Annotated in this window: 430 protein-coding genes, 3 tRNA genes, 7 pseudogenes and 1 riboswitch (2 of these 441 running past the window's edge); of the genes and pseudogenes, 249 read left to right on the top strand and 191 right to left on the bottom strand. The window is 71.6% G+C overall.

Annotated elements, in window-relative coordinates; genetic code table 11:
* Together KM842_RS10810 and KM842_RS10805 are read right to left on the bottom strand one after the other, a co-directional pair.
* Positions 1–747 carry the 5' portion of a hypothetical protein gene (locus tag KM842_RS10810; RefSeq protein ID WP_216258286.1) on the bottom strand. The gene continues 84 nt to the left of window position 1, outside the view, so 747 of the gene's 831 nt are visible here — the first part of the coding sequence; it begins with the start codon at positions 745–747; its stop codon lies beyond the left edge, outside the window.
* Positions 744–1,397: a TetR/AcrR family transcriptional regulator gene (locus KM842_RS10805; protein WP_216258285.1), complete on the bottom strand. Its 654-nt coding sequence runs from the start codon at positions 1,395–1,397 to the stop codon at positions 744–746. Before KM842_RS10805 ends, KM842_RS10810 begins: the two co-directional genes overlap by 4 nt.
* A gap of 148 nt (positions 1,398–1,545) precedes the next feature.
* Here KM842_RS10805 and KM842_RS10800 point away from each other — a divergent pair, with 148 nt between their 5' ends.
* Complete coding sequence (locus KM842_RS10800) at positions 1,546–5,223, top strand: S8 family peptidase (RefSeq protein WP_216258283.1); 3,678 nt, start codon at positions 1,546–1,548, stop codon at positions 5,221–5,223.
* Positions 5,224–5,376: 153 nt separating this feature from the next.
* A complete protein-coding gene (locus tag KM842_RS10795) occupies positions 5,377–5,544 on the top strand; it encodes a hypothetical protein (protein ID WP_181419427.1) in 168 nt (55 codons plus the stop codon).
* Between the two features lie 78 nt (positions 5,545–5,622).
* Here KM842_RS10795 and KM842_RS10790 read toward each other — a convergent pair whose 3' ends face one another.
* Both KM842_RS10790 and KM842_RS10785 read right to left on the bottom strand, forming a co-directional pair.
* Entirely contained in the window at positions 5,623–5,796 is a 174-nt protein-coding gene (locus tag KM842_RS10790) for an Rv0909 family putative TA system antitoxin (RefSeq protein WP_216258281.1), read from the bottom strand.
* Between the two features lie 65 nt (positions 5,797–5,861).
* The gene (locus tag KM842_RS10785; protein ID WP_216258279.1) at positions 5,862–6,020 is read right to left on the bottom strand and encodes a hypothetical protein; all 159 of its coding nucleotides are present in this window, start codon (positions 6,018–6,020) and stop codon (positions 5,862–5,864) included.
* A gap of 184 nt (positions 6,021–6,204) precedes the next feature.
* Here KM842_RS10785 and KM842_RS10780 point away from each other — a divergent pair, with 184 nt between their 5' ends.
* From KM842_RS10780 to KM842_RS10770, 3 genes are all read left to right on the top strand, one after another.
* Complete coding sequence (locus KM842_RS10780; protein WP_216258277.1) at positions 6,205–7,497, top strand: adenylosuccinate synthase; 1,293 nt, start codon at positions 6,205–6,207, stop codon at positions 7,495–7,497.
* A 2-nt stretch (positions 7,498–7,499) separates the two neighbouring features.
* Positions 7,500–8,057 (top strand): arsenate reductase/protein-tyrosine-phosphatase family protein, encoded by a 558-nt coding sequence (locus KM842_RS10775; RefSeq protein WP_216258274.1) that lies wholly within the window; start codon positions 7,500–7,502, stop codon positions 8,055–8,057.
* 228 nt (positions 8,058–8,285) lie between these two features.
* The gene (locus KM842_RS10770) at positions 8,286–8,618 is read left to right on the top strand and encodes a hypothetical protein (protein WP_216258272.1); all 333 of its coding nucleotides are present in this window, start codon (positions 8,286–8,288) and stop codon (positions 8,616–8,618) included.
* Between the two features lie 73 nt (positions 8,619–8,691).
* Here the strand turns inward: KM842_RS10770 and KM842_RS10765 are convergent, their stop codons facing one another.
* Complete coding sequence (locus KM842_RS10765) at positions 8,692–9,669, bottom strand: nuclease-related domain-containing protein (RefSeq protein WP_216258270.1); 978 nt, start codon at positions 9,667–9,669, stop codon at positions 8,692–8,694.
* Positions 9,670–9,817: 148 nt separating this feature from the next.
* Here KM842_RS10765 and KM842_RS10760 point away from each other — a divergent pair, with 148 nt between their 5' ends.
* From KM842_RS10760 to KM842_RS10750, 3 genes are read left to right on the top strand one after another with little or no spacing between them, the layout of a single operon-like run.
* Complete coding sequence (locus KM842_RS10760) at positions 9,818–10,426, top strand: TetR/AcrR family transcriptional regulator (RefSeq protein ID WP_216258268.1); 609 nt, start codon at positions 9,818–9,820, stop codon at positions 10,424–10,426.
* Positions 10,427–10,469: 43 nt separating this feature from the next.
* Complete coding sequence (locus KM842_RS10755; RefSeq protein WP_216258266.1) at positions 10,470–12,041, top strand: FAD-dependent monooxygenase; 1,572 nt, start codon at positions 10,470–10,472, stop codon at positions 12,039–12,041.
* A 3-nt stretch (positions 12,042–12,044) separates the two neighbouring features.
* The gene (locus tag KM842_RS10750) at positions 12,045–12,401 is read left to right on the top strand and encodes a hypothetical protein (protein WP_216258263.1); all 357 of its coding nucleotides are present in this window, start codon (positions 12,045–12,047) and stop codon (positions 12,399–12,401) included.
* A gap of 17 nt (positions 12,402–12,418) precedes the next feature.
* Here KM842_RS10750 and pip read toward each other — a convergent pair whose 3' ends face one another.
* Entirely contained in the window at positions 12,419–13,390 is a 972-nt protein-coding gene (pip, locus tag KM842_RS10745) for a prolyl aminopeptidase (protein WP_216258261.1), read from the bottom strand.
* Between the two features lie 147 nt (positions 13,391–13,537).
* Positions 13,538–16,186 carry a metallophosphoesterase gene (locus KM842_RS10740; RefSeq protein ID WP_216258259.1) on the bottom strand — a complete coding sequence of 883 codons (2,649 nt, stop codon included), beginning with the start codon at positions 16,184–16,186 and terminating at the stop codon, positions 13,538–13,540.
* Between the two features lie 377 nt (positions 16,187–16,563).
* Here KM842_RS10740 and KM842_RS10735 point away from each other — a divergent pair, with 377 nt between their 5' ends.
* From KM842_RS10735 to KM842_RS10725, 3 genes are all read left to right on the top strand, one after another.
* The gene (locus KM842_RS10735; protein WP_216258258.1) at positions 16,564–16,899 is read left to right on the top strand and encodes a hypothetical protein; all 336 of its coding nucleotides are present in this window, start codon (positions 16,564–16,566) and stop codon (positions 16,897–16,899) included.
* On the top strand, positions 16,896–17,477 hold the full coding sequence (locus tag KM842_RS10730) for a hypothetical protein (RefSeq protein ID WP_216258256.1): 582 nt from the start codon (positions 16,896–16,898) through the stop codon (positions 17,475–17,477). The genes KM842_RS10735 and KM842_RS10730 overlap by 4 nt, the downstream gene beginning before the upstream one ends.
* Positions 17,478–17,971: 494 nt before the next feature.
* Complete coding sequence (locus KM842_RS10725; RefSeq protein WP_216258253.1) at positions 17,972–18,460, top strand: SRPBCC family protein; 489 nt, start codon at positions 17,972–17,974, stop codon at positions 18,458–18,460.
* Positions 18,461–18,512: 52 nt separating this feature from the next.
* On the opposite strand, the gene KM842_RS10720 is transcribed toward KM842_RS10725, so the two are convergent.
* Positions 18,513–18,983, bottom strand: a complete 471-nt coding sequence (locus tag KM842_RS10720; protein ID WP_216258251.1) for a MarR family winged helix-turn-helix transcriptional regulator — start codon at positions 18,981–18,983, stop codon at positions 18,513–18,515.
* Between the two features lie 69 nt (positions 18,984–19,052).
* On the opposite strand from KM842_RS10720, the gene KM842_RS10715 reads away from it, so the two are divergent.
* From KM842_RS10715 to KM842_RS10695, 5 genes are all read left to right on the top strand, one after another.
* Positions 19,053–19,997: an NAD-dependent epimerase/dehydratase family protein gene (locus KM842_RS10715; RefSeq protein WP_216258249.1), complete on the top strand. Its 945-nt coding sequence runs from the start codon at positions 19,053–19,055 to the stop codon at positions 19,995–19,997.
* Between the two features lie 184 nt (positions 19,998–20,181).
* Positions 20,182–21,156, top strand: coding sequence for a CPBP family intramembrane glutamic endopeptidase (locus KM842_RS10710; protein ID WP_216258247.1), 975 nt, complete (start codon positions 20,182–20,184; stop codon positions 21,154–21,156).
* Complete coding sequence (locus KM842_RS10705) at positions 21,143–22,528, top strand: sensor histidine kinase (protein ID WP_216258245.1); 1,386 nt, start codon at positions 21,143–21,145, stop codon at positions 22,526–22,528. Before KM842_RS10710 ends, KM842_RS10705 begins: the two co-directional genes overlap by 14 nt.
* 98 nt (positions 22,529–22,626) lie before the next feature.
* Positions 22,627–23,298, top strand: coding sequence for a response regulator (locus KM842_RS10700; protein ID WP_216262338.1), 672 nt, complete (start codon positions 22,627–22,629; stop codon positions 23,296–23,298).
* 106 nt (positions 23,299–23,404) lie between these two features.
* Positions 23,405–25,510: a potassium transporter Kup gene (locus KM842_RS10695; protein WP_253206100.1), complete on the top strand. Its 2,106-nt coding sequence runs from the start codon at positions 23,405–23,407 to the stop codon at positions 25,508–25,510.
* A 106-nt stretch (positions 25,511–25,616) separates the two neighbouring features.
* On the opposite strand, the gene KM842_RS10690 is transcribed toward KM842_RS10695, so the two are convergent.
* On the bottom strand, positions 25,617–26,048 hold the full coding sequence (locus tag KM842_RS10690; protein WP_216258243.1) for a hypothetical protein: 432 nt from the start codon (positions 26,046–26,048) through the stop codon (positions 25,617–25,619).
* Positions 26,049–26,239: 191 nt separating this feature from the next.
* On the opposite strand from KM842_RS10690, the gene KM842_RS10685 reads away from it, so the two are divergent.
* Positions 26,240–29,974 (top strand): SdrD B-like domain-containing protein, encoded by a 3,735-nt coding sequence (locus KM842_RS10685; RefSeq protein WP_216258242.1) that lies wholly within the window; start codon positions 26,240–26,242, stop codon positions 29,972–29,974.
* A 136-nt stretch (positions 29,975–30,110) separates the two neighbouring features.
* Here the strand turns inward: KM842_RS10685 and KM842_RS10680 are convergent, their stop codons facing one another.
* A complete protein-coding gene (locus KM842_RS10680; RefSeq protein WP_216258239.1) occupies positions 30,111–30,467 on the bottom strand; it encodes a hypothetical protein in 357 nt (118 codons plus the stop codon).
* Between the two features lie 217 nt (positions 30,468–30,684).
* Between KM842_RS10680 and KM842_RS10675 the strand changes: the two genes are divergently transcribed.
* Entirely contained in the window at positions 30,685–32,025 is a 1,341-nt protein-coding gene (locus KM842_RS10675) for a sensor histidine kinase (protein WP_216258237.1), read from the top strand.
* A 5-nt stretch (positions 32,026–32,030) separates the two neighbouring features.
* Positions 32,031–32,711, top strand: coding sequence for a response regulator (locus tag KM842_RS10670; RefSeq protein WP_253206099.1), 681 nt, complete (start codon positions 32,031–32,033; stop codon positions 32,709–32,711).
* 401 nt (positions 32,712–33,112) lie between these two features.
* On the opposite strand, the gene KM842_RS10665 is transcribed toward KM842_RS10670, so the two are convergent.
* Complete coding sequence (locus KM842_RS10665; RefSeq protein ID WP_253206098.1) at positions 33,113–33,526, bottom strand: winged helix-turn-helix transcriptional regulator; 414 nt, start codon at positions 33,524–33,526, stop codon at positions 33,113–33,115.
* A 70-nt stretch (positions 33,527–33,596) separates the two neighbouring features.
* Between KM842_RS10665 and KM842_RS10660 the strand changes: the two genes are divergently transcribed.
* The gene (locus tag KM842_RS10660) at positions 33,597–34,007 is read left to right on the top strand and encodes a RidA family protein (protein WP_216258233.1); all 411 of its coding nucleotides are present in this window, start codon (positions 33,597–33,599) and stop codon (positions 34,005–34,007) included.
* A gap of 311 nt (positions 34,008–34,318) precedes the next feature.
* On the opposite strand, the gene KM842_RS10655 is transcribed toward KM842_RS10660, so the two are convergent.
* The 4 genes from KM842_RS10655 to KM842_RS10640 all read right to left on the bottom strand — a co-directional run bounded on the left by KM842_RS10655 (position 34,319) and on the right by KM842_RS10640 (position 41,889).
* A complete protein-coding gene (locus KM842_RS10655) occupies positions 34,319–35,278 on the bottom strand; it encodes a DUF4190 domain-containing protein (protein WP_216258232.1) in 960 nt (319 codons plus the stop codon).
* 134 nt (positions 35,279–35,412) lie between these two features.
* On the bottom strand, positions 35,413–36,705 hold the full coding sequence (locus KM842_RS10650) for a PP2C family protein-serine/threonine phosphatase (RefSeq protein WP_216258229.1): 1,293 nt from the start codon (positions 36,703–36,705) through the stop codon (positions 35,413–35,415).
* A gap of 191 nt (positions 36,706–36,896) precedes the next feature.
* A complete protein-coding gene (locus tag KM842_RS10645; protein ID WP_216258227.1) occupies positions 36,897–40,778 on the bottom strand; it encodes a TIM-barrel domain-containing protein in 3,882 nt (1,293 codons plus the stop codon).
* Between the two features lie 388 nt (positions 40,779–41,166).
* A complete protein-coding gene (locus KM842_RS10640) occupies positions 41,167–41,889 on the bottom strand; it encodes a CPBP family intramembrane glutamic endopeptidase (protein ID WP_216258225.1) in 723 nt (240 codons plus the stop codon).
* Between the two features lie 157 nt (positions 41,890–42,046).
* Here KM842_RS10640 and KM842_RS10635 point away from each other — a divergent pair, with 157 nt between their 5' ends.
* From KM842_RS10635 to KM842_RS10615, 5 genes are all read left to right on the top strand, one after another.
* On the top strand, positions 42,047–43,492 hold the full coding sequence (locus tag KM842_RS10635) for a tyrosine-protein kinase domain-containing protein (protein ID WP_216258224.1): 1,446 nt from the start codon (positions 42,047–42,049) through the stop codon (positions 43,490–43,492).
* Positions 43,493–43,508: 16 nt separating this feature from the next.
* Complete coding sequence (locus tag KM842_RS10630) at positions 43,509–44,438, top strand: beta propeller repeat protein (protein WP_216258222.1); 930 nt, start codon at positions 43,509–43,511, stop codon at positions 44,436–44,438.
* 13 nt (positions 44,439–44,451) lie between these two features.
* On the top strand, positions 44,452–45,918 hold the full coding sequence (locus tag KM842_RS10625; RefSeq protein ID WP_216258221.1) for a sugar transferase: 1,467 nt from the start codon (positions 44,452–44,454) through the stop codon (positions 45,916–45,918).
* 18 nt (positions 45,919–45,936) lie between these two features.
* Positions 45,937–46,749: a WecB/TagA/CpsF family glycosyltransferase gene (locus KM842_RS10620; RefSeq protein ID WP_496196123.1), complete on the top strand. Its 813-nt coding sequence runs from the start codon at positions 45,937–45,939 to the stop codon at positions 46,747–46,749.
* Positions 46,750–46,868: 119 nt separating this feature from the next.
* Positions 46,869–47,858, top strand: coding sequence for a glycosyltransferase family protein (locus tag KM842_RS10615; RefSeq protein ID WP_216258216.1), 990 nt, complete (start codon positions 46,869–46,871; stop codon positions 47,856–47,858).
* 68 nt (positions 47,859–47,926) lie between these two features.
* Here KM842_RS10615 and KM842_RS10610 read toward each other — a convergent pair whose 3' ends face one another.
* Complete coding sequence (locus tag KM842_RS10610) at positions 47,927–49,150, bottom strand: hypothetical protein (protein ID WP_216258214.1); 1,224 nt, start codon at positions 49,148–49,150, stop codon at positions 47,927–47,929.
* 485 nt (positions 49,151–49,635) lie between these two features.
* Here KM842_RS10610 and KM842_RS15970 point away from each other — a divergent pair, with 485 nt between their 5' ends.
* Both KM842_RS15970 and KM842_RS16055 read left to right on the top strand, forming a co-directional pair.
* Positions 49,636–50,691, top strand: a complete 1,056-nt coding sequence (locus tag KM842_RS15970) for a glycosyltransferase (protein WP_367397721.1) — start codon at positions 49,636–49,638, stop codon at positions 50,689–50,691.
* Positions 50,688–51,572, top strand: a complete 885-nt coding sequence (locus tag KM842_RS16055) for a glycosyltransferase family A protein (RefSeq protein ID WP_216258211.1) — start codon at positions 50,688–50,690, stop codon at positions 51,570–51,572. The genes KM842_RS15970 and KM842_RS16055 overlap by 4 nt, the downstream gene beginning before the upstream one ends.
* Here KM842_RS16055 and KM842_RS10595 read toward each other — a convergent pair.
* Positions 51,476–51,841 carry a hypothetical protein gene (locus KM842_RS10595; protein ID WP_216262495.1) on the bottom strand — a complete coding sequence of 122 codons (366 nt, stop codon included), beginning with the start codon at positions 51,839–51,841 and terminating at the stop codon, positions 51,476–51,478. The two genes, KM842_RS16055 and KM842_RS10595, sit on opposite strands and share 97 nt — an antisense overlap.
* 3 nt (positions 51,842–51,844) lie before the next feature.
* On the opposite strand from KM842_RS10595, the gene KM842_RS10590 reads away from it, so the two are divergent.
* The 3 genes from KM842_RS10590 (at position 51,845) to KM842_RS10580 (ending at position 55,788) form a co-directional block, all read left to right on the top strand.
* Positions 51,845–52,870, top strand: coding sequence for a lipopolysaccharide biosynthesis protein (locus KM842_RS10590; RefSeq protein ID WP_216262493.1), 1,026 nt, complete (start codon positions 51,845–51,847; stop codon positions 52,868–52,870).
* Between the two features lie 71 nt (positions 52,871–52,941).
* Positions 52,942–54,762: a DUF4012 domain-containing protein gene (locus tag KM842_RS10585; protein ID WP_216258208.1), complete on the top strand. Its 1,821-nt coding sequence runs from the start codon at positions 52,942–52,944 to the stop codon at positions 54,760–54,762.
* Between the two features lie 459 nt (positions 54,763–55,221).
* Positions 55,222–55,788: a hypothetical protein gene (locus tag KM842_RS10580; RefSeq protein WP_216258206.1), complete on the top strand. Its 567-nt coding sequence runs from the start codon at positions 55,222–55,224 to the stop codon at positions 55,786–55,788.
* 345 nt (positions 55,789–56,133) lie between these two features.
* Here the strand turns inward: KM842_RS10580 and KM842_RS10575 are convergent, their stop codons facing one another.
* From KM842_RS10575 to KM842_RS10565, 3 genes are read right to left on the bottom strand one after another with little or no spacing between them, the layout of a single operon-like run.
* Positions 56,134–56,469 (bottom strand): hypothetical protein, encoded by a 336-nt coding sequence (locus KM842_RS10575; RefSeq protein WP_216258204.1) that lies wholly within the window; start codon positions 56,467–56,469, stop codon positions 56,134–56,136.
* Positions 56,466–57,629, bottom strand: a complete 1,164-nt coding sequence (locus KM842_RS10570; RefSeq protein ID WP_253206097.1) for an ATP/GTP-binding protein — start codon at positions 57,627–57,629, stop codon at positions 56,466–56,468. The genes KM842_RS10575 and KM842_RS10570 overlap by 4 nt, the downstream gene beginning before the upstream one ends.
* A 49-nt stretch (positions 57,630–57,678) precedes the next feature.
* Positions 57,679–58,221 (bottom strand): VanZ family protein, encoded by a 543-nt coding sequence (locus KM842_RS10565; protein ID WP_216258202.1) that lies wholly within the window; start codon positions 58,219–58,221, stop codon positions 57,679–57,681.
* A gap of 284 nt (positions 58,222–58,505) precedes the next feature.
* On the opposite strand from KM842_RS10565, the gene KM842_RS10560 reads away from it, so the two are divergent.
* The 4 genes from KM842_RS10560 (at position 58,506) to KM842_RS10545 (ending at position 67,339) form a co-directional block, all read left to right on the top strand.
* Complete coding sequence (locus KM842_RS10560; RefSeq protein ID WP_216258200.1) at positions 58,506–58,829, top strand: hypothetical protein; 324 nt, start codon at positions 58,506–58,508, stop codon at positions 58,827–58,829.
* Positions 58,830–59,144: 315 nt separating this feature from the next.
* Complete coding sequence (locus KM842_RS10555) at positions 59,145–65,963, top strand: Ig-like domain-containing protein (RefSeq protein WP_216258198.1); 6,819 nt, start codon at positions 59,145–59,147, stop codon at positions 65,961–65,963.
* A gap of 232 nt (positions 65,964–66,195) precedes the next feature.
* Entirely contained in the window at positions 66,196–66,780 is a 585-nt protein-coding gene (locus KM842_RS10550; RefSeq protein WP_216258196.1) for a hypothetical protein, read from the top strand.
* Between the two features lie 40 nt (positions 66,781–66,820).
* Positions 66,821–67,339 carry a GNAT family N-acetyltransferase gene (locus KM842_RS10545; RefSeq protein ID WP_216258194.1) on the top strand — a complete coding sequence of 173 codons (519 nt, stop codon included), beginning with the start codon at positions 66,821–66,823 and terminating at the stop codon, positions 67,337–67,339.
* Between the two features lie 51 nt (positions 67,340–67,390).
* On the opposite strand, the gene KM842_RS10540 is transcribed toward KM842_RS10545, so the two are convergent.
* The gene (locus tag KM842_RS10540; protein WP_216258192.1) at positions 67,391–68,122 is read right to left on the bottom strand and encodes an SOS response-associated peptidase; all 732 of its coding nucleotides are present in this window, start codon (positions 68,120–68,122) and stop codon (positions 67,391–67,393) included.
* Positions 68,123–68,189: 67 nt separating this feature from the next.
* Here KM842_RS10540 and KM842_RS10535 point away from each other — a divergent pair, with 67 nt between their 5' ends.
* Entirely contained in the window at positions 68,190–68,783 is a 594-nt protein-coding gene (locus tag KM842_RS10535; RefSeq protein ID WP_216258190.1) for an NAD(P)H-dependent oxidoreductase, read from the top strand.
* A gap of 37 nt (positions 68,784–68,820) precedes the next feature.
* Here KM842_RS10535 and KM842_RS10530 read toward each other — a convergent pair whose 3' ends face one another.
* The 3 genes from KM842_RS10530 to KM842_RS10520 form a co-directional block, all read right to left on the bottom strand.
* On the bottom strand, positions 68,821–69,282 hold the full coding sequence (locus KM842_RS10530; RefSeq protein ID WP_253206096.1) for a GNAT family N-acetyltransferase: 462 nt from the start codon (positions 69,280–69,282) through the stop codon (positions 68,821–68,823).
* Between the two features lie 157 nt (positions 69,283–69,439).
* On the bottom strand, positions 69,440–70,069 hold the full coding sequence (locus KM842_RS10525; protein WP_216258188.1) for a DUF1345 domain-containing protein: 630 nt from the start codon (positions 70,067–70,069) through the stop codon (positions 69,440–69,442).
* A gap of 77 nt (positions 70,070–70,146) precedes the next feature.
* Positions 70,147–71,148 (bottom strand): helix-turn-helix transcriptional regulator, encoded by a 1,002-nt coding sequence (locus KM842_RS10520; protein ID WP_216258186.1) that lies wholly within the window; start codon positions 71,146–71,148, stop codon positions 70,147–70,149.
* Between the two features lie 231 nt (positions 71,149–71,379).
* On the opposite strand from KM842_RS10520, the gene KM842_RS10515 reads away from it, so the two are divergent.
* Genes KM842_RS10515 through KM842_RS10505 form a run of 3 tightly spaced genes read left to right on the top strand, consistent with a single transcriptional unit; the run spans position 71,380 to position 74,167 of the window.
* On the top strand, positions 71,380–72,531 hold the full coding sequence (locus KM842_RS10515; protein WP_216258184.1) for a glutathione-independent formaldehyde dehydrogenase: 1,152 nt from the start codon (positions 71,380–71,382) through the stop codon (positions 72,529–72,531).
* A gap of 2 nt (positions 72,532–72,533) precedes the next feature.
* The gene (locus KM842_RS10510) at positions 72,534–73,001 is read left to right on the top strand and encodes a hypothetical protein (RefSeq protein WP_216258181.1); all 468 of its coding nucleotides are present in this window, start codon (positions 72,534–72,536) and stop codon (positions 72,999–73,001) included.
* Positions 73,002–73,021: 20 nt separating this feature from the next.
* A complete protein-coding gene (locus KM842_RS10505; protein WP_253206095.1) occupies positions 73,022–74,167 on the top strand; it encodes a zinc-dependent alcohol dehydrogenase in 1,146 nt (381 codons plus the stop codon).
* A 54-nt stretch (positions 74,168–74,221) separates the two neighbouring features.
* Here the strand turns inward: KM842_RS10505 and KM842_RS10500 are convergent, their stop codons facing one another.
* On the bottom strand, positions 74,222–74,683 hold the full coding sequence (locus tag KM842_RS10500) for a hypothetical protein (protein ID WP_216258176.1): 462 nt from the start codon (positions 74,681–74,683) through the stop codon (positions 74,222–74,224).
* 168 nt (positions 74,684–74,851) lie between these two features.
* Here KM842_RS10500 and KM842_RS10495 point away from each other — a divergent pair, with 168 nt between their 5' ends.
* Entirely contained in the window at positions 74,852–75,277 is a 426-nt protein-coding gene (locus KM842_RS10495) for an organic hydroperoxide resistance protein (protein WP_216258174.1), read from the top strand.
* A 23-nt stretch (positions 75,278–75,300) separates the two neighbouring features.
* Positions 75,301–75,681: a YchJ family protein gene (locus tag KM842_RS10490; protein WP_216258172.1), complete on the top strand. Its 381-nt coding sequence runs from the start codon at positions 75,301–75,303 to the stop codon at positions 75,679–75,681.
* Between the two features lie 7 nt (positions 75,682–75,688).
* Here the strand turns inward: KM842_RS10490 and KM842_RS10485 are convergent, their stop codons facing one another.
* Entirely contained in the window at positions 75,689–76,561 is an 873-nt protein-coding gene (locus KM842_RS10485; RefSeq protein WP_216258169.1) for a shikimate dehydrogenase family protein, read from the bottom strand.
* 67 nt (positions 76,562–76,628) lie between these two features.
* Here KM842_RS10485 and KM842_RS10480 point away from each other — a divergent pair, with 67 nt between their 5' ends.
* Positions 76,629–77,648, top strand: a complete 1,020-nt coding sequence (locus KM842_RS10480) for an iron-siderophore ABC transporter substrate-binding protein (protein WP_253206094.1) — start codon at positions 76,629–76,631, stop codon at positions 77,646–77,648.
* 299 nt (positions 77,649–77,947) lie between these two features.
* On the opposite strand, the gene KM842_RS10475 is transcribed toward KM842_RS10480, so the two are convergent.
* A complete protein-coding gene (locus tag KM842_RS10475) occupies positions 77,948–78,352 on the bottom strand; it encodes a DUF1304 domain-containing protein (protein WP_216258167.1) in 405 nt (134 codons plus the stop codon).
* Positions 78,353–78,430: 78 nt separating this feature from the next.
* Between KM842_RS10475 and KM842_RS10470 the strand changes: the two genes are divergently transcribed.
* Both KM842_RS10470 and KM842_RS10465 read left to right on the top strand, forming a co-directional pair.
* Complete coding sequence (locus KM842_RS10470) at positions 78,431–78,748, top strand: chorismate mutase (protein ID WP_216258163.1); 318 nt, start codon at positions 78,431–78,433, stop codon at positions 78,746–78,748.
* Entirely contained in the window at positions 78,745–79,917 is a 1,173-nt protein-coding gene (locus tag KM842_RS10465) for a lactonase family protein (RefSeq protein WP_216258162.1), read from the top strand. The genes KM842_RS10470 and KM842_RS10465 overlap by 4 nt, the downstream gene beginning before the upstream one ends.
* A 66-nt stretch (positions 79,918–79,983) precedes the next feature.
* On the opposite strand, the gene KM842_RS10460 is transcribed toward KM842_RS10465, so the two are convergent.
* Genes KM842_RS10460 through purS form a run of 4 tightly spaced genes read right to left on the bottom strand, consistent with a single transcriptional unit; the run spans position 79,984 to position 84,311 of the window.
* Positions 79,984–80,919 (bottom strand): 2-hydroxyacid dehydrogenase, encoded by a 936-nt coding sequence (locus KM842_RS10460; RefSeq protein ID WP_216258159.1) that lies wholly within the window; start codon positions 80,917–80,919, stop codon positions 79,984–79,986.
* A gap of 4 nt (positions 80,920–80,923) precedes the next feature.
* Positions 80,924–83,305, bottom strand: a complete 2,382-nt coding sequence (gene purL, locus KM842_RS10455) for a phosphoribosylformylglycinamidine synthase subunit PurL (RefSeq protein ID WP_253206093.1) — start codon at positions 83,303–83,305, stop codon at positions 80,924–80,926.
* 32 nt (positions 83,306–83,337) lie between these two features.
* Positions 83,338–84,033, bottom strand: a complete 696-nt coding sequence (gene purQ / locus KM842_RS10450; RefSeq protein WP_111074887.1) for a phosphoribosylformylglycinamidine synthase subunit PurQ — start codon at positions 84,031–84,033, stop codon at positions 83,338–83,340.
* 2 nt (positions 84,034–84,035) lie between these two features.
* Positions 84,036–84,311 (bottom strand): phosphoribosylformylglycinamidine synthase subunit PurS, encoded by a 276-nt coding sequence (gene purS / locus KM842_RS10445; RefSeq protein ID WP_216258156.1) that lies wholly within the window; start codon positions 84,309–84,311, stop codon positions 84,036–84,038.
* Between the two features lie 139 nt (positions 84,312–84,450).
* On the opposite strand from purS, the gene KM842_RS10440 reads away from it, so the two are divergent.
* Both KM842_RS10440 and KM842_RS10435 read left to right on the top strand, forming a co-directional pair.
* Positions 84,451–85,059, top strand: a complete 609-nt coding sequence (locus tag KM842_RS10440; RefSeq protein WP_253206092.1) for a PadR family transcriptional regulator — start codon at positions 84,451–84,453, stop codon at positions 85,057–85,059.
* Positions 85,056–86,750: a DHA2 family efflux MFS transporter permease subunit gene (locus tag KM842_RS10435; RefSeq protein WP_216258154.1), complete on the top strand. Its 1,695-nt coding sequence runs from the start codon at positions 85,056–85,058 to the stop codon at positions 86,748–86,750. Before KM842_RS10440 ends, KM842_RS10435 begins: the two co-directional genes overlap by 4 nt.
* Positions 86,751–86,816: 66 nt before the next feature.
* Here KM842_RS10435 and KM842_RS10430 read toward each other — a convergent pair whose 3' ends face one another.
* A complete protein-coding gene (locus KM842_RS10430) occupies positions 86,817–87,647 on the bottom strand; it encodes a cytochrome c oxidase assembly protein (protein ID WP_253206091.1) in 831 nt (276 codons plus the stop codon).
* 126 nt (positions 87,648–87,773) lie between these two features.
* A complete protein-coding gene (locus KM842_RS10425; RefSeq protein WP_216258152.1) occupies positions 87,774–89,093 on the bottom strand; it encodes an acyltransferase family protein in 1,320 nt (439 codons plus the stop codon).
* A gap of 161 nt (positions 89,094–89,254) precedes the next feature.
* Here KM842_RS10425 and KM842_RS10420 point away from each other — a divergent pair, with 161 nt between their 5' ends.
* Both KM842_RS10420 and KM842_RS10415 read left to right on the top strand, forming a co-directional pair.
* Entirely contained in the window at positions 89,255–89,722 is a 468-nt protein-coding gene (locus KM842_RS10420) for a Fur family transcriptional regulator (RefSeq protein ID WP_216258151.1), read from the top strand.
* 124 nt (positions 89,723–89,846) lie between these two features.
* Positions 89,847–91,352, top strand: coding sequence for a catalase (locus KM842_RS10415; protein ID WP_216258149.1), 1,506 nt, complete (start codon positions 89,847–89,849; stop codon positions 91,350–91,352).
* A gap of 169 nt (positions 91,353–91,521) precedes the next feature.
* Here KM842_RS10415 and KM842_RS10410 read toward each other — a convergent pair whose 3' ends face one another.
* Positions 91,522–92,088 (bottom strand): GNAT family N-acetyltransferase, encoded by a 567-nt coding sequence (locus KM842_RS10410; protein WP_216258146.1) that lies wholly within the window; start codon positions 92,086–92,088, stop codon positions 91,522–91,524.
* A gap of 109 nt (positions 92,089–92,197) precedes the next feature.
* Here KM842_RS10410 and KM842_RS10405 point away from each other — a divergent pair, with 109 nt between their 5' ends.
* From KM842_RS10405 to KM842_RS10370, 8 genes are all read left to right on the top strand, one after another.
* Positions 92,198–92,476 carry a hypothetical protein gene (locus KM842_RS10405; RefSeq protein WP_216258144.1) on the top strand — a complete coding sequence of 93 codons (279 nt, stop codon included), beginning with the start codon at positions 92,198–92,200 and terminating at the stop codon, positions 92,474–92,476.
* Positions 92,477–92,479: 3 nt separating this feature from the next.
* Positions 92,480–93,103 (top strand): hypothetical protein, encoded by a 624-nt coding sequence (locus tag KM842_RS10400; RefSeq protein ID WP_216258142.1) that lies wholly within the window; start codon positions 92,480–92,482, stop codon positions 93,101–93,103.
* 155 nt (positions 93,104–93,258) lie between these two features.
* Positions 93,259–93,699 (top strand): hypothetical protein, encoded by a 441-nt coding sequence (locus tag KM842_RS10395; protein ID WP_216258139.1) that lies wholly within the window; start codon positions 93,259–93,261, stop codon positions 93,697–93,699.
* A 115-nt stretch (positions 93,700–93,814) separates the two neighbouring features.
* Positions 93,815–94,093: a hypothetical protein gene (locus tag KM842_RS10390; RefSeq protein ID WP_216258138.1), complete on the top strand. Its 279-nt coding sequence runs from the start codon at positions 93,815–93,817 to the stop codon at positions 94,091–94,093.
* Positions 94,094–94,216: 123 nt separating this feature from the next.
* Positions 94,217–94,714, top strand: coding sequence for a hypothetical protein (locus KM842_RS10385; protein WP_216258136.1), 498 nt, complete (start codon positions 94,217–94,219; stop codon positions 94,712–94,714).
* Complete coding sequence (locus KM842_RS10380; RefSeq protein ID WP_216258135.1) at positions 94,711–95,769, top strand: peptidoglycan-binding domain-containing protein; 1,059 nt, start codon at positions 94,711–94,713, stop codon at positions 95,767–95,769. Before KM842_RS10385 ends, KM842_RS10380 begins: the two co-directional genes overlap by 4 nt.
* Entirely contained in the window at positions 95,760–96,362 is a 603-nt protein-coding gene (locus KM842_RS10375) for an ABC transporter ATP-binding protein (RefSeq protein WP_216258133.1), read from the top strand. The genes KM842_RS10380 and KM842_RS10375 overlap by 10 nt, the downstream gene beginning before the upstream one ends.
* 11 nt (positions 96,363–96,373) lie before the next feature.
* Entirely contained in the window at positions 96,374–97,447 is a 1,074-nt protein-coding gene (locus KM842_RS10370; protein WP_216258131.1) for a hypothetical protein, read from the top strand.
* Between the two features lie 136 nt (positions 97,448–97,583).
* On the opposite strand, the gene KM842_RS10365 is transcribed toward KM842_RS10370, so the two are convergent.
* Together KM842_RS10365 and KM842_RS10360 are read right to left on the bottom strand one after the other, a co-directional pair.
* On the bottom strand, positions 97,584–98,606 hold the full coding sequence (locus KM842_RS10365; protein ID WP_253206090.1) for a VOC family protein: 1,023 nt from the start codon (positions 98,604–98,606) through the stop codon (positions 97,584–97,586).
* 64 nt (positions 98,607–98,670) lie between these two features.
* Complete coding sequence (locus KM842_RS10360; RefSeq protein WP_216258130.1) at positions 98,671–99,450, bottom strand: SDR family oxidoreductase; 780 nt, start codon at positions 99,448–99,450, stop codon at positions 98,671–98,673.
* A gap of 106 nt (positions 99,451–99,556) precedes the next feature.
* Between KM842_RS10360 and KM842_RS15880 the strand changes: the two genes are divergently transcribed.
* Together KM842_RS15880 and lepB (KM842_RS10355) are read left to right on the top strand one after the other, a co-directional pair.
* On the top strand, positions 99,557–100,090 hold the full coding sequence (locus KM842_RS15880; protein ID WP_253206088.1) for a hypothetical protein: 534 nt from the start codon (positions 99,557–99,559) through the stop codon (positions 100,088–100,090).
* Positions 100,087–100,701 carry a signal peptidase I gene (lepB, locus tag KM842_RS10355; RefSeq protein WP_253206087.1) on the top strand — a complete coding sequence of 205 codons (615 nt, stop codon included), beginning with the start codon at positions 100,087–100,089 and terminating at the stop codon, positions 100,699–100,701. Before KM842_RS15880 ends, lepB (KM842_RS10355) begins: the two co-directional genes overlap by 4 nt.
* A gap of 23 nt (positions 100,702–100,724) precedes the next feature.
* Here the strand turns inward: lepB (KM842_RS10355) and KM842_RS10350 are convergent, their stop codons facing one another.
* The gene (locus tag KM842_RS10350) at positions 100,725–101,045 is read right to left on the bottom strand and encodes a hypothetical protein (RefSeq protein WP_216258125.1); all 321 of its coding nucleotides are present in this window, start codon (positions 101,043–101,045) and stop codon (positions 100,725–100,727) included.
* Between the two features lie 104 nt (positions 101,046–101,149).
* Between KM842_RS10350 and KM842_RS10345 the strand changes: the two genes are divergently transcribed.
* Positions 101,150–102,352 (top strand): PP2C family protein-serine/threonine phosphatase, encoded by a 1,203-nt coding sequence (locus KM842_RS10345; RefSeq protein WP_216258122.1) that lies wholly within the window; start codon positions 101,150–101,152, stop codon positions 102,350–102,352.
* Between the two features lie 40 nt (positions 102,353–102,392).
* Here KM842_RS10345 and KM842_RS10340 read toward each other — a convergent pair whose 3' ends face one another.
* Both KM842_RS10340 and purD read right to left on the bottom strand, forming a co-directional pair.
* Positions 102,393–103,271, bottom strand: a complete 879-nt coding sequence (locus KM842_RS10340; protein WP_216258121.1) for a phosphoribosylaminoimidazolesuccinocarboxamide synthase — start codon at positions 103,269–103,271, stop codon at positions 102,393–102,395.
* Positions 103,268–104,536, bottom strand: coding sequence for a phosphoribosylamine--glycine ligase (gene purD, locus KM842_RS10335; RefSeq protein ID WP_216258119.1), 1,269 nt, complete (start codon positions 104,534–104,536; stop codon positions 103,268–103,270). The genes KM842_RS10340 and purD overlap by 4 nt, the downstream gene beginning before the upstream one ends.
* Before the next feature lie 57 nt (positions 104,537–104,593).
* Here purD and KM842_RS10330 point away from each other — a divergent pair, with 57 nt between their 5' ends.
* Entirely contained in the window at positions 104,594–104,953 is a 360-nt protein-coding gene (locus KM842_RS10330; RefSeq protein ID WP_216258118.1) for a sterol carrier family protein, read from the top strand.
* 573 nt (positions 104,954–105,526) lie between these two features.
* Here KM842_RS10330 and KM842_RS10325 read toward each other — a convergent pair.
* The gene (locus tag KM842_RS10325; protein ID WP_216258116.1) at positions 105,527–108,106 is read right to left on the bottom strand and encodes a LuxR C-terminal-related transcriptional regulator; all 2,580 of its coding nucleotides are present in this window, start codon (positions 108,104–108,106) and stop codon (positions 105,527–105,529) included.
* Positions 108,107–108,209: 103 nt separating this feature from the next.
* Between KM842_RS10325 and KM842_RS10320 the strand changes: the two genes are divergently transcribed.
* Positions 108,210–108,677: a hypothetical protein gene (locus tag KM842_RS10320; protein WP_216258114.1), complete on the top strand. Its 468-nt coding sequence runs from the start codon at positions 108,210–108,212 to the stop codon at positions 108,675–108,677.
* Between the two features lie 94 nt (positions 108,678–108,771).
* Here KM842_RS10320 and purF read toward each other — a convergent pair whose 3' ends face one another.
* Positions 108,772–110,229 carry an amidophosphoribosyltransferase gene (purF, locus tag KM842_RS10315; RefSeq protein WP_216258112.1) on the bottom strand — a complete coding sequence of 486 codons (1,458 nt, stop codon included), beginning with the start codon at positions 110,227–110,229 and terminating at the stop codon, positions 108,772–108,774.
* A gap of 71 nt (positions 110,230–110,300) precedes the next feature.
* On the opposite strand from purF, the gene purM reads away from it, so the two are divergent.
* The gene (gene purM, locus KM842_RS10310; RefSeq protein WP_216258110.1) at positions 110,301–111,395 is read left to right on the top strand and encodes a phosphoribosylformylglycinamidine cyclo-ligase; all 1,095 of its coding nucleotides are present in this window, start codon (positions 110,301–110,303) and stop codon (positions 111,393–111,395) included.
* A 423-nt stretch (positions 111,396–111,818) separates the two neighbouring features.
* Here the strand turns inward: purM and KM842_RS10305 are convergent, their stop codons facing one another.
* On the bottom strand, positions 111,819–112,025 hold the full coding sequence (locus KM842_RS10305) for a DUF3073 domain-containing protein (protein WP_216258109.1): 207 nt from the start codon (positions 112,023–112,025) through the stop codon (positions 111,819–111,821).
* A gap of 162 nt (positions 112,026–112,187) precedes the next feature.
* Here KM842_RS10305 and KM842_RS10300 point away from each other — a divergent pair, with 162 nt between their 5' ends.
* Entirely contained in the window at positions 112,188–113,345 is a 1,158-nt protein-coding gene (locus tag KM842_RS10300; RefSeq protein WP_216258107.1) for an FAD-dependent oxidoreductase, read from the top strand.
* Between the two features lie 79 nt (positions 113,346–113,424).
* On the opposite strand, the gene KM842_RS10295 is transcribed toward KM842_RS10300, so the two are convergent.
* The 7 genes from KM842_RS10295 to yczE all read right to left on the bottom strand — a co-directional run bounded on the left by KM842_RS10295 (position 113,425) and on the right by yczE (position 120,014).
* Entirely contained in the window at positions 113,425–113,865 is a 441-nt protein-coding gene (locus KM842_RS10295; protein WP_216258106.1) for a DoxX family protein, read from the bottom strand.
* 126 nt (positions 113,866–113,991) lie between these two features.
* A complete protein-coding gene (locus KM842_RS10290; RefSeq protein ID WP_216258103.1) occupies positions 113,992–114,240 on the bottom strand; it encodes a DUF3072 domain-containing protein in 249 nt (82 codons plus the stop codon).
* 87 nt (positions 114,241–114,327) lie between these two features.
* Entirely contained in the window at positions 114,328–115,251 is a 924-nt protein-coding gene (locus tag KM842_RS10285) for a hypothetical protein (protein ID WP_216258101.1), read from the bottom strand.
* Positions 115,252–115,278: 27 nt separating this feature from the next.
* Positions 115,279–117,522, bottom strand: a complete 2,244-nt coding sequence (locus KM842_RS10280) for an APC family permease (protein ID WP_253206085.1) — start codon at positions 117,520–117,522, stop codon at positions 115,279–115,281.
* A 216-nt stretch (positions 117,523–117,738) separates the two neighbouring features.
* A complete protein-coding gene (locus KM842_RS10275; protein WP_216258099.1) occupies positions 117,739–118,323 on the bottom strand; it encodes a PadR family transcriptional regulator in 585 nt (194 codons plus the stop codon).
* Positions 118,320–119,228: a DUF4097 family beta strand repeat-containing protein gene (locus KM842_RS10270; RefSeq protein WP_216258097.1), complete on the bottom strand. Its 909-nt coding sequence runs from the start codon at positions 119,226–119,228 to the stop codon at positions 118,320–118,322. The genes KM842_RS10275 and KM842_RS10270 overlap by 4 nt, the downstream gene beginning before the upstream one ends.
* A gap of 84 nt (positions 119,229–119,312) precedes the next feature.
* Entirely contained in the window at positions 119,313–120,014 is a 702-nt protein-coding gene (gene yczE / locus KM842_RS10265; RefSeq protein WP_216258096.1) for a membrane protein YczE, read from the bottom strand.
* A gap of 61 nt (positions 120,015–120,075) precedes the next feature.
* Between yczE and yczR the strand changes: the two genes are divergently transcribed.
* From yczR to KM842_RS10250, 3 genes are all read left to right on the top strand, one after another.
* Positions 120,076–121,515 (top strand): MocR-like transcription factor YczR, encoded by a 1,440-nt coding sequence (gene yczR / locus KM842_RS10260; protein WP_216258094.1) that lies wholly within the window; start codon positions 120,076–120,078, stop codon positions 121,513–121,515.
* 86 nt (positions 121,516–121,601) lie between these two features.
* Positions 121,602–122,357 (top strand): DUF6518 family protein, encoded by a 756-nt coding sequence (locus KM842_RS10255; protein ID WP_216258093.1) that lies wholly within the window; start codon positions 121,602–121,604, stop codon positions 122,355–122,357.
* A 144-nt stretch (positions 122,358–122,501) separates the two neighbouring features.
* Positions 122,502–125,879, top strand: a complete 3,378-nt coding sequence (locus KM842_RS10250; RefSeq protein WP_253206084.1) for an efflux RND transporter permease subunit — start codon at positions 122,502–122,504, stop codon at positions 125,877–125,879.
* Positions 125,880–126,020: 141 nt separating this feature from the next.
* On the opposite strand, the gene KM842_RS10245 is transcribed toward KM842_RS10250, so the two are convergent.
* On the bottom strand, positions 126,021–126,269 hold the full coding sequence (locus KM842_RS10245) for a hypothetical protein (RefSeq protein ID WP_216258091.1): 249 nt from the start codon (positions 126,267–126,269) through the stop codon (positions 126,021–126,023).
* Positions 126,270–126,373: 104 nt separating this feature from the next.
* Entirely contained in the window at positions 126,374–127,477 is a 1,104-nt protein-coding gene (locus KM842_RS10240; protein ID WP_216258089.1) for an alpha/beta hydrolase fold domain-containing protein, read from the bottom strand.
* Positions 127,478–127,515: 38 nt separating this feature from the next.
* On the opposite strand from KM842_RS10240, the gene KM842_RS10235 reads away from it, so the two are divergent.
* Positions 127,516–128,397, top strand: a complete 882-nt coding sequence (locus KM842_RS10235) for a PPK2 family polyphosphate kinase (RefSeq protein ID WP_216258087.1) — start codon at positions 127,516–127,518, stop codon at positions 128,395–128,397.
* A 259-nt stretch (positions 128,398–128,656) separates the two neighbouring features.
* Positions 128,657–130,831, top strand: a complete 2,175-nt coding sequence (locus KM842_RS10230; protein ID WP_216258085.1) for a DEAD/DEAH box helicase — start codon at positions 128,657–128,659, stop codon at positions 130,829–130,831.
* Positions 130,832–130,997: 166 nt separating this feature from the next.
* On the opposite strand, the gene KM842_RS10225 is transcribed toward KM842_RS10230, so the two are convergent.
* Both KM842_RS10225 and KM842_RS10220 read right to left on the bottom strand, forming a co-directional pair.
* Entirely contained in the window at positions 130,998–131,507 is a 510-nt protein-coding gene (locus KM842_RS10225; protein WP_216258083.1) for a mycothiol transferase, read from the bottom strand.
* Positions 131,504–132,016, bottom strand: coding sequence for a MarR family winged helix-turn-helix transcriptional regulator (locus KM842_RS10220; protein WP_216258081.1), 513 nt, complete (start codon positions 132,014–132,016; stop codon positions 131,504–131,506). The genes KM842_RS10225 and KM842_RS10220 overlap by 4 nt, the downstream gene beginning before the upstream one ends.
* A 383-nt stretch (positions 132,017–132,399) precedes the next feature.
* On the opposite strand from KM842_RS10220, the gene KM842_RS10215 reads away from it, so the two are divergent.
* The 4 genes from KM842_RS10215 (at position 132,400) to KM842_RS10200 (ending at position 138,723) form a co-directional block, all read left to right on the top strand.
* Complete coding sequence (locus tag KM842_RS10215; protein WP_216258079.1) at positions 132,400–132,996, top strand: M73 family metallopeptidase; 597 nt, start codon at positions 132,400–132,402, stop codon at positions 132,994–132,996.
* Between the two features lie 62 nt (positions 132,997–133,058).
* Positions 133,059–134,222, top strand: a complete 1,164-nt coding sequence (locus KM842_RS10210; RefSeq protein ID WP_216258077.1) for a S24/S26 family peptidase — start codon at positions 133,059–133,061, stop codon at positions 134,220–134,222.
* A 98-nt stretch (positions 134,223–134,320) separates the two neighbouring features.
* Positions 134,321–135,511 (top strand): exonuclease SbcCD subunit D, encoded by a 1,191-nt coding sequence (locus KM842_RS10205; protein WP_216258075.1) that lies wholly within the window; start codon positions 134,321–134,323, stop codon positions 135,509–135,511.
* Entirely contained in the window at positions 135,511–138,723 is a 3,213-nt protein-coding gene (locus KM842_RS10200; RefSeq protein WP_216258073.1) for an AAA family ATPase, read from the top strand. The genes KM842_RS10205 and KM842_RS10200 overlap by 1 nt, the downstream gene beginning before the upstream one ends.
* Before the next feature lie 51 nt (positions 138,724–138,774).
* Here the strand turns inward: KM842_RS10200 and KM842_RS10195 are convergent, their stop codons facing one another.
* The gene (locus KM842_RS10195; protein WP_216262490.1) at positions 138,775–138,951 is read right to left on the bottom strand and encodes a hypothetical protein; all 177 of its coding nucleotides are present in this window, start codon (positions 138,949–138,951) and stop codon (positions 138,775–138,777) included.
* Positions 138,948–139,754, bottom strand: coding sequence for a class E sortase (locus KM842_RS10190; RefSeq protein WP_253206081.1), 807 nt, complete (start codon positions 139,752–139,754; stop codon positions 138,948–138,950). Before KM842_RS10190 ends, KM842_RS10195 begins: the two co-directional genes overlap by 4 nt.
* Before the next feature lie 129 nt (positions 139,755–139,883).
* Between KM842_RS10190 and KM842_RS15875 the strand changes: the two genes are divergently transcribed.
* Positions 139,884–140,162, top strand: coding sequence for a GNAT family N-acetyltransferase (locus KM842_RS15875; RefSeq protein ID WP_253206080.1), 279 nt, complete (start codon positions 139,884–139,886; stop codon positions 140,160–140,162).
* The gene (locus KM842_RS15870) at positions 140,117–140,329 is read left to right on the top strand and encodes a GNAT family N-acetyltransferase (protein WP_367397720.1); all 213 of its coding nucleotides are present in this window, start codon (positions 140,117–140,119) and stop codon (positions 140,327–140,329) included. Before KM842_RS15875 ends, KM842_RS15870 begins: the two co-directional genes overlap by 46 nt.
* 36 nt (positions 140,330–140,365) lie before the next feature.
* On the opposite strand, the gene KM842_RS10180 is transcribed toward KM842_RS15870, so the two are convergent.
* A complete protein-coding gene (locus KM842_RS10180) occupies positions 140,366–141,298 on the bottom strand; it encodes an EamA/RhaT family transporter (RefSeq protein WP_216258072.1) in 933 nt (310 codons plus the stop codon).
* Between the two features lie 36 nt (positions 141,299–141,334).
* On the opposite strand from KM842_RS10180, the gene KM842_RS10175 reads away from it, so the two are divergent.
* From KM842_RS10175 to KM842_RS10150, 6 genes are all read left to right on the top strand, one after another.
* Positions 141,335–142,474 (top strand): CPBP family intramembrane glutamic endopeptidase, encoded by a 1,140-nt coding sequence (locus KM842_RS10175; protein WP_216258071.1) that lies wholly within the window; start codon positions 141,335–141,337, stop codon positions 142,472–142,474.
* 9 nt (positions 142,475–142,483) lie between these two features.
* A complete protein-coding gene (recQ, locus tag KM842_RS10170) occupies positions 142,484–144,331 on the top strand; it encodes a DNA helicase RecQ (RefSeq protein WP_216258070.1) in 1,848 nt (615 codons plus the stop codon).
* 130 nt (positions 144,332–144,461) lie between these two features.
* A complete protein-coding gene (locus KM842_RS10165; protein ID WP_253206079.1) occupies positions 144,462–145,202 on the top strand; it encodes a lysophospholipid acyltransferase family protein in 741 nt (246 codons plus the stop codon).
* Positions 145,203–145,307: 105 nt separating this feature from the next.
* Positions 145,308–145,715 carry a hypothetical protein gene (locus tag KM842_RS10160; protein WP_216258068.1) on the top strand — a complete coding sequence of 136 codons (408 nt, stop codon included), beginning with the start codon at positions 145,308–145,310 and terminating at the stop codon, positions 145,713–145,715.
* 286 nt (positions 145,716–146,001) lie between these two features.
* Entirely contained in the window at positions 146,002–146,874 is an 873-nt protein-coding gene (locus KM842_RS10155) for a M23 family metallopeptidase (protein ID WP_216258067.1), read from the top strand.
* A gap of 67 nt (positions 146,875–146,941) precedes the next feature.
* Positions 146,942–147,814, top strand: coding sequence for an NAD(P)-dependent oxidoreductase (locus tag KM842_RS10150; RefSeq protein ID WP_367397692.1), 873 nt, complete (start codon positions 146,942–146,944; stop codon positions 147,812–147,814).
* Between the two features lie 11 nt (positions 147,815–147,825).
* On the opposite strand, the gene KM842_RS10145 is transcribed toward KM842_RS10150, so the two are convergent.
* The gene (locus tag KM842_RS10145) at positions 147,826–148,014 is read right to left on the bottom strand and encodes a hypothetical protein (RefSeq protein ID WP_216258066.1); all 189 of its coding nucleotides are present in this window, start codon (positions 148,012–148,014) and stop codon (positions 147,826–147,828) included.
* Positions 148,015–148,046: 32 nt separating this feature from the next.
* Positions 148,047–148,553, bottom strand: a complete 507-nt coding sequence (locus KM842_RS10140; protein WP_216258064.1) for a MarR family winged helix-turn-helix transcriptional regulator — start codon at positions 148,551–148,553, stop codon at positions 148,047–148,049.
* Between the two features lie 196 nt (positions 148,554–148,749).
* On the opposite strand from KM842_RS10140, the gene KM842_RS10135 reads away from it, so the two are divergent.
* Complete coding sequence (locus tag KM842_RS10135; RefSeq protein ID WP_216258062.1) at positions 148,750–149,640, top strand: alpha-E domain-containing protein; 891 nt, start codon at positions 148,750–148,752, stop codon at positions 149,638–149,640.
* Positions 149,641–149,659: 19 nt separating this feature from the next.
* On the opposite strand, the gene KM842_RS10130 is transcribed toward KM842_RS10135, so the two are convergent.
* Positions 149,660–151,006 (bottom strand): MFS transporter, encoded by a 1,347-nt coding sequence (locus KM842_RS10130; RefSeq protein WP_216258060.1) that lies wholly within the window; start codon positions 151,004–151,006, stop codon positions 149,660–149,662.
* Positions 151,003–151,458 carry a MarR family winged helix-turn-helix transcriptional regulator gene (locus tag KM842_RS10125; RefSeq protein ID WP_216258058.1) on the bottom strand — a complete coding sequence of 152 codons (456 nt, stop codon included), beginning with the start codon at positions 151,456–151,458 and terminating at the stop codon, positions 151,003–151,005. Before KM842_RS10125 ends, KM842_RS10130 begins: the two co-directional genes overlap by 4 nt.
* A gap of 148 nt (positions 151,459–151,606) precedes the next feature.
* On the opposite strand from KM842_RS10125, the gene KM842_RS10120 reads away from it, so the two are divergent.
* The gene (locus KM842_RS10120; RefSeq protein WP_216258056.1) at positions 151,607–152,359 is read left to right on the top strand and encodes an SDR family NAD(P)-dependent oxidoreductase; all 753 of its coding nucleotides are present in this window, start codon (positions 151,607–151,609) and stop codon (positions 152,357–152,359) included.
* 92 nt (positions 152,360–152,451) lie between these two features.
* Here KM842_RS10120 and KM842_RS10115 read toward each other — a convergent pair whose 3' ends face one another.
* The 3 genes from KM842_RS10115 to KM842_RS10105 form a co-directional block, all read right to left on the bottom strand.
* Positions 152,452–153,390: an acetamidase/formamidase family protein gene (locus KM842_RS10115; protein ID WP_216258053.1), complete on the bottom strand. Its 939-nt coding sequence runs from the start codon at positions 153,388–153,390 to the stop codon at positions 152,452–152,454.
* A 282-nt stretch (positions 153,391–153,672) separates the two neighbouring features.
* Positions 153,673–153,942, bottom strand: coding sequence for a hypothetical protein (locus KM842_RS10110; RefSeq protein WP_216258052.1), 270 nt, complete (start codon positions 153,940–153,942; stop codon positions 153,673–153,675).
* Positions 153,943–153,953: 11 nt separating this feature from the next.
* A complete protein-coding gene (locus tag KM842_RS10105; protein ID WP_216258050.1) occupies positions 153,954–155,096 on the bottom strand; it encodes an inorganic phosphate transporter in 1,143 nt (380 codons plus the stop codon).
* 78 nt (positions 155,097–155,174) lie between these two features.
* Between KM842_RS10105 and KM842_RS10100 the strand changes: the two genes are divergently transcribed.
* Positions 155,175–156,047, top strand: coding sequence for an alpha/beta hydrolase (locus KM842_RS10100; protein WP_216258048.1), 873 nt, complete (start codon positions 155,175–155,177; stop codon positions 156,045–156,047).
* Positions 156,048–156,109: 62 nt separating this feature from the next.
* On the opposite strand, the gene KM842_RS10095 is transcribed toward KM842_RS10100, so the two are convergent.
* From KM842_RS10095 to lepB (KM842_RS10075), 5 genes are all read right to left on the bottom strand, one after another.
* On the bottom strand, positions 156,110–157,249 hold the full coding sequence (locus tag KM842_RS10095; RefSeq protein WP_216258046.1) for an alpha/beta hydrolase: 1,140 nt from the start codon (positions 157,247–157,249) through the stop codon (positions 156,110–156,112).
* On the bottom strand, positions 157,240–158,148 hold the full coding sequence (locus tag KM842_RS10090; protein WP_216258043.1) for a hypothetical protein: 909 nt from the start codon (positions 158,146–158,148) through the stop codon (positions 157,240–157,242). Before KM842_RS10090 ends, KM842_RS10095 begins: the two co-directional genes overlap by 10 nt.
* Entirely contained in the window at positions 158,145–158,639 is a 495-nt protein-coding gene (locus tag KM842_RS10085; RefSeq protein WP_216258041.1) for a hypothetical protein, read from the bottom strand. Before KM842_RS10085 ends, KM842_RS10090 begins: the two co-directional genes overlap by 4 nt.
* 20 nt (positions 158,640–158,659) lie before the next feature.
* Positions 158,660–159,346, bottom strand: coding sequence for a helix-turn-helix domain-containing protein (locus KM842_RS10080; protein ID WP_216258039.1), 687 nt, complete (start codon positions 159,344–159,346; stop codon positions 158,660–158,662).
* 213 nt (positions 159,347–159,559) lie between these two features.
* Positions 159,560–160,294, bottom strand: coding sequence for a signal peptidase I (gene lepB, locus KM842_RS10075; RefSeq protein ID WP_216258037.1), 735 nt, complete (start codon positions 160,292–160,294; stop codon positions 159,560–159,562).
* Positions 160,295–160,508: 214 nt separating this feature from the next.
* Between lepB (KM842_RS10075) and KM842_RS10070 the strand changes: the two genes are divergently transcribed.
* On the top strand, positions 160,509–160,724 hold the full coding sequence (locus KM842_RS10070; protein WP_216258035.1) for a hypothetical protein: 216 nt from the start codon (positions 160,509–160,511) through the stop codon (positions 160,722–160,724).
* Positions 160,725–160,814: 90 nt separating this feature from the next.
* Here KM842_RS10070 and KM842_RS10065 read toward each other — a convergent pair whose 3' ends face one another.
* Entirely contained in the window at positions 160,815–161,678 is an 864-nt protein-coding gene (locus KM842_RS10065) for an SMP-30/gluconolactonase/LRE family protein (protein WP_216258034.1), read from the bottom strand.
* 82 nt (positions 161,679–161,760) lie between these two features.
* Here KM842_RS10065 and lplAB point away from each other — a divergent pair, with 82 nt between their 5' ends.
* Positions 161,761–162,810 carry a lipoate-protein ligase LplAB gene (lplAB, locus tag KM842_RS10060; RefSeq protein ID WP_216258032.1) on the top strand — a complete coding sequence of 350 codons (1,050 nt, stop codon included), beginning with the start codon at positions 161,761–161,763 and terminating at the stop codon, positions 162,808–162,810.
* Positions 162,811–162,912: 102 nt separating this feature from the next.
* On the top strand, positions 162,913–163,245 hold the full coding sequence (locus KM842_RS10055; protein WP_216258030.1) for a hypothetical protein: 333 nt from the start codon (positions 162,913–162,915) through the stop codon (positions 163,243–163,245).
* Between the two features lie 62 nt (positions 163,246–163,307).
* On the opposite strand, the gene KM842_RS10050 is transcribed toward KM842_RS10055, so the two are convergent.
* From KM842_RS10050 to KM842_RS10005, 10 genes are all read right to left on the bottom strand, one after another.
* Positions 163,308–163,592, bottom strand: a complete 285-nt coding sequence (locus KM842_RS10050) for a GNAT family N-acetyltransferase (protein ID WP_216258028.1) — start codon at positions 163,590–163,592, stop codon at positions 163,308–163,310.
* A gap of 178 nt (positions 163,593–163,770) precedes the next feature.
* On the bottom strand, positions 163,771–166,215 hold the full coding sequence (locus KM842_RS10045) for an MDR family MFS transporter (RefSeq protein WP_216258026.1): 2,445 nt from the start codon (positions 166,213–166,215) through the stop codon (positions 163,771–163,773).
* 237 nt (positions 166,216–166,452) lie between these two features.
* Positions 166,453–167,346, bottom strand: a complete 894-nt coding sequence (locus KM842_RS10040) for a hypothetical protein (RefSeq protein ID WP_216258024.1) — start codon at positions 167,344–167,346, stop codon at positions 166,453–166,455.
* A gap of 32 nt (positions 167,347–167,378) precedes the next feature.
* Positions 167,379–168,998, bottom strand: a complete 1,620-nt coding sequence (gene pgm / locus KM842_RS10035) for a phosphoglucomutase (alpha-D-glucose-1,6-bisphosphate-dependent) (RefSeq protein ID WP_216258023.1) — start codon at positions 168,996–168,998, stop codon at positions 167,379–167,381.
* 389 nt (positions 168,999–169,387) lie between these two features.
* Positions 169,388–169,630 (bottom strand): hypothetical protein, encoded by a 243-nt coding sequence (locus tag KM842_RS10030; RefSeq protein WP_216258020.1) that lies wholly within the window; start codon positions 169,628–169,630, stop codon positions 169,388–169,390.
* A gap of 120 nt (positions 169,631–169,750) precedes the next feature.
* Positions 169,751–170,419, bottom strand: coding sequence for a class I SAM-dependent methyltransferase (locus tag KM842_RS10025; protein ID WP_216258018.1), 669 nt, complete (start codon positions 170,417–170,419; stop codon positions 169,751–169,753).
* Positions 170,416–171,069, bottom strand: a complete 654-nt coding sequence (locus tag KM842_RS10020) for a TIGR04282 family arsenosugar biosynthesis glycosyltransferase (RefSeq protein WP_216258016.1) — start codon at positions 171,067–171,069, stop codon at positions 170,416–170,418. The genes KM842_RS10025 and KM842_RS10020 overlap by 4 nt, the downstream gene beginning before the upstream one ends.
* Positions 171,066–171,821, bottom strand: coding sequence for a glycosyltransferase family 2 protein (locus KM842_RS10015; protein ID WP_367397691.1), 756 nt, complete (start codon positions 171,819–171,821; stop codon positions 171,066–171,068). The genes KM842_RS10020 and KM842_RS10015 overlap by 4 nt, the downstream gene beginning before the upstream one ends.
* 283 nt (positions 171,822–172,104) lie before the next feature.
* Complete coding sequence (locus KM842_RS10010) at positions 172,105–173,175, bottom strand: NAD-dependent epimerase/dehydratase family protein (protein WP_216258014.1); 1,071 nt, start codon at positions 173,173–173,175, stop codon at positions 172,105–172,107.
* Complete coding sequence (locus tag KM842_RS10005; protein WP_216258012.1) at positions 173,172–174,023, bottom strand: MTAP family purine nucleoside phosphorylase; 852 nt, start codon at positions 174,021–174,023, stop codon at positions 173,172–173,174. The genes KM842_RS10010 and KM842_RS10005 overlap by 4 nt, the downstream gene beginning before the upstream one ends.
* A 121-nt stretch (positions 174,024–174,144) precedes the next feature.
* Here KM842_RS10005 and KM842_RS10000 point away from each other — a divergent pair, with 121 nt between their 5' ends.
* The 8 genes from KM842_RS10000 to KM842_RS09965 all read left to right on the top strand — a co-directional run bounded on the left by KM842_RS10000 (position 174,145) and on the right by KM842_RS09965 (position 181,401).
* On the top strand, positions 174,145–175,407 hold the full coding sequence (locus tag KM842_RS10000) for a molybdopterin molybdotransferase MoeA (protein WP_216258011.1): 1,263 nt from the start codon (positions 174,145–174,147) through the stop codon (positions 175,405–175,407).
* On the top strand, positions 175,404–175,874 hold the full coding sequence (moaC, locus tag KM842_RS09995; RefSeq protein ID WP_216258009.1) for a cyclic pyranopterin monophosphate synthase MoaC: 471 nt from the start codon (positions 175,404–175,406) through the stop codon (positions 175,872–175,874). Before KM842_RS10000 ends, moaC begins: the two co-directional genes overlap by 4 nt.
* Complete coding sequence (locus tag KM842_RS09990) at positions 175,871–176,395, top strand: molybdopterin-binding protein (RefSeq protein ID WP_216258008.1); 525 nt, start codon at positions 175,871–175,873, stop codon at positions 176,393–176,395. Before moaC ends, KM842_RS09990 begins: the two co-directional genes overlap by 4 nt.
* Complete coding sequence (locus KM842_RS09985; protein ID WP_253206076.1) at positions 176,392–176,829, top strand: molybdenum cofactor biosynthesis protein MoaE; 438 nt, start codon at positions 176,392–176,394, stop codon at positions 176,827–176,829. Before KM842_RS09990 ends, KM842_RS09985 begins: the two co-directional genes overlap by 4 nt.
* A 37-nt stretch (positions 176,830–176,866) precedes the next feature.
* Positions 176,867–177,493, top strand: a complete 627-nt coding sequence (locus KM842_RS09980; RefSeq protein WP_216258006.1) for a hypothetical protein — start codon at positions 176,867–176,869, stop codon at positions 177,491–177,493.
* Between the two features lie 266 nt (positions 177,494–177,759).
* Positions 177,760–178,869: a type I restriction endonuclease gene (locus KM842_RS09975; protein WP_216258004.1), complete on the top strand. Its 1,110-nt coding sequence runs from the start codon at positions 177,760–177,762 to the stop codon at positions 178,867–178,869.
* A 137-nt stretch (positions 178,870–179,006) separates the two neighbouring features.
* Positions 179,007–179,405, top strand: a complete 399-nt coding sequence (locus tag KM842_RS09970; RefSeq protein ID WP_216258002.1) for a PLD nuclease N-terminal domain-containing protein — start codon at positions 179,007–179,009, stop codon at positions 179,403–179,405.
* Between the two features lie 139 nt (positions 179,406–179,544).
* Entirely contained in the window at positions 179,545–181,401 is a 1,857-nt protein-coding gene (locus KM842_RS09965; RefSeq protein ID WP_216258000.1) for an ABC-F family ATP-binding cassette domain-containing protein, read from the top strand.
* A gap of 202 nt (positions 181,402–181,603) precedes the next feature.
* On the opposite strand, the gene KM842_RS09960 is transcribed toward KM842_RS09965, so the two are convergent.
* Positions 181,604–182,098, bottom strand: a complete 495-nt coding sequence (locus tag KM842_RS09960) for a MarR family winged helix-turn-helix transcriptional regulator (RefSeq protein WP_216257997.1) — start codon at positions 182,096–182,098, stop codon at positions 181,604–181,606.
* Positions 182,099–182,177: 79 nt separating this feature from the next.
* On the opposite strand from KM842_RS09960, the gene KM842_RS09955 reads away from it, so the two are divergent.
* Positions 182,178–182,249, top strand: a tRNA-Gln gene (locus tag KM842_RS09955).
* Positions 182,250–182,494: 245 nt separating this feature from the next.
* Here KM842_RS09955 and KM842_RS09950 read toward each other — a convergent pair.
* Together KM842_RS09950 and KM842_RS09945 are read right to left on the bottom strand one after the other, a co-directional pair.
* Positions 182,495–184,339 (bottom strand): hypothetical protein, encoded by a 1,845-nt coding sequence (locus KM842_RS09950; protein WP_216257995.1) that lies wholly within the window; start codon positions 184,337–184,339, stop codon positions 182,495–182,497.
* Positions 184,336–185,592 (bottom strand): hypothetical protein, encoded by a 1,257-nt coding sequence (locus tag KM842_RS09945; RefSeq protein ID WP_216257993.1) that lies wholly within the window; start codon positions 185,590–185,592, stop codon positions 184,336–184,338. Before KM842_RS09945 ends, KM842_RS09950 begins: the two co-directional genes overlap by 4 nt.
* A gap of 78 nt (positions 185,593–185,670) precedes the next feature.
* On the opposite strand from KM842_RS09945, the gene KM842_RS09940 reads away from it, so the two are divergent.
* Positions 185,671–186,240 (top strand): Helicase associated domain protein, encoded by a 570-nt coding sequence (locus KM842_RS09940; RefSeq protein WP_216257991.1) that lies wholly within the window; start codon positions 185,671–185,673, stop codon positions 186,238–186,240.
* Here KM842_RS09940 and KM842_RS09935 read toward each other — a convergent pair.
* Positions 186,225–187,211, bottom strand: a complete 987-nt coding sequence (locus KM842_RS09935) for a hypothetical protein (protein ID WP_216257989.1) — start codon at positions 187,209–187,211, stop codon at positions 186,225–186,227. The genes KM842_RS09940 and KM842_RS09935 overlap by 16 nt on opposite strands.
* A 790-nt stretch (positions 187,212–188,001) precedes the next feature.
* Here KM842_RS09935 and KM842_RS09930 point away from each other — a divergent pair.
* The 4 genes from KM842_RS09930 to KM842_RS09915 all read left to right on the top strand — a co-directional run bounded on the left by KM842_RS09930 (position 188,002) and on the right by KM842_RS09915 (position 191,889).
* Positions 188,002–188,571 carry a DUF723 domain-containing protein gene (locus KM842_RS09930; protein ID WP_216257987.1) on the top strand — a complete coding sequence of 190 codons (570 nt, stop codon included), beginning with the start codon at positions 188,002–188,004 and terminating at the stop codon, positions 188,569–188,571.
* A gap of 778 nt (positions 188,572–189,349) precedes the next feature.
* On the top strand, positions 189,350–189,706 hold the full coding sequence (locus KM842_RS09925) for a hypothetical protein (protein ID WP_216257985.1): 357 nt from the start codon (positions 189,350–189,352) through the stop codon (positions 189,704–189,706).
* Positions 189,707–190,384: 678 nt separating this feature from the next.
* Positions 190,385–190,864 (top strand): GNAT family N-acetyltransferase, encoded by a 480-nt coding sequence (locus KM842_RS09920; protein WP_216257983.1) that lies wholly within the window; start codon positions 190,385–190,387, stop codon positions 190,862–190,864.
* A 104-nt stretch (positions 190,865–190,968) separates the two neighbouring features.
* Positions 190,969–191,889: a hypothetical protein gene (locus KM842_RS09915; RefSeq protein ID WP_216257981.1), complete on the top strand. Its 921-nt coding sequence runs from the start codon at positions 190,969–190,971 to the stop codon at positions 191,887–191,889.
* Between the two features lie 285 nt (positions 191,890–192,174).
* Here KM842_RS09915 and KM842_RS09910 read toward each other — a convergent pair whose 3' ends face one another.
* The 3 genes from KM842_RS09910 to KM842_RS09900 form a co-directional block, all read right to left on the bottom strand.
* Positions 192,175–192,999: a hypothetical protein gene (locus KM842_RS09910; protein WP_216257979.1), complete on the bottom strand. Its 825-nt coding sequence runs from the start codon at positions 192,997–192,999 to the stop codon at positions 192,175–192,177.
* A 266-nt stretch (positions 193,000–193,265) separates the two neighbouring features.
* On the bottom strand, positions 193,266–194,501 hold the full coding sequence (locus tag KM842_RS09905; protein ID WP_216257976.1) for a hypothetical protein: 1,236 nt from the start codon (positions 194,499–194,501) through the stop codon (positions 193,266–193,268).
* Positions 194,502–194,671: 170 nt separating this feature from the next.
* Entirely contained in the window at positions 194,672–194,848 is a 177-nt protein-coding gene (locus tag KM842_RS09900; RefSeq protein ID WP_216257975.1) for a hypothetical protein, read from the bottom strand.
* Between the two features lie 68 nt (positions 194,849–194,916).
* On the opposite strand from KM842_RS09900, the gene KM842_RS16050 reads away from it, so the two are divergent.
* Entirely contained in the window at positions 194,917–195,132 is a 216-nt protein-coding gene (locus KM842_RS16050) for an SbtR family transcriptional regulator (protein WP_367397719.1), read from the top strand.
* Positions 195,133–195,445: 313 nt separating this feature from the next.
* Here the strand turns inward: KM842_RS16050 and KM842_RS09895 are convergent, their stop codons facing one another.
* From KM842_RS09895 to KM842_RS09880, 4 genes are all read right to left on the bottom strand, one after another.
* Positions 195,446–195,952 carry a hypothetical protein gene (locus KM842_RS09895; protein ID WP_216257973.1) on the bottom strand — a complete coding sequence of 169 codons (507 nt, stop codon included), beginning with the start codon at positions 195,950–195,952 and terminating at the stop codon, positions 195,446–195,448.
* Between the two features lie 2 nt (positions 195,953–195,954).
* Positions 195,955–196,182, bottom strand: coding sequence for a hypothetical protein (locus KM842_RS09890; protein WP_216257971.1), 228 nt, complete (start codon positions 196,180–196,182; stop codon positions 195,955–195,957).
* Positions 196,183–196,348: 166 nt separating this feature from the next.
* Positions 196,349–196,915 carry a hypothetical protein gene (locus KM842_RS09885; protein ID WP_216257969.1) on the bottom strand — a complete coding sequence of 189 codons (567 nt, stop codon included), beginning with the start codon at positions 196,913–196,915 and terminating at the stop codon, positions 196,349–196,351.
* Positions 196,912–197,409 (bottom strand): ImmA/IrrE family metallo-endopeptidase, encoded by a 498-nt coding sequence (locus KM842_RS09880; RefSeq protein WP_216257966.1) that lies wholly within the window; start codon positions 197,407–197,409, stop codon positions 196,912–196,914. Before KM842_RS09880 ends, KM842_RS09885 begins: the two co-directional genes overlap by 4 nt.
* Positions 197,410–197,572: 163 nt before the next feature.
* Here KM842_RS09880 and KM842_RS09875 point away from each other — a divergent pair, with 163 nt between their 5' ends.
* Entirely contained in the window at positions 197,573–197,863 is a 291-nt protein-coding gene (locus KM842_RS09875) for a hypothetical protein (protein WP_216257964.1), read from the top strand.
* Complete coding sequence (locus tag KM842_RS09870) at positions 197,863–198,147, top strand: hypothetical protein (RefSeq protein ID WP_216257962.1); 285 nt, start codon at positions 197,863–197,865, stop codon at positions 198,145–198,147. Before KM842_RS09875 ends, KM842_RS09870 begins: the two co-directional genes overlap by 1 nt.
* 414 nt (positions 198,148–198,561) lie before the next feature.
* Here the strand turns inward: KM842_RS09870 and KM842_RS09865 are convergent, their stop codons facing one another.
* Together KM842_RS09865 and KM842_RS09860 are read right to left on the bottom strand one after the other, a co-directional pair.
* Positions 198,562–199,059 (bottom strand): hypothetical protein, encoded by a 498-nt coding sequence (locus KM842_RS09865; protein WP_216257960.1) that lies wholly within the window; start codon positions 199,057–199,059, stop codon positions 198,562–198,564.
* Positions 199,060–199,079: 20 nt separating this feature from the next.
* Positions 199,080–199,361, bottom strand: a complete 282-nt coding sequence (locus KM842_RS09860; protein ID WP_216257957.1) for a hypothetical protein — start codon at positions 199,359–199,361, stop codon at positions 199,080–199,082.
* Between the two features lie 81 nt (positions 199,362–199,442).
* Between KM842_RS09860 and KM842_RS09855 the strand changes: the two genes are divergently transcribed.
* The 3 genes from KM842_RS09855 to KM842_RS09845 all read left to right on the top strand — a co-directional run bounded on the left by KM842_RS09855 (position 199,443) and on the right by KM842_RS09845 (position 200,779).
* Positions 199,443–199,982, top strand: a complete 540-nt coding sequence (locus KM842_RS09855) for a hypothetical protein (RefSeq protein WP_216257954.1) — start codon at positions 199,443–199,445, stop codon at positions 199,980–199,982.
* Between the two features lie 57 nt (positions 199,983–200,039).
* Positions 200,040–200,441 (top strand): hypothetical protein, encoded by a 402-nt coding sequence (locus tag KM842_RS09850; RefSeq protein WP_216257952.1) that lies wholly within the window; start codon positions 200,040–200,042, stop codon positions 200,439–200,441.
* A 128-nt stretch (positions 200,442–200,569) separates the two neighbouring features.
* Complete coding sequence (locus tag KM842_RS09845; RefSeq protein ID WP_216257950.1) at positions 200,570–200,779, top strand: hypothetical protein; 210 nt, start codon at positions 200,570–200,572, stop codon at positions 200,777–200,779.
* Positions 200,780–200,793: 14 nt separating this feature from the next.
* On the opposite strand, the gene KM842_RS09840 is transcribed toward KM842_RS09845, so the two are convergent.
* The 6 genes from KM842_RS09840 to KM842_RS09815 are packed head-to-tail and all read right to left on the bottom strand — an operon-like array spanning position 200,794 to position 204,913.
* Positions 200,794–201,801, bottom strand: a complete 1,008-nt coding sequence (locus KM842_RS09840) for a hypothetical protein (RefSeq protein ID WP_216257948.1) — start codon at positions 201,799–201,801, stop codon at positions 200,794–200,796.
* Between the two features lie 20 nt (positions 201,802–201,821).
* Positions 201,822–202,079 (bottom strand): hypothetical protein, encoded by a 258-nt coding sequence (locus tag KM842_RS09835; RefSeq protein WP_216257945.1) that lies wholly within the window; start codon positions 202,077–202,079, stop codon positions 201,822–201,824.
* On the bottom strand, positions 202,076–202,939 hold the full coding sequence (locus KM842_RS09830) for an antitoxin VbhA family protein (RefSeq protein ID WP_216257943.1): 864 nt from the start codon (positions 202,937–202,939) through the stop codon (positions 202,076–202,078). The genes KM842_RS09835 and KM842_RS09830 overlap by 4 nt, the downstream gene beginning before the upstream one ends.
* 39 nt (positions 202,940–202,978) lie before the next feature.
* Positions 202,979–203,257: a hypothetical protein gene (locus tag KM842_RS09825; RefSeq protein WP_216257941.1), complete on the bottom strand. Its 279-nt coding sequence runs from the start codon at positions 203,255–203,257 to the stop codon at positions 202,979–202,981.
* A 13-nt stretch (positions 203,258–203,270) separates the two neighbouring features.
* A complete protein-coding gene (locus KM842_RS09820) occupies positions 203,271–204,284 on the bottom strand; it encodes a hypothetical protein (protein ID WP_216257939.1) in 1,014 nt (337 codons plus the stop codon).
* Positions 204,284–204,913: a hypothetical protein gene (locus KM842_RS09815; protein ID WP_216257937.1), complete on the bottom strand. Its 630-nt coding sequence runs from the start codon at positions 204,911–204,913 to the stop codon at positions 204,284–204,286. The genes KM842_RS09820 and KM842_RS09815 overlap by 1 nt, the downstream gene beginning before the upstream one ends.
* A gap of 377 nt (positions 204,914–205,290) precedes the next feature.
* Between KM842_RS09815 and KM842_RS09810 the strand changes: the two genes are divergently transcribed.
* The gene (locus KM842_RS09810) at positions 205,291–206,256 is read left to right on the top strand and encodes a helicase associated domain-containing protein (RefSeq protein WP_216257935.1); all 966 of its coding nucleotides are present in this window, start codon (positions 205,291–205,293) and stop codon (positions 206,254–206,256) included.
* 289 nt (positions 206,257–206,545) lie between these two features.
* Positions 206,546–206,869, top strand: a complete 324-nt coding sequence (locus KM842_RS09805; protein WP_216257933.1) for a hypothetical protein — start codon at positions 206,546–206,548, stop codon at positions 206,867–206,869.
* A 212-nt stretch (positions 206,870–207,081) separates the two neighbouring features.
* Here the strand turns inward: KM842_RS09805 and KM842_RS09800 are convergent, their stop codons facing one another.
* The 5 genes and pseudogenes from KM842_RS09800 to KM842_RS09790 all read right to left on the bottom strand — a co-directional run bounded on the left by KM842_RS09800 (position 207,082) and on the right by KM842_RS09790 (position 209,534).
* Positions 207,082–207,453, bottom strand: coding sequence for a hypothetical protein (locus KM842_RS09800; RefSeq protein ID WP_253206074.1), 372 nt, complete (start codon positions 207,451–207,453; stop codon positions 207,082–207,084).
* 9 nt (positions 207,454–207,462) lie between these two features.
* Positions 207,463–207,642: pseudogene (locus tag KM842_RS16045) on the bottom strand (TetR/AcrR family transcriptional regulator); the annotation flags it as partial.
* Complete coding sequence (locus KM842_RS15965; RefSeq protein WP_301183786.1) at positions 207,639–207,761, bottom strand: hypothetical protein; 123 nt, start codon at positions 207,759–207,761, stop codon at positions 207,639–207,641. The pseudogene KM842_RS16045 and the gene KM842_RS15965, both read right to left, overlap by 4 nt.
* Before the next feature lie 163 nt (positions 207,762–207,924).
* Positions 207,925–208,692, bottom strand: coding sequence for an SDR family NAD(P)-dependent oxidoreductase (locus KM842_RS09795; protein WP_253206363.1), 768 nt, complete (start codon positions 208,690–208,692; stop codon positions 207,925–207,927).
* Between the two features lie 2 nt (positions 208,693–208,694).
* Positions 208,695–209,534 carry an SDR family oxidoreductase gene (locus tag KM842_RS09790; RefSeq protein WP_216257926.1) on the bottom strand — a complete coding sequence of 280 codons (840 nt, stop codon included), beginning with the start codon at positions 209,532–209,534 and terminating at the stop codon, positions 208,695–208,697.
* Positions 209,535–209,692: 158 nt separating this feature from the next.
* Between KM842_RS09790 and KM842_RS09785 the strand changes: the two genes are divergently transcribed.
* Positions 209,693–210,508 (top strand): helix-turn-helix transcriptional regulator, encoded by an 816-nt coding sequence (locus KM842_RS09785; protein WP_253206073.1) that lies wholly within the window; start codon positions 209,693–209,695, stop codon positions 210,506–210,508.
* Here KM842_RS09785 and KM842_RS09780 read toward each other — a convergent pair.
* Both KM842_RS09780 and KM842_RS09775 read right to left on the bottom strand, forming a co-directional pair.
* Positions 210,501–211,838: a hypothetical protein gene (locus KM842_RS09780; RefSeq protein ID WP_216257925.1), complete on the bottom strand. Its 1,338-nt coding sequence runs from the start codon at positions 211,836–211,838 to the stop codon at positions 210,501–210,503. The genes KM842_RS09785 and KM842_RS09780 overlap by 8 nt on opposite strands.
* A 149-nt stretch (positions 211,839–211,987) precedes the next feature.
* Positions 211,988–212,689: a TetR/AcrR family transcriptional regulator gene (locus KM842_RS09775; RefSeq protein ID WP_216257924.1), complete on the bottom strand. Its 702-nt coding sequence runs from the start codon at positions 212,687–212,689 to the stop codon at positions 211,988–211,990.
* Between KM842_RS09775 and KM842_RS09770 the strand changes: the two genes are divergently transcribed.
* Complete coding sequence (locus KM842_RS09770) at positions 212,673–213,524, top strand: MBL fold metallo-hydrolase (RefSeq protein ID WP_216257923.1); 852 nt, start codon at positions 212,673–212,675, stop codon at positions 213,522–213,524. The genes KM842_RS09775 and KM842_RS09770 overlap by 17 nt on opposite strands.
* Positions 213,525–213,701: 177 nt before the next feature.
* On the opposite strand, the gene KM842_RS09765 is transcribed toward KM842_RS09770, so the two are convergent.
* Positions 213,702–214,532, bottom strand: coding sequence for a helix-turn-helix domain-containing protein (locus KM842_RS09765; RefSeq protein WP_216257922.1), 831 nt, complete (start codon positions 214,530–214,532; stop codon positions 213,702–213,704).
* Between the two features lie 149 nt (positions 214,533–214,681).
* On the opposite strand from KM842_RS09765, the gene KM842_RS09760 reads away from it, so the two are divergent.
* On the top strand, positions 214,682–216,025 hold the full coding sequence (locus KM842_RS09760; protein WP_216257921.1) for an MBL fold metallo-hydrolase: 1,344 nt from the start codon (positions 214,682–214,684) through the stop codon (positions 216,023–216,025).
* A 42-nt stretch (positions 216,026–216,067) separates the two neighbouring features.
* Positions 216,068–218,290, top strand: a complete 2,223-nt coding sequence (locus tag KM842_RS09755) for a helix-turn-helix domain-containing protein (RefSeq protein WP_216257920.1) — start codon at positions 216,068–216,070, stop codon at positions 218,288–218,290.
* 40 nt (positions 218,291–218,330) lie between these two features.
* On the opposite strand, the gene KM842_RS09750 is transcribed toward KM842_RS09755, so the two are convergent.
* Positions 218,331–219,173, bottom strand: a complete 843-nt coding sequence (locus KM842_RS09750; RefSeq protein ID WP_216257918.1) for a helix-turn-helix domain-containing protein — start codon at positions 219,171–219,173, stop codon at positions 218,331–218,333.
* A 122-nt stretch (positions 219,174–219,295) separates the two neighbouring features.
* Between KM842_RS09750 and KM842_RS09745 the strand changes: the two genes are divergently transcribed.
* The 4 genes from KM842_RS09745 (at position 219,296) to KM842_RS09730 (ending at position 226,434) form a co-directional block, all read left to right on the top strand.
* Complete coding sequence (locus KM842_RS09745; protein WP_216257915.1) at positions 219,296–221,578, top strand: helix-turn-helix domain-containing protein; 2,283 nt, start codon at positions 219,296–219,298, stop codon at positions 221,576–221,578.
* Positions 221,579–221,587: 9 nt separating this feature from the next.
* Positions 221,588–222,337, top strand: a complete 750-nt coding sequence (locus KM842_RS09740; RefSeq protein WP_216257913.1) for an ABC transporter ATP-binding protein — start codon at positions 221,588–221,590, stop codon at positions 222,335–222,337.
* An 83-nt stretch (positions 222,338–222,420) separates the two neighbouring features.
* Complete coding sequence (locus tag KM842_RS09735; protein WP_216257911.1) at positions 222,421–223,659, top strand: FtsX-like permease family protein; 1,239 nt, start codon at positions 222,421–222,423, stop codon at positions 223,657–223,659.
* Between the two features lie 42 nt (positions 223,660–223,701).
* Positions 223,702–226,434 carry an ATP-binding protein gene (locus KM842_RS09730; protein ID WP_216257909.1) on the top strand — a complete coding sequence of 911 codons (2,733 nt, stop codon included), beginning with the start codon at positions 223,702–223,704 and terminating at the stop codon, positions 226,432–226,434.
* A 24-nt stretch (positions 226,435–226,458) separates the two neighbouring features.
* Here KM842_RS09730 and KM842_RS09725 read toward each other — a convergent pair whose 3' ends face one another.
* Positions 226,459–227,304 carry a helix-turn-helix domain-containing protein gene (locus tag KM842_RS09725; RefSeq protein ID WP_253206072.1) on the bottom strand — a complete coding sequence of 282 codons (846 nt, stop codon included), beginning with the start codon at positions 227,302–227,304 and terminating at the stop codon, positions 226,459–226,461.
* Between the two features lie 172 nt (positions 227,305–227,476).
* Here KM842_RS09725 and KM842_RS09720 point away from each other — a divergent pair, with 172 nt between their 5' ends.
* Positions 227,477–228,025: an MmyB family transcriptional regulator gene (locus tag KM842_RS09720; protein ID WP_216257905.1), complete on the top strand. Its 549-nt coding sequence runs from the start codon at positions 227,477–227,479 to the stop codon at positions 228,023–228,025.
* 11 nt (positions 228,026–228,036) lie between these two features.
* Here the strand turns inward: KM842_RS09720 and KM842_RS09715 are convergent, their stop codons facing one another.
* Positions 228,037–229,074: a zinc-binding alcohol dehydrogenase family protein gene (locus KM842_RS09715; protein WP_216257904.1), complete on the bottom strand. Its 1,038-nt coding sequence runs from the start codon at positions 229,072–229,074 to the stop codon at positions 228,037–228,039.
* Positions 229,075–229,302: 228 nt separating this feature from the next.
* On the opposite strand from KM842_RS09715, the gene KM842_RS15960 reads away from it, so the two are divergent.
* Complete coding sequence (locus KM842_RS15960; protein ID WP_258367405.1) at positions 229,303–229,431, top strand: hypothetical protein; 129 nt, start codon at positions 229,303–229,305, stop codon at positions 229,429–229,431.
* A 218-nt stretch (positions 229,432–229,649) separates the two neighbouring features.
* On the opposite strand, the gene KM842_RS09710 is transcribed toward KM842_RS15960, so the two are convergent.
* From KM842_RS09710 to KM842_RS09700, 3 genes are all read right to left on the bottom strand, one after another.
* The gene (locus KM842_RS09710; protein WP_216257902.1) at positions 229,650–230,525 is read right to left on the bottom strand and encodes an aldo/keto reductase; all 876 of its coding nucleotides are present in this window, start codon (positions 230,523–230,525) and stop codon (positions 229,650–229,652) included.
* A 56-nt stretch (positions 230,526–230,581) separates the two neighbouring features.
* Positions 230,582–232,750, bottom strand: coding sequence for an MFS transporter (locus KM842_RS09705; protein ID WP_216257900.1), 2,169 nt, complete (start codon positions 232,748–232,750; stop codon positions 230,582–230,584).
* 121 nt (positions 232,751–232,871) lie between these two features.
* Positions 232,872–233,690, bottom strand: a complete 819-nt coding sequence (locus tag KM842_RS09700) for an alpha/beta fold hydrolase (protein ID WP_216257898.1) — start codon at positions 233,688–233,690, stop codon at positions 232,872–232,874.
* A 206-nt stretch (positions 233,691–233,896) separates the two neighbouring features.
* Here KM842_RS09700 and KM842_RS09695 point away from each other — a divergent pair, with 206 nt between their 5' ends.
* Entirely contained in the window at positions 233,897–234,301 is a 405-nt protein-coding gene (locus KM842_RS09695; RefSeq protein ID WP_216257897.1) for a GlcG/HbpS family heme-binding protein, read from the top strand.
* Positions 234,302–234,448: 147 nt separating this feature from the next.
* Here the strand turns inward: KM842_RS09695 and KM842_RS09690 are convergent, their stop codons facing one another.
* Positions 234,449–234,607: a hypothetical protein gene (locus tag KM842_RS09690; protein ID WP_216257896.1), complete on the bottom strand. Its 159-nt coding sequence runs from the start codon at positions 234,605–234,607 to the stop codon at positions 234,449–234,451.
* A 68-nt stretch (positions 234,608–234,675) separates the two neighbouring features.
* Between KM842_RS09690 and KM842_RS09685 the strand changes: the two genes are divergently transcribed.
* The 4 genes from KM842_RS09685 to KM842_RS09670 all read left to right on the top strand — a co-directional run bounded on the left by KM842_RS09685 (position 234,676) and on the right by KM842_RS09670 (position 238,767).
* Positions 234,676–236,250 carry a cation:proton antiporter gene (locus tag KM842_RS09685; RefSeq protein ID WP_216257895.1) on the top strand — a complete coding sequence of 525 codons (1,575 nt, stop codon included), beginning with the start codon at positions 234,676–234,678 and terminating at the stop codon, positions 236,248–236,250.
* Positions 236,251–236,376: 126 nt separating this feature from the next.
* Entirely contained in the window at positions 236,377–237,258 is an 882-nt protein-coding gene (locus KM842_RS09680) for an alpha/beta fold hydrolase (RefSeq protein ID WP_216257894.1), read from the top strand.
* A gap of 14 nt (positions 237,259–237,272) precedes the next feature.
* Positions 237,273–238,010, top strand: coding sequence for a hypothetical protein (locus tag KM842_RS09675; protein WP_216257893.1), 738 nt, complete (start codon positions 237,273–237,275; stop codon positions 238,008–238,010).
* Positions 238,011–238,059: 49 nt separating this feature from the next.
* Positions 238,060–238,767: an SDR family oxidoreductase gene (locus KM842_RS09670; RefSeq protein WP_216257892.1), complete on the top strand. Its 708-nt coding sequence runs from the start codon at positions 238,060–238,062 to the stop codon at positions 238,765–238,767.
* Between the two features lie 66 nt (positions 238,768–238,833).
* Here KM842_RS09670 and KM842_RS09665 read toward each other — a convergent pair whose 3' ends face one another.
* The 4 genes from KM842_RS09665 to KM842_RS09650 are packed head-to-tail and all read right to left on the bottom strand — an operon-like array spanning position 238,834 to position 241,335.
* Positions 238,834–239,127: a putative quinol monooxygenase gene (locus KM842_RS09665; protein ID WP_216257891.1), complete on the bottom strand. Its 294-nt coding sequence runs from the start codon at positions 239,125–239,127 to the stop codon at positions 238,834–238,836.
* A gap of 13 nt (positions 239,128–239,140) precedes the next feature.
* Positions 239,141–239,857: an SDR family oxidoreductase gene (locus KM842_RS09660; protein WP_110904255.1), complete on the bottom strand. Its 717-nt coding sequence runs from the start codon at positions 239,855–239,857 to the stop codon at positions 239,141–239,143.
* Complete coding sequence (locus KM842_RS09655) at positions 239,857–240,264, bottom strand: GlcG/HbpS family heme-binding protein (RefSeq protein WP_216257889.1); 408 nt, start codon at positions 240,262–240,264, stop codon at positions 239,857–239,859. Before KM842_RS09655 ends, KM842_RS09660 begins: the two co-directional genes overlap by 1 nt.
* A 42-nt stretch (positions 240,265–240,306) precedes the next feature.
* Positions 240,307–241,335 carry a zinc-binding alcohol dehydrogenase family protein gene (locus KM842_RS09650; RefSeq protein WP_216257887.1) on the bottom strand — a complete coding sequence of 343 codons (1,029 nt, stop codon included), beginning with the start codon at positions 241,333–241,335 and terminating at the stop codon, positions 240,307–240,309.
* A 142-nt stretch (positions 241,336–241,477) separates the two neighbouring features.
* On the opposite strand from KM842_RS09650, the gene KM842_RS09645 reads away from it, so the two are divergent.
* From KM842_RS09645 to KM842_RS09615, 7 genes are all read left to right on the top strand, one after another.
* Entirely contained in the window at positions 241,478–241,855 is a 378-nt protein-coding gene (locus tag KM842_RS09645; protein WP_253206071.1) for a winged helix-turn-helix transcriptional regulator, read from the top strand.
* A 137-nt stretch (positions 241,856–241,992) separates the two neighbouring features.
* The gene (locus tag KM842_RS09640; RefSeq protein WP_216257886.1) at positions 241,993–242,859 is read left to right on the top strand and encodes an SDR family NAD(P)-dependent oxidoreductase; all 867 of its coding nucleotides are present in this window, start codon (positions 241,993–241,995) and stop codon (positions 242,857–242,859) included.
* 554 nt (positions 242,860–243,413) lie between these two features.
* Positions 243,414–243,971, top strand: a complete 558-nt coding sequence (locus tag KM842_RS09635; RefSeq protein WP_216257884.1) for a hypothetical protein — start codon at positions 243,414–243,416, stop codon at positions 243,969–243,971.
* A 140-nt stretch (positions 243,972–244,111) separates the two neighbouring features.
* Complete coding sequence (locus KM842_RS09630; RefSeq protein ID WP_253206070.1) at positions 244,112–244,444, top strand: hypothetical protein; 333 nt, start codon at positions 244,112–244,114, stop codon at positions 244,442–244,444.
* Positions 244,445–244,824: 380 nt separating this feature from the next.
* Positions 244,825–246,327 (top strand): AAA family ATPase, encoded by a 1,503-nt coding sequence (locus KM842_RS09625; protein ID WP_216257880.1) that lies wholly within the window; start codon positions 244,825–244,827, stop codon positions 246,325–246,327.
* Between the two features lie 2 nt (positions 246,328–246,329).
* Positions 246,330–247,196, top strand: coding sequence for an HNH endonuclease (locus KM842_RS09620; protein WP_216257877.1), 867 nt, complete (start codon positions 246,330–246,332; stop codon positions 247,194–247,196).
* A 401-nt stretch (positions 247,197–247,597) separates the two neighbouring features.
* A complete protein-coding gene (locus KM842_RS09615) occupies positions 247,598–249,904 on the top strand; it encodes a hypothetical protein (protein ID WP_216257876.1) in 2,307 nt (768 codons plus the stop codon).
* 431 nt (positions 249,905–250,335) lie between these two features.
* On the opposite strand, the gene KM842_RS15955 is transcribed toward KM842_RS09615, so the two are convergent.
* Both KM842_RS15955 and KM842_RS09610 read right to left on the bottom strand, forming a co-directional pair.
* Positions 250,336–250,458, bottom strand: a complete 123-nt coding sequence (locus KM842_RS15955) for a hypothetical protein (RefSeq protein ID WP_301183785.1) — start codon at positions 250,456–250,458, stop codon at positions 250,336–250,338.
* Between the two features lie 254 nt (positions 250,459–250,712).
* Positions 250,713–252,404: a discoidin domain-containing protein gene (locus KM842_RS09610; RefSeq protein ID WP_216257874.1), complete on the bottom strand. Its 1,692-nt coding sequence runs from the start codon at positions 252,402–252,404 to the stop codon at positions 250,713–250,715.
* A 271-nt stretch (positions 252,405–252,675) separates the two neighbouring features.
* Between KM842_RS09610 and KM842_RS09605 the strand changes: the two genes are divergently transcribed.
* Positions 252,676–253,680, top strand: coding sequence for a helix-turn-helix transcriptional regulator (locus KM842_RS09605; protein ID WP_216257872.1), 1,005 nt, complete (start codon positions 252,676–252,678; stop codon positions 253,678–253,680).
* 77 nt (positions 253,681–253,757) lie between these two features.
* Here the strand turns inward: KM842_RS09605 and KM842_RS09600 are convergent, their stop codons facing one another.
* From KM842_RS09600 to KM842_RS09590, 3 genes are read right to left on the bottom strand one after another with little or no spacing between them, the layout of a single operon-like run.
* Positions 253,758–254,858, bottom strand: a complete 1,101-nt coding sequence (locus KM842_RS09600; protein WP_216257870.1) for a helix-turn-helix transcriptional regulator — start codon at positions 254,856–254,858, stop codon at positions 253,758–253,760.
* A complete protein-coding gene (locus KM842_RS09595) occupies positions 254,855–255,625 on the bottom strand; it encodes a GAF and ANTAR domain-containing protein (RefSeq protein ID WP_216257868.1) in 771 nt (256 codons plus the stop codon). The genes KM842_RS09600 and KM842_RS09595 overlap by 4 nt, the downstream gene beginning before the upstream one ends.
* A 14-nt stretch (positions 255,626–255,639) precedes the next feature.
* Complete coding sequence (locus tag KM842_RS09590) at positions 255,640–256,347, bottom strand: GAF and ANTAR domain-containing protein (RefSeq protein ID WP_216257866.1); 708 nt, start codon at positions 256,345–256,347, stop codon at positions 255,640–255,642.
* A 337-nt stretch (positions 256,348–256,684) separates the two neighbouring features.
* Between KM842_RS09590 and KM842_RS09585 the strand changes: the two genes are divergently transcribed.
* Positions 256,685–256,978 (top strand): hypothetical protein, encoded by a 294-nt coding sequence (locus KM842_RS09585; RefSeq protein WP_216257865.1) that lies wholly within the window; start codon positions 256,685–256,687, stop codon positions 256,976–256,978.
* An 81-nt stretch (positions 256,979–257,059) separates the two neighbouring features.
* Here KM842_RS09585 and KM842_RS09580 read toward each other — a convergent pair whose 3' ends face one another.
* Both KM842_RS09580 and KM842_RS09575 read right to left on the bottom strand, forming a co-directional pair.
* Positions 257,060–257,377, bottom strand: a complete 318-nt coding sequence (locus KM842_RS09580) for a hypothetical protein (protein WP_216257863.1) — start codon at positions 257,375–257,377, stop codon at positions 257,060–257,062.
* Positions 257,374–257,886 carry a DUF427 domain-containing protein gene (locus tag KM842_RS09575; protein WP_216257861.1) on the bottom strand — a complete coding sequence of 171 codons (513 nt, stop codon included), beginning with the start codon at positions 257,884–257,886 and terminating at the stop codon, positions 257,374–257,376. Before KM842_RS09575 ends, KM842_RS09580 begins: the two co-directional genes overlap by 4 nt.
* Positions 257,887–258,116: 230 nt before the next feature.
* On the opposite strand from KM842_RS09575, the gene KM842_RS09570 reads away from it, so the two are divergent.
* Complete coding sequence (locus KM842_RS09570) at positions 258,117–258,833, top strand: TerD family protein (RefSeq protein WP_216257859.1); 717 nt, start codon at positions 258,117–258,119, stop codon at positions 258,831–258,833.
* An 84-nt stretch (positions 258,834–258,917) separates the two neighbouring features.
* Positions 258,918–260,894 (top strand): family 43 glycosylhydrolase, encoded by a 1,977-nt coding sequence (locus KM842_RS09565; RefSeq protein WP_216257857.1) that lies wholly within the window; start codon positions 258,918–258,920, stop codon positions 260,892–260,894.
* 137 nt (positions 260,895–261,031) lie between these two features.
* Here the strand turns inward: KM842_RS09565 and KM842_RS09560 are convergent, their stop codons facing one another.
* The 3 genes from KM842_RS09560 to KM842_RS09550 form a co-directional block, all read right to left on the bottom strand.
* Positions 261,032–261,829, bottom strand: a complete 798-nt coding sequence (locus tag KM842_RS09560; RefSeq protein ID WP_216257855.1) for a DNA-formamidopyrimidine glycosylase family protein — start codon at positions 261,827–261,829, stop codon at positions 261,032–261,034.
* 211 nt (positions 261,830–262,040) lie between these two features.
* The gene (locus KM842_RS09555; RefSeq protein ID WP_216257853.1) at positions 262,041–263,630 is read right to left on the bottom strand and encodes a GMC family oxidoreductase; all 1,590 of its coding nucleotides are present in this window, start codon (positions 263,628–263,630) and stop codon (positions 262,041–262,043) included.
* Positions 263,627–264,973, bottom strand: coding sequence for an alpha/beta fold hydrolase (locus KM842_RS09550; protein ID WP_216257851.1), 1,347 nt, complete (start codon positions 264,971–264,973; stop codon positions 263,627–263,629). Before KM842_RS09550 ends, KM842_RS09555 begins: the two co-directional genes overlap by 4 nt.
* A 345-nt stretch (positions 264,974–265,318) precedes the next feature.
* Between KM842_RS09550 and KM842_RS09545 the strand changes: the two genes are divergently transcribed.
* The 9 genes from KM842_RS09545 to KM842_RS09505 all read left to right on the top strand — a co-directional run bounded on the left by KM842_RS09545 (position 265,319) and on the right by KM842_RS09505 (position 269,935).
* The gene (locus KM842_RS09545; RefSeq protein ID WP_216257849.1) at positions 265,319–265,780 is read left to right on the top strand and encodes an Asp23/Gls24 family envelope stress response protein; all 462 of its coding nucleotides are present in this window, start codon (positions 265,319–265,321) and stop codon (positions 265,778–265,780) included.
* On the top strand, positions 265,777–265,968 hold the full coding sequence (locus KM842_RS09540; RefSeq protein ID WP_216257847.1) for a DUF2273 domain-containing protein: 192 nt from the start codon (positions 265,777–265,779) through the stop codon (positions 265,966–265,968). The genes KM842_RS09545 and KM842_RS09540 overlap by 4 nt, the downstream gene beginning before the upstream one ends.
* A complete protein-coding gene (locus tag KM842_RS09535; RefSeq protein WP_216257845.1) occupies positions 265,965–266,282 on the top strand; it encodes a hypothetical protein in 318 nt (105 codons plus the stop codon). Before KM842_RS09540 ends, KM842_RS09535 begins: the two co-directional genes overlap by 4 nt.
* 11 nt (positions 266,283–266,293) lie before the next feature.
* Positions 266,294–266,869 (top strand): Asp23/Gls24 family envelope stress response protein, encoded by a 576-nt coding sequence (locus KM842_RS09530; RefSeq protein WP_216257843.1) that lies wholly within the window; start codon positions 266,294–266,296, stop codon positions 266,867–266,869.
* Positions 266,866–267,429: a hypothetical protein gene (locus tag KM842_RS09525; RefSeq protein WP_216257842.1), complete on the top strand. Its 564-nt coding sequence runs from the start codon at positions 266,866–266,868 to the stop codon at positions 267,427–267,429. Before KM842_RS09530 ends, KM842_RS09525 begins: the two co-directional genes overlap by 4 nt.
* Positions 267,430–267,553: 124 nt before the next feature.
* Positions 267,554–267,727: a CsbD family protein gene (locus tag KM842_RS09520; RefSeq protein ID WP_216257840.1), complete on the top strand. Its 174-nt coding sequence runs from the start codon at positions 267,554–267,556 to the stop codon at positions 267,725–267,727.
* An 84-nt stretch (positions 267,728–267,811) separates the two neighbouring features.
* Positions 267,812–268,909 carry an Asp23/Gls24 family envelope stress response protein gene (locus KM842_RS09515; protein ID WP_216257839.1) on the top strand — a complete coding sequence of 366 codons (1,098 nt, stop codon included), beginning with the start codon at positions 267,812–267,814 and terminating at the stop codon, positions 268,907–268,909.
* Positions 268,906–269,331 carry an MFS transporter permease gene (locus tag KM842_RS09510; protein WP_253206069.1) on the top strand — a complete coding sequence of 142 codons (426 nt, stop codon included), beginning with the start codon at positions 268,906–268,908 and terminating at the stop codon, positions 269,329–269,331. Before KM842_RS09515 ends, KM842_RS09510 begins: the two co-directional genes overlap by 4 nt.
* Positions 269,332–269,665: 334 nt before the next feature.
* Positions 269,666–269,935, top strand: coding sequence for a GlsB/YeaQ/YmgE family stress response membrane protein (locus tag KM842_RS09505; RefSeq protein ID WP_216257837.1), 270 nt, complete (start codon positions 269,666–269,668; stop codon positions 269,933–269,935).
* A gap of 114 nt (positions 269,936–270,049) precedes the next feature.
* Here the strand turns inward: KM842_RS09505 and KM842_RS09500 are convergent, their stop codons facing one another.
* Complete coding sequence (locus KM842_RS09500) at positions 270,050–270,430, bottom strand: hypothetical protein (RefSeq protein WP_216257835.1); 381 nt, start codon at positions 270,428–270,430, stop codon at positions 270,050–270,052.
* A 109-nt stretch (positions 270,431–270,539) separates the two neighbouring features.
* Between KM842_RS09500 and KM842_RS09495 the strand changes: the two genes are divergently transcribed.
* From KM842_RS09495 to KM842_RS09480, 4 genes are all read left to right on the top strand, one after another.
* A complete protein-coding gene (locus KM842_RS09495) occupies positions 270,540–271,505 on the top strand; it encodes a helix-turn-helix transcriptional regulator (RefSeq protein WP_216257833.1) in 966 nt (321 codons plus the stop codon).
* Positions 271,506–271,673: 168 nt separating this feature from the next.
* Complete coding sequence (locus KM842_RS09490; RefSeq protein WP_216257831.1) at positions 271,674–271,841, top strand: hypothetical protein; 168 nt, start codon at positions 271,674–271,676, stop codon at positions 271,839–271,841.
* Between the two features lie 57 nt (positions 271,842–271,898).
* Entirely contained in the window at positions 271,899–272,159 is a 261-nt protein-coding gene (locus tag KM842_RS09485; RefSeq protein ID WP_216257829.1) for a hypothetical protein, read from the top strand.
* 134 nt (positions 272,160–272,293) lie between these two features.
* Entirely contained in the window at positions 272,294–273,487 is a 1,194-nt protein-coding gene (locus KM842_RS09480) for a helix-turn-helix domain-containing protein (protein WP_216257826.1), read from the top strand.
* A 119-nt stretch (positions 273,488–273,606) separates the two neighbouring features.
* Here the strand turns inward: KM842_RS09480 and KM842_RS09475 are convergent, their stop codons facing one another.
* Complete coding sequence (locus KM842_RS09475; RefSeq protein ID WP_216257825.1) at positions 273,607–274,245, bottom strand: TetR/AcrR family transcriptional regulator; 639 nt, start codon at positions 274,243–274,245, stop codon at positions 273,607–273,609.
* Positions 274,246–274,327: 82 nt separating this feature from the next.
* A complete protein-coding gene (locus KM842_RS09470; RefSeq protein WP_216257823.1) occupies positions 274,328–276,394 on the bottom strand; it encodes an MDR family MFS transporter in 2,067 nt (688 codons plus the stop codon).
* A gap of 223 nt (positions 276,395–276,617) precedes the next feature.
* On the opposite strand from KM842_RS09470, the gene KM842_RS09465 reads away from it, so the two are divergent.
* The 3 genes from KM842_RS09465 (at position 276,618) to KM842_RS09455 (ending at position 279,506) form a co-directional block, all read left to right on the top strand.
* A complete protein-coding gene (locus tag KM842_RS09465; RefSeq protein WP_216257821.1) occupies positions 276,618–277,097 on the top strand; it encodes a MarR family winged helix-turn-helix transcriptional regulator in 480 nt (159 codons plus the stop codon).
* 133 nt (positions 277,098–277,230) lie between these two features.
* Entirely contained in the window at positions 277,231–279,054 is a 1,824-nt protein-coding gene (locus KM842_RS09460; protein WP_216257819.1) for a DEAD/DEAH box helicase, read from the top strand.
* Positions 279,055–279,224: 170 nt separating this feature from the next.
* Positions 279,225–279,506, top strand: a complete 282-nt coding sequence (locus KM842_RS09455) for a pyrophosphorylase (protein ID WP_110824133.1) — start codon at positions 279,225–279,227, stop codon at positions 279,504–279,506.
* Between the two features lie 204 nt (positions 279,507–279,710).
* On the opposite strand, the gene KM842_RS09450 is transcribed toward KM842_RS09455, so the two are convergent.
* Positions 279,711–280,130 carry a hypothetical protein gene (locus KM842_RS09450; RefSeq protein ID WP_216257817.1) on the bottom strand — a complete coding sequence of 140 codons (420 nt, stop codon included), beginning with the start codon at positions 280,128–280,130 and terminating at the stop codon, positions 279,711–279,713.
* 277 nt (positions 280,131–280,407) lie between these two features.
* Between KM842_RS09450 and KM842_RS09445 the strand changes: the two genes are divergently transcribed.
* The 3 genes from KM842_RS09445 to opgC are packed head-to-tail and all read left to right on the top strand — an operon-like array spanning position 280,408 to position 285,337.
* On the top strand, positions 280,408–282,432 hold the full coding sequence (locus tag KM842_RS09445) for a glycosyltransferase (RefSeq protein WP_216257815.1): 2,025 nt from the start codon (positions 280,408–280,410) through the stop codon (positions 282,430–282,432).
* Positions 282,429–282,839, top strand: a complete 411-nt coding sequence (locus KM842_RS09440) for an ATP-binding protein (protein WP_216257814.1) — start codon at positions 282,429–282,431, stop codon at positions 282,837–282,839. Before KM842_RS09445 ends, KM842_RS09440 begins: the two co-directional genes overlap by 4 nt.
* Entirely contained in the window at positions 282,827–285,337 is a 2,511-nt protein-coding gene (gene opgC, locus KM842_RS09435; protein WP_253206068.1) for an OpgC domain-containing protein, read from the top strand. The genes KM842_RS09440 and opgC overlap by 13 nt, the downstream gene beginning before the upstream one ends.
* A gap of 94 nt (positions 285,338–285,431) precedes the next feature.
* Here the strand turns inward: opgC and KM842_RS09430 are convergent, their stop codons facing one another.
* The 3 genes from KM842_RS09430 to KM842_RS09420 form a co-directional block, all read right to left on the bottom strand.
* Positions 285,432–286,316, bottom strand: a complete 885-nt coding sequence (locus tag KM842_RS09430; RefSeq protein ID WP_216257812.1) for a hypothetical protein — start codon at positions 286,314–286,316, stop codon at positions 285,432–285,434.
* Between the two features lie 85 nt (positions 286,317–286,401).
* Entirely contained in the window at positions 286,402–287,031 is a 630-nt protein-coding gene (locus KM842_RS09425) for a response regulator (RefSeq protein WP_216257810.1), read from the bottom strand.
* Positions 287,025–288,431 carry a sensor histidine kinase gene (locus tag KM842_RS09420; RefSeq protein ID WP_216257808.1) on the bottom strand — a complete coding sequence of 469 codons (1,407 nt, stop codon included), beginning with the start codon at positions 288,429–288,431 and terminating at the stop codon, positions 287,025–287,027. The genes KM842_RS09425 and KM842_RS09420 overlap by 7 nt, the downstream gene beginning before the upstream one ends.
* A gap of 165 nt (positions 288,432–288,596) precedes the next feature.
* Between KM842_RS09420 and KM842_RS09415 the strand changes: the two genes are divergently transcribed.
* From KM842_RS09415 to KM842_RS09405, 3 genes are read left to right on the top strand one after another with little or no spacing between them, the layout of a single operon-like run.
* On the top strand, positions 288,597–289,916 hold the full coding sequence (locus KM842_RS09415; protein WP_216257807.1) for an ABC transporter substrate-binding protein: 1,320 nt from the start codon (positions 288,597–288,599) through the stop codon (positions 289,914–289,916).
* Positions 289,913–290,884, top strand: coding sequence for a carbohydrate ABC transporter permease (locus tag KM842_RS09410; protein WP_216257805.1), 972 nt, complete (start codon positions 289,913–289,915; stop codon positions 290,882–290,884). Before KM842_RS09415 ends, KM842_RS09410 begins: the two co-directional genes overlap by 4 nt.
* On the top strand, positions 290,884–291,732 hold the full coding sequence (locus tag KM842_RS09405) for a carbohydrate ABC transporter permease (RefSeq protein ID WP_253206067.1): 849 nt from the start codon (positions 290,884–290,886) through the stop codon (positions 291,730–291,732). The genes KM842_RS09410 and KM842_RS09405 overlap by 1 nt, the downstream gene beginning before the upstream one ends.
* A gap of 65 nt (positions 291,733–291,797) precedes the next feature.
* On the opposite strand, the gene KM842_RS09400 is transcribed toward KM842_RS09405, so the two are convergent.
* Positions 291,798–291,947: a hypothetical protein gene (locus KM842_RS09400; protein WP_216257803.1), complete on the bottom strand. Its 150-nt coding sequence runs from the start codon at positions 291,945–291,947 to the stop codon at positions 291,798–291,800.
* Positions 291,948–292,113: 166 nt separating this feature from the next.
* On the bottom strand, positions 292,114–292,563 hold the full coding sequence (locus KM842_RS09395; RefSeq protein ID WP_216257801.1) for a MarR family winged helix-turn-helix transcriptional regulator: 450 nt from the start codon (positions 292,561–292,563) through the stop codon (positions 292,114–292,116).
* Between the two features lie 104 nt (positions 292,564–292,667).
* On the opposite strand from KM842_RS09395, the gene KM842_RS09390 reads away from it, so the two are divergent.
* The 6 genes from KM842_RS09390 to KM842_RS09365 all read left to right on the top strand — a co-directional run bounded on the left by KM842_RS09390 (position 292,668) and on the right by KM842_RS09365 (position 300,911).
* Positions 292,668–293,648: an AraC family transcriptional regulator gene (locus KM842_RS09390; RefSeq protein WP_216257799.1), complete on the top strand. Its 981-nt coding sequence runs from the start codon at positions 292,668–292,670 to the stop codon at positions 293,646–293,648.
* Between the two features lie 61 nt (positions 293,649–293,709).
* On the top strand, positions 293,710–295,098 hold the full coding sequence (locus tag KM842_RS09385) for an MFS transporter (RefSeq protein WP_216257796.1): 1,389 nt from the start codon (positions 293,710–293,712) through the stop codon (positions 295,096–295,098).
* Positions 295,099–296,197: 1,099 nt separating this feature from the next.
* Entirely contained in the window at positions 296,198–297,424 is a 1,227-nt protein-coding gene (locus tag KM842_RS09380; protein WP_216257794.1) for an alcohol dehydrogenase catalytic domain-containing protein, read from the top strand.
* A gap of 172 nt (positions 297,425–297,596) precedes the next feature.
* On the top strand, positions 297,597–299,024 hold the full coding sequence (gene glmU, locus KM842_RS09375) for a bifunctional UDP-N-acetylglucosamine diphosphorylase/glucosamine-1-phosphate N-acetyltransferase GlmU (protein WP_216257792.1): 1,428 nt from the start codon (positions 297,597–297,599) through the stop codon (positions 299,022–299,024).
* Positions 299,025–299,137: 113 nt separating this feature from the next.
* Positions 299,138–300,115 carry a ribose-phosphate diphosphokinase gene (locus KM842_RS09370; protein WP_216257790.1) on the top strand — a complete coding sequence of 326 codons (978 nt, stop codon included), beginning with the start codon at positions 299,138–299,140 and terminating at the stop codon, positions 300,113–300,115.
* Positions 300,116–300,137: 22 nt separating this feature from the next.
* Entirely contained in the window at positions 300,138–300,911 is a 774-nt protein-coding gene (locus KM842_RS09365; RefSeq protein ID WP_216262296.1) for a putative protein N(5)-glutamine methyltransferase, read from the top strand.
* Between the two features lie 112 nt (positions 300,912–301,023).
* On the opposite strand, the gene KM842_RS09360 is transcribed toward KM842_RS09365, so the two are convergent.
* Positions 301,024–302,532, bottom strand: a complete 1,509-nt coding sequence (locus KM842_RS09360; RefSeq protein WP_216262294.1) for a molybdopterin-dependent oxidoreductase — start codon at positions 302,530–302,532, stop codon at positions 301,024–301,026.
* 353 nt (positions 302,533–302,885) lie between these two features.
* Between KM842_RS09360 and KM842_RS09355 the strand changes: the two genes are divergently transcribed.
* A complete protein-coding gene (locus tag KM842_RS09355) occupies positions 302,886–303,725 on the top strand; it encodes a hypothetical protein (protein ID WP_216257788.1) in 840 nt (279 codons plus the stop codon).
* 102 nt (positions 303,726–303,827) lie between these two features.
* On the opposite strand, the pseudogene gnd reads toward KM842_RS09355, so the two are convergent.
* Positions 303,828–305,233 (bottom strand): annotated as a pseudogene (gene gnd, locus KM842_RS09350) (NADP-dependent phosphogluconate dehydrogenase).
* 164 nt (positions 305,234–305,397) lie between these two features.
* Between gnd and KM842_RS09345 the strand changes: the two are divergent.
* The 10 genes from KM842_RS09345 to mfd all read left to right on the top strand — a co-directional run bounded on the left by KM842_RS09345 (position 305,398) and on the right by mfd (position 317,041).
* Positions 305,398–305,925 carry a gluconokinase gene (locus KM842_RS09345; protein ID WP_216257785.1) on the top strand — a complete coding sequence of 176 codons (528 nt, stop codon included), beginning with the start codon at positions 305,398–305,400 and terminating at the stop codon, positions 305,923–305,925.
* 73 nt (positions 305,926–305,998) lie between these two features.
* Complete coding sequence (gene manD / locus KM842_RS09340) at positions 305,999–307,351, top strand: D-mannonate dehydratase ManD (protein ID WP_216257783.1); 1,353 nt, start codon at positions 305,999–306,001, stop codon at positions 307,349–307,351.
* A 45-nt stretch (positions 307,352–307,396) separates the two neighbouring features.
* The gene (locus KM842_RS09335; RefSeq protein WP_216257781.1) at positions 307,397–308,422 is read left to right on the top strand and encodes a hypothetical protein; all 1,026 of its coding nucleotides are present in this window, start codon (positions 307,397–307,399) and stop codon (positions 308,420–308,422) included.
* A 135-nt stretch (positions 308,423–308,557) separates the two neighbouring features.
* Positions 308,558–309,868, top strand: a complete 1,311-nt coding sequence (locus KM842_RS09330) for a sensor histidine kinase (protein WP_216257779.1) — start codon at positions 308,558–308,560, stop codon at positions 309,866–309,868.
* Positions 309,865–310,521, top strand: coding sequence for a response regulator transcription factor (locus tag KM842_RS09325; protein WP_216257778.1), 657 nt, complete (start codon positions 309,865–309,867; stop codon positions 310,519–310,521). The genes KM842_RS09330 and KM842_RS09325 overlap by 4 nt, the downstream gene beginning before the upstream one ends.
* Positions 310,522–310,529: 8 nt before the next feature.
* Entirely contained in the window at positions 310,530–311,504 is a 975-nt protein-coding gene (locus KM842_RS09320) for a hypothetical protein (protein ID WP_216257776.1), read from the top strand.
* A 411-nt stretch (positions 311,505–311,915) separates the two neighbouring features.
* On the top strand, positions 311,916–312,545 hold the full coding sequence (locus KM842_RS09315) for a 50S ribosomal protein L25/general stress protein Ctc (RefSeq protein ID WP_216257774.1): 630 nt from the start codon (positions 311,916–311,918) through the stop codon (positions 312,543–312,545).
* A gap of 29 nt (positions 312,546–312,574) precedes the next feature.
* On the top strand, positions 312,575–313,159 hold the full coding sequence (pth, locus tag KM842_RS09310) for an aminoacyl-tRNA hydrolase (protein WP_216257773.1): 585 nt from the start codon (positions 312,575–312,577) through the stop codon (positions 313,157–313,159).
* Entirely contained in the window at positions 313,159–313,344 is a 186-nt protein-coding gene (locus tag KM842_RS09305) for a hypothetical protein (RefSeq protein ID WP_216257771.1), read from the top strand. Before pth ends, KM842_RS09305 begins: the two co-directional genes overlap by 1 nt.
* A 103-nt stretch (positions 313,345–313,447) precedes the next feature.
* The gene (gene mfd, locus KM842_RS09300) at positions 313,448–317,041 is read left to right on the top strand and encodes a transcription-repair coupling factor (protein WP_216257769.1); all 3,594 of its coding nucleotides are present in this window, start codon (positions 313,448–313,450) and stop codon (positions 317,039–317,041) included.
* Positions 317,042–317,154: 113 nt separating this feature from the next.
* Here mfd and nhaA read toward each other — a convergent pair whose 3' ends face one another.
* A complete protein-coding gene (gene nhaA, locus KM842_RS09295; protein ID WP_216257766.1) occupies positions 317,155–318,333 on the bottom strand; it encodes a Na+/H+ antiporter NhaA in 1,179 nt (392 codons plus the stop codon).
* Between the two features lie 143 nt (positions 318,334–318,476).
* Between nhaA and KM842_RS15865 the strand changes: the two genes are divergently transcribed.
* The 8 genes from KM842_RS15865 to KM842_RS09255 all read left to right on the top strand — a co-directional run bounded on the left by KM842_RS15865 (position 318,477) and on the right by KM842_RS09255 (position 326,734).
* Entirely contained in the window at positions 318,477–319,385 is a 909-nt protein-coding gene (locus tag KM842_RS15865; protein ID WP_253206065.1) for a MazG family protein, read from the top strand.
* A gap of 217 nt (positions 319,386–319,602) precedes the next feature.
* Positions 319,603–320,847 (top strand): histidine--tRNA ligase, encoded by a 1,245-nt coding sequence (hisS, locus tag KM842_RS09285; RefSeq protein WP_216257764.1) that lies wholly within the window; start codon positions 319,603–319,605, stop codon positions 320,845–320,847.
* Positions 320,848–320,943: 96 nt separating this feature from the next.
* Positions 320,944–322,227 (top strand): phosphopyruvate hydratase, encoded by a 1,284-nt coding sequence (gene eno / locus KM842_RS09280; protein ID WP_216257762.1) that lies wholly within the window; start codon positions 320,944–320,946, stop codon positions 322,225–322,227.
* Positions 322,228–322,485: 258 nt separating this feature from the next.
* Positions 322,486–323,061, top strand: coding sequence for an FtsB family cell division protein (locus tag KM842_RS09275; RefSeq protein ID WP_216257760.1), 576 nt, complete (start codon positions 322,486–322,488; stop codon positions 323,059–323,061).
* Between the two features lie 35 nt (positions 323,062–323,096).
* Positions 323,097–323,645: a DUF501 domain-containing protein gene (locus KM842_RS09270; protein WP_216257757.1), complete on the top strand. Its 549-nt coding sequence runs from the start codon at positions 323,097–323,099 to the stop codon at positions 323,643–323,645.
* Between the two features lie 46 nt (positions 323,646–323,691).
* Positions 323,692–325,164, top strand: a complete 1,473-nt coding sequence (locus KM842_RS09265) for an NAD(P)/FAD-dependent oxidoreductase (RefSeq protein WP_216257756.1) — start codon at positions 323,692–323,694, stop codon at positions 325,162–325,164.
* A 93-nt stretch (positions 325,165–325,257) separates the two neighbouring features.
* Positions 325,258–325,331: transfer RNA gene (locus tag KM842_RS09260), tRNA-Leu, on the top strand.
* 80 nt (positions 325,332–325,411) lie between these two features.
* On the top strand, positions 325,412–326,734 hold the full coding sequence (locus KM842_RS09255) for a threonine/serine exporter family protein (RefSeq protein ID WP_216257754.1): 1,323 nt from the start codon (positions 325,412–325,414) through the stop codon (positions 326,732–326,734).
* Between the two features lie 224 nt (positions 326,735–326,958).
* Here KM842_RS09255 and KM842_RS09250 read toward each other — a convergent pair whose 3' ends face one another.
* A complete protein-coding gene (locus KM842_RS09250; protein WP_216257753.1) occupies positions 326,959–329,391 on the bottom strand; it encodes an Ig-like domain-containing protein in 2,433 nt (810 codons plus the stop codon).
* A 261-nt stretch (positions 329,392–329,652) separates the two neighbouring features.
* Between KM842_RS09250 and KM842_RS09245 the strand changes: the two genes are divergently transcribed.
* On the top strand, positions 329,653–330,234 hold the full coding sequence (locus KM842_RS09245) for a LemA family protein (RefSeq protein WP_216257751.1): 582 nt from the start codon (positions 329,653–329,655) through the stop codon (positions 330,232–330,234).
* Here KM842_RS09245 and KM842_RS09240 read toward each other — a convergent pair.
* A complete protein-coding gene (locus KM842_RS09240; RefSeq protein ID WP_216257749.1) occupies positions 330,231–331,463 on the bottom strand; it encodes a winged helix-turn-helix domain-containing protein in 1,233 nt (410 codons plus the stop codon). The two genes, KM842_RS09245 and KM842_RS09240, sit on opposite strands and share 4 nt — an antisense overlap.
* 93 nt (positions 331,464–331,556) lie before the next feature.
* On the opposite strand from KM842_RS09240, the gene KM842_RS09235 reads away from it, so the two are divergent.
* From KM842_RS09235 to KM842_RS09220, 4 genes are all read left to right on the top strand, one after another.
* Complete coding sequence (locus tag KM842_RS09235; RefSeq protein ID WP_253206064.1) at positions 331,557–332,810, top strand: AI-2E family transporter; 1,254 nt, start codon at positions 331,557–331,559, stop codon at positions 332,808–332,810.
* Positions 332,811–332,856: 46 nt separating this feature from the next.
* Entirely contained in the window at positions 332,857–334,101 is a 1,245-nt protein-coding gene (gene ilvA, locus KM842_RS09230) for a threonine ammonia-lyase (RefSeq protein ID WP_216257747.1), read from the top strand.
* Positions 334,102–334,339: 238 nt separating this feature from the next.
* Positions 334,340–334,834, top strand: coding sequence for a hypothetical protein (locus KM842_RS09225; protein WP_216257745.1), 495 nt, complete (start codon positions 334,340–334,342; stop codon positions 334,832–334,834).
* A complete protein-coding gene (locus tag KM842_RS09220; RefSeq protein ID WP_216257743.1) occupies positions 334,831–335,331 on the top strand; it encodes a DUF6611 family protein in 501 nt (166 codons plus the stop codon). The genes KM842_RS09225 and KM842_RS09220 overlap by 4 nt, the downstream gene beginning before the upstream one ends.
* Before the next feature lie 94 nt (positions 335,332–335,425).
* On the opposite strand, the gene greA is transcribed toward KM842_RS09220, so the two are convergent.
* On the bottom strand, positions 335,426–335,914 hold the full coding sequence (gene greA / locus KM842_RS09215) for a transcription elongation factor GreA (RefSeq protein WP_216257741.1): 489 nt from the start codon (positions 335,912–335,914) through the stop codon (positions 335,426–335,428).
* 102 nt (positions 335,915–336,016) lie between these two features.
* The gene (locus tag KM842_RS09210) at positions 336,017–336,577 is read right to left on the bottom strand and encodes a DUF4307 domain-containing protein (protein WP_216257739.1); all 561 of its coding nucleotides are present in this window, start codon (positions 336,575–336,577) and stop codon (positions 336,017–336,019) included.
* A gap of 103 nt (positions 336,578–336,680) precedes the next feature.
* On the opposite strand from KM842_RS09210, the gene mca reads away from it, so the two are divergent.
* Positions 336,681–337,571, top strand: coding sequence for a mycothiol conjugate amidase Mca (gene mca, locus KM842_RS09205; protein WP_216257737.1), 891 nt, complete (start codon positions 336,681–336,683; stop codon positions 337,569–337,571).
* Positions 337,568–337,918: a hypothetical protein gene (locus KM842_RS09200; protein ID WP_216257735.1), complete on the top strand. Its 351-nt coding sequence runs from the start codon at positions 337,568–337,570 to the stop codon at positions 337,916–337,918. Before mca ends, KM842_RS09200 begins: the two co-directional genes overlap by 4 nt.
* Before the next feature lie 123 nt (positions 337,919–338,041).
* Here the strand turns inward: KM842_RS09200 and trhA are convergent, their stop codons facing one another.
* Positions 338,042–338,749 carry a PAQR family membrane homeostasis protein TrhA gene (gene trhA / locus KM842_RS09195; protein WP_216257733.1) on the bottom strand — a complete coding sequence of 236 codons (708 nt, stop codon included), beginning with the start codon at positions 338,747–338,749 and terminating at the stop codon, positions 338,042–338,044.
* A 75-nt stretch (positions 338,750–338,824) separates the two neighbouring features.
* Between trhA and KM842_RS09190 the strand changes: the two genes are divergently transcribed.
* The 3 genes from KM842_RS09190 to phoH2 all read left to right on the top strand — a co-directional run bounded on the left by KM842_RS09190 (position 338,825) and on the right by phoH2 (position 342,772).
* Positions 338,825–339,610, top strand: a complete 786-nt coding sequence (locus tag KM842_RS09190) for an isoprenyl transferase (RefSeq protein WP_216257731.1) — start codon at positions 338,825–338,827, stop codon at positions 339,608–339,610.
* Positions 339,611–339,738: 128 nt separating this feature from the next.
* On the top strand, positions 339,739–340,851 hold the full coding sequence (locus tag KM842_RS09185) for an aminotransferase class V-fold PLP-dependent enzyme (protein ID WP_216257729.1): 1,113 nt from the start codon (positions 339,739–339,741) through the stop codon (positions 340,849–340,851).
* 646 nt (positions 340,852–341,497) lie between these two features.
* Positions 341,498–342,772 (top strand): RNA 5'-3' helicase PhoH2, encoded by a 1,275-nt coding sequence (gene phoH2, locus KM842_RS09180; RefSeq protein WP_216262290.1) that lies wholly within the window; start codon positions 341,498–341,500, stop codon positions 342,770–342,772.
* Between the two features lie 131 nt (positions 342,773–342,903).
* Here phoH2 and KM842_RS09175 read toward each other — a convergent pair whose 3' ends face one another.
* The 5 genes from KM842_RS09175 to xseA all read right to left on the bottom strand — a co-directional run bounded on the left by KM842_RS09175 (position 342,904) and on the right by xseA (position 347,525).
* A complete protein-coding gene (locus KM842_RS09175) occupies positions 342,904–344,316 on the bottom strand; it encodes a class II fumarate hydratase (protein WP_216257727.1) in 1,413 nt (470 codons plus the stop codon).
* Positions 344,317–344,477: 161 nt separating this feature from the next.
* Positions 344,478–345,092 (bottom strand): carbonic anhydrase, encoded by a 615-nt coding sequence (locus KM842_RS09170; RefSeq protein WP_216257725.1) that lies wholly within the window; start codon positions 345,090–345,092, stop codon positions 344,478–344,480.
* A gap of 115 nt (positions 345,093–345,207) precedes the next feature.
* The gene (locus KM842_RS09165; protein WP_216257723.1) at positions 345,208–345,846 is read right to left on the bottom strand and encodes a DUF4245 domain-containing protein; all 639 of its coding nucleotides are present in this window, start codon (positions 345,844–345,846) and stop codon (positions 345,208–345,210) included.
* A complete protein-coding gene (locus tag KM842_RS09160; RefSeq protein WP_216257721.1) occupies positions 345,843–346,106 on the bottom strand; it encodes an exodeoxyribonuclease VII small subunit in 264 nt (87 codons plus the stop codon). Before KM842_RS09160 ends, KM842_RS09165 begins: the two co-directional genes overlap by 4 nt.
* A gap of 99 nt (positions 346,107–346,205) precedes the next feature.
* On the bottom strand, positions 346,206–347,525 hold the full coding sequence (gene xseA, locus KM842_RS09155; RefSeq protein ID WP_301183784.1) for an exodeoxyribonuclease VII large subunit: 1,320 nt from the start codon (positions 347,523–347,525) through the stop codon (positions 346,206–346,208).
* A gap of 123 nt (positions 347,526–347,648) precedes the next feature.
* On the opposite strand from xseA, the gene KM842_RS09150 reads away from it, so the two are divergent.
* Positions 347,649–348,713, top strand: coding sequence for a 4-hydroxy-3-methylbut-2-enyl diphosphate reductase (locus KM842_RS09150; protein ID WP_216257719.1), 1,065 nt, complete (start codon positions 347,649–347,651; stop codon positions 348,711–348,713).
* Positions 348,710–349,543: a DUF6264 family protein gene (locus tag KM842_RS09145; RefSeq protein ID WP_216257717.1), complete on the top strand. Its 834-nt coding sequence runs from the start codon at positions 348,710–348,712 to the stop codon at positions 349,541–349,543. Before KM842_RS09150 ends, KM842_RS09145 begins: the two co-directional genes overlap by 4 nt.
* A 216-nt stretch (positions 349,544–349,759) precedes the next feature.
* Here the strand turns inward: KM842_RS09145 and KM842_RS09140 are convergent, their stop codons facing one another.
* Both KM842_RS09140 and fbaA read right to left on the bottom strand, forming a co-directional pair.
* Positions 349,760–351,019 (bottom strand): M18 family aminopeptidase, encoded by a 1,260-nt coding sequence (locus KM842_RS09140; protein WP_216257715.1) that lies wholly within the window; start codon positions 351,017–351,019, stop codon positions 349,760–349,762.
* 126 nt (positions 351,020–351,145) lie between these two features.
* The gene (fbaA, locus tag KM842_RS09135) at positions 351,146–352,174 is read right to left on the bottom strand and encodes a class II fructose-bisphosphate aldolase (protein ID WP_216257713.1); all 1,029 of its coding nucleotides are present in this window, start codon (positions 352,172–352,174) and stop codon (positions 351,146–351,148) included.
* Positions 352,175–352,328: 154 nt separating this feature from the next.
* Between fbaA and glpX the strand changes: the two genes are divergently transcribed.
* On the top strand, positions 352,329–353,318 hold the full coding sequence (gene glpX / locus KM842_RS09130; protein ID WP_111051233.1) for a class II fructose-bisphosphatase: 990 nt from the start codon (positions 352,329–352,331) through the stop codon (positions 353,316–353,318).
* 158 nt (positions 353,319–353,476) lie between these two features.
* On the opposite strand, the gene KM842_RS09125 is transcribed toward glpX, so the two are convergent.
* Positions 353,477–354,736 (bottom strand): DNA recombination protein RmuC, encoded by a 1,260-nt coding sequence (locus KM842_RS09125; protein ID WP_216257711.1) that lies wholly within the window; start codon positions 354,734–354,736, stop codon positions 353,477–353,479.
* Positions 354,737–354,832: 96 nt separating this feature from the next.
* Positions 354,833–355,498, bottom strand: a complete 666-nt coding sequence (locus KM842_RS09120; RefSeq protein ID WP_216257709.1) for an exonuclease domain-containing protein — start codon at positions 355,496–355,498, stop codon at positions 354,833–354,835.
* 57 nt (positions 355,499–355,555) lie between these two features.
* On the opposite strand from KM842_RS09120, the gene KM842_RS09115 reads away from it, so the two are divergent.
* The 4 genes from KM842_RS09115 to KM842_RS09100 all read left to right on the top strand — a co-directional run bounded on the left by KM842_RS09115 (position 355,556) and on the right by KM842_RS09100 (position 358,620).
* A complete protein-coding gene (locus tag KM842_RS09115; protein ID WP_216257707.1) occupies positions 355,556–356,113 on the top strand; it encodes a hypothetical protein in 558 nt (185 codons plus the stop codon).
* Between the two features lie 154 nt (positions 356,114–356,267).
* A complete protein-coding gene (gene ychF, locus KM842_RS09110; RefSeq protein WP_216257705.1) occupies positions 356,268–357,341 on the top strand; it encodes a redox-regulated ATPase YchF in 1,074 nt (357 codons plus the stop codon).
* Positions 357,342–357,540: 199 nt separating this feature from the next.
* A complete protein-coding gene (locus KM842_RS09105) occupies positions 357,541–357,915 on the top strand; it encodes a hypothetical protein (RefSeq protein ID WP_216257703.1) in 375 nt (124 codons plus the stop codon).
* Positions 357,916–358,287: 372 nt separating this feature from the next.
* A complete protein-coding gene (locus tag KM842_RS09100; RefSeq protein ID WP_216257701.1) occupies positions 358,288–358,620 on the top strand; it encodes a hypothetical protein in 333 nt (110 codons plus the stop codon).
* 161 nt (positions 358,621–358,781) lie between these two features.
* On the opposite strand, the gene KM842_RS09095 is transcribed toward KM842_RS09100, so the two are convergent.
* Together KM842_RS09095 and KM842_RS09090 are read right to left on the bottom strand one after the other, a co-directional pair.
* A complete protein-coding gene (locus tag KM842_RS09095; protein WP_110912028.1) occupies positions 358,782–359,069 on the bottom strand; it encodes a hypothetical protein in 288 nt (95 codons plus the stop codon).
* A 253-nt stretch (positions 359,070–359,322) separates the two neighbouring features.
* Positions 359,323–359,946 carry an HD domain-containing protein gene (locus KM842_RS09090; protein WP_216257700.1) on the bottom strand — a complete coding sequence of 208 codons (624 nt, stop codon included), beginning with the start codon at positions 359,944–359,946 and terminating at the stop codon, positions 359,323–359,325.
* 144 nt (positions 359,947–360,090) lie between these two features.
* Here KM842_RS09090 and KM842_RS09085 point away from each other — a divergent pair, with 144 nt between their 5' ends.
* Positions 360,091–360,918 carry a cohesin domain-containing protein gene (locus KM842_RS09085; RefSeq protein ID WP_216257698.1) on the top strand — a complete coding sequence of 276 codons (828 nt, stop codon included), beginning with the start codon at positions 360,091–360,093 and terminating at the stop codon, positions 360,916–360,918.
* Between the two features lie 62 nt (positions 360,919–360,980).
* Positions 360,981–362,819 (top strand): amidase family protein, encoded by a 1,839-nt coding sequence (locus KM842_RS09080; protein ID WP_253206063.1) that lies wholly within the window; start codon positions 360,981–360,983, stop codon positions 362,817–362,819.
* 163 nt (positions 362,820–362,982) lie between these two features.
* Here the strand turns inward: KM842_RS09080 and KM842_RS09075 are convergent, their stop codons facing one another.
* The gene (locus KM842_RS09075) at positions 362,983–363,759 is read right to left on the bottom strand and encodes an isocitrate lyase/PEP mutase family protein (protein ID WP_216257694.1); all 777 of its coding nucleotides are present in this window, start codon (positions 363,757–363,759) and stop codon (positions 362,983–362,985) included.
* 260 nt (positions 363,760–364,019) lie between these two features.
* Between KM842_RS09075 and KM842_RS09070 the strand changes: the two genes are divergently transcribed.
* Entirely contained in the window at positions 364,020–365,207 is a 1,188-nt protein-coding gene (locus KM842_RS09070) for a MalY/PatB family protein (protein ID WP_253206062.1), read from the top strand.
* Between the two features lie 55 nt (positions 365,208–365,262).
* On the opposite strand, the gene KM842_RS09065 is transcribed toward KM842_RS09070, so the two are convergent.
* The 3 genes from KM842_RS09065 to KM842_RS09055 form a co-directional block, all read right to left on the bottom strand.
* Complete coding sequence (locus KM842_RS09065) at positions 365,263–365,469, bottom strand: hypothetical protein (RefSeq protein ID WP_110823655.1); 207 nt, start codon at positions 365,467–365,469, stop codon at positions 365,263–365,265.
* 39 nt (positions 365,470–365,508) lie between these two features.
* Positions 365,509–366,408 (bottom strand): SDR family oxidoreductase, encoded by a 900-nt coding sequence (locus tag KM842_RS09060; protein WP_216257689.1) that lies wholly within the window; start codon positions 366,406–366,408, stop codon positions 365,509–365,511.
* A 71-nt stretch (positions 366,409–366,479) separates the two neighbouring features.
* On the bottom strand, positions 366,480–366,968 hold the full coding sequence (locus tag KM842_RS09055; RefSeq protein ID WP_216257687.1) for a GNAT family N-acetyltransferase: 489 nt from the start codon (positions 366,966–366,968) through the stop codon (positions 366,480–366,482).
* Positions 366,969–367,037: 69 nt separating this feature from the next.
* On the opposite strand from KM842_RS09055, the gene KM842_RS09050 reads away from it, so the two are divergent.
* Positions 367,038–367,925 carry a LysR substrate-binding domain-containing protein gene (locus KM842_RS09050; protein WP_216257686.1) on the top strand — a complete coding sequence of 296 codons (888 nt, stop codon included), beginning with the start codon at positions 367,038–367,040 and terminating at the stop codon, positions 367,923–367,925.
* A gap of 84 nt (positions 367,926–368,009) precedes the next feature.
* Here the strand turns inward: KM842_RS09050 and KM842_RS09045 are convergent, their stop codons facing one another.
* The 4 genes from KM842_RS09045 to KM842_RS09030 form a co-directional block, all read right to left on the bottom strand.
* Entirely contained in the window at positions 368,010–368,270 is a 261-nt protein-coding gene (locus KM842_RS09045) for a hypothetical protein (protein ID WP_216257684.1), read from the bottom strand.
* The gene (locus KM842_RS09040; RefSeq protein ID WP_253206361.1) at positions 368,267–368,665 is read right to left on the bottom strand and encodes an FBP domain-containing protein; all 399 of its coding nucleotides are present in this window, start codon (positions 368,663–368,665) and stop codon (positions 368,267–368,269) included. The genes KM842_RS09045 and KM842_RS09040 overlap by 4 nt, the downstream gene beginning before the upstream one ends.
* A gap of 164 nt (positions 368,666–368,829) precedes the next feature.
* Positions 368,830–369,567, bottom strand: a complete 738-nt coding sequence (locus KM842_RS09035; protein ID WP_216257682.1) for a M56 family metallopeptidase — start codon at positions 369,565–369,567, stop codon at positions 368,830–368,832.
* Between the two features lie 13 nt (positions 369,568–369,580).
* A complete protein-coding gene (locus KM842_RS09030; RefSeq protein ID WP_216257680.1) occupies positions 369,581–369,955 on the bottom strand; it encodes a BlaI/MecI/CopY family transcriptional regulator in 375 nt (124 codons plus the stop codon).
* 126 nt (positions 369,956–370,081) lie between these two features.
* A riboswitch (glycine riboswitch) is annotated at positions 370,082–370,187 on the top strand.
* A 178-nt stretch (positions 370,188–370,365) separates the two neighbouring features.
* Between KM842_RS09030 and gcvT the strand changes: the two genes are divergently transcribed.
* The 7 genes from gcvT to KM842_RS08995 all read left to right on the top strand — a co-directional run bounded on the left by gcvT (position 370,366) and on the right by KM842_RS08995 (position 380,731).
* A complete protein-coding gene (gene gcvT / locus KM842_RS09025) occupies positions 370,366–371,568 on the top strand; it encodes a glycine cleavage system aminomethyltransferase GcvT (RefSeq protein ID WP_216257678.1) in 1,203 nt (400 codons plus the stop codon).
* 4 nt (positions 371,569–371,572) lie between these two features.
* Entirely contained in the window at positions 371,573–371,950 is a 378-nt protein-coding gene (gcvH, locus tag KM842_RS09020; RefSeq protein WP_110903296.1) for a glycine cleavage system protein GcvH, read from the top strand.
* A complete protein-coding gene (gcvP, locus tag KM842_RS09015) occupies positions 371,947–374,886 on the top strand; it encodes an aminomethyl-transferring glycine dehydrogenase (protein WP_216257675.1) in 2,940 nt (979 codons plus the stop codon). The genes gcvH and gcvP overlap by 4 nt, the downstream gene beginning before the upstream one ends.
* 367 nt (positions 374,887–375,253) lie before the next feature.
* Positions 375,254–376,888 (top strand): peptide ABC transporter substrate-binding protein, encoded by a 1,635-nt coding sequence (locus tag KM842_RS09010; protein WP_216257674.1) that lies wholly within the window; start codon positions 375,254–375,256, stop codon positions 376,886–376,888.
* A 231-nt stretch (positions 376,889–377,119) separates the two neighbouring features.
* Positions 377,120–378,049, top strand: a complete 930-nt coding sequence (locus KM842_RS09005; protein ID WP_216257671.1) for an ABC transporter permease — start codon at positions 377,120–377,122, stop codon at positions 378,047–378,049.
* A complete protein-coding gene (locus KM842_RS09000) occupies positions 378,039–378,989 on the top strand; it encodes an ABC transporter permease (RefSeq protein WP_216257669.1) in 951 nt (316 codons plus the stop codon). Before KM842_RS09005 ends, KM842_RS09000 begins: the two co-directional genes overlap by 11 nt.
* The gene (locus KM842_RS08995) at positions 378,986–380,731 is read left to right on the top strand and encodes a dipeptide ABC transporter ATP-binding protein (RefSeq protein ID WP_216257666.1); all 1,746 of its coding nucleotides are present in this window, start codon (positions 378,986–378,988) and stop codon (positions 380,729–380,731) included. Before KM842_RS09000 ends, KM842_RS08995 begins: the two co-directional genes overlap by 4 nt.
* Before the next feature lie 226 nt (positions 380,732–380,957).
* Here KM842_RS08995 and KM842_RS08990 read toward each other — a convergent pair whose 3' ends face one another.
* The 3 genes from KM842_RS08990 to KM842_RS08980 form a co-directional block, all read right to left on the bottom strand.
* Complete coding sequence (locus tag KM842_RS08990) at positions 380,958–381,506, bottom strand: PH domain-containing protein (protein ID WP_216257665.1); 549 nt, start codon at positions 381,504–381,506, stop codon at positions 380,958–380,960.
* 178 nt (positions 381,507–381,684) lie between these two features.
* Positions 381,685–382,164, bottom strand: coding sequence for a peroxiredoxin (locus KM842_RS08985; RefSeq protein ID WP_216257664.1), 480 nt, complete (start codon positions 382,162–382,164; stop codon positions 381,685–381,687).
* A gap of 75 nt (positions 382,165–382,239) precedes the next feature.
* Positions 382,240–383,922 carry an ABC transporter family substrate-binding protein gene (locus KM842_RS08980; RefSeq protein WP_216257663.1) on the bottom strand — a complete coding sequence of 561 codons (1,683 nt, stop codon included), beginning with the start codon at positions 383,920–383,922 and terminating at the stop codon, positions 382,240–382,242.
* 143 nt (positions 383,923–384,065) lie between these two features.
* Here KM842_RS08980 and KM842_RS08975 point away from each other — a divergent pair, with 143 nt between their 5' ends.
* Genes KM842_RS08975 through KM842_RS08965 form a run of 3 tightly spaced genes read left to right on the top strand, consistent with a single transcriptional unit; the run spans position 384,066 to position 388,292 of the window.
* Entirely contained in the window at positions 384,066–385,049 is a 984-nt protein-coding gene (locus tag KM842_RS08975; RefSeq protein WP_216257662.1) for an ABC transporter permease, read from the top strand.
* Between the two features lies 1 nt (position 385,050).
* Entirely contained in the window at positions 385,051–386,061 is a 1,011-nt protein-coding gene (locus tag KM842_RS08970; RefSeq protein WP_216257661.1) for an ABC transporter permease, read from the top strand.
* Between the two features lie 26 nt (positions 386,062–386,087).
* Positions 386,088–388,292: an ABC transporter ATP-binding protein gene (locus tag KM842_RS08965; RefSeq protein ID WP_216257660.1), complete on the top strand. Its 2,205-nt coding sequence runs from the start codon at positions 386,088–386,090 to the stop codon at positions 388,290–388,292.
* Between the two features lie 75 nt (positions 388,293–388,367).
* Here the strand turns inward: KM842_RS08965 and KM842_RS15860 are convergent, their stop codons facing one another.
* Entirely contained in the window at positions 388,368–389,036 is a 669-nt protein-coding gene (locus tag KM842_RS15860) for a hypothetical protein (protein WP_253206061.1), read from the bottom strand.
* 205 nt (positions 389,037–389,241) lie between these two features.
* Positions 389,242–389,883, bottom strand: a pseudogene (locus tag KM842_RS16040) (alpha/beta fold hydrolase); the annotation flags it as partial.
* Positions 389,884–390,576: 693 nt separating this feature from the next.
* Between KM842_RS16040 and KM842_RS08950 the strand changes: the two are divergent.
* The gene (locus KM842_RS08950) at positions 390,577–390,798 is read left to right on the top strand and encodes a hypothetical protein (RefSeq protein WP_216257656.1); all 222 of its coding nucleotides are present in this window, start codon (positions 390,577–390,579) and stop codon (positions 390,796–390,798) included.
* A 176-nt stretch (positions 390,799–390,974) separates the two neighbouring features.
* Here the strand turns inward: KM842_RS08950 and KM842_RS16035 are convergent, their stop codons facing one another.
* Both KM842_RS16035 and KM842_RS08945 read right to left on the bottom strand, forming a co-directional pair.
* Positions 390,975–391,247 (bottom strand): CPBP family intramembrane glutamic endopeptidase, encoded by a 273-nt coding sequence (locus tag KM842_RS16035; protein ID WP_367397718.1) that lies wholly within the window; start codon positions 391,245–391,247, stop codon positions 390,975–390,977.
* Positions 391,187–391,723 carry a hypothetical protein gene (locus KM842_RS08945; RefSeq protein ID WP_367397724.1) on the bottom strand — a complete coding sequence of 179 codons (537 nt, stop codon included), beginning with the start codon at positions 391,721–391,723 and terminating at the stop codon, positions 391,187–391,189. The genes KM842_RS16035 and KM842_RS08945 overlap by 61 nt, the downstream gene beginning before the upstream one ends.
* Positions 391,724–391,894: 171 nt before the next feature.
* On the opposite strand from KM842_RS08945, the pseudogene typA reads away from it, so the two are divergent.
* The 7 genes and pseudogenes from typA to KM842_RS08910 all read left to right on the top strand — a co-directional run bounded on the left by typA (position 391,895) and on the right by KM842_RS08910 (position 400,048).
* A pseudogene (gene typA / locus KM842_RS08940) lies at positions 391,895–393,816 on the top strand (translational GTPase TypA).
* Positions 393,817–393,931: 115 nt separating this feature from the next.
* Positions 393,932–395,125, top strand: a complete 1,194-nt coding sequence (locus KM842_RS08935; RefSeq protein ID WP_216257654.1) for an amidohydrolase — start codon at positions 393,932–393,934, stop codon at positions 395,123–395,125.
* Positions 395,126–395,192: 67 nt separating this feature from the next.
* Positions 395,193–395,738, top strand: a complete 546-nt coding sequence (locus tag KM842_RS08930; protein ID WP_216257652.1) for a hypothetical protein — start codon at positions 395,193–395,195, stop codon at positions 395,736–395,738.
* Between the two features lie 132 nt (positions 395,739–395,870).
* Positions 395,871–397,139 carry a PIG-L family deacetylase gene (locus KM842_RS08925; protein ID WP_216257649.1) on the top strand — a complete coding sequence of 423 codons (1,269 nt, stop codon included), beginning with the start codon at positions 395,871–395,873 and terminating at the stop codon, positions 397,137–397,139.
* A pseudogene (gene fdxA / locus KM842_RS08920) lies at positions 397,136–397,449 on the top strand (ferredoxin). Before KM842_RS08925 ends, fdxA begins: the two are co-directional and overlap by 4 nt.
* A gap of 5 nt (positions 397,450–397,454) precedes the next feature.
* Positions 397,455–398,573, top strand: a complete 1,119-nt coding sequence (gene dapC, locus KM842_RS08915) for a succinyldiaminopimelate transaminase (RefSeq protein ID WP_301183782.1) — start codon at positions 397,455–397,457, stop codon at positions 398,571–398,573.
* Between the two features lie 176 nt (positions 398,574–398,749).
* Positions 398,750–400,048 (top strand): citrate synthase, encoded by a 1,299-nt coding sequence (locus KM842_RS08910; protein ID WP_216262278.1) that lies wholly within the window; start codon positions 398,750–398,752, stop codon positions 400,046–400,048.
* Positions 400,049–400,155: 107 nt separating this feature from the next.
* Here KM842_RS08910 and dapD read toward each other — a convergent pair whose 3' ends face one another.
* Complete coding sequence (dapD, locus tag KM842_RS08905) at positions 400,156–401,127, bottom strand: 2,3,4,5-tetrahydropyridine-2,6-dicarboxylate N-succinyltransferase (RefSeq protein WP_253206060.1); 972 nt, start codon at positions 401,125–401,127, stop codon at positions 400,156–400,158.
* A 133-nt stretch (positions 401,128–401,260) separates the two neighbouring features.
* Here dapD and dapE point away from each other — a divergent pair, with 133 nt between their 5' ends.
* The 4 genes from dapE (at position 401,261) to KM842_RS08885 (ending at position 404,713) form a co-directional block, all read left to right on the top strand.
* Entirely contained in the window at positions 401,261–402,343 is a 1,083-nt protein-coding gene (dapE, locus tag KM842_RS08900; protein WP_216257644.1) for a succinyl-diaminopimelate desuccinylase, read from the top strand.
* Positions 402,340–403,587, top strand: coding sequence for a hypothetical protein (locus KM842_RS08895; protein WP_253206059.1), 1,248 nt, complete (start codon positions 402,340–402,342; stop codon positions 403,585–403,587). Before dapE ends, KM842_RS08895 begins: the two co-directional genes overlap by 4 nt.
* A 118-nt stretch (positions 403,588–403,705) precedes the next feature.
* Complete coding sequence (locus KM842_RS08890) at positions 403,706–403,876, top strand: DUF3117 domain-containing protein (RefSeq protein ID WP_017887054.1); 171 nt, start codon at positions 403,706–403,708, stop codon at positions 403,874–403,876.
* A gap of 165 nt (positions 403,877–404,041) precedes the next feature.
* Complete coding sequence (locus KM842_RS08885) at positions 404,042–404,713, top strand: AAA family ATPase (RefSeq protein ID WP_216262270.1); 672 nt, start codon at positions 404,042–404,044, stop codon at positions 404,711–404,713.
* Positions 404,714–404,734: 21 nt separating this feature from the next.
* Here KM842_RS08885 and KM842_RS08880 read toward each other — a convergent pair whose 3' ends face one another.
* Positions 404,735–405,367, bottom strand: coding sequence for an O-methyltransferase (locus KM842_RS08880; RefSeq protein ID WP_216257639.1), 633 nt, complete (start codon positions 405,365–405,367; stop codon positions 404,735–404,737).
* A gap of 63 nt (positions 405,368–405,430) precedes the next feature.
* On the opposite strand from KM842_RS08880, the gene KM842_RS08875 reads away from it, so the two are divergent.
* Positions 405,431–405,802 (top strand): twin-arginine translocase TatA/TatE family subunit, encoded by a 372-nt coding sequence (locus tag KM842_RS08875; RefSeq protein ID WP_216257637.1) that lies wholly within the window; start codon positions 405,431–405,433, stop codon positions 405,800–405,802.
* Positions 405,803–405,898: 96 nt separating this feature from the next.
* Here the strand turns inward: KM842_RS08875 and KM842_RS08870 are convergent, their stop codons facing one another.
* From KM842_RS08870 to KM842_RS08860, 3 genes are read right to left on the bottom strand one after another with little or no spacing between them, the layout of a single operon-like run.
* Positions 405,899–407,059 carry an Mrp/NBP35 family ATP-binding protein gene (locus tag KM842_RS08870; protein WP_216257635.1) on the bottom strand — a complete coding sequence of 387 codons (1,161 nt, stop codon included), beginning with the start codon at positions 407,057–407,059 and terminating at the stop codon, positions 405,899–405,901.
* Complete coding sequence (locus KM842_RS08865) at positions 407,052–407,570, bottom strand: DUF1003 domain-containing protein (protein WP_216262268.1); 519 nt, start codon at positions 407,568–407,570, stop codon at positions 407,052–407,054. The genes KM842_RS08870 and KM842_RS08865 overlap by 8 nt, the downstream gene beginning before the upstream one ends.
* A 46-nt stretch (positions 407,571–407,616) precedes the next feature.
* Positions 407,617–408,948: a magnesium transporter MgtE N-terminal domain-containing protein gene (locus KM842_RS08860; RefSeq protein ID WP_216257633.1), complete on the bottom strand. Its 1,332-nt coding sequence runs from the start codon at positions 408,946–408,948 to the stop codon at positions 407,617–407,619.
* 92 nt (positions 408,949–409,040) lie between these two features.
* Here KM842_RS08860 and KM842_RS08855 point away from each other — a divergent pair, with 92 nt between their 5' ends.
* On the top strand, positions 409,041–410,441 hold the full coding sequence (locus KM842_RS08855; protein WP_216257631.1) for a general stress protein: 1,401 nt from the start codon (positions 409,041–409,043) through the stop codon (positions 410,439–410,441).
* Positions 410,442–410,571: 130 nt separating this feature from the next.
* Here the strand turns inward: KM842_RS08855 and KM842_RS08850 are convergent, their stop codons facing one another.
* Both KM842_RS08850 and KM842_RS08845 read right to left on the bottom strand, forming a co-directional pair.
* Positions 410,572–411,045 (bottom strand): GNAT family N-acetyltransferase, encoded by a 474-nt coding sequence (locus KM842_RS08850; RefSeq protein WP_216257628.1) that lies wholly within the window; start codon positions 411,043–411,045, stop codon positions 410,572–410,574.
* Positions 411,046–411,055: 10 nt separating this feature from the next.
* Entirely contained in the window at positions 411,056–412,540 is a 1,485-nt protein-coding gene (locus KM842_RS08845; RefSeq protein WP_216257627.1) for an aminopeptidase P family protein, read from the bottom strand.
* 99 nt (positions 412,541–412,639) lie between these two features.
* On the opposite strand from KM842_RS08845, the gene KM842_RS08840 reads away from it, so the two are divergent.
* Positions 412,640–413,512 (top strand): PHP domain-containing protein, encoded by an 873-nt coding sequence (locus tag KM842_RS08840; protein ID WP_216257624.1) that lies wholly within the window; start codon positions 412,640–412,642, stop codon positions 413,510–413,512.
* 201 nt (positions 413,513–413,713) lie between these two features.
* On the opposite strand, the gene KM842_RS08835 is transcribed toward KM842_RS08840, so the two are convergent.
* Entirely contained in the window at positions 413,714–415,225 is a 1,512-nt protein-coding gene (locus tag KM842_RS08835) for a DEAD/DEAH box helicase (RefSeq protein WP_216257622.1), read from the bottom strand.
* Between the two features lie 87 nt (positions 415,226–415,312).
* Here KM842_RS08835 and KM842_RS08830 point away from each other — a divergent pair, with 87 nt between their 5' ends.
* Positions 415,313–416,023 carry a ferritin-like fold-containing protein gene (locus KM842_RS08830; protein WP_253206058.1) on the top strand — a complete coding sequence of 237 codons (711 nt, stop codon included), beginning with the start codon at positions 415,313–415,315 and terminating at the stop codon, positions 416,021–416,023.
* Positions 416,024–416,111: 88 nt separating this feature from the next.
* Here the strand turns inward: KM842_RS08830 and KM842_RS08825 are convergent, their stop codons facing one another.
* Together KM842_RS08825 and KM842_RS08820 are read right to left on the bottom strand one after the other, a co-directional pair.
* Positions 416,112–416,408, bottom strand: coding sequence for a hypothetical protein (locus KM842_RS08825; RefSeq protein WP_216257620.1), 297 nt, complete (start codon positions 416,406–416,408; stop codon positions 416,112–416,114).
* Positions 416,409–416,418: 10 nt separating this feature from the next.
* On the bottom strand, positions 416,419–416,643 hold the full coding sequence (locus tag KM842_RS08820; protein WP_110823695.1) for a DUF3107 domain-containing protein: 225 nt from the start codon (positions 416,641–416,643) through the stop codon (positions 416,419–416,421).
* A 120-nt stretch (positions 416,644–416,763) separates the two neighbouring features.
* Here KM842_RS08820 and KM842_RS08815 point away from each other — a divergent pair, with 120 nt between their 5' ends.
* Both KM842_RS08815 and KM842_RS08810 read left to right on the top strand, forming a co-directional pair.
* Positions 416,764–420,000 (top strand): UrvD/REP family ATP-dependent DNA helicase, encoded by a 3,237-nt coding sequence (locus KM842_RS08815; RefSeq protein WP_216257618.1) that lies wholly within the window; start codon positions 416,764–416,766, stop codon positions 419,998–420,000.
* A gap of 125 nt (positions 420,001–420,125) precedes the next feature.
* Positions 420,126–423,341 (top strand): ATP-dependent DNA helicase, encoded by a 3,216-nt coding sequence (locus tag KM842_RS08810; RefSeq protein ID WP_216262265.1) that lies wholly within the window; start codon positions 420,126–420,128, stop codon positions 423,339–423,341.
* A 24-nt stretch (positions 423,342–423,365) separates the two neighbouring features.
* Here the strand turns inward: KM842_RS08810 and KM842_RS08805 are convergent, their stop codons facing one another.
* A complete protein-coding gene (locus tag KM842_RS08805; RefSeq protein ID WP_216257616.1) occupies positions 423,366–424,364 on the bottom strand; it encodes a phosphotransferase in 999 nt (332 codons plus the stop codon).
* A gap of 80 nt (positions 424,365–424,444) precedes the next feature.
* Here KM842_RS08805 and nudC point away from each other — a divergent pair, with 80 nt between their 5' ends.
* Positions 424,445–425,380 carry an NAD(+) diphosphatase gene (gene nudC / locus KM842_RS08800; RefSeq protein WP_216257615.1) on the top strand — a complete coding sequence of 312 codons (936 nt, stop codon included), beginning with the start codon at positions 424,445–424,447 and terminating at the stop codon, positions 425,378–425,380.
* The gene (locus KM842_RS08795; protein ID WP_216257614.1) at positions 425,377–427,122 is read left to right on the top strand and encodes an ATP-dependent helicase; all 1,746 of its coding nucleotides are present in this window, start codon (positions 425,377–425,379) and stop codon (positions 427,120–427,122) included. The genes nudC and KM842_RS08795 overlap by 4 nt, the downstream gene beginning before the upstream one ends.
* Here KM842_RS08795 and KM842_RS15855 read toward each other — a convergent pair.
* A pseudogene (locus KM842_RS15855) lies at positions 427,106–427,561 on the bottom strand (hypothetical protein); the annotation flags it as partial. The gene KM842_RS08795 and the pseudogene KM842_RS15855 overlap by 17 nt on opposite strands.
* A gap of 425 nt (positions 427,562–427,986) precedes the next feature.
* Positions 427,987–429,441, bottom strand: a complete 1,455-nt coding sequence (locus tag KM842_RS08790) for a zinc-dependent metalloprotease (RefSeq protein ID WP_216257613.1) — start codon at positions 429,439–429,441, stop codon at positions 427,987–427,989.
* Positions 429,442–429,542: 101 nt separating this feature from the next.
* On the opposite strand from KM842_RS08790, the gene KM842_RS08785 reads away from it, so the two are divergent.
* From KM842_RS08785 to KM842_RS08770, 4 genes are all read left to right on the top strand, one after another.
* Entirely contained in the window at positions 429,543–430,652 is a 1,110-nt protein-coding gene (locus KM842_RS08785) for a YlbL family protein (RefSeq protein WP_216257611.1), read from the top strand.
* A gap of 206 nt (positions 430,653–430,858) precedes the next feature.
* Positions 430,859–433,909, top strand: a complete 3,051-nt coding sequence (locus tag KM842_RS08780; RefSeq protein ID WP_216257608.1) for a UPF0182 family membrane protein — start codon at positions 430,859–430,861, stop codon at positions 433,907–433,909.
* Between the two features lie 63 nt (positions 433,910–433,972).
* A tRNA-Met gene (locus KM842_RS08775) sits at positions 433,973–434,049 on the top strand.
* Between the two features lie 186 nt (positions 434,050–434,235).
* Positions 434,236–435,051, top strand: a complete 816-nt coding sequence (locus tag KM842_RS08770; RefSeq protein WP_216257606.1) for a carbon-nitrogen hydrolase family protein — start codon at positions 434,236–434,238, stop codon at positions 435,049–435,051.
* Positions 435,052–435,255: 204 nt separating this feature from the next.
* Here the strand turns inward: KM842_RS08770 and KM842_RS08765 are convergent, their stop codons facing one another.
* Positions 435,256–436,455 carry an aminotransferase class I/II-fold pyridoxal phosphate-dependent enzyme gene (locus KM842_RS08765; RefSeq protein ID WP_216257604.1) on the bottom strand — a complete coding sequence of 400 codons (1,200 nt, stop codon included), beginning with the start codon at positions 436,453–436,455 and terminating at the stop codon, positions 435,256–435,258.
* A gap of 235 nt (positions 436,456–436,690) precedes the next feature.
* Between KM842_RS08765 and KM842_RS08760 the strand changes: the two genes are divergently transcribed.
* The 5 genes from KM842_RS08760 (at position 436,691) to KM842_RS08740 (ending at position 443,120) form a co-directional block, all read left to right on the top strand.
* On the top strand, positions 436,691–438,685 hold the full coding sequence (locus tag KM842_RS08760; RefSeq protein WP_216257602.1) for a S1C family serine protease: 1,995 nt from the start codon (positions 436,691–436,693) through the stop codon (positions 438,683–438,685).
* Between the two features lie 220 nt (positions 438,686–438,905).
* Positions 438,906–439,949, top strand: a complete 1,044-nt coding sequence (locus KM842_RS08755) for a glycosyltransferase family 2 protein (RefSeq protein WP_216257600.1) — start codon at positions 438,906–438,908, stop codon at positions 439,947–439,949.
* Between the two features lie 5 nt (positions 439,950–439,954).
* A complete protein-coding gene (locus KM842_RS08750) occupies positions 439,955–440,803 on the top strand; it encodes a CDP-alcohol phosphatidyltransferase family protein (protein ID WP_216257598.1) in 849 nt (282 codons plus the stop codon).
* Positions 440,800–441,708, top strand: a complete 909-nt coding sequence (locus KM842_RS08745) for a glycosyltransferase family 2 protein (protein ID WP_216257596.1) — start codon at positions 440,800–440,802, stop codon at positions 441,706–441,708. Before KM842_RS08750 ends, KM842_RS08745 begins: the two co-directional genes overlap by 4 nt.
* Positions 441,709–441,887: 179 nt before the next feature.
* Complete coding sequence (locus KM842_RS08740) at positions 441,888–443,120, top strand: CDP-glycerol glycerophosphotransferase family protein (RefSeq protein WP_216257594.1); 1,233 nt, start codon at positions 441,888–441,890, stop codon at positions 443,118–443,120.
* Positions 443,121–443,159: 39 nt separating this feature from the next.
* Here KM842_RS08740 and KM842_RS08735 read toward each other — a convergent pair whose 3' ends face one another.
* The 4 genes and pseudogenes from KM842_RS08735 to KM842_RS08720 form a co-directional block, all read right to left on the bottom strand.
* Positions 443,160–443,462 carry a hypothetical protein gene (locus KM842_RS08735; protein WP_216257592.1) on the bottom strand — a complete coding sequence of 101 codons (303 nt, stop codon included), beginning with the start codon at positions 443,460–443,462 and terminating at the stop codon, positions 443,160–443,162.
* 220 nt (positions 443,463–443,682) lie between these two features.
* Entirely contained in the window at positions 443,683–444,453 is a 771-nt protein-coding gene (locus KM842_RS08730; protein ID WP_216257590.1) for an ABC transporter ATP-binding protein, read from the bottom strand.
* Positions 444,453–445,276, bottom strand: a pseudogene (locus KM842_RS08725) (ABC transporter permease). The gene KM842_RS08730 and the pseudogene KM842_RS08725 overlap by 1 nt, the downstream one beginning before the upstream one ends.
* A gap of 58 nt (positions 445,277–445,334) precedes the next feature.
* The gene (locus KM842_RS08720; protein WP_110823712.1) at positions 445,335–446,030 is read right to left on the bottom strand and encodes a phosphocholine cytidylyltransferase family protein; all 696 of its coding nucleotides are present in this window, start codon (positions 446,028–446,030) and stop codon (positions 445,335–445,337) included.
* A gap of 325 nt (positions 446,031–446,355) precedes the next feature.
* Between KM842_RS08720 and KM842_RS16030 the strand changes: the two genes are divergently transcribed.
* The 3 genes from KM842_RS16030 (at position 446,356) to KM842_RS08705 (ending at position 449,487) form a co-directional block, all read left to right on the top strand.
* Positions 446,356–447,555, top strand: coding sequence for an ABC transporter ATP-binding protein (locus tag KM842_RS16030; RefSeq protein ID WP_367397683.1), 1,200 nt, complete (start codon positions 446,356–446,358; stop codon positions 447,553–447,555).
* On the top strand, positions 447,531–449,096 hold the full coding sequence (locus KM842_RS08710; RefSeq protein WP_216257587.1) for an ABC transporter permease: 1,566 nt from the start codon (positions 447,531–447,533) through the stop codon (positions 449,094–449,096). The genes KM842_RS16030 and KM842_RS08710 overlap by 25 nt, the downstream gene beginning before the upstream one ends.
* A gap of 127 nt (positions 449,097–449,223) precedes the next feature.
* Positions 449,224–449,487, top strand: a complete 264-nt coding sequence (locus KM842_RS08705; RefSeq protein WP_216257586.1) for a DUF3039 domain-containing protein — start codon at positions 449,224–449,226, stop codon at positions 449,485–449,487.
* Positions 449,488–449,547: 60 nt separating this feature from the next.
* Here the strand turns inward: KM842_RS08705 and KM842_RS08700 are convergent, their stop codons facing one another.
* Positions 449,548–450,834, bottom strand: a complete 1,287-nt coding sequence (locus KM842_RS08700) for a nicotinate phosphoribosyltransferase (RefSeq protein ID WP_216257584.1) — start codon at positions 450,832–450,834, stop codon at positions 449,548–449,550.
* 117 nt (positions 450,835–450,951) lie between these two features.
* On the opposite strand from KM842_RS08700, the gene murI reads away from it, so the two are divergent.
* The 3 genes from murI to rdgB all read left to right on the top strand — a co-directional run bounded on the left by murI (position 450,952) and on the right by rdgB (position 453,215).
* Positions 450,952–451,791 (top strand): glutamate racemase, encoded by an 840-nt coding sequence (gene murI / locus KM842_RS08695; RefSeq protein WP_216257581.1) that lies wholly within the window; start codon positions 450,952–450,954, stop codon positions 451,789–451,791.
* Positions 451,792–451,872: 81 nt separating this feature from the next.
* A complete protein-coding gene (gene rph / locus KM842_RS08690; RefSeq protein WP_216257579.1) occupies positions 451,873–452,622 on the top strand; it encodes a ribonuclease PH in 750 nt (249 codons plus the stop codon).
* On the top strand, positions 452,619–453,215 hold the full coding sequence (rdgB, locus tag KM842_RS08685) for an RdgB/HAM1 family non-canonical purine NTP pyrophosphatase (RefSeq protein ID WP_216257577.1): 597 nt from the start codon (positions 452,619–452,621) through the stop codon (positions 453,213–453,215). The genes rph and rdgB overlap by 4 nt, the downstream gene beginning before the upstream one ends.
* Positions 453,216–453,315: 100 nt before the next feature.
* Here rdgB and KM842_RS08680 read toward each other — a convergent pair whose 3' ends face one another.
* The gene (locus KM842_RS08680) at positions 453,316–453,996 is read right to left on the bottom strand and encodes a DedA family protein (protein WP_437124527.1); all 681 of its coding nucleotides are present in this window, start codon (positions 453,994–453,996) and stop codon (positions 453,316–453,318) included.
* Between the two features lie 517 nt (positions 453,997–454,513).
* Complete coding sequence (locus tag KM842_RS08675; RefSeq protein ID WP_253206056.1) at positions 454,514–455,569, bottom strand: MFS transporter; 1,056 nt, start codon at positions 455,567–455,569, stop codon at positions 454,514–454,516.
* Between the two features lie 59 nt (positions 455,570–455,628).
* Between KM842_RS08675 and mnmA the strand changes: the two genes are divergently transcribed.
* From mnmA to KM842_RS08660, 3 genes are all read left to right on the top strand, one after another.
* Complete coding sequence (gene mnmA / locus KM842_RS08670) at positions 455,629–456,735, top strand: tRNA 2-thiouridine(34) synthase MnmA (protein ID WP_216257573.1); 1,107 nt, start codon at positions 455,629–455,631, stop codon at positions 456,733–456,735.
* Positions 456,736–456,798: 63 nt separating this feature from the next.
* Entirely contained in the window at positions 456,799–459,159 is a 2,361-nt protein-coding gene (ligA, locus tag KM842_RS08665; protein ID WP_216257571.1) for an NAD-dependent DNA ligase LigA, read from the top strand.
* Positions 459,160–459,334: 175 nt separating this feature from the next.
* Positions 459,335–459,779 carry the 5' portion of an alpha/beta hydrolase gene (locus KM842_RS08660; protein ID WP_216257569.1) on the top strand. It continues 926 nt past the right edge of the window, so the window shows 445 of its 1,371 coding nt (coding positions 1–445); it begins with the start codon at positions 459,335–459,337; its stop codon lies off the right edge, out of view.

Raw genomic sequence — 459,779 nt, 5'->3', positions numbered from 1 at the left:
CTCGGGACCCTCGGTGGTGGTGTCGGCAGTGCCGCCGACGGTGGCGTCGGCGTCCGCGTCGGCGTCGGCGGCGGTGGGGCCGCCGGTGGCGGTGTCGGCTGCGGCGCTGTCGGCGGCGGCGGTCCGGTCCGCCTCGGTGTCCGTCACGGTGTCGAGCAGGGCGCTCGCCGTCTCGGCCGCGGCCTTGGAGGTGACGAGCACGACGGTGACCCCGCGGCGGGCGATGTCCCGGACGACGGCGAACCAGTCCGCGACCACGCCGCCGTGCCGCTCGGGCGAGGTCACCACGAGTCCGGTGACGTCGGGCCGCAGGAGCGCGAGTTCGGCGAGCAGCCGCACCCGGGCGTCGGTCGGCACCCGCTGCACGGCGGTGTCGCTCCACCGGGTCATGCCGAGTTCGTCGAGCACGGTGGCGACGTCCGCCCGCGAGGGACGGCGTCCGGCGAACGCGAGCTCCTCGTGCACGATCTGCTTGAGGGTCAGCACGGGGAAGGGTTCGGCGACGCCCGGGGTGTCCACGAGGGCGAACGCGCGACGGACGGCCGTGGGGTCGTCGTGCCCGTCGAGCAGGACCTGCCCGGTGTCGGGCTTCATGCGGCCACCGGCGACGAGGGACGCGAGCACCGGTGCCTGCTCGGTCTCGACGGCGACGACGCCGGGGTGCCCCGGGCCCGCGACGGCGCTGACGACCGGGAGGGCCGCTCCGGGTTCGGTGCCGATGCCGACGGCGGCGAGTTCGAGCGTCATGCGTGGTCCTCCGGTACGGGGGTGGAGCTGGTGGTGGGGAGGGCGAGGCGCGCGGTGCGCCAGTCGACCCCGGCGATCCCGAGCGCGGAGAGCACGACCATGCGGCGTCCGGCGTCGTCGGGGGTGGCGGAGCGCGTGGCCTCGTCGAGGACGGCCAGGCACGCACCCTCGACCAGGCGGCCGAGGGTCGCGGCGTCGACGTCGTCACGGAGCGTGCCGTCCGCGATGCCGCGGGCGCAGGCGTCGCGCACCTGCTCGCGCAGCGGGGCGAACACGGTGGCGACCGTCTCGACGAGGGGGCCGCGGACGGCGATGACCGCCATCGAGCGGACGTGCGAGACCTCGGTCCAGAGGGTCACCGCGATCGCGGCCAGCCGGGAGGCCGGGGGCAGGTCGGCGAGTTCGGCCCGGCTGGGCATGGCGGCCAGGATCCGCTCGGCGCCACCCGTGACGACCTCGCGCACGAGGTCGTCACGGGAGGGGAAGTGTCCGTAGACCGCACGCCGTGACAGTCCGGCGGCGCGGGCGACCGTCTCGATGGAGGCGTCGGGATCGGCCTGCAGCACCGCCCGCGCGGCCTGCACGAGGGCGGCCCGGTTCTCGGTGGCGTCCCGTCGCGGCGCGCGTGCAGAGCGTTCGGCGGTGGTCATGACCCCAGCGTAATAACGTGCACACCGCTGTGCAACTTCATAGGACGACGGGTTCTGTCCCCTGAACTGCCGACTCCCTGTCCTGAGAAGGACCACATAGCTTCATCAGAACTTCACCCGAACGTCGGACCCCACAGGAGTGTGCTGCGTGCCCCGAGCGACACCGCCCAACAACCCGTCCCGTCGGTACCGCGCCCCGCGGCTGCTGACCTCGATCGTCGCGGTGGCGGCCCTGGCCTGCGGCGGACTCGCCGTGGGCGGTGCGGCCTCCGCGGCTCCGGCCGGCGTCCCCGCCGCAGCCGACCTCAAGCTCGCCGCTCCGCTGCGGGACGCCAAGCCCTCGAAGACGGTCAGCGCCTTCATCCGCACGACGGGCGCCGGTGCCCTCGAGGTCGACGCGGCAGCGAAGGGCGGCGACCTCACCCGGTCGAAGCGCCCCTCGTCCGCCGCGCAGAGCCGCGTACAGACGATCCAGTCGACCGTCGCGAAGGTCCGCTCGGCCGTCCGCGCCGCCGACCCCGACGCCGCCGAGCTCTACTCGACCGAGTACACGGTCCCGGGCGTCGCCGTCGTCGCGGACGTCTCGGCGCTCGCCGAGATCGCGAAGCGCTCGGACGTCGAGAGCATCGTCGCGCTCGTCCCGAAGAAGATCGTGCAGCCCACGGTCAACGCCGACGCGGGTGCCGCACCCTCGGGCGTCGACCCCGACTCCGTCCGTCCGGGTGCCGAAGGTGTCAGCCCGAAGAACGCCGCGAGCGACCTCTACACGCGTGCGTACGACGCCTGGACCGCCACTGGCCACACCGGCGAGGGCGTCAACATCGCCGTGCTCGACACCGGCCTGGACTACACGCAGGCGGACTTCGGCGGTCCCGGCACCACGGCCGCGTACCAGGACGCCCTGGCGAGCACGAGTGCACCTGCCGCCAGCTGGTACGACCCGTCGAAGTACCTCGGCGGGCACGACTTCGCCGGCCCCACGTACAACGCGGACTCCAGCGACGACGAGGGCTACCAGCCGCTGCCGCAGCCGGACGACAACCCGATCGACGGCGCGGGCGGCGACCACGGCACGCACGTGGCCGGGACCGCGGCGGGCTACGGCCTGAACGCCGACAAGACCACGTTCCGCGGCGACTACGACTCGCTCACCCGCGAGCAGGTCCAGGACATGTGGGTGGGCCCGGGCAGCGCACCCAAGGCGGGGCTCTACGCGCTCAAGGTCTTCGGCGACGGCGGCGGGTCCACCGACCTGACCGGTGCCGCGCTCGACTGGGTGGGCCAGGCGCTCACCGAGGGCAAGGACATCAACGTCATCAACCTGTCGCTCGGTTCCGACTACGGCGCGACCGACGACCCGGACAACGCGAAGATCGACGCCCTGACCGACCGCGGCGTCCTGCCCGTGATCGCCTCGGGCAACGCCGACGACTTCACCGACATCGGTGGCGCGCCGGGGACCGCGGAGGGCGCCCTCACCGTCGCCGCGGCCGCAGCCGGCCAGAGCCTGTACGACGGCGTGCAGGTCACCGCGCCGGCCGGCGTCGCGGGGACGTACCGCTCGCAGTACTCCGGTGACTACAAGGGCACCCTCCCGGTCGAGGGCGACGTGTTCGTCCCGACGGTGGACGTCGACGGCTGCAAGCCCTTCACCGGGGCCGAGGCCGCGGCGCTCAAGGGCAAGGTGGCCTGGCTGAAGTGGACCGACGGCGCACTCGAGTGCGGCTCCAAGGCCCGGTTCGACAACGTCCAGGCCGCCGGTGGTGTCGGTGTGCTCCTCGCGGGCACGATCGACATCTTCGACTCGGGCATCGCGGGCAACGCGACCATCCCGGGTGCCGAGCTGACGAAGCAGAGCGCTGCGAGCCTCCGGGCCGCCGCGACGGCGGGGACCCTGCACGTGCGCTTCGCGCAGGAGCTCAAGGGCTACGACATCGCCCGCGGGCAGGAGACCACGAACACCCTCGCCCCGTTCACCAGCCGCGGTGTGCACGGTTCGGTCGACGACGTCGTCAAGCCGGACATCGCCGGCCCGGGCGTCAACGTCATCTCCGCTGCCAACGGCACCGGTGACGGCCGCATGTCGATGAGCGGGACCTCGATGGCCACGCCGCACGTCTCCGGCGTCGCCGCCCTCGCGTTCGAGGCCCACCCGGGCTGGAGCGCGCCGGAGGTCAAGGCGGCACTGATGAACACGGCCACCTCGGACGTCCAGCAGAGCGCGACGGACACGCAGAAGGCGAACCTGCTCCGCCAGGGCACCGGCCGCGTCGACGCGCTGCAGGCCGTGCAGGACACCACCACGGTCCGCAGCCAGGAGAACGACGACCTGGTCACGGCGTCGTTCGGGGTCGTCGAGGTCAGCGGTGCCACGACCGAGAAGCGCACGCTCCTCGTCCGCAACACGGCCGACGTCGCCCACACCTACGCGGTGGCCTACGAGTCCCGCACCGCCAAGACGGGCGTCGCCTTCTCGCTCAGCGCGAAGACGGTCACCGTCCCGGCGAACGGCACCGCCACGGTCACCCTGACCATGACGGTCTCCGACCCGACCCTGCTCCGGAAGTCGATCGACCCGACGCAGGCGAAGCTGCAGAGCGGGTACCCGCGCGAGTTCGTCTCGGCGGCCACCGGCCTGGTCACCTTCACGCCGGCCGCGGACGACGTGACGCCGCTCCGCCTCGGCGTCTACGCCGCGCCGAAGCCGGTCAGCGCGCTGCACGGTTCGACGGTCACCTTCGCCGGGCCGACCACGAAGGCGACCCTCCCGGTCACCGGTCGTGGCGTCGCGCAGGGCTCGGGGACGGACGCCTACCGGGCGCTCGCGGCTCCGTTCGTCCTCGGCGGCACCGACCCGAAGGAGTCCTTCGCCGACGGGTCGGCGCAGCACTCCCTCCGCGCAGCCGACATCCGGGCGTTCGGCGTCAGCTCGACGGCGGTCGGTCTCAGCGACCGGTCGCAGGGCGTCGTCTCGTTCGGTGTCCAGACCGACGGTCCGGACGCGAACCCGGGCGCGGTCACGAACGTCGAGGTCCTCATCGACACGAACCGTGACGGCAAGCCGGACTTCCTGACCTACGACACGAAGTCCGCTGCCGTCGACGCGACGTGGGTCACCACGGTCGACCTCAACGACCCGAAGCAGAAGACGGTCGACGCCTGGCCGCTCAACGCCGACGAGACGCGGGACACCAACACCTTCGACTCGACGGTCAAGGTCCTGCCGGTGTCGCTCTCGGCGCTCGGCTACACCAAGGCGTCGAAGAGCGCGGCGTTCGACTACACGGTGCTGACGGAGTCCGCGTACGCGCCGTCGATCGCCACGTCGGGTTCCTCGGTCGTCGACGAGGTCGGCACGGCCTCGTTCAACGCGTTCGCCCCGGCGTACACGTTCAGCGTCGGCGGCGTCTCGTCGCCGGTGCTGCCGGACGGCACGCTCGACGTCACCCGCCGCAACACCGCGACGGACGCGAAGATCCTGCTCCTCCACCTGCACAACGCGGTGGGCGACCAGGCCGAGGTGCTCACGTCGAAGACCACCACCCCGAAGCTCGCCCTCGCGACGGGCAGCAAGGCGACGGTCACCGGGTCCTGGAAGGTGGGCTCGACGCTCACCGCCAAGCCGGGCACCTGGAACGTGAGCGGTGTGACGTTCAGCTACCAGTGGCTGCGTGACGGCAAGAAGATCAGCGGCGCCACGAAGTCGACCCACAAGACGACCTCGGCCGACGTCGGCCACCGGCTCTCCGCGGTCGTGACCGCGAAGAAGACCGGGTACGCGACGGGCAGCACCACGTCGACCCTCTCGGGGCGCATCTACAAGTGAGGAACGAGCACGGAGCGGAGCGGGTGGCCCTCGGGCTGCCCGCTCCGTCGTGTGTCCGGGGACCGTGGGGTCGCGTCCCCTGTTCGAGGGCGGACAGTGCGCCTACAGGACACGTAGTTAGACGAACTAGGTACTTCGTGACAGTGTTCATGCATGCGAACGAACACCCTGGTGCAGCTCCGGCAGAACCCGATGGAGTGGCGTCGACGCGGACTCACCCCGCCGGACGTCATCCGGGCGATGGTGGAGGAGCGGCTGGCCGAGCCGGGGCACACCCAGCCGATCGGGGACCCCTCGTACGCAGACTTCTTCCGCGGCTGACGCCGCGCGACCGAGCGCACGACGGGAGGCCCGGTACCAGCTGGTACCGGGCCTCCCGTCGTGTGCGCTGACCGGTGGTCAGTTGCCGATCTTGCCGTCGGCGGCGTGCTCCGCCTTGTCGATCTGGTCGCCGTGGCCACCGCCGGTCGCCTTGTCGGCCGCGCCGGCTGCCTTGTCGAGACCGGCGTCGGTCGCCTTCTCGCCCTTGTCGCTGCTCGCGAAGTCCTTGGCCTTGTCGCTGAGGTCGCTCATGGTGTTCCTTCCGTTCGTCGGATCACTGACCGGTCCACCGTGCTCCGGGGACCATCCGTCCACGCTCAGGCGTCGGGACGCTCCTCCGCCGCCTCGCGGCCACGGTCGGTCTCGGGCATGACGTCCTGCGGGGCGCCCTCGACGGAACCGATGCCGCCGTCGGTGAGTTCCTCGGCCTGCTGGACGTCCTGCAGGTTGCGCGGGTCGTCGATGGGGTCGCTCATGGTGGTTCCTCTCGTCGGTACGGATCCTGCGTCGGATCGGGTGCGTCCCAGCGTGCTCCGTGCCGGGGTCGTCCTCCACAGGGACCGTCCGGCCGGTGACGCGGAGGTGACCAGCCGATAGACTCGGGTGGACCACCGGCCCGGACGGCCGTGTGCGGTCCTCCGCCAACGTGAGGAGAACCAGATGCCCGCAGCAGTCATCATCGGCGCCCAGTGGGGCGACGAGGGCAAGGGGAAGGCCACCGACCTCCTCGGTTCCCGCATCGACTACGTCGTGAAGTTCAACGGCGGCAACAACGCCGGGCACACGGTCGTCGTCGGCGGCGAGAAGTACGCGCTGCACCTGCTGCCGTCGGGCATCCTGACGCCGGGTGTCACCCCGGTCATCGGCAACGGCGTGGTCGTCGACATCGAGGTCCTGTTCCAGGAGCTCGACGCGCTCAAGGCCCGCGGCGTCGACGTGTCAAAGCTCCGCGTCTCCGCGAACGCCCACGTCATCACGCACTACCACCGCACCATCGACAAGGTGACGGAGCGCTTCCTCGGCAAGCGTCAGATCGGCACCACCGGCCGCGGCATCGGCCCGACCTACGCCGACAAGATCAACCGCGTCGGCATCCGCATCCAGGACATCTTCGACGAGAACATCCTGCGTCAGAAGGTCGAGGCGGCCCTCGACCAGAAGAACCACCTGCTCGTCAAGGTCTTCAACCGTCGCGCGATCGACGCCGAGGAGATCGTCGAGTCGCTGCTGTCCTTCGCCGACCGCCTGCGCCCGATGGTCGCCGACACCGCGCTCGAGATCCACCGCGCGCTCGAGCGCGGCGAGACCGTGCTGTTCGAGGCCGGCCAGGCCACCATGCTCGACGTCGATCACGGCACCTACCCGTTCGTCACGTCCTCGTCCGCGACGGCCGGTGGCGCCGCGACCGGTTCGGGCATCGGCCCGGGCAAGCTCGAGCGCATCATCGGCATCGTCAAGGCGTACACGACCCGGGTCGGTGCCGGTCCGTTCCCGACCGAGCTGTTCGACGAGTCGGGGGAGTTCCTCCGTGCCAACGGATTCGAGTTCGGCACGACGACCGGTCGCCCGCGTCGCTGCGGCTGGTACGACGCCCCGATCGCCCGCTACACGGCGCGCATCAACGGCGTCACGGACTTCGTGCTCACCAAGCTCGACGTCCTGACCGGGCTCGAGACCATCCCGGTCTGCGTCGCCTACGAGGTCGACGGGCAGCGCGTGGACGAGGTCCCCGTGTCGCAGTCCGACTTCCACCACGCGACGCCGATCTACGAGGAGTTCCCCGGCTGGACCGAGGACATCACCGGCGCCCGCTCGTTCGAGGACCTGCCGAAGAACGCGCAGGACTACGTCCTCGCGGTCGAGGCGATGTCCGGTGCCCGGATCTCGGCGATCGGTGTCGGCCCCGGCCGCGACGCGATCGTCGTCCGCCACGACCTGCTCGGCCAGGGCTGAACGTGCGGATCCTCTTCGTCTGCAGCGGCAACATCTGCCGCTCACCGCTCGGGGCGCAGGTCCTGGAGGCCCGGCTCGGCCCCGCAGCGTCAGCCCACGTCATCGAGTCGGCCGGCACCATCGCCGACGACGGCGCCGTGATGGACGGTGCGGCGGCGGCGCAGTCGGCGCGCCTCGGCGGGTCGCCCGACGCGCACCGGTCGCGGTACCTGACCGAGCAGATCGCCGCCTCGGCCGACCTCGTGCTGACGGCCGAGCGGTCGCACCGGGCCGCGACCGTGCAGCTGGCGCCACGTGCGTCGAAGCGGGCGTTCACGATCAAGCAGTTCGCGCGGGTGCTCGACGGGCTCGAGCCGGGTGACCTGGCGGACGTGCACACGCCGGAGGCCCTGGTCGAGCGGGTCGCACGGCTGCGGGGCACCGTCCCGCCGCCCGTCGACCCGGCGGCCGACGACGTGGACGACCCCTACCGGCGGTCGGAGTCCACGCACGTGCGGGTGGCCGACGAGATCGACGCGGCGCTCACGACGATCGCCGACGCGCTCCGCGCCGTCTCCTGACGGCGGGCCGCGGGGCCGGCGGGCCGTGTCCGACGTCCGGAACGCGAGTACCCCGATCCGTCCCCCTGTACCCCGATCGGTGACGGGAGAAGCCCGTCGTTCCGGGCTTCGCGGATGAACATCCGGGGCTCAAGCCGTGAATCGACGGGCTCCGCTGTCGATCAGCGCGATCGGTGTCGTAGCGTTCAGGTACCGCAGCACGTACCCCGAACACGACAGGAGAGCGCGATGAGCACGACCATCAACCGGACCGCCACCGGGACCGACGTCACCCTCGACACCGACACCGTCGACATCGTCGCCGTCCTCGAGGCCGAGGCAGCCACCAGCGCCCGCGCCGCTCGGGCGAAGCTCACCTGGACGCTCGAGGGTGACGACGAGTGGATCGCCAACTACGGCGGCTACTTCGGCGGCTCCGTCGACAAGCGCGACGGCCGCTACGTCGCCTCGGACACGTTCGGCCTGGTCGTCGGCGACTTCGCCTCGCTCGAGGAGGCCCAGACCGGCCTGGCCGGTCACCTGCACGTCATGCTCCCGTCGGTCATCCGGCCGGTCGCGTAGCAGCCTCCTTCCGGACGACGACGCCCCGCTGGCAGAGACCAGCGGGGCGTCGTCGCGTCCGGGAGGGGCGGGATCACTCGGGCAGGCGGTAGTTCCCGACCGTGATCGCGTGTGCGCCCTGCCCGGCGAGGACCCGCACCACCGCATCGGCACGGGTGCGGTTCGGCACCGAGTCCTTCGCGGCCCAGGCCGCGAGCGCGGACTGCAGTTCGTGGTCGTTCGTCACGATGCTCGTCGTCACGGTGCCGCTGCGGTCCTCCGCCTGCACGAAGGCCGTGGCCGCCGGCGACGAGTAGAACACGCACGTGTCGAACCAGGTGCGAGAGACGCCGGTCTGCTCGTCGACGAAGCGGGCGAGGCGACGGGCCTGCTGTCGGACCTGCTGCGCGGGGGAGGCGCCCTTGGCCTGCACCCGGACGCGCCACCAGTTCTCTGCCTCCTCCTCGGCGTTGAGCACCTTCCGGCTCTGCACCTGGACGGCGAACGGCGGGACGAGGGACGACTCGTCGACCAGGTTCCGGAACGCCGGGTGCACCTCGCTCGGCCGCCGCCCGTCGAACACGATGCCACTCCAGCGCTTGCTCTCGATCACCAGTCCGCGCCCGGAGTCGGACACCAGCACGTGGTCGACCTGCGCCACGAACTTCCGCCACGACCCCTGCTCGGTCTCGCCGACGGGCACGAACACGACGTTCGTCATGAGCACGCCGTTGACGCCCGCGGCTCGACAGGCGCGGAGGATCGCCTGTTCCGACGCCTCCTCCCACTTCATGCCGCGGCGCAGGAGCGCGCGGCTCTCCTCGGCCTCCGACGCAGCGTCCCGCCGGCGAGCTTCTGCGGCCTCCACCTGTGCGGTGCGGTCCGCCTCGAGGCGCGCGGTCGCGTCGCGGTGCTCCGCCTCGCGCTGCGCGAGCTCGTCCCGGCGGGCCCGGTCCGCGGCGTCGAGCTCGGAGCGGGAGGAGGTCTGGTGTCGCCGCAGGAGGATCACCAGGACGACCACCACGACGGCGAGCCCCCCGGCGACCAACCACGGCACGAGGTCGCTGGTCATGGACCAACCACACCACGGCTCCGGGCCGGGCGGCGCATCCTGCGTCGGCGCGTCCGCCTCCCTTCGCCGTCCGTACCGGACCTGGTGCCCTCTTCATTGCCTGATGGGCAAAGTTGCCCATTGGGCAAGTTCGCGGTAGGGTCGGCACATGGAAGGCACCCGTTCGCTCCGCGACGAGAAGAAGGCGGCGCTCCGCGACGAGCTGAGTGTGACGACCGTGCTGCTGGCGCGCGAGCGCGGCCTCGACAACGTCCGCGTCGAGGACATCGTTCGCGAGGTCGGCGTGTCGCGGCGGACGTTCGGCAACTACTTCTCCAGCAAGGAGGACGCGATCGCCGACCGCCACGTGCAACGTGTCCGGACGGCCGCGGCCGACCTCGCACAGCGCCCGGACGGCGAACCGCTCTGGTCAGCGGTCACCGCGGCACTGCTGGCCCCGTACCGGGCGCACGGAGCGACCGGGTCCTCCGCGGGGGACCAGAGCGGCCTCATGGCCGTGCTCGCGACACCCGGCATGCAGTCCGCGGTCGATCGCGGCGCCCGGACCGCGAACACCGTCCTCGCGCACGCGATCGCCGCACGGCTGGGCGTCGACCGCGACGATCCGCTGCCGGGCGCGGTCGCGGCGGCAGCGCTCTCGACCCTGCTCTCCACCCTGGAGTCCTGGGCGGCGAGCAGCCAGGCGGGCCCGCTCGAGTCGATGCTCGTCGCCGCCTTCCAACGGCTCGGCGGCGGCTTCGACCGCCTGCACGCGTGACCCCTCACCCACTCATCCGACTCATCCGGAAAGGCTCCTCTCCATGTTCGACGCCCTCATCGTCGGTGGCGGCCCCGTGGGGGTCTTCGTCGCCTGCGAGCTGAAGCTCGCCGGCGCGAACCCGCTGGTCCTCGAACGGCTCCCCGGGATCAGCCAGTGGGACAAGGCGCACGGCCTCACGGGCCAGGTCGTCCGTCTGCTGGACCAGCGCGGCCTCTTCGAACGTTGCGCGCGGGTGGCTGAGCCGTCTCCGGCTCCCGCGTTCTTCTTCGGCGCGCTCCCCCTCCCGCTGCACGTGCTCGGTGAGCGCAACCCGATGTACTTGCTGCACATCAACCAGCGCGACCTGGAGCGCGTCCTGAACGACCGCGCCGCCGAGCTGGGCGTCGAGATCCGCCGTGGCGTCGAGCTGCGGTCCTTCCAGCAGGACGACGACCACGTCGACATCACGGTCGTCGACACGACGACCGAGGTCGAGACCACGCTGTCGGGTCGCTACCTCATCGGCAGCGACGGCGCGCGGAGCACGGTGCGAAAGCAGTCCGGCATCGGCTTCCCGGGGAACACCGACCACCACGTCGTGGACCGTACGGTGCTGATCGCCCCGACCGACGACCTGGTCGCAGCCGGCCCGGGGAGGGTGCGGGTCGCCGGGATCGGCGAGATCGCGGCAGCGTTCCACCGGACCGAGACGGGAGTCGCCACGATCGCGCTCCACGACCCCGAGCACCCGCTGGTGTACACCGCGGAGTGGGAGGACGCGCCCGAGCAGAGCTCCCCTGGTGACGGGGCGGCGATGACCCTGGCCGAGATGGAGGACAGCCTGGAACGCGTCCTCGGTGTCCGCATCGCCCTCGCACCGCCCGCCGCGGGGGAACCCACGCTGCTCCGTCGTCTCTCGGGCAGGAACACCCGCGTCGCCGACCGCTACCGGGACCGACGGGTGTTCCTGCTCGGTGACGCTGCCCACGTCCACTCCGCCGCGGGTGGCCCCGGCCTGAACCTCGCGCTGCAGGACGCCGCGAACCTCGCGTGGAAACTCGCCGCCGAGCTCGCCGGCACGGCTCCGGCAGGGTTGCTCGACACCTACGAGGCAGAACGCCGACCGCTCGGGCAACGGGTCTTCATGCAGACGCAGGCGCAGACGGCGCTCATGGCCCCCGGGTCGGACGTCACCGCACTCCGCGATCTCTTCGCTGAACTGCTCACCGACACGGGCACGGTGCAGCGCATCGCCGACCTGCTCGCCGGCGCCGACGTCCGATACGAGATGGGTGCCACCGATCCCGATGGTCCCACCGGCTGGTTCGCCCCGTCCGCGCAGCTCACCCTCGCCGACGGCACCCGTCGCCGCCTCCCCGCGCTCCTCCACGCCGCACGCCCTGTCCTGATCGACGACGACGGCAGCCTGCGCGACGCTGCTGCGCCGTGGACGGACCGTGTCGAGCACGTCGAACTGGCCGCCGGCGGTGGGCTGCCGTCGATGCTGGTCCGACCCGACGGGTTCGTCGCGTGGTCGCGGACCGACCCGACCGACGTCAGGACGGCACTCCGGGCGTGGTTCGGGGAGCCGCGACCCGCTGCGGTGCGCACTGCCGCGACGAGCGAGGCCTAGGACGTGGACGCCACCGTGATCGGCGCCGCGACCGTCTCGATCAGCGGCGCGATCCTCTCGACGGCCTCGGTCTGGGGCCTCGTCGCCGCGCTGACGGACCTCCGCGGAGGCACATCCGGAGCCGCTGCCGCACGGGTGCACGCCCTGACGGGGTCCGTCATCGTGATCGCCGGCCTCGTGACGCACGTGCTGGGCTACTTCCCGGAGGCGTTCGTCCTGATCTACGCCGGAGGTGCGTCCTCACTCGTCGCCGCAGCATCGGCAGCACGGTCCGGTGCACGTCGCCGCGTCCGCAGCACGGTGCCCACCGTGCTCACGATCGTCGGCCTCGTCGTCCTCACGGTCGGACTCCTCGTCTGACGGACCGCGTGCCCGCGTCAGCGCACGTCGCCCGCGAACCGGTCGGTGGTCTCGATCAACGCGTCGAGGATCCCGGGTTCGTCGAACGCGTGCCCGGCGTCGTCGATCATCCGGAACTCGGCGGACGGCAGGGCGCGGTGCAGGTCCCAGGCGGTGACGGCCGGCGTGCACAGGTCGTACCGCCCCTGCACGATGACGGTCGGGATGCCGGCCAGGCGTCCGGCGTCGCGGATGAGCTGGTCCGGGGTGAACCACCCGTCGTGCGTGAAGTAGTGGTTCTCGATGCGGGCGAACGCCAGCGCGTAGGTCGGGTCGGCGTACCGGGCGACGAGGTCCGGGCGGGGCAGGAGCGTGATCGAGGCCGCCTCCCAGCTCGCCCACGCGACGGCCGCCGGACCGTGCACGGCGGGGTCCGGGTCGGCCAGCAGGCGCTCGAACGCCCGGACGAGCCGGCCGCGCTGCCGCTCCTCGACCGGGACGGGGGCGAGGTAGCGCTCCCACAGGTCCGGCAGGACGTTCGCGGCGCCGCCCTCGTAGAACCAGTCGATCTCGCTCAGGCGCAGCGTGAAGATGCCGCGCAGGACGAGCTCGGTGACCCGGTCCGGGTGCGTCTCGGCGTAGGCGAGTGCGAGTGCCGACCCCCACGAGCCGCCGAACACCTGCCACGCGTCGATCGCCAGGTGCTCGCGGAGCCGCTCGACGTCGTCGACGAGGGCCCACGTCGTGTTCGCCGACAGGTCCGTCGCCGGATCGCCCGCGTGCGGCAGGCTCCGGCCGCAGTTCCGCTGGTCGAACAGCACGATCCGGTACCGCTCCGGGTCGAAGAGCCGACGGTGGTCGGGTGAGCAGCCGGCACCGGGCCCACCGTGCAGGAACACGACCGGCTTGCCGTCGGGCGCCCCGCACTCCTCCCAGTACACCTGCTGGCCGTCGCCGACGTCGAGCATGCCGGAGCGGTTCGGTCCGAGCGGCGGGTAGAGGTGGCGCATGGGTGTCCTTCCGGGAGGCGGGCGACGGAGCAGCCGGCGGCGACGCGGGGTGGCCGACGCTGCCACGGTACCGCCGCGCGCAGCGCGACCCGACGACGGACGGGAGGCGCGGTGCCGGCTGCACCGCGCCTCCCGTCCGTCAGGGGGTCACCGGTCGGTGCGCGGGATGCGCGGCAGGGCGACGAGTCGGCGGCGGACGAGGACGGCGGTGCCGGCTGCGAGCAGCAGGAGTGCCGTCACGCCGAGGACGCCGAGGCCGTGCGCGCCCGTGAAGGCGAGCTCGCCGCCCTGGCCGGGTCCGCTGTCGGCACCCGGACCGTCGGCACCCGGCAGGACCGCACCCGGGGTGGGGGCACCCGCGCCCGGCTGCGGCACGACGGCACCGTCGTCACCCGGCGCGGGGGACTCCGGGTCGGACGGTTCGGTCGGCTCCGGGTCGGTCGGCTCGGGGTCGGCCGGCTCGGTCGGCGCCGGGGTCGGCGCGTCGGGCACGGCGACGGCGAACGCGACCGCTGCCCCGCTGCGGGTCCCGATCGACTGGACGGCCTCGGCCGGAGCGGTCGCCGTGGCACGGACGGCCGTCGACGCGACAGCGTCGCGGTCGGACGCGTCCGCGGGGACGACCGCGACGGACCAGGTGCCGTCCTCGGCGACCTCGGTGCTGCCGGTGACCGCGCCGGACAGCGTGACGGTGGCACCGGCGACACCCGTGCCGGTGACGACCGTCGGGGCGACCTCGGCGCCCGGCTCGTCGACGGTCAGCGCGTCGAGGTCGGCGCGGGCGGTCAGCCACGACTCGGTACCGATCGGGTGGTCGACCACGCGGGTCTCGCCGATGCAGCCGTTCCAGCCGTTCGTCGCGGCGTCGTCGACCCAGTCGCTGCCGAACAGCCACGGCATGCCGTCCTGCACGGTATGGCCGCCGGTGTCGGTCGCGTTGCGCAGGACCGGGGCGCCGTCGACGTACATCGTGGTCGTGCGGGCGTCGACGTCGTTGACGAGCGCGACGTGCAGCCAGCGACCGGGGATGATCTCGCCCGACCAGGCCGTGCGGTCACCCTTCGACGGGTCCGCGGTGACCTCGGTCCACTGGAACTCCTTGAGGTTCGAGATGCCCAGCGCCGCGGGCGACGCCGTCCAGTCCCACCGGGTCTGCGGGACGCCGATCTGCGAGCGGTTGCCGCTGCGGACGATCGCCTTCGACCAGGAGTTCGCGCCGTCGGTCCAGGACGGGTCGACCTCGAGGAAGGTCTCGATCGTGTACCCGTGGGGGAAGGTCGCACGGTCGACGGCCGTGTCACCGGGGGAGGTGAGCGCGCTGAAGCGCTTCGCGGCCTTGTCGGCGTTCGCGAAGCAGAGACCGGCGCCGTCCGAGGACAGCGGGTGGGCGTCGTCGACGACGGTGACGTCGCCGTCCTGCGCCGTGGGGGACCCGGACTCGGCGTGCGTCATGCGGGTGAGGTCGGCGTCACCGACCACGTCGGCGACGGTCGCACCGGGCGCGAGGGTGCCGGGCTCCTGCTCACCGGGGCGCCACCACGCCAGGGTGCCGTCGACGTCGGTGTGGTCGGCACGGCCGCCGGGCAGCTCGGTGCTGACCGGAGGCGCGCCCGTGAAGCCGTCGAGCAGCATCTGCCGGGCGCGCTCGATGAGCGGCGGCTCGTCCGCGGTGCCGGCGCGGAAGTCCGGGGCGAAGCCGGCGAACCGGGTGCGGAAGTCGACCGGCACGCTGTACCGCTGGTTCGCACCGTCGAGGAGCGGCTGGTCGTACGAGGTCAGCGTCTCGGTCGGCTTCCACGTCACCCACGGCGAGGCGGTCTGCATCGCGAGGGTGCCGTTCGTCAGGTCGAACTCCATCAGCCCGAGGTAGCCGTCGCCACCCTCGTAGTCCATCTGGTGGTCGATGAGCACCTGGGTGACGGCGTGCCCGGCGTCGTTCGTCCGCTCCTTCCAGGTGGAGCCGTGGAAGTGCCCGTTCAGCGTCAGGAAGACCTGGTCGTTCGGCGCGATGAGCTGCTTCCACAGGCGCTCGCCGTAGGCCGTGTCGACCGCGGTGAGCCCGTCGGTGGCGATGTTGATGACCTCGTGCGAGGTGAGGATCGTCGGCAGCGTCGGGTGGGCGGCGATCACCTGGTCCGCCCACGCGAGTGTCTCGTCGGAGGCCCGCCACGGCAGCGCGAGGGAGAGGAAGCGCTGCCCCTCGGCCTCGAAGACGTGGAACTGGCTCAGGCCGGTGCGGTCGGTGCCCGACTCGACGGTCGGCTGCCCGGCCGCGCGGGAGGCCGGGAAGGTCTGCAGGTACGGCTCGGCGGCGAGGTCGTACGAGGTGTCGAAGACCGTGTCGGCGGAGTTCCGCACGTCGTGGTTGCCGGTCGTCACGCTGTACGGCAGGCCGGCGTCGTCGAGCACGGACATCGCGCGGTCGGCGGCCTGCCACTCACCGGCCTGCCCGACCTGGTCGACGACGTCGCCGACGTGGGTGACGAACGGGACGTGCAGGTCGTCGGCGTGCTCCGCGAGCCACTGCGTCTGCACGTGGAACGGGTCGTCGCCGTACCGGGGGAGGAACTGCGACGCCGAGTAGCGGGAGTAGAACTGCGTGTCCGGCAGCACCGCGAGCGTGAAGCGGGACGCCAGGTCGGTGGGGGCGGCAGCGGGCGCGGCAGCCGCGGTGGCCGGGTCGGGGGAGGCGGTCAGGGCGGGGACGCCGACGGCGGCAGCCACGGCGAGGGCGGTGGCGCCCAGGGCGGTGGTCCTCCGTCGGGAGGCTCGGGGGAGTGGTCGGTGTGCGGTCACGCGACGATGCTGGTGGCGTCGTCTGTCGCGCTGGTTTCCTGAGTGTGACCACAGCGTGAGCGGGAGGCGACGCGGGGTGCTGCCGCCGCGCGGACAACTCGTCTTCTCCGCACACGACTCGTCGCCGGAGTGCGTTGCTCGGTGCTGCCTCGGTCAGCGAACGTCTTCTGGCGGGTGTGCGCCAGAGCCAGCGCGCCCGTCAGCCGATCGTCGACTGGGATTGCTTCGCGCGGATGACGGCGTCTGCCGTGCCAGGCTGGCCGGATGATCCTGCTGACTGAAGCCGCGCGCGGTGCGTGGCTCGACGTGCGCGCTGTCCTTCCCGTCGGCGACTAGTCTGCCCGCTCTGCATTGCAGTCGGCGGTCATCGCCGACGGATGCCCCATCCAGTACAACACCGTCGACTTTTCGCCGCCGGAACCGCTGAGCGTGGATGTGCCCAGAGCACCGCGGTAGAACTGTCGAAGTACCGGGCCATCGACAACCCGACCGCGTTCATGAAGGGGCAGCGGTTGCAGATGCTGGTCGCCCCACCCATCACCGACGAGCACGACGTCGCCATCGAGGACGAAGCAGCCCGGCATCGGTTCGAAGCCGCTGTCCGGCACGACGTCATCCTCGCCGCGACCGGTGGACCGGCGTTCGGTGGAGGCGGCACGCTGTTCGCCATGCAACTCATCACCTCCAAGCGGAAGAAGACCAAACGCGCATGACTGAGCCGACTGCAGCGACGAAGCCGTGGTTCCGAGACAGGTACACCTGGAAGTTCCTCGGCGGCGCAGCACTGTTCCTCGCCGGGTTTGTGATCGCTCCGATCCTCGGAGTCGTGTCCATCTTCGGCTGCGTGTTCGGTCTCGTCGCGGACAACTACGACATGCACGCTGACTCGCACCTGCGCAGCATCAGTGAGGTCACCACGGGGACCGTCATCGACATCGACGTCCGGCACTACTCCGGCGCAGGCAAGACAGGCGGCCACACCGAATGCATCCCCATCGTGAAGGGTGAGGCCAACGGTTCACCCCACACGTGGGAGCTGACGAAGTACCCGGCGTGCAACGACTACTACACGGTCGGTGAACGGCTGCAGGTGATGTACGACCCGACTGACGTCGACCACGCTGGCGTCCGCTCCGACAAGATCCTCGCCACCTACCGGCACAACCTCGGCGTCGACGTGCAGATCGGACTCATTGGCCTCGGGATGAGCGCTGTTGGCGCTACCTGCTGGACATGGCTCCTCCGCCGAGAGAAGCGGAAGAAGAGAGGCGCCCAGCTCCGGCACAGCTGACGAGGTGGAGACCGCCGATGCGAGTAGAAGCTCTTGGCCCGGTCGTTCCCGTCCCGCACCTCAAGCTCGGCGGTGCCCGAGCGGCGACGAAACCGGTCAGGTGCCCGTCCTGCACGGCGACGAGACACCAGGTGTCGGTCCGGGTCAACATGTCGGCCCACGTCGGGAAGCGATCGTGAGCTGCGTCGAGCGGATCGAGAGCATCTGTGTAGTAGGCCTCCCGCAGTCGTCTGTGCACCCGGGTCACCTGCAGGGCGTCGCCAGGCGTCGCGTCGCGGAAGTCAAGTGTCATCGCGCCATTCGATCAAGCGCCGCCGTCCGGTCGTGAGTCGGCCATCGGTCGGTCCGAGTGGCACGCGAGCGGCGGCAGGGGCTCGTGAGCGGCGACGAGTAGCGAGTCCGTCGACAGTCGTGTCCCTGCCGGACGGGAGGCGCGGTGCGGGCCCGCCCCGGGCCTCCCGTCCCGCGGCCCCGCCGCGTGCCAGCATGGGCGCATGCCCGTCGTCGAGTCCCGCTGTGTCGTCCCCGTCGACGTGGACGTCGCCTTCGCCGTCTCGCAGACGCAGGGCGAGGTCCGGAAGCGGTGGGACCCGTTCATCCGGCGGCAGCACCTCATCGGTGCGACCGTGCCCGGCAAGGGCGTGCGGACGTACACGGTGCAGCGGTTCGGCCTGGCGATGGAGAGCGAGTACGTCTCGTACAACCCGCCCTCGAACGTCGGGATGAAGATGACGAAGGGCTCGTGGTTCTTCGAGCGCATGGGCGGCGGCTGGCGCTTCAGTGCGGCGGAGGGGCAGCCGGGGCACGCCCTGGCGGTCTGGCGCTACAACTTCACGTGCCGACCGCAGTGGCTCGCGCCGATCGCCGAACGGATCGGCGTGCTCGTGCTCCAGCGGGACATCGACCGGCGGATCGCGGGGTTCGCGCGCGGCTGCGAGGACCCGGTGGTGCTGGCTGCCGTGGCGGCGGACCGCGGGTACTGACGGACGTCCGCCCAACGCTGCTGATCGGTGATCGATCAGCGCCGGTGATCGCTCAGCGCCGCTGATCAGCGGCCGTCGACTGCTGGCGGTTGGGCGACCCCTCCTCGAGCAGCGCCCGGAGCGTCCGTCGCAGACGCTCGCCGTCGGCCGCGCTGACGGGTGCGAGGAACTCCTCCTCGACCTGGCGACGGAGCGTCTCGGCCGCGTCGACCACCCGTTCCCCCTGCTCCGTGAGCTCGACGACGTTGCGGCGGCGGTCGGCCGGGTCGGGGTGTCGCGCCACGATGCCCTTCCGCTCGAGGGTGTCGAGGAGCGCGACCATCGTCGTCCGGTCGATCCCGAGGGTCTGTGCCACCTGGAGCTGGGACATCGGCTCGCGCCGGGCGAGGACCCGCAGTGCGCCGAACTCCTTGCCGTCGATCGACAGCGGGGCGAGCGCGGTGTCCGTCCGCTCCGCGAGGGTCATCGTCGCGTGCTTGAGGAGGTACCCGAGGACGTCGGACGGTCGGGCTTCGCTGGACATGGTCCGATCCTAGCCCTAGGCTGATCGTCAGTACCGCTGACGATCAGTGGTCTGAACGAAAGGCTCGTCATGATCCTCGTCACCGGAGGCGCCGGCTTCATCGGCTCCCACACCGTCCGGTCCCTCGTCGAGGCCGGGGAGGAGTGCGTCCTGCTCCAGCGTCGGACGCCGGAGGTCCCGCCGCAGCTCGCCGACCTCCCCGTGCACGTCGTCCAGGCGGACGTCGGCGACCTCGAGGCCGTCCTCGCCGTCGGCCGCCGCTTCCCGATCACCGGCATCGTGCACCTCGCGGTGGCACTGCCCTGGGCGACCGACGGCGGCGACCCCGTGGACGCCACGAGCACCGCCATCGAGGCCTTCCTCACCATCGTGCGTGCTGCCGAGGCGTGGAAGGTCCCGCGCGTGGTCACCGCGAGCACGATCGGCGTCTACGGGTTCGGTGGCGCCGGGCCGCTCTCCGAGGACGACCCGATCTCGTTCCGCCACGTGCACGCCATCCCGACGTTCAAGAAGATCGCCGAACTGCTCGCCCTGCACCTGTCGGACCAGACGGACGTGCAGATCGTCTCGGCGCGGATCTCCGGCACGTGGGGCCCCGGCGGACACCAGCCCGACCCGTTCTTCGCCGCTCCGTCCCTCGCCCTCGGGGCCGCGCGCGGCACGACGCCGGACGTCTCCGGGCTCGCGGCTCCTCCGCACCGAAACGACGCGCTCGACCTCCTGTACGTCAAGGACACCGGACGTGCCCTCGCCCTCCTGATGCGGACCCCTGAGCTGCGACACCCGACCTACAACGTCGCGTCGGGGCGGGCCACGAGCAACGCCGACGTCGTCGAGGCGATCCGGACCGTCGTGCCCGACTTCGCGGTCGACCTGCCCGTCGGACCGGACCAGCCGCAGCAGTGGCTCGACACCACCCGGCTCCGGGAGGACACCGGGTTCACCCCGGAGTACGACACGGCGGCGGCCGCAGCGGACTACATCGCCTGGCTCCGCGCTGGCAACGAGCGGTAGTCGTCGCACCAGGAGCCGGACGGGAGGCGCGGTGCGGGCTGGCCCCGCGCCTCCCGTCCGCACCGGCCGCGGCGGGGGAGCCGCCGGTGGCGGCGCCGGACGGCCTGCATCCTTCGATGCAAGTCCGGCAGGTGCCTCCCTCCGCCGGTCGTCGCAGCGCGGCACGCTTCGTAGCGTCGACGTCATGACGAACACCATCGAAGCCCGGTCGCAGGCCGGCACCGCACCGCAGGACCGGCACGGGATCCGCGGTGTCGTCGCGCGGCACCCGCTCGGGTCGTTCTTCACCCTCGCGCTCGGGCTGAGCTGGCTCGCGTGGGTCCCGTACATCCTGTCGCCGCACGGCATGGGCGTGTGGGACATCCACTTCGCCGAGGTCCTCGGCAGCGCGCAGTTCACCGGGGTGCTGCCCGGCGCGCTGCTCGGCCCGCTCGGCGGCGCGTTCATCGTTACGGCCGTGGCGGACGGGCGCCCGGGCCTCCGCCGCTGGGTCGGACGCCTGTTCCGCTGGCGGGTCGCCTGGTACTGGTACGCCCTCGCGCTCGTCGTCGTGCCGGCCCTGATCATCGTGTCCGCGCTGCCGTTCGCCGGCGGGGACGTGCACGCGCCGACCGCCCTCGTGTTCGCGGCCGTCGTGCCGGGCCTGGTCATCCAGCTGTTCTCGACCGGCCTGAGCGAGGAGCCGGGCTGGCGCGACTTCGCCCTGCCCCGCCTGCAGCACCGCTTCGGTGGGCTCGGCGCTGCCGCGATCCTCGGCCCGGTGTGGGCGCTGTGGCACATGCCGCTGTACCTCAGCGACTGGGGCGGGTGGCCGAACGCGCACTGGAGCGAGCCCGTCGTGTTCGCCCTGTTCACGATCACCTTCAACGTCCTGATGGTCCAGGTGTTCAACAAGACCGGCGAGAGCCTGCCGCTGGCCCTGCTCCTGCACGTCGGCGTGAACAACACCATCTCGACGTTCTTCCCGACGATGTACCCGAGCATGACCGCCGGCACGCTGATGATCGGCCTGACGATCATGTCGACGATCACCGCCGTGGTGCTGCTCGTCGTCACCCGCGGACGTCTCGGGTACGACCCGGCCCGTCGGGCGCTGCCCATCGACGCCCCGATCCCGTCGGCGAAGCCCCTCGTAGGATCGCAGCATGGCACCCGCTGAGCCGCTCGCGCAGCGCCCCCAGGCCGAGGCCGGGGGCGCTGCACCCGCCCGGCGTACCGCCACCACCCGCGAGCGCCGCACCGACGTCCTCGTCGCCCTCGGCACCGCCGTGGTCGCCCTCGGGCTCGTGCTCGGCCTGCCGCCGCTCGACGCTGCCGACACGGACCACATCGGCCCCGCCTCCCACTACCCGGCCGTCGCGAGCACCGCGTGGACGATCCTGTCCCTCGGCCTGCTCGCCCAGTCCGCCGCGCTCCTCGCCGCCCGTCGAGCGCCCCGTACCGTGCTCGTGGTGGTCGCGGCGCTGCCGGTGCTCGTCGCCGTCATCGCGTCGCGGTCGGCCGACCTGTTCGGGATCACGGTCCTGCCGGTGGTCGTCGCCGTCGTCCTCGCCGCGCTGCGTGAGCCGCTCGCCCGCCTGTGGCTGGCGCTCGCCGCGGCGTCCGTCCTGGTCGTCGCCGGCGGCGCCGCCTTGTTCGGCACCCTGTACGGGCCGTTCCGCTCCGACTTCGCATTCGGACTCACCAACTCGGTCGGCCAGGGCGTCCTGCAGGCCGTCGGTGCCGTCGGCCTGCCGCTGCTCGTCACCCTGGTGGTGCTGTCCCGCCGTGAGGTCCGTGTCGCCCGCACCGCCGAGGCCACTGCGGTCGACCGGGAGCAGGACGCCCTGATCGACGCCGCCGTCTCCCGCGAACGCGCCGCCATGGCCCGGGAGCTCCACGACATCGCCGCCCACCACCTCTCCGGGATCGCACTCATGTCCGCCGTCATCGACCGCCAGATCGACACCGACCCCGAGCGCGCGCACGAGGGTGTCCGCCAGGTCCGGGAGCAGAGCACCGCCGTCCTCGAGGACCTCCGCCGCCTGGTCGGCCTGCTCCGCGACGACAGCCCCGCCGAACGCGCGGTCGAGACCGTCGCCGGGATCGTCGACCTGGTCGAGCGCGCGCGGTTCCGCAGCGACGTCCGGCTCGAGGTCCTGCCCGGCGCCCGAGCGGACGCCGGTGACCGGCCGCTCGGCGAGGGCGTCGGCCCGCTCGCGCAACTTGCCGCGTACCGCACCGTCCAGGAGGCCCTGGCCAACGCCGCCCTGCACGCCCCGGGGGCGCCGTGCTCCGTCACGATCGACGACCGCGCCGACGACCACCTCGCGGTGCGCGTCGCCAACGGTCCGGCCTCCGTCCCGTCGGTGGGCAGCACGCCCGCCGGTGGCAACGGGATCCGTGGCATGCGTGAGCGGGCCGAACTGGTGGGGGCGAGCCTCCAGGTCGGTCCGACGGACGGCGGCGGCTGGCTGGTCGCGCTGACGCTCGGCCGGGAGGCCCAGCCCACGTCCGCGACGTCGGCCACCGACCCGGAGGTGGCTCGGTGAGCACCGGAGGTGGCCAGGGCGATGCGTCCGCCGGGGGCAGCGTGTCGGCCGGGGGTGGCGTGTCGGCCGGGGACGGCGCGACCGCTGAGGGCGCCGCGATCCGCGTGCTCGTCGCCGACGACCAACCGCTCGTCCGGGCCGGCGTCTCCGCGCTGCTCGACGCGGAACCGGACATCACCGTCGTCGCGGTGGCCGCGGACGGTGGCGAGGCGCTCGCCCTCGCCCGCAGCACGCGACCGGACGTCGCCGTGCTCGACATCCGGATGCCGGTGCGGAACGGCATCGAGGTCGCGCGGGAACTCTGCCGACCCGACGCCGATCCCGCCGTGCCGGTGCTGATGCTGACCACGTTCGACATGGACGACCTGGTGTTCGGTGCGCTCGAGGCCGGGGCGTCCGGGTTCCTGCTCAAGGACGCCGAGCCGGACGCCATCATCGGCGCCGTCCGGCAGGTGGCCGCGGGCAACGGGACGCTCGACCAGGCGCTGACGCGGCGGGTGCTGCGCGAGTTCGCCTCGCGTCGGAGCCTGCAGCCGGTGACGGGGGACCGCGCCGACGGGGTGCTGACCGCCCGGGAACGCGACGTGCTGCTCCTGCTCGCGCAGGGCATGTCGAACGAGGAGATCGCCGCCGAACTCGTCGTCGAGGTCTCCACGGTGAAGTCCCACCTGGCGCGGATGCTGCCGAAGCTCGGGGTCCGGTCGCGCCTGCAGGCCGTGGTCTGGGCGTACCAGAACCGCATCGTGACGGTGCCGGAGCGCGACGCGTAGAGGCCGTTCGACGCAGGCACGAGGGGCGTCGGTGCTCCGTTGTCACCGAACGGGTGCATGATGAGCGGCGGCCGTCGCCCGTACGGCCCGAACTGGAGTGCTTGCCGTGACCGAGACCCGCGCGTCGTCGCAGCCGTCCGACCACCCGTCGGACGGAGCCGGAGCGCGCGCTGCGGGCGGACCTGCCGCCTCGGACGCCGCTGCCCCCGCCGCCGGACCGGTCGACGCCCGGCCCGGAGATGCCCAGCCCGGTGACGCCGGGCCCGGCGACGACGCTGCGCACCCCGCGAAGGCCGCACCGCACGGATCCGCCGGCAGCACGCTCCGCAAGGGCGGAGCCGGACTGGCGCTCGCCGCACTCGGCGTCGTCTTCGGCGACATCGGCACGAGTGTCCTGTACTCGATGCGGACCGTGTTCTCGGTCGACGGCGGCATCGTCCGCCCGATCCCCGAGGACGTGTACGGCGTCATCTCGCTGCTCTTCTGGTCGATCACCATCGTCGTGTCGATCAAGTACGTGCTCGTGCTCATGCGCGTCGACAACCACGGCGAGGGCGGCGTCATGGCGCTCGCCGCACTCGCACGACGGCTCTACGCCAACCGTCCCGGCGGGACGACCGTGTTCCTGGTCATCGGGATCGTCGGGGTCGCCCTGTTCTACGGCGACTCCGTGATCACCCCGGCCGTCTCGGTGCTCTCCGCCGTCGAGGGCCTGGGGACCGCGGCGCCCTCGGTCGAGCACCTCGTCGTGCCGATCGCGGCCGTCATCCTCGTGATGCTGTTCGTCGTCCAGCGGTTCGGCACCGCGAAGGTCGGCGCCTCGTTCGGCCCGGTCATGCTGCTCTGGTTCGTCGTCATCGCGGCGGCCGGCATCCCGCACATCGTCGAGCACCCCGGCGTGCTGCAGGGCCTGTCGCCGACCTGGGCGATCATGTTCCTGGTCGCGCACCCGTTCATCACGTTCATCGCCATGGGCGCCGTCGTCCTCGCGATCACCGGAGCCGAGGCGCTCTACGCCGACATGGGCCACTTCGGGCGCATGCCGATCCTCCGGGCCTGGTTCTTCGTGGTGTTCCCCGCCCTCGTCTGCAACTACCTCGGCCAGGCGGCCCTGGTGCTCGAGGACCCCACGTCCACGAAGGACCCCTTCTTCCTGCTGTTCCCGAGCTGGGCGCAGATCCCGGTCGTCATCCTCGCCACCGCCGCGACGGTCATCGCGAGCCAGGCCGTCATCTCCGGCGCCTTCTCGCTGACCCGCCAGGCCGTGCAGCTCGGGCTGCTGCCGCCGCTCACCATCCGCCAGACCTCGAAGCAGGAGGGCGGGCAGGTCTACCTGCCGGCCGTGAACCTGCTCCTGTTCATCGGCGTGATGGCGATCATGCTGGCGTTCCGTTCCTCGGCCGCGCTCGCCACCGCGTACGGCGTCTCCGTGACCGGCGCGCTCGTCGTGGACACGCTGCTGCTCCTGGTCGTCGTCAAGCCGCTCTGGCGCTGGGCGACGTGGAAGCTCGTCACCGTCGCCGTGGTGTTCGGCGGGCTCGAGCTGACCTTCCTGGCGGGCAACCTGTCGAAGGTCCTGCACGGCGGATGGGTGCCGCTGCTCATCGCCCTCGCCGTCATCACCCTCATGACCACGTGGCACCGCGGCCGCCAGCTCGTGCAGCTCGAGCGCCGGAAGCGCGAGGGTTCACTGGCCGACTTCATCGAGACGGTGAACGCCGACCACATCCCTCGGGTCCCGGGCATCGCGGTGTTCCCGCACCCGAACAAGGAGACGACGCCGCTCGCCCTCCGCGCGAACGTCGAGCACAACGGGGTCGTGCACCAGCGGGTCATCATCGTGTCCGTCCTGACCGCGAACGTGCCGCACGTCGCACTGCACGAGGCGTTCACCCGCGACGAGCTCGGCTACGCGGACGACGGCATCGACCACATCACCATCACGTTCGGGTTCTCGGACGACCAGGACCTGCCCGCGGCGATGCGTGCCGCGTGTGCCGGGGGCGTGCTCGACCTGGCGCAGGAGGACATGTCCACGGCGTCGTACTTCATCTCTCGCGGAGCACTGCGGACCGGCGCGGGCAAGGGTGGCATGGTGTCCTGGCGGCGGAAGCTGTTCGTCGCGATGGCCCACAACGCTGCCGACCCGGCTGCGCGCTTCGGGTTGCCGCTCCGCCGAACGGTGACGATGGGCAGCGACGTCGAGGTCTGACCCTGCGGGGGTGCGCGCGATCGCTGCGCTCGAGCGCCGGACGGGGCCCGTGCCGCCGCCGTGTGCCGGGCGGCTGCGCCCGGTCAGCGGCGGCGGCCGTCGCGCATCAGCGGTCCAGGCGCTCGGCGGCACCGGGCACGACGAGGCGCCACGCGCCTCCCGCCTGCTCCTTCGTCAGGTACAGCCGGTAGGTCCCGGGCTCGGTGAGCGGATCGCCGTCGACGTACTCGACCGGCTGCCAGTTGGTCGTGCACTGGTCCGAAGTCGCGATGACGTCGATCCGGTCGGCGGGCGCGTGCCCCTTGCGGACGTCGGTGATGCGCGCCTCGTGCACGCGGTAGCGCCCGAGCGCCTCGACGGTGCGGTCGGTCGATCGGAGCTCGGCATCGACGACGAGGCTCGCGGTCCGCTCCTGCTCCGCTGGCGAGAGCGTCACCCAGTCGACGCACTGCCCCGACGCGATCGTCGTGCACCCGGCGATCCCGCTCCCGATGGCGAGCACGAGCCCGGTCACCAGCGCTGTCTTCCCCCACGGCATGCCGCCAGTGTGGGCCGCGCTGCGCCGACCCGTGCGCGGTCCGGGCGATCGTGACGTGATCGTGTCCGCGGGATCCAGTCCGCATACGGAATGTCGGGAAGGAGGCGTCTGCGAGGGACTGGTGTTTGATGTGTGACGTACGGAAGACCGTTCCAGGTGCCTCCGGGCGCCCGTCCTGAACTGGAGTCCCCTTGCGATCTCGCATCCCCTCCCGCCTCCTGGTGACGGCGGTGACCGCCACGAGCCTCGTCCTCGCCGCGGCGACCCCGACCTGGGCAGGCACGACGCGACCGGCGACCGTCGACGCCATTCACGGGCCCGCCGCGTCGAGCGCTGCCGGGCGTCCGGTGGCGTCGACGGGCCCTGCCTCGCCGACGCCGTCCGCGACGTCGTCTGCGCCTGATTCCGCGCCTCCGGCATCGCCGGCATCGCCGGCCGCGCTGGCCACGCCGGCCTCCGCTGCGCCGCGCCCGGACGAGGACCCAGACCGGGAGGCGCGGCTGACGTCCGACCCGGAGCCGGCGGACCGGCCCGGAGGTTCGACGCACGCCGCGACCGACGCCGAGGTCGGACTCGCGGTCGAGGTCGCGAAGGACGGCACGGGTCCGTTCACGCCGCAGGACGGCCCGGGCGCGGATGCGGACGCCGAGAACGGGATCGTCCGCACCCTCGACGCGATCACGTACCGCGTCACCATGAACTCGACCGGGGGATCGAGCGAGCACGAACGCTTCACGCTCACCGCTCCCACCGGCACCAGTTGGGCAGCCGTGCCCGGCCGGTGCGACGGAGCGGGCTCGCGCATCAGCGGCCAGGACCTGGTGTGCGACCTCGGCACCGTCGCGGAGGGACACGCGATCGCCGTCCCGGCAGTCCTCGACGTCTCCGGGGACCTGCGCAACGGCGACGAGCTGCGGGTCACGGGTGTCGGGACCGCCGACGGCGCCGACGCTCCCGTCTCGGCCACCTCGCCCCGCACCACGGTCTCGGCGGCGGCGCGGTACAACCTGTCGAAGAACGTGCTGGCCTCGACCATGCGGACCGATGTCCGCGGACCAGGTGGGGCGAAGGGGATCCAGCTCGTCTACCCCCTCGCCGTCGACTGGCAGCCGATCGTCCCGGGGCAGGGCCTGCTCGGCTTCGAGAAGGCGCACGGACCGATGACCTTCACCGACGACGTCTCACAGCTGCTCGGCGACCTGCCGTCCGGCGCCCGGCTGTGGAACGGCGACCGTCCGGCGTGCGGCCCGAACACCGCGGAGGTCCCCGGCTTCGGCGGGCTCCCGGCAGGGACGGGCGGCGGTGACCGTGGGGTCGCCGACTCCGGGACGATCCGCTGCGAACAGGACGCGCCGGGTCAGGACGTCGACGTGACGATCACGGGCACGGTGACCGACGCCACGAAGATGCCGACCGAGAACAAGTACGGCGGTCCGATCGCCGGCGGCCGGGTGGGCTACGTCGTCACCGGTTACATCAGCTTCTGGATGCCGACCCCGCCGGCCGGGACGAACGTCCGGTCCGTCAACCGGTGCACCCCGTTGCAGGTGTCCTCGACCATCGGTGCCCCCAACTTCCCGGGCGGCACGGAGCCGACCGTGGACAACGTCTCCGAGCGCTCGATCGTCGAGTTCGCTCCGGGGAGCGGCGGGAAGCGTCTGTACCGGGTGGTCGGGGACGGGACCGCGGTCCGGCCCGGTTCCGCTCGCCTCGGGGACCCGTGGACGACCCCTGGTGCTGCGCTCCGGAGCGAGGTCTCGATGCACAACCCTGGATTGTCCCGGTACCAGGACGCCGTGCTCTGCGACACCTTCGACCGAGCGACGCAGCGGTTGACCGAGGGGATCGGCGCGTCCGCGGCTGCGCGGGTCACCGGCCTGAGCGGTGCGCGTGTCGAGTACGCCGCCTACGAGATGACCTCGCCGTCGGACGGGCAGCAGCGCTCCTGCGACGACTCGGACGGCCCCTGGTACGACGCACCCGACGCCGTCCCCGGTGGGATCGGTGCCGTCGGAGCGGTCCGTGCCGTCGGCGACCTCACCGGTGGTGGGGACGCGGTCCTGCACGCCTGGGTGACGGTCGCGGACGCACCGGACGGCACCCGTGCCCTCGACTTCGGACACCTCTCGTTCGGCGTCGGTCACCCCGGCTGGGTGCACGACCCCGCCGACCCCGCCCTCGGCGTCGGTGTCCTGACGGACAGCGTCGTGATCACCGAGGACCTCGCGCGGGTCGCGAAGAAGATCGTCGACCGGGGCCACGACGCCCAGGACACCCCGGACCGGACCAGTTCGGTCGTGCCGGGTGAGAGCCTCGAGTACGCCCTGTACCCGACGCTGACCAACGGGAACACGAAGGGCCGCCCGACCACGCTCACGGTCCGCGACACCCTGCCGCTCCACACCACCTACGTCCTGGACAGCGCCTCGCAGACGCCCGTGATCGACAGCGTCGAGGACCCCGACGGCGGACACCACCAGCAGCTGCGGTGGACGTTCCACGACGTGCAGCCGAACGCCGACGTGGCGCCCATCACCTACCGGCTGCGTGTGTCGTCGGCGGCGCCCGCGGGGCCCATCGAGAACGCCGTCGAGGTCGCATCGCCGGCAGACCGGTCCGACACGCAGTACCGGCGGGCGGAGCGGGCCGTGCAGGTCATCGCCGGCGGCGGGGTCGGCGTGCAGGAGTCCGCCGTGGACCCGGTCGTCGTCGCGGGGGACCGGCTCGCGTGGCGACTCGACTACACGAACACGTCCTCCGAACCGGTCCACGGCGTCGACCTCATCGACGTCCTGCCGGACCGGACGGATCCGGACGACGGCTCGTTCCACGGCCGCACCACGCTCGCCGGACCGGTCGCGGTCGACCCCGCTGCGGGGGAGTCGGTGACGTACACCGCTGCCGTGCCCGATGCCGTCTCGCTCGACGGGCAGGACGCTTCGAACCAGCCGGGCGGGGCGACCACCTGGTGTCCGGAGTCCGCGTTCGGGTCGCCCGGGTGCCCGTCCTCCCTCGGTGACGTCACGGCCTCCCGGATCACGCGCACCGCGGCCGTGGGCGTCGGGGACACGGTCACGCACGAGCTGGCCCTCGCAACCGAGGGGGAACGTGACGGCGACGAGTACGCGAACCGGTTCGGACTCCGTGTCGCCGACCTCGCCCTGCCCGTGCGGTCGAACCGTGCGTCGATCCGCGTGGTCGCCGGTGCGATCGGCGACCGGGTCTGGACGGACGAGGACGGCGACGGTCTGCAGGAGTCCGGCGAGCCCGGCCTCGGCGACGTCGCGGTCCGGCTCACCGGGACGGACGACGAGGGGACAGCCGTCGACCGGACCACGACGAGCGATCCCGACGGCACGTACCGGTTCGACACCCTCCGACCCGGCGAGTACGTGACGACCTTCACCGCACCGGACGGACGCGCGTTCACCCGGGCGCTCGTCGGGGACGACCGTGCGGTCGACTCGGACGCGTCCGAGGACGGTACCAGCGGGACGGTCACACTCGGTCGGGAGACCACCGCCGAGGGTGTCCTGGACCACGTCGACCGCACGAGCACCGTCGACGCCGGGGTGCTGCCGGGCGATGACACGACCGACCCCGGCGACGGAGGACCGGACGGCCCGGGCGACGGTGGCCCGGACGGCCCCGGTGAACCGGGTGCCTCCGGCGGGTCGGGCACGCCCGGCGGATCCACCGGCACCGGTGGTCCGGGCGTGGACCGACCGGGGGAGCGCCCGTCCGGCTCGTCCGCGCACGGGTCTCACGGCAGCACCTGGAGCGGGACGGTCGGTGCGCCGGCCCGGCGGGGTGACCTCGCCTTCACCGGTGCCGAGGGGCTCTCGGCGCTGCTCGGCGGAGCGTTGCTGCTGCTGGGACTGGGTGTGGCCGTGATCGTGGTGCGGAGGAGGCGGGTCCGCCGCTGACGGTCCCGCCGACGCCGGGGCGCGACCGACCGGGCGCGACCGACGGTGCGCGACCGACGGGGCACGACCGACCGGACGTGGCGGGAGGAGCGGGCGGACTGCCCCGTGCCTCCCGCCGCCCCGGTCCCCGCGCCGCTCAGCGCAGCAGCTGCTCGATCTCGCCGCGGTACCCGGTCAGCTGCGCGACCAGTCCAGCACTGCTCCCGGAACCGCGGAGGTCCCCGATGAGCCGGTCCACCCGGGTGACGACCGCCTGCTGGTCCTCGCGCGAGAGGTCGTGGAACCGGTTGGCATCCGGCAGCTGCCCCTGCCACCCGACGTCGCCCGTCGCGGCGGTGGTCTGCACCACGGTGGAGGTCGTCCCCGACCGGACAGGAGCGCTCCCGGTCCCGCCACCGTCCGGCGTGGCGATGGTCGCGGCGGCGACACCCGTGACGGCGATGGCCACGACGAGTGCGAGCGTGGCCACGGTGGCGGCGGTCTTCTTCTGCATCACGAGCTCCCGGTCGGTGTGCCGCGGGGTGCGGCAGGTGTGCCGCGGGGTGCGGCAGGGGTGCCGCGGGGTGCGGCACGACCAGCCTGGGCGAGGCGGACGCAGGCGGCATCGGCGGTCGGGATGGGCCTCCTGGCCGTTCGGCTGATCGTCGACCGTCGCGGAGTCCGACGTTCGGAGGAGGCGCGGACCACCCTGGGGCGGTTAGCCTCACGCCATGCGTCCTCTGCCGATCCCGCCGTGGGTGCGCGCTGCCCTCGCGGGGCTGGCGTTCCTCGGCCTCGCCCTGCTGACGATGGAGGGGCTGCACCGCGCCGGCTGGTACCCGACGCGGCTCGCCGACTACCGGGTGACCGCAGCCCTCGTCGCGCTGTGCATCGTCGTCGGACAGCGGCTGCCGTACCCGCTGCTCGTGGTGGTCGGTGTCGCCGTGGGGTGGCCGACGTGGATGTTCGACGTCCTCCAGGTGCGGCTCATCCCGCTCGTCATCGCGGTGTACCTGGCCTGCGCGGCCGGGCGGCACCTGCTCGCGGTACTGGCCGTCGCGGCGCTGCCGACGGTGTCCGCGATGTTCCTGCCGTTGGCGGGGCTGTCGCCGCGGTACTGGTCCGTCGTCCTCCCCGACTGGCGGTCCTGGACGCAGAACGCCGACTGGTCGACCGTGGTCCTCATGGGGATCCTGCTCGTGGCGTGCGCGTTCCTCGGCCGTGCCACCGCGCGGCGCCGTCGTTCCGAGCTCGTGTTGCAGCGGCGCAACGAGGAACTCGTCCGCCTGCGGGAGTCCGACCAGGCCCGCATCGCCTCGGAGGAGCGGACCGCCGTCGCCCGCGAGGTCCACGACGTCGTCGCCCACCACATGGCCGCGATCGTCGTGCGGTCGCAGGCCCTCGTGCGCGTCGGGGTCGCCGATCAGCAGGAGTTCGCGGAGTACGCCTCGTGGGTCGCGGGCACCGGGCAGCAGGCGTTGTCCGAGATGCGGAAGGTCGTCCGGGTCCTCCGCGCGGGCGGGGACGGCGGCACGACGGACGCCCCGGTCTCGCTGCGGGGCGCGATCGAGGACGCCGTCGAGCGCGTCCGCGCCACCGGTGTCCGGGTCGACGCCGACCTCCGCGTGCCGGCGACGCTCGGCGTCATGCAGGACTTCGCCGTCCTCCGCGTCTGCCAGGAGGCGCTCACCAACACCCTCGTGCACTCCGACGGCTCCGCGGTGCGGATCACCCTCGCCGCGTCGGAAGACAGCATCCGCCTCGAGGTCCTCGACGACGGCGGCAGCGGCGCCAGCCCCCGCGTGCCCGCGCTCGCGGCCGGTGGCGCCGGGATCCGCGGGATGCGGGAACGTGCAGCGTCGATCGGCGGCGTGCTCGACGCTGGACCGGCCGAGGGCGGCGGGTGGCGCGTGATCCTCGAAGCTCCGCGCGACGCCGCCGCTCGAGACGACCCGCAGCGCCGGGACGGCCAGCCGCGCCGAGACGGACAGGAGGCGCGCCAGCAGACCGCGGGCAGCCTCCGACCCGTGGACCGCCCGGCCGGCCCGCAGCACCCGGTGGTGGCCTCGTGATCCGCGTGGTGATCGTCGACGACCAGGCCGTCGTCCGCACGGGGCTCGGCATGATGGTCGACGCCGAACCGGACCTGACCGTCGTCGGCCAGGCGCCGAACGGTGCCGAGGCTATCGCGGTCTGCGCCGACCTCCGCCCCGACGTCGTGCTGATGGACGTCCGGATGCCGGTGCTCGACGGCATCGCGGCCACCCGCTCGATCGTCTCCGCTGGCACCGCGGGCGCGGTCGTCATCCTCACGACCTTCGACGACGAGGAGTACCTGCTCGACGCCGTCCGTGCCGGCGCCCTCGGGTTCCTGCTCAAGGACGCGGGGCCGGACCTCATCGCGGCCGGCGTCCGGGCAGCGCACACCGGCGACACCCTGATCGCCCCGTCGATGACCCGCGCCCTGCTCGAGAACCGCCTGCTCACGGCGCCGTCGTCGGCCGGTCCGGCAGCTCCGACGCCGCCCGCGGCGCACGCACCGGTCCTCGCCACGTTGAGCGCCCGCGAACGGGAGGTCCTCACCGCCCTCGTCCGCGGCGCCAGCAACGCGCAGATCGCGAAGGACCTCTGGATCAGCGAGGCCACCGTGAAGACCCACATCAGCAGCGTCCTCGGCAAGGTCGGCGCGACGAGCCGCGTGCAGGCCGTCGTGTTCGCCTACGAGAGCGGCTTCGTCCGGCCCGACTGGTCCGCGTAGCGGGCAGGCCCGGGCGCGGGCGCCCGGCTCCATTCGCGCTGAGCGACACTGTTCGGGCCGGCCGCCGCGAATGGTGTCGCTGAGTGCGAATCCGTGCGCCGCGCGTGCCCGCGGCCGGGAGGCGCGTAGCGGTCCCGTCCCGTGCCTCCCGTCCGCGCATGCGCTGGTCCGGCTGGCCCGGCGGCCCGGATGCATTCCCGCTGGGCGACAGCGCTCGCGTGCACGCCCGCGAACGGTGTCGCTGAGCGCGAGCGGTCGGTCCCGTGGCGGGCCGGGCGGGAGGTGCGACAGATGCTTCGAGGTCCAACGCCTTCGCATGCGGCCCGGCAGCGGTCCGTCGCTCAGTCGTGGTCAACCCTGCGCGCTCGTACGTTCGTCCTGCTGGGCGATCGGGTGATCGCCTACCGAGACGCTGTCATCGGATGGTGCGGAACTGCCTCTCCCAGATCGCTGTCGTACCGGTCGCGGGCTTCCTCGATGGCAGGCATGTACTCGGTCGCCCACGCCAGGATCGCTTCCACCGGTGGACGGATCGTCTTCCCGAGCGGCGTGATGCGGTACTCGACAGCGACGGGGCGGGTACTGAGCAGGACACGCTCGACGACGCCGTTGCGCTCGAGACGGCGCAGGGTGGCCGTGAGCGACTTCTGCGTCACAGCGGGGATGCTCCTGCGCAGCACACTGAACCGGGCTGGTCGCTCACACAGTTCATCGAGGACCTGGAGCGACCAACGGTCGAGCACCTGATCGAGCAATTCGCGGTGCGGAGCGGTGATCTCGAAGCGACCTGTGGGGGTGGGGGCGGTATCCGACACGACACCCAGTCTCGTTGCAGTGGCCGCCGAACACCAGGTATCCCTGAGGTACCACGACGAAGGAGCACGTATGCCCGTCCACCGGTTCTCCCCCGACAGCCTCATGCAGCCGGTCCCCTACCACCACGTCGCCGTCGCGACGGGCTCGCGTCAGGTCCACGTCTCAGGGCAGATCGCTCGCACCGCGGACGGTGCTCCGGTCGCGCCGGACGACCTGGCCGGGCAGGTCGCGCAAGCGCTGCGGAACACCCACACCGGGCTCGAGAGCGCGGGGGCCGGCTTCGGCGATGTCGTCCGGCTGACGTTCTACGTCACACGATGGAGCCCGGACAAGATCGAGGCGTTCATGGCCGGCGTTCACGACGTCGCCGACGAACTCGGTCTCCCCACGCCGCTGCCGCCGGCCTCCCTGATCGGGGTCGACCACCTCTTCGAGCCCGACGTGCTCGTCGAGGTCGAGGCCACCGCCGTGCTCGACTGACGCTGCGGCGAGGACCTCGAACAGGTCGCTCAACAACTCAACGGCCGACCGCGCAAGACGCTCGGCTGGAGAATTCCAGCCGAGCGTCTAGGTGATCTTCTAACCACGAACTGAACCATCAGGTGTTGCGACGACCACGAGAAACCGCCGTGCCCCGCCGGGCCTCCCGTCCGGGATGGTTCGCGCTGGGCGACAGCGCTCGCGCACACGACCGCGAACGTTGTCGCTGAGCGCAAGCGACCGACGGCCGTGGTCGGCCGCTTGCCGGCCAGGATGCACATGGCGGGACCGCGCCGATTACGCGAACGGAATCAAGCGGCTTGAACGTTCGTGAAATGAGCGATGAACTCGGGCGTGAGTCCGTAGAACGTCTCGGTCAGGTTCCCCTTGCTCAGGCAGCTTCCCTCGTCGGCAACCATCTGTACCGAGAACTTCACCATCTGGCCTTCCTTCATCGCGACGAGGTTGCTGAAGAAGGGTGAAGACGGATCGATCAGGGTTCCGTCAACGACGTCAGAGAACGCGTTGTTCCAGGTCTTGATGGTGACGCCCGACGCGATCTCGACCTCGACATAGGCCTTGCCTTCGCCGTTCGCGCCGATGTCCTTGACCTTGCCGGTCCAGTCTGTCGCAGCACCGTCGCCCAGAACGGAGCACAAGGAGGCGTCGCGGGTACGAAGAGCTTCGGAACGCTGCAGGTCGGTGAGGTCTCCGCTGAGTTCGTTCTTCGTCGTCGCGATGGCGGTGACGAAGGCAACCTCGTCCGCGGGCTGCGACCCGAATTCGGGGGCCGGAGCGGGAGCGGGCGCTGGCGCCTTGGTCTCAGCCGGCGCTGCTTTCGGAGTCTCCTTCGCGGTCACGGCATCAGGTGAAGCCTTCGCTGCCGGCGTCTCGGTCGGCTGGGCAGCTGACTCGGCCCTCGTCTCCTCGTAGCCCTTCTTGAAGCCGTCCGATACCGAACCCGCAGCGGCGGCGCTCACCGCGATGGCAACGACAAGTGCTGCGCCACCTTCGATGAGTCCTGCGAGTGCACGTCCACGTGGAGCACCGGCTTTCCTCATTCCGATGATTCCGAGGATGATCGCCGGAACCGCGAAGAGCCAGGCTCCGAAGGAGACGCCGGGGAGCACTGCCATGACCGCTGCAATGATGCCCAGGACCATTGCTGCTGTTCCCGCCCCGTTCTTGGCGGACTGCGGAGGCACCGGGCCGGGCCATTGAGGTCCCTGCGGCGATTGCGCGTTCGGGATTGTCGGTGGGTTGTAACTCATAGTGACACGTTCTCAACCTGACAGACTGCCCTGAAGCCCCAATGAGGGGTACGTCCCGTCGTCGAAAAGTGGGACACAGCCCGAATGAGAGCGAGCGACTGTCGAGCGGCGGCCCGCGCTCAGGCGGCCCGTACTCAGGCCGAGCGCGTCAGCGGCGCCGCCGCCACCTCGGTCGGCGAGGACACCACGGCCTCGCGGCGGATCGCGATCACCGTCACGTCGTCGTCGTGCGGCACCTCCGCCGCGCGTTCCGCCAGCGCCGCGACGATCGCCGCGGGCGTCCGGTCGAGGCGGGCGAGCTCGGCGACCGAGTCGACGGCGTCGTCCCGCCCGCCGAACAGGTCGAGGACACCGTCGCTGAACGAGATGAGCAGGTCGCCCGGCTCGAGGACGCCGGTCGTGGTCGCCCACTCGTCGCGGAGGCCCATCCCCAGCGGCAGGTCGACGGAACGCAGGCGGTCCACGCCTCCGGCAGCACGCAGCACGAAGCTCAGTCCGTGCCCGGCGTCAGCCCACTGCAGCGTGCCGTCGTCGTCGATGCGGGCGTGGAACAGCGTGGTGAAGGTGACGTCGGTGCCGGCACCCTCGGCAGCGAGGCCGTCCGACGCTCGGCGCAGTGCCTCCGAGGCGTCGCCGACGGTGCGGGCGCTCCGGATCGTGGCGCGGACGGCGGCGGCGATGAGGCCCGCGCCGACGCCCTTGCCCATGACGTCGCCCAGGCTCACGGCGATGCCCGTGCGTGTGCGGTACCAGTCGAAGAAGTCGCCGCCGACGCTCTTGGCGGGCAGACACGCCCCCGCGACGGTGACGGCACTGCCGATGTCGTCGGTCGAGGTGGGCAGCAGGGAGCGCTGGACAGCGGCGGCGCGGCTGATCTCGGCGCGGACGGTGTCCTCGCGGGCCTGGGCCGACAGCACCGAGCGTCTGGCCCGTCGGGAGAGCTCGTGGACGATGACGGCGACGGTGCCGAACACCACGACGGTGACGCCGAGGCGGACGAGTTCGCTGGCGCCCACGGGCGTGCCGGGGGCGAGGGCGTAGGGGGCGAGGATGACCAGCGTCACGCCGAGGACCGAGTAGACGATCGTGCGTCGGCCCTCGAGGGAGGCCCACCACACCACGGGCAGCACCACGAGCGACGTGAACACCGAGGCTCCGGCGCCGGTCCCGGTGCGGAACAGCGCGAGGGACACGAAGTCGACCGCCAGCAGGATCGGCACGAGCGGCAGCGCCCGGGGGAAGCGCAGGGCGAACGCGGCGAGCAGGGTCGCAGCGGCGGTGGCGACCAGGCTGGCGAGGAACAGCTCGACGTGCGAGATCTCGAGGGTCGGCAACGCCAGTGTGAACAACGCGCCGAGGGCCAGCAGGCCGCTGATCGGAGCCTGCCGGACGAGGGGGTTGTCGATGACGCTGGTTGGGCGAGACATGCTCAGGGCAGGCTACCGGCTCCGGCCGCGGCACGCCGGGGCACTGACCCGAAGAGGGGCCGTGGCGCGCCGAGGCCCGGAACGTGAGCGGCGGGGCCCAGCCGGGACGACGACGGCCGGGTGCCCCGCGTCGCCGGCACGACGACGGCGGGGCACCCTCCCGGACACCCCGCCGCCGCAGTCACACCGCGCTACTGCACGCGCCGCCGCTTCCGCTGCACGAGGAGCACACCACCCGCGCTGAGGAGCACCACGGCCAGGATCCCGATCGGCACGACGTTCGCACCCGTCCAGGCGAGCGCGCCGCCGCGGTCCGGACCCGAGCCTCCCGGCCGGTCACCGACGGGCTGCGTCCCCGTGCCGTTGCCGTTCCCGGCACCGTTCCCGGCCCCCGGCGCAGCGCCGTTCCCCGGACCGGCACCCGGGCCAGCGCCCGGTCCGCCCGTCCCCGGACCCGACCCGTCACCCGGAGCGGGCGACGGCGAGGCAGTCGGCGGAGCCGCCGCCGCGGTCACACTGAACGCGACCCGGGCGAGCGCCACCCCGTCCACCGAGGCGGTCACGGTGACCCGCCCGGAGGCCGTGGCCGGCACCGGCAGGTCGGCGCGGAAGGCGCCGTCCGCGTCGGCCTGCACGGTGACGTCGTCACCCATGTCCGGCGTGGTCGCGAGCGTGACCGTCGCGTTCGCCGGGAACCCGGCACCGGTCACGACCTGCGTGGCACCGGCGTCGATGCGCCGGTCCTCGACCTGGAGGCTCGGCACCGCAGCAGCGGCCGCCGAGTACCGCACGACGGTCCGGTCCGCGACCGAGCGCTCGGCGACCGGCACCGTGAGGGTGCGGCTGTCGGCGTCGTACGTCCACTCGGACGCGGCGACGGGGGCTCCGTCGATCGTGACCGTCCGCGGGCGGTCAGCGTTCGTGAACGTCGCCGTCCAGGAGCGCTCGCGCACCTGGCCGTCGAACGAGCCGTCGGCGGGGGCGATGTCGAGCGTCCCGCCGTCCGCCTGCTGGGTGAACCGCATCGCGGTCGAGGCGGCGTTCGCTGCCGCACGGGCGGACGACCCCGCTGCCGTCGGCTGGCCCTCGCCCGAGTCCTCGTGCATCGCGAAGGTGCCGTCCGCACCGGTCGCGACCGTCACCGTGACCGCGTCGAGCGGTGCGGCGTCGTTCGCGACGTGGTGCGAGCGGGTCGGGACGATGCCGCCGCTGCGGACGAACACCGGCATCGCGGTGAGGTCGGTCGTGACGTCGGCGGTGGTGCCGCCCTGGTACGTCTTCCCGGTGAACCAGTCGGTCCAGGTGTCGCCGGCCGGGAACCACACCGAGGTGGTCGCCGTGCCGTCGTCGCCGTTCCCGCCGGTGACGGGTGCGACGAGGACGTCCTTGCCGTACAGGTACTCCTTGCCGGCCTGCGCGTAGGACTCCTGCGCCTCGGGGTACTGCAGGTAGAGCGGCTGCAGCATCGGGGTGCCGGTGCGCGAGGCGTCGGCGGCGAGCGTGTAGGTCAGGGGGAGCAGGGCCTCGCGGAGGTTGAGGAACTGCTTCGCCGACGCGTTCGCCTCGGCCGGGTACTGCCAGGGCAGCCGGTCGCTGTGGTTGCTGTGCAGGCGGTCGATCGGCTGGAAGGCACCGAACTGCACCCAACGGGCGTAGAGGTCCGGCGGCAGCTGGGTGGTGCCGGGCTCGGCGCCCTCGATGCCGTACTGGCCGCCGTTGTGGCCGCCGATGTCGTGGCTGATCGCCGACAGGCCGGTCGCTGCCGACTCACCCGGCGTGTAGCCGACCTGCGCTGCGAGCTCCTGCCACGTCGACGTGGTGTCGCCGGTGAAGTGCAGCGTCGTGCGCTTGTCGGCCCAGGGCCCGGTCGGCACGGCCTGCGGGTTGCCGTAGCCGCCCGCGGTCAGCGAACCGTACGCCCGCGAGAACGCCAGACCGCGGCCCTTGAGCTGCTCGTCCGTGTACTTCGCGTACTGCTGGTTGATGAACGCGTCGGGGGTGACGCCGTTCGCGGAGTACTTCGAGTTCTCGCTGCAGCACCAGTCGAGCCACCACATGTCGACGCCCTCGGGCTGCAGGGAGCCGTGGAGCTCGAAGTACGCCCTGCGCTGGTCGGGGTCGGACCAGTCGAACAGGTACCGGTCGCCGTCGCCCTTGGTGAGCTTGCCCTTCGCGGTGGCCTGCGCCTGCGCGAACTTCGGGTCGCTGCCGGAGATCGACGGGTGGATGTTGAGCGTGTTGTGGATGCCCTGCTCGTGCCAGTCGGCGAGCAGCGAGGTCATGTCCGGGATGCGGTCCGGGTCGACCGACCAGCCGTTCCACTTGCTGTCGCCCTGGTTCGTCGTGCTGCCGAGCTTGTAGTCCGTGTCGATCGCCATGACGTCGACGGGGACCTTCTCGTCCCGGAACTTCTTCGCGATCGCCAGGTAGTCGGCCTGCGAGCGGTCGTAGTACTCGGAGTACCAGACGCCGTACGCCCAGCGGGGCAGGAGCTTCGACGGCCCGGTCAGGGTCGCGAGGTCCTTCAGCGCGGTCGTGTACTCGGTGCCGTACCCGAAGACGTAGCCGTCCTGGTAGCCCTTGCCACCGTGGTCACCGCGGGGCGTGGTCTGCTCGGTCGCCGGGTCGTACAGTGCCGAGGCGGTGTCGTCGATGAGCGACCAGCCGTCCTGGTAGAGCAGGCCGGCGTTCGTCTTCACGGAGCCGTTGGCGGTGTCGAGGTCACGACGGTAGCCGCCGAGCGGCGCGTGTGCGGCGAGGACGGGGGAGCCCTGGTCGACGACCGCGATCGTGTCGATGTTCACGTTGCAGTTGTTCTCGACGGTGGGGCAGCTGAGCGTGACGTCGTTCGCCCCGGCGGCGAGGTGCACCGGGATCGTCGCCGTGTTCCAGTAGTCCCAGCCGCTGGTCGGTGCGAGGGTGCCGGTGGTGGCCTCCTGTCCCGCCGGTGCGACCGTGAGCTCCGGGGAGTTCGCCGTGCCGTTCGCGTACCGGACTTGCAGCGCGTAGTCGCCCGCGGCCGGCACGTCGGTGAGGTGGGTGGTGATGGCGGAGTCGGCGCCGCCCCACAGCCCGGAGGCGAAGCCGTCGCCCGCGTAGCCGTTGTGGTCGGAGGCGACCTGCGCGTTGCCCGCGCGTCCGGCCTCCTCGGCGTCGCAGACCGCGCCGAAGGCGCAGTCCTGACCGGCGGTCGCAGCGGTGGGTGCGGGGTAGGCCGCACCCGGGCGCACGATCGCCAGGCTGTCGATGTTGACGCGGCCCGAGTCGGTGGCGGAGCGCTCGATCCGGACGGTGTGCGTGCCGGCGGTCAGGTCGAGGGCGGCTGTGGTCTGCTTCCACTCGTCCCAGTTCGCGCCGGCCGGCAGGCGCAGCGTGACCGGTGCCCGGTCGTCGACGACGATGCTCAGGGTGCGGGTCTCGACCTTGCCGTCGCCGCCCTGGTTGTTGGCGTAGCGCATCGCGAGGTCGTACGCGCCGGCCTGCTGCACGGTCGTGCGGAAGGTCATGGTGTTGCCGACGGACTCGAACCCGGCCGCGAAGCCGCTGCCGGTGTACCCGGCGTGGTCCTTCGCGGGCGCGACGCCCCGGAGCGCGAGCGTCTCGGCCTCGCAGAGCGCGCCGACGGTGCACGCGGGCGTCTCGGCGGTCACCCACGGCGTCCCGCTGACGGCCTGCCCGGTGGACGAGGTGAGCTGCACGCGGAGGTTGTCCTGGCTGAAGTCGCCCGACCCCTCCTTGTAGCGGACCGTCATCGACCCGGTGTCGAGCGTCAGCCAGCCGTCCTGGACCGTGCGCGTGAACGGCGTCGCGGCGAAGTCGTCCCGCCCGACCACGTTGAACGTGCCCTGGTCGGTGAACTGGCCGTCGCCGGCGTACTCGGTGCGGATCAGGGTGGGGGAGAGCACCTGGAAGCGGGCGTCCCCGGACACCACGGTCCGGGTGTCGGGTGCTGCCGAGGCGGGCAGGACGGAGATGCCGAGCCCGCCGAGCGCGAGCGCTCCGACCACGGCTGCGGCGAGGGACGACCCGAGGACGCGTCGGCGCCTCCGGTTCGAGAGGGAAGTGGGACGCAAGTGTGAGCTCCTCGTGGACGTCGTCGTCCGGTCGTTCGTCGGCCGGTGGCCGACAGTCGACCGGTCGGCGGCTGCGTCGCCGTCGGCCGGTCGGCCGTGTGATCTGCATGGTCGTCGTCGCGCGGGAGCCCCCTGGTCTCCAGCGTTACAACGTGGGAAAGAGTAGGGCGGACAGCCCCGGCAGGGAAGACCGCACGGAGAACCGGGGGTGCGCTGTCGCGCTCAGCGGACCAGCCGGGAGGCGCGGATCGCTGCCTTGAGATCGGTGCGGCCCGGCCCGCCCGAGCACGAGGACGGGCCGCCGGGCGTGACGATCGTCACGCCCGGCGGCCCGTCAGGTGGTCATCGCCGACGAGTGCGCCTCACCGTCCGGGAGGCGCGGGTCGGGTCAGCGCGGCCAGGTCGCGACGACCGCGACGGCGTTGAACAGAACGTGCGCCATGATCGCGCCGCCGAGACGGTTCGTCATCGCGACGAGCGTGCCGGTGAGGGACCCGAGCGCGAAGGTCGTCAGGAACACCCGGAAGCCGTCGAGCTGCGTCGTCCCGGCGCCGAGCAGCACGTGCAGCACCGCGAACAGGAACGCGGTCAGCAGCACGGCCATGAAGCGCGTGCGGGGGGTGAGCTCCTCGGCCATCCGCCGCTGGAACAGCCCGCGGAAGAAGACCTCTTCGAGGAACGGGCTGACCAGCACGATGCCGATCGCCGACACGACGAGCAGCGTGATGTCCGGCGTCCCGAGCGTGGGGACGGGTTCCAGACCGGTGCGGCCACTGAACGCGATCCCGAGGAACGCGTCGAACACCCGGACCAGGATGACGATGCCGATCGCGAAGATCGCGTCCCCGATCTCGAGCCGCAGGACCCGACCACGGCCCGGGTTCGGCGACCGCCGCAGCACCCAGACGATGCCCGCCACCAGGGGCAGCCACACGGCGACGTCGGCAGCAAGCACCTGCAGGACCGGGGAGGGGATGCTCCCGCCGCGGTTCAGCCCGCCGACGACGCGGGCCAGGATGACCGCCACCCCGAGGGCGACCAGCAGGATGACCAGGTCGCGCTGACGGCTGGTGTCGGGCTCGGCGTGCGCCACGTCGGACTCGGTGCTCATGGGGTCACCGTAGAGGACGCGGAGCACGGATCGGGCGATACAGCCGAGCGTTGCTCGATCATGTGGCACTATTTGAATGCCGTCTGCCGGGACATCCCTGGCGTACCTGTGTTGGGACCACGGGAGTTCGGCAGAAACGTCGGGGAAGGCGGGCCGCGTGGAACTACGCGACTACATCACGGTGCTGCGCAAGGGATGGGTCCTCATCGTTGTCTTGGCACTCGTCGGAGTGGCCGCGGCTGCGGGCTTCTCACTGCTGAAGAAGCCGGTGTACTCCACCTCGGCGCAGGTGTTCGTGTCGACGGAGACGTCGGGCAGCGCGAGTGACCTGGCGCAGGGCAACACGTTCACGCAGCAGCGCGTCCTGACGTACTCGAACCTGGTCTCGACTCCGATCGTGCTCCTGCCGGTCATCTCGAAGCTCCAGCTCGACATGAACGCCGAGCAGCTCGCGACGATGGTGTCCGCGACCGCGCCGACGAGCACGACGCTCATCTCGATCACCGTGGACGACACGAACCCGGTCCGAGCGGCGGACATCGCCAACGCGACGTCGCAGAGCCTGACCGCCGTCGTCGAGGACATCGAAGCCACCGACGCCGAGGGCACGAGCAGCGTCAAGCTCACCCGCGTGAAGCAGGCGGACGTGCCGAGCGTCCCGGTCAGCCCGAACGTTCCCGTCAACGTGGCGCTGGGGCTGCTCGTCGGACTCGCGATCGGCATCGGCATCGCGGTGCTCCGCGAGACGCTCGACAACCGTGTCCGCACCGAGCAGGACGTCGAGAAGATCAGCGACAAGCCCGTCGTCGGGGGTATCGCCTTCGACAGCAAGGCGTCGGAGCGTCCGCTCATCGTGCAGGTCGACCCGCGCAGCCCGCGTGCCGAGTCGTTCCGCACCCTCCGCACCAACCTGCAGTTCCTCGACCTGGGCACGGGCTCGCGCACGTTCGTGATGACGTCGTCCGTCCAGTCCGAGGGCAAGAGCACCACGGTCGCGAACCTGGCGATCGCGCTCGACAGCGCCGGCTTCCGGGTCATCCTGATCGACGCCGACCTGCGCCGTCCGCGCGTCGCCGAGTACATGGACGTCGACACGAACGCCGGCCTGACCGACGTGCTCATCGGTCGCGCCGAGCTCGAGGACGTCGCGCAGCCCTGGGGCCGTGGCAACCTCGTGGTCCTGCCGGCCGGACAGATCCCGCCGAACCCCTCCGAGCTGCTCGGGTCGCGGGCGATGCAGGAACTCATCGAACGCCTGGAGAAGGAGTTCGACTACGTCCTGTTCGACGCGCCGCCGCTGCTGCCCGTCACGGACGCCGCGATCCTGTCGAAGAAGGCCTCGGGCGCGATCGTCGCCGTGGCCTCTGGCAAGACGCACAAGGGCCAGTTCGCCGCCGCCGTCTCGGCACTCGAGAACGTCGGTGCCCCGATCGCCGGGTACGTCATCACGATGATGCCGGTGCGCGGGCCGGGTGCGTACGGCTACGGCCGGTACGGGTACGGGTACGGCTACGGCCTGGAGGCGGACGAGGACACACCGAAGGTCAAGCCGCCCAAGCGCGGCGGGAAGAAGCTGGGCGCGCTGAGCCGCGCCGAGCGCTGAGACGAGGTCGGGGGACATGGACACTCGCCGGGGGACCCGAAACCTCGGTTCGACCTTCACACGAACGACCCTGATCTGGGTCGCCGTCGTGGTCGTCGTGCTGGTCGTCATCGACATCGCACTCGTCACACTCGCCCTCGGCCGGACCGCGCCCAACGCGCGGGACCCGGCCGGCCCCATCCCGACCTTCTCCAGCTCGCCCCGTCCGAGCACCAGCCCGACGCCGTCGGCCTCCGCCGAGGCCGCCGGCACGCGCCGGTTCCTGTCCGCTCTGGACGACAAGGAGGCGTGGCGCGCCACCGGCGAGACGTGCGGCGGTGCCGCACCCACCCTGGAACACACCGTCGATGCCGGCGCCACCTGGGTGCCGGTCGCCCTGGGACCGGACGTGTCCTCGCTCATGGCGATCCGCGCCTCCGCCACGGACCTGACGATCCTGGCCGGGATCGGCGCAGACTGCACCACCACCGTCCGGACCAGCGCGGACGACGGTGTGACGTGGACCGCCGGCAGCCCGGGCGGTGCCGGGGCCGGCGTCTCCACCGCTGGCGTCGTCCTGGCGGACGGCGTCGTCGAGGCCCCGTGCAGCGGTCCGATCGAGGCGTACCAGGGGAAGTCGACCTCGGTCGTGATCTGCGACGGGCAGCTCGAATGGCGTGCCGGCACGGGCGAGTGGGTCGACGTGCCGCTCAGCGGCGTCCGGTCGATGGCCGACGCGGGCATGTCCTACACGCTCGCGCGGATCAACACCGAGACGTGCAACGGCGTGCAGCTCGAGTCGATGCCGGCCGTGAACGTCACTCCGACGACCTCCACGACCCCGATCGGGTGCGACGTGGACGCGGCGACATCGGGGCCGATGAGCCTGGACCGCGTCGACGACGCCCTGTGGCTGTGGGCCGGCGACCGTGTCGCGGTGTCGACGGACGGCGGTGCCACGTGGTGAGCCGGTGGTGGTCATGACGGCGGGCGCCGTGCGGGTGTCCCCGTCGACGGGCTCCACCGAGGAGTGGAGCCGGTCGTACTCGCGCCGCGTTCTGCTGACCGACTTCCTTGCGTTGTTCTGGGTCGTCTTCGGCGTGCAGATCGCCTGGCTCGGACTCGACTCGAACCTGGCGACGAACACCGCCGACCTGCGGCTCAGTTACACCGGCATCTCGATCGTCGTGATCGCCGTTTGGATGTCAGCGCTCGCGCTGTACGACACCCGTGGCCACCGCGTGATCGGCGTCGGCAGCACGGAGTACCGCCTGGTCGCCGACGCGAGCGTCCGGGTGTTCGGCTTCCTGGCGATCGTCGCGTTCCTGCTCCACGTCGACCTGGCCCGCGGGTACATCCTCATCGCGTTCCCGGTCGGGATCCTCGTGCTCCTGCTCTCGCGGTGGATGTGGCGGCAGTGGCTCGTGGCGGAGCGCAAACGGGGGAACTACTCGGCGAAGGTGCTGCTCGTCGGCTCGACGGGCAGCGTGCTGCATCTCGCTCGTGAACTCGGACGCACGCCCGAGGCCGGCTACCGCGTCGTCGGCGCTGCCGTCTCAGCAGGCACCCGGGGCGTCCTGCCGAACTCCGCCGTCGAGAGCTTCGGTGGCTTCGACGACCTGGCCGACGCCCTTGCCACGACGGGTGCCGACACCGTCGTCATCACGAGTTCTGACGACCTGCCGCCCGAGCGCGTTCGCCAGCTCAGCTGGTCCCTCGAGCCCGGCCGGCAGCACCTGGTCGTCGCCCCGAGCCTGACCGACATCGGTGGCCCGCGCATCCACACCCGCCCCGTCCAGGGCCTACCCCTCATCCATGTCGAGACGCCTACCTACTCGGGCCGGAAGCTCTACACGAAGCGGGCCTTCGACCTGGTCGGCTCCGCCGTGCTGATCATCGTGCTGTCGCCGGTCCTGCTGGTCCTCGCACTGCTCGTGAAGACCACATCGCCCGGCCCGGTCTTCTTCCGCCAGGAGCGCGTCGGCCTGAACGGCAGCACCTTTCGCATGATCAAGTTCCGATCGATGGTGGTCGACGCCGAGGCCCGCCTCCAAGAACTCAGCCAGCTGGACCGCGCGGAGGGCAATGACGTCCTCTTCAAGATGCGCAACGATCCGCGAGTGACACGTATCGGCCGGCTCATGCGGCGATACAGCCTGGACGAGGTGCCGCAACTGTTCAACGTCTTGCTGGGCGACATGTCCCTGGTCGGCCCTCGCCCTCCGCTAGCGAAGGAAGTCGAGTTGTACGACACCCACGTGCACCGACGATTCCTGGTCAAGCCGGGAATGACGGGGTTATGGCAGGTTAGCGGTCGTTCCGATCTGTCCTGGGAGGACTCCGTTCGTTTGGACTTGTTCTACGTGGAGAATTGGTCCCTGATCGGTGACTTAGTGATCCTATGGCGCACAGCCCGAGCGGTCGTCGGGTCCGACGGAGCTTACTAATGTCGGAAGGAACGCGTTATGAATGACAGTCAGAGAGCGTCGTCAGAGACGGCACAGGTGCCTTACAGGCATGTCCACGGGCTCGGCGTCGAGGTGACGCCAATGAGCGCGAAGGATGTCGTCGAACTTCTGAACGTTCCAGCGCGTAGTGCGTTGCTCATCCTCAACCACAATCTTCATAGCGTCTTTTTATTTCATAAATACGAGTGGTTCCGAGCGTTCTACTCGCGAGCTCGCGTTGTGTTGATCGACGGCTGGCCCGTATTGCGCTTGACCTCGGGCCGACCTTCAGCCGAAGTGCGCATCGGATCTACAGATTGGCTGGCGGCTCTTCAGCAGGAGTGGCGCCGCAGTGAGGGTAGCCAAGTTCGGAGGGTATTCCTCCTGGGTGGAGACCAGCAGTCGAATGCTGCTGCCCGACGGCGCCTTGCTGACGGGGCCCCGGATATTGTCGTTCACGGTGGTCACGGCTTCTTTGACCTTGATCTTGACTCCGCGCAGGTAGTCGCAGAGCTAACAGGGTTCCGGCCAGACCTAGTGCTTGTAGGAATGGGAATGCCCCGTCAGGAAGAATTCCTCGAGCGTAACCTTGCGCAGTTGCCCCCGGCCTACTACGCCACCGTCGGAGGAGCCATCGATTATCTAGCGGAGAAATCCCCGCTCGCGCCGCGCGCGTTCGGTCGTCTAGGCATTGAGTGGCTATGGCGCTTCTTGCATGCTCCCAGCCGACTCTTCGCGAGATACTTCATCGAGCCATTTCACCTTCTGGGCTTGCTCATAGCCTCGCGAAGGCGTGTAGCCGCAGAGAAGCTCCGCAAGCAGAACAAGTGATGGCGTTCGCTCAGAACGCCTGATCCCGCTCAACTGGAAAAGACAAACGGGAGCGCGCTCTCTTCCGACCGAGATCACTCAAGGCGAAATTCCGCTCAATCGCCGAGTATGATGCGAGCATGCGCGTCCTCCTCGACACTCGCCAAAAGCACTTCGGGCAAAACTCCTACATAGCCGACCTTGTTGCGTTGTCGTCGGATGTGCAGATACAGGGGTTTACTTGGACTCGCCTGCTGTTCGGGCGATACGACGTCTTTCACGTGCATTGGCCGGAGTGGCTGGTGAAACATGGGCGGCGCACGTTTGAGTTGCCTATGAAGATCCTGTTGACACTTGCGCTAGTCAGAATCCGGATGACCGGAACGCCCGTCTTGCGGACAGTACACAACGTCAATCCCCACGGCTCCCTGAGCCCATGGGGAAAAGTTCTCGTCGCGCGACTTGAGGCACTAACAACGAGTCGGATATGGCTTAGTGATGCGGGCCAGAGCATGCAACCGGACGACGTTGTGGTGCCTCACCCTGATTACGAACCTTGGGCGACTCGACTGAATCTTGACTCGTTGAGGTCGCCCGGTAACAAGCGAGGACTATGCTTCGGGTCTCTCGTCAGGTACAGATGTTTCGAAAGCGTCGCCAGACCGGCCGCGGAACTGGAAGGCGGACAACTGACCATTGCCGGCGCGGCGACGGATCGAGAGTATACAGAGCTTCTCGAGGGCATCGCGAACAGCAGTCAGGGGCGAGTGGTCATAAGGAAGGGAAGGCTAGATGATGTTGATTTGGCGAAAGCCATCCAGGCGAGCGACGTAGTGTTCGTCCCTTATGCCGACCTTTATAACTCCGGAATCATTTTTCTGGCGCTAACTATGCAGCGTCCCGTGGCGCTTCCAGCTAGCCCAGCGGCACAAGCACTCGCCCTCGAGTACGGCAGTGAATGGATCCGTCAATGGGAAGGCGATCTGGACGCCACAGGTCTGTCTACTATCTACGATGAGCCGCGTCCTCTGAAGAAGGCATACTCCGCTCGTCGAAGCTGGCCAATGATTGTGGAACAGCACCGAGTTGTCTATCGGAGATTAGTTGCGCGACACGATGTTCACGACTAGCCATGCTTGCGTCCCCTCTCCGGTTAGGGAATGTCGAGCGAAGCAATACGCGACAAAAGCTCAGCTGGTCAACGGATGCTGCCGTCTCGGCCGCGGATCGAGTGGGGCAGGCCAATTTGGTCTGGAGTCTCTCCCTCGCGGCCTTCCCTGCGGCTCAGAGTGATGGCGAGGATGATTGGCAAGGCGACGTACGGACTGTTTAGGCCGCTTACCGACAAACCGTTCGTCAAGGCAATTGCGCTGAGCGCCAGAGCAGTGCTGGTTGCCGTTCCGGACTTCCTCATCGCAATCCAGGTGACGATGACGGCTAGGGCGAGCCCAACCAATCCGGCGTCGTAGACAACGCGCAGATTGAAGGCATGCAGGATTACCGAGTAACAGGTCCCATCCCCGCGCGACGAAAAGAGGGATTCGTAATACGAGAGCTGCAAACAGGAAGCCGGATCCAACGGAGTGATCGGAGTAGTGCCGAATAACCACTGAATCACGGACCAGTCAGAAGTGTTCTCCAGAAAAACACGCAAGAAGTTGAGGCGATCAATCCCGGAGGATGATCGCGCACGCGCCTCGAAGATCAGTATGGCAACGAAGGCAAATGCCGGAAGCGCCAGTGCAAGTAAGTATCGTAGAAATAGGTTGGCTGCTTTGGCTTGGCCTACTGCGTAGACCGCGACGATAACAAACGCTACTGAACCGCTCCTAGATTCGTCCATGACGGTGAGAGCGCCGAGCGCGACCACCGAGAGCCAGCGGGCTCTGCCCAGATGTGGATAGCAAACAATGATCAAACCCGCGAAGAGGGCCAATTCAAAGTTATTTTCGAGTAGGAGCCCTGGTCGCTGGCCCCTGCCGAGCAGAATCAGGGTAGCGGCAGATTTGACAATCGCCATGATGAGCAGCGAGAGCGTGACTCGCCAGAGTGTCCGAGTAGATCCCCATGTTCGCCCCATCGCTGTGGCAAAGATGATGAGGTACAAAAGCCATCGGTAGGCTTGAAGAAAATCATCGACAGGGGCGTTGAAGAGAATTGCCGGAATCACCCGGCTGAGCAGATAGAGCGAGAGTGCTGCGATTAGGCCGATTGAACGCGTCCGACCTGCGAGCAGCATCCAAGTGAGAAAGAACACCAGCCAGACATCAAGGAGCACCGTGACAGGCAGGGGGCTGAAACGCCCTAGTAGCGGCAAGCTGGACGCGCCGGAAACGAGGAGCAGGGCGTACAGCGAGTTCTCGAGAACCGCGGGAAGTTCCTTGTTGCGCGCTGGACTAGTCTGGCGGCCGATTGAACTCATGCTCCAAACCTACCCGACGGGGGGGCAAATCTCAGCGACCTGAAGCTGGAGAGATAACGACTAGTCGCGCCTGTTCGCCGCCAGTAGCCGTTTGTTCCTGCCGGTCGGGCCTTCGACGGCCAAGGGCACTGTGCGGGTGCATCCGCTATGAGCGGTCTCGCGGAGACGGTAGGACCAGAGTCGCCGCGTGCAGCACTGCGTTACCTTGGTGAGGGCGGGATTGGATCCGGGCGCGAGGTCGTACGGTGTGCTTGAGTCCTCGGCACGCCGCTAGCGCCGCTTCAGCAACACGGTTCGCATCCCGAGCGGAAGCCATCGGGCGGCTCTGGGCGTGTAGATTGGACTGGCGGTGATCGATGATGGTCAAGTGACGGTGCAGCATTGGGCGTCGCGACAAATAATTGGGGAAGAAAGTGCGACTTGCGCTAGACAGCTTCGGCAAGCGACCCAACTACCATCTTTCGCATAATGTCGGCCTGCCAGGGATGGAATTCGTACGACGTCCGGGGTTACCCCTACAACGGGTACCGCATTCGTTATTCGGAGATGGAGCAGCTGTCTACGCGCCGATGATTCCGCAAGGTCGCACTGTGTTGCACCTTTGGAACAAGATGAAGGTAGGTGGAGCGGGGCCCTGGGGCGTGAGCTTTGAGAGTCGCCTCCCTCGGGTGGCCGACGGAGCTTCTTCTGCGCGGAAACTACGTCTGAGGCTCGCCACCGACGAGTCCTGTGTCTTCATCAATGCGGTCTCCGAGTATGCTCGAGATCGTTTCACGCGGGAACTCGAAGGACCAATTAGGGCGATACTGGAGAGTAGAACCAGAGTCGTTTACCCGGCCGTACGGGCCACAGGCCAGGAGTGCCCAAAACCGTTGACAGGTGCGGGCTCCTTGAATCTAATATTTGTCGGAAACGCTTTCTTTCGCAAGGGGGGCGAAGCCTTATTGCAACTGATGGAGCAATTAGGCGACGAGTTGGATCTGCGGCTAACGGTGGTTTCGACCCTAACTTATCCTGACTACGCGACGCCTTGGGTCGAGAAAGATTACCGCGACGACGTTGCTTCTCGTTTGAGCGGACATCCGAGAATTGAGTGGATCGCGGGCACGTCGCATAGTTCTGTCATGCGCAAGATGCGGACGTCGCACATGACTGTTTTGCCGTCACTTGCGGACACTTTCGGCTATTCACTGGCCGAAGGGGCCGTCTCCGGTGCAATGGTCGTGGGGTCGAACGTCCAGGCCTTGCCGGAGATCATCGGCGCCCGGGGGAGGACAATCGACATTCCGCTAAACGCGATGAAGGAGTGGGTAGGAGTTCGAGGCCAGGCGCGGTCTTACAGAGAAGTGGTCGCTCAACTCGCCGAAGGGCTTGGGCGCGTAGCACTCGAAGCACGCGAAGACCCAGTGCTCTTCAATGCCGACCGGAAAAGGATAAGCGAGAGGTCTCGGAGAATGTTCTCTGAAGACCGGGATGCTGTATTACGAGATATCTATCGCGGCGCTGGGATTATGGTTCCCGCGGGCGTGGTTGAGGCATGACCACCCGAAGGGACGCGGCGGCCTCTGTTACGGCTGTCATTCCTACGACTGGCAGGTCCGAGTTGCGCCGAGCGGTCGAGTCGGTGGTTCTGCAGACAATTCCTGTGACGCCCCTGGTTATTCTCGACGTCCCTTCGGCTCGTGCGGATGTTGAACGACTATTGTCAGGGCTGACGTACGATCTTGTCACAACGTCAGGCGCAATCGGCGGCGGGGCGGCACGCAATGTTGGCGTCTTGGCCTCGAGGACAAGGTTCGTCGCCTTCCTCGACGACGATGACGAGTGGTTGTCCAATAAAATTGAGCTTCAGCTTGCAGCCATGTTGCCTCCGGGTCGCATGATCGTCGCCTCGCGAAGCTGGCTCGTAGGGCGCAAGCGTCGACTCGTTCCTGAACGGTTGTACGATGGCTCGACTGCAATATCGTCGTACCTGCTGGACCGGTCTAGCTTGCGTCTCCGCAAGAACTTCATGCAGTCGTCGTCACTACTCCTTACGAAAGACCTGGCCGAGGAAATCGGCTGGGAAGTCGGGCTGAAACGGCATCAAGACTGGGACTTCCTTATTCGTGCTCAAGCCGCGGGAGTCAATATAGTTATGCTCGGTACTCCATTGGTGCTTGTTCATCAGTCCTCGGAAGGCTCTATATCTCGGTCGACGGACTGGCAGTCGAGCGAGTCTTGGCTCAGTTCAATAGATGCTGGGAGCGCGCCATCACGCCGTTCTCGGGCAGATTTTGTAGCATCGGTAATCCTGCGTGGAGCGGTCAGTAACCGCGAGTGGCATCAAGCGCTACGGCTCACCGGCGAGGCGTTGCGCGGTCCCTGCCACATTGCGGCAATCGCGCCCGCTATCGCCGCGGTCAGAGGTGCCTGGCGGTGACTGAGAATAGCTGGATCAAGGCTCTTGTTAGAACCGCGGGCTTGCGACTTCTCACCCTTCCAGTCACGGCGGGCATTGCGGTCCTCACCGCGTCTGTAGCGGTCAGGTTCGTCGGCTCCGGCGCCTACGGATACGTGAGTCTGATAGCGCAGATAACGCTCCTGCTTCCTTTCGCAGATCTTGGCCTTGGTGCCGCCGTAACAAGGCGAGTCGCCCAGAGTCGTGCAAACTTGGTGGATGCCAATGAGGCTATTGGTCTCGTGCGTCACTCAATGTTCATTCTGTTGTGTATTGGTGTTGCAGGAGCGATCGTCTCGTCACTGCTCGGTCTGAGCGGCGTGTGGTCGCATGTGTTAAATGCGCCCGAAAAGTGGGCGTTCGGAGTGAATTTCTCGACCAGCATCACTCTGGCTGTCTTTTTTCTGCTGCTGCCACTGGCTGTCGGGCAGCGCGTCCTAGTTGGGCTCGATCGATCTGGGCTTCTTGTCCTTCTGGGGCTTGTGCCGCCGATCTGCAACTTGGTTTTCGTTGTTGTAGCTGGGTCCGTCGGGGCGTCGCCGATGCTTCTTGCGCTCGGGACGAGTGTAGGGTCGGTGGTTACAGTCGTGTTATTCGCGACTTTCGCCTTCGCGAAAAGTCTCGGTGGACTGGGCTCGCCACTATCGGCCAATTCAAAAAGGCGGGGATACACGGGTCAGATACTCCATGCGGCGGTGCCGATGTTGCTTGTTTCGTTAGGTACGGCGGCAGCTATCCAGTCGGGTCGAGTTGTGCTCGCGGGCCACGCGTCCGTGCGTGACCTATCCGAATATGCGCTTGCCTTTCAGCTCTATCTTCCCCTCTACTCGGTCATATACATGGCTTCGACTGTCCTTTGGCCGCGCTTTGCGGTGTCGCTCAACAGGCGTCTGTGGATTCTCGCTAACGCGGCTCTCGCTGGACTGGGCCTGTGTGCGGGCATCGGTTATGTGGTCTTTGGACCTGCGTTGGTCTCGCTGATGAGCGACCAGGAAGTGTCGTTGTCGCCCGGCCTCAGTGTGGGGTTCGCCCTCTTGATCACCGTGCAGGGGCTACACGCTACTCAAGCAATGCTGTTGACCTCAGTTCGGGGATTTTGGGTTCAAGCGGGCGGCGCAGTCGGTGCAGGCGTCTTGACTCTGATGCTCTCGGTACTTTTGTCCTCGCGCTACGGGGTCGTTGGGCCAGCATTCGCTGCTTCCATCGGGCTAATGGTTGCCCTTGTGTTGCCTTGCTTGGCGATTGCCTTCAATCTGACTCGCGCTCGCCCTAGTTTCTGACGCAGCAGATGTACTCCATTGCGAGATCGAAGGCTGGCGCAACCCGCAGCGTGCCCACCTAGAATGGCTACATGTCCGACCTGCCCGAGTCGCGACGTACTGCTGCACGCCGGGGGTCCAGGGCCCGGGTCGTGCTGTGGATCGTCCTCGCTCTCGTCCTGCTGTTGATCTTCGCCGTCGCTTGGGTGGGGGTGCGGGGTTTCCTCGCGAAGCGCCACCTCGAGCAGTCCGTCTCCCTCGTGAGCACGTTGCGCACGCAGATCGCAGACGCGGACACCGCGGCGGCGCAGAAGACTGCCGAGCAGTTGGAAGACCACGCCTCGTCAGCCCGGAGCTTGACCGGCGATCCGATCTGGGGTGCGGCGCAGTACACGCCCTTCTTCGGCACCAACCTCCGTGCTGTCCGCGACGTTGCAGTCGTCGTCGATGACGTAGCCACGGGCGCTGTGCGACCGGTTGCTGGTGTCGTTGGTGATCTCAACCAGGACGCCTTCACGCCGAAGGACGGACGGATCGACCTGCAGCCGCTTGTCGATGCCCAGCCCGCGGTCGCACGTGCGACGAGGACCCTGTCGAAGGCAACCGGCGCTGCCGACGCCATCGACACGACGGCGACGCTTTCGCCGGTGACGACGGCGGTCAACCAGCTCCGGAACGCACTGGGGACGGTGTCGCGGCAGGCAAGCACCGCCAACAAGGTCGTGCAACTCGCCCCTGCGATGCTCGGGCACGACGGCGACCGTAGCTACGTGCTGCTGTTCCAGAACAACGCCGAGCTGCGTGCCGGCGGTGGGATCCCGGGCGCCGTCGCGCTCCTGCAGGTGAAGGACGGGGCGATCAGCCTCGGGAACCAGGCGGCGGGTTCGTCGTTCGGCCCGTACGAGAAGCCGGTACTGCCGTTGTCCCCGGACACGGAAGGCCTGTACGGCGACATCACCGGTCGGTACATGCAGGACGTCAACCTCACGCCCCGCTTCGACGTGTCGGGAGCGCTCGCTCGCGAGATGTGGAAGCAGAAGTTCGGACAGCAGGTCGACGGCGTCCTGGCCATCGACCCGGTGACGCTCGGGTACATCCTGAGGGCAACCGGGCCGGTGCAGCTGCCGACCGGAGACACGCTGACGTCCGACAACGCGGCGAAGCTCCTGCTCAGTGACGTCTACGCGAAGTACCCGGACCCGGCCGTGCAGGACGTGTTCTTCGCGTCGGCGGCGAGTGCGGTCTTCGAGAAGGTGTCGAGCGGCGGATTCGACACGAAGAAGTTCATCACGGCCCTCACCGACGGGACGAAGGACAACCGCTTGCGGCTGTGGAGTGCGGACAAGGCGGAGCAGAAGGAGATCAGCGGAACCGCGGTCGCTGGCGATCTTCCGACAGCGTCCGCTCAGACGCGGGAGTTCGGCGTTTACCTGAACGACGGGACGGCCGCGAAGATGGACTACTACCTGGACAAGAAGGTCGCGGTAGGCAGCTCGGTCTGTCGGAAGGACGGGCGGCCGACTTCGGTCGTCGAGGTGACGCTCAAGAACACCGCCCCCGCCGACGCAGCGACGAGCCTCCCCAGTTACGTGACCGGTGGGGGCCAGTTCGGCACGGAGCCCGGTAAGATCAAGACGCTCGTCGCGGTCTATGCCCCGGCGAATGCTATCTACCTCGGCGCGTCACAGGACGGCAAGGGAGCGGCGCTGCAGACGGCCGTCGACGGGGAGCACCCTGTTGCACAGCTGCGCACCCTGCTCGCGCCGGGCGAGAGCACGACCTTCCGGGTCGCTTTCCTGGGCGAGGCAAAGTTCGCGAGGGCGGGCGTGCAGGCCGAGTCCACGCCGGGCGTCCGGCAGTCGAAGACCGCGCCGTTGCGGTTCGACTGCGGCGAGCCGGTGCCCGTTGGCTGATCCAGACTCCTGCGGCCGGGCGAACGGTAGGGCATACCAGGACCCGTTTTCGGGCAGCCCGTGACGGCGATTCGTCCCTCCCCGCACGCCTCCGGCGTCCCCAGTCCGGGGGGTCTCGGCAAATCTGAGCGGGCTCGCAACGTGCGGTCGCGAGCGGGTCCGGTCGAGGTAGTCATCCATTGGCCGACAAGGACGGGCCACTGACCGGGGGTTTCCCTCTCCGTGCGCGGGTGGAGAAGTCGGCGGCCCGCTACGGAGTGGCGGAAGCTGGGAGCGGATCCAGCGGCTGTTCACGAATTCGTTGCACAAGAGGTGGCAAGGAACTGTGAACCTCGGCTAGATTGAGGGAACTTCGCCAATCGCACCAGCCATGTCTGTGGTCACGGGGGGATTGACATCTGCGGAGGCAGGGCTCTGGTATCAGGGTCTGTCGGATCAGATCACTAGGGGAACCACTTCATGAAGAAGATCATCGCCGCGGTCGTGCTGGCTGGCGCCGCACTGCTCGCAACCCCGGCCGCCGCCAACGCCGCCGGTTACGCACCCGACTCCGACGTCAGCGTCTCCGGCAGCTACACCGCCGGTGGCACCGCTTTCGTCAGCTTCACCGACGGCGCGTTCCAGAACAACGAGGACGTCAACGTGCAGGTGACCGGCGCCGGCGCCGTGACCCTCGGTGCGCTGCCGACCACGACCGTCTCGAAGACCTACACGGCTTCCCCGACCGGCGCGCTCGTCGTCAAGGTCACCTTCCCGCAGGGCGGCTCGGGCACCTACAGCCTCACCGCCACGGGTGACACCTCCCGCGTCGTCGGCCGCGCCGTCTTCACCATCGCCCCGACCGACGCTGCCGGCGTCGTCGCCGGCAACGGTGCGAACGGTGCCAACGGCACCAACGGTTCGCTCGCCTTCACCGGTTCGACCGTCTCCACCCTGGCCCTCTGGGTCGCCGGTGGCGCCGTCGTCCTCGGTGGCGGCCTGCTCGTGGTGCGCGGCTCGGTCCGTCGCCAGCGCGAGACCGTCTGAGCTTCCGCTCGCTGAACGGAACGAAACCCCCGGAGCCGAGAGGCTCCGGGGGTTTCGTCGTGTTCAGGGGCGGATGGTGGTCACGTGACGACGAGGAGGACGCCGACGACGCCGATGACGGCGAGCGGTGCGACCACCCACAGCCACCACGGGAAGGCGGAGGGTCGACGGAACTGCTGTTGCTTGCGATTCGGGTTCACGTGCTGACCGTAGAGCCGCGAGGTGTCCTGCAGGCGGTTGCTGCGCCTCCCGGCAGCCGAACGCGGTGAATTCTCGGCTTCTCGTAACACACCTGTTCGGCGGCGTCCCCTGTCTGTCCGCAGCAGTGCGGACAAACGACCCGTGTCAGGGCGCCTTCGGCGCCTCCCACACCTCGGCGTACCGCTCCCGCACCAGCGGCCACACCTGCGCCACCGCGTCGTCGACGGTCCGCACCGAGTCGCTCAGCGGGGGAGTGAGCACGAACTCGTGGGGGATCGGCCGGCCGGCACGGTCACGGCGGCCCTCCGGGTCCGGGAAGCGGACCGCGAGCATGCCCGAGCGACGGCGGACGACGGCCGGGACGTCACGGACACCGGCGAACGCCTGCTCGTACCGCGCGAGGGGGTCCTGACCTGGCTGCTCGGTCGCCAGGAAGCGGAAGCCCCACGTGCGACCGCGGGTGGCCCAGATGAAGCTCATGCGTCGTCACTGCGGCGCAGGACGCGCTCCTCGACCCCGCGGTCCAGGTCCTCGGCGAAGCGGGCGAGCACCCGGGTGGTGAACTCGCGCTCGGCTGCCGCCTCGTCCTTGACCTTCGCGACCTTCTTGCTCGCGAAGCTGATCGCCTTGGCGCCGAGGCCGCCGCCGATCATGCTGACCGCGGCGCCGACCAGGTTCGACTTCACGAGCTTCGACGTGCCGAGGAACCCGACGATCGGCCCGACCGCCTTGAGCAGCTGCTCGGCCACCTGGGCACCGCGCTGGCGGGTGTTGGCCCACTTCGCGAAGCGCTCGAACGGCAGCATCGCGGTGATCGGCAGGAGCAGGTCGACACCGGTGCGGCGGGTGACGTCGATCGAGTCCGGTTCGAACGCCGCAGACGACAGCAGCAGGAAGTCCTCACCGACGTCGAGCGCGTCCGGGTCCTGCACGAAGCTCTGCAGCACGGTGCGGAGCTCGTCGAGCTCGCCGCCGGCCTTGCCGATGACGATCTCGCGGAAGGCGTCGACGTCGACGTCGGGCAGTAGGTCGGCCTTCGACAGCGCGAGCGTCCAGATGCGCGGGAACCGGGTCAGGCGCTTGCCGTCCTCGAGCACGTCGTCACGCAGCGCGTACAGGCCGGTGTGGAAGTCGGTGAGCAGTGCTTTCAGGTAGCGGTCCTCCTCGCCGGCGTGCTCGGCGAGGAGCTGCCCGTCGACGAGCAGCACGGCGACGTCGGCGCTGAGGAGCGCTCGGAAGGTCTCGACGCGGCGGGTGGCCTCGTCGGCGGAGCTCGGGTCCTCCTCGAACCACTCGCCCGGGTAGTCGTGCCAGATGATCCGCAGCGGCTTCGACGCCTTCTGCTTCGAGCGGCCCTTGGGCACGGCGTCAGCGGACGGCTCGATGACGAAGCGGTACGAGGTGGCCGCGAACCGGGTCGAGCTCGGCACGGTGTCACCGTCGCGCATGCCCAGGTAGTTGCGGTGCAGGGTGCGGCCCTGCGCGCGGTCCTCGGCGGTCACGGCGTACCGGTTCGCCCGCCGGACGGTCGGCTCCTGCGCCGCCCCGTAGAAGGACGACAGGAGCACGGTCTTGCCGCTCCCGCTGCCACCGAAGACGGCGATCTGCTGTTCCACCATCGGGGTGCTGTTCGAGGCCATGCCCCCGAACGTAGGCGGGGGAGGGTCCGGATCACCTGAGGTGCGGGCGTCAGGTCCGTCGGCGCCGCGCCGCCGCAGTGAGCACGGCCACCCCGAGCAGGCTGCCGACGACCGCACCCATCGTGTTCGCCACCACGTCGTCGATCGTCGCGAAGCGTGCCGGCAGGAACAACGCCTGCCCGGTCTCGATCGCCGCACTGACGAGCAGCCCCGCCCCGGCGCCGGCCCACCACCACCGCGCCCCGGCCAGCAGCACCACGAGCAACCCCAGCGGCACGAAGAACGCCACGTTCGCCAGGGACTCCACCATCTCGTAGCCGAACCAGCTCGGCGCGCCACGGCGCTGGGCGGCCGCGATGACCCTGGCCAGCAGCGGCTGCACGCGGGCGTCGACAGGTGTGCCCCAGAACCCGATCAGGACGACGGCCAGCCCGTAGGCGACGGCGAGCACGAGGGCGACCCGACGGCTGCGGCCGGTCGCGTGCGCACTCGTCCCACCTCGGCGGCGGAGGGCGCGTCCCGACGCGACCACGCGCCGGACGGTGGCGGACCGCCCGTCGTGCGCGCTGGGCTCCGGGTCGTCAGGGGTCACGGGAGCGACGCTACCGGGGCGGGCCTCCCGTGCGGATCCGCCGTCCGGCGAACCGTCGGCCTGGAGGCGCGACCCACCTTCCTGGATTCCGTCCACTTCGCGAGTACCCCGCCGGGTCGCCTGTACCCCGGAAACGTGACGTGCTGTCCCGGTTTTCCGGGGATCGATACCCGCGAGGATCAGGGGAACCCGTGAATCGACGGGGCTGGCTGGTGCCCGCCGGGTGTGCCCCGTAGCGTTGTCCCCGCAAGCAGATGTACCCCAGAACGTGAAGGAGCAGGGCCATGACGATCATCAGCCACGACGTGCACCAGGTCGAGGTGACCCTCGACACGGACACCGTCGACACGATCGCCGTGCTCGAGGCCCAGGTGGCCCACACGCCCTCGCGCGCATCCATCACGTGGACCGAGGTCGAGACCGGCCTCTGGTCCGCGAACTACGGCGGCTACTTCGGTGGCACGGTCGACAAGCGCGACGGGCACTACTTCGTGTCCGACACGTTCGGCCAGTACGTCGGGGACTTCCGCTCGCTGGAGGACGCACAGTCGCGTCTCGCCGAGCGCCTGCACATCGTGCTCCCGCCCGTGATCCGCCCGGTCGACTGACCGGACCCGCACGAACGGAGCGCACCGCAGCTCAGCACCACCCGGAGGCACCGCCACCGGACAGCACGACCGAGGCCCCGCCGGAACACCGGCGGGGCTTTGACGTTCCCGGAGCGGAAAGCGGCTGGTGACGTGTCCCCAGTCCGGGGGGATGTACCCCGAGTTCTCGGGAGTGGTCCCCCCTACTGGGGACTCTTGCTGTCCCCGACCGGTACCAGGTCACTGCCAGGATCAGCAGCGGCGCGAACGACCGTTCTCCCCTCGGCGGGAGCGGTCGACCGCGTCTGGCTCGCTGTCTCGACCCGAAAGTGACTCATGCTGCCTGCTCCCCAGGGCACCGCTGTGCCCCGCCGCGCGTTCGGCCTCCGTCCCCTCGCCATGCTCGGTGCTGCGCTGCTCGTCGGCGCCGGGCTGAGCACCGCAGCGACCGTCGTCACCGCCGCCCCGGCCTCCGCCGCGGTGCAGGCCACGCAGGACGGGCACTTCGTCTGCGACCAGAACACGCTGTACGCGTCGAACAGCGCCGGCAAGGTCGTCGCCATCGACATCACGCAGGGCACGAGCAAGGGGGCGACCGTCGACGTCGCCGACCTGGGCACCGGCGCGAACAACGGTCTGGGCATCTCCCGCGAGGGCGGGAAGCTCTACGCGGCAGGCAACAACACCACCGCGACGCTGCGGTCGTTCGACCCGAAGAGCAACACCGCTTCGGCCGCGGTCACGACCGACAAGGTGCGGCCGGTCATCCGCGGTGCCGTCAACCCCGTCACCGGGTACTACTACTACGGCGACACCACCGGGGCGCTCATGGCGTACGACCCGGCGGCCGACGGCGGCAAGGGCAAGGCGCTCGGCCAGGTCGGCCAGATCAACGGGCTGAAGAACGGCAACGGCGACTTCGCGTTCAGCTCCCGCGGCCTGTTCTTCGTCGTCGCGGCCGACAAGGTCTACCGCGTCGACGCCGAGACCGTCCCCACCGAGGCCGGCACCACGCCGCTCAGCACCACCGAGATCGCGACCCTGCCCGCCGGCACGAACAGCCCCGGCATCGCGTTCTCGTCCGACGGCTACCTGTACGTGTCGAACACGAGCACGAGCACCGCGGGCGGCACCACCACCTCGACGACGACGATCTACCAGCTCGATCCCACCTCGGGCGCGCAGGTCCGGAGCTTCCCGGTCGTCGGCAACTTCAGCGCGAGCGACCTCGCCACCTGCAACTACGCCGACACCGTCACCGGCCGCGCGAGCGTCGACCAGCGTTGGAACAGCGGCGACCAGTTCGGCCTGGCGATCACCGGCGACGGCATCACCGCGACGAGCAAGGGCACCACGGCCACCACCTCGGGCGGCGCCACCGGCCTGCAGGACCAGAAGGCCGGCGCGATCCTCACCACGCCGGGCAAGAAGTACTCCGTCACGCAGACGGCAGCGGGCACCACCGACCTGGCGAACTACCGCACCACGTGGCAGGCCGTCGACGTCAACAGCTCGACCACGGTCGCGACCGGCACCGGCGCGACCGCTGCCTTCACCTTCCCGCAGGCCGTGGGCACCGACGGCACCGACGTCGTCGTGACCTTCACGAACACGCTCGCGCTCGTCCGTGCCGCCACCGCGGCGGACACCTGGTCGACCCCCGTCGGCACCACGCTCGACGTCCCGGCCGCCGGCGTGCTCGCCAACGACGCGGGCACCGGGCTCACCGTCACGAACCACACCGCGCCCGCGCACGGCACGCTGACGATGACCGGGAAGGACGGCGCCTTCTCGTACGTGCCGGACGCCGGCTTCTCGGGCACCGACCAGTTCGACTACACCGCGACGGACGGCGGCGGTCGGACCTCGACGAGCACCGTGACGATCACCGTCACGCCCGCCGCCACCGACGACGCCTTCAGCGTGCACGCCGGCTCGACCGCCACCGCGACCGCTGCGGACGGGGTGCTCGCGAACGACCGCGGCTCCGACCTGACCGTCACCGGCAACAGCGCGCCCGCGCACGGCTCGCTCACCCTGGCCGCCGACGGCTCGTACACCTACACGCCGACCGGTCGCTACTCGGGCCCCGACTCCTTCACCTACACGGCACAGGACGGCGCCGGCCGCACGATCATCGGCACCGTGACCGTCACCGTGCTGCCGACCGCGAAGGCCGACACCGTCGCCGCGACCGCCGGCGAGACGACCACCGTCGTCGCCCCCGGCCTGCTCGGCAACGACCTCGGCTCGGACCTCTTCGTCTCGGGCAACACGACGCCCGCGCACGGCACCGTCACCGTCGACCGCGACGGCACCACCACGTACACGCCCGCGCCGGGCTGGTCCGGGCCGGACAGCTTCGACGTGACGATCACCGACGGCAACGGCAAGAGCGACACCGTCACCGTGACCGTCCGCGTCGCCCCGAAGGCCGTCGACGACACCGCCACGGTGGACGCCGGCAGCACCGTCAGCACCACCACCCGCGCGACCGGCATCCTGGGCAACGACTCCGGGCAGGGCCTGCACGTCACCGCCGCGACCGACCCGACGCACGGCTCGCTGGTGCTCGACACCGCGACCGGCACGTACGGCTACACCCCGGCCGACGGGTTCTCCGGCACGGACGCGTTCGAGTACACCGTGAGCGACGCCGACGGTGCGACGAGCTCCGCGACGGTGACCATCACCGTGCGGCCCGCCGCCACCGCCGACGCCGCGACCACGCCCGCGGACCAGCCCGTGACGATCGACGTCCAGGCGAACGACCACGGCCGCGGCCTCACCACCACGGTCGTCGGGCAGCCGGCGCACGGCACGGTCGCGGTCGGCTCCGACGGCACCGTGCAGTACTCGCCCGCAGCCGGCACCTCCGGCACGGACTCCTTCACCTACACGGTGACCGACGCCGCCGGGAAGACCACCGACCCGGTGACCGTCACCGTCACGGTCACCCCGGTCGCGGTGCGTGACGAGGCCGCCGCGAAGGCGGGCCAGGCCCTGACCATCCCGGCGTCGACGCTGCTCGGCAACGACTCCGGCACCGGCCTCACCGTCACCAAGGTCAGCGGCGCCGCGCACGGCACCGCCACCCTCGGCACCGACGGCTCCGTCGTCTACACGTCCGACCGTGGCTTCTCGGGGACCGAGACCCTCACGTACACGGTGACCGACGCCTCCCGGCAGACCACCACCGCGACGATCACCGTCGTCGTCGGCCCGATGGCGATGCGCGACAGCGCGACCGCCACCGCCGGCTCGACGCTCACCGTCCCGAAGGCCGACGGGGTGCTCGCGAACGACCGCGGCTCCGACCTCACCGCGAAGGTCGACCAGCAGCCGGCGCACGGCGACCTGGTGCTCCGCGGCGACGGCTCGTACACGTACACGCCGGCCCCCGGCTTCTCGGGCAAGGACACCTTCACCTACACGGTCACCGACGGCTCCGGCTCCACCGCGACCGGCCTGGTCACCGTCACCGTCCGGCCGAGCACCGGCGCCGACACCCTGACCACCACGGCGGGCACGCCGCTCGTCGTGACCTCGGGCGCCCTGACCGGCAACGACTCCGGCGTCGGCCTCACCGTCACCGGCGTCACCGGCGGCACCCACGTCACCGTCACGCTCGGGAAGGACGGCGCGGTCACCGTCACGCCGGCCGACGGGTTCTCCGGCACGGACACCGCCACCTACACCGTGACCGACGCGAACGGCTCGACGAGCACCGGCACCGTGACCGTCCAGGTCGCACCGGTCGCCCGTGACGACTCCGGCACCGTCCGCGCGGGGGAGACCCTCGCCCGCACGAGCCGCACCGACGGCGTGCTCGGCAACGACTCGGGCACCGACCTGACCGTCACGCAGCACACCGAGCCGACGCACGGCGTCCTCGTGCTCGACCAGGCGACCGGGGCGGTCAAGTACACGCCGGTCGACGGGTACTCGGGCGACGACTCGTTCACCTACACCGCCACCGACGCGGCCGGCACGCCCGCGACCGCCACCGTGCGGATCGTCGTGACCCCGGCGGCGCAGGACGACACCGCGACCACGTCGGCGAACTGGCCCGTCACGATCGACGTCCAGCGCAACGACGCCGGCACGGAGCTCCGCACCACCGTCGTCACGGCGCCGACGAACGGCACCGCCGTCGTCGAGCGCTCCGGCGCGGTGACCTACACGCCCGCCGCCGGGACCTCCGGCACCGACACCGTCACCTACACGGTGACCGACGCCGCCGGCCGGACCACCGACCCGGTGACCATCACCGTCACCGTGCGGCCCGTCGCCATGACGGACACCGTCGCCACCGACTCGGGGCGTCCGCTGACCATCGCGGCGTCGACGCTGCTCGGCAACGACTCCGGCACCGGCCTCACCGTCACCAAGGTCAGCGGCGCCGCGCACGGCACCGCCACCCTCGGCACCGACGGCTCCGTCGTCTACACGTCCGACCGTGGGTTCTCGGGGACCGAGACCCTCACGTACACGGTGACCGACGCCTCCGGGCAGACCGCCACCGCGACCGTGATCGTCGTCGTCGGCCCGACGGCGATGCGCGACAGCGCGACCGCCACCGCCGGCTCGACGCTCACCGTGTCGGAGGCCGACGGGGTGCTCGCGAACGACCGCGGCTCCGACCTCACCGCGAAGGTCGACCAGCAGCCGGCGCACGGCGACCTGGTGCTCCGCGCTGACGGCTCGTACACGTACACACCGGCCCCCGGCTTCTCGGGCAAGGACACCGCCACGTACACGGCCACCGACGGATCCGGCGAGCAGTCGACCGGCGTCCTGACGATCACGGTCCGCCCGGCAGCCGGTGACGACCGCCGCACCACCCCGGCCGGCACCCCCGTCACCGTCACCTCGGCCGCGCTCACCGCGAACGACACCGGCGTCGGCGTGCTCGTCACCGGCGTCACGGACGGCGCCCACGGCACCGCGACGCTCGACGCCGACCGCTCCGTCACCTACGTGCCGGCGAGCGGCTGGTCCGGCACCGACACCGTCACCGTCACCGTGACCGACGCCATCGGCAGCACCGCGACCAGCACGCTGACGATCACCGTCACCCCGGTCGTCGCCGCCCCCGCCACCAGCGCCACCGCCGACGGGACGCTCGTCGTCCCCGCCGGCCAGGGCGTGCTCGAGGGCGCGACCGGCACCGACCTCGAGGTCACCGACCACACGAAGCCGGCGCACGGCGACGTGGAGGTGGCCCCCGACGGCTCGTACACGTACACCCCGAAGCCGGGCTACTCCGGCCCGGACGGGTTCGACGTGACGGTCACCGACGGCTCCGGCACGCCGACGACCGGCACCGTGACGATCACCGTCACGCCCAAGGCCGTCGACGACACCGCCACCACGACCGCCGGAACCCCCGTCGCCGTCCCGGTCACCGCCAACGACTCCGGCACCGCCCTGCGGGTCAGCGGCGTCGGCACCCCGGCGCACGGCACCGCGACGCGCACCGGCGACGGCACCGTCACCTACGTGCCCGCCGCCGGGTTCTCCGGCACGGACACCTTCCGGTACACCGTCGTCGGCCCCACCGGCGGCACCGCCACCGCGACCGTCACCGTGACCGTGACCCCGACGGCCGTCGACGACGTCGTGAAGACACCCGCCGGCACCCCCGTCGCCGTCCCGGCCGCCACCCTGACCGGGAACGACTCCGGCTCCGCGCTGACGGTCACCGGGCACGGCGACGCCCGCCACGGCACCGTCACCGCCGGGAAGGACGGCGGCCTGGTCTACACGCCGGCCGCCGGGTTCTCCGGCACCGACCGGTTCACCTACCAGGTGACCGACGCCTCCGGACAGACGACGACGGCCACCGTCACCGTCCTGGTCGGCGCCGTCGCGGTCGACGACTGGAGCACCACGCGCACCAACGGCGTCGTGGTGATGCCGGCCGCGAAGGGCGTGCTGTCCGACGACGACGGCACCGGGCTCTGGGCCTCCCTCGACCAGGAGCCGCAGCACGGCACCGTCCGACTCGCGAAGAGCGGCGCCTACCGGTACGTCCCGCCGGCGAACTGGTCCGGCCGCGACTGGTTCACCTACGCCGCGCACGACAGCGAGGGCAACACCGCCTTCGCCCTCGTCGCCATCGACGTCACCCCGACCGCGACCGACGACCGGACCCGTACCGCCGCAGGCAAGACCGTCACGGTGCGCGGACCCGGCGGCCCCGGTGGGCTCGGCGTGCTCGGCAACGACTCCGGCACCGACCTGCGCGTCGTCGACTTCGGCTCCGCGGCGCACGGCACGGCCACGATCGCCGCGGACGGCACGTTCGTCTACACACCGGCGGACGGCTTCTCCGGCGTCGACACCGTGACCTACACGGCGCAGGACGCCTCCGGGCAGCGCACCGACGCCACCGTCACCGTGACGGTCGGCATCACCGCGGTGGACGACGCCGGCAGCACCGTCGCCGGCACCCCGCTCGCGGTCGACGCCCGCCACGGCCTGCTCCGCAACGACCACGGCTCCGCGCTCACCACGACGCTGCACCGGAAGCCCGCACACGGCACCGTCCGCGTGCACGCCGACGGGTCGTACGTCTACACGCCGGCCGCCGGGTTCACCGGACGCGACGACTTCGTGTACGAGGTGACCGACGCCTCCGGGCAGACCACCACCGCCACCGCGACCATCACGGTCGTCGCGGCAGCCGTCGCCACCGACGACCGGGCCACCGGCCGCGCGGGCGAGACCATCCGCGTCGAGCCGCTCGACAACGACTCCGCCACCGGCGGCGCCACGTTCGAGACCGGCACGCTGCACCTGGTCGACCCCGCCACCGGGCACATGACCGACCGCTTCACCGCGGGCCGGTCGGGCACCTGGAGCGTCGCCGACGGGGTCGTCACGTTCACCCCGACGCGCGGCTTCACGGGCACCGTCACGACGGACTACACCGTCCGTGACAGCGCCGGGCAGGTCGTCTCGGCGACGATCACCGTCCGGTACCCCACCGGCATCGCGGCGGTCGCGCACGTGGCCGTGCTCGCCTTCACGGGCAGCACCGGACTGCTCGGCCTGGGGCTCGGTGCGTTCGCACTGCTCCTGGCCGGGGCGGCCCTGCTGCTCCGCCGTCGGGTGGTCGTGCCGGTGGTCGGGCCGCGGCGGCGCCGGTAGGCGGTCCGCGCGGAGCGCCGCGCCGGTCGGGAGGCCCGGACCACGTCAGCTGATCGGCTGACGGGGTCCGGGCCTCCGGCCGTCCGGTGGCCAGGCGCGGGGTGCGTCCGCCGGCGCGGCCGACGTGGCCGACGGTGCGTGGGGCGAAGGCCAGCCCGCTCTCGTGCTGCGGGCCTCCCGTGTGCCAGGATCACGCCGAGGCCGTTCGTCGCGGCCGGGGACGGGGGACGCGATGACGAACAGCGGGACGCAGCGGACGCACGGCAGGACTGCCGCGGCGTCCGGGTGGTGGAACGGCGCACGCGGCGCACTCGTCGCGGCCGTCGTGGTCGCACTCGTGCTGCTGGCGGGCCTCGTCGTCGTGCTGCGGCCCGGCAGCCCCCAGCTGCAGCCGGTCGCCGCGGAGGGTGGCTGCGGCGGGTGGATCGAGGACCTGCCCGGTTGGGACGAGTCGCAGATGACCGTGGGCTTCGGCCTGCGCAACCCGTCGGACCGCCCCGTCGCGGTCCGGGGCGCCAGGGCGACGACCGATCGCGGGCTGCGGTCGGTGGAGTTGTCCCTCCGTCCGATGCCGTCCGGCGGAGAGGAAGCGGCCTTCGGGTGGTCCGGTACCCCGGTGGGCGACGTTGACACCGCTGTGGTCGTCCCCGCGCACGGTGAGGTGTGGGCGGCGGCGGAGATGCACATGCGCCCCGGCGCTCGAGCGGGGCACCTCACCTCGGTGCGTGCCGTGACGGACGGGCCCCTCGGGACCCTCGGGACGCAGGTGCTGCCGGTCGGTGTGGGGATGTCGGGCGTCGGCGAGGAGACGTGCTGACCCGGGTACGCGTTGATAGCGGTTCCGAGGGATCGGCGGCGTGGTGATCCGCGGGGACCTGACGGCACTCGAGGTGATCACGCCGGAGCTCGCGCGGCGGATCGTCCGCCGGGACGAGCGCCCGGGAGACGACTGGCACGCCGAGTACCCCTTCGTGGACGAACTCGTGCCGCTGCGGTCCCTCGCGGCCGCGACGAGCACCGACCCCGTCTTCACCATGTACCTGGTGCGGCGGACGTCGGACGGCGCGGCGGTCGGCGGGATCGGGTTCTCCGGCCCGCCGGACGGCTCTGGGGTCGTGGAGTTCGGGTACGGGTTCGTGCCGTCGGCCAGGGGCGCGGGGCTCGCGACCGAGGCCGTGGCCCTCGCGCTCCGACTCGCGGCGGACGGCGGCGCCGAGACCGCCGTCGCGGACACCGACGCCGTGAACGTCGCGTCCCAGCGGGTCCTCGAGAAGAACGGGTTCGTCGAGGTCGAGCGCAGTGCGACGCTCGTGACCTACCGGAGGAGCCTGGCGCGGCGGGACGCCCTGCGTCCGGGCGAGGACGGAGCGCGCTGAGCGTTGGGCGCCGCTCCGACTGCGATCGCCGAGGGCGCCCCGGTCACGCCCTCAGGACAGCGGCTCGATGAGGTGCGGGCCGTCGTTGCGCACGCTGTTCACCGTCCGGGCGACCTCGTACTGCTCGAGGCCCGCGGCGACCGCGAGCGACTCCCGGTCGAGCAGGGCGAGCAGGTCGTCCGTCCCGGCACCCTCGCCGAGCCAGGCGTCGTAGCCGTCGGGCGTCAGGAACGCCGGCATCCGGTCGTGCACCTCGCCCGGGGCCACGTGGGCGTCGCGGGTGATGATCGCGAGCGACAGCCGCCACTTGTCCGGGTCGTCCTCGGGTTTGGTCGGGTCCGGCCAGGCGCTCACCACGCCCGCCATCGCCAGCGCGCCGCCGGGCTCGTGCACGAAGTGGGGTTCCTTGCCGTCCTCGCGCACGACCCACTCGTAGTAGCCCTGCGCCGGGACGATGCACCGGTTCGTGGCGAAGGCGCGCTTGAACATGCCGCTCGTCGCGACCGTCTCGATGCGGGCGTTGATCGGCTTCGGGCGCTGCTTCGCGAAGTCCTTCGCCCAGCTCGGCACGAAGCCCCAGCTGATCTGCGGGAGCTCACGCTGGCCGTGGCGCTGCCGCACCGCGTACACGGGGTCGGTCGGTGCGACGTTCCAGCTCGGGGCGAGGCCGGCGTGCACCTCGCCCGTGTCCTGGTCGACGTGCTCGGTGCGCGCGGCGAGCTCCCCGACGAGCTCGGGCAGCAGGTCAGCGGTGGTGTCGGAGACGACGAAGCGGCCACACATGGGACCAGTGTGCACGGAGCCGCCGACGTGTGCGCCGCGGTCCAGTCGGCTCGGTCAGACTGGCGGGGTGCAGACCCTCATCGTCACCGCTCACCCCGACCAGGACTCGCTCACGATCGGCATCGCCCGCCAGCTCCGACGGGCCGTGCGGACCGGCGGCGTCGCCCTCGTCGACCTGGTCGCGGAGGGGTTCGACCCGCGCTTCGGCGCTGCGGACCGTGACGCCTACCGCGGGGCGGCGGACGCGCCGGACGACGTCCTCCGCGAGCAGCGTCGGCTCGACGACGTCGACCACCTGGTCCTGGTCTTCCCCGTCTACTGGTGGTCGATGCCGGCGCTCCTGAAGGGCTGGATCGACCGGGTGTTCATCAACGGGTGGGCGTTCGACATCGACCCCGCCGGCGGCACCCGGCGCAACCTCGGCTCGCTCACGGTGCACCTGCTCCCGGTCGCCGGGGACGCCGCCGGGACCTACGACCGGCACGGCTACGAGCAGGCGCTGCGGACGCAGATCGAGCACGGCATCGTCGACTACTGCGGGGCGCAGCGGGGCGCGACGGCGTTCGTGTACGAGTCCGAGCGGGACGACGCGGAGGCCCGGGGCGCGGCCGTCGACGACGCGGTCGCGCGGATCGTGGGGGCGATCGACGGGGCCGACTGACGTCCGCCCGCCGGGCGTCCCGACAGCCGGTCGCCCGTCACGACAGGTCGGTCAAGGAGCGCGACCAAGCGACTTCCGTGCCGAGCCGGCCGGTCCCGACGAACAGGCGCACCTGATGGGCCTCGGCGAGCACGGCCGCCAGGTCGTCCCGGTCGGCGCCGGTGAAGCCGAGTCGCTGCCAGAAGGGCCCCGACCGTCGTGAGAACAGCCACGCTCGCGAGGCCCCCGCCTGCGCCGCTCGTTCCAGTGCGAACACGGCCAGACGCGAGCCGGCACCCGCTGCGCGACGGTTCGGTGCGACGGCCACGCTCCGGATGAGTGCGTGGGCGCCGTCCCGGCTCAACTCGAAGCCGGTGCTGCCGACGATCGTCCCGGCTTCGTCCTGCTCCATCCAGAGATGGACGTCGGGCTCGTCGAGACCGGCGAGGGTGAGGTCAGCGTCGCGCAGGAACGTCCGAAGGCGGTCGGCGTCGTGCCCGGTCACGGTGTGGAACCTCACGCGCTCATCGTCCCAGCGGCCAGCGGCTGCTGTCCGACCGACGAGCCACGAGGCGGACGCGTTCGTGGACACGGTGAAGGACGACCACGAGAACGGCGTCATCTGCTCGAGCTTCCCGAGCGGCTGTCCCCGGAGCACGACGGAGTGACCGCCCCGGTCACCCGCCCTGCGTGAGACCGGTGATGAGGTTGATGGCCACGGCGACCACGAAGGTCCCGAAGAAGTAGGACAGCAGCGCGTGACCCATCGCGACACGGCGGGAGGGGGTCGACGACTGCGTGATGCTGCTCGCGCTGTAGGCCATCCCGATCGAGAACGCCGTGAACGCGAAGTCACTGTACGACGGCTCCTCGTCCTGGTCGAAGTCGAACCGATGGTGGTCGTCGAGGTAGTACATCCGCGCGTACTTGAAGGCGTAGACGGTGTTGATGAGCGCCCAGGCTGCGACGACACCCACGACCGCGAGGATCGCGGACGCGGATCCGATCGCGTCCTTCTCCTGACTGCGGACGAGCGCGAGGACGACCAGCACGAGGCTGAGGAACGTCGCGACGATGATGAGCGAGTCGACCAGCTTCCGCGACCGGTCCTCGTGCCGAGCGAGGGCCTGCGTCCGTGCGGGATCGGCGGGCCACGCTCGGGACCACGCCCAGGTGAGGAACACGGCGGCAGCGATCGCCCAACCGAGGAGTGGCGAGAGCTCGGGGACGCCGAGGACCGCTGCGATCACGGCCACCACCGACCCGACGACGGCGGCGACGACGGCCTGTCCTGACAGGTGGGACATGGGGTTGCCTTCCTGGTCGACCGGTCTTCGTCCGGCGGGTGGGGGGGTTCGGACTCACTGTGTGCGGCATGCGCGGATCACGTCCGGGCGAGCGGGAGGTAGAGGCCGGCACGTTCGGCGCGCACCGCGGCCAGCGTGCGTGACGTCGCGTCCAACTTGACGAGGATGTGCTCGACGTGGGCAGCCACGGTGCGGGGAGCCACCGCCAGCGCACGAGCGATCTCGAGGTTGGAGCAGCCCTCCACCAGGTGGCCCAGTACCTCGAGCTCCCGCGGGGTCAATCCGCGGAGGTGCGTGGCCGGCGAGAGCACGAGGACCCCACAGGCCACCGCGCGGAGCTCTCGTCCGCAGGCCAGCACCGTCACCCGGACGAAGCCGTCGGGCGACCGACGGCTGCCGCGCGGCCACAGGAACGAGACGTGGTTCGCCCCGTCACCGATGGCGTCCCGCGCCGCGGCGACCAGTGCCGATCCTGCTCCGAGGAGCTCGTCGTCGGACAAGCCCGGAAGACCGACGACGCCGTGTCCGGGGAGCAGGACCACGCCTGCTCCGGCTCCGCCGACCAACGCCGCCACGGCTCCGAGATCGCGGACGGGGTCGATCCCGTACGCGAGCTCCGGGAGCACCCGGGCGAACTGCTGGCGAACGGACCGCGAGGGCGGCTCAGCGCTCTGGAACAGCAGGGTGACGAAGCCCACGTGCCGCCCTCCGTCCTCGAACAGAGCGGCGGAGAGCATCTCCTGGAACCCGGCAGGGAGCAGGCACTCCGCCCAGGTCTGCAGGTCTGCCGAGGAGTACTGCAGGTCCGAGAGGCTGATGGCGGGACGTTCGTGATCGGCGCCGGTCGTCTCGATGTCCCGGGCCATCTGGGGGCCGCTCAGGTAGCGGACGCTCGACGCTTCGAGGTCGGTGCTCGCGAGCGAGGTGTAGCCCGGACCGCCCGGTTCGGCCAGCGCCATCCATCCGCCGTCGAACGGGATGTGGTCGTGGAGTTCCTCGAGCATCGCCTGCGCCCGATCGTGGACCGGACCCGGGCGCGCGGCGATCTCGACGAGCTGGTGTGGGCCGGTGCGTTTCACGAGAGTCGACCACCTTCGGGGGATCGGGAGCGGGCAGGGGTCTGAGCTGTCCGAGATCCGTTGCCTGAGGCTTACCACCGGGTCGCTGTCCGCCGCGGCAGATCGCGGCGCATCCGCGTGGGCATGTCTGCCGATGGTGCCTGTCCACCGAGGGGCGTGACATGGAGGTGTCGCGAGGTCGACCGGCCCGCGCACCGTTCGAAGTCCGGTCACTGACGGAGGGAAAGCACCATGAGAGCAGTCGTGTACGAGGGCCCGCACCGGGTCACGGTCAAGGACGTCCCGGATGCGCGGATCGAGCGCGCCACCGACGTGCTGGTGCGCGTCACGACGACGAACATCTGCGGTTCCGACCTCCACATGTACGAGGGGCGCACCAGTTTCGAGACCGGGCGGTGGTTCGGTCACGAGAACATGGGCGAGGTGGTCGAGGTCGGCAGCGGCGTCGACAAGATCGCGGTCGGCGACCACGTCGTCCTGCCCTTCAACGTGGCGTGTGGGCACTGCAAGAACTGCGAACGGGGGTTGACCAACTACTGCCTCACCGCGCAGCCGGTCCCGGAGTGGGCCGGTGCGGCCTACGGGTTCGCGGACATGGGCCCGTGGGCGGGCGGCCAGGCCGAGCTGCTGCGTGTGCCCTGGGGGGACTTCAACTGTCTCCGCCTCGGCGAGGACGCGGAGGAGAAGTCCGCGGACTACGTGATGCTGGCCGACATCTTCCCGACCGGCTACCACGCGACGGAGATGGCGGGCGTGGGTCCGGGCGACCAGACCGTCGTCTACGGCGCCGGGCCGGTCGGCCTGATGGCTGCGCTCTCCGCCACCATCAAGGGCGCGAGCAAGGTCATGGTCGTCGATCGGCACCCGGATCGTCTCCGCTTGGCCGAGTCGATCGGTGCGATCGCGATCGACGACTCGAAGGTCGACCCGGTGGAGGCCGTGCTCGAGCACACGATGGGACTCGGCGCGGACAACGGCTGCGAGTGCGTCGGCTACCAGGCCCACGAACCCAGTGGGGAGGAGCAGCCGAACCTCACGCTCAACCGTCTGGTCCAGTCGGTGCGGTTCACCGGGAGGATCGGCACGGTCGGCGTGTTCGTGCCCCAGGACCCCGGCGGCGCCGACGAACTGGCGAAGCAGGGGCAGGTCGCCTTCGACATGGGGCTGCACTGGTTCAAGGGCCAGACGATGGGCACGGGACAAGCGCCCGTGAAGAAGTACAACCGCCGACTCCGCGACCTGATCGCCGCAGGCAAGGTGACGCCGTCCTTCATCGTCAGCCACGAGCTGTCACTCGACGAGGCGCCCGACGCCTACGAGCACTTCGACAACCGCGACGACGGATGGACCAAGGTCGTCCTCAAGCCCGGGAAGGGGGCCTGACCATGACGGACAAGGCGGCGGTCGCAGTCGGGATCGGGGTGGCCGGGGTCGCAGCGGGACTCGTCGCACGGAGCCTGGTGAAGAAGGAGCGCCAGTCGGACGGCGAGGGAGCGCACCCGGAGGGGTGGAAGGCCGTCACCGTCCTCGGCGAGGCGGACGAGTTCCACAGCGGCGGCGGGTACCCCGAGCCGCTGCAGCACCTCGCGGGATCACTCGAGATCCGGGTCGACCCGGCCCCAGGGGACGAGGGCTTCGAGGTCCACGCCCGGATCCGCGAAGGGGCCGACGTCGACGTCGACGGCGACCCGGACGCGGCGTTGCGGACAGCGCTCCGGGACGCGAAACAGCTCTTCGAGACCGGCGAGGTCCTGCGGGCGACACCGAGACCCCACGGCGACCGGCCGCACACCCTCCTGGGCAGCGCGGTCGACGCGGCAGAAGACGATGCGAAGGGCGAGGGTGTGCTGTGAAGGCGCTGTGCTGGACCGGAGTGGACAAGCTCACGGTCGAGAAGGTCGACGACCCAGAGATCCTCAACACCCAGGACATCATCGTCAAGGTGACGTTGAGCACGACCTGCGGGTCCGACCTCCACCTCCTCGGCGGGTACGTCCCGACGATGCGTGCGGGCGACGTGCTCGGCCACGAGTTCATCGGCGAGGTCGTCGAGGTCGGGTCGGCCGTCACCAAGCACAAGGTCGGTGACCGGGTGGTGGTCTGCTCGTTCATCGCGTGCGGGAAGTGCTGGTACTGCAAGAACGAGCTGTACTCGCTCTGCGACAACGGCAACCCGAACGCCGGCATCCCGGAAGCGCTCTGGGGTCAGGCTCCGGGCGGCTGCTTCGGCTACTCGCACGCGCTGGGCGGCTGGGCCGGGAGTCACGCGGAGTACATCCGGGTGCCCTACGCCGACCAGGGCGCCTTCCCCGTCCCCGACGGGGTCAGCGACGAGCGGGCCCTGTTCGCCTCCGACGCCGCCCCGACGGGGTGGATGGGAGCGGACCTCGGCGGCGTCGGCCCCGGTGACGTCGTCGCCGTCTGGGGCGCCGGCGGCGTCGGGCAGATGGCGGCACGCGCTTCGCTGCTGCTGGGTGCTGAGCGCGTCATCGTGATCGATCGCTTCCAGGAGCGACTGACGCAGGTCGAGCAGGTCATCGGCGCGGAGACCATGAACTACGAGACCAGCGAGGTCACCGCGGAGCTCCGCGAACTGACGGGCGGCCGCGGCCCCGACGTGTGCATCGAGGCGGTCGGGATGGAGGCGCACCGTGACGGCCCCGACTTCGCCTACGACCAGCTGAAGCAGCAGCTGCGCCTGCAGACCGACAGGCCCACGGCCGTTCGAGAGGCCGTGTTCGCGGCGCGGAAGGGTGGCAGCCTCTTCGTGCTGGGTGTCTTCGGGGGCTACGTCGACAAGTTCCCCCTGGGGGCGATCATGAACAAGGGCCTCACACTCCGGTCCGCGCAGCAGCACGGGCACCGGTACATCCCGATGCTCCTGGAACGGATGGCGCGCGACGAGATCGTCACCGAACACCTCGCGACGCACGTGATGCCCCTCGACGACGCCCCGGATGGGTACGCCATGTTCAAGGACAAGACCGACGGATGCGTCCGGGCGGTCTTCCGTCCCTGACCGGCTGCGGAGCCCCCTCCCCACGCGTGTCGCGGGGAGGGGGCTTCACCGCCGTCAGTCGCCGGGGAGGCGGAGCTTCGAGCCCGACGGGAAGCGGTTGCGCGCCGATCCGGCAGTCGGGGCGTCCGTCGCCGTCGGCGGGAGGGCCGCAGCCGCTCGGTGCGCACGCTCGGCGCGACCGAGCCGGAGGACGCGGTCCGGGAGGAGGTCGAGGTAGCCGATCGCGACGATGAACCCGAGGCCGTGGCGGCCGCCGAGCAGGAGCACGGCGACGCCGAGGAACGCGAGCCCCACGAGCCCGGGCGCGGCACGCACGACGTCGACGACGAGCGTCCGGCGCACGAGGGCCGTGTCGTCGAGGACGACGTCACGGTCCTCCGGCCGGACCTCGGGCATCCGTCGGCCGAGGTACCGCTGCACCGAGTCGCGGGCGATGTGCATCGTGTCCGGCCGCACCTGGTACCCGTTGATCGTCGCCGGTGGTTCGTCCCGGCGGCGCACCGGGAAGCACGACACGACGACGAGGCCGGAACACCTGCCACCCCAGTCGGTACACGCGGCCTGTCTACCACCAGCCCTCCGGACCGGCGGACACGCCCGGCCGTGCTGCCCCCGGACCGACCCCGTCCGCGCACCCCCGGGCCTCCACAGCGATCATCCAGCGTCGGTCGCTCACCTGGCGCCATGAGTCTCGACATCGTCTACACCGCCGCCGCCCACGCCACCGGAGGCGGCCGTGACGGACACGTCCGCAGCGAGGACGACCGCATCGACCTCGACACCCGCCCGCCGAAGGAGATGGGCGGCAGCGGCGAGGGCACCAACCCGGAGCAGCTGTTCGCCGCCGGGTACGCCGCCTGCTTCCTCGGCGCCCTGCACGTCGCCGGCAAGCAGCTCGAGCTCGACACCACCGGCGCCGAGGTCTCCGCCGAGGTGAGCATCGGCGGCAAGGGTGCGGGTGGCTTCGGCCTGGCCGTCGAGCTCGACGTCTACGCGCCGAACGTAGCCGGTCCGGAACGCCAGCGTCTCGCCGAGACCGCCCACACCATCTGCCCGTACTCGAACGCCACGCGCGGCAACATCACGGTCACCCTCTCGCTCGTCGACTGACCGCCGCTGCCTAGGCTGGGGCGGTGAGCACCGAGCGCTGCCCCTGCCTGAGCGGCAACCCCTACGACGAGTGCTGCGGGCCCCTGCACGAGGGCGCGCCCGCGCCGACGGCCGAACGGCTCATGCGGTCGCGGTTCTCCGCGTTCGCGCTCGGGCTGCCCGCCTACCTGCTCGACAGCTGGCACCCGAGCACGCGTCCCGCGTCGCTCGAGCTCGACCCGGAACAGCGCTGGACGCGCCTCGACATCATGGACACCCGGTCGGGAGGCCCGTTCGACTCCGCCGGTTCCGTCACCTTCCGCGCGTGGTGGCGCTCCGGCTCCGCGCGGGGGACGCTGGAGGAGGCGAGTTCGTTCGTCCGCGAGGGCGGACGTTGGTACTACGTCGACGGCGTCGTGGCCTGACCCGGCGTCAGCCGATCGTCTCCGGCAGGCCCACGGCGGCGCGCATCGCCCGGCGGACCGCTGCCTCGTCGGGCAGCAGCTCGTCCTCGTCGCCGTGCAGGAAGAACCGGATCTGCCCGATCGCCTGCTCGCTGAGCATGTCGAGCCCGTTGAGCACGCGACCCCCGGCAGCCGCCCACGCCGTGGAGGCCCGGGTCGGCCACGGCTCGTACGCCACGTCGAACAACACCGCATCGGGACCGGACGGCACGAGGGGCAGGTCGTCCGCGGCGCCGCCCGGCAGGGTCGAGACCACGAAGCCCATCGGGTCCGCCGAGCCGAGGTCGTCGAGCGGGTGCACCTCGAGCGTCACCCCGAGCCGGGCGGCGAGCAGGACGAGGTCGCCCGCCTTGCCGGTGTCGCGCAGGAACACCCGGACGAGCCGCGCACCGAGTCGCTGGGCGGCCGCGAGGGCGCTCGCCGCAGTGGCCCCGCCGCCGAGGACCGTCGCCTCGCCGGGGACGTGCCCGAGTGCGGCGACCGGGCGGACGAGCCCGGCGACGTCGGTGTTCGCGCCGGCCAGGACGACCGACGGTCCCTCCTGCCGCACGGCCACGGTGTTCGCCACCCCGAGCTCGTCGACGAGCGGGGTCGTGCGGTCGAGCAAGGGCAGCACCTCGCGCTTCAACGGCATCGTCAGGCTGAGGCCGCGCCACTCCGGACCCAGCCCCGCGACGAACGCGCCCAGTCCGCCGGACGCGACCTCGTGCCTCCCGTACGTGAAGGGGAGGCCGAGCACGTCGTAGGCCGCAGCGTGCAGCGCGGGGGAGAGCGAGTGCGCGATCGGGGAGCCGAGCACCGCGAGGTGCGTGCGGTCGGGGTCGGGGAAGGTCGGTGTCACGCGCCGGAGCCTATCCGCGGGACGGCCGAACGGGTGCGGAGCGGACCGTTAGGTTAGGCTACCCTTCGTGATCCGTACCTCCCTCCCCAAGCGCCGCCGCCTCGGGCGCGTGCTCGCAGCGGCCGGTGCCGTCGTCGCCGCCTCCCTCGTCCTGGCGGGCTGCTCCTCCTCGACCCCGTCCTCGTCCAGTTCGGCCGGCGGCGGGTCGTCCGACGGGGCCTTCCCCGTGTCCATCTCGACCGGGCTCGGCACCACGACCATCGACTCCGCACCGAAGCGCGTCGTCGCCCTCGGCTGGGGAGACGCGGAGACGGCGCTCGAGCTCGGCGTGCAGCCCGTCGGGGCCAGCGACTGGCTCGCGTTCGGCGGCGACGGCGTCGGTCCGTGGCTGCAGGGCGCGTACGACGAGAAGCCGACGATCATCAACACGCTCGAGCCCAGCTACGAGGAGATCCTCAAGCTCAAGCCGGACGTGATCCTCGACGTGAAGAGCTCGGGCGACAAGGACCGCTACGACAAGCTCTCCGCCATCGCCCCGACCGTCGCGATCCCGAAGGGCGGCGAGAACTACCTGACCTCCACGGAGGAGCAGGTCGACATGATCGCGAAGGCGCTCGGCAAGGAGAGCGAGGGCAAGAAGCTCCTCAGCGACCTCGACGACTCCTACGCCGCCGCTCGCAAGGCGCACCCGGAGTTCGAGGGCAAGACCGCGGCGATCGGCGCGTACACGTCCGAGGGCTTCGGCGTCTACGCCTCCCGGGACAGCCGCGCGACGTTCATGCAGAACCTCGGGTTCACCACCCCGAAGGCGATCGACCAGGCTGCCGGCAAGGAGTTCTCGGTGTCGCTGTCGAACGAGAACCTCGACCTGCTCAACGCCGACCTGACCGTCGTGCTGCCGATCTACGTCGAGGCGTCGAAGGCCTCGTCCGACCCGCTGTTCAAGAAGGTGCCGTCGGTCGAGGCCGGGCACTCGATCGTCATCGACGACGCGGACGTCTCCTCGGCGTTCTCGCTCGGGACGACCGCTGCCATCGAGTGGGCGCTCGAGCGGCTGCCGGACGAGTTCGCGGCGAAGCTCGGCTGAGGCCGCGGGGGCGCGGCCGCTCGCGCCGCACGGCCCTGCACGACAGGAACCGGCTCGCGCCACGGGATCCCGTGGCGCGAGCCGGTTCCTGTCGTAAGGCGGCCGGTGGTCGCTCCGCTCGGAGGCGGTGGCCGCTCCGCTCGGAGGCGGTGGCCGCTCCGCTCGGAGGCGCTGGCCGCTCCGCTCGGAGGCGCTGGCCGCTCTGCTCGGATGCGGTGGCCGGCCAGGCTGCCCGGCCCGGCCACGAGGCGGACCGAGGGCGGCGGGGCGGAGGAGGCCGGGCCTCCAGGCCGGGCGGGTCAGTGACCGAACGTTGAACCGAGGAACGCGAAGACCAGCGCGAGGAGCGGGAACGCGCCCTGCATCGACGCCGAGCGCAGGTACTTCGCGCCGGTGCCGGCCAGGACGACGGCCGCACCGAGCATGCTCGCGCAGGAGAACACGACGAGGGTCCAGCCCGTGGCACCGTTGCCGGCGAGCACGAGCACGACACCGAGGATCGCGCCGATCGCGAGGAACAGGTTGTAGAAGCCCTGGTTGAAGGCGAGGGAACGGGTGGCCTGCGCCTCGGCCTCCGAGGCGATCCCGAAGACCTGGCGGACGCGGGGGCTGGTCCACGCCACGGACTCGAGGAAGAAGATGTACACGTGCACGAGGCCCGCGAGGACAGCGAACACACCGGAGATCGCGAGCAGAACGGTCATGGTGCCATCCTCTCAGGACCGGGCGGGTGCGCGCGTCCGCCTCTCGTCGCGCGTGCGCTCGATCAGTAGGCTCGTGGCATGAACGAGGCCCGGACCACGAACGACGAGGACGCCGTCGCCGAACTGCAGAGCATCCGGCAGAGCATCGACAACATCGACGCCGCCGTGATCCACATGCTCGCCGAACGGTTCAAGTACACGCAGCGGGTGGGGTACCTCAAGGCCGCTGCCGGCATGCCCGCGGCCGACCCGTCCCGCGAGCAGATCCAGGTCGCGCGGCTGCGGTCCCTGGCGGCCGAGTCCCACCTCGACCCCGCCTTCGCCGAGAAGTTCCTCAACTTCATCGTCGCCGAGGTCATCCACCACCACGAGCGCATCGCGGTGGGCGAGCTGTGACCCTGCCGGACCTGCACCTGCTCGTCGGGTCGTACACGGCCACCGGCGGCGGGAACGCCACCGGGATCTCCGTGGTCACGAGCGGAGGCGCCGCTCCCGTCGCGTCGACCGTGGCCGTCCTCGACGACCCCTCGTTCCTCGCCGTGTCCGGCGACCGCGTCTACGCCGTCTCCGAGACCTCCGACGGCGGCGTCCACGCGTTCCGCATGTCGGGGTCGTCCCTCGAGCACCTGTGGGACGCCCCCGCCGGTGGCGATGCGCCCTGCCACATCCGGGTCGACCCGTCCGGCGCCCTCGTCGTCACGAACTACGTCTCCGGCACCGTCACCGCGGTCTCGCTGGAGGCGGCCGAGTCGTACGCGTCCTCGGTCGCGGCCAGCGACGGGATCGCAGCGGACACGGGTACCGGCGCGGGCGGTCCTGGTGCCGGTCCTGCTGCCGGGGCGGACGGCGGCGCGGCCGGACATGGGGTCGCCGGTCGTGGCGCCGGGGTCTCCGCCGTGCTGCCCGACGCCGCGGTCGCCACCGAGCTGCTGCCCGACGCCACCGGCCCGGACGAGGACCGCCAGGAGGGCCCGCACGCCCACCAGTCCGTCGCGACGCCGGACGGCACCGTGCTGGTCGCCGACCTCGGGGGCGACGCCCTGCACGAGTTCCGGGTCGAGGCCGACGCCGTCTCGGTGTCGATCGAGCCGGTCCGCGTCCACCACGTCGCACCCGGTGCCGGGCCGCGGCACATGGCCTGGTACGAGGGCGACCTCGTCGTCACCGGTGAACTCGACGGTCGCGTGCACCGGCTCCATCGCGACGAGTCCGGCTCGTTCCGGACGATCGCCGACACGGCGGTCTTCGACGGACCGGTCGGCACCTCGTTGCTGAGCCACATCGAGGTCGACGAGCGCGGCCTCGTCACCGTCGCCGTGCGCGGGCGGGACCAGATCGTGGTGCTCGACGCTGCGGACGGCGGACTCCGCGTGGTCGGGAGCGCCTCGTGCGGGGGTGTGTGGCCGCGGCACTTCGCACGTGTGCCCGGGTACCTGCTCGTCGCGAACCAGATGTCCGACGCGATCGCGGTCCTGCCGGTCGGGGACGACGGGGTACCGGGGGAGGCCGTCGGGCAGATCGCCGTCGGCAGCCCGGCCTGCATCGTGCCGCTCGAGCAGCACTAGCGATACGAGCAGCACGAGGGCACGAGCGGCACTGGCGGCCCTGTGGCTCGGGCTGCTCCGACGCGGTCAGGCCTGGGGAACCGGGACCTCGATCAGGTTCTCGAACGGCCGCCCCTCGGCGAACGCCGCCACCTGTCGGCGTACCAGGTCGAGCGACCGCGGCACGCTGAGGTCCGTGTTGCCGCCGACGTGCGGCGTGAGAACCGTGTTCGGCGTCGTCCAGAGCGGGTGTCCGGCGGGGAGCGGCTCGGGGTCGGTGACGTCGAGCGCCGCCGAGAGTCGACCGGACCGCAGCTCCGCCACCAGGGCGTCGGTGTCGATGACCTTGCCGCGCGCCACGTTCACCACGAGGGCCCCGTCGGGCAGCGCCGCGAGGAGGTCCGCGTCCACCAGCCCCTCGGTCTCGTCGGTGAGCGGTGCGATGAGCACGAGGACGTCGGTGGCGCGCGCGAGGTCCGGCAGTTCACCGAACGCGTGCACCTGCCGGCCGTCCTGCTCGCGAGCGGTCCGGGCCAAGACGGTCACCTCGGTGCGGAACGCCTCGAAGCGGGTCGCGATGGCGGAGCCGATCGCGCCGTAGCCGACGACGGTCACCCGACGGTCGGCCAGGGATCGGGTCTCGCGCGAGTCCCACCGCTGGTCGACGCGGTCGAACTGGAACGCCGAGATCTCGCGCAGGGACGTCAGCGCCAGGCCGACCGCCAGCTCCGCGGTTTCGTCGTCGTGGATGCCGCGGCCGTTGGCCAGGTGTGCGTGGCCGGGGACGTGCGGGACCGCCCACTCGTACCCGGCGCTCGGCAGCTGCAGCAGCTCGAGGTTCGGCAGGTCGTGCACGTACTGCCAGCGGTGCCGCCCCGCGAAGTAGAACGGCAGGAACGCGATGGCGACCTCGTCGGCCCGGGCGTGCGGCGCCTCGACGTCCCAGACGTCGAGTTCGACGCCGTCCGGCACCGGACCGAACCGGTCGACCAGCTCCTGGAGGGGCAGCGTGACGATCGGCACCGGGTCAGGCGTCCGTACGGGGCGAGAACGCTCCGTGCGACTCGAGCGGCCCGCGGCCGACGTAGCCCTCGGTGACGTTCTCCTGGATGACGTCGCCGAAGTGCGACGGCAGTGTGGCGCCGTGGGCACCGCGGAGCTCGTCGATCGTCGCCTCGAACGCACCCTGGACCTCGAGCGAGCCCGAGGCCGCGTCGGTCACGCCGATGCGCAGGACCGGGTAGCCCCGGCCGGCGCAGAGGCCCTGGAAGCGGACGTCGTCCTCGCGGCGCACGGTGACGATGACGCGACCGGTCGACTCCGAGAACAGCGCGGTCGCGGTGTCGACGCCGTCGCGCGACTCGAGCTCGTCGAGCACGACCCGGGCGCCGAGCCCGAAGCGCAGCACCGACTCGGCGAGCGTCTGGCCGAGGCCGCCGTCCGCCAGGTCGTGGGCGCTCGTGAGCAGCTGCTCGTCGGCCGCCGCGGCGATGAGGTCCGCCAGGGCCTTCTCGCGCTGCAGGTCGACCGCCGGCGGGCGACCGCCGAGGTGCCCGTGCACGGTGCCGGCCCATGCCGAGCCGTCGAGCTCGAGGGAGGTCGTGCCGAGCAGGTAGATGTTGTGGCCGTCGTCCTGCCAGCCGGAGGGGATCCGCTTGGCGACGTCGTCGATCACGCCGAGCACACCGACGACGGGCGTCGGGTGGATCGGGGTGTCGCCGGTCTGGTTGTAGAACGACACGTTGCCGCCGGTGACCGGGATGCCCAGCTCCATGCAGCCGTCCGCCAGGCCCTCGACGGCCTCGGAGAACTGCCACATGACCTCGGGGTTCTCGGGAGAGCCGAAGTTCAGGCAGTCGGTGACCGCCGCGGGGACCGCGCCGGTGACGGCGACGTTGCGGTAGGCCTCGGCGAGGGCCAGACGAGCGCCCTGCTTCGGGTCGAGCTGGCAGTAGCGGCCGTTCGCGTCGGTGGCGATGGCGACACCGAGCCCGGTCTCCTCGTCGACGCGGATCATGCCGCCGTCGTCGGGGAAGGACAGCGCGGTGTTGCCGAGCACGTAGGTGTCGTACTGGTTCGTGACCCAGCGCTTGTCTGACAGGTTCGGCGAGCCGAGCAGCTGCAGGAACTGCGCCTTGAGCGCCGGACCGGTCTCGGGGCGGTCGAGCGACTCGGCGCCGTCGGCCTGGAGCGCGTCGATCCAGGTCGGGTAGGCGACCGGGCGGTCGTACACGGGGCCGTCGACGGCGACCGTGCGCGGGTCGACGTTGACGATCTCCTGGCCCTGCCAGTCGATGACGAGGCGGCCCGTACCGGTGACCTCGCCGAGCACGCTGGTCTCGACCTCCCACTTGCCGACGACCGCGAGGAACGCGTCGAGCTTCTCGGGGCGGACGACCGCCATCATGCGCTCCTGGCTCTCCGACATGAGGATCTCCTCTGCCGTGAGCGAGGGGTCGCGGAGCAGGACGTCGTCGAGCGAGATGTGCATCCCGCCGTCGCCGTTGCTCGCGAGCTCCGAGGTCGCGCAGGAGATGCCCGCGGCACCGAGGTCCTGGATGCCCTCGACGAGTTCCTTCTGGAAGAGCTCGAGGCAGCACTCGATGAGCACCTTCTCGGCGAACGGGTCGCCCACCTGCACGGCCGGACGCTTGGTCGGGCCGCCCTCGGTGAAGGTGTCCGAGGCGAGGATCGACGCCCCGCCGATGCCGTCGCCACCGGTCCGCGCGCCGAAGAGCACGACCTTGTTGCCGGCACCCGACGCGTTCGCCAGGTGCAGGTCCTCGTGACGGAGGACGCCGACCGCGAGTGCGTTCACCAGCGGGTTGCCCTGGTACACCGGGTCGAAGTAGGTCTCGCCGCCGATGTTCGGCAGGCCGAGGCAGTTGCCGTAGAACGAGATGCCGCCGACGACACCGTGCACGACGCGGGCGGTGTCCTCGTGGTCGATCGCGCCGAAGCGGAGCTGGTCCATGACGGCGACCGGACGCGCGCCCATCGAGATGATGTCGCGGACGATGCCGCCGACGCCCGTGGCAGCGCCCTGGTACGGCTCGACGTAGGACGGGTGGTTGTGCGACTCCACCTTGAAGGTGACCGCCCAGCCGTCGCCGACGTCGACGACACCGGCGTTCTCGCCCATGCCGACCATCAGGTTCTGCTTCATCTCCGGCGTGACCTTCTGGCCGAACTGTCGGAGGTAGTTCTTGCTCGACTTGTACGAGCAGTGCTCGGACCACATGACCGAGTACATGGCGAGCTCGCCCGACGTGGGGCGGCGGCCGAGGATCTCGCGGATCTTCGCGTACTCGTCCGCCTTGAGCCCGAGTGCCGCGTACGGCTGCTCCTTGTCGGGCGTCGCGGCGGCGTCCTGGACGGTGTCGGGCTTCGGGCGAACGGGGGTCGTCACGGTGTTGTCGTTCCCTGTCACTTGAGTCGCGGTCACTTGACGAGCGCGCGCTCGATCACGGAGGTGAAGAAGGTGAGGCCGTCCGTGCCGGAGGCCATGGCAGCGCGGGTGTCCGGACCGAAGCCGGGCTCCGTCGCGTGCTCGGGGTGCGGCATGAGCCCGACGACGTTGCCGCGCTCGTTCGAGACGCCGGCGATGTCGTCGATCGACCCGTTCGGGTTCACGCCGACGTAGCGGAACACGACCTGGCCGTTGTCCTCGATGCGCTTGATCTCGTCGGCGTCGGCGACGAACCGGCCGTCGGCGTTCTTCAGCGGGATGGTGATCTCCTGCTGCGCGTCGAAGCCCGAGGTCCAGGCGGTGTCGGCGTTCTCGACGCGGAGGACCTGGTCGCGGCGGATGAACTGCTGGTGCGCGTTGCGGGTGTGCGCGCCGGGGACCAGGCGGGCCTCGGCCAGCATCTGGAAGCCGTTGCAGATGCCGAGCACCGGCATGCCCTTGCCCGCGACGTCTATGACCTCGGCCATGATCGGGGCCTTGGCGGCGATGGCTCCGGCGCGCAGGTAGTCGCCGTACGAGAACCCGCCGGGAAGCACGATCGCGTCGACGCCCTGCAGGTCGTGGTCGCCGTGCCACAGCGCGACGGGTTCGGCGCCGGCGAGGCGGACGGCCCGCTGGGCGTCCCGGTCGTCGAGCGAACCGGGGAACGTGATGACGCCGATGCGCATCGTCACGCGGCGGAGCCGGTCTCGGTGTCGTCGTCGACGACGGTCACGGAGACGACGTCCTCGATGACTGCGTTCGAGAAGACGTCGACCGCGATCTCGCGGACCTCGGCGAGCTTCGCGTCGTCGACGGGGCCGTCGACTGACACCTCGAATCGCTTGCCGATGCGGACGTTGGTCAGGTCGTTCTTGCCGAGGCGGGCGAGGGCGTTGCCCACCGCCTTGCCCTGGGGGTCGAGGATCTCGGCCTTCGGCATGACCTCGACGACGATCGTTGGCACGTGTTCACTCCAGCACAGGGGTCGGGTGGGGACGAGAACAGTCTAGGTGCCGCCCACGACCCGCCGGAGCAGTTGTGGATGGTTGTTCGAAGGCGTATGTTCCACTTCGAACAATCGGCATCGAACACCCGGAGGACCCGTGCCCGACCTGACGCCCCTGGCGTTCGCGGCACTCGGCCTGCTGGCCGAGGCGCCGATGCACCCTTACGAGATGTTCCAGACGATGCTGCAGCGTCGTGAGGACCGGAACGTCAAGGTCCGACCGGGCACGCTCTACCACCAGGTCGGCCGCCTGGCGGACCTCGGGTACGCCGAGGCCGTCGGCACCGACCGCGCGGGCAACCGGCCCGAGCGGACCACCTACGCGATCACGGACGCCGGACGCACGGCGCTCGAGGCGGGCCTCCGCCGCATGGTCGCCGAGCCGGCCGACGAGTACCCGCAGTTCGGGCTCGCCGTGTCCCACGTCGACAACCTCCCCGTCGAGGACGTGGCCGCCGCGCTCCGGGCGCGCATCTCCGCACTGCGTACCCAGCGCGACGGGTACGACGACGCCGCCACGGGCCTCCAGGCCAAGGGCCTCGCCGAGCGCTACTGGCTCGACGTGTCGTACGCACGCGCCATGCTCACCGCGCAGCTCGAGTGGCTCAGCGCCATCGCCGACCGCCTCGACAGCGGTCAGATCCCCTGGGAGGGCCCGGCCCTCCCCGACGAACACCTCCAGAACAGCAAGGACACCACTCGATGACATCCGCCTCCACCGCCGCCGACCTGGAACACGGCAAGAAGCCGTGGCCAGCGCTCTGGGCGCTCGTCGTCGGCTTCTTCATGATCCTCGTCGACTCGACGATCGTCTCGGTCGCGACGCCGACCATCGCCCGGGCCCTCGACGCCGACATCAACGCCGTGATCTGGGTCACGAGCGCCTACCTCCTCGCGTACGCCGTGCCGCTGCTCATCACGGGCCGCCTCGGTGACCGCTTCGGCCCGAAGGTCCTGTACCAGGTCGGCCTCGTCGTCTTCACCCTCGCCAGCCTCTGGTGCGGCCTCGCCGGCTCGATCGAGGTGCTCATCCTCGCCCGCGTCGTACAGGGCCTCGGCGCCGCGATGATGACCCCGCAGACGATGGCGGTCATCACGCGCATCTTCCCGCCGCAGAACCGTGGCGCCGCCATGGGTCTCTGGGGTGCGGTCGCCGGTGTCGCCTCACTCGTCGGCCCGATCCTCGGCGGCCTGCTCGTCGACGGCTTCGGCTGGGAGTGGATCTTCTTCGTGAACATCCCCGTCGGCATCGTCGCCTTCGTGCTCGCGCAGCGGTTCGTCCCGCGGTTCGCGACGAACCGGCACCGCTTCGACGCCCTCGGCATCGTCCTGTCCGCCGTGGGCCTGTTCCTGCTCGTCTTCGGCATCCAGGAGGGCGAGACCTACGACTGGGGCACCATCACCGGTCCGATCTCCGTCTGGTCGCTCATCATCGCCGGCATCGTCGTGCTCGCCGCGTTCGTCGTCTGGCAGGGCGTGCAGAAGGGCGAGCCGCTCCTGCCGCTCGGCCTGTTCAAGGACCGCAACTTCACGCTCGCGAACATCGCCATCACGGCGGTCGGCGTCGCGATCGCGTCCTTCGCGCTCCCGATCATGCTGTGGGCCCAGGACGTCCTGCGCTTCTCACCGACCCAGGCCGCGCTGCTCCTCGTCCCGCAGGCGGTCATCTCGGCAGGCCTCGCGCCGTTCGTCGGCAAGAAGCTCACCGTGTGGAACCCGCGCTGGGTCGCCTCCTTCGGTCTCGCCTGCTTCTCGGGTGGCCTGTTCTGGTTCGGCGGGCTGATCGCCGCGAACGCCGACTGGGGATGGGTGCTCCTGCCGAGCGCGCTGCTCGGGCTCGCCAACGCCTGCATGTGGGGTCCGCTGTCCGTGTCCGCCACCCGCAACCTGCCGCCGCGCCTGGCCGGCGCCGGCTCCGGCGTCTACAACACCACCCGGCAGATCGGTGCGGTGCTCGGCTCCGCCGGCATCGCCGCCCTCATGGAGGCCCGGATCACCGCCGAGTTCCCGCAGCAGTCCGGCGGTTCCGCCGCTGGTGTCGGGCAGACCGGCTCGCTCCCGGGCTTCCTGCTCGAGCCGTTCTCGCGGGCAATGGGCCAGTCGCTCGTGCTGCCGGCCGTCGTCCTCATCGCGGCGATCGTCGCCGCGCTGTTCCTCGCGAAGCCCAAGCAGACGGTCGCGTGGCAGCAGACCGGCTCGGGCGCGACCCAGCCGGACGCCGCGGCCCGAGCGGGGCACGCCGACGCCGGGCAGCCGGACGCCCGGCTGGTCGACGCCGAGCAGGTTGACGCCGGGGAGCGCCAGCACGTCGGTGCCCACGCCGCCGCACCGGCACCGGTCAGCGCGGAGGCGGAGGCCACCGCGCCCGACCACCACGGCAAGCACGCCGGCGCGTAGCCCGCATCCGCACCACCCGCACCGGAGCCCCGGTCCCTCGACGTGAGGGGCCGGGGCTCCGGTCGTTCAGGACCGGCGCTGCAGGTGCTCGCGGGTCAGCGCCGCCACCTGCTCGTCCGTCAGGTCGTCGAGCGCGCGGGCCTCGCGACGGTCGGAACGCTGCCACCGCACGAACAGGGCGATGAGCACGGGGACGTCCGCCACCTCGGCGATGAACCAGAGCAGGTCGCCCGCCAGGTGCTGGTCGCGGAGGGGCGACGGCGCCCACGGCACGTGCAGGGCGACCCGGCCGGCACCGTCGAGCACGTGGTCGGTGACCCGCAGCACCACCGCGGGCACGGCGTCGAGCACGAGCTCCACGAACGCCAGCAGGAACTCCGCGGTGGCGAACGCCGAGGAGTGCAGCACGCCGACCTCGGACAACGGTGCCAGCAGCGCGAAGCCGAGCACCGGCACGACGACGGTGACCGCCTCGGTGCCGAGCAGGGACTGCCGGAGCACCGCCGCGACGGGGGTCAGGAGCACCCCGAACACCACGAGGGCGACCAGCGGTGCGACGATCGCGTTGCCGAGCACCCGTGCCGGACGCGACCGCAGGACGGCGTCGGCGGTCCCGGCCAGGCGGGTCGGGCCTCCCGTCCGGAGCAGCGCGAGCGGTCCGGCCGCGGCCGCGAACGCGGGGACGGCGAAGAACAGCACCGCCAGCCGCAGCACGAACGCCCACCGGAGCACCCGGTCGTCCTGCCCGACGATGCCGAACTGCAGGACGGCGAACAGGGCGAGCGCGGCCACGAAGGCGGTCGTGCGCCACCACGGCCAGGACGCACCACGGCGGCGGGCGACCACGAGCCACCGGCCGTATGCGACGGCCGCGACGGCGAGCAGGACCGCGGCCACCGGGTCGAGGTGCCAGGTGCTCCAGAACTCGGAGGGTGACGGCGTGGGTGCCTCCCGGGGGTCGCGCTGCGGGAGTCATCATCCTCCCGACGGGCGGTCCTGACGGTCCCCGGCGGATGAGGATCCCTACATGGTGCGGACGCCGACGGCCGGGACCGTGCGGGTGAGCAGCCACGTGCCGACCGGGATCGCGACCGCGCCGACGAGCGCGAGCGGGAACGACAGGTGGAGCTGCATCACCGCGAACGCCGGACCGATCGTGCACACCGCGCCGACGGCCAGGACCACCCACGACGGCCGGTCCGACCCGGGCACCAGGCGGGGGAGCGGCCGGTCGGCGCGGCGGACGAGTCGGGCCACGCCGAGGGCCGCGGCGAGGAGCACCACCACCGCCAGTGCGCGGGTCGCCCACCACGTGCCGGAACCCGGCTCCGGGAACGGCAGGCCGACGAGCAACCCGACGCCGTTGAGCAGGATGAAGAGCGGCAGGTGCCAGAGGTAGATCGTCATGCCGTCCCGGCCGAGCAGGAACACGACGGCCTGTGCCGGACGCGTCGCCATCAGCCGGGTCAGCGGTGCGTGCACGACCTGCACGAGACACGCCTGCCCGACCGCGAGGAACGCCAGCGGGAGCATCGGCGGGTTCAGGTCCTGCAGCATGTCCGGCGCCCAGAGCCCCACCGAGGTCAGCGGGACGAGCGCCGCGTAGGCCACCGCGGCGGTGCCGAGCAGCAGCAGACGCGAGCGGCGGGCGAACCACCCGTCCGCCCACAGGAACCCGAGCTGCTGCGCGAACAGCCAGACCGGCCCGAGGTTGAGCAGACCGACCTCGGCGACACCCGTCCCCAGACGGACGGCGTCGACCGCCGCCGCGAGCAGGAGCAGCACGAGCAGGGTCCGCCACGGTGCCCGGGCGTGCAGCCGCGCCATGAACGGGACGCAGCACTGCGTGATGCCGTAGGCGGCCAGGAACCAGAGCGGGGACCCGATGCCGAACGCCAGCTCGTCGAGGAGGTCCGCCGGGGTCCCGAGGGCCGTGGCGAGGCCGAGTCCGACCGCGAGCACCACGAACAGCGGGACCGCGGGGCGGAACAGTCGCACCAGCCGGGTCGCGACGTAGTCCCGCGCCGGGTCGCCGGTCGAGCCCGCGCGTGCGACGGTGCTGCGCCACCCCACGGCGCTCGCGAAGCCGCCCACCACGAAGAACAGCGGCATCACCTGCCCGACCCACGTCGCGGCCACGTACCAGGGCAGTTCCTGGAGGGGGCTCGTCACGCGGATGCCGGACGCGTCCGACGCGACACCGACCATCGTGACGTGCACGACGACGACGAGGACGACGCACGCCGTCCGGATGAGGTCGACGACCAGGTCCCGCTGCGCGATGGTCCCCCGGGCGTCCTGAGCGGAGTGCGACGACGGTGCGCCGGCCTGCTTCGTGGACATGGCTGGACGCTACCGGCAGGGTCGACGGCGCAGGAGTACTGGGACGGATCGCGACCGGATCGTGACACACCGTATTCCGGGAGGCGCACGTGTCCTCCGCGGGATCGCCCCGGCCGTGTACAGTGGGCATTGTCTTGAACGCTGCAAGAGAAGGGCTCCACATGGTCGACGACACCGAACTCCTCCGTGGCGCCGGACTCCGCGTCACGGCACCGCGGCTCGCCGCCCTCCGCGCGATCGGGGCCAGCCCGCACGCGACCGCCGACAGTCTCGTCTCCGCGCTCGCCGCCGAGCTCCCGACCACCAGCCACCAGGCGGTCTACGGCGTCCTCGCGGCACTCACGGGTGCCGGACTCGTCCGCCGCATCGAGCCGGCGGGTAGCCCCGCGCGGTACGAGCGCCGGACCGGGGACAACCACCACCACATCGTGTGCACCATGTGCGGCGCGATCGGCGACGTCGACTGCGCCGTCGGACACGCCCCCTGCCTGACCCCGTCCGAGACCCACGGCTTCGCGGTCACCACCGCCGAGGTCACCTACTGGGGGATCTGCGAGCAGTGCGCAGCAGCCGAGCGGGACGAAACGGCGGACGCCGTCGTGCCGGCGGGTGCGCCCAGCGCGAGCTGAGCGCCCGCGCAGGACGAGCCTCCCGGCCGGCCCGCCACGCTCGATCCGCGTCTGGCTGACGCGGTACCCAGAGACCAACCCGAGCCACCCTGACCGAACCAACCGTTCCACCTGAGGAGGAACCGTGTCCGACCAGAACACGCCCACCACGACGACCAACAGCGGGGCTCCGGTCTCCAGTGACCAGCACTCCATGGGAGTCGGGGCCGACGGCCCCCTCGCCCTCCATGACCACTACCTGGTCGAGAAGCTCGCCCAGTTCAACCGCGAGCGCGTCCCGGAGCGCGTCGTCCACGCGAAGGGCGGCGGTGCGTTCGGTACCTTCACCGTCACGCACGACGTGTCGCAGTACACCCGCGCCGCGTTCCTGCAGCCGGGCAAGCAGACCGAGATGCTCGCCCGTTTCTCGAGCGTCGCCGGCGAGCAGGGCTCCCCGGACACCTGGCGCGACCCCCGCGGCTTCGCGCTGAAGTTCTACACCGAAGAGGGCAACTACGACCTCGTCGGCAACAACACCCCGGTGTTCTTCATCCGCGACGGCATCAAGTTCCCCGACTTCATCCGCTCGCAGAAGCGCCTGCCGGGCAGCCACCTCCGGAACCACGACATGCAGTGGGACTTCTGGACCCTCTCCCCGGAGTCGGCGCACCAGGTGACGTGGCTCATGGGCGACCGCGGCCTCCCGTCGAGCTGGCGCCACATGGACGGCTTCAGCTCGCACACCTACCAGTGGATCAACGCCTCGGGCGAGCGCTTCTGGGTGAAGTACCACTTCGAGACGCAGCAGGGCCACAAGACCCTGACGCAGGAGGACGCCGACCGCATCGCCGGTGAGGACGCCGACTTCCACATCCGCGACCTCTACGAGGCCATCGAGCGCCGTGACTTCCCGAAGTGGGTCCTCAAGGTGCAGGTCATGCCGTACGCGGAGGCCGAGAGCTACCGCTTCAACCCGTTCGACCTCACGAAGGTGTGGCCGCACGCCGACTACCCGCTCATCGAGGTCGGCACGATGGAGCTCAACCGCAACCCGGAGAACTACTTCGCGCAGATCGAGCAGGCCGCGTTCGCGCCGTCGAACTTCGTGCCCGGCATCGCGACGAGCCCCGACAAGATGCTCCTCGCGCGCATCTTCAGCTACGCGGACGCCCAGCGCTACCGCGTCGGTACGAACCACGCACAGCTGCCGGTGAACGCCCCGAAGAACGAGGTCCACTCGTACTCGAAGGACGGCGCCATGCGCTTCGACTTCCAGAAGGCGGAGGTGCCGGTGTACGCGCCGAACACCCAGGGCGGCGCGCACGCCGACCCGAACGCCACGGACGACGTCCCGGGCTGGGAGTCCGACGGCGCGCTGCAGCGCTCCGCTGCGACGCTGCACCCCGAGGACGACGACTTCGGCCAGGCCGGCACGCTCTACCGCGAGGTCCTCGACGACGCCGCCCGCGAGCGCCTGGTCGGCAACATCGCCGGACACGTCTCCAAGGTGACGCGCGACGACCTGCGTGAGCGCGTCTTCGCCTACTGGACCAACGTCGACGCCGACCTGGGTGCGCGTGTGCGCGCCGCGGTCGCGCCGAGCGCGCCGGGCTCGAACGAGGACCCGGAGAAGGTCGCGGTCGAGGCGTAACCGCCGGACACGGACGGGAGGCGCGGTGCGAGTCGGACTCGCACCGCGCCTCCCGTTCGTCGTCGCCCTGGTGGCGGTGTCAGACCTGCTGGTCGGGTCGGGCCTGCTGGCCGGGTCGGGCCTGCTGGTCGGGTCGGACCTGCTGGCCGGGTCAGACCTGCTGGCCGGTTCAGACCTGCTGGCCGTTGAGGAGGACCGGACCCTCCGGCCAGTCCTCGAGCCGGGCGGTCACCGGACGGACCATCCACCCGCCCTGTTCGGTCTCGACGATGCCCGCGCCGTCCGCGGTGAACGCGCTGAACGTGCCGATCGCCTCCGGGAACTCGTGCCAGCCCATGTGTGCGTAGAAGGGGATGCGGTCCTCGCCGGCGCCGAGGAAGCCGTACGGCACGCGGAGGCCGTCGAGCACGTCGTGCACGTGGTCCATCAACTCGCGGCCGACCCCGGTGCCCTGCAGGCGTGGTGACACACCGACCAGTCCCGTGTCACCGACCAGGACGTCCTCACCGCCGACCGTGACGAACATCCGGCGGATGCCGACGTGGGCCAGGACGACGCCGTCCCCGCTCCGACCGAGCACCCGTCGTTCGGGCTGCATGCCCGCCCAGCTCCGACCGCCGACGTACCAGTGCGACCAGCTCGGGAACGCCTGCGCCAGCATCGCCGCGATCGCTTCGTGGTCGGCGAGCGTCAGCGCGCTCTCCTCGACCACCTCCCACCGGATGTCTTCGCTCATGAGCCCATCTTGGGCCATTCGAGATGCGACATGAACTGTTGCGATCGCCGGCAGACGGTAATACGTTGCACATCAACGCGAGGGGCTCGCGGGGGTGGAGGGAACGGACATGATCGCGAAGGTGATCCTCGGCGCAGCCGTCGTGGGCACGATCGTCAGCGGCGCCCTGGCGCTCGACGTGGCGTCGGCGCCTCGGGCAGAGGCGGCGGCGTGCTACGGCTCGGTCAGCCTGCTGAAGGGGAAGAACAACACCTGCTCGAGTGCGCGGCACTGGAACGCCATCCGGGGCTCGTCGTCGAAGTACGGAGCCTGGGTCGGTCGAGGGGGGTGGTCGCACCAGCGCCTCTGCTGGGCGAACGTCGTCTCGTACGGGATGACCGCGAGGTAGCCGGTGCGCCAGGAGCGTGGCTGCGCCGGCGTGGCGATCGTGATGGCGGCGGTCGTCACACTCCTCGCGTCCGGGTGCGCACGAGCCACGGGACCCCAGCTGACGGGCGCCGCCTCCGACCCGGCACTCGCTCATGCTGGGCCGTGGGCCGATGAGTTCCGCGAAGCGCTCGGGGCGGGCATCTCCTCGTACGAGGAGAAGATCCTCGCCGACGGGCAGATCACCACCGCCGAGGTCGAGGACGTGCACGGTCGGGTGCGTGCATGCCTCGCCGACTCGGGGCTCGGGATCGAGTACGACCCGGACGGGGGCTTCGACGTGCTCTCGCTCGACGGGAAGTACCCCGACGACTTCTTCGACCGGTCCGATCCGGTCCTGCGCGCGTGCGAGAAGCAGTACGACGAGTACGTGACCATGCTCTTCGAGGAGTCCCGACGCAATCCGGAGAAGCAGGACGAAGCGACGATCACCGTTGCGTGTCTCCGGAGGGCCGGTGTGGTCGGGAAGGACTACACCGAGCGGAAGTGGCGGGCCGAGTCCGACTCCGGCCTCGTCTCGTTCGACGAGTACGACGAGCGTGCACAGCAGTGTCGGCTCGATCCACTCGGGTTGTGGCGGGAACCATGACGCTGCGATCGTGCGCGCTGACGGCGCTGCTGTCCTTGCTCCTGAGTGGCTGCGCCCAGGCCCACCCGGACCGGAGCGGATCGACTTCCGATCGGGCCGACCCCGCGGTCTTCGCGGCCGCCGGCCCCTGAGCGGCGGAGTTCGCGGAAGCAGCGGTGGCTCAGAACCAGGTGAGGATCCTCGCGGACGGTGTGATCACCGCCGACGAACGCGCTGATGCCAGAGCGCGAACGAGCACGTGCATGCGGGGCCACGGGTACCGGTACGAGGAGCACCGTGACGGCGCTGCCGCCATCGACCCGTTGCGCCGTCAGAGCGAGAGCATCGATCAGGTGATGGCGTACGTGGCGGACTGCTCGCGGCGGTTCGACCACCGCATCTCGGAGTTGTTCGACGCAGTGAGACGGAACCCGGAGCACCGGGACGAGGCCGTGATCCAGGCGGACTGCCTCCGGCGCTCGGGCGTCGTCGGCGCGGACTACACCCCACGGCGGTGGCGGAGCGAACGGGCGGGAGACCACTTCTCCTTCGAGGAGTGGTCTCCGGAAGCGACCCGGTGCCGGCTGGACCCTCTCGGCCTCGGGCGACAGGGATGAGCGCGCGGGCGGAGGGGCGGAGGGGGCCGCCGAGGAGCCGATCTGCCTCCTGCCTCCGGAATTGCATGGATGTTCGTTGCCACGAGGTCCGTGGCGAACAGAGAGGAAGACCATCATGAAGAAGTTGCTCGTCAGTACCGCGCTCGTCGGCATCGTCGTCAGCGGAGGCATCGCCCTCGATGCAGCGTCCGCGACCGAGGCGACGGCCTCGGCGTGCTGGGGACAGATCACCCAGACGAAGGGCAAGAACTACACGGGCTGCGGCAGGGCGGTCCACTTCAACATCATCAGGAACAGCACGAAGAAGTTCGGCAACACCGTCGGTGCCGACGCTTGGTCGTTCGAACGGCTCTGCTACGCCGACGTGACGCAGTACGGGATGGTCCGAGCCTGATCGGCCCACGAGTTGCTCTCGCTACCGATGGCGGTCCGTGTCCTCGGCGTCATCCTCGCAACTGGTCTCCTCGCTGGCTGCGCTCCAGGTCGAACAGATGCTCGTCGCGACGCTCACTCGGCGATGGCGGATGGTCCGTGGAGTGCGGAGTTCGCGCAGGCTCGAGGCGAAGCCTCTCCCTACGAGCGGAAGGTGCTCACGGATGGTGTGGTGACGGCCGCTGAACTCAGTGACTCGCATCGCCGGGTGCAGAGCTGCATGCACGACGGCGGATTCGACCTCGAGTGGTCGGAAGAGAACACGTACGAGGTGACCCCCTCGGATGGCAGTGCGCTCACCGAGGGCGTGGATGCCGCGCTCGAGAAGACGCGGCTCGCGTGCCTGGACAGGTGGGACCACAGCATCACGTACCTCTTCACCGAGACTCGTCGCAATCCGGAGAAGCAGGACGACGCGAAGATCACCGCCGCATGTCTGCGGACGTCGGGCCTCGTCGGCCCGGACTACACCGAACGCCGATGGCGGTCCGAGCACGACACCGGCACGTTCTCGTTCGACGAGTACGACCCTGCTGCTGTCCAGTGCCGGCTGGACCCACTCGGCCTCTGGCGGCAGGGATGAGCGGGCGTCGCACCGCCGCGCTGTCGGGCTCGCTCCTCGGTCTCGGCAGCCTGCTCCTCGCTGCGGCCGCAGCCGTCGGTGCGGTCGTGGCGCTCCCGGCCGATCCTCCAGCGGCCCTGCGGACGGCAAGGCCGGTCGGCACGGTGGCGGTCACCGAGCGGACGGACGCCGATGAACACCAGGTGCAGCTCGCGCTCGACACCGGAGCACCCCGAGCCGTGGTCACGAGCCGCACCGGCATCGTCACGTCCTCGTCGTGCTCGACCGGCGGAGTCATCCGGAGCGGCACGGAGATCGCCCGCGTCGACGACCTGCCGGTGATCGCGTTCGCCAGCGCGACGCCGCTGTTCCGGGACCTCCACGTCGACGACCGGGGTGCGGACGTCCGCGGGCTCCAGCAGGAACTCGCCCGACTGGGGTCGACCATCGCGGTCGACGGGATCGTCGGACCGGGAACGCTCCGGGCGGCGCGTTGGTTCCTCCTGGCCCACGACGTTCCCCGTTCGGCGGTGTCGGACGACTCGATCGAGCGCTCGGCCTTCGCGTGGATCCCCGCGGCGGAGGCGACGGTCCGGACGTGCACGGCGGTGGTCGGAGCGCCGGTGGACGCCGACGGCACGCTCGTCGAACTGCCAGCGGAACTCCGCGGAGCACGGATCGAGCAGCTCCCCGCCGACGTCGTGGCCGGCGCGCGGGTGGTCGCCGTCGGGCAGTTCCACAGCGCCGTCGACGACCACGGGGTGGTGACGGACCCGGCAGCACTCGCGCAGATCGGCGCGCTGCCGGAGTACGCCGCCACGGTGGCGTCCGCCGACGGCGTCCCGACGCTCCCGGCCACGTGGGCGCTCGCCGAGCCCCTCACGGTCCAGGTCGTGCCGCCGACCGCGCTCTGGGACCTCCGCGACGACCACGCGTGCGTACAGCCGGTGACGGGGGACCCGGTCCGGGTGGAGGTCGTCGGTTCCGAGCTCGGGCAGTCCTTCGTCCGAGTCGGCCCAGGAGCGACACTCGACCGCGTCCGCGCAGCGCCCGACAGCGGTCGGCCGTGCCGGTGAGTCTCCGTGGTGTCGGGCACCGCTGGCCGAACGGCACCGAACTGTTCCGCGACGTCGACCGGACCTTCGACGAGGGCACCGTGACGGCGTTGGTCGGCCCGAGCGGGTCCGGGAAGTCGACGCTGCTCGCGATCCTCGCCCGGATGACCACCCCGACGGCCGGACGGGTGGAACTGCCCGACGACGCCGCCGTGCTGTGGGTGTTCCAGAACCCGCACGGGGTGGCGCGTCGAACCGCGCTCGACCACGTGACCCTGCCGTTGCTCGCCCGCGGGATGCGTCGACGTGCGGCCGAGCACCGGGCGATGGTCGTCCTCGAGCGCTTCGGTCTGGCGGCGCGGGCCACTGCGCGGTTCCGCGAGCTCTCGGGCGGCGAGGCGCAGCGGCTGATGCTCGCACGGGGTGTCGCCACGGACCCGACCCTGATGCTCGTCGACGAACCCACCGCGCAACTCGACCGGACGACCGCGGCCGAGGTGAACGACGTGATCGCCGAGCTCACAGCGGCCGGCACCACCGTCGTCGTCGCGACGCACGACGACGCCACACGGGCTGCGTGTGGAGCAGTCCTCGACCTCGGGGCCTTCCGGTGAGACGGCCCGGCATGCGGACGACGGAGGTCCTCCGTGAGGCCTGGCGGGACATCGCCTCGGGCGCGGGTGCGGCGGTCGTCTGCGCCGGGGTCCTGGCGGTGCTGGTCGCGGGGGTCGTCGGCGTCCGGACCGTCGCCGTGGCGGATGACGTCCGCGCCGCAGCGCGATGGGTGGCGTCCGGTGCCGCCACGCAGGTGTTCACCGCGGCCGGACGGATCGACGGGCGGGCGTGCGCGGCGCTGGCCGACGAGCCGGACGTCCTGGCAGCCGGCGCCTTCCGGAAGACCGAGGACGGCATGGTCGTCGCGGCGCTCCCGGGGACGTCGATCCCGACGTACGAGGTGACCGGTGGAGCGACCGCGCTGTTCGGCGTCGCGGGGACCACCGGTGCCACGGGTGTCCTCGTCGCCCCCGAGGTGGCCGAGGTCCTCGGCGTCGGTCCGGGGCAGCAGATCGCGACACCGGACGGTCCGGTGCCGGTCGCGGGGGTCTACGCCTACCCGGACGACGGCCGCGACCCCGAGCTGTCGTACGCGGTCCTGGCTCCGACCGTCGACGACGGTGCGCCCTTCGACGCGTGCTGGGCGACCGTCTGGCCCCAGGACGAGACCGCCGTCAGCGCGCTCCGGCGGACACTGCTCACAGCGACCGGGTCAGAGGACGGCGAGCGGTCGACGCTCGGCCAGCTGAACCCCCGCTCCGGGACCGCGTTCCTCCCGAGTGACCCGCCGGCCCCCGGCCTGCTCGAGTCGGTGGCGCTCGCCCTCGGTCTCGTCGTCGGGTGCGCTGCGGTCCTGCGTCGACGGCTGTCGATCGCCTCGGACCGTCACGTCGGGGTCCGTGTGGCGGCGCAGGCACTCGGCATCGCCGTCCAGCACCTCGCGTGGGGTGCGGTCGCCGCGGCCCTGGCGCTCGCCGTGTCCGTCGTGCTCGTCCGTGGTCTCCCGCCCGGGGACGGGCTGCCGATCGTCGCGGACGGCACGGTCCTCTGCGTGCTCGGACTCGTCGGCGCGGTCACGGGAGGTGCAGCCGCGGTGCCGCTCGTCCGGGAGCGTGCATTGCACCGCTACTTCCGCACCCGGTGACCGGGCGGATGACGGACGACCCCGCACTGCTGTCGCTCCGGCGACCGTCTCCGAGCTCACGACCGCGCGCCCGGCCGGGAGGCGCGGCGAGCGCCCGACACGTCACCCGCGACCGGCGGTCGTCACTTCCGACACGTCACCCGCGACCGGCGGTCGTCACCTCGATGCGGTTGGCCCACGGGTCCTCGAACGCGACCGTGCGACCGTCGTCAGTGGTCTGCACGCCCGCATCGCGCATCCGGGCGGTCAGGGCGCCGAGGTCGTCGGCGGCCGGGACCTCGATCCGGACCAGCCCGAGTCCGAGCGCCTGCTGCCGTCGCCCCGCTCCGCGGGAGTTCCACGTGTTCATCGCCATGTGGTGGTGGTACCCGCCGGCGCTGACGAACAGTGCCTGGCCGCCCATCGCCGCGGTGGTCGCGAAGCCGAGCGTGTCGACGTAGAACGCCTTCGCCGAGGCCACGTCGCCGACCGACAGGTGGACGTGGCCGACGCGGCCGGGCCGGGTGTCGGCGCGCTCGACGGCCTCCGCGGTGAGGTGCTCCTGCAGGAACGCGTTCGGGTCGATGTACACGGTGTCCATGTCGATCGACCCGTGCGTCCACGACCACTCGGTGCGGTCGCGGTCCCAGTACAGCTCGACGCCGTTGCCCTCCGGGTCCGTGAAGTAGAACGCGTTGCTGACCAGGTGGTCGGCGCTGCCGGTGAACGACCGCGGGTAGCGCGTGGCGACGGAGTACAGGGCGGCGGCCAGGTCGGAACGGTCGTCGAACAGGATCGCGGTGTGGAACAGACCTGCCTGCCCCGGTCCGGCGTTCCGGAGGGCCGGCTCGTGCTCGAGGACCAGGATCGGCACGGTGAGCCCCGTGGCCGCCCGGGCGTCGGCGACGGGAGCGCCGGCGACGGGGGAGTCGGCGACGCGAGCACCGGGGAGAGGAGCGCCGGCGACGGTGGCACCGGCACCGGCACCGGCACCGGCACCGGCACCAGCGACCGCAGCTCCTGCGGACGGCCGACCGAGGACCACCCGGCCACCCTCCTGCGCCAGGACCGTCAGCCGGACGCCGTCCCGGTAGAACGCGGTGACGGCGTCGAGGTCGGCGACCCGGAGCGTCACGGCGCCCATCCCGGTGTCCGCGGCGAGGAGGTCCTGCGAGTTCATCCCCTCAGTGTGCGCCCACTTTGTTGACGCGTCAACCAAACATGGTCATGGGCCAGACCGGCCGTCACTTCGCGCTGAAGCCGCCGTCGGTCTTGAGCAGTTGCCCGTTCACCCACCCGCCGTCCGGCCCGCACAGGAACCCCACGAGCGCGGCCGTGTCCCGGGGCGTCGACACCCGCCCGAGCGGCGTCTGCTCGACCAGGGCCTGCCGGAGGTCGTCGGTGATCCACCCGGTGTCGTTCGGCCCGGGGTTGATCGCGTTCGCACTGACCTGCACGTCACCGAGCTCGATCGCCGCGCCGACGATCAACCGGTCCAGGGCGCCCTTGCTCGTCCCGTACGGCAGGTTGTACCCGACGTGGTCGCTCGTGAGCGCGACGATCCGCCGACGGTCGAGCGGTGCGTCCGCCCCGTCCCGGAGTCGCCGGGCGTACGCCTGCACGATGAGGAACGGCGCCCGCACGTTCACGGCCAGGTGCTGGTCGAACGACTCGACGGTGGTCGACGCGAAGTCCGAGTCCACCGACTCGCAGTGCGAGAACACGACCGCGGCCACCGCGGTACCCGCCTCCGCCTCGGCGCGCTCGACGAGCGCGGCCGCCTGCGTCGCGTCGGCCAGGTCGACCGGGAGGCGCGTCACGGCAGCACCCGCCGCCCGGCACTCCACCACGACCGCGTCCACCCCCTCCGGATCGGCGGCGCCGTACACCCGCTCGTCGTACGGCCCCCACCAGCTCAGGGCCAGGTCCCACCCGTCCGACGCGAGTCGCGTCGCGATGGCCGCGCCGATGCCGGCGCGGCGGCCGACCCCGGTCACCAGGGCGAGCGGTCTGTGGGTCGTCATCCGGGCCTCCGTCCCGACCGCGCTGCGGTGCGCGGTCCTGTCCACCTTGGCATCACACCCGGTGGCCGGTCAGCCCGGCGGCCCGCGGACGGGCCAAGATGGACCGATGCCCCCTGAACGCCGCGGTCGCCGTCCCCGACCCCAGGACCTGCCGGTCGAGCACGTCCGCGACCGGATGTCGTCGTACATCTACGGCAACATCACCGTGCTCGCGGTCGCGATCGCGGTCTCGCCCGACCAGATCCACCACGGAGCGGCGGTGCTGACGGTGCTCGCGACGGCGGTGCTCACCTACCTGGCGCACGTGCTGTCGCACCTCGTCGCGCACGCGATCGGCGACACCGGCGACGACGCTGCGCGCCGGGAGTCGGTCGCGGTCATCACCCGGAACGCGAACCCCATCGCGACGTCGGGGCTCATCCCGGCGGTGCTCTACGCCGCAGCCTGGGCCGGATGGCTGCCGGCCGAGTGGGCGCAGATCGCCGCAGTGGCCATCCTCGTCGTGCGCATCGGCCTGGTGGGCGTCTTCCTCCAGCGGTTCCGCGGCAAGCAGCCGTCGTTCCTCGGGCTGTGGGGTGGCGTCGTCCTCGCCGCCGTCGCGCTCGCCATCTCCGTCGTGAAGGTCGTGGCCACCCATTGAGTGAGACAGAGCAGACCCGCGGGGGGTCGACCCGACGGTTCCTGCGCGACCTCGTCGTCATCGTCGTGGCGGCGCTCATCGCGTCGTTCCTGGTGAAGGCGTTCCTGGTGCGCTCGTTCTACATCCCGTCCGAGTCGATGGAGGACACGCTGCTCGTCGGGGACCGGGTCCTGGTGAACGAGCTCGTCCCGAAGGTCATGTCGCTCGAGCGCGGGGACGTCGTCGTCTTCCGCGACCCGAACGCCTGGCTCGGTCCGGGGCAGGGCGACGACCTCATCAAGCGGGTGATCGGGCTGCCCGGCGACCACGTCGAGTGCTGCGACGCGCAGGGCCGGCTGTCTGTCAACGGGCACGCGGTCGACGAGCCCTACGTGCGGCTGCCCGCCGACGTGAAGCGGGTCTCGGGCGAGGACTTCTCGATCACGGTGCCGGCAGGACGGGTGTGGGTGATGGGTGACAACCGCTACAACTCGGCGGACTCGCGCATCCACGGCAACGTCCCGGTGGACGACGTCGTCGGGCGGGCCTTCGTGATCACCTGGCCGGTCGACCGGTGGTCGGTGCTGTCCCGCTACGGCGAGGAGTGGGACGCGGTGCCCGACCCGCGCTGACGGCCCTGGTCGGCCTCCGGGCGTCAGCAACCGACCGTGGTGAGCGTCACCCGTGCGACGCGGTCCGCCTCGACCGTCGCGCGTTCGGCGCACAGGTCACCGGCGCGCACCGTGACCTTCCCGAGCGGGACGCCCGCGAAGTCCGCCGTGTCGCCGGGGTAGACCTGCTGCCGGGCCGACGGCTCGCCGTTCGGCAGGTAGACCTTGACCTGGTAGGCGTGGTCGGCAGCGTTCGGCGACACCGTGACGGACACCTGGCCGGTCGGGTTCTGGGCGCCGCACCCCGTCAGGACGACGGCCGCGGCACCGGCGAGGGCGAGGGCGAGGAGGACGCGGTGGAGCACCTCGCCAGGGTACGCGGCGGTGTCCGACGATGACCCGCCCACTGGGGGCATGCGTTCTCGGAACACCGCGGGGGCGTGTCCGGTATCCGCGTTAGCGTGGAGGCATGAGCATCGAGCACGTCGAGCAGACGGTCCCCGCTTCCGCTCCCGACGCTGCCCGGCGTGCCGCACTCCTCGCCGCCCTCGACGTCGTCCAGGGCGGACCCGAGGAGCGGTTCGAACGCATCACCCGCATCGCCCGCGAGGCCTTCGGCGTGGCCGGGTCGTTCCTCAACCTCGCCGGTGACGACCAGCTCTTCCACAAGTCCCAGCAGTCGGACGCCGTGTTCCCCGGCACGACGCCGCTCAAGGACACGTTCTGCGGCCGGACGCTCGACCAGGACGGGCCGGTCGTGGTGCCGGACGCCCGCGACGACCGACGCTTCTCCGACCTGCCGATGGTCAACCAGGACCCGAACGTGCGGTTCTACGCCGGCGTCCCGCTGCGCGTCGGGGCGGACGCGACGAAGGTCGGCACGCTGTGCCTGATCGACCCGAGCCCCCGTGCCCTCGATGCCGAGGACGTCGCCCTGCTCCAGGAACTCGGCGTCTGGGCCGAACGCGAGCTCGCGACCGGCCTCGACGACGACCGGCTGCGGGTCGTGCTCTCCGGGCTGCAGCCGCGCACGGTCGACCTCCCCGGGTGGACGATCGGTGGGACGTCGATCCCGCACGGCATCGTCTCGGGTGACTTCCACGACTGGCGCGTGGCGGACGGCACCGTCGACCTCACCGTCGCCGACGTGATGGGGAAGGGGATGGCGGCCGGACTCCTCGCCGCCGGCATGCGCGGAGCCCTGCTCGCCCGGTGCCACCAGGACCCGTCGACCGCCATCGCCGCGCTCGAGGAGCAGGTCGCCCCGGACCTGAGCGCCGCCGAGGCGTTCGCCACCCTGTTCCACGGCCGGCTCGACACGACGACCGGACGGTTGTCCTTCGTCGACGCCGGACACGGGCTCGTGCTGCACCTGCACGCCGACGGGACCGAGTCGGTGCTGCGCTCGGTGGACCTGCCGATCGGCCTGCACCCCGTCGGCATGGAGCGCGCCTCCGGGGAGCTCGTGATCGAGCCCGGCGACTCGCTCGTCCTCGTCAGCGACGGTGCGCTCGAGCTGTGGGACTCGACCCTCGCGTCGCTCTCCCGTCTCGGGGCGCTCTACCGGAAGGCGACGGACCTGCCGTCGTTCCTGGCGGGGGTGCGCGGTCGGGCGATCGAGCACGACCCGGGCGACGACCTGACGGTCGTCGTGGTCTCCCGCGACGCCTGACGACGCCGCGGCCGCGCGCCGCCGCGCGCCGCCCGACGACTCAGGCGCCGAGGCGCTCGATCAGCTCCCGGTACCGCGCCGCCGTCCGCTCGACGACCTCGTCCGGCAGCACCGGCGGCGTCCCCGTGCGGTCCCAGTGCGCGCTGAGCCAGTCGCGCACGATCTGCTTGTCGAACGAGTCCGTGCGGTTCCCCGACTCGTACGCGACGGCGTCCCAGTAGCGGCTCGAGTCGCTGGTCAGCACCTCGTCCGCGATCCGGATGAGACCGTCGGCGTCGCGACCGAACTCGAACTTCGTGTCGGCGATCACGACGCCCCGCTGCAGGGCGATCGCCGCCGCCTCGGAGTACACGGCGAGCGAGAGGTCACGGAGTGAGGCCGCATCGGCTGCCCCGACGAGTTCCTCGGTGCGTTCGAACGAGATGTTCTCGTCGTGCTCGCCCTGCGGCGCCTTGTACGCAGGCGTGTAGATCGGCTCGGGCAGGCGGTCGCCGTCGGACAGGCCGGCGGGCAGCTCGACACCGCAGACACTGCCGGTCTCCTGGTACTCGGCCCACCCGCTGCCGACCAGGTAGCCCCGGACGACGCACTCGACGGGGAACATCCGCAGCGGCATGACGTGCATCGAGCGGGCTGCGACGGCGTCCGGCACCGGGGTCGTCGTGCCGCTCGGCGTGAGCAGGTGGTTCGGGACGTCCCCGAGCTGCTCGAACCAGAAGCGTGACAGGCGGGTGAGCAGCTCACCCTTGCCCGGGATCGGCGGCTCGAGTGCGAAGTCGTACGCGCTGACCCGGTCGGAGGCGACGAGCAGCAGTTCGGTGGCCCCGGCGACGTCCGCCGTGGACGCCGGCACGTAGAGCTCGCGGACCTTGCCGGAGGAGACGTGTCGCCAGCCCTCGACGACCGGTGCGCCGCTCATCGGGCGACCTTCGCGGCGATGTCGGTGCGGAACTGGCCGCCGGGCAAGTCGATGTCGTGCAGCCCGGCGTACGCCCGGTCACGCGCCTGGGTGAAGTCCGTCCCGGTCGCGACGACGCTGAGCACCCGTCCGCCGGTCGCGACGAGGTCCCCGTCGAGGACGCCGGTGGCGGCGTGCAGCACGGCCACGCCGTCGCGGGCGTTCGCGGCGTCGACCCCCGTGATGGTGCGGCCGGTCACCGGGTTCTCCGGGTAGCCCTCGCTGGCCAGGACGACCGTGACGGCAGCCTGGTCGCGGAACTCCGGTCGGGGCACGGCGCCGAGCTGGCCGGTGGAGGCCGCGAGCAGGAGGCTGCTCAGCGGCGTCGCGAGGCGGGGGAGGACCACCTGCGTCTCGGGGTCGCCGAAGCGAGCGTTGAACTCGATGACCCGCACGCCCTGCTCGGTGACGATCAGGCCGCAGTAGAGCAGCCCGATGAACGGCGTGCCCTCGTGCTCGAGGCGACGGACGGTGGGGAGCGCGACCAGGTCGGTGACCTCGTCGACGAACGCCTGCTCGGAGCCCCAGCGCTCGTCGAGCCACGGCAGCGGCGAGTACGCACCCATCCCGCCGGTGTTCGGACCGAGGTCGCCGTCGGACAGGCGCTTGTAGTCCTGCGCGGGCGAGAGCGGACGGACGTCGTGCCCGTCGCTGAGGAAGAACAACGAGACCTCTTCGCCGTCGAGGAACTCCTCGACCACGACGGGTCCGTGCTGCAGCCAGTACGAGGCGTGGTCGACGGCTGCCTGGCGGTCCTCGGTGACCAGGACGCCCTTGCCCGCGGCGAGCCCGTCGGCCTTGACCACGTACGGGGCGCCGAGGTCGTCGAGCGCTGCGACTGCTTCGTCCACCGTGCCGGCGTACACCGGGCGGCCGGTCGGCACCCCGGCCTCTGCCATGATCCGCTTCGCGAAGGCCTTCGAGCCCTCGAGCTGTGCGGCCGCCTTGCCCGGGCCGAACACCGGGATGCCGCGGGTGCGGAGCGGGTCGGCCACGCCGGCGATGAGCGGCGCTTCCGGGCCCACGACGACGAGCTCGACGTCGTTCTCGAGCGCGTACTCGGCGACGAGGGCGCCGTTGGTCGGGTCGAGCGACACCGTCTCGACGTCGGCGGCGATGCCGGCGTTCCCGGGAGCCGCCGTGATGACGTGCCCGGCCTGTTCTGCCAGGAGGGCCGTGATGATCGCGTGCTCGCGGGCACCGGAACCGAGGACGAGGATTCGCACCCGATCACCCTACCGAGCCCGACTCGCCGCCCGCAGTGCACCGGCTAGCCTGTGGAGATGCCGCCGAAGACCATCGAGGACGCCGTCGGACGGGCCGCACTCGACGCGGTGACCGCCGGCGCGACGGACCGGCCCTCGCTCGCGACCGCCGTCCGGTGGACGCTGCAGCGCCTGGCCGAGGACGTACCGGGCAACAGCGTCGAGGTCCGGGTCCCGCCGTTCGCTGCCGTGCAGGCCGTGCCCGGACCGCGCCACACCCGCGGGACGCCGCCGAACGTCGTCGAGACCGACGCGACGACGTGGCTCGCACTGGCGACGGGGCAGCTGCGCTGGGACGACCCCGAGACGGCCAAGCGAGTCAGCGCCTCCGGTTCGCGCGCCGACCTCGCCGCCTTCCTGCCGGTCCGCCTGCCCTGACGGTCGACCAGCGCAGACGGTCGGCCTGCCCTGATGGTCCGCCTGCGCAGACGAGCCGCCTGGTCCTGACGGACCGCTCGTCCTGACGGACCGCTCGTCCTGGCGGTCTGTCGCGCCGTCCGCGTCCGCGACCGGACGGGAGGCCCGTCCCGCGACCGCCCGTCGGCTCACCTCGACGAGGTGGTCGGCGCCGCCGGACTCGATACCGGCGGGAATTAGGTAGTGGCTACCGATGTGCTCGGTGTGCCCGCTTGCCTACGCTGGTGAAGTCGCCGGGATTCGGACCCGACCCGAACGGGTCCGAACCCGGCGACGGATGCAACGCTACGCGAAACCCGCCGACCTGTGTCAACAGGTGCGGCGAGTCGTGCTGCATCCCGCAACTTCTCTTGCGGTCTGGCCCGACCGTTCTGTGTCGCTCGGCCGGATCAGGGCCGGTCGCCCGGACGCACGTCGGCCTCCCGTCGTGGGGCCCACGGAGCCGTCAGCGCGCGCTGCCCGCTGCGGCAGCACGGGGCCGTCCGTCGCGGCAGTACCCCGTTTCCGTACCGGGAGCGCATGCCGTCCGCCGCGTCAGAGCAGCTCGGCGAGCTCCGACCGGGCGTGCAGGTCCCACTTCGAGAAGACCCGCGACATGTGGGCGTCCACGGTCCGCACCGACAGCCCGAGCTGGTCGGCGATCCGGCGGTTCGAGAAACCCTGCGCGGCGTACTCCGCGACCTCGTACTCCCGCTTCGTCAGCGGCTGCTTCGTCCGCCCGGCGGTCACGGCCATGCCGCACGCCGCCAGTGCCGACTGCGCGCTCGCGATCCAGCCGCGGTCCCCGGAGCGCAGGGCCTCCGCGTACCCGGTGATCGCGGCGGCGAGCGGACCGTCCACGCGGGTCGCGGCCTCCTGCATGCGGGCGAGCGAGGCGGTGGTGTCCCGGCCGCTCATCGCGTCCATCGCGTAGTGCAGCGTCTGCGCGTAGAGCACGTGCGTCCAGGCGCCCGTCGCCGTCCCGCGCGCGATGAGCTCGTCGGCGCGACGGAGTCCGGCGGGGTTGCCGAGCAGCGCCTCGGTCCACGAGATGGTCGTCTCGATCTGGTCGCCGAGGATCCGCATCGCCCGGAGCGGTGTCGTGCGGGCGCGCTCGACGGACTCCGCGGCGGCGTCGGTCATGCCCGCGTACGCCTGCGCCATCGCCAGACGCGACCAGGCGTAGGCGGCGAAACCACCCGGGTCGGTGAGCTCGTACCGTTCGCAGGCGGCGGTGAACGCGGTCACGGCGTCCGTCCACCGTCGCTGGCCGAGCGCCCGGTTGCCGATGCCGAACAGCTCGAGCGTGAAGTCGTACTTCAGGAACGGGTCCGCCCGGCTCACCGGCACCTGGGTCAGCATGTCCGCGATGTCCCCGCGCCAGACCTGCACCTGGTGCAGGACGGACACGACCTCGCCGACGCTCCAGGGGGAGTCCTCGAGGTGCACGGCCGCGGTCGCCAGGCAGGCGTGCGCCAGGCGCTGGGCGTCGTCGAGCCGGCCGCCGGTCCCCAGCGCAGCGATGGCACACGGAGCGATCGGCAGGAAGGACCGCGGGATCGTCGGGGAACGCAGCACGCCGGTGCGCTCGATCTCCTCCCGGACCTCGGCGAAGTCCCCGCCCCACCCGAGGTGCGACAACCGCAGGACGCGCAACTGCTCGACGGTCTCCGGGGCGCGGACGTACTGCGTCGCGACCTCCGCGAGGGCCACGGCCGCAGCCGGGTCGTCGTCGTGGAACTGCCGCAGGTTCGCGAGGGTCTCGCACGCCTCGACCACGGCGACGTCGTCCACGTCCGCACCCGAGGTCGCGAGGCCCCACGCCGCCTCGGCGTCGAGGCGTCCGGCTTCCCGACCGCTGCTGTAGCCGTGGGCGAGCGACCGCAGACAGTGGGTCCGGACCCGCTCGGTGGCGGTCAGCCCGGAGCCGAGCGCGGCCGTCGTCAGGGCGATGGCGCTCTCGTGCTCCTGCAGGCCACCGGCCACCCGGGCGGCGTCGAGCAGCTGGTCGACCGGGGGCACGACACCGCACTCGAGCGCCCAGAGCGTCGCCCGGAGCCGCGCGGCGGGCGGAGCGCCCTCGGGCCGGTCGGTGCGGAAGGCGTTGGCGCGGGCGAACAGCGCCGTCCGGCGGGCGACCGGCACCAGGGCGCGCACGACCTCGCCGACCAGGGGATGCGACGACCGTGCGACCGGGCTGCCGGCGTCGGTCGAGTCGATGCGGACGAACCCGAGCCCGACGGCGCGGTCGAGGTCGGCACCGTCCACCAGTGCGAGCAGCCGGGAGAGCGGGATCGGGTCGGCGAGGGCGACGATCTCCACGACGTCGCGCAGGTCGCCGGGCAGCCCCGCGAGCTCGGTCCGGTACATGTCGGCGAGGCTGTGCGACGCCGTCACCCGACCGCGCCAGTACCAGCTCAGCGCGGTGTGCTCGAGGGCTCCCGAGGCGAGGCCGGCGCGCACGACCTCCCGCAGGTACAGCGGGTTGCCCTCGGTGGCCCGGTGCACCCGTTCCACCGACGCCGGCTCGAGGGGCGCGCCGAGTGCCCGTTCGACCAGGCTCGCGGCCTCGTCGACGTCGAGCGGTTCGAGGTCGATGCGTTCGAGCAGGTCGTCCTGCCACAGCGCCCGCAGCGGGTCGGCGAGGGCGGTGAAGTCGCGGCAGGTCAGCACCAGCCGGGCGTCCTGGTCGCGCACGAGCCACGCCACGTACCGGGCGGAGAGGGTGTCGAGCAGGTCGGCGTCGTCTACCCGGAGCACCAGGTCGCCGCGACCGGCCTCGGCCGCGTGCCGGAGGCGTTCCTCGGCGGACACCGGCTCCGTCAGGTCGTCGCCGAGGACGTCGCCGAAGCGGTCGGACACCGCGCCGAACGGCATCGACGAGCTCGCGGCGACGGCGGTGATCGGGACAACGAGCGGCGGGTCACCGGGCGACAGCGCGACGACCCGGTCGGTCACCCGCGCGGCGACGGTGGTCTTGCCGAGCCCGGCGGCACCGACGAGGGCCACGCTCCACCGGTGCTCCGCGACGACGGCGACGGCGCGGTCCTCCTCGCGTCGCGTCAGGACGGGCCAGGACAGCCGGGCCGGTGGGGAGGTCGGACGGCGGTCACCAGCGGGGGTCGAATCGACCATCGCGCGCCTCCGTCCCTCGTGTCCATCGGTGATTGACCATCATCTCGCGTTCCGGTGGCGCACTGCGGGCGTGCTCCCTCCCAAGGTGGGGGACAATGGGTCGGTGAGCAGCCCCGATCGACCCGAGCGCCCCGTCCCGGCGCCGAACGCGGTCACGTCCCCGGACCAGGTGACCATCCGCCGCGCCCCGCGGTTCAGCGTCTTCATCCTCGGCGGTGCGGTCCTCGGGTTCCTCGTCACCGTCCTCGTCGTCCTGCTGACCATGGGCATCGACCGCGGCGACCAGCAGGAGACCACGGGCTTCGCCGGACTCGTCGGCTACTTCAGCCTGTACGGCGTCTCGATCGGGATGCTCATCGGCGCGGTCGCCGCCGTCGTGCTCGACCAGGTCTCCTCGCGCCGGGCAGCCCGCCTGACGGCCGAGCGCGTCGCGGTCGACCCGGCCCCCGAGACGGTGGACGGCGAGCTCGAGGGCGACGGCCAGTCCGCTGCACCCGCGCCCACGGCCGACCCGATGGTCACGGACCCGGCGGTCACGGACCCGGTCCGCGACGACCAGCCCGAGCGCTGACGTCGCGGTCGCGACGCGACCACACGACGGACGGGAGGCTCCCCACCATCTGGTGGGGAGCCTCCCGTCCGTTCCGTGCCGGTGACGCGAGGCGTCAGCTGAGCTGGTTCGCCTCGACCCAGGCGAGGTACTCCGGCGACACGGTGCCGGTGACGTACTCGCCGGTGAAGCAGCTCATCTCGAGGTCGGTGACGTCGGACCCCTCGATGATCGCGTCGCGCATGTCGCCGATCTCCTGGTAGATCAGGTGGTCGCTGCCGAGGACCCGGTTGATCTCCGGGATCTTCCGGTCGTGCGCGATGAGCTCGGCGCGCGTCGGCATGTTGATGCCGTACACGTGCGGGAAGCGGACCGGCGGCGCGGCGCTCGTGAAGGTGACCTCGTTCGCCCCGGCGGCGCGGGCCATCTCGACGATCTCCTTGCTCGTCGTGCCGCGCACGATCGAGTCGTCGACGATCAGGATGTTCTTGCCCTTGAACTCGGAAGACATCGCGTTGAGCTTCTGCCGGACCGACCGCTTGCGCTCCGCCTGGCCGGGCATGATGAACGTGCGGCCGACGTAGCGGTTCTTGTAGAAGCCCTCGCGGTACTCGATGCCGAGCTTCTGCGCGACCTGCATGGCCGCGGGACGGCTCGAGTCCGGGATCGGCATGACCACGTCGATGTCGCCGGTCGGGGCGTACTGCTCGATCGTGTCGGCTAGGCGGTTGCCGAGGCGCAGCCGGGCGTCGTACACCGAGATGCCGTTCATCACCGAGTCCGGGCGGGCCAGGTACACGTACTCGAAGGCGCACGGCACGAGGCGCGGGTCCTTCGCGCACTGCCGGGCGTGCATCGTGCCGTCCATCTCGATGAACACGGCCTCGCCCGGGGCGACGTCGCGGACGATGTCGTAGCCGCCGGACTCGAGCACGAGGGACTCGCTCGCGACGACCCACTCGCTCTTGCCGGCGTCGTCGAACTTGTGCCCGAGGATGAGCGGCCGGATGCCGTACGGGTCACGGAAGGCCAGCAGACCGTGCCCCGCGATGGTCGCGATCGTGGCGTAGGAGCCCTCGACGCGCTCGTGCACACGCTCGACCGCGTCGAACACCTGCCCGGGGTCGAGGTGCGAGCCGCGGACCTGGCCCTGCAGCTCGTGCGCCAGGACGTTCACGAGCAGCTCGGTGTCCGAGGTCGTGTTGAGGTGCCGGCGGTCGATGTCGAACAACTCGCGGGTGAGCTCCCGCGTGTTCGTGAGGTTGCCGTTGTGCACGAGGACGATGCCGTACGGCGCGTTCACGTAGAACGGCTGGGCTTCCTCTTCGTTCGTGGCGGCACCACGGGTCGCGTACCGGACGTGGCCGAGGCCCATCGTCCCGAGCAGCGCTCGCATGTCACGGGTGCGGAAGGCCTCCCGCACGTGGCCGCGGGTCTTGTGCATGTGGTGCACGTGCCCGTCGACCGTGGCGATGCCCGTGGAGTCCTGTCCCCGGTGTTGCAGGAGGAGCAGGGCGTCGTAGATGGATTGGTTTGCAGGCCCCTGCGCAACGAGGCCGACGATGCCGCACATTCGCGGGGTGCTCCAGACCGTAGGATCGGGTGGTACCGAACAAGTCTGCCATGCTCCGCGGAGGACCACGCATGCCGAACCCGTACGCAGAAGCCGGCGTCGACACCGCCGCCGGTGACCTGGCCGTCGAGCTCATGAAGTCCGCCGTGTCGGCGACGCACAACTCGTCCGTCCTGGGCGGGGTCGGCGGCTTCGCCGGGCTGTACGACGTCTCGTTCCTCAAGGACTTCGAGCGCCCGCTGCTCGCCACCTCGACCGACGGCGTCGGCACGAAGGTCGCCATCGCGCAGGCCATCGACAAGCACGACACGATCGGGCAGGACCTCGTCGGCATGGTCGTCGACGACATCGTCGTGGTCGGCGCGAAGCCGATGTTCATGACCGACTACATCGCCTGCGGACGCGTCGTGCCGAACCGGATCGCCGACATCGTCGCCGGCATCGCCAAGGGCTGCGCCGCGACCGGCACCGCGCTCGTCGGCGGCGAGACCGCGGAGCACCCGGGGCTGCTCGGGCCGGACGACTACGACGTGGCCGGTGCCGCCGTCGGCGCGGTCGAGGCCGGATCGCAACTCGGCGCCCACCTCGTGCAGGACGGCGACGCGGTCATCGCGATCGAGTCCTCGGGGCTGCACTCGAACGGCTACTCCCTCGTGCGGCACATCCTGGGCCAGCGCGGCATCGGGTACACGGACACGCTGCCGGAGCTCGGCGGCCTGGTGGGGGAGGCCCTGCTCGAGCCGACCCGGCTGTACACGTCCCCGCTGCTCGACCTGATCGACGCGCACCCGGGCGCCGTGCACTCCCTGTCGCACGTCACGGGCGGCGGCATCGCGGCGAACCTGGCGCGCGTGCTGCCCGTCGGCTCGTGGGTCGAGGTCGAGCGCTCCACCTGGCAGCCGCTCCCGGTGTTCCGCGTGCTCGCCGAGCTGGCCGGGACCCCGATCGAGGACACCGAGGGCACCTGGAACCTCGGCATCGGCATGTTCGCCGTCGTGGCCGGTGCCGCGGCCGAGCAGGTCATCGCGAGCCTCGGCGCCGCGGGACTGCCGGCGTGGACGGTCGGCTCGGTGTCGACGAGTGCTCGGGACCTGGACGGGTTCGAGCAGGGCGCGAAGGGCGTCGACGGCGGCGCGGTCCGTCTCGTGGGGGCGTACCGGGGCTGACGCGCTCGGTGCCTGGTGCGGCCGCTGGCGCAGGGCGTCGGCGCTGCCGTCTGCGTCGGCGCGAGGTCGTACGACACGCCGCCGGCCCGTCGCCGAGGTCGCGTGATCTGCCGCCTGGAGGTGCGGGAAGCGGCCCGTCGTGCGACCTCGGCGTACCGGTCACGGCACGTCGTGCGACCTGGGCCGCTGGCGTGGCTGGTGGGTGGCCCGGCGTCGAGGTCGCGTGACCTGCCGCGGGGCCGTCGTCGAGGTCGCGTGATCTGCCGTCTGGAGGTGCGGGAAGCGGCCCGTCGTGCGACTTCGGCTGCGGCACAATCCCTGCGTCGAGCGACGGACGTGTGCGCCTGCGCCTGCGCCTGCACCGTCCGGGCGCGCCGAGACGCCGCGCTACCCGGAGGCGCGCGGCGTCATGGAACCAGGAGGTCAGGCGGACTTGTTGGTGTCCGGTTGGTTCTCCAGGTCGCCCTCGTCACCGACGTCGTCGGCCCAGCGGTCGACGTAGTCGGGCTCGTCCGACTGCTGTGCGACGGAGAGTTCGCGTTCGAGAGCACCGTAGTTGGTGTCCGGGCTGAAGTACTTCAGCTCCCGGGCGACCTTGGTGTGCTTCGCCTTCTGACGGCCGCGCCCCATGCGTGACCCCCTCTTGTGTCGGCTCGTGTCCGTCTCGGCGGGCGTCGAGTGAACACCCGGGAAGTACAGACGATTCGTGGTGAGAAATCCGTCGGCCACTTTACCATGTACCCCGTTGCCGACTTCGCCCGGCGCGTCCCGAACACAGCAGAATCGAGGGTGATGCGCACCGCCGCACAACAGGCCCGTGTCGTCGTCATCGGAGCGGGGCAGGCAGGGCTCTCCGTCGCGTGGCATCTCCAGCGCGCCGGCCTCGTCGCCGGGGACGACGTCGTCGTCCTCGACCGTGCCCCGGGGACGGGAGGCGCGTGGCAGTTCCGGTGGGACGCCCTCCGTCTCGGCCTGGCGCACCGCGTGCACGACCTGCCGGGGATGCACGAGATGGGCCTGCGCTTCGACGATGCCGACCGCTCCCGCCCGGCGCGCGACGTCGTGGCCGAGTACTACCGCCGGTTCGAGGAGCACCACGACCTCCGCGTCCGTCGACCGGTCGCGGTGACGAGCGTGCGACGTGTCAGCGCAGCCGCGGACACAGACGCAGGCGCAGCCGCAGCCACAACAAGCCGCCTCGTGGTGGAGACCCGCGCCGAGGACGGCACCGTCGGCACCATCGTCGCCGAGGTCGTGGTGAACGCCTCCGGCACCTGGGGCACGCCGTTCGTGCCGTGGGTCCCCGGGCGGGACGTCTTCCGTGGCCGGCAGCTCGACACGACCGGCTACCGGGACGCCGCGGACTTCGCCGGGCAGGACGTGGTGGTGGTCGGCGGGGGCACGAGCGGCATCGGGTTCCTGCTCGAGCTCGACGGCGTCGCCCGGTCGACGCGCTGGTTCACGAGGCGTCCGGTCGTCTGGTCAGAGGACCGCGCACTGGCCCTCGGCGCGGCGGTCGCGGCAGTGGAGGACCAGGACCGCGCGGCGCGAGCGGGCCGGGTGCTGCCGAGCATCGTCAGCGGGACCGGACTGCCGGTGTCGCGCAGGATCCGGGCGGGACTGGACCGCGGACTCCTGCGCGCCGAACCGATGTTCACCCGCTTGGACGAGGACGGCGTCGTCACCGCGGACGGCGAGCACGTCCACGCCGACGCGGTGCTGTGGGCGACGGGGTTCCGCGCCGACCTGCGACACCTGGCGCCGTTGCAGCTGCGGACCGAGGACGGTGGCGTGGTCGTCGAGGACGGACGCTCCACCGCGGAGCCCCGCCTCTTCCTGGCCGGGTACGGCCCGCAGGCGTCGACGATCGGCGCGAACCGGGCTGGCCGCCGGACGGCTCGCCAGGTCCTCACGGTCCTCGCCGAGGACGCCGCGGTCGCGTCCAGCTGACCAGGACGGGAGGCCCGCCCCGGCTCGGGCACGCGGCTCACCGCGACCCCGCCGCCCCGCCGCCGTGCGGGTACCGACCTCAGGCCGCCACAGGCTCCTGCCCACCCCGACGCTCCCGGGCCCGTCGCGCCACGAGGGCGTCGACCGAGTACCGCCCCGCCCCGGTCAACGCGACGGCGATCGACCCGGCCGCCAGGACGAGCACGTACTCGAAGCCGCCGTCCTGCGAGAAGAACCCGTTCGCCAGGTGCGCCAGGAACCCGGCCACGACCATGTCGACGGCGAGCAACACGGCCACCACGCGGCTCGCGACGCCGAGCACGAGCAGCACCCCGCCGACGAGTTCGAGTCCGGCGACGACGGGTGCGGCGACCTCGGCGAGCGGGACGCCCATGCCCGCGAAGCCCCGGGTCACGCCGGGGAGGCCCTGCGCGAACTTCTGCGCGCCGTGGGCGATGAAGACCACGCCGAGGACGACGCGGAGCACGGTGAGGCCGAGTGAGGTCGATGTGGTTCGCATGCCCACGACGCTAGACGGTGACGCGTCACCGACCGACGGCACCCGGGCGACTCCCGGACCTCCACCAGGGGAATGCCAGACGGCGGTCCGCAGAACTGCGGACCGCCGTACAGCAACGACTGTTGCTCAGGAAGAAGCGCCGCGTCCGGTCTTCTCCTGCAGGCGCTCGATGTGCTCCGACGCCTCCGCCTTGGTGAGGTCGGCCGAGAGCTCCTCGCCGGCCTCACGCGCGAGGGTGTCGAGGTAGCTGCGCTGCGGGCCGGTCATCGGCTCGTCGCCGGTGACCCACTGCTCGGGGTCCTTGCTCGCGGTGGTCGACGGGTCCGGGCGTTCGCCGCCGAGGGTGTCCGGCTGGTTCTGGTCTGCATCACTCATGAGCGTGACCGTACGCCGCACCGCCGACGGCCAGCGCAGCAGCACGTCCCCCGACGCCGTGCGTGGACAACCGGTGCGCGGAGGGGCTCAGACCGGGGTCGCCGTGTACCGGACCAGGTCGCTGCCGACGTCGCTCGCCGCGACGGGGACGACCCGGCCACCGCGCTCGATCCAGAGCGTGTTCGCGGGGCCGTCGAGTCGGTCGACCCGGTGCATCGAGCCGTCGAGCAGCACGGACGCCGTGACGCGCACGCGCCCGGACGCCGGTCGCGGCGGGAGGCCGGGGACGTCGTCGGCGTAGGTCGGGTACTCGCCGGGGGTCAACACGGGCGCCACGGGCGTGGTGACGACCTCGACACCGAGGGCTCCCGACTCCGTCCGCACCGGCCGCCCGACCGTCCCGTCGGCAGGAGCGTCCCCCGAGCGATCGGCAGGAGCGGCCCCCGAGCGATCGGCAGGAGCGTCCCCGGAACCGTCGGCAGGAGCGGCCCCGGAACCGTCGGCAGGAGCGTCCCCGGTGCCGGCGGCCGACACCACCACGAGCCGCACCGCCTGGTCCATCGGCAGCGGCACGTCCACCTTCGGGGCGTCGACGGAGCCGGCCAGCGCGCGGAACGCGGGCCGACCGTCGGCGGCGAGGTGCGCCTCCTGGCCGTCGATGCGGACGCGACCGCGGCCACGGGAATCGGCGTAGACGCCGGGCTCGAGCCCGGAACGGCGGGCGTCCAGGAGGCTCACCACCACCCGGTCGGGTCGGTACCAGTCACGGAGCGTGGCCGGGTCCACCCAGCCGATGCTCGCGACGCCGCGCGCCAGCTCCGCGGAGTCGTCGGCGGCGCGCTCGTCGAGGGCGCCGAGCGGGTGCTCGCCACGGACCGCGACGAGCCCGTCGTAGCGGCCGTCCGGGGAGGCGGGCGGCCGGTGGTCGAGCACCTCGACGCGCTTCGAGACCTTGCCGCCGTGTCCGTCGAAGGTCGCGAAGGTGCGGAGGTCCTCGGGAGCGGTCGTCATGGGGTCACATCGTACGTGCCGACACCGTCACGGGCGGTCCTGGTGCGTCGGCGGGACCGGCGGCGCGGTGGGCACGAGGGACCGGATCTCCCCGGTGCAGAGCGCGGGGTCGACGCCGTCGGCGGGGCCGGCGGGACGGGTGGCGCGGCGGGACGTCGCCCCGTGGTGCGCGAGCTTCTGCGGCTCCAGGCTGTTGCGCTGGGCCGACCGGATGAGGCGGTCCTCCTCGGCCTCCGAGCGGAAGACGCCGTGCGGCGAGCGACGGAGGGCGGGGCGGACGGGCTCGCCGCGGCGGTCCTGCCCGGGGAAGGGGCGGGACCGGCGGCCGTAGAGCAGCTCGGACGAGTCGAGGAGCCACGGCACGAGGGCGACCGTGACGCCGTGCGTGAGCAGCAGCTTCTTCCGGATGCGGCGGCCGCGGTGGTTGTGGAGCAGGCCCTCCCACCAGTGTCCGACGATGAAGACCGGGGTGTAGACGGTGACGACCTCGGAGCCGTGCTCGAGCCGGTGCGCCTTGATGTACTTGATGAGCGGCATCGAGATGTCGCGGTACGGGCTCGGCACCATGGTGAGCGGGACCTCGATGCCGTGCTCGGCCCACTGCTCGCGGAGTCGGGCGGCGTCGGCGTCGTCGATCGCCACGTGCACGGCCTCGAGCCCGGCGTGCTCGGCCGCGATGGCGTAGTCGAGCGCCTTGAGGACGGGCTTCTGCAGCTTGTTCACGAGGACGATCGCGTGGTCGCCGGTCGCGCCGAACTCGGTCTCGGCGTCGACCTCGATCTCGTGCGAGACGTCGCGGTAGTAGCGGTTCACGCCGAGCATGAGGACGAACAGCACGGGCATGATCACGAAGACGAGCCAGGCGCCGTGCGTGAACTTCGTGATCGTGACGATGACCAGGACCACGAACGTGAAGGTCGCCCCGATCGAGTTGATCGTCAGGCTCCGGAGCACCTGCCCGCGGTTCACGGGCTCGCCGGCGGTCCCGGCACGGTCGGCGCGCAGCAGCGTGACCCAGTGCTTCACCATGCCGCTCTGCCCGAGGGTGAACGACACGAACACCCCGATGATGTAGAGCTGGATGAGGCTCGTGACGTTGGCCCGGTAGACGATGAGCAGCGCTGCCGCGACGAGTGCCAGGACGATGACGCCGTTCGAGTAGATCAGGCGGTCGCCGCGGGTGGACAGGGCCTTCGGCGCGTACGAGTCACGGGCCAGGATCGAGCCGAGCAGCGGGAACCCGTTGAAGGCCGTGTTCGCCGCCAGGAGCAGCACCGCCGCCGTGGTCGCCTGGATGACGAAGAACAGCACCGAGTTGTCGCCGAACGTCGCCGCCGCGATCTGGGCGATGAGGGAGCGCTGCGGGGTGGTCGCGCAGTCCGCGAAGCCCTGCAGGTCGCACGCGTTCTCGGCGTAGTGCACGCGCGAGACGAGGGCGAGCGTGATGAGCCCGATGAACAGGACGATCGCGATGCCGCCCATGAGCACGAGGGTCTGCTGCGCGTTCTTGATCTTCGGACGGCGGAAGGCCTGCACGCCGTTCGCGATCGCCTCGACACCGGTCAGCGCCGAGCAGCCCGAGGCGAAGGCGCGGAGGAGCAGCAGGATGAACGCGGCCTGCGTGGTGTGCTCGACGTTCTCGACCGTGTACGCGGCGGACTCGGCGACGGGCGCGTCACCGGCGGCGACGCGGACGAGCCCGGTGACGACCATGAGGAAGACGCTCGCGACGAACAGGTAGGTCGGGACCGCGAACGCCTTGCTCGACTCCCGCACCCCGCGGAGGTTCGCGGCGGCGAGCAGGACGACGAAGAGCAGGGCGAGCTCGACCCGGAAGGGGTTGAGCGCCGGCAGGGCCGAGATGATGTTGTCGACGCCCGAGGCGACGGACACGGCGACGGTCATGACGTAGTCGACGAGCAGGGCGCTCGCGACGACGAGGCCGGCCTTCTCGCCGAGGTTCCGGTGCGCTACCTCGTAGTCGCCGCCGCCGGACGGGTACGCCTTGATGAGCTGTCGGTAGGACGCGACGACCACGACGAGCAGCAGCACCACGAGCGCGGCGACCCACGGTGCGAACGTCAGGAACGCCATCCCGCCGAGCAGCAGGATCATCAGCAGCTCCTGCGGCGCGTACGCCACGGAGGAGAGGGGGTCGCTCGCGAAGATGGGCAGCGCCAGGTGCTTCGGCAGGAGCTGCCCCTCGAGTTTCTCGGAGGGGAGCGGGTCGCCGATCAGTCGCGCTTTCAACGACCGGATCTCGTTGGTCACGAGCGACGAACTTACTCATCCCGGGGGCGAACGCAACACCGGAGGGCGGAACGGTATTCCGCCGTGACCGAACCGGACGTGGCGAGCCCCTCCGATCCGCGCACACGCGCGGATCGGAGGGGCTGGTGTCCGGTTTCCTGAGGGAAGGGACAGGATGTGGCGTGACCCGCCGTCCGGCCGGGAGGCCCGGATCGCGCCCGCCTCGTCCCGCACCGCTCAGAAGGACTTGCGCAGGGCCTCCAGGCCGTCACGGAGGCGCTGCACCGCCGCGTCGTCGAGCGTGCCGCGTGCCGCGCGCCGACGCAGGTCGGCGCGGAGCTGCTGGCGGAACACCGCCACCGCCATCTCGGCGTCGCGGAGGGACCGCACGCCCGTGCCGGGGACCGCGGTCGGTTCGCCGGCCGTGTCCTTCGTGGGGGCGCCGTGCTGCGCGGCGGCGAGGTCGGCACGGAGCGACTGCATCGCGGCACCGACCGAGGCGCGGACGCCGTCGGCCAGGGACTTCACGCTGTCCGCGACGCCGTGCTCGAGCTGGGCGACCTCGTCCGCGCGGGCGTCGAGTTCCGCGCGCCCGGCGTCGGTGATCGCGTAGACCGTCTTGCGGCCGTCCGAGGTCTTCGTGACCAGGCCGTCCTCCTCGAGCTTGGACAGCCGGGGGTAGACGGTGCCGGCGCTCGGAACGTAGGTACCGCCGAAGCGGTCGCCGAGGGCGGTGATGACCTCGTACCCGTGCATCGGGTGGTCGGCGAGCAGGACGAGCAGGTAGAGGCGCAGGTGACCGTGCGCGAAGACGGGGCTCATGCGACGCCGCCCTGCTCGTCGAAGCTCGGCGCGGTGCTGCCCGTGCCGCCGGCGCCGCCGTCGGGTGCGGTGCCCGGGGTGCCGGTCGCCTCGGCCGTCGGGACCGGAGCCGGGCCGTGCACGATCGCGACGTCGCCGGAGACCGTGTTGACGCGGATGTCGACGTACGAGCCGGACAGCTCGCCGTCGGTGCGGGTGTACGACCCGCGGGTGCCGCGGATCTCGGCGTCGTCGAACTGCAGGCGACCGGTGGCGGTGGCGACGGTGCTCGAGTAGGCGGTGCCGTGCTCGAGGCGGACGTCGACGGAACCGGAGACGGTGTTGACCTTCACCTGGTCGGGGGAGCCGTGCAGGTCGAGCACCACGGCGGAGGAGACGGCGTCGGCCGTGAAGCGGCGGATCTCGCCCGTGGCGACGACGTCACCCGAGACCGTGCGGAGCGCGACGGCACCGACCTGGTCGCGGATGGTGGTCGTGCCCGACACGGCGTTGACGGTGACGTCGCCGATGACCCCGTCGACGACGACGTCGCCGGAGACGCTGTTGAGCATCGCCCCGCGCTCGGTGCCGGAGAGCAGGACGCCGGCGGACACGGCACCGAGGTTCACGGTGACGTCGCGCGGCACCAGGATGCTGACGTCCGCGCGGGCGCCACCGCCCCGGAAGGACTTGAGGAAGCCGAGCGGGTCGTCCCACCGCATCTGGGGGTGGTCGACCGTGAGGGTGTCGCCCTCGATCTCGACCTTGATCGGCTTGCCGGACACCTGGTGGATCTCCACGCGGGCGGTCGGCTCGTCGTGCGTGACGACGTCCACCTGCCCGCCGACCAGGCCGACGCGCAGTGCCCGGACGATGCCGGTGTCGATGACCTTCGGCTCGTCGACGAGCCACTTCTCCTGTGCCATGACGTCTCCTCGTTGCTGCTGGGTGGACGCGATACATCGCGTCCTCGAGTCACGCTACATCGCGTCCGTCGTCGAGGGACAGGGTCAGCGGGAGACGTCCGGCGCACTCTCGGCCGGCAGGGGGCCCGCGACCAGGGTGTCCGGGGCGGTGGGGAGCGTCGCGGGCGCGGGGCGGGCCTCCAGGACGGGGCTCCACGGGAACCGGCGGAAGACCGGCATGAGCGGTTGGACCATCGGTCCGATCGCGAACGCGGCGACCACGGTGCCGATCCCGACGTCGCCGCCGAGCAGCCAACCGCCGACGACGACCGTGACCTCGACCACGGTGCGCGCCGCCCAGACCGGCCACCCGAAGCGCTCGTGCAGCCCCACCATCAGCCCGTCCCGGGCGCCCGTGCCGAACCCGGCGCCGATGTAGCAGGCGGTCGCCACGGCGAGCAGGGCGAGGCTCGCCGCCAGCAGCAGGACGCGTCCGACCAGCGTCCCCGGCGTCGGCACGAGCCAGAGCACGAGGTCGGCGGCCGGGCCGATCGCCAGCGCGTTGAGGAGGGTCCCGATGCCGGGTCGCTGCCGGAGCGGGATCCAGAGCAGCAGGATCACCAGGCTCGACACCACGGTGATGACCCCGAACGACCATGGCACGACGTGCTCGAGCCCCTGCGTCAGGACCGTCCACGAGGAGACGCCGAGCACCGCGCGGACCTGCAGTGCCACGGAGGCGCCGTAGAGGAAGAGGCCGACCAAGAGCTGCACGGACCGCAGGGACAGGGCGAGGGAGCGGGGCATGCAGACGATCGTGGCCGGGATTGGCCTGCTGGTCGAGAGCCAATCCGGGTACCGTGGACCCATGACGCCCGTCCTGGTCAGCGCCCGCTCCGCCGCACTGCTGCTCACACACTGGCGAGCCGGCTCCGACGCCCCGGCCTACGAGGCGCTCGCCGACGCCGTCCGGGTCCTCGTCATCGACGGCCGCGTCCCGCACGGCGCCCGCTTGCCGGCCGAACGCGGACTGGCCGGCGCACTCGGCGTCTCGCGCACGACCGTCGCCAACGCCTACGCACGCCTGCGCGAGGACGGGTACCTGACCTCACTGCGCGGGTCCGGCAGTGTCGTCCGCCTCCCGCTCGACGGCCGACCGGACCCCGAGCAGTTCGACGGCGTCGTGCCCGAGGACGTGCTCGACCTGCGGAAGGCGGCGCTCCGCAGCGCCCCCGTCGTCGCCGAGGCCGTCGAGCGTGCGATGCGGCACCTGCCCGCGGCACTCGCCGGGATCGGGTTCGACACCGTCGGCGACCCGGGCCTGCGCGCCGCGATCGCCGACCGGTACACCGAGCGCGGCCTGCCGACCACCCCGGCCGAGGTCGTCGTCACGGTCGGCGCGCAGCACGCCATCGCACTGCTCGCCCGGGTGCTCGTCGGTCGCGGCGACCCTGTGCTCCTCGAGTCGCCGACCTACCCGCACGCCCACGAGGCCCTGCGTGCCGCCGGTGGTCGCCCCGTGACGGTCCCCGTGGACCCACGGGGCGGCTGGGACGAGGGCGTGCTCGACGCGACCGTCCGCCGCTCGGCCCCGACGCTCGCGTACGTCATGCCCGACCTGCACAACCCCACGGGCGCGACGATGCCGGCCTCGACCCGGCGGGTGCTGCTCGAGGCTGCCGCGGCCGTCGGCATGGTCGTCGTCGCCGACGAGACGATGGGCGAGCTCCGCATCGACGGCCCGCCGTCGCCGCCGCTCGCGGTGGACGCGCCGGGCGAGGTCGTCATGGTCGGCTCGGCGGACAAGGTGTTCTGGGGCGGGCTGCGGATCGGGTGGATCCGCGCCACACCGGAGCTGCTGCAGCGGCTGCTCCTCGCGCGGCCGACCGGGGACCTCGGCACCCCGACGCTCGACCAGCTCGTCGCGCGGGAGCTCGTCCCGCAGACCGCGGCCGTCCTGGAGGCGCGCCGTCCGGCCCTGCGCGAGGGTCGCGACGGTCTCGTGTCCGCGCTCCGCGCGCGACTGCCCGAGTGGGACGTGCCGTCACCGGCGGGCGGGCTGACGACGTGGGTCGGGCTCGGGCGGCCGGTGTCGAGCGCACTGGTGCTCGCCGCGCGGGCGGAGGGCGTCGTGCTGGCCTCCGGAGGCGTGTTCGGACCCGACGGCGGGTTCGAGCGGTCCTTGCGCGTGCCGTTCACCGTGACGGGGGCGGACCGGGAGCGGCTGGTGGACGTGCTCGGGCGGGCGTGGGAGCGGGTCGGCGGGGCGTCCTCGGGAGCGCGGGGGTCGCTGGCCGCGGTGGTCTGAACGCCGGGCTGCGTCATCCTCGAGGGGGAGGGCGGTGGGCCCGCCGGGGGATGCGCGGGCCGCGCACCGGACGGCACCATCGGAGCATGCACAGCACTCCGCCCTCCACCGTGTCCCGCGCCGCGTCGCCCGTCGACCCGGCTCGCTCGACCGGCCGGAGCCACCCGGCCGGTCCGGTCCGACCGACGACCGCGATGCCGCCGCTGGTGCGCATCACGACGGCGCTCACCGGCGCGGTCCTGGTCGGCGTCGCGACGAGCTTCGGGCAGGCGGTGCCCGCCATCGCGTCGCTGTCGAACGCTGCCGGGCCGTGGTTCGTCGTCGCCGTGCCGCTCGTGCTCGCCGCCGGGGTCGGACGCCTCCGGGTCGGTGGGACCCGTCCGGGGCGCCCCCGCCTGCGGACCGCGGCCGCGATGGTGCTCGGCGTCGTCCTGCTCGAGCTCATGCACATCGGCTACTGGGCGGCCACGAACCTGCGCGGCTACGTCGACAGCCTGTCGTGGACGAACTTCTGGGTCGTGATGGCCCTGCCCGCCGGGCTCCTGGCGGGTGCCGTGGCGGTCGCCGTCCGGTCCGTCGACGGACGCTGGCGGGGTGCGGCGGCCGGGGTGACCGCGGCGGTCCTCGTCGGCGAGGGCGTGCGCGCGCTGCTGCAGGTCGCCGACACCACGGGGACGGTGCCCTGGGTCGTCGAGATCGTGGTGGGGATCGCCGTCCTGGTCGCCGGGGTCGTCGTCGCCCGGACGCCGGTCGGGCGGGTGCTCGCCCTCGGCACGGGGGTCGTCGGGACGGCGGGCGTGCTGGCCGTGTACCTCGCGTTCGGGGCGATCGGCGCCTCCTGACCCCGGCGGCGGACACGGCCGCCGTGTCCCCCGGGGGGAGCGCCGTCGGGGGAACCGTCCTCCACAGGGGGTCGAAACTGCACGTCCGCCCACAGGGTGCAATCCCGGTACTCGTCGGCACCCGCTGACTGCGAGGATCGAGCCGTGCACTTCCTCTCCGTCTTCAGTCTCCGGAACCGCGCCCTCATCGCGCTCGTGACGATCGTGGTGGCCGTCTTCGGTGGTGTCGCCCTGTCGAGCCTGAAGCAGGAACTCATCCCGAGCGTCGAGTTCCCCCAGGTCGCCATCGTCAGCGCCTACCCCGGAGCCACGCCGGAGGTCGTGTCCAACGACGTCTCGACGAAGATCGAGCAGGCGATCCAGGTCGTCCCCGACCTCGAGTCGACCAGTGCGACGTCGTCGACCGGGCAGAGCGTCGTCTCCGCCTCGTTCCAGTACGGCTCGAACCTCGCCAGCGCCGAGGACAAGATCCAGACGGCCGTGAACGCCCTCTCGCTGCCGGACTCGGTCCAGACGCAGATCGTCACCGGGTCCTTCGACGACCTGCCCGTGCTGCAGGTCGCGGTCGCGGCGTCCGGCAACCAGGAAGAACTCGTCGACCGGCTCCAGGCCACGGCGATCCCCGACATCGAGAAGCTCGACGGTGTCCGCCAGGCCGACGTCTTCGGCAACCCGGGCCGCCGCGTCGTCATCACGCCCGACCAGGACGAGCTCGCGGCGCGCGGGCTCAGCCAGACGGCCATCTCGGACGCCCTCGACGACAACGGCACGCTCATCCCCGGCGGCACGATCACGCAGGACGGTTCCACGCTCTCCGTGCAGACCGGTGAGCGGATCTCCTCGCTGAAGGACATCCGCGCACTGCCCCTCACCAACTCGTCGTCGGGCTCGTCCGGCGGATCGGGTTCGTCCGGCGGATCGGGCTCCGACGGGGCCGCGGCCGGCGGCGGCTCCACGGGCGGTCAGACGGGTGGCGCTCCCGGAGCGGCCGCCGGCGCCGCGACCGGCCAGACGACCGGTGCCACCACGGGGGACGCGACCGGTGCAGCCCCGGCCGACGGCACCGCGGCGACGACCACCGCCACCCCGACCGACACCACGCTCGGCGACGTCGCGAAGGTCGCGATCGAGCAGTCCCCGCGCACCTCGATCAGCCGCGTCGACGGCGAGCAGGCCCTGACGATCTCGATCACGAAGACGCAGGAGGCCAACACCGTCGACGTCTCCGAGACGGTCCGCGACGCCCTGCCCGACATCGAGAAGAAGATCGCGGGCGACCCCCGCTTCACGATCGTGTTCGACCAGGCGCCCTACATCCAGCAGTCCATCGACTCGCTGGCCGAGGAGGGCCTGCTCGGCCTGGCGTTCGCCGTCGTCGTGATCCTGGTCTTCCTGCTGTCCGTGCGCTCCACCCTGGTGACGGCGGTGTCGATCCCCACCTCGGTGCTGCTCGCCGCGATCGGCATGCAGGCCGCTGGGTACACCCTCAACATCATCACGCTGGCCGCCCTGACCATCGCCATCGGCCGCGTGGTCGACGACTCGATCGTCGTCATCGAGAACATCAAGCGGCACATGGTCCCCGGTGTCGACCGCGGCCGGGCGGTGCTCGACGCCGTGCGCGAGGTCGCCGGGGCCGTCACCGCGTCGACGCTCACGACGGTGGCCGTGTTCCTGCCGGTTGCCTTCGTGGCCGAGCTCGTCGGGGAGCTCTTCCGTCCGTTCGCCGTCACCGTCACCCTGGCGCTCGTCGCCTCGCTGCTCGTGTCGCTCACGATCGTCCCGGTGCTCGCCTACTGGTGGCTCCGGCCCGCGAAGGCGAAGAAGGGTACGACGCCCGCCGAGGACCCGTCCGACGCCGTCGTGCCCGCCACCGGGGACCTCGACACCATCCGTCCCGGGTCCGAGGGCGCCCTCGGCTCGGCGGACGACCTGCACGACGCCGGCAGCTCCGACCGTCTGCGCCGCGTGTACCTGCCGGTGCTCCGATGGGCTGTCCGCAAGCCCGTCGTCGTCGTGCTCCTGGCCCTCGTCGTCCTCGGTGGGACAGCCGCATCGGTGCCGTTCGTCACGACGAACTACCTCGGCGACTCCGGGCAGAACACGTTCACCGTCACGCAGGACCTGAAGGCCGGGTCGAGCCTGGCCGTCCAGTCCGAGTCCGCCCGCGAGGTCGAGCGGGAGCTGCAGGACATCACGGGGGTCGAGACCGTCCAGACCACCATCGGCACGAGTGGCCAGTCCATCCAGGCGGCCTTCGGCGGCGGCGGGACCGCGTCCGTGCAGTACGCCGTCACGACCGATGCCGAGCAGGACCAGACGACGATCCAGTCCGACGCCCGGAAGCGCCTGAACGCCATCGACGGGGTCGGCGAGGTCACCATCGCGTCCTCCGGCGGAGGCTTCGGCGGCAGCAGTGACATCGAGGTCGACGTGACCGCGCCGACCCAGTCGCAGCTCGAGGCGGCCTCGCGCAAGGTCCTGAAGACGATGCAGTCCGTCGAGAACACGACGGGTGCGACGAGCAACCTGTCGGCGGCGGAGCCGTTCCTGGCCGTCCGCGTCGACCGGGCGAAGGCCGCGTCCCTCGGGCTCACCGAGACCCAGGTCGGCGGCCTCGTCGCCGCGGCCGTCTCCCCGCGGGACACCGGCAGCATCGAGATCGACGACGCGACGCTCGACGTCTACATCGCCGACCCGGAGCCGCCGACCACCGTCACGGCACTCCGCGACCTCGAGGTCCCGACGAGCACCGGCACCGTCCCGCTGCGCGACGTCGCCACGGTCGAGCGGTCGGAGGGCCCGACCACGGTCACCACGACGAACGCCGCGCGCACCGCGACGATCACCGTGACGCCCGACGCCACCAACCTCGGCGCGGCCGTGCAGTCCGTCACCGCGGCGGTCGACCAGCTCGACCTGCCGCGCGGCGCGAGTGCGTCCATCGGTGGTGTCGCCGCGAGCCAGTCGTCCGCGTTCTCGCAGCTCGGTCTCGCGCTCGTCGTGGCCGTCCTGATCGTCTACGTGATCATGGTCGCGACGTTCCGGAGCCTGCTCCAGCCGCTGATGCTCCTGGTGTCGGTGCCGTTCGCCTTCACGGGTGCACTGCTGCTGCAGATCATCTCCGGTGTGCCGCTCGGCGTCGCGTCCCTGATCGGTCTGCTCATGCTCGTCGGCATCGTCGTGACGAACGCCATCGTGCTCATCGACCTCGTCAACCAGTACCGCCGGCGAGGGCTCCGGGTGCGGGACGCCCTGCTCGAGGGAGCGACCCGTCGTCTCCGGCCCATCCTCATGACGGCGACCGCGACGATCTTCGCGCTGCTGCCGATGGCGATCGGGCTGACGGGCAAGTCGGGCTTCATCTCGCAGCCGCTCGCCCTCGTCGTGATCGGCGGTCTGGTGTCGTCCACGCTGCTGACGCTGATCGTCCTGCCGGCGCTGTACGCCCTCGTCGAGGGTGCGCGCGAGCGTCGGGCCGAGCGGAAGGCCGCGAAGCGGGCCGCACGAGCCGAGGCCTGACCGGCGGGCCGACGGCCGGCGACCAGCTGGTCGTCGGCGACCGGCGACAAGCGGGTCGTCGGCGGCCCTGCGACCAGTGGGCCGTCGGCGACCCGGCGGCCCGGCGAGTGCCGTCGGCCGTCGGTCGCCTTTCGTCGGCCGTCAGCCGTCAGCGCGGCCGGTCTCCACGGGGCGGAACCACGACACCAGCGCGGACGTGGCCGTCACCAGGAACACGATGGCTGCGACCTGCGCCACGACCGACCCGTGACCGGCGGCAGCGCCGTACCCGGCCGCGGACACCGTCACCAGGAACGACAGCCCGAGCAGAAGCTCGACGGCGGTCCGGACCGGGGTGGACGGACGGTCGGGACCTGCCGGAGCAGCGGCTGGGCTGAGGGGGAGAGGCACCCCGGAAGTCTGGCGAGCGCCGCGGGCTGACGGCAGCCCCGCTTGGGGTGCCACCCACCCGGGGCACGGCACCGCCGCGGGCCGCGGAGGCCGCGGTCCGGCCGTCAGCGCAGCCCGGCCCGGAGGAACGTCGTCACCCGTCGGCTCATGGCCTCGTCGAGTTGGGCGATCGAGTGCGCCGATCCCTGGACCGCGACGAACGTCACCGGAACACCGTGGGACCGCAAGGTCGAGGCGAACCGCTGGGACTCCCACAGCGGGATGAACTCGTCGGACGAGTGCCCGATGAAGAACGGCGCCGTCGCCTTCGTGACCTGGTACTCCGGCGATGCGCGCTCGGCCGCGGGGCAGGACGCGTACGACGAGCACCCGAGGTACAGCAACTGCTTGCGCTGGAACGACGCCGACACCCCGTCCGCCCGGGTCGACCGTGCCGTCAGGTCGGTCGGGCCGCTCAGGTCGACGACCGCTCGGATGCGGTGGCCGGCGGCGTAGGCGGCGGACTCGTGGTCCTCGACCGCGAGCAGCGCCGCCAGGTTGCCGCCCGCGCTGCCGCCGAAGACCCCGATGCGCCCCGGGTCGACGTCGTAGGTCTGCAGGGTCGTCGGCCGGTACACGAAGTCGAGGGCGCGACGGACGTCGTCGTAGCCGGCGGGGAACGGGTCCGTCGGGGCGAGGCGGTAGTCGACGTTGAACGTCACGAAGCCCTCGGAGGCGAGGTACTGGCACACGGATCGGTACGCGGCCGTGGCCTTGTCGCCGTGTGACCAGCTGCCGCCGTGGATCATGAGCACCGCCGGCCGGGTGCCGACGTCGACGCGGTCCGACCCGCCGTCCGCGCCCGCGTCGCCGGGGGAACCGCCCGCCGCGTCGTCCGAGCCGCCGTCCTGCGAGTCGCCGCTGCCGGAGCCGGTCGCCCCTCCGTCGTCCGTGCCGGCGGCGGGCGGCGTCACGGTCGGCGTGGCGGTGCTCTCCGGCGGGCTGTCCGCGGGCAGGCACACGTCGAGCTGCTGCAGGGGGTCCTGCCCGTACGGCACGTCGGGCACCACGTCGATGCCGTGGTACTCCAGCGAGAGCGGGTAGATGACGGGGCCGGCGGTGACCGTGGTGTTCCGGTCGCCCGTCGCGTCGAGACTGCACGACGCCGCTGCCCCGGCGACCGCGACCGCGGCGACGAGCGCGAGCAGGGTACGGCGGCCGGACTTCATCGCCAGCCACGGTACATGGGCCCGGCGGAGGTGCCAGGATGGGCCCCGACCCCGCAGGAGGACCCGTGAGCCGTCAGAAGTCCTGGAACGCCGATCCCGAACCGCTCCTCCGCGTCGGTCCCGGCTTCCGCCTCGACACCGTGGACCCCGACGGGACGCCCGGGTTCGCCGGCCGCAAGATCGACGGACTCGAGGCACTGGCCTCCGGGGCGTCACGACTCGCTGCCCTGCAGGAGCGCCTCTGGGCGGCCGCGACGGCGGGTGACCAGCGCCGGGTGCTCCTCGTCCTGCAGGCGATGGACACCGCGGGCAAGGGCGGCATCGTCTCGCACGTCGTCGGCGCGGTCGACCCGAACGGCGTGCACTACGCGGGCTTCACGGCACCCACCGCCGAGGAACGCGAGCACGACTTCCTCTGGCGCGTCGAGCGGCAGCTGCCGGACGCCGGCCAGCTCGGCGTGTTCGACCGGTCCCACTACGAGGACGTCCTCATCCAGCGGGTCCGCGGCCTCGCGGAACCCACCGAGATCGAGCGTCGCTACGGAGCCATCGTCGACTTCGAGGACCGGCTCGTGGAGCAGGGCACCACGGTCGTCAAGGTGATGCTGCACATCTCGAAGGACGAGCAGCGCGAACGCCTCGGCGACCGACTCGACCGCCCGGACAAGCACTGGAAGTTCAACCCCGCGGACATCGACGAGCGCCTGCGCTGGGACGAGTACCAGGAGGCGTACCAGGTGGCGTTCGACCGGACGTCGACCGAGCAGGCGCCCTGGTACGTCGTGCCGGCGAACCGCAAGTGGTACGCCCGGCTCGCCGTCCAGCAGCTGCTGCTCCGCGCCCTCGAGGACATGCACCTGTCGTGGCCGGCGGCGGACTTCGACGTCGCCGAGCAGCGCCAGCGGCTCGCCGCGTCCTGACCGGCCGGCCGGGAGGCCCGCCCCACCCCCGTCACGCCGCCTCCGGCCCGACCGGGGTGGCCTCATCGCGCCCGGTCGCGTAGACTCGTTCGGTCGGCCTTCGACACCGCGGCCGCGAGCCGCGGACGTGTTTGGGTGTTGTGTAGTTCGAGGGCTGGAGTCGCGTCGATCGACGTCGCGATGAACCCCCTCTCCACGAGCCGCCCCCGCCGATGTCGCTGCCGGGCTGCGTGGTACGTCTGCACCCCGGAAAGCACTCATGGCCCCGTACGACAAGGGCGCGAACTCCCGCGCCGACCGTTCCGACCGCACGCGCCACCCGAACGGCACCCCTGCCGCTCGCAGCGCCAAGCACCGCGGCTTCCGTGCCGCCGACCCGACCGCTCCCCGCCAGAAGCAGCGCTGGGACGCCGACGAGCGTCGCTCGCGCCCGTCCTCGGGCGAGCGCCCGAACTGGGAGCCGCGCGACAGCCGCGGCAGCCGTCCGGCATGGGAGCCCCGCGGTGCGGGCCGTCCCGCACGCGGTGACGACCGCGCCCCGCGCAGCTTCGACCGGAACGACCGTGCCCCCCGTCGTGACAACGACGACCGCCCGCTTCGCTTCGACCGTGACGACCGCGCTCCCCGCAGCTTCGACCGCACCGACCGCGCGCCCCGTCGTGACAACGACGACCGCCCGCGTCGCTTCGACCGTGACGACCGCGCTCCCCGCAGCTTCGACCGCACCGACCGCGCGCCCCGTCGTGACAACGACGACCGCCCGCGTCGCTTCGACCGTGACGACCGCGCTCCCCGCAGCTTCGACCGCAACGACCGTGCGCCCCGTCGTGACAACGACGACCGCCCGCGTCGCTTCGACCGTGACGACCGCGCTCCCCGCAGCTTCGACCGCAACGACCGTGCCCCGCGTCGTGACAACGACGCCCCGCGCTCGTTCAACCGTGACGACCGTGCGCCGCGTTCGTTCGACCGCACCGACCGCGCCCCGCGTCGGGACAACGACGACCGTCCGCGTCGCTTCGACCGCGACGAGCGCGCACCGCGCTCGTTCGACCGCACCGACCGCGCCCCGCGTCGGGACAACGACGACCGCCCGCGTCGTTTCGACCGCGAGGACCGCGCCCCGCGCTCGTTCGACCGCACCGACCGCGCCCCGCGTCGCGACGACGCCCCGCGCGGGCACTTCGTCCCCGCCGACGACGTCAAGCTCGACAAGCTCCAGGCCGAGTCCATCGTCGCCGCGGACGTCGAGGGCGTGACCTTCGGCGACCTCGGCATCGGCGGCAACATCTCGCGCGCCCTGGCCGAGCTCGGCGCCAGCAGCCCGTTCCCGATCCAGGCGGCGACGATCCCCGACGTCATCGCCGGCAAGGACGTCCTGGGCCGCGGTCGGACCGGATCCGGCAAGACCATCGCGTTCGGTGCGCCCCTCGTCGAGAAGCTCATGGAGCACGGCGGCGGCACGAAGCGGAAGATGGGCCGCGCCCCGCGTGCGCTCATCCTCGCGCCGACGCGTGAGCTCGCCCTGCAGATCGACCGCACGGTGCAGCCGATCGCCCGTTCGGTGGGGCTCTTCACCACGCAGATCTACGGCGGTGTCCCGTACGGCCGTCAGGAGGGTGCCCTCCAGCGCGGGGTCGACATCATCGTCGGGACCCCGGGCCGCGTGCAGGACCTCATGAAGAAGGGGACGCTCGACCTCAGCGAGGTCGTCATCTCCGTGCTCGACGAGGCCGACCACATGTGCGACCTCGGCTTCCTCGAGCCGGTGCAGGAGATCCTCTCCGCCACGGCCGAGGTGACCCCGCAGGGCAACCGCGCCCAGAAGCTCCTGTTCAGCGCGACGCTCGACACCCAGGTGGCGGCCCTCGTCGAGGAGTTCCTGCACGAGCCGAGCGTGCACGAGGTGGCGGGTGAGGACCAGTCCTCCTCGACCATCGACCACCGTGTGCTCGTGGTCGAGCAGCGCGACAAGGACCGGGTCCTCGAGGAGCTCGTCGCCGGTGAGGGCAAGACGATCGTCTTCGCCCGCACCCGTGCCTACGCCGAGCGCCTGGCCGACCAGTTCGAGGACGCCGGCATCCGCGCGACTTCGCTGCACGGCGACCTCAACCAGTCGCGGCGCACGCGCAACCTGCAGCTGCTCACCAGCGGCCGGGTGAACGTGCTCGTCGCCACCGACGTCGCCGCCCGCGGCATCCACGTCGACGACGTCTCGCTCGTCGTACAGGCGGACGCGCCGGACGACTACAAGGCGTACATGCACCGCTCCGGCCGGACGGGTCGTGCAGGCAAGGAGGGCACGGTCGTCACGATCGTCCCGCGCAGCCGTCGTCGCAAGATCGAGGGCATCCTCGAGCACGCCGAGATCGAGGCGGACCTCGTCGAGAGCGGTCCCGGCGACCGCATCCTCGCGGAACTCGCCGCGCGCTGACCGCGCGACACGACGGCGTCTGTCCGAGACGCCGTCGAAGCGCCGAGACGCCGCCGGATCCGGCGGCGTCTCGGCGTTGACGCGGCGTTCCGACGCCGCGCACGCGCCACGTGACGGACGGGAGGCCCGGTACCAGCTGGTACCGGGCCTCCCGTCCGTCAGGGTGTTAGCGGTTGAAGAACAGGACGCCGCGCGCGTAGCCGGCCTGTCCGGCGTGCTGCACGCAGTCGTCGAGGATGCTGACCAGGCGGACGCCGACCGTCACGGGCGGGTCGTAGTCGGCGTCGACGACGACGTCCAGGTCCTCCGGCCCGAGCGTGCGCAGGTAGGCGACCGTCCGCTCGTGCACGGCCCGCAGGTACCCCGTCAGCAGGTCCGCGGAGGCGCGGACACGACCGACGTCGTCGCGGGACATGCCGTAGCCGAGCGCCTCGGCCGGGAACGGCAGGCCGAAGCGGTCGACCCACCCGTCGGCGGTCCAGACCTGCTCGCTGCCGGCCAGGGCCGCGACCTGGGTGTCCTGGCCCCGGGCGATGTGCCAGGCGAGCCAGGCGAGCGTGTTCGCGCCGGCGGCCGGGCGGGAGGCCAACTGGTCCTCCGACAGGCCACCGACGGCACGCTCGACCGTCTCGGGCACGCGGGAGAACGCTTCGACGAGGAGTTCGGCGGGAGTCATGCGCCCGACGCTACGCCCGGACGGGTCCGGACGCTGGCGGCGCGGGAGTGCCGTTCGAGGGCCTCGCCCAAGGCGGTGAACTGCTCCGTCAGCAGCGCCCGGTCAGCGGGGGCGACGACCTCGCGGACGGCGGCGGACCAGACGGCCCGGATCTGCTGTGCGACGGCCGCTCCGGACGGGGTGAGGTGCAGGAGGACGCTGCGCCGGTCGGCGGGGTTCGGACCGCGTTCGATGTGGCCGTGCCGCTCGAGCCGGTCGATGAGCGAGGTCGTCGCACCCGTCGAGAGCGCGAGGTACTCGCCCGCCTGCTTCGGCGTGGCGCCACCGACGGCAGCCTCGAGGAAGAAGACGAGCCGGGTGTCGGTACCGTTCAGGCCGCGGGCGGCGCTCTCGCGAGCGAGCGTCCGGGCGTGGTGCGTCTGGAACAGGCGGAACGCGGCCATCAGCGCGGTGAGGTCCTCCTCGTCCCCGGCCGGCTCGGACAGGTCGAGCACGGGTGAGGTGAGCACGGGTGAGGTGGGTACGGGCGAGGTGGACACGGGCGACGCGGGCACGGCCGAAGCGGGCACGGCGGCCGACGTCGGAGCGGCGAGGAGGTCGACCGCGGTCGCCGGGTCACGGGGTGCTGCGGGGGAGTCCGACATGTGGGGGAGGCGCTCTTCTCGGACGGGTGCTTCGCGGAGGACGGGACCGTCGGGCGGCGGCCGTCGTGCTCGTCATCATGCGCGCTCGGGGGGCCGGCGGCCACCCCCAGGAGAGGGGGTTTTCCTTCACTTGTGACCAGTACGACTGGCAAGTAACTTGATGGCCGTACCACCTCGGACGTAGCGCGACCAACCACCGCGGGCCCGGCCGAACACCGATCAGACCACTTCTCCTCAGGAGCTCCGCCATGTCCCGTGTCACGCCTCGTGCTGCCCGTCTCACCGCCTGGATCGCCATCCCGGTCGCGCTCGTCGCTTCCGGCGTCGTCGTCTCGACGGCCTCGTACTCCGCCTTCTCCGCCGAGACGGTGAACCCGTCGAGCAACTGGTCCGCCGGGACCGTGTCGCTCAGCGACGACGACAACAACACCGCCCTGTTCTCCGCGACCAACCTCAAGCCGGGCATGAGCGGCTCGAAGTGCATCGCGGTCACGTCCGACGGCTCGCTCGCCTCGTCCGTGAAGCTGTACGCCACCTCGCCCGCCACCACGAAGGACCTCGCGTCCAACGTCACCCTCACCATCGAGCAGGGCACCGGCGGCGGCTTCGGGACCTGTGCTGGCTTCACCGCGGCCCCCGCCACGCCCGCGTACTCCGGTACCGTCGCCGGCTTCGGGAGCAGCGCGACGAACTACAGCACCGGCGTGGGTGCCTGGACCCCGACCGGCACCGCCGCCGAGACCCGCGTCTACAAGGTGAGCTACGCCGTCCCGAGCACGGCGCCGAGCTCGGTGATGGGTGGCACGGCGTCGCTCGGCCTCACCTGGGAGGTCCAGAACTCCTGAGTGGTCCGGCGCCTCGGCGCTGGCCGCACACGACGACGCACAGGCCCCGGTCGGAGACAGTCATGGTGAGCATCGCAGGCAGCGGCGGACACGCCCCGCACGCCGCGCTCCGTGATGTCGTCGACTGGGGCCGCGTCGTCGTCGGGACCCTCGCGCGCGCGGTCGTCGTGGTCCTGCTCGGCCTCGCACTGTGGTCGGCTGCACCGGCGGCGATCGGCTGGCAGCCGACCACCGTCATGAGCGGCTCGATGGAGCCGCGCCTGCACCCCGGTGACGTCGTCGTCTCCCGACCGGTCGCTGCCGCGCAGATCCGCGAGGGCCGCGTGCTCCTCGCCGACGACCCGGACCAGCACGGCCACCTCCGCATGCACCGGTACGTGGACGAGGGGCCGGCACGGACGATCATCACGAAGGGCGACGCGAACCCGCAGGCCGACTCGACGCCGCTCCACCGGTCCGCGGTACACGGCGTCGGCTACCTGCGCATCCCGTACGTCGCCTCCCCGGTGCTCTGGCTGCGGACCGGCGAGTGGCCGCTGCTCGCCGTGGCCGCCCTCGGGTTCGTCGGCCTGCTCGCCCTCTGCGCCGTGGACGGGCCGCTCCGGCGGATCCCGGCCTGCGCCTCCTCCCCTGACGGTGACGGTGACGACGACCGGTCCGGATCCGACGGTGGGCGGGGCGGACGGGAGGCCCGGCACCGGGCCGTCACGCGCCTCCCGTCCGACGGTCGTCACCACGGCAGCCGGTCGACGCGGCGGGCCCTGGGCCGAGCGCGGCGGCGGGCGCGCCGCCTGCACCGGTCCGGCACCGGTGTCGTGCTGGTCGGCGTCGTCGCGGCCGGCCTCGCCGTGCCGACGCCGGCGGTCGCCGCCGCGTGGTCGACGTCCACCGTGACCCCGCGGCCGCAGTTCACCGCGGTGGCGGGGACCGCGATCACCGGCCTCACCTGCAGTGCGGCGAGCGGCTCCGCGCAGCTGACCTGGACCTTCCCGACGGACGCGACGGAACCGACGCGCTTCGAGGTCGTCGCGAACGGGACCACCGTGGTGCGTCAGGTCGCGGGGACCGTCCGGACGGCCCCCGCATCGGGCGCGTTGCTGAGCATCGGGAAGTCGACCGTGACCATCCGGGCGGTCTACGCCGAGCAGGCCGGGTGGTCCGCGACGGGGGCGTCGAGCGTGACGGTGAACGCCGTCACGTCCCTGCTGACGAACTGCGGGCCCTGACGCTCCGGACCCGTCCCCTCCTGCGGCCCGGGGCGGGTCGTCCACAGGCGCGGCACGGGTGCGCAGCGATGTCCCCGGCGGCCGTTACCGTGGCTCGCATGCGGATCCTGCACACCGGCGACTGGCACCTCGGCCGCACCCTGCTCGGCGCGGACCTGCTCGGTCACCAGGCGGTGTTCCTCGACCACCTCGTGCAGGTCGTCCGCGACCGTGCGGTGGACCTCGTGGTGGTCGCCGGCGACGTGTACGACCGGGCGATCCCCCCGGTCGAGGCCGTCCGGATGCTCTCGGACGTGCTCGTCCGGCTGGCCGGGACGGCGACCGTCGTCGTGACGCCCGGCAACCACGACTCCGCCGTGCGGCTGGGCTTCGGCGCGGGCGTGATGAACGACCGCGTCCGGATCCTCGCCGAGCCGGGGCGTCTCGCCGAGCCGGTCCTCGTCGACCCCGGCTCCGTCGACGCGGGTCGTGCGGACGGCGGCGGGCCGGTCGCGGTCTACGGGCTGCCCTACCTGCAGCCCGACATGGTCCGGTACGCCCTCGCCCCCGTGCCCGACGAGCCCCTCGCCCGGTCGCACCAGGCCGTCGTGGGCGCCGCGATGGACCGGGTCCGCAGCGACCTCGCGACCCGGCCCGGCACCCGGTCGGTCGTCGTCGCACACGCCTTCGTCGGCGGGGCGCTGCCGAGCGACAGCGAGCAGGACATCCGGGTCGGCGGGGTCGACCGGGTGGCCGAGTCGACCTTCGACGGGATCGACTACGTCGCGCTCGGTCACCTGCACGGACCGCAGCGCGTCGGCGCGGGGGACCGCATCCGCTACGCCGGGTCGCCGCTCGCGTTCTCGTTCGGGGAGCGCAACCACACGAAGTCGGTGACCCTCGTCGACCTCGCGGCGGACGGGTCGGTGACGGTCGAGCTGCTGCCGACACCCGTTCCCCGGCGGCTCGTCGACGTCCGCGGCAGCATCGAGCAGATCGAGTCCGGAGCGTTCGCGGAGCACGCCGACGCCTGGGTCCGGGTCGCCGTGACGGACACCGTGCACCCCGAACGCCTGTACGCCCGGGTGAAGGACCGCTTCCCGCACGCGCTCGCGATCACCCACGAGCCGACGGATGCGCCGGACCGGTCACCGGCCCGCGCGGTCAGTGCCACGTCCGACCCGGTCGAGGTCGCGGCGGACTTCGTCACCTACGCCACCGGTGGTGCCCCGGACGACCTCGAGCGCGGGATCCTGCGCGACGCGTACGAGTCCGCAGCCGCGACCCTCGCCGAGCAGGGGGCGCGCTGATGTACCTGCACCGCCTGGAACTCCGTGCCGTCGGCCCGTACCCGGACCTCGTGTCGATCGACTTCGCGTCGCTCGCGGCGTCCGGGGTGTTCCTGCTCGAGGGGCCCACCGGCTCGGGCAAGTCCACGATCATCGACGCCGTCGTCTACGCGCTGTACGGCGGCCTCGCGGGCAGCGACGCCAGCACGGACCGGCTGCACAGCCAGCACGCCGACCCCGCGGTCGAACCCTTCGTCGACCTCGTGTTCGAGACGAGCGCCGGCGTGTACCGCGTTCGCCGCACCCCGCCCTACGACCGCCCGAAGCAGCGCGGCACCGGTACGGTCCGCCAGCAGTCCTCGGCGCAGCTGCTCCGCCTCGCCGACCCGACCGACCTGGTCGGCGAGCCGATGTCGCACCGGGCGCCGGAGATCGGCGCCGAGGTCGCGCGCATCGTCGGCCTGAACCGCGACCAGTTCCTGCAGACGGTCGTCCTGCCCCAGGGCGAGTTCGCCCGGTTCCTCCGTGCCCCGGGCGAGGACCGGCGGAAGCTCCTGCAGTCGCTGTTCGGCACCGCGATCTACGACCGGACCGCCGACGAACTCGCGGCTCGACGCCGCGCGGCCGTGGCCGAGGTCGACGCAGCCGACGCCCGGGTGCGCGACGCCCTCGGGCGGTTCCGCCAGGCCTCGGGCGACGACGACGCCGACGAGACCTCCGCCGCCGAGGTCGTCGCGGGCCTCGGCCGGACGGCAGCGCACCACGAGGGCCTCCGCGCCCGTGCCGTCACCGCTGCCGAGCACGCCCTCGCCCACCTGCAGGACGTCACCGCGCGGCTCGCGGCCGTCGACCGTCGACGCGGGTTCCTCGCGCGCCGGACGACGCTCGAGGCGGGAGCCTCGACGGTCGAGGAACACCGCGCTGCCCTCGCCCGTGCCGACCGTGCCGCCGTCGTGGTCGCCGTGGCCGACGGTGCCGCCGCCGCCGAGGACCGGCACACCGCGGCCGTGGCCGACCGGTCGACGCTCCGCGACCACCACCGCGTCACCGACCCCGCGCCCCGTGCCGTCCACGAGCGACTGGCCAGCGCGGTGGCCGGGGTCCGGCACCTGGTCGACGTCGAACGCGCGGTCGACGCCCGCGAGCGGGACCTGCTCACCGCGGCCGCCGCGCTCGAGCGCGACCAGCAGGACCTCGCCGACACCGCCACGGCACTCGCCGCGCGGCCGGCCGACCGTACGACGATCGCGGATGCCCTCCGCCACGACACCGACCTGGCCGCCGACGTCCGGCCCGCCGAGCATGCCGTCGAGTCCGCGCGGGAACGCCGCCGCGCCGTGTCCGCCCTGACCGCCGCGACCGACCGCGAGCAGTCGTGCGGAGCCGCGGTCTCCCGGGCGGCCACCGCGGCCGCCGCGGCACTCGCGGTCGAGACGGACCTCCGCACCCGCCGCATCGCCGGACTCGCCGGGGAGCTGGGCACGGCCCTGCACCCGGGAGACCCGTGCCCGGTCTGCGGTGCGGTCGAGCACCCGGACGTCGCCCGGCCACAGGACGACCACCCGTCGACCGAGCAGATCGACGCCGCCGGCGACGAACGGGCCGCCGCCGAGCGGGTGCTGTCCGGTGCGTCCGCCGAACTCGCCGTCGCGCAGGCCGAGCGGACGCGTCTCACCGAGGCCGTCGGCAGCGACGACGCGACGAGCGCTGATCGTCGGATCACCGATGCCGAGGCGCGCCTCGCCGCCGCACGGACCGCCGCGACGTCGGTCGTCGAGCACGAGCGTCGGCTGGCGGACCACGACGAGCAGACGCGGGCGCTGGAGGGTGTGCGGCACGACCTCGACGCCCGCTGCCGCGTGCTGACCGACCGGCTGGCGGGCGACCGCGCCCGGATCGCCGACGACGGCGCGCGCGTGGCGGACGCCCGACGGGCACTGCGCACCGCCCTGGCCGCCGCCGCTCCGGACGCCGCCGCCGCTCCGGACGCCGCGGCCGCTCCGGACGCCGCGGCCGCTCCGGACGCCGCCGCCGACCTCGACACGGACCGGGACGAGGACGGGCGCGAGACCCTGGCCGACGTGGTGTCCGCCGCCGAACGACGAGCCGCAGCCCTGCGTGCCGTGGCCGACGCGGACGACCGGGTCGCCACCTCGGAGCGCGAGCTCACCGACCGCAAGAACGAGGTGGATGCAGCGCTGCAGGCCCAGGGCTTCCCGGACGTCACCGCGGCCCGTGCCGCGGCGCTCGGCAGGGACGCGGCCGAGCGTCTCCGGGCCGTCGTCGTGGCGGCCGACCGGGAGCGCGCCGTCGTCGAGGCCGGGCTCGCCGAACCCGCCGTCGTCGCCGCGGCGACCGACCTGGCGGCGCTCGACGCGGCAGGCGCCGACGGATCGGCCGACCCCGAATCCGCCGACGACGACGGATCCGCAGGTCCCGTCGGATCCGCCGACTGCCACGGATCCGCCCGTCCCGACGCCACGGGGGAGCGGGCCGCCTCGGCCCCCGCGCCGCTCGACCAGGACGCCGCCCGGGCAGCACGCGACCGCGCCGCCGCCGACCTCGACGAAGCCACACGCGCAGCAGCGGCCGCCGCCGCCCGGCTGGCCGCATCGGAGCAGTGCGCCGCCGACCTCGCCCGGGCGGTCCGCGCCCGCGAGTCCACGAGCGCCGAGAGCCGGGCGGTGGTCCGCCTCGCCGACATCGCCGCCGCGGCACCCGACGTCAACCCGACGGGCATCACCCTGGGCACCTACGTCCTCATGCGCCGCTTCGAGGACGTCGTCGCCGCGGCCAACGACCGGCTACGCGCGATGCTCGCGGGACGCTTCACCCTCGAGACCTCCGACGAGCGGGAGACCGGCACCCGTACACGTCGGACGGGTCTGGCGCTGGCGGTCCGCGACCACCTCACCGACAGTCGACGTGACCCGCGGAGCCTGTCCGGCGGTGAGACGTTCACGTTCTCGCTCTGCCTGGCGCTCGGGCTCGCCGACGTCGTGCAGGCCGAGGCCGGCGGGGTCTCGCTCGGCACGCTCTTCGTGGACGAGGGGTTCGGCACGCTCGACCCGGAGACGCTCGACGACGTCATCGGGCAGCTGTCACGCCTGACGGCCGGTGGACGGCAGGTCGGCATCGTCAGCCACGTCGAGGAGCTGAAGCAGCGCATCCCGGAACGGATCGCGGTGCGCCGGACCCCGGAGGGCGGATCCCGCGTGACGACCACCGTCTGAGCCCACCGTCACACGGCACGGCACGGCACGCGCCACGGCTGGACGCGGCGGTCAGGGTGACGCGGGGGCGTCCACCGTGCCGTCGGGCGGCGGGAGGATGTCCGCCGCGATCCACGGGAACACCCACGTGAACAGCACGAACACGATGGCGACCAGGAGCACGAGCAACTCGAGCACCTTGAGCACGGTGGGTCCGGGCAGGATGCGCCAGACGAGGGGGAAGATCACTTGGGCGTCTCCGTGAGTTCCTTCGGCGTCCCGTCCGACGCCTGCATCCAGTAGTCCATCTTCGCGTGCACGATGTACCGCTCGGCAGCGGACCACATCGGGTGGCAGGCGGTCAGCGTCAGCCACCGGTCGTCGGCGGTCGGCTCGACGCCGGGCTTGTTCGGCACCGGCGCGATCGTCTCGATGTGCTCGGGCGTCACGATCTGGCTGTCCGTGACCTTGTAGACGTACCAGACGTCGAACTTCGTCTTCGCGTCGGTGACCCGGACGACGATCGAGTCGCCGTCCTTCATCTCGGCGATCTGGTTGAGCGGCTTGCCGTAGGTGACGCGGTGGCCGGCGACGGCGAAGTTGCCCTCGGCCCCGGGCATCGCGGTGTCCTGGTAGTGGCCGAGCCCGATCGTGTTGAGCACCTGCTCGCGGTCGGTGCCCTCGCCGATCGGCCGCGTGTAGTCCTTGCCGAAGCGCGGGATCTGCATCGTGCCGAACACCGTGGACAGCCCCGGCGGCTCGGCGAGCACCGGAGCGGCGTCGCGGTGCTCGGTGCCGGTGACCTTCTTCGGCTCCGGCTGCTCGAGCGTCTGCACGAGCTTGGTCTGCTCGTTCACCGCGACCACGTCGGTCCACCACGCGGTCCACACCACGTACAGGCCCGTCCCCGCACCCGCGATGATGAGGAGTTCCGCCAGCAGCGCGACCAGGGCACCGCCGACGGTCTGGCGGGGACGCCGGCGTCGGGGCCGTTCGCCCTCGTTCTCGTCGCGGGCGTCGCGTCGCGACGGCAGCGTGTCGTGAGAGGTCACAGGGGCTCCGGTTCGGTGAGGTCGGCGCAGTAGGTCTATCAGACCACGGCGACGCCCCGCTGCGGGGATCTCCACAGGGTGCGCTCCCGGGTGCTCCGACAAGGTGGGCATCCTCGCTACCGTGGTCTGGTGGAACCCCTGATCCGTCCGTTCCGTCCGGCCGACACCGAGGCGGTCGTCGCCCTGTGGGAGGCCTGCGGTCTCGTCCGCCCGTGGAACGACCCCCGCCGCGACATCGCGCGGAAGGCGACCGTGCAGCCGGAGCTGTTCCTGGTCGCGACGACCCCGGCGGCGGCCGACACGGAGACCCTGGTCGCGGCCGGCATGGCCGGTTTCGACGGGCACCGTGGTGGGTCAACTACCTGGCGGTACGACCGGACCTGCAGGGCGGCGGCCTCGGTCGGATGATGATGGCCGAGTTCGAGCGCCTCCTCGGGGCGATGGGGTGTCCGAAGGTCAACCTGCAGGTGCGGGCGGGCAACGAGCAGGTCATCGCGTTCTACGAGTCGCTCGGGTACGCGCCGGACCACGCCGTGTCGCTCGGCAAGCGCCTCATCGCCGACGACGAAGCCTGACGATCCCTCGGGAAGTCTCAGGCTCGGCGTGTCCCGCTAGGACAGCGCGAGGCCGATCGAGGCCGCGAACGCCAGCGCGATGCCGGTCGTCTGCAGGGCCGTGAGCCGCTCGCGCAGCACGAGGCCAGCGAGCACCACCGTGCCGATCGGGTACAGCGCGTTGAGCACGCTCATCACCGGCAGCGTGGTCGGGTCGTCGCTCGAGTGCAGACCCGCCTGGATGAACACGTTCGCCAGGGCGTCGAGCACGCCGCAGCCGAGGACCACGAGCAGGAGCGTCCGCGGCAGCCCGCGCAGCACGGTGCCGCGCGCGACCGCGACGGCCGGCCGGTCCTGGTGGGCCGACGTCGTGACGGCGGGTGGGCCTCCCGGCCGGGGGCGCCGAGCGGTCACCAACGCCGCCGCACCGAGCAGCACCGCCTGCACGACCCGTGCGACCACGAGCGTCGCGATCCCGGAGTCCGGCGGCGACGCGTCGTACGCGAGCACGATGCCGCCCAGCCCGCAGCCGGCCGCGGCCGCCGCGACGACCCCGCGGACGGTCAGCCGTGCCCCGCCGCGGTCCGGCACCGAGGCCACGAGCAGGACGGCGACGACCGCCACGACGAGCGCGACGACCCCGAGCGGCGACAGCACAGTGCCACGGAGCAGCGCGACCACGACCGGGACCACCGCGGTGAACACCGCCGTGAGGGGCGAGAGCACGCTCATCGGTCCCGTGGCGAGCGCCGCGTAGAGGAGGAGCACGCCCACACCGCCGGACACCCCGGCGGCCACGCCCCACAGCACCGCCCCGGCGCTGAACCGGCCACCGAGCAGCGCGAGTCCCACCAGCAGGGGGAAGAGGCCGACGGCGGCGGCGACCGCGGTGACCGTCACCGCGCGGGCCCGCCGCGCGGCCAGGCCGCCCAGGAAGTCGGCGGCGCCGTAGACGACGGCGCCGGCGAGGCCGAGCAGCACGGTGATCACGGGGTCCATCCTGCCCGGACCGGTAGCCTGCACCGCGTGAGCGTTCCCTACCACCGGTTGCCCCGGGTCGATGCGGACTGGCGGTGGTGGCGTCCGCTCGTGGCCGTCGCGGTGTTCCTCGGCTTCTACGTCGCGTCGCAGATCCTCCTGGCCGTCGCGTACTTCGTGCCGATCGGCCTCCAGCGTGGTCCCGAGGGGATCGTCGACCTGTCGGCGAAGATCGCGGAGGGCGCGCTCGACCCGACCGACCCCCTCGTCCTGTCCCTCTCGCTGGTGTCCCTCGTGGTCCTCCTGCCCGCGATCATGCTGGCGGTGCGGATCGCGCGCCTCGGGCCGTACGGACTGCTGTCGTCGGTCCGGACGCGGGTGCGCTGGGGATGGCTCGCGTGGTGCCTGCTGCCCTTGACCGTGCTCGCGATCGGCATGTTCCTGCTGCAGTCGTGGGGCATGTTCGCGTTCGACGGCGGCCTGCACTGGAACACCGCCGCGCTCGGCCAGTCGACGGTGTCGCTGCAGACCCTGACGGTGACGATCCTGCTGGTGGTCCTGCTCGTGCCGTTCCAGGCCGCGGCCGAGGAGTACGTCTTCCGCGGGTTCCTCATGCAGACCATCGGGTCGTGGATCCCGGTCCGTGCCCTGGGTGCCGTCGTGGCCGTCGTCGTCTCGACGGTCCTGTTCGCCGTGCTCCACCTGCCGAACGGCTACAACGTGTGGGGCATCCTCGACGTTGGGTCGTTCGGCCTCGTCGCGGCGGTGATCGTGCTCCGGACCGGCGGTCTCGAGGCGACCGTCCTCCAGCACGCGCTCAACAACGTGATGATCTTCGTCCTGCAGGCCCCGGGCTGGTCGAAGGTCGACCTCACCGGCGAGGGCGCACAGGGGTCGGCCGGTGGCTTCGTCGTCACCCTCGCCAGCTCGCTCGCCTACTGGGGTCTCGTCGAACTCGTCGCGCACTGGCGGAAGCTGGACCGGCGCTTCGCCGGGGACGAGGCGCCGCGGTTCCGCGGACCGGCGCCGCTGTGGGCGGGTGGCCGGCAGTGGCTCCGGCCGGGAGGCGCGGGCTGGGTCACCGCTCCGGCGCGCGACGAGCGGGTGGTCGCGTCCGGCGATCCGGTCCTCGTCGGTGCGGAGCGGGAGGCTGTGGAGGAGTCGGAGGGTGTCGGGCGTCGGCCCTAGGCTCGTCGCATGAGTTCCACCGTGCACGCGCCCGAGTCGGCGGGCACCCGCTCTGCCGCCCTCGACGTGCTGCACCGCGTGTGGGGGTACGACGCCTTCCGCGGTGAACAGGCCGCGATCATCGAGCGGGTCGTCGCCGGCGGGGACGCCCTCGTCCTCATGCCGACCGGTGGCGGCAAGTCCCTCTGCTACCAGGTGCCCTCGCTCGTCCGCGACGGCGTCGGGGTGGTGGTGTCGCCGCTCATCGCACTCATGCAGGACCAGGTCGACGCCCTGGCGGCGAACGGTGTCCGGGCGGCGTTCCTCAACTCGACGCAGGGGCCGGACGAGCGCGCACGGGTGGAGCGGGCGATCGTCACCGGGCAGGTCGACATGCTCTACCTGGCACCCGAACGGCTGAAGATCGAGTCGACGCGGGCACTGCTCGACCGGGCCCGCATCGCCCTGTTCGCGATCGACGAAGCCCACTGTGTGGCGCAGTGGGGGCATGACTTCCGCCCGGACTACCTCGAGCTCAGCGTGCTGCACGAGCGCTGGCCGACGGTACCGCGGATCGCACTGACCGCCACTGCCACTCCGCAGACCCACCGCGAGATCTCGGCACGCCTCGGGCTCGACGACGCCGCGCACTTCGTCGCCGACTTCGACCGGCCGAACATCCAGTACCGCATCGAGCCGAAGACCGGGGCACTCCAGCAGCTCCTGACCTTCATCCGGACCGAGCACAGCGGCGACGCCGGCATCGTCTACTGCCTGTCGCGCAACTCGGTCGAACGGACGGCCGCCGCCCTCGTCGCGCAGGGCATCGCCGCGCTGCCGTACCACGCGGGGCTCGACGCCCGGGTGCGGGAGCGGAACCAGGCGCAGTTCCTCCGCGAGGACGGCATCGTCATGGTGGCGACGATCGCGTTCGGCATGGGGATCGACAAGCCCGACGTCCGGTTCGTCGCCCACCTCGACCTGCCGAAGTCGGTCGAGGGCTACTACCAGGAGACGGGTCGTGCCGGGCGCGACGGTCTGCCCTCGACCGCGTGGCTCGCCTACGGGCTGAACGACGTCGTGCAGCAGCGCCGGATGATCGACCAGTCCGAGGGCGACGCGGCACACCGACGGCAGCTGAGCGCCCACCTCGACGCCATGCTCGCGCTCTGCGAGACGATCGAGTGCCGGCGCGTGCGCCTGCTTGCCTACTTCGGGCAGGAGTCGACCGCGTGCGGCAACTGCGACACCTGTCTCGCGCCGCCGGAGTCGTGGGACGGCACGGTCCCCGCGCAGAAGCTCCTGTCGACGATCGTGCGGCTGGACCGCGAGCGCGGCCAGCGGTACGGCGTGGCACACCTCGTCGACATCCTCACCGGCAAGCAGTCGCCGCGCGTGCAGGAGCTCCAGCACGACTCGCTCGCGACGTTCGGCATCGGGCAGGACCTGTCCGACGCCGACTGGCGTGCCGTGGCCCGGCAGCTGCTGGCGCAGGGCTACGTCGCGGTGTCCGGCGACGGGTACGGCACCCTCGTGCTGAGCCCGACCAGCGCGGACGTGCTCGCCGGTCGGGTCGTCGTCCGGATGCGTCGCGACCCGGTCAAGGCCCCGCGCGCCGGCCGGTCCCGCCGGGCCGTCGTGTCGGACATGCCGCAGGAGTCGATGCCGCTGTTCAAGGCGTTGCGGCAGTGGCGTGCCGGCCAGGCGCGCGAGCAGGGCGTCCCGGCGTACGTGGTCTTCAACGACGCGACGCTGCGCGGGATCGCCGCGGTCCGGCCGTCCGACGTCGACGAACTGTCGGAGATCTCGGGTGTCGGCGCGGCCAAGCTCGAGTCCTACGGGCGCGCGGTCCTCGACGTGGTGGCCGCCGCCGACTGACGCGCCGACCGGGTCGTCGCCGCTCCTGCGACGCACGCCCCGGAGCGCGGCGGGGAAGCATGCCGGACCCGGCATGTCGCCGTCGTGGCGCTCAGTACACTCGGGAACTCCCGTCCGACAGGAGGCCCGAGTGACCGGTTCGACCAGGTCCGCGACCGTGCTCAGCCGAGCCGTCGTGGCGCCCCTCGCCCGACTCCTGTGGCGGCCGCGGGTGGTCGGTCGGGCGAACGTGCCGAAGCGCGGCGCCGTGATCCTGGCGAGCAACCACCGCTCGTTCATCGACTCGCCCGCCATCACGCTGCTCGCGCCCCGGAAGGTGTCGTTCCTGGCGAAGCAGGAGTACTTCACCGGGACGGGGCTGCGCGGGGCACTCTCGCGGACGTTCTTCTCGGGCATCGGCGCGATCGGCGTCGAGCGGGGTGCCGGGGCCGCCGCCCAGCAGGCCCTCGACCTCGGGCTCGCGCGGCTCGACGCCGGGGAGGCGTTCGCCATCTACCCCGAGGGCACGCGGTCGCTCGACGGACGCCTGTACAAGGGGCGGACCGGGGTCGCCTGGCTCGCGCTGACGAGCGGCGCACCGGTCGTGCCCGTCGCGTTGACCGGCACCGAGGACGTGCAGCCCGTGGGCTCGCGGCTGCCCCGGCTCGCGAAGGTCCGTGTCGAGTTCGGCGAGCCGCTCGACCTGTCCGGGTTCGGCCCCGCGAGCTCGGGGCGGGCGCGGCGCCAGGCGACCGACGCGGTGACGGCCGCGATCCAGGCGCTGAGCGGTCAGGAGCTCGCGGGCACCTACAACGAGCCGCCCCGGACCATCGTCGAGCGGGTGAAGCAGATGCTGCACCACGACGACCGCGGCGAGCCCGACCCGGACTGACCGGAAGTATTGCAGATGTGAAATACACGGGCTATGCTCGATCCAGCTCGCCGGGATCAGCATCGGCGGGACATCCGAACTCCTCCCCAGGGAAAGGTCACCGCCATGTCCTCCACGCCCGTCTTCGACGCCGTCGCCCGACGCCGCGACAGCACCACCCGACAGGGCGCTGCCACCGCTGTCGCCGCCGGGCCCGCGGCGTCCTCGACCGCGTCGGTCCGCAGCGCCGACGCCGCCGTTCGTCCGGTGGTGCTGGGTGCACCCGCCGGTCTCGTCGTCCAGCCGTCGGGTTCCTCGTCGGTGCCGACCTCCCCGAACGTCCCCGCCGACCTGGTAGAGGTGATCGACGGGATCCCTGCGAGCCTCCGCGCCTCCCTCGCGCGTGAGCACGTGGTCCGCAGTGAGCAGTTGCCCCTCGTCGAGGCGGTCGTCGACGCCGTGACCCGCGCGGTCGTCGACGCCGTGGCCAGCGAGGTCGACCGGATCGTCACCAGCGGCGTCGTCCGCGGCTGACCGGCCTCAGACGACCGTGACGACGACCACCCCGCGCGGGCGCGGTCCTCGCGCCGACGCCCCGCACCTGCCGTCCCGCCGCGAGGTCCACCGGCGACCAGCGGGGGTGCCGGATGCGGGGGAGCGGCGGGGCCGTGCACCGCGGCGGACCGCCGTGCACGGTCGGGCCGTCCTGGCCGGCGTGGACGTCCCCGGCCCCGGCCAGCCCACGCGGCGGGGTCGGCGTGCCGCCGTGCCCGTGTCGGGCTGCGCGCACCACCGCGTCCGGGCACCCGCGTCCTTGTCCGTGCCCGTGCCCGTCCCGCTGCCCGCGGACCCGTCCTCCCGCTCCAGCGCCCGCGCCGGCACGCGTCCCCGTGTGCGGGACGGTCGCGGTCGCCGTCACCGGGCCACGCGCCTCCGAACCGCGCGCCTCCGGACCGGGTGGTCCTCGGCACGCACCACGACCGCCGTCGGTGGCGCGCTCCTCGCGGCGTCGCTCGCGTCCACCGCCCGGGAGGTGCGCGACCACTGCTGGGACCGCCGCGGCCTCGCGGTCACCGCGGTCGCGGTCGCCGCGTGCCTGGTGGTGACCGACGCCGCTCCCCGTGCGGCGGTCGCAGCACCGACGGTCGTCGTCGCGCCCGGGCCGGTCCTGCAGGACTACCGCGCTCCCGGCGCGCTGCCCGAGGCCGCGGTCCGGGCCGGGTACACGGTCGACCGTCGGGCGGCGACGGGCGTCCACGTCACGCGGATCCCGGGTGCTGCCGAGGCGGTCGCCCGTCCGGTCGCCGGCACGATCCCGTCGGCAGGCAACTTCGGCGGGCGCACCGTCACCGGCTGCGCTGCGTGCTCGACCAGTCACCAGGGCACGGACTTCGCCGCGGCGAGCGGGACGCCCGTCTTCGCCGTGATGTCCGGCACCGTCGAGTCGGCCGGTGTGCTCGGCGGCTACGGCAACCAGGTGCTGCTGCGGCACGCCGACGGGACCGAGACGCGCTACGGCCACTTGTCGGTCGTCGGGGTCCGCGCGGGGCAGGTCGTGACGGTCGGGCAGCAGATCGGCGCCGTCGGCAGCACGGGCGTCTCCACCGGACCGCACCTGCACTTCGAGGTCATCACCGGTGGCCGTGCGGTCGACCCCGAGCCGTGGCTCACGGCACGGGGCGTGCTCGACTGACCCGGTCGTCCCGCCCGCTCGTCCGACGTCGGGGCGATCCGCGTACGGTCGGACCGGTCGCGGCATCGTGTCGCGCGGTGAGGAGACCACGGTGCGCGTGTCGGTGTTGGGAACAGGGGCCATGGGTGCCGGCGTTGCGCAGTCGTTGCTCCGCGGCGGGCACGAGGTCACGGTCTGGAACCGCAGTGCCGAGCGTGCGCGGCCGCTCGCCGACGCCGGCGCCACGGTCGCGACCGACGCTGCCGAGGCCGTCGCCCAGGCGCAGGTCGTCGTGCTGACGGTGTTCGACACGGACGCGGTGGTGGACGTCCTCGAGCAGGCCGCGGGTGACGCACCCGAGTCGGCCGTGTGGGTGCAGGCGTCGACCATCGGTGTCGCCGGCACCGAGACCGTCGTGCAGCTCGCCGAGAAGTACGGCATCACCCTGGTCGAGGCGATGATGCTCGGCACGAAGACCCCCGCCGAGCAGGGCACGCTGACCATGCTCGTCGCCGGCCCGGACGAGCCGGTCGCGGTCGTCGCACCGGTCCTCGACGCCGTCAGCGCCAAGGTCGTCCGCGCAGGTGACCGCGTCGGGCAGGGGACCGCGCTCAAGCTCGCCGCCAACGCCTGGATCGCCTCGATCACCGCGGCCACCGGGCAGTCCCTGGCCATCGCCGCGGCGCTCGGGCTCGACCCGCAGCTGTTCCTGCAGGCGATCGAGGGCTCGGCGAGCGACTCCGCCTACGCGCACACGAAGGGTGCCGCGATGATCGCCGGGGAGTTCCCGGCGCAGTTCGCGCTGGACGGCCTGCGGAAGGACATCGGTCTCATCACCGAGGCTGCACGGGCTGCCGACGTCGACACGACCCTGCTCGAGGTGCTGGGGCGGGTCTACGCCGACGCCAGTGCCGCGGGACACGGGGCCGACGACATCGCGGCAGTCGGCACCGCCTTCTGAGCCCCGGCGGGTCAGCGCCGGCGGAAGAGGTCGCGCACCCGCCGGGACAACCGTCCGACCGACTCGTCGTTCAGCGTGTTCGCGAGGTCGAAGGCCTCCCGCGTGGGGTCGGCGCCGGCGCGGATCCGCCGGAGTGCCGCGTCGGCGCGGGCTCGGGCGTCCAGCTCGGCCGCGGGCATGTCGTCCTCCGGCTCGCGCATCGTGTCAGCGTACGCCGAGGACGCGGCGGGACTCAGGACTCGTCGTCGGAGTCGTCGTCGACGGCGCCGGCCATCTCGCGGAGGAACGCCACGACGACCGCCATGTCCTCGGGCGGCAGGTGCTGCGCGACCTCGACGACGCGGGAGTCCAGGTCGCCGATGACCGCGAGTGCACGGCGCATCGACCGACCGGTGGCCGTGAGGATGACACCGCGACGGTCAGCGGGGTCGGCGTGGCGCTCGACGTGCCCGGACCGCACGAGCCGGTCGACGAGGGCGGAGGTCGACGCGGCGGTGATGCCCAGCCGTTCGGCGAGCTCCTTCGAGTTCACGGTGCGGCCGGAGGTCTCGGCGTCGACGAGCACCCGCAGGGCCATCAACGCGTTCTCTCCGATCCCGAGTTCCTCGCGCACGCGGCGCTGGGCGGAACTCTCGGCAGTGCGGTAGCGACGCAGTGCGTTCAGGACGTCCACCGCGTCGACCCTGGAGTCCTCGCCGTACCAGAACCCCGGGGCTGTCGTCGTCACCTCGGAAGTCATGGTCCCAATGCTAGACGGTCTAGTTAGATTGTCTAGCGACCGTGACGACACGCACGCTCAGCGTCCAGGGAGTGCACAGACCGGCTGACCCCCGGGTGCCGCGGCCGCACGGTGCCTGCCCCGCAACACCGGTGACGCGGTCCCGAAACACCCCGGCAACGCGTGGTCAGTAGGTTCGCGGCATGCAGGAGTCGCCGTGCTGAACCGACTCGCCCGCAGCGTCCACAGTGTCGGGGGCGCGGTGGAGCGGACCGACGTCGTCGCGCGCCTGCTCGACGTCCACCTCGCCCGGCGCGACCCCGCGACGGACGACCCGGCCCTCGGGGCCGACCTGCGACGGGTGGTCGGCGCCACCGCACCGGAGGGGACGGACCTCAGTCCCGGCGCGACCCTCGACGCGCTCGCGCTCGACCGCCACGAACCCGCCTCGATCGCCGCCGCGGTCGCTGTCGCGCGGGACGACGCCCGCCGGGCGCGGGACGTCGTGTCCACCGAGCTGTGGGACTGCCTGAACACGACGCGCTCGCGGCTGCCGCGGAAGATCGTGGTGGACCGGGCGCACGAGTTCCTCGGCTGGGTGCGGGAGCGGAGCGCGCTGGCCGTGGGTGTGGTGGACGGGGACGCGAGCCGCGACGAGGTCTGGGAGTTCTTCACACTGGGTCGGTCGCTCACACGCCTGACCGTGACCGCCCGGATGCTCGCCTCCGACCTGCTCGACCCCGCGTCCGCGACGTCCTGGTCCACGGCGCTCCGGGCGTGCGGCGCGGGCGAGGCCTTCCACCGCGAACACCGACACGGCACGAGCTCGGCCGAGGCCGCCGCGTTCCTGCTGCTGGACGAGCACAGTCCCCGGTCGCTGCTGTTCCTCGCCCGCCGCAGCGAGGAGTGCCTCGGTGACCTGGTCGGCGTCCACCTGGCGGCCGAGGTCCGGGCGTTCGGGGCCGCGCGTGCGGAACTCGAGACGGTGACCCCGGAGACGGCCGTCGACGCAGCGCGGTCCGCGGGGGAGCGGCTGGCCCGCGCGGCGGAGACGATCACGGCGGCACTCGACGCGCGGGTCTTCGCCGCGCCCGAGCCCGCACGCTGACCCGACCCCGACCGCCCGGTCAGACCGCGCTGGACCGGTCCGCCACCACCTCGTCGTGCTCGAGCTCCCGACGGACGGCGGCCCGCGCCGCCCGGGTGCCGACGACGGGTACCGACCGCGTGACGGCCAGGTGCAGCGGGGTGTCCGCGTCGTACCGCAGCCGCACGTGCTGGAACCGGACGAGCCAGACGAGGGCGATCGCGAGTGCGACGAAACCCGACAGCGCGCCGACACCGATCGCCCAGCGGGGTCCCCAGGCGTCCGCGATGCCGCCGACGACCGGGGCACCGATCGGGGTGCCCCCGGCGAAGATCGCCATGTACAGCGCCATCACGCGGCCGCGCATCGCCGGTGCCGTGGTGGTCTGCACGAGGGCGTTCGCGGTGGTCATGAACGTCAGGGCCGCGAGCCCGACGAAGGCGAGCAGGACCGCGAACGTCCAGTACGTGGGGGCGAAGGCGGCGGCGGTGCAGGCGAGGCCGAACCCGCCGGCGGCCAGGGTGAGCGTGCGCATCCGCGGGGCGTCACGCCGGGCGGAGAGCAGGGCGCCGAGCACGGAGCCGACCGCCATCACGGAGTTGAGCAGACCGAACTCGCCGGCGCCCCGGTGGAACTCGACCCGCGCCATCGTCGAGGTGAAGATCGGGAAGTTCACGCCGAAGGTGCCGACGACGAAGATCATCGCGAGCACGACCACGATGTCCGGCCGTGTCCGCACGTACCGGAAGCCGGCGACCAGTTGCCCGCGTCCCCGGGCGGCCCGTGGTCGGTCCGCGAGCTGTCGGGGATCGACGAAGTGCAGCGCCACGAGGACGGCCAGGAACGAGGCCGCGTTGATGACGAACACCCAGCCGGAGCCGATCGCGGCGATGAGCACGCCCGCGACCGCGGGGCCGATGAGCCGGGCGGCGTTGAAGGAAGCGGAGTTGAGGGCGACGGCGTTCGACACGTCCTCGCCCGTGACCACGTCGGACACGAACGCCTGGCGGACCGGGGTGTCGAAGGCAGCCACGACCCCGAGGGCGAGCGCGAAGCCGTAGAGCGACCAGAGCGTGGCGGTGTCGGTGAGCACCATGACGGCGAGCCCGAGGCCGAGCAGGCCCATGAGCCCCTGCGTGAGCATGAGCATGCGGCGCCGGTCGAAGCGGTCGGCGACCAGGCCGGTCCACGGCAGCAGGAGGAGCTGCGGGCCGAACTGCAGCGCCATCGTCACGCCCACCGCGACCGCGTCGTCGTCGGTGAGCTGGGTGAGGACGATCCAGTCCTGGGCGGTGCGCTGCATCCACGTGCCGATGTTCGACACGAGGGCACCGGCGAACCAGATGCGGTAGTTGCGTCCCGAGAGGGACCGGAACATGGCACTCACTGGGCGGCGAGCCTCCGCATGATGTCGGTGGCGGCGGCGAGGGTCTTCCGCTCACCGGGGGTGAGGTCGGCCAGGCGCGGGGTGAGCCAGCCGTCCCGCCGCTGCCGGGTCTGGACGACGAGGTCGCGGCCGGCGGGGGTGGGGTCGAGCAGGACCTTGCGGCGGTCGTCGCCGTGGTCGTCCTTCGTGAGCAGCCCGCGGTCGATCAGGACGGTGACGGTCTTCGTCATCGACGGCGGCGTCACGCCCTCGTGCCGGCTGAGGTCGGCGAGCGACATCGGGCCCTCGCGGTGCAGCAGGGCGAGGGCGGAGAACTGGGCGTCGCTGACGGTGGTGTCGGCCTTCTGCGCGCGGAGGGTGCGGGACAGCCGGTTGACCGCGATGCGGACGTCGGTCGCGAGCGGCGCTCCCGGATCGGCCCGCGGCGGCACGGGTGCGGGGGGTGGGTCCATGGCGGTCACATCGTCCAGCCTAACTCATTAGTTCAGCGAACGAACCAATGATCAGCGGGACGGGAGGCGCCGGGCGTATCCTCGGCGACATGCGCGACAGGTGTCGTGCAGTCGACACGGGCTCAACGCCCGAGGAGGAGCAGCGGACATGAGCGGGTTCCAGGGCAAGGTCGCGGTCGTCACCGGCGGCGGCAGTGGCATCGGGGAAGCGATCGCGAAGGAGCTCGCGGCAGCGGGCGCCTCGGTCGTCGTCACCGACATCAAGGAGGAGGCCGCCGAGCGCGTCGTCGCCGAGATCGAGCAGGCCGGCGGGACCGCTGCGGCCGTCGCGGCGAACTCGGCGATCGCGGCGGACAACGAGCGTGCCGTGCAGTTCGCGGTCGACACCTACGGCGCCCTGCACCTGGCCGTCAACAACGCCGGCATCGGTGCCGCTCCGCAGCCCATCGGCGAGTACGACGTCGCGGCGTGGGACCGGGTCCGCGGCGTCGACCTCGACGGCGTCTTCTACGGCCTGCGCTACGAGATCCCGGCGATCCTGGCGTCCGGCGGTGGCGCCATCGTCAACATGTCGTCGGTCCTCGGCTCGGTGGGGCTCGCACACAACGCCGCCTACGTGGCCTCGAAGCACGCCCTCGTCGGCCTCACGAAGGTCGCGGCGCTCGAGTACACCGCGAAGGGCGTCCGCACGAACGCCGTCGGCCCCGGCTTCATCGACACCCCGCTCGTCCGGTCCTCGCTGAGCGACGACGAGCTCGCGGGCCTCGAGGCGCAGCACGCCGCCGGCCGTCTCGGCACCGACGCCGAGGTCGCCGCACTCGTCCTGTTCCTGCTCAGCGACCAGGCGTCCTTCATCAGCGGCAGCTACCACCTGGTCGACGGCGGCTACTCCGCACACTGACCTTCCGTGCGCCGGCTCTCCGTCGGCAGCACCGGACTGGAGGCCCGACCGCCGTGAGCAGATCTGCTCGCCGCGGCCGGACCTCCCGTCCGTCAGCGGGCCTGCGTGAGGATCGCGTCGTGCGCGAGCAGGGCGTGGACGCCCCACGTGCGGTTGGCGACCTGCGTGATGCGCATGCTCGCCGCGACGCTGGCCATCGCGAGCGCCTCGGCGCGACCGATGCCGTGCTCCGCCGCGATCCAGTCGACCATCCGGTCGAGGGCCGTCGTCGTCGCCGTGTTGAGGTCGGCGTCGAAGCCGAACGTGATCCTCCCCGCCGGGGTGTCGGCGTGGATGCCTGCGACCGGTGCCGCGTCGAGCAGGGACAGGGTCATCGTGGTCGTCATCCCGCACTCGACGGCCGTGCCGGAAACCTCGCCGTCGCCCTGCGCGGCGTGTCCGTCGCCGACCGTCAGCAGCGCGTCGGGCACCGTCACCGGCAGGTACAGGGTGGCACCGGCGACGAGCTCGCGGCAGTCGATGTTGCCGCCGCCCGCACTGCGCGGCGGGATCGTGGAGTGCTCGCCGGTCGGCTCGGGCGGGAGGCCGACGACCCCGAGGAACGGTGCCGTGCGGACGCCGAGACCCAGCTGGTTCCGAGCCGTGCCCGCGGACGCGTCGACGTCCCACAGCAGTGGGCCGCGGGACGACGGGTCGGCGAGCCCGAGCGCGCGGTTCAGCTCGGTGTCCACACCACCGGAGGCCGTGTAGCCCCAGTCGTCCGGCACGAGTTCGTCGAACCGGACCGCCAGCACCTGGCCGGGACGGGCGCCCGACACCGCGATCGGCCCGAGCAGGCAGTGGCCCCGTCGGGGGCTGATGAGGGTCGGCACTTCGACACCCGGGGCCGGCAGACGCTCGGTGTACCCGGCGGCGTCGAGCGTGTGGACCGTGACGGTGTCGCCGGGCTCGACCGTCAGCACGGGTGCGCGCTCGGCGGTGAACACGTCGACGGCGTTGTCCTCGGTGGTCGCGATGCGGTGATGGGTCACCCGGCGATCCTGCCAGGCTGCGCCTGTCGGTCGGGTGGGGCGGGCCTCCCGGCCGGAGGCGGGACGTGGCCGAGGGCGGGGTGGGCCCGCCTGCGGGACGGGTCTGCCTGCCCAGCCTGCCCAGCCTGCGAGGCGGGTCCGCCTGCCCAGCTTGTGAGGCGGGCCTACCTGTGAGACGGGCCCGTCTCCGGGTGACGCCGCACGACGGACGAGACGCCGCCGGGACCGGCGGCGTCTCGTGTCCGAGGTGGTGTCTCGAGCAGACGGTGGCGTCTCGTGCGGTCAGTGGAACTGGGGGATCGTCAACCAGATGCCGTACAGGACGGCGGCGCCGCAGAGCGCGAAGCAGACACCTGCGCCGAGGTACGCGGCCCGCGGTGTCGTGCCCGACCGCGGCGTCTCCTCGGCGTACTGCGTGCGCTCGCCGCCGGCGTCGGTCGGCTGCCCGGTGCCCAGCAGGCGCAGCCCGAGCGTGTAGAGCAGCACGACGCTGACGGCGGCGACGAAGCCGACCCCGGCGACGGTCGCGATGGCGGTGAAGTCGATGTGCATCGGGTCCTCCCTCAGTTCCCGGCGGCCACGGGCTCGCGCTCCGTGCTGCCCTCGTGGACGTCGTCCGCGCTGATCGGCTTGCGTCGGGCCAGGACGAAGAAGGTCAGGCCGCCGGCGAGGGCGAGCACCGCCACCAGGACCAGGCCGATGGTCGAGCTCGCCGCCATCCAGGTCGCCAGGCCGCCGACCACCGCGGCGGAGGGCAGGGTGACCACCCAGGCGATGACGATCTTGCCGACGACGCCCCAGTGCACGTCGGCGAGCTTCTTGCCGAGGCCCGACCCGATCACCGAGCCGGACGTCACGTGGGTGGTGGAGAGCGCGAAGCCCAGGTGCGACGAGACCAGGATCGTCGCGGCCGAGCTCGTCTCCGCCGCGAAGCCCTGCGGGGACTGCACGTCGGAGATCTTCTTGCCGACGGTCTGCATGATGCGCCAGCCGCCCATGTACGTGCCAAGGGCGATCGCGAGACCGCACGCCAGGACCACCCAGAGGACCGGCCCGGTGCCGGCGTCCTGGTAGTTCGCGGCGATGAGGGTCAGGGTGATGACGCCCATGGTCTTCTGCGCGTCGTTCGTGCCGTGCGCCAGCGAGACCAGCGACGCCGAGACCGTCTGACCGTGCCGGAAGCCCGTGGCCGCACCGTGCGTCGTCGCGTTCTTCGTCAGGGTGTAGGCCAGGTAGGTCGCGACGAGGGCGATCACCCCGGCGATGAGCGGCGAGAGCAGCGCGGGCAGCACGACCTTCGACACGACGGTGGCCCAGTCGACCGAGTCCGTCCCCGCGCCGATGATCGACGCTCCGATGAGCCCGCCGAACAGCGCGTGCGTGGACGACGACGGCAGGCCGAAGTACCAGGTCGCGAGGTTCCACAGCACGGCCCCGACCAGGCCCGCGAAGATCATCGTGGGGGAGATGTGGACGCCGTCCTGGCCCTCGCGGATGATGCCCTGCGAGACGGTCTTCGCCACCTCGGTGGACAGGAACGCACCCACCAGGTTCAGCACGGCGGAGATGAGGACGGCGGTGCGGGGCTTGAAGGCACCCGTGGCCACCGAGGTGGCCATGGCGTTCGCGGTGTCGTGGAACCCGTTCGTGAAGTCGAACACGAGGGCCACCACGATCACCAGCACGACGATGACGAGGACGTCCATGCGCGAGACGCTAGGCCGGTACCCGAAGGTCCGCGTGAACGCCGGATGAACACGTCCGACGTCTGCCAGGATGACGCCGTGCCCACCTTCTCAGCCGCCCGGGGAGACTCCTCATTCACCGACGCCCATGGAGTCGAGATCGTCTACTCGACCTGGCGTGCCGGTCGGCCGAAGGGCATCGTGCAGATCGTCCACGGTGTGGGGGAGCACGGGCTGCGCTACGAGCCGCTCGCGCAGGACCTCGTCCGCGCCGGGTGGACGGTGCACGCGAACGACCAGCGCGGGCACGGCCGGACCGGGCTCGCGCAGTGGGACGGTGACCACGGCAAGCTCGGGCGGCTCGGACCCGGCGGGCTCCGGGCGGCGATCGCGGCCGTCGAGCAGATGACGACCGTCGCGCTCGCCGAGGACCCCGGTCTGCCCGTCGTGCTCCTCGGGCACTCGTGGGGCTCCCTGATGGCGCAGCGGATCCTCAACACCGCCTCCGAGCGGTACGCCGGCGTCGTCCTCTCCGCGACCGCACTGCGCCTGCCCGGGTTCATGAACGGCGGCGACCTGAACCGGCGGCACGCGGCCTCCGGGCCGACGACGCACGAGTGGCTGACCCGCGACCGCGCCGTGATCGACGCCGTCGGGCTCGACCCGCTGGCCGTCGAGGCGGACGTGCTCGGGCTGTTCGGCCTGCCGGACACGCTCCGACTGCTCGGCCTGCCGCGTCGACGCATCCCGAACGACCTGCCGGTGCTGCTGCAGGTCGGGTCGGAGGACTCCCTCGGCGGACCCCGCTCCGTCGGCCTGCTGGCCCGGGCCTACCGGCGACGCGGCGGCCTGACCGACGTGACCGTCCGGGTCTACGAGGGAGCGCGGCACGAGGTCTACAACGAGACGAACCGCGACGAGGTGGTCGCCGACCTCGTCCGGTGGCTCGACACGTCGGTCGCTCCGGTCTGAGACGGGCCGGTCGGGTCGGCATCCCCCCCATGACGATGCCGACCGCTGACACCGACGATACCCTATCCGTGTACGGCAGCGTCCTCGGATAGGGCACCCGTTCGGGTGAGGAACCGTGCCACGGCGTCGTGGAACAGCTCGGGGTCCCGGTTCATCTCGCTGCCGTGCGGGCAGGGCGGGACCTCGACCAGGGTGGCCTGCGCGCCCGTCTGCGCGACGAAACGCCGGGACGCCTCGATCGGCACGTCCCGGTCGCCGACGCTGTGGAGCAGGAGCATCGGCACGCCCGCCGGCGCCGTCGGACGCATCAACCGGAACGGGATCGGCTTCCGCAGGCCCGCCAGCCGTGCCAGGCCGGGGACGGTGAGCGCGACGGCCCCGAGCGCCCCGAGGAAGCCCGGGAAGCCGGCCTTGCGTGCTCCCGAGCCGAGCGCCGCGAACCAGTCGAGCGCCGGGCACACCAGCACCATCGCGTCGACGCGGTCCCGGAGCGCGGAGTCGTTGGCGGCGTGCATCGCGATCGTCGCCCCCATGGACCACCCGACCAGGACGAGCCGATCCGCGCCGTGGTCGACGGCGTACCGCATCGCGGCGTCCAGGTCGTGCCACTCGTCGGTGCCGAAGGTGGCCGGCAGCCCGCGGTCGTCCTCGACGTCGCCCCGGTAGCCAATCACGAGCGAGCTCATGCCCGCGGCGAGCGTGTCCGGCACCGCGCGGAGGATCGCCTGGCGCCCCGAGTGGATGCCGTGCACGTGGATCGCCCACGTCGTCGCGTCGGGCACCGGGAAGAACCAGGCCCGTCGGTCGCCGTCGTCACCGCTGACCACGACCTCCTCGGCGACCGACGACACCGCCGCGGGGGTGTCGAGGAGGTACCCGCTCCAGGTGAGGGCGTCGCCGGGCGCGGGGCGGGCCTCCTGGCCGTCGAGGACCACGCGGGTGACGCGCTCGCCGTCGTCGGCGACCACGTCCCCGACCAGGACGCTGCGCTGCGCGTCGTCGAAGTAGACGCGGTAGACGCCGGGGCAGCGCGTCTGCTCGTCGGACGGCACCGTGATGCTCGTCGGCCCCACCTCGAGGACGGTCACCGTCCGCTTCGGCCGCGGGTGCACCGCCTTGCGGGCGACCACGACCCCCGCTGCCGTCACCGCCGCGATCCCGACCGCCGCGACGGCACCGGCCGTCGTCCCGATCACACCCATGCGCTGACCCCGTCCGCGAGCCGTTCGTCCACACGTCGCAAGAAGCGCTCCTCGTCCTCGGTGACTTCCAGTCGCCCCGCCACGATCTTGTCGCGGAGCTCGATGTACTGCTGGGCGGCGGCGACCTCGGCGTTCCCGGTCAGCCGCAGTGCGGGCCCCCCGGCGCTCCGGTCGCGCGCGGAGATCAGGAACAGGCGCACCGACACGGCACGCCAGCGGAGGACCGGCGCCAACCGTCGGACCGTGCGCCACCCGTGCGCGACCGAGATCGCGACCAGGCCGGGGTAGAAGAGCCCGTTGAACACGACGAGCATCGTCCGCGAGAACGTCGTCTGCTCGCCGGCGACGAACACCGCCGTGACGTCGACGAGCTCGGCGACGACGGCGAGCACGACGAGGGCGAAGCCGACGACGAACAGCACGTCGGCGCCGCGGACACCCGGCGTGAGCGCGCGGATCGAGTCGAGCGCGAACCAGCCCATCGCCACCATGTAGACGACGATGTGGAGCCACGTCGCCGGGTACTGCAGGTGCTCGTGGATGTAGGTGGTCGGCTCGCCCACGTGGTCGGGGATCGCGACGAAGGTGACGGTCTCGACGGCGAGCACCGCCACGAGGAACGGCAGGCGGGAGCGGGCCGCCGAGCCGGCGTGGGCGCGCGTGGCGTCGCGGAGGAACCAGAACGCCGCGGTCGCCGCGAGGACCTGGATGAGGTCGACGGCGTTCACGTCGCCGAGCAGTTCGTCCACCCGGTCGACCGGCCACACCACGCCCACCGTGGCGATGCCGACGACGGCGAGGGCCGCGGCGAAGAACGCCGGACGCCGCTGCGCGCTCGCCAGCGCGTCGACCCGCAGCAGGAGCAGGCCGACGGCTGCCCAGAAGGCGGCCGGGATCACGCGAAGGCTTCCTCGCCCGGGGACGCACCGGCCTTCTGGAGGCGCGTGAGCAGCAGCATCGCGCCGCGTTCCGCCACGAGCTCCTCGATGTCGACCGTGCGTGCGCGGTCCGGCGCGGTCCGGCCCGGCACCCGTGCGCGGGCCGCCGAGACCTCGGCGGTCACGCCCGCGTACCCGCGGCCGAGGACGTCCGCCGGGACGTGGCAGCCCCCGTGCCCGGCGGCGATGTGCATGAACTCGTGCAGGACGACGAACAGCTGGTACAGCCGGGGGTCGTCCGGGTGGAAGTAGACCTGTCCGGCGTCCGCGGTGTCGAGGTACAGGCCGGTGACGCTCGCCGGCTGGTCGCGCGACGGCAGCGTCTCGAGCGGGGAGACCTTCACGGGCTTGCCGAACCAGGTCTGCAGCGCGGTGCGGAGCGCCTCGAAGGTGAGCGGTCCGGCCGGCAGGGACAGGCCGGCGATCGCCTCCTCCGCCAGCTGCGTGGTCAACCGGGTCGTCCGCACCGTCTTCACCGCGAGCCCCGCTCGGTCGGCGCCGCCGTCCGGATGGCCTCGGCGATGGCGAGCAGCTCCGCGGGGGACGCGGCGTTCACCGACCGTGCCGCGATCCCGACACCGGTCTCGGCCAGGGCCGTCTCGACCTCCAGCCGGGCGTCGAGGACGTCGACGATGCCGGGCATCGCGACGCGGAGCAGGTACTCGGCCGGCACGTCGAAGAACTCGGCGACCGCGCGGAGGTCGTCGTCGCTGACCTCGGTCGGGCCGCCGGTGAGCAGCTGTTCCCAGTCGGCCCCGGCGAGCAGACGACCACGCTTGGCCACGGCGGCACGCACGGCGCGGTCCACCGGGGGAGCGGGCGTCCGCGCGACGTGCAGGGCGACGAGCTTGCGGAGGCGGTAGCCCAGCAGGGCGGCGTCCGGGCGGTCGGACCCGGGTTCGTCGCGGCGGTCGGAGGCGGCGATCGCGGGTTCGAGCAGCGTCCGGATCGGGACGCCGAGGGCCTCGGCGATGGTCTGCACGTCGTTGGTGCTGAACGGCGTCTCGCCCCGGGTCCGCTTGTAGTAGTATCCCCGGCTGAACCCGGCCCGCTCGATGAGGGCCGGCGTCGAGACACCACGCTGGACGCGCAGGTCGTCGACGGCGTCCACGACCGCCCTCGAGAACGCGTTCGGTCCGCCGCTGCCCTGTCTGCCCACGCGACGACCCTATTCGGAAACCGGCGGTCCGTCGTGCCCCGGGGACGAGGACGGCCCCGGCCTGTTGGGGGGAACAGACCGGGGCCGGAGCGCTCGACCCATTGGGGGGAACGAGTCGAGCGTCAGCGCCCGAGGATCGAGGGGGTGTCACCTCGTGCGCGTCACCGACGGTACGCCCGTGGGCAGGGCGGGGCAACTCAGTTCGTTATGCGGTCACGGCGAGTGCCGGCGGTCCTCGTCCCGGCCGCCGCGCTCGGTCCCGGCGAAGACGTCGTGGTGGTCGTCCACCCACGACCACCGCTGCAACGGCCACGAGACGACGACCGCGCGGCCCACGACCTCCCGCTCCGGGACGAACCCCCTGGAGGGCAGCCCCTGGTGGGCACGTGAGTCCGCGGACTCGTACCGGTTGTCGCCCATCACCCAGAGTTCCCCGGCGGGCACCATCACGTCGAAGGGCTCCCCGGACGCCGGCCGGCCGGCCGGGACACGGACGTAGGGCTCGGTGAGCGGGACGCCGTTCACTTCCATCTGCCCGAGCGCGTTGCAGCACCGGACGTGGTCGCCCGGCAGACCGATCACCCGCTTGACCAGGTGGTCGTCGCGGCCCGGACCGAGTCCGACGACACCGAGCGCGTCGGCGAGGAGGGACCGCTGCTGCGCCGTCCGGCCCTCGACGGTCCGCGTCGCGTCGAGCCAGCCTCCCGGGTCGTGGAACACGACGACGTCGCCGCGGTGCACGGTGGCGAGCTCGTTGACGATGACGTGGTCCTCGATCTGCAGGGTGTCCCGCATCGAGCCCGAGGGGATGGAGAACGAGCGCATCAGGAACGTCTTCACGAGGAACGACACCAGGAGCGCCGCCACCACGATGATCGCCAGGTCACGCAGGAACCGGAGCATGCTGTTCGGGCGCTGCGCCCTGCGCGGTGTCGTCGTCTCCCCCATGGCGCGCAGCCTAGGGCAGGACCCGGGGCGGAGGCGCGGTCGCTGTCGCCGGGAGCGGCTGCGGGGTGGCAACCGCCCTCGTAGGCTCCCAGCTTGACAGCGGACGTCGCGGGAGGACCGGCGCCGATCCGCTGCCCCGGCCGCACGGGGCGGTCTCGGCCCGACTCCGCCCGCTGTCAGGCCCCTCCGACGGACCTCGTCCTACGCTGCACCCATGACCACCACGGACCCGATGCGCGAGCTCTTCACGGCCAACGTGCGCGAGGTCCGCACCGCGAGCACGACGGGGCAGGCGATGTCCCTCGCCGGCCTGCTCGTCGTGCTCGTCAGCGCCCTGTCGGTGGTCGGCGCCGCGGTCACGGCGGTCGTGCTGTTCGCGGTGGTCCTGGCGCCGATGCTGTCGTTCGCCTTCGGAGCGACCCTCCTGTGACCAGCGCTCTGGGTGCCCGCCGTCACGCACGGTGCGCCCGCCGTCACCCACGGTGCGCCCGCCGTCACGCACGGTGCGCCCGACGGCCCCTCACCGCCCGGGCACGTCCACACGCACCGCGCTGATCCGGCCTGCGCGGGTCCGCACCGTGGTCGCCGGGTCGTAGCTGTCCGCCGTCGCCAGGTAGAGCGTGCGACCCTCGGCACCGCCGAGTGCGCAGTCGATCGCACACCGGCCGGGGGCGTCGACGCGGTCCGTGACCGTGCCGCCCTCGACGACGCGGAGGAACTCGCCGGTGTCGACCGAGCAGACCCAGATCGCCCCCTCGACGTCGACGGTGCTGCCGTCCGGCGTGACCCCCTCGGGCAGCGTCGCCCAGGTCCGTCGACCGCCCAGGGACCCGTCCGCCGCGATGTCGAACGCCGTCAGTCGGCCGCCCCAGGTCTCGCTGACGACCAGGGTGCGGGTGCCGGGCAGCACGTTCGCGCTGTTCGGGAAGACCAGTCCGTCGGCCGCCAGTCGGGCGGAACCGTCCGGCTCGACGACGTAGAGCGGCCCGGGGCGCAGCTCCTCGCCGCCGTAGAGGTCGTAGCCGAACGCGCCGACGTACGTCCGACCGGTGGCCTCGTCCACCACCAGGTCGTTGAGGAGCGACGACTCGACCGTCGACAGGTCCGCGAACACCGAGGTCGTCGCGTCCTCCTGCACTGCCACGATCGTCCGCGACTCCATCGCGCTGACGACGAGCCGACCGTCGGGCAGCCAGCCCAGTCCGGACGACTGGCCGTCGACGCGCGTCTCGACGCGCGGGCCGTCGGCGCTGTCCGGGTCGACGGAGAACACCTCGCCGGTGTGCATGTCCGAGTACCAGAGCCGCCCGTCGTGCCAGCGGTTGCCCTCGGGGAAGCGGATGCCGGTCACGACGTCGGTCGCGGAGCGCAGGTCGGTGTGCATCGCTCCAGCCTGCCAGGTGGCGACTGACGGACGGGAGGCCCGTGGCGGGCCCGCCACGGGCCTCCCGGAATAGGGTGGCGGCATGCACGGTGAGTACAAGGTCCCCGGAGGGAAACTCGTCGTCGTCGACCTGGAGGTCGTCGACGGCAGGATCGACCAGTTCCGGCTGGCGGGTGACTTCTTCCTCGAGCCGGACGACGCACTGCCGCTCATCGACGCGGGTGTGAACGGCCTGCGTGCCGACACCGACGCCGCGGGGATCGCCGCGGCCGTCCGGCACGCACTCCCCGAGGACGCGGTACTGCTCGGCTTCACGCCCGAGGCCGTCGGGGTCGCCGTGCGGCGGGCCCTCTCGCGGGCGTCATCGTGGCGGGACTACGAGTGGCAGGTCGTCCACGAGGGGCCGGTCAGCCCGAACGAGCACCTCGCGCTCGACCAGGTCCTCACCGAGGAGGTCGGCGCGGGCCGTCGCGGACCCACCCTGCGCATCTGGGAGTGGGACCAGCCCGCGGTCGTCATCGGGTCCTTCCAGTCGCTCAGGAACGAGGTCGACCCGGCCGGTGCCGAGAAGTACGGCGTCCAGGTCGTCCGCCGCATCTCGGGCGGCGGCGCGATGTTCATGGACGCCGGAGCCGTGATCTCGTACTCGCTGTACGTGCCGACCGACCTCGTGCAGGGCATGACCTTCGCCGACTCGTACGCCTACCTGGACGAGTGGGTCATCGAGGCGCTGAAGTCCCTGGGCATCGAGGCGTACTACCAGCCGCTCAACGACATCACGTCGACGAAGGGGAAGATCGGCGGGGCCGCGCAGAAGCGCCTCGGCACCGGGTCGCTCCTGCACCACGCCACCATGAGCTACGACATGGACGGCGAGAAGATGGTCCAGGTGCTCCGCATCGGTCGCGAGAAGATGAGCGACAAGGGGACCACGAGCGCGGCGAAGCGGGTCGACCCGCTGCGGTCGCAGACCGGGCTGCCCCGCGCCGAGGTCATCGAGCGGCTCATCGGCACGTTCACGAAGCTCTACGGGGCGACCGAGGGACACGTCACCGACGCCGAGCGGCAGCGGGCGCAGGAGCTCGTGGAAACGAAGTTCTCGACGCGGGAGTGGCTCGAGCGGGTGCCCTGAGTGCACGGTGCGGGTCCGGCCGGCGCGTCCCCGCAGGACCGATCGCGAGGATCAGCCGCGCGGCGGATGTCCTGCACCGATCGGCCACGTAACGTCGCTGCCGTGAACTGGTTGATCTTCCTGGGGGCGGTGGCCGCAGCGGTCGTCGTGATGTGGATCGCCGACCGTGTGGGCTGGATCGACCTGTCGAACAAGTCCACGCGCGGGGGCGGGTCCGGTGGCGGTGCGGTCGGGATGCTGGACGAGGTGTTCGCCCCGACACGGCACGAGACGCAGGCCGAGTTCGAGCGACAGGCGCGGTTGCCGCGGGAGGCCCCGACGCCGGCGCGCGACGACCACGATCTGCTGAGCGGGACGGTGCTCATCCGTGTGCCGTCGACCTCCGCGGCGTCGTCGCGCGTGCACCGGCCCGAGACGCGCGACCGCTCCTACTGACGGCGCGCACCGGGCGCCGTGCGCGCGCCGGAGCGGCGGACGGACGGCCCGGGCGCACGGCCTCAGCGGGCGGTGAGCTCCTGGTAGTCCGGGTGACGCTCGACCCACGCGGCGACGTAGCTGCACTGGGGGACCACGCGGCGGTCGGAGTTCGCGCGCACGTCGTCGAGGGCGTGCTGGACGAGCATCGACGCGTGCCCGCCGCCACGGTGCTCGGGGTCCACCTCGGTGTGCACGAAGCGGATCTCGTCGCCGTCCACCTCGTAGGCGGCGAGGCCGATGACGCTGCCGTCCTCGACGAGGGAGTACTGGTTCTTGTCGGTGTCGTTGCGGACTTCGAGACTCATCCTCGGGACGCTACGCCGCTCGCCGGGGAGTGCCCTCGACTCCCCGCGTGCACGGAGGCCGGTCGCACGGAGGCCGCACGCACGGAGGCCGGACGCACGGAGGGCGGACGCACGGAGGGCGGGTGCCCGCAGCGAGACTCCGCTGCGGGCCCCCGCCCTCCGGACGTGGTGCTGGACCCTACTCGGCGCTGTGCCGGCCGTGCGGGTGGGCCTCCTCGCCGGGCGGCGGGGTCGGCGCCCCACCGGCGGCGTGCACGCCGTGCTGCGTCCGGATGACCCCGGTCGCGGTCGGAGGCTCGTCCACCGGCGTTGACGACGAGTGCGCGCCGTGCGTGGTCGGTTCCGGACGGGGCGCCCTGGTGCCGTCCACGGGGCGGGCCGGGGAGGACGTGGCTGAGGAGGACGGGCCTCCCGACCGCGGCGTCGGCAGGACCGACGCCGTCGTGCCGCTCGCGGACCGGGCCGAGCGCGGCTGCGGGGTGACGTCGGGTGACGTCGGGACGACCGCCATCGAGCCGGTGTCGGGTGAGACGAGCGCACCGGAGCCGGCCGCGGCCTGCTGGGCGTCCACCGTCAGACGGTCGTCGTCAGCGCTCTTCCGCGCCGCGTCGGCCTGCTCCTGCAGCGCCGACGTCTTGCGGAGCGGCGGCACCCGGAAGAACCAGGTCAGGACGAACGCGACCAGGATCACGGCGAGGCCGACCCAGTAGACGGTGACGGCGGAGTCGCTGAAGCCGACGAGGAACGGCCTGCTGAGCCGCTCGTCCGAGCCGTTGAGGAAGGACGTGTCGCTGGTCGACGAGGCCGTGGCGGACCCGCCGCCCGTGCCGTCGCGGAGCTGGTCGACGAGCTTCGGCGCGACCTGGTCGACGACGCCGCGGCGCTGCGTGGCGTCCGAGTAGTCGACCTGGAGCGTGCCGTCGACGACCTCGGCTCCGGCCTTCGTGGCGACGGTGCGGAGTGCCTGCTGCTCGGCGTCGCCCTTCGCGTCGGCGACCTGCTGCGCGATGACGGTGTCGGCGGCCGCGGCCGGGACGGCGCCGGCGGCGACCTGCTGCTGCACGGCGGCCGTCACCTGCTTCGTCACGGCCTGGTCGGCGGCCCGCTTGGCCCGGACCGCGGCCTGGTCGAGCCCGTCCTGCACGTTCTGCTTCACCGGCGTGACGATCGGGTCCCAGATCTGGTCCATCACGCCCTTGTTCTCCTGGGCGTTCGCCACCGAGGGGTTGAGAGCCGCGTTCAGGGCGCTCTTCAGGTCGGACTCGTTCTGGAGCGCACCGGAGATGTTCGTCGGCATCAGGCTGAACAGCACCGAGAGCAGCACCGCGGTGCCCATCGTGCCGCCGATCTGGCGGAAGAACGTGGCCGCACTGGTCGCGACGCCGATGTCCCGGGGGCTCACCGAGTTCTGCGCGGCGAGGGTCAGGGTCTGCATGAGCTGGCCGAGCCCGAGGCCGATGAGGAACATGCCCGTCATGAGGAACACGAGCGAGCTGTCCGCGGTGAGGAACGTCAGGACCGTGTACCCGGCCGCGGTGAAGGCCGTGCCGGTGACCGGGAAGATCCGGTACTTGCCCGTGCGCGACACGATCTGCCCCGAGGCGATCGAGGAGATCATCAGGCCGAGGACCATCGGGAGCATGGCGAACCCGGACTCGGTCGGGGTCACCCCCTTGACGATCTGCAGGTACAGCGGGATGGTCAGCATCGCACCGAACATGCCGAACCCGACGAGGACGGACAGGACGGCCGCCATCGAGAACACCCGCGACCCGAAGAGCTTCAGCGGCAGGATCGCGTCGTCGCCCATCGCGCGCTCGACGATGACGAACGCGACCAGGCCGAGCGCGCCGACGGCGTAGCACGCGTAGGCGCCGGGGGAGTCCCAGCCCCACTCGCGGCCCTGCTCGGCGATGAGGAGCAGCGGCACGAGGGTGACGATGACCAGGCTCGCGCCCCACCAGTCGATGCGGGGCTTGCGGCGCTCCCCGAACTTCGGCAGGTGCAGGAACGTCAGCACCATGAACAGCGCGATGACGCCGATCGGCACGTTGATCAGGAACACCCAGCGCCAGCCGGTGATGAAGAGCAGGTCGCTCGCGCCGGCGAAGACACCGCCGACGAGCGGGCCGATCACGGACGAGATGCCGAACACGGCGAGGAAGTAGCCCTGGTACTTCGCGCGCTCCCGCGGGGCGAGCATGTCGCCCATGATCGCGAGCGGCAGCGACATCAGACCACCGGCACCGAGGCCCTGCAGTGCGCGGAACCCGGCGAGCATGAGCATCGAGGTCGAGAACGAGGCGGCGAGCGAGCCGAGGATGAAGATGCCGATCGCGGTGATGAACAGCGGGCGGCGGCCGAAGAGGTCGGACAGCTTGCCGTAGATCGGCGTGGTGATCGTCGAGGCGATCAGGTAGCCGGTGGTCACCCACGCCTGCTGGTCGAGCCCGTGCAGGTCGTCGCCGATCGTGCGGATGGCGGTGCCCACGATCGTCTGGTCGAGGGCGCCCAGGAACATGCCGGCCATCAGGCCGTAGATCACGAGCAGGATCTGACGGTGGTTCATCACGACGTTCGAGCTCGTCGTGGGGGCCGCGGGTGCGGTCGCGGTCTGTGTCATGTGCGGGACTCCCGATGAATTTGCGCTGCGTGCAAAGTTACAACCGCCGCAAGGGGCACGTCCGCACCGAGGGCGTTCCTGTGGAGATCGGCAGCCGTCCCCAGCGGGATGCGCGGGAGACCCCCGGGTCGGCACTGCGGGCGGGCGCGGGTCGGGACGGTCGTGGGCCGGTCGGTCCGGGGCAGGTGGCCCGGGTCGGGTGGTCCGGGTCGGGTGGTCCGGCTCAGGTGGTCCGGCTCAGGCGACGGCTTCCTGCAGCGCCTCCTGGAAGCGCTCGTCGACCTCGATCCGGAGTTCACCCGTCGCCTCGTCGAAGGTCGAGACCTGCGAGACCTGGCCGTGCCGCGAGAACATCAGGTGCGGGCTGAGCAGACCGCCGGGGAGGCCCGCCTCACGATCGCCGAGGACGCGCACCAGGAGCCCGGCGAGCGTCTGGATCGCCGGCACGCTGTCCGCGTCACGGAGCGGGACGGCGAGCAGGAGGTGCCGGTGCGGGACCGCGAACACGGTGCCGAACGGTGCGGCCCCGAACAGTGCCGGCAGGTTGACCGCCTTCGTCGCGGTGAAGAGCGACTCGCCCTCGACGAGGAGGACCCCCGGCGCGATCTCGGCGTTCGCGTCGACCGGTTCGGCGTCGCTGTTGAACCGTCCCATCGCCCACAGTTCATCGGTGCCGAGGGCGAGCTTCGGCAACGATCCCGTCGACAGGGTGCTGACCATCGTCGGGTAGTCCACGCACAGCCCCAGGACGAGCCCGGGCGCGAAGGGTCGCGCGTAGGTCAGGTCGGTCGGGTCGGCGGCGTCCTCGGCGAGCAGTCGCAGCCGCACGCGGTCCCGCAGCTCGTCGGCGTCGAGTTCCTCGGGCGCCGGTTCCCGGTGAGCCTGGAGCATCCGGTCGAAGTGCGCCCCGACGATCGCGGTGCGGCGCTCCTCGTTCTCCCCGCGCACCTGCACGGCGAGGTTCGCGAGGAGGTACACCTGCCCGTCCGCGCCGAGCAGTCGGGTGTGGACGGGGTCGTCGGGGTGTCCGTCGACGGTGGTCTCCACACCCCGTTCGGCAAGGGCGCGCTGCGCGAGCACGACGAGCGACGGTGCGTCCCCCGCCGGCTTCTTCCGTCCGAACCACGGCATGGGGCTCAGCCTGGCACGGAACGCGTCCGGTGTCAGGCCCCCAGGGCGGCGTCGACGATCTCCTTGGCCTCGCGCTGCACCTGCTCGAGGTGCTCCTGCCCGACGAAGCTCTCGGCGTAGATCTTGTACACGTCCTCGGTCCCCGACGGGCGGGCGGCGAACCAGGCCTTGTCGGTGACGACCTTGACGCCGCCGACGGCCGCGTCGTTGCCCGGTGCCTTCGACAGCTTCGCGGTGATCGGGTCGCCGGCGAGGGTCTCGGCCGTGATGGCGTCGCCGTCGAGCTTCGACAGGCGGGCCTTCTGCTCCTTGCTCGCCGCGGCGTCGACGCGCTGGTAGACCGGGGCACCGAAGCGCTCGGTCAGCTCGACGTACAGCTGCGAGGGGGTCTTGCCCGTCACGGCGACGATCTCGGACGCCAGGAGCGCGAGGATGATGCCGTCCTTGTCGGTCGTCCACGCGGTGCCGTCCTTGCGGAGGAACGAGGCGCCCGCGGACTCCTCGCCACCGAACGCCACCGAACCGTCGATCAGGCCGGGGACGAACCACTTGAAGCCGACCGGGACCTCCCACAGGCGGCGGCCGAGCGACTCGGCGACGCGGTCGATGATGCTCGAGGACACGAGGGTCTTGCCGATGGCGGCGTCGTCGCGCCACTGCGGCCGGTGCGCGTAGAGGTACTCGATCGCGACGGCGAGGTAGTGGTTCGGGTTCATCAGACCGCCGTCGGGCGTGACGATGCCGTGCCGGTCGGAGTCGGCGTCGTTGCCGGTCAGGACGTCGAAGTCGTCCTTGCGGGCGACGACGGACGCCATGGCCGAGGCGCTGGACGGGTCCATCCGGATCTTGCCGTCCCAGTCGAGCGTCATGAACGACCAGGTCGGGTCGACGTCCGGGTTGACGACGGTCAGGTCCAGCCCGTAGTGGTCGCGGATGAGGTTCCAGTAGGGGAGCGAGGCGCCACCGAGCGGGTCGGCGCCGATCTTCACGCCGGCACGCTTGATCGCGTCGATGTCGATGATGTTCTCGAGGTCGGCGACGTAGTGGTGCAGGAAGTCGTAGCCGTCGTGGGGCGCGTGCTCGGAGCGCTGCACCTCGGCGTTGCCACCGGCGATGATGGCGTTCGCGCGGTCGGCGATCCACGTCGTGGCGTCGCTGTCGGCGGGGCCGCCGTGCGGCGGGTTGTACTTGAAGCCGCCGTCGCGGGGCGGGTTGTGGCTCGGCGTGATGACGATGCCGTCGGCGGTGTCGTCGTGCCCGGCCGTGTTGTAGGCGATGATCGCGTGGCTGAGGGCCGGGGTCGGCACGTATCCGTTGTCGGCGTCGGCCAGGACGTGCACGCCGTTGGCCGCCAGGACCTCGAGGGCGGTGCGCTCGGCGGGGCCGGAGAGCGCGTGGGTGTCGCGACCGATGAAGAGCGGGCCGTCGGTGCCCTGCGTGGTGCGGTACTCCACGATCGCCTGCGTGATGGCGGCGATGTGGGTGTCGTTGAAAGCGGTGTCGAGCGACGAGCCGCGGTGTCCCGACGTGCCGAACACGACCTTCTGGTCGGGGTCCGTGACGTCCGGGACCCGGTCGTAGTACGCGGCGATGAGGGCGTCGAGGTCGACGAGGTCGTCTGCGGTCGCGGGGGTGCCGGCACGGTCGTTCATGACCCCATCCTGGCATCGCCGTCCCGGACGCGCTCAGGGTCGCCGCGGAACTCGCGCGGCGGCGGTGCCGTCACCCGCCCGGCGGCGATGCCGGCACCCGCCGAACGGCGTCCTCGGACCGACCCGGCGGGGACTGCTGGACCGACCCGGCGGGGACTGCTGGACCGACCCGGCGGGGACTGCTGGACCGACCCGGCGGGGACTGCTGGACCGGCCCGGTGGGGACTGCTGGACCGGCCCGGTGGCGGGCACGGTACCGGCCCGGCGGACGAGAGCGAGCGGCCGCCTTCCCGGGTGTGGGGGGACACCAGGGAGTGCGACCGCTCGCGGTCTGTGGGGCCCGTCGCCTGCGGGGCGAGACGGGCGGCGGGGCGACGGGCGGCGGGGCGTCAGGCGGTGCGGAACGACCCGGTGGCCGTGCGGATCGAGCCGGTGACGGTGCGGGTGCTCGCCGTGGCGGTGCCCGGGCGTCGGAACTGCGTGTCGACGAACCGGCCGACCCGTCCGGCGCTGACGCCGGTGTAGGTGCCGAGCACGTCGGCCCGGTCGCCGGCGGTCGAGGTGTACGTGCCGCGTTCGTTGCGCTGCCGGAGCCCGCTCACGAAGGTCCCGCCGAGGGGGAAGGTGCTCATGGTGGTCTCCTCGCTGTCGTGCCGAGGGATCACGGCCGTCGAGCCGACGGTGCCGCGACGCCATCGACTGCTGCGCACGAGCCTACGTCCTTTTCTTGCATCATGCAAGACAAGGACGGTTCAGGTGACGAGCTCGCAGAAGTGCCGTCCGCCGTCCGTCCAGCTCTGGCGCGCGGTGAGCCCGGCCGACGCCGCGTGCGCGTGCAGCGCCGTCAGCCCGACCTCGGCCCACGGGAAGGCCGAACTGGCGTGCCCGTCGGCGTCGGTGACCGTCGCCGTGTAGGTGCGGTCGACTTCGACGTCGCGGTTCGTCTCGACGACCACGCGGCCGCCGACCCGGACGATCTCGGCAGCGCGGGCCAGGAGGGCGACCGGGTCGCCGCCGATCCCGATGTTGCCGTCGATGATGAGCGCGGTGTCCCAGCGTCCCTCGTCGGGCACCGGGTCGAACACCGACCCCTGCACCGCACGGCCGCCCGAGCGCTGGGCGATCGCCACGGCCTCGGCGGAGACGTCCACGCCGAGGGCGGGCAGGCCCATGCGGAGCGCGGCGACGAGCATGCGCCCGGGGCCGCACCCGAGGTCGATGACCGGACCGTCGGCACCCTCGAGGAGCGACCGGTCGACCCGGTCCGCGGCCGCGCTCCAGCGACCGACGTCCATCGTCACGACCTCGCCCGGGCGCGCCGGGTCGGTCAGTCGGAGTCGGCCGTCGGAGCGCAGGGCACGGGCGTACGGCTCGTCGCCCCCGGCCCCGAAGGCCTGCAGGGTGCTGGTCGTGTCGGTCATCGGACACCTCCGGAGGTGGGCGCGGACTCGGCGGCCAGGGCCGCGGCGAACCGCGTTGCGGGTGCGAGTGCCGCGACGCGCTCGGCGTCCGGCAGGGTGTCGACGTCGAGCAGCTCGGTCAGGAGGCCCGTGTCCAGTCCGGCGGACCGCAGCCGTGCCAGTTGCACGGCTCCGGTGTCGTCCTGCGACATCGGGACGCCGCGGAGCAGGTCACCGGTCGGCTCGCGCAGGTACAGCGACCAGAAGCCGCCGTCCTCGGCCGGGCCGAACCACGCGTCGCGCTCCGGTTCGTCGAACACCGGCGCGAGTGCCTCCACCGAGACCTGCGGGGTGTCCATGCCGACGAGGAGCAACGGGCCGGGCACGCTGTCGAACAGGAAGCCCAGCCGTTCGTCGAGGCCGCCGCCCGGCTGGTGCAGGACGTCGAAGCCGTCGGCACCCTCGGGCAGGACGTCGCCGTCGTAGAACAGGACGCGACGGGCGGCGGGGAGTGCGGCCACCGTGGCGAGCGTGTCGGCGAGGCTCGCGGACGCGACCCGGGCGGCGCCCTCGGGTGTCAGGGCCGGGCTGAGGCGCGTCTTCACCTTGCCGGGCAGGCACTCCTTGCAGACGACGGCGACGGTGACCTCGGTCGTGCGGTCGGCGGTCACCGGCTGACCTCCTCGACCGGACGCGCGGCGGCGGCGTGGTCGGAGGCGACCCGCTGGCGGGCCGATACCGGCGCGACGGTTCGGGTGCGGGCCTCCCGGCGGTAGGCGCGGAGCAGCCGGGACATGTCCTTGACGGCGTTGACGGTGCCGCGGAGCGTGCCGGTCACCTTGCTGTCGCCGATGCGCTGGGCGTAGCCGATGTCCGACTCGTCCACGCGCCACCCGGCGGCGTGCGCGGCCAGGACCATCTCGAGCGGGTAGCCGCTGCGGCGGTCGCGGAGGTCGAGGGCGACGAGGTCCTCGCGGCGCATGACCCGCATCGGGCCGAGGTCGCGCAGGCGGTAGCCCGTCGCGCGGTGCATGAGGACGGCGAGCACGCGGTTGGCGAACCGTGCGTGCGGGGCCCAGGCGCCGCGGCTGGTGGGGACGCGACGGCCGAGGGCCAGGTCGACCCGGCCGTCGGCCACACGGGCGACGAGGTCGGGGAGCTCGGCGGGGTCCATCGAGGCGTCGGCGTCGCAGAAGGCGACGTACTCGGCGGTGGCGGCGGCCACCCCGGCGGCGCAGGCCGAGCCGAAGCCACGGACCGGTTCGGTCACGACGAGGGCACCCAGCGCGCGGGCCACGTCGGCGGAACCGTCGGTCGAACCGTTGTCGACGACGACGGCGCGGTAGCCCTCGGGGAGCCGTCCGATCACCTTCGGCAGGGCGTCCGCCTCGTCGAGGCAGGGGAGGATCACGTCGACGCTCATGGAGACCATTCGGTGCGGTGCCGCCGAGCGATGGGTCGAGGTGACGTCCTCGTCGGCCGCGCGCGTCGTCGGCTCGGATCCGTCCGCGTCCGCTGCAGCCTGTTGTGTCATGCATCCGAGGAAACACGACGGAACCGTGCGGGGTACGGGAATCCGTCCCCCGGTGGCCGTTCTCCGCGTCATCGGGCCGGGCGGCGGCCCCAGCCCGGGGGACACCGGACGGGAGGCGCGGCACCCGCTGGTGCCGCGCCTTCCGTCCGGCGGTGGTCGGGTCCGGCGCCGGTCAGCGCACCGCGGCCCGGAGCGGGGCCGTCGCGAACTCGCGCATGCCCCGGGTGAAGTCGACCTGCGCGCGCCACCCGAGCTCGTCGGCGATGCGCGTGGACGACGCGGTGACGTGCCGGACGTCGCCCAGGCGGTACTCGCCGGTGACGACCGGCTGCGGACCGTCGGGGCCGGCGATGGCCGCGGCCATCTCACCGATCGTGTGCACCGTGCCCGAGCCGACGTTGAACGCCCGGAAGGACTCGGACGGCGCGGTCTCGGTGGCGGCGATCGCGGCGAGGTTCGCACCGGCGACGTCGTCGACGTGCACGAAGTCGCGCCGCTGCGCACCGTCCTCGAAGACGCGCGGGGCCTCGCCGCGTGCCAGGGCGGAGCGGAACAGCGACGCCACCCCCGCGTAGGGCGTGTTCGCCGGCATGCCGGGGCCGTAGACGTTGTGGTACCGGAGCGCGACGGCCCGGCCGCCCGTGGCACGGGTCCAGGACGAGGCGAGCTGCTCCTGGGCGACCTTGGTCTGGGCGTAGACGTTGCGCGGGTCGAGGGCCGCCGACTCGTCGATCAGGCCCGGGAGCAGCGGGCGGCCGTCGGGGCCGATCGGGTCGAAGCGGCCGGCGTCGAGGTCCTCGCGGCGGCGGGCCGGGGGACGCATCGGGTCGCCGTCCGCGGTCGTGTACGCACCCTCGCCGTAGACGACCATCGAGCTCGCGACCACCAGGCGGCCGATGTTTAGCCGGTCCATCGCGGCGAGCACGTGCGCGGTGCCGGCGTCGTTGCTCGAGACGTAGTCCGGGGCGTCTTGGAAGTCGACGCCCAGGCCGACCTTCGCCGCCTGGTGGCAGACGACGTCGACGTCCTGCAGTGCCGCGTCGAGCGAGACCCGGTCGCGGACGTCACCGTGCACGAGCTCGATGCCGGCGGTGCGGTGTGCGGTGACGACGGCCTCGGGGTCGCCGTGCACGTCGGTACGGAGCGAGTCGAGGACGCGGACCTCGTGCCCGGCGGCCAGGGCCTGGCGGACGATCGTCGAGCCGATGAAGCCGGCGCCGCCGGTGACGAGCAGGCGGGTCACGGGCGGAGCTCCAGGACGCGGGCGGTGGCGGTCGCCGGGACGAGCTCGCGCGGCGTGTAGTCCTCGGGTATCGCCGCGACGATCGAGCCGATGGCGCGCACGATCACCTCGTTGGCGCGGGCCAGGCGGTCCATCACCGCCTGGTGGGTGACGGGCGCCTCGGTGTCGGTGCCCCCGGCGGTCTCGTCCGTCGCCGGGGCAAGGCCCGCGTCGGCGTCGGTCACGAACGACAGGTTCACGGTGCCGATGCCGAGCTCGGCCGCGAGGGGGACCTCGGGTGACATCGTCATGTTGATGGTGTGGCCGCCCGCCTCGCGCATCCACACGGACTCGGCGCGGCTCGAGAACCGCGGGCCCTGGATGACGACGCACGTGCCGGTCGGCCGGAACGGCACGTCGAGCGCGGCGACCGCGTCGATCGCCGCGCGCCGGAGCACCGGGTCGAAGGGGTCGGCGAAGGACAGGTGCTGCACCTCGTCCTCGAAGTAGGTGTCCGCGCGGCCCCAGGTCCGGTCGATGAGCTGGTCCGTCACGACGAAGGTGCCGGGGGCGTAGTCGGGGTGCAGACCACCGACGGCGCTCGAGGACACCACGGCGCGGACGCCCAGGGAGCGCAGCGCCCACAGGTTCGCCCGGTGCCCGATGCGGTGCGGCGCGACCGAGTGCGCGCGGCCGTGCCGGGTCAGGAAGGCGACGCGGCGGCCGGACATCGTGCCGATGCTGATCGGGCTCGAGGTCGGTCCGAACGGGGTCGGGACGTCGACCTCGTCGGCGGTGCCGGGCTCGAACAGTTCGTACAGGCCCGATCCACCGATCACGCCGATCGTTGCCGTCTTGTCGTTCTCCACAGGTCCTCCGGTCGTCCTCGGCGCTGGTCGGCGCCGTCGTTACGCTACAGACACGGGCCAGGAAGGGCCCGGGTGGCGCCGTCGTCCGGTGGCACCACGTCAGCACCATCCGGAGGCGCACGTGCGAACGATCGGTCAGCACCGGGACGCGGTCCGGGCACTCGTCGAGCCGGTGCTGCCGGGAGCCGTGCCGTCGCCGGCTGCCGTGGAGTCGTCGTCGGTCGTCGCGCTCGCCGCGTCGTCCGGTGCCGGGCACGGGTACCGCGTGCTCGCGACGACGGTCACCGCGCCGACGCCCCTGCCCGCCTTCGACAACAGCCAGATGGACGGGTTCGCCGTCCGCGCTGCCGACGCCGGCACCTCCGTCCGGGTCGCGGCGCCGATCCCGGCCGGGGTCGTCCCACCGCCGCTCGAGCCGGGCACCGCGGCCCCGATCATGACCGGCGCGCGGATCCCGGACGGTGCCGACGCCGTGTTCCCCGTCGAGTCGACCCCGGCGGGCGCGTTCCCCGCGGCGCTCGACGCCGACGTCGTCCCCGTGCCGGACGACCTCGCCCCGGGGACGTTCGTCCGGGTCGCCGGGTCGGACCTGGCCGGTGGCGAACCCATCGCCCGTGCCGGACGACCCCTCACCCCCGCCCTGCTCGGCGCGATCGCCGGGGCCGGGGTCACGACCGTCGACCTGGTCCGGCGTCCCCGGGTGCTCGTCGTGTCCACCGGCAGCGAGCTGCTCGACGACGCCGCCGGGTCCGCCCCGGACCTCGAGGCCGGCGCGGTGATCGGCGACGCGAACGGTGTGGCGCTGTCCGCCGCGCTCGCCGAGGTCGGGGCCGAGACCCGGCGGGTGCGGGTGCCCGACGACCCGGAGCGCTTCACGGGTGCGCTCGACGACGCCGTGGGGGACTGGGCCGACCTCGTCCTCACCACGGGCGGCATCAGCGCCGGTGCATACGAGGTCGTGCGCCAGGCCCTCGAGCCCCGCGGCCTCGCCGTCACCCCGGTCGCGATGCAGCCCGGCGGCCCGCAGGCGCTCGGCACCGTGCCGATCGCCGGTCGTCCGGTGCCCGTCGTGGCCTTCCCGGGCAACCCGGTCTCGGCGCTCGTGTCGTTCGAGGTGTTCCTCCGGCCGGTCCTCGCCCGTGCGGCCGGCCTGCCCGACGTCCGTCCGACCGTCGAGCTGCCCGCAGCCGACCCGGCCACCTCGCCCGCGGGCAAGCACCAGGTGCGCCGCGGGACCGTCGTCGACGGCCGCGTGCACTTCGTCGGCGGTCCGAGTTCGCACCTGCTCTGGCACTACGCCGAAGCCACCCATCTCGTCCACGTCCCCGTCGGCACCAGCGCCGTCGAACCGGGCGACCCCCTGACCGTCTGGAGCATCCGATGACCGACCTGTCCCACGTCCGGGCCGACGGCAGCGCGCACATGGTCGACGTCTCCGACAAGGACGTCACCGCCCGCTCGGCGACCGCCACCGCGACCGTCGTCACGCGCGCCGACGTCGTGACGCGCATCCTCGACGGCTCGCTGCCCAAGGGCGAGGTCGTCGGGACCGCCCGGGTCGCGGCGATCATGGCCGTCAAGAAGACCTCCGACCTCATCCCGCTCTGCCACCCCCTGCCGATCGCCGGTGTCGAGGTCGACGTCACCGGCACCGACGACCGCGTCGTCATCGAGGTGTCGGTGCGCACCACCTCGCGCACCGGCGTCGAGATGGAGGCGCTCACCGGCGCGAGCGTCGCCGCCCTCACCGTCTACGACATGGTCAAGGCGGTCGACCGGGCGGCGACCATCACCGACGTCCGGGTGCTCGAGAAGCACGGCGGCCGCTCCGGCGACTGGAGCGCCCGATGAGCAGCGGCAGCACCGACGTGGCGGAGCGTGGACGGGCCTCCGTCATCGTCGTGTCGACGTCCGCGGCGGCGGACGCGTCGCTCGACCGGACCGGCCCCGTCATCGCCGACTGGTTGCGGGCACGCGGCTTCAGCGTCGGTGGACCCGTCGTGGTCGCCGACGGCGGACCCGTCGCCGAGACGCTGACCGCGGCCGTCACCGGCGGCTCGCGCGTGGTCGTCACCACCGGGGGCACCGGCGTCACCCCGACCGACCGCACGCCGGAGGCCGTCGCACCCCTGCTCGACCTGGAGCTGCCCGGCATCGTCGAGGAGATCCGTCGCCGCGGTCTCGCCGGGGCCGGACCGACCGCCCTGCTGAGCCGCGGCGTGGCCGGCGTGGTGGGCGGCGGCGCGTTCGTCGTCACCCTGCCCGGGTCCCGCGGCGGGGTCGCCGACGGGCTCGACGTCCTCGACGGCCTGCTCGACCACCTGCTCGCCCAGCTGCACGGCGACGGCCACGCTCCCCGGAGTGCGTCGTGACCGCCGGGGCCGCCGGGCGCGTCGTCGTGGCGGACGTCGTCGACCGGGACATCACCGTCGACGAGGTCTCGCGGGTCGTCGCCTCGGACCAGGACGGCGCCGTGGTGACCTTCGCCGGTGTGGTCCGTGACCACGACGGCGGGAAGGGTGTGACCGCGCTCGACTACGAACGCCACCCGAGCGCCGGCGACGTCATCGCCGAGGTCGCACGCATGATCGCCGAGCAGCACCCCGAGGTGCGGATCGCCGTGCTGCACCGCGTCGGAGCACTCGGGATCGGGGACGTGGCGCTCGCGGCGGCGGTGGCGTCCGGGCACCGTGCCGAGGCCTTCGCCGCGTGCGGCGCCCTCGTCGACCTGGTCAAGGAGCGCGTGCCGATCTGGAAGCACCAGCGCTTCACGGACGGTTCGGACGAGTGGGTCGCAGCGCTCTGACGACGGATCTGCGCAGCATGGTGTTCGATCGAGGGTCGTGGACGCCGACGAGTTAACCATGCGCCGCTGGGCTGCTGCGGACGAGGACGCCGAACGGGTGCTCGCGCACGAGGGGTCACTCCTCGCGGTGACACCCTGGACACGGTGGAGCGTCGCGCTCGGTGTGGGCGCGCTCGTGGTCGTCGGCGTGGGCTCCGTGGCACTGCCGCGCAGCGAGGCGGACGGAACCCGTGTCGCCGTCGCGGCGGCGGTCGCTGCGCTCGCGGTCGTGGCGTTCGTCGTCGGCGCGGTCCGGAGCGCCCGGGTCCGTCGACCCATCCGGACAGCATTCCCGACCGTGACGACCGCGTTGTCCGGGCGCGAGCGGCACGCGGTCGCGCGGGCCGTCGACGGACGGATCGCCGCTCCGGACGACCGACTCCGCATCGTCCGTGCGACCGCGGTGCTCCGCGCTGCTGCCGACCGGGTCGAGCAGGCCCTGTGGCTCGCCGTCCTCGTGACGACGATGGTCCTCGGAGCATCGGCGGAGCGGTCGCCGATCCTGTGGCTCGGCGCCGTGCTCGCGGTCGTCGCGCTGGGCATCGCCCTCGTCACCTGGTTCGACGTGGCTCGGGTGCGACGGGCGCTGCAGACCACACCGTGGGAGTCCGCCGCCCGTCGCTGACCGTCCCGCCCGCCCGGCCGCGCGCGTGCCCGACGCCGAGTCCGGCGGCAGAGCGACAGATCGGCGGGGAGCCACCGCCTCGACCTGTCGCCTTCGTGGCGGAGACGATCTCAGGCACCAGTGCTCCACGGGTAGTCGCGGCGTGGTGGCTGTGCTGCGCGTGCCGTACCGACACCCAGGAAGCGCGTCACCCGAACTGGTGACGCTCGGTCCCGCACAGTTGAGAGCACCTCCGTTAACGTTTGCTCATCAGTGAAGGGGCAACAATGGAGTTCGAAGAGCGGCTCGCCGCACTCGCAACGAAGGTCCAGAACCAGCGTGAGGCGATCCAGACTGAGGAAGCGACGAAGAACGCCTTCGTGATGCCGTTCATCTCGACGATCCTCGGCTACGACGTGTTCAACCCGCTCGAGGTGGTTCCCGAGTTCACCGCCGACGTCGGCGTCAAACGAGGCGAGAAGGTCGACTACGCCATCATGCGCGATGGTGAGGTCCAGATCCTCATCGAGTGCAAGAAGTCGGCTGAGCCGCTGAAGGTCGAGCACGCTTCTCAGTTGTTCCGGTACTTCTCCGTCACGAACGCCCGTATCGCCGTGTTGACGAACGGTGAGGTCTACAACTTCTACACAGACCTCGATGCTCCGAACAAGATGGACGACAAGCCGTTCCTCGTCCTGGACCTCGGCGACATCGACGAGACCCTCCTGGCGGAACTCCAGAAGCTGAGCAAGGAGAACTTCGACCTCGACTCTGTGATCAGCGCAGCAGAGGAGCTCAAGTACGTCGGGGCTATTAAGCGGGCGCTCGGCGGCCAGCTCAGGGAACCGTCCGACGAGTTCGTGAAGTTCCTCACCACGAAGGTCTACGAGGGGTCGTACACGCAGAAGATCCGTGAGCAGTTCAACCCGCTCGTGGCGAAGGCGATCAAGCAGTTCTTGAACGAGCAAGTGAACGACCGCCTCAAGACCGCCCTCGGTTCGTCCTTCATCGGGAGCAGCCAGATGGAGGCGCCAGCGACAGTCGTCGAGAGCGAAGCCGCAGTCGAGGAGAACTTGGAGAGCGACACCGGCATCGTCACCACTCAGGAGGAGCTCGACGGTTACCAGATCGTCAAGGCAATCGCCTGCAGCGAAGTCAAGCCGTACCGCGTCGCACACCGCGACTCCAAGTCCTACTTCGCGATCCTGCTCGACGACAACAACCGCAAACCGATCGCGCGCCTGTGGTTCAACGGCAAGAAGCAGAAGTACCTCGGCCTCTTCGATGAGAACAAGGTCGAGACCAAGCAGCCCCTCGACAACCTTGAGGACATCTACGGCTTCGCTGCCGAGATCCGCGCCACCGTCGGGCGCTACGAGGGTCAAGCGAACGGCTGAGACTGCGGTCTCGTCCGCTTCCGATGAAATGTGCGTCCGGTACCCGCGACGTGAAGAGGCGGCAGCAGGCAGGCGTCCGACGCGACCCGCGAACACGGCGTAGCGGCAGCGCCTCGCGACTCCCTAGTATCCGGATCATGGGAATCCTGCTGTCCGGCGTGAGCGTCGTCCTGCTCGTGTTCGCCCTGATCGACATCGTCACGCGACCCGACAGCGAGACGCGCGGCCTGCCGAAGGTCGCCTGGATCCTGCTCGTGATCATCGTGCCGGTCGTCGGCAGCATCGTGTGGTTCGCCATCGGGCACGACTGGAACCCGGGCCCGCGCAACCACGGCCGGTACATCGAACCCACCCGCCACGAGGACCGCTACGCCACCCTCGGCGCCGCGAAGTCCGCGCACGGGGACAAGCGCGTCTCGACGACCGAGCAGGAACTCGCCGAACTCGAGCGCGAGATCGAGTACTGGGAGGCCCAGGCGCGCCTCAAGCGGGCGAAGGACGCAGCCGGAGAGGGCGAGTCCGGCCCGACGGCGTGAGCCGGGCCTCCGGACCGGACCTGCCGGACCGGACCTCCCGGTCCGGAGCAGGCGGGCTGAGGCGGCTCAGCTGACCCGGCCACGGGCCTCCCGACCGCCCCTGGCGCGCACCGCGCCCGCACCCGCCTACCCTTGACGGGTGGCTCATCTCCTCGGCGCCGAGAACGTGCATCTCGAGTTCCCCACCCGTGTCGTCTTCGACAGCGTCACCATCGGCATCGACGAAGGTGACCGGATCGGCGTGGTCGGGCGGAACGGTGACGGCAAGTCGACCCTGCTCGCCCTCCTCGCGCAGCGGCTCGAGCCGGACGCCGGGCGGGTCACGCACCGCCGCGGGGTGACGATCGGCTACCTCGACCAGCGGGACATCCTGCCCGAGGGCATGACCGTCGGGCAGGTCGTCGTGGGCGACCTCGCCGAGCACGAGTGGGCCGGTGACCCGAAGATCCGCGACGTCATCGGCGGCCTCGTGTCGGACATCCCCTGGGACGAGACGGTCGACGAACTGTCGGGCGGGCAGCGGCGTCGGGTGGCGTTGGCGCGCCTCCTGGTCGGGGACTGGGACGTGCTGTTCCTGGATGAGCCGACGAACCACCTGGACGTCGAGGGCATCCAGTGGCTCGCCGAGCACATCAACCGGCGCTGGTCGTCGAACCAGGGCGGCATGGTCGTCGTCACGCACGACCGGTGGTTCCTCGACGCGGTGTCGACGGACACGTGGGAGGTGCACGACGGCGTCGTCGAGCCCTTCGAGGGCGGGTACGCGGCGTACATCCTGCAGCGCGTCGAGCGTGACCGGCAGGCGGCATCGAGCGAGCAGCGGCGGCAGAACCTGGCCCGCAAGGAGCTCGCGTGGCTCCGCCGTGGCGCCCCGGCCCGGACGAGCAAACCGAAGTTCCGCATCGACGCGGCGAACGCGCTCATCGACGACGTGCCCCCGATCCGCGACACCGTCGCCCTGTCGCAGATGGCGACGGCACGGCTCGGGAAGGACGTCGTCGACCTCATCGACGCCGGGGTCTCCTTCGACGGCACGATGATCATCGAGGACGTCGAGTGGCGGATCGCCCCGGGGGAGCGGACCGGCATCCTCGGGCCGAACGGCGCCGGCAAGTCGACGCTGCTCAATCTCGTCTCCGGCAAGCTTCAGCCGACGAGCGGCCGGGTCAAGACCGGCAAGACCGTGCAGATCGCCGTCCTCGACCAGCAGCTCGCGGACCTGCAGCAGTTCGCCGAGGACCGCGTCCGCGAGGTCGTCGCCCGCAAGAAGACGAGCTACGTCGCCGACGGCAAGGAGATGACACCGTCGCAGCTCCTCGAGCGCCTCGGTTTCACGTCCGAGCAGCTCTCGACGCCGGTGAAGGACCTGTCCGGTGGGCAGAAGCGTCGTCTGCAGCTCATGCTCATCCTGCTCGACGAGCCGAACGTCCTCATCCTCGACGAGCCCACGAACGACCTCGACACGGACATGCTCGCCGCGATGGAGGACCTCCTCGACACCTGGCCGGGCACCCTCCTGGTCGTCAGCCACGACCGGTACCTGCTCGAGCGCGTCACCGACCAGCAGTACGCCGTCCTCGGTGGACACCTGCGCCACCTGCCCGGCGGCGTCGACGAGTACATGCGGCTCCGTGCCGCGGGCACGGGCGGCGGCACCGCATCGGCTGCTGCCGCCGCCTCGGCCGGGAGGCCCGACACGGCCGGGTCCGGCGCGGTCGCCACCGCCTCGGGGCCGCGTCCGGCAGGCGGCCCGTCGGCGGCACCCGGGCTGTCCGGTGCGGAGCGTCGTGTGGTGGAGAAGGAGATGTCGGCCCTCGACCGCCGGATCACGAAGCTGGGGGAGGACCGGAAGAAGCGGCTCGAGGCGTTCGCGTCCCACGACCAGACCGACTACGAGGGCCTCGGCAGACTCCAGGCGGAGTTGAGCGCGCTCGAGGCCGAGGTCGAGCAGCTCGAGGAGCGGTGGCTCGAGGTCGCGGAGCAGCTCGGCGTGTAGACGACGTGGGTGGCGGTCGGCGGGGGCGGTGCCGCGGCTTCCCGGATCGCGCTCCGCTGCGAGCATCGCGCCCTGTTCCGACGGGGCGCGTTGTTCGGGCAGGGGCGCGACAGACGGGTGGTGGCGCGAGCTGATGGGGCGGGCGCCGCTCGGCGGCGAGGCGGGCGTCGCTCGGCGGCGGCGGTGCCGCTCGTCCGCGGCGTCAGTCGCCGAGGCCGAGGATGAGCCGACGCAGGAGCCCCGCGAGCTGGCTCTGCTCGTTCGCCGTCACACCGGACAGGATCGACCGCTCGGCGCGCAGCAGGTCGGCGATCGCCGCGTCGACGGCCGCCCGACCAGCCGCGGTCAGGGACACCAGGATGCCCCGGCCGTCCCGCGGATCGGTCCGGCGGGCGACGAGCCCGCGTGCGGCGAGCCGGTCCACCCGGTTCGTCATCGTGCCGCTCGTGACCAGGGTCTGCTGCAGGAGGGCCTTGGGGCTCAGCTCGTACGGTCCGCCCGCGCGCCGCAGCGCCGAGAGGACGTCGAACTCCCACGGCTCCATGCCCGCCGCGTCGAACGCCTGGCGTCGGGCGCGGTCCAGGTGCCGCGCGAGCCGGTCCACACGGGACAGCACGTCGAGCGGGGCGAAGTCGAGGTCAGGACGCTCGCGACCCCACGCCGCGACGATCCGGTCGACCTCGTCCTCTGGCGCCATCCGTCCATCATGGCGTGGATCGGCAGCGCACGACCAGTGTCGTGCACATGGGAGGATGGACGGGCTCCTCCGGGGGCGTTCCGCCTTGGTGTAATGGCAGCACGACGGCCTTTGGTGCCGTTAGGTCCGGGTTCGAATCCTGGAGGCGGAGCGGGGGCGTGTTCGGTCTTAGCGGGATTCCTGGTCACTCTTTTGTCTGTGAAGGCTGCTGGCGCCGCCAGATCGTGGCTCAGCAGTGCTCTGGACCTCGTCCTGGCCGTTCGGCGAGCCCAAGCCCATGGCGAGCAGGCGGTTCCGTGAACGACGAAGGCCCCCTGACCTGTTTTCGGGCAGGGGGCATCGGCTCGATTGCCGAGCGAAGTCGTTGATTGTTCAGTTCGGGGCGAGCGAGGGCGCCTAGCCGAGGAGCTCGTCGATGGGTACGAGGTAGTACTCCGGGGGCTCAGAGTCCGCTTCGGTGGCTTCGAACGGCTCGACCCGTGCGTTCGGGTTCTGCTTGGCGTAGGTCATCCAGTGGTTGCGGTTCTTGGCGCTCAAGCGCTTGAGCGCGAGACGGTCCTGGAGGAAGTGGATGAGGCGGCGGAGGTTCTGGGAAGCGGCGGCAAGCGCTGCAGCGATCTCCGCGAACCACGGGCCACGACCCCGGCGGTTCAGCGGGTCGTGAAGTCCCTCTGCCTGGGGGTCTTTCACTCGCGAGTTCACGGATTCGATCGTGTTGCGGAGTCCGTACCAGCGGCGCCACTCTTCGGACTTGTATTCGAACTCTTGTCCGAACTTGAGGTGCTTCGTCCCGTCCCCGTCGTTGCGCGGATCGGCAGTGAGGACGCCGGGGATCTTCACGGTCTTGCCGGGGATGGGGGTCTTGAACTGCTCGCCGGTGGTCTTGTCGAAGTCGATGGGGTCGAGTCCGGTCGGGTAGAAGTACTGGCGCGAGCCGTCGGCGTTGTGGCGGCCCCGCGGCTTGAGTCGATACTTCGCGCGCTGCTCGCGACGCTTGGAGACAAGGTCATGTCCCGCGGTGAGCGTCGCCTCACGAGCCACGGGATTCGTCATCTTCGATGCGGCGATTCGAGTCTCCGCCCAGGTCGATTCGGCGAGCTTAAGGGTCTCGGGCATGAATGAGGGGTACCAGGAGCCGTCGCACATGACGAGGTCGTGCTTGCCGTCCTTGCTCGCGTAGTAGGCCTGGATGCCGAGCTTGTCGTGTGGGTAGTCCATGACGGCGTTCGCGCCGTGCGCTGCGATGGGGAGCTGGAAGTCCTCGGACTTCGCGCCGGGCAGGTACGCGCGGTCAGCGATGACCGTCGTGATCGGAATGCCGCGTTCCTTGCAGGAATCGAGGAAGCGCTTGCCTTGGCCATGCACTTCGCCGGGCTTGTGGCCGCCGAACCAGATGATGAAGAGTGGAGCGTCGATGTCCGCTCCGGGACTGTTCCGGGTGAGCGTGCCGAGTTCGGCTTCGCGACCGAAGATTCGCTTGCCGGGAGCAGAGTTCGTGCCGTCGTGGTCGCCCTCGCGAACGTAGAAGCCGCAGCCGTAGTTGACGGATGCGGTGTCGTCGCCCGTCATGTTGTCGAGGCTCTTCTGCATGCCGGCGACGGGTACGACGGTTGCATCGATTGCCGCAGTGCCGTTCATGCGTTCGCGGAGCTCCTTGGGAAGAAGGAGCCAGGTCCCTTGGAGCAGCTGATTGCAGATGGTCATCATGCGTCCCTCGAGCAGCTCTAGGCGCTCGGGGTCGGAGTAGAACTCCTTCTTGATCTCGGCAAGACGCGCCGGGCTCGGGCGCCGCCAGCGGGGGCCGGGGTCGCGGTCGAGCAGGTCTTTGAGGCGGTGCACTGCCCGCCAGTAGGCGTCGTAGAGGTCTCCTCGGTCGAAGATGCTGGGGTCGATGCCGAGCATTTCGAGCTCTTCGTTCGTTGAGTCGACGAGGAGGTCAGCGCCCGTGCGGATGCTGACGGTGCCTTTTACGCGCATTGTGACGAACATCAGCGCCATGGCGCTCGTCGTGCTCATGTACGCGTGGCGGCCTCGGCGGGACGGGTGGTCCTCTAGCCAGTACTGCTCAAGGAGTTCCTCGATGCCACCGAGTGCAATGACCTTGCTCGTCTCCCGGACGGCCCGGTGGAAGGCGTCTCGTTTGCCCATCTTGAGGTACATGAGCATCGACATGCCGAAGCAGTCCTGCATCCACTGTTCGGCCTTCTCGAAGTCGTGATGCTTCGCCTTCGGAGCGGTCATCGTGTTACCGCCTCGGCGCGGAGCTGCTGGCGGTAAGACGCAGCGCCGAGAGCGGGAACGTGGGCGACAAGTTGGTCGAGGTGTTCGAACTTGGTGACGCCTGCGGCGGTCATCAATGCCCGCATGTTCGTGCCGGCGATGAGGTGGGTGATGATCCACGTGTTCCGCATGCGCGTGGTCACTGGGTCGGGCTCATTGCCGCGGTCCGTGTCGTAGAGGAACGTGGTGAGGGTGCTGATGCCGTGCTTGACGCGCTTGGGTGAGCCGAACACCCAGTCGTCCTCGGCGACATTCGCAATCGCGTTGAGGAGCAGGGGCTCGAAGCGTGCGAGAAGGGGCACCGCGCGTCCGGTGCATGCGACGCTGACGAGGATCCCGTCGGCGTCGACGGTGATATCGCGTCGGCGGACCTGGAGTAGTTCGTTGGCTTTCAGGCCAGCCCCGGTGCAGAGAGCGAGGACGACGCCAGCGCTGCGGCGGCGCGCGGCAGTTGACTGGCCGGTTGCCCAGCTTTCTAACAGGTGCAGGTCGAGGTCGTCGTAGGGAGCAGCAGTGCTCTGAGGCGAGGTTGCGGAGAACTCGAGCGGGACGGTGCCGACGAGCGCTTCGGACATGCGCATCAGCAACGACCGATACGTGCGGCGGGTCGTGTCGGTCCAGGTGACATCGGCCCGGGTGACGTAACGGCGGACCATCACCGGGTGGAACACGACCATCGTTTTGGTCGGGTAGCCGTTGATGTTGACGACCCAGTCGACGTACGGCGCCGCGACGACGAGGAGACGCTCAGCCGTGATCATTGACGCCGCGGCAGCCTCGACCGAGGCATCGAGCACGAAACGACGGATCTGATCCCAGCGGTCCGCAGGGAACGTCGGGACGTACGTCACAGCAGCCGCCAGGAGCAGTAGGCAGGCGCAGCGTGCTTCGACGAGTTGGTGGCCGAGTCGATTCGGAGTCGTTCGCATGCCGTCCCTATGCGGGACGCTCCCGTCCGGGTCGGCCGTGAAATCCAAGATCGATGATCCGACGCCTTCGGTTCCCACTGCTGGCGCGGATTGCAGCGCGACACGCCCGAGTTTCTCAGTGCCACCGTGTGTGACCCGTTCGAGGGCATTTCGGGCCTTGGATGCGACGAAGGTGAGGAGGGCGCGTGCATGCGGTTCGCGCTCCTCTCCGGCGTCGTGGACCCGGTAACCGTAGTGATCCGCTCCGCCCAATTGGTCCTGTTCGTGGACCCGGCCGTCGGACATGCCGTTCCGCCAGCAAAGTTCTGACCCGTTCCGCGCATACCCGCTCCGCGACCGAAAGCCGGTCGCGGAGAGGAACCCATGCCCGCCCCTACCCCCGCCCTTGCTCTCCTGCGGTCCGAGTACGAAGCACTCAGCGCGCTGCCGACACGGCAGCTCACCCTCGATCAGCGACGCAGCATCGACTACTTCTTCGCCGACATCGACGAGACCGCAGCAGTCGAACCGTTCGTGCGTCGATGGATCCTGCGTGTGCACGGCCTGGACGCGTTCGTTGCACAACACGCTCGGATGCCTCGCGCAGATTCGCGGCGGCCACGTCCAGCGACCGACGAGCAGGCGCTGGTCGACACGGTGGCGTACTTCCGTCAGGCGCACGCCTCGGGTGGCTACCTGGATTACCAGAAGCGGCGGCTGGAGGCGGTGCCGGGTTTCGCGTGGTCCCCGCGCGACTCGACGTGGTCTGCGCGCTTTGCTGAGCATCAGGAGTTCTGGGAAGCGAACGGGTTTGCTCCGCGGCGCCGCTCGTCCGACCCGGCAGAGGTGAGGATCGGGCGGTGGGTTGCGCATCAGCGCGCGCTCGAGAGCCGCGGGCAGCTCCGCGCCGACCGGGCAGCACGGCTCCGCGCGGCACGCTACCGGGTGCTCTGACCGCGGGCTTCGGCAAGCAGACGTCGCCGATGAACCGCGGTGTGCAGGTCTGGGACGTGGACGAGGGACGCTGCGAGATGTGCTGCTTTGGTGGTGCCGGCAGCGCGCATGAGCAGGTCGGCGGGCGTTTGTGCGGCGAGGTGTCCTGCTATCCAGGTGGCCCGCATCCCTTTGGGCATTGGGTTCGGCTCGTTGCCCCGGTCGGTGTGACGGATGAACTTCGTCACGATGTTGAAGGTGGTCTCGCGGTCGGCTGCTCCGAACACGAGGCGGTCGCCGCTCAGGCCTCGGAGTCCGTCGAGGAGGAGTTGCTCCCACCGCTGGTTGACGACGCTCTGCCGGGGCGTTGCGCCGTCGACATCGATGACGATTCCGGAGCTTGTGACGCAGACGTCGCTGTGTTGGAGGTGCTGCACTTCCCAGGCGTCCAAGCCGGCTCCTGCAGACAGCGCAAGCAGCACACTCGCGCTTCGGCGGCGCTGTGCGTTGGCCTGTCCTCGGGCCCAGGACTCGAGCAAAGTGAGTTCGAGGTCGGTGTACGGCATCGTCACTGACTGACCGTTGAGTGCAGAGAACTCGAGCGGATCCGCGGTCGGAACGACGACCTCCGAGACCCGCAGCAACAGCGAGCGATAGTCACGCCGGGTTTTGTCGCTCCGTTCGACGTCATCGCGGCTGATGTAGCGGCGGATCATCACCGGGTGGAACACGACCGCTGCTTGCAACGGGTACTCGCACACGTTCGCGACCCAGTCCACGTGCCCGGCGACGACGACCATCAACCGCTCCGCGAGCCAGGCGCATGCCGGTGCGATGACCGCCACCGCGTCCCGCACGAACAAACGAATGCGCTGCCACCGCTCCGCGGCGAGCTGCGGCGTGTATGTCGCAATGGCGTGCGCGGCGCTCGGCTGAAGGCGCGTGACAAGAGTCCCTTCGCCCAGGGCTGGACACTGATTCTCCGCGCCCACGGGAGCGAATGAGAGCGGCGTTGGCTCCCAGCATCGCGTGTGCGCACAGTTGGAGACCGGGGCCGGGCGTGCGAACGGGCGACCGTAGGCAGCACCCATGGGACGGCCGCTGATGCCCGAGGGGACGCGCAACCGCTGAGGACGCACAGCATCCACGGGCGCGATAGCTGAACGAAGAAGATCGCGCTCATGCGCGGTGAAGAACGACACAACCGACCTATGCGACGAGCCGAGGAGCGGGTCGTTGCTGTGACCGTCGGGCGTGTCACACCTTCGTGCCGGTCCCGCGGGGCGGCGGCTTCAGGTAAGGCTGAACGGTGACCGATGCGCTCTCTCAAGACCGCTTGCAGACCCTCGAACTTCGCTTCATCGCGGCGCTGCGTGACGGCGACCACGAAGCCCTCGAACGGCTTCTTCATGCGACTTCTCGGCAACCGAGATTGGAGGCGAAGGACAGATCTCGCGCCGCGAGTTCCTCCGCCGAGCCATCTACGCAGAGGTCGTCGTTCCGAACAGCGAGCCGCGGTGAATTGCGAACCACGACGAAACGCCGCCCGGGAAGATCAGTTATCGCTGGAACGACGCCGAAGGCGTCGAACACTGGCGCGGCTCCTGGTGGAGCGAGACGGACGAAGGCCTGCGGCTACGTCAGTACTTCGCCCAGCAGCGTGCCTTCAACGGAGGGGAGCTGCACCGGTAGCGCACTGACGACACGCCCGACCGGGAAGATCCGCGACCCGATCGGCGCAGCGCGGCATAGGGGCCAGGAGACCAACTCCTGGAGGACCCCTTGGACTACCGCACCGCCACCCGCGAAGAACGAGCAGCCGAGTTCATCGCGTTCGCGACGAAGCTGCACGAAGGCCGCTACGACTACACCCACGTTGGACGGAATTACGTCAACGGTGACACCAAGGTCATCATCATCTGCCCCGAACACGGTCCCTTCGAGCAGACGCCGCGCGAGCACCGGCGAGTTCGAGACACCCCTTGGGGTCCGCAGCGTGGGCAGGGATGCCGCGACTGCAAGGGCTTCAACGCCAGCACGGAAGTCCGTCGTGAACGCTTCGTCGCCAAAGCGGTCCAGGTCCACGGGCAACGCTATGACTACAGCGAAGTCATCTACGTCGACGCCAAGACGGACGTGACCGTGGTGTGCACCGACCACGGGGCTTTCTCTGTGCGTCCGGACAACCACACGTACAAGCACCCCGCTGGCTGCCCGGACTGTGCCCTCCGAGGGCACCGCGCTGCTCCGCGTTCCAGGAAAGTGAACGAGAAGGGCCAGTGGCGGAACCGTCCCGCCGGGACCACCACAGGTCGGAAGCGGCCGAATCGAAACCGAGCGGACGCTCGGTAGCGGACCTCGCCGACGAACTCACTCAACTTCATCCGCGCCTGGGCGTCCGTATGGAGCACCGAGTGCCGACAGACGGTCAAGAGCCTGGCGGAGGCCAACGCATCCGGACACTTCGGCCCGCGAGTCCTGGCCCTGCTCGGGTCGGTTGGCCACCGGGACTGGGAAGTCATCAACGAGCGCATCGTCCGATAGCCCGAGTGGGTGCTCGAAGGTGACCGTTCGCGCCTTGCTGTGCTCTATTGACTCTCGTCCTCCCGTGAATTGAGGGCCTCCATCAGACCCGGGGTGGAACATCCAGCACGAACAGCCGGACGTGCTGCCAGCGCTCCTGAGCAAGCTTCGTCGAGCACCTCCGAGCAGCACTTGCTGCTGTCGCGGGGATGCGCGACAAGAGTCCCTTCGCCGAAGGCGGAACTCAATTTGGGTCGTCGCGCAGCTGCGCCAGGAGCGGCTCCTGCTCCCAGCATCGCGTGTGCGCGCAACCGGTAGCCGGCGCCGGACGAGCGAACGGCCGGCCGTACGGAGCACCGGCTTGCCGTCCGGAAACCCGAGATGAAGTGCGGTGGGACCGAGGCTCGACATCGATCGCGAGAATCGACCGGGCTCGGAGAAGAGAGCGCTCATACTTGCTCAGGGGAGGCACCGCCGTCCTATGCTGCATCTCCAAAGCGAGCTCCGCACGCTGTCCGGCCGGGCGCGTTGGGCGTTCCGGTGGTTTTGCGGCTTCGTCGACCCATGGAAGTGTTGGAGCGTGACTGACGCACCATCCCAAGACCGCTTGCAGATCCTCGAACGGCGCTTCCACGCTGCCATCCGCGACGCGGACTACGAGGCGCTCGAACAGCTCCTCGAAGACAGATTCATGGCTGGAGAAATGAGCGGGGAACAGGGCATCTCGCGTCGAGAGTTCCTGCGTCGGGCCATCTACTCGGAGGTGGTCGTGCCGTCGGTGGAGCCTCGCTGGGTGCCGGTCAACGACGAGACGCCGGCAGGCAACATCTCGTACACGTGGACTTCTCAGGATGGCGTCAGTCACACGCGGGGCTCGATGTGGCGCGAGACCGAGGAAGGGCTTCGCCTCCGAAACCATTTCGCGGTCGTGGGCGCGTTCAACGGCGGAGAACCGCGCAAGTAGACCGAGCGACAGCCCGGACGGGGCCATGGACAACCTGTCGGGCCACAAGGCTTGTTGTCAGTGATTCACGTGTCCTGTCAGCAGACTGCGCGCAGGTTTGTGCCTGAAGCGGTGGTTGGTTGCCTCGCTGAGGGGCCGCACGAACAGCCAGCTCTTGCTTCTCGGGGAGCCGGACGAGGTCGACTCCCCGACGTCCGAGCGAGTGCAGTCGGCTGGGTCGGTGCTGCTCAGGGACGAGCCAGTCTGGATGAACACCATCACGGTCTCGTTCCACGGGATGTTCTCGCGGTTCGTCGATGTGCCTGAGCTTGCTCCCTGTTTGTGGCTGCGGGAACAACGTGTCGAACGCGCAGCCTAAATTGTCCAAGGACTCGCTTTTGACAAGTAGTGCTGCTCGGTCTGCATCGCTAAGGGGCCGGAGGACAAGTTCCGCTGCCTATGCGCAGGTGTCATCCAGCTTCGTCAGCGTGTGTCGAAGCTCTATTCGAAATGCTCACGATCCAGTTACCAAGGGCTTCGGAGAGTTCTGGTCTCCCTCTAGCAGCAGCGCTGCCTCCCGTCGGGACCAGGCTTCCTGCTGGCGCCCCCGTGGCTGTCTGTTCCCAGGGGGCGCTCAGAGCCCCTCCTCCCCGCGTTCCACTCCGTGGTGGCTGAAAATCGGTGTGACCAATCGCGCGGATGATGTGCGACGTGCTCTCGATTCGACCGCGGTCCAGTGATGACTGCCATCTGATCGTGTCGTGGGTGCCGGACGCCGAGGCGCTGTACCTCTTCGCCGGCCCCCGCCTACGATGGCCTCTGACCCTCGATCAGCTCACGGTGGACGAACAGAGCCCTGAACGAACGGCATGGGTGGCAGTTGACGCTGGTACGGAACCGATCGGCCAGTTCAAACTCGCGATGCGCGACGGCCATGCTCACCTCGGACGGGTTCTGGTCGATCCCGCCGAGCGAGGCCGCGGCTTGGCCCACGAGTTAGTGCGGCTTGCCGTCGCCCGAGCACGTGCACTCGGTGCGACCTCGATCGGCCTCAACGTCGTGACGGGCAACCGTCCGGCCCTACGGACGTATGAACGCGCGGGCTTCGTCGAGACCAGTCGACAGGACGCCGTCGGGTCTCTCGCGATGACATTGAACCTGGCGACCCATGTCCGGTAGTCGATCGTCATGCGAGAGGAAGGTGCACCACAACGCCCTGCCAGAACAGCGCCACCGAGTCACGCTGCTCACGGAGGCGGCTACGCAGTGGTTAGAGTTTCGACGTGTCTTCATCTCACATCGCCGCCAAGGCCGAAGAACTCGGCTTCACGCCAGAGGATGGCACCAATGCCGAGGCGCTGCAGAGGGCGATTCGGCGAGAGTTGGTGGGCCTACAGGAGTACGACCTGGATCTCGACCGAAAGGACAGACAACAACAACTCACTGATGCCCTCAGTGAGCTATCGACGGAGATCTCACCGTCGCGCCAACTCGTCCCGATTCCCGCCGACGTCCTCACTGATCTGGTTAAGTTGGCCGGTAGGCCCGGCGATCAGGTTGGCGGGACGGACCCCGAGAACACGGCGACGATCAGACTGCAGGAGAGCCGAGCATCATCGCGCATCGAGGCGACGAAGGATTTCCGGAACTCTCGAACTTTTCCTTTTGCGGGTCTCGGTGCCGTCATCGCGGGATTGTGGGCGCTGCGTGAACCTTTTGGGATCACTGACGTGATGTTCCTGTCTTCGTATGGCTACTTCATTTCCGCCGCGGCGATCTTCGTACTCATCGCGCTTGGATACCTCGTTGCAAGCAGCAGTCAGCGCAGGGACGAACGCACCCTCGACTATCTGTACGACCCCGACACGCAAGAACGGGCACTGGCTGAAGTGGTCAACGAGCGCAACTTTGTGTTCCACTCGAGGGACTTTCAACAAGCGCTGAAGGAACAGATTTTCCTTTCGTCGCTCTCGTTTTTCTTTCCGTTCCTTCCGCTCCGGCGCCGTCGGCTCCTGGGCTCTCTCGGAAGCAAGGTCGACCTCGCTCGAGCTCTTCGCGACGCGACGATGCTCGGCCTTGATCGGTTCGTTGCGGCCGGCATCCTCCGCCGAGTGAAAGTAGGGGTCTCGACGCGGTATGAAGTGCCCGTGGATGATCGCCCGGCTGCCTCCGACGCCTATGAGGACGCGGACGCAGAACTATAGGCATCCCGGCAGCAGAGTCGTTCGTGGTGTGGATTTCGCCAGCGGCGCATCGCGTGTCCTTTACTTCCCGTCCCGAAGCACGTAGGTGGTTTCCGTGGCTTGTGAGCCCCAGCGCTACGCCAGGAATTCGAAATACGCCGATAACTCGGAACCTGCCGAAGTGGACGATCGGCTATGGGACGGTGAGGGTGGTGTATCCCGCTGCTGGCGCCACGTGAAGTGATCAGCACGAGCACTCTTGGTAGTGCTGATCTGCAAAGACTTCTCCAGCGCGAGACACCGCAGCTAGTCAGCCTCGTCAGCATTGGAGGCGGACCGCATCTTGCGCAGCTCTCGCTCCAGCCCTCTGATCTGCTCTTCCCAGTCTCGACCGTCTGTCGCGCCACCAGTGAGGAACAGGTTGCGCTCCGCGATGAGTTCCTCCATCGCGTCGAACTCGGCGGCGTGCTCGGATCGAGCGTGCTCGTCCACCCATTGAGTGAGGATTCCCTCCTGTTCAGCTAAGGGTTGAAGCAGAGGGCGAAGGCGCAGTTGCGGAGCGTTCGCGTCGATGAACGCGCGCGCTGGCCTTGGCCATTCTGTCCGCAGTAGGTTTTCGGTTGTGAGGCTCACGATGCCGTCCATCACGCCGTCACTGTATGAGAAGTGGAAGGCCCAGGGCGCAGCGACGTAGTGCAGAACGTAGTTCCGCAGCTTGGCGAGGAACGGCGAAGCCGGCAGGGCACCGACCGTCTGTGCTCGCTTCTGTTCATACTGGTCTTGCCAGGCGGCGGGCTGTTGCTGCACCACAATCCGCGTCTGATCGATCAGAGCACCCAACCCAGCGGCGTAGGCGATGACTGCCTTGTCGAGAGCCCGTATTGTGTTCTGCTGAACGGTCCGGTCGCCAACATTGCGAGTCAATTCGCTCGCTGTAGGCTCGTGCGTTTCACACACCTCTAGCAGCGCATAGAGCTCCGCAGAGAAGGCCGCCCAGACATCCCACACGCGATGGAGATCCTCGAGCCGTCGGCGCAGTACGGACCCCGGATGGGCGGCAAGCGCGACATCCATCGCGTTTAGCTTGTCACGTTCACCACCCGGCGCTTCGTCAGTAGCGTCTTCGCTCATTACGTTGATCGCATCCCTGTCGTATGTGGTCGATGCCGATTGCGCACCGCCTCACCATCGCCTCTCTAGCGTAGTGGGGTCAAGACCGGTCTTTTCCCCTCCGGTCTGAGACCACCCTAGGAACCCCAGCTGACCCCTTCGAGGAGGTCCGCGAGAGCCCCTCGTTAGCCGATCCTTCACCGGACACCCCACCGGTCTGCAGTTCGCGGCAGGGATCAAGTCTCAGGCCTGCGCCACGAACGCCCAATCGGGCGCGATCGGTGGAATCAGATGTCGTTCAATTCAGTGACCTTTAGTACATCAGGCAGAATCTCCCTGCCGAGAATGAACGTCAATACAGATAGGTAAGTCGGCCGCTGCGGCGTTCGGTAGGCATTCTCTGCATCGATGAATACTCGCACGTGTCCGGGACTATTCTGCGGATACACATGGTACCAGTCTCCGCTTGGAGCAACTGTTTCATGCTGATAGTGGAAGGACTGAAGTGCGAGTGTTTTCGGGTCATAGTCAACCGTGAACGACAAACCAGCTTTTCGACGGTCGATCGGATCAGCTAAGGCCATCGCTGTTAGCGATTGACCTCTCTCCGCAAGAGCAAGCCACGAGCCCTCGATGCCTGTCGACTCCAGGGCCGCGATGAGTCGATCAAGCTGATCGGACCCGCCAAAGAAGTCTTCCATATCTGATGGCGCGCGAATTCGGAAGAAGTGTTCGCTAGAGTTGATCTTCTCCGTGAAATCATCAAGGTCGTCAAGCACTGCGCGCAATTCGTCTGGTGTGCTCGCGTTGAGGCCGGCGTGCAGGGAGCTAGCGACATCTCCCAATTCCACGAGCGCATTTTCCGCTCGTTTCTTCCAACCGCTGAGCATGCCAGGTAAATTGCCCGCCCAGTTCGTCACTGGGTATTCGTATCTGTGATCGAGTGTTGGAGTCGGTTGCTGTCCGTAGCCGATCGAATGCAGCCAGGATTTATTCGATTGGTAGTTCGCACGCATGAGCGCAGACTGCATCTTACGGAGGGCATGTCTGCGTGTCGTTGTAATCTCATGGTTCGTGCTGTTAAGAATCTCCGAGGCGCGCAGGGTTCGCACGATCTTCTTTCTCTTCTTGGTTACCCTTGTGTCGAAGGAGTCATCTATGGTCTTCGTATCAAGAAGATACATTCTGTCGTCGTCGTCGTACCCGGTACATACGATCAGGAAGAATTCTTTCGAAAGGGTGCCGTCGTCTCGTTTGAGATAGCTCGCGGGTATGCGGATAGTCGTTGACCCAGACTGTACGAACTTGGCCTGGACGACCCCGAACCGAGGAGGTGCGTTATCCAGGACTGAATTTGCGAGGCTGTTGATCTGGATCAGAAAATCAGCTCCCTGTACATCGATGGACCGCTCGAGCACCCAAAATCGATTTGCCAGGAAAGCGCGAACTCTAGCTTCGCCGAGCGTCCCGTTCTGCATGCGAGCCAACGAGCCGGCTGCTAGTTCCCTGTCGTTTGTGGACACAGGCTATTCCTTCCGTAGGCCGCTCAGCCTAGTCAAAATCGGCGCGCTACCGAGGAGAGGCGGGTGACTCAGCTCGAGCGCCGGATTCTCTGGCGACGTGGCACTAAATCTGCTTACGCCCCCCGGGCGTGGTGCTGATGACCTGCATGGTCCAATCTCAATTGGCTCCGTCATCTGACCATGTCGGTGTGGCGACTGTCTACCGGCACTTCGCGACGGTCGCTGAGCTGGAGGAGGCGCTGGTCTGGGAGCGCTTCGAAGCTCTCGGGGTCATCCTTCGGGATGCTGAGCCTGGGTAGCTCCGGCACGTCCTGACGACGCACTTCACGCTGCTCGTCGAAGATCACCCCTCCGAACGGGTTACCGCTCGCTCAGTACCGGCGTCTGCCCGGACGGCTCCGCTGCGGACTCACTCATCGCGAGTCTCGAGGTGCTGTTGAACCAAGCCCGGGACGAGGGGGCGATCCGAGAGGACGTCGGAGCGGGCGAGGTCCTGATGCTGCTCTGCGGCATCGCACATCCGACCCGCAGCCTTCCGGCGTCCCTTCATCCCTCGAAGGAATCGGATCTACTTCGTGTGGTGCTCGACGGACTGAGGGGACCAGCGCGGGTTACCGCTAGAGCCGATTGAAAAGGTGGCGTGCTGTCCGGTGAACCGTTGGCAATCGAGACGGTCCTGTCACTCCGGGAATGTGGTTCGGTAGGCGGTAGGCGGTAGGCGGTAGGCGGTAGGCGGTAGGCGGTAGGCGAGGTGCGGATGATGCTGCCGAAGTGGCGTCGGCGATTGCGTCGGATCGCAGGCCGGTGACTACCGACGCCTGCAGGTCCGGGGAGCTCCGCGGGTACCAGCGAACCCGGAACTCAACGTGGCGGGTCCTGCACGACGACATCGACGAGTGGCTCGGCGTGAAGCCGCCTGTCCGTCGAGGACACCTTCGAGCGGTTTAGGCCGTGTCGAGATCCCACTGCACGCGCTCGAGCCGTACAAACCAGTCGATCGCCGCCTTGAGTGGAACAGAAAGCTCACGGCCCTCGAGCAACCGCCGGTACACGTCATCCTGCTGAGGCACCGACTTGTTCTGCATCCGCTCGCCGACCCAATCGGCCAGCAGCGTCTCAAGGGGCCCGTAGACCGTTGGGTCCCAGTGGAGCGGCCACTCAAGGGGCCAACGGAGACCCGATGGCTCGGCGGCGATCACAGCGCCGTGGGTGATGCCGTTGCGCACCAACCGAATCCCGGGTAGAACCTGCCCCTGCTCGTCCGAGTCCCTCGCAGCGTCGTAGGCCGCGCCGAACGTTCGCATGAGCTGCTCGTCGAGGGAGGCTGCCCAGAACTCAGCCGTGCCGAGGGCGACGTACTCGTTGCCAGAGTCGTTCTCGATCGACTCGGTCGCTGCCTTGAGGCCGTGTAGCGCCAGCGCCCCCAGCGGCGTCCATCTCGGAATGGACACTGTTACTGCTCAGCAATCTGCGATGCTGCTCGCGACGTCCCGCCGGCGTGCGTCACTCGCACGGCCTGCCACGTCCGGTCGTCGAGCTCCTGCGGGTGCTCGACGCCGAGCGCGTTCAGGTGCTCGCGAGCGGCGAGGATCCGGAGAGCTGTCTCGTCACCGTCGGCCGCCGCGCGCATCACGAGCTCCACGACCAGGCCCGCGCCGACGTCGTCGACAGGACGGATCATCGCGGCCGCCTCAGCGAACATCGCCCGCTCGAGTTCGGCGCGGCGCCGGCGATCTCGGTACTCCTGCTCCCGGGCGCTTGGCGGCCGTCTGCGGCGTATTCCTACGGCGAGGTCGACCCATACTGACATTCTGCCTCGGATCGGCGCGCAGGGCCGAGGTGCCACCTCAGGAATCGGGCTCAGACTCGTTCGTGGGAGGGGTGTACTGCTGACCCGGAGGCCGGCTCCACTGATGGCCATCCTTCGGGAACAAGTACCTTGCGACGATTGCAACGACACCGATCACCTCGACGACGGTGGCAGACAGCCAACCGAGTATCACCGGCCCCGGCACGGTCCAGTCCGTCCCCAACCATGCGTAGAGCACAAACACGGTATCGGCCACGAAGAGCTGCACGCCCATCGCGAGGAGCGCCCCGCGAGCGACCACCGCCTTCAACTGCACGTCAAGGTGATGGTCGGCCAGCACCACTTCATCTAGCGTCGTTGGGCGCGTCGGGCGCCTCCTGGGCCATTTCCACCAACGGCGTCGACGGCGTCGGACTTCGTCCCCGGACGCAGGTTCCCCACCAAGCCCAGGCGACGTCGTCACCCGCTCGTAAGAACCCTGGTCGTTGCGGGCCTGATCGAGAATGCGCTCGATCTCAGCCCTGCCCCGTTCGATGGCAGCACGCGCTTCGTCCGAATCGAAATCAGCTGGCTGATCACCGAAGCGATCTCCGGGCTCAGTCATGCCGTTCTGCGGTACCCGAGGTTCTGGAGGTGGTACTGCATCGACTGCAGCGACACTCCAAAGAACCGCGCCATCTCGAGCTCACTCCGTCTCGAGTTGACGAGCACCTCGACCGCCGGCGGGGGCATCAACAGGTGAGCAGCGAAGGTGTTCGCGAAGATCTCTTCGCCCTGAGTACCCTCCTGCGAACGCCCGTCACGACGGTCGACGTACCCGACGAACTCGTCCTGGTGTCGACGCTGAGCGAAGTGGCCGAGCTCGTGCGCGGTGGTGAAGCGGCGGCGAACAGGAGGATCGTCAACGTCGACGAAGATCTCAGCAGGTTCGTTCGGCTCCTTCTTGAGCAGGCCGCTCACGTCTCCGGGGAGCTGCGCCTGGTACACGCGCATGCCCATCCGCTCGGCGACGACGACGGGGTCGACCGGGAAACGGTCTGAGTCCCACGCTTCTTCGAGAATGGCGGCTGCGGCTCGCTCTGCTGCTCTCCTAGTCATGAAAGGGTCCTCCTCCCCGGTAGAGCGCTCGTGGCGTCCGAAAACTTCCCGCCACGCTCGTGACGATACCAGGGGACCGAAAGAGCGCTTCGGTCATCTAACGGTGGTTCGGATGGCGACGGCCCTGCGGCGCCCTGTCGGCGGCCTGCGGCACCATCACCGCATGGCCGAGCACCAGTGGGCACCACCCGAGCACCCCGACTTCACCCTGCACCAGCCCGTCGGCTTCGACACAAAGCTCGCCGGCGCCCTGACGCCTGTCGACCCACCCCAGCCTGCGTGGGCCGACATCGCGTTCGAGGAGATCCCCGACACCCTGCACCTGAAGTGTTTCGCGATCGCCAGCAGCGACGTCGCGATGCTCGTACGGACCGCTTGGCAGGGACGGCTGCAGGAGGTCCTCGTCGACCGCGACTACGTCACCCGCCGCACGCCCGACTTCCGCACCCGCTGATGGCACGCCGACGCCGCGACCGCTGGGCGCTCGGCCCCGCAGTCTCCCTCCCCGACGCGGCGTCCGACGGGCCCGTGTTCGACCTGCCGACACCGGACCCGGTGCTCGCCTGGCTGCAGTTCCCCGACCGCCCGCTCGAGGTCGAGGCCTGCGTCATCGCGTGGACCGCCCGCGCCGTCCTCGTCGAGTGGGGGTACGGCCAGGCGGCAGAGTCCGCCTGGGTCTGGCGGGACGCCATACGACCGCGCGGCCGGGCAGATACGAGCAACGGCATGCCGGGCTAGGGCACTCAACAGCGACCGGCAGGACCGCCCGCACCCGTCCGTCGAGCGCGGAAATCGCTGGCTACGCACTCTCCGACGTCGAGCGCGAGGTCACAGGTCAGGAGGCCTCGTGACTCTTCTCGAGTTTAGTGACGCGACGTTCGAGCTTCGCAACGGCCGCAACAATGGCCGTAAGGAGCGACCCCAGGATCTCATCACTTCTGGCGTTCTCCGCCCCGCGAATGACGCTGTTCACCAGCGTGATAGCGCAGATGAGGCTGCCTGCGGCTGCAATGATGCCACCGACGAGGGTGAGAGCGCGGGCTCGTTTATGTCCGCAGCCTATTCGATCGGACCACGGTGTGAGCCTCCGGCCGACCGATGCGGAATCCGCGACCGGTCACGAACCAGTGATCGGCTTGAACGCGGTAAGGCTCATAACTGCGGTGCCTCACTCGAGTCAGGTTCAGCCACCCTCAACCACAATGCACGCTCCTTCTCGCGCCTCCTGAGTTGGAGGGCCCCGACGATGGCACCGAGAACGCCAAGCACAGTGATTGCGACGATCGTCGCCCAGGTCGCCCCCACGCGGGGCTGTCCGACTTCGTCTGTGAGGGCACGGCTGAAGAACGCATTGGTAAGTACGAAGTACACCCAAAGCAGGATTCCGAGGCTCGCGATGCGGAGTGCCCACGCATAGAACAGAACGCCGCGCTTCTGAGGTGCCCGGTACTGCCGGTTCACTCGCCGCGACAACGCGGTCTGTAGCCACAACAGCTCGGCTCGGCCGTCAAAGTCGTCCCCGGCATCCTTCAGCACCGCGGTGACTCGCTCGAGCTGTCGCATCGCGCTCTGCTCTCGAGCAATACCCCATGCACCGAGAGCGGCCGTCACGACGACGGCGGCGAACGGTGCCATCACTTCCCAGTTCACACGCATTCCCTTCGTCGCGGCTAGAAGTGTATTGGCTGAGACTGCTGCGGGAATCGCTTCGGATCGAGCAGCTCGGCCGCTTCGCGGAACGCACAAGCAAGGATGCTGTGCTCGGTCTCGCCGCGGAGCCGGATCGTGAAGTCCTGCACTGACTCTGGTGTCCGAACCTCGTCGTCGAGCCAAATGATTCCGCCATCCACGTGGAGCCGGAACGAGGACTGGCCGGAGGTGCCGTCAAGCGGTTCTTTGAGGGCGATCGTGACGTCCACGATCGCGAACTCTTCGAAGTTGAGGGTTGTCACCTGGGGTAGTCGCTGCTCATGGATCGAGCATCGCAGGCCGACACGGAGTTGCACAGCGGGTTGGCTGGCACACTGACCCGCATGAGCGGTTTGGCATCGGATGACCTCACCCCTGGGAGCGACGAGCACTGGGAAGCTGTGCACACTGGTCTTGCCGCTGATCACCTGATTGCGCTCGGTCAAGTCGCTTACTGGTCAGCGCGGATCGACACGACACTGCCGCTGCTCGCCGCAGCGTTGATTCGTGCTTCGGACCGCCCGCGCACCCGCAAGCAGGCCGAGGTGGTCGGGCTCACCTTCTCGCAGATTCTCGAAAAGACTAGCGCGCTCGTGGCGGAGCTTGGCGCTGCCGATCAGGTCCGCGTGTTGTTTGAGCGTGACGCGAGTGCAATCCAGAAGGCGATGGAGGACCGCAACCACCTCCTGCACGCCTACTGGCTGCGTGGCCCGCGAGAGCCGGCGATGGCGCAGCGCACACGCCGAGAAGGTACGACCACCACGCCATTCTCTGCGGCCGACGTCGAACGGGTGGCCGTGAACCTGGCGAACCTCAGCGATCGTTTGTGGCTGACCTATGCCGTAGCCGACGGCATCCTGGAGTACCAGGAAGTTGCGGGCTGACCAACGTTCTACAGGCATTCCTGGTCGATCCCGCACCGGCCTGCGATGCTCGATCGCATGACTGATTACATCTGGGGTGACGCGGAGGTCACCTACCCCGACTGGCAGGGAACAATCCAGGTCGACGAGCGCCGGACCGGTACCCAGCTCGACGAGCTGGTCGGACTCGACTTCGACCGCTGGGGCATCGTCGGTATCGACATCGGCGGCGGTGAGTCCGGGCACACGCTCCACGTCCTGGCAGTCGACAAGCAGAAGACCGGCGACGCCCACTATGAGGACGTGGCAGCGGCGAACGGCGGCGAGCTACCGGTGACCGACTTCCTGATCCACGACGCCGACCCGTACGCGGTGCTGCAAGCGCTGACGCACGTGCTCGAACTGCGGATGCGGGTCCGGAGCACGGTGGGCCTGACAATCCGTGTCACGGCTCTTGGCGACGTGCCCGAACAGGATTAGCGTCGCGGCGAACTGGGTCGAAGCTTGGGGCACCCTTCGATCGCCCCAGGCGGCATCCGTAGCAGCGTCATCGTTCGGATCGCTGTGTGCCAGGCTCGCCGTTCTCGCTCGGGGGGGATGCTCGCGGTATGGAGGTGCGTGAGCTGCCGGAGCCGTTGCCGGTGCATGCGTGGTTCCAGTTGCCCGACCGGCTGATTCGTCGCAGTGACGCCCAGGCGTACCGCCTCACCCGAGACGCGGTTTGGGTGGAAGCCGGTCGCGGCGAGACCAAGCTGGCTGCGTGGGTGTGGCGCAGTTCGGTCAAGCACCGACGGCAGGTTGGTGCGACTTCGATCTGATCCATTGCTCGCTGTCAGTCGGGCAGGTTGTGGCGGAGGTCGTATCCGGTGTCGGCGGCGAACTGCAGCCGGTCGCGTACTTCTTGCAGTGATGCTGCGTCTTCGGCGTTGCGGTAGTCAGCGCGGAGGAGCGTGTTCGCAGTGATGATGTCGTCGGTACGGTCCACGTATCCGGCGGCCGCTGCGGTGAGAAAGATGGTCGGGTCCGCGGGCCGGACGAGTTCGGTGCCGGCGAAGCCCACGGTGTCCGCTTCGAAGCCGAGCGCGGCCATGTCGACCTCTTGCTCGGTGAAGGCGACGACCCGGTAGGGCATCTCCCCTTTGCTGATGGCGGGGTACCCGGGGCGGTCGGAAATGGCACGGCCGGAGATACGGCAGCCAGCACTGATGAGACGTTCCGCTTGCTCGATGAGCGGCAGCTCGGACGTCCACCGGGTCCTGACGCCGCCGGGTCCGGGATAGCAGGCGATCGCGAAGTCTACGAGACCACCAACCTGCCGTGACTCCCACCCGATGTCGGTCCGGTGCACGCGCTTCCCGAGGCGTGCGAGAGCGTCATCCACCTGTCCAGGGGTCAGTCCGGCGCTGACGAGTCTGTCGAAGGTGGCGCCGTTGACCGCGAGCATGCGCGCGACCGCGAAGGTGACATAGATGGGGGCGGCGTCCTTCCACCGTTCCTTCGTCCCAAGGGCTTGTCTGCCGTCGATCCAGACGCGGCGCCGGTCAACATCGACCAACAGCACCGTCGCGGTCTGTTCCGCAAGCGCGATCTGCGTCGCGGTGACGGTGCGTGGTGCCAGCAGGAGCAGTTCCGCGTCGTTCGGGTCGTCGTCGCGGGGGCGTTGGGTGAGGGTTGGGAAGCGTGCGCGGCGGCCGTCGGTGAGGCGGATCGTGTCGTGGGACTCCACGACCGCGCGCAGCCCAGCGAGCTTGAGGACGGCGAGGGTGTTGGTGAGGTCGGTGGTGTCGCCGAGTCCGTACGGCAGCGTGATCTGCGGCCTGCCGGAGTATGCGGCGGCCACCCACTCGAGCCTCGGGCCCATTAGCTGTGCTCTTCCGGGGTGTCGGGCCGGGTGAGGGCGAAGAGCCAGCGGGTTTCTTCGAGGAAGGGTTCCCACCCGGTGCGGGTGTCGCCGTGTGCTGGTTCGCAGATGGTGCCGGTGCCGGTACCGGTGCCGGTGGTGCGGATGATGACCTGCCGCAGCACGGTGCTGGGTGGGTCGCGAAAGAACACGTGCCCGTGCACCCCGGTGACGTCGTAGGCGACGTTGAGAAGGAACAGGTCCGGGCGGCGGGTCATAGCCGCCACCGTCGTCCGCGGAACAGGGCGATGATCGTTGTCAACGGCCGGCCTTCCCGCATCCAGTCCAGCGGTGTCAGGACTCGGTCGTCGACGGTGAGGAACTTGAGGGGCGTGGTCATGAACTCCGTCATCGCTGCTGCGTCGAGGAGCGGCTGCGGCGCTGCCGCGTAGAGGACGTCGAGGCCTGGCAGCAGCGACGACGAGTCGCCGAACTCGGGGAGGGCGGGCTTCACGAGTTGCCAGTCGGGGATGCGTTCTTCTCCGTCAAGGTCGAAGCTCGTCAGCCGGTTCGCTTCGAACAGCTCACCGACCTCCTCGATGCTGACCTGCAAGGCGGCAGCGACTTCCGGTTCGGTGAGGGTCGTGTGGAGGAGGTGCCGGCGGATGCGGGCCTGTGTCGTCCGCCACCAGTCCTCAGGAACGTCCGCCGAGCCGACCGCGCTGTGTCCGGGTGCGCGGGGGATCTGCCGGCCTTCGTCGGCGTACGCGGACAGTTGTTCGCGGGTGACTTCGCCGCGGGCGTACATCCACAGCTGCGACTGCCACGGCATGTCGTCCGGGAACCCTTCCAAGTAGCCGGAGTGGATCACCGCTCGGACGGCTTTCTCCCGTCGCGCGATCTCGGAGGCGGGGATGAGGAGGGTCTCCACCATGCGGTTCGCTTCCCGCACCGCCGGCACCGAAAGGTCCGACAGGACCGTGTTGGTCCTGTCATAGAGCTCGTACCCGGGCTCGACATCGATGGGGCGGACGAGAATCTGCTCCAGATGCGCGTCCGGGTTCTCCGTGTCCTCAAGGAGCACATGCCCCCAAAGGATCCGGTCGTTTGACAAGTGCAGGGACACCAGACGCATCATCAGCAACTACCTCCAAGAGTCGGGCGTGAGCAGAGCGGGTTAGGGCTGCTGGAAGTCGGCCTGGGTGCGGCCGATGCGGTCGGGCGTGTAGCGGAGGAGGAACCGCATGATGCGGTCCGCTTCGACCATCGCCGGCACCGTCGGATCCTGACCCTCCGGGTCGACGTTGGTGAGGCGGAACCAGGGCGGTTCGTCGGAGTGGTCGATGAGGACCGTGACCGGCTTGTCGTCGGGATGGTTCGGGTCAGTGAACATGACGGAGCCGAAGAACCGGATGTCGTCGTACGCCAACGTCAGCGACAGCAGCTGCAAGGTCATCAGCGTGCTCTCGTCAGCTGCCGCTGGGGTGCCAGCGGAGATAGTGGGCGAGGTCGGATCGGAAGTGCAGCAGCTGCCGCAGCCCGTTCAGTGCGTCTGTGTTCACGTCCGCGTAGCTGTCGGTGTAGATGACGTGCGCAGTGATGAAGTCGTCCGTGCAACACCCCTCCGCCGTAGCCAGGATCGTGGTGTCCTGCGGGATGACCACCGACACCGTCGCCTCGTTCACGGTGGCTGGCTTGTAGCCGAGCGCGGCCATGTCGGGGTGGTCGGCGAAGAACGCCGTGAGCCGGTTCGGCGGGACGAAGACGCCAGACTGCTGAGCCGCCCACCGGTCCGACATCACCCCGCCAAGCCCGATGAGCTCATCGGCTTGCTCGTCGATGGTGGTCTCGCGGCGCCAGCAAGTGCGAACCCCGCCGGGACCCGGGTACGCAGCCACCGCCCAATCGCAAAGAGCGGCCCGGTCGGCTGCTTCCCACCCGATCGGCGTGTGAAAGACGTGCGTCCCGAGCGCGGGCATGACCGCGCGGACATCATCGGCTGGGATGCCGATGCGGTCCGCGATGGAGTGCGTGCCGCCGCCATGCAGGGCGATGGTGCGGGCGATGGCGAACACAGTCCGCCACCCCGGTGTCGCGTCCCGCTCCATCGACGACCCGTGCACCTGCTTGCCGTTCGCCCAGACGCGTTGCCGTTTCCCGTTCACGAACACCAAGTCCGGGTAGCGGCGGGCGAGCGAGAGCACGCCGCCTTCCGACCCCCCTGGGAGGACGATGAGGTCCTCGGTCCGTTCAGCCGGTGTGCCGTCGTCGTTGATCGTGGCGGTCGGATTCGGGGTGGACAGGAACCCGGACCGGCCGTCCTCGAACCGGAGCCGATCGAACGCCTCCGCACGAGCGGGCATCCCCGCCGCCGTGAGAGCGACCAGAGTTTGCGTGATGTCGATCGTCCACCCGAGCCCGAACGGCAACGACAGAATCGTCTGCTGGCCCCGGATGTCCTGCAGCCACTGCCGGTCACTCATCAGTGATGTCCCTCGTCCGCCTCGGACGAGCGGCGCGACTGACGGCCGGTCAGTCGCGGGTCGTCTTCGGAGAGCCGCTCGAGCCCGAGGCCGGATGCGTCAAGGATCGCGTTCTCGGACTCCTCGGTGGCGACGAACGACCCGATCTGCGCATTGACCGCGACAAGAGTCACGATTCGGCTGCGCGCGTCCAACACGACAGCGGCGACCTCGTCGTCAGTGCAGTCGGAGGTGAGCTCCGGCTTCGAGGGGTGAAGTGCGGGGAACTCGAGCTGCTGCGTCGGCGGGTACCACTTCACACCGATCCGGAGCACCCGGCGGTCGGCATCGTTTCGATAGAACATCGACCCGAACGGGTGACCCAAGTCGAGGGTGAGGTCGGCACCGTAGAGGGTCCACCCGGTGGCAGCGTACGTCGGGTCCCAGCGCTGCACGATGAGCGCGCCGACCCCCATCTTCAGACCGGGGATGAGCGCTTGACCGTCCTGGACGTCGGCGTAGAGGGTCGTCAGGTTGGGGGAACTTTGGTCGCGTAGGTCCGAGAGGGAGATGCGTGCCATGCCGCGGATTGCGGCGAGCTGCCGACACTGCGTGAAGTTCAGCCCCGACTCGTCGGCGCCCTCGCTCACCTGTCGGCCTTCTTTCGGGCGGCCGCTGGGTTGCAGGAGCGTCGAGCCGAAACGGTGGCAGCACCGTCGGGGTGAAGTGCGGTATGGAGCATGCTTTGCACGCTAGGAGAGCGCTTCACATGAGGGAACCGTTCCACCGGAGCCGGGTCCAAGAACAGGAGAGTTGGCAAGGACGCGGTTCGGTTGCATGACTGGCCTTTATTGCCTTCACGGCTTCCGTACAATTGGTTCGTGAAAGCCGAGGTATTACTCGACCAGACAAAAACCGGCGCGTTATGCGCAGTCGCGACGGGACGCGATGCGTACCCAAGTTCTAAACACGTCTGCCCGACCGGGCACGGTCAGCGTGTCCTTGGGATCAACGGCTGGCGCACCGCATGACCCGTAGCGATGACGCAGCGGTGAAGCGAACTGAGAAGTGGCTGGAGCGTCTCGATCGATTTGTGGACCAGCACGGGCATGCTGCGGTACCGCAGCTCTTCGAAGATGAGTTTGGTCACCGGCTCGGCCGGTGGGTGAAGCGCATGCGGCGGCGGTACCGGTCCGGGCATCTGGAAGCCTCGTCGATTGCAGCGCTGGAGGCCCGCCCCGGGTGGCTCTGGCACGCCTCGAAACAGAACCGCGCAACACGCGCGGACGGCAGCATCGCGCCGTCCGAAAATCCGCTTGCGCACATGGCGTCGCTGCTCGCGTTCGCTACCTGTCACGGTCACACTGCCGTGCCGTACAACAGCCAAGAGCCAGATCATTCGGGCCTGGGTGACTGGGTTCGAAGGCAACGCGCTCACTATCGCGCGGGGGATCTTTCGTCGCGGCGAATTGCGCTACTCGAAGCGGTGCCGCACTGGTCGTGGGAGCAGACGCCCAGGCCGAGCCCGTGGTATGAGACGTACGAAGTTCTCCTGCAGTGGGTGTCCGATCACGGCACCGCCGACCTCTCCCGCCGAGTTGTCGCCCCCTCCGGGCAGCGCGTTGGGGAGTGGGTGCAAGCCCAGCGACAGCGCCAGCGACGTGGCCGACTGGCACCCGAACGTTTTCAGCTGCTCGAACAACTGCCGGGCTGGTGCTGGGACGCATCCTGGAAGAACGACACCTTCTCGGAGCGACTGGCAGAGCTCGAAGCGCACGCTCGGGAGCATGGCTTAGACGAGCCCCTTCCACCGCAGCTCCGCAGATGGATCGATCGGCGTGTGCTGGACTACAAGCGTGGGCTGCTGAGCGACGAGCGGTTCGCAGCACTCGAAGCGCTGGAATGGTGGAGATGGGCACGGCCCTCTCGAAGCAACAGCGCCTTCCGAGAACAGCAAACCGCGCTCGAGCATTGGCTCGAGTCAGAGCGGTGAGCCGACCGGCTCAGCATGGTGCCAGCACCATCTTGCTCAGGTATCGACCCTGATCCCGGTCAGGGTCTTCGGGTTGGTATCAACGAGCGGGGTCTAGACCGAAATGAAGGACGGCGCGGAGGCGTGATCGCGCTGTCCGGACCCTGTCCAGGCAGGGATGCACAGCTGCAGACTTTTCTGGCCTGTCCGAAGGGGCACCAGCACCCGGACGACCTGAAATGCCGGGACACAAACTTCATGGGCCGAAGCGCAACTCATGCGCCGCTAATCAACGAACGCAGGAGACACGATGACGAACACCATCAGGACCGCGGAGGCTGGCAACCCACTGGCCGTCACCCTGACGCAACATCTCGCCGACATGCTCTGGCACACCGGGACCACGAGCGCCGAGACCCTGACGGAGAACCGCGACCGTTTCGAAAGCGACCCCGTCCTACCCGACCCCGACGACGCCATCTTCGCTGCTTCCTACATGCGGTGGTGCCGCACTGCCGCCGACGCGGTCCTCCTCCTCGCCTACGAGCAGGCCGCCGGACATTCCGCCACCATGCTTTGGGACCTCGACGAGGACGAGCATGTTGTTCTCAGCACTCGGCTCCCGGCGCGCTGATCTCCGCGGTCGGCTGTCTTCGCTTCACGTCGCGAGCGCCGTCTTCCTGTCGACTTCCACGCCCACCCCGCACGCTCTTCAAGTTGTGCTTGGCGTTCTGGTGGCAGCTTGTCGAACTTGCCTCCTCCTCATCGTCAGCTCCGCAACCCTTGAGCGCGGACGCCCGCTCAATTCGGGGATCACCCTCTCCGACTCGACTCGAGAGACGGCGCTCACCCGAACACACCACGAAGCAACAGGGTCGATGCGCGTTGCGGAGCATCGCTGTCGGTCGTTTGCAGACCGTCAGCCACGGCACCGACCATGATGGTGAGCGACAGGACGTCGCGGCGGTCGAAGTCGTCCGACACGATCCCGGCGACCCTCGCACGATCGATGACCAGATCGACGTCTGCATCGAAGCGATCGAGGTCGACATCGGACCAGGGCGGGCTGCACCGTGTCATCGCGTCCGTGATCGTCCTGTCGGATTCCCGGAGCTCGAAGAGGCAGAGGAGCAGCGTGCTGAGCGCGGTCCCCGGGTCGACTTCCCGCGAGGCGCGCGTACTGACGGCGAGGAGGTCCCGCGCCTGAGCGATCGCCATTTCGTTCAGGATCCCGGGCCTCCCGCCGAAGTGGCGATGCACCGTTGCCACACCGACGCCTGCTGCACGTGCGATATCCGCGAGCGGTACCGTCGTACCTCGCTCTGCGAAGCACGTGCGCGCCGCCTGGAGTATCAGCTGTCGATTCCGCCGAGCGTCCGCGCGGGGCTGGCCGCTGGGGACGGTCACCGCTGGAAGGTGAGCGGGGTCCACGGCTGCACCGGCGAGGGCGTCGCGAGACCTGCGGTGAACAACGGGTCGTCGTCACGGAACGCACGTGCGGCCGGTTCGCTCCAGAACACGGCCATCGCAGAAGACCACCCCTCTACCGCCGGCAACGTGCCGATCATCCAGAGCCCCCCGTCCCCACCAAGGCGATCGACGTCGGCTCGGTGCAGTGCGTAGGCTGCCCGGACGTCGGCATCCCGGCTGAGCGGCCACCGGTACTGCACCACGAAGAGCGCCGGACGGTCAGGAAGCGAATCGGGCACCGAGCCCTCCGTCCACGTCCCATGCGGCACCGGTGACGAACCCGGCCTGCGACGAGGCGAGGAATGCGACCACGGCGGCGACCTCTTCCGGCTCGCCGATGCGTCCCAGCGGATGGATGCGCTGGAGGTGGTCCCACGCCTCCTCTGGGTTCTCCATCGCCTGGTACTGGGCGATCATCGGTGGTGTGCGCACGTAACCCGGGCAGACCGCGTTCACGCGGATCGCGTCGTCCGCGAGGTCGAGGGCCATCGAGCGGGTGAGTCCGAGCATCCCGGCCTTCGCGGCGGCGTACGGGAAGAGTCCCTTCCGCGTCAGGTGAGCATGGATCGAGGCGATGTTGACGACGGACCCGCCTCCGCGAGAGCGCATCCCGGGGAGGGCGGCCTGGACACACAGCCACGCAGCTTTGAGGTCGACGGCCATCAGCGCATCCCAGTCGGCGCTGCGGAGCTGCTCGACGGTGGCTGCGCGACCGACGCCGGCGTTGTTCACGAGGACGTCGACGGGTCCCATCTCGCGCTCCACTTCGGCGAAGGCGTCCGGGATGCGTCGCTCGTCGGCGACGTCGCACTGCACGAAGCGGTGCTCCGGGCCGAGCTGCTCGGCAGCAGCCCGGCCCGTGGACTCCGTCCTGCCGAGGATCGCGACGCGCCACCCTTGATCGCGCAGCGTCGTCGCGATCGCGAGACCGATGCCCTGCGTGCCGCCGGTCACGACGGCCGTCCCACGGGGAGCCGCGTCGCGCATGCTCACGCCTCCTTCGGCAGGTCGGTCGACGCGGCGGTCACCTTCTGCGCCTCGATGTCCGCGAGGCGCTCCCGGAGCGCATCCGCGATGACCTTCTGCGAGTCGCTGCCGGTGACCAGGCGGAGGGGTGCCGGCTCCTGGTCGACGGAGCCGATGATCGCCGCGGCCACCTTCGCGGGGTCGCTGACGGACGGCAGTGCGGGATTCTGGATGCCGCGGCTCATCGCAGCGGGCGTGCCGTCGTAGGCCGCCATGGGCTCGGGCAGCCGGGAGCTCCCGACGCGGAACCCCGTTGCTGCACTGCCCGGCTCGACGATGGTCACCCCAATGCCGAAGGGCGCGAGGTCCTTCGCGTTGGCCTCCATGAACCCCTCGACGCCCCACTTGCTGGCGTGGTACAGCGATGCGCCGGGGTTCGTGGCCTGGCCGCCGTAGGTCGAGACCTGGATGATGCGGCCGCCGCCCTGTGCGCGCAGGTGCGGCACCGCAGCGCGGAGGATCTGGATGGGGCCGACGAGGTTCGTGCCGAGCTGGTGCTCGATGAGTTCGTCCGTGAGTTCCTCGGCAGCACCGAAGAGTCCGTACCCGGCGTTGTTGACGATGACGTCGACGGTGCCGAGGTCCTGGAAGGCCCGCTCGACGACGTCGCGGATCTGGGCAGTGTCGGTGACGTCGAGCTGGGCGAGCCAGATGCGGTCGCCGTACCGCTCCACGAGGTCGCTGAGCGATGCCGTGTCACGGGCGGTGGCAGCCACGCGGTCGCCGCGCTCGAGGAGCTGCTCGGTCATGAGTCGTCCGAAACCGCTGGTGGAACCGGTGATGAACCAGGTGCGCTGAGGCATGGAGGTCGTCCTTTCGGGATGGGCACCGACCGGTGTGGCCGGCGCTGACAGCCATGCTCGATCCGTGGACGGTCACCAGGAAGACCGTGCCCACACCAGTAGTGCGAGGGACAGGATGAGCCGCCTGCGACGTCGTCGCGCTGCGTACGCTCGTGCTCGTGGACACGCACAAGCCCCTCGCCGAATTCCTCCGGGCCCGTCGAGAGCTGCTCCGCCCCGAGGACGTCGGGCTCCAGCGGGGGGAGCGTCGGCGTGTGCCGGGGCTGCGCCGTGAGGAGGTCGCGATGCTCGCGGGCATCAGCAGTGAGTACTACCTCCGTCTCGAACAGGGACGCGACCAGCACCCGTCCGACCAGGTGGTCGACGCGATCGCGTCCGCGTTGCAGCTGGACGAGGAGAGCCGTGCCCACGTCGCAGAACTCGCTCGCTCCCGGCCGGAACGCCGGCCGCTGCGACGTCGCCGGCCGGAGCGGGTGCCGGATGGTGTCCGCATGCTCGTCGACACGGTGAACGTGCCGGCGTTCGTGATGAACCGCTACCGCGACGTCCTCGCGGTGAACCGTCTGGCGAACGTGCTCGAACCGACCCTGATCGTGGGCGCCAACCGGTTGGTGTCCCTCTTCACCGACGAGGAGGCCCGGACGTCGCACCCGGACTGGAACCAGAACACGGCCAGTGTCGTCGCGCAGTTGCGCGCCGACACCGGTGCTGAGGAGGACGATCCGCAGTTCCAGGCGCTGATCGGCGAGCTGTCGATGAAGAGCGAACGCTTCCGGCAGCTCTGGGCCAGACACGACGTCAGCGTCACCGGTAGCCCGAGCGGGATCGTCCACAACCGCCAGGTCGGTGACCTGACCCTCCACCGTGAGAAGCTCGCGGTCGTCGGCAGCGCCGGGCTGGTCGTCGTGATGTACCACGCTGCACCGGGAACACCCGACGCGGACAAGCTCGCACTGTTGTCGTCACTCACGTGAGCGACGGCTGATCCCGCCCGTCATCGTCGTCGTCGATGGCAGCCCGGAGTGCTGTGACGACGGCCGGCAGGAAGTTGGGCGACATGTCGTAGCCCGTGGCGACCAGCGCGAGGCGTCCTGCGGTGGTCGCCGCTCCGAGCATCTGTTCCCCGTCGACCTGCGTGAGCACCAGCGGCCCCCAGAAGGCGTCGACCTGCACCTCACCGCCGACCGGGAAGCGGAGCACGCCGAGGTTGCTCACGACCACGTCGAGACCGAGCGCCCCACGTGCCATGAACGCCTCGGCTCGGGCAGCGGTCACACCGGCGTCCATGGCAGCACCGATGGCGGCCACTGATCGTCCGACCCCGCCAGCACTGCGCGCCGGGGCGAGCGCGGCGATGTGATCGCGGGCCTCGGCCCAGAAGGAGTCTCGGGAACCGGTACGGCCTCCCGTACGGGCGACAGCGATGAAGACGCCTGGACCATCCGCGGTCCCGACGAACGGGAGCAAGCTGATCGGGCTCATCGTCCGAACGAAGTCGATGCCTCGCGTGCGGGTCGCCGCGCCACCAGCTGCGGCGATGAGTGCGCCGTGCAGCGTCGTCCCGTGCCTGCGGGCCGCACCCAGCAGTTCGGCAGTCGTCGTCTCGTCGAGGGACTGCGCGTACACAGCCGGTCGACGGCCGTCGAACGGCCGGAACACCGGGAGGGCCCGCAGTTCCTCGTGGGCGAGTGGAGGCGGACCGTCTGGGGGACCGAGCCGGACGACGGCGTCGACGGCGGGCACCCGTTTCAGCGCGGTCTCGCGGGACTCCGATGTCGTCCGCGGCCCGAGCTCCTCGTGGCTGAGCGCGCGAGCCAGGTCACCGAGGAGCAGTGCACCGGAGAGCCCGTCCGCGAGGGAGTGGACGAACGTCAGCAGCACCATGGCGCCACGATCCGACCCGTCGTCGTCGATCAGCACGGCGCGGACGGTCGGCGCACCTGGTCGCAGGGTGAACGCGTCAGCGAGTTCCCGTGCTGCTTCCGTTTCCCAGGCGGTGCCGGGCGCTGCAGTCCGGACCGGGATCGGTTCGTCGGTCGTGGCGATCGCGGGTCCCGACTCTGACTCCACGACTCGAGCGGCGAACGACGGGTGGTGCTGCTGCAGGGTCGCCAGAGCGTCCTGGAGCCCGGTCGCGTCGACGGTGCCGCGGAAGTGCGCGGCGACCACGAACTGCATCGGGTGTAGTTCGGAGAACCGGTGGTACATCCGCTCGAGCGCTCCGAGCGGACGGAGCAGCGCGTCGGGCGGCTCCGGTACCTGCTCGTGCGCGGCCCTGTCACCGAGGTGTGTGTCGTCGTCCACGTACGCTCCCGTGCGTTCGGTGCGGGGACTCGTTCCCAGCACCAGCACGGTACGGAGCGGCGGACCGAGCGCACGTGTCCCAGCCGGGGACACGATCGAGTGCGTCGTCAGCCGCTCCACGCCGCGACCGCTGCGAGGGATGCGCTCGTTCACCCGTTGATGAAGGTGCGCACCTCGACGACGGCCGCGTCGAGTTCTCCGCCGACTCCGCTGAAGTCCTTCCGCTCGTAGCAGGTGACGAGCGCACGCTCCCACGCGAGCATCATCACCCCGCACTGCAAGCGGCTCGGGGTCGCGCCTCCGCCGTCAACGGCTCGTCGTTGCGCGGCGGCAACCAGCGCGTCGACCCACAGGTCTTGCTGCTGGAGATGTCGTCGGCGGAGAGCGGGTTCCGTCTGCCCCAAGCCGATGATGAGCGCCCATCGATCGGGCTCTGCCCGCACGGAGTTGACAGCCACGTCGAACGCAGCGCGGACTGCTGGCAGCCCGCCCTCGTCCGCTGGCCTACTCGCGAGTGCGTCCGCAACGGCGGACCCGAGGGATTCGGTCGCCTGCAGCACGGCGTCCTCCTTCGACGGGAAGTAGCGGAAGAACGTCCGCTCCGACACCCCGACGGCGGCGGCGATCGCGCTGACCGTGGTCGCGGCGTAGCCGACCTCACGAACGCGGCGTACGGCAGCGTCGGTCAGCTCCGCGCGGATCGTCTCGCGCATCCGCTCTCGGACTCCCTTGGGTCGCGCTTCGTCCTTCTGCATCCGGCCATCGTAGAGTACGGTCATTGACTGCCATAGTGTCATTAACTGAAACCTAGTCACCCGATGTAAGGAGATCCCCATGACCGACACGATCACGATCGGTGAGTACACCGTCTCGGCTCTCGTTGACGGTGAGTCACATCTCCCGCCCTCTGCCTATCCCGGCGCGGAGTTCTCGCGGTACCCGCAACTACTCGACGCTTCGGGGACGCATCGGATCCGCATCGGTGCACACCTCGTGCAAGGACCTACGGGCACATTCCTCATCGACGCCGGCGCCGGTGTGATGTCGATGCCGTTCCCACCCGAACTCGCAACGCTCAACGGGTTGGACGCGCCTCCCACCCACCTGGCTGCAGCCGGGTCGCTCCCCGACTCCCTCGCGGCCGTCGGCGTGGCACCGGACGAGATCACGAAGGTGTTCGTCACGCACCTCCACCTCGACCACGTCGGATGGGTCATGCACGACGGTGCGCCCTTCTTGCCCAACGCGGAGATCCACTACGGCGCCGAGGACTGGCCCACACTCGTGGACGGAGCTCCTGAGAACGACCCAATCCGGCCCCTCATGCGCGCGGCGGCTGCAGCCGGGATACTCCGGCCCTTCTCGCCCGCCTCGGAGGAACTACTGCCCGGCGTCACCGCAACCCACACTCCCGGTCACACGCCGGGACACCGGACGATCGAGATCGAGTCCCAGGGGCAGCGGATCGTCTTCGCGGGCGACCTCATCGAACTCCCGGTGCAGCTCGCGGACCGTGACGTCCACTTCATGACGGATGTGGACCGGACCGGGGCCAGTGCCGCCCGTGCCGCCCTCTTCGCGCGCGCGAAGGCGGAGGACATCGTGATCGCTCCCGCGCACCTCACCGCCCCCACCTTCGGCAGGATCACCGCCGACGACACGTGGGTCGACGCCCTGTCCCGTTGACCGTGCGGTCAGGGCGGCTCCCACGGGTACGACCAGATCGTCCCGGCGGCGGCCGTCTCGCGAGCGGCCACGGCCGCGCGGACCAGGCGGATGCAGCGGACCCTAGGAGAGGACCGAGCATCGGACGGGAGGCGCGTGGCGGCGCCGCCACGCGCCTCCCGTCCGATGACCGGCTGGTCAGGCGTACGCGGTCTCGCTCGCGATGCGACGACCGAGGTGCGCGAGTGCCTCGGCGCTCGCCGATCCCGGGACTGCGTGGTACGCGCAGAGCAGGTAGCCGGGGGTGTTCGGCACGACGAAGGTCTGGTGGCGGAGCGGGACCTGTCCGTACCCGTCGATGAACGGACGGACGTCGCCGTCGTAGTACGGGTCGACCTCGTGACGCTCCCACAGGTCGCGGAACACCGGGTCCAGCGCGCAGAGCCGGGCCGCCGTCGTGTGGAGACGCTCGTCGTACGGGTCGCCGTAGAAGCGCATCCGGCGCGCTGTGCGGTCGGCGAGGTCCTGCCAGGTCGGCAGTGCCCGCACCTCCGGGTAGGTGAAGACCACCTCCGGGATGCTCCGGCCGACCTCGAGACCGAGGGGCACGACCCACCTGGCGAGGGCGTTCGACAGCACGACCTCGTGCCGGGAGTTGATGATGTAGGCGGGGGTGTTCGCCCACGAGTCGAGGATCGCGGCCATCGCTTCGGTGGACACCGCTGCCTCGGCCGCGGCGATGTCGGAGGGCTGCGCCGTGCTCAGACGCACCATGTGCTGCCTGCCTGCGTCGTCGAGGCGGAACGCGCGCCCGAGGGCCTGGAGGACCTGGTCCGACGGGGTGCGGTCGCGTCCCTGTTCGAGGCGGAGGTAGTACTCCTGGCTGATGCCGGCGAGCCGGGCGACCTCGTCGCGGCGGAGCCCGGGGACACGGCGCCGCGTCAGCGACCGGACGCCGACGTCCTCGGGGCTGGTGGCAGCGCGGCGTGCACGGAGGTACTCGCCGAGTGGTGACGCTGGTGTACCCACGCCTGGTCCTCTCCTCGTCGGCACCGGTGTGGTGGTGCCCATGACGATCCTCGCGCAGCTGCAGGGCCGGATCGTGCCGACTGTCCCGAGCAGGGACACCCTCGCGATCACGCGGCCCCGTACCGTCTGGCGAGTCCGGAGGGAGAGCCGTGCACAGTCCACCGGTACGACGCGCGCACGTCACCGTCACCGCTCGCTTCGAGCAGACGCCGAGCGAGGTGTGGTCGCGGTTCGTTGACTTCTCCGACGCACATGTCGGCCCCGGCGGGTGGTCGGAGGTCCTCGTGCCCGACGAGAGCCGTTGGGTCCGCCGTGCGTCGGCGGACCTCGGCGTGGTCGAAGAACGGCGCGGCGACAGCATCGACGGCGTCCTGGCGTACCGTGCGCGGGTTCCTGGCGGGTCGGCCCAGGACGACCTCGACGCCGTCGTCCGGGTGTCGCAGGACGGGCACGGCAGCCTCGTCACGTGGAGCACCGAGGGCCTCGCGCGCCGATCGGCGGCGGACCGGGAGCAGGTCGGGCGATGGCTCGCGGAACGCCTGCAGTCAGCTGGCGGCCGGGTGCTGCCGCCGCTCACGATGGACGTCTGGCTCGGGAGCTCCCGTCCGATCGCGCGGACCGGTCTCGACGGGACCGGACCTGCCACGTGGTCGCCGACGACCGCGACGCTCATCGCCGGCGAACGCGACGCGGTCCTGGTCGACGCGCTCATGACGGTCGACGAGGCCGACGACCTCGTCGCGTGGATCCGGAGGACCGGCAAGCGCCTCCGCGCGGTCGTCGTGACGCAGGGCCAGGCGGACCACTTCTTCGGGCTCGGGCAGGTGCTCCGGGCGTTCCCGGGAGCCGTCGCGACCGCGGTCGCCGACGTGGCCGAGCAGGCACAGGCGCACACCCGCCCGGCGTTGCGATCGCGGTGGGAGACGTTGTTCCCCGGACGTCTGCCGCCGACGGTCACGGCCCCGACCCCCGCCCCCGCCGGTGTCATCGACCTGGAGGGGCACGCGCTGCAGCTGTTCGACCTCGGCGAGGTCGGCGGACGTCCCGCGAGCGTCGTATCCGTCCGGGACCTCGACACCCTGGTCGGCGGTGACCTGGTGTACAACCGTGTGCACCCGTGGCTCGTCGGTACCGACCGGGCGTCACGTCGTCGGTGGTGGCGGTCGCTCGACGTCGTCGAGGCGCTGCGCCCCTCCTGGGTCGTCGCGGGCCACCGCCACCCCGAGGCGGTGTCGGACGCCGCCGGCCCCCAGGTCGCGGACCTCCGTCGCTACCTCGAGGACGTCGAGATGGCGCTCGGCACGTGCGCGGACCCACAGTCCTTCGTCGCGACCATGACGGACCGGTGGCCGGACCACGGGAACCGCTCGACGCTGGAGGCATCGGCGGTCGCGTTGTTCGCGCCCGCTCGGACGATCGTCCCCGCCCAGTTCCCCGACCTGCTCCCCGGTGGGCCGATCCAGGCGGGCGGCGACGAAGACGCCCTCGACTGACTTCGCTCGCCCGCTAGGCTGTCGCCGATCGGGAGGGACGTCGTGGGCGGATCGGAACTCGCAACGCGGCTCCGGACGCTGCGGCTCGCGGCCGGCATGACGCTCGAGGCGCTGTCTGAACGGTCCGGCGTGAGCGTCAGGGGCATCAGCGACATCGAGCGCGGCAGGAGCCTCCACCCCCAGCCCCGCACGATCGAGGCGTTGGTGTCGGGCCTCGCCCTCGACGACGCGGCGCGGCGCTGGCTCCGAGCACCACTGATCGCGAGCGGCCCGGACGGCGGGCGGACCGACTTCCGTCCGGCCCGCGTGACGGACTTCACCGGCCGCGGCGTCGAGCTGCACCGACTCGTCCGACTCGTGGACGCTGCCTCGGCATCCGGCACCGCAGCTCCCGTCCGGGTCGTCGTCGTGTCCGGTCCTCCCGGCATCGGGAAGACCGCGCTCGTGACCGAGGCGCTGGCCCACGTCGCCGGGGAGGGGCGTCGTGTCTTCGTCGACCTCGCGGGGCACGGTCGCCCCGCCTCGACCGCTCTGGAGGTGCTGCAGCGGGTGCTCCGTCAGTGCGAGCCCGGCGACCCGCCAGGGACGCTCGTGGCCGCTCGTGCGCGGTGGGCCGAGATCGCCACTGACGAACGCGTGCTCGTCCATCTCGACAACGTGTCGGGGGAGGAGCAGGTGCGACCTGTCCTCGTCGAGGGGCGAGCGACCGTCGTCGCCACCTCCCGCCGGTCGCTCGCCGGACTCGACGCCGAACGCGTGGTCCTCGACGTCCTCGACGCCGAGGACGCTCGCGTGCTCCTCGAACGTGTGATCCCGGCGGAACAGCGCGACGATCGTTCGGTGGCGGAACTCCTCGCCCTGTGCGACGGGTTCCCCCTCGCGCTCCGGGTCGCGGCGAACCGCATCGCGAGTCGTCCGGCGACCACTGCTGCGGACCTGGTCGTCCGGCTGCGCTCGGCCGATCGTCGGTTGGCGCTGCTCGTCGCGGGGGACGTGTCGGTGGCAGCCGCGATCGCGGTCTCCCACGACGACCTCGATCCGCAGACGTCCGCGGTGTTCCGCACGACCGCCGCACTCGACGGGGTCACCTTCGACGCGCAGGTGGTCGCGGCAGCGCTCGGGGACGACCCGCTCGAGACCGAGGAACGGCTGGAACAGCTCGTCGACCTCGGTCTCGTCGAACAACGCGGTGCCGACCGGTACCGCGTGCACGACTTGATCCGGCTGTTCGCGTCCGACCGCCTGCGAGAGGACGCGGTCGCCGAGGCCTCCGTCCGTGCTCGCCTGGACCGGTGGCTGCTCGACCAGTTGCTCACGGCCGGGTCGGTGTTCGTCGTCCCCGGGCGAGCCCCGTTCTCACGGTCGGGTGCCGACCAGCAGGCGGCGCGGGACTGGATCGTCGCAGAGGTCGACCACTGGTGGCCGGCGTTCCAGCGCGCGGCGGCCGACGGACGACACGAGACCGTGCTCACCCTGACGAGCGTGCTGCAGTGGGTCGCGAACCTCTGGCCCGACTGGGGCAGGTGGTACGAGCTGGACCTCCTCGCGCAGGACGCAGCGAGTGCGACCGGGGACGACGGTGCTGCTTCCGAGATCAGCGGGCACCTGGCGTGGGCGGCTCACATCGAGCGGGCCGATCACCGTCTCGCTGCGCGGCACGCGGCGGATGCCCTGGCTGCGGCCGAGCGTTCCGGCGCGGCGCACCTGGTTGCCTGGGGGCACTACCACGCTGCGTGGGCTGCGCTGGAGCTCGGGGAGGTGGAACGTGCCGAGGGCCACGTGCGGGCTGCAGTCGCGGGCTTCGAGGCCGACCCGGACCCGGTCTTCCTCCACCAGGCGCGCGGCCTCCTCGGCCTCGTGCTCCGGGCGCAGGGGCGGCACGCCGAGTCGGTCGTCGCGCTCCGTGCAACGGTGCAGGGCATCGTCGCCGGCGTCGACCCCGTGGACGAGCGCGTCCGCTACGCCCAGGCCCTCGCACGTGCCGAACTCGCCACGTCGCTCCTCGCGGCGGGAGCCGCCGATGAAGCGCTCGCCGTCCTCGATGCGGGGCTCGGCGCGGTCCCACTCGACACCGGGACGTCGCTCGGGCTGCTGCTGCGCACACGGGCGGCGGCCCTGACGGAGCTCGGGCGACGGCACGAGGCACTCCGCGACGTCGAACGCGCCCTGGAGGCGATGCCGGCGCGGGTCCGTCCCGCACGCCTGGACGCCCTGCAGCGCGAGCTCGCCATGCTGCGCGACGACCTCACGGGGCCGCCCGGGTGACGGGGGAACGCGAGCGACGAAGCGACGGCGGGCAGTGAGGTCACACCGTCACGGTCCGCCGCACGGTCACGTCGTCCCGTAGCGCCGCGAGCACCTCTGCCGCGGGCGAGCCGACGGGAGCGTGGAAGGCCGTCAGCACGTGCCGCCGAGGACCGGGCACCTCGAGCGTCTGACAACGCAGGGTGACGAGCCCGTGCCCGTGCACCTCCTGGTCGATCGCACCGTTCAGGTAGGGGCGGGCGTCGTGCCGGGCCCAGAGACGTCGGAATTCCGCGTCACGGACCGACAGGGTGCCCACGATCTCCTGCAGGCGGCGGTCCCGCGGGTCGCTCCCGTACCGCAGCGTGGCGGCCGTACGTTCAGCTGCCTGCGGCCAGTCCTGCATCGTGACCCGGGCGGACGGCGAGAACACGGCGAGGGGCAGGTTCACCCCGGGACGCAGGCCGCCACCCGTCATCGCCCGTGCGAGCGGGTTCACGACGAGCACGTCCTGGTTGCCGTCCATGATGTAGGCCGGGGTGCCGGTCCACTGGTCGAGCAGGCCGGCCAACGCTGCGAGGACCGACCCGGGAGGCGCGGGGGCGTCGGTAGGGAGTCCACCGGTCTGGATGCGCACCAGGCGGCGCATGTGGTCGACCGCGGCCGGGTCCAACCGCAGTGCGCGGCCGAGTGCGTGCAGCACCTGGTCCGACGGCTGGCGGTCCCGCCCCTGCTCGAGGCGCAGGTAGTACTCCTGGCTGATCCCGGCGCGCTGCGCCACCTCGTCGCGACGGAGGCCCAGGACACGACGCGACGTCAGCGAGACGATCCCGACGTCGGTCGGCTGCACGAGGGCTCGACGAGCACGGAGGTACTCACCCAGCGGTGTCCCGGTGGTCGGCATGGCGGTGGTCCCTCTCGTCGGCGGTGCGGCACCGGTCCGTGGTGCTGCATGATGACGAGCACCAGCCCACCAGTCGGCCAGCGTCCGCACCATGCAGAACGCAGGCAGGAATCGAGGAGACCGTGTCCGGACGAACCGACGGAGCGGTCCTCCGGCGCCTGCGCGTTGAGGTCGGCCTGACCCTCGCGGACCTCGCGAGCCGGGCCGAGGTCGGCGTCCGGACGATCGGTGACATCGAGCGCGGCGTGGCACGTCGCCCGCAGCGCGCCACGCTCGAGGCGATCGCGACGGCACTGGGAGCCGGTCCCACCGACCGGAACGCGCTCCTCGCCATCGGTCGGCGGCAGTCGTCGTCGACGTCCGCCGCGCCGGACGTCGTCGACGACTTCACCGGCCGTGAGCACGAGCTGCGCCGGATCCTCGACCGACTCGGCGACGACCACACCACGGTCGTCGTCGTGTCGGGCGGCCCCGGCGTGGGGAAGAGCACCCTGGCGGCGGAAGCGCTCCGCGTGCGCGGCAGCAGGTGGCTGCACGTGGACCTCGGCGGGCAGTCCGCGTCGCCCCTGTCCCCGCTCGACGTGGTCCGACGACTCGTCTCGATAGCCACGGACGGAACGGAGGACGCACCGACGGAGTTCGACGCGGCAGCGTCTCGGTGGCGGGCGCTCCGTGACGAGCACGGTCACGCGGTGCTGCTCGACGACGCAGCGGACGAGGCGCAGGTCCGACCGGTACTGGAGGCGAGCGGCCCAGCGGCCCCGGTCATCGTCACCGCACGGAGGTTGCTGGCCGGCCTCGACGCCGGGCTCCGCGTGACGGTGACGCCCTTCGAGCAACAGGACGGCCTCGCCCTGCTCGAGCGCATCGTCCCCGATGCCGCGGGACACCCTTCACTGTCCGCCCTCGCCGAGCGATGCGCGGGAGTCCCGCTGGCGTTGCGGATCGCCGGCAGTCGAGTGGCCGCCCCGGGAGCGGACCTCGACGGTTTCCTCCGTGCGATCGTCACCGAGGAGCAGCGGCTCGCGGCGCTCCACCACGGCGACCGCTCGGTCGAGGCGGCCTTCGCCGTCTCCTACCGGGCACTGCCCGCGTCGACCGCGCGCGTGTTCCGGTCCCTCGCGGTGATCGACGGTACGACCTTCGACGCGTGGACCGGCGGTGCAGCGCTCGGACTCGGAGCGGAAACGGCGGAGGACGCACTCGAGGACCTCGTCGACCTCGGTCTCGTCGAGCCCCGCGGCGGGAACCGGTACCGCGTGCACGACCTGCTGCGTGCGTTCGCCGGCGTGCAGCTCGTGACGGAGGACGGAGCGACGGCACGAGACGCCCGTCGCTCCCGGCTGCACAGTGCGGTGCTCGGCAGGTTGGCCGATGCCGCCGGTCGTTTCGCTCCGGGCGCGCCATCGACGAACGGAGCAGACGCCCCGGACGCGGCGCGGAGGTGGATCGTCGGGCAGGTCGATCACTGGTGGCCGGCGTTCCGGGCGCTCGTCGATGCGGGGGACCACACCGCCGTCGCTCGCACGGCCAGCGAGCTGCAGTGGTTCTCGAACCTGTGGCCGGCGTGGGGTCACTGGTGCGAGCTCTTCGGTGACGCGGTGGAGGCCGCCCGACGCCTCGACGACAGGGCAGCCGAGTCCCGCCTCCTCGGCCTCCAGACCTGGGCGGCGCTCATGGAGCGGGGCGATCGGGACGGAGCGCTGGAACTCGCCACCGCCGGGCTCGCCGCAGCGGACACCGTCGATGACGACCTGTTGCGCGCGAACGCCGAGTACCACATCGCGTGGGCGTACCTCGCACTCCGGCAACCGCTGCTCGCCCTGCCGCACATCGAGTCGGCCATCGACGGGAACACCCGGGCCGGCGACGACGCCGCGCTCGTCCAGTGCCGGTCGATGGCCGGCGCGGCGCTGCACCTGCTCGGCCGCCACGACGAGGCGATCGTCGCGTTCCGTGGGGTCCTCGACGACCTGGACCGGGCGCCGCAGGGCGACCCCGGGATGGCCTTCACCCGCGTGGTGGCGCTCGAGGAGATCGCGAAGTCGGCGAACGCTCTCGGGAGGTGGGCCGAAGCGCGCGACGCCGCGGACACCGGGCTCGCCATCGCGGCGGGGATGCCCTGGGACACCGGTGCCGCCCGCGCCCTGCGGCAGCGTGCCGAGGCGCTGCTCGGGTCCGGCTCCGTCGCGGAGGCCCTGGCCGACGCCGAGCGGGCGGTCGCGCTGGTCGACGCGGACCGTGCCGACGCGCAGGCGCTCGCCGTCCTCGGCGAACTCCGTGAGCTGGTCGCGCAAGCACGTAGGACGACGGCCGCCGCACCGGACCCGTCGACGCGTGCAGTCGACGTGGCAGCGCAGGGTGTCCCCGGCGGGGGCAGGCAGGGCACGCCCGAGGCTGATTAGCCTGCCTCGGTGCAGCCAGACCCCGACCAGCAGCCGATCGTGCGAGCTCGCGACATCGAGCACGCCTACCCGACACACGCGGGAGTGGGACGTGCGGTCCTGCGCGGGGTGTCCCTGCAGGTGCGGCGTGGGGAGATGCTCGCCATCGTGGGGCCGAGCGGCTCCGGGAAGAGCACGCTCCTCGCCTGCCTGTCCGGGCTCGAGACGCCGGTGCGCGGCGTGGTCGAGCTCGACGGCGTCGACCTGCGCGGGCTCTCGCGGCAACGTTCCGCCCGGTACCGCCGTGGACGGGTCGGGTTCGTCTTCCAGACGTACAACCTGTTGCCCGCCTTGACCGCTCGGGAGAACGTCGCGTTGCCTGCACGCCTGGCGAAGCGCCCAGCGGACCGGCGGACGGTCGACGCCGCACTCGATGCCGTGGGACTACTCGACGTGGCGGACCAGCGGCCTGACGCGATGTCCGGAGGGCAACAGCAGCGGGTCGCGATCGCCCGCACGTTCGTCGCCCGTCCGGAGGTCGTCTTCGCTGACGAACCGACGGGGGCGCTCGACACCGTCGCGGGTGCACGGGTGCTCGACCTGCTGCGTGGGACCGCGGCCGGCGATCGGTCCGTCGTCATGGTCACGCACGACCTCGCGGCAGCGGCTCGTGCCGACCGTGCCCTGGTCCTGCGCGACGGTCTCGTGCACGCGGAGCTGGTCCGTCCGGACGTGGACGGCCTGTTCACGGCGGTCGAGCACGCGGCGGCCCTGACGTGATCGTCGCGCAGCTGGCTGCGGCCGACCTCCGGTCCTCGTGGCGGGTGTGGTGTGGGTTGTTCGCGGTCTGTGCGGTCGCCGCCGTGGCCGGATCCGTCCCGGGCACGCTCGTCGTGGGCGGGCTGCAGACACCGGACGTGCGGGGCCTCGCGTTGCTGTCCATCGCAGGCACGACGGCGGCGTTCGCACTCATCGCCGTCCTGGTGGTCGTCTCGGCGGTCGTCCGGCTCACAGCGGCGCTCCTCGTCCGGACGTACGGCCTCTGGCAACTCGCTGGCGTCACGCCTCGCGGCGTCCGGTGGACGATGCTCCTGCAGACGGCCCTGGTGTCGACGACCGGCGCGGTGGCAGGCGCAGCCGCCGCAGCGGTCGTCGTGCCGCCGGCGGTGTCCGCGGCACTCCTCGACTCGAACGGGCTCGCGGACGTCCGAGTGGCGGCGTCCTGGGTCGAAGCAATCGTCGTCGTCGTGGTCACGGCTGGAGCAGCGGTCGTCGCCGGTGCATCAGGGAGCAGGCGTGCAGCAGCCACCTCGCCGTCGGCGGTGCTCCGGAACGCGCCGGTGGGCCGCCGGTCGGTCGCCGTGCGAGCGACGGTCGTCGTCCTGCTCGTGGCGCTCGCCGGGAGCATGCTCGCCGGGCTGCCTGCGTCGGTGCCAGACGGAGCCGCGCCCGCGCTCCTGATCGGCCCGGTGCTGGTCGCGGCGGTCGCCGTGCTGGGCCGGACCGTCGGCGCACCCGCCGTGCGGCTCTGGACCGCGCTCGTGCCTGCCAGCACTTCTGTGGCCTTCGGGCTGGCGCGCGCGGCGGTGCGCTGGTCGTCGTCCCGGAGCGACACGACGCTCGCCGCTCTGCTGGTGGCGGTCGGACTGCCGGCGGGACTGGTCGGCGGGCAGCGGACCGCGGCGAGTGCCGTCGGTGCCGACGCGCCCGGCGGAGTCGGGGCGACGGTGCTCGTCCTCAGCGCCCCGGTGCTCCTGGCGGCGATCGGGGCAGCGGCCACCGCGGCGATGGCCGCTCGGGACCGTGCCCGGGAACGCGATCAGCTCAGGGCTGTCGGCGCCTCGCCCGGCCTGCCGGTCGGGGTCGCGGCGCTCGAGGGGCTCATCCTCGGGGTCACTGGGACGCTGATCGCCGCGGCGGTGGTCGGCGTCGCGGTCACCGCAGAGTGGGCGGTGCTCGTCGGCGGGCACCCCGGTGCGCGGCCGGTCTTCCCCGTCGTGCTGCTCGGTGCCGTGGGCGTGTTCTCGACGGCGCTCGTGGTCGTCTCCTCGGTGCTGCCGGCGCTCCCCGCCCGTCGTCGTCGCGTTCCTGTCCGGGCGTGAGCCATCCCGCCCGTCCGGCCGGACCCGACGTAAACTCAGCAGGTGTCGGAACACATCCATCGACTGGTCGGCCGCGACGCCGAGGCCCGGCTGATCGCGAACGCGTTCGACGAGGCGCGTGCCGGTCTGGGCAGCGCGGTCCTCATCGAGGGGGAGCCCGGCATCGGGAAGACCGCCCTCCTGTCGGACACGGCCGCGGTCGTTGGAGACCATGCACGCTTCGTCCTGCGGGCGCGAGGTGTCCGGAGCGCGACCGACGTGGCGTTCGGGGCGCTGCACGAGCTGCTCAACCCCCTCACGGCGTACATCGACGCGCTCCCGGGACGACAGGCGTCCGCCCTCGACGTCGCCTTCGGTCGGCGGACCGGTCCGACGCCGGACCGCCTCGTGCTCGGCGTCGCCGTCCTCGGGCTCCTGGAGGAAGCGTGCACGCACGGCACGGTGGTGCTCCTCCTCGACGACCTGCACTGGATGGACCGGACGTCGGTCCACGCGCTGCTGTTCGCAGCCCCACGGCTGACGGCTCTCCGCGTCCTGCTCGTCGCCACCTCCAGGACAGGTGGGCAGGTGTCCGATCCGGCAGACGCGTTCCCGACCGTGGTCCGTCTGGGACCGCTCGACGACGTCGCCGCTGCGCAGCTGCTCTCGGACGTGGCCGGGCACCTGCCGGACCGGAAACGTTCGCGCGTCCGACGCGAGGCGTACGGCAACCCCCTGGCCCTGCTCGAGTTCTCCGCCGCCGACGCAGGTGCGACTCGATCACGGACCACCGACCGGATGTCCGCACGTCTCGAGAGGAGCTTCCTCGACGGCGTCCGCCTCCTCCCGCAGGACGCTCAGGAGGCGCTGCTCCTCGTCGCAGCAGGAGAAGGCGCCACGGTCCGGGAACTCGAGGAAGCCGTGGCGGCGGCAGGCCTCGGTGCCGCGGACCTGGCGACCCTGGAACGGGAGGGCTTCGTCCGGCGTGACGGTGACCGCATCGTCCCGCGACACCCCTTGGTCGCCTCGGCACACTACGACGCGGCGGATCCCCTCCGACGCCGCGCTGCCCACGACGTCCTCGCCACCGCGGTCCGTGCCCCGGACCGTCGCGCTCTCCACCGCGCCGCAGCGACCGTCGGCCTCGACGAATCCGTCGCCGCGGACCTCGACCGCGTCGCGGAGACTGCCCTCCGGCACGGCGCGCCGGCAGAAGCCGCGACCGCGTGGCAACGCGCCGCGGACCTCTCGCCCGACCCCACGCACCAGGCGAACCGACTCGTGGAGGCCGCGGAGGCGGCCCGGCGTGCGGGCGCCTCCGATGACGCGTCCGTGCTCCTGCGCCGCGCGGAGCCGCTCGCGGAGCTCTCGGATGCCCGGACGCAACACCGCTTCGCGCGGGCGGAGTGGATGCTGAGCATGACCGCGGACCACCGAGGTCGGGGGGCCGCAGAGCTGGTGGCCTTCGCCGGCACCCGGTCCGAGGCCAGCGAGCGTGCGGAGGTCCTGTTGTGGGCAGCCGCCAAGTGCTACATCCACCAGGAACCGGACGGTGTCCGGGAGCTGGTCGCCTCGACCGTCGAACGCGCTGCTCAGGAGCACGAGGACCGGGACACGGCGGTCCTCGCAGACGTCACCCTGGCGCTCGTGCGGACCGGGCGGCCGCTGAACGACGCGACCGTCGACCGCTTCCTGGACCGCGCCCAGGCGACCGACGGCGTCATCATCAACTGTCTCGCTTTCGCTGCCGAGGAAGCCGGCGACATGGCGCTCTCGGACCGGTGCTGGACAGCAGGCGCCCGCCTGTTCCACGACGCCGCGCGGACGAGCGACGAGGCCACCGCGCTCTGCGGCCGGGCGAGCCCGCGGACCACCGCGGGACACCTGACGGACGGATTGGCCGATGCCGACCGATCGGCACGGCTGAGCGAGGAGTTGGAGCTTCCCGTGGTCACCGGGATGGCGCTCGCCGAGGCTGCTCGAGCGCTCGCACGAGCAGGCGACCGTGAGGGAGCCCGCGCGCGTCTGGACGCGCTGACGCGCATCCCCGTCGCGCAGGGGTTCGCTCGCATCGTCGCCACTGCGGCGTGGGCAGCGGCGCTGATCGCGGCGGACGAGGGGCGCCACGACGACGCACTCGCGCACCTCGCCCGGACCTCCGTCAACCGTCCGGTCGCGATGTGGTCCGGAGCGGACCTCGTCGAGGCAGCGATCCGCACCGGGGACGCATCACCGGTGCTCGAGTGGCTCGACGAGGCGGAACAGGTCGCGGAGGTCACCGGTTCCTCGCACCTGCGGCTGCTCGTGGCGCGATCCAGGGGACTGCTGGCGGTCGACGACGCCGAAGCGCTCGAGCACCTCTCGTCAGCGGTCGAGCTCGGATCACCGAGCACGATGCCGTTCGACCTGGCCGTGGCACGGCTCCATCTGGGCGAACGGCTCCGACGCGTCCGGCGGATCGTCGACGCCCGTGAGCAGCTCGCGCAGGCAGTCCGGCTGTTCGACGGTGTCGGCGCCCGCTCGTGGGCAGCACGCGCGCGCACCGAGCTCCGCGCGGCCGGTGGTGTCGCGGAACGCGATGTGGCGCGCGAGACGGCGGACGACCTGCTCACGCCGCAGGAACTCCTCGTCTCCCGCATGGCCTCGACCGGCCGGACCAACAAGCAGATCGCCGACGAGGTGTACCTGTCCCACCGGACGGTCGCCGCCCATCTGTCTCGCGCGTTCACGAAACTCGGGATCAGCCGCCGCTCCCAGCTCGTCGGCGTCCTCGCACCCGCGGACGCACCGGACTGAGTCCCGTGCCCGGTCACCGCCGGGTCACGCGACGGCGGCGGCAGGGCCCGGCGCCGCTGCCGAGCGCCTCCGGGCGTGCTGCAGGAGTCGGGCGCCCGCGCTGCCGGCCTTCGCGGTCAGCGTGACGAGCGACTGCCCGCTGGGACCCGGCACGGCGAGTGAGTGGCACACGAAGTCGACGGCACCGAGTGTGCCGACCCGGATCTGCGCGGGCCAGACCACCTGTCGCTCGACGTCGTGGCGGGCCCACAGGGTGCGGAACGTGTCGTCGCGGATCGCGAGCGTGCCGACGACCTCCTGGTAGCGCGTGCTCCTCGGGTCGCCGTGGAAGCGCAGGTTGGCGACCGCGCGGCGGGCGTCGTCTGCCCAGGCGACGGCATCCGCGCGCCCGTGCGACGAGAAGAGCTCGAACAGGACGTTGCTCCCGGGCTGGAGCCGGGGGCGGACCAGCCGTGCGAGCGGGTTCGCTGCGAGGACGTCCTGGTCGGCGCTGATGACGAGCGCCGGCAGGTCCGTCAGCCCGTCGACCAGATCGGTCAGCCCGTCGACCACCGCGGCCTTCGCGGGCACGGCGTACGGGGCGTCGTGCTCGTCGAGCTCCGCGAGCCGGTGCATGTGCTCGACCGCCACGGGGTCGAGCAGGAGGGCCCTTCCGATCGCGGCGAGCACCTGGTGGGACGGTCGGCGGTCGCGCCCCTGTTCGAGGCGGAGGTAGTACTCCTGGCTGATGCCCGCGAGCTGCGCGACCTCGCTGCGACGGAGACCCGGTACCCGTCGGGTCCGGGAGGAGATGATGGCGACGTCGGTGGGCCGGACGAGCGCGCGCCGGGCCCGGAGGTAGTCGCCGAGGTGTGCAGACGGAGCGGTCACGGTACCTCCCGGGTCGGAGCAGGCCGTCCCGGGAACGTGCCGGGATCGTGTCTCCACGATGGCGTCCCCACGACGTCCGCAGCATCCGTCGAATGACCACATCCCTGCCCATCGGATGGTGTCCCCGCCGGGGACACGTTCCCCGTGCGGGCTCGCCCGTACGCTCCGGAAGGTGAGCACGGACGACGAGGTCGACTTCCGGCGGGCACTGCTCGGCAGACTGGTCCTGCCCTGGCGGACCGTCCCGGCAGCCGTCTACGACCGGCACCTGACCGTCCGTGTCGCCAACCCGCTGGTGCACGCCGTCCACCCGTCGTTCCGCCCCGGCGCCAACCTGGCACGTGCGGCCTTCCTGCAACCCGACGGTGCTCCGCTGTTCCGGGCCGCGCCGGGTCCAGCCGACGCGACACCGGTCGGGACCAGGCTCGCAACGGAGCTCCGACGGCTGCTCGACGAGCACGAGGAGGACCAGGGCTTCGTCGAGCTGGTCGGTGAGCTCGCCGCACGCAGCGCCGACTTCGCCCGGCTCTGGGCCGAGCCGGGCGACGCCGGACCGAACGGCGTCGTCGGCTTCGACAACCCCCTGGTCGGTCACCTCGTGCTCGCGTACCACCGCTTCGCCGTCCCCGGTCCGGACGGTGACACCCTGCTGCTGTGGCGCGGTGCGGACGAGGAGTCGGCGGGGCGTCTCGGGCGCCTCGCCGACTCGCTGCCCGACTGAGGCGACCGTCGTCAGCGCGCGACCACGACCTTGCCGATGGCCGTCCCGTCGGCGACCTGGCGGTGCGCCTCGCGCAGGCCTGCGGCGTCGAACCCCTGCACGAGCGAGGTCACGGTGGATCGCACGCGGCCGGCGTCGACGAGGTCCGCGAGCGCATCGAGCAGGCGCCCTTGCTCGGCCATGTCCGGTGTGCTGAACGACGACCGGGTGAACATGAGCTCCCAGTGCCAGGCGATGGACTTCCGCTTGAGCGGGTACAGGTCGATGCCGCGCGGGTCGTCGATCGCGGTGATCTCGCCGAACGGCTGCACCAGGTCCGCGAAGGCCTGCACGTTCCCGGCCGAGTGCGCGGTGAAGACGTACTGCACACCCTCGGGCGCCACCGCCCGGACGTTCCGCACCAGGTCCCGGTGGTCGACCACGTGGTCCGCGCCCATGGCGGTCACCCACTCGCGGCTTTCAGGACGTCCGGCCGTGCCGACCACCGTCAGTCCGGTGCGCGCCTTCGCCAGCTGCACGAGCACCGAGCCGACTCCTCCGGGGGCTCCGACGACGAGCAGCGTGCCGGTGCTCTGCTCCGTCAGACGGAACCGCTCGAACAGCGTCTCCCATGCCGTGATGCCGGTGAGCGGGAGTGCCGCGGCCTCGGCGTGGTCGAGCGACGCGGGTCGGCGCCCGACGATCCGCGCGTCGACGACGTGGAGTTCGGCGTTGGTCCCGGGGCGGTCGAGTGCTCCGGCGTACCAGACGGCATCGCCGACGTCGAAGCGGGTCACCGCGGGGCCGACCGCCTCGACGACACCGGAGGCGTCCCAGCCGAGCTGCTTCGTGCCCGAACGGAGGCCGTGGCGGCTCTTCGTGTCGACCGGGTTGACGGACACGGCCTCGACGCGGACGAGGAGGTCGTGCGGACGCAGCGGGGCGAGCGGCACCTCGCGGGTGACGAACGCATCGTCGTCGCGGACGGACCTGCCCGCCTGCGCGAGGAACGCACGGGTTGTGGTCGGTGCGGTCCGGTGACTCCGGTTGCTCGGATCGGTGACGGTCATGGGTTCCTCCGTTGGTACGCGGTCGACAGGTGGTCTCCGTGGAGGCGCGGATCGCCTCCACGACGCACGGTAGGACCTCGCACCGCCGGGCAGCGTGGCTCCGTCGGGGACATCCTCGGTTCTGCATGACCCTGGAGGGGATGCTCCTCGCGGGGACACGTGCCGGGGTGGGAACGGCCCGTACCGTCAGGATCGTCGCCGTCCGGCGGCCACGACCGAGGAGAACCGATGAGGATCCTGCACCCGCCCGTCCCCGCCACGTCGCACGTCGGTGTCGACGTCGCCCCGCCAGTGCTCCAGACGCTCCTGCTGCCCGTCGTCGCCACGGCTTCGAGCCACTTCGGTGGCCACTCGTGACACCGATGCGCACGGTGCTCCAGGTACTCCGGGCGGACCCGGACCAGTGGCGACGGCGCGGTCTCCGATCGCCTCGGGAGATCGCGGTCATGGCGACGGAGCGCTCGCTGCCCGAGGATCCGGCATACGGCGACTTCTTCGTGCCGTCGCGGTGAGACCGCGGACGACGAACGGCCCAGTCCCCTCAGGGGACCGGGCCGTTCGCCTCGTCGGCCGGGTCAGGCTGCGCGGTCGAGTGCCGCCACGTCCGCCGGGGAGAGCCGGACCGCGGCGGCGGCGACGTTCTCCTCGAGGTGTGCCGGGCTCGACGTCCCCGGGATGGGCAGCAGGTTCGGCGAATGCTGCAGCAGCCACGCGAGCGCGATCTGCGACGGCGAGACGCCGGCGCGTGATGCCATCGCCCCGAGTGCACCGGCTCCTCGTGTCAGCCCTCCGGTGGCGAGCGGGAACCACGGGATGAAGCCGATGCCGAGCTCCGCCGTCACACGCACGAGGTCCTCGGATGATCGCTCCACGAGGTTGTAAAGGTTCTGGACCGTCGCGATCGGCACGATCCGCTGCGCCGCGAGCAGCTCCGCGACGCTCACTTCGCTGAGCCCGACGTGCCGGATGAGCCCTTCGTCGCGGAGGGCAGCGAGCGCGCCGAGCTGGTCGTCGAGCGGGACCCGCTGGTCGATCCGGTGCAGCTGGTACAGGTCGATGCGCTCGAGTCGGAGTCGGCGGAGGCTGCCCTGGACGGCGGCGCGCAGGTGCTCGGGCCGTCCGTCGACGATCCACTCGCCCCGACGTCCGCGGACGAACCCGCCCTTCGTGGCGATCACGACGTCGTCGCGGTACGGCGCGAGGGCCTGACCGATGAGTTCCTCGGCGACATCGGGCCCGTACGCGTCCGCCGTGTCGATGAGGGTCACGCCGAGCTCGACGGCCCGACGGAGGACTGCCCGGGCACCTTCGGGGTCGCGCGAGGGGCCGAAGGCGTTCCGGCCGGTCAACTGCATCGAGCCGAAGCCGAGCCGTGCGACGGGGAGGTCCCCGCCGATCCGGAAGGTACCCGCATCCGCGGCGGTGACGGGTCGTGCATCGATGTCGGTCATGGTGGTCCTGTTCATCAGCTGGTGTGGTGGAGGAGGGATGAGGAAGTGGGCGCTGCTCACACGGCGGGCACGACCGTGCGTTCCCGACGAGCGCGAGTGCCCAAACCCACCGCGGCGACCGCGGCAACGACGGCGACGAGCGCTGCGTACGACGCACCGACCGTCACGAGCCCGAGGCCGGTTGTGAAGAAGCCCGCGACGAGCACCGGGACGCCGTAGGCCGCGTACGCGATCAGGTACACGGCTGCGAAGAGGCCGCCGCGGGTCGCGTTGTCCGCGAGCGGGCCGAGGATCCGCAACGAGGACCCGAAGGCGGCGCCCTGTCCGGCGCCGCCGACGAGCGCCGCCCCGACCAGCAGGGGCAGGTCGGCAGTGAGGACGGCGACGCCCCCGCCGACGGCTCCGACGAACAGCAGGCCCGCACCGATGGCCGTCCCGCGCCGGTCCGCGATGCGGGCGAAGAGCATGCCGGCGACCGCCGCGGCGGCGGGTTGCACGGCGATGACGGTAGCGCTCGCCGCTCCGCTGCCGAGTGCGAAGACGCCGTCGTCGAGTCGCGGCCCGAGCCCGAGGAACAGCCCCGAGAACATCCAGCCGGCCACCGTCAGTGGAGCCAACACGATGAACCACGCTCGGGCGCGAGTGGGGACCGCGAGCACCGGTCGGAGCGACGCGAGTGCCCCGGCGTGCCGGTCCGCCGTCTCGTCCGCCGCGAGCACGGCGGCTATGCCGACGAGCAACACCACTCCGAGCGTCAGGAACACGGCGGCGGTCGGGTCGGGCGCGAACTGCGCCGCCACGCCTCCACCGAACGCGCCGAGGGCGAGACCCCCGACCGGCGCAGCGCTGGTGAGCACCGTCATCGTGCGCCGGTGCCGTTCGCTCGACAGCTCGATGATCGCCGCCGTGAACGTGCTCGTCGCGGCCCCGGTCGCGACACCCTGCACGGCCCGGGCGGCGATCACCCACCCGATGCCGTCGGCGACGAGGAACAGGGCACCGGCGACGAGCATGAGGACGAGGGCTGCCACGAGGACGGGCCGCCGACCGACGTGGTCGGACAGCCGCCCGGCGATCAGGAGCGTCCCGAGGAGCGTCACCGCATAGACCGTGAAGGCCGATGTGAGCTGCCAGTCGGGGAAGCCCCAGGCCGCCTGGTAGACGACGAAGAGCGGACTCCCGGCTCCAGCGCCGAACGCGACGGCGACGGAGGCGATGACGACGCCGATCAGCGCGGTCCTCCGGTACCCGGCGGAGGACCGGCGCGGTCCCTCCTGCTCCGACCGACGCAGCAGACCGAGGGACCGGGTCGCGATGCTGGCGACGACGAGGGTGGCCACCCCGACGACGACCCAGGAGAGGACCGTGCCGGTCGTGCCGAGGTGCGCGAGCGAGAGCAGGCGGATCCCGTACGTCGCGCTCGCCGCGGTGGTGAACGTCATCGCCCAGAACCCGATCGCGAACCCGCTCGTGACGTAGCGGCGCAGGAGGAAGACGTGGGGCAGGAGGAAGGCGACCATCGTCCCGGCGAGCGCGGTGTGCACGATGGATGCCGAACCTCCCGTCATCGTCCACCAGGCGTTCCCGGCCACGGCGGGAGGCGCGGAGAGGATGGCGAGGGTCGGGAGCAGGCCGGCCGGCACGGCCGGACCGGTGGCGAAGCGCGCGACGAGGACGGCGCCGATCAGGAGCCAGAACAGCACGCCTGCGGCGAAGTACCCGATGGCCAGCTCCGGGTGTCCGATCGTGGCGAGTGCCTGCGAGCTGAGCAACGACGCCGCCACGGTCGGGAGGAGATACCCGCCGTGCAGGGCGGCGGGATCACGAGGGAGGGTGAGCAGCGTCGTCACGAACCAGGCACCGAACGCCGTCGTCACCACGAGCATCGTCCACACACCGACCGCGCCCGTGACCGGGAACCGGATCGCGAGGTGGGCGGCGAGCAACGAACCGACGGCCGGGACGAGCGCGGCGAACGGACCGAGGACGGGGTGTCGGAGGTCGGCGGCGATCGCCCGCACACCGCCGGGTCGGTGCAGGTACCGCACGATGGTGACCACCCAGGCGACCGCTGCGGCCGCCCACAGCACCTCACCGATGGCCGGCGGTGCGCCGAGTTCGATGCCGGCAGCCGTCCACGTGCCGGCGATGCCGGCCGTCCCGAACGCGATGCCGAACGTGTTGAGGGGGAGCCGCGGTCGCGGCTGCTCCGACGTGGTGCTCATGGCTGATCTCCTCAGAAGGGTTCGGACGTAACCCGCATAGCTGGTACGACATTCCGGAGTGCTGACGGACGGGAGGCGCGGTGCGGACCCGCACCGCGCCTCCCGTCCGACTGACGATGCGTCAGCCCCTGATCCAGGCGAGGACGTCCTGCTGGAGCACCTTGCGGTAGTCGCCGTGGATGCCGTGCGGGGCCCCCGGGTAGGTCTTGAGCGTGCCGTCGGCGACGAGGTCGATCGACTTGCGGGCGGCGTCGTCGATCGGGACGATCTGGTCGTCCTCACCGTGAGCGATGAGGATCGGGACCGTCAGTGCCTTCAGGTCCTCGGTCTGGTCCGTCTCGGAGAACGCCTTGACGCAGTCGTACGCGGCCGAGAGGTTCACCGACTGGCCCTGCCGCCAGAAGTCGAGCTTCGCGCCGTAGGAGACGTCGCGGCCGTGGTTCGCCCCGAAGAACGACTCGGACAGGTCGAGCCAGAACTGCGATGCGTCCTCGAGGACGCCGGAGCGGATGCCGTCGAAGACGTCGATCGGGGTGCCGTCCGGGTTGCTGTCCGACTTCACCATGATCGGCGGGATCGCACCGGCGGTGATGACCTTCGCGACCCGGCCGTTCGCGTACTCCGCGGCGTAACGGACGACCTCGCCGCCGCCGGTGGAGTGGCCCATGACGATGACGTCGTGGAGGTCCAGGTGCTCGATGAGGGCGGCGAGGTCCTTGGCGTACTGGTCGATGGTGTGGCCGACGGCCGTCTTCTCCGAACGGCCGTGTCCGCGGCGGTCGTGCGCGATCGTGCGGTAGCCGTTCTCGCTGAAGAACTTCAGCTCCGGCTGCCACGCGTCCGAGCTGAGCGGCCAGCCGTGCGCGAAGACGATGGGCTGCCCCTCGCCCTGCTCGGTGTAGTACATCTCGAGGCCGTCGGGCGTGGTGAACGTGGGCATGGTTGTCTCCTTGCATCGTGGTCTGGAGCCGGACGATCGTCGTCGGCGATGGTGACGCTACGAGCGCCGCGTCGCGGGGGCGTGTCCCCGTGGGGACCACCCACACCGCGCTCCGGCACGAGGTGGGGTGACCCGGGCAGGGGCACGCAATCCGTCGAGGACGATCCCTAGCGTCGGTGCCGTCCACCGAACGGAAGGAACCGGACATGACCGACATCACGATCACCCAGGCGCACGCCGCCATCACCGCAGCCGAGGAGAAGGCCGAGGAACTCGGCGTCCCCTCGACCATCACGGTGCTCGACCGGGGCGCGCGGCTCGTCGCCGTCGCCCGACAGGACGGTGCGCCGCTGGTGTCCGTCGACGCCAGTGCTGCGAAGGCCCGGACCGCGGTGTCGTTCGGGGCCGCATCCGGCGACCTGTTGGGCGCCGTCCAGCCGGGAGCGCCGTTGTACTCGCTCGGGGCCGCGAGCCAGGAGCCACTCACGTTCGTTGCCGGCGGTGTGCCCGTGCGGGACGCCGACGGGCGCGTCATCGGTGGGATCGGATCGAGTGGTGGATCCCCCGACCAGGACCTCGAGATCGCGAATGCGGCGGTCGCAGCGCTCTGACCCCCTCCGTTCCCGCCCGTGCTGCCTGGCCCGGGCGGGGACAGGCGCGTCGGTTGCGGACCGCCCTAGCGTCGCCGCATGTCCTCCCAGAAATCGACGCGCACCGTCGAACACCGAGCTGACCCGCGGCGTACCGACCGTCCGGGGTCAGCGCACGAACGACGCGACGCCGTCCGGCTGGCGTTCCTCGGTCGGCGACGGGGCGACGTCCACCGGGTCGGTGAGGATCCGCGAGAGTGCGATCGAGGCCAGGGTCGGCGTGGACGACCTGACCGGGACGGTGGATCCGGAGCGGTGGATACGCATACGAGCAGGCTACGAAGCGGTCGGCGCCCGATGCGTGCCTGCGGCACGGACACCCACGGGCGGACCCGATGAGTGTCGAGGTGACCCTGGGGTGGGTCGTCGTGTTCCTCGTGGTCACCGTCGCGGTGAGCGCGGCGGCACGACGCGTCGGGTGGTCGGCACCCCTGGCGCTCGTCCTCATCGGGGTGGCGGTCTCGTACGTGCCCGGCGTTCCCCGCGTGGACGTCGAACCGGACTTCGTGCTGTCGGTCCTCCTCCCACCGCTGCTGTTCGCCGCGGCGCTGCAGACATCCCTGGCCGACGTCCGCGCGCGGCGTGAACCGCTCCTGCTGCTCTCGGTCGGCCTGGTGGCGTTCACGACGGTGGTCGTCGGCCTCGCCACCTGGGCGGTCGTGCCGACCCTCACCCTCGCCGCCGCGTTCGCCTTCGGTGCGGTCGTCGCTCCGACGGACGCCGTGGCGGTGACCGCGGTGACCCGCCGCGCGCCGCTCCCACGACTGCTGGCATCGATCCTGGACGGGGAGAGCCTGCTCAACGACGCCACGGCGCTCGTCGCGCTCAACACCGCGGTCGTCGCGATCGTCGCGGTCTTCGACCCCGTCCGTGCTGCGGGTGAGTTCGTGCTGGCGGTGGTCGGCGGCGTGGGCGTCGGACTCCTGGTCGCGTTCGTCATGGGAGCCGTGCGGCGACGGATCTCGGTCGCCGTCCTCGACACGAGCCTGTCGCTCGTCACGCCCTACGTCGCCTTCCTGCTCGCGCACGGCATCGGTGCATCGGGCCCGCTCGCGGTGGTGGTCGCCGGGTTGTTCCTCGGCTTCCGCGCGCCGGTGCTGCAGTCGGCGGAGGCCCGTCTCGCTGAGTCGCTGAACTGGCGCACCATCCAGTTCCTGCTCGAGAACGCGGTCTTCCTCCTGATCGGGCTCAGCCTCCCGGCGATCCTCCGCGGTGCGTTGTCGTCCGGCATCGGGGTCGCCCGCGCGGCCGTGGTCATCGGGGTGGTGGTCGTGGTCCTGGTGGCGGCGCGTCTCGGGTGGAGCCTCGCCGTGACGGCCGTCTACCGGTGGGGACCGAGGCGACTCCGGAGACGGAGCTGGCAGTGGCGTCTCGACCTGCCGGTGACCGTCGCCGGCGTCCGCGGGGTCGTCACGCTGGCCGCCGTGTTCCTGCTGCCCGAGCAGACCCCGCACCGGGCGTTCCTGCAGTTCCTCGCCTTCGTCGTGGTCCTGGCGACGCTCCTCATCGGGCTGACGCTGCCCTGGGTCATCCGGAAGGTGGCGCTGCCGCCGCCCGACCTCGACCAGGAGCGGATGGAGACGCAGCTCCTGCTCGCCGAGGCACGGGCCGAGAGCCTCCGACTGGTCGAGGAGCTCGAGGACGGTGCGTACGACGACCGCGTCGTGGAGCGCGTCCGCGTCGACGCCGCACTGCTCGGCGAGACGCTCGTGGGCGACGACGCAGTGCGCGCCGACCGGTCGGCTGCGTACGGGGAGCTCCGGATGCTCGCCATCGCCGAGGAACGCCGAGCCGTCCTCCGGGCCCGGCGCGAGGGGCGCTACCCCGAGGCCGCGGTTCGTGCAGTGCTGACCGTCCTCGACATCGAGGAAGCTGCCGTCCGCGCCACCGTGACCGGGCGGACCGACTGAGGACGCAGGGAGGGTGTCCCGCTCGGGAGCATGTCCCCGACGGGAGCACGCTGCGCAGCCCACACCGCTCCTAGCGTCGACACCGCCGCCGGCCGACGGGGTCGGCCGACCCGAGGGAGCACCGCAATGACCAGCACGGCCCCGACCACCGGCACCACGACCACCACCGTCCGGACGAGCCGCGTGACGGCCGCGAACGGCACCAGCTACGCCTACCGCCGCTTCGGCTCGAGCGCGGACGGCATCCCGCTCGTGTTCCTGATGCACTTCCGCGGCAACCTGGACAACTGGGACCCGGCCCTCGTCGACCCGATCGCCGCGGACCGCGAGGTGATCCTCGTCGACAATGCCGGCGTCGGTGGGTCCACCGGCACCGTGCCGTCGACGGTCGCGCAGATGGCCGTCGACCTGCTGGCGTTCACCGACGCGCTCGGGATCCGCCGGTTCGACGTGTTCGGGTTCTCGCTCGGGGGGTTCGTCGCACAGGACCTGGCCCTGCTCCGGCCCTGGGCGGTGCGCAACCTGGTGCTCGCCGGCACCGGCCCCGCGGGCGCACCGACGATGCACGGTTGGCGTGAGGACATCGAGCGCGAGTCGCGCCAGGACATCCCGAGCGCGGAGAACCTCCTCTACATCTTCTTCGCGCACACGGAGACGAGCCGGTCGCTCGGCATCGAGTTCCTCCGCCGGCTCGGTGGCCGTACCGAGGACCGGGACGAGCCGACGACCGCGGCCGTCCGCGACGCGCAGTACGACGCCGTGTTGGCCTGGGGCGTCCCGGACATCTCGAAGCTCGAGCGTCTGACGGGCATCCGTCAGCCGACGCTCGTCCTGCAGGGCGACGACGACCTGATGATCCGGACCCCGGGCAGCCACACCCTGGCCGGACTCATCCCCGACGCCCGCCTGCACGTGTTCCCGGACGCGGCGCACGCCTCGATCTTCCAGTACCCCGCCGAGGCAGCCGCGCTCGTCGACCAGTTCCTCACCACGGCATCCGCCGCCTGATCAACGGAGACACCATGACCACCACCACGACCCTGCTCGACCGCATCCTCGACGCCCACGGCGGCGCTCGCTGGGCGGACGCCTCGACCATCTCCGCGAACCGGCACTTCGGTGGCGCCTTCTGGGGCCTCAAGCAGGTCGCGGGGATCGCAGAGGAAGGCCGGTTCACCGTCGATCTGCGCGAGCAGCGCGCCTCGCTCGAGCACTTCGGTGCCGCCGACCTACGGACCGAGTTCACGGCCGACCGTGTGGCCGTCGTCCGCTCGACCGACCACGGCGACGAGCTCGTCGAGGAACTCGTCGAGCCGCGCGCGTCGTTCGCCGGTCACGTGCTGGAGACGCCGTGGACGCGCCTGCAGCTGGCCTACTTCACGGGCTACGCCATGTGGACCTACAACACCGAGCCCTGGTCGTTCACGTTCCCCGGCGTGCAGGTCGAGGAAGCCGGCCCGTGGACCGAGCCGGGCGGTGAGACCTGGGACCGCCTCCGCGTGACCTACCCCGACTCCATCGCGACGCACACGCCGACACAGACGCTCTACGCCGACGCCGACGGAGTACTCCGTCGGCGGGACTACGAGGTCGACATCGCCGGTGCGTCGCCGAGCGTGGAGTACATGACCGGACAGACCTGGGTTGACGGTCTGCTGCTCGCCACCGAGCGCAACATCTTCGTCCGCGACGGCGAGGGACACGCGCTGCCGGAGCCGCTCATCGTCTCCATCCGCATCGACGACGTCGTCGTCTCCTGACGAAGCGCATCGTCACGGAACCCGGACGACACCAACAGGAAGGACGGCCATGACGGACATCGACGGGGCAGTGGTCCTGGTGACGGGAGCGAACGGCGGACTCGGACAGGAGTTCGTGCGCCAGCTCCGTGAGCGTGGCGCTGCACGTGTGTACGCGGCGGCGAGGAGCCCGCGGACGTGGGACGACGGGGGCGTCGTGCCGACCCGGCTCGACGTGACCGACGCCGCATCCGTACGGGATGCAGCCGCTGGCGCCGACGACGTGACGGTCGTGATCAACAACGCGGGTGTGCTGCGCAGCGGCTCCCTCGTGGACGGTGACCTCGACGACGTCCGTGCGCAGATGGAGACGAACTTCTTCGGCCCCCTGCAGGTCACGAGGGCGTTCGCACCGGCGCTCCGCCGCTCGCACGGTGCGGTCGTCAACGTCGCATCGGCGCTCAGTTGGTTCGCGATCGGCAACGGGTACAGCGCATCGAAGGCCGCCCTGTGGTCGGCGACCGACTCGCTGCGGCTGGAGCTCGCGGCGGACGGCGTGCAGGTGCTCGGCGCCTACCTGGCGTTCACCGACACCCCGATGACGGCCGGGGACATGCCGAAGAACGACCCGGCGGACGTGGTCGCTGCCGTCCTGGACGGGCTGGAGGCCGGGGCACACGAGGTCCTCGCCGACGAGCTCACACGCGCTGCCCGAGCCGGTCTCTCCGCGCCGGTGCACGAGCGCTACGACGCGCTGCAGGAGGCGCACAGGCGCTGACAGCGTGCGGACGCGCAAGACGCCCCCTGCCACGGCACGAGCCGCAGTAGGGGGCGTTCGTCGTGCTCAGACCTCGACGGTCTCCAACGGCCGGAGCGCGATCGGGACGGCCAGCCGACCCTCGAGCGCTGCGCTCAGCGCAGCGAAGGCCGGTCCGGCGGCGTGCGCGTCCAGCGCAGCCTGGTCGCGCCAACGCTCGACCATGACGAACCCACCGGTCCGCGGGTCGCGGTGCAACTCGTAACGCTCGCAGCCGTCGTCCTCGGAGCGGACCCGCGTGACGGCGGTGAGGAGCGCCTCCCGGACGGTCGCTGCGTCGCGCGACGACGGTTCGATCTCCGCGATGATGACGATGCTCATGGTGACCCCTTGCTCAGACGAGACGCTGACCACCGTCGAGGTGGACGGTGGTCGCGGTCAGGAACGGACTGGTGAGAGCGAAGACGACCGCGTCGGCGACGTCCCCCGGGGTCCCCACGCGACGGGCGGGGTTCGAGGAGGCGACCTGCGCGAAGAACGCTGCCTTGTCGTCCATGCCGTCCCACGACCCGGAGTCGACGACACCGGGGGAGATCCCCACGACGCGGATCGGTGCCAGGTCCACGGCCAGTGCCGGGACGAGTGCGTCCACAGCACCGTTGGTCGTCGCCATCACCGCGAGTCCGGGCTGCGGCCGGGCGGACACGTACCCGGAGAACAGCACGAACGCGCCGGTGGGCGGCATGATCGGGGCAAGGTGCTTCGCCAGCACCAACGGGCCGACGACCTTCGCACGGAAGGCGTCCTCCACGTCGCTCTGTTCGAGTGCGGTGACCGGGCCGTTCGCGTGGTCGGCGGCGACGGTCACCACGTGGTCGACGGACCCGAGCGTCGCCGCGGCAGCGCGGATGCTGTCCTCGTCCCCGAGGTCGAGCCGGACGGCGGACGTACCGCCCCCGACGATCTCGGCGACCTGCTCGGCAGTGTCCTGCCGACGACTGGCGGCGACGACCCGCGCGCCGGCGACGGCGGCCGCGGATGCGACCGCCGTCCCGATGCCGGATCCCGCGCCCACGACCAGGACGGTCCTGCCCGCGAGTCCGGTGCTCATCAGCGTGCCGCGTCGATGCCGGCCTGCGCGATGACGGCGTCCTGGTCCGGCGTGCCGCCGCCGGATCCGACGGCGCCGATCACGGCACCGGACTCGTCGGTGATCGGCAGACCGCCGGCGACGAACGCGAGCGGCTCGTTGCTCGCGGCACCGAGCGTGTACAGCGGAGCGCCGGGCTGGACCGCTGCCGCGAGGTCGCCGGTGGCCGCGCCGCCGAAGTACACCGAGGTGCGTGCCTTCGCGAAGCTGGAGTCGATCGACACGAGCGGGGCACCGTCCTGGCGGACCGAGGCGACCAGCCGGGCGCCGTCGTCGAGGACGGTGATCGACGACGGCACACCGAGCTCGGTGGCCTTGGCGTCGGCCGCGGCGATGATGCGCTGTGCCTGGGTGAGGGTGATGGACATGGTTGTCTCCTTCTGTGGTGGTGGTCTTGGTGGGTCTGCGGCTCAGGCGGCCGGTTCGTCGGTGAGGACGACCTTGCCGATGACGCGTCCGCTCTCGACGAGGCGGTGGGCTTCGCGCAGCGTCTCGGCGGTGATGGGCCGCAGGACCGTCGTCGCGGTTCCGCGGATGCGTCCGATGTCGACGAGGTCGGCGACCTCGTCGAGGATCCGGTGCTGTTCGGCGAGGTCCGCGGCTCCGTGCAGGGAGCGGGCGAACATGAACTCCCAGTGCCACGTGATCGCCTTGGACTTCAGCAGGACGACGTCGACCTGCTCGGGGTCGTCGATCGCGACGATCTGGCCGAAGGGGCGCAGCACCTGCTCGTAGGCGGGGAGCTGGCCGGCCGAGTTGGTGGTGAGGATCCACTCGATGCCGTCCGGGGCGACGTCGAGGACCTGTGCGGCGAGGTCGCCGTGGTGGTCGACGACGTCGTGGGCGCCGAGGTCGCGCACCCACGCCTCGCTCTCCGGTCGGGAAGCGGTGGCGATCACCCGCACGCCGGGCAGCAGGGTCCGGACGAGCTGGATGGCGATCGAGCCGACACCCCCTGCACCGCCGACGATGAGCAGGGTGCCGGTCGCGTCCGGGGCGATCCGGAGCTTGTCGAACAGGCTCTCCCATGCGGTGATCGCGGTGAGCGGGAGCGCGGCGGCCTCGGTGTGGGACATCGTCGACGGCTTCCGACCGACGATCCGCTCGTCGACGAGCTGGCGTTCCGCGTTGCTGCCGGGCCGGTCGATGGCGCCGGCGTAGAACACCTCGTCGCCCGGGGCGAAGAGCGTGACGGCGTCACCGACGGCGCGGACGGTGCCGGAGGCGTCGAAGCCGAGCACCCGCACACCGCCGTCCGGTTCCGAGCCGCCGCGGAGCTTGACGTCGACGGGGTTGACCGAGACCGCGCGGACCTCGACGAGAAGGTCGTGCGGGCCGGGAACCGGTTCGGGGATCGTCGTCGGCACCAGGCTGCGGGCGCTGGTGACCGGGAGAGCGGCAGTCTGTCCGATCGCTCGGACCTCGTTCGTCGTGGTCATGTTAGTACCGTGCACCCGTGCCCGTGGTTACCCGCAAGGCCCCCTGGTTACCGTCGGGTAATCGAGAAAGCCCAGTTCGGAAGGCGTACCCAACGGGAACCAAGCGGTTGCTGCTCAACGTGGCCGCAGCTACAGTGCCGCTGTGACCACGTCGATGAGCCGTCCCGTCGAAGCCGCCCACGTGCTCGACACCTGCGACCGGAACGACGTCTACGCCGCGGCTTGCCCGTGTCGCGAGATGCTCGACCTGCTCGCGAACAAGTGGACGGCGCTCGCGATCGGTGTGCTCGAGGACGGCCCGCAGCGGTTCGGTGAGCTGCGGCGTCACCTGCAGGGCGTGAGCCCGAAGGTGCTCTCCGCGTCGCTGAAGCGCATGGAGGACGCCGGGCTCGTGACCCGGACCGTGTTCGCCGAGGTGCCACCCCGGGTCGAGTACGCGCTGACGCCGCTCGGCGTGGGGGCAGCGGCACCGCTGGCGCACCTGCGGGACTGGGTGAACGAGAACGTGTCGCGGCACTGAGGCCTCCCTGGGTCGATGCACCCAGGTTCTGGCAAGGCCGCCGGAGCGAGCGTGTCCCCAACCGGGCCAGGTTGTCCTGCCGGGTAGCTCGTAGCGTCGGAGATCGTTCGATCATCCGATCTCGCAGAGGAGCACCCATGTCCCGCACGTGGTTCATCACCGGTTCGTCCCGCGGCTTCGGCCGTTCGCTCACCCTCGCCGCCCTCCGTGCTGGCGACCGCGTCGCGGCCACTGCACGGAACCCGCAGCAGCTGTCGGACGTCGTTGAAGAGTTCGGGTCGCAGGTGCTCCCACTCGGACTTGACGTCACTGACGCGGCCGCTGCCGTGCACGCACTCGACGCCGCACGCAACGCGTTCGGCTCAGTGGACGTAGTCGTCAACAACGCCGGATACGCCAACCTCGCACCCGTCGAGACCGCCTCGGAAGCCGACTTCCGGCAGCAGTTCGAGACGAACTTCTGGGGCGTCTACAACGTCTCGAAGGCCGCCATCCCGCTCCTGCGACAGCAGGGCGGTGGGACCGTCGTCCAGTTCTCGTCCGTCGGAGGACGAGTCGGCGGAACCCCCGGACTCGGCTCGTACCAGGCAGCGAAGTTCGGGATCGACGGGCTGACGCGCGTGCTTGCCACCGAAACGGCCCCGTTCGGGATCCGGTACCTCGTCGTCGAGCCGGGCGGTTTCGCCACTGACTGGGCGGGTGCGTCCATGGACGTCCACGGGATCCCCGAGGAGTACAGCGCCACGGTGGGCGCCTTCGCGGAGCGTCTCCGCGGAGCGCCGGCGGCGGGAGATCCGGACCGGGCCGCGGAGATCCTCGTGCGGACGGTGGGACGGGACCGGTTGCCGTCCCACCTCGTCATCGGCGCCGGAGCGGCTCGCATGGCGATCGCGTACTCGCAGGAACAGATCGCCGAGGCAACGGCGTGGGAAGGCGTCTCTGCGTCCGCCGACTTCGGTGCCGAGCGGGTGGAGCTCCCGGGCGACGGCGGGGATGGGGCCTGAGCGACAGACGCCAGTCGAAGGTCTTCAACGAGCGGTGTAGTGGTGCTCCCGGGCTGGCCCATCGCTCAAAATGATCATGCCTGTACTGATTGCACGACCAGGAGCGTCGCCGGGGCCGTTTGTAGGCAGCCGTGGCCTTGACTGTCGCGGAGGTGTGCAACAGCTCGACGAAGTTGCCGGCGCGTGATCAAACCTGCGGGCAACCGCCGTTCTTCTCTGCTCCACAACTGGGGTGTCGAGCACCATCGCTCCATCCACTACGTTGAGCGGAACCACAGTTTCGACAGACGCTCAAGAAAGAACCACCCCTCACCATGATCTCGAAGCAGACGCTCGCGTCGGCCGCAGTCGGAGGGGCGGCTCTGCTCCTCCTCGCCGGCTGCAGCACGTCCTCCACCTCCAACGTCGCAGCAGGCACCGTCGGCGAGTCCTCGACCACCTCCCCGACTCCCACGTCGACGACGGTCGCTGCCCTCCCCTTCAACGCCGGCGGATACCTCGCTGGAAACGCGACGCCGAAGGTCGCCGTCGGAGACGTAGGGAAGGTCTCCGTCGTGGCCACCGCACCCCTCGAGAAGACGGACGGCATGGGCAGCGGCACGCTCACATTCGCTTTCCGGAATAACACCGCGGCCTCAATCTCCCACGTCGACTTCACCGGCACGGCATCGGTGGGCGGCAAGGTCGTCGCCAGCGGATCGAGCCAGGGCACGGTCCCGGCGCAGGTGAAGTCGGGAGAGGCTGGTTTCGGTTACCTCTACTTCGAAGACGTCTCGTCCGTACCGGAGTCCGGTGTGCAGTATGAGTTCAAGGCGTCGACGTCGCCCGCAGATACCTCCTCATACAATTCGGCACCGCTCGACGTCACGCAGGCCGACAACAACGGGAAGTCGATCATCGGCACCGCCGTGAACAAGACCGGCGAGCCCCTCACTGGACCGTACTCAGTGGGGGTCTACTGCTTCAGCGGTGACACCCTGACCTCGTCGACCCTCGACTACGCCACGGAGTCCGGCGACATCGAGGCGGATGCGACCGTCTCGTTCAGTCACGACCTGTACGACACACCGTGCGACACGTTCACCGTCGGTGTCTCGGGGTGGTTCAAGTGAAGCGGCTGATCGTCCCCGTCGCCCTGGCCGCTGTGCTAGCGCTCACCGGGTGCAGCGCGACGAACACCGCTGACGCATCGGCGGGGAACACCAGCGGTCCCACGAAGACAGCCTCATCCACTCCGACGCCGGACCCGGTAGTGATCCCGGACCTCACCGGCAACTGGAAGCAGAACAACTCCGCGAGCAACGACGGTTGGATGACCGCCACCATCGACGGCAACACCATCACGGCGAACTTCGTCACCGACAACGGTGACACCACCTCCCTGTTCTGGGTCGGCACCTTCGCGCGTCCGACCGACGACACGTCGCCCTACACCTGGACGTCGACGCGGGATACCGCAGCCACCGACTCGGCCCTGCTTGCATCGACGGACCCGACGAAGCCCTTCACCTACGAGAACGAGGAGATCAGCTTCCCCGTGAGCATCGCAGGCAGCACCGCCACCGTTCGGCTGTCCAAGCAGTAAGAGCGAGGGCCACCGATCGCTGCTGGGCGAAGAGAAGCGCGGTGCGCTTTCGGGTACTCAGCGCTTCTCGTGGTGCTGGCTCTCACCTCGTCCTCCCGCCCACAGGGCGGTCGTAGCGAAGCACCGGTGTGACCTTCCGGCACTCGGCACGCGAGCTGAACGCTGGTGGAAGGAATGAGCGTTATCGGCGCCACGCCAGTCGGTTTCGAGGTAGGACGACTGCGCGGCGGGGGCGTTCAACCCAAGCGCGTGACTTCTTGACTGCAGGCTCCTCGTGCCTCGACATGCCAGTTGCACTGCGCCGTCGGCCGCGAAGCAGGCAATGACATAAGCTCAACCGCGCACGGTAAGCGCCGGGCGCAAATCTCTAAGGGGGAACGATGGCAGGCCGGTTGCGCTTCGTCGTCGTAGAACGTGGTCGCTTCCCGAACTCGGCGCCCGGCGTGTTCACGCTGCAGCGCGACAACTGGGACGACTTTCACTTCGGCACGCTTTTCTATCTCCACCACACCGACGAACATGGCGAACAGCATCAGCTCGGTGCCGTGAAGATCGGGCACCGCGGGCAGACGACCGAACCTCACTTCACTGCGGTTGAGAACCGCTTCGCGCAGCTGTCGGGCGAGTACTTCTCCGTTGGTCAGGACCGTGAGTACTACGAGTCTCTCGCCGAGCTTCCTGGGGCACTAGGGCAACAAGTTCTCACTGCGTTGCGAGACGTAGCCCTCAGTCCCGAGGCCTTTGCGGCTGCAGAACCAGAGGAGGTGTTTCAGACCTCGCTGCTTCGCACTGTCTCGGAACGAGTCATCCTTGACCAGTTTCGGCGGATTGCAGAAGGCGGAGTTGCCCTCACGGACTATGACTTCACATACCGGTATCCGTCATTGGAGCATCAGCCCGGCGAAGCGCTGCGATTCCAGGTCACCCCACGGTCGATGCCGCCCACGAACGTTCACGTTCTTATCGGCAGCAATGGCGCAGGAAAGACGACCCTGCTTAACCAGATGGCCCGCACCGTCATCGCCGGGGCTGACCAAGAAGGCGCGTCCGGCTGGTTCACTCTGAGACGTGCCAACGGGGACTCGACGCGGTTCACGAACGTCATCACGGTTAGTTTCTCAGCATTCGACCGGTTCGCCGCAATCCGCGCATCCGGCAATACCCCCTATTCCTACGTCGGCCTCAAGACGGGTGACGACGGCGAGACGGCGAAAACGACAGGGCAGTTAGACGACGACTTCGCCTCAAGCCTCGTCAACTGTGCGCGGGGCGGCAGGCGCGGACGATGGATCGCGGCGATGAGCACCCTTTACGCAGATCCGCTTCTGGCAGAGACTGGCATCCTCGAACTCATCGATGGCGATTTCGTTGATAAGGATGCCGCGCGCGAGACTTTCTCCGACTTGAGCTCAGGGCACAAGATCGTTGTGCTCACGATGACAAAGCTCGTGGAGGTCGTGGAGGAAGCGTCTGTTGCACTCCTTGACGAGCCCGAAGCACACCTGCATCCACCGCTGCTATCCGCGTTCACCAGGGCGCTCTCCGACCTCCTCGAGGACCGCAACGGCGTTGCGATCATCGCCACTCATTCTCCCGTCGTCCTGCAAGAGGTTCCAGAAAGCTGCGTGTGGGCCATCCGACGGTTCGGTACGCGTGTTCGCGCGCGCCGTTTGAAGCAGGAGACGTTTGGTGAAGGCGTAGGCACGCTGACCAGTCGCGTGTTCGGGCTCGAAGTTACTAGCACCGGGTACCACCAACTCCTCCAGCAAGCACTCGACAGTACAAGCGGCTCGTACGAACGGGCGTTAGCGGTCTTCGGTGGCGCAGTCGGTGGCGAGGGCCGAGCGATCCTGGCCAACTTGGCTGATAGTGCGGAGGCGTGAGCATGCGAAGTCTCCCCAAGCCGACGCTTCCGCCGGAAGAGATCTTCCTGGCCGCCATCGGCACTATGCATCGGCAAAGCGACCGAACCCTTCACCTCGCGGAGCTTGCCAACGTTGCCGCGCTCGGCACGCTCTACGACGACACCCTCAGTGTTACGGACGCTAACGCCCTCATCAGAAGCCAGTTCACCTTGGGTGGGCTCACGAGCGAGCAGATGGGCCGTGTATACTCGTACCGGTTGCGCCGAATAGACTCCCCGATCCGCTACTACTACGACGATGTACTGGCCGCGACGGATGACGACATATGTCCGTACTGCGGTGAACGCGGTGCGATGACAGTCGACCATTACGTGCCACAAGCGAAGTTCAGTGCGTTGAACGTGACTCCGTCGAATCTCGTGCCCGCTTGCCGGGACTGCAATCACGACAAAGGTGCGTACGAGCCAGGCGTTAACCGGCCCGCCATTCTGCATCCGTACTTTGACAGCATCGACCATCTGCCCTGGCTCGGGGTGAAGATCGGTTGGCCAGCGAGCCCAGCACGGTCGTCGGCACCGACGGTGGATTACGAAGTGGACGCGTCGGTATTCGCGAGTCACCCGACGCTTCGGAGCCGCGTCATGAAGCACTTTGACCTGCTCAAGCTGCGCCAGCTCTACCGGACCAAGGCCGGCCAACGGCTTAACGAGCTTGAGCGCCGGCTACCGGGCGTCTTCCGCTCGTCGCAGGCATCGGGCATCCGCAAGCACCTCGCTGAAGAAGCGAGTGCCGGGCTCGCTTACTCAAACAACTACTGGGAGCGGCGTCTCCATCTCGCGCTCATTGCCGACAACCACTACTGCGAGAAGCACTTCGATCGTCCATGACGACAGCGGCCGTCGAGACGCGCTCGTCCCGCTGACCCGGGGAAGCCAATAGAACGCGGCGAGGAGGATCCAAGCAAAGGTTCGAACCGATCAGGGTGGCGACCATCCGCCCTCAGGTCCCCTCGGAGGACGAGAGGCACTTCGCCGCTCTCCGAATCACTGGTGTAATCGCACCGGCTCATCCGATGCTGTGTCTGTCGAGGGGCGATTGTCGTAGGGGCATGCGAGGGTTGGAGAGTCCCCGTTACTCAAGCCTGGAGATTCCCTTGGCTCGCCGACAATCTGCCTCTCCTGCCTACCAACTCCTGACAGCTTCTAGGGCCGCGAACGAGCAAGTAGCTGCGGCGTTCGAAAGTATGGCGCCTCTCTTTGAAGGCGCGAGGACGCAAGACGACGTTCTCGTGAAGGCTCGGAAAGAGCTTGACCGTTCATTGCAGTCGCTGGAGGGGCTCATTGCGCAGAGCAACGCCTTCGACCTACTTGGTCTTGTTCGGATGTACACGGTGCCACCCACTCTGGAGGGGCACCGGGAAAGCGAGTCGCAGAGCTCGCCGGCGACTCTGGAACTAGTGGCTTCGATGATTCGACACCGAGCTGCGGGCGATGACGCGCCTGCACCGGATCCTTCGACCGATCCTGGAGAGATCGTCATTGCGGCAGAGCGGGCAATCGATGCGCACCTGTGGCTGCTGCTGAGCGAGTCAACCGAGGGTCACCACCCCCTCGCTGAGCTCGCTGGACAGTTCCGCATGACCGAACTCCGTGTACGAGGGCGGCAGTACCAGTCGGTGCAGTCGACAGTCGAAGACGAGCTCTTTGGAGTCGCGGCGGTGTCAGAGCTCATGGACCGGCATCTCGGCTTCTCGTACAACGACCTCCAGCGCGTCCGCGTGGCGTTCGGCGAGCAGTGGTCCCAGAACCGGAGCGGTTCGCTTGAGGAGTTGCATCGGCTGTACGAAGAGCACAAGGACGACGAGCCGACCGATGAGCTTCGCGCTCAACTGCAAGCGGCCATGCACACCGCCATGTTCAAGCCAGGGGTCTCGATGACTGTGACTGCCGAAGAAATCTCCCAGCGCTCAGGCCTATCCAGCGAGACATGCACCTCGGTGCTGGACGCGTTCGCGGTGCCCTTCGACACAACTCGCACCCCGATTGAAGCTGCGCAAGCCTTTCTTAGGGGCGACAACGAGCTGTTGCTCCGCAACCTTTTGAAGGACTCTAGGGGTCGTTACTTCGGAGTCGGGGGTGATCTCGGTATCGACGGCCTTCGTCCCATCTTTGAGGAAGCGATCAAGCCAGTCCAGAAAGCTTGGGACCGGTACCAGAAGCACCGAGGCGTCGTAGCGGAGCGTTTGGCGGCGCGGCATCTGCAAGCGGTCCTTCAACCGGATCGTTCGTACGAATCGATCAAGTATTTCCGACCGATCCCTGGAACGGACGCTGTCACGCTGGGTTCCGCTTGTGACCGCCCGGCCACTCACGGAGAGCCAGCAGAAGCCGATCTCTTGATGGTCATCGATGACATCGCCATCTGCGTAGAGGTGAAGGCGGCCGCGATCAGCACCAGCGCCCGCCGCGGAAGCGTCCTTCGCCTCGCAAAGGACCTCGAGAAGACGGTTGGCGACGCTCGAAGTCAGGCAGATCGGCTAGCTGACCTCATCGAGCGGAATCACGGGCTCTGGGTGCCCGACGAAGGCTGGCTCGATCTGAGCGAAGTGCGCGAGGTTCGTTCCATCGCCGTCACGCTCGAAGACTTGAGCTCCTTGAACTGTTCGCTGGACGCGCTCGTGCGCGCTCGGGTCATGCCCGCTGGACGCCTGCCTTGGGTTGTCTCACTACACGACCTCATCGTCACCACGCGGATTCTCGACCGAGCATCCGAGCTTCTGCTCTATCTGCGCCGCCGCACAGATTCCGAAGTTGCGACGCGCTACTCGGGGATCGACGAGCTCGACTTCGTGATGCTCTTCGTCGAAGGTCAGCTCTGGGTGGATCTCGACCCTGCCGTCATGCATGCGAAGTATCCGAAAGCCCCACGGCTCACTGGTGCCGACCGTGCCCGGTACAGGAAGGAGGCTCAGCTCACTCGAGTGGGAACTCATACCGACGACCTTGATGCCTGGATGTACTACACCGACGGCCTCGTCGACGCTCCGGCGGAGCGGCCCAGCTTTCGAAGCGACGACGGGATGGACGAGCTTGTCGACGCGCTTGCTGCGCACCGTGGGCAGGGGTGGCTGTCCACAAGTACCGATCTTCTCAACGGCTCGTCCGAGCAGCGAGCTTCCATCATGAGCAGCATCACCAGACTGCTCCGTGCAGCTCGAGGAGATGGCAAGCGCCACAGCTTGTTTGTGGCGCTGCCGGGGCCCTGGGGATTCAGCGCTGTCGTCTTCGGCACCGGACACGGTGCTCGTGATAGCGGTGCGCTCGCTGCACTCTCTGACTACGCCGCCGCCAAGCAGTATCAACTGGAAGTAGATAGGTGCTTGACCGTTTTGCTTAACGCGGAGGGAGCCGTCTTGGGCACTGCCTACCGGGGTCGAGGATTCCGAAATCTGCGGAGATGGAGCTGCGGGCGACTCAGATGGGCTTGCAGGATCCGCCAGCCGGGGTGCGCAAGCCACCGCCTTACGCCCGTCGGACAAGTCGGCGACTTCGCGGCGGGTCTCGGTGAGCTCGCCGAAGCGAGCGTGTGCGGATGAGTGGCGCCAGCCGGGTAGCGCTCGTCCGCCGCACGGTCAGTTGCTGCGACCGTTCGCGGCCGCCCGTGCCGTCGCCGAGCCCGTCGACGTCGGCCGGGCTCCGTGGAACAGAATCCCGATACCCGTGGAACGCCCGTCAGCACCGGGATCCGCGATCTGCGCCATCACTGGCATCCGCGAATAGACCGAACACCTCGCGGGGGGCGATCCGGGTTTTCGCCGATCCGACTGAGAAATTTCGCGTTGAGGCCTCGATCGCGGTCCGGATCGGTGCCTCTGGTGCAGGGACAGCGTCAAGGGGTGCTCTGATCACCGCCTGACAGTCCAAGGGTTGAAGCTCGCGCCCCCCTGCCCGGCGAGCGGACTGGGGGTGTCGCGGCCCGTTCCCGGCCGTTGAGGTCTTGCTGTTCAGTTCGGGTATGGCAGCCGCGCTACGCGATGAGCCTGAGCTGCTCCATCTGCGCGAGTTGATTGAACGGGTTCCGGCGGTCGTGCTCGTCGACCGTGAGGGTCTCGAGCCCGGGCTCGAAGAGTGCGGCGCTGGTCCGGTTCATCCGATTGAGGGTGCGCAGCGCGAGACGAGCCTTCAACCAGTCGATGATGCGAGAGACGTTCGCGGAGGCGATGGAGAGGGGGCCCGGCCGGCAGCAGCCAGCGGGTCCCCTCGTGGGTGCCGGCCCCCTCGTGGACGGGAGGCCCGGGGCGGGCCGGTACCGAGCCTCCCGTCCGACCCGGCGTCGGGCCGCCTGACCGGTGTCGCAGCGAGCCTCCCGTCCAGACCGGCCATCGGCCGCCGGTCCACTCCGGCTCACCGCACCCGCACCGTCACGGTCTCGATGCCGGCGTTGCCGTGCCCGTCCGTCGCGTACACCGCGACCTTCCACACGCCGGGCGTCGACGGCGCCGTGATGCGCAGCCGGCCGGGCCCGGTGACGGTCACCGGCGTCGGCCGCATCGCCCCGTCGCCGCCTGCGATCCAGCGGCTGGACACCGCGGCCCGGTACGTGACGGTGTCGCCGTCGGGATCGGTGGCCGGCGCCGTGATCGTGACCGATGCCCCGCGGGCGACCCCGGTCGAGGGCGACGCCGTGATGCCCGAGACGACGGGCGGCCGGTTGCCCGAGGTCGGTCCGCCGTAGGCCCGCTGCACCGCGTAGTACGACAGGCGCTTCAGTCCGCCGGTGCGCAGGTTGAGCCAGACGCCCTGTTCGTCGTCCTCGACCCCGTAGTGGAACATCGTCGCCCCGAGCGCGACGCCCGGTGCTGCCCGGACCGCGGCCCAGGCGTCCGTGTACGCCTGCGCGGCGGCGGTGTCGCTCGGCTGCCGGGGGACGCCGTTCGCGTCGGACGGGACCTCCCACGAGCCGGCCGGCCCGGTCTCGGTGACGATGTACGGCTTCGTGTAGCCGCCCTCGCGCCAGGTCTGTTGCACCCACCCGACGCCGCCGTAGCTGTTCACGGCGTACAGGTCGAGGCTCGGCGTGTAGTCGCGGTAGTACGGCCACGCACCGGTCCAGGCGTCCGTCGACGTCACCGGGTGGTCCGGGTCGACGGCGTGGATCGCCCTCGTGACCTGCTCGACGTACTTCGCGTACGCGATCCGCTGCTCCTCGGTCCGGCTGAGCATCACCTCGTTGCCGACGTCCCACATGAGCAGGCCGCCGTTGCCCCGGTAGGTCGTGACGGTCTTCCGGATGCTCGCCAGGGTGGCCGTCTTGTACGCGGTGTCGTGCACGTAGTCGGCGCCCTGGTCGAGCCAGAGTCCGGCGATGACGCGGATGCCGTTCGCGCGGGCGGCGTCGAACACCTGCCCGGAGGAGGCGTCGGTGCCCCACGTCCTGATGGTGTTCGCGCCCATCCGCCGGATGTCGGGCAGGTAGGTCGCGGCCTGGGCGGCGGGCGGCCCGTAGGTCACGCCCTCGACGAGCCACGGCTTGCCGTCGACGGTCAGCTGCCACTTCCCCTGCGTCCCGGTCACGCGCACGCCCGTGGGCGCGGGCGCGGGCGTCCGGGTGCCGTACACCTGGAACTCCCAGAGCGAGTAGCCGTGCGCGGTGCCCCGCCGCACGCCGAGCATGCGGACGTACCGGCCGGTGCCGGCGACGTCGGCCCGGACCACGCCGCCCTTGCCTGCGGTCGTGGTCGAGACGGTCTTCCAGCTCGTCGTGTCCGACGACACCTGCAGCCGGTAGGACTTCGCGTAGGCGGCCTCCCACCGGAGCGAGATGCGGGAGATCGTCGCGGTCGCGCCGAGGTCGACGCGGATCCACTGAGCGTCGGTCCTGCGGCTCGCCCAGCGGGTCGCGGTGTCACCGTCGACGGCCTTCGCGGGCGTCCGGGCCGAGGAGTCGCTCGACGAGGCGGTGGTCGGCCGCCCGGCGGACAGCAGCGTCGTGGCCGCGGTCGCAGGCGCGGTGCGCACGGCCACCAGGAGGGCGGCGAGCAGGACGGCGGCGAGGACCGCCGCGGTGAGTCGGACGGTGGTGCTGACGGCGCGCATCTGGTCCCCCTGTGGTGTCGGGGAAACGGTACGGAGGCCCGGCCGCGCCGGTCAACGGCGGTCACCACCCCAGTCCGAGCGTCGCACTCCGCGGAATCCGCGCGCTTTCGCGCCCCGCGGCGGTCCGGCGACGGATGCCGCGTAGCCTCGGGGACACCGGACCGAATCAGGTCTTGTCGCCACGATGGTCTCCGCGTCCTGCGGAGCGCTGGCACAGCAGGACGGCCGGTAGCGATGAGGCGTCCAAAACCTCATGAGAGCCGGTCTCACCATGACCGTCACCACGTCAGCAGCACGACCGGACCCGGACCGCACGACGTCCACCGGGACCGAGGCCCAGCCCGACACCGTCGTCGCGGTGTCCGGGACCGACACGGCGAGCGCGATCCGCGACCTCGCCGGGCTGTACGCCGGACGCTCCTGGCACTCCGCCCCCGTCGACCACGACTACTGGTACAAGTACGTCGGGGTCGGCGACGAGACGATGAGCATCCGGCGCTCGCAGATGCACGGCACGCTGCGCGGCGACGTCGCCGTCGAGGACGAGGTCGTCGTGCAGTGGATCGACTCCGGCCGCGGGGTCCTGGACGTCGGCCGTGACGCCGTCGCGATGCAGGTCGGCGTGCCGGTGCTGGTGGTGACCGGGCAGCGCTTCGCGTTCGACTACGAGGACTGGGACCAACGGCTCGTCCACCTCGACCGGGCGCTCGTGCTCGACGTCGCGGCGGAGGAGCACCTCGTGGACGGCACGCTCGCATTCGACCGCACCACCACCCCGTCGGCCGGAGCGGTCCGGCAGTGGCGCGGCTCGGTGGTGGGTGCGGTCGGGGCGCTCCGCGCCGAGGGGGCGTCGTCACTGGCGTGGCACGAGGCGCAGCGGGACGTCGTCCGGTCGCTGTTCGGGCTGTACCCGGTCGAGGCCGAGCGACGGCCCGTCGGGTGGGGCGACCGGCGCACCGCACGGCTCCGCTCCGCGGTCGAGTTCCTGCACGAGCACGCCGCCGAGCCGGTGACCGTGTCGGACGTGGCCCGGGCCTCGGCGATCAGTGTCCGTGCCCTGCAGGAGTCCTTTCAGCGGTCCCTCGGTCGCACCCCGATGACCTACCTGCGCGACGTCCGCCTGCGGCACACACGGGACGACCTGGTGGCGGCCGACCCGGGGTCGACGACGGTCGGCGAGGTGGCGACGCGGTGGGGCTTCTCGCACATGGGGCGCTTCTCGAACGAGTACCTGCGCCGCTTCGGCGAGTACCCGCGGCACACGCTGCGGCGGTAGGGCGAGGCTGGGTCCCCGGCGCAGCGTCGTGCGACCGGCGCAGCGTCGTGCGACCGACGCTGTGCCGGGGGTCCGGCTCAGTGCGTGCGGAGGACCCGCTCGTCCGTGACGTCCGCGGGCTGGTGGGCCGCGCCTCCGACACCGACCTGCTCGTCACCGACCGGACCGGCGCCGACCCGGTCGGCGCCCTCCTGCTCGGTGCCGTACCGCTCCTCGTCGGCCGGCGACAGGAGGGTCCGACGGGGGTACTCGCCGAAGCGGTCGGCGTACGCCGCCGAGAACCGGCCCATGTGGTTGAACCCCCAGCGGCGGGCGATGTCGGTCACCGTCGTCGTCGCCGCCTCGTGGGACCGCAGCTGGTCCCGCACCTTGTCGAGGCGGACCTCGCGGAGGCACGTCATCGGTGAGCGCTGCAGGTCCCGCTGGAACGTCTCCTGCAGGCTCCGGACGCTGACGCCCGCGGCGGTGGCGATGTCCGCGACCGTCAGGGTCTCGTGGGCGTGCCGGTGCAGGTAGTCCATCACCGTGGCGACCCGGACCGTGCGCCGGCCGGCCCAGGTGGCGGGGGCGACCGGCGCCGTCGAGAGGCCGAGCGACGCACGCGCCACCGCGCGGCGTGCGGCACGCCACTCGGCAGAGTCCACACCGGAGGCCAGGACGACCGCGACCGCGTCGGCGACGGCGTTGCGCCAGCGCTCGACGGCAGCTCCGCCGGAGAGCGGCGGCTCGTGTCGGTCCGAGGCCCGCGCCTCGAGGTCGAGGTCGGCCGCGACCTCGCGGAGCAGGTCCTCGTGCACGCGGACGGACCGTTGGTCGACGTCCGCGTACTCGATCGCGAACGGTCGGCCCACGGGGAACCGCTTCGGTGCCGAGGTCGCGTCGACCCTCGCCTCGTCGACGTCCACGTCGATCCGGGCACGTCCCCGGGTGAGCCACTGCGCGACGAACCCGTCACCGGTCGCGATGCGGCCGCAGAGACGCCCGTTCAGCTGCAGACGACGGAAGCCGACCTGGTCGTCGCCGATCTCGACGTACCGGAAGGAGAACGGCTCGCGGCCGACCTCGACGTGCAGGTCGCGCCCGGCGTGCGACGAGGTGACGAGGTCGACGAGCGCGTCGGTGTCCCGTCCCGCCACCGAGGCGAGCGTCGTCGTCGGGTGTGCGTCGTGGCGGTTCACGGCAGCCGCTGACGGTCGGGCTGGTGCCGGGGCGGCGCACCGACGGGGTCGACCGTGGGGATCGTGACGCGACGCTCGACGACGTCGCGGGCGAGGTCGGCGATCCGGGCACCGTGCGCACGCGCCGTGGAGCGGAGCAGGGTGAACGCCTCGTCGAGGTCGACCTGGTGCGTGTGCGACAGGAAGCCCTTGGCCTGCTCGATCACCACGCGGCTGTCGAGCGCCTGCTGCAGCTGCGCCTGCACGTGGTCGGCGTGCTCCGCCGTCCGCTGCTGCAGGATGCTGATCGTCGCGACGTCGGTGAGGGCCCGCGCGGCGATGGCGTCGTCGGCGTTCAGCGCACCGGTGGTCTCGCGGAACAGGTTCATCGAGCCGAGCACGGTGTCGCGGAGCCGGAGCGGGACGGAGTGCACCGACGCGTAGCCGAGCTCCGCGCTGGCAGCGGCGAACCGGGGCCAGCGTCGCTGCATCTCCGACGGGTCCTCCACCGAGACCGTCTGCGCGGTGGTGAACGCCTCGACGCACGGCCCCTCCCCGGCCTGCAGCTGCATGAGTCCGATGAAGTTGCTGCGTTCGCTCGTCGAGGCGATGACCTCGAGCTGCTGTCCCTCGTCGGCGAGCATGATGCCGGCGGCCGCGGCGTCGAAGAGTTCGGTGGCGTTGTCGACCAACGTCTGGAGCAGGTCGACGATGTCGTAGTCCGCGACGAGCGAGTCGGTGAGGCTGACGAACGTGTCGACCAGCTGCTGTTCCCTGGTGCGTGCCATTGCTGCGTCCTTCCCTAGCGGGCGGAGTCGGTGTGGTCGGTGAAGTCGACGTCACGGGCGATGACGTCGCGGGCGAGGTCGCGGACAGGGCGGCCGGCGGCGTACGCGTGCGCCCGGAGGAGCAGCAGTGCGTCGCTGGGGCCGGCACCGGTCTGGGCCGCGAGCATGCCGGAGGCCTGGTACACCTCGCGGCGGGAGTACGGGTTGCCGTCCTGCGTGTGGCCCTGGAGTGCGTCGTCGACGCCGGCCAGGGCACGACGGAGGACCTGCCGCGCCACCGCCTCGGCGAGGGCGGTCGCGTCCTCGACGGCGCCCTCCGGGAAGGCGGCGGCCTCGCGGTGGTACAGGTCGACGGCACCGATGTCGATGGTGCCGAACCGGATGGGGAAGGCGAACACCGCACCGAGCCGGGCATCGCGCAGCGCCGTGAGGGCGACCGGCCACCCGGCCGACCGCGAGCGCTGCAGGTCGGGCTCCAGGACGGGACGTCTGGTCCGCACGGCCTCCCAGCAGGGGCCCTCGCCCAGGTCGAGCTGGATCTCCTCGAGCCGCGCGGCCGTGCTGTCGCTCGCACAGACGGTCTCGGAGCCGAGTGGATCGCCCAGCGTGGAGATGGCGACGGCGGTCACCGGCAGCACGGAGAGGAACGGCCCGCACAGGTCGTCCTCGGCGCTGGCGCGGTGCAGCGCGGCGACGGCGGCGATGAACTCCGCGCCGGTCACGGGTCGGACCTCGTGTGTCGGCCGCTCGTGCGGCGTGCTTGCCTGATCATGACGGACCTCCCCTGCCGGTGAGTGCGAAGCAGGGTCCGGGCGTGCAACTCGGGAGCGACGCTACACCGGGACCGGTCCGGAGCGGAACAGGTGTCGGACAACCGGTGTCCGGCGGTGTCCACGCGGTGTACCGTCAGGGACGTACGGACCATCCCGATGCGTGCTACCCCGACGAGACCGCTGCCCTGACTCGGTTGCGGGTGTCCCGCACTGCGGACTGGCACCCGCGCACACCACCGCCGGCCTCAGCCGCGCACGCACCGAACTGGTCGGAACCGGTTGCCCCATGAAGTACGTCGTCTACGGACTGACATCCGTCCTCACCAGCAGCGTCGCGGCCACCGCCGTCCTGCACTACGCCGTCGCGCTCGGCCGCACCGGGGGCAGCGACCTGGTCGCCGTGCCCGCGGTCGACGTCGCCGGGGTGCCGATCGTCGTCGAGATCGTCCTCGGCCCGGGCGTCCCGGTGCTCGCCGAGCCCGCCGCCGACGACCTGCTCGAACCCGAGCACCGCGCGTTCGTCGCCGACCTCACCGAGCGGACCCGGTCCGCCCTGGCACGCCGCACCGACCGGCCCTGACGCGAGCAGTGCCGACGCCTGCCACGCCGTGGTGGGCGGCGCTGACGCGGACTGCGCGGTGTCTCCCGCGTGACGGGTCCGTCAGCGACGCTCGAGCACCAGCGTCCCCGGTCCGACGGGGAGCACCCCGGCCCGGTAGGCGAGCACGGCGCCCGTCGCGCTCGCCGCCTCCACCCGGAGCGACGCGGCCCCGAAGCGCCAGCCGCGGGTGATGCAGAACACCCCGAACGTGACGGCGCCGTCGTCCGGCAGCACCCACGTCCCCGTGCCCCACTGCGCCGGGTGGCCGATCCCGTCCACCGTCACGGTCGGCCGGGCACCGAGGGTGAACCACGGCTTCCGCAGCCGCAGTTCGACGCGACGGCGGGTCGACCCGGACGGCAGGGGGCCGTCCGTCACCACCCGAGGGTCCCGGGCTCGCCCTTGAACGGTCCGACGATGTCCGAGGTGATCCAGCCACCGTAGAAGTCGCCGGCCTGCGCCCGGACCGTCTCGCCCGCGACCTCGCACGAGTCCATCTGCGACGGGTAGACCGCCACCCGGTCGCGCAGGTCGCCGTAGCCCTCCCACGGCGAGCGGTAAGTCCAGGCGCCGCGGGGGACGACCCGGTCGCCGCCGTGCACGTCGAAGTACGAGGCGCTGCCCTTGAACTCGCACATGCTCGCCCCGCTCGTCGGCACGAGGGCTCCGGTGGCGAAGTCGGCGACGGGCAGGTAGTACACCGGCGGGTGGCTCGTCTCGAGCACCCGGACCGCGCCGGTGGTGTCCGCGATGACGCGTCCGCCGAGACGCACGACGACGCGCGCCGGGGTCGACTCGACCCGCGGTGGCCGCGGGTAGTCCCACACGGACTCCTGCCCGGGGCCGGGCTGGTCGGGAGCGGGGTGGCCGGGGCTGCGTCGCGTCATGCTCCCGTTGTACCCGCTCGACCCGGCGGACTGGAGGCGCGTCACCAGCTGGCACCGGGCCTTCCGCCCGGCGTGTGCTCGCGCGCACTTCCCGCCACAGGAGGCACTGGACCGCGCGTCGTCCACGGATTGCGGACGGGGGTGGCCGGGGGGGGGGGGGGGCGTCGCGCACGGCACGATGGGACCGGCGCGACGCGCTCCAGACGACCGGCACGACGACGGGGAACCACATGTTCGGGATCGGCAAGAAGACCAAGCAGGACGACGCGACCGCACCGGCGCCGCCGACCAGCGGCCCGGCGTCCGCGGCGGCGACGCCCGCACCGGCGGGACCGGTCACGGACCTCGGTCTGGCGAAGGGGCGGATCAGCCTCGAGAAGCGTCAGACCGTGAGCCTGACCAAGACGCAGACGACCACGGTGACCATCTCGTGGCCGAACCGCACCGACTACGACGTCTACGCCCTGGTGCGGTACCGGGACGGGCACGTCGAGTCCGTGTCGCAGTTCGGCACGAAGGACGACCGGGTGTTCTCGCCGCGCACCGCCGACGGCGCCGTGGTGCACCTCGGCGACCAGCGGCGGGGAGCGCGGGGCGCGACGACCACGACCGCGGACGAGGTCATCGCCATCACGCTGGCGCCGGAGATCGACCGGATCGTGCCGGTCGTCTACTCCGCGCAGTCGAACGGCACCGGGTCGTTCCGCCGGTACCAGGTCGGCATGACGATCGACAACGGTGCCGGCGACGTCGTCGAGATCGCCGCGCGGGATGCCGACAGCAACGACAAGGTCTACTCCTGCGTACCGGGTGTCATCACGAACGGCGAGCAGGTGCAGGTCGAGAAGCTCGAGCTGTACTCGGCGCCGAAGTCCGAGCGTCGACCGGTCGTGAACGCCGACGGATCGGTCACGATGGACGCGGGTCCGGTGAACGCGTACAAGTAGGGCGATCCGGCCGGCCCCTGGTCACGGCGGCGGGGCGGGTCTACGCTCGCGGACACCACCTCCTCAACGACGAGAGGCTGTCCCGTGCGCCGATCCACCGCCATCACCCTCGCTGCCGTGACCTGTGTCGCGGCGCTCGCCCTCGGCGCACCCGCCACCGCGGCGCCACCGACGGGCGGCGTCCCGGCCGCCGCCCCACCGGCCGCAGGGGCACCGGCCGCCGTGCCGGGGACGGCGGAGGCGCCGGCCGTCGCGCCGTCCGTCGCCACCACGAGCACGGCGGGGGTCGCCGGTCGCGGCCACGCGCGCGCCGGGACCCACCAGAACCCGATGGCCCTGCGCCTCCCGGACGGCGAGACGGCGGCGAGCTGCGCCGACCCGACGGCGATCCACGGGGCCGGACGCGACCGGAACTGGTACCTCTACTGCACGACCGACGCCCTGTCGGCCACCGAGACGACCGCGGACGGCGAACTCGTCCAGCACAGCGTGCCGACCTACCGGTCGACGGACCTCACCGACTGGACCTACGTCGGCGACGCCTTCGACACGAAGCCCGCCTGGGTGGGCGACGCCAACGGCATCTGGGCCCCGGACGTCGTGTACCGGGCCGGCGCACACGGGAAGCCGGGCACCTGGTTCCTCTACTACACGGCTTCGGACACCCCCTCTCCAAGCGCGCCGACCGGTGGCGGATCCGCGATCGGCGTCGCCACGAGCAGCAGCCCGACCGGACCGTGGACGGACTCCGGCGGCCCGGTCGTCGCCCCGCAGACCGCGCCGAACGGACAGGGTGCGCGCTGGTCCTTCGACCCCGAGGTGATCACCGACTCCGGCCGCACCTACCTGTACTTCGGCAGCTACTTCGGCGGCGTGCACGTGCGGCAGCTCACCGCGGACGGGCTGCGCTCCCGGCCGGACACCGAGCGCCAGATCGCGATCGACAACCGGTACGAGGGCTCGTACCTGATGCGGCACGGCGGCTGGTGGTACTACATGGGCTCGGCGACGAACTGCTGCAACGGATCGCTCACGGGCTACGGCGTGTTCGTCGCCCGGTCGAAGAGCCCCCTCGGCCCCTTCCGCGACCGGGACGGCGTGGCCATCACCGACACGCGCGTCGGTGGGTCGCCCCTCCTCGCGCAGAACGGCAACCGGTGGGTCGGCACCGGCCACAACACCGTCGTCACCGACTCCGCGGGTCAGGACTGGATGATCTACCACGCCGTCGACCGGCGCGACCCGTACTACGCGGGGAAGACCGGCTACACGAAGCGCCCGGCGCTCATCGACCCGCTCGACTGGGTCGGCGGCTGGCCGGTCGTCCGCGGGGGAGCGGGCCCGTCCGACTCCGTGCAACCCGCACCGGCGGCGCAGCCCGGGCAACGGTCGGCGTACCGACCCCGGCTCGTCCGCACGGACGTCCCGGGACGGACGATCCGCGCGCTGTCGACGGACTTCCGCGGGGACGCACTGCCGTCGACGCTGACGTGGACCCGGCAGCCGGACCCCTCGACCTACCGGGTCGCGGACGGTGCGTTCTCGTGGCAGACCCAGGACGCGGACCTGCACCCGCCGCAGACGCCGCTCGCCTCGGTGCTGACGGAGGCGGCCCCGACCGGCGACTACGTCGTGGAGACCCGCGTGCGGATGGACACCCCGACCACGGGTGACTCGTTCAACTACCGGCAGGGCGGGCTCGTCGTGTACGGCGACGACGGGAACTACGTCCGGCTGGTGTCGAACTCCATCTTCAACACCCGGCAGACCGAGTTCGGCAAGCAGGCGAGTGGGCAGCCAGAGGGCGCCCCGAGCTACGGCAACATGGTCGTCGGGCCGGTGGGGGACGCCACCACGCTGCGGATCGTGCACCGGGTGGTCGACGGCGAGCACCGGTACACGGCCTCCACCAGCGTCGACGGCCGACACTTCGTCCGTGGGGGGACCTGGACCGCGGACCTCGGGTCGGCACCGCGCATCGGGCTCATCTCGCTCGGCGGCGCCGGGTCGACGAGCTCGTTCGACCACCTGACCGTGAGCACCGTGCGGTCGGTCCGGTAGCACGCACCGGCGGCGGGCGAGCGGGTCCGCCGCCGAGGGCCGGGCGCAGCGAGGGCCGAGTACCGCCGGCCACGGACCACCAGCCGCCGCTCGCCGGTCCGCAGTCCCGCCCTGCAGCGCGGCCGACCTGCCGGGCGTCAGTACGCCGGTTGGCAGCGCGGGCACCACCACACCCGCCGCGGCGGCGAGCCGACGACCTCGACGTCGTCCCGCGCCCGGACCGCGGTGCCGCAGCGCAGGCACGGTCGTCCCGCCCGCCCGACCACCCAGTGCCGCTCGCCCCGGCGGAGGACACCCGTCGTCACCTGGTACGCCTCGGGCACGGTGGCCGAGTGCCGCAGCATGCGACGGGCGGTCGTCAGGAGCGCCGGCACGTCGACGGTCCCGACCGGCCGGTCCGGGTGCAGCCCGCGCACGAACCCGAGCTCGTTCGCCCAGAGGTTGCCCAGACCCGCCACGCGTCGCTGGTCGAGGAGCACGGACCGCACCGGGGCGTCCGGATCCGCCGTCATCCGCCGCGCAGCCTCGTCGAGGTCGACGTCGTCGTGCAGCAGGTCCGGTCCCAGGTGCCCCACGACGAGGTGCTCGTCGGCGGTGTCCACGAGGTCCACGACGGGCAGGTCGACGCCCCAGACGGTGCGCCCGTCCTCGAGCCCGAGCCGCACCCGCGCCTGTCGGGCCACCGCCGGCGGCAGCCGCCGCCCGGTCGCGGTGACCGTCCACGACCCCTGCATCCGCATGTGGGTGTGCAACGTCGTGCCGTCGTCGAAGCGGGTGAGTAGGTGCTTGCCGTGCGTCGCGTGTGCCACGATCCGGCGCCCGGACAGCGCGCGCCCGGCCGCTGCGCCGCCGCGGAGTTCCCCGGTGACGACGAGGGACCCGTCGACCTGCCGCAGACGGGCGGCGAGCCGGTGGACGGAGTCACCCTCGGGCATGGCCTGACGGTACGTCGGGCTACCGACAGCACCGACAGCACCGACAGCACCGACCGCACCGACAGCTCCGACGGCAACGGGGTGCGCGCCCCCCACCCGTCGCGGGACGTCGGGGTCGGTGCGGAGGGACCCGGCCCCGCACCGGACGGGAGGCTCGACACACGTCGTGCTGCGGGCCTCCCGTCCGGCGGGTGGTCGATCCGACCGCCGGTCAGGCGGAGGCGACCAGCCCCGATGCCCGGTCCGCCGCGGCGTCGCCACGCAGCATCCGGTCGGCGGTGCGCAGGGACAGCGCCATGATCGTCAGCGCCGGGTTCGCGATGACCGCGCTCGGGAAGACCGAGTTGTCGGCGATCCAGAGGTTCGGGACGTCCCACGAGCGGCCGGCCGTGTCGACGACGGAGCTGCCGGCGTCGGTGCCCATCCGGGCCGTGCCGATGGTGTGCGCGGTGCGGTCGAGCACCCGCACGTCCTGGCCACCCGCGGCCTCGACGATCGCGGTCATGGTGCGGACCGCGTGGCGCTGGATGGCCTCCTCGTTCGAGCCCGGTGTGAAGCTGACCTTCGCGCGGCGCATGCCGTGCTCGTCCACCTCGTCCGCCAGGACCAGCCGGTTGTCGTCGTAGGGCAGGCACTCGGCGTTGATGCCGACGCCGGCCATGTGCGGGTAGTCGCGCATCGCCCTGACCAGTGCCGCGCCGCGGAGCCCGCCGCCGCGCACCAGGGTGGTGGCGAAGGTGAGCGGCTGCACGCCGAGGCTCTGGATGAGGTACCCGCCCGCGAAGTCCGCGTCGGACGGACGCACGAAGTCCTCGGTGATGATCGACGACGGGTAGCCGCGGTACGACCGCATCGACTCGTCGAACCGCGCCCAGACCTGCGTGGCACCGTGCGCGGTGAAGTTGCGGCCGACCTGCCCGCTGCTGTTCGCCAGGCCGGTGTGCAGCAGCAGGCGCGGGGTCTCGACCCCGCCGGCGGCGAGGACCAGGGCGCGCGTGCGCTGGCGGTGGTCCCGACCGTCCTGGCGGTAGACGACGGCCTCGACCTCGCCGCGGGCGTCGAGCTCGATGCCGTGCACGAACGCCTCGGCGCGGATCTCGGCGCCGAAGGCCACCGCTGCCGGCAGGTACGTCGTGTCCATCGACACCTTCGCGCCGTTCCGGCAGCCCTGGTGGCAGGACCCGCAGGCGACGCAGGCGTGGCGCAGGCCGTGGTGCTCCTGGTGCCGGTCCTCGGTCGTCAGGGCGACCGGGGCGTCCGTCGCGGTGATCCCGAGGGCCGCGGTGCCGCGCATCATCATGTCCGAGGAGGCGTTCCGACCCGGCGGTCGCATCGCGTACCGGCGGGTGGGGTCCCACGGGTAGTGCTCGGGTCCGGCGACGCCCACGTCGTGCTCGACCTGTTCGATGTACCGGACGAGCTCGGCGTGGTCGACCGGCCAGTCCTCGCCCTGCCCGGACTCGGTCCGCAGGCGCAGGTCGTGTGCGCTCGGGCGGGGCGTGAACGCACCCCAGTGCAGCGTCGACCCACCGACGCCGGTCCCGCTGTTGTTCGGCCCGAAGGAGGTGGGGGCGCCGCCGCCGCTGATCCGTTCGTCCATCCAGTTGATGTCCGCCGGTGCCTCGACCTCGTCGGGCAGGTGGTCGCGGGGTTCGGTGTTCTTCCCGGCCTCGAGCGCGACGACCCGCAGGCCCGCTCGGGCCAGGCTGGCGAGCAGCGGTGCGCCGCCCGCTCCGGTGCCGACGACGACCACGTCGACGTCCTCGTCCTCGCCGTGTCGGCGCTGGTGTTCGAGCCTCATCGTGTCACTCCGTCCGGTTCCCATGCTTCGCGTTGCCCGGCTCCGAGCAGCTGGAAACCCTGCAGTCGCACGCCGTCCCCGCCGTTCGCGAAGCCGTCGTAGTCGATCATGGCCATCGTCGCCGGGTGGGCGAGCCACTGCTTGACGAGGTCGACGCCGGCGTCCTCGGACCACAGCCGCAGCTGCTCGGCGTCGAGGACCCCACCGGCGGGTGTGTGCGTGCCCGCGTCCACGGCGGACAGCACCTCGGCGAGGTGCTCGTCGGACACGGCGGCGTCCGGTGCCAGGGCGTCGAGCGCGGCGCGGTACGCCTCGGCGTCGACGGGCAGGCCGTCCGGGCGCCACCCGTCGCCCTGTCCGGCGGCGAGCTGGCCGTCCACGCGCAAGGCGACGTCGATCGTGTCCGCGCCGGGCTGGGGCACGACGACGCGGGCGAGGGCGCGGAGGGTGTCGAGCTGCGTGCGGGTCAGGGCGCGGGGTTCGGCAGCGGGGTCGTCCGGCAGCGCACGGGCGGCGAGGACGGCGCGGTTCCGCGCGCTGACCCGCGGAGAGGCGATCACCCGGGCGGACGCGGTCGGGACCACGGGGCCGTGTGCGACGCGGCGCTCCCAGAACGACCGGATGCGGTCGGCGACGGCCTCGGGCTGCTCCCACGGCAGCAGGTGCGCGGCACCGGGGACGACGTCGAACTCGCCTGCCGACCAGTGCGGCAGGGTGAGGCGCTGCTGCGCGTCCGGCCCGAGGTCGCCGTCCTCCGCCCCGGCGAGCACGAGCGCCGGCGCGGGGTTGTCGGGCAGGTCGGACCAGTCCTCGCGGCTGCCGCGGAGGAGCCACGCCGTCCAGGCTGCCGGGTCGGCGCGCTGCACGTCGTGCACGGCCATCGCGTGCGGTTCCGGCGGCAGCTGCTCGGCGGTGTTGGCGTCGACGAACTCGGCGGCCTCGTCCGGTCCGATCTCGTGGTCGGCTGCCCACGCGAGCATCGACGCCCGGCGGTCCTCGTCCATGGGTTCGGGGGAGAGGGGGGAGGCCGCCAGCAGGACGACGGCGCGGAGTCCGAACAGGCCGTTCGCGCCGCTCATGGTGCGTCCGGCCACGACCGAGGCGACCTTGCCGCCCATCGAGTGGCCGACGAGCGCCCACTCGGTGGCGCCGCTGGTGCCGATGGCCCGCTCGACGAGCACGGCCATCTCCTCGACGGTCGTGCCGGTCACGGCGGAGCTCGTCCCGAAGCCCGGGAGGTCGATGCCGACGAGGTCCAGCGTGCCGCTGAGTCGTGCGCGGAGCGCGGCGAACTCCTCGGAGCTGGAGCCGAGGGCGTGGAGGCAGAACGCGGTCGCCGTCATGTGTCGTTCCTACCGGCCGGGGCGTCCCGCCCCACAGCCCGCCTGTACCCCGGACAGGGCGGCGACGACCGCGCGTCCTGCCCCCGTCCGGGAGGCGCGTCCACCGTTCGCCCCGCACGGGGACGCCGATTCGAGCCCACCTCATCCATCGCACGTGTCGCGCAGCGTGCGAGACGCAATCGGCAGGGATCGGGGACCGGGGTACAGCGGAACGGCCCGGAACGGGCTGATCCTGGAACCCGGCTGGAAACCGTGCCGGAGTCGTGACGAACGTCCTCTGCAGCCCGTCTCATCCGTGAACAGCAACCGCTGGGAACGCCCGGCGGGTCATCGGAAGGAGACACCATGGCCGACACCACCACCACCCCGAACACCCTCGCGACGAACGCGACGAAGGGGTCCGGCACCACCGCGGCACACGCCGCCACCGGCAAGACCGTCATCGACGACACCGTCGTCTCGAAGGTCGCCGGCATCGCCGCCCGCGAGGTCAACGGCGTGCACTCGCTCGGCAACGGCGCTGCCCGCGCCATCGGCGCCCTCCGCGACGCCATCGGCCAGCGCGACCACGGCCAGGGCGTCAAGGTCGAGGTCGGCGAGAAGCAGGTCGCCGCGGACATCACCATCGTCGCCGAGTACCCCGTGCCGCTGCAGCAGGTCGCCGAGGGCGTCCGCTCGTCGGTCTCCCGTGCACTCGAGCAGATCGTCGGCATGGAGGTCGCCGAGGTCAACGTCACCGTCCAGGACGTCTTCATCCCGGGCGACGACGACGAGGACGACGACAAGAAGGAGTCGCGAGTCGCATGAGCACCACACTGAGCGGCGCCCTGATCGGCGCCATCCTGGCGGTCGTCGCCCTCCAGTTCGGCTTCTGGGGCTTCGTCCTCGTCGTCGTCTTCGGTGCGGTCGGCGCCCTGGTCGCGGCCCTCGTGACCGGGCGCATCGACCGTGGCGCCCTGACCGACGTTCTCACCGGGCGCCGGAGCTCCCGGTGACCGGCGGCCCGGGCACGGTTCCGGGCCGCGTCGAGATCACCACCCGCGCCCTGACCTCGTGTGCGCGCGCCGTCGCCGCCGAGCGGCTCGGAGCGCCCGCGAAGCGGGTGCGGGTGGAACTCGGCGACGCCCGCGGGGCCCTCGCCCTGGAGATCACCGGGCCCGTCGCCGCCGGCGAGGACCTCGTCCAGGCGGCGACCACCGCCGCAGCCGAGGTCCGGAGTCGCGTCAGCGCCCTGACGGGACGTCGTGTCGGATCGGCACGCATCGAGTTGACCGGGATCGTGCGCGAGCGCGACACCCGGGTCCGGTAGAGGAGGTCACCATGAGCAGCAGTTCCGTGGAACGCCGACTGCGTCGCCGCAGCGTGCACCGTTCCCGGTCCACGGCCGTGTCCGTGGCGTTGGTGGTGCTCGTGCTGGTCGCAGCGTGGATCGGCACCGAGTCGGTCCTCCGCGCGGTCGGGACGGGTCCGCTGCTGGCCGACCCGCAGACCGCGGTGGACGCCGCCCTGCAGCCCGACGCGGCCTTCGTCACGCTGATCGAGGTGGTCGCAGCGGTGCTCGTCATCGCGGGGATCGTCCTCGTCGTCCTCGCGCTGAAGCCCGGACGGCAGCACCGGTCCGTCGTCCCGCACGACCGCGGTGCCGTCGTCATCGACTCGTCGATCATCGCGTCGACCGCCCGCAACGCGGCCGGTCAGGCAGCCGGGGTCCCGGACGCCCACACGACCGCGAGTGCCCGTGGCAAGCGGACCGAGGTGCACATCGTGCCGATGTCCGGGATCCCGGTGGACTCGTCCGTCGTCGAGCGTGCCGTCGCCGAGCGGCTCGGCCGCCTGGACGAGCGGTTCGGTCGGCACGTGACCGTCCGTGTGAGCGAGAAGGGCTCCCTGTCATGACCTCGAGCAACCGCACCCTCAACCGGATCATCCTGTTCGTGCTCGGCCTGGTGGCCGTGCTCGTCGGGCTGGCCATGGGCGCGGGCGTCCTGCCCGCCGTCCGCGACGCACTCCGTCCGTACCTGACGTTCCCGCAGCGTGTCGAGGTCCCCGCGGCCTCGCTGTGGATCGTCGCCGCGGTGTGTCTGGTCGTGGTCGTCCTGTCCCTGGTCTGGATCGTCACCCGGGGTCGTGGCGGCACCGCCGTCGCCGTCCGCGAGGCACAGGGCGACGACGAGGTCACGGTCAACGTGGCCCTCGTCCGCGACGTGATCGACCACGAGCTCGCCGGCGTCCACGACGTCGTCTCGTCGAAGGTCGACATGTACTCCGTGCACAAGCACCGCGCAGCCCGGCTCCGGGTCGCCGTGCGCCGGGGCGGGGACGCCGTCACCGTCCTCGACGCCGTGGACCGGGCCGTCGCCATCCTCGACCGCACCCTCGGTCGCGAGGTGCCGGTCCTCGTCCACCTCACCGGTGGCACCCGTTCGGCGCTCGCGAAGCCCAAGCGCGTCGCCTGACGGGCGCCATCCGACGGGCACCGTCGGATGGGCACCGTCCGTCGGACGCCACCACGGGCCTCCCGGCCCACCACCACAACCAGGAACGCGGTCGTGCCACGGCCGTTGGAGAGAGGAGCCCGCCATGGGACTCGACGACAAGATCAAGAACGCAGCCCAGGACCTCGCCGGCAAGGCGAAGGAGGCCGTCGGTCACCTCACGAACGACGACGCGAAGGTCGCCGAGGGCGAGAAGGACCAGGCCGCAGCCAGCGCGAAGCAGACCGGCGAGGACGTCAAGGACGTCTTCCGCAAGTAGCGACCAGCGGACACGACGGGGCACGCGCGCGACGACGCCGTGCCCCGTCGTGCTCCCACCGCTCACCCGACCGAGGAGGAGACCATGCAGCACGACAGCCACGCACAGACGCAGACGACCGAGGTCGACCTGCCGTCGACTCTCACCGACCCGCTCCCCGAGGACGCCGGCGCCCTGACCGTCGCGGCCCGCACCGCAGCGGTGACGGCACTCGGGGTCGACGGGGTGCACCACCTCGGCGGACTCGCCGACCGCGCGGCCGACCAGCTGCGTACTCGACTCGGACGCAGTGCCTCGGCGCTCGGCGTCCGGATCGACGACGCCGACGGCGGCCTGGACGTCCAGGTCTCGCTCGTCGTGCGCTACCCCGAGCCGGTGCGGCAGGTGGCGGACACGGTGCGCGACCAGGTCCGTGCCGCCCTCGCCCAGCTGCCCGACCTGCCGGAGCGCATCGGGGTCGACGTCCGCGTGCTCGACGTGCACGGGCCGTTCGACGACGAGCCCTCCCCGTTGGACGACGCCGTCGACACGGTCCGGGGTGCCGCCTCCGACGCCGCCGACTCGGTCCGACGTGGTGCCGCGGACGCCGCGGACTCGGTCCGTGGTGCTGCTGCCGGTGCCGCCGACGCCGCCCGGACGGCCGCGGACCGCACGGCCGACGTCACCTCCGACGCGCTCGCGGCAGCCTCGGCGACCGCGTCCGACGCCGCTGCGTCGGCGCGTGACGCCGCCGGTCACGCCCGCGACGCCGTGGCGGACGCCGTCGAGACCGCCGGCGACCGGTCCTCCGACGCCGTCGACTCGGCACGGCGGACCGCGTCCGAGGTGGCGGACCACGCGGCCGACGCCGCCGGGTCCGCGAAGGAGGCCGCGGCCGCCGCGGCCCGGCACACCGCGGACGACGTCGACGACGCCCGCTCCGCGGCACGCGACCGCGCCGAGGACGGGCCCGCGCGGGCCGAGGCCGCCGCCGACACCGCCCGCGACCGTGCCGACGCGACGCATCAGGACGGCGACGCCCGCGCCGACGCCGACGCCGCGTCCGGCGCACCCCGGACCGCGGCCGACACCGTGGCGGACGCACTCGAGGACGCCGCTGCCGACGGCCAGCGTGCCGCGGAGGCCGTCCGCCAGGACGCGGACACGGGCACCGACACGGACACGGACCCGGCACGGCCGTGAGCTCCCGCCTGGCGGACCGCCGCATCCGCCGCCGCATCGCCGCCTCGCGTCCCCGGCCCCGTGGGGTCTGGGTCGCGGCGGCGGTGGGTGTGGTCGTGGTGGTCCTGCTCGCCGTGGCCGCGTTCCTGCCGCTCGTCGGCTTCCTCGCCGGCGTCACGGCGACGACCGCGGGCCTCGTGCCCTTCCCCTTCCTGCGGGTGACCCTCGTGGCGTTGCTCGGCGGGGTGGTGGTCCTGGCGCTGCTGCTCCTGGCCGTCACGCGACGACACAGCGCCACGGCCTGGACCGCCGTCGTCCCCGCGGTGCTGGTGGCCCTCGCCGTGACCGCGTTCCCCCTCGTTGCCGTGGCGGTCGGCTCGGCGGACCGGGCCGGCGACGTCTGGCCGGTCCTCGTCGAGCTGTGGTCCCGGTTCGCTGGCTGAGCCCCGCCGATCATCCGCATAACGCATCATGACGTGTGTAGTCTGCCTAACTACATTCCGGAGAGCATGCTGGAGCGGTACACGCAGCAACCCGGGAGGAGCCGCCAGATGCACACCAAGCCGACGGGCCAGTCGTTCGTGGACGGGGACACCCCGACCGAGGCGATCGACATGACCGCCCTCTTCGCCGAACAGGCGCGAGACGTTCTGGTCGACTCCATCTGAGCGACACCGACCGATCCAGGAGCGTCGCACCCGACTGCTCCGTCGTCCGCTGAGGACGACACACCTGCACCACAACGGCACCCCGGTGCCACTCCTGAAAGGCACGCACATGAGCTTCCTCGGCTTCATCCTCCTCGGCCTCATCGCCGGCGCCATCGCCAAGCTGATCCTCCCCGGTCGCCAGGGTGGCGGCTGGATCGCCACGCTCGTCCTCGGCGTCATCGGCGCCCTGATCGGCGGATGGCTCGGTGGCCTCATCTTCAACGTGGGCTACGAGGGCTTCTTCAGCATCCAGTCGTGGATCATCGCGATCGTCGGCGCGATCATCGTCCTGCTCATCTGGGGCGCGATCACCGGTCGCCGCGGCGCCCGCGCCTGACCCGTCCCGGCACACGCCGGACACGGAAGAGCCCCGCACCTGCTGGTGCGGGGCTCTCCTGCGTCCGGGGGACCGCTCGTCCGGGACCTGGAGGCCCGGCCGACGTGGACGGGGTCAGTCCTGGTGGTCGGCGGGAGCCCCCGCACCCTTCGGCGGCCGCGTGCGCAGGCTTCGGGCGGCCGGTTCGTCCGAGTGCGAGGAGGCGGCGTCGATGAAGCGGCCACCGCCGACCTCGTCGGTGCGACGGATCAGCTCGTTGACCAGGTCCTCGTCCTCGGGCTCGAGCTCGTCGTCGGGTGCCGACTCGACCATGATCTGCGACGCCGGACCGAGCAGGATCTCGGCACGGACGGCGACCCCGTCGGCGTCGGCGGTCGGGATCTCGACGATGTCGGTCGTCCCGTTCTCACCGAGCGCCGCGGCGTACGCGAGGGCGGCCTCCGCGATGGCGTCGCCCGTCATGATCCGGTTCTCGCCGTAGACGATGTACTTCATCAGATGATCTCCATCCCTCCACCCAACCGGTGTCGTGGTCGGTCGGGTCAGGGGAACGCCAGGTCTGGGGGTACGCGTTTGTCGGTGGTGCTCGGCAGACTGGCCGAGCATGCACTCCGTCGATCAACCCCTCGTGCACGTCGACCGCCGCGGCCACTCGGTCGACGAAGCGGTCGCGTTCTACGAGCGCGTCTACTCGAGCACCGACATCCACATCGGCGACCCCGTGACCGAGGGCTTCTCGTGGCGCTACCGGGCGATCGGGGACGGCGACGTCACGGTCGGCACGTCGTCGGTCGCCGCACGCCGGTGGGGCACGATCGAGCCCGGCGGCCACTACGTGCTCGCCTGGGCCAGCGCCCGGGGCATCCGCCTCGACACCGGGTCGTCCGAGCCGGTCGACATGCAGCCCGGGGTCCCCGTCGTCTACCCGTCCGACCGCGCCTTCACGTTCGACGCCGCCCCCACGGTCCAGCACGTCATCCGCTTCGAACGGTCGTTCCTCGAGTCCGTCGCCGCCGCCCGCCGCGGTGACCTGCCCGCACCGCTGCGGTTCGCGGGCGATCCCGACCCGGACGCGCTCCGTCGGCTGCAGGGAGCGATCTCCGGGGCCGCCGCCGCCCTGCTCGACCTGGCGACCGACCGCGCCCGTCGCTCGGCGCTCAACACGACCGTGGCCGAGGCCGTGGTCGAGGCCTTCGACGCCGCCCCGGTGGCGCCGTCCGGTCTGCTCAGCGACGGCCCCGCGACCATGCGGTTCGCGCAGGAGTGGATGGTGGTGAACGCCCGCCGGCCGATCACGATCACCGACGTCAGCGAGGCGGCGGGCGTCGCGGTGCGCTCCCTGCAGGCGTCGTTCCGTCGGCACACCGGCGGCTCGCCCATGCACTTCCTCCGGCAGGTCCGGCTGCACCGCGTGCGTGCGGAGCTGACCGCCGCCGACCCGGACGCCACGACCGTCGCGCAGGTGGCGCTCGGGTGGGGCGTCGGGCACCTCGGACGCTTCTCCGGCACGTACGCCGCGACCTTCGGCGAGTCGCCCTCGGTCACCCTTCGCCGGCGACGGGCCCGCTGAGCGCGACGCTCGGACGGTGAACGGAGGTCCTCGGTGCGCCTACCGGACACGGTGTCCGAACGGCGTACACCCCACGCCCTGCGGGTTGGTCCAGCGGCTCCGACGCGGGATGCTGGTCGTGCGCCTCCGAACACCTCGGGACGGGCGTACCAGCAGGAAGAGCGCACCGTGAACGAGCGCATCCGACCCTCCCTCCACGACCTCCGCCGCCAGCCCGACGAGTGGCACCGCCGTGGCCTGAGCCACCCCGACGAGATCGACGCCATGGTCTCCCGCCGGACCGCGGGCTCCACGCCCGTCGAGCCCACCTACGCTGACTTCTTCGCCGTCGTCTGACCCGCCGGCACACCCCTCCCGAGACCTCGCCCGGACCGCGTGCGTAGGCTCGGTCCCATGTCCGACTTCACCGCCGCCCAGGCCGCCGTCATCCGCATCGAGCGCGCGGAGGAGGGCCGCTGGGACCTCTCCGTCGTCAGCGACAGCGGCGTCGTGATGGGCCACGGCGTGCACCTGTTCGACCGCTCGCAGGACGACGGTGTCGACGAGCTCGCGGCCGCCGCGGAGTTCGTCAGCGGCTACGGCTTCCGGTTCGAGGGCGACGCCGTGCAGCACGACGGCCCGGACGCGTTCTGGGCGCCGCTCATCCCGCGCTGATCCGACACCGGGCTGGCACGGGCCGGCCCAGACCGCGGCGTCCCGGTCCCGACCGCACCGCCCGACGAGGGTGCTGCGATCTTTGCTCTGTGCACGACCCCGCATCCGCGTTTCGTGGATGAGATGATGACCGCGTGCCACCCACCGACGACGCCGACAACGGGTTCCGCAAGCAGCGGTTCACGGGCACCGACGGCGCGGACTACACGGCGATCTTCGACGGTGAGTACTCCGGTCGCGGGCTCGTCACGGACGCGCACGCCGTGCAGACCACCGAGTACGACTACTTCCTCATCGGCGACGCTGACGTCACGCTCCGCTCGATGACCGCGCGCGGGGGCCGTCGTGGCGGCGTCATCGGACCCCGCGACGACCACGTGGTATTCTGGCTCCAGCACGGTCGACTCGAGATGCACTTCGCCGACCGCTCCCGCGTCATCGAGCCCGGCAGCCCGTACATCGCCTCGGCGTCCGAGGAGTACCGCTTCGAGTCCGACGAGACCGTGTACAACGGCGTGCACATCTCGGACGCCTTCCTGCGCCGGACCGCGGGGGAGCTCGGGTACCCGATGCCCGACGGTCCGGTGCTGTTCGACCAGCAGGACGAGCTCGTCGCCCGGCACGGACCGCTGCGGCGCCTGCTCGGAGACGTCAGTCCCACGCTGATGGACGACCGGGTCCGGGGTGCGATGCGGACGGCGCTCAACCGACGGCTCGCGACGGTGGTGCTCGACACCTTCCTGCTGCGGGACCGTGGCGACGACGTCCCGACCGCCAGCCGCCTCCGCGCCGCCATCGCGTTCATCGAGGAGCACGCGCGCGACCGACCGACGGTGCCCGCCATCGCCGCCGCGGCCGGGCTGAGCGAGCGCGGCCTGCAGGAGGTCTTCGCGCGCACCCTCGGCGTCACCCCGAACGGCTTCCTGCGCGACCAGCGCCTCGACGGGGTCCGGGCCGAACTCCTGCGCGGTGCGTCGCCGAACAGCGTGCTCGAGGTCGCCCGCAGGTGGCGGTTCACCAACCCGAGCCGCTTCGCCGTCGCCTACCGCGCCCGGTTCGGCGAGGACCCGTCGGCGACGCTCCGCGCGGCGACCGCGCAGCGACCCGACGGCCGGTCCTCGTGGCGGATCCGCCGTGCGGTCGCGTACATCGAGGCGCACCTCGACGGGGTGTGCTCGGTGACCGACATCGCCGAGGCGGCGGGCCTCCGGCCACGACGCCTGCAGCAGCTCTTCCGCGAGGAGCGCGGCACGACCCCGACGGCCTTCCTGCGCGAACTCCGCGCGCTCCGGCGCGGGGGCGAGGACTGGACCGACCGCCGGTCCTGACGGTGCCGGCCCCGCCCGGCATCGGACCGGCGGCGCGGTGTACCGGTGGACGGGCCTCCGGACGGGTGCCGCACCACGGGCCTCCAGTCCCGTCGGACGGACCGGAGGCCCGTCGCCGGCTAGGCGGAGCGCTGCGGCCCGGCGGTCGCGAGCGCGACCATCTCGGCGACGACCGAGCGGAGGCGGGCGGCCAGGTCGGCCTGGGTCGGCACGCTGAAACGGTGGGCCGCCTCGGACAGGGCCGACATCACGAGCGCCACCGCGGTCCGGGCGGTGTCCTCGTCGGTGCGGGTGGACACGACGGCGATGAGGGCCTGACGCGACTCGGCCATCCAGCGCATGACCATCGAGGTCATCTCCGGGCGCCGGACGAGCAGCTCCTTCGCGCGGGCCCGGTCGGCCGAGAGCGGCACGGTGTTCGCGACGAGGTCGCACACGTCGTCGACGAGCCGGCCGTCCGCGGCGGTGAAGCGGTCGCGCACGGCGGGCGGGACCTCCACGGTGTCCAGCCCGATGGCCGCGTGCGCCTTCGACGAGAAGTAGTTGAAGAACGTGCGAGGGGAGACGTCGGCGTCGGCGCAGATTTGCTCGACGGTGACCCCGTCCAGGCCGTGGTCGGTGATCCGGGTCAGGGCGGCGTCGTGGATGGCCTGGCGGGTCTGCTGCTTCTTGCGCTCGCGGAGCGTGCAGGGCTCGGTGCCGGCCGGTCCGGCGACGCTGCCGGTGTCGGTGCTGGCGGGTGCTGCCGTGGTGGGCACGGAGGACCTCCGGTGGGAGATGGGGGACGAGGGCGGGCCGTCCGCACGACCGTGGTGACGGTGCGTGCGGACGGCCCGGGGGTCACCGGCGCTGGGTCGGTGTGGAACCGGTCATCGGACCGGTGAAGGAGCCCGCCTCGGCCGCGGCCATGCCGGCCTCGGCCTCGAGCTGCGCCTCGGCGGACATGTCCGCCTGTTCCTGCAGGGCCGAGCGCTGCCGCAGCGGCGGGACCCGGAAGAACCAGGTGAGCACGAAGGCGAGCAGGATCACACCGAGTCCGACCCAGTAGATGGTGACGGAGGAGGCGTTGAAGCCGGCCATGAACGGACGGGTGAGACGGGAGTCGGCACCGGTGAGGAACGAGGTGTCGTTCGTCGCCGAGGCGCTCGAGTCGTCGTTCGCACCTGCGTCGATCTTCGCCACCAGGTCCGGGACGACCTGGTCGACCCAGTAGGTGCGCTGGTCGCTGTCCGTCCAGTCGACCGCGAGCCGACCGTCGACGACGCTGGCGTGCGCCTGGTCGGCTGCGGCGGCGAGGGCGGTCGCCTCGGCCTGCGGGGTCGCGTCGGCGACCTGCTGGGCGATCACGGTGTCCGCGGCTGCCGCGGGCAGCGCGCCGGCGGCGACCTGTGCCTGGACGGCGCTGGTGACCTGCTGGGTGACGGCCCGGTCAGCGGCCTGCTTCGCCGCGGCGGTGCCGCGCGCCAGACCGGAGTCGATGCCGTCCTGCACCGGACCGACGATCGGGTCCCAGATCTGGTCCATGACGCCCTGGTTCGCCTTCGCGCTGGCGACCGTGGGGTTGAGCGCCGCGTCGAGCGCGTCGGTCAGGTCGGCCTTGTCCGCGGTGGCGTGCACGATGTTCGTGGGCATCACCGAGAACAGGATCGACAGGAGCACGGCCGTGCCGAGCGTGCCGCCGATCTGGCGGAAGAACGTGGCCGAGCTGGTGGCGACGCCCATGTCCTTCGCCTCGACCGAGCCCTGCGACGCGAGCGTCAGGGACTGCATGACCGAACCGAGACCGAGGCCGATGAGGAACATGCCGATCATGAGGAACCAGAGCGGCTTGTCGATCGTCATGAAGGTCAGCACGACGTAGCCGGCCGAGACGAGCGCGGTGCCGATGACCGGGAAGATCCGGTACCGGCCGACGCGGGCGACGATCTGCCCCGAGGTGATCGAGGCGATCATCAGGCCGCCGACGAGGGGCAGCGTGGCGAAGCCGGACTCGGTCGGGCTGAGGCCGACGACGATCTGCAGGTACAGCGGGATGGTCAGCATCGCGCCGAACATGGCGAAGCCGACGAGGAAGCCGATGACGGTCGCCATCGAGAACGTGCCGGAGCGGAACAGCTTGAGCGGGATGATCGCCGCGTCGCCCATCCTCGACTCGATGAGCAGCAGCGCGACGAGGCCCACGGCGCCGATGACGTAGCAGGCGAGGGCGGCGGGGGAGCCCCAGCCCCACGTGCGGCCCTGCTCGGCGACGAGGAGGAGCGGGACGAGGGTGACGATGACCGAGGTCGCGCCCCACCAGTCGACGACCGGCTTGTCGCGGGCGTCGTGCACCTTCGGCAGGTGCAGGAAGACGATCACCATGACGAGCGCGGCGATGCCGATCGGCACGTTGATGAGGAGCACCCAACGCCAGCCGGTGATGAAGAGGATCTCGGACGCGCCGGCGAGCAGACCACCGATGAGCGGGCCGATGACCGAGGAGATGCCGAACACGGCGAGGAAGTAGCCCTGGTACTTGGCGCGCTCACGCGGGGCGAGGATGTCGCCCATGATCGCGAGCGGGAGCGACATGAGCGCACCCGCGCCGATGCCCTGCACGGCGCGGAAGGCCGCGAGCATGAGCATCGACGTGGACATCGACGACAGCACGGCGCCGACGATGAAGACCACGATGCCGAAGATGTAGAGCGGCCGGCGTCCGAAGATGTCGGAGAGCTTGCCGTAGATCGGCGTCGCGATGGTCGACGTGATGAGGTAGGCCGTCGTCACCCAGGCCTGCTGGTCGAGCCCGTGCAGGTCGTCGCCGATGGTGCGGATCGCGGTCCCGAAGACGGTCTGCCCGAGCGAGGACAGGAACATGCCCGCCATCAGCCCGTAGATCACGAGCAGGATCTGGCGGTGGGTCATCAGGGGTTGCTGGCCGGGGGCGCCGGGTGTGGCGGAACTCCGGCCCTGCACCGACGTGGGCGCGGTGACTGTTGACAATGCGGGTCCTTCTGGTCGACGTGCCGGACGGCGAGTGCGGGGGCCACGGGCGGGCCGCTGCGCAACCTGAAACCTTGCAGGCTCCGCAACTTTACATCCATTGCGTCCAGCAAGCAACCAAATGCGAGCACCGTACGATGACCGCGTGCCCCAGGACGACCGACCCGAGGCCGAGCGGCTGCTCCGCCGGCAACTCGACCGACTCTGGGTGCGGCAGACCCTCCGCACCGTCCTCATCGAGCAGGCCGGGGGGCTCGACCCCACCGGGCGGGTGATCCTGCGCACCGTCGACCGCCTCGGCGAGGTCCGCTCCACCGTCGTCGCCGAGCGGACCGGCCTCTCCCGTCCCGTCGTCAGCCGTCGGGTCGCCGGGCTGGTCGAGGCCGGCTACGTCCGCACCGCCCCCGACCCCGACGACGGACGCGCGGCCCTCCTCGCCCTGGCACCCGCCGGCCGCGCCCTCCTGGACCGGCTCGACGCCCAGGGCGACGCGGTCTTCGACGACGTGACGAGCGTGTTCGACGGCGACGAACTCCGTGACCTCGCACGGCTCCTCACCCGCTTCAACGACCGGGCCGCCGAGGTGCTCGGCTCCGGCGACGCCGCCGCCGTCCCCGAGCAGTAGCCGACGCCCGGCGCGGGCGTCGGGACGGGAGGCGCGTGACGGCGCCGCCACGGGCCTCCCGTCCCGCCGCGCGGCAAGCCGCGCGCCCCGCGCCGTCTGGGATGCGCGCCGAAAACGGGATACCGTTCCTCCTATGAGCACCGAGACGAACACCCCCACCGAAGCAGTCGACGAGGAGCCCGTGATCACCTTCGCCGACCTCGGGCTCAGCGACGCCGTCCTCAAGGCCGTCAAGGAGATCGGGTACGAGACCCCCTCCGCGATCCAGGCCGCCACCATCCCCACCCTGCTCGAGGGCCGCGACGTCGTCGGCCTCGCGCAGACCGGCACCGGCAAGACGGCCGCGTTCGCGCTGCCCGTCCTGTCCCGCATGGAGGCCGGTGCGAAGCTGCCGCAGGCGCTCGTGCTGTCCCCGACCCGTGAGCTCGCGCTCCAGGTCTGCGAGGCGTTCGAGCAGTACGCGTCCCACATGAAGCACGTGCACGTCCTGCCCGTCTACGGGGGCCAGGCCTACGGCGTGCAGCTCTCCGCACTCCGCCGCGGCGTCGACGTCGTCGTGGGCACGCCCGGGCGCATCATGGACCACATCGCGAAGGGCACGCTCGACCTGTCCGAGCTGAAGTACCTGGTGCTCGACGAGGCCGACGAGATGCTCAAGATGGGCTTCGCCGAGGACGTCGAGACGATCCTCGCCGAGACGCCGGACACCAAGCAGGTCGCGCTGTTCTCGGCGACGATGCCCGCGCAGATCCGACGCATCTCGAAGCAGTACCTGAACGACCCCGCCGAGATCACGGTCAAGGCGAAGACCACCACCTCGGCGAACACCACGCAGCGGTACCTCATCGTGTCGTACCCGCAGAAGGTGGACGCGCTCACCCGCATCCTCGAGGTCGAGGACTTCGAGGGCATGATCATCTTCGTCCGCACGAAGAGCGAGACCGAGACCCTGGCCGAGAAGCTCCGCGCCCGCGGGTACGCCGCCGCCGCGATCAGTGGTGACGTCGCCCAGGCCCAGCGCGAGCGCACGGTCAACCAGCTCAAGTCCGGCAAGCTCGACATCCTCGTCGCCACCGACGTCGCCGCCCGCGGGCTCGACGTCGACCGCATCACGCACGTGGTGAACTTCGACATCCCCGTCGACACCGAGTCCTACGTGCACCGCATCGGCCGCACCGGGCGTGCGGGTCGCTCGGGTGCCGCGATCAGCTTCGTCACGCCGCGCGAACGCCGCCTGCTGTCGGCGATCGAGAAGGCCACCCGCCAGCCGCTCACGCAGATGCAGCTGCCGAGCGTCGAGGACGTCAACTCGACGCGCCTCACGCGGTTCGACGACGCGATCACCGCGGCCCTCGAGCAGCAGTCCCGGATCACCGCGTTCCGCGACATCATCGCCCACTACGTCGAGCACCACGACGTGCCGGAGTCGGACGTCGCCGCGGCGCTCGCCGTCGTCGCGCAGGGGGACACCCCGCTGCTGCTCGACCCGTCCGACGACCGTGTCCGCCAGCAGGCCGAGCGCGACGAGCGCCGCAGCCGCGACGACCGTCCGGCCCGCGACGGCGACCGGGAGCGTGACGGCGGCGACCGTCGTCGTCGCTCCGTCCCGATGACCGCCTACCGCATCGAGGTCGGCCGACGCCACCGCGTCGAGCCCCGGCAGATCGTCGGTGCGCTCGCCAACGAGGGCGGCCTGCGCCGCGACGACTTCGGCGCGATCCAGATCCGCCCGGACTTCTCCGTCGTCGAGCTGCCGTCGGACATGGGCTCGGACGTCCTCGACCGCCTCCGCGACACCCGGATCAGCGGCAAGCTCATCGAGATCCAGCCGGACCGTCGTGGTCCGATCCGCCGCGAGAGCGGCCCCCGTCGCGACGGCGGGCGCTACGGCGACCGCGACGACCGTGGCGGTCGTGACGACCGCGGGTACGGCGAGGACCGCAAGCCGCGCCACTGACGTGACCGCAGGACGACGGGAGGCCCGGGTACCGCTGGTACCCGGGCCTCCCGTCGGGCTGTGCACACACTGGTACGCGCGGGTGGCGGAGCCGGTAGGGTGGGCCGCGTCAGAGCCTCCGGGGGATCTTCTGCGCGGGGGTGCAGGTACGAAGAGAAGAGGGGTTCACCATGTCGCGTGTGCTTTCGACCGAACAGGCGAAGACCGCCATCCGCCAGATCCAGTCCATCGTGAACGGTGGGTTCACGGACCAGATCTCGCAGCTCGACGCCCAGGGGCGCATCCTGTCCGACTCGAACGTGTGGGACGGCCCGCTGGCGTCGAACTTCCGTGGTTCGACGTGGCCGGAGACCAAGGCTGCGCTCGACAAGGCGAAGACCGAGCTCGAGCAACTCCGGACGCAGCTCGACAAGATCTCGCAGGACATCTTCACCGCGGGTGGCGGCGCGTAACACCACACACGCAGCGCCCGGGTCGCCGATGAGCATCGGCGGCCCGGGCACTGTCGTCTCCGGCTGCCGCGCGGTGACCGTCGCGTCCGGCGCGGGGCGCAGGTGCGCTGGCTCGTCGCCGGTCGCACATCGCGGCGACCGGACACCGCGTCAGCACACGTCGCCCGAGGGGACGGACCGTGCCCTGTGGCCGTCGCGTTGCGGTCAGCGGGGCAGGGTGTGGACCCACTCGCGGAACGACTCCAGCGCCTCGCCCTGCAGCTGGACCGTCGGCGGCGTCTCCAGCGGGTCGACGAGCAGCGTCAGGCTCTCGGCGGGAGCGTGCCGGAGCCAGCGGCCGGCGGGGGAGTCGTCGGCAGCGTCGTCCGGCCACATCAGGAAGGCGATCGGCGGCTGGTTGACGTTCTCGGCGGTGTTCAGGTCGTGGTCGACGAGCTGCTGGACCTCGCGCACCGCGAACACCGGCGAGACGGACCCGTCGAAGAGCATGACCCCGGGGATCGTCCTGCCCTTGCGGCCGATCGGCAGTGGCACGCACGTGGCCGTGACGACGTCGGACCGCCACGGCTCGAGTGTCCCGAGATCGACCGGTTCCGCGCTCCGCCGTGCTCGCCCGAACAACATGGGGCGAGTCTAGGCCGGGTGTCCGTTCCGGGACGGGGAGCGGGGACAGGGCGTCCCCAGATCGGGGCATGCTGCTGACAGCGGTCGTCCGCCTGCGGTAGACAGGACAGCACGCCGACGTCGCCAGGGGGCGACGTCGTGCGGACGGGGTCGACCAGCGGGACCTGGAACCGCCGACGGCACCGTGTCCACGTCCGTGCGCGGCAACCGCGCGTCCGGGCTCGTCGGGGATCAGGAGGGGCGCCGTGCAGCGCACAGACCGTACGGGGGTGCGACGATGACCGCGATCGACGTGGACCGGCAGGACCGTCGGCGCCTGAGCGTGGGGACGGCCCGGCGTCGGCTCGTCACCGTCCGGGTCGTCGCCGTCCTCGCGGCCGTGTCGGGGCTCAACTACGTCGGCTGGCGGTGGGTGGCCTCGGTGAACTGGCACTCGTGGTGGATCGCCGTGCCGCTCATCCTCGCCGAGACGTACAGCGTCATCGACTCGGTGCTCTTCGCGTTCGGGGCGTGGCGGCTGCGCGAGCGCGGTGAGCCGCCGAAGAAGCCGAGCACTCCGGTCACCGTCGACGTCTTCATCACGACCTACAACGAGCCGATCGACCTCGTCATGCGCACCGCCCGGGCAGCGAAGGCCATCACGCACCCGCACGAGACGTGGATCCTCGACGACGGCAACCGTGCCGACATGCGGGCGGCGGCGGAGGCCGAGGGGCTCGGCGTCATCACGCGCGGCAAGGACTGGGTCGACCGCCCGCGGCACGCGAAGGCCGGCAACCTCAACAACGCCCTGCTCGCGACCCAGGGCGAGTTCCTGCTCATCCTCGACGCCGACCAGGTGCCGGACCCCGCCATCCTCGACCGCACCCTCGGCTACTTCAAGGACGAGCGGATGGCGCTCGTGCAGACCCCGCAGTGGTTCGAGAACGTGCCGGAGTCCGACCCGCTCGGCAGCCAGGCGCCGCTGTTCTACGGTCCGATCCAGCAGTCGAAGGACGGCTGGAACGCGGCGTTCTTCTGCGGCTCGAACGCGATCCTCCGCCGCGAGGCGCTCATGCAGCTCGGCATCACCCGCTACGTCCGCGAGGTCGAGACGAGCGTGCAGCGGACCGTCAAGACGGCCAAGAAGCTCCTCGGCCGGGCCCGCGAGACCGAGACCGACCCCCGCGTGCTGACGGCGTTGGACGACGCCGAGGTCGTCGTCGAGCAGGCCCGCGCCGACATCGCGAACGGCGAGCCCCTCGGCGACGTCACGTACCGGTTCCAGCGCGGCATCGACGCGATCGCGTTCCGGTTCGCCGCCGCCGACCTCGAGGCCGTGCGCGCCGAGCTGCAGGAACTCGCGGCACTGTCCACCGACGCGAACACCTTCGCCGGCCTCGACGACGCCGCGCTCGACGTGCTCGGGCAGCGCGACGCGTCCCCGGTGGCCGCGATCGAGGCCATCGCGGTGCTGACGCGCGCCCTCGACGTCAACCGTGACGACGAGGCGCAGCCGATCATGCCGCTGGCGACGATCTCGGTGACCGAGGACATGGCGACCGCGATGCGCCTGCACGGTCTGGGCTGGAAGTCGGCGTACCACGACGAGATCCTCGCGAAGGGCCTGGCGCCCGAGGACCTGCAGACCATGCTCGTCCAGCGCCTCCGATGGGCGCAGGGCACCATGCAGGTCTTCTTCCGCGAGAACCCCCTGGTGCAGAAGGGCCTGTCGTTCGGGCAGCGCCTCATGTACTTCTCGACGATGTGGAGCTACCTGTCCGGCTTCGCCGCCGTGGTCTACATCGCCGCGCCGGTCCTCTGCCTGTCGTTCGGCGTGGTGCCGGTCACGGCGTACAGCGTGGACTTCTTCTCGCGGCTGATCCCGTTCCTCGTGCTCAACCAGCTCCTGTTCTGGGTGGTGGCGGCGGGCAGACCGACGTGGCGCGGGCAGCAGTACTCGCTCGCGCTCTTCCCGGTGTGGATCGAGTCGGCGACGAGCGCGTTCGAGAACGTGTTCCGGGGCAAGCCGCTCGGGTTCCGCGTCACCCCGAAGGTGCGTGACGAGTCCGAGGCGAGGCCGCGCTGGGACCTCGTCAAGCCGCAGCTCATCGCGATGGGGGCCCTGGTCGCCGCCCTGGTGATGATCGTCATCCGCTACATCGCCGGGCAGGCGGACGGCATCGCGCCGCTCGTCAACACCGCGTGGGTGGTGTTCGACCTGTTCATCTTCAGCATCGTCATCCGGGCGGTGCTGTACCGCGGTCCGGAGGCCGAGATGCCCCTGGCCCACGAGTCGACCACGGTCGGAGGACCCCTGTGAACGCGCACGCGAGCATCGACGTCCCGGCGGTCCCGACCTCGCTCGACGTCGTGCAGGACACCTTCGCCAGGTGGTGGGACGGCCTGGGCATCGACGACCCGCAGCGCCGCTTCCGGTTCGAGACCGCGCTCGTGGAGATCGCCGCGAACGTCATCGAGCACACCCGCCGTGCCGACACCGGGCACGGGCGGCGCTTCATGCTCGACCTCGGCGCGGAGGACGACGAGCTCGTCGCGGTCCTCTCGGACAACGGCATGCCCGTCGACATCGACCTGAGCGCCGTCACCATGGCCGACCCCGAGGACGAGGGTGGACGCGGCCTGGCCCTGGCGATCGCCGCACTCGACCGCCTGGAGCACCGCCACGAGGGCGGTCGGAACGTCTGGACGCTGGTGTGCGCTCGCTGAGGCAGGGCGCGGCGAAGGCGGTCGCGCTCCTCGTGACGATCGGCGTGCTCGTGCTCGGGGGAGCGCTGCCCGCCGACGCGGTGACGTCGAGCCCGTCGACCCCCGCCGTGCCGGCGAGTGGGAAGAGCTGGTTCGGCCCGGACCTCGACTGGGGGTCCGACGCACCGGACGGGTACGAGGGACGACTCGGTGCGACCCCGTCGATGTACGGCGTGGAGATCGCCTACCCGCTCGACCGTCGGGCCGAGAAGCAGTTCCTCCGGGCGACGCGGGCGGCTGCGTCCCAGGGCGCCGTGCTCGTCGTGAGCCTGGAGCCCGGACAGGCGCTCCGGACCCTGACGAACGCCGACGCCCGCCGCGCGAACGCCCTCTTCGAGCAGGTGCACGACCAGTACGACACGCAGGTGCTCGTCCGCTTCGCGCCGCAGATGAACGGCACGTGGGTGCGGTGGGGCCAGCAGCCGACGCAGTTCGTGCGCGTGTTCCGGGCCCTCGCGGAGCAGGTGCACGCGGGCGACTCCCAGGCCCGCATGGTCTGGGCCCCGTCCTACGGCGCCGGCTACCCGTTCGGCTCCTCGGCCGGACGACTGGCCGACCTGTCCGCCACCGACACCGACAAGCTCGACACGAACGGCGACGGCGAGATCACCGCGGCCGACGACCCCTACGAGCCGTACTGGCCCGGGGCGTCCTCGGTCGACTGGGTCGGCCTGTCGATGTACTACTTCGGCAAGGGCAAGTCGACCCAGGCCGCCGGGCGCGACGTCCCGCTGACCCGGAACGACGTGCCGGAGTCCGGCGAGGTCGCCCAGCGCTTCGCCGAGTCCTGGGGCTACGACCAGCCGCAGCCCCGTTCGTTCACCGAGCGGTTCGCGGTGGACGGCGACCGGCCGATGCTCCTCGACACCGGCGCCCTGTACGACCACTCGCTCGCCGGTGACCCCGAGATCGCGGTCAAGCGGGCCTGGTGGCGGCAGGTCATCCGGCAGGTCGAGGCGATCCCGCAGATCCGCGGCGTGACCTTCGTCGAGTCGAACCGCCGGGAGCCCGAGGCCGGCAACCGCGTGGCCGACTGGCGCTTCGCGAAGGCACCGGGGACCGCCGGGTCGTTCCGCACCGACCTCGAGCGCTCGGACCACTTCGTGTTCGGCCCGGTCACCGAACGGGTCACACCGCAGCAGGGCGCCGCGGCGACGAACCAGCAGCTCGACACCGGCGGCGACCAGATGGCGTGGATCGTCTGGTTGGCCGCGGGGCTGGCGGCGGTCTTCGTGCTCAGCGGACTGGTCGGCCGACTCGTGCCGAGCTGGCGGTACCCGGACGACGGCAAGCCCGGGCGCGACCTGCGTCTCGACCTGTTCCGCGGGTTCATCATCCTGGCGGTGGTGATCACGCACATCGAGGTCGCGGGGCCGTACTCGTACCTGACGCTGCACGCGGTGGGCGCGATCACCGGCGCGGAGATGTTCGTCTTCCTGTCCGGCATGGTCCTCGGCATGGTCTACCCGCTCGGCGTCGCGCGGTTCGGCGAGTGGGTGTCGGCCGTCGGGGCGTGGAAGCGCGCTCGCAAGCAGTACCTCGTGACGCTCGCGGTGATCCTCATCGTCTTCGCGCTGAGCTTCATCCCCTTCCTGAACACGGCCGCGATCACGACGTTCACCGACCGCGGCACCGGCCTCGACGGCATGCAGGCCGAGGGACGGGTCTACGACCTCTACCCGAACGTGATGCAGCTGTTGGCCTACCCGCCGCCCTGGTACGCCATCCGGCAGTTCCTGCTGCTCGAGATGGGCCCCTGGCCGTTCAACATCATGGGTCTGTTCGTCGTGCTCAGCCTGTTCATCCCGGTGCTCATGTGGGTGATCCGGCGCGGCTTCTGGTGGGCGGTGCTCGTCGTCAGCTGGGCGCTCTACGTGTTCCAGGCCCTCAACCCGGACGTCAAGCCCGTGAACGCGCAGTTCGACGCGGTGTTCCCGCTGCTCACCTGGCAGGTGGTGTTCACGCACGGTCTCGTGCTCGGCTACTACCGGCGACAGGTCACGCGGGCCCTCACCGGCCGCCTCGGCAAGGTGCTCGTCGGCCTGGCCCTCTGCCTGTACGCCGCGTTCCTCGTCTACGTGTGGGCGGGCCACCGCTTCGACTTCACCCCGACGCCGTTCCCGTCGTCGATGTACCTCGACCTGTACAACACGGCGTACCAGCGCGTGGACCTGCAGTGGGGCCGCCTGGTCGACATCGCGTTCTTCGCGATCGTGTCCTACGCGATCCTCACGGTGTTCTGGAAGCCCGTGAACGCCGTCATCGGGTGGCTGTGGATCCCGCTCGGCCAGGCGAGCCTCTACGTGTTCGTGTGGCAGGTGTTCTTCGCGCTCGTGGTCGCGTCGATCCCGCTCGACTACGGCAACGTCTGGATCGGCACCCTCACCCACACGGTGCTCATCCTGCTGGTCTGGTACATGGTGCGGCGGAAGTTCCTGTTCTCCGTCATCCCGCGTTGAGCGCGGTCGCGCTGCTGCGCACCGACGGACGGGAGGCCCTGCTCACCAGGTGAGCAGGGCCTCCCGTCCGTCGGTGCGCGCGTCGGCGCAGCCGTCAGCGCGACGCGATCGGCGTCGGGTCCACCGGGTCCGGCGGCACCGGCAGGGAGCCGCGGACCTGGTTCTGCGCCTGGCAGTCGCTCGTGCAGTTCGTCGCACCCTGGCTCAGCTCGACGGCGTCCTCGCCGAGCACGCCCCCGAGGCGGCCGCCGGGCTGGACGGTCCAGGTGGTCGTCGTCGCGGTCTGCGAGGTCTTCGTCGCCACCTGCGGGCTGTCCTTGCCGAGGAGCATCTGGTGCGCGTCGCTGCCCGCGGCCACAGCGGGGGTGCCGTCGCCGAAGTTGACCTTGCCCGTGTAGGGGTTGACGAAGTAGAACAGGCCGGCGCCGAGCGTGTGCGTGAACGTGACGGGGGCGGCGAACTCGGTCTCCATCTGGAAGATGCCGCCCTGCGCACCGTCCTTCGCCTGGATCTTGAACTTGCCGGCGCCGGTGCCGAAGATCGCGACGAGGGTGTCGTCCTTCACCTCGAGCGACGTGAGCCTCGTGCCGGCGAGCTGCGCCGGCGTGAGCGACGGCACCTTCGACGCGAACACGACGGTCGGCTTCGTGACCATGCGCTGCGTGTCGGCTGCGCCGGTCAGCGTGTAGTCGTACACGCCGAGGTCGGCGACCCGGATGTCGAAGCCGTTGTGCTTGCCGCGCACCGAGATCGTGCCCGCGACGGCGGTGTCGCGGAGGCGGAACTCGCGCCCGACGGCGGGGTTCGTGGTGGTGCCGTTGACGGTGACGGCGTAGTCGCCGCCGGTCGAGGTCTTGCCCGACGCCTGCGCCGGCGCGACGCCGACGAGGGCGACCGCGGCGACGGTGGTCGCGGCGAGGGCCGCCGCGACGAGCGTGGCGGCGCGGCGGGTGCGGCCGCTGGTGGTCGTGGTGCGCATGGTGTGCCTCCTGGAGTGCGGGGCGGTTCGTCCCCTCGGCACGATCGTCGCCGCTGGCGGACCGGGGCACCATCGGACCTTGGTACTAGTACCCGTGGTCCCGCGCCCAGAGCGCCGCGGTCGTGCGATCCGACACCCCGAGGCGACGGAAGACGCTGCCGACGTGCACCTTGACCGTGCGCTCGGCGATCCCGAGCTCGGAGGCGATCTGCCGGTTCGACAGCCCGCGCGCCAGCCGGACGAGCACCTCCCGCTCGCGTGGCGGCAGCACGGGGCCCGAGGCGGTGTCGGCCGGACGGGTCGGCCTGCCGGGCAGGAGACCACGTGCCACCCGTGGGTCGATGGGCACCTCGTCGCGGGCGGCGGCACGAACGGCCCGCACGACGTCGTCCGGCGTCGCGTCCTTGAGCAGGTAGCCGGTGGCCCCCGCTCCGAGCGCCGCACGCACCCGTCCGTCGTCGGCGAAGGTGGTCAGCACGAGCACCCGCGCCGACGGCAGTCGCTCGTGCAGGACGGCGGTCGCGGCGACCCCGCCGGCACCCGGCATCGACAGGTCCATGACGACGACGTCGGGTCGCAGCGCGAGGGCGCGGTCGACGGCCTCCTCGCCGGTGGCGGCCTCGCCGACGACCGTGCAGTCGTCGGTGGTGTCGAGGACGGCGCGCAGTCCACCACGCACGAGGGCGTGGTCGTCGACGAGCAGCACCCTCACCACTGCGGCCCCGTCCCGGCCGGCACGGACAACTCCCACGTGGTCCCCGCTCCGGGTGCGGTGCGCAGGAGCAGCGTGCCGCCGGCGTCCTCGGCGACCTGGCGCAGCAGCGTGGTGCCGAGGTGCCCGCTCCGCCGTGCGGCGAGCACCCGGTCCGCGTCGAAGCCCACGCCGTCGTCGGCGACCCGCACGACGAGGTCGTCCTCGTCGCGGTGGACGACGACCTCGACCGCGTCGGCCTCGGCGTGCCGGACGGTGTTCGCGACGGCCTCGCGGACGAACCGGACCGCGGCCAGCAGTGCCGCGGGGGCGGCCGCGACGGTCACCGGCACGTCCACCCGGACCGCGAGTCCCGCGGCGCGCCCCCGGGCGGTCGCGTCGTCGAGCGCGGCCGCCAGCCCCTCGCGGTCCGGGGCCGCGGGCTGGATGGCCGACATCGACGAGCGCAGGGCGGACACGGCGGACCGCAGGGTCGTCGCGGAGTCCTCGAGCACGGCGGCACCGGAGCCGGTCGTGCTCCGGGCCGCGGCCCCGAGGGTGAGGGCGAGCCCGGCGATGTCCTGCACCGGGCCGTCGTGCAGGTCGGCGGCCAGGCGGCGTCGTTCGGCGGTCTCGGCGTCGAGCGCCCGGACGAGCAGGCGCTCCCGGTCGCGCTGGCCGGCCCGCAGACGCAGCAGCAGCCACAGCACGACGGGCAGGAGCAGCGCGATGCCGACCGCCACGGTCCCGAACGCGAGCGCCGCGAAGGCCGACCGGAGCGACGCGGCACTCGCGAGCACGGCGTCGTACGGGTAGTAGACCTCGAGCAGCAGCGGGTCACCGGAGGGCAGGTGCACCGCCTGGTACGCCTCGAGCAGCGGGCCGCGGCCGCGTTCGTACCGGTTCTCGGGCGCGGACAGGTCGGACACCTCGGCGTCGGAGCGGTCGGTCTCGAGGGCTTCCCGGTCCTCGTCGGAGAGCCCGAAGCGCTGCCCGGTCAACCGCGGTTCGTCCGACCACAGGACGGTGCCGTCGGCCGACCAGAGCTTCACCCGGACGGCGTCGGTGGCCGCGGTGACGGCCCGCCCGGCACGGTCGAGGCGGGCGGTGGCCTCCCGCCGGTCGCGCGCGGGCGCACCGGGGTCCGCGACCGCGTCGAGCAGCGCCGGTTCGACGACGGACCGGGCGATCGCGGCGGTGTCGTCGGTGGCCTCCTCGACCGCCAGGCGTTCCGCCGTCCGCTCGGAGACCAGGGTGCCGACCGTCGCGACGGCGGCGCCGCCGAGCAGGGCCACGAGGACGACACCGACGAGCACCCGGCCCCACGGGGTCGTCCGCGCGCGACGTCGTCGTGGATCACGGCGGACGACGAGGATGGCGTCGCCGTCGACGCGCTCGGTGAGGGTCGCTCGACGTCCGGGCACGTGCTCACCGTAACCCGCCGCCCTCCCGCCGTCGGGCACGTGTCCCGCGTGCGCGACGGCAGCCGTCGGGCGTTGCCGTGACTCCCAGCGAGCGCGGAGTTGTGTGGACGTACAGCAACGTGTCCCGTGAGGGTCGGGGTGCGGACCGGACGTCGAGGAGGACGGATGGACATCGACCGCAGGCTGTTCCTGCTCGGGGGCACGGGGGTGCTGCTGCTCGCCGGCTGCTCCACCCGCCCCGAGCGCACCGAGGTCGCCGACTGGCCGACCGGGCCCCCGGAGGGCCCGGCGACGATCAGCTGGTGGGCCGGACAGGTGGCCTCGAAGGACGGCGGTGACCTGCGCCGTCGACTCATCGCCGCCTTCCAGCAGGAGTACCCCGACATCCGCGTGCGGATCGTCAGTGCGCCGAGCGACACCGACACGAACCGGACGTCACTGACGACGCAGATCGCCGCCGGGTCGCCGACCCCCGACGTGTACCTGGGGGACGTCGCGTGGCCGGGGCAGTTCGCGAAGAACAAGCTCGCGACGCCGGTCGGCTCCCTGGTGGGCGAGGACTTCTTCGACCAGTTCCCGGAGGGGCTGCGCCAGGCCGCCAGCGTCGACGGCACGTACTACATGTTCCCGCTCTACATCGACGAGTCGTTCTTCCTGTACCGCGAGGACCTGCTGGACAAGCACGGGTTCCAGGTGCCGCGCTCGTGGGAGGAGGTCCGCGAGACCGCCGCGAAGCTCGTCGACACCGGGGACGTCTCCTACGGGTTCGCGTTCCAGGGCGACGTGTACGAGGGCCTCACCTGCAACGTCACCGAGTTCGTCGCCGACGCCGGCGGATCGCTGCTCGACGACGAGCTCGAGAACGCCACGACGACGAGTTCCGAGACCCGACGTGCGTTCGAGTTCATGCGCTCCCTCGTCACCTCCGGCGCGAGCCCCCGGGCGACGCTGACGTACCAGGAGCAGGACACGAACGACGCCTTCTCGGGCGGCCGGGCCGCGTTCCTCCGCAACTGGTCGTACGCGTGGGGGATCGCGAACGGGCCGGACAGCGCGGTGCGCGGCAAGGTCGGTCTGGCGGCGCGCCCGACCTTCGACGGCATGGACGAGCACCACTCGACGATCGGCGGGTGGGGCAACTACATCAACCCGCACACCCAGCAGCCGGCCGCGGCGCTGACCTTCGCCAGGTGGATGTCGAGCGAGACCGCGCAGCAACTGCTCACGCGCGAGGGCGGTGTCCTCCCGGCACGCTCGGCGTCGCTCGTCAGCGAGGACGCGAAGCGCCAGCAGCGCCCGACGTACGACACCGCGGCCGGGATCACCCTGGTCCCGCGGCCCACCTCGACCGCCTACTACCCGAAGGTGTCGCAGGGCGTCTACCAGAACGGCAACGGCATCCTCGGTGGGCAGCGCACCGTCGACGGCGGCACGAGCGCGATGGCCTCCGCCATCGATCTCGCGCTCCGGGGAGCGGCACTGTGAGCGCCGCGACGGACGCCCGGCCCGCCACCCGGCCGGGAGGCGCGGCCCGCCCCGAACCCGTCGGTCGCCGCAGCGGACGCAACCGTCTCGACCGGCTCCGCGCACGGAGCGCCTGGGGCTTCGCCGCCCCGGCGCTGCTCGTCGTGGCCGCCGTCACGGTGTTCCCGGTGGTCTACTCGATCGTCCTCAGCTTCGCGGACGTCGAGATCGGCTACGACGGGTTCGCGATCCAGGGCTTCGGGTTCGACAACTACGCCGCCCTGCTCCAGAGCGCGGACTGGTACCGCGCGCTCGGCTTCACGGTCCTGTACACGGTCGTGACGGTCACCGTGGAACTCGTCCTCGGGATGCTCGTCGCCATCGTGCTCGAGCGGCTCGGGGCGACCCGCGGCTGGATGCTCGCGCTCATGCTCGTCCCGTGGTCGCTGGTGACCATCGTCAACGCACAGCTGTGGAAGTACGTCTACGACTCCACCTACGGCGTCGCGACCTGGTTCTTCGCGCTGTTCGGGGAGGCGCCGGTGATCCTCGGCGAGCCCGTCCCCGCGATCACCGGCCTCATGCTGGCCGACATCTGGAAGACGACCCCTTTCGTGGCGATCATCCTGCTCGCCGGCCTCGTGCAGATCTCGGAGGACCACTACGAGGCCGCCGAGCTCGACGGGGCGAACGCCTGGCAGACGTTCTGGCGGGTGGTGCTGCCCCAGCTGGCTCCGACCCTGACGATCGCGGTGCTGTTCCGCGTCCTGCAGGCCTTCGGGGTGTTCGACCTGCCGTTCGTGCTGACGAACGGCGGTCCGGGGACGAGCACGCAGTCGCTCGCGATCATGGGCTACAAGGTGCTCTTCCAGGACATCAACATCGGCCCGGGCGCAGCGATCGCCACGAGCACCGCGGTCATCGTGGCCGCCGGCTGCCTGCTCTTCCTCCGGGCCTTCCGCAACCAGGCGAAGGGAGGCGAGGCCTGATGCCCCGTCAACGGATCCGCAGGGGATGGCGTCGGTGGGTCAACACCGTCAACGTGAGCGCCGTCGTCATCGCCGTGGTCACCGCGTTGCCGCTGTACTGGCTCGTGACGACCTCGTTCAAGCCGTCGTCCGAGATCGCGCAGTCGCCGCCGACCGCCTTCCCGGTGACGTTCACGCTCGACAACTTCGTCGTGGCGTTCCGGGACAACGCGCTCGGGCAGTACATGGTCAACAGCATCGTCGTGGCCGTCTCGACGACCGTCATCGTGCTCGCGCTGGCGTTCCTCGCCGGCTACGCGCTCGCCGGACGGTGGATCCGCGGCCGCACGGCGATCATGACGTCCCTGCTGATGCTGTCGGTGTTCCCGGCGATCGCCGTCCTCACACCGCTCTACCTGCTCGAACGCAACCTCGGCCTGCTCAACTCGTACCCGGGGCTGATCGTGCCGTACGTCGCGTTCAACCTGCCGTTCGCCGTGTGGATCATGCGGAACTACCTGCAGGGCATCCCGTCGACCATCGAGGAGGCATCGGAGATCGACGGAGCCGGCGCCTGGCGCACGGTGCTGTCGGTGATCCTGCCGATGGCCAAGCCGGGCCTCTTCACGGTCGGCGTCTTCACCTTCACCGCCTCGTGGAGCGAGTTCCTCATGGCGCTGACGTTCAACAGCGAGAACTCGTTCCGCACCATCCCGGTCGGCATCGCCCTGTTCGGGACGCAGTTCACCGTGCCGTTCGCGCAGATCTTCGCGGCGAGCGTCGCGGCGACCGTGCCGATCGTGATCCTCGTGCTGGTGTTCCGCCGGTCGATCGTCTCCGGGCTCACCTCGGGCGCGGTCAAGGGCTGACCCCGCACACGACGGGAGGCCCGTGGCGATCCCGCCACGGGCCTCCCGTCAGGTGCGTCAGCGCGTCAGCGCTGCGTCGTCGTGCTGACGAACAGGTCGTCGAACAGTCCCTGGTCGTCGGTCGGCTGCTCGCCGTGCTTCCAGCGGCGGCGCAGTCGGCGGATGGTGGTGATGCGCACCGGGTCGACGCCCGGTTCGGACTCGTACATGCCCATGGTGTCCCTTCCCGTCGGACACGGCCCCCGAGTGAGGGGTCCCTGATCCCTCCCGACGCTACGGCCGCGTCCGGGGCCGCGCCCGGGCAAGTAGGTCGGGAAACTACCCATCCGCGCTGCGTGGACAATTGCTTCGTCCACGAACCGACAGCGCCCTAACCTCGCACTACGAGGTGGGGGGTACCCCACCGTCGAGTGCTGCCACGATGCGGTCCACGATGCGGACGAGTCGCCGGCGCTCTCGTTCCGAGAAGGAGGACAGGAGTTCGTGCAACTGCTCGTTGGTGCTGTCCAGCGCTGCTGCGAACACACCCTCCTGTCCCGGCGTGAGCTGGATGAACCGGCTCCGACCGTCCTCCGGGTTCGGGACGCGCTGCAGCATGCCCTGGCGTTCGAGCCGGTCGATGATGCCGGTCACGGCCGGACCCGTCAGACCGAGGTGCGCGGTCAGGTCCTTCACCCGGACCGACCGGGCTCCGCGCCGCGCGCGCCACACGTACTGCAGGACCGACAGGTCCGCTCCCGAGATGCCGATGCGGTCGCGCAGGCGGTTCCGCAGCGACGTCGAGGCGTACTCGAGACGGGTCAGGGCGCCCAGGACGTCGACCTCGCTCATCGGCTCGCCTCCTCCGTGCGCAGCGACGCACGGGGCAGGGTCCCCGTGCGCTCGCGGCAAGGATATCCAGATACCGCTGGTTCCCGGCCCAGCCAGGTGGCCCGGTGAGCGAACCCATCGCCTCCGGACCGGGCGCCGAGGGACCCGTCCCGGTCCGCTTCGAGGTCGCCGGCACCGACCCCGAGGCGGCCGTCCGCGACCTCGCCGGCATCTACGAGGGGAAGCAGTGGCTGTCCCGCCGCACCGAGGGCGAGTACTCGTACCGGTACACGGCCGTCGGTGACTCCGACGTGTCGATGCGCCGCTCGACCATGAGCGGCTTCCTCCGCGGCGCCTCGGAACCGGGCGACGACCTGGTCATGGCCTGGTTGACGACCGGCACGAGCACGCCGGACACGCTGCGCGACCGCGTGCCCCTCCGGGTCGGCCACCCCGTGCTGTTCCCCGCGCACCGCGACGTGGTCTTCGTCGCCGCGGACTACGACGAGCAGCTCGTGCACCTCGACCGGGGTCTCGTGCGCGAGGTCGCGGCCGAGCACTTCGACGTCGGGGACCGTGACCTGCGCTTCGACCACCTTCGTGAAGCGGACAGTCTGGCGGTGCGGAACTGGCGCGAGTCGCTCGGCGCGCTCGCCCGGGCGCTGCGTGAGGGCGGCACCGACTCGCTCGTCTGGCACGAGGCGAAGCGGCAGACCGTCGACGCGTTCCTCCGGGTCGTGCCGCCGCAGCTCGACCGGCTGCCCGCCGAGCTGCTGCACCCTCGACAGGCGAAGCTCCGCGCGGCCGTCGAGCACGTCCACGCGCACGCAGAGGAGCCGGTCACCGTCGCGGCCCTGGCGCAGGTCGCGGGCCTCAGCGTCCGGAGCGTGCAGGAGTCGTTCCGCCGGGTGTTCGGGGTGTCGCCGCTGACGTACCTGCGCCAGGTGCGACTCGACCGCGTGCACGACGAACTGCTCGCCCGCGACCCCCGGTCGGTGTCGGTCGGACAGGTCGCCACCCGGTGGGGGTTCGCGCACCTCGGGCGGTTCTCGGCGGCGTACGCCGAGCGGTTCGGGGAGTACCCGAAGCAGACCCTGCGCCGCTGAGGTGCGGGACCGTCCGTCGTCGGGCACCCGGCCGGACACCCGGAGGCGCTACGGTTCCGCCATGACCGGTTCGCCGACGACCGCAGCGGCTCCGCCGACCCCCACCCGACGCCGGGCCCTAGTGTCCTGGGCGCTCTGGGACTGGGGCTCCGCCGCGTTCAACGCCGTCGTCACGACATTCGTCTTCAGCACCTACCTGGCCAGCCGCGCCTTCGTCGACCCGGCCCTCGTCGCCGCCGAGGACTCGTCCGCCGCCGCGGCAGCCGCCGTCGAGCGGGAACTCGCACACAACGCCGCCGTGGTCTCGACCGCCCTGACCGTCGCCGGCATCGTCGTCGCCCTCGTCGCCCCCGCCGTCGGCCGGCTCGCCGACACGTCCGGGCACCGCCGGCGCTCGGTCCTCATCGCCACCATCGGGATCGTCCTGTCCATCGTCGGCATGGTGTTCGTCGCACCCGAGCAGCCGTACCTGGTGCTCGGCGCAGCGCTCATCGGGATCGGCACGGTCGCCTACGAGATCGCCTGCGTCGGCTACAACGCCATGCTCGGTCAGGTCGCGAGCGGGCCACGCACCGGCCGGGTCTCCGCGATCGGCTGGGCGGCCGGCTACTTCGGCGGCATCGTGCTGCTCGTCGTCCTGCTCCTGCTCTGCATCCAGGACTTCGGCGTCACCGGCCGCGGCGGAGTCCTCCAGCTGCCCGCGACCGTCGCCGGCGGCCAGTGGGACGTCCGCGTCGCGATCGGCATCGCCGCCGTCTGGCTCGCCGTCAGCTCGGTCCCGCTCTTCGTCGTCGTGCCGGAGGCCCCCGCCGACCCGACCCGCCGCGGGTCGCTCTGGTCGGCGTACGCGGACCTCGGGCGCGACGTCGCACGGCTCTGGCGGACCCGGCGCAACGTGCTCGCGTTCCTGCTCGCGAGCGCGGTGTTCCGCGACGGCGTCGGCGCGGTGTTCACCTTCGGCGGCATCATCGCGGCCCAGGTGTTCGGCTTCAGTCCGTCCGGCGTGATCCTGTTCGCGATCGTCGCCAACGTCGTGGCCGGCATCGCGACCGTGCTGTCCGGCCGGCTCGACGACCGCTTCGGGTCCGGGCCGCTCATCATGGTCTCCCTGGTCGGTCTGTCCGTGTTCGGGACCGCGGTGCTGTTCGCCGGGTCCGCGCAGGCGTCGTTCTGGGTGCTCGGGCTCGGGCTGTGCGTGTTCGTCGGGCCGGTGCAGTCGTCCTCCCGGGCGTACCTGGCGAAGCTCGCGACACCGGGCCGCGAGGGGGAGCTGTTCGGCCTCTACGCCACCACCGGGCGTGCTGCGTCCTTCATCGCGCCGGCGCTGTTCGGGCTCGCGGTGACGATCGGCGGCTCGACGCGGTACGGGATCCTCGGGGTCGTCGTGGTCCTGGTCGCCGGGCTCGTGCTCATGGCGTTCGTCCGCGACGAGTCGCGCGCGGCGGCCTGACGCCGCGGGGCCGCGCCGCGGGGCCGCGGGGTGGGGCCGCCGCGGCGCGGGGCCGCGCGGGTTCCGGGCTGAGGTCGCACGACGTGCCGCTCATGTCCGTCGAGGTCGCACGAACCGCCGCCCGCCCGCGGCTGCGGCGGCACTTCGTGCGCTCTCGGCGCAGGGCCTCGGGTGTGCCGACGGGGCGGGTCTGCCGGGGGTGGGGCGGGCATCCCGTCGGGGTGTCGGGCGGAGGCGCCGCCGTCGGCCCTGCCGGGGTCGCACGACGTGCCGCTCACGTCCGTCGAGGTCGCACGAACCGCCGCCCGCCCGCGGCTGCGGCGGCACTTCGTGCGACCTCGGCGCGCGGCCCCGGGCGTGCCGACGGGCGGGCCTGCCGGGGGTGGGGCGGGCCTCCCGTCGGGGTGTCGGGCGGAGGTGCCGCCGCCGGCCCTGCCCAGGTTGCACGACGTGCCGCTCATGTCCGCCGAGGTCGCACGACGTGCCGCTCATGTCCGCCGGGGTCGCACGAAGCGCCGCTCGCCGGCGGCTGCGGCGGCACTTCGTGCGACCTCGCCGCGCGGCCCCGGGCGTGCCGAGGCGGCCGTCCTGCCGGGGGTGGGGCGGGCCTCCCGTCGGGGTGTCGGGCGGAGGCGCCGCCGTCGGCCCTGCCGAGGTCGCACGACGTGCCGCTCATGTCCGCCGAGGTCGCACGAAGCGCCGCCCGCCCGCGGCTGCGGCGGCACTTCGTGCGACCTCGGCGCGCGGCCGTGGGCGTGCCGACGGAGCCGGTCTGACAGGGGTGGGGCGGGGCTCCCGTCGGGGCGTCGGACGGAAGGCGCCGCCGCAGGCCCTGCCGAGGTCGCACGACGTGCCGCTCATGTCCGCCGAGGTAGCACGAATCGCCGTTCGCGGGCGGCTGCGGCGGCAGTTCGTGCGACCTCGGCCTCGACGCCCGCACCGCCCGCACCCGCACCCGCACCCCCGCACCCCCCCCCGCACCCGCATCCCGCACCCACCCCACCCGCACCCCGTGTCCGGCCGACGCACCGCTGTCCCCCGGCCACCGAGCCTCCCCGGCGTACCGTCCGCGGCGACGACACCCCTGAGGAGGGACACCATGAAGGCAGTGGTCTGGCACGGCATCGGCGACATCCGGCTCGACGAGGTCCCGGAGCCCACCATCCAGGACCCGCACGACGCGATCGTGCACATCACCCGCTCCGCGATCTGCGGCACCGACCTGCACTTCGTGCGCGGCACCATGGCGCCGATGCAGGAGGGCACGATCCTCGGCCACGAGGCCGTCGGTGTCGTCACCCAGGTCGGCGACGCCGTGCGCGGCTTCAGCGCCGGCGACCGGGTCCTCATCAACTCGACCATCTCGTGCGGCGCCTGCCGGTACTGCCGGATGGGCAAGACCGCCCAGTGCGACGTCGCGAACCCGAACGGCCCCCAGGCCGGCACGAGCTTCTTCGGCGGCCCCGAATCGACCGGCCCCGTGAACGGTCTGCAGGCCGAGTACGTGCGCGTGCCGTGGGCGCAGAACACGATGCACCCGCTGCCCGAGAACGTCAGCGACGAGCAGGCGATCCTGCTGTCCGACATCTTCCCGACCGGCTGGTTCGGTGCCGAGCTCGCCGGTGTCACTCGCGGTGACGTCGTCGTCGTGTTCGGTGCCGGCATCGTCGGGCAGTTCGCCGCCGCCTCCGCGTTCAAGCAGGGCGCCGGCCGCGTGATCGTGGTGGACGGCGAGGAGACCCGCCTGGCCGCCGCCCTCGCGCAGAACTGCGAGGTCGTCGACTACAACCGCGAGGACCCGGTGCAGGCGATCCTGGACCTCACGAACGGCATCGGTGCCGACGCCGTCATCGACGCGGTGGGCGTCGACGCCGAGCGCCCGAAGCGCGGTCCGGCGGCCGTCTCCGAGGAGCAGGCAGCAGCTTTCGACGCCGAGGTCGCGCAGGTCGCCCCGGACGCCGCGAAGGACGGGTTCGGCGAGCAGCAGCAGTGGAAGCCGGGTGACGGCCCGTCGCAGGTCGCGCAGTGGGCGGTCGCCTCGGTCGCGAAGTACGGCCGGATCGGCATCATCGGCGTGTACGGGCCGACCGCGCAGTCGTACCCGATCGGCGAGGCGATGAACAAGAACCTCACGATCCGCATGGGCAACTGCGACCACCACTCGGTGACCCCGCCGCTCATCGACATGGTCGCGGCCGGCCAGTTCGACCCGACGGCGCTCATCACGGAGCACGAGCACATCGGTTCCGCGATCGACGCCTACGAGGCGTTCGACCGCCGCGAGCCCGGCTGGATCAAGGTGGAGCTGACCGACACGTCGGCCTGACACCCCGTCCGTCGGCCTGGAGGCCCGGTGCCGGTCCGACGGACCGGTGCCGGGCCTCCAGGCGGTCCGGCTCGGCGTCCGCCCTTCCTGCACACGTGCGGTTCTCCGCCGACTTCTGCACAGAACGGCGTCCAGGCGACGACCACCCCGAGCGTGCGCCAGGATGGGATGCATGACCGACCAGCGGATCGCCGTCGTCGTCCTCGCCGCCGGGCAGGGCACGCGCATGAAGTCCACGCTCCCCAAGGTGCTGCACCGGCTCGCCGGGCTGCCCCTCATCGCCCACGTGCTCCAGACCGCCGAGTCCCTGTCGCCCGAGCACGTGGCCGTCGTGGTGCGCCACGAGCGGGAGCGCGTCGCCGCCGAGGTGACCGAGCGTGCGCCGGACGCCCTCGTGGTCGACCAGGACGACGTCCCGGGCACCGGACGTGCCGTGCAGGTGGCGGTCGACGCGCTGCCGACCGACTTCGACGGTGTCGTCGTGGTGCTCTCCGGCGACGTGCCGCTGCTCGACGCGCAGAGCCTGCACGGGCTCGTCGACGCCCACGCGTCCCAGAGCAACGCGGTGACCTTCGTCAGCGCGATCCAGGACGACCCGACCGGCCTCGGGCGCATCCTCCGCGACGCCTCGGGCGCCTTCACGGGCGTGGTCGAGCACAAGGACGCCACCGACGAGCAGCGAGCGGTGACCGAGACGAACGCGGGCATCTACGCCTTCGACGTCACGCACCTCCGCGCGGTCCTGCCGGCGCTCACGACCGAGAACGCGCAGGGCGAGAAGTACATCACCGACGTCCCGGCACTCATCGCCGCCCGGGGTGGCCGGGTCGACGTCGTCACGCTCACGGACCCGTGGCTCGTCGCCGGCATCAACGACCGCGCGCAGCTGTCCGACGCGGCCCGCGAGCTGAACGCGCGGATCGTCCGACGGCACCAGCTCGCCGGGGTCACCGTGCAGGACCCCGCCTCCACGTGGATCGACCTCGACGTCACGATCGAGCCGGACGCCGAGGTGCTGCCCGGCACGCAGCTGCTCGGCGCGACGGCGATCGCGGCCGGTGCGGTCGTCGGCCCGGGCACCACCCTCCGCGACACCGAGGTCGGTGCCGGGGCGACGGTCAACCGCGTCGACGCCACCCTCGCGGTGATCGGTGACGGCGCCTCGGTCGGGCCGTTCGCCTACCTGCGCCCCGGCACGATCCTGGGGGAGCGCGGCAAGATCGGCACCTTCGTCGAGACGAAGAACGCGGTGATCGGCCGCGGCAGCAAGGTCCCGCACCTGTCGTACATCGGCGACACCGAGGTGGGTGACGACTCGAACATCGGGGCGAACACCATCACCGCGAACTACGACGGCGTGCACAAGCACCGCACCGTCATCGGGTCGGACGTCCGGACCGGGTCGCACAACGTGTTCGTCGCCCCGGTTAGGATTGGCGACGGGGCGTACACCGGTGCAGGTACGACCATCCGCAAGGACGTGCCGGCCGGGTCGCTCGCGATCAGCTACGCCCCACAGCGCAACACCGAGGGCTGGGTCGAGGAGAACCGACCCGGTACCGCGGCGGCCGAGGCGGCTCGGCGCGCGCGAGGCGAATGACACCTTGGGCGGTCCTCGTGACCGTCAGCGGTGGGCCCCGATCGGAGCCCAGGACATCGGCCCCGGCGGGGTCAGAACGGCCCCCTCGCGGGGTCAGGGAGTGAGCACCACACGTGTCCGGAATCAAGACAACCGGCCAGAAGCGACTCGTCCTGGTCTCCGGGCGAGCGCACCCGGAGCTGTCGAAGGCGATCGCGGAAGAGCTCGGTGTCGACCTCGTCCCCACCGACGCCCGGACCTTCGCGAACGGTGAGCTCTACGCCCGCTTCGACGAGTCGGTGCGCGGGTGTGACGCCTTCGTCATCCAGTCGCACACCGCCCCGATCAACGAGTGGCTCATGGAGCAGCTCATCATGGTGGACGCGCTCAAGCGTGCCTCCGCCAAGCGCATCACCGTCGTCGCGCCGTTCTACCCCTACGCCCGTCAGGACAAGAAGGGCCGCGGGCGCGAGCCGATCTCGGCCCGCCTCGTCGCGGACCTCTTCAAGGCCGCCGGCGCCCACCGCATCATGAGCGTCGACCTGCACGCACCGCAGATCCAGGGCTTCTTCGACGGCCCCGTCGACCACCTGTTCGCCATGCCCGTCCTGCTCGAGCGCTTCAAGGAGATGCTCGACCCGGAGACCCTGACCGTCGTCTCGCCCGACATGGGCCGCGTCCGCGTCGCCGACATCTGGTCCGAGAAGCTCGGCGCCCCGCTCGCGATCATCCACAAGCGTCGCGACCCGCTCGTGCCGAACCAGGTCTCCGTGCACGAGATCGTCGGTGACGTGTCCGGTCGCTGGTGTCTGCTCGTCGACGACCTCATCGACACCGGCCGGACGATCGCGAAGGCGGCCGGGGCCCTCAAGGCCAGCGGTGCCAAGGGCGTCGTCGTCGCCGCCACGCACGCCGTGTTCTCCGACCCCGCGACCGAACTGCTGCAGAGCGAGTTCATCGACCGCGTGGTCGTCACCGACACCCTCCCGGTGCCGGTCGAGAAGCGCTGGGACAAGCTCGAGGTCCTGCCGATCGCACCGCTCATCGCACGCGCCATCCACGAGGTCTTCGACGACGGCTCGGTGACGTCGATGTTCGACGGCGCCGCCTGAGTCCTCGAGCCCGGCAGTGGCACTGACCGCGCGGGACGCCCTCGCCGCCCGACTCCGGGCCGGCGGGAGCGTCTTCGCCGAGGACGAAGCCGACCTCCTGCTGGCGGCCGGTGACGGGGACCCGGGTCGCCTGCGCGGCCTCGTGCAGCGACGGATCGCGGGGGAGCCCCTCGAGTACGTCCTCGGCTGGGCCGCCTTCGACGGGCACCGGGTCCGCGTGACGCCCGGCGTCTTCGTGCCCCGCGCACGTACCCGAGCCGTCGTGGTGCAGGCCGCGCGTCGCCTGCAGCAGTACGACCGCGTCGTGGACCTGTGCTGCGGAGCCGGCGCGATCGGCCTGGCGCTGCTCGAACGGATCGGGCCGCTCGACCTGGTCGCGGCCGACGTCGACCCGGATGCCACCGACGTCGCTGCCGAGAACCTCGGCGACCGCGGCATCGTCGTGACCGGAGACCTGTTCGCGCCGCTGCCCACGCGCTTCCGCGGTGCCGTCGACGTCGTCGCGGTGAACGCGCCCTACGTCCCGACGGACGCGATCACGACCATGCCGTCGGAGGCCCGTGACCACGAGCATCGGGTCGCCCTCGACGGCGGGGCCGACGGCCTCGACCTGCACCGACGGATCGCTGCCGAGGCGGGCGACTGGCTGCGACCCGGCGGCGCCGTGGTCATCGAGGTGTCGGCGGACCAGGCGTCGGCGTCGGGGGAGCTCTTCCGGGCCGCCGGCCTCGGCGTCGAGGTCGCCCGGGACGACGAGGTCGACGGAACCTGCGTCGTCGCGACCCTGCCCGACTGACCGACCCGGACCCCGTCGACGGTCACCGGTCCGGCACCGCCCGCGGCCACGGTCGGGCCCTGCCCGCGGTCACCGCTGACCGGCCCCGCCCGCGGCCACCGGTCCGGCCCCGTCAGGACGCCGTGATCGTGACCCCGTGCCACCCCGACGCACCGTTCGGCGCCGGCGGCCGCTGCACGCTGGTCTGCACCTCGCCGTCCGCACTGACCGCGCGGACCTGCACCTCGTGCCGCCCCTTCGTGGCCGTCCAGCGGTACACCCACTGCCGCCACGTGTCGGCGGAGACCGAGTCGGCCAGTTCGGCGTCCTGCCAGTCCGCGTCGCCAACCTTCACCTGCACGGCCTTGACGCCCGTGTGCGGCTGCCACGCGACACCGGCGATCGGCACCCGGTCGCCGACTGAGACCGAGGCGCCGTCGGACGGGGTGTCGATCCGCGACTCGAGCTTCACCGGTCCGCGCTCCGACCACCCGCGCGGCGTCCAGTACCCCTGCGCCCGCGAGAAGCGCGTCACCTGGAGCTCGGTCACCCACTTCGTCGCGGAGACGTACCCGAACAGCCCCGGCACGACCAGGCGTGCGGGGAAGCCGTGCTCGGCGGGCAGCGGTTCGCCGTTCATCCCGACGGCCACGAGCGCCTGCGTCCCCTCGTCCTGCAGAACGTCGAGCGGGGTTCCGGCCGTGAAGCCGTCGATGCTGCGCGACAGCACCATGTCCGCGCCGGACCGGGGCCGTGCGCGCGCCAGCAGGGACCGGATGGGGTACCCGAGCCACAGCGCGTTGCCGATGAGGTCCCCGCCGACCTCGTTCGACACGCAGCTCAGCGTCGCCATGTGCTCCTCGAGGGGGAGGGCGAGCAGTTCGTCCCAGGTGATCTCGACCTCGTCCTCGACCTCACCCGTGATCCTCAGCGACCAGTCGGCCGGGTCGATCGACGGCACCCGGAGTGCGGTGTCGATCCGGTAGAAGTCCGCGTTCGGGGTGACGTAGGGCGTGATCCCCTCGACGTCCAGGCTCGCGCCGCTCGGCACCGGGGCGGCGGCCGTCGCCGGCTCGGGCAGGCGGACGGCGCGGCGCACGGCCGCTGCGGCCTGCAGCGAGGCCGAGCCCAGCCGGGAGGCGCCTCCCACGACGGCTGCGACCGCTCCGGTCGTCACCGCCCATGCGATGAAGGAGCGTCGCTGGACCGCGTCGGCGCGGTCCGTGGCAGCGGTGGGGACGGCCCGGGCGTCCTCCCACCGGCGGAGGCGCTGGAGCAGCAGGCGGAGGACGACGACGGCCGCGGCGACCCCGGCGACCGTGGGGGCGCCGTCGAGGGTGCCGCTGCCGGACCGGGTGGTGACCGCGAGGAGGGCGAGCAACCCGCCGGCCGCGAAGACCAATGCGCCGTAGGGCGGTCGGACCCGTTCGAGTACACCGGCGCCCGCGGTGATCGCGACCAGGACGACCGTCATGAGGACGAACAGCGCGACCTTGTCCCCGGTGCCGAAGAGCGACACCATGAGGTCCTTCGCAGCCCGCGGTGCGAGGTCGATGACGGCGGAGCCCACCGCGACGAGGGGGCTGCCGGCGCCACCGAGGACGAGCGCCCCGAGTTCGGCGACGGCGAGGAAGGCGAGCATCGCGATGACGCCGGTGAGCGCTGCCGCCCACCTGCGGTGCGGGAGGAGGCGCGGGTCTGGCTCGGTCACGATCGGATCGTAGGTCAGGGGCGCTGGGAACGGGACGCGCGGACGGTACCCCTCGACGGGCCCGCTCGTCCGGACGGTGCCCTCGGTACGGTCGCCCCGGTGCCCTCGACGCGGTGCCCTCGACCTGGGTGACCCCGGTGACCAGGGTCGCCCCGGTGCCCACGACGCGGCGCCCCGGCGTCCGTGACCGGGCGCCCCGTCCAACGACCGCCGTCGTGCAGGTGGACAGGGCACGTTCACCTGGTGGGGAGGGTGGTGCCCGGGGAGCGTGGCAGGATCGGACCGTGCCACGGCGACCAGACCACCTCCCGGGCCCCGGTGGTGCCCGACGGGACGGTGGCGCCCACTGGGGTGGTGGCGCCCGACGGGCTGGTCGCGCGCGTGGGACCGGCCGTGCTCGCGGGGCCGGACGTCCCGACCGAGCCGGCCGCGCACCGGTCGACGGGGCCGGTCGCATCGACGGCGAGGGTCGCGGCTGGCGCAGCTGGTCCTCGTACCAGCGCCTGTTGGCCCTGCGCTGGGCGATCGTCGGCGTCTGGGCGCTGCTCCTGACCGCGCGGGTGATCGTGGTCTCGATCGACCCGGAGGCCGACCTCACCGCGTTCGGCATCGCCGAGGCCGTCGCCGTCGCGGTGGGGGTCGCGGTCGTCGTCGTGGCGGTCGTCCGGGCCAGGAGCGCCGGACGACGGCGCGCGGACGACCTCCTCGAGGCAGCGGTGCGGCGGGTCGACCCGACGGTGTGGGTGGTCCCCGCGACGCCGACTCCCGAACTCCGCGAGACGATCGCGTCCGTCCGCCCGGAGGCGCCGCTGGCCGACCGGGTGACCTGGGCGTTCGGCGCGACCGAGGCGTCCCTGTGGGAACTCGACGGACGCCGGGCCACCCGTCTGCTGGTGATCCGTTGGAGCCGGGTGGTGCACGTCGGCGTCGAGGACGTGACGGTACCGGGAGCCACCCGCCGCCCTGCGCCCGCGGTGGTCGTGCACTACGTCCGCACCGACGACACCGCGGCCGTGGTGACGTTCTTCGTCCGGGTCGCGCCGGGGTCCGACCGGCTGCTCGGCCGTGGCGACCGTCTCGACGACCTGCTCACCCGCTTGGTCCGCGAGCGCATCGTCGCCTGAGCCGCAGACCGCGCAGCCCCAGCACCCGCACGGCCCCAGCACCCCGCGCAGCGACGGGCACGACCACGGAGCGCCCGTGGTCGTGCCCGTCCGACCGTCCGACTAGTGCGTGGACGGCTCCTGCTCGACCTCGCGCCGGTCGTCCTCGGACCAGAGCGTGTGGAACGTGCCGTCCTTGTCGATGCGCTGGTAGGTGTGCGCGCCGAAGAAGTCACGCTGCCCTGGATGAGCGCGGCGGGCAGCCGCTCGGACGCCAACGAGTCGAAGTACGACAGCGCCGACGAGAACCCGGGTGCGGGGACACCCGACGCCGCAGCGATGCCGACGATGCGACGCCAGGCGGCTTCACCCTCGGCGACGGCGTCCGCGAAGTACGGGTCGACCAGCAGCGACTCGAGCTCCGGGTCCTTGTCGTACGCCTCGACGATGCGGTTGAGGAACTGCGCACGGATGATGCACCCGCCGCGCCAGATCTTCGCCATGTCGCCCAGGTCGATGTCCCAGTCGTACTCCTTCGCCCCGGCGATGATGAGGTCGAAGCCCTGTGCGTACGCGACGACCTTCGATGCGTACAGCGCCGCACGGACGTCGTCCGCGAACGTGTCCGACACCTCGGCGATGTCGGGGCGCTTCGTGACCGACCGCTGGACGGCGGCGCGCTGGGACGGCCTCGAGGAGACCGCCCGGGCGAAGACGGCCTCGCCGATGCCGGACACCGGGATGCCGAGCCCGACCGCGTTCTGCACGGTCCACACACCCGTGCCCTTCGACCCCGCCTCGTCACGGATGAGGTCGACGAGTGGTTTGCCGGTGTCGGCGTCGTGCTGCTTGAGGACCTCGCCGGTGATCTCGATCAGGTAGGACTCGAGGTCGCCCTTGTTCCACTCGTCGAACACGTCGACGAGCTGCTCGACGCTGTACCCGCCGACGCGGCGGAGCAGGTCGTACGACTCCGCGATGAGCTGCATGTCGGCGTACTCGATGCCGTTGTGCACCATCTTGACGAAGTGCCCGGCACCGTCCGTGCCGACGTGCGTGACGCAGGGCTCGCCCTCGGCCACCGCGGCGATCGAGGTCAGGATCGGACCGAGCGTCTTCCACGCCTCGTCCGATCCGCCGGGCATGATCGACGGGCCCTTGAGCGCGCCCTCCTCGCCGCCGGAGATCCCGGTGCCGACGAAGTTCAGGCCCTTCTCGCGCAGGTCGTGCTCGCGGCGGATGGTGTCGTGGAAGTTCGCGTTGCCGCCGTCGACGATGATGTCGCCTTCCTCGAACCGCTCGGCGAGCTGCGAGATCACGGCGTCGGTGCCCTTCCCGGCCTGCACCATGATGATCGCGGTACGCGGCTTCGCGAGCGAGGCGACGAATCCGTCGATGTCCTCGGATGCGATGAAGCCCATGTCGCCGTGCTCCTGCAGGAGCTCCTCGGTGCGGGCGTAGGTGCGGTTGTAGACCGCGACGGTGTTGCCCTCACGTGACGCGAGGTTCCGCGCCAGGTTCGAGCCCATCACTGCGAGGCCGATGACCCCGATGTTCGCCTGTTCCTTGTTGTCTGCCACGTCGACTCCTTCGTGTCCTGACGGCCACCGCCAATCTATGCAGCCGTCGATCCGTCCATCCAGGTACTCCGCATCCTGGGGACAGCGGCCCGACCTGTTCGTACTGTGGATGCATGGCCGATGCGACCCGACTCCCGCCCGTGCTCGTGATGGGGGTCTCCGGCTCCGGCAAGTCGACGGTGGGCGAGGCCCTGACCGCCGCACTCGTCGCACGCGGGGAGGCCGCCGAGTTCGTCGACGCCGACGCCCTCCACCCGCAGGTGAACAAGGACAAGATGCACGAGGGCATCCCGCTCACCGACGAGGACCGCCGCCCGTGGCTCGACGCGTGCTCGGAGCGGATCGCGGCGGTGCAGGCCTCCGGCTCCCGCTGCGTGATGGCGAACTCGGCGCTGAAGCGTGCGTACCGCGACCGCCTCCGCGAGGACGCACCGACGCTGTTCATCGCGTTCCTGGACGGCTCGCGCGAGCTGATCGCCGAGCGGCAGAGCCACCGGCACCACGAGTACATGCCGAACTCGCTGCTCGACTCGCAGTTCGCGACCCTGGAGCGGCCGGAGTCCGACGAGGCCTTCGGCGCCGTCGCGATCCACGGCTCGGTCGACGAGACGGTCGCCCAGATCCTGGCCGTCCTGCCCTAGGCGACCCCGAGGCGCCGGACAGCCTCCACCCCGCCGCGGGGACCACCGCGGCACCGCGACGAAGGAGCCGCACATGACCGACCCGACCGACCGCGTCGCCGACCCGGCCCCGGGATCCCGCGACGACGGCCCCGCGACCGCAGCCTCCGCCTCCCGCCCCGACACCTGGGCGAGCACCGACCGCGGCCAGCTCCTCGACCGCGCCGAGGTCGTCGTCACGAGCCCCGACCGCAACTTCGTCACCCTGAAGCTCACCACGGCCGACGGCGTCACGGGCCTCGGCGACGCGACCCTGAACGGCCGCGAACTCGCTGTCGCCACCTACCTGTCCGAGCACGTCGTGCCGCTGCTCGTCGGTCGTGACGCCAGCCGCATCGAGGACGCCTGGCAGTTCCTCTACCGCTCCTCGTACTGGCGTCGCGGCCCGGTCACGATGGCCGCCATCGCCGCCGTCGACATGGCGCTGTGGGACATCAAGGCCAAGGTCGCCGGCATGCCGCTCTACCAGCTGCTCGGCGGGGCGTCGCGCACCGGACTCATGGCGTACGGCCACGCGTCGGGCAAGGAGCTGCCCGAGCTGTTCGACTCGATCCGCGCGCACCAGGCGGAGGGGTACCGGTCGATCCGCGTGCAGACCGGCGTGCCCGGGCTCGAGAGCATCTACGGCATCGCGTCGAACCGGACCACCGAGGGCAACGCCGGCGTCCGGTACGACTTCGAGCCCGCGCAGCGCGGTGCCGTCCCGGCGATGGAGGACTGGGACACCCGCGCCTACCTCCGACACCTCCCGACGGTGTTCGAGGCGGTGCGCAACGAGTTCGGCCCGGACCTGCCGCTCCTGCACGACGGTCACCACCGGATGACGCCGATCCAGGCCGCCAAGCTCGGCAAGAGCCTGGAGCCGTACGACCTGTTCTGGCTCGAGGACTGCACCCCCGCCGAGAACCAGGAGGCGCTACGGCTCGTCCGGCAGCACACCACGACGCCGCTCGCGATCGGCGAGGTCTTCAACACGATCTGGGACTTCAAGGACGTCATCCGCGACCAGCTCATCGACTACGTCCGCGGTGCCGTCACGCACATGGGCGGCGTCACCCCGCTGCGCAAGACGATGGACTACGCGGCGATGTACCAGGTGAAGTCCGGGTTCCACGGGCCGACGGACATCTCGCCGGTGGGACTCGCGGCGCAGATGCACCTCGGCCTCGCGATCCACAACTTCGGCATCCAGGAGTACATGCGGCACGGGCCGCGGACGAACCAGGTGTTCCGGCAGACGTCCACCTTCACGGACGGGTACCTGCACCCGGGCGACGAGCCGGGCCTCGGCGTGACGCTCGACGTCGACGAGGCGGGGAAGTACCCGTACGAGCAGGCCTACCTGCCGTTCAACCGCCTGGCCGACGGGACCGTGCACGACTGGTAGCCCGTTCCCGGGTGCCACGACGGACGCGCCGGGCAGAGTGGGGGCGTGGACCCCGCAGCGCTCGCCGACGCCGCCCGTGCGCTCCTGCGCGCCGCGCCCGCCGACTTCGTCCGGGAACGCACCGCCCGCCAGCGCGCGGTCCGGAAGGACGACCGGGACCTCGCAGCCGCCATCGGCCGTCTCCGCAAACCGGCACCCGCCGCGTGGATCGTCGACCTCCTCGCCGACAACGGTGCACTCGACGACGCGGTCGGGCTCGGGCCGGCCCTGCGCCAGGCGCAGGCCGACGCGGACCCGCAGGAGATCGCGACGCTCCGGAAGCAGCGGTCGCGGCTCGTGCAGGCGCTCGCCGCCACCGGGGCGGAGCGCGCGGAGGCCGCCGGACACCCCGCGACGCCGGCGGTGCTCGAGCTCGTCCGCGCGACGATCGAGGCCGGCATGGCCGACCCGCACGCGGGTGCCGCGATCCGCTCGGGGCTGCTCCTCCGTCCGCTCGAGAGCGTCGGCTTCGAGGACGTCGACCTGACGGACGCCCTCGCCGTCCCGGACGCCGTCCCCGACGCATGGTCCGGCAGCGACGCCCCGCCGATCCCGATCACGGCCGGGAGGCGCGGCGCACGTCGCACCGTCGGCGGCGGTCCGGCGGACACCGCCGCCGGCAGCGACACCGCCGCCGGCAGCGACACTGGCGCCGCGGACACCGACACCGGCGCCGCGGACACCGACACCGGGACGGACGAGCGCACGCCTGAGCCGGAGCCCCGGGACCCCGCGGCCGCACGCCGTGCCGCGCGCGCGGCCGAGACCGCCGCCCGACGGGCGTCCCGCGACGCCGACGCCGCGCTGGACGACGCCGAGTCCGCCCTCGACGGCGTCGAGGACCGGCGCGCCGACCTCGACCACCGCCGCGAGGACCTCGAACGACGGCTCCGCGACCTCGACCGCGAGCAGACCGACCTCGACGCCGAGGCCGAGCGCCTCCGCCGCGCGCGGGACGACGCCGAGGCCGCGAGCGACCGGGCCCGCGACGCGCTCACCGCCGTCCGTCGGCACCGCCACGACGACCGCTGACCGGCGCCGGCCCGGCCGCCGCCCGCTCAGGGCGTCGCAGCCGGCCACCGGGGGCACGGCACGCCCTCATCCACTCGGATGAAAGCCACCCGCACCGCTCGCTGCCCGCGCGCACCCCGCCCTACGCTCGGCGCCATGCTCCTCTTCCTCCGCCGGTGGCTCCGGCACCTCGTGGCCCCGGCCGCCGGCGTGGTGTACCTCACCCTCTGGATCGTCGCCGAGGCGGGCCGCTCCGACCTCACCGCGCACGTCCTCGTGGTGTCCGCCCTCGCCGTCGCGATCGGGCTGGCGAACTGGATGCCGTCGACGAGCCTCGGGCTGGTCGTCGTCGTCCCCGTGCTGCAGGCACTCCGGCTGCTCGACCGGCCGCGCGACACCACGTGGCCCGAGTACCTCGCCATCGCGATCGTGGTCGGCATCATCGGCGCCGGTCGCTCCGGGCTGCTGCGGTGGCTCGCGATCCCGGCCCTCGGCGTCGCGAGCGCCGCCGCTGCGTGGGCGATGGTCGTCCCCACCGTCGCCGACCAGGACGTGTGGGCGAGGTGGACCGGCTCGCTCTCCGGCACCCGGTCCGACCTCGCGTTCCTGGCCCTGGCGATCGCCGGCGCGAGCGGCATCGCGTGGGCGGTCGGCGTGGCGATCGGCGCGACGTGGCGCGTCGGGCTCGCCCGGGTCCGGGTCGTCGAGGCCGAGCAGGAGACCGAGGCCGCCAGCGCCGAACTCCGCGCCGAGCAGGAGCGCGCCCGTATCGCACGGGACGTGCACGACTCGTTGGCGCACTCCCTCGCGGTCGTCGTCTCGCAGGCGCAGGGGGCCGCGGCGCTCACGGTCCGGGACGGACCGGCCGCGACCGCCCTGCAGGACATCGCCGAGGTGAGCCGGACCGCCCTCGGGGACGTCCGCGCCCTCGTCGAGCGGATCCAGGGCACCGGCCAGGAGGCCCGGCACGGCCTGGCAGACGTCCCGCACCTGGTCGAGGACATGCGCGAGCTCGGCATGCAGGCGGTGTTCGAGCAGCACGGCGACCCGCGGGCACTCGGCACCGAGGCCGGGGGAGCGGTGCACCGGATCGTGCAGGAGAGCCTGACGAACGTGCTCAAGCACCAGGGCCGGACGGCGACCGCGCGGGTGGTGCTCGACTGGCGCGGGCCCGGGCTCGGGGTGGTCGTGACCTCCACCGGGAGCAGTCCGCTCGTCGCACTCGACGGCCCGGGGTCCGGCGTGGCCGGGATGCGGGAGCGCGCCCGACTGGTCGACGGCTGGCTGCGCGCCGGGGTCGGCGACGAGGAGCACGAGTACGTCGTCACGGCGTGGTTGCCGACGCTCGGCGGATCGTCGGTGCCGTCCGGGGCGGACGTGACCCCGGGCCTCCCGGCGGTCGTCGGAGCCGGAGCGGTCGACGCGACCGGACCCGGCGGCACGAGCGCGACCGGAGCGTCCCGGTGACGGGGATCCGCGTCGCCGTCGTCGACGACCAGCGGCTGTTCGCCTCGGGCATGCGGATGCTCGTCGACGCGCAGGACGACATGACCTGCGTCGGGACCGCGGGCGACGGCGCCGAGGCCCTCGCGCTCTGCGCGACCGAGCAGCCGGACGTGCTGCTCCTGGACCTCCGGATGCCGGTGCTCAACGGCATCGAGACGATGGCCCGGCTCGCCGAGCAGGGTGACGACCGGCCGCGGGTCGTCGCCCTCACGACGATCCGCCGCGACGACGCGGTCCTCGCGGCGCTGCGTGCCGGAGCGGCGGCGTTCCTCACCAAGGACGCGCTGCCCGAGGTCGTGACGGCCACCATCCGCGACGTGCACGAGGGACGGCCGGCGCCCACGGAGACCGAGGCGCTCGACCTGCTCCGGGCCCAGGGCACCCTCGTCGAGTCCGAGCGGCGGGACGAGGTGCTCGACGCACTCACCGCCCGCGAGCGTGAGGTGTTCCTGCTCGTGGCGAAGGGGCTCAGCAACCAGGAGATCGCCGCGTCGGTCTTCCTCAGCGAGGCCACCGTCAAGACCCACGTCCGGTCGGTGCTCACGAAGCTCGGGCTCCGCAACCGGATCCAGGTCGTCATCACCGCACACGAACGCGGCCTCGTCCGCGCCTAGGGGGAACCATGCGCATCACCGAACGGGCCGCGAAGACCGGCACCCTCGTCCTCGTGGTCGCCGGACTCGGCGGAGCCGTCCTGCACGGCCTGCCGGAGGCCGTCGACCACGCCGTCCGACCGACGACCACGAAGGACGTCGTCGCGTGGACGATGCCCCTCGACGGGTACGTGCTCGCGTCCGGGCCCGCCTCGTACGCCGAGAACCTCCTCGAAGACCGGTGCCTCCGGACGGCCGGGATCGACGTCCCGCCGCCGTGGGCGACGATCGCCGGCCTCCGCGCCGAGGACGCCGCGAACGAGACGGCCGCCCGGGGCAACCCGGCACCGGCGCTCTCCGAGACCCGACCGTTGACCGCAGACGAAGCCTCCGCGCGGGGGTACCGCGGTCCGTCCCTCGCCGGGGCGAACAACGAGGGGTTCCGGCAGTGGGGCTCCTCGACCGAGCGCAACGCGGCGATCGACGCGCTCCCCTCGGGCACCTTCGAGCGGTGCATCCACCGAGCTCGCGCCACCCTCGGCACCGACGACGACGGATCGGACCAGAGTGCGGCGATGGTGGCGCAGCGGCTCACCTACCTGGCAGCGGTGGCGGCGCGCTCGGACCCGGCGGTGGTCGCCGCAGCTGCTGACTGGCGGTCCTGCCTCGCGGACGCCGCCGTCGGTCCCGTCTCCGGGGGTCTGCCCGACGACCCGTCGGGGTTGCCGACCGCATCGATGCGCGCCGTCGACTGGGTGACGGACCTGGACGACGAGGACGTCCCGCGCGACGAGGTCCGCCTCGCCGAGCAGGACGTCGCGTGCCAGCAGTCCACCGGCTACCGCCAGGCCCTGTACGACGCCGAGTGGCGCCGGCTGCTCCGGGTGACGGGGTCGGACGCCGCGGTGCTCGCCGCCGGCTCCCGGGACCAGGCGGCCGTGGACCGTCGGGTGGAGGCCGCGATCCGGCGGCTCGCCCCGGAGGCGCCGACCGGCGTCCGCTGACCGCGGCGTCCGGTCGCGAGACGCGGTCCGCGGTCCGCGGTCCGCGGTCTGGCGGACGCCACGGCGGGCCGTCGGCAGCTGCACCTGGGGGGAGCTGCCGACGGCCCGCGACCATCGGCGTGGTCGCCACCGCGCCGTCGCCAGCCCACGCGCTCCGGCCGGAGGCACACGGACGACCGGTGTCGGGCCTCCCGTCCGGACGGCCGCGCGCGAGACGGTGCGACACGCCCGGATGCCCTGGTAGGCTGACGGACGACTTCGGCGAGGGCCGCGCAAGCGGCCGTGATCGACGCGGTGGGAGACCCGGCCAGACTCTGGGACCGTTCCTCACGCGTGCACGCGTTCGAGTTGCAACACCACAGACCCCCCGATGCCGGCACTCCGGCGTCGTCCCCGACACCAGGAGGCATCATGGCTGACTACACGAAGCTCGCGGCAGAGGTCCGCACCAAGTTCGGCAAGGGTGCGGCCCGCAAGCTCCGCGCCGCCGACAAGATCCCCGCGGTCGTCTACGGCCACGGCACCGAGCCGAAGCACATCAGCCTGCCGGGCCACGAGACGATGCTCCTCGTCCGTACCGCCAACGCGGTCGTGGACCTCGACATCGAGGGTGCGGCCCAGCTCGCCCTCGTCAAGGACGTCCAGCGTGACCCGGTGCGCCAGATCATCGAGCACATCGACCTCGTGGTCCTGCGCCGCGGCGAGAAGGTCACGGTCGACGTGCCCGTCGTCGTCGAGGGCGAGTCCTTCGCCGGCACCATCCACGTGCAGGACCTCAACACGGTCTCGCTCCTGGTCCTCGCGACCGACATCCCCGAGCACGTCGTCGTCGACGTCGAGGGCCTCGAGGACGGCAAGCAGATCGTCGCGTCCGAGCTGACCCTCCCCGAGGGCGCCGAGCTCGAGACCGACGCCGACGCGCTCGTCGTGCAGATCGTCACCCCGCGTGGCACCGCCGACGACGACGCCGCCGACGAGGCATCGGCCGAGGCGGGCGCCGAAGCCGGTGCCGAGGGCGGCTCCGAGCCGGTCTCCGAGTAACACTCCTCGCAGGCATCTGGCCGACGCTGATGGCAGACCGGACGTTCGTCGTGGTCGGGCTCGGGAACCCCGGGCCCGACTACGCGGGCAACCGCCACAACGTCGGCCAGATGGTCCTCGACGAACTGGCCGCCCGCATGGGTGCCACGTTCAGGAAGCACAAGACCCCGAACCAGGTCGCCGAGGGGCGCCTGGTGCCGGGGGGCCCGAAGCTCGTCCTCGCGAAGCCCGGGTCGTTCATGAACACCTCCGGGGGGCCGGTCTCGGCCGTCCTCGGGTTCTACTCCGCGTCGCCGGAGGACCTGATCCTGGTCCACGACGAGCTCGACCTGCCGTTCGACACCGTGAAGCTCAAGGGCAACGGCGGACACGGCGGGCACAACGGCATCCGTGACGTCATCAAGGCGACGAACACGAACGAGTTCGCGCGGGTGCGGGTCGGCATCGGCCGTCCGCCCGGTCGCCAGGACCCGGCCGACTACGTGCTGCGTGACTTCGCCGCCGCCGAGAAGAAGGCGCTGCCGAACCTCCTCGCCGACGCGGCCGACGCCGTCGAGGCGATCGTCACCGACGGCCTGCTCGCCGCGCAGCAGCGCTTCCACGCCCCGGCCTGATGAACGCCGTCGCCGCCGTCGTGCTCGCGACGAACCCGCTCGCCACGGCCGCGCTCGTCGTCGTCTCGGTCATGGGCATCGCGCTCGTCGGGACGGCGCGCTTCCTCGGTCGCCGCGCGGCCGAGCAGGCGCGCGCGGACGAACCGACGCCCCCGCCGGACGACCTGGAGCCCGGCAGGACCTGACGACGGACCGGCCGGGAGGCCCGCCCGGCTCCGCCACGCGCCTCCTGTTCGCCCGTCGCGCACGCCGCGACCGCTGTCGGGGGCCGCCGGTACCATCGTGTGAGTGACGATCTCGGGCCTCATCCCTGCGCTCTCGCGCGCCTCCTCCTTCGATCGTGCGCTCCGTGCCGCCCCTCGTGACGCCGACTTCTCGGTGGTCGACGGCCTGCGCGTCCCCCTGTTCGCCGCACTGTTGGCCGACCGCACGGGCCCGCAGTGCGCCTTCGTCATCACGGCCACCGGGCGCGAGGCCGAGGCGGTGCGCGACGCCCTGAGCTGCACGATCCCGGACGCCGACGTGCTCGAGTTCCCCGCGTGGGAGACCCTGCCGCACGAGCGCCTCAGCCCGAGCCCGCAGACCGTCGGCACGCGCATCGCCACGCTGCGAGCCCTGCAGCGCTGGCAGGACGCCCCGGCGGACGAGCGCCGCACGACCGTCGTCGTCGCGAGCGTCCGGGCCGCGCTGCAGCCGATCGCCGACAACCTGACCGAGCTCGCCCCCGTCGTGCTGCGGACCGGGTCACGCGGCAACGACCTCAGTGGGATCGCCTCGCAGCTGGTCGACCTGGCGTACGCGCGGGTCGACCTCGTCACGCGTCGCGGTGAGTTCGCCGTCCGCGGTGGCATCCTCGACGTCTTCCCGCCGACGGCCGACCACCCGGTGCGCGTCGACTTCTTCGGCGACGAGATCGAGGGCATCAAGGCCTTCTCGGTCGCCGACCAGCGCTCCACCGACGACGACCTCGACGCGGTCGAGCTCACGGCGTCGCGCGAACTGCTCCTCAGCGAGGACGTCAAGCAGCGGGCGCGCGAGATGCTGCACGAGTTCCCGAACCTGTCGCAGATGCTCGCGAAAGTGTCCGAGGGCATCCCGGTCGAGGGCATGGAGTCCCTCGCACCCGCGCTCGTCCGCAAGCTCGTCCCGGTCACCAGCTACCTGCCCGAGGCCGCGACGATCGCCGTGTTCTCACCCGAGCGGGTCAGCGGCCGTGCGCACAGCCTGGCCGAGACGAACCAGGAGTTCCTGCAGGCCGCGTGGAGCGCCGCGGTCGCCGGGGCGCAGGCGCCGATCGACCTCGACGCCGGCAACTTCATGACGGTGCAGCAACTCAGGAACACCCGCGGGCAGCGCACCTGGTGGACGGTGTCGCCCTTCGACTCCGGTGCCGACGAACCGCTGACCGACGCCGATGCGGTGGCCGAGGCGGGGGAGTACGTCCGCGTCCCGGGTGAGGCGATCCCGAGCTTCGCCGGCAGTGCCGACGGCGCGGTCGCGCACGTCAAGGCGCTCACCGACGACCAGTGGGCCGTCGTCGTCACGGCGCAGGGCCAGGGACTCGTCGAGCGTGCCGTGCAGGTCCTGGCCGACGCCGGGGTGGCCGCACGCGCCGGGGCGCTGGACGGGCCTCCCGAACCGGGTGTCGCCATCGTGACGACCGCCAGCGTCGAGCACGGCTTCGCGGTCGCCGACCCGCGCATCGCGCTCCTCAGCGAGGCCGAGTTCTACGGTCGCAGCGTCCAGCAGGGCGCCCGGACGGTGAAGAAGCTCGCCAGCCGCCGCAAGAACGTCGTCGACCCGCTGCAGCTCAAGACCGGTGACGTCGTCGTGCACGCCACCCACGGCATCGGCAAGTTCGTGGAGCTCGTCAGCCGCGAGGTCTCCAGCGGCGGCCGCAACGCCGTCAAGCAGCAGCGCGAGTACCTGGTGCTCGAGTACGCGCCCTCGAAGCGGAACTACCCCGGCGACAAGCTCTTCGTCCCGACCGACCAGCTCGACCAGCTGTCCCGCTACGTCGGCGGCGAGAACCCGACCCTGTCGAAGATGGGCGGGTCGGACTGGTCGGCGGCGAAGTCGAAGGCGCGCAAGGCGGTCCGTGACATCGCGGTCGACCTCGTGAAGCTCTACTCCGCCCGCATGGCGTCGAAGGGGCACGCGTTCGGGCCGGACACCCCGTGGCAGCGTGAGCTGGAAGAGGCGTTCCCGTTCGCCGAGACCGCCGACCAGTTGACCACCATCGACGAGATCAAGCGCGACATGGAGAGCCCGATCCCGATGGACCGGCTGCTCTCCGGCGACGTCGGCTACGGCAAGACCGAGGTCGCGATCCGTGCCGCGTTCAAGGCCGTGCAGGACGGCAAGCAGGTCGCGGTCCTGGTGCCGACGACGCTGCTCGTCCGCCAGCACATGGAGACGTTCCAGGAGCGCTTCGCCGGGTTCCCGGTCAACCTGCGTGCCCTGAGCCGCTTCCAGACCGAGAAGGAGACGAAGGAGACGGTCGCGGGCCTGGCCGACGGCACCGTCGACATCGTCATCGGCACGCACCGGATCCTGTCGCAGAGCGTTCAGTTCAAGGACGTCGGACTCGTCATCATCGACGAGGAGCAGCGCTTCGGTGTCGAGCACAAGGACCAGCTCAAGAAGCTCAAGACGAACGTCGACGTCCTGGCGATGTCCGCGACGCCGATCCCGCGCTCGCTCGAGATGGCGGTGACCGGGATCCGCGAGATGTCCACCCTGGCGACCCCGCCGGAGGACCGCCACCCCATCCTGACCTTCGTCGGACCGCAGTCCGACCTGCAGGTCGCGGCGGCGATCAAGCGCGAGATGCTCCGCGAGGGCCAGGTGTTCTACGTGCACAACCGCGTCAAGGACATCCAGTCGGTCGCCTCGCACCTGGCCGAGATCGTGCCGGACGCCCGCATCGCCGTCGCCCACGGGCAGATGGGCGAGCAGGCGCTCGAGCAGGTCATGGTCGACTTCTGGGAGCGCCGCTTCGACGTCCTGGTGTCGACGACCATCATCGAGACCGGGTTGGACATCGCGAACGCGAACACGCTGATCATCGACAAGGCCGACAAGTACGGCCTGTCGCAGCTGCACCAGCTCCGCGGTCGTGTCGGTCGTGGCCGGGAGCGCGGGTACGCGTACTTCCTCTACGACGCCGAGAAGCCGCTGTCCGAGACCGCGCAGGACCGCCTCGAGACGATCGCCGCGAACAACGAGCTCGGCGCCGGCATGCAGGTCGCGATGAAGGACCTCGAGATCCGCGGTGCGGGCAACCTGCTCGGCGGCGAGCAGTCCGGTCACATCGCGGGCGTCGGGTTCGACCTGTACCTCCGGATGATCGGCGAGGCCGTGTCGCAGTTCCGCGGGGACGTGGCCGAGGGGCAGACCGAGCTCCGGCTCGAGATCCCGGTCGACGCGCACATCCCGGAGGACTACGTCGAGTCCGAGCGTCTGCGGCTCGAGGCGTACCAGAAGCTGTCGGCGGCCTCGGCCCCGGCGGCGCAGCCCGAGGCGATCGACATGGTCCTCGACGAGCTCACCGACCGCTACGGCACCCCGCCGCAGGCCGTGCTCACGCTCATCGAGGTCTCGCGTCTCCGCCGCATGGCGCAGCAGGTCGGACTGTCCGACGTCGTCGTGATGGGCTCGAACCTCCGCGTCGCCGGCAAGGAACTCGCCGACTCGGCGCAGGTCCGGCTCAAGCGCATGTTCGCGGGCGCGCGCTGGTTCCCGCAGCAGGACGCGGCGAGCATCCCGGTGCCGAAGCCGCACGGCGAGACCCTCCCGGACGACGCCCTCATCAGCTGGGTGGAGAGCATCCTCACCGCGGTCTACGGGGCGCCCGCCCGCGCGGAGGCGTCGGCGGCCTGATCGTGGTCCGGTGACCACCGGACGGACGGGAGGCCCGTGGCGGATCCGCCACGGGCCTCCCGTCCGTCGTCTGCCGCGCTGGTGCGCGGTGCCGCCGCTACGCGATGCGCCCGCTACTCGGTGGCCTCGGCCTCGGACAGCTCCCGGCGCTGCCGGTACCGGCGGGCCCGCACCGAGACGAGGACCGCGGACGCCACCATGGCGATGCCGGAGCCGACGAGCACGGCGAGGACACCCTCGTCGACGATCTCCTCGTTCGCCGCGAACGCAAGCTCGTTCATGAGCAGCGACACCGTGAAGCCGATACCGCCGAGGACACCGACGGTCACCACCGAGCCGAACGACAGGGTCGAGCGGCCCGGCCCACGGAACAGCCGGCCGGCGATCGTGCCGAAGAGCGTGATGCCGATCACCTTGCCGACCGGGAGCGCGAGGACGACGCCCCAGAACGTCGGGGACAGTTCGGTGATGCCGACCGCCGGGATCACCACAGCAGCCGAGACGAAGGCGAAGACGGGGAGCACGATCGCGTTCGACCACGGCTCGACGTGCTCGTGCAGGGTCCCACCCGGACGGCGGGGGAGGGCGAGTCCCAGGGCCACGCCGGCGATCGTCGCGTGCACGCCCGAGTGGTACACGAGCCACCAGGTGACGAGCCCGACGAGGACCATCGCGACGACGAGGAACGGCTGCGCCGCGCTGCCCGGCCGGAGACGTCGACCGAGGACCGCGAACACGAGGACCAGGACCGACGCGCCACCGAGGGCGAGGAAGTCCGTTCCGTGCGCGAAGACCACGGCGATGATGACGATGGCGATCAGGTCGTCGAGCACGGCGAGGGCGAGCAGGAACACCCGGATGGTCGAGGGCAGCCCGCGGCCGAACATGGCCAGGACCCCGAGCGCGAAGGCGATGTCGGTCGCGGTGGGGATCGGCCAGCCGTGCCCGTACGGGGTGCCCGCCGTGACCGCGAGGTAGACGAGCGCGGGCACGACGACGCCCCCGACCGCTGCGATGGCGGGCACCACCGCCGTCTTCGGGTTCGCGAGCTCACCGGCGACGAGTTCGTGCTTCAGCTCGATGGCGACCAGCAGGAAGAACACCGCGAGCAGGCCGTCGCTGACCCAGTGCGCGATCGAGAGGTCGAGCCCGATCGCACCCCAGGGCGTGTGCCAGTCCAGGCCGCGCTCGAGGCCGGGGCCGAGCGCGGTGTTCGCCACGACGAGGCCGAGGACGGCGGCGGAGAGGAGGGCGATCGCGCTGAAGCGGGGCGAACGGAGGAAGGAGGGCATGTGACTCCGGGTGGTCGGGTCCCGGTCGTGACCGGGTACGGGGAACGGACCGTCGACCAGACTTCCCGACACACCGAGCACCAGCCTACCGGGAGCACCTGCGCGACTGATCCACGCGGAGCCGCGGGTGGCAGCATGGCCCCATGACCTCCGTTGCCGAACTCGTCGCCGTCGTGGACCGCCTGCTCGACCCCGAGCACGGGTGCGTCTGGAACCGCGAGCAGACCCACGCCAGCCTCGCCCGGTACGCGGTCGAGGAGACGTACGAACTCGTCGACGCGATCGACGGCGACGACACCGACGAGCTCCGCGAGGAACTCGGCGACGTGCTGTACCAGGTCGTGTTGCACGCCGGGATCGCCGCGCGCGAGGGGCGGTTCGACCTCGACGACGTGGCCGACACCGTCCGCCAGAAGATGCAGCGCCGACACCCCCACGTGTTCGGGGACGAGGAGGCGCACACCGTCGAGGACGTCATCCGGGTGTGGCGTGCGGCGAAGGCGGCCGAGAAGTCCGGACGCACGAGCGCGTTCACGGGCGTGCCGCGTGCGATGCCGCCGCTGGAGCGTGCCGTGAAGCTGCTCGAACGGCTCGAGGAGCGCGGCGACCTGCATGCCGCCGTGGCCTCGGTGACCGACGGGACCGTGCTCGACCGGGTCGGCCTCGACGCCGGCTTCGGTGCCGATGTCGAGGCGTCCGGTGACGGGACGGCCGCTGCGGTCGGCGGGTCCCCGTCGGACAGCCGGGTCGACGCGGCCTGGGGTGCCGGGATGCTGGCCGAGGTGGCGGTGGCGCACGAGGAGGGGATCGACCCGATCGCGAGTCTCCGGGCTGCGGTGGCGATGCTGGAGGTGGCGGGGCGGGAGATCGAGGGCGGAGCGTCGACCGGGGGAACGCTCGCGGGCGGAGCGTCGACCGGGGGAACGCTCGCGGGCGGAGCGTCGACCGGGGGAACGCTCGCGGGCGAGAGCGCGGCTGACGCGGCGGTTCGAGCCGGCTCGTCCGACTCTGCTCGCGACGCTCGGGAGACGGAGAAGCGGGCGTCCTCCTAACCCGAAAAAGGAGGACGCCCGCGAGCGGGAGAAGACGTCACCAGGGAGCAACGTCGTCAGGGGAGCCCGCTCGAACCGCGTGGGCGTTTGCAGCACATCGCCCCCGCTGACGGCTGGCACGTGGATCAGGCACGTACCCTGCCGAGGTTCTGGATGAAGCATATCAGCGGACACCCGCTGCTGCAAGCGACGCCCGTGCTCTGCGAGAATCGACCCCATGGCGACGACCGTGACGGCCCCTCGAGGCATGCGTGACCACCTCCCCGCGGACAAGGCCCGACGGGAGCACGTGCTCGGCGTCATCCGCGGTGTGTACACGCGGCACGGGTTCGACGAGATCGAGACGCCGGTGGTCGAGGACGCCGCCAGGCTGCACTCCGGACTCGGCGGCGACAACGAGAAGCTCGCGTTCGCCGTCATGCGCCGTGGTCTCACCACCGACGACCTGCGCACCGCCGAGGCCCCGCTCGACCTCGCCGACCTCGGGCTGCGCTTCGACCTGACGGTGCCGCTGGCCCGCTTCTACGCCTCGCACCGCGCCGAGTTGCCGAGCGTCTTCCGAGCGGTGCAGATCGCGCCGGTCTGGCGAGCCGAGCGTCCGCAGAAGGGCCGCTACCGCCAGTTCGTGCAGTGCGACATCGACATCCTCGGGGAGCCCGGGCAGCTCGCCGAGATCGAGCTCGTCCGCGCGACGACGGCCGCCCTCGACGCCCTCGGCATCACCGGCACCTCGATCCGCATCAACGACCGACGCATCCTCCTGGCGCTCCTGGCGTCGTGGGGCGTCACCGACCAGGCAGCGGCGGACCGCGCGCTCATCACGGTCGACAAGCTCGACAAGATCGGGGCGGAGGGCGTCGCGGCGGAGCTCGGCGAGACGCTCGACCTCGACGCCGCGACCACCGCCGACACCATCCGGGCGCTCGAGCACGCCGACTGGGAGAGCGTGCGCGGGGCCGACTGGCTCGACACCGACGCCTTCGCGGACCTCGAGCGGCTGCGTACGGCGCTGCCCGGTGTCGACCTCCGCTTCGACCCGACGCTCGTCCGCGGGATGGGCTACTACACCGGCACGATCTTCGAGGTCGCGCACCCGGACTTCGGCTACAGCCTCGGCGGCGGCGGGCGCTACGACGGCATGATCGGACGCTTCCTCGGGCAGGACGTCCCCGCGGTCGGGTTCTCCCTCGGCTTCGAGCGACTCGTCGACCTCGTGACGCTGCCCACCTCGGAAGCGGTCGACGCGGTCGTCCTGGTCCACGACAAGGACGTCGACCCCGTCCGCCTCGCCGCGCTGAAGACCGAGGCGCTCGCGACGCACCACCGCGTCCGCCTCGAGAAGCGCACGAAGAACATGAAGAACCTGCTCGCCGGTCTGGTCGAGCAGGGGTTCGGCGCGTTCGCCACCGTGGGCGCCGACACCGAGACGCTCGAGGGCGTCGAGTTCCGTCCGCTCGTCTGACGGACGCCTCCCGGTCATCCACAGCCCGGGGTCGAGCACGACCGGCCTCGCTAGGATCGACCACGCAACCAACAACCCAACGACAGGGAGTACCCCGTGGCAGTGATCGATGCCGTAGGCGCACGTGAAGTCCTCGATTCCCGAGGCAACCCGACGGTCGAGGTCGAGGTCCTCCTCGACGACGGCGTCGTCTCGCGTGCCCTCGTCCCGTCCGGTGCCTCCACCGGCGCCTTCGAAGCGTACGAACTGCGCGACGGTGACGAGTCCCGCTACGGCGGCAAGGGCGTCCTCAAGGCCGTCGAGGCCGTGCTCGACGAGATCGGCCCGGCGCTCGAGGGCTTCGACGCAACCGACCAGCGCCTCGTCGACGCCGCGCTCATCGAGCTCGACGGCACCGAGAACAAGTCCCGCATCGGCGCGAACGCGATCCTCGGCGCCTCGCTCGCCGTCGCCCGCGCCGCAGCCGACTCGGTCGACCTGCCGCTCTTCCGCTACCTCGGCGGCCCGAACGCGCACACGCTGCCCGTTCCGCTGATGAACGTCGTCAACGGCGGTGCCCACGCGGACACCAACGTCGACATCCAAGAGTTCTTCCTCGTGCCCTACGGCGCCGAGTCGTTCTCCGAGGCGCTCCGCTGGGGCGTCGAGACCTACCACGCCCTCAAGGGTGAGCTGAAGAAGCAGGGCCTGGCGACCGGCCTCGGCGACGAGGGCGGCTTCGCGCCGGAGCTCGCGTCGAACCGTGCGGCGCTCGACTTCCTGCTCTCGGCGATCGAGAAGGCCGGCTTCACCCCGGGCAAGGACATCGCGCTCGGCCTCGACGTCGCGAGCACCGAGTTCTTCCACGACGGCAAGTACGCCTTCGAGGGCAAGCAGCTCTCGAGCCAGGAGTTCACGCAGTACTTCGTCGACCTGGCCCGCGACTACCCGCTCGCCACCATCGAGGACCCGCTGGCCGAGGACGACTGGGAGGGCTGGACCCACCTGACCGCCGAGCTCGGCTCGAAGCTGCAGATCGTCGGCGACGACCTGTTCGTGACGAACCCGAAGCGCCTCCAGCGCGGCATCGACGAGCAGGCCGGCAACTCGATCCTGGTCAAGGTGAACCAGATCGGCACGCTGACCGAGACGCTCGACGCGGTCTCCCTCGCGCACCGCCACGGCATGACCGCGATCCTGTCGCACCGCTCCGGCGAGACCGAGGACACCACGATCGCGGACATCGCGGTCGCGGTCGACGGCGGCCAGATCAAGACCGGCGCCCCGGCCCGCTCGGACCGTGTCGCGAAGTACAACCAGCTCCTCCGCATCGAGGAAGAGCTCGGCGACGCCGCGGTCTACGCCGGCCGTTCCGCGTTCCCGCGTTCGGCTTCGCTGTAACCAGTCCCACCGAGACGCCGTCCTCCTCCGGGAGGGCGGCGTTTCGTCGTTCCCGCCCGACTCCTCGCCGCCGTGCGGCGCCGCCGTCCCGACAGCGGGGCGCCGTCCCGACGGCGGGGCGGCCTCCCGCGGACGAGGCGGCGGTGAGCCGACCGGGAGGCGCGCCCCCGGGCCTCCCGTCCGGCCGGCTCGCTGAGAGGGTGCGCAACGCGCGCGCGGCGGGCTGCCGAGCCCCCGCGGCCGCGTTATCGTCGTTCCGTGCCCAGCCAGAAGCCCCGCGTCCGCCGCGTCCCCGTGGCGATGCCCGAGGGCGGGTCGGCGCAGCCCTGGTACCGGTCGCTGCACTTCTCCGGCTTCAGCCTGCTCATGCTCGCGATCATCGTGCTCTTCGTCGTGGTGCTTGCCCCGTCGCTCCGCACCCTCGTGCAGCAGCAGGAGCAGATCTCCGACATGCAGCGGCAGGTCGCGGCGCAGAAGTCCGACGTCGCGCAGAAGAAGCACGACGTGGCGCGTTGGGACGACCCGGCCTACATCGAGGCCCAGGCCCGCGACCGGCTGCTCTACGTGTACCCGGGCGAGGAGAGCTACCTCGTGATGGGCGCGCAGGACGGGACCTCGCCGACGCCGAAGCCGCGGACGGAGTCCGGGACGCCGGTCAGTTCGTCGGTGCAGACGCCGAAGGTCGACTGGGTGCAGTCGATGCTCTCGTCCGTCCTCGAGTCCGGGTTGTCGGACGCGACGAGCGACGAGCTCGACCGCCGGGGGAGCGGGTCGGGCAGTGGCTCGGGCACCGGCTCCGGCGCCGGGTCGGACAGCGGCGCGACCGCGAAGTAGGGGCGGCACGCGGAGTCCGGTAGGCTCACGTCCCCGTGACGACACCTCCGTTCGACCCGCCGACCGATCACGACGTCCAGGTGGTGTCGGCCCAGCTCGGCCGCCCCGCACGTGACGTCATCGGCATCGCCGCCCGCTGCGTGTGCGGCAACCCGACGGTCGTGTCCACGAAGCCCCGCCTCGGCAACGGCACCCCGTTCCCGACGCTGTACTACCTGTGCCACCCGGCTGCCACCGCGGCCGTCAGCACCCTCGAGGCGAACCAGGTGATGCCCGAGCTCGCCGCCCTCCTCGAGGACCCGGACACCGCCGCGCAGTACCGCGCCGCCCACCAGGCGTACCTCGACGACCGTGAGTCGATCGAGCACGTCGAGGAGATCGCGGGCATCAGCGCGGGCGGCATGCCGACCCGTGTCAAGTGCCTGCACGCGCTCGTCGGCCACGCCCTCGCCGCCGGACCCGGCGTCAACCCCATCGGTGACCTCGCGCTCGAGCGCGCGGACTGGTCGCCGTCCCGGTGCGTATGCCGGGCATATGATGAGGACGCAGACGCCGGAGTCGGGGTGGGTGGCGGCGAGTCCTGACCAGCCGCCCAGCAGCAGCTCAACCAGCCCAAGGAGATCATCCCCCGTGCCCAAGATCCTCGTCGTCGGCGGCGGTTACGCCGGCTTCTACACCGCATGGAAGCTCGAGAAGCACCTTCGCCAGGGCGAAGCCGAGGTCCTCATGGTGGACCCGCTGCCGTACATGACGTACCAGCCGTTCCTCCCCGAGGTCGCCGCCGGTTCGATCGAGCCGCGTCACGCCGTGGTCTCGCACCGCCGCCACCTCAAGTCGACGCGCGTCGTCACCGCGAAGGTCACCAAGGTCGACCACGCGAACAAGACCGCGACGATCACGCCCGAGGTCGGTGCAGCGTGGGAGGAGTCCTACGACCAGATCGTCATGACCGCCGGCGCCGTCTCCCGCACGTTCCCGATCCCGGGCGTCGCGGACGAGGCCATCGGCCTCAAGACCATCGAAGAGGCCGCCGCGATCCGCGACAAGATCCTCACGAACTTCGCCAAGGCGGCCAACCTCCCGGCCGGCCCCGAGCGCCAGCGTCTGCTCACGGTCGTCGTCGTCGGCGGTGGCTTCGCCGGCATCGAGGTGTTCGCCGAGCTCCGCTCCTTCGTCTCGGACCTGCTGAGCAGCTACCCGCAGATCGCCTTCGAGGACACGCACTTCCACCTGGTCGAGGCGATGGGCCGCATCATGCCCGAGGTCTCCCTCGAGACGTCGCACTGGGTGCTCAAGAACCTCGCCGAGCGCGGTGCCACGGTGCACCTCGAGACGCAGCTCGCCTCGGCGGTCGGTGGCGTCTGCCAGCTCAAGGCCAAGGACGAGTCGATCGAGACCATCGAGTCCGACCTCATCATCTGGACCGCCGGCGTCATGGCGAACCCGATGGTCAAGGGCACCGACTTCCCGCTCGAGTCCCGCGGCCGCATCACCGTGCAGCCCGACCTGCGGATTGTCGACGAGGGCACCGTCATCGCCGACGCCTGGGCCTGCGGTGACGTCGCGGCCGTCCCGGACCTCACGGGTGGCGGCGTCGGCGGCATGTGCGTCCCGAACGCCCAGCACGCCGTCCGTCAGGCCAAGCAGCTCGCGAAGAACCTCGTCGCGACGATCCGTGGCGAAGCGACCGTCGACTACAAGCACGAGAACCTGGGCGCCGTCGCGGGCCTCGGCCTCGGCATCGGTGTCTTCCAGTCCGGCAAGTTCGCGATGAAGGGCTTCCTCGCCTGGGGTGCCCACCGCGGCTACCACGGCCTGGCCATGCCGTCGTGGGAGCGCAAGATCCGCGTCGTCGGCGACTGGGTCGGCGCGTTCTTCCTCGGCCGTGACATCGCGTCGCTCGACGACCGTGAGACCCCGCGCGCGGCGTTCGAGGCGTGGGCCTCGCGGCCGAAGCCGGCCGTCGAGGCGGCTCCCGACGCCGAGTCCCCGGCCGAGGGCCAGCCCGCCGGTGCCGCCGGTCCCGCCTACGCCACCCCGGCGGAGGACGTGTCGAAGGAAGCCGAGCCCGTGGGCGCCGGCGAGTCGGCGAAGACCGAGTAAGCAGCACGCACGCAGTCGAGCGGGCGGTCACCCGGTGGGTGGCCGCCCGCTCGCGTCGGTAGGCTGTTGCGGCCCGACCGCCCGCGGTCGTGCGCCCCCGTGGCCCAATCGGTAGAGGCATGCGACTTAAAATCGTCGAGTTGTGGGTTCGAGTCCCACCGGGGGTACGGATCGGCCAGCGCAAGCGCCAGCCCCTGTCCGTGAGGCTGTGCCGAGCAGGGCTCCCGCGACTCGTTACGCTGACCTGGTGGTCGGGATCGGGAGTGCGCTGACGAACCTCCGGGACGCCCTCCGGCGCCCCGAGGCCCACGTCGAGGTCATCGACGGCGAGACGGTCCCCGTCGGCATGCTGCTCGGCACGCTCGGTGCCCTCCTGCTCGACGCCGGCAGCTCCGTCACCGACGTCCGGTCCGCCCTCGAGAAGACCCGTGACGCCGCCGGTGTCGGCGACGGGCTGGCGATCGGGGTGCTGCCCGCGCTCGTCATCGTCAGCGAGACCGCGACCGGTGCCGCCACGATCGTGAACGCCGAGGGCATCGAGCTCTCGTTCCGCCAGTCCGCCCGGGCGAACCGCCTGGTCCTCGGGCTCGAGCGGGGTGCGATCGCCCTCGCCGAGATCCCCGCGCGGGCCCGCAGCATCCGGCAGGGCACCCGTCCGCCGGCTCCGTTGCCGTGGGTGCTCGGCAATGCCCTGACCTCCGCCGGGCTCGCCGTCGTCTTCCGCTGCCCGTGGTGGGCCGTGCTCCTCGCCCTCGTCGTCGGCGCGCTCGTCGGCGTGATCGGGCTGCTCCTGCGACGGTTCCGCGAGGCCGTCGCCGTCGTGCCCTTCCTGGCCGCCTTCTGCTCCACGGCCGTGGTCGGTCTCGTCGCCGCCGGCACGGGCTTCGACCACGTCCCGCTCTACGCGGTGTGCGCGCCGGTCGCCGTGTTCGTGCCCGGGGCCCTCATCACGAACGCGCTGCTGGAGCTCACCGCCGCGGACATCGTGACCGGGTCGGCGCGGCTCATGCAGGGCCTCATCATGCTGGGCTTCATGGCCGCGGGCATCGCCGCCGGGAGCACGGTCACCGGGCTGCGCATCGACCCGACCTCCGCCGCCCTGGTGGGCGAGGTCGCGGGCATCGGCACCGACCGCCCCGGGTGGGAGGCCGTCCCCGCCCTCTGGGCGTCGTGGCTCGCCGTCGTGGTGCTCGCGACCGGCATCAGCCTCGTGTTCGGCTCGGGCTGCCGGCTCACCGCCGCGTCCGTCCTCGTCATGCTCACCGCGTACGCGGTCGTGTCGTGGCTGACCCCGTTCAGCGGGAGCGTCGTCGCGACCGGCCTGGCGGCCGCCCTGCTGTTCGTCGGGACCCGGGTGCTCGAGCGCATCGTGCCCGTCATCCCGGCGACGGTGTCGTTCCGCCCGGCGTTCCTGCTGCTGGTGCCGGGCACCGTCGGATTGGTCGCCGTGGCCACGTTCGACGCAGCCGCGCTCGCGACGCCGCTCGCGACCTTCGTCAGTCTGTGCGTCGGCACCAAGATCGGCGGGCTGCTGCCCGGTCTGTTCGCCCGGAACGCTCCGTCACACTGACGATCGTCCCGTCGTCCCGGTGCGACCCGCGGGGGAGGCGCGCTGCGCGTCCGTCGTGCAGCCGCCGGGCTGACGGCTGACGGCTGACGGCTGACGGCTGGCGGCTGACCGCTGACGGCTGCCTGCGGGACGGGTGGCGGGCCTCCCGGCCGGACGGCGGCGGAGAGCCTACCCAGGTGCGGGACGCGGGGTCGGACCCGCGCCTCCGTGGGGGGACGCCCGGGTCAGGAGGGCAGTGCCGGACCGCGGAAGCGCGACCAGGACCACACGCCGACCGCAGCGGCGACGACGACGGCGACCCCGGCCGTCATGGCCGCGACCGGCACGTGGGTGCCCGTCGGCCCGGAGTAGACCGCCGCCGCCAGCCCGACGGCGACCGCGGCGAGCCCCGCGTAGCGGGACCGGGAGACGGACGCGAGCGCGGCGCCCGCCGATCCGCGGAGCGGCAGCAGCGTGACGACGAGCGACCCGAGGCCGCCGACGCACAGGGTGCTCGCGAACTCCGAGACGAGCGACCCGACGAAGCCCGAGCCCGGGACGACGCTGTGCAGCACCCAGCCGGCGCTCGCGAGGACGAGCAGGGTGACCGACCGCCAGGTCGCGCTCCGTGCGCACGCCGCGAGACCGACACCGATCCGCACGGCGGCGGTGTCCACGTCGGTCCGGCCGACCGGGACCAGGAGCACACCGACCACGAGCGCGGGGGAGAGGTCGAGCGTGCGGGTGAGCCCGCTGGCGACGACGGCGGCGAGGACCAGCCAGGGGGACACCCGGTAGGTGACCGTGTGGCGGTCCGTCCCCGCGGCCCAGCGGGTGGCGAGGACCACGCCGGCCGTCAGGACGCCGACGCCGGCGAGCACCCCGAGCGCGAGGCGGACGTACCGCGCCTCGAGGGCGATGCCGGTCCCGAGGAGGGCGAGCACGCCGGCGAGCGTGACCGCGACGGCGACCGAGCCCCAGACGGGCAGGGCCTCGTCGCCCCGCGTGCGCTCGGACCGCGGCCGGTTCCGACCGGTGAACCGGGAGGCGCGGCTCGGCAGGCGACCGCGGACGGCTCCGGCGAGCACCCGGACCGGCCCGGCGACGAGCAGGAGGAACGCCAGCGCGACCCCGGTGGCGATCGCCAGGGTGCGCCAGGAGAACGAGGACTGGATGGTGGGCACGGCGCGGTCGTAGCCCGTCGCGACCGTCCAGTCACCGGCCGGGCCGGACCAGTCCGGGTGCCCGCCGCCGCCCACGCCGCCGCTCGGCAGCGCGCCGGCGGACGTGGGGTCGTCGGAGTCCGGCGTGCCCGTCCCGGCGGGGCCGCTCGCGCCGCCGCCGGTCGGGCCGTCGGTACTCCCACCGCGCCCGGTGCCGGAGCCGCCGGGCCGTCCCGCGTCGTTCCCAGCGGTCGGGCCGACGCCGGAGGTCGAACCGGTACCGGCGGACGGCTCCGACGAGCTGCCGGGCGCGCGGGACCCGGTCGCCGTCGGGCCACCGGGGACCCGGACGACGACGGCCGTCGAGGGGCGCGAGGTGTTGCCGGCGAGGTCCTGCGCGCCCGCTGCGACGCGGTGACTGCCGGCACGGAGGACGTCGGCGACCCGGCAGGACCAGGAACCGCCAGCGCTGACCTCGGACCGGCACACGGCGACGTCGTCGACGTAGGCCGTGACGATGGTGCCCACCTCGGCGGTGCCCGCGATCCGGACCGGCTGCGCAGTGGTCTCGTCGCCGGCCGACGGCGTCAGGATGCGCGGCGCTGCCGGGGCGGTGCGGTCGATGGTGATGGTCCGGGGCGCGGACGTCGCGCTCCGCAGGTCCGAGCGGTACCCGTCCGCCGTGCTCGCGGTCTGGGTCGCGGTGACCGTCACGGCGCCGTTCGCGAGAGCGCCGGGACCGACGCCCCACCCCACGTGCCAGGTCCCGGTCGGGCCGACCGTCGCGGTCCGCACCGCGGTGGTGCCGGCACGTGCCACGGTCACCGTCGCACCCGCTCGGCCGGTCCCCGTCACGGCACCGGTCGTCGGCTGCCCGGTGTCCACCGTCGGCGGCACGATGACGTCGGAGGGGGCGGCGTCGGCACCCGGCAGCGACGAGGACGTCGTGTCGAGCACGGTGAAGACCTGCGCGGGCCCGGAGTGCACGGTGCCGACGCAGGACCACCTCCCGTCGGGGCGGGTCGTCGTCCGGCACACCGACGCGGAGGGGACGGCCGGGTCGGCGACGCGGACGCCGTGGCCAGGGGTGGCGCGACCCGAGAAGCGACCGAGGTCGGTGGTGATGTCGCCGGGGTCGGCGATCGTCGGCGGGGTGGGCGTCCCGGTCGTCGGCGGCGTCGGCGCGCGGCTCGGCGTCGGGCTCGGGGCCGCGGGAGCGGGCACCGGGTTCGCGTAGACGGGCGGCTGCGTCGCCGCAGGGGCGGTCGGCGAACCCGCTCCCGGCAACGTCGTGGTCGCGGCGACGGCAGGGAGCGCACCGAGCGGCAGGAGGACGAGGCCGAGGGCGGCGGCGAGCAGGCGCCCGGTGCGGCGTGCGGCTGGTCGGTGTGGGACCGGTCGGTGTGCGGCAGGCTGGCGCGCGGCGGGCCGGCGTGCGGCCGGTCGGCGGGGTCGGCGACGCCGGACGTCACCCCTGTCGTCCCGGTGCGCCACGTCGTCCCCTGCCGTGTCCATCCCTTCCATCCCACGTGATCCGGGCGTCCGGGTCAACACCCCGCGCGGAGGAACCGGCCCGATCGGCGCGGAACGACCCCCGTGCCGGACGGCGTCGGCGAGCCCGGTGTGTGCCACTCGGGAATCGGCCGTGAAGATCACTGACGAACGAGGGCCCCTCGACTCGCTCGGTAGGATCGATCCGGACCTCTCCCGGTCCGACCAGCAGACCGCTGGGGTCCGGCAGGCACCGCGACCCGACGCGCAAAGGAGTACCCCCGCATGGACACCGGACTCGTCACGACCCTCATCGTGATCGGCGTGGTGGTCGTCATCCTCGTGGTGATCGGGATCTGGCTCTGGGTCAGTCACAAGTCCCTCGTGGCGCTGCAGGGCCGGGTGGACGCCGCCTGGTCCGAGATCGCCGAGCAGCTGCAGCAGCGCGCGGCGCTCATCCCGACGATCGTCGACACCGTGCAGGGCCACGCCACGCACGAGCAGTCCGTCCTCACGGCCGTGACCGACGCCCGGGCCGAGACGCTCGGGGCACGGGACGCCGTCGCCGCGTCGACCGCAGAGGGCCACATGCAGAAGGCGCTCAAGGGCGTGTTCAAAGTGGCCGAGGGGTACCCGCAGCTCCAGTCGAGCCAGGCCTTCCTCCAGCTGCAGTCCGAACTCGTGTCCACCGAGGACAAGATCCAGTCCGCGCGACGGCACTACAACGGCGGCGTGCGCGAACTCAACACCAAGGTGCGCCAGTTCCCCACGTCGACGTTCGCGAAGCGTCGTGGCGTCGGCCCGGCACCGTTCTTCGAGACCGCGGAGCCGGCCGCGATCGCCGAACCGCCGCGCGTCCAGTTCTAGTCGACGGGCAAGGCAGCGGGGTCGATCGCCCGGACGCCGAGCGCAGCTGCCACGTCCCGCGCCGCTGACCCGCGGTCGGTGACCTCGACGTCGCCCAGGCCCTGCCACGCCGCGGTCCGACGGAGGAGCGCGGCTAGCCGCTCGGCGTCGATGCGGGCACCGGGCTCGTGCCACGCGGTACGGACGTGCAGCACGCCCCGCTGCCGGTCGTTCTTCAGGTCGATGCGGCCGACGAGCGCCTCGTCCTGCAGCACCGGCAGCACGTAGTACCCGAACACCCGCTTCGGCGCGGGCGTGTAGATCTCGATCCGGTAGTGGAAGCCGAACAGGCGCTCCGCCCGCGGTCGGAACCAGACCACCGGGTCGAACGGGCTGAGCACGGCGTCGGCGTCGACGCGCCGGGGGACCCGAGCGTCGACGTGCATCCAGGCGCGGTCCCGCCACCCCTCGACCGTGACCGGGACGAGTTCCCCGGCGTCCTGCAGGTCGGCGACGGCGGCGGCGGTGTCGTCGGCGCGCAGCCGGTGGTGGTCCGCCAGGTCGGCCCGGGTGCCGACGCCGATCGCCCGGGCGGACCGACGCACGAGCTCGCGGACGGCGTCGGCACGGTCGGGGGCGGTCGCGAAGTACCCCGCCGGCAGCACCTGGTCGGGCAGGGCGTAGACGCGCTCGAAGCCGGAGCGGCCGGCGCTCACGACGTCACCCCAGCGGAAGAGCTGCTCGAGCCCCTGCTTGACGTCGCTCCACCCCCACCAGGGACCGCGCCGGACGTTCGACTCGTGCTCGACCGCGCTCGCCGGCATCGGGCCCTCGGCGGCGAGCACCGCGAGGAGCTCGTCGCGCACCCGGGCGGTCCGCTCGACGCCGGCGACCCGGGTCGGGTTCGTGGCGTCGCGCTCGCGGTACGCGTCCATCCGCCAGCGGAACAGGCGCAGGTCGTCACGCGGGACGAAGGCCGCCTCGTGCGCCCAGTACTCGATCCAGGGGCTGCGCTGCGTCAGCGTCAACCGGTCGAGGGCGCCCTTGTCGTAGGCGCCGAGCCGGGCGAACAGGGGCAGGTAGTGGCTGCGCTCGAAGACGTTGACGGAGTCGATCTGCAGCAGGCCGAGCCGCGCGGCGCCGGCGGACACGGCGCGGGCGGGCACGGGGTCGGTGCGCGGACGGCCGAAGCCCTGGGCGGCGAGGGCGACACGGCGTGCCTCGGCGGCGGAGAGCGCGGTCCTGACCATGCCGGAACGCTACCGAGCGCAACCGACAGCGGACGGAGCAGGACACATGCCGCCCCCGGCACCTGCCCGGCGGGCCGTGGATACAGTTGCCGCATGGCTTGGGGCAAGAAGACTCATCCCGACCCGGTGGTCGAGGACTCGGTACCGCTCGGCATGCGGATCGCGGGGGCGTTCTCGTGGCGGGTGCTCGTCGTCGCGGGCGTCATCGCGCTGTTCGTCTGGCTGATGACGGTGTTCAGCGACATCCTCATCCCCTTCCTCATCGGCATCGTGATCTCCGCGCTGCTCGTGCCGGTCTCGAACTGGCTCCAGCGGCACCACGTCCCGAAGTGGCTCGCCGTCGTGCTCAGCCTGCTCGGCGGACTGGCCGCGGTGGCGGGTCTGCTCTGGCTCGTCATCGACCAGATCATCGCCTCGTACCCCTCGCTGCGGGACCGCACGGTGTCCCAGTACGGCAACGTGCGCGAGTTCGTGCTCAACTCCGGATTCGGGATCTCTCAGCGAGACGTCAACACCTGGCTCGACGAGGCGACGAAGTGGGTGCAGGACAACTCCGGCACGATCCTGTCGGGCGTCGCGAGTGCCGGATCGAGCGCGACGCACGTGTTCGAGGCGCTCTTCATCATCCTGTTCACCACGATCTTCCTGCTCATCGACGGCAAGAACGTCTGGCGCTGGACCGTGCGGCTCTTCCCGCGCAAGGCCCGGGCCACCGTCGACGGTGCGGGCGTCGCGGGCTGGATCACGCTGACGAGCTTCATCCGCGTGCAGATCTTCGTCGCGTTCGTCGACGCGGTCGGCATCGGCCTCGGCGCGTTCATCGTCGGCCTGTTCTTCGGCGGCATGCCCCTCGTCATCCCGATCGCCGCGATCGTCTTCCTCGGCGCTTTCATCCCCGTCGTCGGTGCGATCGTGACCGGCTTCCTGGCGGTGTTCGTCGCGCTCATCTTCAACGGCCCGCTCGCCGCCGTGCTCGTCCTCGGCGTCGTGCTGCTCGTGCAGCAGATCGAGGGGCACATCCTCCAGCCGCTCGTGATGGGCAACGCGGTGAAGGTGCACCCCCTCGCCGTCGTGCTCGGTGTCACCGCGGCCTCCGGGCTGGCCGGCATCGCGGGCGCGTTCTTCGCCGTGCCGCTCATCGCCACCCTGAACGCCATGGTCACGACCATCGCGAGCGGACGGTGGCGCGGGCTCGACTCGGACCACGTGCTCGAGGCCACCCCCAAGCGCGGACAGCACGGCAGGATCCAGCTCCGACGACGGCGTCACCAGGTGGGCGACGAGGTCCCGGCTCCGGGCAGCGACGACCAGCCGTCCGCGGAGCCCGGGACCGCGAGCACGAACTGAGCGTCACGTGGCAGCAGAGCGACCGGTGACCGACGATGATGGGACGGTGACCGACACGACCGCACCCCCGATCCCGACGCTCGCCGACATCGAGGCAGCTCGCGAGACGATCGCCGGTGTGGCCCGGGTGACGCCGATGGAGACGTCGAAGTTCCTCGAGGGCCTGCTCGGCTCCCCGGTGCACCTGAAGTGCGAGAACCTGCAGCGCACCGGCGCGTACAAGGTCCGCGGCGCCTACAACCGGCTGTCGACCCTGACCGCCGAGCAGCGCCAGGCCGGTGTCGTCGCCGCGAGCGCCGGCAACCACGCGCAGGGGGTGGCGTTCGCGGCCCGTGAGCTCGGCATCCCGGCGACGATCTTCACCCCGGTCGGCGTCGCGCTGCCCAAGCTGCAGGCCACCCGGCGGTACGGCGCGGACGTCGTCCTGCGCGGCCACTCTGTCGAGGAGGCGCTGTCCGCCGCGAAGGACTTCGCCACCCGGACCGGTGCGGTCTTCATCCCGCCGTTCGACCACCCCGCCGTGATCGCCGGCCAGGGCACGCTCGGGCTCGAGATCGTCGACCAGGTGCCCGACGTCGACACCGTCGTCGTGCCGATCGGCGGCGGCGGCGTCATCTCCGGCATCGCGATCGCCGTGAAGGGCATGGCCGAACGCCTCGGCCGGGACATCCGGATCATCGGTGTGCAGGCCGAGAACGCCGCCGCCTACCCGTCGTCCATCTCGGCGGGCGAGCCGGTGACGATCACGACCTCGCCGACGATCGCGGACGGCATCGCGGTCGCCCGCCCGGGCGACATGAACTTCCCGATCATCCGTGACCTGGTCGACGAGATCGTGACGGTGTCGGACGACGACGTCGCCCGTGCGCTCCTGGTGCTGCTCGAACGGGCCAAGCTCGTGGTCGAGGCCGCGGGAGCCGTCGGCGTCGCCGCGATCATGGCCGGTGCCGTGCACGACACGGGCCGGACGGTCGTGCTCCTCAGCGGGGGGAACATCGACCCGCTCATGATGGAGCGGATCATCACGCGCGGTCTCGTGGCCGCCTCGCGCTACATCGGCATCCGGATCATGCTGCCCGACCGCCCGGGGCAGCTCGCCCGCGTCTCGCAGATCATCTCGGACGCCGGTGCGAACGTCGTCGAGGTCCTGCACACCCGGCACGGCCAGGGCGTCGTCATCAACGAGGTCGCGCTCGACCTCTCGATCGAGGCGCGGGGCCCGGACCACGCGGACGAGGTCATGGCACGCCTGCAGGAGGCCGGCTTCCGCCCGGAGCAGCTCACGCACTGACCGGCGGGCCGCCGGACGCGCCAGACGCGCCCGCCGCACGCGTCTGACGCGCCCGCCGGACGCACCGTGCCCGCAAGACGCACCGGACGCACCGCCCCCGCCGGACGCACCCGCCGTACCGGGCGCGCCACGGGCCTCCCGGCCGGTGCATCAGCGCCGCGCACGGATCGCGGTCCCCGCCGTCAGCGACCCGTGAGGACCGTCGCGCAGCGCCGACCACGGCGTGAGGCTCGTCCGCATGACCCTCACCGCGATCCTCCCGTCGCTCCGCGCCTCGATCCCCGACCCCCTCGACGCGACCGCCTGGCCGGCGCACACCGAGCCCACGACCGACGACCTCCGGGTCAGCGCGGTGTCGATGTCCCGCCTCGCCGAGGTCGCCGGCACCCCGTGCGTGCACACGGCCGAGGAGGCACCGCCCCGCTACCGGCCCCGCGACTGGACACCGCGGGCGATGAGCGTCGCGGTCGCCGCGGTGACGGCCGTCGAGCGCACGCCGGCGGGCATCGCGCTGGAGCTCGACGCCGTGCTGCCCGACTGCGCCGTCCTCGACGAGGCACGGCTCATCGGCCGACGGACCACGGCGCCGCGCACCGCCGCCCGGGTGGGGAGCGACGCGGTCGTCGTGCCGGGTGACGTGCGGGTCGGCGACCTGGTGTGCTTCCCGTGCCGCCGGGCGCTGACCCACCGCGAGGTCGTGGCGGCCGTCCCGCTGTCCGGGGCGACGCGATGACCCTCGTCGGCACGGTGCGCACCAGGATCGTCGACGGCCCGCACCGCTGGGGTCGGCTCGACGTCCGCCCGGTCGGTCGCACGATGTGGGCGACCCGGACGCTCGTCGTGCACGCTCCCGGAACGGACCGGCGCGAGGGGATGCTGCTCCGGGCAGTGCGGGTCTGGCCGTTCGTCGGACTGGTGCTCGCCGGCGCGGTGACCGTCGCGGCGCAGTCCGCACCGGCTGCCGGCGCGGCCGTCGGGCTGGGCCTGTACGCGCTGGTGCACGTCCTGCTGCTGCGCGCGACCCGGCGGCTGCGTCCGCTCGTCCGGCAGCTCACCGTCACGACGTTCCACGGCAACGGCCGGCCGGAGGTGCACGGTGACGTGGACCTGTTCGCGGCCTCCGTCGACGCGCTCACGGCCTACGAGGACGCCCTGCGGGCCGGCGGGGTGGACGCCGTGGCGTTCGAGGCGGCCTGGGCACACGTCTGGAACGCGCTGCCGGCACGCTGACCGGGCGGGGCCGGTGCGGCCGGTGCGGCCCGGCCGGTGCGGCCTGGCTCGACCCGGCTGGCGCTACGGCTCGGAGCGCTCGACCCGGCTGGCGCTACGGCTCGTAGCGCTCGACCTTCGTCACCTCGACGGCGATCTCCTTGCCGTTCGGTGCCGTGTACGTCGTCGAGTCACCGGCGCGGAGGCCGACGATCGCGGCACCGACCGGGCTGACCGGGCTGTAGACGGTGAGGTCCGAGCCCTCGGCGACGATCTCGCGGTTGCCGACGAGGAAGGTCGACGGGTCGCCGGCGATCGTGGCGGTGACGACGGTGCCCGGCTCGACGGTGCCGTCGAACTCGGCCTCGGTCACGGTGGCGTGCTTGAGGAGCTCCGTCAGGGAGCGGATGCGGGCCTCGATCTTGCCCTGCTCGTCCTTGGCGGCGTGGTAGCCACCGTTCTCCTTGAGGTCGCCCTCTTCACGAGCGGCTTCGATGCGGCTCGCGATCTCGATGCGGGCCGGGCCGGTGAGCTGCTCGAGCTCGGCGGTGAGACGGTCGAACGCCTCCTGGGTCAGCCAGGTGCCCTGCGTGTCGTTGCTCATGTCGTTTCCCTTCGGCCGTGACGGTCGAGACCGGTCACGGCGTGTGGCGCAAAAGAATCGAGACCGGCCGGCGGCCGGTCTCGAATCGTGATTCCGAGCAGTCTAGGGAACCCAGCACGAGTGGATCAACCCGGTGACGGCGCGGGTCGTGGTGTTCACGGGCGTCGAGATCGACCGGCTGCGCTGCTCTTCGGCCGGCAGGGTCACGACCCGCCACCCGACGATCGTGTACGACTTGTCCAGCGCCTGCACCGCGCACTCGACGGTGGTGCCCGGGTCGACGGCGACCTGGGTGTGCACGACGACGCTGTGGTCCGACACGACCTCGTACCCGACGTCGTCGGTGTCCAGCCCGTGGTCGGTCTGGCCGGGGCCCGCCCAGATCACCCAGACGGCGAAGACGACCGCGATCGCGACGGCGATGACGACGGCCAGCAGCTTCCCGCGACGGCGGGTGTCCGCGTTCCGGCCGTATCGCGCGTCGAGCGCGGCCTGCGCGTCGGGCGCCGCCCGGTCGTCGAGCGCCGCGGGACCGGCTGCTGCGGCCGCGCCTGCTGGGGTGTGGTGCTGATCGGACAGTTCGGGGCTCCCGGGGTGATTATCCTGATCCCAGGGTAGTTCACGCTCGCCGTGCGCCACCCGCGACCGGTGTGGCACGTGCACGCCCGCGCCCGTCCGGCACCCGTGTCGGCCGCCCCAGCGTCGGTCGTCCCGCAGACCGGCTCCGCGCCGGTCTCCCCGTGTCCCTGAGCCCAGGAGGAACGCCGTGCCCCATCGCCTGCTGGCCGTGCACGCCCACCCCGACGACGAGTCGAGCAAGGGAGCGGCCACCTCGGCGAAGTACGTGGCCGACGGCGCCGAGGTCCTCGTCGTCTCGTGCACGGGTGGCGAGGCCGGGGACATCCTCAACGAGCAGCTGCCGGACGCCGCGAAGGCCCGGGCGCACCGCGACATGGCCGGGTTCCGCCGGACCGAGATGGCCGCGGCACAGGCAGCCCTGGGCATCGAGCACCTGTGGCTCGGCTACCACGACTCCGGGCTGCCCGACACGGAGCAGGGCGAGACCGTCCGTCCGGGGACCTTCGCGACGGTGCCGCTCCCGTTCAGCACCGAGGCGCTCGTCCGGGTCGTCCGGCGCTTCCGGCCGCACGTCCTCGTCACCTACGACGAGAACGGCGGCTACCCGCACCCCGACCACATCCGGACGCACGAGGTCTCGGTCGCAGCGTGGCACGCCGCAGCCGACCCGGAGCAGTTCCCCCAGGCCGGACCCGCCTGGTCGGTGTCGAAGCTGTACTACGAGCGGACGATGAACCCCCGGCGCTTCTCGGCCTTCTACGACGCCCTGCGCGAGCGCGACCCGGAGAGCCCGCTCGTCGAGCAGCTCGGGGAGTGGGTCGCCCGGTTCGCGGACCGACCCGACCTCGCCACGACGCACGTCGACGTGCACGAGTACTTCGACGCGCGGGACGCCGCACTCCGGGCGCACGCCAGCCAGGTGCCGCCGGACAGCCCGTTCTTCTACTGGCCGAACGACCTGCTCGCCGAGGTCTGGCCGACCGAGGACTACCAGCTCGTCGAGGCCCGTGTGCCCACCGAGCTCCCCGAGTCCGACCTGTTCGCAGGGATCCCATCCGAAGAGGACGCACACGCGTGAGCACCATCGCCGCGGTACTGGCCGCCACCCCCAGCCCGAGCCCGAGCGGCGTCCCCGACGTGGACGTCACCCCGGGCGTCGCCGGCTTCGTCGCCATCGCGCTCGTCGCCGTCGTGACGATCCTGCTCGTGGTCGACATGACCCGGCGCATCCGACGGACGCGGTACCGGGCCGAGGTGCGCGAGCGCCTCGAGGCCGAGGTCGCCGGGGACCGTGCAGACGCACCGGCCGAAGGCGCTCCCGCCGCAGACGGACCGACCGCAGGTGCACCGGTCACCGACGAGCCGTCGCGGCGGGCGGCCGAGGACGGCCGGGCCGACGTCGGGGACGACACCGAACGCGGCTGACGGCCGGGCACGGAACGGACGGGAGGCCCGTCACCAGCTGGTGACGGGCCTCCCGTCGGTTCTGTGGGAGCGTCTGCCGCCCCGGGACGCGTCCCGGTGGCCGCGGTGGCCCGACGTGCGGCGTCAGCGCACCGGGTCGAGGGCGACGACGAGGATGCCCGCCCACTGTGCGGCGAACGCGACGACCGTGAGGGCGTGGAAGACCTCGTGGAAGCCGAAGAAGGTCGGCGACGGGTCGGGACGCTTGAAGCCGTAGACCGCGGCGCCGAGGATGTACGCGACGCCGCCGGCGAGGACGAGCACCGTCATCGGGACACTCGCCGAGAACAGTTGCGGCAGGATCAGGAACGCCGCGCAACCGAGCGCCAGGTAGAGCGGGACGTACAGCCAGCGCGGGGCGTTGATCCAGAAGACGCGGAACGCGACACCGAGCAGGGCGCCGGTCCACATCACCCACAGGACGATCACCATGAGCGTGTGCGGCAGCGCGCAGACGGCCACCGGCGTGTACGTGCCGGCGATGAGCAGGAAGATGTTCGTGTGGTCGATGCGCTTCAGCACGCGCTTCACGACGGGGCCCCACGGGAACCGGTGGTAGGTCGCCGAGACACCGAACATGACCATCGAGGTCGCCATGAAGACGGCGCTCGCCGCCTTCGCAGCGGGCGTGGCCGCCAGGCAGATGAGCACGATGCCCATCGCGACGGCGAACGGGAACGTGCCGGCGTGTATCCACCCGCGCCAGGCCGGCCGCGGGGCGTCGGGGCTGGTCGCGGCCTCCTCCGAGAAGGGCACGTGGGGGAGGGCGGGCGCCTCCTGGTCTGACTGCATGCCCCGACGCTACGACCCGGGGACGGCACGGCGGCTGGGAGTCCTCCCGAGGGGCGGTTGCACTACAGTCGACGCGTGACGGGCAAGCTGGGATGGGCGGGACGCGGGATCCTCTACCGCGCGTACCAGAAGCGCATCCGTCGGGAGATCGAGGGTGCGCAGAAGCCCCGGCACGTGGCGATGATCGTCGACGGGAACCGGCGGTGGGCGCGGCAGCTCGGCCTCGAGACCGCGGCGCACGGTCACCGAGCCGGCGCGGCGAAGATCCCCGAGTTCCTGACCTGGTGCGAGGACCTCGACATCCAGGTCGTCACGCTCTACCTGTTGTCGGCCGACAACCTGACCGGCCGAGGTGGCGAGGAGCTCGAGCAGCTCGTCGGGATCATCGGTGACCTGGCCCGCAGCCTGTCGCAGCACCGCACGTGGCGGGTGCAGCACGTCGGTTCCAACGACGGCCTGCCCCCGGAGCTCGTGTCGGCCCTGCAGGAGGCTGAGGAGCGCACGGCGGACCACACCGGGCTGCACATCAACCTGGCGGTGGGCTACGGCGGCCGGCGGGAGATCGCGGACGCCATGCGGAGCATCGTCCGGACGCACGGCGAGGGCGGCGGCACGCTCGACACCCTGGCCGAGGTCCTCACCCCCGAGCTCATCGGCGACCACCTGTACACGCAGGGGCAGCCGGACCCGGACCTCATGATCCGCACGTCGGGGGAGCAGCGGCTGTCGGACTTCCTGCTCTGGCAGAGCGCGCACAGCGAGTTCTACTTCGTCGAGGCCTTCTACCCGGACCTGCGCGAGGTCGACTTCCTCCGCGCGGTCCGTGACTTCGGGCTGCGGTCCCGTCGGTTCGGCGGCTGAGCAGCCGTACAGGAGCTGAGGCCCCGTCAGGACTGGGCAGCAGGTCTGGCGTTCCGCGGACTGCATTCGACCGCTTCTTCCGGTCCCAGTAGGCTCACAGGGTTCTGCCCACTGAGAGGTGCACCCCCGTGACCACGATCGACGAGTACGTCGCCGGCTTCGCCGAGGAGCCCGGCTACCTCGACCACGCGGCCTTCGGCCCCGTGCAGACCGCCGTCCTCGAGGAACAGCGCGTCCTCGGACACATCCAGGAGCGCATGCGCTTCGGCGCCGTGGAGACGCTGGACGAGCAGGACGCCCGGGTCCGCGCCGTCGCCGCCCGCCTCGTCCGCCGGCGCGAGGACCAGGTCGTCTCGCAGACCGCCACCACGCCCGGTCTCCTGCACACCGCCTTCGGTCTGACCGGCGGGGTCCTCGTCGCCGCCGACGAGTACCCGTCGCTGCCGCTCGCCCTGGCCAGCGCCGCCTCGGCCACCGGCGGGCGGGTGCAGCCCGTCGTCATCGAGTCCGGTGCCGGGTGGCTCACGGCGGACCGCATCCGCGAGCGCCTGACCGACGACGTCACCGCGGTCGCGCTGTCGCTCGTCGACTGGCGCACCGGTTACCTCGTCGACCTGGCCGCCGTGCGCGAGGTCATCGGCGACCGCCTGCTCATCGTCGACGCCATCCAGGGCTTCGGCGTCGTGGACGCCCCGTACGAGGTGGCGGACGTCGTCGCCACCGGCGGCCAGAAGTGGCTGCACGCCGGGTGGGGCACCGGGTTCGTGTCGTTCAGCGACCGGGCGCTCGAGCGCATCAAGCCGGCGCTCTCCGGACCACACGGCACGACGGGCTGGCCGACCGAGGTGCCCAGCGTCCGCCCGGGGGCCGCGGCCTTCACGATGACGCGGATCGACCCCGTCGCCCAGGCCCGCCTCGCCGTCTCGCTCGAACGCCTCACGGCCGTCGGGGTCGGCACGGTGCAGGCGCGCGTCGCCGACCGGGTCGAGCGGATCACGGCGATCGCGGACGAGTTCGGCCTGGCCGTCACCTCGAGCCGGGACCCTCGGGAGCGAGCCGGCATCGTCGTGCTCCGTCCCGCGCAGGGACGGCTCACCGCACTCAGCGCCGCGCTGCACAACCACGGCGTCACCGCGACGGCGCGTCTCGGCGAGGTGCGGGTCTCGGCGTTCGCGTCCACGACGGACGAGACGCTCGGCATGTTCCGCGACGCCTGCGTCTCGTACGCCACGATGCCGTAGCGGAGCGGCTCGCGCTGCGCTGCGCTGCGCGCTGCGCTGCGCTGCGTGCTGCGTGCTGCGCACGTCGCGCCCCGCTACGCGGGTCGCGCCCCGTTCCGACGGGGCGCGGTGTTCGTGGCAGGGCGCAGCGCGGGGCCGCGCGCTGCGCACGTCGCGGCCCGCGCGGCGTGGCGCGCCCGCTGCGCTGCGCACGTCGCGGCACGCCGCGCCCCGCTACGCGGGTCGCGCCCCGTTCCGACGGGGCGCAGTGTTCGTGGCGGGGCGCAGCGCGGGGCCGCCCACGGGCGGGAGGCGCGTGGCGGGCCGGTGGCGGGCCTCCCGGCCCGCGCGGAGCGCGCCTCGCGCGTTCAGGGAGCCGTCACGCGACCGTAACCGCTCGGTCAGCGTGTCGGTGTCGGCCCGTCGGGGGCCGGACGTAGCTTGGCGACATCGGGCAACGCGCCCGGTCGGAGCGGCCACGGTCGGTGCTCCGGGACCGCTCCAGTGGCCGCGTCGAAGGACATGACCGGGCCGAGCGCGGCCCGGGGATGGAGTGGTCGTGACCTCTCAGAACGTCTCTCGCGGAACGTCGTCCACCTCGCCGCAGCACGCCACTGCCGGCAGCCGGGCCGCGGACTCGTCCACGCCGGTCGCCCAGCGCACCTACGTGCTGGACACCTCCGTGCTGCTCAGCGATCCGCGCGCCCTGTTCCGGTTCGACGAGCACGCGGTCGTCCTGCCCGTCGTGGTCGTCAGCGAGCTCGAGTCGAAGCGCAACGACCCCGAGATCGGGTACTTCGCGCGTCAGGCACTCCGGATCCTCGACGAACTGCGGGTCGAGCACGAGCGGCTGGACTTCCCCGTGGCGGTCGGCGACGGCGGGTCCCTGCGCGTCGAGCTGAACCACTCGAACCAGTCCGTCCTGCCCTCCGGTCTGCAGCTCGGCGACAACGACTCACGCATCCTCGCGGTCGCGTCGAACCTGGCGAACGACGGCCTCGACGTGGTCGTCGTCTCGAAGGACCTGCCGCTCCGGGTCAAGGCGGCGTCGATCGGCCTCGCGGCCCAGGAGTACCGCGCCGAGCTCGCCGTCGACACCGGGTACACGGGCATCACGACCCTGCAGGTCTCCGGGGACCAGGTCGCCGCCCTCTACGAGACCGAGGAGATCCGCACCGCCGACCTCGCCGGCGTCCCGGTCAACACCGGCGTCGTCATCCACTCCGAGCGGGGCTCGGCGCTCGGCCGCGTGCACACCGCCGGATCGGTGTCCCTCGTGCGCGGCGACCGCGAGGTCTTCGGCCTCCGCGGCCGCTCCGCCGAACAGCGCCTCGCGATCGACGCGCTGCTCGACCCGGAGATCGGCATCGTCTCGCTCGGCGGCAGCGCCGGGACAGGCAAGTCCGCCCTCGCGCTGTGCGCCGGCCTCGAGGCCGTGCTCGAGCGGCAGCAGCACAAGAAGATCATGGTGTTCCGGCCGCTCTACGCCGTCGGCGGGCAGGAGCTCGGATTCCTGCCCGGGGACGCCTCCGAGAAGATGAACCCCTGGGCGCAGGCCGTGTTCGACACCCTCGGTGCGCTGGTGTCGGACAACGTCCTGGACGAGGTCGTCGAGCGCGGCATGCTCGAGGTCCTGCCGCTCACGCACATCCGCGGGCGCTCCCTGCACGACGCGTTCGTCATCGTCGACGAGGCGCAGTCCCTCGAACGCAACGTCCTGCTCACGATGCTGTCCCGGATCGGGCAGAACTCGCGCGTCGTCCTGACCCACGACGTGGCGCAGCGGGACAACCTGCGGGTCGGCCGGCACGACGGGGTCGCGTCCGTGATCGAGCGGCTCAAGGGGCACCCGCTGTTCGCCCACGTGACGCTGACGCGGTCGGAGCGCTCGGCGATCGCGGCGCTCGTGACCGAGATGCTCGACTCGCCCGACCTCGGGTAGGCCGGCCGGGCCGCCCGGCCAGACCGGGCCGGCCGGCCGGTGCCGAGACTCGGTCTGAGCGACACTCCTCGCGCTCGCGAGCGCGAGGAGTGTCGCTGGGCGCGAGAGCCGTGTCGGGCAGCACACGTCCGTCAGTTGGGGCGCGTCATGCTCAGGACGTCGAGGGCGCTGTCGAGCTGATCCTCGGTGACCTCGCCGCGCTCGACGTGACCGAGGGCGACGACGGCCTCGCGGACCGTGAGCCCCTCGGCGACGGCGTACTTCGCGACCTTCGCCGCCGCTTCGTACCCGATGACGCGGTTGAGCGGTGTCACGATCGACGGCGACGACTCGGCGAACGCCCGCGCCCGCTCGAGGTTCGCCTGCAGTCCGTCGACGGTCTTGTCGGCGAGCACCCGCGAGCTGTTCGCGAGGAGCCGGATCGACTCGAGCAGCGCCGTGCCCATCACCGGGATCGCGACGTTGAGCTCGAACGACCCGGACGCGCCGGCCCACGAGACCGTGGCGTCGTTGCCGATGACCCGCGCGGCGACCATGAGCGTGGCCTCCGGGATGACCGGGTTCACCTTGCCGGGCATGATCGAGGAACCCGGCTGGAGGTCGGGGATGTGCAGCTCGCCCAGACCCGTGTTCGGACCGGAGCCCATCCAGCGCAGGTCGTTGTTGATCTTCGTGAGGCTCACGGCGATGACCTTGAGCGCGCCGGAGGCCTCGACGAGGGCGTCGCGTGCACCCTGGGCCTCGAAGTGGTCGAGCGCCTCGGTGATCGGCAGGCCGGTGTCCTCGGCGAGCTGGGCGATCACCTGCTGCGGGAAGCCCTTCGGCGTGTTGATTCCCGTGCCGACCGCGGTGCCCCCGAGCGGTACCTCGGCGACGCGGGGAAGGGTCGCCTGCACCCGCTCGATGCCCAGGCGGACCTGGCGCGCGTAGCCGCCGAACTCCTGCCCGAGGGTGACCGGCGTCGCGTCCATGAGGTGCGTCCGACCGGACTTCACGGCGCCGGACCACTCGGTGGCCTTGCGCTCGAGGGACTCGGCCAGGTGCTCGAGCGCCGGCACGAGCGACCGGATCAGGGCGTCCGTCACGGCGACGTGCACCGAGGTGGGGAACACGTCGTTCGAGGACTGCGACGCGTTCACGTGGTCGTTCGGGTGGACCTCGGCGTCGGCGACGCGGGACGCCAGGGTGGCGAGGACCTCGTTCATGTTCATGTTCGACGAGGTGCCGCTGCCCGTCTGGTACACGTCGACCGGGAAGTGCTCGTGGTGCGCACCGCCGATCACCGAGTCCGCCGCTTGCGCGATGGCCTGCGCGATCGAGTCGTCGAGGATGCCCAGGCGGCCGTTCACGAGGGCGGCGGCCCGCTTGATCCGGGCGAGGGCCACGATCTGCGCCGACTCGAGGCCGGTGCCCGAGATCGGGAAGTTCTCCACGGCCCGCTGCGTCTGCGCACGGTAGAGGGCCGACGCGGGGACCCGCACCTCGCCCATCGTGTCGTGCTCGGTGCGGAACTCGCCGTCAGCGGGGGTGGTGGTGTCGGTCACGTCGTCGTGGTCCTTCCTCGTGGTGCTCACACCGGGTCGCGGTCGCGGCGGTGTCGGTGGCCGTCCGGCTGGTCGTCGCTGCCGGAGCGGGGTCGTCGTCGGGCGGTGCTCCCGGTGCTGCGTCGCCCGTGGCGGACCACGGGCGACGCAGCACCGGAGGATCAGGCCTGACCGACGACGGTGTCGATCGAGACCTCTCCCGTGGTGAGGTCGTAGGTCGCGCCGACCACGGCCAACCTACCCTCCGCGATGGCGTCGGACACGGCGCCCGAACGGTCCAGGATCGCCTTCAGCGTCGACTCGAGGTGCGCGGCGCCGACCGACTCCTGCTCGACGTCGGGGTCGGTGGCGCGGACACGCTCGACGCTCGGGGCGATCGCGTCGACGAGGGACTGCAGGTGCGGCGCGGGGACGGGCTCACCCGAGCGGGCGGCGGCGACGGCACCGCACTTGGTGTGACGGAGGACGACGACGAGCGGGGTGCCGAGCGCCACGACGGCGAACTCGATCGACCCGAGCACGACGTCGTCGACGATCTGGCCCGCGTTGCGGATCGCGAAGACGTCACCGATCCCGGCGTCGAACACGTGCTCGAACGGCACCCGCGAGTCCGAGCAGCCGAGGACGGTCGCGAACGGGGCCTGCGAGCCCTGCAGTTCCGAGCGTCGTTCGGGGTCGATCCGCCCGGTGCGGCGCTTGTCCGCGGCGAAGCGGGCGTTGCCGTCGACCAGGATTCGGAGGGCGTCGGCGGGGGTGGATGCTGCGCGGTCGGTCATCGTGTGTGGTTCCTCGGGCGTTCGGGTTCTCGGATCAGGGTGTCGCGGTCGTGGCGGTGGCGCTGGTCGGGATCGTGGTCGTCGTGCTCGGCGGAGCGGCCGCGGGCCGTCGGCGTCACTCGCTGAGTTGCTTGCCCACGGCGGTCGCGACGGTGCGGAAGGAGCGGTCGTCGGCGGTGCCGGCGAGGACCACGGTGTCGCGTCCGGACGTGGTCACGAGGGCGTAGGTGTTGTTGCCCGCGTCCTTGCCTTCGTCGCGGCGGTCGTACACGGTCCACTTCGTGCCGTCGATCGTCCGGGAGCCCGTGGCCGGCTTCTGCTCGAGCTGGTCGGCGACCCACGTCGCGTTGGCGTCGATGCCCTGGTGCATGCCGATGTACTGGTCGTCCGGCGTCAGGAGCCCGATCGTCCAGACGGCGACCCCGCGGGACGACCCCGACTGGTACTCGGCGTGGTTCGACGTGTACGCGGACGGCAGCGAGGGCACGAGGAGCGTGGCGCCGGAGACGTCCGCCTGTTCGGCGACCTGGCGGTAGTCCACCGCGCGGTCGATCGACTGGTCGGGACGCACGACGACCGCGACCAGGAACAGCACGATGCCGAGCGAGGCGATGAGCGCCAGCACGAGGTTGAACGCCGTCTGGTGCTCACGACGAGCGCGCCGTGCGGTGTCCTTGCGGGCCCAGGTCTCCTCGGGCGTCTCGGGACGTCCGAGCTCGGCGACGATCGGGCGTCCGGTCTCCGGGTCGCTCATCGTTCGTCACCGGGTGCCGCCTGGTCGGCAGCGCCGTCCTCGGTCGCCGCCCGCGCTGCGTCGAGCCGTGCCCGCGCGCCGACGAGCCACTCTTCACACCGCGCCGCGAGGGCTTCGCCGCGCTCCCACAGACCCAGGGAACGCTCGAGGGTCGCCGACCCCTGCTCGAGTTCGGAGACGACGCGGACGAGTTCGTCCCGCGCCGCTTCATAGCTCAGCGAGCGGACGTCGGACTGCTCGGACTGCTGCTCGGAAGACACGCTGACGATCCTACCGAGCCGCCACCGACGGTTCCGCTGCCCGACGCAGGCTGTGGAGGACCGCGCCGTCCGCGCAGAGCGGGGGACGGGCCTCCTGGATCAGGCCGAGCCCGACCCGGCCGGACCCGACGCGTCGGCTCCGGATCCGTCCGACCGGGGACCGTCGGTCCCTGAGCCGCGCGGGCCGGAGCCGTCCGGCCCCGGGCCGTCCGCCTCGAGCGTCCCGACCGCCGTCCCCGTGCCGAGCGTCACGTGCACCGGCGTCGCGCCGTCGAGGTCGTCCGTCCCGCGCACGACCGAACCGCTGCTCGTCTGGACGATGGCGTACCCGCGCCGGAGCGTGTCGCGCGGCGAGAGCGCCCGGAGCCGTCCGGTCAGGTGGCCGACCTCGGAGTGGGAGCGCTCGATGCGCCGGTCCAGGAGTTCACGGGCGCGCGAGAGGTCGCGGGCGACCTCCTCGGCGCGGGAGTCGACGAGCCAGGCGGTGGAGGCGAGCGCGGGTCGGGACCGCAGCGCGGCGATCCGGTCGGCCTCGACCGAGAGGGTGTGCGAGAGCCGCAGGCCGAGCCGCGCGCGGGCCTGACGGACGTTCGCGAGCTCCTCGGCGACGTCCGGGACGACCCGCTTGGCCGCGTCCGTCGGCGTGGAGGCGCGGAGGTCGGCGACCTCGTCGAGGATCGGCCGGTCGGCTTCGTGCCCGATGGCCGACACGATGGGGGTCGTCGCCGCGGCGGCGGCCCGGACGAGCCCTTCGTCGCTGAAGCCGAGGAGGTTCTGGAAGTCGCCACCACCGCGGGCGACGATGATCACGTCGACCTCGGGGTCGGCGTCGAGTTCCTGGATCGCCGCCGTGACCTCGGCCACGGCACGGTCGCCCTGGACGGCGGTGTGCACGGTGCGGAACTCGACCTGGGGCCACCGCAGCTGGGCGTTCCGCTTGACGTCCTTCTCGGCGTCGGAGTCCTTGCCGGTGACCAGGCCGATCCGGTGCGGGAGGAATGGCAGGCGCCTCTTGCGCGACGGGTCGAACAGGCCCTCCTCGGCGAGGGCCCGCCGGAGCCGTTCGAGCCGTTCGAGCAGGTCACCGAGCCCGACGTGCTTCATCTCGACCACCTGCATGGTGAGCGAGCCGCCCTTGACCCAGTAGTTCGGCTTCACCGCGGCGACCACGCGGGCACCCTGCTTGAGGTCGGCCGGCACCCGGGAGCGCACGCTCGACCAGATGGAGAAGGACACCGTCGCGTCGACGTCGACGTCCTTGAGCTTGCCGTAGACGTTGCCGCCGGCGACGTTCCACTGCGTGATCTCACCCTCGACCCAGGCGACGCCGAGCCGGTCGATCCAGTCGCGGAGCTTCGCGCCGAGCAGCGCGACCGGCCACGGGTCCTCTGCCGTGGGTGGCCCCTGTTCGATCGCCATCGTGCTCCTCCCGGTCGTGCTCGTCATGCTGCCGGACACCGGTGACATCCCGGTGGTCCGGGGTTCTCCACGGCCTCGTCCGTGCCCAGGCTGCGCGGGACCCCCTCACCTATCATCGGGGACGTGACGATCACCAACGGCCACTCGGTCCCGCTCGCCCCGCCGCGGGTCCCCGCTGCCCGTGGGCGTCTGCGGGACGTGCCCGTCGACGGGACCAAGCGCGTCCTGCTCGCCGCCCCGCGCGGGTACTGCGCCGGGGTGGACCGTGCGGTGGTCGCGGTCGAGAAGGCGCTCGAGCAGTACGGCGAGCCCGTGTACGTCCGCAAGCAGATCGTCCACAACGTCCACGTCGTCTCCACGCTCGAGCAGCGCGGCGCGGTCTTCGTCGACGACGTCGCCGAGGTCCCCCGCGGCTCGCACGTCGTCTTCAGCGCCCACGGTGTCTCACCGGCCGTCGTCGCGGGCGCCGCGGACCGCGACCTGCACGCCATCGACGCCACCTGCCCGCTCGTCACCAAGGTGCACCGTGAAGCGACCCGCTTCGCGAAGGCGGAGCGCACCATCATCCTCATCGGGCACGCCGGTCACGAAGAGGTCGAGGGCACCATGGGCCACGCCCCCGAGCGGACGATCCTGGTGAACGGACCGGCCGACGTCGCCGCGCTCGAGGTCCCCGACCCGGACAACCTCGTCTGGCTCTCGCAGACCACCCTGAGCGTGGACGAGACCATGGAGACGGTCCGACTCCTGCGCGAGAAGTACCCCTCGATCGAGAACCCGCCCTCGGACGACATCTGCTACGCCACCCAGAACCGCCAGGTCGCCGTCAAGAAGGTCGCGCCCGCCGCCGACCTGGTGATCGTGGTCGGGTCCGCGAACTCGTCGAACAGCGTCCGGCTCGTGGACGTCGCGCTGGAGTACGGCGCGAAGGACGCCCACCGTGTCGACTACGCCGAGGAGATCCGCCAGGAGTGGCTCGACGGCGTCGCCACCGTCGGCGTGACGAGTGGCGCCTCCGTGCCGGAGGTCCTGGTTGCAGAGGTTCTGGACCAGCTCGCCGACGCCGGGTACGGCTCGGTCGAGGAGGTCGTGACCGCCCACGAGGACCTGATGTTCTCGCTCCCGCGCGAACTGCGCACCGACGCGGCCGGCAAGCCGACGCGTCCGCTCGGCGGGCGGACCCGGTGACCGGCCGGCAGGACCAGACGGACGCGCGGACGCGCGAGCAGGCCGACGGCTGGCACGGCGTCCCCCACCGCGATGCCACCGCCGTCGACGGCCAGGAGGCCCGGATCACCCCCGCCCCGTCCGCCGACTCCGCAGACGCCCAGCCCACCGGTCCCGCCCAGGGCGGCACGCCCGGTGGGCGTCCCGCGCCGCAGTACGGCGAGTACGCCCCCGAGGGGTGGGTGAACCCGGTGCTCGTCGAACAGGAGCGGCAGGAACGACTCGACCGCGAGCGAGCGGCCGCCTCCGGTCCGACCACGGGCGCCGACCGCGGCGGCCGACGTCGGGGTCCCGAGGACCGGACACGCTCGACCGGCGACCGTCCCGACACTGCTGTCCGGCCGACCTCCGCTGACCGCGCGGACGCGTCGCACCGACCGGGAGGGCGGACCGACGGGGCAGGTGCTCCGGTCCGACGGCTCGGCGCCTCGCCGGTCGACGTGCTGTTGACGTTCGTGCTGCTGGCGATGGGCCTGGTGAGCGTCGTGCAGTCGCTGTCGATCAGCTCCGTCGCGTCCGCTGTCCGGCAGACCCTCGAGACGAACTACACCGCGCTGCAGGACCCGGGCTCGCTGAACGGTGCCGCGATGGTCAGCGCCGTGGGCATGCTCGTGGTCTACGCGCTCACGCTCTGGTGGTCGGTCGTGCGGCTGCGCGCGGCGAAGCGGACGTTCTGGGTGCCGCTGCTCGGGGGAGCGGTGGCGACCGTGTTCAGCACGATCGTGTTCGTCGTGGTCGTGTTCCAGGACGGCGGCTTCGTCAGCGCCCTCATGCAGCACGCCGCCGGCTAGGACGACCCGGGCCGCTCCGCTGACCGCCGGAGGCAGCTCGGCGTCGACCACGTCGGTCTTCGGCCTGCTCGGTGACGCGTCTGTGGTGGACGCCGGCGACGCCGGGGGCCAGCGCTGACGGGGGAGGCGTCCGGGGGCGCCCCGGCGCGTTCGATCGAGCGGGCCCGTCCGATCGGGCGTGCCTGATCGTCGGGCGGGCCGGTCCGAGCCCGACCGTCAGGCCAGGAAGGCGGCGACCACGGCGTGCAGCGCGGCGAGGTCGTCGACGTGCACGAGCTCCCGGGCCGAGTGCATCGACAGCAGCCCGACGCCGATGTCGATCGTCGGGATGCCGAGCCGCGTCGCCGCGATCGGGCCGATGGTCGATCCACCGGGGATCGTGTTGACGTTGACGAACGGCTGGTACGCGACGCCCGCGCTCTCGCACGCGGCGGCGAACACCGCGGTGCCCTTCGCCTCGGTCATGTACCGCTGGTTCGCGCTGATCTTCAGCAGGGGTCCGGCGCCCGGACGCGGCCGGTTCGTCGGGTCGTGCTTCTCGGAGTGGTTGGGGTGCACCAGGTGTCCGGCGTCGCTCGACAGCAGCCACGAGGCACGGAACGCGCGGGCGCTCTCGGACCGCGACGCACCGAGGCCCTCCTGCACGCGGGCGAGGACGTCCTCGAGGAACGGGCCACCGGCGCCCGAGGGCGACGACGAACCGATCTCCTCGTGGTCGAACGCGGCGAACACCGGGATGTGGTCGCCGTCGCCCGAGGCCGCGAGGAGTCCGCGGAGTCCGGCGTGCACGCTCGTCAGGTTGTCCATCCGCGCCGACGCCAGGAAGTCCTGCTCGATGCCGATCCGCGCCGGGGCCTGCGCGTCCGCGAGGAAGAGGTCCCACGAGACGGCGGTCTCGCCGAGGCGCGAGCGCAACCACTCGACGGCGTCCGTCCCGCCAGCGGTACCGTCCGTGCCGACGACGGGCAGCGTGTGCCGCTGCTTGTCGATCGCGGGGCCGTCGTTGGCGCCGCGGTCGAGGTGGATCGCGAGGTTCGGGATGCGCGCGACCGCGTGCCCGGTGTCGAAGAGCGACACCTGTCCGTCGCGGTGCACGACACGACCGGCGATGCGGAGGTCGCGGTCGAACCACGTCGAGAGGATCGGGCCGCCGTAGACCTCGACGTTGAGCTGCTCCCACCCGCCGACGCGGACGGACGGGTTCGGCTTGACCCGGAAGCCGGGGGAGTCGGTGTGCGCGCCGAGGATGCGGAACGGGGTGGTCGCGGTCGCGCCCTCGGGCAGACGCCACGCGATGACGGCCCCGTCGCGGACCACGACGTACGCGCCGGGCTCGGTCGGCCAGACGGCGGTCTCGTCGAGGTCCGTGAAGCCCGCTGCCACGAGCCGGTCACGGGCGACCGAGGCGGCGTGGAACGCGGTCGGCGACTCCGTGACGAAGTGGGCGAACTCGCTGGTGATGGCGTCGACGGTCATCCGTCCATCGTGGCACGGTCCCCGCGCGTCGGGCTTCGGGGCCACACCCGCCACGGCGGCGCACGGGGGCGCGTCCGTCGGACGCGCCCCCGTGCCTCCCGGAAGGTACCGGGTGTGTCGGACCGGTCAGCTCTGGGACTGCCCCGCGGAGCCGAGGACCTTCGTCGCCTCGACGACGCGCGCCGCCATGGCGGACTCGGCGACCTTGCCCCAGGCACGCGGGTCGTACTGCTTCTTGTTGCCGACCTCGCCGTCGATCTTCAGGACGCCTTCGTAGTTGGAGAACATCGAACCCGCGATCGACCGGGTGAACGCGTACTGCGTGTCCGTGTCGATGTTCATCTTGATGACACCGTTGCGGACGGCTTCGTGGATCTCGTCGTCGGTCGAGCCGGAGCCCCCGTGGAAGACGAGGTCGAGCGGGTTCTGGCCGGTGCCGTGCTTCTGCGCGATGGCGTCCTGGATCTCGCCGAGGAGCTCGGGACGGAGCTTCACGTTGCCCGGCTTGTACACGCCGTGCACGTTGCCGAAGGTCAGGGCCGCGATCCACCGCCCCTGGTCGCCCATGCCGAGTGCCTCGACGACACGCTCGACGTCGTTCGCGGTCGTGTACAGGGCGTCGTTCGTACCCTCGTGCTGCACGCCGTCCTCTTCGCCGCCGACGACACCGATCTCGACCTCGAGGATCGCGTTGATGTTGCGCGTCTTCTCGATCATGGTCTTCGCGATCTCGATGTTCTCGTCGAGGGGCACGGCCGACCCGTCCCACATGTGCGACTGGAAGATCGGGTTGCGACCCTGACGGACCTCTTCCTCGCTCGCGGCGATGAGCGGGAGGACGAAGCCGTCGAGGGCGTCCTTCGGGCAGTGGTCGGTGTGGAGCGCGACCGTGATCGGGTAGTTCTTCGCGACCTCGTGCGCGAACGCCGCCATGGCGAGGGCCCCGGCGGCGCGGTTCTTGACGGTCTGCCCGGCGAAGTAGTCCGCCCCGCCGGTGGTGACCTGGATGATCCCGTCCGACCCGGCTTCGGTCAGGCCCTGCAGGACCGCGTTGATGGTCTGGGACGACGACACGTTGACCGCGGGGTACGCGAACTTCCCGGCCTTCGCGCGGTCGATCATCTCGGCGTACTGTTCCGGCGTTGCGATGGGCACTGGGATCTCCTTCGACTTCGGTGATGTCCTCGCCGATGCTAGTCAGGACGGGGTTGGCGCGGGGTGGGTGTGACGCCACCTGTGGAGGAGTGGCGTCCTGCACATCCGTCCGCGCGGGGAGGGCGGAGGGGCGCGGCTCGGTAGGCTCGGGGCTGTGACTCCCACCACTGAGACCGGCTCCCTGTTCCTCCAGCCCGACCGCAACCTGGCGCTCGAGCTCGTGCGTGCGACGGAGGCCGCCGCGATCCGTGCCCAGCCGTGGGTGGGTCGTGGTGAGAAGAACCTCGCCGACGGCGCCGCGGTCGACGCGATGCGCAAGTTCCTCGGCACGGTCAACTTCGACGGCGTGGTCGTCATCGGCGAGGGCGAGAAGGACAACGCCCCGATGCTCTACAACGGCGAGCACGTCGGCAACGGGCACGGCCCGGCCTGCGACATCGCGGTGGACCCGATCGACGGCACCTCGCTGACCGCCGCCGGCCGCCAGAACGCCATCTCGGTCATGGCCGTGTCCGACCGCGGGTCGATGTACGACCCGTCGGCCGTGTTCTACATGGACAAGATCGCCGCCGGGCCCGAGGGCCGCGGGGTCCTCGACCTCGAGAAGCCGATCGGCGAGAACATCCGTGCGCTCGCGAAGGCGAAGGGCAAGGACCTCGAGGACATGGTCGTCGCCGTGCTCGATCGTCCTCGTCACGACGAGCTCATCCGCCAGATCCGTGCCACGGGTGCCGGCACGCGGCTGCTGCTCGACGGTGACGTGGCCGGTGGCATCGCGGCCGCGCTGCCCGGGTCGAACATCGACATGTGCGTCGGCGTGGGTGGCACCCCGGAGGGCATCATCACGGCGTGCGCGATCAAGGCGCTCGACGGCGTGATCCTGGGCAAGCTCCAGCCGAAGGACGACGAGGAGCGCGAGCGCGCCATCGCCGCCGGGCACGACCTCGACAAGGTCCTCGACCAGGACGACCTGGTCACGGGCGACAACACGTTCTTCGTCGCGACCGGTGTCACCGACGGCGTCCTGGTGGACGGTGTCCGCCGCTCGCGCGGGGTCATCCACACCGACTCGCTCGTGCTGCGGTCCCGCTCGAACACGATCCGCCGCATCCAGGCCGACCACCGCGCCGAGAAGTGGTTCTGATCCCCACGCGTTGACGCCTGCGCCGATCGGCGCCGCTCGACGAGAACCCGCTCAGACCACGGACGCCCCGTGGTGCGAGCGGGTTCTCGTCGTCCAGGACCACCGCGGACCGCGGACCCGGTGCGGTCCGCGCCACCGTCGCGCGGCACGCGCCGCGGTCAGTCCTCGGTCGCCGCGACGAGCTCCGGCGCCGTGAGCAGTCGCGGCTCGTCCTCGATCGACGCCGGGTCCGCGATGACCTTCGACTCGTCGAGCAGCGACAGCCGCCGGGCGCTCGGGAGCACCTGCCGCTCGAGCGACCCCACGAAGCGGTTGTAGTCGACGACGCTGCCCCGGATCGACCGGCCGAGCTTGTCCACGTGCGTCGCCATCGTCGACAGGCGTCCGTGCAGCTCGCGGGAGACCCGGAAGAGCTCACGGGCCTCCTGCGTGACGACGTCCTGCTGCCACGAGAACGCCACCGTCTTGAGCACCGACCACAGCGTCACCGGCGAGGCCAGGGCGACGCGCTTCCGGAACGCGTGGTCGAGCAGCCCCGGGTCCGCCGCCAGCGCGCTCGCGATGAGGGACTCGGAGGGGATGAACGCCACGGTCAGCTCGGGCGAGGCATCGTAGCCGGACCAGTACTCCCGCGCGGCGAGGGCGTCGACGTGGGCCCGGAGTGCCTTGACGTGCTGCGCCATGAGGTCGTCGCGGCGGGCGGCCTCGGCCCCGATGGCGCTCGCGGGGATCTCGGACGCCTGCAGGTAGGCGGCGAAGGGCACCTTGGCATCGACGGCGATGGACTTCCCGCCGGGCAGGTGCACGATCATGTCCGGTCGGGCGGCGCCGGCCGAGGTGGTCACCGAGGACTGGACGTCGAAGTCGACCCGTTCGAGCAGCCCGGCGGCCTCGACGACGTTCCGCAACTGCGTCTCGCCCCAGACGCCGCGGGTGCTGTTCGACGACAGGGCGCCGGCGAGCGTCTCGGCCGTCGCGCGCAGGCGTTCCTCGGACTCGGCGGCCGACCGGAGCTGTGCCGAGAGTGCGCCGTACTGCTCGCTCCGGGAGCGCTCGAGCTCGGCGATCTTCTCGCGCATCACCTGCAGCGTGTCGGCGACCGGGCTCAGGGCCGTGAGCACCTTCGACTCGTCCTGCGCCCGTGCGGACTCCGCCCCGTGCAACCGCTGCACGAGGTGCTCCAGCTCCGCTGCCCGGCGTTCGAGCGAGTCGACCTGGCGGCGGTACTGCGTGTCCTGCGCGTCGAGTCGGTCGTCGGCGTCGTGCCGGGACTCCTCGAGCTGTGCGCGGAGGGCGTCCGCCGTCGCGTGGGCAACCGCCGCGTCGACACCGGCGCGGGACTTCGCGAGCGACCACGCGACGACGGCACCGACGAGGGCACCGAGGACGAGGCCGATGACCAGGGCGAGGATCTGCATGACGCGACCCTGGCAGGGGCCACCGACAGCGCGCCTCCCGGCCGGACCGACGCGGCGACGGACGCCGGCCCGCAGACGGGCGGAGCGCCGCGGGCCTCAGTCCGAGAACACCATCGGCCGACGTGACAGGCGCGGCTGCGGTGTCGCCGACCTCGGCTTCTCGACCCGCGCGCGGACGGGGTTGATCGTCACCCGGGTCACCGCGCCGAGGGCCTCGACCGTCGGGACGCCGTGGAACCCCGCCGCATGCACGACGATCGCCGCGCAGGCCTCGGCATCGGCTGCGGCGTCGTGGTGCTGGAACCCGGAGAAGCCCGCAGCCTGCGCCGCGACGGGCAGTCGGTAGGAGTCGAGCGTGTACGTCTTCCGGGCCACCTGCAGCGAGCACATCGAGTGGTGCTCGCCGATCTCGATGCCCGTCGCCGCGCACCCTCCGGCGATGACGCCCATGTCGAAGCGGGCGTTGTGGGCGACGAGCACGTCCCCGTCGGCGAACGCGACCAGGTCCGGGTACTGCTGCTCCCACGACTTCGCGTGCGTGACGTCCGTCTCGACGATCCCGTGGATGCGGGTGTTCCACTCGAGGAACGCATCGTGCCCGGCCGGCGGTCGGATGAACCAGGAGGCCCGCTCGACGACACGGCCGCCGCGCACCTTCACGAGTCCGACCGAACACGCGCTGGCGGGCGAGTTGTTCGCGGTCTCGAAGTCGATCGCGGTGAAGTTCAACACGCCCCCGATCGTCGCACGGGGAACCGACATCACCGGAATCGCGTCCGGCGTGGTGCGTCCGACACCGGTTCGATGCAGACTCGGACGATGGAGAGCGGACCCGAGCGCAGCCCCCTCGTCCTCGTGCTCGCCGGTGTGGGCTACGGGCAGCAGGCGCCACTGCTCTGGTGGACGGACGCGATCGCCCGACAGGCCGGCTGCACGGTCGTCGCGCCACGGTGGACGGTCGACGAGGCGGGCCACGCAGACCCGGTCGGCTTCGTCCTCGGACACGTCGGGTCGGCGCTCGCCGGACGTCGCCCGGACCTCGTGGTCGCCAAGTCCTTCGGGTGCTCCGCACTCCCGTGGGCGGTCGCCGAGGGCATCCCGGGCATCTGGCTCACTCCGGTGCTCACCGAGGACGCGGTCCGCGACGCGCTCGCCGCAGCCGATGACACCCACCTGGCCGTCGGCGGGTCGGCCGATCCGATGTGGCGCCCGGACCGTGTCCCGGGGACGCGGGCGCGCCTCCGGACCGTCGACGGTGCCGGCCACGCGCTCGAGGTGACCGGTGACTGGCGCCGGTCCCAGCGCCTCCAGGCCGAGGTGCTGGAGGCCGTCTCCGCGCGGGTCGCCGACCTCGTCGGCGGGGGCCGGCGGCAGTAGCGTCGCGACCGCCGTGGGGTGCTCGCCGGGTCCCGCGGGCTCGTGAGCACGGTCGTCTCGCTGATCACCAGGGCCCCGCCTCGGGCGGCGGCTGAGCAGCGGCCTGGAGGCGCGGGTCGGCTCCGGCGGGCTGCCGCCGGTAGGCTGTGCTCCCGTGGCTCTCACCATCGGAATCGTCGGTCTCCCCAACGTCGGCAAGTCGACCCTGTTCAACGCCCTGACGAAGAACCAGGTGCTCGCGGCGAACTACCCGTTCGCGACGATCGAGCCGAACGTCGGCGTGGTGAACCTGCCCGATCCGCGGCTCGACCAGCTGGCGGAGCTGTTCCACTCCGAGAAGACCGTGCCCGCGCCGGTGTCGTTCGTCGACATCGCCGGCATCGTCAAGGGCGCGAGCGAGGGTGAGGGGCTCGGCAACAAGTTCCTCGCCAACATCCGCGAGGCCGACGCCATCGCGCAGGTCGTCCGCGGCTTCACCGACGACGACGTCGTGCACGTGGCGAACAAGGTCTCCCCGAAGGACGACCTCGAGGTCATCAACACCGAGCTGATCCTCGCCGACATGGAGACCATCGACAAGGCGCTCCCGCGGTACGAGAAGATGCTCAAGCTGAAGCAGGCCGAGCCCGCCGTCCTCGAGGCGGCGAACGCCGCGAAGGCCGAGCTCGAGAAGGGCGTCCTGCTCTCCGCGAGCACGGTCGACCTCGAGCCGATCAAGGAGCTCGGGCTGCTCAGCGCCAAGCCCTTCATCTTCGTGTTCAACGTCGACGAGGCCATCCTGACCGACGAGGCCCGCAAGGCCGAGCTCGCTGCACTCGTCGCCCCGGCGAACGCGGTGTTCCTCGACGCCCAGGTGGAGTCCGAGCTCATCGACCTCGACCCGGCGGACGCCGCGGAGCTCCTCGAGTCCACCGGCCAGACGGAGTCCGGCCTCGACCAGCTCGCCCGCATCGGGTTCGAGACGCTCGGGCTGCAGACGTACCTGACCGCCGGTCCAAAGGAGTCCCGCGCGTGGACGATCGGCAAGGGGTGGAAGGCTCCCCAGGCCGCGGGCGTCATCCACACGGACTTCGAGAAGGGCTTCATCAAGGCCGAGGTCATCTCGTTCGACGACCTCGTCGCGACCGGCTCCATCGCCGAGGCCCGCGCGCAGGGGAAGGCCCGCATCGAGGGCAAGGACTACGTCATGCAGGACGGCGACGTGGTGGAGTTCCGCTTCAACAACTGAGGTCCGTTGTCCTGCCCGTTCCCGTGGTGCTCGTCGCCACCGGTGGGTACGGTGGACCCGTCGTGCGCGATGCGCAGCGGGTCGGAAACCCGGCCCGGGGAAGCAACAGGCGCTACCGTCCCGGGTCCACGATCCGGCAGAGGACCACCTGCCCACGTCGGTCGACGAGCGGGCACAGCTCCGGGCGAACGAGGGACGGATGGATCACCGCGAGATGCAGGGCGAGGACGCAGCAGGACCCCCAGCAGCTCCGGAGCCGGGCCCACTGGGCACGCGGTACTTCCGCGTCGCAGGACGACCGGAGCGCCGGTTCCTGTTCACCGCCGGCGTCACCACGTGGGAGGTGTCGAGCGGCGCAGGAACCTCGTTCGTGGTGGACACTGCGGGACTGCGCGACGCGCTCGGCATCGCCCCCAGCGGTTCCCGGAACGACGAGCAGCACTGCCGGTCCCGAGCCGTCGAGCTGTTCGAGTCGGGCGACCGGGAGCACTGGGTGCAGTACCCGTTCGGCGGCACGGCCACGGACGAGGAAGTCCTGGGCGGCGCTGCCGGCCTTGACCCCCCGACGGCGTGATGCCAGGAGGCGGGCGGCGAGCGGCAGGCGGCAGATCACCGTCGCGCTGGCTCCGACGGTCGTAACGGGAGTACCGCTACGACGCTCGTTGGGAGAACGGACACGTGGAGACCGGGGTCGACCTCGTCGCCCGGATGTCCGGCGTGCGCCTGCTGACCACGAAGTGGTCGAGCGGGTGGCGGAGGAGCACTGACCGGAGTCGGGTGCCGGCCGTGGGTCCTCTACCCGAAGGCCGAGCTGCTCTGAAGCGCTGACGTGTCGCGGTCGGCGACGTCCGGTAGGTCGCTGATGTCCAGTCCCCGCGCTCGCCGACCCACCCTGTGCCGCTCCCGGAACCCCGGTGCCTACCGTGGGGACCAGGGAGGGCACATCGTGAAGTACATCCACTACGACGGCACGGACGTCCTCACGGGGGACCTGATCGCCGACGCGGTCGCGGACTACGCCGCCGTGCTCGGGGCGAACACCAGGACCGACACGGTCGCGGTGCCCTCGGTCGGGGACGACGGAGCACTCGAACGCACCCGGATGCTCATCGGTCCGTCGAGCGAACTGCTCCTCCGGGAGGCGCCGGACGACGAACTCGAACCGGAGGACCCGGCGTTCATCCGTCGTCTCCGCGACGCGGCGGCACGGTGCGGCGACCGGGAGCCGGTCAACGCGGACGGCCGGACTCCGTTCCTCGGCGCCTCCGAGGACGACTGACCGCGCGGTCGACCAGCCGTAGGCTCGACCAGCCACGCGGTCGGGAGGCCCACCGGCGAACGCTCGCGAGCGTCCGTCGGAGGCCACCACGACCACGACGAGACGCCGCCCCGGAAGGGACGGCGTCTCGTCGTACGGGTCCGATCGAACCCGAGCGGGCGTCAGGCCGCCAGCGCCAGCTCCGGCGCACGCACGGCGCGCGCCTGGAGGATGGTCCGGCTGGCCTCGCCGCGCCAGGAGCGGCCCGGGACGACCCAGCCCGCTTCGCCGTCGACGGCGACGCGGACGCCGGGCGTCAGGAACAGCCCGAGGTCGTCGGCCGGCATGCGCACGAGGTACTCGCGCTGCGAGCGGTCCTCACGCACGGGGAACTCGGCGATGCGGTCGGGGGAGACGGTGGGCGCCGCGATGGCGGTCCCGGTGATGATGGTGTGTTCGTTCGTGGTCATGGTGCTGTCTTTCTTCAGTCGTTCGGCGTCGCGCGGGGCCGGACGGACTCCATGGTCTCGTCGGCCGCAGGAGCGCGGACGCGCACGTCGACATTCGACGTGCATGCTCGCCAGTCGGGGAGCGTTGGTCTCGCTGGAATGCGACCCAGGGGGATCGGTTCGAGACGGTCGGTGTGCGCGAGTCAGATGGGTTCGCTGCAATGCACCAAATGAGGACACTACTCCGCAGTCGTCCGTCTGTCCAGTCGCGCCGTCAGTTTCCGGTCCCGCCGGCCAGGAGGCCCGCCCAACGCTCGCCTCCGAGTCGCACGTTCCCGGAGCGGTGCAAGCGTGCAGCCGCGGAGTCCGGCTTCCGCCCGGCCTGGTCCGTCACGAGGCCGTCGAATGCGTCGAAGAAGCCCTGCCGGGGGAGCGCCGCGGTCACGGCGCGGAGGTCGTCCTCGTCCCAACGCTCCATCCCGACGCCGGACACGTCGAGGGACGTCGCGACCTCGAGCAGGTGCCCCTCGACGTCCCTCGTCGGGTCGACCGACAGCCACATGTGCCGCTCGATCACCTCGGCGACGCGGGTCGCGCGCGCGACGGGCCACCCAGCGCCCGTGGCGAAGACGCTGCCCACTGCTCCGCCGGCGACCTCGAACGGGACGGTGACCGCGTCGAAGTGCGGGGCGACCCCGAGGTCGTGGAGCATCGTCGCCACGAACAGCAACTCCGCGTCCGGCTCGAGGTCGATCGTGGGCGCGAGCAGCGTCGCCCACACCCAGGAACGGAGGCAGTGGTGCACGAGGGCCGGTGACGACCACGTCCGGACGACGTCGAGCGCCCGCGCGGCGGTGTTCGTCGGCGGGGTCAACAGGGCGTCGACGTCGAGTGGCATGACCGCACGCTAGTGGCAGCGACGGCCCGCTCGGAAGGCGTAACACGTGGGAAACCGATCGGGCCCGAGCGCGAAACACCCCGTCGTTACGGTTCGAGCACTGAGCAAGCGTTCAGCCCGAACCCCGACGAAGGACCCGCACGGATGCAGCACCGCACTCGGCTCCGCTCCCGCCCGACCACCCGCCTGACCACACTCCGCACGGCCCTCGTCACCGCGGGAGGCGTCGGACTCGCCGTCCTCGCCGCGTCACCGGCCGCAGCGGCACCGATCGCCACGACGGCCACGATCACCGCACCGGCCTCCGTGACGGTCGGCGACACGGTCGACGTCGCCCTGACCCTGCCCGACACGACCGATGTCTTCGCCTACCAGATCGAGATCGCGGCGGACGCCGACGCCGTCGAGGTCGTGGACGGCAGCGCGACCGGCCCGGACGGCGGGTTCGACTCGGTCGAGCAGGACGGCGACACCGTCACGCTCCTGCACACCCGCCTCGGCACCTCGCCCGCAGTGTCCGGTGACCTCGCCGCATCGGTCGAGCTGACCGCGACGAGCCCCGCCACGGTCGACCTCGCCGTCACGAGCGTCACCCTGGTCGCCACCGACGGCAGCACCACCACCCTGACCGACCCGGCCTCGACGACCGTGACGATCGCCGCGGTCCCGACGCCGAGCCCGACGCCGACCGCCGGCCCTCCCAGCACGCCCACGGCTGCGCCGACCGCGACGCCGAGCACTGTCCCGGGCGGGACCGGCGGCACCGGGACCGGGACCGGAACGGGCGCCGGTGGGTCCGTGGACCCGGTGACCGACACCTCGGCGGCACCCGCCGGTGGTGCCCTCGCGTGGACCGGCGCCGACCTCGCACCGTGGGTCGCCGCCAGCGTCGCCCTGCTCCTCGCCGGCGCCGGCCTCGTCGTGGCCCGTCGCCGTGCCTCCCGTGCCGCCGGTGCGGAGGACGCGCGATGACCGCCGCGGGCCGCACCCAGGCGACCGACGCCACCTCGACCCGAACCCCCGGAGGAACCCCCGTGACCCGCCGCCGTCGCACCACCGTCGCCGGAGCCGCGCTCCTGGCCCTCGTCGGCACCGCCGTCGTCGCGACCCCTTCGCTCGCCGCCAACGCTGCACCGGCCGTGGTCGACGCCAGCCCCGCGGCCATGCTCGCCCCGTACTACACGGCGCTCGACCTGACCGGCGACCACCAGATCACCCGCGCAGACCTCACCGTCCTGTCCGACCACCTCGGCGCCACCACCGCCGACGCGGACTGGTCGGCGGTCTCGGCCGCCGACACCGACAGTGACGGGACGATCACGCTCACGGACGTCGCCGGTCTGTCGCAGCGGATGATCTACGACGACGGACCGTTCACGCTCGTCGAGGCCTCCACCCTCGACATGCAGGCCGCGATGAACGCCGGGGTCACGACCTCGGCCGAGATCACGCAGGACTACCTCGACCGCATCGCCGCGTACGACCGGACCACCACGGACACCGGGACGGGCGGACGTCCGCTCAACTCGATCGTCACGACCAACGCCGGGGCGATCGCCGCTGCGGAGGCCGCTGATGCCGAGCGTGCCGCGAACGGGATGACGAGCATGCTCCTCGGCGTCCCGATCGCGCTCAAGGACAACTACGACACGAAGGACATGCCGACCACCGGCGGCTGCGGCTGCTGGGACGACAACCAGACCACGACCGACGCGGCGATGGTGACGGGTCTGCGGAAGGCCGGGGCGGTCGTCCTCGCGAAGGCGAGCCTCGACGAGTTCGCCTACGGCTTCGTCTCCGAGTTCTCGTCGAACCAGCCGACGGGCTCGTCGCTCCTCGTCGCCAGCCCGTACGTCACGAGCCAGACCGCCGGCGGGTCCAGCGGCGGCACCGGTGCGGCCATCTCGGCCAACCTGGCGGGCATCGGGTTCGGCACCGACACGGGCGGGTCCATCCGCATCCCGTCGTCGTACAACCAACTCGTCGGTATCCGCCCGACGGTCGGCCTGACGAGCCGTGACGGCATCATCCCGCTCGCGCTCTCGCAGGACACCGGCGGGCCGATCGCCCGCTCGGTGACCGACGCCGCCGTGGCACTCGACGCCGTCACCGGTGTCGACGCCGCCGACCCCGTCACGCAGGGGCAGACCGGCAAGGTCTCGACCTCGTACACGCAGTTCCTCGACCCGACGGCCCTGCAGGGCAAGCGGATCGGCTACGTCACCTCGATGGTGGGGACGAACCGAACCACCGCGCGGCTCTTCGCCGAGGCCCGGGCGACCCTCGAGGCCCAGGGCGCGACCGTCGTGCCGATCACCGCGACGCCCGAGTTCGACCGGGTCCTCAGCGAGGGCAGCGGCAGCACGAACGAGTTCAAGCACGACCTGGACCAGTACGTGGCGAAGCACCTCGACCCGGACGTCGCCGCGCGCTCGCTGCAGGGCATCCTCGACTCGGGGAAGTACGTGCCGAGCCGGAAGGGTACGTACCAGCAGCGGAACGCGATCACCGAGGCGCAGTACCAGGCCTGGGCGGGTCCGGAGGGCTCGCACACGACGCAGATCGCGACCGGCAAGCAGGTCGTCACCGGGATGATGGACGCGCAGGACCTCGACGCGCTCGTCTACCCGTCGGGCACGCCGTACGGCACGCAGGGCACGAACATGCGGCTCAGCCCGAACACCGGCATGCCGGCCGTGACCGTCCCGATGGGACAGGCCACCGCGGCGGACGCCACGATCACCGGGGCGGGCGTGAACCTGGAGTTCCTCGGCCGCTCCTACGACGAGGGCGCCGTCATCGGTCTCGGCTACGGGTTCGAGCAGGCGACGCACGCCCGCACCAGCCCGGCGCTGTACCCGGCGCTCGGGTGAGCACGCCGGTCGCTGACGCGACCGACTGACGGACGGGAGGCTCCCCACCGGTCACGGCCGGCCCGCCGCTGGCGCGTCGGTCCGGCACCGGCCGGTGGGGGCCCAGACACCAGCTGGTGTCGGGCCTCCCGTCCGTCTCGTCGCGGCTCCGCAGCCGCGACCGTCAGTTGAGGACCGGGGTGTCCTCGGGCACGACGCCGCCGTCGTAGAGGTCCGTCGCGAGGTCGCGGAGCGCACGGAGCGCCACGCGCTGCGTGAGCGGCCCGTACGAGATGCGTGCGACGCCGAGCGCCTCATACGCGGTGGCGGGGAGGGCGCCGGGCAGCCCGATGACGCTGAGCTTGCCGCGGCCAAGGCCCTCGACGAGCTGCTCGACGACCTCGCGCTGGTGGCCGCCCGGGACGAACACGAGCGGGGCGCCCGCGTCGAGGAAGGCCTTGCCGCGTGCGATGGCGTCGGCGATGCTCTCCTGGATCGGCCGGTCGCCACCCTTCGCGATCGCGTCGGTGCGGGCGTTGAGCTGGAAGGCGACGCCCTCCTGCTCGGCGGCCTTCATGATCGCGGCGACGCGGGAGACCGACTCGTCGAAGGGGCGAAGACGGTCCTCGACGTTCGCGCCGACGATGCCCAGGCCGATCGCGCGGCGGATGGTCTCGGCCGGGTCCTCGTAGCCGTCGTCGAGGTCCGCGGTGACGGGCAGGTCGACTGCGTCCACGACGGTCTTCGCGCCGGCGAGGGCGAGCTCGAGGGGCATGCCGCCGTCCTCGTACCCGTAGGACGCCGCGATCGAATGGCCGGCGGTGGCGATCGCCCGGGTCTCGGGCAGGGCCGCGACGGTCTTCGCACTGATCGCGTCCCACACGTTCACCACGCGGAGGATCTCGGGAGCTTCGTGCAGGGACTGCAGGGTCGTCGCCTTCTCGGCGGTGTTCGTCGTCATGTCGCCGACAGTAGGCGTGCCGTGCGCCGTCGTCCGCCTTGGATGCGCGGCGGTCGATGCGCGCCGGGCGATGCGCTGCGGAGCGTTCGCGCTGCGCGACACGCGTCGCGGGCGGCGGCCCGAACGGTGTCGCTCAGCACGAACGGTCCGGGGTGACGAGCGGACGGACGCCGGCGGACGGCGCCGGCGGCGGGGCGCAGACGACGCCGGATGACGTGGGGACTCGCACCGGGCCTCCCGGCGGAGGCATGCTGGGACACATGGTGAGCGACGCGCAGGACCCGGTCGGCACGCTCCGCGGTGTCCGGACCAGCATCAAGTGGACGCGGTACGCGCCCGAGGTCCTGCCCCTGTTCGTCGCCGAGATGGACCACGAGGTCGCGCCCGAGATCCGGCAGGCGCTCGTCGAGCGGGTGCAGCAGTCGGACCTCGGCTACCTGGACGGACCCGGGCCGCTCGCCCCGGCGTTCGCCGACTTCGCCCGCGACCGCTGGGGCTGGGAGGTCGACCCCGAGCGCGTGTACCTGGCGACGGACGTCAGCGTCGGCATCGTCGAGACGCTCCGGCTCGCTCTGCCCGACGGTGGCCGCGTCGCGATCACGCCGCCGGTCTACCCGCCGTTCTTCGAGCTCGTCGAGGAGGCCCGATGTCAGGTCGAGGAGGTGCCGATCCGCGAGCAGTGGGGCGTGTACCGGCTCGACCTCGACGGCCTCGAGCGGGCGTTCGCCGACGGGGTGCGCGTGTTCCTGCTCTGCAACCCGCACAACCCGATCGGGCTCGTGCACGACCGGGCGGACCTCGTCGCGCTCGCGGAGCTGGCCGCCCGGTACGACGTCCTCGTCATCAGCGACGAGATCCACGCCCCGCTGACGCACCCGGGCGTGCAGTTCACGCCGTTCGCGAGCATCGCCGAGCCCCTCGGGGCGCGCAGCGTCTGCGTGACGAGCGCGAGCAAGGGGTGGAACCTCGCCGGCGTGAAGTGCTCGGTCATCGTCGCGGGGGACGCCCGGACCGCCGAGCTCCTCGACACCCTGTGGGAGGAGGTCGCCTGTCGGACGAGCATCCTCGGGCTGCACGCGAACCTCGCTGCGTTCAGCCTGGCCGTCGGGTGGCTCGACGACGTCGTGGACCGCATCGTCGCCAACGACCGGTTGCTCGCGAAGCTGCTGGCCGAGCACCTGCCCGGGGTGGTCTACGCGCGGCCCCGCGCGGGCTACCTCGCCTGGCTCGACTTCCGGGGCATCGGCCTCGGCGACGACCCCGCCGTGCAGCTCCGGGAGCACGCGTACGTGGCGCTCAACTCCGGCCTGCCGTTCGGGGTGCAGGGGAGGGGGTTCGCGCGGATCAACCTGGCGTGCTCGCCGGACACGTTGCGCGAGGCGGTGCTCCGGATCGCGGCGGCGTACCCGTCGGGCGCGCAGGAGGGTGTGGTCTGGCACGTCGCGTGAGGCGTGGCGCGTCATGCGTGACGCGCGGTGCGTGACGCGGGGGCGCGCCTCCGGCTCAGGCGACGGGTGCGAAGTGGTTGCGACCGATCACGGTCACGTGCAGGTCGACCTCCCGCGAGGGGACCTGGTCGGTGAGGGAGATCCACTCGCGGGCCACGAACGCGACCGAGGGCCAGCGACGGACCTCGGTCACGGGGAACCCGTCGATGAACACCTGCCACATGCCTTGTTCACGGACGGCCTGGACCTCGTGCGTCGCCATGCCGTGAGCGTAGCAACGCTCCGCTCCGACGGGCCACGGTCAGGGGGTGACCATGCCGCCGTTCACGTTGAGGGTCTCGCCGGCGACGAAGCTCGACTCGTGCGAGGCGAGGAACACGTACGCCGGGGCGAGCTCGGCGGGCTGACCGGGGCGGCCCATGGGCGACTCACTCGACCCGAAGTCCGGCAGCGTCTCGGGGTCGACGCCCGCGGACACCTGCAGCACCGACCACGTCGGCCCGGGGGCGACGACGTTGACGCGGATGCCGCGGCCGATCAGCGACTGCGCGAGGCCCTTCGAGAAGTTGTTGATCGCGGCCTTCGACGCTGCGTAGTCCAGCCGGTCGGGGGCCGGCTGGTACGCCTCCATCGACGCGGTCGTGATGATCGTCGAGCCGGGCTCGAGGTGGGGGAGCGCGGCCTGCACCAGGCGGAACAGCGAGAGGACGTTCACCGTGAACGTGTCGACGAGCTGGTCGTCGGGGATGTCGGTGACCTCGGCCTGCCAGTGCTGCTTGCCGGCGCAGGTGACGATGGCGTCCAGGCCGCCGAGCTCGGCGACGGCGCGTTCGACCAGCGCGGCCGGGTAGTTCTTGGCGGTCAGGTCGCCGGGGATGGTGACGGCCTTGCGTCCGGCCGCCTCGACGAGGGCGACGATGCGCTGCGCGTCCTCCTCCTCGTCGGGCAGGTAGGCGAGGGCGATGTCCGCACCCTCACGTGCGTAGGCGATGGCGACCGCGGCACCGATGCCGGAGTCGGCGCCGGTGATGAGTGCGCGGCGGCCCTGGAGGCGTCCGGTGCCCCGGTAGGAGTCCTCGCCGTGGTCCGGCTTCGGGTCCATCTTCGACTCCAGGCCGGGCTCGGGCTGCTGCTGCGGCTCGGGGCTGGTGTTCGGGTAACGGGTCGTCGGGTCGCTGTACTCGTACTGGTCGCGGGGCATGTCGCGGACGGTACGCCGGACGGCCGGGAGGCTCGTCAACCGGTGCGCACTCCGGCCTGCCCCCGCCGGCGTCAGAGGTCGAGCGCCATCGCGACGTCCGCCCGCACGTACGGGCTCGGCGGGTGCTCGTCGGCGCCCAGGTGGCGGAACCCCGACGTCTCGTACAGGTGCACGGCGCTCGTCAGGCGACTGTTCGTCTCGAGCAGGACCCGGCGGGCACCGAGGTCGCGGGCCCGGTCGATCGCCGCGCGGATGAGCCGGCGGCCGGTGCCGTGTCCCTGGTGGTCGGGGTCGACGGCCATCTTCAGGAGTTCGAACGCGTGCTCGCCGTGCGGCGCGAGTCCGACGCAGCCGACGACGGTGCTGCCGATGCGGGCGACGAGCACGACACCGCCGGGAGCGACGATGTGCTGCTCGGGGTCGCCGAGGAGCCGGCGGTCCTCGTCCTCGAGTGTGAAGAACGTGGTGATCCACCGTTCGTTGAGCAGCCGGAACGCGGTCGCGTCGGCGGGGGAGGACATGTCGTCGATGACGACCGCGGTGGTCTCGGTGTCGGGCATGGCCCCATCCTCGGACGGCCGATGCAGTCGCGTCCAATACTCGTTCGGACGGATCGATAGGCTCCGTGCATGGAACGTGCTCCCGAGGTCGACCTCCGTCAGCTCCGGGCGTTCCTGGCGCTCGCCGACGAACTGCACTTCGGACGAGCCGCCGCCGACCTGGGCATCGCGCAGCCGGCCCTCTCGCAGCTCATCCGCCGGATCGAGGTCGCCCTCGGCGTCGACCTGTTCGCCCGGACCTCGCGGAGCGTCGCGCTGACCCCGGCCGGACGCGTGCTGCAGGGACGTGCGCGCTCGCTCCTGGCGCAGGCCCGGCGGGACCTCGACGAGACGGTGCAGGTCGGACGGGGCGAGGCCGGTCGGCTCGACGTCGGCTTCGTGGTGTCGGCGCTGCCGCTCGGGCCGATCGAGCGCGTGCAACGGTTCCGTGCCCGCTACCCGGCGGTCCGGGTCGAGCTCACCGAGGGGTTCTCGTCACGCCTCGTGGCCGCGGTCCAGCGCGGCGAACTCGACCTCGCGGTCGTGCGGGACCCGGACCCGGTCGACGGCGTGCGTTTCACCCGGTTCCGCAGCGAGCCGTTCGTCGCCGCGGTGCCGCGGGACCACCGGTTCGCGGAGCGGTCGACCGTGCGGGGGCCGGAGCTGCTCGACGACCCGTTCGTGTTCTTCCCGGCGGAGGCCGGCGTCCTGGCCACCGAGCGGAACACCGCGCCGGTCGCGGCAGGTGGGCGCCGGCCCGTCATCGTGCAGGAGGCGACGACGTGGGCGACCGTCCTGCACCTGGTCGGTGTCGGGCTGGGGGTGACGGTGCTGCCGGAGAGCGCGGCGCTCGCGGCGCCGGACACCGTGGTGCTCCTGCCGCTCGAGGACAGCCCGTACCGGAGCGAACTCGTGTGGGCCGCGCGCGCCGACGACGACCGCGAGGTCCTCCGCAACTTCGCCGCCGCAGCCGACTGACGGCCGGATGACCGCGGCACCGGCACCGGCACGAGCAGCGCACCGGCACCAGCGCAACTCCGGCGCCCGCCGGCGCCGCCACGGTCAGACGAGCGGCAGGACGGGGGCGCGCTGGTCGCCGAGCTCGTCCACGCGCCACGGCCGCGCACCGGTCGGTGCCAGTCCGAGCTGCGCGAGCACGAACCCCACGTGCGGTTCGACGTCCGGGGCCCACGGGCCCTCGACGCCCAGGCCGAACGCCCCGAGCTCGTCGTCGGCCTCGTCGCGCAGCGTGAGCCGCCACCGACCGTCCCCGAGCTCCTCGACGACGGCCCAGCGTGCGGAGCCGAACCGGTCGGTCGTCATGCCGTGCTCTTGATGTCCGCCGTGAAGGAGTGCACGCGGGCGAGCAGCGACTCGGACCGCATCGCGATCGTCGCCGGCGGGTTGAGGTGCGGGGGCGCCGTGCGGATGAGCATCGAGCAGCCGAGGTCCTCGCAGATGTACGAGCCGATGGTGTTGCCGTTCCGGCCGGCCTCGCCACCGCGGGCAGCGGAGAACAGGCGCACCTGCGTCGCCGGCTGCGGGGAGTGGCAGAACGAGCACATCGCCGCGATGCCCGGGCGGAGCGACCCACCCGCGGCGCGGACGACGATGCCCACGGGCTCGCCGTCCATCCAGGACACCATATAGCCACGGCGGGCGGCCTGCGGGTCGCGCCAGCCGAGGTACTCGCGTTCGTTCCAGAGCGTCTCGTGCAGCCCGGGATCGGGAGCTGGGCGAGTTCGTCGGGCGTCGCGTTGACGAAGGACGATCGGATGTCGGATTCGGTGAGCGGCTGCACGGTTCCCCTCGCGGTGGCGGACCGGACCAGGCTAGCCCCGTGCGCCGACAGCCGGACGCCGCACGGGCCTCCCGGGTGCGGTCAGCCCAGCCGGGAGGCGCGGACCGCGCCGAGTGCGCCCGTCGCGTCCGCCACGAGCACCGCCCGGCGGAGGGCGTCGCGGCCGACCCGGCGCGCGGCGGCGTCGTCCGCGGCGAACTCGACGAGGACCCGGGTCGACCGCGCCATCGCACGGGCTCCCGGGACCCACGGGACGGCCCGTTCGACGGACTCGGCGAACCCGACGACGGCAGCGTGGTGCTGCCGGAGGTGCGCGCGCTCGTGAGCGACGACCGCGCCGAGCTCGTCGGCGCGCAGTCGGTCGGCCAGGCCGGTGCTGACGAGCACACCGCCGGTGCGGCCCGGGACGGCGCAGGCGAGGGCGGTGTCGGCCTCGAGGACGGCGACCAGCGTGCCGTCCACCTCGCGGTGCGGGGCCGCCCCGGTGCGGATGGCCTCGCGGACGGCCTCGTGCTCCGGGCCCGGGCGGACGCGGACGGCGACGGCGAACGCGACGACGGCGAGCACGGCGATCCCGACGTTCAGGCCGTGGCTCGGGGAGTCGTCGATGCCGAACGGGTCGCGGAGCGGTCGGTCGGCGAGGACCACCAGCGCGGTCCCGACGACGAAGCTGGCGACGCCCACGACGACCGCTGCCTGCCAGGCGGCGATCGCGGTCCGCGGGTGCGCGATCGTCCAGCCGGCCCGCGTCAGGACCCGCGGCGCGAGGACCACGACGGCCAGGGCGAGCACGACCAGGCAGGCGCCGGCGACGACCACGGAGCCGGTCCGGTCAGGGGCGGGATCGGGAGTCGATCGCGCGGCGCAGGACCTCGAGGTCCCCGGACGCGAGCGAGCCGGTGAACTGCAGCAGGGCGGCCTCGCGGTCGGAGGCCGCGGCCAGCGCGCTCGACATGAGGGACGCGGTGTGGTCCTCGCGGGAGTGCGTGGCGCGGAAGGTCAGCGGGGCGTCGGCGTGCTCCTCGCGCACCACCGCACCCTTGCGGCCGAGACGGTCGAGCACGGTGAGGACCGTCGTGAGCGCGGGACGGGGTTCGGCGACGGCGTCGAGCACCTGGCGCGCGGTGAGCCCGTCGTCGGCGGTCCACAGCGCCTCGAGCACCGCCTGCTCGAGCTGCCCACGGGGGCGCGATCGCTGTCCTGCCACGATGTCACTCTACGTGATGTCGAACGACCAGCCGCGGCGTCCCCGGCGGTGTCCGCGGCGGCGGATGCGACACATGCCCGTAACGCGGGCTCGGTATGCTCCTCGGACAACAGAAGACACGGCCGACCACCCGCCGCGGGAGAGCCCCCGACCAGACGCTGCACGACCTGGTCCGGGCACCGAAGGAGCAAGCTCCCCGCCAATCTCTCAGGTCCAACACCGCAGCGGGCAGGCCACTCTGAAAAGCAGACGCGATCGACGTGGGCGCATCCCACGCCGCACCGTCTCGCCCACGGTGAAAGCCGCCGGACCTCACGGGCCGCGGTGAAACTCTCAGGCCCATGACAGAGGGGGAGTTCCGCACCCGACGACGGTCGTCGGGCCCAGCCGACGCCGGGAGAACTCCGTCCATGTCAGATCCCTCCACCGTGCCCGCGCCCGGAGCACCCGACGCCGGTGCGCCCACGCCCGGTGCCGGTGCGCCCGCGCCTGGTGCCAGTGCGCCCGCGCTCCGCTCGTCGCCGCTCGAGGCGCAGCACGAAGCCGCCGGCGCCACCTTCACCGACTTTACCGGGCACCGCATGCCGGTCCGGTACTCGTCCGACCTCGCCGAGCACCATGCGGTGCGCCGGGCGGCCGGGGTGTTCGACCTCTCGCACATGGCCGAGATCGGCGTGCAGGGTCCGGACGCCGTGGCCTTCCTCGACGCCGCGCTCGCGGGGTCCTTCGGCGCGATGCCGGTCGGCCGGGCGAAGTACTCGCTCCTGCTCACGCCCGAGGGCGGGATCCTCGACGACCTGGTGGTCTACCGCACCGGCGAGGACGTCTTCCTCGTCGTCGCGAACGCCGGCAACCGGGACGTCGCCGTCCAGGCCGTGCAGGAGCGCGCCGCCGGGTACGACGTGCTCGTCACGGACGACTCCGACCGGACCGCGCTCGTCGCGATCCAGGGCCCGGCCGCCGCGGGCACGCTCGACGCCCTCGTCACGGCCGACCGCCTGCAGCCCGAGACGCCGCTCGACGAACTCCGGTACTACCGGGTCCTGCACGCGCTGTTCGACGGCAGCGAGGTCCTCATCGCCCGCACCGGCTACACCGGCGAGGACGGCTTCGAGCTGTACTGCGACACCGACACCGCGCCGGCGATCTGGGACGCCCTGCTCGACGCCGGTGCCGAACGCGGTGTCGTCCCCGCGGGCCTCGCGGCGCGCGACACCCTGCGCCTCGAGGCGGGCATGCCCCTCTACGGCCACGAACTCGACACATCGGTGCGGCCCGCGCAGGCCGGACTCGGTCGCGTCGTCGCCACCTCGGGCTCGTTCGTCGGCGACGCCGGTGTCGAGCCCGCCGCCGACGCCCGCGTGCTCGTCGGCCTCGTGACCGAGGGCCGCCGGGCTGCCCGGGCCGGCTACGACGTGCTGCGGGACGGGGTCGTCGTCGGCACCGTCACCTCCGGCGCCCTGTCGCCCACCCTCGGCCACCCCGTCGCGATGGCCTTCGTCGACCCGGACTGCGCCGACGGGGGACGAGTCCTCCACATCGACGTCCGCGGCACGGCCATCCCCGGAACCGTCACCGCCCTCCCCTTCTACCGCCGCGCCGCGAAAGGCTGACCCCATGACCGACCAGACCGCACTGCAGTACACCAAGGACCACGAGTGGATCCTCGTCGAGGGCGACGTCGTCACCGTCGGCATCACCGACCACGCGGCCGAGCAGCTCGGTGACGTGGTCTACGTCGAGCTCCCCGCCGTGGGCACCACCACGACCGCGGGCGAGCAGCTCGGCGAGATCGAGTCGACCAAGAGCGTCGGCGAGCTGTTCGCCCCGATCGAGGGCGAGGTCGTCGAGGTCAACGACGCCGTCGTCGCCACCCCCGACACCGTCAACCAGGACCCGTTCGGCGCCGGGTGGCTCGTCAAGCTCAAGGTCGACGGCACGTCGTTCCCCGAGGACCTCATGGACCACGACACGTACCGGGCCTCGATCGCATGACCGCGGACCAGGACCTCACCACCTCGACGAACCTGCAGACCACGTTCGCCGACCGCCACATCGGCACCACGCCCGCCGACCAGCAGGCGATGCTCGACGTCGTCGGGCAGCCCTCGCTCGACGCCCTCGTCCGCGCCGCCGTGCCCGAGTCGATCCACGCCGCCCCGGTCGCGCACTCGTCCGTGCCCACCGCGGTAGGGGAGACCGAGGCGCTCGCCGAGCTCCGCGCCGTCGCCGGCCGCAACACGGTCCGTCGCGCGATGATCGGCCTCGGCTACTCGGACACCCACACGCCCGCCGTCATCCAGCGGAACGTCCTCGAGAACCCGAGCTGGTACACGGCCTACACGCCGTACCAGCCCGAGATCTCGCAGGGCCGGCTCGAGGCGCTCATCAACTTCCAGACGATGGTCTCCGACCTGACCGGCATGGCCACCGCGGGCGCGTCGATGCTCGACGAGGGCACCGCCGTCGTCGAGGGCATGCTCCTGGCCCGCCGCGCCTCGAAGGTGAAGGGCGACGCGTTCCTGGTGGACGCCGACCTGCTGCCGCAGACCGCGGCGCTCCTCGGGCACCGTGCCGAGGCCGTCGGCATCGCGCTCCGCACCTTCGACGCCGCCGACGGTCCCACCGACGAGCAGCTCGACGGCGCGTTCGGCGTCGTCCTGCAGTACCCGGGTGCCTCCGGCCGCGTCGTCGACCCGAGCACGACCATCGAGCGCGTGCACGCCGGTGGCGGGATCGCGGTCGTCGCGGCGGACCTGCTCGCGATGACGCTGCTCGCCAGCCCGGGCGACCTCGGCGCGGACGTCGCCGTCGGCACGAGCCAGCGCTTCGGCGTCCCGCTCGGCTTCGGCGGACCGCACGCCGGGTACCTCGCCGTCCGTGCGGGCCTCGAGCGCCAGCTGCCCGGTCGGCTCGTCGGGGTGTCCTTCGACGCCGACGGCAGCATGGCCTACCGCCTCAGCCTGCAGACCCGCGAGCAGCACATCCGGCGCGAGAAGGCGACGAGCAACATCTGCACCGCGCAGGTGCTCCTCGCGGTGATGGCGTCGATGTACGCGGTCTACCACGGCCCCGAGGGGCTGCGGTTCATCGCGCACCGGGTGGCACGGACCACCACGGCGCTCGCCGACCTCGCCCGGACGGCCGGCGCCGAGATCGTGCACGACGCCTTCTTCGACACGGTCACGCTCCGGGTCCCCGGTCGTGCCGGGTCCGTCGTGGCCGCCGCGCACGACGCCGGGTACTTGCTGCACCTCGTCGACGCGGACACGCTCCAGCTGTCCGTCGACGAGACCACGACGCCCGACGACCTCGTCGCCCTCGCCGGCGTCCTCGGTGCGACGGACGCGACCGTCCCCGCGACCGAGACCGCCGTCCGCGACGCGGCTCCGGGCCTCCCGGCCGGCCTCGAGCGCGCGAGCGCGTTCCTGACGCACCCCGTGTTCAGCGCGCACCGCAGCGAGACCCGGATGATGCGGTACCTCAAGCACCTGTCCGACAAGGACTACGCGCTCGACCGCGGCATGATCCCGCTCGGCAGCTGCACGATGAAGCTCAACGCGGCGACCGAGATGGCGGCCGTGACCTGGCCGGAGTTCGCGCGGCTGCACCCCTTCGCCCCGCGCGAGGACGTGCAGGGCTACCTGGACATGATCGGCGACCTCGAGACCTGGCTCGCCGAGGTCACCGGGTACGACACCGTGTCGGTCCAGCCGAACGCGGGCAGCCAGGGTGAGCTCGCCGGGCTCCTCGCCATCCGCGGGTACCACAGGTCCCGCGGGGACGAGGCGCGCACGGTCTGCCTCATCCCGTCCAGCGCCCACGGCACGAACGCGGCCTCGGCGGTCCTGGCGGGCATGCGCGTCGTCGTGGTGGCCTGTGACGAGGACGGCAACGTCGACCTCGACGACCTCCGTGCGAAGACGAGGCAGCACGCCGAGCAGCTCGCGGCGCTGATGATCACGTACCCGTCGACGCACGGCGTCTACGAGCAGGACATCCGGGCGATCTGCGACGCGGTGCACGACGCCGGCGGTCAGGTCTACGTCGACGGCGCGAACCTCAACGCGCTCCTCGGGCACGCCCGGTTCGGCGACTTCGGCGGGGACGTCTCGCACCTCAACCTGCACAAGACGTTCTGCATCCCGCACGGCGGCGGCGGTCCGGGTGTCGGTCCGGTGGCGGCGAAGGGGCACCTCGCACCCTTCCTGCCGGGCCACCCGATGGCGCAGGAGGCCGACCGTCGCACCGGTGCGGACGCCGCGGCGGACGGCGCACGGCTCGCCCACGCCGGCGGCCCGGTCTCGGCAGCGCCGTACGGCAGCCCGAGCATCCTGCCGATCACCTGGACCTACGTCCGGATGATGGGCCTCGAGGGGCTCACCCGGGCGACCGAGGTGGCCGTCCTCGGGGCGAACTACCTCGCCGCCCGCCTGCGTGACGCGTTCCCGGTGCTGTACACGGGCGAGTCCGGCCTGGTCGCGCACGAGTGCATCCTCGACCTCCGGCCGCTGCGCGAGGCCACGGGGATCACGGTGGACGACGTCGCCAAGCGCCTCATCGACCACGGCTTCCACGCACCGACCATGTCGTTCCCCGTGGCGGGCACGCTCATGGTCGAGCCGACCGAGAGCGAGGACCTCGCCGAGCTCGACCGCTTCGTCGACGCGATGCTCGCCATCCGTGCCGAGGCGGACGCGGTCGGACGGGGGGAGTGGCCGGCGGACGACAACCCGCTGGTGAACGCCCCGCACACCGCCTCGTCGGTCATCGCGGGCGAGTGGGAGCACGCCTACACGCGCGAGCAGGCGGTCTACCCCTCGGCCGGTCAGGCGGCGCGCAAGTACTGGCCGCCGGTGCGCCGGATCGACCAGGCGTACGGGGACCGGAACCTGGTCTGCGCCTGCCCGCCGATCGAGGCGTTCGCGTAGGCGACCAGCGCACCGACGGGAGGCCCGTGGCGACACCGCCACGGGCCTCCCGTCCGTTCCGGGCACGCCTGCCCACCAGCGGGTGGAGCGCTCCGAGTGCAAGCGGTTGCAGCCGACACCTGTGGTTCACCGGGACGTCACCTGGACGCTGCACGGAGCTCGATGCAAACGCAACCGATCGGCTGGTGCGAGCGGCTCAACGCTGGGATGTTGCAAACTGCCGCAACGATCCTGCAACTTGGTTTCAGGCGTGTAACCGATGCGCCGTGGGTTTGGACGGGCATCCGTGCACTGCCTACAGTTCAGGAGTCAAACGCGGCGGGAGGGACCTCTGTGCCCGGCGCGTCCCATGCACCAGGAGGAACTCTTGATCAAGAAGCGCGCTGGGCTCACTGCCCTCGCCGTGCTCGGGGCCACAGCACTCGCCCTGACCGGCTGCTCCGGCAACGGTGGCGGAAGCGGTTCGGGCTCCGGCTCGGGCTCCACGAACGCGGACGGCATCGTCACCACGAACGGTAGCGAGCCGCAGAACCCGCTCATCCCGTCGAACACCACCGAGACCGGTGGCGGCAAGATCATCACGTCGCTGTTCGATGGTCTGTTCACGTACGACGCCGACGGCAAGCCCGTCAAGGAGCTCGCCAAGAGCGTCGAGACCGACGACTCGAAGACCTTCGACATCACGATCAACACCGGGTGGAAGTTCACCAACGGTGAGGAGATCACCGCCGAGTCCTTCACGAAGGCGTGGAACTGGGCAGCGCAGAAGTCGAACGCGCAGGGCGCGAGCTACTTCTTCGAGAACATCGAGGGCTACAGCGCCGACAAGGACTCCGAGCTCACCGGCCTCAAGGTCAAGGGCGACGACGAGTTCACGGTCACGCTGAAGTCGGCGCAGTCGGACTTCCCGCTGTCGCTCGGCTACAACGCCTTCGTGCCGCTTCCCTCGGCGTTCTACGACGACCCGAAGGCCTTCGGTCAGAACCCGATCGGCAACGGCCCGTACAAGCTCGACGGCAAGAGCGCCTGGACCCACAACCAGGACATCAAGCTCGTCACCAACAAGGACTACCAGGGCAAGCGCAAGCCGAAGAACGGTGGTCTGACGATCACGTTCTACAGCACGCAGGACACCGCGTACTCCGACGCCCAGGGTGGCAACCTCGACGTCCTCGACGCCGTGCCGGACGCCGCCTTCTCGACCTACAAGTCGGACTTCCCCGACTCGAACGTCAACCAGGCCGCCGCGATCTTCCAGGCGATCTACCTGCCCTACTACCTCGACCACTGGAAGGGCGAGGAAGGCAAGCTCCGTCGCGAGGCGGTGTCGATGTCGATCAACCGCAAGCAGATCACCGACAAGATCTTCCAGGGCACGCGCACCCCGGCCAAGGACTTCACCTCGCCGGTCATCGACGGCTGGTCGGACGACCTCGAGGGTTCGGACGTCCTGAAGTACGACAAGGCCGAGGCCAAGAAGCTCTGGGCCCAGGCCGACGAGATCTCGCCGTACAACGACACGCTCACCATCACGTACAACGCTGACGGTGGACACGAGGCGTGGGTGACCGCGGTCACCAACTCGATCTCGAACACGCTGGGCATCAAGGCCGAGGGCAACGCCGTCCCGACGTTCGCCGAGGCGCTCGCGCTGCAGACGGACGACAAGCTCAAGGGCGGAAGCCGCACCGGTTGGCAGGCCGACTACCCGTCGCTGTACAACTTCCTCGGCCCGACCATGGGTGAGGGTTCGTCCAACAACTACTCGCGCTACGACTCGGCCGAGTACAACGAGCTGCTCGCCAAGGGCCGTTCGGCGTCGACCGTGGAAGAGGGCAACAAGTTCTTCGACCAGGCGCAGGAGCTCCTGTTCAAGGACCTGCCCGAGATCCCGCTCTGGTACTCCAACGTGACTGGCGTGTGGTCTGCGGACAACGTCAAGAACGTCAAGTTCGGTTGGGACTCCGTTCCGCTGTACTACGACATCGAGGTCACCAAGTAACACCGGTCCTCCGCGGAGGACCCACCGCGAGCAGGTATCCTGCCCGCAGCCAACCGGACGGGGGTTCGGGGACCACACGGTCCTCGAGCCCCCGTACCACGGCGGCAACACCTTCCCCCACGAACGCGGGCGCCGCCGCCCGCACCGGACACCCGTGCCGACCCTCGGACCGTCCACCCCTCACGACATGAACCTGAACGACATGCGCGCAGCGAACCAGGCAGTGATCTGATGCTCTGGTACCTCGGCAAGCGCCTCCTGCAACTCATCCCCGTGTTCTTCGGGGCCACGTTCCTCATCTACTTCATGGTCTTCTCGCTGCCCGGCGACCCGATCGCCGCGCTGTTCGGCGACCGCCAGCCGTCGCCGCAGGTGATCGAACAGCTCCGGGCGCAGTACAACCTGGACAAGCCGTTCATCATCCAGTACCTGCTCTGGGTCGGCGGTCTCTTCCGCGGCGACCTCGGGATCACGTACTCGGGCCTCCCGGTCAGCCAGCAGCTCGCCCAGGCGTTCCCGATCACCGCCCGCCTCGCGCTCCTGGCGCTGGTGTTCGAGGCCGTCGCCGGCATCCTCGTCGGTGTCGTCGCGGGTCTCCGCAAGGGCAAGTGGTTCGACGCCACCGCGCTCGTCGTCTCGCTGCTGCTCATCTCGGTGCCGACCTTCGTCGTCGGCTTCGTGCTGCAGTACGTCTTCGGCATCAACCTCGGGCTCTTCCGGGTGACGGTGTCGGGTCAGGCGCCGTGGAACGAGCTGGTCCTGCCGGCGATCGTGCTCGCGACCGTGTCGTTCGCGTACATCGTGCGACTCACCCGCGCCAGCGTCGCCGAGAACATGAGCGCCGACTTCGTGCGGACCGCCACCGCGAAGGGCCTGTCCCGCCGCCGTGTCGTGAGCGTGCACATCTTCCGGAACTCACTCATCCCCGTGGTGACCTACCTCGGTGTCGACATCGGCAGCCTGATGGTCGGCGCGATCGTGACCGAGGGCATCTTCAACATCAACGGCGTCGGTGGGACGGTCTACAAGGCCGTCACGCTCGGCGAGGGCCCGACGGTCGTGTCGTTCGTCGCCGTGATGGTCATCATCTTCATGCTCGCCAACCTCCTGGTCGACCTGCTCTACGCCGTCCTGGACCCGAGGATCCGCTATGCCAAGTAACGCCGCACCCCGCTCGGCGACGCACTACGTCGCCCCGATCGAGGAGACGCCGCTGCAGGCGGTCGACCAGGTCAACGTGGACGAGAAGACCCGTTCACTGTGGACCGACGCGTGGGAGTCCATGCGTCGCCGTCCGACCTTCTGGATCTCCGCGGTCCTCATCCTGCTGATCCTCGTGGTCGCGATCGCCCCGGGGCTGTTCAGCCACGTGGACCCGCGCGCCGCCAACCTGGACTACAGCGACGAGGGCCCCCGCGCCGGGCACCCGCTCGGCTACACCCGTCAGGGTTCCGACGTGTACGCCCGCATGATCTGGGGCGCGCAGAACTCCCTGCTCGTCGGTCTCCTCGCCACCGTGCTGGTGACGATCGTCGGCATCGTCGTCGGCGCCATCGCCGGGTTCTACGGCGGCTGGCTCGACGCGGTCGTGTCCCGCATCGCGGACATCTTCTTCTCGATCCCGACGGTCCTCGGCGCGATCGTGATCATGTCGGTGATCCCGCAGCGGAACGCCATCACGGTGTCGCTCGTGCTCGCCGTCTTCGCCTGGCCGCAGATCGCCCGCATCATGCGCGGTGCCGTGCTCAGCGCGAAGCAGGCCGACTACGTGACCGCCTCGGCGGCCCTCGGCGTCAGCCGGTTCCAGACGCTGGTCAAGCACGTCATCCCCAACTCGCTCGCGCCGGTCATCGTCGTGGCGACGGTCTCGCTCGGCACGTTCATCGTGGCCGAGGCGACCCTGTCGTTCCTCGGCATCGGTCTGCCGCCGTCGGCGCTCAGCTGGGGGCTCGACATCGGGACGGCGCGGACCTCGATCCGCACCAACCCGTCGACCATCTTCTGGCCGTCCGCCGCCCTGTCCATCACCGTGCTCGCGTTCCTCCTCCTCGGTGACGTGGTCCGCGACGCGCTCGACCCGAAGGCGAGGGCCCGCCGATGAGCGAGACACTCACCGAGCCGAACGCCCGGACCTCGGGTACCTCCGGCGCACCGCTGCTCGAGATCACCGACCTGCAGGTCGGCTTCCGCACCCAGAGCGGACTCGTGCAGGCCGTCCGTGGCGTGAGCATGACCCTCGAGCAGGGCGAACGCCTCGCGATCGTGGGCGAGTCCGGATCGGGCAAGTCCACCAGCGCGCAGGCGATCATCAAGCTGCTCCCCGGCACCGGCCAGATCACGGGCGGCTCGATCAAGCTGAACGGGCGCGAGCTCGTCGGCCTCGACGAGAAGCAGATGTCCGAGATCCGCGGGACCGAGATCGGGTACGTCCCGCAGGACCCCATGTCGAACCTCAACCCGCTCTGGAAGATCGGGTTCCAGGTCGAGGAGGCCATCAAGGCGAACGGCATGGCGACCGGCAAGGCCGCCATCCGTGCCCGTGCGGTCGAGGTCCTGCAGGAGGCCGGCCTCGGTGACGCCGAGAGCCGCCTCAAGCAGTACCCGCACGAGTTCTCCGGCGGCATGCGGCAGCGCGTGCTCATCGGCATCGGCCTGTCGAGCCGTCCGAAGCTGCTCATCGCCGACGAGCCCACCTCGGCGCTCGACGTGACCGTGCAGCGCGTCATCCTCGACCACCTCGAGAGCCTGACGCGGGACTTCGGCACCTCGGTGCTGTTCATCACCCACGACCTCGGCCTCGCTGCCGAGCGCGCCGAGAAGCTCGTGGTGATGTACAAGGGCCAGGTCGTCGAGGCCGGTCCCTCGAAGGAGATCCTGGCGAACCCGCAGCACCCGTACACGCAGCGCCTCGTCGCCGCGGCACCCTCGCTCGCGAGCCGCCGCATCCAGTCGAAGGTGCAGCACCAGCGGGTGGACATCTCGTCCGGCACCGGCAGCGAGGACGACGAGCTCCTGGCCCGCGCTCACGAGCGCGAGAGCAAGCCGACCGAGGACCTCATCGTGGTCAAGGACCTGCAGAAGGTCTACAAGCTGCGCGGGCAGGGCATCGCCACGCGTGAGCTGAAGGCCGTCGATGGTGTCTCGTTCTCGATCCCGAAGGGCACCACCACGGCGCTCGTCGGCGAGTCCGGCTCCGGCAAGTCCACGGTCGCGAAGCTCGTCCTGCAGCTCGAGTCGATCACCGGTGGTTCGGTGCAGTTCGACGGCATCGACATCGGCGCGCTCAAGGGCAAGGACCTGTTCGACTTCCGTCGTCGCGTCCAGCCCGTGTTCCAGGACCCGTACGGCTCGCTGGACCCGATGTACAACGTCGGGAACACGATCGCCGAGCCGCTCACCACGCACAAGGTCGGGGACAAGGCGTCCCGCCGTGCTCGGGTGCTCGAGCTGCTCGACCAGGTCGCGCTGCCGAAGTCGATGGTGAACCGGTACCCGAGCGAGCTGTCCGGTGGGCAGCGGCAGCGCATCGCCGTCGCGCGTGCACTGGCGTTGAAGCCCGAGGTCATCGTGCTCGACGAGGCCGTCTCGGCCCTCGACGTGCTCGTGCAGGGGCAGATCCTGGACCTGCTCACCGAGCTGCAGTCCGAGCTCGGCCTGACCTACCTGTTCATCACGCACGACCTCGCCGTGGTCCGCCTGGTCGCGGACAACGTCTGCGTCATGCGCAAGGGACAGATCGTCGAGAAGGCGACCACCGACGAGGTGTTCGCCAACCCGCGGGAGCAGTACACGAAGGACCTGCTGGCAGCCATCCCGGGCGCCGGCTTCGAGTTCGGTCGCTGACCCGACACCTGCGACACACGGAACGCGCCGCCCCGGCTCCGGGACGGCGCGTTCCGTCGTTCCGGGGAGCGGCCTGGAGGCGCGTCCCACCGACCGTGTCCGGCTCACGTCCTGGAGATGGCCGCTGGACCACGAGGAGGTCGGCGACGGGCCTTCGCGGGCCTCGCGGCCCTTGCGAGTCCACCGGTGGCGCTCCGCGGACGCGGGCCGCTCGGTCGGCGATGCGTCAGAGGCGCGCGCCGGCGAGGCTGGCCGCGATGCCGAGCACCACGAGCGCGGTGACCGCCCAGCCGTGCACGCGGTGCACGATCGGCGCCGCGGTCACCGTCGCCGGGGGTGCACCGTCGTGCACGACCGGCGCGGGGACGAACGCGCGCATCTCGGCGGCCGCATCGTCGACGCTGACCGGAACCGTGCCTCCCGGCCGGACGACCGCCAGGCGAGCCGTGCTGCGCGGCGCGATCCAGACCCGCTGCTCGCCCTGGTCGGTGACGACCTCGAGGCCGTACTTCGTGCGCACGTCCTGCACTCGCCGCCAGGCGAAGCGGGTGGTGCGGCGGACGTCCACGACGACCAGCGCGTCCTCGTGGAGCTCGATCCGCGGACGCCAGAGGACCACCCAGGCGAACCAGGCGGTGAAGAGCGACGGGACCGGGACGAGGAGCGCGGCGCGCGGACCGTTGGTGACGAGGCCGATGACGACGAGGGCGACGGCGACGACCCAGAGGGCGATCGCGAAGCGACGCATGGAGGTCGCGACGATCCGGACTGGCATGCGCCCCAGCCTAGGAGACCGGTCCGGCGCGCTTGACGAGAGCGCCTCCTCGGGACCGGCCGCCGAGCGGGTCAGAGCGACCGAGCGCGTACCGGCAGGAGTCCCGACGTCCCGAGGAGGCGAGCCCGGAGGTCTGCTGGGCCACCATCGTCGCTCCGACCGGCGGCGCTGTCAACGGTCAATCGACGAGGAGGTCGACCTGCGCGCGGATGGTCTCGGCCGAGGGGAACCGCAGGCCGACGAGCCCGATGTGGCGCCACCGCACGATGCCGTCCGGTCCGATCACGAAGACCGACCGTCGGAGGCCGAGGCCGGGCGCCCGCACACCGTAGGCGCGGATCACGTCGCCGCCGACGTCGGCGAGCAGCGGGAAGGTCAGGGAGGAGCCGCGTGCGAACCCCTCGTGCGAGTCGAGGCCCTGCGGGCTGATGCCCCAAACCACCGCACCGACGTCGCGGAAGTCGTCGAGTTCCTGCTGGTACGAGCAGAGCTGCGCGGTGCACACCGGGGTCGCGTCGCCCGGGTAGAAGGCCAGGACGACGGGGCGCCCGACCTCGGCGTCGAGCGAGTACTCGTCGTCGGTCCGGACTCCGCCGCGGACGATCATGCCGGGGAGGGTGAAGCCCGGCGCCGCGGACCCGATCTCGGGGATGGCCATGGCGCCACCCTACGGCGGGATGACGACGGAGGGGCCGAGCGCAGCGCGCTCGGCCCCTCCCCGGTCGTCAGTCGGCTACTTCGTGAAGCCGACCTTCGTCCAGTCGATGTTCTGCGCACCCGCGAACGCGCCGTAGTTGGCGAGCTTCGGGTTCTGCGCGACGAGCGCCGGCTTCGCGGTGATCGGCATCGAGTGCCCGATCGCCCAGACCTGCTCGTCGATCTTGTTCCAGACGGCGTTCGCCTTGTCGGAGTCGGGCTCCGAGAGCGCCTGCTTGGTCAGCTTGTCGATCGCGTTCGAGCTGACCCGGCCGTAGTTCTGGCCGGTGTCGCCCGAGGTGTAGATCGTCGCGCTGCTGGAGTGGAACCCGGTGCCGCCCCAGACGAAGATCGTCATGTCGTAGTTGCCGGGCGTGACGTACTGCTCGAAGAAGTCGTCGGTGGCGACGGACTTCAGCGTGAGCTTCACGCCGATCTCCTTGAGCTGCTGCTGCATGACCTGCGCCAGCTGCTGCGAGGTCGGGGCGCCGGACGGGATGGTGATCGCGATCGTGAGCGGCTTGCCACCCTTCGCGCGGTAGGTCCCGTCGGTCTTCCACCCGTCGTCGTCGAGCAGCTTCTTCGCCTTCTCGACGTCGAACGTGGCGTTCGGGTCGATGTTCGACTGGTAGCCCTTGTCGGTCGACAGGAACAGGTGGTTGTCGAGCGTGCCGAGCTTGTAGGGCAGGGTGCCGCCGATGACCTGCGCCAGCGCGTCGCGGTTCACGGCGTGCTGGATCGCGAGCCGGAGCTGCTTGTCCTTGAGCAGGCCCTTCGACGAGAAGTCGACGTGCGTGTACTGGGCCGACGTCGACGCGAGGATCTTCGTGTTCTTCGCGTCCTTCACCCGGTCGAAGCGCTCGGACGTCGTCGTGAGGACCGAGTCGATCTCCTTGTTCAGGTAGGCGTCCACGTCGGCGTTGCCGTCGAGGGAGCGGAAGACGACCTGGTCGAGCTTCGGCTGGTCACCCCACCAGTTGTCGTCGGGCTTCATCGTGACGGTGCCGGCGGTCTCGTCCAGGTCCGTGATCTCGTACGGACCGGAGGACACCGGGACCTTGCCCTTGTAGGCGTTGTTGAACTGCTCCGGCGTGCTGGTCTGGCTGGCCGGGTAGAGCGGGCTGAACAGCGACTTCCAGTCCGAGAACGGCGTCGCGAACGTCACGACGACGTCCTTGTCGGAGGCGCCCTTGGCCACCGACTCGATGTCCTCGTACCCGGTCGACCCGGCGACGAGGTACTCGTCATCCGTCCCGTTCGTGGTCTTCCACTCGTTCTCGAAGTCGCGCCAGGTGATCGGCGTGCCGTCGTTCCACTCCGCCTGGTCGTTGATCGTGTACGAGATCGTCAGCGGGTCCTCGCTCGTGACCTCGGCCTTCGAGACGTAGTCCGTGTTCAGCGTCGGTGCGCCCTTGCCGTCGATCGTGTAGATGAACGGCATCGTCGCCTGTTCGATCGTCGACGCGTCGACGAGCGGGCCGTCGACCTGGTTGTAGTTCCACTGCGAGATCCACTGCGAGATGGGCAGCCGGAGCGTGCCGCCGTCCTCGAGGTCGGAAACCGGCGCGGCGTTGATCTGCGCCGACGTGGGCAGTGTCTTCTTGCCCGAGTCGTCCGAGCCGGAGGCACCGTTGCCGCCGGACCCACCCGAGCAGCCGGTGACGGCCAGCGCGATGCCGGCGAGGGCCGCCGTCACGGCGAGGACTTTCCTGTGCTTCATGTCGTTCCCCTCTGGAAGTTGTCGATGAGCCTAGGCCCCTCGGCGGGGGTAGACGGCGTTTTCTGTATCCGGAGTCCTTTCGTTACACGGATGGACGATCCGCGACATGTACCGGAAACAAACCGGGCTCTAAGGTGGCCTCCATGATCCGCTTCCTGGGGCGGCGACTCGTGTACTACGTCGTGCTCGTGTTCCTCGCGACCTCGCTGACCTACTTCCTCGCGTCGGCGACGTTCAGCCCCCGTTCCGTCTATGCGCAGCGCAACCCGGCCCCGTCAGCACAGGTCATCGACGCCAAGCTCGACTCGATCGGCGTCAACGACAAGACGCCCGTCGTCGTCCGGTACACGCACTGGCTCGGCGACGTCGTGCACGGCGACCTGGGCCAGACCATCCAGGACCGCTCGGTCAACGAGCAGTTCTTCCCGCGGCTGGGGGTGAGTCTCCGGCTGCTGCTCGTCGGGTCGGTCGCGGGCATCGTGCTCGGGGTGCTGGTCGGCGTGTGGAACGCCATCCGGCAGTACCGGATCTCCGACCGGGTCAGCGCGGCGATCTCGATCGTGCTGTTCTCCACGCCCGTCTTCCTGACGGCGGTGTTCCTGAAGATCGGTGCGACGAAGCTCAACCAGGACGCCGGCACGCAGCTCATCAACTTCACCGGCGAGGCGACCCCCGGGCTCGACGGCACCCCGTGGACGCTGCTGCTCGACCGCGGCGCGCACCTGCTGCTGCCGACGATCTCGATCGCCGTCGGCCTCATCGCGATCTACAGCCGGTACCAGCGGGCGACGATGCTCGACGTGCTCGGTTCGGACTTCCTCCGGACCGCCCGGGCGAAGGGGCTCACCCGCGGCCGGGCGACCTTCAAGCACGGGCTGCGGACCGCGCTCATCCCGATGACGACGCTCTTCGCCTACGGCTTCCTCGGCATCCTGACCGGTGCCACCCTGACCGAGAAGATCTTCGCGTGGAACGGGTTGGGCTCCTGGTTCATCGACGCGGTGAACAACAACGACGTCAACGTGGTCACCGCCTACACGCTCTTCGCGGCGGTGGTGGTGCTCGTCGCCGGGTTCCTGGCGGACGTCGCGACGGCTGCGCTCGACCCGCGCGTCAGGAGGGCTTGAGATGACCGACACCCGGATCGAACCCGTGGACCCGACGCTCGTCGCCCGCAGCGACACACCGGCCCGCTCGACCCGCCAGGGCAACCGGGCAGTGCAGACGGTGCGCCGACTCTTCATGAACCGAGGCGCCGGCATCGGTGTCGTCGTGGTCGTGCTGCTGTTCGCCTTCGCCTTCCTCGGGCCGCTCGTCAGCCCGTGGCAGTACTCGCAGATCGACTACACGTCCTTCACCCGTCCGCCGAGCGCCGCGCACTGGTTCGGCACGAACGGCATCGGCCAGGACGTCTTCGCCCAGACCGCCCGCGGCATGCAGAAGAGCCTGCTCATCGGCCTGCTGGTCGCGGTGTTCTCGACCGCCATCGCCGCGATCACCGGCGCCGCGGCCGGGTACTTCGGCGGCTGGGTCGACCGCATCGTGATGTTCTTCGTCGACATGCTGCTCGTGCTGCCGTCGTTCCTCATCATCGCGATCATCAGCCCGCGCATCCAGAACGCCGGGTGGATCGTCCTCGTGGTGCTCATCACCGTCTTCGGCTGGATGATCACGGCACGGGTCGTCCGGGCGATGACGCTGTCGGTCAAGGAGCGCGAGTTCGTCCGGGCCGCCCGCTACATGGGCATCGGGCCGTTCCGGATCATCTTCCGGCACATCCTGCCGAACGTGGCGTCGTTCCTGATCATCGACGGGACGATCCAGGTCGCCACGGCGGTGCTCGGGGAGACGACGCTGAGCTACTTCGGGTTCGGGGTGCAGGCACCGGACGTCTCGCTCGGCACGCTCATCGCGCAGAACCAGGCGAACGCCCTGACCAGCCCGTGGCTGTTCTACTTCGCCGCCGGGGCGCTGGTGGTCTTCGCCATCGCCGCCAACCTGATCGGTGACGGGCTCCGCGACGCGCTCGACCCGACCTCGACGACGGGCAAGCGCGAGAAGCGGAACCGTCGGCGTGACCAGAACCAGGCGGCCGTCGACGTGGCCGCCCTGAACACACAGGCCGGATCGGGCGCATGAGCGTCGCGGACGACCGGGGAAGCAGCATGAGCACCATCACGAACGGGTCGACGACGGCGACGACCAGCACGGAGCCGATCCTGCGCGTGCGCGACCTGCACGTGCGCTTCCCGACCCCGCGCGGCACCGTGCACGCCGTCCGCGGCGTCGACCTCGATCTCCGGCGCGGCGAGGTCCTCGGCATCGTCGGTGAGTCCGGGTCGGGCAAGTCGGTCACGAGCATGGCCGTCCTCGGGCTCCTGCCGGACACCACGAGCATCAGCGGCTCGGTGGAGCTCGACGGCGAGGAACTGCTCGGTCGCTCCGACAAGCAGATGAGCCGGCTGCGCGGCGACAAGGTCGCGATGGTGTTCCAGGACCCGCTGTCGGCGTTCACGCCCGTCTACACGATCGGCGACCAGATCGCGGAGACCGTGCGGCTGCACCGGGGCGCGTCGAAGGCCGAGGCCCGCGCCCGCGCGATCGAACTCCTCGAGCTCGTCGGCATCCCCGAGCCCGGTCGCCGGGTCGACGCCTTCCCGCACGAGTTCTCGGGCGGCATGCGGCAGCGCGCGATGATCGCGATGGCGATGGCCAACGACCCCGACGTGATCCTCGCCGACGAGCCCACGACCGCGCTCGACGTGACCATCCAGGCGCAGATCATCGAGGTGCTCCGGACCGCCCAGCGGGAGACCGGCGCCGCGCTGGTGTTCGTCAGCCACGACCTCGGGGTCATCGCGGGCATCGCCGACCGGATCGCGGTGATGTACGCGGGGCGGATCGTCGAGACGGCCTCGGCCGAGGAGCTCTTCGCCCGTCCGCGGATGCCGTACACGATCGGCCTCATCGGCGCGCTCCCGCGCCTCGATGCCACCGACCGGTCGCCGCTCGTGCCGATCCCGGGGTCGCCGCCGTCGCTCATCGACCTGCCGGACGCCTGTCCGTTCGCGGCCCGGTGCCCGCTGGTCAGCGAGGTCTGCCGGTCGACCGAGCCCGTGCTCGCACCGCCCGTGATCGTGGACGGGGCACCGGCCGGCGCCGACGTGACGGCCGCGACCAGCGCCTCCCGGCCAGCCGAGCCCGGCACACCGCTCGACCACACCGCCGCCTGCCACCGCACCGCCGAGGTCGCCGCCGCGCACGCGGACGCCGGGCGCATCTTCTCGCTCCCGGTGATCCCGGACCACGGCGCCGTCTCGCCCACCGCACGCGCCGACCGCGAGCCGGTCGTGCACGTCGACGGGCTCACGAAGACCTTCCCGCTCGTCAAGGGCGCGGTCTTCCGGCGGAAGGTCGGCGAGGTCTACGCCGTCGACGGCGTCGACCTGGACATCCGACGCGGCGAGACGCTGGGCCTCGTGGGGGAGTCCGGCTCCGGCAAGTCGACGACGCTGCACCAGCTCATGGACCTCGAGCGGCCGGAAGCGGGTGCGGTCGAACTCTTCGGGGAGTCCCTGGCCGACGCAACCGCCCGCGGCGCTGCGGGCACACGAGCGCTCCGCCAGCGCATCTCGATGGTGTTCCAGGACCCGTCCGCCAGCCTCGACCCGCGCATGTCGGTGTACGACGTCGTCGCGGAACCCCTCCGCGCGATCGGCGCCCCCGCGTCGCGCATCGCCGACCGGGTGCCCGAACTGCTCGAACTCGTCGGGCTGCAGGCGGCCGAGGCCGACCGGTACCCGCACGAGTTCTCCGGTGGTCAGCGGCAGCGCATCTCGATCGCCCGGGCGTTGGCGGTCGAACCGGACCTCGTCGTGCTCGACGAGCCGGTGTCGGCGCTCGACGTGTCCATCCAGGCCGGCGTGCTCAACCTGCTCGCCGAGCTCAAGGCGCGCCTGGGGTTGTCCTACCTGTTCGTGTCGCACGACCTCTCGGTCATCCGCCACGTCGCCGACCGCGTCAGCGTCATGTACCTCGGCCGGACCGTCGAGGAGGGCGCCGTCGACGAGGTCTTCGAGCGCCCGATGCACCCCTACACGGCAGCGCTCATGTCGGCCGTGCCGGTGCCGGACCCGGCGGTCGAGCGAGCACGGAAGACGATCCTGCTGCCGGGCGACCCGCCCAGCCCGACCGAGCGTCCGACCGGGTGCCGGTTCCGGTCGCGCTGCCCGCTCTACTCGCTCCTCCCCGAGGACGAGCGGCGCCGCTGTGAGCAGGACGAGCCGGAGAAGGCGCCGCGTCGGGGCGAGGACGTCGACCACCGGGCGGCGTGCCACTACCCCGAGAAGGTGCCCTCGATCGCGGCGTAGCGGGATGCCGGACAGGAGGCTGTGCGCACGGACCGCGCGCCGCCTCCCGTCCGTCCCTGGCTCGCGGCCGCCCGTTCAGATCTTCGGGTGGTTGACGACCGGGTCGTCCCAGGTCGGCGGCTCCGGGTACTCACCGGGAGAAGAGCGATCCGGCCATCGCAGTGATGCTCGGCCGAACACCGCCCTCGCGAGTGCGTTGGCGTTGTTGGTCCAGAAGAGGTCACTCGACACGGTGAGGGAGTAGCGGCCGCTCGGTTGGATGAAGTACTCGACGTGCCAGCCGTCACGGACGCTGCCGACGAGGTAGTAGGTGTCGGCGATCCGCTCGATGTGCATGTCCGCGCCGCGGTGCTCGAAGTAGTCGATCATCGGGTCGAGGTCTGCTCTGGAACCCGTGGCTCCCTCCGGGGTCCAGGCTCTGCTCGACTCGAGGAAGTAGCTGTTGTCGACGTCCGCGCCGGGAAGGGGAGCGCGGCCGTCGCCACCGATCTGCGGGTTGTCGTCGCCACCGTTCCAGTCCCACTCCCCCTCGTGGACCGCGCGCTGTGCCGCAGCCAGTACTCGTTGCATCTCCTCGTAGTGCTCCCGGTACCGGTTGAATTCCTGGCGCAGATCGAGTTCCGAGACATCGGCACGTGTTAGACCGGCTGCGTCCTTCGGCATGGGTCTTCCTCCTGCTGTGCAGCTGACCGTCAACCCGAGGATCAGGGCAGCGACGGCGATCGCGAGCAGTTTTGTGGTCATGATCTGCATCGTGGCTTCCCGTTCGCGATGATCTCGGCGATGTGGCGTGCAGCCGTCGACCCGGACGAGAGGTACCCGACTCCGTGCTCTGGGTGCATGTCGTGGCCCGTGACTGCCTTCGTACCGGGGCAGCTTCGGATGAGAAGACCTCGACCTCGGGGAGATTCCGAGGATCCGTTCGCGTTGACCGACCGAGGGCCGCAACGTGGTCGTTCTGACCCTCGGTAGCGAACACACGGTCGACGTTGAGCTGGTCCGGCTTCGTCGCGTCGGTGAACCCGACCGAGCCGTACGTGACGAATGAGTCGATCCGGTGACGTGTCTGGGCGAGTGCTTCCGCAGCTGTCGTCGATCCGTAGGAATGCCCGAGGACGGTGACCGAGCGCGGAGGGGAGTCCGCGCGACTGTCCACGGTGCCGTCGAGGAACGAAGCCAGGTTCGCCCCACCGGTGCTCGCTCGGCCTTGGCCGGGTACCTCGGGGAAGGACGGCGCTCGGTAGCCGAACCAGGAGACGACAGCGAACGACGACTCCTGGCCCTGACGTGCTGCCGTCGAGAGGAGCCCGTGTGCAGCACGCACCTTCTCCGGAGCACTCCCGACCGTCGTCGTCGCGCCCGGTACGTTCACCGTCACGTTCGAGGCCGTGTCGAGGTCCCCGAGCGAGATCGCCGCGACGAGCGCGCCGTTCGAGGCTCCGAACCCGACCAGCTGCGCGACCTGCGCCGACGGCGGGGCGAGCCTGGCAGCCGACTGGTCAGCGCGTTCGAGCCCGTCCCGCAGCGCCTCGACCTGCCGCGTGAACTCCTCGAGGCCGACCGCGCCGTACGTGTACGGGAGCCCGAGCATCCGGTACACCCGCCCCGGATCCGCGACCGCTGCTCGGAGCACCGCGCGGGAAGCGGTGTCCCGTACCGCTGCCGGGAGCCCGTCGAGCCCGGCGAGCTGGAGCTTCGTCGTCAGCGGCAACGCGTCGACGTCCTGGCCGGACAGGCCGAGCGCACGCCAGGCCGCCGCGACCTCGACGGTGGTCGACGACGGGTCGAGGACACGCTCGAGCTCCCGGGGCAGTCGGGACGCCCCGGCCACGTCGAGCACGCCGTCGGACAGTGACCCGCCTCCCGCCGCGGCAAAGGCGTCCGCGATCCGCTCCAGCCACGCAGCGTCCGCGGCGTTCTCGGCGAGGTGATCCTCGAACCCCGACACGAGGGTCGCGTCGCCCACGGGCACCCACGCGCACGTCCGGGTGAAGGTCACCCAGCCGTTCCGCACCCGGTTGAGTTGTTGGGCGGTGGCCGCGTCCTGTGCACGGGCGCGAGCAGCGGCCCGGCGAAGGCGCTCCGGGTCCGCGCCGCTGCGTCCGCCGGAGCCCCCGCTGCTCGTCCGGACACGGGTGCGCGCGCGGAACCGTGCCGTGAGCGGCGTCGGGCGGACCGGCGTCTCGGACGGCTCCGGGTCGACCACCGCGTCGCTCCAGTCCAGCGCGGGTCGCAACGGTGCCCCGACGCCGACGAGCACCCGGTCGCGCTGCCGTTCACGCTCGTGCCAGGCTGCCAGGTCGTGCTGCCGACGCTGTTCGTCGTGTGCCTGGCGCCGTACGACGTGGAGCTGCCCGGCGAGGTCGTCGAGCGCCCGGACCAGGCGGACCCGGTCCTCCGACTCGATCGTGTGCGCCTGCTCGAAGAGTCGTGCGTACGCGCCGTGGAAGTCGTGCAGCGCGTCCTCGGCGCTGGTGCGTCGTCCGGCGGCACCCGCTCGGAGTGACAGTGCGACCTCGGTCGCACACGTGAGCAGCCGCACGGCCGCGGCGTCGTCGAACTCGATCCCCATCGTCCCCCACATCGCTCGTGCTGATGCGTAGAACGTAGCATTTCAGCGTCGGGGCGGACGAGCGGTCGAGGGAGCAGTGGAGAACGGCGCCCCCGCACCGCCAGGGCGCCTCAGGAGAACAGGCCGGGGAACGCCCGCGCGACGAAGGGGTAGGCCACGAAGACGGTCGCGTCGAGCAGCACGTGCGTGATGACGAGGGGGAGCAGCCGGCCCCACCGCGTGTAGATCCACCCGAACACGACGCCCATCACCGCGTTCCCCACGAACGCCCCGAACCCCTGGTACAGGTGGTAGCTCCCGCGCAGGACCGCGGTGGACAGGATCACCTGCCACCGACCCCACCCGAGGTCGCCCAGCCGGGAGTAGAGGTAGCCGACGACGATGACCTCCTCCTGCAGCCCCGACCGGACGGCCGAGAGCAGCAGGACCGGGATCGTCCACCAGTACGAGTCCAGTGCCGCCGGTCGACCGCGACCGTGATGCCGAGCGCCCGCCCGCCGAAGTAGAGGGCGAGGCCGGGGATGCCGATCCCGAGCGCCATGAGGGCCGCGCCGCCGAGGTCGGGCCGGACGCGGAACCGGTCGATGCCGAGTCGCCCGAGGTGCGGGCGCGACGAACTCCAGAGCAGCATGCAGACGAGCGCGACGGGCGCGAGGTCGACCGCGATGCCCAGCAGCTGCCGTGCGAGGTCGACGTACTGCACGGTCGTCGTCGAGCTGTTCAGCGCCGTGCTCTGCTCGCCGAGCGGTGTGGTCTGCGACAGGTCGTCGATGATCTGGAGCACGGACCAGAGCGCGCTGGCGCCGAGCGAGAGCATGAGCACGACCGTGATCTCGGTCCACGTTCGCCGTCGGCTCATGTGCTGTACTCCTCCTGGTTGCGGACTACCGGTAGACTGGCGAGTCGGGCATGGTCCCGAACTCCGTCGGGCACCGTCCCGCACTCCTCGGGCTCGTCCCGAACACCTTCGGGCCGGTCCCGAAACCGGGCGCTCGCCCGATCATCTTCCGAACACAAAAGGATGTCCTGTATGGCGCTCGCCACTCGGTCCGACCTGCGCAACGTCGCCATCGTGGCACACGTCGACCACGGCAAGACCACCCTCGTCGACGCGATGCTCACGCAGACCAACTCGTTCGACGCCCACTTCGAGGGCGAAGACCGCATGATGGACTCGAACGACCTCGAGCGCGAGAAGGGCATCACCATCCTCGCGAAGAACACCTCGGTGCTCTACAACGGGAAGCACGCCGACGAGTTCAACCCGGGCGGCCGCATCACCATCAACGTGATCGACACCCCGGCCACGCCGACTTCGGTGGTGAGGTCGAGCGCGGCCTCTCCATGGTCGACGGCGTCGTCCTGCTCGTCGACGCGTCCGAGGGCCCGCTGCCCCAGACGCGCTTCGTGCTCCGCAAGGCCCTCGCGGCCAAGCTCCCGGTGATCCTGCTCGTCAACAAGACGGACCGCCCGGACTCCCGCATCGACGAGGTCGTCTCCGAGTCGCAGGACCTGCTCCTCGGTCTGGCCTCCGACCTGTCGGACGAGGTCGAGGACCTCGACCTCGACGCCATCCTCGACGTGCCCGTGGTCTACGCCTCGGGTCGCGCCGGCGCCGCGAGCCGCAACAAGCCCGAGGACGGCACGCTGCCGGACAACGACGACCTCGAGCCGCTCTTCGAGGCGATCCTCCAGCACGTCCCGGCCCCGACGTACGACGACGCCCACCCGCTGCAGGCGCACGTCACCAACCTCGACGCCTCGCCGTTCCTCGGCCGCCTCGCGCTGCTGCGCATCTTCCACGGCACGATGAAGAAGGGCCAGACGGTCGCGTGGGTCAAGCACGACGGCACCGTCGTCAACGCCCGCATCACCGAGCTCCTCATCACCAAGGCGCTCAACCGCTTCCCGGCCGAGTCCGCGGGCCCCGGTGACATCGTCGCCGTCGCCGGCTTCGACACGATCACCATCGGTGAGACCCTGAGCGACCCGGAGGACGTCCGTCCGCTGCCGACCATCACGGTCGACGACCCGGCGATCTCGATGACGATCGGCACGAACACCTCGCCGCTCGTCGGCAAGGTCAAGGGCCACAAGCTCACCGCCCGCTTGGTCAAGGAGCGCCTGGACCGCGAGCTGGTCGGCAACGTCTCGCTCAAGGTCGTCGACATCGGCCGTCCGGACGCCTGGGAGGTCCAGGGCCGTGGTGAGCTCGCACTCGCCATCCTGGTCGAGCAGATGCGTCGCGAGGGCTTCGAGCTCACGGTCGGCAAGCCGCAGGTCGTCACCAAGCGCGACGAGAACGGCAAGCTCCAGGAGCCGTTCGAGCACATGACGATCGACACGCCGGAGGAGCACCTCGGCGCGATCACGCAGCTCATGGCCGCGCGCAAGGGCCGCATGGAGAACATGACGAACCACGGCACCGGCTGGGTGCGCATGGAGTTCATCGTCCCGTCGCGTGGCCTCATCGGCTTCCGCACGTCGTTCCTCACCGAGACCCGCGGCACCGGCATCGCCAACGCGATCTTCCACGGCTACGACGACTGGGCCGGTTCGATCCAGACCCGCATCAACGGCTCGATCGTCTCCGACCGCTCCGGTGTGGTCACCCCGTTCGCCATCACGAACCTCCAGGAGCGGATGACGTTCTTCGTCAACCCGACCGAGGAGGTCTACGAGGGCATGGTCATCGGCGAGAACTCGCGCGCCGACGACATGGACGTGAACATCACCAAGGAGAAGAAGCTCACCAACATGCGGTCGGCCAACGCCGACACGTTCGAGTCGATGACGCCGTCCCGGCAGCTGTCGCTCGAGGAGTGCCTCGAGTTCGCCCGCGAGGACGAGTGCGTCGAGGTCACCCCGGACGCGGTCCGCATCCGCAAGGTCGAGCTCGACGCGCAGGCCCGCCAGCGCAGCTACGCCCGCCTGAAGCGCCAGGACGCGTAGCACCCAGCACCGCCAGGAGGCCCGTCCTCCGTCCGACGGCCCGGTCACCTCTGCAGGTGGCCGGGCCGTCGGCGTCCGTGCCGGAGGTGTCCGGAGCGGGGGATACGGTGGACGGGTGACTCTCGACCTGCTCTCGATCTACCAGGACCTGCACGCCCACCCGGAGCTCGGCTTCCAGGAGCACCGGACCGCGGGTGTCATCGCGGACCGTCTCGCCGAGATCGGCGGGATCACGGTGACCACCGGCGTCGGCGGCACCGGGGTCGTCGGTGTCCTCGAGAACGGCGACGGTCCGGTCGTGTGGCTCCGCGCCGACATGGACGGCCTGCCCGTGCAGGAGCGCACCGGGCTGTCCTACGCGAGTACCCACCGCGGGACCGACGAGGACGGCAACGAGGGCCCGACCATGCACGCCTGCGGCCACGACATCCACGTCACGTGGCTGCTCGGTGCCCTCGAGCGGCTCGTCGCCACCGCGCCGGAGTGGCGCGGCACGGTCGTCGCGGTGTTCCAGCCGGCGGAGGAGGTCATCTCGGGTGCCCGGGCGATGATCGAGGACGGCCTCGTCGAGCGCTTCCCGACCCCGTCCGTCGTGCTCGGCCAGCACTCCGCCCCGGCGCCGGTCGGCATGGTGGCGGTCGGCTCCGGCGCCGTGATGGCCTCGAGCGACCGGTTCACCGTGACGTTCAACGGCCGCGGGGCGCACGGCTCCGCACCGCAGGCGTCGCTCGACCCGATCGTCACCGCCGCCTCCGCCGTGGTCCGGCTCCAGACGATCGTGTCGCGCGAGGTCGGCCCGAGCGACGCCGGCGTCGTCACGGTCGGCGCGTTCCACGCCGGCACCCGGCCGAACATCATCCCGGACACCGCGGTCATCGAGATCTCGACCCGCGCCCGCAACGAGGAGACCCGCGAGCGGATCATCGCCTCGATCGAGCGCATCGTCCGTGCCGAGAGCGAGGCCGGGGGACTGGCCGCCCCGACGATCCAGCGCGCACCCGGTGCCGACGTCCTGGTCAACGACCCGGCGCAGGCGGCGGTCGTCCTCGAGGCGCTCCGTGCCGTCGTGCCCAGCGCCGTGGACATGGAGTCCGGCCTGGCGATGGCGTCCGAGGACGTCGGCCAGCTCGCCACCGCGGCCGGCGCACCGATCGTCTACTGGTTCACCGGCATCACCGACCCGCAGCTGTTCCGCGACGGCGCCGACATCCCGAGCAACCACTCGCCGTTCTACGCACCGCAGGCCGAGACGTCGATCCCCGTCGGCGTGGACGCCCTCGTCGCCGGCACCCGCGCGTACCTGTCCTGAGCGGCGGCGCGGCGACTTCCCAGCGAACGCTCCACGAGTCCGGCGTCCGGCCGGTTACGGTACCCGCATGCGTCACCCGATCCGTTCCTCCCTCACCGCCGCCGTCGCCGCCGGCATCGCCCTCGCGGGCCTGAGCGCGTGCTCCTCGGACGCCGTGCGGCAGGCGACGGACCTCGGCTCCTCGGTGGCGTCGTCCGTCTCCGAGGGGGTCGAGGGCATCGACGGCGCCGCGATCCAGCAGGGCATGGCGAACGTCGCCGGGGGCATCGACGGCGCGCTGGACACGGCGCTCAAGGGTGCGCACGTGACGAGCGACGGCCAGGTGCCCGACGGCTTCCCGTCGTCGTCGGTGCCCCTGGTCGACGGCACGGTCCTCGGCGGCGGCTCCGGACCGGCCGGGTCCGGGTGGGTCGTGCAGGTGCGGACGGCGTCCGTCGACGACTTCGCCGCGGCGGCGGGCCAGCTCGCCGACGCCGGCTTCACGAAGTCGGCCGAGCGCGCGGACACGTCGAGCGCCTTCGGCATCTTCCGGAGCGACGACCACCGCGTCGTCCTGACGTTCTCGGCGGCCGACGGCGGCGCCACCGCGACGTACATCGTCACCACCCGCTGACCGGAGGAGCACCGGGCCGCGGGACGACCGGACCGGAGGCGGTCCGGGCCGGAGGCGGTCCTGGCCGCTGGGCGGACGGGGTGCCCACCGCGGGCACCCGGCTCCCGGACGCCTCCCGTACGCTTGGTCGCGATGTCCACGGCACCGGTCACACGCCCCGAGCGCGTCCTCTTCGTCCACGCGCACCCCGACGACGAGACCCTGTCGTCCGGCGGCACGATCGCCACGCTCCTCGAGCTCGGCGCGCACGTGACCGTCCTCTCCGCGACCCGGGGTGAGCGCGGCGAGGTGCTCACGGCAGAGCTCGCACCGATCGCCGGGAACGGTGCACGGATCGCGGCCCACCGCGAGACCGAGATCGCCGCAGCGCTCGCGGCCCTCGGTGGCCCGGACCACCTGTGGCTCGGCGGCCCGGGCGCCCGTCCCACCGACCTGCCCGAGCGCCGCTACACGGACTCCGGCATGCAGTGGGGCCCGGACGGCCGCGCGACCGCGGCCGGTGACGCGCCGGACGACTCGCTCACCCGGGCGGACCTGGGCGAGGTCGTCGACGACGTGCGTGCGGCGATCCGGTCGACCGGCGCCGACGCGGTCGTCAGCTACGCCGACGACGGCGGCTACGGCCACCCCGACCACGTCCGCGTGCACGCCGCCGCCCGATTCGCCGCCCGCGCCGAGGAGGTCGCGTTCTCGATGATCGTCGACGCGGCGTCCGGCGGCGCCGACGTCACGGTCGACGTGCTTCCCGTCCGCGGCAAGGTGCGCGCCGCGCTCGAGCAGTACCGGAGCCAGGTCACCGTCGACCCCGCCGACCCGCAGGACCCGTCGTCGCTGTCGTACGTCATGCCGCACGGCGTCCGGAACGAGGTGCCCGCGGTCGAGGGCTTCCGGCACGACGCGCCGCCGGCCCCGACCGCGCCGGAGACCTTCGCCGAGATGTCCGGTCCGGGCCGGGCCGCTGCGGTCGTCGTGGCTGCGGTCGTGGGCGTGCTCGTCGGCGGGTTCGGGACCATCACGCACCAGCAGACCGTCGCGCTCGGGTCGTGGAGCACAGCGCCGATCGGCATGGTCCTCACGACGCTCGTCGTCATCGGGCTCGTCGTGGGCGTCCGGTTGCTCTACCGCTCCCGGGTGCTCGTCGCGGCCCTCGGGGTCGGCGTCATCCTGGCCACGCAGGTGCTCGTCGCGGTCGCCGGACAGAGCTCGCCGCTCGTCCTCGCGAACGCCGCCGGGTACGTCTGGACCTTCGGCCCGGCGGTCGTCGCGATGCTCGTGCTCGCCTGGCCGGACCTGTCCGGACTGCGGGCGACGGACCCGGCGACGGACCGCCGGTCCGGAAGTCGCAGCGACGCACGGGTAGACTCGCACTCGCTCAGTTCGAAGGGAGCACCCCGACCGTGACCTACGTGATCGCCCAGCCCTGTGTCGACGTCAAGGACCGCGCGTGCATCGACGAATGCCCGGTGGACTGCATCTACGAGGGTGACCGGTCGCTCTACATCCACCCCGACGAGTGCGTCGACTGCGGTGCGTGCGAGCCGGTCTGCCCGGTCGAGGCCATCTACTACGAGGACGACCTCCCGAGGAGTGGGCGGACTACTACAAGGCGAACGTGGAGTTCTTCTCCGAGATCGGCTCGCCCGGTGGTGCCGCGAAGGTCGGCGTGATCCACGCGGACCACCCGGTCGTCATGGCCCAGCCCCGGGCCTGACCCCGGTGGCGCTCGACCTGCCCGACTTCCCCTGGGACCAGCTCGCTCCGTACAAGGAGCGGGCGACGGCGTACGAGGGCGGCATCGTCGACCTCAGCGTCGGGTCCCCCGTCGACCCGACGCCCGACGTGGTCCGCCGCGCCCTGGCCGAGGCGACCGACGCCCACGCCTACCCGCAGGTCGCCGGCACCCCCGCCCTGCGCGAGGCGATCGCCGCCTGGTACGGCCGTCGGCAGGGCGTGCAGCTCACCGCCGACCACGTCCTGCCCACGATCGGCTCGAAGGAGTTCATCGCCGGGCTCGCGCTCTGGCTGGGCCTCGGCCCGGGGGACACCGTCGTCTTCCCCGAGGCCGCCTACCCGACGTACGAACTGGGTGCGGCACTCGTCCGCGCCGAGGCTCTGGCCGCCGACGACCCCGCCACCTGGCCCGCGAGCACGAAGCTCGTCTGGCTGAACTCGCCGGGCAACCCCGACGGACGCGTCCTCTCGATCGAGCAGCTCCGTGCCGCCGTCGCGCGAGCGCGGGAGCTCGGCGCCGTCATCGTGGGCGACGAGTGCTACGCCGAACTCGGGTGGGACGCCCCGTACGACACCACACCGACCCCGACGATCCTCGACCCGCGCGTCGTCGGCGACTCCCTGACCGGGGTCCTCAGCGTCTACTCGTTGTCGAAGCAGTCGAACCTGGCCGGCTACCGTGCCGCGTTCGTCGCGGGCGACCCGGACCTCCTCGCCGACATGCTGGCGATCCGCAAGCACACCGGCATGATGCCGCCGCTGCCCGTCCAGCAGGCGATGGTCGTCGCGCTCGAGGACGAGACCCACGTCCGCCAGCAGAAGAACCGCTACCGCAGCCGGCGGAACGTGCTCCGGACGGCATTCGAGCGCGCGGGCTTCCGGATCGACGCGAGCGGCGCCGGGCTGTACCTCTGGGCCACCCGCGGCGAACCGGCACTCGACACCGTCGCCTGGCTCGCCGAGCGCGGCATCCTCGTCGCACCGGGCACGTTCTACGGGGCAGCGGGGGCCGAGCACGTCCGCGTCGCCCTCACCGCGACCGACGACCGCATCGCCGCCGCGGCCCAGCGGCTGGCCAGCGCCGGCCGCGTGGCGGGCGGCTGACGGGCCTCCCGTCCGGGTCCGCCCACCGCCGTCGCATCCGCGCAACCGTGGTTCCGCACCAACAACCGGTAGCCGCCCTGTACCGGACCGACAGCCGCCGCGATTAGGCTGTCAGCGTGACTGACACTGCCAACGACGCTCAGAAGACGGCCACACCGCCCACGACGCCCGTCCCCGTGAGCCCCGGCGCCGACCAGGTGGCCGAGACGGCCACGCTGACGTACCCGGGCGGGCAGGCGGAGTTCCCGATCCTGCCGAGCGTCGACGGCGCCTCGACCGTGGACATCTCGACGTTCAAGAAGCAGACCGGGATGAACACGCTCGACTACGGCTTCGTGAACACCGGCTCGACGAAGAGCGCGATCACGTACATCGACGGCGACCAGGGCATCCTGCGCTACCGCGGGTACCCGATCGACCAGGTCGCGTCGAACTGCACGTTCCTCGAGGTCGCCTGGCTGCTCATCTACGGCGAGCTCCCCAGCCCGTCCGAGCTCGAGGCGTTCGACAGCCGCATCCGCCGGCACACGCTCCTGCACGAGGACCTGCGCCGGCTCTTCGACGCACTGCCGCACTCCGCGCACCCGATGTCGGTGCTGTCCAGCGCGGTGAGCGCCCTGTCGACCTACTACGAGGACGACATGGACGTCGACGACCCCGAGAAGGTCGAACTGCAGACCGTCCGGCTCCTCGCGAAGCTGCCGGTCATCGCCGCCTACGCGCACAAGAAGGCGGTCGGCCAGGCGTTCCTGTACCCGGACAACAGCCTGTCGTTCGTCGACAACTTCCTCCGGCTGAACTTCGGCACGATGGCCGAGCCGTACCAGCCCGACCCGGTGCTCTCGAAGGCACTCGACCGGCTGCTCATCCTGCACGAGGACCACGAGCAGAACGCCTCCACCGCGACGGTGCGCCTGGTCGGCTCGACGAAGGCGAACATGTTCGCCTCGATCTCCGCCGGCATCAACGCCCTGTACGGTCCGCTGCACGGCGGCGCGAACGAGGCCGTGCTCGAGATGCTCCAGCAGATCAAGGACTCGGGCGAGCCCGTCACGCGGTTCGTCGAGCGGGTGAAGAACAAGGAGCGCGGGGTCAAGCTCATGGGCTTCGGGCACCGCGTCTACAAGAACTACGACCCGCGCGCGAAGCTCGTGAAGGAGTCCGCCGACGAGGTCCTCGAGGCCCTCGGCGTGCAGGACGACCTGCTCGACATCGCCAAGGAGCTCGAGCAGATCGCGCTCGAGGACGAGTACTTCGTCAGCCGGAAGCTCTACCCGAACGTCGACTTCTACACGGGCATCATCTACAAGGCGATGGGCTTCCCGCCGCGGATGTTCACGGTGCTGTTCGCGATCGGTCGCCTGCCGGGCTGGATCGCCCAGTGGCGCGAGCTCAACAACGACCCGCTCAACAAGATCGGCCGCCCGCAGCAGCTCTACGTCGGTTCCCCGGAACGGCAGCTGCCGCAGCGCTGAGGCGCTGACGCACCACCGCACCGCTTGGAGGCCCGGTGCCGGTCCCACGGTCCGGCACCGGGCCTCCAGGCGGTCGGGTGCACCGCGGGGCGCGCGGCGCCCCGCGGCTACGCGTGCAGCGCCGTGTTGAGCTGGATCCCCTCGCCCTTCCGCTGCAGCGCCTCGACCGCACCCGTGAGCGAGTTGCGGCGGAACAGGACGTTCGGCGCGTCCGAGAGCTCCGCGGCCTTGACGGTGCGGGGCGTGCCGTCCGGGCCCGGTGCGGCGCCGACCAGGACGACCTTCGTGCCCGCGGTGACGTAGAGACCGGCCTCGACCACGGAGTCGTCACCGAGCGAGATGCCGAGGCCCGCGTTCGCCCCGAGCAGGGCCCGCGCGCCGAGCCGGACGCGGTGCGTGCCGCCGCCCGACAGGGTCCCCATGATCGAGGCGCCGCCGCCGATGTCGGTGCCGTCGCCGACCACGACGCCCTGCGAGACGCGGCCCTCGATCATCGCCTCGCCCAGGGTGCCCGCGTTGAAGTTGACGAAGCCCTCGTGCATGACGGTCGTGCCCGGCGCGAGGTGGGCGCCGAGGCGGACCCGGGAGGCGTCGGCGATCCGGACCCGCTCGGGCACGACGTAGTCGACCAGCCGCGGGAACTTGTCGATCGCGTGCACGGCGATGCCGGCGCGCTGCAGGGCCGGGCGGAGCCGCGTGAGGGCGTCCGGGTGCACGGGGCCGGCGTTCGTCCACGCGACGGTCGGCAGGTGGCCGAACACCCCGTCGAGCGCGATTTCGTTCGGGCGCACGTGCAGGTGGCTCAGCAGGTGGAGACGCAGGTAGGCGTCCGAGGTGCTCGCGGGGGCGTCGTCGACCGCGATCTCGACCGTGACGACCTCGAGCCGGACCTCGCGTCGCGGGTCCTCGCCGGCCGCGGCCCGCAGGTCGGCCGGCACCGCGGCGTCGGCCGGTCGTGTGCCGAGGTGGGTCTCCGGGAACCAGGTGTCGAGCGTCGTGCCGTCGGCGGCGATCGTCGCGAGGCCGTGGCCCCAGGCGTGCGTCGGGCGGTCGGTGGCGGCGGCGGTGGTGTCGGTCACGGCACCAGGGTACCGAGGCGTGGGACCGGACCACCCGACCGGCTGGACGGACGCTGCCGGGTCGGGACGGGCCTCCTGAGGGGTCGTCCAGCCGTGCCCGCCGGTCGCCAGGGGTGGCCGGTAGGGTGACCGCATGCCGCAGCCGCTCGACCTCTCCGCCTCGTCCATCGACATCACCCGCGCGATCTGCGACATCGAGTCGGTGTCCGGGAACGAAGGCGCCCTCGCCGACGCGATCGAGGCCGCCCTCGCGCCGCTGGAGCACCTCGACGTGGTCCGCGACGGCGACGCGATCGTCGCGCGGACGGACCTGGGTCGGGGGCGCCGCGTGGTGATCGCCGGGCACATCGACACCGTGCCCCTGAACGACAACCTGCCGACGGAGTTCCGCACCACCGAGGACGGCACCGAGATCCTCTGGGGTCGCGGCACGGTCGACATGAAGGCCGGGTGCGCGGTGCAGCTCAAGCTCGCCGTCGACCTCGTCGCGCCGAACGTCGACGTGACCTGGGTCTTCTACGACCACGAGGAGGTCAGTGACGCGCTGAACGGCCTCGGTCGACTGGCACGGACCCGTCCGGAGCTGCTGGCCGGCGACTTCGCGATCCTCGGTGAGCCGTCCGGCGCGCAGATCGAGGGCGGCTGCAACGGCAACCTCCGCGCCGAGGTCCGCACCTCCGGCAAGCGCTCGCACAGCGCCCGGAGCTGGATCGGCGACAACGCGATCCACAAGACGGCTCCGATCCTGGCCACCCTGGCCGCGTACGAGCCCCGTACCGTGACCGTCGACGGCCTCGAGTACCGCGAGGGACTGAACGCGGTGGGCATCTCGGGCGGGATCGCCGGCAACGTCATCCCGGACGAGGCCATGGTGCACGTCAACTACCGCTTCGCGCCCTCCCGCTCCGCCGACGAGGCCGTGGCGCACATCCGCGAGCTCTTCGACGGCTACGACGTGACCATCGTCGACCTGGCCGCCGGCGCCCGCCCGGGGCTCGACGCCCCGCTGGCGCAGCAGTTCGTCGCGGCCGTCGGCGGTCCCGCCCCGCGGCCGAAGTACGGCTGGACGGACGTCGCCCGGTTCTCGGCGCTCGGCGTCCCGGCGGTCAACTACGGGCCGGGCGAGCCGGTCTTCGCGCACCACGACGACGAGCAGGTCCCCGTCGCCCAGATCACGGCCGTCGAGGACGGGCTGCGGCGGTGGCTGACGGCGTGACCACCGCCTCCTCGGCCGTGGCGCGTACCCGGCCGACGCGTGCGGCGCTGACCTGGGTCGTCGTCCGGTGGCGGCTCCTGCCCTGGTGGCTGCGGATCACCGTGGTCTACGCGCTCTCCCGGGTGCTGACGACCGTGCTCATGTCCGGCTTCGCGCGGATCCAGACCGCGAACTCGTTCACCGTCCAGCACCCGTCGTACCTGTCGTTCGCCTCGATCTGGGACGGCGCCTGGTACCGGGTGATCGCCGCGACCGGGTACCCCTCGACGCTGCCCGTGGACGCCGCCGGGCACGTGACCGAGAACGCCTGGGCCTTCATGCCCGCGTACCCGTTCACGGTCCGGGCGCTGATGACCGTCACCGGGGCGTCGTTCGAGTTCGTGGCGGTGTGGGTGTCCCTGCTGGCCGGGTGGGGTGCCGCACTCGTGTTCCGGCGGCTGATGGGGCGGTTCCTCGACCCCACACGCGCGACGTTCGCGACCGTGCTGTTCTGCGTCGCCCCCGTCTCGGTGATGTTCCAGGTCGCGTACGCCGAGGCGATGGGGCTCCTGCTCCTGCTCCTCGCGCTGCTGTTGCTCGTGCAGCGCCGGTTCTGGACGATGCTGCCGGTCGTGCTGCTCCTCGGCATCACCCGGCCGACCGGGCTGGCGTTCTCGCTCCTCATGGTGCTGTTCGTCCTGGTCGGGGTGCTCCGCCCGGCCCTGCTCCGGATGCCCGAGCGCCTGACGCTGCGCACCGCGGTGCCGCCGACGGTGGTCGCGGTCGTCTCCGGGCTCGTCGGGCTGGCCTGGCCGGCGATCGCGTGGGCGGTCACCGGGGTGCCGAGGGCGTACACCGACACCGAGCTCGCCTGGCGGTCGTCGTACATCGGCTGGAGCGAACTCGTGCCGTTCACGCCCTGGGTGCAGGGGTTCGGCTGGTGGTTCCGGCAGCCGGCGGGCACGATCCTGCTCGTGGTGGTGCTCGTCGGGTTCGCCGCGGTGGTGTTCCAGCCGGCCGCCCGACGCATCGGGCTCGAGCTGCGCCTGTGGGGTGTCGCGTACCTCGTCTACCTGCTCGCGGTGTTCTTCCCACAGTCCAGCACGTGGCGGATCCTGCTCCCGATCGCCCCGCTGCTCGGCGTCGTGGCACTGCCGCGGTCGCGCGTGTACCGGGTCGCGACGGTGGTCCTCGCGGTGGTGCTCCAGTGGACCTGGCTGTACTTCTGCTGGTGGGTCGACGGGTACGACTGGACACCGCCGTGACCCCTGCCACGGGCCCCGCGGCGGTCCGTGGTGGACACCCCCGACCTGGGCAGTTTCGCAGTCACGCCTGTCTACGGGATAATGGCCCCTGTTCGTACTGCACGAAAGGGGACATCTGATGGCAGCGATGAAGCCGAGGACCGGCGACGGGCCGATGGAGGCTGTCAAGGAGGGTCGACTCATCATCGTGCGGGTTCCGCTCGAAGGTGGAGGCCGTCTGGTGGTCTCGGTCAACGACGCCGAGGCCAAGGAACTCCACGACGCACTGGCAGAGGTCGTCTCGGCCTAGTTCGTCGACGCACCACCACGGAGGGCCCGGGACGCGTACGCCCCGGGCCCTCCGTGCGTCCGCCGGGAGGCTGTCGGTCGCGGCAGCCATGATGGTCACGTGCCCCGTGACCGCGTCCGCAACCTCCCGGTCCGCCGCATCGTGGAGTACCTCGACCCGGACCCGATGCCCCGCGACGAGTGGCCGGCGACCCTGCCCCCGGTGCGTCAGGTGCTCGACGACGGGTTCGACCTCGGGCCCGTGACCGTTCTGGTCGGCGACAACGGCGTCGGCAAGTCCACGCTGGTCGAGGCGATCGCGCTCGCGTTCGGCATGGCGCCGGAGGGCGGGTCGACCGGTTCCGGCCACTCGACGCGCCCGTCCGAGTCCTCGCTGTGGGAGCACATCCGCCTGGAGCGCGACTTCGGGGCGGCGCGGAGCGGCTTCTTCCTGCGCGCCGAGACCATGCACGGGTTCTTCACCTACCTCGAGCAGCACCCGAACCTCAGCCGACCGGAGCCGGTGTTCCACGAGCGCAGCCACGGCGAGTCGTTCCTGGACTTCGTCATCGACCGTGCGCGGTGGCCCGGGCTGTGGCTGCTCGACGAGCCGGAGTCGGCGCTGTCGTTCTCCGGGTGCCTGACGCTCGTCGCGCTCCTGCAGTCCATCGTCGAGGACGGCGTCGGCCAGGTCGTGCTCTCGACCCACTCGCCCGTGCTGGCGGCGTTCCCGGACGCGACCGTCATCGAGGTGGGGGAGTGGGGACTCCGGCGCTCCGAGTGGGCCGACCTGGACCTCGTGCGGGACCACCGGGCGTTCCTGCAGGACCCGGCACGCTACCTGCGCCACCTCGGGTGACGCGGCCACGGGCCGACGGTGTCAGGCGGTGAGCTTCGTCATCTGCAGCAGCCCGTCGCCCGCGGGGGACAGGGCGCTGCGGACCGCGCCGGAGGTTGACACCTCGGTGAGGAGCAGGCGGAAGTCGGTCGTCGCCCGGTCGCGCTTGACCGGGTCGGCCACCTTCCCGCGCCACAGGGCGTGCGGCACGAGGACGGTGCCGCCGGTCTTCGCCAGGCGCAGGCCGTGCTCGACGTACTCGATGACGTGCTCCGGGTCGGCGTCGATGAGCACCACGTCGTAGCTCGCGTCGTTCATCCGCGGCAGCACCTGGGCGGCGCGGCCTGGGATGAGGCGGACACGGCCCGGGGCGGTGCCCGCGGCGATGAAGGCGTCGCGGGCGTCCTGCTGGTGGTCCATCTCGACGTCGATCGTCGTCAGGGTGGCGTCGGGCGCACCCGCGAGCAGGTACAGCCCGGAGACGCCCAGGCCCGTCCCGATCTCGATGATGCTCGTCGCGCGCGACGCCGCGGCGATGACGCTCATCTGCGCACCGATCGCCGGGGACACCGGTTCGACCCCGAGCTCGAGGGAGCGTTCCCGCGCACGGGCGACACCGTCGGGTTCGGAGACGATGTCCTCCGCGAACTTCCAGTTCGAGTCTTTCTCTGACACGCACACTCCTCGTCGGTCAACTCTACGGGTGACTCGCCGACTCCACGCGTTAGGCTCGCTCCCGTGAACATCCAGCTCGACAAGATCCTGATCATCGGGGTCATCGCCGTGCTGTTGCTCGGGCCGCAGCGGCTGCCCGTCTACGCCCAGAAGCTCGCCGACTTCGTCAAGGCCGTCCGCCGGTTCGCCGACAGTGCCAAGGACCGGATGCGCGAGGAGATGGGCCCCGACTTCGACGACGTGGACTGGCAGAAGCTCGACCCGCGTCAGTACGACCCGCGCCGGATCATCCGGGACGCCCTGCTCGACTCACCGTCGTCGGGCGCGGCTGCTGCGACGGCGGCGACCGTCACGGCGGCGAAGGTCCGCGCTCCTGCGCCGATCGTGCCGCTCGGGGCGGGCGAGGCGGCGCCGTTCGACTCCGAGGCCACCTGACAGGTCCGGCGACCGCGACGGCTCCCGGACCGTGGGCCGTTCGGTGCTCGGTCCGATCCAGGCGAGGCCAGGCCGGGCCGACCCGGGGTTCCCGGGTCAGGAGAGCGACAGGCCGAGCTTGCGCCCCGCCAGGCCACGACCCATCGCCGTGAGCCGCTCCGCCACCGCGTCGAGCGCGACGGCAGCCGGGTCGGCCGGGTCGCCGAGCACGACCGGGAGGCCCGTGTCGCCCCCGGCACGCAGCGGCACCGAGAGCGGGACACGGCCGAGCACCGGCACCGGGGCGTCCTGCCCGCGGGAGAGCCGACGCGCGGTCTCGTCCCCGCCGCCCTCGCCGAAGAGGTGCAGCACCGAACCGTCGGGCTGCACGAGCCCCGCCATGTTCTCGACGACGCCGATCACCCGCTGACCGGTCTGCCGCGCGACGATCCCGCTCCGCTCGGCCACGTCGGCAGCGGCGGCCTGGGGCGTGGTGACGACGAGCACCTCGGCGTGCGGCAGCAGCTGCCCGACCGAGATCGCCACGTCCCCGGTGCCGGGCGGCATGTCGAGCAGCAGGACGTCGAGGTCCCCGAACCACACGTCCGACAGGAACTGGTTCACGGTGCGGTGCAGCATCGGGCCGCGCCAGGACACCGCGGTGGACACGTCGTCGACGAACATCCCGATCGAGACGACCTTCACGTCGTGCGCGACCGGCGGCAGGATCATGCTGTCGACGCGGGTCGGCCGCGGGGCGACACCGTGCTCGTCGGTCAAGCCCATCAGCCCGGGGATGCTGAAGCCGTGCACGTCGACGTCGACGATCCCGACACGCTGTCCACGTCGGGCCAGGGCCGCCGCGAGGTTCGCCGTGACGGTGGACTTGCCGACGCCGCCCTTGCCGCTCGTCACCGCGACGACCCGTGTGAGCGAGTCGGGCGTGAACTGCACGCCCTTCGGTCGCCCGGCGCGCAGGCGGTCGGTCAGGGCGGCGCGCTGGGCGGGGGACATCACGTCGACGTCCACCGCGACGGCGGAGACGCCGGCGACCGACGCGGCGGCGTCGTGCACGTCGCGCTCGATGGTGTCGGCGGCCGGGCACCCGACGATCGTGAGCTGCAGGTCGACGCGCACCGCGCCTCCCGGCTGGACGTCGACGCCGCGGATCATGTCGAGCTCCGTGACGGGACGGCGGATCTCGGGGTCGATCACCCGGCCGAGCGCAGCGAGGACGGCAGTGCCGAGCAGGTCCTCCGGTGTGGCGGCGTCAGCCACGCGACACCGGTCGGTCGAGGCCGTGGCCCCGGTCGTCCAGGTCGTCGAGGTCCTCCGGGTCGCCGTCGCGGCGGTCGAGTTCCTCGAGCAGGGAGCGCAGTTCGGCGCGGATGAAGTCCTTGGACGCCATGTCCCGCATCGCCAGGCGGAGGGCGACGACCTCGCGCGCCAGGTACTCGGTGTCCGCGAGGTTCCGTTCGGCGCGCTGCCGGTCCTGCTCGAACTGCACGCGGTCGCGGTCGTCCTGCCGGTTCTGCGCGAGCAGGATGAGCGGCGCCGCGTACGAGGCCTGCAGCGAGAGCACGAGGGTGAGGGCGGTGAAGCCGATCGCGGCCGAGTCGAACTGCCACGACTTCGGGGACAGCGTGTTCCAGCCCATCCAGAGCACGCAGAAGAGCGTCAGGCCGATCAGGAACCAGGGCGTTCCCATCGCACGTGCGATGCCCTCGGTGGCACGACCGAACGCGTCACCGCGACCACGGCGACGGGTGGGCAGGACGCGGGTGCGCATGCCCTTGGGGGAGTCGAGGCGCTCCTCGGGTCGCTCCCGGCGGTTTTCATCGGTGCGTGCCACGGGTCGTCCTCCTTCCCGGGGTCACCGGTGCTCTGCGCGTGTACGTGCGGGGTCGCGAGTTCGCGCCGGGGTTGGCGTCGGACTCGTCCTGACTCCGCCAGTCGTCGGGGAGGACGTGGTCGAGGACGTCGTCGATGGTCACCACCCCGACGAGTCGGTGGGCGTCGTCGACCACGGGGACGGACAGGAGGTTGTAGGTCGCCATCACGCGCGTCACCTCGGCGGCGCTCGCGTCGACCTTGACCGGCTCGGTCTGCTGGTCGATGAGGGTGCCCAGGCGTTCGTTCGGCGGGTACCGGAGCATGCGCTGGAAGTGCACCAACCCGAGGAACCGGCCGGTCGGGGGCTCGTACGGCGGCAGCGTCACGCAGACCGCGGCGCCGAGCACGGGGGCGAGCTCGTGCCGGCGCACCAGGGCCAGCCCCTCGGCGACGGTGGAGTCGGCGGACAGGATGACCGGCTCCGTCGTCATGAGGCCACCGGCCGTGTCCGGCTCGTACTCGAGCAGCATGCGGACGTCCTGCGCCTCCTCGGGCTCCATGAGCTCGAGGAGTGCCTCGCTGCGTTCGTCCGGGAGCTGCGCGAGGAGGTCGGCGGCGTCGTCGGGCTGCATCTGGTCGAGCACGTCGGCGGCGCGCGAGTCCCGCAGGGCGGAGAGGATCTCGATGCGCTCCTGGTCGGGCATCTCCTCGAGCACGTCGGCGAGGCGGTCGTCCGGCAGCTCCTCGGCCACCTCGAAGCGGCGCTCGGCGGGCAGGTCGAGCAGCGTCGACGCGAGGTCGGCGGGCAGCAGGTCGGAGTACGCGGCGATGACGTGCTCGGCCGACTGGGACTCGCCGGGCAGCTCGTCCTCGGTGACCTCGTTCCAGGTCGTGAACGTCGTCGGGCCCTTGCCGAACGGCGACGGCGTGGTCTTCGGCTTGCGGAGGAACAGCTGCGCGATGGACCAGTCGCCCTGCCCGTGGTCCTCGATCGCGACGTCCTCGATCGTGGCCCGGATCTGCTCCTTCTTGATGAGCACCTTGCGGCCGAGGATCTCCGCGATCACCCGGACCTCGCCGCCGCGCTGCTCGAAGCGCCGCATGTTGACCAGGCCGGTCGTGATGACCTGGCCGGCGCCGATCGACGTGATGCGGCCGATGCTCACGAAGATCCGCCGTTTGCCGGGGACCTCGACGATCAACCCGACGACCTGGGGCGCGTCGACGCGGCGGTACACGACGAGGACGTCACGCACCCTGCCGACACGGTCGCCCGCGGGGTCGAAGACGGAGCACCCGGCGAGGCGGGCGACGAAGACCTTCGAGGCGCTCACCCGTCCAGCGTAGTCGCTCGCCCGGGACCGCTCGCCGCCCCTTCCCGGGTGGTTCTCGTGTGATCGCAAGGACTCCGGTGGATGATGACTGTGTGAGCACTCAGAGCCCCTTCGGCGGCCGCACGGCACAGGCGTTCCCCACCCTGCCGCGCGGTGACGTCCTCGGCACCTACGACAGCTACCCCGAAGCCCAGCGCGTGGTCGCGAAGCTCGCCGAGGCGGACTTCCCGGTCGCCAAGCTGTCCATCGTCGGCAACGACCTCAAGACCGTCGAGCGGGTCACCGGCAAGATGACCTACGGCCGGGCCGCACTCGCGGGTGCGCTGTCCGGGCTCTGGCTCGGCTTCTTCTTCGGCATCGTCCTGACGCTCTTCTCGCCGCAGGCCGGCGGGCTCTTCGCCGCCGCGGCCGTCATCGGCGCGGGCTTCGGCATGCTCTACGGCATCGTCTCGTTCGCGATCACGAAGCGGCAGCGCGACTTCACGAGCATCCACCAGGTGCTCGCGACGACGTACCAGATCGTCGTCGACCCGCAGCTGTCCGGGCAGGCGCAGCGCCTCCTCGGCCAGGGCGGCGCGATCGAGCACACGTCGTGGGACCAGGGCGGCGCGAGCCCGTCCGGCAAGGGTGCGGGCCAGGGCTTCGGTCAGGGTTTCGGTCCCGGCCAGGGTGGCGGTCCGGGGCGCAACGACCAGGGGCAGCTCGGGCAGTCCGGGCAGCAGCAGTGGCGTCCGGGCACCGGTGGCGCGCCCGGGTACGGCCAGCCGGGTGGGGCTCCCCAGGACGGCGGGCCGAGGTACGGACAGAACGGCGGGGCTCCGCGGTACGGCCAGGACGGCGGCCCGCGGTACGGCCAGGACGGCGGCCCACAGTACGGCCAGGCGCCGCAGCAGGGTCGCCCGGCCGGTGCGCCGCCGCAGGGGGCGCCCTACGGCGGGCACGCGACGCCGCACCAGCCGGGAGGCGCGGAGCAGCAGCCGGCACGCGACCGGCAGCAGGGTGGTGACGCCGGGCAGCGTCCGGCCTCGGCCGGTGGGCAGGAACAGGGCGGCCAGCCGCGGTACGGCACGAACGACGGGCCGCGGTACGGCACGAACGACGGGCCGCGGTACGGCACGAACGACGGGCGGCGGTACGACGGCAGCATGGCCGCGGGCGACCGTGCCGGTGCAGCACCGGGCGCAGGGACGGACGACGCCCCGCGCTACGGGACGAACGACGGCGGCGCGCGTGTCGCGTCGGACAGCACGGCCGCCGCCTCGCGAGGGACCACCGCTCCCCGGTACGGCACGAACGACGGCGCCGCCCGCTCGACCACGGACGCCGACACGGACGCACCGGCACAGCGCCCGACCGGTACCGCCCGGACATACGGGACGAACGACGGGCCGCGCTACGGCGAGCAGGCCCCCGTGGCAGACCGCACCGGCACCGACGACGCGGACCGGCCGGCGAACGGTGACCAGGGGGCGGACGGCGACCGCCGGGACTGACACCTCCGGTGCCGCCCGGGTCCGCCGGAGCCGGCGACCGGGCGTAGACGACGACGGGCTCCCCGACGATGCACGACATCGTGGGGGAGCCCGTCGTCGTCCGTGGCAACGGACGCAACCGTGGGTGCTGCTAGAGGACCTTCGAGTAGCAGACCGACCGGGCAGCGCCCGCGTACGGACCGAAGTTCGCGATGCGCGTGAAGCCCTCGCGCTCGTAGAACCGGATCGCGCGCTTCTGCTCCGTGCCGGTCTCGAGGACGAGTGCCGGTGACCCCAGGTCCAGAGCGGCCTCCTCCAGGCGACGCAGGATCGCCGCGGCGACGCCCGTGCCACGGGTCTCGGTACGGACGTACATGCGCTTCACCTCGGCGATGCCGTCCTCGACGATCCGCAGGCCGCCGCAGCCGACCGGGGTGCCGGACTGGTCACGCGCGACGAAGAACACCGCGATGGAGTCGGCGGTCGGCTTCGGCCCCGGCTCGGTGTCCCCGCCGTACGTGCTGTCGATCTCGATGCGCTGCGCCGCACGGAGCCGCTGGGCGTCGGGCGAGTCGAAGTGCTCGACGTCGATGAGGAAGGTGTCCGAGGGGGCTTCAGCGCTCACGAGGCCCAGGCTAGCGCGCGGACCGGGCGATCCACCCCTCCACTTCCGAGGGGGTCCGGGGGATGTGCACGGACAGGTTCTCGGCGCCGTCCTCGGTCACCAGGATGTCGTCCTCGATGCGGACACCGATGCCGCGGAACTCCTCGGGCACGGTCAGGTCGTCCTGCTGGAAGTACAGGCCGGGCTCGATCGTGAACACCATGCCGGGCTGGACGATGCCGTCGAGGTACATCTCTCGACGGGCCTTCGCGCAGTCGTGCACGTCGAGGCCGAGGTGGTGGCTCGTGCCGTGCACCATGTAGCGGCGGTGGAACTGGTTGTCGGGCAGCAGCGACTCGTCGGCGGAGACCGGCAGGAAGCCCCACTCGGCGGTCTTGCGCGCGATGACCTCCATCGCGGTGGCGTGCACCTGGCGGAAGGTGATGCCCGGCTTGACGATCGCGAAGGCGGCGTCGGCGGCCTCGAGGACGGCTTCGTAGACCATCCGCTGCACGGGGGAGAAGGTGCCGCTGACCGGCAGGGTGCGGGTGATGTCGGCCGTGTAGAACGAGTCGACCTCGACCCCGGCGTCGATCAGGATCAGGTCACCCGGCTGCACTGCGCCGTCGTTGCGCGTCCAGTGCAGGATGCAGGCGTGGTGCCCGGCGGCGGCGATCGTGTCGTAGCCGACCGTGTTGCCGTCCGCGCGCGCCCGGCGGTTGAAGGTGCCCTCGACGATGCGCTCGCCGCGGGGGTGCGCGAGCACGGCGTCGAAGTCCGCGATGACGTCGTCGAAGCCGTGCTGCGTGGCGTCGACGGCCTTGCGCATCTCGGCGACCTCGTAGGCGTCCTTCACGAGGCGCAACTCGGAGAGGTCGCGGGACAGGACGTCGTCGGTCGCAGCGGTGTCGTCCGCTCCCGCGTCGCCGCCGACGGTCGTGCCGAACCGGTCGTCGAGGGCGCGGGTGAACTCGGTGTCGGCGTCGCGGACGACCAGTACCGAGGCGTCGAGGTCGGCGAGGGCGGCGTCGAGTCCGCCGAGGTCGGCCGTCGCGATGCCGAGGTCGGCAGCGACCTCGGCCAGGGAGGGACGCGGACCGACCCAGAACTCGCCGATCTCCGGGTTGGCGTAGAACTCCTCGGAGTCGCGGCCCGCCGTCGCACGGAAGTACAGCGTGGCGTCGTGGCCGCTGCCGTTCGGCGCGAGGACGAGCACGGACCCGACGACGGTGTCGGTGCCCCACCCGGTCAGGTGGGCGAAGGTGGAGTGCGGACGGAACGGGTAGTCGCAGTCGTTCGAGCGGACCTTCGCCTGACCCGCGGGGACCACGATCGTCCGGCCGGTGTGCAGCTCGGACAGCCGGGCACGACGGTCGGCGGCGAACGCGGCCTGCTCGCGCGGCTCCGGCAGCGGGCGGTCCCGCTCCGCCCAGCTCGAGGCGATGTGGTCCTTGAAGGTGGACGATCCGGGAGTGGTGGAGCGGTTGCTCGTCGCGCGGGGAGTGGTGTCGGCCATGCCTCCCATCATCGCACCGCCCACCGGCGCCTGGTCCGATGCCGGTGCGGTCTGTGAACAGCGTCCGACCAGCGGGTGACCTGTGGATAGCATGGCCGCGTGCCTGAAGCGTTCATCGACCTGCACGCTCACTCGAGCGTCTCCGACGGCACCGAACGGCCTGCCGACCTGGTCCGCGCGGCAGCAGCCAGCGGGCTCGACGGCATCGCGCTGACCGACCACGACACGACGGCCGGGTGGGCCGAGGCCGCCGCCGCCGTCCGCGACCTGCCGATGACGCTCCTGCCCGGCCTCGAACTGAGCACGCGCGTCGGCTGGCGCAGCGTGCACGTCCTCGGGTACCTGGTCGACCCGACGGACCCGGCCCTCGCCGCGGAGACCGACCGGATCCGCAGCGACCGGCTCACCCGTGCCCGGAGCATGGTCGACCGCATCGGCCAGGACCACCCGATCACGTGGGACGACGTCCTCGCCGAGGCGACCGCCGGCGCGACCATCGGCCGCCCGCACATCGCCGACGCGCTCGTCCGCCTCGGCCTCGAAACCGACCGCAGCGCGGCGTTCCGCGGGATCCTGCACCCGTCCTCGGGCTACTACGAGCCGCACGACGCCCCGACCCCGCTCCGTGGCGTCGAGATGATCCGCGCGGCCGGCGGCGTCCCCGTCATCGCGCACCCGGCGGCGTCCTCGCGGGGGATCGTCATCGACGAGCCGATGCTCTCCGAACTGGTCGACGCCGGACTCGGCGGCCTCGAGGTGGACCACCGCGAGAACCTCGCCTCGGGCAAGCGCACCCTGCTCGACTGGACGGAGCGCTACGGCCTGTTCGTCACGGGGTCGAGCGACTACCACGGCACCGGCAAGCCGAACCGCCTCGGTGAGCACCGCACCGTCCGCCGCTCGTTCGACACCATCGTCGAGCAGGCCACCGGCAGCGCCCCGGTCGTCGGCGCCGGCTCACCCCTCACCTAGCCGCGATCAGTCGCGCGACACCGCCGTCGCGGCACCGGTGTGCGACGGAGACGGACGACTCCGCCGCGAGAGCGACAGACGGCCGCGCGCGATCGGCGCCGGAGTGTCGCGTCGACGACGGTGTCGCCGACGAGCACCGCGCCGACGGACGACGACGGCCCCGCCACGAGTGATCGTGACGGGGCCGTCGGCCTGGAGGCGCTACTCGCCGTCCGAGGAACCCTGCGGTGCCGAGGTGGTCGCCTCCGACGAGCCACTGCCGCCGCGGCGACGGCGGCGGCGACGCCGCTTGGCGGCCCCGTCCGTCGACTCCTCGCCGGCGGCCGGAGCAGCCGTCGTCGCCGACGCGTCCGCGGGCGCGGCTGCGTCGGTCGGAGCGGTGCGCTCCGGAGCCGGGCGGTCACCCGAGGTGCGGCGCGAGGCGGACTGGTCCGAGCCTCCCGACCGGGTGCGGCTGCGCGAGCGCGACCCACCGGCGCTCGAACCGGAGGCCGGCTTGTCGGCACCCGCGGTCGCGGCGCGCGGCGAGGTGCCGGGCAGGCGGCCCTTCGTACCGGCCGGGATGTCCAGGTCGGTGAACAGGTGCGGGGAGGACGAGTACGTCTCGACGGGCTCGGGGATGCCGAACTCGAGCGCCTTGTCGATCAGCGTCCACTTGTGCAGGTCGTCCCAGTCGACGAACGTGACCGCGATGCCGGTCTTGCCCGCACGGCCGGTGCGCCCGGCGCGGTGCAGGTACGTGTCCGGGTCGTCCGGGATCGTGTGGTTGATGACGTGCGTGACGTCGTCCACGTCGATGCCGCGGGCGGCGACGTCGGTGGCGATGAGGACGTCGCGCTTGCCGGCCTTGAAGGCGGCCATCGCACGCTCGCGCTGCTCCTGGTTGAGGTCACCGTGGACGGCGGCGGCGTTGAAGCCGCGGTCCTTCAGCTCCTCGACGATGCGGGCGGCGGCACGCTTGGTGCGCGTGAAGATGACGGTCTTGCCGCGACCCTCGGCCTGCAGGATGCGGGCGATGACCTCGTCCTTGTCGAGCGAGTGCGCGCGGTAGATGACGTGCTTGATGTTCGCCTGCATCAGACCCTCGTCGGGGTCGGTCGCGCGGATGTGCACCGGGCGCGACATGAAGCGGCGGGCGAGGGCCACGATCGGCGCGGGCATGGTCGCCGAGAACAGCATCGTGTGCCGCACCTCGGGGACCGCCTGGAAGATGCGCTCGATGTCCGACAGGAAGCCGAGGTCGAGCATGCGGTCGGCCTCGTCGAGGACGATCTCCTGCACGTGCGACAGGTCGAGGAGGCGCTGCCGCTGCAGGTCGATGAGACGACCCGGCGTACCGACGACGATCTGGGCGCCGGCCTTGAGCTGCTCGACCTGCCCCTCGTACGCCTTGCCGCCGTAGATCGAGACGAGCTTCGTCGGGCGGTTGACCATGGCGGACTCGAGGTCCTCGGACACCTGCACGGCGAGTTCGCGGGTGGGGACGACGACGAGCGCCTTCACACCGGGGCCGGGGTCGGCGCCGATGCGCTGGATGAGCGGCAGGCCGAACCCGAAGGTCTTGCCGGTACCGGTCTTGGCCTGACCGATGATGTCCTGGCCGGTCAGGGCGAGCGGGATCGTCTGCTGCTGGATCGGGAAGGGCTCGATGATGCCCTTGCTCGCGAGCGCATCGACGATGTCCTGCTCGATCTGGAGTTCTGAGAAAGTCAAGAAGTTCACCCTGTTCGTGGGGAGGAGTCCGGGCCAGTCTACCGACGTGCCGGAGGAGGATCACCCGACCCGTATGCTGGGCGGGTGGTGTCGTGGTGGAACCGGAAGCGTGCTGGGCAGCTCGCTGCAGCCTGGCTCGCGTCGCGGAACCCGCGCAGCGGGACCGTCGAGCGTCTGCAGCTCGACGACGTCAGCCCGGAGCTGGACGTCTACCTCGGCCAGGCCGCCTACCTGCAGCTGTCGCTGTACGAGACGATGGGCCGTGCCGGCGCCGGTGCGCCGACGCTCTCGGGCCGTCTGGTCACCGGGGTGCTCGCGACGACCGCTCTCGAGCGGCACCGTGCCATCGTGGCGGAGATCGAGCGCGGCGGCAAGGAGCCGGCCGACCTGATGGCTCCCCACCGCGAGGCGATCGACCGGTTCCTCGAGCGGACCAGCGGTGCGGATTGGTACGAGTCCATGCTCACCGGCTACGTGACCGCCGGCATCCTGAACGACCTGTTCGCGAACCTGCTCCGTTCGCTGCCCGCCGACGTCCGGCAGCGCCTGCGCACGGTGTTCGACGCGCGTGAGGAGCCCGCGGTCGTCGAGGAGCTCACGGCCCGGATCGACGAGGACCCGGTCGTCGCGTCCCGTCTCGCGATGTGGGGACGACGGCTCGTGGGCGACACGCTGCTCGTGGCACGCTCGGCCCTCGCGTCGCACGCCCGGGAGGACCAGGAACGGCTCGAGCCGGTCTGGACCGAGCTCATCGCAGCCCACACCCGGCGGATGGACGCGCTCGGGCTCACGGCCTGACACGGTCGGCCAGCAGCCCGGGCGGAAGCACCCCGAGCCGGCGACAGCGCAGGCCAGCAGCACCGTCCGGTCCTGCGGACAGGCCCGGTCAGGCGCCCTGCTCGACCAGCCGTTCGTAGTGCGCTTCGTCCGCAGCGGTGCGGCGTCGCCCGAGGACGACCTCGACCACCAGCGCGACCGAGCCCGAGCCGAGCAGCGCGACGACCCAGATCCAGGTGCCGTCGTACGGCCACCCCGCCCAGGTCAGTGCCTCCCAGAGCACGGCGGCCACGATGCCGCCCACCACGGGGCCGATCAGCACACCACGGGTCGTGCGCCAGGGCACGACCACGTGGGCGACGGCCCCGAGGAGGATCCCGCCGAGGACGGCGAAGAGGAGCTCCACGGGGAGCGGGTCAGGCGACGAAGCCGATGCGGCGGGACTCCTCGGAGCCCACCTCGACGTACGCGAGCGACGCGACCGGCACGATGAACCGGCGGCCCTTGTCGTCCTTGAGGGACAGGTGGGTGGCCTTGGCCGCGAGGGCCTCGGACACGGCGGTCTCGATCTCGTCGGCGGTCTGTGCCGTCTCGAAGCCGATCTCGCGCGGGCTGTTGATGATGCCGATCTTGATGTCCACGGACCTCACCATAGTCGAGCACCCGGGGGCTGCCCGGTGCGTTCGCCGCCGGCGCACACCCCGCTCCGGTGCACGGCGCGGGCGGTGCGTGATGTCGGTCCGGCTGGGTACCGTACGAGCGTGCCACCGACCACCCTGACGCCCGCGCCGGACCTCGGCGCCGAGGCGCGCGCGCTCGTCGCGGACCCCGCACAGCAGGCGGTCCTGGCACTCCCGGACGGGGTGCACGCGGCCGTGTTCGGTGCACCGGGCACGGGCAAGACGAGCACGCTGACCCGCTTCGTCGCCCAGCGGTCCGCCCGGCCCGACGCCGTCGACGCCGCGGGCCACGCGACGGTGCTCGCCCTCACCTCGGCGCGGGTGGCCGCCACCGCCCTGCGCGACCGGCTGGCCGCCGCGGTCGACCGGGTGACGCCGGGTGCCCTGGCCCGGACGGTCAACTCGCTCGCCTTCCAGGTCGTCGCCCACGCCGCGTCCGTGCAGGGACAGGACGCCCCGACCCTCCTCACCGGCGGGGAGCAGGACCGCATCCTCGGCGACCTGTTGGCCGGGCACGAACTCGACGGCACCGGACCGGACTGGCCGGCACCGATCACCGCGGTGGTGCGGGAGCGCGCCGGGTTCCGGACGGCGCTGCGCGACCTCATGATGCGTGCCGTCGCCGCCGGCGTCGAACCCGACGACATGCGCGAACTCGGCGACGAGACCGGGCACCCGGAGTGGCGGGCCGTCGGCGACCTGGTGGACGAGTACCGGGCCACCGTCACGGCGTACCGCGCCAGCAGCCTCGACGCCGCCGAGCTCGTCGCGTTCGCGACGGCCGCCGTGCTCCGCGGGGAGCTGCCGCCCTCCGTCGCCGCACTGCGGACGGTCGTCGTCGACGACGTGCAGGAACTGGTCGAGGGTGAGATCGCGCTGCTCGGTGCGCTCGCCCGCTCCGGCGTGCAGGTGGTCGCGTTCGGTGACCCCGACATCGCCGCCTCCGCCTTCCGCGGTGCGGAACCCGACGTGCTCGGCCGGCTCGGTCCGCGGCTCGGCGTCACCGGGGTGCAGGAGATCGTGCTCGGCACCGTGCACCGGCACGCCGGCCCGGTCCGCACCCTCGTCACCGGCATCACGGGACGCATCGGGACGGCGGCCGCCGGTCGGCAACGTGCCGCCGTCGCCCGGGAGGCCCGTGGTCGCGCCGACGCCGTCCTGCACCTGGAGGCGCCCAGTCGGTCCGCCATGGTGGCCGCGGTGGCGAGACGCCTCCGCGAACACCGACTGCTCGACGGGGTGCCCTGGCACCGGATGGTCGTCGTCACCCGGAGTGGCGCCGCGATCCCCGAGCTCGTCCGGGCCCTCTCCGTCGCCGAGGTGCCCGCGACCGCCGGGGCCGCCCCCACCCGGCCCGGGGACGACCCGGCCTCCCGCGCCCTGGTCGACGCCGCGGCCGTGGCCCTCGGGGTCGTGCCGCTCGACGCGGACCTCGCCACCGCCTTCGCCACGGGTCCGCTCGGTGGCCTCGACACCCTGGCAATCCGACGACTCCGGCTGGCGCTCCGCCGCGAGGAACTGGCCGGCGGCGGGACCCGAACGGCCGACGAACTGCTCGTCGACGCGCTGGGCGCCCCCGAGCGGCTCGCCACCATCGACGCCGCCTTCGCCCGACGAGCCGCACGACTGGCCACGAGCTTCGTGAACGCCCGGCACGACGCCGAGTCCGGGGCGAGCATCGAGGAGATCCTCTGGGGACTCTGGGAGCGCAGCGGCCTGGCCAGTACCTGGCGCGGGCAGTCCGTGGCCGGCGGGGTCGGTGCCGCCGAGGCCGACCGGCACCTCGACGCCGTCGTCGGGCTCTTCACCGCCGCCAAGCGCTTCGTCGAGCGCACCCCGGACGCCCCGGCGCGGGTGTTCGTCGACGACCTCCTCGGCGCCGACCTGCCCGAGGACTCGATCGGGCCGGACCGCACCGCGGGACGGGTCCGCGTGCTGACCCCCTCGGCCACGGTCGGACTGGAGTGCGACGTCGTCGTGGTGACGGGCCTCCAGGACGGGGTCTGGCCGAACACCCGAGTACGCGGCAGCCTGCTCGACCCGGACGGCCTCGTCCGGGCGGCTGCGGGCGTCCCGCACTCACCGACCGACGACCGGGCGGCGGTGATCGGCGACGAGCTCCGCCTGTTCGCCCGTGCGGTGTCGCGGGCGACGACACAGGTCGTGATCGCGACCGTCGCGAACGACGACGAGTCCCCCTCGCCGTTCGTGCGCCTCGTGCCGGTGCCGCCGGACCGGCAGCCGTCCGTGCACCCGCTGTCGCTGCGCGGGTTGGCCGGGTCGCTCCGACGGCGGGTGGTGGCGACGGGGGACCACGAGGCGGCCTCGGCCCTGGCCCGGCTGGCTGCCGAGGACGTGCCGGGGGCGGCGCCGGACGACTGGTACGGGCTCGCCGAACCGACGACGGCCGCGCCGCTGGTCGACCTCGACGCCGAGCCGACCGTGCCGGACGACGACCGCGGCCGCACCGTTGCGCGCGGCGCGGACGCGGGCGGCGCGGACGCCGGTGGCCCTGTCGGCGAGGAGCCCGAGGGGAGCGGCGAGCCCGTGCCGCCGACGGTGTCCGTGTCGCCCTCGCGCATCGGCACGTTCGAGGAGTGCCCGGTGCACTGGTTCGCGCAGACGTTCGGCGGGGGAGCACCGAGTCCGGCGATGGGCATCGGGACGATCGTGCACGAGGCGATGGAGCACGCCGTCGAGGTGGACGTCGAGTCGCTGTGGCAGCGCGTCGAGGAGCGGTGGGACGAGCTGACGTTCGAGTCGCCGTGGGTCGCCGACCGTGAGCGTGCCCGGACCCGACGCATGATCGAGGGGCTGAGCGACTACCTGCGGACCTTCGCGAGCGCCGGGCGACGCCTGCTCGGGGCGGAGTCCTCGTTCGCCCTCGTGACCGGCCCGGCCCGGGTGCGCGGCAGCATCGACCGGATCGAGGTCGACCCGGCGGGGCGGATCAGCATCGTCGACCTGAAGACCGGGCGCTCGATGCCGAGCGAGAAGAACGACATGCCCGGCCACCCGCAGCTCGCGGCCTACCAGCTGGCCGTGGCGGACGGCGCAGTCGACGGGGTGCCGGCCGGCTCGGAGACGACCGACGCGCGACTCGTCTTCGTGCAGAACCCGAAGGGCACGCGCGCCTACTCCGAGCGGACGCAGCGCGCCCTGGACCCGGAGTCGCGCGAGGCGTACCGCGAGCGGCTGCACGCGGTCGCCCGGGGCATGGCTGGCCGCACGTTCCTGGCGAACGTCGACGACCACTGCGACCGTGCCCGCACGGGGACCGAGTGCCGCATCCACGTGGTGGGCGAGGTGACCTGGTGAGCGCGGGCGGGGCGACGACGGACGCGGCAGGGAGGGACGTTGTGGGCACTGACGCGACGGCAGACGCGGGCGTGGTGACCGGCGAGGGGACGGCGACCGGCACCGACGCGCCGACCGGGACCGGCGTGCCCCGGTACGGCGCCGACGCGATCGCCGACGCCCTCGGCAAGCCCCGCCCGACCGAGCAGCAGCGCGCGGTGATCGAGTCGCCGCTCGCACCCGCACTGGTCGTCGCGGGCGCCGGCAGCGGGAAGACCGAGACGATGGCGTCCCGGGTCGTCTGGTTGCTCGCCAACGGGTTCGTCCGACCGGACCAGGTGCTCGGCCTGACCTTCACCCGCAAGGCGGCCGGGGAGCTCGGCGTGCGGATCAACGACCGCATCGCCGCCCTCGAGGACGCCGGACTCATCGAGGCGGGGGACGCCTTCCTCGCGCCCACCGTGTCGACCTACAACGCCTTCGCCAACGCCGTCTTCCGCGAGAACGCACTGCTCGTCGGCCGCGACGGCGAGTCCCAGGTGCTCACCGAGCCGTCGGCGTGGCAGCTCGCCCGCCGGGTCGTCGTCGCGACGCGGGACGACCGCCTGGCCGGGCTCGACCGCGCCGTCGACACGATCACCGCAGCGGTCGTCGCGCTCGCCGGGGCCGCGTCCGAGCACCTGGTCGACCCGGCGGACCTGCGGCGCTTCGCCGTCGACTTCGGTGCGCTCCTCGAACTGCCCGGGTCGAACCGCGGGACCCCGTACAAGGCCGTCACCGACGCCGTCGCGGCGATCGGTTCGCTCGAGCCCCTCGCCGACCTGGTGGAGGAGTTCCGCCGCCAGAAGGTGGACCGCGGCTTCGTCGAGTTCTCCGACCAGATCGCCCTGGCGCTCGCCGCGGCGGACGCTGCTCCCCGCGTCGCCGACGACCTCCGCGCACGCTTCGCGGTGGTGCTCCTCGACGAGTACCAGGACACGTCCGTGGTGCAGACACGCTTCCTCGCCCGGCTGTTCCGCGACCACCCGGTGATGGCGGTCGGCGACCCGCACCAGTCGATCTACGGCTTCCGCGGTGCGAGTGCGGCGAACCTCGCGCGCTTCCCGGCCGACTTCGGGGACCCCGCAGCGGAGGCCGTCGTCACGTACGCGCTGTCGACCAGCTGGCGGAACCCCGTCGACGTGCTCGCGGCCGCCAACGCGGTGGTGCACCCGCTCTCCGCCGCCTCCGACGTCCGCGTCGAGGAACTCGCGCCGCGCCCCGGCGCCGACCGTGGCACCGTCGACCTCGCCTTCCCGGAGACCCTGCCGGAGGAGGCCGACGCCGTCGCCGCCTGGTTCGAGGACCACCGGACCCGGAACCCGGGCGGATCGATGGCGCTGCTGCTCCGCGCGCGGAAGGACCTGGCCGCGTTCACCGGTGCCCTGACCGCCCGGGCCGTGCCGTACCACGTGCTCGGCACCGGCGGGCTGCTGCAGCGTCCGGAGATCGTCGACCTCGTGGCCTGCCTCCGTGTGCTGCACGACCCGGCCGCGGGGAACGACCTCATCCGTCTGCTCGCCGGGGCCCGGTGGCGGATCGGTGCGGCGGACGTCGTCGCGCTGCACGGCCTGGCCCGCTGGCTGTTCGGCCGCGACCACTCGCACCGGCGGCTCGACGACGAGGTCACCGCGGCGTTCCGGGCCTCGGTCGCCGTCGGGGAGCACGGCAGCATCGTCGACGCGCTCGACTTCGTCACGACGGCTCCGGACGACCACTCCGCCCTCGCCGAGATCAGCTCCGCCGGCCGCGAGCGGATGCGGGCACTCGGTGCGCAGCTCGCCTCGCTGCGTGCACGGGCCGGCGGCGACCTGGTCGACTTCGTCACGCTCGTCGTGCAGGAGATGCGGCTCGACGTCGAGGTCGCCGCGCACGAACAGGGCGGGTCGGCGTTCCTCGACGCCTTCGTCGACGAGCTGAGCGGGTTCGTGCAGACCGACGACCGAGCCGACCTGGGCGCGTTCCTCGGGTGGATCGACGCCGCCGCTCGACGGGACGACATGGGGCCGCGGTCGGAGGAGCCCGAGGGCGGCACCGTGCAGATCCTCACCATCCACGGGTCGAAGGGGCTCGAGTGGGACGCGGTCGCCGTGCCCCGCATGGTCGAGGGAGCGCTGCCGGCCCGGCCGCAGGAAGGCTCCACGGGCTGGCTCGGCTTCGGGCGGCTGCCGTACGAGTTCCGCGGCGACGCCGACGAACTGCCGCGTCTGGCCTGGCGCGGACGCGAGACCCAGAAGGACGTCGTCGACGCGATCGACGCGTTCAAGGACGAGGTGAAGTCGCGGAACGAGGACGAGGAGCGACGGCTGACCTACGTCGCGCTGACCCGGGCGAAGCACGAGCTGCTCGTGTCCGGGTCCTCGTGGGCGACCGGCGTCAAGCCGACGGCACCGAGCCGGTACCTGCACGACCTCGTCGCGGCCGGTGTCCTGCCGGCCGACGGCGTCCCGGAGGGCACCGTCCACGAGTCGAACCCGCTCGGCGACCAGGGGGCGACGCAGACGTGGCCGCACGTGCCGTTCGGTTCGCGCGGACCGCGGGTGCTCGCCGCCGCCGACCGCGTCCGCAACGCGAACCCCGGCGCCGCCGGCCGGTACGCGGCCGACATCGACCTGCTGCTGGCGGAACGGCGGGCCAACCGCTCGCCCGCGCACCAGGTCGTCGTCCCGCACCGGGTGCCGGCGTCGGGCTTCAAGGACTACCTGGGCGAGCCGGACCGCGTCGCGGAACGCCTGCGTCGGCCGATGCCGGAGCGTCCGTACCGTGCCACCCGTCTCGGCACCCTGTTCCACCAGTGGGTCGAGCAGCGTGCCCGGGGCGGCGCGCCCGCGGCCCTCGGCGGGTGGGACGGCGGCTTCGACGCCTGGGACGGCGAGCTCGACCTCGACCCGGGCGAGCCCTCGCCGGTCGAGGCGGCGGACGTCCCGGTCACCGACGACGACGCCCGGCGGTTGTCGGTGTTCCAGGACACCTTCGCCCGGTCACGGTGGGCGGAGCTGACCCCGGTCGAGGTCGAGCGCGAGATCCACATCCCGTTCCTCGGCCACAGCGTCGTGTGCAAGCTCGACGCCGTCTACGAGATCGACGGCCGCATCGAGGTCGTCGACTGGAAGACGGGCAAGGCGCCGACCGGTGCGGACGACCTCGACCGGCGGCAGTTGCAGCTCGCGCTGTACCGGGTCGCGTACGCCGAGTTCACCGGACGTCCGATCGAGGACGTCGACGCGGTGTTCTACTTCGTCGCGGACGACCTCGAGGTCCGGCCGTCGTCGCTGCTCGACCGTGCCGGACTCGAACGCGCCTGGCGCGAGGCGATCGGCTGAGGCGACCCGCGCCTCCCGGCCGGGTCAGCTGTGGCGGCGCTCGGTCGAGGAGAGCAGCTGCTCGACCTCGCCGATCTCCATCGTCTCCGGCGAGACCGCCTGCAGCGGCGCGGCCGTCGGCGCGTGCACGGCCTCGGCGAGCCGGTGCATCATCGCCACGGCGTCGTCGACGACCTCGGTGCTCTTCACCTGCACCCCGTGCAGCAGCCACTGGGCGGTCTCGAGTTCGTGGTGGACGCGAGCGCGCTGGCCGAGCTGTCGGTCGCGGCCACCGCCGCCGGCGGTGTAGGCGCTGAGGACGGTGTCGAACGCTTCGCGGCGGCCGGCGAGGACCCACGCAAGGTCCTTCGCCGGGTCGCCGAGCCGGAGCTCGCCCCAGCCGAGCACCCCGGTGACCTCGTCGCCCTGCACGAGCAGCGAGTCGATGCCGAGTGAGCCGTGCACGACGGTCGGGGTGAACTGCCACAGCTGCTGGTCGCGGGCGGCGCCCTCCCAGCGTTCCTGGAGTGCGGCCGGCACGAGCTTCGTGGCGACGGCGCGGTCCATCACGGACACGGCGGAGCGGAGGACCTCGAACGGGGTCAGGGACGGCAGACCGGCGTCGGTGACGAAGCTGGTGGGCAGGACGTGCAGCGCGGCGACGGCCCGGCCGACGCTGCTGGCCAGCTCGGGTCGCTCCGTCAGGTCGCGGAGCGCGGGGTGCTCGCCTGCGACGTACGAGGTGAGGATGGCGCGGGTCGAACCGACCGGCGCCTGGCCGCGGTACTCGGGGACGGCGAACGGGAGGCGCGTCCGGATCCCGGCGCTGAGCGCCCGGATCGCGACGAGGTCGGCGGACTGCCGCGCCTCGGCGCGCTGGTTCCGGGGGCGACGGATCGCGGAGGCACGACCGTCGGCCTCGCGGACGACCGCCGACTCGTAGTCGCCGGCGGCCACCGAGCCGAGCGTGCGCGTCCCGGTCAGGACGAGCCCGGGCACGGCCGTCGTCGCCAACGCGGCTAGAGTGAACTGCGATCCCGCCATGCCCATCAGGGTAGGTCCGCGGCGACACCGATCGGTGCGCGCCACGCTGGCCGGGACGTGTCGACCACGAGGAGATCCGTGTGACCGTGGAGTTCGCCGCCCGGCTGCCGCTCGCCCGCAACGAGCTCGACCGTGACGCGGAGTACCGCTCCACGCCCGATCTCGAGCGTGTGCTGCGCGACGACCCGACCACCCGCTTCCTGCCCGTGCACGGTGGTGCGATGCTGCGGAACACCGACGGCACCCTGCGCTTCGTCGACGCCGCGCAGGTGCCGGTGGACGCGACGCTGCTCTACCTCGGCCGCGCGGTCGTGGACGCTCCCGACGCCCCGGCGGGTACCCGCTTCGTCGCGGCGCTCGTCGACGACGCCGCCGCCACCGGCATCGAGTCGGACGCCGAGGCGTGGGAGAACCTGCGCATGTTCGGCACCGAGCTCTCGGCCCGCGACCAGGGCCTGGCGGTCGAGGCCGTGGCGATGGCGAACTGGCACGCCGTGCACGGGTTCTCGCCACGCACCGGCTCGGCCACGGAGTCCAGCGTCGGGGGATGGGTCCGTCGCGACCCCGAGGGACACCAGCACTTCCCGCGCACCGACGCGGCCGTCATCGTGGGCATCACCGACGGACAGGACCGGATCCTGCTCGGGGCGAACGCGGCCTGGGACGCGAACCGGTACTCGCTACTCGCCGGGTTCGTCGAGCCGGGGGAGTCGCTCGAGGACGCCGTCCGCCGCGAGGTCTTCGAGGAGGCCGGCGTCTCCATCGAGGAGCCCGAGTACCTCGGCTCGCAGCCGTGGCCGTTCCCCGCGTCCCTGATGGTCGGGTTCCGTGCCCGGGCCGTCGACGGCGACCCGTCCGCCGCGCGCCCGGACGGCGTCGAGATCGTCGACGTCCGCTGGTTCTCGCGCGACGAGATCCGCGAGCACGCCGGTGACACGATCCTGCTGCCCGGCCGGACCTCGATCGCCCGCGTGATCATCGAGGAGTGGTACGGCGGGCCGCTCGACCTGCCGTGACCGTCGCAGCCGGAGCCGCCGACCCGGCCACCCCGTCCCCGGACGCGCTGCTCGCCGCGCTCGACGCCGAGCAGCGGACCGTCGCCCGGACCCTCCTCGGCCCGGTCGCCGTCCTGGCCGGGGCCGGCACGGGCAAGACCCGCGCGATCACGCACCGCATCGCGTACGGCGTCGCCACCGGCACCTACTCGCCGAACCACGTCCTCGCGCTGACCTTCACCACTCGTGCCGCCGGTGAGCTCCGCTCCCGGCTCCGCGCCCTCGGGGCCGGCGCGGTGCAGGCCCGGACCTTCCACGCCGCGGCGATGTCGCAGCTCGGGTACTTCTGGCCGGACACCGTCGGCGGGCACGCGCCCGGGCTGGTGGAGTCGAAGGGCCGGGTGATCGCGCACGCGGCCGACACGATCGGGCTGCGCGTGGACACCCCGACGCTCCGCGACCTGGCGGGCGAGGTCGAGTGGCGGAAGGTCCAGCGCCTGACGTACGACGAGTACGAGGCCGCGGCCGCCGACCGGACGATGCCCCGCGACACCTCGCCGTCCCGCGTCGTCGACCTCATGCGGGCGTACGAACGGCTCAAGGACGACCGTCGGCAGATGGACTTCGAGGACGTCCTGCTCGCGACCCTCGGCATGGTGGAGTCCGAGCCCCGGGTTGCGTCCTACGTCCGGCAGCAGTACCGGTTCTTCGTGGTCGACGAGTACCAGGACGTCTCGCCCGTGCAGCACGACCTGCTCCGGGCCTGGCTCGGCGGACGCGACGACCTGTGCGTGGTCGGCGACGCGAGCCAGACCATCTACTCGTTCACCGGGGCGTCGAGCCGCTACCTGCTCGGCTTCGGGTCGGAGTTCCCCCGCGCCTCCGTGCTGCGCCTGGAACGGAACTACCGGTCCACACGGGAGGTCGTGCACGCGGCGAACGCCCTGATGCGCGGCCAGCCGGGCGCGCTCGACCTCGTGGCGCAGGAGACCACGCCCGGGCCCGACCCGACGGTGCTCGCGTGCACGCACGACGGGGACGAGGCCGCGACCATCGCCCGCCGCGTCACCGAGCTCGTCGCGGGCGGGGCGACGTACGGCGACTGCGCGGTGCTGTTCCGCGTCGGCGCACAGTCCGCCGCGATCGAGTCCGCGCTCGCCCGCAACGGCATCCCCTACCGGGTGCAGGGCGGCAAGCGGTTCTTCGACCGGCCGGAGGTCAAGCTCGCCGTGCACCACATGCGCGGCGAGGCGGTGCGGCAGACCGACGACGACCTGCTGCGCCGCGTGGAGCTCGTGCTGCAGATCAGCGGGTGGACCCGGACCGCACCGGAGGGCACCGGTGCCGTGCGCGAGCAGTGGGAGGCGCTGCAGGCGATCATGCAGCTCGCCGAGTCGGCCCCCGCGGACACGACCATGCAGCAGTTCACCGCCGACCTGGTCGACCGCGCCGCGACCCACCACGAGCCCGAACTCGATGCGGTCACGCTCGCGACCCTGCACTCGTCGAAGGGCCTGGAGTGGCCGCACGTGGTGCTCGCGGGCGTCGCCGAGGGCCTGCTGCCGATCTCGTACGCCACGACCGACGACGGCGTCGACGAGGAACGGCGGCTGTTCTACGTCGGCATCACCCGCGCTCGTCGTTCCCTGACCATGACGTGGTCCGCGCAGGGCTCCAGCCGGGGCGGGCCACGGGTGGCGAGCCGGTTCCTGGCAGCGCTCGGCACGCACACCGCGGATGCGGAGCGACCCGCCGGGTCGTGACCGACAGGTCGCGCCGGTCGACCACGACCTGCCGTGCGTCGGGGTGCTGCGCGACGAGCGGGAGCCGCTCGAGGACCAGTCCGGTCACCGTCACGGCGACCGTCGCCGCGCGGTGCGGTGACAGGGCCGCGGCCGGCCGGCCCCACACCTGCGCGGCGACCGCGGGCCAGGCGGGGTCGGCGTCGGACCGCTCGAGCTCGACGCACTGGAGGCACGGCCCGGCACCCGGCACGACGAACGGCCCGATCCGCACCCGTCCGTCACCCACGACGACCGGCAGGTGCGGGACCGCGCGACGGCACCAGGCCGCACGGACGACGGGGTCGGTCACGTGGTCGGCGACGAGGACCGCGAGCGCCGGCGGGGGATCGGGTGCGGCGACCGGGCCACCGCGGGGAGCGCTGGTCCGCACGACGGTGACGCCCTCGCCCGTGAGCATCCGGTCGAGGTCGTCGGTCAGGGCCCCGCTGCCGGACACCTCGACGCGGGCGAGCGGCTCGGGCAGCATGTCGACCACCGCGGGGGCGGCGTCCCCGAGCACCCGTGCGGCGGCGGCCGGACCGCAGCCGACGCTCCGCGCGAGGCCGGCCATCGCGTCCCGTGCGGTCTCCCGCCGGAGCGCGCAGAGGAACCGTTCCTCGGCCGTCGTCGGGACCGGCACCACCGCACGTGGCGGGTCGACCCCGAGCTGCACGGTGTGCGGGTCGCGCCAGACGAACTCGAGCGTCGGATCGATGCGGATGCCCATGCGGCAACGGTGACGCAGCCGGGGCCCGCTGCGTCGGACGGTGGCCCGATCTGTGGAGAACCCCGTGGCGGGCGGGGCGGTGTGGACGGGAGGCGGGTCGCGCCTCCCGTCCGGGGTCAGCGCTGCGGACCGCTCCCGGGCGTCCCGTCACCGGACGGAGCGTCACCGGACGGGCCGTCACCGGACGGGTCGGTGCCCGGCTGGTCGTCCGGACCCTCGATGCCGCCGTCCTCGTCCTCGGTCGGGCGGTCGGCCGTCGTGTCGTTCAGCAGGTCCTCGAGCGCCCGGTCGAACGCGTCGTCCTCCGGCGTCTGCGACGGGTTGCGGAGCCGGGCGACCAGGGCCTCCGGGGCGTCGATGTCGTCGGAACCCGGCACCAGGTCGAAGGCGGCCCAGAGCGCGTCGCGGTCGTCGGCGCCCAGCTCGTCGGTGACCCGCTGCCACATCGCCGCGGCCTCACGCAGCCGGCGGGGCCGGAGCTCGAGCCCGACCAGGGTGGCGAACGCGGACTCCGCGGGGCCACCAGCGGCCCGGCGGCGACGCACCATCTCGGCGATCGCGCCGGAGCGGGGCAGGCGGGCGGTGGCGGCGGCGGTGACGGTGTCGACCCAGCCCTCGACGAGCGCGAGCATCGTCTCGAGACGGGCCAGGGCGGCGTCCTGCTCGGGCGTCCGGGGCGGGATCAGCGCACCGGAGGCCAGCGCGTCACGGAGCTGCTCCTGGTCGGTCGGGTCGATGCCGGACAGCGACTCCTCGACCCGGTCGAACGGGATGTGCACGCCCTTCGCGTACTCGGTGATCGACGAGATGATGTGCAGGCGCAGCCAGCGGGCCGAGCGGAACAGGCGCGCGTGCGCGAGTTCGCGCACCGCCAGGTAGATGCGGACCTCGTCGACCGGGACGTCCAGTCCGTCGGCGAACTCGGCCACGTTCTGCGGCACGAGTGCGGCGACCTGCTCGTCGAGGAGCGGTACGCCGACGTCGCCACCGGACACGACCTCCTTCGCGAGCTGCCCGACGACCTGGCCGAGCTGGATCGCGAACAGTGCGCCACCGACGCCGCGCATCGCCTTCGAGACGTCGCCGAGCATCGTCTTGAGCTCCTCGGGCGCACGCTGGTCGATGGCCTCGGTCAGGGCCGACGCGATGCTCGACGCCACCGGCTCGGCGATCTGCGACCACACCGGAGCGGTCGCCCTGGCCCACTGTTCCCGCGTGTAGACGCTCGGCGTCGCGGTCAGCTCGGCGACCGTGGTGACCTCGTCGAGCCAGAGTGCGGCGACCTGGAACGCCTGCGCGGCGGCCTGCGTCGTGGCCGGGTCGAGCGGCTGTGCGCCCTCGCGGGCGATGCCCGCGGCCCGGTCGGCCGTCACCGTGAAGTCGATGCCGTCGCGGCCGTTCTGTGCGGCGCGCTGCAGCTGCGCCATCAGCTCGGCGACGGCGCCCGGGTCGTTCGGCAGGCCGGCGGCACCGGCGAGCTGCGACGGGTCGATCTGCCCCTCGCCGGACAGGAGCTTGCGGAGCATCTCCTGGAAGTCGTCGTCCGGCCCCGGCTGCGGTTCATCAGGCATGCCGACTACGCTAACCGCTGCCCACGGGCCCGGACCTGGGACCGTCCCGCGCATCGGTCCGTCCGGCTGCGCCGTGGGCGAACAGCCCCGGAAGGACCCGCGTGACCCTCTTCGCCCCCGCCCCCCGCCGTCGTGCCCGCTCCCGGCGGGTCGGCTGGGCGTTCGTCGTCGGCGCGCTCGTCCTGGCGATCGTCGCGAGCGTGCTGCCGAGCCCGTACGTCATCGAGATGCCCGGTCCGGTCTTCAACACGATCGGCACGCAGCGGCAGGGGACCGGCAAGGACGCGAAGGACGTCGAGCTCATCCAGGTCGACGGGCACCGCACCTACCCGACCTCGGGCGCGCTCGACATGCTCACCGTCAGCGTCCAGGGCACCGCGACCGAGCGCCCGTCCTGGACGAGCGTGATCCGTGCCCTGTTCACGAAGTCGCAGGCGGTGGTCCCGGCCAGCGCGATCTACCCGCCCGGGCGCTCCACGGAGGAGGTCAGCAAGCAGGACGCGGCCGACATGACGAACTCGCAGCAGTCCGCCGTCGCCGCCGCCCTCGTCCACCAGGGCTACGAGATCCCGACCGAGCTCGAGGTCGGCACCGTGCAGGAGGGTTCGCCCGCCGACGGCGTGGTCCGCACCGGGGACGTCGTCACGGCCTTCGACGGCACCTCGCTGACGACCAACGCCGACGCGACGACGCTCCGCGAGCTCGTCGCCCGCCACGGCACGGCCTCCCCGGCGAAGGTCACCGTCGAACGCGACGGCGCCACCCGCGAGCTCTCCCTCACGCCGGCGTCGGAGCAGGGCACGGCCCTCATCGGCGTGGGCGTGGTCGAGCACTACGACTTCCCCTTCGACGTCGACATCGAGCTGCAGGACGTTGGTGGCCCCTCGGCGGGCATGATGTTCGCCCTCGGGATCATCGACGAGATCACCCCCGGCGCACTGAACGGCGGCGAGCACGTCGCGGGGACCGGCACGATCACCGCCGGTGGCCGGGTCGGTCCGATCGGCGGCATCCGGCAGAAGCTCTACGGCGCCGAGGCAGCGGGCGCGACCGTGTTCCTCGCACCGAAGGCGAACTGCGACGAGGTCGTCGGCCACGTCCCGGACGGTCTCGACGTCTACGCCGTCTCGACCCTCGACCAGGCGGTCACCGACCTCGAGACCATCGCGGCCGGACGCAGCACCACGTCGCTCGAGCGCTGCACCTCCTGACCCGACGCTGAGCGACCACTCCGGCTGGTTCCGCCCGTGGCGGACGGGAGGCGCGCCTCCAGGCCGTCACGGCCCGCACGGGAGGCGCGGGGCCCGTTCCTGAGACGCGGCACAGGTTGACTGTCGGGCGGGACGAATAGGATCGTCACCACTGACGGCTCGGCCTGCCGGCGCGCCGCCGGTCCGACACGTCTGGAGCACAACAAGTGACGAACACCTCGTCCACCACGGGACGGCGCTCGCCGCGTGTCCCGATCGTGGTCACGATCATCGTGCTGGCCGCACTGGTGATCGGCTTCTTCATCTTCGCCAGCCTCTACACCGACTACGCGTGGTTCTCGCAGCTCGGGTTCGAGCGCGTCCTGACCACCCGGTGGCTCGCCGGGACGGCCATGTTCGTCGCCGGGTTCCTGGGGATGGCGGTCCCGGTCTGGTTGAGCATCGTGCTCGCCTTCCGGTTCCGTCCGGTCTACGCGAAGCTCAACTCGCAGCTCGACCGGTACCAGCAGGTCATCGAACCGCTGCGCCGCGTCGTGATGCTCGGCATCCCCGCGGTGCTCGGCGTCTTCGCCGGCCTGGCCACGGCGCCGCGCTGGAGCATGGTGCTCCAGTACTTCAACCGGACGCCGTTCGGCAAGACGGACCCGCAGTTCGGGCTCGACATCGGCTTCTACGTCTTCGAGCTGCCGTTCTGGCGCGCGGTCGTGGCGTACTCGTCCGCCGTCGTGCTCATCGCCGGCCTCGCCGCCCTGGCCGCCACGTACCTGTACGGCGCGCTCCGCTTCGGCGGTCGCGAGGTGCGGATCTCGAAGGCGGCGCGGATCCAGCTCGCGATCACGGCCGGGCTCTACATCGCGCTGCAGGCCGCGAGCCTCTGGCTCGACCAGTACGCGGCGCTCACCAAGGACAACTCGCTCATCACCGGTGCGCAGTACACCGAGGTGAACGCGACCATCCCGGGCCGCGAGATCATGGCCGGCATCGCCGCGATCGTGGCGATCCTGTTCATCGTGACCGCGGTCATCGGCCGGTGGCGCGTGTCGATCATCGGGACCGGGCTGCTCCTGGTCTCCGCCATCGTCATCGGCGGCATCTACCCCTGGATCGTCCAGCGCCTGCAGGTCGCACCGAGCGAGCGGTCCTTCGAGTCCGCGTTCATCCAGCGGAACATCGACGCCACGCGTGACGCCTACGACGTCGCCGGCGTCAAGGAGCAGGACTACGACGCCACCACCACGGCGACGTCCGGTGCCCTCTCCGAGGACGCCCAGACCACCGCGAACATCCGCATCATCGACCCGAAGATCGTCGCGGACACGTACAGCCAGCTGCAGCAGTACCGGCAGTACTACAAGTTCCCGGACCAGCTCGACGTCGACCGCTACCAGGTGGACGGCAAGACAGAGGACACCGTCCTGGCGGTGCGCGACATCGACCTCGAGGGGCTCGGGGCCTCGGCCACGCAGTACAACCGCACGTTCGTCTACACGCACGGCTACGGCGTCGTCGCGGCCTACGGCAACCAGCGCGCATCCGACGGCAAGCCGGTGTTCATCGAGTCGGGCATCCCGGCCGGTGACACGCTCGGCAAGTACCAGCCGCGCGTATACTTCGGCGAGAACTCGCCGGCGTACTCCATCGTCGGTGCACCGAAGGGCACGAAGGACGTCGAACTCGACTACCCGTCGGGCTCGGACGACAACGACGGCAACGCCACCACGACCTACGCGGCCGACGGTGGCCCGAAGATCGGCAACTTCTTCAACCGCCTGGTCTACGCGGCGAAGTTCCAGTCCGAGCAGATCCTGCTCTCGAACGCCGTCAACGCGGACTCGCAGATCCTGTACGACCGCGACCCGGTCAAGCGCGTCGAGAAGGTCGCGCCGTACCTGAAGCTCGACAAGGACGCCTACCCGGCGATCGTCGACAACCGCATCAAGTGGGTCGTCGACGGCTACACCACGAGCAACGCGTACCCGTACTCGCAGAGCCAGAGCATGACCGACAGCATCAACGGCACCGACTCGGGCAGCTTCCGGACCGACCAGGTGAACTACATCCGCAACTCGGTCAAGGCAACGGTCGACGCCTACACGGGCAAGGTCACGCTCTACGCCTGGGACACGAAGGACCCGGTGCTCAAGACGTGGCAGAAGGTCTTCCCGACCTCGCTCCAGCCGGTCTCCGCGATGAGCGCCGACCTCCTCGCGCACGTCCGCTACCCGACCGACCTGTTCAAGGTCCAGCGGAGCATCCTCGGCACGTACCACGTGACCAACGCGAACTCGTTCTACTCGGGCGATGACGCGTGGACGACGCCGGTCGACCCGACCTCGACCTCGACGAGCGCGGGCGACTCCGACTCGGCCGGATCCGCCTCGGGGACGAACGCCGCCACCACGAACGCGCTCGGGACGCAGACCACCGCGACCAACCCGGACCAGCAGGACCCGTACTACCTGACGATGAAGGTGCCGGGCTCGGGGACGGCGTACTCGCTGTACAGCACGTACATCCCGAAGCAGAACTCGTCGTCGAACGCGCGGAACGTGCTGACCGGCTACCTGGCGGTCGGCTCGGACGCCAGCGGCGCCGGGAAGGGCAAGAAGGGCGAGGGCTACGGCAAGCTCACGCTGCTGACGATCCCGAAGACCGACAGCATCCCGGGGCCGTCGCAGGTGCAGAACCTGTTCAACTCGGACCCGACGGTGTCGCAGGAGCTGAACATCCTCAAGCGCGGCAACAGCACGGTGAAGCAGGGCAACCTGCTGACCCTGCCGGTCGGTGGCGGGTTCCTCTACGTCCAGCCGGTGTACGTGCAGTCGACCTCGAGCGGCTCGTACCCGCTGCTGCAGAAGGTGCTCGTGGCCTTCGGCGACAAGATCGCGTTCGAGGACACGCTCGACCAGGCGCTCGACGAGCTGTTCGGCGGCAACTCGGGTGCGGCGGCCGGCGACTCCGGTGCCGCCGAGGGCTCCGGCTCGGGCTCGGGCGACACCGGGTCGGAGAGCTCCACGGGCGGCTCGACCGGCGGTGCGACCGGCGGCTCGACGGGTGGCTCGACGGGCGGCTCGTCCTCGGGCAGCACGGACCCGGACGTCCAGCAGGCACTCTCCGACGCCGACAAGGCGCTGCGGGCTCGTGAGCAGGCGTACGCCGACAACGACCTGGTGGCGGCGGCCGAGGCCGACAAGCAGCTGCAGGAGGCCATCGAGGCCGCCATCGCAGCCGAGGGCGGCAGCGGCTCCGGCCGGTGATCCGGACGGGCGGGGTGCTCGATTTGGCACCCCGCCCGATCCCGTGTAGTGTTTTCCATGTGCCGCGGGGTGGAGCAGTTCGGTAGCTCGCTGGGCTCATAACCCAGAGGTCGTAGGTTCAAATCCTGCCCCCGCAACCAACGCGACACGAGAAGCCCCGGTCCTCACGGACCGGGGCTTCTTCGCGTCCTGGGCGGTTCGGCGGAACCGAGCCGGACGGCGGCGAGTCGGATGGCGGCGAGTCGGACGGCGGTCAGTCCGACTCCGGTCAGCCCGGGCGCGTCCAGTCCGACGCGGGTCAGTCGGACGCCGGTTAGCCTGGCCCCGTGACGACACTGACGATCGCGGCGGCGCAGTTCGCGCCCGTGGACGACCCGGCGACGAACCTCGAGACCGTCCGTGCGGCTGCGGCGGACGCGGTGGCCTGCGGCGCCCGGCTGCTCGTCACGCCGGAGTACACGTCCTTCTTCACCCCGGACATCGACGACCGGTTCGTCGCCGCCGCCCAGCCGCTCGACGGCCCGTTCGTCACCGGGCTGCGACGCATCGCCCGCAGCACCGGCATCGCACTCGTGGTCGGCGTCGCCGAGGCGGGGGAGACGCCTGAGCGGTTCCGGAACACGCTCGTGGCGATCGACGCCTCTGGCGCGGTCCTGACGTCGTACCGGAAGGTGCACCTGTACGACGCGTTCGGGTCCCGCGAGTCGGACCGCATCGAGGCCGGGGATCCCGACCAGCTGCCGGTCGTGGTGGTCGACGGCGTCCGGGTGGGGCTCGAGACCTGTTACGACCTGCGCTTCCCGGAGGTCACCCGGCGTCTCGCCGCTGCGGAAGACGGGGCCGCGGACGTCGTCCTCGTGCCGGCCGAGTGGGTCCGCGGGCCGGGCAAGGAGCACCACTGGCGGACGCTCCTGACCGCTCGGGCGATCGAGAACACCGTGTGGGTCCTCGGCGTCGGCCAGGCGCCACCGATCGGGATCGGCGGTTCCGTCGCCGTCGACCCGTCGGGCACCGCGGTCGCCGCGCTCGGCGCGGACCCCGGTCTGCTCGTGACGACGGTGGACACGACGACGACCGACCGGGTGCGTTCGGTGAACCCCTCGCTCGCGCTGCGCCGGTACGGGATCACCCGGCGCGCCTGACGGGCACGGTGCCGAGTGCGGGACCGCGCACGCGCGCACGCGCGCACGCGCGCAGGCGCGCAGGCGCGCAGCCACGCAGGCACGCAGCCACGCAGGCACGCAGACCGTCGCGACCCGGGCCGCCCGTACGCAAGCCGCCGGCAGCCGTGCCGAAACCACCCGTGCCGCCGGCAGGCGGCCCGGCTGGTCGGGTGGACGGTCCGCTCAGGCCGCGCGCAGCCCCGCCAGCCGGACCACGGCCTCCTCGAGCACGGACCGTCGCTTGCAGAACGCGAACCGGATGAGCGACCGGTACCCGTCGACGTGGTCGGGCCGGACGAACGCCGACACCGGGATGCCCACCACGCCCACCGACCGCGGGAGCTCGAGGCAGAGCGCCCGAGCGTCGTCGTGTCCGAGCGGTGCCGCGTCCGCGATGACGAAGTAGCCCGCGTCGGGTCGCAGCACGCCGAACCCGGCGACCGCCAGCCCGTCGGCCAGGATCTCCTGCTTCGCCCCGAGCTCCGCGGCGATCCCGGCGAACACCGGGTCGGGCAGCCGGAGCCCGGCCGCGATCGCCGGCTGGAAGGGCGCGCCGTTGACGAAGGTCAGGTACTGCTTCACGGTGGTGATCGCCTCGACGAGCGCCGCCGGAGCCGTCAGCCAGCCGATCTTCCAGCCCGTCGTGTTGAAGGTCTTGCCGGCGCTCGAGATCGACACGGTCCGGTCACGAGCACCCGGCAGGGTCACCGGCGGGACGTGGGTGCCGCCGAACGCCAGGTGCTCGTAGACCTCGTCGGTCACGATCACGGCGTCGTACTGTTCGGCCAGCTCGACCACGGTCGCCAGGACCTCCGGCGGCAGGACCCGTCCGGTGGGGTTGTGCGGGGTGTTCACGAGCACGACCCGGGTGCGGTCGGAGAACGCGGCACGCAGGTCCGCCTCGTCGGGCAGGAAGTCCGGGGCGCGCAGGGGCACCGTGACGTGTTCGGCGCCGGTCAGTCCGATCAGGGCGCCGTACGCGTCGTAGAACGGCTCGAAGGTGACGACCTGGTCGCCCGGTCCGACCAGCGCCAGGAGCGTGGCGGCCAGCGCCTCGGTCGCGCCGGCGGTGACCAGGACCTCACGGTCGGGGTCGACGTCGAGCCCGTACCACCGGGCCTGGTGCTCGGCGATCGCGGCGCGGAGGTCCGGCGTCCCACGCCCCGGCGGGTACTGGTTCACGCCGGCGCGGATCGCCTCGACGGCGGCCTCGAGCACCTCGGCGGGGCCGTCCTCGTCCGGGAACCCCTGCCCGAGGTTGATCGCACCGGTGGCCGCCGCCAGGGCGCTCATCTCGGCGAAGACGGTCGGCGCGGGGACCCCGTCGGGCCCGAGCAGCATGGCTCCCTCGGCGGCTCGCAGCCACGGACCGGTCTGCCGCATGGGCGACCCCTCTCTGCGTCGGGGCACCGGCCGGGAGGCGCGGCGCGCGATGGCCCCCAACCTAGCGTCCGCCCCGCGGTCGGCCGGGTGCGGCCCACGGCACCCTCCGCGGGCGATCCGCGGACCGCGCTCACAGCCGACGCATACGATCGGCTTGGCCAGCTCGCAGCTGCGCCATCACGACCGCCCAGGTCGGTGGGGAAGACTGCAGGAGCTTGAAAGGAGCACGTCCAGCATGAGCGACACCACGCCCAACGGGCACGGCGACGACGACCGTCGCGACGAGACCACCGGTCCGGACGAGTCGGAGCGCACCCGCCACGGGCACCGCGACGACGACGCCACGGACGTGGTGGGGACGACTCCGGCGCACGAGGGTGAGCAGTCCGCTGCCGCCTCCGACCACCCGACGGACCGCTACACGGCTCCGTACCCGACGCTCGACGGCGGTTCGTCCTCCGACGCGACCCCGACCACGGAGTACGGCCAGTACGGCCAGTACGCGCAGCACGGTCAGGACGGGCAGAGCTCCTCCGGCCAGGACTCCCAGTACGGCCAGGACTCCCGGTACGGTCAGACGTCCCAGTACGGCCAGACGTCCCAGTACGGCGAGCAGGGCCAGTACGGCCAGGGCTCGCAGTACGGGCAGTACGGCCAGTACGGCCAGACGTCCCAGTACGGCGAGCAGGGCCAGTACGGCCAGGGCTCGCAGTACGGGCAGCAGGGCCAGTCCGGCCAGGGCTCGCAGTACGGCCAGTACGGCCAGTACGGCCAGGGTTCCCAGTACGGGCAGCAGGACCAGTACGACCAGCAGGGTCAGTACGGGCAGACCTCCCAGTACGGCCAGGACCGCCCCCGCTACGGCGAGTACTCCGGTGCCGCAGCCCCGGCCCCGTCCTCCGCGCAGGCCCCGTCGTCCGCCACGAGCGCCTTCGGCGAGGCCGCCGACCAGCAGCGGACCAACGGCCACTACTTCACCGGTGCGCCGGCAGCGGCCCCGACCAGCACGCGCGACCGCTCCGGCCGCAACCGCTTCGTCCTGCCCGTCGTCGCCGGCCTCGTGCTCGCGGGCCTCGTCGGCGGTGGCGCCGGGTGGGCCGCGGGCAACGCGACCGGCGGCGGCACGGTCAGCGGTGGTTCGAGCTCCTCGCAGAGCGGCGGCAACCTCACCGTCAACGACTACGACTCGGCCACGGTCGTCACCGCGGTCGCAGCGAAGGCCACCCCGTCCGTCGTGACGATCAACGTCTCGGCGAACAGCGAGGCCGGCACCGGGTCGGGCGTCGTCCTCAACAAGGACGGCTACATCGTCACGAACACCCACGTGGTGACGCTCGACGGCGACAGCGCGAACGGCACCATCTCGGTGACGACCTCGAACGGCAAGGTCTACAAGGGCACGCTCGTCGGCACCGACCCGACGGTCGACCTCGCGGTCATCAAGATCGACGCCCCCGACCTGCAGCCGATCGACTTCGCCGACTCGTCGAAGCTCAACGTCGGCGACACCGCCGTCGCGATCGGTGCCCCGCTCGGCCTGTCCAACACGGTCACCGACGGCATCGTGTCGACCCTCAACCGCAGCATCCAGGTCACCTCGAGCGACCCGAACGCCGGCGGCGACACGAACGAGGGCCAGGGCAACAATGGCAACGGCCCGTTCGACTTCTGGGGCAACGGCGACAACGGCAGCAGCTCCGGCGCGAGCACGACCGTCTCGCTGCCGGTCATCCAGACCGACGCGTCGATCAACCCCGGCAACTCGGGCGGTGCGCTGCTCGACGACAAGGGCGCCCTCATCGGCATCAACGTCGCGATCGCCAGCGCGGGCAGCTCCGGCTCGTCGAACTCCCAGGCCGGGAGCATCGGCGTCGGCTTCTCGATCCCGTCGAACCTCGTCAAGCGCGTGGCGTCCGAGATCGTCGAGAACGGCAAGGCCACGCACGGTCTGCTCGGAGCCTCGGTCGGCGACGCGACTGAGGACGCCAACGCCTCGCAGGTCGGCGCCCTCATCAAGTCGGTGGTCTCGGGCGGCGCAGCGGCGAAGGCCGGACTGCAGAAGGGCGACGTCGTGACGAAGCTCGGCGACGCCTCCATCGCTGACGCGACGGACCTCACGGCGCAGGTCCGCTTCTTCGCCGGCGGCGCGACGACGCAGGTCACCTACGTCCGCAACGGGGAGACCCGGACGGCGGACGTCGAGCTGGGGACCTACGACAGCTCGAAGTGACCCGAACACCCCACGACGGGAGGCCCGCCACCGGACCGGTGGCGGGCCTCCCGTCCGTCCGGGGCCGGGACGGACGTGCGCGGCGGCGGCACGGCGACCGAGGGCCGTCGGACGGCCCCAGGGCCCGGCCAGGTGTCCATCGCGGGTGCTTGATAGGCTCGGTCCGCTCTGCGGGGCGGTCCCACGGGCCGCGTCGCGCCCGCCGGACCCCGAGGATCACATGCAGCACGACGGACAGGCCCTGCCGGGTGTCTCCTACGTCATGCCCGTCCTCAACGAGGTGACCGAGGTCCGTGCCGCGGTGAGCAGCCTGCTCGAGCAGGACTACCAGGGGCCGTTCGAGGTCATCCTGGCCCTCGGACCCTCGATCGACGGCACGAACGAGCTCGTCGCCGAGATGAGCGCCGCCGACCCCCGCATCCGCGCAGTCGAGAACCCGGTGGGGTCGACCCCGGCCGGTCTCAACGTGGCGATTCGCGCCTCCGAGCACCCCGTCGTCGTCCGTGTCGACGCGCACAGCGTGCTGCCCCGCGACTACACGCGGATCGCGGTCCGAACCCTGCAGGAGTCCGGCGCCGACAACGTCGGCGGCATCATGCGCGCCGAGGGGCGCACCCCGTTCGAGCAGGCGGTGGCGCTCGCCTACGGCAGCCGGGTCGGACTCGGCGGGACGCCGCACCACGTCGGCGGGCAGGCCGGGCCGGCCGAGACCGCCTACCTCGGGGTGTTCCGTCGCGAGCGGCTGTTCGCGGTCGGGCTGTTCGACGAGGGCATCAAGCGCGGGCAGGACTGGGAACTCAACCGGCGACTGCGCTCGACGGGCGGGACCGTGTGGTTCACCCCCGAGCTCGTCGTCACGTACCGGCCCCGGCCGAGCCTGAAGCGGCTGGTGCGGCAGTTCGTCGCCACCGGGCTCTGGCGGGGTGAGCTCGCCCGCCGCTTCCCGTCGAACAACGGGCTGCGCTACTTCGTCCCGCCGCTCATGGTCGTCGCGGTCGCACTCGGCCTGGTCGCCGGACTCGTCGGCGTCGTCGGGGCCGCGCTCGGCAGCCCGCTCGCGTGGGCGATGACGGGGTTCGCCGTCCCCGCGGTCTACCTGCTCTTCGTCGTCACCGGCGCCCTCGCGGTGTCCCGACGGTCGGTGCCGGCCACACGGGCGTGGTTGCTCGTCGTGCTGCCGTGCATCCACGTCGGCTGGGGCGTCGGCTTCATCATCGGGTTCCTCACCCGGACCTCCGATCTGACCACGCACACGGGACGGTGACCGACATGGCCGACGACGACCGCGGGAACGGCGGCGAGCCGGACCTCGGCCAGGGCCGCGGGTACGCCCGCCCCGCCTCCATCGCCGAACTCCGCGCCGTGGCGCAGCCGGACGAGGTCCGGGCCCGCGCCAACGCCGAGCACTGGACGGCGTCGCTGTACCTGCGCGACGTCTCGCCGTACCTCACCTCCGTGTTGCTCCGGACCCGGGTCAGCGCGAACCAGGTCACCGGCCTGATGATCCTGGTCGGCTGGTCGACCGCGGCCGCGCTGCTCATCCCGGGCATCTGGGGTGCGCTGCTCGCCCTCGTGCTCGGGCAGCTGCAGATGCTCGTCGACTGCTCCGACGGCGAGGTCGCGCGGTGGCGGGGGACCCGGTCGCCGGCCGGCATCTTCCTCGACAAGGTCGGGCACTACACGACCGAGGGGCTCATCCCGATCGCGCTCGGCGTCCGGGCCGCGACCTGGCCGATCGAGGGCGTCGACTGGATGTGGACGACGATCGGTTGCGCGCTCGGGCTGGTCATCGTGCTCAACAAGGCGCTCAACGACATGGTCCACGTCGCCCGCGCCCACGGCGGCATGGAGAAGCTCGCCGACCGCCGCGACGGCGTCACCGCGCCCTCGGGTGCCCGCCTCGCGTCGCTCCGCCGGGTCGCCCGGTTCCTGCCCTTCCACCGGCTGTACCACTCGGTCGAGCTGACGATCATCACCTTCGTGGTGGCCCTGGTCGCCCTCGTCGTCGGACACCCGGTCGCCGACCGCATCCTGGTGGGGGCGCTCCTGCCGCTCGCGGTCCTGGCGACGGCGGGGCACTTCCTCGCGATCATCTCGTCGAAGCGGGTTCGCGCGTGACCCCGGGCACCGCGCGGCGTCGTGCCGTCGTGCACCGCGACCGTCCCCGCGTGGCGGTCGTCAGCCTGACGCAGGGCACCCGCCCCGACGACCTCCGCCGCGGTCTCGAGAGCGTGCTCGCGCAGCAGGACGTCGACCTCGACGTGGTCTGCGTGGGCAACGGGTGGGAGCCGACCGGGCTGCCGGACGGCATCCGTACCCTGGCGCTGCCCGAGAACCTCGGCATCCCCGCCGGGCGGAACGCCGGTGCCGCGGTCGTCGACGGTGACTACGTGTTCTTCCTCGACGACGACGCCTCGGTGCCGTCGCCGACGTTCCTCCGGGACGCGATCGCGCTGTTCGAGCACGACCCGTCGCTCGGGCTCGTCCAGCCGCGGGTCGTCGACCCCGCGGGTGCCGCGAACCCCCGCCGCTGGGTGCCGCGCATCCGCAAGGGCGATCCGGAGCAGAGCTCGCCGGTGTTCTCCGTGTGGGAGGGCGCCGTCGTGATGCCGACGGACGTGTGGCGGGCCGTGGGCGGTTGGGGCGCCGAATACTTCTACGCGCACGAGGGCATCGAGCTCGCGTGGCGGGTGTGGGACGCCGGGCGACGCACCTGGTACGCGGGGGAGCTCGTCGCGAACCACCCCGCGATCGACCCCGCCCGACACCGCGAGTACGTGCGGCTCAACGCCCGGAACCGCGTGTGGTTGGCGCGTCGGAACCTGCCCGCCGTGCTCCGCCCGCTCTACGTCGGCAGCTGGGCCGCGATCCAGGTGCTGCGCTGGTGGCGCTCCCCGCGGCGGCTGGCGACGTGGTTCGGCGGCGTGGCCGAGGGGTGGCGCACGGACTGCGGACCGGTGCACGTGATGGGATGGTTGACGATCGGGCGCATGACGCTCGCCGGTCGGCCGCCCGTCGTCTGACCAGCCCGGCGCCGGTGTCCACCGGCGCCGCGATCTCGGACCAGACGACCGGACCTGCCCGCAGCCGGACGGCCCGAGTCGCACGACCGACCGCGCAGCACGACCCACCGCGTAGCACGACCGACCGCGTAGCACGACCGACCGCGCAGCACGACCGACCGACCGCCCAGGAGCACAGCATGGCCATCGTCAAGGACGTCCGCACCGCGATCCGGCTCGCCAGCCGACTGCTGCGGTCACGGCAGGTGCGCGGCAGGCTCGCCCGACGCCTGCCCTCGGTGCCGACGCTCGCGCCGGGGTCCGTCGAGGTCGCCGTCTACTTCGCCGACGGACCCGTGAACATGTACCAGATCCGCCAGTGGTACGGCCCGCTCGCCGAGCTCGCACGGCACCGCGGAGTGGCGATCGTCTCGCGGAGCCCCGGCACGATGCTGACGCTGCTCGACGAGTCACCCGTGCCCGTGGCCTACGCCCGCCAGGTGGTGGACCTCGAGCGCTTCGTCGCCGAACAGGCCCCGAAGGTCGTGCTGTACGTCAACCAGAACGCCCGCAACTTCCAGATGATGCGGTACGGGCGGATGTGGCACGTCTTCGTCAACCACGGCGAGAGCGACAAGATGTACATGACGACGAACCAGTTCAAGGCGTACGACTACGCCCTGATCGCCGGTGACGCCGCTCGTGACCGTCTTGCCGAGGCGCTGTGGGACCACGACCTGGACCGGCACACCATCGCGATCGGACGCCCGCAGGCCGACCACTTCGCGGGGGAGCCGCCGTACCCGGCCGACGACCGGACCGTCGTGCTGTACGCCCCGACGTGGGAGGGCGACCGCGGTGCCGCGGCCTACGGGTCGATCGCGAGCCACGGCACGACCATCGCCGACCGGGTGCTGGCGTCGCCGCGGCACCGGCTCGTGTACCGCCCGCACCCCCGGAGCGGAGTGCTCGACGCCGAGTACAAGGCCGCGCACGAGCGGATCGTCGCGGCCATCGCCGCCGCGAACGCGGCCGACCCGTCGGCGCACCACGTGTACGACGACGGGCCGACCCTGGGGTGGCAGCTCGCGGGGGCCGACGTCGCGATCACCGACATCAGCGCGATGATCTACGACCGCCTGGCCGTGGGCAAGCCGTTGATCGTCACCCGGCCGGTGTCCGCCGACGCCGAGGTCGACGAGCGTGGCTACCTGGGCGACGCGAACTGGCTGCGGGCGGCGGACGCCGGCGACGTCCTGGCACGGGTGGACCGCGCCGCGGGCGATGCCGAGGAACTGGCCCGCCTGCAGCACTGGGTGCAGCGCTACTTCGGCGACACCACGCCCGGTGCGGCGACGGCGCGCTTCCACGCCGCCATCGACCGGCTGGTCGCACGCTGGCACGAGGTCGCCGCCGACCACGCCGCATCCTGAGCCACGCGGCCGGGGAGCGCGATCGGGCGGCGGCGGTCGTCACGGCGCCAGCCCCGGGCCGGCCAGGGACATCCGCCAGAGGTACTCGGAGCGGTCCGGTCGTCGCCACCGCACGATGACGACGCCCGTCTCGTCCGCGCCCGCGCCGAACACGGCCAGCGACAGGCCTCGGCCGGGCTCGAGACGGCGGACGACGAGCGGCGGCGAGTAGCCCGTCCCCAGGTGGGTGAGGTCGATCCCGTCGAGGGTCTCGGAACTGGTGTTGGTGATCTCGTACCGCCGTGGGGCGGCCGATCGGTCGACGCTGAAGGGTACTGGGTACGCGGGGGTGGGGTGGTGCATGGGCAGCACGTTAGGGGTGGGGTCCGACGTCGGGGCCCGGCGGAGCCCCGGGGGAGACCGGCCTGTGGAGTGGTGCCGAGGGAGCCCGGTTGTGGAGGAGTGGGCACGCCTCCGGTGCGGCTCGTCGCGCGTTGCTGCGGTCAGGTGTCGCTGCGGTCACGTGTCGCTGCGGTCGGGCACCGCTGCGGTCACGTGACGCTGCGGTCAGGCACCGCTGCGGTCAGGCGCCGTGGTCCGCGTTGTACCGGTCGAGGGCCTCGTCGATCGGTCCGTCGAACTGCAGCCGCCCCTTGTCCAGGTACAGCCCGCGGTCGCAGAAGCGGCGTAGGTCCTTGTCGCTGTGCGAGACGAAGAACAGCGTCCGACCGCCGTCGAGCAGCTCCTCGATGCGCTTGTAGCACTTCTCGCGGAACGACTTGTCGCCGACGGCCAGGACCTCGTCGACCAGGATGACCGGCTCGTCCAGCCGCGAGATCACGGCGAAGGCGATGCGGACCTTCATGCCGCTCGACAGGTGCTTGTAGGGGGTGTCGACGAAGTCCCCGATCTCGGCGAACGCGATGATCTCGTCGAAGGCGTCCCGGATCTCGGTCCGGCTCATCCCGTGCAGCCCCGCGGTCAGGTACACGTTGTCCCGGACCGTGAGGTCGCCGACGAACCCGCCGGTGATCTCGATGAGCGGCGCGACCCCGGCGCCGACGTGCACACGGCCCTCGTCGGGCAGCATCACCTGGGCCACGAGCTTGAGCAGCGTGGACTTGCCCTGGCCGTTGCGGCCGACGACACCGATCGCCTCGCCCGGCCGGACGGCGAACGAGACGTTGCGCAGGGCCCAGAACTCGTCGGACCGCCGACGCCGTTCCCCGCGCCCGAACAGGTCCTTGAAGCTGCGTCGGGCACGGCGGTTGCGCTTGAACCGGATGCCGGCGTCGGTGACGGAGATCACCGGGGCGGTGGTGTCGCGGGTGACGGTCGGTTCGGTGGTGGCCATCACAGCTCCTTGAGGACGCGGTGCTCGCTGCGGCGGAAGACGACGACGCCGACGGCGAGGACGACCCCGGTGACGACCACGGACGCGAGCACCTCGAACCAGTCGAGCTGCCCGGGAAGAACGCCGACCGGTAGATGCCGAAGATGCCGGTCAGCGGGTTGATCGCCGCCAGGTCGTGCAGGGCGTCCGGCAGCGCGTTCGTGCCGTAGATGATCGGGGATGCGTAGAAGAGGAACCGGAGCACGAGCTTCACGGCCCGCTCGAGGTCGCGGAAGAAGACCACCAGCGGCGCGACGATGAGCCCGAGTCCGTACACGAGCGCGGTCTGCAGGAGGATGGCGAGCGGCCAGAGGACGACCTGCCAGTGCAGATGGGCGCCCGTCGCGACGGCGAACACGGCGAGCACGGGGATGCTCAGGAGGAACTCGATGCCCTTGGATGCGTCGATCCGCGCGACCCAGATGCTCCGCGGGATCGTCGTCGAGCGGATCAGCTTCGCTTCCTTGATGAAGGCGCGCGTGGAGTCCGAGACACCGCCCGTGAACCACATCCACGGCAGCAGGGCCGTCAGGAGGAACACGATGTACGGCGCCTCGCCGACGGACCCGCGGTGGAAGACCTGCGTGAAGACGAACCAGTAGATCGCCGACATCACGAGCGGGTCGAGGATCGACCAGACGTAGCCGAGCGCCGACGTCGAGTACCGGACCCGCAGGTCGCGGACGGTCAGCAGCCAGAGCGCCTGTCGGTACCGCCGGCCGGCCCCGCGGGACCGCACCGGCGACGTCGCGACGGCAGCGGTCTGCGTGCGCGCTTCACTCATGGCTTCCCTCCGGCCCGGACCGCGCCGAGGGGGAGCAGCGGGCGGGGGGTGCTACCGCTCAGGCGAACAGGTCGTTCGCGCGCTCGAGGTCCTCGGCGAAGTCGATCTCGACCGCGTAGAGGTCCGAGATGTCGATGGGCGTCCAGCGTAGCCCGTCCTCGGCGATGGCAGCCTCGATGCCGCCCTCGAAGTACTCCTGGTCGTCGACGCGGCCGAGCTGGCGCACGAGGGCCTGCTTGTCCGCCGCCGAGACGTAGTTGATGCCGACGGCCTCGCCCAGTCCGCCGACGACCTTTTTCGACAGCTTCGCGATGAAGCCCTCGGCGTCGACGGTGTACTTGACCTCTTCGTCGGAGACCTTCTCGGTGTTGACGCTGACGAACGACCGGCCTTCGTCGATCATGTCGGCGGCACGGACGAGGGCCATCGGGTCGAAGACGACGTCGCCGTTCATCCAGAGGACGCCGCTCTTGCCGGTCGCCTTGAGCGCGCGGAGCAGGCTCTTCGAGGTGTTCGTGGAGTCGTAGGACTCGTTGTAGACGAAGTTCGCCTCGGGGAAGGCCTCGACGATGTACTCCGACTTGTAGCCGACGACGATGGTGACCCGCGCGCTCGACCCGAAGGCGGCGCGGATGTTGTCGAACTGCTGCTGCATGATGGTGCGGCCGTCGCTGAGCTCGGTGAGCGGCTTCGGCAGGCTGCGCCCGAGGCGGCTGCCCATCCCCGCTGCGAGGATGACGATCTGCGTGGTCATGCTTGTCCCTTCCGGTGTCCACCGGCGCCGACGGGAACTGCCCGGGCGGGCGCTCCGCGTGATGCGGGGGTGGACTCTTCGAGTCTGCTCGGCGCCGGTTCGAGTTCGCCGAGAAGCCGCGTGGACCGGAGCGACACGCGCTCCGACCGGCGACCGCCCCGCGCGGTGCGGGCAGGTTTCCGAGTGGTGAACACTGCGTCGTGTCCCGGTGAATGATACGGAACGAGTGGCCTCCGGGGTACGGCCCGCGAGGCATCGTGTTCATATCGTGACCGAGCCCGACGCAGCCCAGCGAGCGGTCGGAACCGTTGGTACGGTTGGGCTCGTGTCGGCAGGAACAGCGGGAGACGACGACGTGTACAGCACGTCGGACGCCACGTGGACGGCCGACGCGGACGACGACGCGACCGCTGCCCCGGGGCCGGGCGGCGGCGACCACGACGACACGGGGGACACGGGCGCGCACGGCGTGCCCGCGGGTGACGACATGACGGACGACACGACCGGGTCGGCGACGGACGGGACGGTGACGGACGTCCTCGTGGCGCCCGCCACGCCGGACGCCACGCCGCGACCGGGCAAGAAGGGCAAGAAGCGCTCGGGACGGGCGACCCGCCCCCAGGGCGCGGCGGCCCAGGGCGCGGCAGCCCAGGCCACGCAGGCGACCCGTGACGACGAGGGGCGCGGCCAGGAGGCCCAGGGCGGCTCCGCCACGCCGGCTCCGTCCACGAAGCGGCCGTCGACACGACCGAACGTGCCGCAGCAGCCCGTCGTGCTCCGCGCCGAGGGCCTCGTCAAGCGGTACGGCCAGACCCTCGCGGTGGACGACGTCGACCTCGAGATCCGCAAGGGCTCGATCTTCGGCGTCGTCGGCCCGAACGGCGCGGGCAAGACCACGACGCTCTCGGTCCTCACTGGCCTCCTGCGTCCGGACGCCGGCACCGTGACGGTGCTCGACCACGACGTGTGGGCCGACCCCACGGCCGCCAAGCGCGCGATGGGCGTGCTGCCCGACCGCCTCCGCCTGTTCGACCGGCTCACCGGTGCGCAGATGCTCTTCTACTCGGCGACCCTCCGCGGCCTCGACGGCGCCACCGCGCGCAGCCGCAGCGCCGACCTCGCCGACGCCTTCGGCCTCGGCGACGCCCTCGGCCGACCGGTCGCCGACTACTCGGTGGGCATGGCGAAGAAGATCGCCCTCGCCGCCACCCTGATCCACTCGCCGCGCGTTCTCGTGCTCGACGAACCGTTCGAGTCCGTCGACCCGGTCAGCGCGACGACCATCACCGACATCCTGCGGCGCTACACCCAGGGCGGTGGCACCGTCGTGCTCTCCAGCCACTCGATGGAACTGGTCCAGCGCACGTGCGACTCCGTGGCGATCGTCGTCGGCGGCAAGGTCCTGGCGGCCGGCACGATGGCGCAGGTGCGCGGTCGCCGCTCGCTCGAGGACACGTTCGTCGAACTCGCCGGCGGTCGCCCCGTCACGGAGAGCATGGAATGGTTGCACAGCTTCTCCGGCTGAGGGCCGACCTGCTCGCCGGCGAGGTCCGCGGTGGGACCCGCCGGACCGCGGCCGTGGTGGTCGGCAGCCTCGCCGCACTCGTCGTCGCCGTCTGGGTGGCGTCCGTCTTCGTCGACCTCCGCACCGCGGACCCGGCCGTGGCGCGCACGGTCGTCGTGCTCGTCGGCACCGCGGTCGCGCTCGGCTGCACGTTCGTGCCGCTCGCGGTGGGCGTCGCCGACCCCCTCGACCCGCGGCGGTTCGCCACGTTCGGCATCAGCCGGCGGGACCTCGTCGTCGGCCTCGGCCTGGCCGGGCTGCTCGGCGTCCCGGTGGTCGCGGTGGCGGTGCTCGCCGTCGCGCAGGTCGTGACCTGGAGCCGTGGTGCCGGGACCGCCCTGCTCGGGGTGCTCGCCGCGGTCCTGGCGCTCGCCACCGCCGCCCTGCTCCTCCGCGTCGCCAGCACGGTCGGCGCGTGGTTGTTCGGCCGGCACCGCGTCCGACAGGTCGCCTGGTACGTCGTCGCCGTCGTGGTGGTGCTGGTCGTCGTGACCGTGCCGCTCCTGCTCCGTCCGGCCGGCACCGACCTGTCCGACGCCCGTCTGCAGCGGATCGCCGACGTCGCGGGCTGGACGCCGTGGGGTGCGGCCTGGGCCGTCCCGGCGCAGGCCGCAGCCGGGAACGCCGGTGCCGCGGTCGGCACGCTGCTCGTGGCCCTCGTCGTCGTGGCGCTGCTCGCACTTGCCTGGTGGGCCCTCGTCGGGACGCTCCTCGTGCGCCTCCCGGACGGCGCCCGCACCCGTCAGCGCCGCTCGCTCGGCTGGTTCGACCGACTCGGCGCGACGCCGTTCGGTGCGGTCGCCGCGCGCGCCCTGACGTACTGGGCGCGCGACCCGCGCTACCGGGCCTCGTACCTCATCCTGGCGTTCGTGCCGCTCGTCGCGCTGCCGCTCGGCGTCGCGGGGGTGCCGTGGGCGTGGACGGCGCTCGTGCCGCTGCCGTTCATGGCGCTGATCGCCGGGTTCCTGCCGCACAACGACGTCTCGTACGACAACACCGCGGTGTGGCTGCACGTCGCGTCCGGGGCGCCCGGGTGGACGGACCGCCTCGGTCGTCTCGTGCCGCTCATCGTCGTCGGCGTCCCGCTGCTCGTCGCCGGTGCGGCGCTGTCCGCCTGGCTGTACGGCGACCAGGCGGTCTTCCCGCTGCTCCTCGGGGTCTCGGTGAGCGCCCTGCTCGGCGGGCTCGGCCTGTCCAGCATCGTGTCGGTCGTCCTGCCCTACCCGACGGTCCGACCGGGCGACCACTCGTTCCAGCAGCCGCAGGCCGCGGGGGCGACGGCGACGGTCGCCCAGACGCTGACCGTCCTCGGCACGCTCGCGTGCACGGTGCCGGCCGTGTGGTCGGCGGTGCGGACGATGATCGACGGCGGCGACGCGTGGACGACGCTCTGGATCGGCGCCGGCGTCGGCGTGGCCGTGCTCGTGCTCGGTGTCGTCGTCGGCGGCCTGGTGTTCGACCGACGCGGCCCGGACCTCCTCGCCGCCGCGCAACGCAACTGACGAGGACCGCCTCGCCGCTGCGCGGCGCGACCGACGAGGACCTCCTCACCGCCGCGCAGCGTGACCGCCCGGGCCGGTGCGGACCGGGACGGCAGCGGGACGCGGGCCGGCGACGTACGCTGGTGTCATGAGCACGACGGAACCCGGTGGTGGCGGCCTCGACGTGATGGACCGCGAACTCGAGAAGCTCCTCGAGGAAGAGGCGATCGAGCCCGGCGACCACGAGCGCTTCTCGCACTACGTCAAGAAGGACAAGATCCTCGAGTCCGCCCTGACCGGCAAGGCCGTCAAGGCCCTGTGCGGCAAGAAGTGGATCCCGGGTCGCGACCCCGAGAAGTTCCCGGTCTGCCCGGACTGCAAGAAGATCTACGAGAAGATGAAGTCCGAGTAGACCCCGGTCCGACGGCAGCCCGGCCGCCCGGCACGCGACGCCCCGACCGACGCCCTCCGATCAGATGACGAGGGTCGGGATCGCCGGGTCGCCCCGCCCGATGCGCTCGGCATCGGCCGGCAGCTCGGCCTTCGCCCGCTTGTGGTGTGCCCGCGCGGCCTCCACCCCGGCAGCGCCGAGGAACGCCGGATCGACCTCGCCGTGCGTGACGACCGGGACCAGCAGGTCCCGCTCGTCGGGCCCGACCGACCCCGAGGTGAGCACGACCTCGGCCGTCGCGATGCCGTTGCGGAGCCGCCGTCCGGCCTCCTTGCGGCCCCCGGTCGACGCTTTGTCGGCGGACTTCTTCGCCACCGGCACCCAGTCGCCCGCCGGAGAGTGGTGCGCGACGAGCTTGAACACCATGCCCGCAGCCGGGTGCCCGGAGCCGGACACCACCGACGTGCCGACGCCGTACGAGTCGACGGGCGCGGCACGGAGCGCGGCGATCGTGTACTCATCCAGGTCGTTCGTCACGGTGATCTTCGTGCCGGTCGCCCCGAGGCGGTCGAGCTGGGCGCGGACGCTCGCGACGACCGAGGGCAGGTCGCCGCTGTCGATGCGGACCGCACCGAGCTTCCCGTCGGTCAACCGGACGGCGGTGTCGACGGCGGCCTCGATGTCGTAGGTGTCGACGAGCAGCGTCGTGCCGGTGCCGAGGGCGTCGATCTGCGAGCGGAACGCGGCTTCCTCGGTGTCGTGCAGGAGCGTGAAGGCGTGGGCGGCGGTGCCCATCGTGGGGATGCCCCAGGTGCGCCCGGCCTCCAGGTTGCTCGTCGCGCCGAAGCCGGCGATGTAGGCGGCACGAGCGGCGGCGACGGCGTTCCACTCGCCGGTCCGGCGGGAGCCCATCTCGGCGAGCGGGCGTCGGTCGGCGGCGGACACCATGCGGGCCGCGGCCGAGGCGATCGCAGAGTCGGCGTTGAACACGCTGAGCGCCAGGGTCTCGAGCATGACGGCCTCGGCGAACGTGCCCTCGATCTGCAGCACGGGGGAGTTCGGGAAGAACACCTCGCCCTCGCGGTACGCCCGCACGTCGCCGGTGAACCGGTAGTCGGCGAGCCAGCGCGCGGTGCCCTCGTCGATGACGCGGCGGTCGCGCAGGAACCCGATCTCGTCGTCCCCGAACCGGAACTCGGTCAGCTGGGTGAGGAACCGGCCGAGCCCGGCCGCGACGCCGTACCGACGCCCGTCCGGCAGCCGCCGGGCGAAGACCTCGAAGACGCAGCGGCGGTCGGCGGTGCCGTCCTTGAGGGCGGCGTCGACCATGGTGAGTTCGTACTGGTCCGTCAGGAGCGCGGTGGTCACCCCACCGACCCTAGCCAGGACCGCGTCCGCCGGTCCGGATCGCGTCGACCGACACGCGTCCGGCCGGGAGGCACGGAACGCGACGGCGGGTCGGCGTGCGTCGGTACGCTGGTCACCGTGACGGATGCACCGATCGGAGTCTTCGACAGCGGCGTCGGCGGGCTGACGGTGGCCCGGGCGATCATCGACCAGCTGCCGCGCGAGAGCATCCGCTACGTCGGGGACACCCTGCACTCGCCGTACGGTCCGAAGCCGATCGCCGACGTCCGGCGGTACGCGCTCCAGGTGATGGACGACCTGGTCGACCAGGGGGTCAAGGCACTCGTGATCGCGTGCAACACGGCGTCGTCCGCCGTGCTGCGGGACGCCCGCGAACGGTACGAGCAGGCGTACGGCATCCCCGTGGTCGAGGTCATCCAGCCCGCGGCCCGCGCCGCCGTCAAGCAGACGCGCACCGGCCGGATCGGAGTGATCGGCACCGTCGGCACCATCGCGTCCCGTGCCTACGAGGACGCCTTCGCCGTCGCCGCCGACGTCACCCTCACGACGGCGGCCTGCCCGCGCTTCGTCGAGTTCGTCGAGGCAGGCGACACGTCCTCCGCACGCCTGCGCGAGGTGGCGGCCGGCTACCTGGCCCCGGTCCGCGACGCCGGGGTCGACACCCTCGTGCTCGGCTGCACGCACTACCCGCTCATGTCCGCCGCGATCCAGTACGTCATGGGCCCGGACGTCACGCTCGTCTCGAGCGCCGAGGAGACCGCGAACGACGTCTACCGGCGCCTGGTCGAGCACGGGCTCGAGCGCACCGGCACCGAGCCGCCGAGCTACTCGTTCGAGGCCACCGGCGCGGACGAGGCCGGCTTCGTGCGGCTCGCCCGCCGGTTCCTCGGGCCCGAGGTCGCGACGGTCGGGCACCTCGAGACCGGCACCATCACGCTCCCGCGCACCCCGCGCTGACCACGCCCGGCCCGCAACCCGGCGGGCGCACGGCGACCGGACCACCCGCACCGAGCCTCCAGGCCGGACCGAGAGGAACACATGAACGCCACCGACGGCACCGTCCGCACCGACGGACGCACCACCACCGACCACCGACCCGTCACCATCGAACGTGGCTGGAGCGCCCAGGCCGAGGGCAGCGCGCTCATCTCGTTCGGCAACACGAAGGTGCTCTGCACCGCCTCGTTCACGAACGGCGTGCCGCGCTGGATGGCCGGCAAGGGCACCGGCTGGGTCACCGCCGAGTACTCGATGCTGCCGCGGTCCACGAACGAGCGCATGCAGCGTGAGTCGATCAAGGGCAAGGTCGGCGGCCGCACGCACGAGATCTCCCGGCTCATCGGTCGGTCGCTCCGGGCCGTGGTCGACATGAAGGGCCTCGGTGAGAACACCCTCGTCCTCGACTGCGACGTGCTGCAGGCCGACGGCGGGACCCGCACTGCGTCCATCACCGGGGCCTACGTGGCGATGGCGGACGCGATCGAGTGGGGGCGCGAGCGCGGCTTCATCGGGAAGAAGGCCACGCCGCTGACCGACAGCGTGCAGGCGATCTCGGTCGGCATCGTCGGCGGCGTGCCGATGCTCGACCTGGCGTACGAGGAGGACTCGCGCGCGGACACCGACATGAACATCGTCACCACCGGGTCGGGGAAGTTCATCGAGGTCCAGGGCACCGCCGAGCACGCGCCGTTCGACCGCGACGAGCTGAACGCGCTGCTCGACCTCGGGCTCGCGGGCAACGCCTCGCTCGCCGCCGTTCAGCGCGAGGTGCTGGGGCTGTCCTCGTGACCGGCACGGTCGTCCTCGCGACGCACAACCAGGGCAAGGTCGTCGAGCTGCGGGAGATCCTCGGCGAGGCCCTCGGCGGCGTCGGGCTCGTCGCGTACGACGGCCCCGAGCCGGTCGAGGACGGCGACACCTACGCGGCGAACGCGCTCATCAAGGCCCGGGCCGCGGTCGCGCACACCGGGCTGCCCGCCCTGGCCGACGACTCCGGCATCGCGGTGGACGTGCTCGGCGGAGCGCCGGGCATCCACTCCGCCCGGTACGCCGGCACCCGGGTGGACGCGGACAACATCGCGCTGCTGCTGCAGAACCTGGAGGGCGTGGTCGAGCGCACCGCGGCGTTCGTGTGCGCGGCGGCGTTCGTGACCCCCTCGGGCACGGAGCACGTGTTCGAGGCGGTCTGGAACGGTGAGGTCGGCACGGAGCCGATCGGGGACGGCGGGCACGGCTACGACCCGGTGTTCCTGCCGGACGACGCCGAGGGGTCGGCGGCGCAGTTGACCCGAGCGGAGAAGAACGCGCTGAGCCACCGGTCGAAGGCGTTCCGGGGGATCGCGCCGATCGTCCGCGAGTGGTTCGAGGGCGCAGCGGAGTAGCGGCGCGGCCGCGGGTCCTCGGCGCAGCCGTGGCTCCGCGGCCCGAGGCCCGAGGCCCGAGGCCCGAGGCCTCGCGGCCCGACGCTCCGCGGCCCTCGGGCTACGGCTGCTGCTGCTCGGTCTGCTTGGCCTTGCGAGCGTTGCGGAAGTACGTGATGACGGCCGGGACCACCGTGACGACGACGGCGGCCAGGAGGATCACGTCGATGTAGTTGCGGACGATGTACGCCACCGCGGGGATGTACCCGAGGAAGTACCCGAGGAACGTCACCCCGACGCCCCACACCACGGCACCGACGGCGTTGTAGAGCGAGTACTTCTTGTAGTTCATCCGCCCGACACCGGCGGCGATCGGGGCGAACGTCCGCACGACCGGCACGAAGCGGGCCATGATCACCGCGAGTGCGCCGTACTTGTGGAAGAACGCGTTCGTCCGGTCGACGTTCGCCTTCGAGAACAGGCCGCTGTCCTTGCGCTCGAAGATCGGCGGACCGGCCTTCTTGCCGATGTAGTACCCCAGCTCGCCGCCGATGAACGCCGCAGCGCCGATCATCAGGGCGACGACCCAGATCGGGATGCCGCCGATCTGGCCGCCGCGGTCGAAGGCGAACAGGCCCGTGATGACGAGCAGGCTGTCGCCCGGGAAGATGAAGCCGATCAGCAGGCCCGTCTCGGCGAAGATGATCGCGCAGACGACGAGCACGGCGAACGCCCCGAAGTGGTCGAGGATGTACTGCGGATCCAGCCAGGGGATCAGGGCGAGTGCGACGGAGTGCATCATTCTTCCGGTCGTCGGACGAGGGCGAGAGGAGAGCCGGTACGATTTTCCGATCGTTTTATTCTTTCATCTCTTTGAAATCACTCTTTTTTTCGGAGTACTTTCTTCTGATTTTCGATATTCTCTTTCTATTTTTTTTTTTTATCTGTCTATTTTATCTTATTTCATTCTTTCCTTCCACTCTCCTACTTCAAAATTTTTTAAATAAACCATATTTCTATATTTTTTTATTCTACTCTTTCCTCTTTCTTACTCCTTTCTCTTCTCATCTCTTCCTACCTTTCTTATAATTTCCCTCCCTTTTTTTCTTTTTTTTTTTTTTCTTTATTTTATTTTAATTCCTACTTTCTTTCCTTTCTACTATCTTCATTCTTACCTTTATCCTCATTCATTCTTTCATTTTTCTTCTTATCAATTTCTCATCTTCTTTTCTTTCTCTTCTTACTTATACTTCCTTCTCTTCATTTCTCTTTATTTCCTTTTTTATAATTCTTTTTAAAAATTAATCCTTATCCTACTCCTAACTCTTTCCTTTACAAATCAACTCTACCTCTAATAACCAGCCGACCCGGGCGTCCAGGTGTCCGCTCCAGGCGAGCAGGAAGGAGCAGATGCTCAGGCCGAGCATGCAGGGGAGCGCGCTCGCGAGCCGTCCCCACCGGTCCATGATCCAGCCGCTCGTGTAGAACAGCGCGAAGTCGACCGCGCCTGCGACGCCGATGACGAGCGCGGCCGCGGAGTCGTCGAGTCCGACGCTCACGGCCCAGAGCGGCAGGATCACCTGACGGCCGGCACGCATCGCACCGATGAGCGCGGCACCGCTGCCCAGCCGCACCAGGACCTGCCGGTGCTGGCGGAGGGTGCGCAGGAGCCCTTCGGACTCCGCCTGCACGAACTGCTCGCCGGGCAGCGCGCCGGTCGCCTCCGCCGCGGGTGCGGGGACCGGACGGGAGGCGCGGGTCGGCCGCTGCAGACCACGCACGCCGGTCGCCGGGTCGCGGATGACGAGGAGCACCACGGCGGCGGCGAGACAGCACACGACGTGCACCCAGAACGCGCTCTGCGTCGTCCCGGTGAGGTGCACGACGCCGGCGGCGAGGAACGGACCCACGAAGTAGCCGAAGCGGAAGACGCCGCCGAGGCTGGACAGGGCGCGGGCGCGGATCCGCAGGGGGATCGCGGTGGTCATGTAGGCGTGCCGGGCGAGGGCGAACACCGCGGTCGAGAGCCCCACCAGGAAGACGCCGACGGCCAGCACGACCGGGTTCGGGGCCGCGGTGCAGACGAGCAGGCCGACGACCGACACGACCGCGGCGCCGATCATCGCGTTCCGCTCGCCGATCTTCGCGACGACGACACCGGAGGGCACGTCGCCGATGAGCTCGCCGACCAGGATGAGCGAGGCCACGAAGCCGGCGATCGCCAGGCTCGCCCCGAGGGAGTCCGCCGCGATCGGGATGATCGGGATGATGGCGCCCTCGCCGATCGCGAAGAGCGTCGCCGGCAGGAACCCGGACAGCAGGACGCCGCGCAGGTCGAAGGCGTCGGAGGAGCCGCGGGGCGGGGTCGTGGTCATCGGTCGGAGCTCGTCATCGCGTCGTCCACGGTACGCCGTGTCGGAGTTACCCTGGACGCATGCGTGTTCTGGCGGCGATGAGCGGTGGTGTCGACTCGGCCGTGGCCGCGGCGAGGGCGGTCGAGGCCGGCCACGACGTCGTCGGCGTGCACCTGGCGCTGAGCCGGATGCCGGGCACGCTCCGCACCGGCAGCCGCGGGTGCTGCACGATCGAGGACTCGATGGACGCCCAGCGCGCCGCCGCGGCCCTCGGCATCCCGTACTACGTGTGGGACTTCTCGGCGCGGTTCAAGGAGGACGTCGTCGACGACTTCGTGTCCGAGTACCAGGCCGGCCGGACGCCGAACCCCTGCATGCGCTGCAACGAGCGGATCAAGTTCGCCGCGCTGCTCGAGAAGGCGCTGGCCCTCGGGTTCGACGCGGTCTGCACGGGGCACTACGCCTCGATCGTCACCGGCCCGGACGGCGAGCGCGAGCTGCACCGGTCCGCGGCGTGGGCGAAGGACCAGTCCTACGTGCTCGGTGTGCTGACGGCCGAGCAGCTCCGGCACGCGATGTTCCCCCTGGGTGCGACCCCCTCGAAGGACGAGGTCCGGGCCGAGGCCGCCGCGCGCGGGCTCACCGTGGCGCAGAAGCCGGACTCGTACGACATCTGCTTCATCCCGGACGGCGACACCCGCGGCTGGCTCGCCGACCGCGTGGGCAGCGCCCCGGGCGACGTGGTCGAGCGTGACGGCACGGTCGTCGGCTCCCACGAGGGCGCGCACGGCTACACGGTCGGGCAGCGCCGCGGCCTCGCCCTCGGCCGGCCGGCGGCGGACGGCAAGCCGCGGTTCGTGCTCGAGATCCGTCCGAAGGACAACACGGTCGTGGTCGGCCCGAAGGAGGCGCTCGACGTCGCCTCGCTCTCCGGCACGCGGTACACCTGGGCGGGATCGGCCCCGGCCGACCCCGCGACCCCGTTCCGCTGCGAGGTCCAGATCCGTGCGCACGCCGACCCGGAGCCCGCGACCGCCCGCATCGAGGACGGCGCGCTGGTGATCGACCCGGACGCGCCGCTGTCCGGCGTCGCCCCGGGTCAGACCGCGGTGGTCTACGTCGGCACGCGCGTGCTCGGCCAGTGCACCATCGACCGGACGGTGTCGGCGGCCCCGGTCCCCGCCTGAACCCGCCCGGCGTCCGCGACACCGCTGCGAGCGAGGTCGGTGGGACCCGGTAGAACTGTCTGCATGAGCGAGACGGACGCCACCTTCGAGACCATCGACCCCGCGGCACTCGACGCCGCGCAGGCCGCTCGGGAGGTCGACCGGCTCCGCGCCCGTGTCACCGAGCTGCGTCACGCCTACTACGAGGGCAACGGTTCCCCCGTCGCCGACGCCGAGTACGACGCGATGATGCGCCGGCTCGACGCGATCGAGCAGCGCTTCCCCGAGCTGCTGACCGAGGACAGCCCGACGCAGACCGTCGGCGGGCAGGCCCAGACGACGCAGTTCGCGCCGGTGGAGCACGCCGAACGCATGCTCAGCCTCGACAACGTGTTCAGCCCCGAGGAGCTGACCGACTGGGCGGTCAAGGTCCAGCGGGACGCCGGCGCCGAGCGCGTCCGGTTCCTCACCGAGCTCAAGATCGACGGCCTGGCGATCAACCTGCGGTACGAGCACGGTCGGCTGGTCTCGGCCGCCACGCGCGGGGACGGGGTCGTCGGCGAGGACGTCACCGGCAACGTGCGGACCATGGGCACCATCCCCGACCGGCTCGCCGGCAGCGGGCACCCGCCCCTGGTGGAGGTCCGCGGCGAGATCTTCTTCCCCGTCGCGCAGTTCGACGAGCTCAACGCCCGGCAGCGCGACGCCGGTGAGCGCGTGTTCGCGAACCCGCGCAACGCCGCCGCCGGCTCCCTCCGGCAGAAGGAGGAGGGCAAGTCGCCGGCCAAGCGCGAGCTCATGGTCGACCGCCTGCGCCGACTGCGGATGCTGGTGCACGGCATCGGTGCCTGGCCGGTCGTCGAGCTCGAGCGCGACACCGAGGTCCGCGCCCAGTCCGAGGTCTACGAGCTGTTGCACGAGTGGGGGCTGCCGACCGGCACGCACCACCGTGTCTTCGACTCGGTCGAGGACGTCCTGACCTTCGTGAAGGACTACGGCGAGCGACGGTCCGCGGTCGAGCACCAGATCGACGGCATCGTCATCAAGGTCGACGACCTGGCGCTGCACGAGGAGCTCGGGTCGACCTCGCGTGCACCGCGCTGGGCGATCGCGTACAAGTACCCGCCGGAGGAGGTCCACACGAAGCTCCTCGACATCGTCGTGAGCGTCGGACGGACCGGCCGCGCCACCCCGTTCGCCGCGATGGCCCCGGCCGAGGTCGCCGGGTCGGTCGTGCGCCAGGCGACGCTGCACAACCAGCAGGTCGTCAAGGCGAAGGGCGTCCTGATCGGCGACACCGTCGTGCTCCGCAAGGCCGGTGACGTCATCCCCGAGGTCCTCGGCCCGGTCGTCGAGCTCCGTGACGGCACCGAGCGCGAGTTCGTCATGCCGACCGACTGCCCCGAGTGCGGCACCCCGCTCCGCCCCGCGAAGGAGGGCGACATCGACCTCCGCTGCCCGAACGCCGAGAGCTGCCCGGCGCAGGTCCGGGGGCGGGTCGAGCACATCGCCTCCCGCGGGTCGCTCGACATCGAGGGCCTGGGAGAGGTCGCCGCAGCCGCCCTGACGCAGCCGGTGTTCCCGGAGACGCCGCCGCTCGTGACCGAGGCAGGACTGTTCGACCTGACGATGGCGGACATCGTCCCGATCGAGGTGATCGTCCGCGACGCCGAGACCGGCATGGAGAAGACCGAGGACGGCGGCGCCCCGAAGCGCGTCACGCCGTTCAGCCGCGCCCGCAAGAAGACCGACCCGCCGTTCGACCCGGACGCCCGGGGCGCCGACTACACGGGGGAGCCCAGCCGCTACCCGTCGAAGAACGCGTTCGAGATGCTCGCGAACATCGACGCCGCGAAGACACGACCCCTGTGGCGCATCCTGGTCGGCCTGAACATCCGGCACGTCGGTCCGGTCGCGGCCCGGGCACTCGCGAACCACTTCGGGTCGCTCGACGCGATCCGGTCGTCCTCGCGCGAGGACCTCGCCGCGGTCGACGGCGTCGGGGGCATCATCGCCGACGCGCTCCTCGACTGGTTCGAGGTGGACTGGCACCGCGAGATCATCGACCGCTGGACGGCAGCCGGCGTGCAGCTCACCACCCCCGACCACCCGGGTCCCGGCGCGGCCACGGCTGCCGGCGGTGTCCTGTCCGGCGTGACCGTCGTGGCGACCGGGTCCCTCGAGGGCTTCACCCGGGAGGGCGCGCTCGAGGCGATCATGGCCGCGGGCGGAAAAGCGGCCTCGAGCGTCAGCAAGAAGACCGACTTCGTCGCCGCGGGCCCCGGGGCGGGTTCGAAGCTGACGAAGGCGGAGCAGCTCGGCGTCCGCGTGATCGACGCCGCACAGTTCGCGGTGCTCGTGACCGAGGGACCGGCGGCGCTCGGCGACCCCGCGGCCGACGCCGGCGGGACGGACACGACGGGCGAGACGGACACGACGGCGTAGGCCCTTGCACAGCGCAGCGGCTTCCGGCCGGTGCGACGCGCCCCCCGGCGTCCCCAGATCGGGGGACAAGTTGCAGGACGCATGACCCCAGAAGGGCCGATCTCCTTACACTCGACAGAGCATCACCTGTCGTCTGCAGGGGAACGACAGGCTGGCCTTCCAGGGGGAGACCCGTTTGCTGATCTTCGCCGCGGCGTTGTTGGCCGCTTCGTTGCACTCGTCCGGAGCGGTCGAGGCACCCGGTGTGCCCGCGGCCGTCGTCGTCAGCACCGCGGCTGATCAGCCCGGGGCGGCACCGGTCCGGCACACGCCGCCCGTGCCGACACCGGCCGTGGCCGACCACGCACCGGTCGAGCCGCTCGCGCACGCCACCGGCCGGTCCTGGTTGGAGGCCCTCGGCTCGGCCGGACCGGGCACGCTGCAGGCCGCCGACGCGGACGGACGCATCGCGACGACGGCGATGGACGACCCGCCGAGCTCCGCGCTCGTCTCCGCCTGGTGGGGCGGCCTGACCCCGGCGTCCCGCACGGTCCTGACCGACGACGCCCCGGTCGTGGTCGGCAACCTCGACGGCGTGCCGTACGACGTCCGGGACGCCGCGAACCGGGCGGTGCTGGCCG

Source organism: Curtobacterium sp. L6-1 (genome assembly GCF_018885305.1).
Taxonomy (GTDB): domain Bacteria; phylum Actinomycetota; class Actinomycetes; order Actinomycetales; family Microbacteriaceae; genus Curtobacterium; species Curtobacterium aetherium.
The sequence above is the reverse complement of the archived record's forward strand: the minus strand, read 5'-3'. Positions and strand labels throughout refer to the sequence as shown.

Coding starts and splice junctions, on each gene's coding strand:
- KM842_RS10805 (WP_216258285.1), bottom strand. CDS start 1,397: ATGACCACCGCCGAACGCTCTGCACGCGCGCCGCGACGGGACGCCACC.
- KM842_RS10795 (WP_181419427.1), top strand. CDS start 5,377: ATGCGAACGAACACCCTGGTGCAGCTCCGGCAGAACCCGATGGAGTGG.
- KM842_RS10790 (WP_216258281.1), bottom strand. CDS start 5,796: ATGAGCGACCTCAGCGACAAGGCCAAGGACTTCGCGAGCAGCGACAAG.
- KM842_RS10785 (WP_216258279.1), bottom strand. CDS start 6,020: ATGAGCGACCCCATCGACGACCCGCGCAACCTGCAGGACGTCCAGCAG.
- KM842_RS10780 (WP_216258277.1), top strand. CDS start 6,205: ATGCCCGCAGCAGTCATCATCGGCGCCCAGTGGGGCGACGAGGGCAAG.
- KM842_RS10770 (WP_216258272.1), top strand. CDS start 8,286: ATGAGCACGACCATCAACCGGACCGCCACCGGGACCGACGTCACCCTC.
- KM842_RS10765 (WP_216258270.1), bottom strand. CDS start 9,669: ATGACCAGCGACCTCGTGCCGTGGTTGGTCGCCGGGGGGCTCGCCGTC.
- KM842_RS10760 (WP_216258268.1), top strand. CDS start 9,818: ATGGAAGGCACCCGTTCGCTCCGCGACGAGAAGAAGGCGGCGCTCCGC.
- KM842_RS10755 (WP_216258266.1), top strand. CDS start 10,470: ATGTTCGACGCCCTCATCGTCGGTGGCGGCCCCGTGGGGGTCTTCGTC.
- pip (WP_216258261.1), bottom strand. CDS start 13,390: ATGCGCCACCTCTACCCGCCGCTCGGACCGAACCGCTCCGGCATGCTC.
- KM842_RS10735 (WP_216258258.1), top strand. CDS start 16,564: ATGCCCCATCCAGTACAACACCGTCGACTTTTCGCCGCCGGAACCGCT.
- KM842_RS10730 (WP_216258256.1), top strand. CDS start 16,896: ATGACTGAGCCGACTGCAGCGACGAAGCCGTGGTTCCGAGACAGGTAC.
- KM842_RS10725 (WP_216258253.1), top strand. CDS start 17,972: ATGCCCGTCGTCGAGTCCCGCTGTGTCGTCCCCGTCGACGTGGACGTC.
- KM842_RS10720 (WP_216258251.1), bottom strand. CDS start 18,983: ATGTCCAGCGAAGCCCGACCGTCCGACGTCCTCGGGTACCTCCTCAAG.
- KM842_RS10715 (WP_216258249.1), top strand. CDS start 19,053: ATGATCCTCGTCACCGGAGGCGCCGGCTTCATCGGCTCCCACACCGTC.
- KM842_RS10710 (WP_216258247.1), top strand. CDS start 20,182: ATGACGAACACCATCGAAGCCCGGTCGCAGGCCGGCACCGCACCGCAG.
- KM842_RS10705 (WP_216258245.1), top strand. CDS start 21,143: ATGGCACCCGCTGAGCCGCTCGCGCAGCGCCCCCAGGCCGAGGCCGGG.
- KM842_RS10690 (WP_216258243.1), bottom strand. CDS start 26,048: ATGCCGTGGGGGAAGACAGCGCTGGTGACCGGGCTCGTGCTCGCCATC.
- KM842_RS10680 (WP_216258239.1), bottom strand. CDS start 30,467: ATGCAGAAGAAGACCGCCGCCACCGTGGCCACGCTCGCACTCGTCGTG.
- KM842_RS10675 (WP_216258237.1), top strand. CDS start 30,685: ATGCGTCCTCTGCCGATCCCGCCGTGGGTGCGCGCTGCCCTCGCGGGG.
- KM842_RS10660 (WP_216258233.1), top strand. CDS start 33,597: ATGCCCGTCCACCGGTTCTCCCCCGACAGCCTCATGCAGCCGGTCCCC.
- KM842_RS10655 (WP_216258232.1), bottom strand. CDS start 35,278: ATGAGTTACAACCCACCGACAATCCCGAACGCGCAATCGCCGCAGGGA.
- KM842_RS10650 (WP_216258229.1), bottom strand. CDS start 36,705: ATGTCTCGCCCAACCAGCGTCATCGACAACCCCCTCGTCCGGCAGGCT.
- KM842_RS10640 (WP_216258225.1), bottom strand. CDS start 41,889: ATGAGCACCGAGTCCGACGTGGCGCACGCCGAGCCCGACACCAGCCGT.
- KM842_RS10630 (WP_216258222.1), top strand. CDS start 43,509: ATGGACACTCGCCGGGGGACCCGAAACCTCGGTTCGACCTTCACACGA.
- KM842_RS10625 (WP_216258221.1), top strand. CDS start 44,452: ATGACGGCGGGCGCCGTGCGGGTGTCCCCGTCGACGGGCTCCACCGAG.
- KM842_RS10620 (WP_496196123.1), top strand. CDS start 45,937: ATGAATGACAGTCAGAGAGCGTCGTCAGAGACGGCACAGGTGCCTTAC.
- KM842_RS10615 (WP_216258216.1), top strand. CDS start 46,869: ATGCGCGTCCTCCTCGACACTCGCCAAAAGCACTTCGGGCAAAACTCC.
- KM842_RS10610 (WP_216258214.1), bottom strand. CDS start 49,150: ATGAGTTCAATCGGCCGCCAGACTAGTCCAGCGCGCAACAAGGAACTT.
- KM842_RS15970 (WP_367397721.1), top strand. CDS start 49,636: ATGGAATTCGTACGACGTCCGGGGTTACCCCTACAACGGGTACCGCAT.
- KM842_RS16055 (WP_216258211.1), top strand. CDS start 50,688: ATGACCACCCGAAGGGACGCGGCGGCCTCTGTTACGGCTGTCATTCCT.
- KM842_RS10590 (WP_216262493.1), top strand. CDS start 51,845: ATGTTCATTCTGTTGTGTATTGGTGTTGCAGGAGCGATCGTCTCGTCA.
- KM842_RS10585 (WP_216258208.1), top strand. CDS start 52,942: ATGTCCGACCTGCCCGAGTCGCGACGTACTGCTGCACGCCGGGGGTCC.
- KM842_RS10580 (WP_216258206.1), top strand. CDS start 55,222: ATGAAGAAGATCATCGCCGCGGTCGTGCTGGCTGGCGCCGCACTGCTC.
- KM842_RS10575 (WP_216258204.1), bottom strand. CDS start 56,469: ATGAGCTTCATCTGGGCCACCCGCGGTCGCACGTGGGGCTTCCGCTTC.
- KM842_RS10570 (WP_253206097.1), bottom strand. CDS start 57,629: ATGGCCTCGAACAGCACCCCGATGGTGGAACAGCAGATCGCCGTCTTC.
- KM842_RS10560 (WP_216258200.1), top strand. CDS start 58,506: ATGACGATCATCAGCCACGACGTGCACCAGGTCGAGGTGACCCTCGAC.
- KM842_RS10555 (WP_216258198.1), top strand. CDS start 59,145: ATGCTGCCTGCTCCCCAGGGCACCGCTGTGCCCCGCCGCGCGTTCGGC.
- KM842_RS10550 (WP_216258196.1), top strand. CDS start 66,196: ATGACGAACAGCGGGACGCAGCGGACGCACGGCAGGACTGCCGCGGCG.
- KM842_RS10540 (WP_216258192.1), bottom strand. CDS start 68,122: ATGTGTGGCCGCTTCGTCGTCTCCGACACCACCGCTGACCTGCTGCCC.
- KM842_RS10525 (WP_216258188.1), bottom strand. CDS start 70,069: ATGTCCCACCTGTCAGGACAGGCCGTCGTCGCCGCCGTCGTCGGGTCG.
- KM842_RS10515 (WP_216258184.1), top strand. CDS start 71,380: ATGAGAGCAGTCGTGTACGAGGGCCCGCACCGGGTCACGGTCAAGGAC.
- KM842_RS10510 (WP_216258181.1), top strand. CDS start 72,534: ATGACGGACAAGGCGGCGGTCGCAGTCGGGATCGGGGTGGCCGGGGTC.
- KM842_RS10495 (WP_216258174.1), top strand. CDS start 74,852: ATGAGTCTCGACATCGTCTACACCGCCGCCGCCCACGCCACCGGAGGC.
- KM842_RS10475 (WP_216258167.1), bottom strand. CDS start 78,352: ATGACCGTTCTGCTCGCGATCTCCGGTGTGTTCGCTGTCCTCGCGGGC.
- KM842_RS10470 (WP_216258163.1), top strand. CDS start 78,431: ATGAACGAGGCCCGGACCACGAACGACGAGGACGCCGTCGCCGAACTG.
- purQ (WP_111074887.1), bottom strand. CDS start 84,033: ATGCGCATCGGCGTCATCACGTTCCCCGGTTCGCTCGACGACCGGGAC.
- KM842_RS10435 (WP_216258154.1), top strand. CDS start 85,056: ATGACATCCGCCTCCACCGCCGCCGACCTGGAACACGGCAAGAAGCCG.
- KM842_RS10425 (WP_216258152.1), bottom strand. CDS start 89,093: ATGTCCACGAAGCAGGCCGGCGCACCGTCGTCGCACTCCGCTCAGGAC.
- KM842_RS10420 (WP_216258151.1), top strand. CDS start 89,255: ATGGTCGACGACACCGAACTCCTCCGTGGCGCCGGACTCCGCGTCACG.
- KM842_RS10410 (WP_216258146.1), bottom strand. CDS start 92,088: ATGAGCGAAGACATCCGGTGGGAGGTGGTCGAGGAGAGCGCGCTGACG.
- KM842_RS10405 (WP_216258144.1), top strand. CDS start 92,198: ATGATCGCGAAGGTGATCCTCGGCGCAGCCGTCGTGGGCACGATCGTC.
- KM842_RS10390 (WP_216258138.1), top strand. CDS start 93,815: ATGAAGAAGTTGCTCGTCAGTACCGCGCTCGTCGGCATCGTCGTCAGC.
- KM842_RS10385 (WP_216258136.1), top strand. CDS start 94,217: ATGGCGGATGGTCCGTGGAGTGCGGAGTTCGCGCAGGCTCGAGGCGAA.
- KM842_RS10380 (WP_216258135.1), top strand. CDS start 94,711: ATGAGCGGGCGTCGCACCGCCGCGCTGTCGGGCTCGCTCCTCGGTCTC.
- KM842_RS10370 (WP_216258131.1), top strand. CDS start 96,374: ATGCGGACGACGGAGGTCCTCCGTGAGGCCTGGCGGGACATCGCCTCG.
- KM842_RS10365 (WP_253206090.1), bottom strand. CDS start 98,606: ATGAACTCGCAGGACCTCCTCGCCGCGGACACCGGGATGGGCGCCGTG.
- KM842_RS10360 (WP_216258130.1), bottom strand. CDS start 99,450: ATGACGACCCACAGACCGCTCGCCCTGGTGACCGGGGTCGGCCGCCGC.
- KM842_RS15880 (WP_253206088.1), top strand. CDS start 99,557: ATGCCCCCTGAACGCCGCGGTCGCCGTCCCCGACCCCAGGACCTGCCG.
- KM842_RS10345 (WP_216258122.1), top strand. CDS start 101,150: ATGAGCATCGAGCACGTCGAGCAGACGGTCCCCGCTTCCGCTCCCGAC.
- KM842_RS10340 (WP_216258121.1), bottom strand. CDS start 103,271: ATGAGCGGCGCACCGGTCGTCGAGGGCTGGCGACACGTCTCCTCCGGC.
- KM842_RS10330 (WP_216258118.1), top strand. CDS start 104,594: ATGCCGCCGAAGACCATCGAGGACGCCGTCGGACGGGCCGCACTCGAC.
- KM842_RS10325 (WP_216258116.1), bottom strand. CDS start 108,106: ATGGTCGATTCGACCCCCGCTGGTGACCGCCGTCCGACCTCCCCACCG.
- purF (WP_216258112.1), bottom strand. CDS start 110,229: ATGTGCGGCATCGTCGGCCTCGTTGCGCAGGGGCCTGCAAACCAATCC.
- purM (WP_216258110.1), top strand. CDS start 110,301: ATGCCGAACCCGTACGCAGAAGCCGGCGTCGACACCGCCGCCGGTGAC.
- KM842_RS10305 (WP_216258109.1), bottom strand. CDS start 112,025: ATGGGGCGCGGCCGTCAGAAGGCGAAGCACACCAAGGTCGCCCGGGAG.
- KM842_RS10300 (WP_216258107.1), top strand. CDS start 112,188: ATGCGCACCGCCGCACAACAGGCCCGTGTCGTCGTCATCGGAGCGGGG.
- KM842_RS10295 (WP_216258106.1), bottom strand. CDS start 113,865: ATGCGAACCACATCGACCTCACTCGGCCTCACCGTGCTCCGCGTCGTC.
- KM842_RS10290 (WP_216258103.1), bottom strand. CDS start 114,240: ATGAGTGATGCAGACCAGAACCAGCCGGACACCCTCGGCGGCGAACGC.
- KM842_RS10285 (WP_216258101.1), bottom strand. CDS start 115,251: ATGACGACCGCTCCCGAGGACCTCCGCACCTTCGCGACCTTCGACGGA.
- KM842_RS10275 (WP_216258099.1), bottom strand. CDS start 118,323: ATGAGCCCCGTCTTCGCGCACGGTCACCTGCGCCTCTACCTGCTCGTC.
- KM842_RS10270 (WP_216258097.1), bottom strand. CDS start 119,228: ATGGCACAGGAGAAGTGGCTCGTCGACGAGCCGAAGGTCATCGACACC.
- yczE (WP_216258096.1), bottom strand. CDS start 120,014: ATGCCCCGCTCCCTCGCCCTGTCCCTGCGGTCCGTGCAGCTCTTGGTC.
- yczR (WP_216258094.1), top strand. CDS start 120,076: ATGACGCCCGTCCTGGTCAGCGCCCGCTCCGCCGCACTGCTGCTCACA.
- KM842_RS10255 (WP_216258093.1), top strand. CDS start 121,602: ATGCACAGCACTCCGCCCTCCACCGTGTCCCGCGCCGCGTCGCCCGTC.
- KM842_RS10240 (WP_216258089.1), bottom strand. CDS start 127,477: ATGAAGTCCGGCCGCCGTACCCTGCTCGCGCTCGTCGCCGCGGTCGCG.
- KM842_RS10235 (WP_216258087.1), top strand. CDS start 127,516: ATGGGCCCCGACCCCGCAGGAGGACCCGTGAGCCGTCAGAAGTCCTGG.
- KM842_RS10230 (WP_216258085.1), top strand. CDS start 128,657: ATGGCCCCGTACGACAAGGGCGCGAACTCCCGCGCCGACCGTTCCGAC.
- KM842_RS10225 (WP_216258083.1), bottom strand. CDS start 131,507: ATGACTCCCGCCGAACTCCTCGTCGAAGCGTTCTCCCGCGTGCCCGAG.
- KM842_RS10215 (WP_216258079.1), top strand. CDS start 132,400: ATGTCCCGTGTCACGCCTCGTGCTGCCCGTCTCACCGCCTGGATCGCC.
- KM842_RS10210 (WP_216258077.1), top strand. CDS start 133,059: ATGGTGAGCATCGCAGGCAGCGGCGGACACGCCCCGCACGCCGCGCTC.
- KM842_RS10205 (WP_216258075.1), top strand. CDS start 134,321: ATGCGGATCCTGCACACCGGCGACTGGCACCTCGGCCGCACCCTGCTC.
- KM842_RS10200 (WP_216258073.1), top strand. CDS start 135,511: ATGTACCTGCACCGCCTGGAACTCCGTGCCGTCGGCCCGTACCCGGAC.
- recQ (WP_216258070.1), top strand. CDS start 142,484: ATGAGTTCCACCGTGCACGCGCCCGAGTCGGCGGGCACCCGCTCTGCC.
- KM842_RS10160 (WP_216258068.1), top strand. CDS start 145,308: ATGTCCTCCACGCCCGTCTTCGACGCCGTCGCCCGACGCCGCGACAGC.
- KM842_RS10145 (WP_216258066.1), bottom strand. CDS start 148,014: ATGCGCGAGCCGGAGGACGACATGCCCGCGGCCGAGCTGGACGCCCGA.
- KM842_RS10140 (WP_216258064.1), bottom strand. CDS start 148,553: ATGACTTCCGAGGTGACGACGACAGCCCCGGGGTTCTGGTACGGCGAG.
- KM842_RS10125 (WP_216258058.1), bottom strand. CDS start 151,458: ATGGACCCACCCCCCGCACCCGTGCCGCCGCGGGCCGATCCGGGAGCG.
- KM842_RS10120 (WP_216258056.1), top strand. CDS start 151,607: ATGAGCGGGTTCCAGGGCAAGGTCGCGGTCGTCACCGGCGGCGGCAGT.
- KM842_RS10110 (WP_216258052.1), bottom strand. CDS start 153,942: ATGCACATCGACTTCACCGCCATCGCGACCGTCGCCGGGGTCGGCTTC.
- KM842_RS10105 (WP_216258050.1), bottom strand. CDS start 155,096: ATGGACGTCCTCGTCATCGTCGTGCTGGTGATCGTGGTGGCCCTCGTG.
- KM842_RS10095 (WP_216258046.1), bottom strand. CDS start 157,249: ATGGGTGTGATCGGGACGACGGCCGGTGCCGTCGCGGCGGTCGGGATC.
- lepB (WP_216258037.1), bottom strand. CDS start 160,294: ATGGGGGAGACGACGACACCGCGCAGGGCGCAGCGCCCGAACAGCATG.
- KM842_RS10070 (WP_216258035.1), top strand. CDS start 160,509: ATGACCACCACGGACCCGATGCGCGAGCTCTTCACGGCCAACGTGCGC.
- KM842_RS10065 (WP_216258034.1), bottom strand. CDS start 161,678: ATGCACACCGACCTGCGCTCCGCGACCGACGTCGTGACCGGCATCCGC.
- lplAB (WP_216258032.1), top strand. CDS start 161,761: ATGCACGGTGAGTACAAGGTCCCCGGAGGGAAACTCGTCGTCGTCGAC.
- KM842_RS10050 (WP_216258028.1), bottom strand. CDS start 163,592: ATGAGTCTCGAAGTCCGCAACGACACCGACAAGAACCAGTACTCCCTC.
- KM842_RS10045 (WP_216258026.1), bottom strand. CDS start 166,215: ATGACACAGACCGCGACCGCACCCGCGGCCCCCACGACGAGCTCGAAC.
- KM842_RS10040 (WP_216258024.1), bottom strand. CDS start 167,346: ATGCCGTGGTTCGGACGGAAGAAGCCGGCGGGGGACGCACCGTCGCTC.
- pgm (WP_216258023.1), bottom strand. CDS start 168,998: ATGAACGACCGTGCCGGCACCCCCGCGACCGCAGACGACCTCGTCGAC.
- KM842_RS10030 (WP_216258020.1), bottom strand. CDS start 169,630: ATGAGCACCTTCCCCCTCGGCGGGACCTTCGTGAGCGGGCTCCGGCAG.
- KM842_RS10025 (WP_216258018.1), bottom strand. CDS start 170,419: ATGACCGACACGACCAGCACCCTGCAGGCCTTCGGGGCCGGGGGCGAC.
- KM842_RS10015 (WP_367397691.1), bottom strand. CDS start 171,821: ATGAGCGTCGACGTGATCCTCCCCTGCCTCGACGAGGCGGACGCCCTG.
- moaC (WP_216258009.1), top strand. CDS start 175,404: ATGACCGACCTGTCCCACGTCCGGGCCGACGGCAGCGCGCACATGGTC.
- KM842_RS09990 (WP_216258008.1), top strand. CDS start 175,871: ATGAGCAGCGGCAGCACCGACGTGGCGGAGCGTGGACGGGCCTCCGTC.
- KM842_RS09975 (WP_216258004.1), top strand. CDS start 177,760: ATGGAGTTCGAAGAGCGGCTCGCCGCACTCGCAACGAAGGTCCAGAAC.
- KM842_RS09970 (WP_216258002.1), top strand. CDS start 179,007: ATGGGAATCCTGCTGTCCGGCGTGAGCGTCGTCCTGCTCGTGTTCGCC.
- KM842_RS09960 (WP_216257997.1), bottom strand. CDS start 182,098: ATGGCGCCAGAGGACGAGGTCGACCGGATCGTCGCGGCGTGGGGTCGC.
- KM842_RS09950 (WP_216257995.1), bottom strand. CDS start 184,339: ATGACCGCTCCGAAGGCGAAGCATCACGACTTCGAGAAGGCCGAACAG.
- KM842_RS09945 (WP_216257993.1), bottom strand. CDS start 185,592: ATGTCCGACGGCCGGGTCCACGAACAGGACCAATTGGGCGGAGCGGAT.
- KM842_RS09940 (WP_216257991.1), top strand. CDS start 185,671: ATGCCCGCCCCTACCCCCGCCCTTGCTCTCCTGCGGTCCGAGTACGAA.
- KM842_RS09920 (WP_216257983.1), top strand. CDS start 190,385: ATGATGTGCGACGTGCTCTCGATTCGACCGCGGTCCAGTGATGACTGC.
- KM842_RS09910 (WP_216257979.1), bottom strand. CDS start 192,999: ATGAGCGAAGACGCTACTGACGAAGCGCCGGGTGGTGAACGTGACAAG.
- KM842_RS09890 (WP_216257971.1), bottom strand. CDS start 196,182: ATGATCCGTCCTGTCGACGACGTCGGCGCGGGCCTGGTCGTGGAGCTC.
- KM842_RS09885 (WP_216257969.1), bottom strand. CDS start 196,915: ATGACTGAGCCCGGAGATCGCTTCGGTGATCAGCCAGCTGATTTCGAT.
- KM842_RS09880 (WP_216257966.1), bottom strand. CDS start 197,409: ATGACTAGGAGAGCAGCAGAGCGAGCCGCAGCCGCCATTCTCGAAGAA.
- KM842_RS09875 (WP_216257964.1), top strand. CDS start 197,573: ATGGCCGAGCACCAGTGGGCACCACCCGAGCACCCCGACTTCACCCTG.
- KM842_RS09870 (WP_216257962.1), top strand. CDS start 197,863: ATGGCACGCCGACGCCGCGACCGCTGGGCGCTCGGCCCCGCAGTCTCC.
- KM842_RS09855 (WP_216257954.1), top strand. CDS start 199,443: ATGAGCGGTTTGGCATCGGATGACCTCACCCCTGGGAGCGACGAGCAC.
- KM842_RS09850 (WP_216257952.1), top strand. CDS start 200,040: ATGACTGATTACATCTGGGGTGACGCGGAGGTCACCTACCCCGACTGG.
- KM842_RS09845 (WP_216257950.1), top strand. CDS start 200,570: ATGGAGGTGCGTGAGCTGCCGGAGCCGTTGCCGGTGCATGCGTGGTTC.
- KM842_RS09835 (WP_216257945.1), bottom strand. CDS start 202,079: ATGACCCGCCGCCCGGACCTGTTCCTTCTCAACGTCGCCTACGACGTC.
- KM842_RS09830 (WP_216257943.1), bottom strand. CDS start 202,939: ATGATGCGTCTGGTGTCCCTGCACTTGTCAAACGACCGGATCCTTTGG.
- KM842_RS09825 (WP_216257941.1), bottom strand. CDS start 203,257: ATGACCTTGCAGCTGCTGTCGCTGACGTTGGCGTACGACGACATCCGG.
- KM842_RS09820 (WP_216257939.1), bottom strand. CDS start 204,284: ATGAGTGACCGGCAGTGGCTGCAGGACATCCGGGGCCAGCAGACGATT.
- KM842_RS09810 (WP_216257935.1), top strand. CDS start 205,291: ATGACCCGTAGCGATGACGCAGCGGTGAAGCGAACTGAGAAGTGGCTG.
- KM842_RS09805 (WP_216257933.1), top strand. CDS start 206,546: ATGACGAACACCATCAGGACCGCGGAGGCTGGCAACCCACTGGCCGTC.
- KM842_RS09800 (WP_253206074.1), bottom strand. CDS start 207,453: ATGGCGATCGCTCAGGCGCGGGACCTCCTCGCCGTCAGTACGCGCGCC.
- KM842_RS15965 (WP_301183786.1), bottom strand. CDS start 207,761: ATGGCCGTGTTCTGGAGCGAACCGGCCGCACGTGCGTTCCGTGACGAC.
- KM842_RS09795 (WP_253206363.1), bottom strand. CDS start 208,692: ATGCGCGACGCGGCTCCCCGTGGGACGGCCGTCGTGACCGGCGGCACG.
- KM842_RS09790 (WP_216257926.1), bottom strand. CDS start 209,534: ATGCCTCAGCGCACCTGGTTCATCACCGGTTCCACCAGCGGTTTCGGA.
- KM842_RS09770 (WP_216257923.1), top strand. CDS start 212,673: ATGACCGACACGATCACGATCGGTGAGTACACCGTCTCGGCTCTCGTT.
- KM842_RS09750 (WP_216257918.1), bottom strand. CDS start 219,173: ATGCCGACCACCGGGACACCGCTGGGTGAGTACCTCCGTGCTCGTCGA.
- KM842_RS09715 (WP_216257904.1), bottom strand. CDS start 229,074: ATGACCGTCACCGATCCGAGCAACCGGAGTCACCGGACCGCACCGACC.
- KM842_RS15960 (WP_258367405.1), top strand. CDS start 229,303: ATGAGGATCCTGCACCCGCCCGTCCCCGCCACGTCGCACGTCGGTGTC.
- KM842_RS09710 (WP_216257902.1), bottom strand. CDS start 230,525: ATGACCGACATCGATGCACGACCCGTCACCGCCGCGGATGCGGGTACC.
- KM842_RS09705 (WP_216257900.1), bottom strand. CDS start 232,750: ATGAGCACCACGTCGGAGCAGCCGCGACCGCGGCTCCCCCTCAACACG.
- KM842_RS09700 (WP_216257898.1), bottom strand. CDS start 233,690: ATGCCCACGTTCACCACGCCCGACGGCCTCGAGATGTACTACACCGAG.
- KM842_RS09695 (WP_216257897.1), top strand. CDS start 233,897: ATGACCGACATCACGATCACCCAGGCGCACGCCGCCATCACCGCAGCC.
- KM842_RS09690 (WP_216257896.1), bottom strand. CDS start 234,607: ATGCGTATCCACCGCTCCGGATCCACCGTCCCGGTCAGGTCGTCCACG.
- KM842_RS09685 (WP_216257895.1), top strand. CDS start 234,676: ATGAGTGTCGAGGTGACCCTGGGGTGGGTCGTCGTGTTCCTCGTGGTC.
- KM842_RS09680 (WP_216257894.1), top strand. CDS start 236,377: ATGACCAGCACGGCCCCGACCACCGGCACCACGACCACCACCGTCCGG.
- KM842_RS09675 (WP_216257893.1), top strand. CDS start 237,273: ATGACCACCACCACGACCCTGCTCGACCGCATCCTCGACGCCCACGGC.
- KM842_RS09670 (WP_216257892.1), top strand. CDS start 238,060: ATGACGGACATCGACGGGGCAGTGGTCCTGGTGACGGGAGCGAACGGC.
- KM842_RS09665 (WP_216257891.1), bottom strand. CDS start 239,127: ATGAGCATCGTCATCATCGCGGAGATCGAACCGTCGTCGCGCGACGCA.
- KM842_RS09660 (WP_110904255.1), bottom strand. CDS start 239,857: ATGAGCACCGGACTCGCGGGCAGGACCGTCCTGGTCGTGGGCGCGGGA.
- KM842_RS09655 (WP_216257889.1), bottom strand. CDS start 240,264: ATGTCCATCACCCTCACCCAGGCACAGCGCATCATCGCCGCGGCCGAC.
- KM842_RS09650 (WP_216257887.1), bottom strand. CDS start 241,335: ATGACCACGACGAACGAGGTCCGAGCGATCGGACAGACTGCCGCTCTC.
- KM842_RS09640 (WP_216257886.1), top strand. CDS start 241,993: ATGTCCCGCACGTGGTTCATCACCGGTTCGTCCCGCGGCTTCGGCCGT.
- KM842_RS09625 (WP_216257880.1), top strand. CDS start 244,825: ATGGCAGGCCGGTTGCGCTTCGTCGTCGTAGAACGTGGTCGCTTCCCG.
- KM842_RS09620 (WP_216257877.1), top strand. CDS start 246,330: ATGCGAAGTCTCCCCAAGCCGACGCTTCCGCCGGAAGAGATCTTCCTG.
- KM842_RS15955 (WP_301183785.1), bottom strand. CDS start 250,458: ATGAACCGGACCAGCGCCGCACTCTTCGAGCCCGGGCTCGAGACCCTC.
- KM842_RS09610 (WP_216257874.1), bottom strand. CDS start 252,404: ATGCGCGCCGTCAGCACCACCGTCCGACTCACCGCGGCGGTCCTCGCC.
- KM842_RS09605 (WP_216257872.1), top strand. CDS start 252,676: ATGACCGTCACCACGTCAGCAGCACGACCGGACCCGGACCGCACGACG.
- KM842_RS09595 (WP_216257868.1), bottom strand. CDS start 255,625: ATGGCACGCACCAGGGAACAGCAGCTGGTCGACACGTTCGTCAGCCTC.
- KM842_RS09585 (WP_216257865.1), top strand. CDS start 256,685: ATGAAGTACGTCGTCTACGGACTGACATCCGTCCTCACCAGCAGCGTC.
- KM842_RS09575 (WP_216257861.1), bottom strand. CDS start 257,886: ATGACGCGACGCAGCCCCGGCCACCCCGCTCCCGACCAGCCCGGCCCC.
- KM842_RS09570 (WP_216257859.1), top strand. CDS start 258,117: ATGTTCGGGATCGGCAAGAAGACCAAGCAGGACGACGCGACCGCACCG.
- KM842_RS09560 (WP_216257855.1), bottom strand. CDS start 261,829: ATGCCCGAGGGTGACTCCGTCCACCGGCTCGCCGCCCGTCTGCGGCAG.
- KM842_RS09555 (WP_216257853.1), bottom strand. CDS start 263,630: ATGAGGCTCGAACACCAGCGCCGACACGGCGAGGACGAGGACGTCGAC.
- KM842_RS09550 (WP_216257851.1), bottom strand. CDS start 264,973: ATGACGGCGACCGCGTTCTGCCTCCACGCCCTCGGCTCCAGCTCCGAG.
- KM842_RS09545 (WP_216257849.1), top strand. CDS start 265,319: ATGGCCGACACCACCACCACCCCGAACACCCTCGCGACGAACGCGACG.
- KM842_RS09540 (WP_216257847.1), top strand. CDS start 265,777: ATGAGCACCACACTGAGCGGCGCCCTGATCGGCGCCATCCTGGCGGTC.
- KM842_RS09530 (WP_216257843.1), top strand. CDS start 266,294: ATGAGCAGCAGTTCCGTGGAACGCCGACTGCGTCGCCGCAGCGTGCAC.
- KM842_RS09525 (WP_216257842.1), top strand. CDS start 266,866: ATGACCTCGAGCAACCGCACCCTCAACCGGATCATCCTGTTCGTGCTC.
- KM842_RS09520 (WP_216257840.1), top strand. CDS start 267,554: ATGGGACTCGACGACAAGATCAAGAACGCAGCCCAGGACCTCGCCGGC.
- KM842_RS09515 (WP_216257839.1), top strand. CDS start 267,812: ATGCAGCACGACAGCCACGCACAGACGCAGACGACCGAGGTCGACCTG.
- KM842_RS09505 (WP_216257837.1), top strand. CDS start 269,666: ATGAGCTTCCTCGGCTTCATCCTCCTCGGCCTCATCGCCGGCGCCATC.
- KM842_RS09500 (WP_216257835.1), bottom strand. CDS start 270,430: ATGAAGTACATCGTCTACGGCGAGAACCGGATCATGACGGGCGACGCC.
- KM842_RS09495 (WP_216257833.1), top strand. CDS start 270,540: ATGCACTCCGTCGATCAACCCCTCGTGCACGTCGACCGCCGCGGCCAC.
- KM842_RS09485 (WP_216257829.1), top strand. CDS start 271,899: ATGTCCGACTTCACCGCCGCCCAGGCCGCCGTCATCCGCATCGAGCGC.
- KM842_RS09470 (WP_216257823.1), bottom strand. CDS start 276,394: ATGACCCACCGCCAGATCCTGCTCGTGATCTACGGGCTGATGGCGGGC.
- KM842_RS09460 (WP_216257819.1), top strand. CDS start 277,231: ATGAGCACCGAGACGAACACCCCCACCGAAGCAGTCGACGAGGAGCCC.
- KM842_RS09455 (WP_110824133.1), top strand. CDS start 279,225: ATGTCGCGTGTGCTTTCGACCGAACAGGCGAAGACCGCCATCCGCCAG.
- KM842_RS09450 (WP_216257817.1), bottom strand. CDS start 280,130: ATGTTGTTCGGGCGAGCACGGCGGAGCGCGGAACCGGTCGATCTCGGG.
- KM842_RS09445 (WP_216257815.1), top strand. CDS start 280,408: ATGACCGCGATCGACGTGGACCGGCAGGACCGTCGGCGCCTGAGCGTG.
- KM842_RS09430 (WP_216257812.1), bottom strand. CDS start 286,316: ATGCGCACCACGACCACCAGCGGCCGCACCCGCCGCGCCGCCACGCTC.
- KM842_RS09415 (WP_216257807.1), top strand. CDS start 288,597: ATGGACATCGACCGCAGGCTGTTCCTGCTCGGGGGCACGGGGGTGCTG.
- KM842_RS09405 (WP_253206067.1), top strand. CDS start 290,884: ATGCCCCGTCAACGGATCCGCAGGGGATGGCGTCGGTGGGTCAACACC.
- KM842_RS09400 (WP_216257803.1), bottom strand. CDS start 291,947: ATGGGCATGTACGAGTCCGAACCGGGCGTCGACCCGGTGCGCATCACC.
- KM842_RS09395 (WP_216257801.1), bottom strand. CDS start 292,563: ATGAGCGAGGTCGACGTCCTGGGCGCCCTGACCCGTCTCGAGTACGCC.
- KM842_RS09385 (WP_216257796.1), top strand. CDS start 293,710: ATGACCGGTTCGCCGACGACCGCAGCGGCTCCGCCGACCCCCACCCGA.
- KM842_RS09380 (WP_216257794.1), top strand. CDS start 296,198: ATGAAGGCAGTGGTCTGGCACGGCATCGGCGACATCCGGCTCGACGAG.
- glmU (WP_216257792.1), top strand. CDS start 297,597: ATGACCGACCAGCGGATCGCCGTCGTCGTCCTCGCCGCCGGGCAGGGC.
- KM842_RS09360 (WP_216262294.1), bottom strand. CDS start 302,532: ATGCTCGCCTTCCTCGCCGTCGCCGAACTCGGGGCGCTCGTCCTCGGT.
- KM842_RS09345 (WP_216257785.1), top strand. CDS start 305,398: ATGGCCGATGCGACCCGACTCCCGCCCGTGCTCGTGATGGGGGTCTCC.
- manD (WP_216257783.1), top strand. CDS start 305,999: ATGACCGACCCGACCGACCGCGTCGCCGACCCGGCCCCGGGATCCCGC.
- KM842_RS09330 (WP_216257779.1), top strand. CDS start 308,558: ATGCTCCTCTTCCTCCGCCGGTGGCTCCGGCACCTCGTGGCCCCGGCC.
- KM842_RS09320 (WP_216257776.1), top strand. CDS start 310,530: ATGCGCATCACCGAACGGGCCGCGAAGACCGGCACCCTCGTCCTCGTG.
- KM842_RS09315 (WP_216257774.1), top strand. CDS start 311,916: ATGGCTGACTACACGAAGCTCGCGGCAGAGGTCCGCACCAAGTTCGGC.
- pth (WP_216257773.1), top strand. CDS start 312,575: ATGGCAGACCGGACGTTCGTCGTGGTCGGGCTCGGGAACCCCGGGCCC.
- KM842_RS09305 (WP_216257771.1), top strand. CDS start 313,159: ATGAACGCCGTCGCCGCCGTCGTGCTCGCGACGAACCCGCTCGCCACG.
- nhaA (WP_216257766.1), bottom strand. CDS start 318,333: ATGCCCTCCTTCCTCCGTTCGCCCCGCTTCAGCGCGATCGCCCTCCTC.
- KM842_RS15865 (WP_253206065.1), top strand. CDS start 318,477: ATGACCTCCGTTGCCGAACTCGTCGCCGTCGTGGACCGCCTGCTCGAC.
- hisS (WP_216257764.1), top strand. CDS start 319,603: ATGGCGACGACCGTGACGGCCCCTCGAGGCATGCGTGACCACCTCCCC.
- KM842_RS09250 (WP_216257753.1), bottom strand. CDS start 329,391: ATGGACACGGCAGGGGACGACGTGGCGCACCGGGACGACAGGGGTGAC.
- KM842_RS09245 (WP_216257751.1), top strand. CDS start 329,653: ATGGACACCGGACTCGTCACGACCCTCATCGTGATCGGCGTGGTGGTC.
- KM842_RS09240 (WP_216257749.1), bottom strand. CDS start 331,463: ATGGTCAGGACCGCGCTCTCCGCCGCCGAGGCACGCCGTGTCGCCCTC.
- KM842_RS09235 (WP_253206064.1), top strand. CDS start 331,557: ATGGCTTGGGGCAAGAAGACTCATCCCGACCCGGTGGTCGAGGACTCG.
- KM842_RS09225 (WP_216257745.1), top strand. CDS start 334,340: ATGACCCTCACCGCGATCCTCCCGTCGCTCCGCGCCTCGATCCCCGAC.
- KM842_RS09220 (WP_216257743.1), top strand. CDS start 334,831: ATGACCCTCGTCGGCACGGTGCGCACCAGGATCGTCGACGGCCCGCAC.
- greA (WP_216257741.1), bottom strand. CDS start 335,914: ATGAGCAACGACACGCAGGGCACCTGGCTGACCCAGGAGGCGTTCGAC.
- trhA (WP_216257733.1), bottom strand. CDS start 338,749: ATGCAGTCAGACCAGGAGGCGCCCGCCCTCCCCCACGTGCCCTTCTCG.
- KM842_RS09170 (WP_216257725.1), bottom strand. CDS start 345,092: ATGACCGACCGCGCAGCATCCACCCCCGCCGACGCCCTCCGAATCCTG.
- KM842_RS09165 (WP_216257723.1), bottom strand. CDS start 345,846: ATGAGCGACCCGGAGACCGGACGCCCGATCGTCGCCGAGCTCGGACGT.
- xseA (WP_301183784.1), bottom strand. CDS start 347,525: ATGGCGATCGAACAGGGGCCACCCACGGCAGAGGACCCGTGGCCGGTC.
- KM842_RS09140 (WP_216257715.1), bottom strand. CDS start 351,019: ATGACCGTCGACGCCATCACCAGCGAGTTCGCCCACTTCGTCACGGAG.
- KM842_RS09125 (WP_216257711.1), bottom strand. CDS start 354,736: ATGCAGATCCTCGCCCTGGTCATCGGCCTCGTCCTCGGTGCCCTCGTC.
- KM842_RS09120 (WP_216257709.1), bottom strand. CDS start 355,498: ATGTCGGTTCCCCGTGCGACGATCGGGGGCGTGTTGAACTTCACCGCG.
- KM842_RS09115 (WP_216257707.1), top strand. CDS start 355,556: ATGGAGAGCGGACCCGAGCGCAGCCCCCTCGTCCTCGTGCTCGCCGGT.
- KM842_RS09105 (WP_216257703.1), top strand. CDS start 357,541: ATGGATCACCGCGAGATGCAGGGCGAGGACGCAGCAGGACCCCCAGCA.
- KM842_RS09095 (WP_110912028.1), bottom strand. CDS start 359,069: ATGACCACGAACGAACACACCATCATCACCGGGACCGCCATCGCGGCG.
- KM842_RS09090 (WP_216257700.1), bottom strand. CDS start 359,946: ATGCCACTCGACGTCGACGCCCTGTTGACCCCGCCGACGAACACCGCC.
- KM842_RS09085 (WP_216257698.1), top strand. CDS start 360,091: ATGCAGCACCGCACTCGGCTCCGCTCCCGCCCGACCACCCGCCTGACC.
- KM842_RS09075 (WP_216257694.1), bottom strand. CDS start 363,759: ATGACGACGAACACCGCCGAGAAGGCGACGACCCTGCAGTCCCTGCAC.
- KM842_RS09070 (WP_253206062.1), top strand. CDS start 364,020: ATGGTGAGCGACGCGCAGGACCCGGTCGGCACGCTCCGCGGTGTCCGG.
- KM842_RS09065 (WP_110823655.1), bottom strand. CDS start 365,469: ATGGCGACGCACGAGGTCCAGGCCGTCCGTGAACAAGGCATGTGGCAG.
- KM842_RS09060 (WP_216257689.1), bottom strand. CDS start 366,408: ATGCCCCGCGACCAGTACGAGTACAGCGACCCGACGACCCGTTACCCG.
- KM842_RS09055 (WP_216257687.1), bottom strand. CDS start 366,968: ATGCCCGACACCGAGACCACCGCGGTCGTCATCGACGACATGTCCTCC.
- KM842_RS09050 (WP_216257686.1), top strand. CDS start 367,038: ATGGAACGTGCTCCCGAGGTCGACCTCCGTCAGCTCCGGGCGTTCCTG.
- KM842_RS09045 (WP_216257684.1), bottom strand. CDS start 368,270: ATGACGACCGACCGGTTCGGCTCCGCACGCTGGGCCGTCGTCGAGGAG.
- gcvT (WP_216257678.1), top strand. CDS start 370,366: ATGTCAGATCCCTCCACCGTGCCCGCGCCCGGAGCACCCGACGCCGGT.
- gcvH (WP_110903296.1), top strand. CDS start 371,573: ATGACCGACCAGACCGCACTGCAGTACACCAAGGACCACGAGTGGATC.
- gcvP (WP_216257675.1), top strand. CDS start 371,947: ATGACCGCGGACCAGGACCTCACCACCTCGACGAACCTGCAGACCACG.
- KM842_RS09005 (WP_216257671.1), top strand. CDS start 377,120: ATGCTCTGGTACCTCGGCAAGCGCCTCCTGCAACTCATCCCCGTGTTC.
- KM842_RS09000 (WP_216257669.1), top strand. CDS start 378,039: ATGCCAAGTAACGCCGCACCCCGCTCGGCGACGCACTACGTCGCCCCG.
- KM842_RS08995 (WP_216257666.1), top strand. CDS start 378,986: ATGAGCGAGACACTCACCGAGCCGAACGCCCGGACCTCGGGTACCTCC.
- KM842_RS08990 (WP_216257665.1), bottom strand. CDS start 381,506: ATGCCAGTCCGGATCGTCGCGACCTCCATGCGTCGCTTCGCGATCGCC.
- KM842_RS08985 (WP_216257664.1), bottom strand. CDS start 382,164: ATGGCCATCCCCGAGATCGGGTCCGCGGCGCCGGGCTTCACCCTCCCC.
- KM842_RS08980 (WP_216257663.1), bottom strand. CDS start 383,922: ATGAAGCACAGGAAAGTCCTCGCCGTGACGGCGGCCCTCGCCGGCATC.
- KM842_RS08975 (WP_216257662.1), top strand. CDS start 384,066: ATGATCCGCTTCCTGGGGCGGCGACTCGTGTACTACGTCGTGCTCGTG.
- KM842_RS08970 (WP_216257661.1), top strand. CDS start 385,051: ATGACCGACACCCGGATCGAACCCGTGGACCCGACGCTCGTCGCCCGC.
- KM842_RS08965 (WP_216257660.1), top strand. CDS start 386,088: ATGAGCACCATCACGAACGGGTCGACGACGGCGACGACCAGCACGGAG.
- KM842_RS15860 (WP_253206061.1), bottom strand. CDS start 389,036: ATGACCACAAAACTGCTCGCGATCGCCGTCGCTGCCCTGATCCTCGGG.
- KM842_RS08945 (WP_367397724.1), bottom strand. CDS start 391,723: ATGAGCCGACGGCGAACGTGGACCGAGATCACGGTCGTGCTCATGCTC.
- KM842_RS08930 (WP_216257652.1), top strand. CDS start 395,193: ATGCGTCACCCGATCCGTTCCTCCCTCACCGCCGCCGTCGCCGCCGGC.
- KM842_RS08925 (WP_216257649.1), top strand. CDS start 395,871: ATGTCCACGGCACCGGTCACACGCCCCGAGCGCGTCCTCTTCGTCCAC.
- dapE (WP_216257644.1), top strand. CDS start 401,261: ATGCCGCAGCCGCTCGACCTCTCCGCCTCGTCCATCGACATCACCCGC.
- KM842_RS08890 (WP_017887054.1), top strand. CDS start 403,706: ATGGCAGCGATGAAGCCGAGGACCGGCGACGGGCCGATGGAGGCTGTC.
- KM842_RS08885 (WP_216262270.1), top strand. CDS start 404,042: ATGCCCCGCGACGAGTGGCCGGCGACCCTGCCCCCGGTGCGTCAGGTG.
- KM842_RS08865 (WP_216262268.1), bottom strand. CDS start 407,570: ATGCGCACCCGCGTCCTGCCCACCCGTCGCCGTGGTCGCGGTGACGCG.
- KM842_RS08845 (WP_216257627.1), bottom strand. CDS start 412,540: ATGGCCGACACCACTCCCCGCGCGACGAGCAACCGCTCCACCACTCCC.
- KM842_RS08805 (WP_216257616.1), bottom strand. CDS start 424,364: ATGGCGGGATCGCAGTTCACTCTAGCCGCGTTGGCGACGACGGCCGTG.
- KM842_RS08790 (WP_216257613.1), bottom strand. CDS start 429,441: ATGCCTGATGAACCGCAGCCGGGGCCGGACGACGACTTCCAGGAGATG.
- KM842_RS08765 (WP_216257604.1), bottom strand. CDS start 436,455: ATGCGGCAGACCGGTCCGTGGCTGCGAGCCGCCGAGGGAGCCATGCTG.
- KM842_RS08760 (WP_216257602.1), top strand. CDS start 436,691: ATGAGCGACACCACGCCCAACGGGCACGGCGACGACGACCGTCGCGAC.
- KM842_RS08755 (WP_216257600.1), top strand. CDS start 438,906: ATGCAGCACGACGGACAGGCCCTGCCGGGTGTCTCCTACGTCATGCCC.
- KM842_RS08750 (WP_216257598.1), top strand. CDS start 439,955: ATGGCCGACGACGACCGCGGGAACGGCGGCGAGCCGGACCTCGGCCAG.
- KM842_RS08740 (WP_216257594.1), top strand. CDS start 441,888: ATGGCCATCGTCAAGGACGTCCGCACCGCGATCCGGCTCGCCAGCCGA.
- KM842_RS08735 (WP_216257592.1), bottom strand. CDS start 443,462: ATGCACCACCCCACCCCCGCGTACCCAGTACCCTTCAGCGTCGACCGA.
- KM842_RS08730 (WP_216257590.1), bottom strand. CDS start 444,453: ATGGCCACCACCGAACCGACCGTCACCCGCGACACCACCGCCCCGGTG.
- KM842_RS08720 (WP_110823712.1), bottom strand. CDS start 446,030: ATGACCACGCAGATCGTCATCCTCGCAGCGGGGATGGGCAGCCGCCTC.
- KM842_RS08710 (WP_216257587.1), top strand. CDS start 447,531: ATGGTTGCACAGCTTCTCCGGCTGAGGGCCGACCTGCTCGCCGGCGAG.
- KM842_RS08705 (WP_216257586.1), top strand. CDS start 449,224: ATGAGCACGACGGAACCCGGTGGTGGCGGCCTCGACGTGATGGACCGC.
- rph (WP_216257579.1), top strand. CDS start 451,873: ATGAACGCCACCGACGGCACCGTCCGCACCGACGGACGCACCACCACC.
- KM842_RS08680 (WP_437124527.1), bottom strand. CDS start 453,996: ATGATGCACTCCGTCGCACTCGCCCTGATCCCCTGGCTGGATCCGCAG.
- KM842_RS08675 (WP_253206056.1), bottom strand. CDS start 455,569: ATGACCACGACCCCGCCCCGCGGCTCCTCCGACGCCTTCGACCTGCGC.
- mnmA (WP_216257573.1), top strand. CDS start 455,629: ATGCGTGTTCTGGCGGCGATGAGCGGTGGTGTCGACTCGGCCGTGGCC.
- ligA (WP_216257571.1), top strand. CDS start 456,799: ATGAGCGAGACGGACGCCACCTTCGAGACCATCGACCCCGCGGCACTC.